Consider the following 461,373-nt stretch of genomic DNA (forward strand, 5'->3'; position numbering starts at 1 on the left):
GTGGCACGGCTCAGGCGATCGAGCCACAGATAAATAACCGGTGTGGTAAACAGCGTCAGCAGTTGGCTCAGCGCTAACCCCCCGGCGATGGCAATACCGAGCGGGCTGCGTAAGTCGGCATCACCGCCGCTGCCCAACGCAAGCGGCAGCGCCCCGAAGAACGCGGCCAGCGTGGTCATCATAATGGGGCGAAAACGCATCAGGCAGGCCTGGGTAATCGCCTGCTGCGGTGACAGGCCAAGCCGCCGCTCGGCATCAATGGCAAAGTCGATCATCATAATCGCGTTCTTTTTTACGATACCGATCAACAGGATAATGCCGATCAGCGCGATCACCGTGAGCTGCGTATTAGTCAGTAACAGCAGCAGCAGCGCGCCCACGCCCGCCGAGGGCAATGTCGACAGAATCGTCAGCGGATGAATATAGCTCTCATACAGCACGCCAAGAACGATATAGACCGCCACCAGCGCCGCCACAATCAGCCACGGCATCGTGGCGGTCAGTTGATTAAATTCGGCCGCTGTGCCGGCATAGCCCGCCTGAATGGTTGAGGGCAAGCCAATCTGGGCCATCGCCTGTTTGATCAGCGCCTCCGCCTGCTCCAGCGAGACGCCGTCATTCAGGTTAAAGGCCACGGTGCTGGTAGCTGACTGCCCCTGATGCGTCACCGTCAGCGGGGCATTGCCGCCCGTGAAGCTGACAAAGGCCGACAGCGGAATGCGGTCGCCGCTGTCGTTAATGACGTACAGCTGCTGCAATATCGCCGGATCGCGGGTATCGCTGTCCTGCAGCGACATCACCACGTGATACTGATTGAGCGTATGGTACAGCGTGGCAATCTGGCGCTGGCTGAACGCGTTATTCAGCATAGTGTCCAGCATCTTCACATTCACCCCCAGCCGGGTGGCCTGGTCGCGGTCGATCGTCAGCATCACTTCCTGACCGCCGGTTTGCGCATCGGAATCAACGCTGTTGAGCTGCGGAATCGCCGCCAGTGCCGCCTGGACTTTAGGCGTCCACTCGCGCAGCAGGGCCAGATCGTCCGCCTGCAGGCTGTACTGATAGGTGGCATTGGCACTGCGCCCGCCGATGTGCAGATCCTGCGCCGCCATCAGAAACAGCTGCGCGCCGGGGATCTTACTGGTTTTCTGGCTTAAGCGGTTAGCCACCTGGCTAGCCGTGGCATCACGCTTGTCAAAAGCTTTAAGCCGGACAAAAAAGTCGGCGTTATTGCGCGAGCCAAACATCCCGCTGCCCATGGATGACATCACGCTTTCAACGGCAGGATCGGACCGAATGATGTTGGTGAACTGCAGCATCTTCGGCTTCATCGCCTGAAACGAAATATTCTGATCCGCCCGTAAGGCCCCCATCAGCAGGCCCGTATCCTGTTCGGGGAAAAAGCCTTTCTGCACCACCGTATAGAGAAACAGGTTAAGCAGCACGGTGAGCAGCAGGCTGAACAGGGTCAGTTTCTGATGGCGCATGACCCAGTTGAGACCGCGCGAGTAGGCCGCAAGCGCGTGGTTTAACTGATTTTCAATCCACTGATAGAGCGGATGCGGGCGCTTGCTCACGTTGGGTTTCGGTTTCAGCAGCCGCGCGCAGAGCATCGGCGTCAGGCTCAGCGAGACAAACATCGAAATCACCAGGGAAACGGTTAGCGTGATCGCAAACTCGCGAAACAGTCGCCCCAACAGGCTGCCCATCAGCAGGATGGGAATAAACACGGCAATCAGCGAGATCGTCATCGACAGCACGGTAAAGCTGACTTCACGCGCACCGCGGATGGCCGCACGCAGTGGGCGCTGGCCGGCTTCAATATGGCGGGTGATATTTTCCAGCACCACGATGGCGTCATCGACCACGAATCCCGTGGCGATGATCAGCGCCATCAGCGACAGGTTATCCAGGCTGTAACCCAGCAGGTACATCACCGCACAGGTTCCGATCAGCGAGACCGGTAGCGCCAGGGCCGGAATGATCACCGCCTGCAGGTTGCGTAAAAAGACAAACACCACCGCAATCACCAGCAGCACCGCAATCAGCAGCGTTTCTTCGGTATCGTATAGCGAGGCGCGCACGCCGGGCGAACGGTCCACCACCACCTTAAGCTGAGTATCGGCAGGCAGATCTTTTTCCAGGGCAGGCAGGCGGGCTTTGATGGCATCGATGGTGTCCAGCATGTTGGCGCCCGCCTGGCGCTTGATGCCCACCATGACCGCCGGTTGGGCATTGAGGAAGCCGGCCTGATAGCGGTCCTCTACCGAATCGTACACGCTGGCGACGTCGCCCAGCCGCACGACATTGCCCTCTTTGTTGCTGATAATCAGGTTGCGATAGCTGGCGGCTTTGTCCAGTTGGCCATTGCCGTCCACCATCCACGACTGGCTGCTGCCCTGCAGCGAGCCTTTAGGCAGCGTGGTGGTGCTGTTGGCCACCGCGCTGCGCACCGTATCCAGCGAAATACCCGCGTGGATGAGCTTAAGCGGCTGCAGATCGATGCGGACCGCAGGCAGCGCGCTTCCCATTAATGACACGTCGCCCACGCCCTTGATCTGCCCCATCGCCTGCTCGATTTTACTTTCGGCCAGATCGTAGAGTTCACCCGGCGAGCGGGTGGCGGAGGTCAGCGCCAGCATGACAATCGGCGCATCCGAGGGGTTGGCTTTGTGGTAGGTCGGCAGCGATGCCATCGCGCTTGGCAGCAGGCTGCGTGCCGCGTTGATCGCCGCCTGCACGTCGCGTGCCGCGCCGTTGATATCCCGGTTAAGTTCGAATTGTAAAATGATGGTGCTGGAGCCCTGCGAGCTGTTTGAGGTCATCTCGGTGATACCGGCAATCTGCCCCAGCGAGCGTTCCAGCGGCGTGGCAACCGTTGCCGCCATAGTTTCCGGGCTGGCACCGGCCAGGCTGGCGTTAACCATAATAGTCGGGAAATCCACCTGCGGCAGCGGGGCCACCGGCAACAGGCGGTAGCCCAGCACGCCAAGCAGCAGAATCGCCATCGTCAGCAGCAGCGTGGCGACCGGGCGGAAGATAAACAGCCGGGTCAGGTTCATTGCCCGCTCCGCGCCTGTTGCTGACGGCGTTTCACCCAGGCATTGCCGCGCTGGGCAATCCCATCAAACCACAGATAGATCACCGGCGTGGAGAACAGCGTCAGTACCTGGCTGACGATCAATCCGCCGACAATCACCAGCCCCAGCGGCTGCCGCAACTCGGCACCCGATCCGGACGCGAGCATCAGCGGCAGTGCGCCCAGCAGCGCCGCCATGGTGGTCATCAGTATCGGGCGGAAACGCAGCAGACAGGCCTGATGAATGGCTTCCCGGGGGGAGAGATGCTGCTTGTTTTCGGCCTCCAGCGCAAAATCGATCATCATGATGGCGTTCTTCTTCACGATGCCGATGAGCAGAATCACCCCGATCAGCGCAATCAGGCTGAACGCCGTATTCGCCAGCAACAGGGTTAACAGCGCCCCGACCGCCGCGGAGGGCAGCGTCGAGAGGATCGTCACCGGATGGATAAAGCTTTCATACAGAATGCCCAATACCACATACATCGTCAGCAGGGCCGCCAGTATCAGCCACAGCGTGTTACCTGTGGCGCTTTGAAACGCCGAGGTTTCTCCCTGATAGCGCAGCGTAATCGCCGAGGGCAGCTGCAGCTGTGCAGTCACTTTGGTAATGGCGTTCTGCGCATCTTCCAGCGAATAGCCGTCATTGAGATTGAAGGAGATCATCACCGCCGGAAACTGATTCAGCCGCATGTGCATCAGCGACCCGGTCCGTTGATGGATCGTGGCGATGGCGGTCAGCCTGACCATGCCGCTGCTGGTGGTTGTGGCCGTGCTGGTGGCGGTTGAGGCTGATGAGGTATCCGGGCTGCTGCTGGCAGACGTGCTGTCTGATACGGTGCTGGACGTGCTGGCAGAGGGTTTCAGATACACATCGTCGAAAGCGGCCGGGCTTTGCTGGTATTGCGGAGCGACTTCCAGCACCACGCGATACTGATTCGACTGGGTAAAGATCGTCGAGACCAGCCGCTGTCCAAACGCGCTGTAGAGCGCGGTATCAACGTCCGCTGCGGTCACGCCCAACCGCGCGGCTTTGTCCCGGTTCAGCTCGACATAAGCCACCTGGCCCTGATCCTGTAGGTTACTTACCACGCCGTTGAACTCTGGCCGTTTCTGCAAGGCCGCCACCAGTTTCGGCGACCAGGTCACCAGGTCTTCGCTGTTGGCATCGTCAAGCGTGAACTGATACTGGCTCGGCGTGACCTGATCGTTAACCGTCAGATCCTGTGCCGGTTGCAGATAGAGCTGAATGCCGACTACGCGCGTTGCCGCCTGCTGCAGCTGTTTGATGATTGCACCGGCTTTGTCGTCGCGTTGACCAAAGGGCTTCAGGTTGATCTGCAACCGACCGCTGTTCAGGCTGGTGTTGTTGCCGTCAATACCGATAGTCGAAGAGACGCTCTCAACCGCCGGATTCTGCATGATCACCGCAGACAGCGCCTGCTGGCGCTTCGCCATCTCGGTAAAAGAGACGTCCTGCGTGGCCACGGTCACGCCCTGAATCAACCCGGTATCCTGAGTTGGGAAGAAGCCTTTGGGGACAAGGATATACAGCAGCGCGGTGAGAGCAAAGGTCGCCAGCGCCGCCAGCAGCGTCAGTTTCTGATGATCCAGCACCCGGGTCAGCAGGCGGTCGTACCCGCGAATCAGCCAATCAAAAACCTCGCCGCCTTTGCGCGCGAAACGGGACTGCTGCTCGGGCGGAACAAAGTGCAGCAGGTAAGCACACAGCATCGGCGTTAAGGTCAGCGAGACCAGCATTGAAACCAGAATGGATACCGCCAGCGTGATGGCAAACTCGCGAAACAGGCGCCCCACCACATCGCCCATAAACAACAGCGGAATCAGCACCGCAATCAGGGAAAAGGTCAGAGAGATGATGGTAAAGCCAATCTGCTGCGATCCCTTTAACGCCGCCTCCAGCGGTGGCTCCCCTGCTTCCAGCCGCCGGGAAATATTCTCGACCACCACGATCGCGTCGTCGATCACAAAACCGGTGGCAATCGTCAGCGCCATCAGCGACAGGTTATTGAGGCTGAAGCCGGCGAGATACATCACGCCAAAGGTTCCCACCAGCGAAAGCGGTACCGCCACGCTGGGGATCAGCGTGGCCGCCACGTTACGCAGGAACAGAAAGGTCACCATCACCACCAGCGCAATGGAAAGCATCAGCTCAAACTGGACATCGCGGATGGAGGCGCGAATGGTTTGGGTACGATCGGACAGGATGGTCATTTTCACGCCGTCGGGCAGCGCGGCCTGCAGCGTGGTCAACTGCGCCTTGATGCTGTCCACCACCTGGATGACATTCGCCCCCGGCTGGCGCTGCACGCCGATCACGATGGCCGGGTGGTTGTTGGCCCAGGCAGACTGAAAGCTGTTTTCCGGTCCCTGCTCAATATGGGCGATGTCCTTCAGCCTCAGGGCGGCGCCGTTCTGGTAGGTCAGAATCAGGTTGCCGTATTCGGCGGCGGTGCGCAGCTGATCGTTGGCGTCGATGGTGACGGAGTGATAGCGGCCGTCAAATCCGCCCTTGGAGCCTTTGACGTTGCTGTTGCCGATAAGCGTATTCACGTCTTCCAGCGTCAGGCCATGGGCCGCCAGCGCCTGAGGGTTCATCTGCACGCGAATTGCCGGTTGGTGACCGCCCGCGAGCGTTACCATGCCCACGCCGGAAATTTGCGAGAGCTTGAGCGCAACGCGGGTATTCACCAGGTCCTGAACCTGCGTCAGCGGCAGAGTATCCGAGCTGGCAGCTAAGGTGATGACCGCACTGTCGGCCGGATTGACCTTTTTATAGGTGGGCGGCGTGGGCAGATCGGTCGGCAGCAAATTATTGGCGGCGTTGATGGCGGCCTGCACCTCCTGCTCGGCCACATCCAGCGACAGATCCAGGCTGAACGTCAGGGTGATGATCGACGATCCGCCTGAGCTGGTCGAGCTCATCTGGCTCAGGCCTGACATCTGTCCCAGCTGGCGCTCCAGCGGTGAAGTGATCGTCGATGCCATTACGTCCGGGCTGGCACCGGGATAGAGCGTTGTCACCTGAATGGTTGGGTAATCGACCTGCGGCAGCGCCGACGTTGAGAGAAACCGGTAAGCAAACAGGCCAGCGATCAGCACGCCCGCCATCAGCAGGATGGTGGCGACCGGACGCAGAATAAAGAGGCGTGACGGGTTCATTGTGCCTCAGCCGGTGGAGTCGGTTGGGTGCTGTCCGCGACCGAAACTTTACTGCCGTTGGTCAGGCGATCGATCCCTTCCGTGACCAGACGGTCGCCAGGCTTCACGCCCTGCAGAATAGCCTGCCACGTCTCACCGTAAGCCGGACCTGCCGTAACCGGCTGGCGCGTCACGGTGTTGTCTTTATTGATGATAAAAACAAAGCTGCCGTCGCTGCTCAACTGTAACGCCTGCGCCGGAATAATGGTGGCGCCTTTCAGCACGCTGGTTTGCAGGCGTAGGTTCACAAACTGGTTGGCGTACAGCGCCTCGTCGTCGTTAGCGAACATGGCTTTCAGCGTAATGGTGCCGGTCGCCGTGTCGATCTCGTTGCTGATAAATTTCACCTGCCCCTGACTCAGGGCATGCTGGTTATCCTGATCGAAGGCGGTGGCGGGCAATGTCCGATCGTGATGAAGGGCTTTTACCAGCGTCGGGATATGACTTTGGGGCACGCTAAAGGTAACGGCGGCAGGCTGCATCTGGGTAATGGTCACCAGCCCGGTCGTGGAGGCACTCTGAATCATATTGCCCGGATCGACCTGACGCAGCCCTACCCGACCACTGACGGGTGCGGTGATGCGCGCATAGCCAATATTCAGCCTGGCGCTGGCAATCTGGGCCTGATCGGCAGCCACTGCGCCGCGATACTGTCCCACGGTCGCGATTTGCGTATCTAAATCCTGGCGGGACAGCGAGTCCTGGGCCGCCAGTTTACGGTAGCGTGCCAGCGTCAGTTCGGCACTTTTAAGCAACGCCATATTTTCGCTGAGCTCCCCCTGATACTGATTCAGCGTGGCCTCGTAGCTGCGGGGATCGATCTGCGCCAGCAGCTGGCCCGCTTCAACCTTCTGCCCTTCGGTGAAGTAGACCTTCTCCAGTTGACCGTCTACCCGGCTGGTGACCGTTACGCTGGCATTGGGGATCACCGTACCCAGCGCGTAGAGATAGACCGGCACATCGGCGGTGCTGGCGGTGCCGCTGTGAACCAGCGTCGTGCCGCCTTTCAGCATACCAGGGCCGCCATGGCGTCCGGCATGACCGCGCGCGGGCAGGGTGCCACCTGCGCCTTTATGGCCCATCAGTCGCCATGCCACGGCGGCAACGATTAACAGCGCAATGAGCAGAAGCAGCCATTTCAGCCAGCGGGAACCACGGGTACGGGGAGCGTGAGTAGTCATCGAACTCTTCAGGTAAACAGGGATAAAAGAAATCCTCCGGATAGGAGGCATCGTCGAAACGGCATCTGCAAAGATTATCGGCTACTTGTGTTACGACTTTCCATCGCCAAACCGTAAGGGTTGCGTTAAGAAACCTTACCAGTCCCCTGCCCACGGGGTGGACCCGCACGAATAACAGGGGCTGGCGGCCGGAATAGTGGGCAAAAAAAACCCACGCATCTGCGTGGGTTGGTGTAATAACGATTGGCCTTGCCGGAGCAGTGCCCGTTTTCACACCCATCAATACCTCTGGGATGTCCATACTCTCACCCTGCAGGAGTCAGTGACAGGTGAAAAAGGAAAATGAATTCGGCGAAATGAAACGAGGTGTAAAAACATCCACACCTCACTTACAGTTTGATTTGGTTAGGATTTATCTGAACCGCTATCCACAGGCTTGCTGTAGATGGCATCCGGGGCAATATTCATGTGCTTGAGCACCGGCCCCATGATGTTACCGAACACCGGCGCGGCTACGGAACCACCGAAGTGATCGCCCGCGGTAGGATGGTTAATCATTACCACCAGCGCCACCTCAGGATGGCTGGCCGGGGCAATACCTGCGGTGTAGTTCACATAACCGCCGTCATACTTCCCGCTGCTGCCCATCTTTTCAGCCGTACCGGTTTTGGTGGCCAGTCGATAGCCCGGTACCGCCGCTTTCAGTCCGGTACCGCCCGGCAGGACGTCACTTTCCAGCATGTGCACCACTTCCTTGACCGTTTCCGGATTAGCGACCTGCTTGCCCAGCACCGGCGGCGTCACTTTGGTGATCGACAGCGGACGATAAACGCCATAGGAACCCAGCGTGGCGTATTCACGGGCAATTTGCAGCGGTGTGACGCGCAAACCGTAGCCGAAGGAGAAGGTCGCGCGTTCGATATCGGCCCAGCGCGTGCGGTGCAGCGGGAAATACCCCACGCTTTCGCCGGTCAGCCCCAGCCCGGTGGGTTTACCCAGGCCAAATGCGTAGTAGGTGTTCACCAGGGCTTCCGCCGGCATCGCCAGGGCGATATGAGAAACGCCGATGTCGCTCGATTTTTGCAAAATGCCGGTCATGGTCAGGCGCGGCCAGTGACCGACGTCGCGGATCAGGTGGCCGTTAACCCGGTAAGGCGTGGTATCCAGCACGGAATCCGGCCGGACGAGGTGACGTTCCAGCCCTTCCATCACCACAAGGGGTTTTACCGTTGAACCCGGCTCGTAGCTGTCATTAATGGCGGTATTGCGCATCTGCGCTGGGGTTGCCCCCTGATAGTTGTTGGGGTTGAACGAGGGATAAGAGGCCATCGCCAGAATCTCGCCCGTATCAATTTTAACCAGCACCGCCGCGCCCGAATCCGCCTTGTTTAGCAGCACGCCATCGCGCAGCTTACTGTAGAGCGTGTACTGGCTGAATTTATCAATGCTGAGCTGCACCGTCGGCGGCTGAGTGGGCGGCTGGTAGCTAATCATCGCGATAATATTCCCCGCCGCATCCTGCCGGTAGACTTCTTTGCCCGGCTGGCCCTGCAGGACTTTATCAAAGCCCTTTTCCAGTCCGTTGAGGCCGGTGTTATCGGCCCCCACAATACCAATCAGCGGCGCGGAGGCTTCGCTCATCGGATAAAAGCGACTGTCGTCGTAGACTTCACTGATGCCTTTAAGCTTCAGATCTTTAATATCTTTGGCGATCCCCAGTTCGACTTTGCGCCCGAGATAGAGAAAACGACGTTTGGGGTTAGCGGTGATCTGCGCCGCGACCTCTTCTGGTCGCATACTTAATGCCGCCGCCAGATAGGCCCACTTGGCGCTGGTAAAATCAGGGTTGCTCTCCAGCACGCGCTGCGGATCGGCGATGACATCCCGCGACGGTACGCTGAGCGCCAGCGCTTCGCCGTTGCGATCCAGTAAGGTGCCACGGCTGGTCGGAAGCGTAACGGTACGCAGCGAGCGCTGATCGGCCTCGTGTTCCAGCATGGGCTGATTAAGAAACTGCAAATCGGCGACGCGCACCAGCAGAACAGCCATGCAGGTAAATACGCCCAGGCAGATCAGGCGAAAACGGAAAGGGTTAAACGGGGCTTTTATCTGGTCTTTACCCAGTAATTTTTTAATCCGGGGCATGGCAATCCGCTGCGCTTAAAAAAAAGAGGTCAATCCCGCAGTTATAATCAAAGCACGGGTAAAAACACAGGAAAACTGTGTATCAGTTCGTTATCGTTCAGTTTATTTCGGGCAAAAAAAACCTGCGTATCTACGCAGGTCGGTGTAATCAAGAAAAAATCAGTTGATGTTCACCCATCAATACCTCTGGGATCCTGAATGTAGCAAGCGAAACGGCTTTTTCGCCACGACTGAAACGCAACAGATGCCTGCAAAATGTAACCAGCCGTGTGAACCTTAGGCTTTTGTGCAAACGACATGTTTTTTAATGTCAACCAGGCAACTCATGGCGTTGGGTCCCTGCGTCAGGGATGACGTGCCGATATCCAGGGTTAACACATTGGGGTTGCCCGCCCGGTCAAACGGCTGCCACGCTTTGCCAAAACCGGGATCAAACCAGGCGCCGGTGGAAATGATCACCACGCCCTGCTTCAGCCCCTCAGTCAGACGCACGCCGGCCAGTATTCTGCCGCGCGCATTGCTGACCTCTATTTCGTCACCGTCTCCGATATCCCGCACCGCCGCATCCTGCGGATGCATATACAGGGTTTCATGCCCGGCGGTTTTGTTACCCTGAACGGTAGCCGTCGCATCTAACTGGCTGTGTAACCGGTCCGATGGCTGAATGGAGATCATGTGTAGCGGATAATCACGGCTGGCTGCCGCGCCCAGCCATTCCTGAGGCTCACGCCATTCCGGATGCCCGGCCATATCCTCCAGGTGGTAGTCGGCGATGGTCTGGCAGAACAGCTCAATCTTACCGCTGGCAGTCTGTATCGGGTTGGCCTCGGGATCGGCGCGGAAGTCTTCCATAAAGATATAAGGCTTACCGCCTTCGGGGATCTCCACAAAGCCACGCTGCCAGAACTCACCGAACTCAGGGAAAGGAATGCCACGACGGCCGTGCGCCACCGCACATTGCTGGTAGAGATGTTCTATCCACTGCATCTCGTTGCGCCCTTCGGTGAAGGTATCGCGATAGCCTAAGCGCTCGGCGAGATCGGCAAAAATATCAAAGTCGTTCCGTGCCTGATGTTGCGGCTTAATCGCCTGGTGCATTGCCAGTACAAAACGGTCACGTGATGAACCGCCGATGTCATTACGCTCCAGCGTGGTGGTGGCGGGCAGCACGATATCGGCCATCTGCGCCGCAGGTGTCCAGACGATATCCTGGACCACCACGGTATCCGGCTTCTGCCAGCCTTCCACCAGCCGGTTAAGCTGCTGGTGATGGTGAAACGGATTGCCGCCCGCCCAGTGCACCATATGAATGTCCGGATAGTGCAGAGTTTCGCCCTGGAAACCATAAGGCTGGCCGGGATTGAGCAGCATGTCACTGATGCGGGCAACCGGAATGGACAGGCCCGAAGGGTTCGGTCCGGTGCTCATCATCGGCGCGGGGCCTTCCTGACGCGGATTGCCCACGCTGTTCATCGAGCCGTGTCCAAACGAGAAGCCCGCACCCGGCAAGCCCGGCTGCCCGAGCATGGAAGAGAGCGCGATCATCATCCAGTAAGGCTGTTCGCCACGGTGGGCGCGCTGAACCGAATAGGAGCAGGTGATAAAACTGCGTTTGCCGATCAGCTGTCGGGCCAGATGTACAATGCGATCCGCCGGGATATCGGTGATCTTGCTGGCCCAGCCGGGCGTTTTGGCGATGCCGTCGCTTTCACCCAGCAGATAGGCACGTAGCTGTGGCCAACCGGTGCAGTGACGGGCCAGAAACGCCTCGTCTGTCGCGCCACGCTGACAAATTTCGTAACCGAGTGCCAGCATCAGCGCCACGTCGGTATTCGGCCGGATCGGGATCCACTCCGCGTTAACAAACTCTGGGCAGTCATCGCGCATCGGGCTGATGTTAATCACCGGCGTGCCTTTTGCCGCCAGCTGCTCCAGCGCCGGTTTCAGGCTGTGCTGGCCTGCGCCGCCGGATGCCACCTGAGCATTTTTTAACGCCAGCCCACCGAAGGCGACAAACACCTCCGCATGTTCCACCACCTGCGGCCAGTCGGTGACGCGCCCGGTCAGCGGCATGTAGGTGCCCATCACGTAAGGCAGGAAAAACTGCGCGGCGCCCCAGCTGTAGTTGCCTTGCTGATCGACGCCACCGCCACCCTGGAAATAGAAGCGGCGCACTAGCGTACGCGCATGGTTGACGCGCCCTGCCGATGACCAGCCGTAAGAGCCATTAAAAATGCCGGATGCACCGTAGCGTTCGCGAATACGGCGATTTTCCTCTGCCACCAGATCCAGCGCCGTCTCCCAGTCAACGGCAACAAAATCTTCGCGTCCGCGCAGCGTGCGGTCACTGTTTTCGCGCGATTTCAGCCATGAGCGGCGCACCATGGGCTGGCGAATACGTTTGTCTGAGTAAACCAGTTCCGGGATGGTGTTGAGCATCGGCGAGGGATCGGCGTCGGCAAAAAAAGGTTCGCAGCCGATAAGACGATCGTTTTCGCTTACCGCGGTAAAGGCGCCCCAGTGCGCCAGATGTGGCACTTTAATTTTCATGGTCATCGCTATGGCAGGTGTTGGGATCAGCAGCATAGCATGGGCCGCAACCTGAACAGAAGGCATCACCAACCGTCTGATTTTACCCTGTTTGCGACAGCGCTGGCATTCTGTTGTCTTGATGTGCGCCCGCTTTTCCGTAACACTGGTGCGATGTGTAAACGTTTCCCCAAAATCAGGTAATCGCATGGCCACCATTAAGGATGTTGCCCGGTTGGCGGGAGTTTCCGTCGCCACGGTTTCCCGCGTCATCAACAATTCGCCTAAAGCCAGTGACAGTTCACGCCAGGCGGTCAGCCAGGCGATGGAGTCGCTGCAGTATCATCCAAACGCCAATGCACGGGCGCTGGCGCAGCAGTCCACTGAAACGCTGGGGCTGGTGGTCGGGGATGTTTCCGACCCGTTTTTTGGCGCGATGGTGAAAGCCGTTGATGAGGTGGCGGGCCAGACAGGCAACTTTCTGCTGATTGGTAACGGTTACCATAATGAGCAAAAAGAGCGGCAGGCTATTGAGCAGCTGATGCGCCATCGCTGCGCGGCACTGGTGGTGCACGCCAAGAAAATCCCCGACAGCGAGCTGGAAGTGTTGATGAAGCAGATGCCGGGCATGGTCTTACTGAACCGTCTGCTGAAGGGCTTTGAAAAGCGCTGCATCGCGCTGGACGACCGCTACGGCGCCTGGCTGGCGACGCGCCATCTGATTCAACTGGGCCATCAGAATATTGCGTTTATCTGCTCCACTCACACGATTTCCGATGCGGAGGATCGCCTGCAGGGTTATTACGACGCGCTGCAGGAGCACGGCCTGCCCTGCAACGATCGGCTGGTCGCCTGGGGCGAGCCGGACGAAGTCGGCGGCGAGCAGGCGATGACGGAGTTGCTGGGACGCGGTAAAAACTTCAGCGCCGTGGCCTGCTACAACGACTCCATGGCCGCCGGTGCCCTGGCGGTGCTGAGCGACAACGGCGTGCAGGTACCGGAAGAGATGTCACTCATCGGCTTCGATGACGTGCTGGTTTCCCGCTACGTTCGCCCTCGCTTAACCACGGTGCGTTACCCGATTGTCACCATGGCGCAGCAGGCCGCTGAACTGGCTCTGGCGCTGGCACATCAACAGCCGCTGCCGGAAGTGACCAATATGTTCAGTCCCACGCTGGTCCGCCGTCATTCAGTCGGCGGACCGGCGACCTCATCCTGAGTTCATCTTTACCTTGCCGCGACGCTCAGCGCGGCATAACCGCCCCCTGGAAACCCATCCGCCAAATCATCCCCAAGCCATTGTTCCGTATGTCTTTTCCATCACTCATCTTCTGCGGAATAAGCCTGTGGCATTCGTGTTGCAGGAAGGCGGCAAGGTGAGTCATCCCCGGGAGCTTACTGCAGTAAGTGACCAATATGTTCAGTCCCACGCTGGTCCGCCGTCATTCAGTCGGCGGTTCGGCGATCTCATCCTGAGTTCATCCTTGCCTTGCCGCGACGCTCAGCGCGGCATAACCTCATCCTGGAAACCCATCCGCCAAATCATCCCCAAACCATTGTTCAAAATGTCTTTTCCATTCCTAACCTTCAAGGGAATAAGCCGGTGGCATTCGTGTTGCGGGAAGGCGGCAAGGTGAGTCATCCCCGGGAGCTTACTGCAGTAAGTGACCAATATGTTCAGTCCCACGCTGGTCCGCCGTCATTCAGTCGGCGGACCAGCGACCTCATCCTGAGTTCATCTTTACCTTGCCGCGACGCTCAGCGCGGCATAACCGCCCCCTGGAAACCCATCCGCCAAATCATCCCCAAGCCATTGTTCCGTATGTCTTTTCCATCACTCATCTTCTGCGGAATAAGCCTGTGGCATTCGTGTTGCAGGAAGGCGGCAAGGTGAGTCATCCCCGGGAGCTTACTGCAGTAAGTGACCGGGGTGATGAGCCGCGGCCAACGCACCTGCGGCGCGAAGGACGCCAGCTTATTGGCTGGGGTGATGAGCAGCGGCAAAGGTCACCTGCGGCGCGAAGGACGCCAGCTTATTGGCTGGGGTGATGAGCCGCGGCCAAGGACACCTGCGGCGCGAAGGACACCCGCTTATTCATTTGAAGGCGCGGAGGAGGGCCTCAAGAGGCCTGACAAGGGCGATGACGGTTTCGTCCTGCACCTGCGCCGCCGCATCCAGCTTCGCATGCATTTGCGCCATTTCGCTGGCCCCAAACGCCTGGTTACGGACATAGGCATTCACCATGTTGATGCCCATGACGCTCAGCTCATCCACCTGTTTCGCGCTGCTTTCCAGCGCCTTAAGTGGCGCGCTGCCGTTGAGTAATGGCGCAACCTGAGCAGCGTTATCGTGCCAGCGTTGGAGTTGAGAGCGAATAGCTGCGGCAGCCGCCACGTTGCTTCTGTCTTCAACCAGCGCGACCACCTGCTTATCCAGTGTTCTGACGGCGTCGCTTTCTGCCGGTAAAACATCGGCCAGCCGGTTCAGCGGCTCAAAGTAGTTGTAATGCCCGGCCTGAAACTTGAGATGCTGTCGAGTGTAATACTGGGCCGGTTCCAGCGCCTGAGCCAGCACGCGCAGCGGCTGAATATCCGTGCTGTTTGCAAGCCGCGTCATCTGTCGGTCTGCCTGATAATGCTGCTGCAGCCCCACCGATACGGTCGTCCAGCGGTCCATTGCCGCCAGCCGCTGGTACATGCTGTCGGGATCGGTGACATCCTGGGCTGACCATAACCGCTCCGCCACCACAAACGCACGCGGCCAGAGTTTGGTATCAATAATCGCGCTGTTGACGTTTTCGGCCCACAGCGCGGCCTCACCGCCCAGCAGGTTTTGCTGCATCTGGCGCGCATCCGGCAGCACAGGCTGAATCCCCCTGGGCACCGCGTCGAGCCGCTGCCCTTCGGCCGCGTAACGGACGTTACCCACCAGCATGTATCCGCTCAGTTGATTGTTCGCCAGGGTGACGACCGGTTTGAACGGTCCCATCCAGGTATCCACCGTGAACGTCAGCCGGTTCGCCGAAAGCCAGTCGATGGCGTTCACCAGACGACGCGATTTTCCGGCAAAGTCGATAAAACCGCGCCAGCCGTCGCGGCCTTTAATCAGGGTGAAACTCCCCGTTACCGGGCTGCCTTTTAACCGTGGCATGGTAAAGGACCAGCTCTGAGCCTGTTCGCCCGACTGCACCACATCCTGGCCGTTAAGGCCCTGAGGATAGATTTCGTTGCGATAGTGATAGCTGGCCGGCTGAGGCTGATCGAGATAAAAACCCGTGGACAGAATGCCGCGATAGCCGTTTTTCGCTACCGTGCCCAGTGCATCCTGTCCCTGCCAGGACTGAATCAGAATGCTGTGCGGCAGATCGGGATGGGCAATTTCATCCCAGCCCACCATGCGCCGCTGGTGTTTTTCGAGGATTTTCTCAACGCGCTGATTGAACCAGGCCTGCAGCGCATGGGGATCGGCTAATCCACGATCGCGCATAAACTGCTGAACAGCGGCGGATGCCTGCCACTGGCTGGGATCCACCTCATCGCCACCGATATGCAGGTAGGGATCGGGGAAGATCGCTGCCATCTCCCCCACCAGCGCGTCAATAACCTGATAAACCTGTTCGTTGCTGGGATCCAGCAAGGGTTTGAAAACGCCCCACCCGCGCTCCATCTGATACGGCCCCGGCGCGCTGATCAGTTCCGGCATCGCCACCGCCAGCGCGGAGGCATGGCCGGGTATATCCAGCTCCGGCACCACGCGCACGCCACGCTCAGCCGCATACTGCACCACCTCACGCATCTCCGCCTGAGTATAGAAAAGCCCGTCGCTGGCTTTCTGCTGCAGTTGCGGATAGCGGAGGGAGGCAAAGCGCCAGCCCTGATCGTCGGTGAGATGCCAGTGCAGCACGTTCATTCGCGCCGCCGCGATCCCATCGATCTGGCGTTTCAGCGTTCTGACCGGCATAAAGTGGCGGGCGCTGTCGATAAGGATGCCGCGCCAGGCAAAGCGCGGTTTATCGTGAATCGTTATCCAGGGAATGCGGGTGCCTTCGGCACTGTTTTCTATCAGTTGCAGTAACGTTTCCATGCCGCGCATCGCGCCAAAGCGGCTGTTGGCTTTCAGCAGCACGCCGTCGCGGTTGACGTCCAGTTGGTAACTTTCATCGCTGTCAGGCTGAGGGACAGGGTTGACCGCCTGCGCGATAGCAATACGAATTGTGGGATGCTCAACCGGCTGATCGGCGGGTAACAGCGGCCAGCCGGTTTGGCGAGCGATGCGCGACAGCCAGCGTGTTTCGGCGCCGGGCAGCGTGTCCCCGACTATCTGTAGCGTCAGCTGTGGGGTGAGCGTCAGCCAGCCTGCGCGGGCAGGTTGCTCAACCTGCTGTGGCCACGGCATGAGCGGCAGCGTATCGGCGGCGGCGGAAAAGGTCAGCGCACAACAACAGATCAGCACATTTCGACGTAACGGCATTGGCACGGCTCCCTGCGGGTCAATGGCTAAAAAGAACGATAAACAGAGTTAAGTCATTTTGCTCCGCTAAGCAAATTCGCCCGCCGGAAAAGGCGATCTCGGGTCTGTTTTTTTTCAGTGTCGATTTTATCTTCTTGTTCAAGGCTTCTTTGCTTCAGGTCAAAAACAAGCCGATTAATTCGCTGCAATTACTACATGTTGAGTCTAAAATCCAAAAACACACCCATATGTAGTTAACGGAGAAAAAATGGCAACGGTGGTGGTGAAGCGCGACGGATGCCGCGTAGGCTTTGATTCACAGCGTATCGCCGCAGCAGTGAAGGCTGCGGCACGGGCGGCAAACGTGGAAGATGCACGGTGGTGCGACACGGTGGCCGATCGGGTCAGCACTCAACTGGCCCATCGTCAGGAAGTGGATATCGGTGACATCCAGTATGCGGTGGAAGAAACGCTCATGGCCGGGCCTTACCCGCAGCTGGCACGCACCTATATTGAGTATCGTCACGATCGCGACGTGGAGCGCGAGCGCCGCAGCCATCTGCATCACGCCATTCGTGGTCTGGTGGATCAGACCAACGCCGCCCTGCTGCATGAAAATGCCAATAAAGACAGCAAAGTGATCCCCACCCAGCGCGATCTGCTGGCCGGGATCGTCGCGAAGCACTATGCGCAGCAGCAGATCCTCCCCCGGGACGTCGTTCAGGCGCATGAACGCGGCGAGATCCACTATCACGATCTCGATTATTCCCCCTTCTTCCCCATGTTCAACTGCATGCTGATCGACCTGAAAGGGATGCTGACCAACGGCTTCAAGATGGGTAATGCCGAGATCGAGCCGCCAAAATCCATCGCCACCGCAACGGCCGTCACGGCGCAGATCATTGCGCAGGTCGCCAGCCATATTTACGGTGGAACCACGCTGAACCGCATTGATGAAGTGCTGGCACCCTATGTGGAAAAGAGCTTCGCAAAACACCTTGCCGTGGCGCAGGACTGGCACATTCCTCAGGCGGACGCCTATGCTCGCGAACGTACCGAAAAAGAGTGCTATGACGCCTTCCAGTCGCTGGAATACGAGGTAAATACGTTACACACGGCAAACGGGCAAACCCCGTTCGTGACCTTTGGTTTTGGCCTGGGCACGAGTTGGGCGGCACGGCTGGTTCAGACCTCCATTTTGCGTAACCGCCTGGCGGGGCTGGGTAAAAATCACAAAACCGCCGTGTTCCCAAAGCTGGTCTTTACGATTCGGGAAGGCGTGAACCGCCGTGCGGGAGAGGTTAACTACGACATTAAGCAACTGGCGCTGACCTGTGCCAGTAAGCGGATGTATCCCGACATTCTGAATTATGATCAGGTGGTCCAGGTCACTGGCTCCTTTAAAACTCCCATGGGCTGCCGCAGTTTTCTGGGCGTTTACGAGGAAAACGGTGAGCAGATTCATGAAGGCCGGAATAATATCGGCGTCATCAGCCTTAATTTACCGCGCATTGCGCTGGAAGCAGACGGAGACGAAACCCGTTTCTGGACCTTGCTGGATGCGCGGCTGGCGCTGGCGAAGCGGGCACTCATGACGCGCGTTGCCCGACTCGAAAAAACCAAAGCCCGCGTTGCGCCTATCCTGTACATGGAAGGCGCCTGCGGCGTGCGGCTTAATGCCGATGATGAGATTGGCCCCATTTTCCGCAATGGCCGCGCCTCGCTGTCACTGGGCTATATCGGTCTGCATGAAACCCTGAATGCCCTGAGTGGCGCGCAACACCATCCTTTCGATGATGCGGCGCTGCGCGCTAAAGGCGTTGCCATCGTGGCCCATATGCGTGCGGCTACCGATGCCTGGAAAGACGAAACCGGCTACGGCTTTAGTCTCTACAGCACGCCCAGTGAGAACCTGTGCGACCGCTTCTGTCGTCTGGATGCCGCGCAGTTTGGCGTGGTAAAGGGGGTAACCGATAAAGGCTACTACACCAACAGCTTCCATCTGGACGTTGAGAAGAAGGTGAATCCCTACGATAAGATCGATTTTGAAGCGCCCTATCCGTCGTTGGCTAACGGCGGGTTTATCTGTTACGGCGAATATCCCAACGTGCAGCACAACCTCAAGGCGCTGGAAGACGTGTGGGATTACAGCTATGACCGCGTGCCCTACTACGGCACCAACACGCCGATTGACGAGTGCTACGAATGCGGGTTCAACGGGGAATTCACCTGCACCAGTCGCGGCTTTACCTGCCCCAACTGCGGCAATCACGATCCTGCCCGGGTTTCGGTTACGCGCCGCGTATGTGGCTATCTCGGCAGCCCGGATGCGCGTCCGTTTAACGCCGGTAAACAGCAGGAAGTGCAGCGTCGGGTGAAGCACCTGGATAGCGGACAGCTGGGATGATGCGCATCCATCGTTACTACGATGTGGATATCGTGAACGGGCCCGGCACGCGCTGTACGCTGTTTGTCTCAGGCTGCGAGCACCAGTGTCGCGGCTGTTACAACCAGAGCACCTGGCGGCTGGATTCCGGCGTGCCGTTTACGCTGGAAATGGAGGAGCAGCTGTTAGCGGATTTACAGGATACGCGTATCCCGCGTCAGGGTTTATCGCTGAGCGGCGGCGATCCGCTGCATCCTCATAACGTGCCGCATGTTCGTCGGTTAGTGAAACGGGTAAAACAGACGTGCGCAGGCAAAGATATCTGGTTGTGGACCGGCTATGACATGCAGGCACTCAGCCCGGCACAGCGCGCGATCCTGCCCTGGATAGACGTGGTGATTGACGGGCGGTTTGAAGAGGCAGAACGCGATGCCACGCTCCTGTGGCGCGGCAGCCGAAATCAGAAAATCTGGTATCTACGCTGAAACACGGGGGATCGCGCCGGACTCGATCAGCGTGAACCCCGTATTTTCTTCGGCAAACGCCTGGTGATGCAGGCAGCGAGCCACGTCCTGAGCCGACACGGCACGCCAGTTGCCTGGCAACCAGGCGAACAGCGGAGCCATCAGGCTTTCTCCCCGACGTTTATCTTTTCGTTCACCCAGCAACAGCGAAGGCCGGACCACCGTCAGGCTCGGCCACGCCTGATGGCGCAGCGCATTTTCCATCTCACCTTTCACGCGATTGTATAAAAAGGGGGAGTGACGGTTAGCACCGTGCGCACTGACCACCAGCATCTTTCTGGCCCCCAGACGTAACGCGTTCAGGGCGGTGTCCACCACCAGCGTGTAATCCACGTGAATAAAGGCCGCTTTACTGCCCGCCTGCTTACGCGTGGTGCCAAGACAGCAAAATACCGTCGTCAGCGGTGCCTCCAGCGGGCGCAGGACATCCGTGAGATCGGCTTCAACAGGGTTGACGACCTTGTTCATTGCGGGAAGCGCACGACGGCTGGGCGCAATAATTTCATCCACGCGCGGATCGTCGATCAGTAAACGCAGCAGACAGGATCCCACTAAGCCGGTTGCGCCCGTCAGTAATACACGATTCATCTCAGAATATTCCCTGTTTCGCTGCCAGACGTGCAAAATCTGGCCAATGTGAGCCGCCTGGCTTGCGTTCTCAGAATCGACAACCAGGCTTAACAGGTCATCAGGATAGCGCAGTATGCGCCTGACATGCCTAAAGGAGAGTATAGATGAGCACCAGAATTGCGGTTCTGATCACCGATGAATTTGAAGACTCTGAGTTTACCTCGCCAGCCGAAGTCTACAAACGTGCGGGCTATGAGGTGGTTACCATTGAGGAGCAGGCAGGTAAAACCGTGAAGGGCAAACAGGGCGATGCTGAAGTCACCATCGATCGCAGCATCGACGACGTTAGCCCGGCGGAATTTGACGCACTGCTGCTACCGGGTGGACACTCGCCGGATGCGCTGCGCGGTGACGACCGCTTTGTTGCCTTTACCAAAGACTTTGTGGCCAGCGGCAAACCCATCTTTGCTATCTGCCACGGTCCACAACTGCTGATCAGCGCCAACGGCGTTCGCGGTCGTAAAATGACCAGCGTGAAGGCCATTGCGATCGACCTGATCAATGCGGGTGCCGACTTCCGTGATGAGGAAGTGGTGGTTGACGGTGACAAGCTGGTCACCAGCCGTACGCCGGCGGATCTGCCTGCCTTTAACCGTGAGTCCCTGCGTATTCTGCAGGCACTGTAACGGCCCACGCCCTTTTCCGCCAGGAAGGGGGCGCTTTATTTACGCCTCGCGTTGCCAGACAATTTTTTTGCCGAAACCCAGCGCATTGTCGGTCATTTTCAGCTCATCAAGCGTAATTTCCCACAGGGGCGCAGAAACCTTGCGCGAAACCGGGAAGCGACGTTGGTATGCGGTGCGCGCCTCAGACGCGTCTTCTTCGCTGAGCGGCCGGATATGACCCCGATACTGCACGCCTTTTATCAGCAGTACCGTCTTCGGCTGTCCATTGATTGTCCCCGCCACGCGGTTATTTTTCATTGCTAACAGGCCATGGCGCGTATCCGACTCCGTCATGAGCCAGAAAGCCATGCGTAATTCATCAAACACGTAGTAGCAGTTTGCACACCACAGATCATCGTCAGCACAGCAGCACAGGGACAGCACATGCTGCTTTTTCAGGTAGCGAACAAGATGGGCAAGGTCAGACACAATCAACTCCGGGTAAGGGCGACGGATAGCACGGCGCAAAGAAGCGCGCTACACTGCCGGGCGGGCATTTCTGGAACACATTATGAGTCAGCACTGGCAACTTTACCTGATACAAACGGCCGCAGGCATGCTGTATACCGGCATCACAACCGACGTTGCGCGCCGCCTTGGACAACATGCCTGTGGGCGCGGGGCCCGTGCCCTGCGCGGTAAGGGCCCGTTGGCGCTGGTCTATACCTGCGCGGCGGGCGACCGGTCGCAGGCTTCCGCGCTGGAGTACCAGGTTAAGCAACTGACCCGTCAACGAAAACTACAGTTGGTTGCCGAGCAACCCGTAAGCCTTGCCGCCTGGCTCACGGCAGTGGATTAAAAGGCGCGGAATACTCAATGCGCCCTTCGGCCCCGTCAAACGCGTTGTCTGCCAGAGGGTACACCAGGAAAGAGGCTTCGCTATCCGGCCAGCGGCAGTGCAATCCATGCCGTGCTGCGGGCTCGAAACCCAGGTGGCTATACAATGCGGGATCGCCCCTTACCACAACGGCGCTGTAGCCAAACTCATTCAGCGTATCCAGACCTTCGTAGACCAACTGTTTCGCCATGCCCTGACCACGCAGGCTTTCATCCACGGCCAGCGGAGCCAGTCCGACCCAGTTGCGATCTTCCCCCTGCAGGGTAACCGGGCTGAAGGCGGCATAGCCCAGCACCTGCCCTTCATCGTCTGTGGCGACGACGCCCAGCGTTAGCAGCCCGTCTTCACGCAGGGCCTGAGTCAGCTCGGCTTCGGCTGAGGTGGGAAAACAGCGTCGCAGTAATGCATCGATACCGGCGGCATCCACGCCAATTTCTGTGCGTATTAACATGAGACACCCGCGCGTGCCTGTGCGGCTTTCGCGTCCTGTTGCATTGTTGTCTCCACGATTGCGGCCATCTGTTCAATGGCGGTACGTAACCCCTTGGGCATGGTGTTGAGTTCAATTGCATCCATTACGTTCTTAACCTCCAGTCCCAGTTCCGTATCCCCTTCGATCAGCAGTCGGCGCTGAAAGAAAAGCATATCAGGATCCGCTTTGCGTGCTGCTATCAGCAACAAATCATTGGCGTTGCCCCGGAACCAGACATCTGCTTCGGCATGCTGCAACACCCTCAGTTGGCCGCCTTCCAGCGTGGTGATCCACGTGAGATTAATATCGCTAATCTCAATCCCCAAAAAGCGTCCCTGAAGAAAGTCTAACTCACCTTCGGCTAAAACATGACGAAATTGCCAGTTTAAGAGTTGTTGCAAGAGCTGCTTCTTCAATATGAAGGGAGCAAGTGTTGCAGGTAAGCTAAGGATTTTAGGGCCGTTTTTGACTAAACTGGCAGATAACCGCTGGAACACGTTTTGCACTCCTGTCACAAAAATTTTAGCTATATTGCCATAGAGTGCCATTCCCGCCTCCTTTGAGATCAATAAAACCTATCGTAAGCGGGTTAAAAAAAAGCCAGGCTATCTCATCAATGACCGTTTCACTGCCCTAAATCAACATTTACCCAAAGCGCCATGACTAGACTCGTGCTCCATCTGCATCACGAGAGGATTGAGTATGGAGCTGCTGTGTCCGGCCGGAAACCTGCCTGCGATACGAAGTGCGGTCGAAAATGGCGCCGATGCGGTTTATGTCGGACTGAAAGATGACACCAACGCGCGTCACTTTGCAGGATTGAATTTTACAGATAAGAAACTGCACGAAGCGGCGTACTACCTTCATCAGCATCGCCGTAAACTGCACGTGGCGATCAATACCTTTGCACATCCTGACGGCATGCAGCGCTGGCAGCGGGCTATCGATGTGGCGGCAGACAGCGGTGCTGATGCGCTGATCCTGGCGGATATTGCAACGCTGGAATATGCCACCGCGCGCTATCCTCACATCGAACGTCATCTGTCAGTGCAGGCTTCCGCCACCAACCTTGAGGCCATTCGTTTTTATCATCGCCATTTCAATTTGCACCGAGTGGTACTGCCGCGCGTACTGTCGATTCATCAGGTAAAACAGCTGGCACGCAGTACACCTGTTCCGCTGGAGGTCTTTGCCTTTGGCAGCCTGTGCATCATGGCCGAGGGCCGCTGCTACCTCTCTTCCTGGCTAACCGGTGAATCGCCAAACAGTAAAGGCGCCTGCTCCCCCGCGAAGTTTGTTCGCTGGCAACAAACACCGGCCGGCATGGAGGTGCGCCTTAATGACGTGCTGATCGATCGCTATCGCGCAGAGGAAAGCGCCGGCTATCCCACGCTGTGCAAAGGCCGTTATCAGGTTGACGACCAGCGCTATCACGTGCTGGAAGAGCCCACCAGCCTGAATACGCTTGAACTGTTGCCAGAGCTGATGCGGGCAGGCATTGCCTCCGTAAAAATCGAAGGCCGTCAGCGCAGCCCTGCCTACGTATCCGATGTCGCCCGCGTCTGGCGTCAGGCTATCGATCGCTGTCAAGCTCAGCCGGATAACTTTGAAGTGGCACAACAGTGGACGAAAACGCTGGGGGCCCTGTCAGAAGGCACGCAGACCACCTTAGGCGCCTATCATCGTGACTGGCAGTGAGGAAAAACCATGAAATACTCTCTCGGCCCCGTGCTCTGGTATTGGCCCACCGCCACGCTGGAACATTTTTATCACCTCACTGCTGAAAGCAGCGCTGACATTGTTTGTCTTGGGGAAGCCGTCTGCAGCAAGCGACGCGCCACGCCTTTTGCCGCCTGGATGGATTTAGCACGAATGCTGTCAGCCCGTGGGAAGCAGGTGGTCATTAGCACGCTGGCTTTGCTGCAATCCCCTTCTGAGCTCAAAGAGCTACAGCGCTATGTAGAGAACGGCGAGTTTATTATTGAAGCCAACGACCTGGGCACCGTGAATATGGCGGCAGAGCGCAAGCTGCCCTTCGTTGCGGGGCCCACGCTCAATGTTTATAACGCCGATACGCTGCAGCTTTTAGTCAAAGAGGGCATGACGCGCTGGTGCTTGCCCGTTGAAATGCCGCGCGACTGGCTAGTGGAGCTGCTCCAGCAGTGTGAGACAAGGGGCATCCGCCAGCAGTTCGAGGTGGAGGTGCTGGGTTATGGTCATTTGCCGCTGGCCCTGTCAGCCCGCTGCTTTACAGCACGTTCGGAGAATCGCGCCAAAGATGCCTGCGAAACCTGCTGTATTCATTATCCTCATGGACGCCGGGTCCTCTCACAGGAATCGCAACAGGTTTTCGTCCTGAACGGTATCCAGACCCTGAGCGGTTACTGCTATAACCTGGGGAACGATCTGGTTGGTATGCACAACTATGTAGATATCGTGCGGTTGTCACCTCAGGATGAGGAAACCTTAAGCCTTATTGACCGTTTCCGCGCAAATGAAGAGGGGCAGGCGCCCCTGGATCTGGCGAAAAATCGGGACTGTAATGGCTACTGGCGCAAGCTGCCGGGCATGGTTTTGCATGCTGGAGACTGAAAGGCACATACAGGCAACATACGGCGAGTGTAAAAAGTTTTAATATGGCGGATGTTACGCAATACTTGATGGCGCAGGGTATGACACCTGCGCTATACACTCTGGAGTACTCATGTCTGAGAAAAAAAGCGTTCGCCTCTCCGTACTCGATCTTGCCCCTGTTCCTCAGGGTGCCACGCCTCGTGATGCGTTTCACCATTCACTCGCGCTGGCGCGTCAGGCTGAAGCCCTGGGATTCGAACGTTACTGGCTGGCTGAACACCATAATATGACCGGCATTGCCAGTGCCGCCACGTCTGTGCTGATTGGCTATCTGGCCGCGAACACCACAACGCTGCGTCTGGGTTCGGGCGGCATTATGTTGCCGAATCACGCGCCGCTGGTGATTGCAGAACAGTTCGGCACCCTCGCCTCGCTTTATCCCGACCGTATCGATCTGGGATTAGGCCGCGCCCCCGGCTCGGATCAGCGCACCATGCTGGCCCTGCGCCGCAACCTGTCGGGCATTCAGGCCGATACCTTCCCGGACGATGTCGCTGAGTTGATCGACTGGTTTGATGCGGAAGCCGGCGCGCAGCCACCTGTTCAGCCGGTGCCCGGCTTAGGCCTGAAAATTCCGGTGTGGCTGCTGGGTTCCAGCCTTTACAGCGCACAGCTGTCGGCCAAAATGGGACTGCCGTTTGCCTTTGCCTCGCACTTTGCACCGGACCAGCTTTTCCAGGCTCTGCATGTCTATCGCGAGAACTTTACGCCTTCAGCCCGTCTTGCCGAGCCGTACGCTACGGTGTGCATTAACGTGGTTGCCGCTGACAGCGAAAGCGACGCGCGTTTCCTGTTCACTTCAATGCAGCAGCAGTTTATTAATCTGCGCCGTGGCAAGCCGGGCCCGCTGCCTGCCCCGGTCGAGAACATGGACAGCCTGTGGTCGCCGTCAGAACAGTATGGCGTTCAGCAGGCGCTGAGCATGTCGCTGGTAGGGGATGTCGAGAAAGTGCGTCACGGACTGGCTTCACTGCTGCGTGAAACCCAGGCGGATGAGATTATGGTTAACGGTCAGATTTACGATACGCAAGCCCGTCTGCACTCGTTTAAGCTGGCGATGGACGCTGCACGCAGCCTGTAAAGCAGCAGCCGCCCTTCTGGGATAAGCCAGAAGCAGGACAAAAAAAGGGAAGCCCGCAGGCTTCCCTTTTTATTACGACGACTTAGCTCGCTTACGCGTCACGACGACGTGGTGCAGCCGCACCGTCTTCACGACGTGGACCACGACCGCCTTCGCGGTTGAAGCTGCGTCCGCCTTCACGACCACCTTCACGGCGCTCAGAAGAGAAACGACGCGGGCCCTGACCTTCAGGACGTGCACCGCCGCCACGACGTTCGCCAGCACCAGCGCCAGGACGACGCTCGCCACGGCCACCTTCGTGCGGCTGAGCATCACCCAGCAGCTGCATATTCATTGGCTTGTTCAGAATACGCGTACGGGTAAAGTGCTGCAGCACATCACCTGGCATGCCTTTCGGCAGCTCGATGGTGGAGTGCGTACCAAACAGTTTGATGTTACCGATGTAACGGCTGCTGATATCGCCTTCGTTGGCAATTGCGCCCACGATGTGACGCACTTCAACACCGTCGTCACGGCCCACTTCAATGCGGTACAGTTGCATATCGCCAACGTCACGACGTTCGCGACGTGGGCGGTCGCCATCACGGCTTTCGCGTGGACCACGTGCATCACGGCTCTCACGACGATCGTCACGCTCACGGAATTCACGACGCGCTGGACGTGGTGCATCAGCAGGAACGATCAGCGGACGCTCACCCTGTGCCATTTTCAGCAGCGCAGCAGCCAGCGTTTCGATATCCAGCTCTTCTTCAGGCTGCATCTTCGCCAGCAGCGCACGGTACTGTTCCAGATCGCTGCTTTCCAGCTGCTGCTGAACTTTTGCCGCGAACTTAGCCAGACGACGCTGACCCAGCAGTTCTGCATTTGGCAGCTCAACTTCTGGAATGGTCAGCTTCATGGTGCGTTCGATGTTACGCAGCAGACGACGTTCGCGGTTCTCTACGAACAGCAGTGCGCGACCTGCACGACCAGCACGACCGGTACGGCCGATACGGTGAACGTAAGATTCTGCGTCCATCGGAATATCGTAGTTAACAACCAGGCTGATACGCTCAACGTCCAGGCCACGGGCCGCAACGTCGGTAGCAATCAGGATATCCAGACGACCATCTTTCAGGCGCTCCAGCGTCTGCTCACGCAGTGCCTGGTTCATATCGCCGTTCAGTGCCGCACTGTTGTAACCGCTGCGCTCCAGCGCTTCAGCCACTTCCAGCGTTGCGTTTTTAGTGCGCACGAAAATGATCGCAGCATCGAAGTCTTCTGCTTCAAGGAAGCGAACCAGCGCGTCAGTTTTACGGCCGTAAGCCGTCCAGTAGCTCTGGCTGATGTCTGGGCGCGTAGTCATGCTTGACTGAATGCGCACTTCCTGCGGATCTTTCATGAAACGCTTGGTAATACGACGAATCGCTTCTGGCATGGTGGCAGAGAACAGTGCGGTCTGATGACCTTCTGGGATCTGCGCCATGATGGTTTCAACGTCTTCGATGAAGCCCATGCGTAACATTTCATCGGCTTCGTCCAGCACCAGACCACGCAGGTTAGACAGATCTAACGTGCCACGTTTCAGGTGATCCAGCAGACGGCCTGGAGTACCTACGACAACCTGTGGTCCCTGGCGCAGGGCGCGCAGCTGCACGTCATAACGCTGGCCGCCGTAAAGGGCAACCACGTTCAGACCGCGCATATGTTTAGAGAATTCGGTAACAGCTTCAGCTACCTGCACCGCCAGTTCGCGGGTCGGTGCCAGCACCAAAATTTGCGGTGCTTTAACAGTTGGATCGATGTTGTGTAACAGCGGCAGCGAGAACGCTGCAGTTTTACCACTCCCGGTCTGCGCCATACCTAATACGTCACGGCCCGCCAGCAGGTGAGGAATACACTCAGCCTGGATTGGGGATGGCTTGACATAGCCCATGCCGTTCAGTGATTCAAGGAGTTCGGCGTTCAGGCCAAGTTCTGCAAAAGTGGTTTGAATATCAGTCATGTAGTACACGTGCCTCGTTGATTGCGGCGGCCAGTCTACATAACTCGTCGTGAAAACTTTCAGTCATTTTCATCAAAAAGTGTGAACCGGCTCAAATTAGAAGTTTTGACGAACAGAAAAGCCCTCATCCCTGAAGATGATGACTTGACAGGTTTTACAGGCAAAAAAGTTCGTCAGCTATTGCTGGTCAGATTCTGATAAATCGTCTTGTGCCTGGCCGAGTTGCGCCAGTTCCAACAATGCGTATCGGTGTTCAACAAAGTTATTCACGTTGTTGGCAACCGCCAGTTTGAACAACGCTTCTGCGTTGTCCTTCTCCCCCAGACTTAGGTAATACTTACCTAAATAGAAGTTGGTTTCACTGAGATGTTCAGCGAGCGAGGTGTTATCCGTTGCGTCCGCCTTGAGACGTTCCATCAGTGTTGCTTCGCTGATGTCGCCCAGGTAGAACTCGACAATATTCCATCCCCATTGGTCCTTGACCGCTTTGTCGTAACGCTGCTTAAGCGCCACTTTTGCTTTGTCGGCATCCATCCTGCTTTCAACCAGGTAGAGCCACAAGCTGCGGAAAGGATCGTTAGGATCGTCTTGATAAAACGCCAGCAGATCATCTTGCGCTAACTTGTATCGACCGCCGTAATAGAGGGCGATACCACGATTTAAATGCGCATAGTTGTAAGTTGGATCAAGCTCAAGTACAGAATCAAACGCTTCATAGGCGGCATCAAAGTTGCCCGCCTGCGTTAAGTATATACCAAGATAGTTAAACACTTCTGGCATATCTGGTCTTATAGACAGCGCTTGCGAAAAATCGTTCCGCGCTAATGCCCTCAGACCCAAACTATCATACAACACTCCGCGCTCATATAACAGCTGTGCGCGTTCATCATCGGTAAGGGCTCGACTGGCAAGAATTTGTTCCATGCGAGCCAGAATCACTTCCTGTTGCAGTGTGGGCTGTAAAGGTACTGCAAGAACTTCGTTCTTACGCCAATTGGAGTTGCTGCATCCTGCCAGCGTCAAAGCTGTCGCAACAAAACACCAGCGCAAAAAAGGCTTCATTTCCCACTCCCGAATACAAACATTGGGACAACCATCCTGTTATCCGCCTGCTGTGCACAAGGATTCCCGCCCTCGCGATGACACAAAAGCCTCTCCCTGCCAGGCAAGGAGAGGCAAATCAGGAAAGACTTATTCAGCGTCAGGTGCGCTCTCAGCTGCAACAGCTTCAGGCTTGGTTTCTGTCGCTTCTTTGATGCTCAGACGTACGCGGCCCTGGCGATCGACTTCCATCACCTTCACCGGGACTTCCTGACCCATCTGCAGATAGTCAGTCACTTTCTCAACGCGCTTATCGGCGATTTGAGAAATATGCACCAGACCTTCTTTACCACCGCCGATAGCGACGAAGGCACCAAAGTCTACGATACGTGTGACTTTACCGCTGTAGATACGGCCCACTTCGATTTCTGCGGTGATCTCTTCGATACGACGAATCGCTTCTTTCGCTTTCAGACCATCGGTTGCTGCGATTTTCACGGTACCGTCATCTTCGATTTCGATGGTTGTACCGGTTTCTTCGGTCAGCGCACGGATCACAGAACCGCCTTTACCAATCACATCTTTGATCTTGTCTGAATTGATCTTGATGGTGTAAATGCGCGGTGCGAACTCAGAGATTTCCTGACGCGGCGTGCTGATAGCCTGTTCCATTACGCCCAGAATGTGCAGACGCGCACCTTTGGCCTGGTTCAGCGCAACCTGCATGATCTCGCGGGTGATGCCTTCGATTTTAATGTCCATCTGCAGCGCAGTGATACCTTCACGGCTACCGGCGACTTTAAAGTCCATATCGCCCAGATGATCTTCATCACCCAGGATGTCGGACAGGACAACAAACTTGTCGTCTTCTTTCACCAGGCCCATTGCGATACCCGCAACAGAGGCCTTGATTGGCACACCGGCATCCATCAGTGCCAGAGAGGCACCACAGACCGAGGCCATAGAAGAGGAACCGTTAGATTCGGTGATTTCAGAAACCACACGCACGGTATACGGGAAATCTTCAGCTTTAGGCATCACGGCCAGCACGCCGCGCTTCGCCAGACGACCGTGACCGATTTCACGACGCTTAGGCGAGCCCACCATACCGGTCTCACCAACGGAGTACGGAGGGAAGTTATAGTGGAACAGGAAGCTGTCAGTGCGTTCGCCCATCAGTTCATCCAGGTTCTGCGCATCGCGGGTGGTGCCCAGCGTCGCGGTCACCAGCGCCTGTGTTTCACCACGGGTGAACAGTGCGGAACCGTGTGTACGTGGCAGAACGCCCGTGCGCACGTCCAGACCACGGATCATGTCTTTTTCACGGCCATCAATACGTGGCTCGCCGTTCAGGATGCGGGTACGAACCACATTCTTTTCCAGGCTGTGAACGATATCGCCGATTTCGGCCGCATCGAGTGATTCATCTTCTGCCAGTAGCGCAGCAATGGTTTCGTCTTTAATGACGCCAACCTGGGTGTAACGCTCTTGCTTATCGGTAATGCGGTATGCATCGCTGATACGGGTTTCGGCCAGCGCCGCAACGCGTGAAATCAGTGCAGTATTTGCCTGCTCTGGCTGCCAGTCCCAACGCGGTTTGCCCGCTTCGGCAACCAGTGAGTTGATGTTTTCAATCACGATCTGCTGCTGATCGTGGCCAAACACCACCGCACCCAGCATCTGCTCTTCAGACAGGATTTCCGCTTCAGATTCCACCATCAGAACGGCGTTCTGTGTACCGGCAACCACCAGGTCCAGACGGGATGTTTTCAGCTCATCAGCCGTTGGGTTCAGTACGTACTGGTCATTGATATAACCTACGCGTGCCGCACCGATAGGGCCGTTGAAAGGCAGACCTGACAGCGCCAGGGCTGCAGAAGCACCGATCATGGCAACGATGTCCGGGTGAACCTGTGGGTTAACTGAAACAACGGTCGCAATAACCTGCACTTCGTTGACGAAACCTTCCGGGAACAGCGGACGCACCGGACGGTCAATCAGACGTGAAATCAGGGTTTCGCCTTCGCTTGGGCGACCTTCACGACGGAAGAAGCTACCTGGGATACGACCAGCAGCGTAAGTACGCTCCTGATAGTTAACGGTCAGTGGGAAAAAGTCCTGACCTGGCTTGGTTTTTTTCTGACCAACAACGGTGACAAATACTGCGGTATCGTCCATGCTCACCATCACGGCGGCGGTCGCCTGGCGAGCCATCATGCCGGTTTCCAGCGTGACGGTATGTTGACCATATTGGAATTTGCGTACGATCGGATTAAGCAAAATCAAAGTCCTTAACATCGGGGCAGTGCTATATTGAGCCTGCCATTGATTACCGATCCTCGTTGCATCCTCGCGACTAATGACAACCCTTAACCGCCCCTGCGGTAAAAGCCTCTCATTAGCCGCGCGAACCTCTGCAAACAAAGATCACACCCAACAACAATACATGAGTTTGCTCAGGATTGCTGCGCATTGCTCGAAAAAAGGGGCCATAAAGGCCCCCTTTTCATGAAACTCGCACAAATCAGATCGCCAGTCGGGTTTTAGCGCACTTAAGTGGCATCCCTGACGACCCGATTTTAAGACTTAGCGACGCAGACCGAGACTTTCGATCAGGCTGCTGTAGCGTGCAACGTCTTTACGCTTCAGGTAGTCCAGCAGCTTACGACGCTGAGATACCATGCGCAGCAGACCGCGGCGGCTGTGGTGGTCTTTCTTGTGCTCAGAGAAGTGGCCCTGCAGATGGCTGATCTGCGCGGTCAACAGTGCAACCTGAACTTCGGTTGAACCGCTGTCGTTAGCACCACGACCATATTTAGCAACGATCTCTGCTTTAGCTTCTACGCTTAGAGACATAATAAACTCCAGTTAAATGAATGTATGGGCGCCGATCTCTAATTCAGCATCCCGCTTTAAAGCCGCGCCATTCTACTCTTCGCCAGAGGGCAACGCAAATGCCCAACGCGGAAAGCGCACAACTTAATTCTGATACTCCACCACTAAACGGCGGGGAGCAATTCGGCCATCCTCGGCAATTTCAGCCATGCCGATAAATTTGCCCTCTTCACCTTCGGTGACGCGGACTAAGCCCTGGGCTGGCGCCTGACTGGCGTGAACCGGCTGACCCTGCTTAAAGTACGCGGCGACATCGGATGAGACGTTAACCGCCGGATAATCGGACGCCGGGCTGTCCATTGGCAGAAGCAGCGGATCAAGGTGCTGCGCCAGATCTTCACCTGCCTCACTGGCGCGATGCTGCAGTGCCTGGAGCTGCTCCAGTGTGACCATCTTCTCAAACGGATAACGGGCAACCTGTACCCGGCGCAGCATGATGACGTGCGCACCGCAGCCAAGCTTCTCGCCCAGATCGTCAATAATGGTGCGAATGTAGGTGCCTTTGGAACAGTGGACGTCCAGCTCCAGCTCATTGCCCTGCCAGCGAATAAACTGCAGCGCATAAACGGTAATCGGGCGGGGTTCACGTTCGATGGTGATGCCTTCACGTGCGTACTCATACAGTTTTCTGCCCTGATGTTTCAGTGCAGAAAACATGGAAGGCACCTGCATGATATCGCCACGAAAACTGTCCAGCGCCGTGTCGAGTTCTGACTGAGTGAAGGTCACAGGACGAGTCTGCACCAGATTGCCGTCCGCATCGGATGTATCGGTGCGTTCACCCAGGCGGGCAATCACACGATAGCGCTTATCGGAGTCCAGCAGATACTGAGAAAACTTGGTGGCTTCACCCAGGCAAATCGGCAACATGCCGGTGGCCAGAGGATCGAGCGCGCCGGTATGTCCTGCACGGTTAGCGTTGAAAATACGCTTGACCTTTTGCAGGACATCGTTGGATGACATCCCTTGTGGTTTATCCAGCAATAAGACGCCATGGACGTCGCGACCGCGACGACGAGGACGGCTCATTACGCCTCCTCGTCATCGTCCGTGGCCTCAGGACCACGACGCTCAACGTCTTTTTTCACCACGTTGGTGACGAGGTTAGACATGCGCATCCCTTCGATCAACGAGTTGTCGTAGAAGAAGGTCAGTTCCGGCACGATACGCAGGCGCATGGCTTTACCCAGCAGCGTGCGGATATAACCCGAGGCTTCTTTTAACGCTTTCAGGCCATTTTGTACGGCTTCTTCATCTTTATCATTGAGGAAGGTAACAAACACTTTGGCGTAAGCGAGGTCACGGGATACCTCAACGCCAGAAACGGTCACCATCATGCCCAGGCGCGGATCTTTAATTTCACGCTGCAGGATCATGGCTATCTCTTTTTGCAGCTCCTGCGAAACACGCTGCGGACGGCCAAATTCTTTCGCCATTTTTATTTCTCCCAAATAATTCGGGAGGCCAGCGGCCTCCCAAATTGCATCATTAACGCTAAGACTTAAGCGATAGTGCGTTTAACTTCAATCACTTCGAAGACTTCGATCATATCGCCGACACGAACGTCATTATAGTTCTTCACGCCGATACCGCACTCCATGCCGTTACGCACTTCGTTCACGTCATCTTTAAAGCGACGCAGTGATTCCAGTTCGCCTTCGTAGATCACCACGTTATCGCGCAGTACGCGGATTGGGTTGTGACGTTTGATATTGCCTTCCGTCACCATACAACCTGCCACTGCACCAAATTTCGGTGATTTGAACACGTCACGCACTTCAGCCAGACCGATAATCTGCTGTTTGTACTCTGGAGCCAGCATACCGCTCATCGCGGCTTTCACTTCGTCAATCAGGTTATAGATGACGGAGTAGTAACGCAGATCCAGGCTTTCAGCATCGATCACGCGGCGCGCGGACGCGTCAGCACGAACGTTGAAGCCCAGCAGGATAGCGTTGGATGCCGCTGCCAGCGTGGCGTCGGTTTCGGTGATCCCACCTACGCCTGAACCGACAATCTTCACCTTCACTTCGTCGGTGGAGAGTTTCAGCAAGGAGTCGGAGATCGCTTCCACAGAACCCTGTACGTCGGCTTTGAGCACGATGTTCAGTTCGGACACTTCGCCTTCGGTCATGTTCGCAAACATGTTTTCCAGCTTAGATTTCTGCTGACGCGCCAGTTTCACTTCGCGGAATTTGCCCTGACGATACAGTGCCACTTCACGCGCTTTCTTCTCGTCACGTACCACGGTCGCTTCATCACCCGCTGCCGGTACACCGGACAGGCCGAGGATCTCAACCGGGATTGAAGGACCCGCTTCCATCACTTCGCGGCCCAGTTCGTCACGCATCGCACGGACACGGCCGTATTCGAAGCCGCACAGAACGATGTCGCCCTTGTTCAGCGTACCTTCGCGTACCAGCACGGTGGCAACCGGACCACGACCTTTGTCGAGGAACGATTCAATCACCACGCCGCTCGCCATACCTTCACGGATAGCGGTCAGCTCAAGGACTTCAGCCTGCAGCAGGATAGCATTTAACAGGTCATCGATACCGGTACCCGCTTTCGCAGAGACGTTAACGAACATGTTTTCGCCGCCCCACTCTTCGGGGATGATCCCGTACTGCGTCAGCTCGTTTTTAACACGATCCGGATCGGCTTCTGGCTTATCGCACTTGTTCACCGCAACCACTACCGGCACTTTCGCCGCTTTGGCGTGCTGGATAGCTTCAACGGTCTGTGGCATCACGCCATCATCCGCCGCGACGACCAGGATAACGATATCCGTTGCCTGCGCACCACGTGCACGCATCGCGGTAAACGCGGCGTGGCCCGGGGTATCCAGGAAGGTTACCATGCCGTTTTCAGTTTCGACGTGATACGCACCGATGTGCTGCGTAATACCGCCCGCTTCGCCAGAGGCGATTTTGGTCGAGCGGATATAGTCCAGCAGGGAGGTTTTACCGTGGTCAACGTGGCCCATGATGGTCACGACCGGCGCACGGGATTCCTGTGCGGCATCGGTATCACGATCGTCCATTACCGCTTCTTCCAGCTCGTTCTCACGACGAAGGGTCACTTTGTGGCCCATTTCTTCGGCAACCAGCTGTGCGGTTTCCTGGTCGATGACCTGATTGATGGTCGCCATGGCGCCCATTTTCATCATCGCTTTAATGACCAGTGAACCTTTGACGGCCATTTTGTTAGCCAGTTCGGCAACGGTAATGGTTTCGCCAATGATGACATCACGGTTAACCGCCTGCGCTGGCTTGTTGAAGCCCTGCTGCAGTGCGCTTGGTTTGCGATGCTTACCGCCTTTACCGCCACGAACCTGCGCACGCGCTTCTTCGCGGTCAGTTTTGGCTTCTGAATGCTTGTTGCCTTTTTTCACCGGACGGGCAGCTTTCGCACTGCGGGTACGGGCACGGCCTGCTTCAACCTGACGATCGTTCTCGTCTTCGGCCTGGCGGGCATGCGTAGAGGTGGTGACGTGATAGTCGCCCTTATCCTCTTCTTCAGGCTTTTCCCATTCAGCCGCTTTTTCTACGGCTAAACGGCGGGCTTCTTCCGCAGCGAGGCGGGCAGCCTCTTCCAGCTTACGGCGCGCTTCTTCTTCCGCTTTACGCTTCAGTTCGGCGGCTTCCGCTTCACGACGTGCTTTATCGGACTGCGCGGCCTTGGTCACTTCGTCGGTAGGTTGATTAGTCACTTTCTCATTTTCCGCTGCTGCACGCTTGGCCTTTTCAGCGGCTTCGCGCCTGGCTTTCTCTTCGGCTTCACGTTGCGCTTTCTGTTCCGCTTCACGACGCGCTTGTTCAGCGGCCTCGCGTTGCGCCTGCTCTTCCGCTTCACGCTGTGCCTCAGCTTCCGCTTCTGCCTGAGCTTGCTCAGACTCTGCATCACCTTTCACGTACGTACGCTTTTTGCGGACTTCGATTTGCACCGACTTACTTTTACCCCCGGTGCCAGGAATATTCAAGGTGCTACGCGTTTTGCGCTGCAATGTCAGTTTGCCTGAACCGGCCTGACCATGCTTCAGGTGAGACAGTAAGGTTTCTTTCTCGTGCTGGGTCACCGCATCATTTTCAGACTTTGGGATCCCCGCATCAGCAAACTGCTGTACCAGGCGATCGACCGAAGTCTGAATTTCTGCTGCCAGCGATTTTACGGTTACATCTGTCATGCTGTTCCTTCCTGTTATTACGCGTCATCGCCGAACCAGCAGATATTGCGTGCGGCCATAATTAGCGCGCCAGCTTGCTCATCAGTCAGCCCTTCAATATCCGTCAGGTCGTCAACACCTTGCTCGGCGAGATCTTCCAGCGTGCAAACGCCTTTCGATGCCAGACGGAAAGCCAGTGCACGATCCAGACCTTCGAGATTCAGGAGGTCTTCTGCAGGTTCCTGATTACCCAGGCTCTCTTCTTTTGCCAGTGCCAGGGTGGTTAACGCATTTTTTGCTCGTTCACGCAGGGCTTCAATGGTCTCTTCGTCGAGGCCGTCAATTTCCAACAGCTCGTTGATTGGCACATAGGCCATTTCTTCCAACGTTGAGAAGCCCTCTTCCACCAGAATGGTGGCGAACTCTTCGTCGATGTCGAGATGTTTAGTGAACATATCGATCGCCGCATGTGCTTCAGCCTGATGCTTGGCCTGCAGATCATCGACGGTCATCACGTTCAGCTCCCAGCCACTCAGCTGTGAAGCCAGACGCACGTTTTGGCCATTACGGCCGATCGCCTGGGCCAGATTGCCAGCCTCAACAGCGATATCCATCGTGTGGTTATCTTCATCAACCACGATTGACGCCACATCGGCCGGAGCCATGGCGTTAATCACAAACTGTGCCGGGTTGTCGTCCCACAGCACGATATCGATTCGCTCGCCGCCCAGCTCACTAGACACTGCCTGAACACGCGCACCGCGCATACCCACACAGGCACCAACGGGATCGATACGTTTGTCATTGGTTTTTACTGCAATTTTGGCACGCGAACCCGGATCGCGGGCAGCGGCTTTAATTTCAAGGACTTCTTCGCCAATTTCTGGCACCTCAATGCGGAACAGTTCGATCAGCATTTCAGGTTTAGAACGCGTCACAAACAGCTGCGCGCCGCGTGCTTCAGGACGCACGGCATACAAAACGCCGCGGATACGGTCGCCCGGACGGAAGTTTTCACGTGGCAGCATGTCTTCACGCAGGATCACGGCTTCAGCATTGTTGCCCAGGTCCAGCGAGATGTTGTCGCGGTTAACTTTTTTCACCACACCGGTGATGATTTCGCCTTCCTGCTCGCGGAACTGATCCACCACCATCGCACGTTCGGCTTCGCGCACTTTTTGTACGATAACCTGTTTCGCCGTCTGCGTCGTGATACGGTCAAACGTAACAGATTCAATCTGGTCTTCTACGTATTCGCCCAGATTGAGAGACTCGTCTTCGTAGCGCGCCGCATCCAGCGTAATTTCGCGCGTGGGCTGCGTAACCTGCTCTACGATTTCCCAACGACGGAACGTGTCGAAATCGCCGCTCTTACGGTCGATGCTGACGCGTACGTCAATTTCCTGCTCGTACTTTTTCTTGGTCGCAGTCGCCAGCGCGCTCTCCAGCGCTTCGAAGATTTTCTCACGCGGCAGGGCTTTTTCGTTAGAAACGGCTTCTACAACAGCTAAGATCTCTTTGTTCATCCTGGTTAGCCTCAATCCGGACTTTTAAAAGTGGGGGACCAGGTTCGCTTTCTGAATATTACTCAGCGCGAACACCTCGTCGTTACCCTCAACGTTTACCGTTATCATCTCGCCCTCAACAGACTTGATGATTCCCTGCCATTTACGGCGGTTTTGAACGGCCATACGCAGCACCAGGCTCACCTCATCGCCGGTAAAGCGTGCATAATGTTCTGCAGTGAACAGAGGACGATCGAGCCCCGGTGAGGACACTTCAAGGTGGTAAGGCACCGTGATGGGATCTTCCACATCCATCACCGCACTCACCTGGTGGCTGACGTCCGCGCAATCGTCAACATTGATGCCATCTTCACTATCAATATAGATGCGCAGGGTTGATGTGCGACCACGAACGAATTCAATTCCGACCAGTTCGTAGCCGAGCGCTTCTACCGGAGCAGATACCAACTCTGTCAATTTTTGCTCTAATGTGGACAAGCCCACCCCCAAGACATAAAAAAAGGGCCTATAGCCCAGTATTACGATTCGCTAATAACAAAAAACCCCGAATATTCGGGGCTTTTTATCACTGGACCCTGTATGCCGCACTGCGGCCCGGACGCCCATCCAAAAGAATTTTTTTCAAAATTCGCTGCTTATGCGCCCGTCGATGCACACAGTATATTTGAAAAAGAACTCTAAGGGAAAGTGGTTGCGGGGGCCGGATTTGAACCGACGACCTTCGGGTTATGAGCCCGACGAGCTACCAGGCTGCTCCACCCCGCGTCCGAAAACGTGGCGAATATTACGCCGAACATGCATAAAATGCAAGTAATACTAAGATTTGGTACCGAGGACGGGACTTGAACCCGTAAGCCCTTTCGAGCACTACCACCTCAAGGTAGCGTGTCTACCAATTTCACCACCTCGGTACTGCACTGACTGCGACGCTGTTCTGCCGCTTTTTCCTGACGCTATATTGCTGCTATTAGTGCGGGATATCATTGCCCGGCGTAGCCGGTTTAGCTGGCTGAGTCTGCTGTTGAGACTGAGCTGGCGCAGTGAGGTTTTCCCACTCGCTTCCTTTGGACGTCTTGTTACTGTTCAGGTTACCCAGAATCAGGCTGATCACGAAAAACAGCGTAGCCAACACTGCGGTCATGCGAGTCATAAAGTTACCCGACCCGTTAGAACCAAACAGCGTGCCAGACGCGCCTGCACCAAATGATGCTCCCATATCAGCGCCTTTGCCTTGCTGCAGCATAATAAGACCCACAAGGCCAATCGCTACAATAAGGAAAACAACTAACAGAGCTTCGTACATAATCAACCTGTTTCCTTGCGCGTAATCCGCACAGTTAAAGCTTCAACCAATATGACGGGGAGTATGTTCATCACCCATCAGAAGCGGGTGTGAATACTAACCAATGGAGCATACCTCTGCAAGTGCAATTTAGCTGTGGCAGGCTGATTGCAGAAAAAAGCGCCAGTGCGATGATTTTACAGGCAGGAACAGCACGCTGTCCCGGCCTGTCACCTGCGTCAGACCGCTTTCACCGCATCCGCAATCTGGTTAGCTAGCGCAGTGACCTGGGCTGCATCCTCGCCTTCTACCATCACGCGGATTAACGGCTCCGTACCGGATTTACGCAGCAGCACGCGCCCACGGCCGGCCAGGGTTTTCTCCACGTCCTGCGCCACGGTTTTCACCGTTTCGCTTTCCAGAGGATCGTGTTCACCCGTAAAGCGCACGTTGACCAGCACCTGAGGCAGCATCTTCATCCCAGTGCACAGGTCATGCAGGCTCATGTGATTGCGCACCATCGCAGTAAGCACTTGCAAACTTGCTACGATCCCATCACCGGTAGCGATTTTATCCAGCAGAATCACGTGGCCTGAGTTTTCAGCGCCGAGCCGCCAGCCTTTTTCCTGTAATTTTTCGAGCACATAGCGGTCACCTACTTTGGCCCGCACAAAAGGAATGCCTAACTGCTTCAGCGCCAGCTCCAGCCCCATATTACTCATCAGCGTGCCGACAACGCCGCCGCGCAGTTGCCCCTGACGCAGGCCTTCACGGGCGATGATATACAGAATCTGATCGCCATCGACCTTCTCGCCCAAGTGGTCCACCATCATGATGCGATCGCCATCGCCATCATAGGCCAGGCCGATGTCCGCTTTCTCGGCCAGAACGCGCTGCTGCAGCATTTTCAGATCGGTCGCACCGCACTCTTTGTTGATGTTCATGCCATCAGGCTGTACACCAACGGCAATCACCGTTGCGCCCAGCTCACGCAGGACATTCGGCGCGATGTGGTAGGTGGCACCGTTAGCACAGTCCACCACAATTTTCAGGCCACTCAGGCTCAGCTCACTGGGGAAGGTGCCCTTACAGAACTCAATGTAACGTCCGGCGGCATCCACAATTCGGCTGGCGCGACCCAACAGGGATGATTCCACACAGGTCAGCGGCTTTTCCATTTCCAGTTCAATCGCTTCTTCTACATCATCAGGTAGCTTGGTGCCTTCGGCTGAGAAGAACTTAATGCCGTTGTCGTCAAAAGGGTTATGGGAGGCGGAGATAACAATACCGGCCTCAGCGCGAAACGTGCGGGTCAGATAGGCAATGGCAGGCGTCGGCATTGGGCCGGTAAACGCCGCTGACAGCCCTGCGGCGGCCAGTCCTGCCTCCAGTGCAGATTCCAGCATATAGCCCGAAATGCGAGTATCTTTGCCGATAATGATTTTTTTTGAACCGTGGCGCGCCAGCACTTTGCCCGCAGCCCAGCCGAGTTTTAAAACAAAATCCGGGGTAATCGGAGACTCTCCCACTTTGCCGCGAATACCATCTGTACCAAAATATTTACGATTACTCATGCTCTATCATCCTTTAGCTCTTTGTGTCGCCTCGACCACCCGCATCGCCTCGACCGTTTCTTTTACATCATGAACGCGAATAATGTGTGCTCCCTGCATGGCGGCGATCACCGCGCAGGCCAGGCTGCCGGTCAGACGCTGGCCAGGCCCGACATTCAGCAACTGACCAATCATTGATTTTCGTGACATGCCAACCAGCAGGGGCAGACCAAAATGGTGAAATTCGCTGAGTCGAGCCAACAGTTCATAATTGTGGCTGAGATTCTTACCGAAACCGAAGCCCGGGTCGAGCAGCAGATTCTCTTTTTTTATTCCGGCCGCCTCGCAGCGGGCCAGTTGCTCAACGAAGTAAGCATCCACTTCGCTGACGATATCTTGATAGGCCGGTGCCTGCTGCATGGTGCGTGGATCGCCCTTCATATGCATCAGGCATACCGGCAAGCCAGTCGCGGCGGCGGCGGCCAGCGCTCCTGGTTCAGACAGAGAGCGCACGTCATTGATGATGTGTGCCCCCACGCTCGCCGCTTCCCTGATGACCTCAGCCTTAGAGGTATCCACGGAGATCCAGACTTCAAAGCGCTGAGCGATTGCTGCCACCACGGGGATGACCCGCTCAAGTTCTTGCTCAACGCTGACCTCATCCGCGCCGGGACGCGTAGACTCGCCGCCCACGTCGATAATGGTTGCGCCGGCATTCACCATTTCATTGGTATGCGTGAGTGCATCCACCAACGCATTGTGTTTACCACCATCCGAAAAAGAGTCCGGCGTGACGTTAAGAATGCCCATCACATGTGGAAACGACAAATCAAGATGGGAATCACGGGCGAACAATTTCATGGTGATGTACTCCTTGTAGCGCAATCTATAGATGTAAAAAACCCCGGACCAGCCGGGGTTTTATTAAAAGACGTGAAGTCTTATTTGTCGAACTGTTCTGACATGGTGTTGCCTGGATTTGGCGTACGCGGCTCATCGACCGGACGCGGTGCCTTTGGCGTACCATTGTTATCAGAATTGCTGCTGGTGCCGGGATCTTCCCAGCCCGCAGGCGGACGCACTTCACGGCGAGCCATCAGGTCGTCAATCTGCGGTGCATCAATGGTTTCATACTTCATCAGCGCATCTTTCATGGCATGAAGGATGTCCATGTTTTCACCCAGAATCTGACGCGCACGCTGGTAGTTCGTATCAATCAGGTGTTTAACTTCCTGATCGATAATACGCGCGGTTTCATCTGACATATGCTTGGCTTTCGCCACAGAACGGCCGAGGAACACTTCACCGTCTTCTTCTGCATACAGTAACGGACCGAGTTTTTCAGAGAAGCCCCACTGGGTCACCATGTTACGTGCCAGGTTGGTCGCCACTTTGATGTCGTTTGATGCGCCGGTTGAGACATGCTCAACACCGTAGATGATTTCTTCTGCCAGACGACCACCGTACAGGGTCGAAATCTGGCTTTCCAGTTTCTGACGGCTGGCGCTAATCGCATCGCCTTCAGGCAGGAAGAAGGTCACACCTAATGCACGACCACGCGGGATAATGGTGACTTTATGCACCGGATCGTGTTCCGGCACCAGGCGACCAATAATGGCGTGACCGGCTTCGTGATAAGCGGTGGACTCTTTCTGCGCTTCCGTCATCACCATGGAGCGGCGCTCTGCACCCATCATGATCTTGTCTTTGGCTTTTTCGAATTCCACCATCGATACAACGCGCTTGTTGCTGCGGGCAGCAAACAGCGCGGCTTCGTTTACCAGGTTAGCCAGATCGGCACCTGAGAAGCCCGGCGTACCGCGCGCGATGATCGCCGCGTCGATATCCGTCGCTAATGGCACGCGGCGCATGTGCACTTTCAGGATCTGCTCACGGCCACGCACGTCTGGCAAGCCAACAACAACCTGACGGTCAAAGCGGCCCGGACGCAGCAACGCGGGGTCAAGCACGTCTGGACGGTTGGTTGCGGCAATCACGATGATGCCTTCGTTGCCTTCAAAACCGTCCATCTCAACCAGCATCTGGTTCAGGGTTTGTTCACGTTCATCGTGACCGCCACCTAAACCGGCACCACGCTGACGACCGACCGCATCGATTTCATCGATAAAGATAATGCACGGTGCCGCCTTCTTGGCCTGTTCAAACATATCGCGCACACGAGATGCACCGACACCGACGAACATTTCAACAAAGTCAGAGCCCGAAATGGTAAAGAAAGGCACTTTCGCTTCGCCGGCAATCGCTTTTGCCAGCAAGGTTTTACCGGTACCCGGCGGGCCAACCATCAGCACGCCTTTCGGAATTTTACCCCCGAGCTTCTGGAAGCGGCTCGGCTCACGCAGGTATTCAACCAGCTCACCGACTTCCTCTTTCGCTTCGTCGCAGCCTGCAACGTCAGCAAAAGTGGTTTTAATCTGATCTTCCGTCAACATACGGGCTTTGCTTTTACCAAAGGACATCGCGCCTTTGCCACCGCCGCCCTGCATTTGACGCATGAAGAAAATCCACACACCAATCAGCAGTAACATTGGGAACCATGAAATGAAGATAGATGCCAGCAGGCTCGGCTCTTCAGGTGGTTCACCAACCACTTTGACGTTCTTGGTCAACAGGTTATCGAGTAACTTGGGGTCATTGACAGGAATGTAAGTGGTGTATTTATTGCTGTCTTTTTTGATAACGTTAATTTCACGCCCGTTAATACGTGCCTCGCGGACCTGATCCTGGTTCACTTCCGACAGGAAGGTTGAATAATCAACCCTACGGCCATTCGACTCGCTGGGCCCAAAGCTCTGGAAGACCGACATCAGCACGACCGCGATGACTAGCCAGAGAATCAGGTTTTTCGCCATGTCACTCAAGGGATTAACCTCATATTACAACGGTGTTAACAGATAGCGTAGGGTACTATAGATCCTTCGTACATGGAATCGCAGCAGGAATGCCGGGTTATCCATCACGTCGGTTACAGTTTGCGCCCAGTCGCCACAATATAAACTTCACGTGAACGTGAACGTGAAGCGTCAGGCTTACGTATTTTCACTTTCGTAAACAGGGAGCGAATTTCCCGCAGGTATTCATCAAAGCCATCTCCCTGGAACACTTTCACAACAAAACTGCCGCCTGGAGCCAAAATATCACGGCACATATCCAACGCCAGCTCAACCAAATACATCGACCGGGGAATATCTACGGCAGGTGTACCACTCATATTCGGTGCCATATCCGACATGACGACCTGGACCTTCTGCTCGCCCACACGTTCAAGTAATGCTTTGATCACCGATTCTTCACGAAAATCACCTTGAAGGAAATCGACACCAACAATAGGATCCATCGGCAGAATATCACAAGCGATAACGCGACCTTTGGACCCAATTTGCTGTACCACATATTGCGACCAGCCGCCGGGTGCAGCACCCAGATCTACCACGGTCATCCCGGGTTTGAAAAGCTTGTCACCCTGTTGGATTTCATCAAGTTTAAACCAGGCGCGCGAACGCAACCCTTTTTTCTGTGCCTGGAGCACGTATTTATCGCTAAAGTGTTCCTGTAGCCAGCGGCTGGAGCTGGCTGAACGCTTTTTACCGGTCATAAAATTTCCAACTAAATCGTCATCGTAGCGATAAATCTGCACGCGATAGGCTGCGTCGATTTGGCGATATACCCGAGATGGCGGTAGAATGAACCGTTTTCAATCCCCGAGTAAGTAAATAATACGATGAATCTAAGTACCAAACAAAAACAGCACCTCAAAGGCCTCGCCCATCCGCTCAAGCCAGTCGTCATGCTCGGAGGCAATGGCCTGACCGAAGGTGTACTGGCTGAGATTGAACACGCGCTGGAACATCACGAATTGATCAAGGTGAAAATTGCCTCTGAAGAACGTGAAACCAGGCAGCTGATCGTTGAAGCTATCGTACGTGAAACCCGTGCCAGCAACGTTCAGGTCATTGGCAAAACGCTGGTGCTGTATCGCCCCGCTAAAGAGAGCAAAATTTCTCTGCCACGCTAGGTGGGCAAAGAAAGTGCCATGCTCTTACATGGGATAAAAGGCCGCAGCGCGGCCTTTTTCCTTTCTTTACACTGTACGGCAATGCTTTTCAGACAATTGCACCCTGTCAGATGTACTCCACCTTCAGGATTTCGTACTCGACATCGCCGCCTGGCGTTTTGATAATCGCCACGTCATCGGCTTCTTTCCCTACCAGGCCACGGGCCATCGGCGAGTTAACAGAAATCAAATTCTGCTTAAAGTCTGCCTCATCATCACCCACGATGCGATAGGTAAACTCTTCATCCGTGTCCACGTTCAACACGGTTACCGTTGCGCCAAAAATCACGCGGCCGGTTTTCGGCATCTGTGTGACGTCAATGACCTGCGCATTAGAGAGTTTGGCTTCAATCTCCTGAATGCGTCCCTCACAGAACCCCTGTTCTTCACGCGCGGCGTGATATTCGGCGTTCTCTTTCAAATCGCCGTGCTCGCGGGCCTCCGCGATGGAGGCAATAATGCGCGGGCGCTTCACCGTTTTCAGCTCATGCAGCTCTTCGCGCAGCCTTTCAGCGCCTCTTAACGTCATCGGAATCTGGTTCATTTTAGCTCCTCGTCATCATTCCTGTTTCACGGTGCATCCTGACCGGTGACTGCAGAAAAAAGCGTTCTGCGGCGCAAGACCTCGTTTTGCAAATAAAAGAAGACTGACCCGGAAAGTGTTCCAGGCCAGAAAAGGTTTTGCAATTTGATACGTATTTTAACCCAGAGTTCCCTGCGGGTCATCGTTTACTTTCCACCGTCCAGGGACGTAGTATTGTCGCCTTCACCTGTCAGTTGCCGCGAGATTATGCGATTTTCACGACTTGTTACCGGATTAACCTGTGCTTTTATGCTGCAGGCACAAGCAGCGCCAGTTGATGAATACATGCAATATCTGCCAGATGGTGCCAATCTGGCTTTGCTGGTGCAAAAAGTGGGCGCATCCACGCCAATTATCGATTACCACGGGAAACAGATGGCACTTCCCGCCAGTACCATGAAAGTGATCACCGCCTTGGCGGCATTGCTGGAACTGGGCGGTGATTACCGTTTTCAAACCACCTTTGAAACCAAAGGCGCGCTGGTCGATGGCACGCTTAATGGTGATTTAGTAGCCCGGTTTGCTGGCGATCCTACCTTGGGTCGTCAGGATCTGCGGAATATGGTCGCGGCGTTAAAAAAACAAGGCATCACACACATCAAAGGTAATCTGGTCATCGATACCTCGGTGTTTGCCAGCCATGATGCGGCGCCTGGCTGGCCGTGGAATGACATGACCCAGTGCTTTAGCGCACCGCCGGCGGCGGCTATTGTGGATAAAAACTGCTTCTCGGTTTCACTCTACAGTGCCGACAAACCGGGCGAAAATGCCTTTATCCGCATTGCGTCCTACTACCCGGCTCACATGTTAAGCCAGGTGCGGACGATTGGGCGCAACAGCGGTGACGGACAATACTGCGAGCTGGACGTGGTGCCAGGCGAGCTGAACCGCTACACCTTAACCGGCTGTATGCGTCAGCGTAGCGATCCGCTTCCTTTAGCCTTTGCGGTTCAGGATGGCGCGGCCTGGGCAGGCGAAATCCTGAAAGCAGAACTGCGTTCCGCCGGTATTGATTACAGCGGCCATCTGCTACGTCAGACGCAGGTGACCGAGCCGGGCACCGTGCTGGCATCAACGCAGTCAGCTCCGCTGCATACGCTGCTGCATATGATGCTGAAGAAGTCCGACAATATGATTGCCGACACGGTGTTCCGCACCATTGGCCATCATTACTTCAACGTACCGGGTACCTTCCGCGCAGGATCAGATGCGGTTCGTCGCATCCTGCGTGAAAAAGCCAATATTGATTTGGGTAACAGCATCCAGGTGGATGGTTCGGGCCTGTCACGTCACGATCTGATCTCGCCCGCCACCATGATGCAGGTGCTGCAATATATTGCGCAGAACGACAGCAAACTGGATTATATTTCGATGCTACCGCTGGCCGGACACGATGGCACGCTGCAGTACCGTGGCGGACTGCACGAAGCCGGTCTGGATGGCAAGGTCTCGGCTAAAACCGGCTCACTGCAGGGCGTATATAACCTTGCAGGCTTTATCACCACCTCTAGCGGGGCACGCGTGGCGTTTGTGCAGTTCCTTTCTGGCTATGCGGTTCCGCCGCAGGATCAGCGCACACGCCGTATTCCGCTGGTGCGCTTTGAAAGCCGGCTCTATCGCGATATCAATAAGAATTACTGATTTATGTTAGGAAACGCAGCGGGCGACCACCTGCTGCGTTTTTTTTATCATCGCCAAAAAGTCAGGGATAACGCCTCGGCTTCAGGCGCGCAACAACCTGTTCAGGATACCTTCGCCTGCGCGCCAGGCCGCATCACTCCCAGCCGCATGGCTTTTCTTATGCCCGGGTCTTACAGAATCGGTACCTGTTTAGCGGGTTATCTGCGCCCCGCCTCACGCTGGCACCCTGGGTAATCGCATAAATTTTCTTAACCGAATCCACCCGGGTTCAGGGACGATAACGGGGATCGCAGGCAGAGGCTGCAACGCCCTGTCGCCCGGCCCAGTAAACGCCCTTCTGTTACCCTTGAGATGCAATGCTGATGTAAAACTGGACAGCCGCAGGCGGTTATCACTACGCTAATTCTTTCGCCTCTGCGTCACGTCACGTGACATCGCAGCGGAAGACGATGGCGCAACCCTGGGAGCCTGACAATGGCAACGATCTGGAAACGCGTAGTTTGTCTGGATGCGCTCAATGCGCAGAGCACTCATACGCTGGTGGCGCATGTGGGCATCCTTTTCACCGCAGTGGGTGATGACTATCTTGAAGCCACCATGCCAGTAGACAGCCGCACGCAGCAGCCCTTTGGCCTGCTGCACGGCGGCGCCTCAGTGGTGTTAGCCGAAACGCTGGGTTCTGTGGCGGGTTATCTGGCATCAGAGGATGGCAGCCGCGTGGTGGGCATCGAAGTGAATGCCAGCCATCATCGGGCCGTTTCAGGTGGTCTGGTGCGCGGTATCTGTCGTCCGCTGCATGTGGGGAAGCGGAATCAGACGTGGCAGATTGAGATTCGTCACGAGCAGGATAAATTATGCTGTAGCGCACGGCTTACCGTTGCGGTGCTGGCGCAGCCCTGAAAGAAATCTGCCCCCGTTCCGGTGGAAAGGGGGCAGTCGTAAGCGGTCTAGCGCTGGTAGATGATTTCGACGCCTTCGTCGTCATCCTCATCCCAGTCGTCATCCCACTCTTCATCTTCTTCAACCGCCGCGGTTTCAATGGCTTCTTTGTGGTAATCGTCCCACATGAACTCCACTTTCTCCGGCTGTTTTTCTTCAACGTCAGCTTCTTTCGGATTGGCGTTGATAAAGCTCATGACGTCCCAGCACAGGTCCGTAACGCCCTGACGGCTGGCGGCAGAGATAAGATAGTATTTATCTTCCCAACCCAGCGCCTCGGCAATGGCTTTTGCACGCGCCTGAGCTTCTTCTTCATCAATCAGATCGACTTTGTTGAATACCAGCCAGCGCGGCTTGTTAAACAGCTTATCGCTGTATTTCTCCAGCTCGCCCAAAATAATACGGGCGTTCTCAACCGGATCGCTCTCGTCAATGGGCGCAATGTCGATCAGGTGCAGCAGCACGCGGCAGCGTTCCAGGTGCTTCAGGAAGCGAATACCTAAACCTGCGCCCTCGGCTGCGCCTTCAATCAGGCCGGGGATATCGGCCACCACAAAGCTCTGCTCGCTATCCATACGCACCACGCCCAGGCTTGGCACCAGCGTAGTAAAGGGATAGTCCGCCACTTTTGGTTTAGCAGCAGAAACCGCACGGATAAAGGTCGATTTCCCGGCGTTAGGTAAACCCAACATGCCTACGTCAGCCAACAGCATCAGCTCCAGCTGCAGGTCGCGTTTCTCACCGGGCGTACCCATGGTTTTTTGACGCGGACTGCGGTTTACCGATGATTTAAAGCGGGTATTTCCCAGACCGTGCCAGCCGCCTTTTGCCACCATCAGGGTCTGCTGGTGACGCGTCATATCGCCCAGCGTTTCGCCCGTTCCCTGGTCGATAACACGGGTTCCTACCGGCACTTTAACGGTGATATCTTTACCACGCTTACCGGTACAGTCGCGACTCTGACCATTCTGTCCCCGCTCGGCGCGGAACGACTTTTCGAAACGATAATCAATCAGGGTGTTAAGGTTTTCGTCAGCCACTAAGAATACGTCGCCGCCGTCACCGCCATCACCGCCGTCCGGGCCGCCTTTCGGGATATATTTTTCACGGCGGAAACTGACACAACCATTACCGCCATCACCTGCGACGACCAAAATTGTCGCTTCATCTACAAACTTCATTTTCTTTCTCCGTCACACAATCGTCTGCAATACGCTGCAGACGGGTCCGCCAGGGTCTTCTGCGCGACCAGCGGCGGATAAATCAAAACTGGCTGACGCCAGCGTGTACATAAAGTGTACAGCAAACATTCAGGCGATGTCGCCTGTCGGGCAAGGGGTCGCAGAATGTAAAAAGCCCCGCAACAGTTGCGGGGCCTTCAATTCGTGCGTTCAGACGTTAACCGTCTGCGTCACGACAACCTTACTCAGCAACGATGCTGATGTATTTACGGTTGTTCGGACCTTTAACTTCGAATTTTACTTTGCCGTCTGCAGTAGCAAACAGGGTGTGGTCACGACCACAACCAACGTTGCTACCTGCGTGGAATTTGGTGCCACGCTGACGAACGATGATGCTACCTGCCAGAACAGATTCGCCACCGAAACGTTTTACGCCCAGACGTTTTGCATTGGAGTCACGACCATTTCGAGTCGAACCACCAGCCTTTTTATGTGCCATTTGTCAGATCTCCTCTTACGCCGTGATACCAGTAATTTTCACATCAGTGAACCACTGGCGATGGCCAGCTTGCTTACGGTAGTGCTTACGACGACGAAACTTAACGATCTTAATTTTCTCGCCACGACCATGAGCAACAACTTCTGCCTTGATCACACCGCCTGAAACCAGTGGCGCGCCGATTTTCACGTCTTCGCCATTTGCAATCATCAGAACCTGGTCAAACTCAATGGTTTCACCGGTTGCGATGTCCAGCTTTTCCAGGCGAACGGTCTGACCTTCGCTTACTCGGTGTTGTTTACCACCACTTTGGAAAACCGCGTACATATAAAACTCCGCTTCTGCGCTTGCCTTTCAGTTCATCAGGCGGCGCGCTAAATATTCACAATAGGGCGCGAATTCTACGCAAAACTCAAACAGAAGACAAGAGCACTTTGCACACTCTTGCAGAAAAAAAACACAGGCTCAATGCAAACGTTTCTCAACCTGAAAATTCAAGTACAATCAGTAACAGATTACTGAACGCTGGCTGGGTAAAACCGCTTACCATGGCAAAGAAACGAGTCATAGCTGAAAAGACGAATGAACTTAGAACAGATTAACGAATTAACCGCACAGGACATGGCTGCCGTTAACCAGACCATACTCGACCAGCTGAATTCAGATGTCTCGCTCATCAACCAGCTGGGTTATTACATCATCAGTGGCGGCGGTAAACGCATTCGCCCCATGATTGCCGTGCTGTCGGCGCGCGCCATGGGTTATCAGGGCGATCTCCACGTCACCAACGCGGCGCTGATCGAATTTATCCACACCGCCACGCTATTGCATGACGATGTCGTGGATGAATCCGATATGCGCCGTGGCAAGGCCACCGCGAACGCTGCATTTGGTAATGCAGCCAGCGTGCTGGTCGGTGATTTTATTTATACTCGCGCCTTCCAGATGATGACCAGCATGGGATCGCTACGTATCCTGGCGCTGATGTCAGAAGCGGTGAACGTTATCGCGGAAGGGGAAGTGCTTCAGCTGATGAACGTCAACGATCCTGACATCACAGAAGAGAGCTATATGCGGGTGATCTACAGCAAAACAGCTCGCTTATTCGAAGCCGCCTCTCAGGCCTCGGCGATTTTAGCGGAGGCAACGCCAACGCAGGAAAAAGCCCTACAGGATTATGGGCGCTATCTGGGAACCGCTTTCCAGTTAATTGACGATTTACTTGACTACAGTGCCGATGGGGAAACCCTGGGTAAAAACACCGGTGACGACCTCAGCGAAGGTAAACCCACCCTGCCACTGCTTCACGCCATGAACCATGGTTCGCCTGAGCAGGCGAAGATGATCCGCGATGCCATCGAACAGGGCAACGGTCGCCATTTACTGGCGCCCGTTCTGGAAGCGATGAACCAGTGTGGCTCACTGGAATGGACGCGTCAGCGTGCGGAGCAAGAGGCCGATAAAGCCATTGCAGCCTTGCAGATTCTGCCAGAAACCCCGTGGCGCTCAGCCCTGGAAGCGCTGGCGCATATGTCAGTCCAACGCGATTTCTGATTTCTGTTCCTGACGGAGCCACCACGGCTCCGTGACCTTCTCCCACTCCCCTTCTTCTTTCACGCGTTACACTCCTTTTGCGTCAGGCCGCTCAGTTCTGTCTGCTTGCCTAAATATTACTGGAATCTTATGGAAATTTTCTGATATAAAATTCGACAACTTTCCAGATAGGATGTAGACAAGTCAGCATCACTCGCGCGTTACGCACTGACAAGGACAAGGAGAAAAGGTTATGCAGAGCAGGACAGAGGACTGGCATCCCGCCGATATCATTGCCGCACTACGTAAACGTGGCACCACGCTGGCGGCGCTTTCACGTCAGTCGGGATTAAGTTCATCAACCCTGGCCAACGCGCTCTCGCGCCCCTGGCCCAAAGGCGAATGGCTGATTGCCGATGCGATCAATGTTCATCCGTCAGAGATATGGCCAAGTCGTTATTACGATCCCGAAACCCATTGTCTCCTGGATCGCAAAAAGCGTGTGCGACCGACTCACAACGAGACCAAAAGCTAGCGTAACGCGATCGGTAGCCGAAAAAAAAACCAGCCTTGTGATAAGGCTGGTTTCATTAGCATGACGCCGCGAGATTATTCGCCGCTGATGCGCTCAATATTCGCCCCCATCGCTTTGAGCTTATCTTCGATATGCTCGTAGCCACGGTCAATATGGTAAATACGATCGACCAGCGTTGTTCCTTCCGCAATACAGCCTGCCAAGACCAGACTGGCCGAGGCACGAAGATCCGTTGCCATCACCTGCGCACCTGACAAGGTTTCTACACCGTGACAGATTGCAGTATTGCTCTCAATTTCTGCATGCGCGCCCATACGAATCAGCTCAGGGATATGCATAAAGCGGTTTTCGAAGATGGTTTCGGTAATCAAACCCGTTCCTTCTGCCACCAGATTCAGCAAGGTAAACTGTGCCTGCATATCGGTCGGGAATCCCGGATGCGGAGCCGTACGCACGTTAACCGCTTTAGGTCGCTTGCCGTGCATATCCAGGCTGATCCAGTCTTCACCGGTTTCGATGTCTGCCCCTGCATCGCGCAGCTTCGCCAGCACCGCATCCAGCGTATCGGGCTGTGCATTGCGGCAGATGACTTTACCGCCGGAGATGGCTGCCGCAACCAGGAAGGTGCCGGTTTCAATGCGATCGGGCAGTACACGGTAAACGCCGCCGCCCAGACGCTCGACGCCTTCGATAGTAATTTTATCGGTACCGGCACCGCTGATTTTGGCGCCCAGCGTGTTCAGGAAGTTGGCGGTATCAACGATTTCAGGTTCACGCGCCGCATTCTCAATCACGGTAGTGCCGGTTGCCAGCGTCGCTGCGCTCATGATGGTGACGGTCGCGCCCACGCTGACTTTGTCCATCACGATCAGCGCGCCCTTCAGGCGTCCGTTAACGGATGCTTTGACATAACCTTCTTCCAGCTTGATCTCTGCACCTAACTGCTCAAGGCCCGTAATATGCAGGTCAACCGGGCGCGCACCGATGGCGCAGCCGCCCGGCAGTGACACTTCGCCCTGGCCAAAACGCGCCACCAGCGGACCCAGCGCCCAAATTGAGGCACGCATGGTTTTCACCAGTTCGTAAGGCGCACAAAAAACGTCTACACCGCTGGCATCAACGTGTACAGAACCGTTGCGCTCAACCTTTGCACCCAGTTGCGTCAACAGCTTCATGGTGGTGTCGATGTCACGCAGCTTTGGCACATTCGTGATCTCTACCGGCTCTTCAGCCAGCAAAGCAGCAAACAGAATGGGTAGCGCGGCGTTTTTCGCGCCGGAAATGGTGACTTCACCACTTAAGCGGGTGGGGCCTTGCACACGAAATTTATCCATTAACACGGTTCTCAATTAACTGGCTATAAAACGGTCACGCTCAGGCGAGCAGCCCCGGAGGGAATCAAAAACCGTTGAGTTTACGGTCACGCGCCCACTCTGCAGGCGTGTAAGTTTTGATGGAGACGGCATGAATACGGTTGTCCGCAATAAATTCCATCAGCGGCGCATAGACAGCCTGCTGCTTCTTCACGCGGCTTAACTCACCAAACAGCTCACCCACGGCGATAACCTGGAAATGGCTGCCATCATTGCTCATGACATGAACTTCATCTAAGGGCAGCGCTGCCATCAGCACGGCCTGAATCTCACTGTTTTCCATTGCTCTTAACTTCACTTAATAATAATAAGGCTGACATAGTAGAGGAAAGTGCCTGATTCTTAAATACGCAAAAGCCCCTGTACGGGACCGGGGCTTTGACGAGAAAGGCCAGTTCAGGCGCTTTAATCCGCAGAAACAATAATTTGTTGCAGGTTGTAAAGGGTGATCAACGACTGCAATTTGTCGCCGATTCCCACAAAGCGCAGCGAGCCTCCCTGCTGCGAGGTAATCTCCCGCAGGTGAACCAGCAGCGCAAGTCCCGATGAATCCACCCTTTGCAGGGCGGAAACATCGATCAGTTCGACCGCGTTAACCAGCGCTTCACGCTGCTCCCACAGACTCAGCAGCGTGTCACGATCCAGCTCGCCTTCCAGCCGCAGCGTGTTTGCCTCGCGTGACCAGTGCAGTGATGCCTGCATTATTTGTTTTGATCCAGGGTGATAGGCTGTTTCGCTGAGGCTTCCAGCTGAGCGGTCAGCGCATCGATCCCCTTGGTACGCAGCAGATCGCCCCACTCATTCTGTTTGGTGGTGATCATGCTCACGCCTTCCGCGATCATATCGAAAGCCTGCCAGTTGCCGGTCTGGCTGTTCTTACGCCACTGGAAGTCGAGGCGTACAGGCGGACGGCCCTGAGGATCGATAATGGTCACGCGGATAGCCACAATATTGGTGTTGCCAATCGGCTTCTCAGGTTCAATCTGATAGGTCTGACCGTGATACAGGGCCAGTGCCTGGCCATAAGCCTGAGCCAGATAGTCGCCAAAGGCTTTGAAGTAAGCTTCACGCTGTGCTGGTGTGGCATCGCGGTAGAAACGGCCCAGCACTAATGCACCGGCATATTTGATTTGCACGTAAGGCAGGAGCTCCTGACGAACGATCTCACGCAGATAGTTTGGATCCTGCTTAATTTTCGGCTGTTCGTTCTTGAGACGGGTGAACGTTTTGTTAGCCGCTTCGTTCATCAGTTTATAAGGATTGCTTTGATCGGCCGCGGTGGCTGCCAGTGGCGTGACCACCAGCATGGCGATCATCAGAAAACGTTTAAACATCATGTTATCCCTCTATTTAAGGTTGAGCCGCTGCTGCCGGTGCGGCCATCTCGCCGCCCTGCGCGTCCTTACTGTCACTGGTTTGCTTGTTGCCTTTATTGTCGCCGCTTTTATACAGGAACTGGCCAATCAAATCTTCCAGCACCATCGCCGACTTGGTATCGCGAATCGTCCCGCCGTCATTCAGCATTGACGATCCTAGCTCAGGATCGTCAAAGCCGATATTTAACGACAGAAACTGCTCGCCCAGTAACCCCTGAGTGCGGATCGCCAGCGAACTGGTATCCGGAATCTGGTTGGCATATTTATCACTGATATCCATTGTAACGCGCGGCAGTAACGTTTTAGGTTCAAGAGAAATGTCCGTTACGCGACCAATCACCACGCCGCCAATTTTCACTGGCGAACTGGCTTTCAGGCCGCCGATGTTATCGAAGGTGGCATACAGTTTCCAGGTGGGCTCCGTACCTAAAGATTTGAGATCTGCCACGCGCAGGCAGAGAAACAACACGGCAATCATTGCCATGATCATAAACACGCCAACCCAAATTTCGCTTTTTTTGCTTTGCATCGCATCAATTCCCAAACATCAGTGCTGTCAGCACAAAATCTAAACCGAGCACCGCCAGTGATGCATGCACCACGGTGCGCGTCGTGGCGCGGCTAATCCCTTCAGAGGTCGGGATGGCATCGTAACCGTTGAACAATGCAATCCAGGTGACAGTGACGGCAAACACAGCGCTTTTAATAATGCAGTTGACCACATCGCTACGAAAATCGACGGCGTTTTGCATCGCCGACCAGAAGAAGCCAGGGTCAATCCCTTTCCAGCTCACGCCTACCAGCGCTCCGCCCGTAATCCCTACAGCAGTAAAGATTAACGCCAGCAGCGGCATGCTGATAAAACCCGCCCAAAAGCGCGGCGAAACGACACGGCGCAGGGGATCGACCGCCATCATCTCCATACTGGAGAGTTGCTCCGTGGCTTTCATCAGCCCGATCTCTGCCGTTAAGGCCGATCCTGCGCGCCCTGCAAACAGCAGCGCCGTCACAACCGGACCCAGTTCACGCAGCAGCGACAGCGCCACCAACATGCCCAGACTGGTTTCAGCGCCATAGGTGGTTAACACCAGATAGCCCTGGAGGCCCAGCACCATGCCAATAAACAGACCGGAGACGACAATGATGACCAGAGACAGTACGCCGATGCTGTAAAGCTGTTTGATCAGCAGCGGAAAGTGTTTACGGAACGCGGGCTTACCGACCAGCGCATGAAAAAGCATTAAACCGGCACGCCCAAAGCTGGCGCAGGTTCCTATTCCCCGGCGTCCTAACGACGCCAGTGCTTTCAACAACATCAGCTTAGATTCTCCCTGAGCCGGTTAAGTCGGCCAAATAGTCGCCCGCCGGAAAACGAAACGGCACTGGCCCATCCGCAATGCCGTCAATAAACTGGCGCACACGGGGATCGTTGTTAGCACGCAGGTCTGGCGTCGTGCCGTGCGCAATAATTTTTTGTCCTGCCACAATGTAGGCGTAATCAGCAATACTCAACACTTCGGGCACGTCGTGGGAAACCACGATGCAGGTCAGGCCCAGCGCATGATTCAGTTCATCAATAAGCTTAACCAGCACGCCCATGGTAATGGGATCCTGCCCTACAAAGGGTTCATCGAACATAATGAGTTCAGGCTCAAGCGCAATTGCGCGCGCCAGCGCAACCCTGCGGGCCATCCCGCCTGACAGCTCCGCAGGCTTCAGCTGCGCAGCACCGCGTAGACCCACGGCTTCCAGCTTCATCAGTACGGTACTGTGTAAAATCGGCGCGGGCAGCCGGGTATGTTCACGCAGCGGCCAGGCCACATTTTCGTATACCGTTAAGTCGGTAAACAGCGCGCCTGACTGAAACAACATGCTCATCTTTTTACGCGCTTCATACAACTTTGTGCGCGACAATGTCGGAATGTTCTCATCCCGAAACCAGATCTCACCGCTATCAGGTTGCAGTTGCCCGCCGATTAAGCGTAGCAGCGTTGTTTTCCCGATCCCCGACGGCCCCATAATCGCCGTCACTTTACCTTTTGGCACCGTCAGCGAAATATCGTCGAAAATTTTGCGATCGCCACGTGAAAAACTCACGCCACGAACCTCAACCAGGTTCGTTTTTTGTTGGATCATTATCACCTCTATTACGGATCGGGCGTCAACATAGGGTACGATGGTAGCCTGTTAAGGCTAAACGCACGATAGCTTTACAGAAACTTAATACAAAGATTTGGCGAAAACGGTCATAAAATTTACTTTTGCCGCTCAGAAGGTCAAAATCAGCGCCTGTTTTGTCACAAAGAACCTGAAGGCGAGCCGACAGGGGTTTTAAGCAAGGATTTTTCATGTTCGTCGCTACCGCACTGCTGATTATCGGACTGCTTTTACTGGCTTATGGTGCCGATCGTCTGGTGTTTAGTGCTGCAATACTTTGTCGATCCTTTGGCATCCCGCCCTTGATCATCGGCATGACCGTCGTCAGTATCGGCACCTCGCTCCCGGAGATCATTCTCTCTTTCTCGGCAGCGCAGTACGGACAGATGGATCTGGCGGTGGGCACCGCGCTTGGCTCAAACATCACCAACATTCTTTTGATTCTCGGTGGCGCGGCCTTGCTGCATCCCCTGAGCATCCATTCCAATTTAATACGCCGTGAACTGCCGCTGATGGTGCTGGTCTCACTTCTTAGCGGCATCATGTTATTTGATAACTATCTTAGTCGCCTGGATGGCCTTGCACTGATTGCTATCGCCGCGATTTATCTGATAGTGACCATCCGCATCGCGCGCAAAGCAGAGAAGGACAATAACGATACGTTAACGCGCGAACAATTAGCCGAACTGCCGCGTGAAGAGAGCGGAAATACCGTCGCCTTTCTCTGGCTGGCCGTCGCACTGATTATCCTGCCCATGTCGACGCACATGGTGATCGATAACGCGACCGTATTTGCGGATTACTTTGGCGTCAGCGAGTTGGTCATGGGGCTGACGCTCATCGCGGTCGGCACCAGTCTGCCAGAGCTGGCAACGGTCATCGCGGGCGCGCTGAAAGGTGAAGATGATATCGCTATCGGCAATCTGATTGGTGCCAATATTTATAATCTGGCTATCGTTCTGGGTCTGCCGGCCCTGATTCATCCCGGCAGCGTAGACTATCACGCATTTGCGCGCGATTACTGGATAATGCTGGGTGTCAGCGTGCTGTTCGCCATGCTTTGTCTGCTGCGTCGCCGCCGGGTTGGCCGTACGGCGGGCTCGCTTTTACTCTGTGGTTTCTTCGTCTGGGTAACGCTGCTGTGGCTACAGCCGGCGTTTATGGACGGCTAACAAGGACAGATTCGCCATGTCATATCAGCAACCAACGGTAAATTTTGATTTTCAGAAAGCCGGTAAAACGGTATTACGCATCGAGCGCGAAGGCCTGGAGCAGCTTGATCAATATATTAATGAGGCTTTCGCCGACGCCTGCGCACTGATTTATGCCTGTCAGGGAAAAGTGGTGGTCATGGGAATGGGCAAGTCGGGCCATATCGGGAAAAAAATGGCGGCCACCTTTGCCAGCACCGGCACGCCGGCGTTCTTTGTGCATCCCGCTGAAGCCAGCCATGGCGATCTTGGCATGGTAGGTAAAGACGATGTCGTCATCGCGATATCTAACAGTGGCGAATCCAGTGAGATTTTGGCGCTGATACCGGTAATGAAACGCCAAAAGATTCCGTTGATCTGTATGACAAGCCGTCCTGAAAGCGCCATGGCCCGCGCCGCAGATATCCACCTGTGCGTGAAAGTCCCACAGGAGGCCTGTCCGCTCGGCCTGGCCCCCACCACCAGCACAACCGCAACGCTGGTCATGGGCGATGCGCTGGCCGTTTCCCTGCTGGAAGCCCGCGGCTTTACGCCAGAAGACTTTGCCTTGTCCCATCCGGGCGGTGCGCTGGGCCGGAAGCTGCTGCTACACGTCAGCGACATTATGCACAGCGGGGATGAACTCCCGCACGTCACTCGCGATGCTTCCCTGCGTGATGCCCTGCTGGAAATTACCCGTAAAAATCTCGGCCTGACGGTTATCGTGGACGATCTGATGAAGATCGAGGGCATCTTTACCGATGGTGACCTGCGCCGCATCTTTGATATGGGCATTGATTTTCAACACGCCACTATCGCTGAAGTCATGACCCGGGGTGGCATTCGCGTGCGGCCTAACGTGCTGGCGGTGGATGCGCTGAATTTGATGCAAACCAAAAACATTACTTCCCTGCTGGTGGCCGATGACGACCGTCTGTTGGGTGTGGTACATATGCATGACATGCTGCGCGCTGGCGTAGTGTAAACAGGAAGACATAATGCAGTCGGAAAATGCCACTTTAGAAACGTGCTACGGCCCGGTCAGTTCAGATGTCATGACGCGCGCCAGTAAAATTCGCCTGCTGATCTGCGACGTTGACGGTGTGATGTCGGATGGCCTGATTTATATGGGGAACAGCGGCGAAGAGCTGAAAACCTTTAACGTGCGCGATGGCTATGGCGTTCGCTGCCTGCTGACCTCTGACGTCGAAGTAGCTATTATTACCGGCCGCACGGCCAAATTACTGGAAGACCGCTGTAAAACGCTCGGGATTCGCCACCTTTATCAGGGGCAATCAGATAAGCTTTTGGCCTATGGTGAACTTCTGGATACACTGTCGCTCTCTGACGATCAGGTCGCCTATATTGGCGACGATCTGATTGACTGGCCAGTGATGGCGAAAGTCGGGCTAAGCGTGGCTGTCGCCGATGCCCATCCATTGCTATTGACGCGCGCGAACTACGTTACCCGTATTGCCGGTGGGCGCGGCGCGGTGCGGGAGCTGTGCGATCTCATCTTAATGGCGCAAAATAAATTCGAGGATGCCAAAGGGCAATCAGTATGAGTAAAAGCAGGCGTTGGATAACGTTGGGTCTGGCCTTGATTGCGCTGGTGCTTATTGGCTGGAATTTCACTAACCGGGATGGCGACAACAGCGCGCCGGTAGCGAATAATGATCAAACGCCAACCTACACTAGTGCCAATTCGCATACCGTAGTCTACAACCCGCAAGGCGGGCTGGCTTATAAGCTGATATCGGACAAAGTCACCTATTACGAAGACAGCGGAATAAGCTGGTTTGATAATCCGGTGATGACTACCTATGACGAAAATAAAATGCCGACCTGGACGGTACGTTCAGATAAAGCAAAGCTTACCAAAGATCGTATGCTGTATCTGTACGGCCATGTTGAGCTGAATGCTCTGGCTCCAGATTCTGAGCTTGAGAGAATTAAAACGGATAACGCTCAGGTCAATCTTGTCACGCAGGACGTCGCCTCTGACGACCAGGTGACGTTATATGGCCGCAGTTTTAACTCTACCGGTATGAAAATGCGCGGTAATTTACGGACAAAGAACGCCGAGTTAATCGAAAAGGTCAAAACTTCTTATGAAATTCAAAATGAACAAAAACCGCATTAAGTTTTTACTGGCCAGTATGCTGCTTGCAACCAGCCTGCCTGCTCTGGCGCTGACCGGTGACTCGGACAAACCCGTCAATATCGACTCTGAGAATCAGTCTCTGGATCTGCAAGGCAATGTCGCGACCTTCACCGGTAATGTTATTGTCACCCAGGGATCGATCAAAATTACTGCGGATAAAGTGGTGGTCACGCGTCCGGGCGGTGACAGTAAAAAAACCATCGTTGATGCTTACGGTAACCCTGCCACCTTTTACCAGATGCAGGACAACGGCAAACCGGTTCAGGGTCATGCGTCCAAACTGCATTATGAGCTTGCCAATGACTTTGTTGAGCTGACCGGCAACGCCTACATTGAGCAACTGGACAGCAACATCAAAGGCGACCGCATCACCTATCTGGTAAAAGAGCAAAAAATGCAGGCTTACAGCCAGGGCCAGAGCAAGCGCGTAACGACCGTGCTGGTGCCGTCGCAGTTGCAGGATAAGCCCGCGTCAACCAACAGCGAAAAAAAGAGTAACTGATCACTATGGCCACATTAATCGCAGAAAACCTGGCAAAGGCTTATAAAGGCCGCCGCGTGGTTGAAGACGTCAGCCTGCAGGTAAAGTCCGGTGAAATCGTCGGGCTGTTGGGTCCAAACGGTGCGGGTAAAACGACCACCTTTTACATGGTGGTGGGCATTGTTCCGCGCGATGCGGGACGCATCATTATTGATGACGAAGATATCAGCATCCTGCCGCTTCATGCGCGTGCGCGCCGCGGCATTGGCTATCTGCCGCAGGAAGCCTCAATCTTTCGTCGCCTGAGCGTTTACGACAACCTGATGGCGGTCCTGCAAATTCGTGATGACTTAACCGAAGAGCAGCGACAGGATCGGGCTAACGAGCTAATGGAAGAGTTTCACATTGCTCATCTGCGCGACAATATGGGGCAATCGCTGTCGGGTGGTGAGCGCCGTCGCGTAGAAATTGCGCGTGCGCTGGCAGCGAATCCGAAATTTATCCTGCTGGATGAACCCTTTGCCGGGGTCGACCCGATTTCCGTTATCGACATCAAAAAAATCATTGAACACCTGCGTGACAGTGGCCTTGGTGTTCTCATCACCGACCACAACGTGCGTGAAACGCTGGCGGTCTGTGAACGCGCCTATATCGTCAGTCAGGGAAACCTGATTGCGCACGGTACGCCGAATGAAGTCCTTGCAGATGAGCAAGTTAAACGGGTTTATTTGGGTGAAGAGTTCAGACTCTGATAAGGTGTCGTTAATACTGATGTTTACCCGGGAATATCCATCCTGTCTATGAAGCAAGGTTTGCAACTCAGGCTCAGCCAACAACTGGCGATGACCCCACAACTGCAGCAGGCGATACGTCTGCTGCAGCTCTCTACGCTCGAACTCCAGCAAGAGTTACAGCTGGCGCTGGAAAGCAATCCCCTGCTTGAGCAAACCGATCTGCACGATGAAATAGACGCGAAAGAGTATCAGGAAGGCGAAGCGGGACTGGATACCCGAGAAGCGCTGGAACAAAAGGATATGCCTGAAGAGCTGCCGCTTGACGCCACGTGGGACGAGATTTACACCGCAGGCACGCCTTCAGGAACCGGTACCGATTATCAGGATGACGAGCTGCCGATTTATCAGGGCGAAACCACACAGTCACTGCAGGACTATCTTATGTGGCAGGTCGAGTTAACGCCCTTCAGCGATAACGACCGTGCCATTGCGACCTCTATCGTCGATGCCATTGATGACACCGGTTATCTTACCGTTTCACTTGAAGAGATTCTCGACAGTATCGGTAACGACGAGCTGGAAATCGACGAAGTCGAAGCCGTGTTAAAGCGCGTTCAGCGTTTCGATCCTGTCGGCGTCGGCGCGCGTGATTTGCGCGACTGCCTGCTGGTGCAGCTGTCGCAGTATGCGCCTGAAACGCCGATGCTGGCGGAAGCAAAATTGATCGTCAGCAGCCATCTCGATTTGCTGGCGAACCACGATTTCCGCAGCCTGATGCGCGTAACGCGTCTGAAAGAAGACGTACTGAAAGAGGCGATGCTGCTGATTCAGTCGCTCGATCCGCGCCCGGGTCAGTCGATTAACACCGGTGAACCCGAATACGTGATTCCCGATGTGCTGGTACGTAAAGTGACGACGCGCTGGACGGTCGAACTGAATACCGACAGCCTGCCCAGGTTGAAGATAAACCAGCAATATGCCGCCATGGGCGGAGCCGGACGCAACGACAGCGACAGTCAGTTTATCCGCAGTAATTTGCAGGAAGCCCGCTGGCTGATTAAAAGCCTTGAAAGCCGTAACGAGACATTGTTAAAAGTCTCCCGCTGTATTGTGGAACAGCAGCAGGCCTTTTTTGACCAGGGTGAAGAGTTTATGCGTCCTATGGTGCTGGCCGATATTGCCCAGGCGGTGGACATGCATGAATCGACGATTTCCCGCGTGACTACGCAAAAATACCTTCACAGCCCACGAGGCATTTTTGAACTGAAGTATTTTTTCTCCAGTCATGTTAATACTGAAGGTGGCGGAGAAGCGTCATCTACCGCTATTCGTGCGCTGGTGAAAAAATTAATCTCGGCGGAAAACCCCGCCAAGCCCTTGAGTGACAGTAAACTGACCTCCATGTTATCTGATCAAGGGATAATAGTGGCACGTCGAACCGTCGCTAAGTACCGCGAGTCTTTGTCCATACCGCCTTCAAATCAGCGTAAACAGCTGGTTTGACAGAAATGAGAAGGAAGACCTATGCAGCTGAACCTTACCGGGCAAAATGTTGAAATCACCGAACCCCTGCGTGAGTTCGTGACAACGAAATTTGCCAAACTGGAACATTACTTTGATCATATCAATCAGGTGTATGTTGTCCTGAAAGTTGAGAAGGTGACGCAGATTGCTGATGCAACCCTGCACGTCAACGGTGGCGAGCTGCACGCCACATCTGAAGCGGAAGATATGTATGCGGCAATTGACGGATTGATTGACAAGTTGACCCGTCAACTGACCAAATATAAAGACAAGCTAAAAAAACACTAACCTTCACGCTGGCAGGCGCGCCCGGCGCGCAAAGCTGAAAGGATGGGGCGGATTAACCGCCCCGTTTTGTCATCTGTGCCAGCGCCATTATTCCGCGACGTGATTTTTACGTACCGGGTTGATGGCTATGTGAACTCGCAAGTGAAACGACAATGAACAATGATTTAACACTGGAACTGAGCACGGTGCTTTCGCCAGACTGCACCCGCAGTAGCGTACACTGCCAAAGCAAAAAACGGGCGCTGGAGATTATCAGCGAACTGGCCGCTAAGCAGCTCAACCTGCCGCATCAAACGCTGTTTGAGGCGATCCTAACCCGTGAGCGCATGGGGAGCACCGGTATCGGTAACGGTATCGCGATCCCTCACGGCAAGCTGGAGGAAGATACTTTACGGGCCGTGGGCGTCTTTATCAGCCTGGAGCAACCCATCGCTTTTGATGCCGTGGATAACCAGCCTGTCGATCTGCTTTTTGCGCTACTGGTGCCGGCTGACCAGTGTAAAACCCATTTACATACGCTGTCGTTAGTGGCAAAACGACTGGCGGATAAAACGGTTTGCCGCCGCCTGCGTGCCGCGCAGAGCGATGAAGAACTGTATGCGATTATTACCGAAGCACAAACAGAGCAATAAAGCGCGTGATTTACCGGCGTAAGCCGGCTTTAAAACGGGAGAGAAGGTCATGGTGCTGATGATCGTCAGCGGTCGGTCAGGCTCGGGAAAGTCAGTGGCGCTTCGCGCGCTGGAAGACATGGGTTTTTACTGCGTTGATAACCTGCCAGTGGTGCTGTTGCCTCAACTGGCTGAATCACTGGTCGAGCGCAATATCTCTGCGGCCGTGAGTATTGACGTACGCAATATGCCCGAATCTCCTGAGATTTTTGAGACGGCGCTCAGCAGCTTGCCTTCAGCATTCTCACCGCAGTTGCTGTTTCTTGATGCCGATCGCAACACGTTGATCCGCCGTTACAGTGATACGCGCCGTCTGCATCCGTTATCCAGCAAGAATCTGTCGCTGGAAAGCGCGATTGACGAAGAGAGCGACCTGCTTGAGCCGCTGCGTTCCCGTGCCGATCTGATTATTGATACTTCAGAGATGTCGGTACACGAACTGGCGGAGATGCTGCGTACCCGCTTGCTGGGTAAACGTGAGCGTGAGCTGACAATGGTGTTCGAATCGTTTGGCTTCAAGCACGGCATTCCCATTGATGCAGATTACGTTTTCGATGTGCGCTTTTTGCCTAACCCGCACTGGGATCCTAAATTACGTCCCATGACCGGTCTGGACAGGCCCGTGGCCGCGTTCCTCGATCGTCATACTGAAGTCCATAACTTCATATATCAGACGCGTAGCTATCTGGAACTCTGGTTGCCGATGCTGGAAACCAACAACCGTAGCTATCTTACCGTGGCAATTGGCTGTACTGGCGGCAAACATCGCTCCGTGTATATTGCCGAACAGCTGGCTGACTATTTCCGCTCCCGGGGTAAAAATGTACAGTCTCGTCATCGCACGCTGGAAAAACGTAAATCATGACCGTTAAGCAAACCGTGGAAATCAGAAATAAGCTCGGCATGCATGCACGTCCTGCTATGAAGCTGTTTGAACTGGTGCAGAGTTTCGATGCCGAAGTGCTGTTGCGTAACGAGAGCGGAACAGAGGCCGAAGCCAGCAGCGTTATAGCGTTGCTGATGCTGGATTCGGCCAAAGGCGGTCATATTGAGATCGAAGCCAGCGGTCCACAGGAAACGGAAGCCCTGGCCGCCGTCATTGAACTGTTTGAAGCCGGATTCGACGAAGACTAACGTCAGTTCAGGTGATTGCGCTGCAGGAAGCCTTCGCCACCCAGCTGACGCATCTGGCGCAGGATCCACTGCTGGCGTTGACGGACATAGCCTGAAGGTGCGTCTGCGCGGAAGCGCAGCGGATTAGGCAAGACAGCAGCCAGCAGCGCCGCTTCGGACAGGGTTAATCGGCTGGCAGGTTTATGAAAGAAGCGGCGTGAAGCCGCCTCTACCCCGAACGTGCCTTTGCCAAACTCCGCGATATTCAGATAAACCGTCAGGATCCTCCGTTTGGTCCATACGGTTTCCAGCCCGACGGTTAATCCCGCCTCCAGTCCTTTACGCACCCAACTCCGGCCATCCCACAAAAACAGATTTTTTGCCGTTTGCTGTGACAGCGTGGATGCTCCACGCATCCGGCTGTCACTGTCGTCCAGTACGGACCGGATTGCCGCTACGTCAAACCCCCAATGGTCGGGGAAGTGTTGATCTTCAGAAGCGATGACGGCCAGTTTCATCCAGGGTGAAATTTCATCTGCTCCTACCCAGTCCGAATGAGAGACGTAGCCAAAATCGCCCCTGAACCAGGCACCTACCTGACGTTCTGCCATCACGGCTGAAAAGGGGACAGGAATGAACGAAAAGAGCAGAATGCCCGCCAGCCACAGCCCCAGCCAAATAAACACAATGCGCATCACTACAGGCTTCACGCGCCGCCACAGGTTCCCTTTATGCTTACTCATGCGCTCGTCTCAAGATTTTTATGCGTTAATTAATTTCAGGCGTGACCACTGCCCGGCGTACACTTTTTTACTGACAAATGCGCTGCTACATTGTGCAACGTTTATAACAAAACAATGAAAATGCATTCTGAATGCAACAATAGTTTGAATGAGTTCAATTACTTCCACGCGTAAGGAATCGGTTCCATCTTTTTTGTAATGCGCCCACCTTTCTAAAAAGATGATACCATTTTGTGACAATCCCATACCTCAATGTTTCACAAAACTTATATATAATTCTGCGGACTGTAAAAAGCCCTCACGGCACCTGCTGATAAAATGTTCACTCAGTGACCTTGCTAAGGGATTTATTTGTCACACAGCGTTATTTTAACTCTATGTTTTTGCCGAATTATAAAAGACTTTCTATCGGCAAAACCTTTTGATGATGAGATAAGATCCGGTGACCCGAAACGTTTTGGGTCCGATCGACCTGTTTTCTTCATTATTCTTTATTATCATAAGTTTATATCTATTTTACTCGCAAGCTACGGCAAAAAATTTTGGTTACCGCGCGCAACACAGGTTTTGTTAACAAATTTGGCTTAAGCCCGTACAAAAAACAGTAGGTTTGATTAAAAAACAACCAATACGACGGTAAAATTGATTCATTGCTTGACTATGTTGTCGAATTAATGTTTCCTGTATTTAAACGCGGTTCAACATCACAAATTTTAATGAATCTTGTCACAAAGTAATTTGAATTTGCTAAGGTGTTGCAAGTGTTAACCAATACCCCGCTGTTGCATGAATAACATTAAGCATAGCAGCAGCGTCTTTTTCCCTGGTGTTGGCGCAGTATTAGCGCACCCCGGCTTCGGCTGGGGTCATTTTTTTGTATCAACGCTGTTTTTCAGCAACCCACTCGCGCAGTACCTGCACATCGTGTTGCCATTCACGCTTCAGTTCTTCGACCCATTCGCCCACGTTGTCCCACCATGCCGGTAGTTCAGGGCTTTGAATCTGCTTTGCCACCTGCTGAAGATGCTGTAACCCAACCGAGCCTGCTGCACCCTTGATTTTATGTCCTTCCTCCGCAATGCCTTTTTGGTCACGCGCCATCATGTTGGAATCCAGCACCTCAAGATAACCCGGCATCATCTGTTCAAACATAGTCAGGCTTTGCGTAATCAGCTTCGGCCCCACCAGATCCAGATATTGTTCGAGCATAGGAACATCCAGTATTGCATCGGTTTTACTGTTATTCACGAACCTGGCCGGCTGCGCATCGCTCTCAGACTGATAGTCCCAAAACTTTTTAATGATGGCCGTTAACGCGGGCACGGCAAGGGGCTTACTAAGCACGTCGTCCATGCCAGCGTCGAAGTACTCTTTTTTGTCTTTCAGCACGTTGGCCGTTAACGCAACCAACGGCGGCAGGTTTGCGTCTGGATGTTGCTGACGGATGGCGCGTGACACATCCATCCCGGTCATGTCCGGCAGTTGGATATCTAACAGCACCAGATCAAACTCAAGCGGATCGAACATCTCCAGTGCCGCCTTGCCGGTCATCGCCACTTCTACGCTGCATCCGAGTTTTTCCAGTACCGAGCGTGCAACAACGACATTCAGCTCGATATCTTCCACCAGCAGGACGTGCAAAGCCGGGAGCGGAAGCGGGTCGTCCACGCCTTCATCTTCCACTTCTTCTGCAATGCGTGGCGCTTTTATCACAACGGTAAAGCAGGAGCCCTGCCCCGGTGCGCTGTTTACGCTGATATCCCCGCCCATGGCCTGTGCCAGGCGGCGTGACACTGCCAGACCAATACCGGTTCCGGTCGCCGGCTTCCCGCCGTGTTGATCGGTAACCTGATAATACATCGCAAAAATTTTATCCTGCTCTTCCTGCCGAATCCCCTGCCCTGAGTCCTGAACCTCAAAGCGCAGCGTTTCATCCTGCTCGTACGCGACGCGTACGACGATCTCTCCCTGCTGGGTGAATTTCACCGCGTTACCAATCAGATTCCACAGAATCTGCCGCAGGCGCGTGCCATCAGTTGAGATCTTATGCGGCAGTGGGAGTTGTGGCGCCATGACAAACTTCAACCCTTTAGGCTGTGCCAGCAGGCCTGAGAGGTTTTCCAGATCGGCCAGGAAACTGGTGAAGTCGACCGGCTGGTTATCCAGCTGAACCTTGCGGCGTTCGATCTTATCGACTTCAATGACGTCATTGAAAATGTTGCCCAACGTAATCGCGGAAACGTGGATCGTTTTCAGGTACTTAAGCTGCTCCTGGTTCAGATCGGTATCTAGCAAGATGCGACTGAGCCCGACAATGCCGTTAAGCGGCGTACGAAGCTCGTGGCTGATCGTTGAGATAAAGGTGGTCTTCTCGCGGCTGGCACTCTCCAGCGCGTCCTGATAGCGTTTACGCTCGGTAATATCGCGTCCGAAGCCCATCAGCCCACTGCGCTTACCCACGCGGTCATAATAGGGCACTTTGCGGATCTCAAAACAGGCTTTACGGCCATCGGGATACTGCAGCCACTGCTCATAGGTCAGCGAGACGTTATGCCGGAAGACTTTTTCGTCTGTCTCCAGCACCTTGGTGGCCGTATCGTTGTCATAGATGTCGCGAGGCGTCAGACCAATAAGCTGTTTTTCGCTTTTGCCGGTTAACAGCTCCATGGCCCGGTTACAGCCCGAAAACTGTTTATCGATATTGCGGTAAAAGACCAGATCCGGTGAGGCATCCAGGAACGAACGCAGAAAGGAAGACTGTTGCTCCAGCTCAATTTGCGCCTGCTCGCGGCGCGCCACCTCTTCACGCAGCTTCGCCATCACCTGCTCACGTGCTTCCTCAGCTTTTTTACGATCGGCGATTTCATTATTAAGCTGTGAGATGGTCTCTTTCATCTGTTGATTTAGTTCGAGATCGCGCGTGCGCATCTCTTCCAGCTTATCCACCAGCCTTGCCAGACGCTGACGAGACTCTTCCAGCTGGTCAACCACCACAGAAAGGAAGTAGACCGCCCAGGGCGTGATTAAGAGGCCAAAAAAGACCGAACGCACCATATCGATACTTTCGACGTGGCCACGCAGTACCATGGTGACCGCCATCTGCACAATCATCGCCAGCACGACCAGCGCGGAGGCCAGCAGCAGCGAGAAACGTACCAGGCCAAGCTTGACCATTAAATCAACATAATATTGCGCCAGCAGGCGAATCTGTTTCATAAACACTCCCTGGATGAGAACAGCCACATGATAGCGTATTTATTTCGCTGTCGTCGCAGTGCATAAGGTAAGATCGCCGCGCGGATGCACTTATATGGTGCAAAACACGGTCTCTTCTCCGACGTTCAGCTCCTTAATGCTAAAACCCTTGACTAATTGTGCTAACTCAATGAATCTGTAAGGCCGCCTTTTTGCAAGGCGGGCTATTCCTGCCTCTGCTTTTTCGCCAAATAACCTCCTGTTATCGCGACGCCATGCTTTTCATGCATACTCATTCATATAAATTGCAGTTTTAAGCAACCTGACGTGATTAATTTTGCTAATCATGATGCCCTTATTCATTCAAATTTGGTGCTATAAGAAAAACAGATACATCCTGTGCTTACACTGCCTGCAGCAGCATTTGATGCTGTTTAGTCCCTTATCGCCAGCATACTTCAGTGATTTCACGCCTTCTGCACAGTGATACAGTTCACATTTCATACCCTATACCTGAATGGCAAACTGACACATTTTAGACATGAAAAAATAATAAATTCATTCAGTTAAGGATACAAAGACGGGATTAAACTGTGTCAGTATCACTATTTGACCTCGATTCGCTTTCCCGATAAGTTGGAATTCCGCTGAAAGCTTTCATGATGGATACGTGTCACGGCATATCTATGCAACATGACGCCCACATGGTTTGAGTCATCTCCTTTCGAGAACGGAAAAATCAAGCGCAACGCCTCAAGGGACCTTTCTCCTGGCGATGAAAAGTGCGTAAAACCCAATCGCGCAGGCTGTCAGGCGCGGAAATGAAAGAATTTGCGCTGGGAAGTGTGCAGTTGAACTCAGTGCCTGAAACAATGCAGGTAATGTCTAAAGCAGTTTTAAGGAGACCCTCAATGTCCAGTAAAAAACCTGATTCCTATGGCTTATATGACCCAGCAGCAGGAAGTGACAGCTGTGGTGTAGGTTTCATTACCCGTAAGGACGGCGAGCAGACTCATGAAATTCTGCGCATGGCGCACAGCGCACTCTGTACGGTTCCGCACCGTGGCGGTATGTCCGCCGAAGGCGTGGGCGATGGCGCCGGGGTTAACGTCGATCTTTCCCTGCATTTTTTCCGTAAAATTACCGGTCAGGCGCTTGAGGCCGGACGCTTTGGTGTAGGTAACTTCTTCGTGCCGAAAGACACGGAACTGCGCGCCAATGCCGAACGTTTAGTCGAAGAGACGCTAAATCGCTTTAATCTGCCGGTTATCCTGAAGCGTGAAATGCCGCTGGATAACAGCGTCACGCGCCCGGCTGCCATGCAGTTTCAGCTTCCCATTGTGCAGTGGATTTTTGCCGCACCTCAGGACATCAGCAATCAGATCGATTTCGAAAAACTGATTTATCGCGCCCTGCTGACGATCGAGGCACAAGCCTTTACCCAAACCGAATTTGGCGGGTTATATCCACTGTCATTGTCGTCGCGCACCCAGGTCTTTAAAGCGCGCCTGAATTCGAATGAAGTGATCCCTTACTTCAAAGATCTGACCGATCCCGATCATCACGTACGCGGACTGTTTTTCCATACTCGCTTCTCAACGAATACCGATCCGCACACCACCATGGCACAGCCTTTCCGGTTGATGGCCCACAACGGTGAGCTGAATACCGATCGTAAAAACCGCATCGCCGAATCTGCGTTGGCTTCCGCCCGTGGCAAAACTATTGTGCGTCCGAAAGGCCAGTCAGACAGTTCGCGACTGGATCAGAGCATTCACAGCCGCCTGATGGAAGACGATCTGGACCTGATCACCGCGGTGGTGTCGATGATGCCGCCTGCCTGGGAAAACGATACCGCGCTCTCCCCTGCCGTGCGTGACATGCTGGAATACTTTTCGCTTTATGAAGAGAAAAACGATGGCCCGGCCGCCTTAATTTTTGGTAACGGCGAGGTAATCGGTGCTCGTCTTGATCGCCTGGGGCTGCGCCCGCTGCGTTCAATCGAAACGGCGGAATACATCGGTGCCATGTCTGAAGCGGGACAAATTGCCTTTCCCCCTGAAAGCGTGCTGCGCCGTGGCCGTATTGAAGCCGGCGGCATGCTGTATTTTGACCATCGCGAAAAGCGCAGTTACACCACGCACCAGGCGCTGGAGAAGCTGGCTGCTGAAAAAGACTATGCGGCATTGCTCGGCAAGTCGCGTGTCGATTTACGAGAGCTGCCGGTTATTCCTGCTGAACAACAGGGTTCTCCCCTGCGCTATCGCGGCGATCTGAAAACCTATCAGCGCTTCGTGGCGTACTACTACAACCAGGAAAGCTTTAAGTTCATGATGGATCCGATGCTGAACACCGGCGCCGAGAAAATCTCTGCGATGGGTTACGGCAATGCGATTAACGGCCTCTCCGATCATGAAGGCGGCATGGCGCACTACTTCTCGCAGCGCTTTGCCCAGGTGACCAATCCACCACTGGACTCCATTCGCGAAGCGGATGGCATGACGCTGCGCGTGGCGCTGGGCGCTAAACCGCATCTGGGCCGCAGTAAAGGTCGGCAGATCATTGTGCCAACCCCGATTCTGACCCATCTGGACATGCTGCAGCTGCGCGAGCAGAACGTGGCCCCTTACGCTCGCTTCGAAATGCTTTACGAGCCGGTCACCGGCAAAGATCTGCTGAGCCGCACAGCGAACGCCAGCGCGCTGGAAAAAGCGATTGACGATCTGGCACAGCAGGTGGTGGATTTTGCCCGCTCAGAGGGCGGCATTGCCGTACTGACCGATCGCCATATCTCTTCTACCCAGGCCGCATTGCCCATGCTGCTGGTCATTTCTGCCGTTAACCAGCGTCTGGTACAGGAAGGTTTACGCCTGGATGTGTCGCTGGTGGTGGAGAGCGGACAGATCATCTCTTCTCACCATATTGCGGCTACGCTGGGCTTTGGCGCGTCAGCCGTTTATCCGCTCGGCGTGCAAATGCGTGCTGAGGAAAAATTTGGTGAAGGCGAAGAAGGCAACAAAGCCTTTAAACGCTACGCTAAAGCGGCCGAAAAAGCCCTGATGAAAACCATGGGTAAAGTGGGGCTGTGTACCGTTGAGAGCTACAGTAGCGGAGAGTTCTTCGAGCCTAACTTCCTGAATACCGATGACCCGGTACTGAGAAAGTATTTTCCAAACATCAAAACGCCTGTGGGCGGCGCGGGCTTCGCAACCATCGCTCAGATGGCGGTGGACTGGCATCAGAGCGCACTGAAAATTCAGGGCGAGTCCGAAGTGCCGCTGTTAGGCCTGTTTAAAGAACGTGCAGAGGGCGCAGGCCACTCTTACGGCACCATTGCCGTACGCACCTTTATTGATATGACGGAAGAGCCGATTCGCTTCGCGGACAAAGCGCGTGAAGAGGATAACTTTATTCGTCTGATGACGCTGGCCCGTCTGGACAATGCCTTTGGCATCAAGCCGGAGACGTTTAAAGACAGCAGCTTTGAGCGCATCCCGGATGAGGTGATGAATGATTTTGCCATTACGGCCGATTATCGTCAGTTCTCCAGCCTGATGTACGAAGAGCGCAAACGCCGCCCAGCCGCGCTGCGCGATATTCTGGCCTTCCCGGCAGATCTTACCCACATCGACAGTGAGGCCGAATTCCGGCGTAAGCTGGGTCGCTACTCGCTGACTAACAATGGTTTTGCCACCCGCGGCCTGGTCTGTGACGCCATTGAGGGCAGCCAGAATGCCTTTATGCTGCGTCTGACCGATGCCATTGCCGGACTGAAACCAGAAAGTGAACGCCTGCTCAACCTGTCACGTGCGCTGAAAGCCCGTTTTAACGACGAGATTGAAACCGCAGAAGTGGTTGCTGGCGGCCTGAAAGTCACCGCCAGCGGCAAAGCAGCGGACTACCTGTCACGTATTTTCACGGCGCTGCCGTCGCTGCCGTTGAGCGATATTCAGCCCGCGAGCGAAATTACCCGCACTTTCGCGTCTGGCGCGATGAGTCACGGTGCGCTGGTCGCACCGGCGCATGAAGCCGTTGCGCATGGCACCAACATGGTCGGGGGCATGAGTAACTGTGGAGAAGGCGGTGAGCACTACTCCCGTCACGGCACCATTCGCGCTTCACGTATCAAACAGCTGGCGTCAGGCCGCTTTGGCGTCTGGGCGGCCTACCTGGCCGATCCGATGCTGGAAGAGCTTGAGATCAAAATCGGCCAGGGCGCCAAGCCCGGAGAAGGCGGTCAGCTTCCGGCGGCAAAAGTTACCGTAGAGATCGCCGCCGCGCGCGGCGGCACGCCAGGCGTTGAGCTGGTTTCCCCGCCGCCGCACCACGATACCTACTCTATCGAAGATCTGGCGCAGCTGATTCACGACTGTAAAGCGGCCCGCGTGCGCGTCATTGTGAAGCTGGTGTCATCTGAAGGTATTGGCACCATCGCCGTGGGCGTGGCGAAAGCCGGTGCTGACGTGATTAACGTTGCCGGTAACACGGGTGGTACAGGCGCCGCCTCGGTGACCAGCCTGAAATATACCGGTCGCGTTGCCGAAATCGGTATCGCCGAAGTTCACCAGGCCCTGTGTGCAAACGGCCTGCGCGACAAAGTTCTGCTGCGTTGCTCAGGCGCACAGCAAACCGGCAGCGACGTGGTGAAATCCGCACTGCTGGGCGGCGACAGCTTTGAGTTTGGTACCACCGCGCTGATGATGCTGAAGTGCGTGATGGCGAAGAACTGTAACGTTAAATGCCCGGCGGGATTAACCACTAACGCCGAAGCCTTTGATGGCGATCCGCGCCAGCTGGCACAGTACTTCCTGAACGTGGCGCATGAAGTGCGTGAGATTCTGGCGCGTATGGGCCTGCGTTCCCTGCGTGAAGCCCGTGGCCGCGCCGATCTGCTTCATCTGATGGATCACCCGTTGGAAGTCGGTAAGCTGGACCTGCGTGCCATGCTGACCGTGGTGCCCGAGCTGAAGATTGCTAAGCCAGTTTATCTGGAGAAAGATTTTGAACTGGATGACCGCTGGGTTGAAGAACTGAGCCAGCAACTGGTCGATCAGGGTAAAACCTCTCTGCAACTGGGTAAGGATGTTGTACTCAACAACCGCAATAAAAGCGTGGGCGGCCAGTTAGCTATCGATATTGAGCGCATGCTGAATCACACCCTGACGGCTGCACAGATTCAGGCAATGCCGGCCGTGCTACGTGACGATCGCGGTCGTCGCTATCTGGCACCTGCCAGCGTAGAAATCACCACGACCGGCTCTGCCGGTCAGTCCTTCGGGGCCTTCTGCAATGACGGCATGCTGATGAAACATCGTGGAACCTGTAACGATGGCGTCGGCAAAGGTCAGTGCGGCGGCGAACTGGTCGTGCTCTCACCGGGCGGCGGCGCGCAGGACAGCGATGGCAACGTTCTGATCGGTAACTTCGCTCTGTTTGGCGCCACCGGCGGCCGTCTGTTCGTTCAGGGCCAGGCCGGCGATCGCTTCGCGGTGCGTAACTCCGGTGCCACTGCGGTGGTGGAAGGCGTCGGTGACTTTTGCTGCGAATACATGACCAACGGCGCAGTGTTAAACCTGGGCACCTTTGGTAAAGGCTTCGGTAACGGCATGAGCGGCGGCTTTGCTTATCAGTACGATCCCTATGGTTCACTGGCGAGCCATGCGGCGGGCGACTCCGTTCTGTTTGGCTCAATCGCTGACCCGGATGAGCTGGCACAGATTCATAAGCAGGCGGTTCTCACCATGCTGAACTGGCACCTGGAGGCCACGCAGTCTCCGCGTGCCGCCTGGCTGCTGGAGCACTGGGAAACCGAATGTCAGCACTTTGTCTACGTTATGCCGCGTTCCCTGCTGCTTTACCAGGATGGCGGTGAAATTCTGAAGGCCAAGTCCCGCAAGGATCTGCTGGAAGAGCTGTCAACGGCGCTGGCAGGCCATCAGGTTGCCAAGTTTAAAGCCGCCTGGCGCGAAGGCAAGACCATTGCCGACGGCGCGGTTCCGGCTTATGGCGCGACAGATACGCAGGAAATGTTTGTTTTACTGAATAACTACACCGTACTGAGCTTTGCCCAGCAGTTGGCACTCAGCAAGCTGCCGAAAGGCACGCCGGTTGAAGACGCCGCCGTGGAAAAAGCCGTGCGGAATCTGCTGATGACCGAAGACTTTTCACTGGTGAGTAAGCTGCAACGCCATGCGCGAGCAGCGATTGAAAGCTATAGCGACAGCGAGTTGGCCAGCCTGATCGGTTCAAAACGCATGTCCGATTACAAAGCGGCACTGACGCAACGTAATATCCGCTCAATGGACAGCCTGGCCACTTACGGCTGGATCATGTATCAGGATGCCTGCAACCGTGACATTCTCGGTCGCCTGCCTGATTTTGAAGAGTTGTTTGCGCGTGCGGCGTTACCTGAAATTGCAGCGGCCGTGGGTAAACTGGCCTGACAGCAGGCTCAGTGAACAGAACTGTGTTTAATGATGATGACCCTGATTTGTTCGACGTGCCGGGCGCAGCGGCATCCTTATCCTCTCAGCAGCAGGCCGTTGCTGAGAGCACAGGAACCGCCCGCCATCGGCACAGCGAAGCATGACGGTTAAGAGCGGGATTGAGTAAAGGTATCCATGAAAATTCCATATATTCCTGAAGATGCACCTTTCAATGGTGATCAGAAATACTGGCTGGCGGGCTTCCTGGCTGGCCTGCACTCCCGTTTGTTGGTGCTGGAAGACAAACAGCAGCCGGCGGCGGGCAGCAGCGCTGCCGCGACCACCCAACTGCACATCCTTTATGGTTCTCAGACCGGTAATGCTGAGGCGCTGGCCCAGTCAGCGGCGAAGTCAGCCCGTGCCAAAGGTCTGGTGCCGGTCGTTCAGGCATTAGGCGATGTGGATCTCGACGTGTTCGCCACCATGCGACACGTGCTGATTGTCACTTCGACCTATGGTGAAGGTGAAATGCCCGACAACGCCCAGCTGTTTTGGGACGCTATTTCCGCCAGCACCGCGCCACGCCTGGAGCAGATGCACTTCGCCGTGCTGGCCATTGGCGATACCGGCTATGACGGATTCTGTCAGGCAGGTAAGTTCCTGGATATGCGCCTGGAACAGCTTGGGGCAAAGCGCGTTGTTGACCGCATTGACTGCGATATTGATTACGAAGAGCCGTCAAATGAGTGGATTAACAGCACGATGCCCCAGTTTGCCAGCAGCGCAGGCAGCAGCGGCACGGTGCTGGAGAGCGCCCCGGAAGCGCCGGTTATTCCTGGCAGCAACAAATCGAATCCGTATGCGGCAGCCCTGATCACCAATAAACGCCTGTCGAGTGAGCAATCGGCAAAAGATATTCGCCACGTCGAGTTTGATCTCACCGACAGCGGCCTGAAGTATGAAGCCGGTGACGCACTTGGCGTGATTCCGGTCAACGAGCCGTCGCTGGTCAGCCTGCTGCTTACCCAGTTGAACGCCGATTACCAGACGCCGGTGCCGGGATTCGACAGGAGCCTGGGCGACCTGCTGACCTACCAGTTTGAAATTTCAGAGCCTTCACGCAAGCTGATCGAGTGGGTGGGCCAAAACACCACCAACCAGGAGCTGCGTCACGTGCTTCAGCACGACGACAAAGATGCGCTCGGTGTCTGGCTATGGGGCAAAGATACGCTGGATCTGCTCCAGCTCGAACTGACGCGTAGCCTGAGCGTACCCGAGTTCGTCGCCCTGCTGCGCCCGCTGCAGCATCGCGCCTACTCCATCTCGTCCAGCTCAAAAGCGCATCCGAATCAGGTTCACCTGACCATCGCCTCAGTGCGCTATCACAGCGGTGGCCGCAACCGCAGCGGCGTGTGCTCTACCTATCTGGCTGAGCGTGTACGCCGTGGTGAAAAGCCCGCGATCTTCATCTCACCCAACAAAGCCTTTCGCGTTCCGGCTAACGGCAACGCCCCGCTGATTATGGTCGGCCCCGGCACCGGTATCGCCCCGTTCCGCGCCTTTTTGCAGGAGCGTCAGGTAACAGGCGCTCAGGGTAAAAACTGGTTGTTCTTTGGCGATCAGCATCAGGAACACGACTTCATTTATCGCGAAGAACTGACGGCCTGGCAGGAAAGCGGGCTGCTCACGCGTCTCGATCTGGCGTTCTCACGCGATCAGGACAAGAAAATCTACGTGCAAAACCGGATGCTGGAACAGGGTGCAGAGCTCTATGCCTGGCTGCAGGAAGGCGGTCACTTTTACGTGTGTGGCGATGCATCACGCATGGCGAAAGACGTGGATAGCGCGCTGTATGAAATCGTACGTCAGTTTGGCGGGCTCTCCAGTGAACGGGCCGCTGACTACATCGATCAGTTGAAGAAAGAGAAACGCTACCTGCGCGACGTTTACTGATCGCTGCGGCAGAAAGTAAAAATCCGGGCAACCTGTGTTCCCGGATTTTTTTATGCCTGTTACCGGCTGGCAGACAGGCAAAAAAATACCCGTCAGGTGACGGGTATTCTGTGTTATTTCACCACGCGCAGTGCGGGACGGCCACCACGTGGCGGGGGATCGTCATCCGGTGAATTATCGTCATCGCTGGCATCATCAGGGCGGTCGCCGTCAATCACTGACATGACCGTCTCTTCCTGATTCTCAGCAAATTCCTGTGTGCCGCCTTCATAGGCCGGTTCAGGTTCAAACATCGTGCCTGCGCCGTTTTCACGCGCATAGATGGCGAGTATGGCCGCCATTGGGACATTCACCTGACGTGGAACGCCACCAAAACGTGCGTTAAACGAGACTTCGTCATTGCCCAGATCAAGGTTACCCACGGCACGCGGCGCAATGTTCAGTACGATCTGACCATCGCGGGCATATTCGAGTGGAACCTGAACGCCAGGCAGGTTGATGTCGACGACCAGATGCGGTGTGAGCTGGTTATCCAGTAACCAGTCATAAAAAGCACGCAGCAAATAAGGTCGGCGGGCTGTGAGTTGTGACATTTCCATACGTTAGCCCCGGGCTTGCAGGCGCATTTCACGTTCAGCTTCAGTCAGTGAAGCAAGGAAGGAGTCACGCTCAAATACGCGGTTCATGTAGCCTTTCAGCTCTTTAGAGCCCGACCCGAGCAGATCGATACCCATTGACGGTAAACGCCACAACAGCGGAGCCAGATAGCAGTCTACCAGGCTGAACTCGTCGCTCATAAAGAATGGCGTACGCCCAAACAGAGGAGCAATAGCCAGCAGCTCTTCACGCAGCTGCTTACGCGCCGCTTCAGCTTCCTGACCGCTACTGTTCTCAACCTTTCTCATCAGGCTGTACCAGTCTTGCTCAATACGGTGCATCATTAAACGGCTTTCGCCACGTGCAACCGGATAGACAGGCATCAATGGTGGGTGGGGAAAACGCTCATCCAGATATTCCATGATGATGCGTGATTCGTACAGCGTCAGTTCGCGATCTACCAGCGTCGGCACAGTGCGGTACGGATTGAGGTCAATCAGATCCTGCGGCAGGTTATCCATTTCGACCTGCTCGATCTCTACGCTGACACCTTTCTCGGCAAGCACGATACGTACCTGATGGCTAAAAATGTCAGTAGGACCAGAAAACAGCGTCATTACCGAACGTTTGTTGGCAGCGACAGCCATGAAAACCTCCCAGTTTGTTCACAAAAAGTTACTGCGAATGGCCAACCACACGGCGACTCACCTGCTCATAGAACTCGCTCGCAATCCGCGCTAACCACCCCCGACTAATGCGAGGCGCATAACGCGCCAGCTTGCGGGCGCAAAGTGACACAGAGTTTACCAGATTTTAGGCAGCTTGTGGGTGGGGGAATGCATTTTTGCGGGTAAAATGCGAACAGTATTGTGGTTTTATACGACAGGATGACCTGAGAATAAAAATAAAAAACCCGCCGGAGCGGGTTTTTTGTGCCAACTGTGTCTGCCGAAGCAGCAACAATTAACGCTTGGAGAACTGAGGACGACGACGTGCTTTACGCAGGCCGACTTTCTTACGTTCAACCTGACGAGCATCACGGGTAACGAAGCCTGCTTTACGCAGTTCGCCACGCAGTGACTCATCATACTCCATCAGAGCGCGGGTGATACCATGACGGATCGCTCCTGCCTGACCAGAGATACCACCACCTTTAACGGTGATGTACAGGTCCAGTTTACCAACCATATCAACCAGTTCCAGAGGCTGACGCACGACCATGCGTGCAGTCTCGCGACCGAAATACTGCTCCAGAGAGCGTTGGTTGATTACGATGTTACCGCTACCCGGCTTGATGAAGACGCGTGCGGATGAGCTTTTGCGGCGACCAGTGCCGTAGTTTTGAGTTTCAGCCATTGCCTTTAATCCCGATTAAATGTCAAGAACTTGCGGTTGCTGTGCCGCATGGTTGTGCTCGTTACCTGCGTAAACTTTCAGTTTACGGTACATAGCACGACCCAGCGGGCCCTTCGGCAGCATGCCTTTAACCGCGATCTCAATCACGCGCTCAGGACGGCGAGCAATCATCTCTTCAAAGGTCGCCTGTTTGATACCACCGATGTGACCAGTGTGGTGATAGTAAATCTTGTCAGAACGCTTGTTGCCGGTTACAGCAACTTTCTCAGCGTTCAGAACGATGATGTAATCACCAGTATCAACGTGCGGAGTGTATTCCGCTTTATGCTTACCACGCAGACGGCGCGCCAGTTCAGTCGCTAGGCGACCCAAGGTTTTGCCAGTTGCGTCAACAACATACCAGTCACGTTGGACGGTTTCTGGTTTAGCTGTAAAAGTTTTCATCGAAAAGCTTACCCAAATTAAGTTACACGTTGGTGAAATCCCAAACGCTTAAGTAAACGAATGAGGCTCACACGACCATTTTGACCAGCAAGCCACCCCTTCGGATAGCGTTACCGGAACGCAGAGGATTTGGGAAAAAAATCCTGTGCTGTAACGTGGGGTCGCAAGATTATAGAGAAGTCGATTACAAAAATCGAACCCTATTTTCATTTATTACCTGGAATCTCAGGGTAAATGCGCCAGCCGCAGGTACTCTTCGCTCTGCATTTCCTGCAAACGGGACAGACAGCGCTGATATTCAAATTTCAGGCGCGTGCCCTGATAAATTTCGAACAAGGAGGTTTCTGCAGCGACAACCAGTTTGACATGGCGCTCGTAAAACTCATCCACCAACGCCAGAAAACGCCGCGCCTGATCTTCCGTCTTGTAGATCATGACCGGTACATCAAACAGCAGGACGCTGTGAAAGCGGCGTGACAGCTCAATATAATCATGCTGGCTGCGCCCTTCTCCACACAGGGTTTTAAAATCAATCGCAATCACCCCTTCTGCCACGCCCAGGGTCGGCATTTTACGGTGATTGATCTCCAGCACCGGTGCGCTGTCGCGTTTTTCGCCTGACAATGCCTGGAACATGCGGTCCATCTCGGCGTAGGTTTCCGGCCCCAGAGGAAACGTCCACAAATGCGCGGACGTCAGCGTACGCAGACGGTAATCAATGCCCGCATCGACATTCATTACCTCACAATGCTGCTTAATCTGCTCGATGGCGGGCAGAAAACGGGCACGCTGCAGGCCGTTTTTGTACAGGTTATCAGGCGGAATATTCGAGGTCGCAACCAGGCTGATGCCGCGCGCAAACAGGGCTTCCATCAGCGTTCCCAGCAGCATGGCATCCGTGATGTCAGACACAAAAAACTCATCAAAACAGAGAATATCGGTTTCTGCTTTAAAGCGGTCGGCGATGATCAGTAACGGATCGCTGTGCCCCTGCAGTTCGGTCAGCTCTTCATGCACGCGCAGCATGAAACGGTGAAAGTGTAAGCGCAGTTTGCGGTCGCCAGGAATAGACTGAAAAAACAGATCCATTACCCAGGTTTTCCCCCGGCCAACACCGCCCCACATATACAAGCCACGGACGGGCGCTTTGGGCTGCGACTTTTCTTTTCCCATCAGCTTCGACAGACGACCTAACAGCCCCTGCGAGGGAAGTTCGGTGGTGTGCTGACGCGCGATCAGCCCTTGCTGGATAGCATCTAAGCGGGTAATCGCTTCACGCTGTACGTCGTCGGGCTTGAAATCGCCCTGTGATAGCGCCTGCTCATAGCGGGCAAGCGGAGATGAGGTTTGCATGGTTCGCTCAGTGTCCCTGAATTTTGTCTTATTCAAACGTCGTTTGTCGAAAAAAAGGCCGCTCTACACTAAGGCATGGCGCTCCAGAGTTCCACATCCATAAGATTAACGGGTATAGTGACTATTATTAAGTGGTGCAACGCCCTACGGAACAACGGAAATAACACGGGAGTCATTATGACCTGGGAATACGGGCTAATTGGTTTAGTGGTAGGTATTATTGTCGGCGCAGTCGCAATGCGTTTTGGCAACCGGAAGCTGCGTGAGCAGCGCAGCATGCAGTACGAACTGGATAAGACGAAAGCCGAGCTGGCAGATTATCGCGAAGAGCTGACCAACCACTTTGCGCAGAGCGCAGAGCTGCTGGATAACATGGCGCGTGATTACCGTCAGCTCTATCAGCACATGGCGAAAGGGTCCAACGACCTGCTGCCGAACATGCCCGGGGACAAAAACCCCTTTGCATGGCAACTGACCGAAGCCGAAGCGGATAACGATCAGGCACCGGTGCAAATGCCGCGTGACTACTCTGAAGGCGCCTCTGGCTTACTGCGTGGTGAACGCGCCGTCCGCGACTAAGCATGATCGGGCACAGTGACGCTGTGCCCGCTGTTTTTGCGAACCCCGGCCGCAAACGGCTGTCTCATTGATTTACTCCCCCCATTTTTGCAGCGAGAGCGTTGTAGCAATGAAAAAACAAGCACGACTGTTAAGCGCATTAGCCTTGAGTATTGGAATGAGTCTTGCCGCTGCGCCCGGCGCGATGGCGACGCTGCCTGCACAGATTCAGAGCCAGCCGCTTCCCAGCCTGGCACCGATGCTGGAAAAAGTATTACCTGCTGTGGTCAGCGTGCACGTTGAAGGCACCCAGTCTGATGCCCAGGCCCAGACACAGGATATTCCCGAGCCGCTTAAGCGTTTCTTTGGCCAGTTGCCCGGTGGCGCCCCAAGCCAGCCTCAACCCTTTGAGGGGCTGGGGTCCGGTGTCATCATTGATGCCGCCAAAGGCTATGTTCTGACTAATAACCACGTGGTCAACGGCGCGGATAAGATCAACGTCCAGCTCGGCGATGGCAGCGAATATGATGCCAAACTGATTGGTCACGATGAGCAGACCGACATCGCCCTTATCCAGATTCAGGGCGCGAAAAACCTGACGCAGATAAAAGTCGCCGATTCGGATCAGCTGAAAGTCGGTGATTTTGCCGTGGCCATCGGCAATCCTTTTGGCCTTGGTCAGACAGCGACCTCCGGAATTATTTCGGCACTGGGCCGCAGCGGCCTGAATCTCGAAGGGCTGGAAAACTTTATCCAGACCGATGCCGCCATTAACCGCGGTAACTCGGGCGGCGCGCTGGTTAATCTGAACGGCGAGCTGATCGGCATTAATACCGCCATTCTGGCCTCCAGTGGCGGCAATATCGGCATTGGCTTTGCGATTCCGAGCGATATGGCCATGAACCTGGCCGAGCAGTTAATTAAGTACGGCGAAGTCAAACGGGGTCAGTTGGGTATCAAAGGTACCGAGATGACCGCGGACATCGCAAAAGCGTTTAACGTTGACGCACAGCGCGGCGCGTTCGTTTCTGAAGTGCTGCCCCAGTCTGCGGCGCAAAAAGCCGGTATCAAGTCAGGCGATATCATTGTTTCGGTCAACGATAAACCGATTACCAGCTTCGCAGAACTGCGGGTGAAGATCGGCACGACGGCGCCGGGTGAGAAAGTGAAGCTTGGCCTGCTACGTGAAGGTAAACCGGTGAGTGTTGATGTCACCCTTGAGCAAAGCGCCCAGACGACGGCAAGCGCACAGCTGCTTTCTCCAGCCCTGCAGGGCGCGACTCTGAGCGATGGTCAGACCAAAACCGGTGATAAAGGCGTGAAGATTGATGCCATCGAAAAAGGCACTCCGGCTGAACAGGTCGGCCTGCAAAAAGATGACGTGATCATTGGCGTCAACCGCACGCGAATTCAGAATATTGCCGAAATGCGCAAGGTGCTGGAAGCCAAACCGCCGGTGATGGCGCTGAATGTGGTTCGTGGTGAGGAAAGTATCTATCTGTTATTGAGATAAACCCCGCACGATGGCGGACACAAGCACGTGTGTGTCCGCCGCTCTCATGTTATTCTCCCCAACGTTCTCCCCTGACGTGATTTAACACCATGTTTCTTAAACTCTTGCGTTCAGTGGTGTTGGGACTGATTGTTGCGGGCATCTTGCTCGCAGCGCTGCCCGCACTGCGTTTGGGCGGTGCTGCCCTGTATAGTCAAAATGACAGTAACGATGAAACGCCCTTTGGCTTTAATCAAGGGGTGAGGCGTGCCGTGCCTGCCGTTGTGAATGTTTACAACCGCAGCGCGCATGGGAACAACAACCGCGGTATTACCACGCTGGGCTCTGGCGTGATTATGAATAACCGGGGTTATATCCTGACCAACAAGCACGTTATCAATAATGCCGATCAGATCATCGTCGCTCTACAGGATGGCCGTTTTTTTGAAGCCACGCTGGTGGGTTCAGATGCCATGACCGATTTGGCCGTGCTAAAAATTACCGCGTCAAACCTGCCGGTTATCCCGATTAATCCCAAACGCGTCGCACACATTGGCGATGTGGTGATGGCCATCGGCAACCCCTATAACCTGGGACAAACGGTCACACAGGGCATTATCAGCGCCACGGGCCGCGTCGGACTCAGCTCGTCAGGCCGCCAGAACTTCCTGCAAACGGATGCATCAATCAATCAGGGGAACTCCGGTGGCGCACTGATTAACTCGCTGGGCGAACTCATGGGCATCAATACCCTGACGTTCGATAAGAGCAGCGATGGCGAAACGCCCGAAGGCATTGGTTTTGCTATCCCCACCGCGCTGGCAACCAAAATAATGGATAAGCTCATCCGTGATGGTCGGGTCATTCGCGGCTATATCGGCATTACCGCCCGCGAAGTGCCGCCGCTTCACGGCCAGGGCAACAGTCTCGATCGGGTTCAGGGCATTATCGTCAGCGTGGTGACGCCGGGCGGCCCGGCTGAGAAAGCCGGTATCCAGGCCAATGATGTGCTGCTGAGCGTAGACGGTAAACCGGCGCTCTCCGCACAGGAAACCATGGACCAGGTTGCGGAAATTCGGCCCGGCTCGGTGGTGAATGTGCAGGTGCTGCGTAATGACAAGAAGCTGACCTTCCCGGTGACGATTCAGGAGTTTCCGGACAGCAGTCAGTAGCGGTGAACGCAAACAAGGCCCACTTGAGGCCTTGTTTATCCGCTTAAACGGCGCTGCGCCATTCTGTCAGCACGGCGTTAAGCGTCAGCAGCGGTCTACCGGAAACGCAATCACCTCCGACAGCGACTCTGCCTTCAGCGCCAGCATAATCAACCTGTCCACGCCCAGTGCAACGCCCGAACAGGCCGGCATGCCGTGCTCCAGCGCGGCCAGCAGGTAGTGATCAATCGGATGTTGCGGCAACCCTCGCGCCGCACGCCGACGATTATCCTGCTCAAAGCGTTGGCGCTGTTCACGGCTGTCGGTGAGTTCGCGGAAGCCATTCGCCAGCTCAATGCCCTTGTAATACACCTCAAACCGCTCTGCCACCCGATGATCTTCCGTACTGATCTCCGCTAATGCCGCCTGGCTGGCCGGAAAGTGGTAGATAAAACACGGCTTGTCCTGACCAATCTTCGGTTCCACGCCCAGCATAAACAGCAGCATCAGCAAGGTATCGCGGTCCTCTTCCCGACTGGCCAGCTCGCCCTCACCCAGCTTTTCCGCCGCCTCACGCAGCTGCGCTTTGTCGGCAGAAAGCGGGTCCAGCTCAAGATGACGAATAAAGGCCTGCTGATAAGAGAGCGACTCCGCGCTGTCGCACTCCAGCACCTGCTGCAGCAGATCGTCGACCTCATTCATCAGGCGGTACATATCGTAATGGGGGCGATACCACTCCAGCATGGTGAATTCAGGGTTGTGGTAGCGCCCGGCCTCTTCGTTGCGAAAGCTGCGGCCCATTTGATAGATAGGGCCACTTCCGGCCGCCAGCAGGCGTTTCATGTGGTATTCCGGGCTGGTCATCAGCCAGAGATCGCGGCCTTCAGACAGGCCAGGGCCGACAAAGCGCGTCTGGAATGGCACCAGATGAATGTCGGTAATCGTGGCCTGACTCATCGCGGGCGTGTCGACTTCCAGTACGCCACGATCGGCAAAGAAACGACGCACTTCAGCAATAATGGCTGCGCGTTTAATTAAACTGGCAATCGAAGCGCCAGGTTGCCAGCTTGTCGTTTCACTCATGGTGACGGCTCCTGATACAAATAAGGGAGGGAAGTCTACTCGTAATGTCAGTGGCAAACAATCGTGGCGCAAGCCTGTCCAATAAACTGACCGGCTTCTATAATTAACAGGTTAAATAACAAAGGAATCTTTTTATGTCTCCATGGAAAACATTGGTCGCCAGCCTGAGTGCCTTCCTGTCCGTCGCCTGCACGACCACACCGCCAAAAAACGTTACCGTCGTTGAAAACTTCGACAGTCAGCGTTACCTCGGTCAGTGGTACGAGATAGCCCGGCTGGATCATGGCTTTGAACGCGGCCTCGAACAGGTTACGGCAAATTACAGCCCACGTGAGGATGGCGGCCTGAAAGTCGTTAATCGCGGCTATAACGTTAAAAAGCAGCGCTGGCAGGAGAGCGTGGGTAAAGCCTACTTCACCGGCGATAAACAGCGTGCGGCACTCAAGGTCTCGTTCTTTGGGCCCTTCTATGGTGGCTATAACGTGATAGCGCTGGATCCTGACTACCGTTACGCACTGGTATGCGGGCCTAACCGCCACTATCTGTGGATACTGTCACGGACGCCGCAGTTGGATGAAGGTGTGAAACACAAGCTGGTGCAGCAGGCACGCCAGGCCGGTTTCCCGGTAGATGAGCTGATTTGGGTGAAACAGGGCTAGAGAAAGGCCGGTACGAAAAACGTTCGTACCGGTTTTACCGTTACTGCGCGCTACGCTGGATTGCATGGCCGCCCGCTTCAACGTCTTCGCCGACGCCGCGCGTGGTGTTGCAGCCAGAAAGCAGTGCAGAGAACATCATCACAGAGAAAATCGCAACAATACTTTTCTTCAACATATCCATATCCTTTTTGGTTGCATTATAGGTACAGCTTTTAAAGCATAGACTGATTATGCAACGTCGCGAGCCTGAGCCGCCGAAAAAAGGAAGGCAGGAATAACTTATTTAGCCGCGCGCGAGATTGCGCCGCCCAGGTGAGATACGTCTTCGCCAAAACCGTGGAAGGTGTTACAGCCGCTTAGTCCAGAAGCCACCAGCAACGCCAAGGCGATAAGTTTTGCTCGTTTTTTCATGGTGAACTCACTCAAAAAAAGGCGCATCACAGGATGCGCCTTTCAGGGTTATTTTACGCGTGACACGTATTCGCCAGAGCGGGTATCAACCTTCACCACCTCGCCAATCTGCACGAACAATGGCACTTTAATGACTGCCCCCGTAGACAGCGTTGCTGGCTTACCGCCCGTACCGGCAGTATCACCTTTCAGGCCTGGGTCAGTTTCAATGACTTCCGCTTCAACAAAGTTTGGTGGCTGAACCGCAATCGGTTTATCGTTCCACAAGGTTACGATACACTCCGCGTTGTCCTGCAACCACTTCTGCACTTCATCCAGCACTTTTGCTTCAACCTGGTACTGCTCAAAAGATTCCGGGTGCATGAAGTAGTAGAAATCGCCGTCGTTGTAAGAGTACTGCAGCGTCATATCCTTCACGTCTGCGCCTTCGGCAGAATCCGTTGATTTGAAGGTTTTCTCAACGCGTGAACCGGTCAGCAGACGACGCATTTTTACACGTGCAAACGCCTGACCTTTACCCGGCTTAACGAACTCGCTTGATTCGATGGCATAAGGTTCGCCTTCGAACATGATTTTAAGACCGGGACGGAAATCGTTGCTAAGATAAGTCGCCATAAAGGCCCTCTGTAGATATTAACTGGTAATAGCCAAAAAAATGGCACACATTGTAACCCTAAATTCCCCTTCCAGAGAAGATTGGTTGCAGCAACTTGCTGATGTTGTCACTGATCCTCATGAATTACTGCAACTTTTAGCGCTCGACCATCATCCGGATCTGGCTGCTGGCGGCGACGCACGCCGACTTTTTGCCCTGCGCGTGCCGCGCGCCTTTATCCGGCGAATGAAAAAAGGCGATGCGCAGGATCCCCTTCTACTCCAGGTCCTGACCAGCCGTCAGGAGTTTGTCGACGCGCCCGGTTATAGCACCGATCCGCTGGACGAACAAAATAGCGTCGTGCCGGGATTACTGCATAAATATAAAAACCGTGCATTGCTGCTGGTCAAAGGCGGCTGCGCGGTGAACTGCCGCTACTGCTTCCGCCGTCATTTTCCCTATCAGGATAATCAGGGCAACAAGCGTAACTGGCAGGCCGCGCTGGATTATATTGCAGCCCATCCTGAACTGGATGAGATCATCTTTTCGGGTGGCGATCCGTTAATGGCAAAAGATCATGAACTGGCCTGGCTCATTGACGCGCTGGGCGCTATCCCGCATCTGAAACGGCTACGTATCCACAGTCGACTGCCGGTCGTGATTCCGGATCGCATTACCGAGGCGCTGTGTCAGACGCTGGCGGAAACGCGGCTTCAGGTCTTGATGGTCACCCACATCAACCACGCCCGTGAGATTGATGAGGCGCTCTGCGATGCCATGCTGCGCCTGAAACGTGCTGACGTGACGCTGCTTAATCAGAGCGTACTGCTGCGCGGCGTGAATGATGATGCACAAACCCTGGCGGCGCTGAGCAATGCGCTGTTTGATGCCGGCATTCTGCCCTACTACCTGCATGTGCTGGACAAAGTGCAGGGCGCAGCGCATTTCTTCGTTTCTGATGAAGAAGCCCGGGCGTTGATGCGTAGCCTGCTGCCGCGGGTGTCCGGTTATCTGGTGCCGAAGCTGGCACGTGAGATCGGCGGGGAACCCAGTAAAACCCCGCTGGATCTGCAACTTCGGCAGGAATAAATCACGGGCGGCACACAGCCCGGTAGCCGCAAGCCTCATTTCCGCCGAGCAGCGGGCTGCCAACCCGTTGCACTGGCGGCTAAAAGCCATTGATAAACGCTAAAAAAACGACCGGCACATTGGCCGGTCGTCTCAAAAAATGTTGCCTGTTCAGCGCAGGCTCAGTTAGGGCATTTATAGACCTGGCCGGTCATCTTGCTGTCGAGTGGTGCAAAGGCTGAAAGCAGGTTTTGTGTAGGACTGGTTGCGCCATAAATGACGTTTCCGCCCATTTCGGCAGCACGGTTCCGCAGGTCGTTAGCCGCACCGCGCAGCGCGCTGGTTTCGCCACCGGCTCCGCTTAACCAGTTACTTTGCGAGCCGGTCAGGCTGCCCAGAAGCTGACATTGTTTGCCAGGCTGCTGATCGGTAAAGGTGACGCGCTGTCCAGCAGAAGTCAGGTCGGTTGAGCTGCTGCAGCCTGCAAGCAATAACGCACCAGCCGTAAGACCGAGCAAGAGGTTAATACGCATTATAATCCCCATTTATTATCATCAGTGTCGGATGGCAGCGTAGCAGAAAAACACGCATTTTTTCTGAACATTCATTGCCCTAATCCGTGCCAACGTAACCGTTGCGCCCCTACTTATACCCTTTCCTCTGCAAAAGAAAAACCCCCGACCGTTTCCGATCGGGGGTTCTTATGACGCAAGCGTCAGGGGCGATTACATCATGCCGCCCATACCGCCCATGCCACCCATACCGCCAGCGCCTGCACCTAAGTCTGGCGCATCGCCTTTCGGCAGGTCAGTGACCATACATTCGGTGGTGATCATCAGGCCAGCAACCGATGCCGCGTACTGCAGAGCAGAACGGGTCACTTTGGTTGGGTCCAGAATACCGAAGTCGATCATGTTGCCGTATTCTTCAGTCTGCGCGTTGTAACCGTAGTTACCGTCGCCTGCTTTCACGTTGTTCGCCACAACAGAAGGCTCTTCGCCGGCGTTAGAAACGATCTGACGCAGTGGAGATTCCATTGCGCGCAGCGCAACTTTGATACCCACGTTCTGGTCTTCGTTCTGACCACGCAGTTCGGTCAGCTGTGCTGCAACGCGAACCAGCGCCACACCACCACCTGCAACCACGCCTTCTTCAACCGCAGCACGGGTTGCGTGCAGGGCATCTTCAACGCGTGCTTTTTTCTCTTTCATTTCAACTTCAGTTGCTGCGCCCACTTTCAGAACGGCAACGCCGCCTGCCAGTTTCGCTACGCGCTCCTGCAGTTTTTCTTTGTCGTAGTCAGAGGTGGCTTCTTCAATCTGCTGACGAATCTGAGTGACACGACCCTGAATAGTGGTTTCTTCACCCACGCCATCGATGATGGTGGTGGTGTCTTTGTTGATCACGACACGCTTCGCCTGGCCCAGATCTTCCAGTGCTGCTTTTTCCAGCTCCATACCGATCTCTTCAGAGATCACGGTACCGCCGGTCAGGATAGCGATATCCTGCAGCATGGCTTTACGGCGGTCGCCGAAGCCCGGTGCTTTAACCGCAGCCACTTTCACGATGCCGCGCATGGTGTTCACCACCAGCGTTGCCAGCGCTTCGCCTTCTACGTCTTCCGCGATGATCAGCAGTGGTTTGCCTGCTTTCGCAACGGCTTCCAGCACTGGCAGCATTTCACGGATGTTAGAAATCTTCTTGTCAGCCAGCAGGATGAACGGGGTTTCCAGCTCAACGGCACCTGTTTCTGGCTTGTTGATGAAGTACGGAGACAGGTAGCCACGGTCGAACTGCATACCTTCAACCACGTCCAGCTCGTCCTGCAGGCCGGTGCCTTCTTCAACGGTGATGACGCCTTCTTTGCCCACTTTTTCCATCGCCTGAGCGATCAGGGTACCGACGGTTTCATCAGAGTTAGCAGAGATAGTCCCTACCTGAGCGATAGCTTTGGAGTCTGAGCAAGGAACAGACAGTTTTTTCAGTTCTTCAACCGCAGCGATGACCGCCTGGTCGATACCGCGCTTCAGATCCATCGGGTTCATGCCCGCTGCAACGGCTTTCAGGCCTTCGGTGATGATGGACTGCGCCAGCACGGTTGCCGTGGTGGTACCGTCGCCTGCTGCGTCGTTCGCTTTAGAGGCAACTTCTTTCACCATCTGTGCGCCCATGTTTTCGAACTTGTCTTCCAGCTCGATTTCACGCGCAACAGAAACACCATCTTTAGTGATGGTCGGTGCACCAAAAGATTTATCCAGAACCACGTTACGGCCTTTCGGGCCCAGGGTAACTTTTACTGCATCTGCCAGTACGTTCACGCCACGCAACATTTTTACGCGTGCGTCATTACCGAATTTTACGTCTTTAGCTGCCATTTCAAATTTCCCTTAAATTCGTTTCGTTCAGTGAATTACGCGTAAAACTTACGCTTCAACAATCGCCAGAATGTCGCTTTCAGAGATGATCAGGACTTCTTCGTTGTCGATTTTTTCAGTTTTGGCACCGTAGCCTTCGCTGAAGATCACGACGTCACCAACTTGTACGTCCAGCGGCTTCACTTCGCCACTCTCAAGGATACGGCCTTTGCCCACAGCCAGGACTTCACCACGCGTGGATTTGCCTGCTGCAGAACCGGTCAGCACAATGCCACCCGCTGACTTAGCTTCAACTTCTTTACGCTTCACGATGACACGATCGTGTAATGGACGAATTTTCATTTGATAGCTCTCCTTTGAGAAGTCCAATCATTCATTTTTGGGTTGAATACCGGGCTGTGTGGCTTCCGGCCTCGTGACCAGAGAGATAGGGCCGCGACCTGACACTTTCAAGGGGGCAACCCACAAATTTTTTTAGTCTGATGATGCAACTGATGACTTTTTAGACAAACCGCGCGGACGGGTCAGAAGACAAACAAAAAGCGCGACCTGATGTCGCGCTAAGAGGATGAGATTAACGATCTTTTGGATCGTCATGATGTTCAAGGCGATCGCTGTCTTTGCGTTCGAACTCGCCATCCATTGTATAACCGCTGTCCGGGCCTGCACCCGGCCCCCGCCAGACGCGCAGATGCGGCATCAGTTTTAAGGTCAGGTGTTTTTGCACTGGTGGCAGTAAGAGCAGCAGGCCCAGCATGTCGGTAAAGAAACCCGGCAGCAGCAGCAGGAAACCGGCAATGATCAGCGAAACGCTTTTCACCATTTCCTGCGCCGGACTTTCGTTACGAGCCAGCTTCTCCTGCATCAGCATAAAGTTTTTCATGCCCTGATTTTTAACCAAAGACACGCCGATGCAGGAGGTGAAAACCACCAGCAGCATGGTGAGCAGCACGCCAAGGACGTGTGCAACCTGAATGAAAAGCGAGATCTCAATCCAGGCCAGTACGAAAAAGATCACTAACGGTAACCAGCGCACCGGATTCTCCTGTGAGTCAGGCTGCCCGGCTGATGACCCGGCAGCGTAAAAATGATGATAACAAGATACAGAGATGGTCATTCAGGCCGCCCATTTCAACCGTGCCAGGCAAATTTTTGCTGCAGGGTTAAATTTGTGAGCAATTTCACATATTGTTAACGTCATAAGGCCAGTAAGGTGATCTCTGTTCGCGCTTTAGGGCTGGGTCAGAATAGGATCGTGCTCACCCGCCTGAATACGGATAAAATAGCGGTTCTGGCGCTTCCCCACAAAACAAACACATCATCTGCGATGGTTAGCAGTGACAACAAGAAGGTTATCATGGCGAACAACATTCGTATCGAAGAAGACCTGTTAGGCATGCGCGAAGTTCCGGCGGATGCTTATTATGGCGTTCATACTTTGCGTGCGATTGAAAACTTTTACATCAGCAACAGCAAAATCAGTGATATTCCTGAGTTTGTGCGCGGCATGGTGATGGTAAAAAAAGCGGCGGCGATGGCCAATAAAGAGCTGCAAACGTTGCCGCGTGACATCGCCAATACCATTATTCAGGCCTGCGATGAAGTGCTGAACAAAGGTCGCTGCATGGATCAGTTCCCGGTCGATGTGTATCAAGGCGGCGCGGGCACCTCGGTCAACATGAATACCAATGAGGTGCTGGCCAATATTGGTCTGGAGCTGATGGGGCATCAGAAAGGCGAATACCAGTATCTGAATCCCAACGACCACGTGAATAAATGCCAGTCCACCAACGATGCTTACCCGACCGGCTTTCGCATCGCCGTTTACAGCTCGCTGTTGAAACTGCTCGACGGCATCAGCCAGTTAGCCGAAGGTTTCCAGCGTAAAGCTGACGAATTCCAGACGATTTTAAAAATGGGCCGTACTCAGCTACAGGATGCGGTGCCGATGACGCTGGGTCAGGAATTCCATGCGTTTAGCGTGCTGCTCAATGAAGAGACGAAAAGCATTTTGCGCACCGGCGAACTGCTGCTGGAGGTTAACCTGGGCGCGACCGCTATTGGTACTCGCCTGAATACGCCGGATGGCTACCAACACTTAGCCGTTCAGAAACTGGCAGAAGTCAGTAACCTGGCGGTGGTGCCAGCCGAAGATCTGATCGAGGCCACCTCCGACTGCGGCGCCTACGTTATGGTGCACTCTTCGCTGAAGCGTCTGGCCGTGAAGCTTTCTAAAATTTGTAACGACCTTCGCCTGCTCTCGTCGGGTCCGCGTGCCGGCCTGAACGAAATTAACCTGCCAGAATTGCAGGCCGGCTCCTCAATCATGCCTGCCAAAGTGAATCCGGTAGTGCCTGAGGTGGTAAACCAGGTGTGCTTCAAAGTGATTGGCAACGATACCACGGTCACCATGGCGTCCGAGGCCGGGCAGCTGCAGCTTAACGTTATGGAACCGGTGATTGGCCAGGCGCTGTTTGAGTCGGTCAGCATCCTGACTAACGCTTGCTACAACCTGCTGGAAAAATGCGTTAACGGCATCACAGCCAACAAAGCGGTCTGTGAAGCTTATGTGTTTAACTCCATTGGCATCGTCACTTACCTGAACCCCTACATTGGGCACCATAATGGCGATATCGTCGGTAAAATTTGTGCCGAAACAGGTAAAAGCGTTCGCGAAGTGGTGCTTGAGCGCGGCCTGCTCACCGAAAGCGAGCTGGACGATATTTTCTCTGTGCAAAATCTGATGTATCCGGTTTATAAAGCCAAACGTTACACCGACGAAAACGAACAGTAAGGCTTAATTGTACTTACTGATGTAAAAGGCACATCGTAATCAAAACGATGTGCCTTTTTGTTTGTTAAAAGGATGAGTTTGCTTACCGGCTAATCCTGTTTGAGGAAGTGACAGATGTTCCTGATTGAGCTGTTTATCGTGTTGATGGCGATCTGGCTGGGCGCACGCCTGGGCGGCATCGGCATAGGTTTCGCAGGCGGCACAGGCGTCCTGATCCTGACGCTGGGCTTTGGCATGAAGCCCGGTGCGATCCCTTTTGATGTGATCGAAATCATCATGGCCGTGATCGCCGCGATTGCCGCCATGCAGGTGGCGGGCGGCATGGATTATCTGGTCAGCCTTGCCGAACGTTTGCTGCGTCGTCATCCACGTTATGTCACTTTCCTTGCGCCGCTGGTGACCTACATGATGACCCTGCTGGCGGGTACCGGCCACACCGCCTTCTCCACCTTGCCGGTCATTGCTGAAGTGGCGAAAGAGCAAGGCGTCCGGCCTTCCCGCCCGTTATCGATTGCGGTTGTCGCCTCTCAGGTCGCCATTACCGCCTCTCCCATTTCGGCAGCGGTGGTGTTCTTTGCCACGCTGCTGGAACCGCGCGGGGTGAGCTATATCATGCTGCTGGCGATTGCCATTCCGGCCACCATGGTGGGGCTGTTTCTTGCCGCCCTGGTGACCAATTTTCTGGGTAAAGAGCTAAAAGATGATGAGGTTTACCAGGCAAGGCTGGCGAAAGGTGAAGTGACGCTACGCGGCGAGACGGTTTATCAGACTCAACCCGGCGCTAAAAAATCGGTACTGCTGTTCCTGGCCGGTATTGCCGCCGTGGTGATTTACGCTACCGTCACCAGCGAAAGCGTCAACCTGATCGCTAACCCACCGCTGCCGCGCAATGAGGCGATCGTCGTGTTTATGCTCACTATTGCCACGCTGATCAGTCTGACCTGCAAAATTGATACCGGTGCTATCCTCAGCGCCAGCACATTCAAGTCTGGCATGAGCGCCTGCATCTGTGTGATGGGCGTGGCCTGGCTGGGCGACACCTTTGTAAAAGCCCATCTGGCTGATATCCAGATGCTGGCGGGCGATACCTTAAAAACCTATCCGTGGATGCTGGCGCTGGTGCTGTTCTTCTCTTCCATGCTGCTTTATTCCCAGGCCGCCACCGCCAAAGCCCTGCTGCCTGCCGCGTTAGCGCTTGGCGTAACGCCACTGACAGCCATCGCTTCATTTGCCGCCGTGTCTGCGCTGTTTGTGTTACCGACCTATCCCACCCTGTTAGCCGCCGTGGAGATGGACGATACGGGTTCGACCCGAATCGGTAAGTTTGTCTTCAACCATGCCTTTATTATTCCTGGCGTCCTTGCTATCACCTTGTCTGTCATGTTCGGCTTTATTTTTGGTGGGCTGTTACTGTAACTCCAGCCGGGCAGGGAACGTGCTACTATCGGCGTTATTTTCAACAGGATCGTTACGATGAACGCCGTTATCATCCTCTGTACTGCGCCAGACCAGGCCTGTGCGCAACAGCTTGCCACACAGGCGCTGCAGGCCAGGCTGGCCGCCTGTGTCACCCTCTTGCCGGGTGCAACGTCATATTATGTCTGGCAGGGCCAACTGGCGCAGTCCAGCGAAGTTCAGATGTTACTCAAATGCGACACAGCCCATCAGCAGGCCTTGATCGAACTGCTTAAGCTCGCGCATCCTTACGATGTACCAGAACTGCTGGTACTTCCGGTTCAACATGGAGACAGTGAATACTTGTCATGGCTGCACGCATCTCTCGCTTAATCACACTGGTACTGGCGCTGTTTATCTGCCTGCAGGCGCAGGCTGCCTTATTTTCCCCCAAAACCACCAGCCGCTTTTTGCCCGTTGATCAGGCTTTTGCCTTTGATTTCGATCAGCAAGGCTCGCAGCTTAACCTGCACTGGAAAGTCAAAGAGGGCTATTACCTTTACCGCCAACAGATTAAGGTCGTGCCCCATGATGCACGTATTGCGCCGTTAGCCCTGCCTGCGGGCCAGCCGCATGAAGATGAATTTTTTGGTAAAAGCGAGATTTACCCGCAGGATCTCAACGTGCCCATCATGCTGCAGCAGGCCGCGAAAGGAGCGACCCTTAGCGTAAGTTATCAAGGCTGTGCCGCCGCCGGCTTCTGTTATCCACCGGAAACCCGCAGCATCCCCCTTTCCCCGGTAGCCGCCACAATGTCCCCGCCAGCCGTTGCGCCTGCCAGCGCCAACCCTCTGCCCTTTTCGCCGTTGTGGGCGCTGCTGATTGGCATCGGCGTGGCCTTCACGCCATGTGTATTGCCGATGTATCCGCTGATCTCTGGCATTATCCTTGGCGGTAAGCGTAACTATTCACTGGGCAGGCTGTTTGCGCTGGCCATGGTCTATGTGCAGGGAATGGCGCTCACTTATACCTTACTGGGCGTGATTGTGGCGGCGGCGGGCCTGCGCTTTCAGGCGGCGTTGCAGCATCCTTATGTACTTATTGGCTTATCGGCGCTGTTTATCCTGTTAGCCCTGTCGATGTTTGGCCTGTTTTCGCTACAGCTTCCCGCCAGCGTGCAAACGCGTCTGGCACTGTGGAGCAATCGTCAGCAAGGCGGCTCACTGCCGGGCGTTTTCCTGATGGGCGCGCTGGCAGGCCTAATCTGCTCGCCCTGCACCACTGCGCCACTCAGCGCGATTCTGCTTTATATCGCGCAGAGCGGAAACCTGCTGGCCGGTGCCGGTACGCTGTGGCTCTATGCCGTCGGGATGGGATTGCCGCTGATTGCCGTTACCCTGTTTGGCAACCGCTTTCTCCCTAAAAGCGGCCCCTGGATGCAGACCGTCAAAGAAGGGTTTGGTTTTGTTATTCTCGCGCTGCCGGTCTTCCTGCTGGAGCGGATACTGGGCGATCTGTGGGGCATGCGTTTGTGGAGCCTTTTGGCCGTGGCATTCTTTGCCTGGGCATTCAGCGCGAGCTTACGCGCCAGCGGCGGCAAATGGCGCGTGATGCAAATTATGATGCTGGTCGCCGCCCTGATCAGCGCCCGCCCGTTGCAGGACTGGGCCTTTGGCAGCGGCGCGCCGCAGCAAAACATCGCGCACCTTCCCTTTCAGCCTGTTCAAACCCTTGAACAGGTAGACCAGGCCCTGCAGCAGGCTCAGGGCCGTATCACCATGGTGGATCTCTATGCGGACTGGTGCGTGGCCTGTAAAGAGTTTGAAAAATATACTTTTAGCGACAGCGCGGTACGTGACAGCCTGAACAATGTGCAGCTGTTGCAGGCTAACGTCACGGCGAACACCGCCACCGATAATGCGCTGTTGCAGCATTTGCACGTGCTCGGGTTACCCACGATTTTGTTCTTTGATGCGACAGGAAAAGAGATCCCGGAATCGCGTATTACCGGCTTCCTGAAGGCGAATGATTTTCGCGCGCATTTGCAGAAATTGCATGAGTAAACAACACTGGAACCAGGACACAGTCTGCTGAACAAAACAGGCTTGCACACCAGAGGAGAACGATTTGCAACGTGAACAGATACTTGACCATGCGTTAAACGTACTGGAACAAAACGGTCTGGCGGCGACCTCATCGCTGGCAATCCTGGCCGATGATATGCAGCTCAGCCTGACACAGCTTGAACAGTTTTGGCCCGATCGTGACGCGCTGCTCTACGATGCACTGCAGTTTCACGCCCAGCAGATTGAACAGTGGCGCCATGACATTCTGCAGAACGACGCTCTGCGTCCTGATCAGAAGCTGATGGCACGCTATGAAGGATTAAACGAGCAGGTCAACAAGGGCCGCTTTCCCGGTTGCCTGTTTATCGCCGCCTGCAGTTTTTATCCCCAGCCCGATCAGCCCATCCATCAGTTGGCAGAAAAGCAGAAGCGCGCCTCATGGCAATTTACGCATACCATCTTAACCTCGCTTGGTCTGGATAATCCCAGTATGGTTGCCGATCAAATGGAACTGATACTGGAAGGCTGCCTGAGCAAACTGCTGGTTAAACGCAACGTGCAGGACGTTGATGTGGCGAAACGCCTGGCGGAAGACGTATTGAGTATCGCCCTCTGCCGTAAAAACGGCGCACTGGCCTGAGTTTCATCGTCTTTGACTGAAATTCAGGCAATCAGTCACGTTTTGCGTGGTTTTTTTATCAAAGCCGTTGACGGCCTGCGGCCTTTACGGTTTAATGCGCCCCGTTGCCCGAATAGCTCAGTCGGTAGAGCAGGGGATTGAAAATCCCCGTGTCCCTGGTTCGATTCCGGGTTCGGGCACCACTCTTCAGAGCCTGTTCGTTAAGAGATGAGATCCTTAACGGGCAAGACAGAGATCCCTTTTCGTCATCGTGCAGGATGAGTCACATTCGTTCTACACTTGAAGATTATGGGATTAAGAATCCGGATGATGTTGACGCATCATCCGGATTTCTCACATCCCGAGTATTTCAATTACAGGTTTTTACCTTTTCACAAGGTTTGTGTCAACGATCTGTAAATGAAACCGCGCTAATTTTTCCTCCACTGATATCAATCCGTTAGAAATTTGACTTAGGAATAGTCCTAGAGCATAAATACGCTTTCCAGATTTCTTCGAAGATGATCCATATTCGCTTCAACATATTCCAGAGTGACCGCAACACTTGAATGCCCCAGCAACATTTTCACGTCATTCAGGCTTCGTTCCGGTGTTTTCATCAGATCTGTAGCGATGGTATGCCTGAAACGGTGCGGGCTGACATCACACTGACACTCACGTGAAAGCCGCCTGAAAAACGCCCGCATTGGGGGGTGATCCATGTTACCGCCCATGACGTTTTTCTTTTTTAAGCGACTGAAACGGTTGATATTAAACAGTTGATCCTTCGGCCTTGCGCCCATTTGTTTAGCCTGACGGTACAGATCTTCAAGGCGAGGCCTCAGCTTGTCAGTGACAGGCACCCGGTGTTCACGATGATTTTTTGAGCCTTCAGGTCTCAGCTCAATAACACCCTGTTTAAGATCAACATCGCACAGCCTTATATGCAGCAGCTGGTTCTGACGCATGCCCGTAAACTTTAGCGTTTCAATCACTGTCATCCAGAACCATGCGGGTTCTAGCGCGTTCGGCCGGGGATCATGAATACCGATCTGCTCCTGTTCAATTTTTCGATGCATTACGAGATCAATTTTCTTCATTTGTTCCCGGGTAAGCGTTTTCTTTCGTTTACGGTCTGGCTTAACGACCACGCCATTGAACGGATTGTCCCGGGCAGTAATGAGAGAGTGCGTTATAGCGTGGTTAAACAGCGCTCTCATATGTGCAACTTTATTATTCCATGTCCGTTTACTGCAGTTTTGTTCGTTCAAAACGTGACGTCGCCATTTAAGAACATCAAGGCGACATATACTTTCAGGCAATATTTTACCTTCACTGAATTCTGTGAAAGTTTTTACAACCTTTCTGTAGCTCCATTCACTGGCTGGACGGAGAACCTTACTGAAAAAATAGTCGTTCAGAATGTCATCGAAGGTCGTTTTTTCAGACATGGTAACCTCGTATTTTATTAACCCTGTAATTACTCTTTTTTGGGAAAGAGCCATTTGCTGTCTGAAAGACAGCTTCCATTCTTTAAAATAATGTCAGACTTAATCATGTAGCCCGACAGTTTGGTGAACTGACCGCGTTTATCCGGCGAGTCATATTTATGGTAAGAGTAAAGACCCTTACCATTTCGTGAGTGATGAAGGCCCAGTGATTCAAAGTTTTTCTGCAGCTTGTTTTTTTCGTATTTATTATCTGGCTGCGAGGAAATAAACCGGAAAAACACATCGGGCGATATCATAAAAATAAAGCCGGACAGCACATGCAAAAGACTGTCAGACTCATTAATGGTAATTTTACCGGCCTCCACGTTCTCCCGCAGCCAGTCCAGAAAAACGTTGCCCCCACAGAGTTCACTGTCGACCGCCGGCTTCCAGTCTTCCGTTTGCTCCTGCTTCATTACCACAGCAGCTTGCTCGGCTGATAAAACGGGTGCTTCCCCTTTAGCCATCAGGTCCAGTACCGAAAGTAAATCCACTCCCTGTTTAATTTCTAAATCTTCCTTTTCATTTTCACTGTCTGAACCATACTCAGTCGCTTCGTTCCCGCCGAGTGCTGACTGCAGTGCGGAGCTCAGTAACGGTAACTCTGGTATTTCTGTTCCCGGAGCCGTCTCCTCTCCGGCTGCCTGAGGGGGAGTATAAGTCGCCTCATTACTTTCAATTGGCTCTGAAACATTTGCTGAAATGATGTTACTGGACAAAAGGACAGGTGCGTTATGTGCTAAATTTGGGTGATTATCAACATGTTGCATTTCCGGCGCCGGGTTTACAGAAGAAGCTCCAGTAGTATCTGAAAGACCATCTATAGCAACACCCGCCCCCTCCCGTGCCTGCATGATGATGCTGTAAAGCACACCAGCCCCGGCGCGTTCACCCGACAGGAACTGGAGAAGGCAGCGCGATGCTTCCGGCCACTGGTGAAGCCACAGCATACCCGTTTCTGGCAGTAATCTTGCTGCCATGTACTGACCTGTCAGGGCCGGAGCCCGGGCACTCTTTGCGGGCCGGACCCGCCACGGGCCGTCAGGCTTGTGCAGCCCCGGATACCAGATTTTTCCGGACTGCGTCGCGCCTTCCACCTGCGTCAGCCAGGGCAGATGATGGAACAGGCCTGCCCAGAATACCGCACAGACCCAGCCCGGAGCCTGTGACGACTGCTCTTCAGGTGTGGCGCCTGGCGGCAGCATCATTCCCCTGACGAGCCTGACCGCCCGCACTGCCACGCCGAGGCTAAGGTCACCAAATCCCCCCGGTGACGAATAGGCACCGTTCCATGCGGCCGGGCAGTCCTGCACACGCTCAAGCATCGTCTGCGCAGGTCCCAGCCACCATGCCCCGGTGACAGACTGCGAAAGAGGACTGTTATCTGCCAGCATTCTGACAAACCTGCGTCGCTCCTCCGTCTGCAAAAGCGTACTACCCTCCAGAACCGGACGAAACGCCACTTCTCTGACGACCGTATCCGCCGGCTGCCCTGTATGCCTGTTGTTTCCCCGCCCCGTCAGCCACTTCATCACCCGTTCCATCGACACCCGCTCTTTATCTGAAATGACGTAACGCTAAGATACGGGGCGACATTTGCAACGTTAATCCTGGATTTAGTGCAGAGAGATATTCTGCTTGCGTTAATTTTCAGGAACGGATTCAGGATTAACGGCGGACGGCTTTAACGTCCCGTGCTTTTCTTGCGCAACCTTCCTTTAATTAAACTGAACACACTCATGCAGCAACGTCTGGTAGCGCTGTACCTTCTGCTGTGGCTGACGCTGTCCGGCAGCATCAGCCTTTTTATTTCATCCGGCTGTGACGCATTCTTTTTTATGTGGCTGCTTACGGCACTCTCTCCGTTTCTGCTCAGCCCCCTCGACTGGCTGACCCGTCAGCTGCTCAGGAAGCCCTGCATGCTTAGCCGCAGAAAACGCATCACCGTTCATCTGTCACCCTGTCAGCCAACCGTCGGACTCACGCCTGAGCGCGTGAGCTGGTTCTGGTCGGGGGTGTTTGAGTCAACGGAAGCCGCCTTAGCCGGGGGAAAAACCGTTGTTGTTGCTTCGCACCTTCTGACGCCTGCCCGTGCGGCCAGGCTCAGGACATACCTGAAGGTGCGGGGCTGGTCTTACCGCAGCAGGCTTACCAGCGTCCCTTTCCGGGATTCAGCCCGCGCGCTGATGCAGCTGGAAATCCTTTTCCGGCAGTGGCACTGGCGCTGTCCGTCCAGGACCCGGTGGCCGGTGATGCTGCTGAAAAAAACTTCTGAACCGGAAAAATAATTTCGGGTGTTAAGTCACGATGGCAATGTTCACACTGATTACATACATGTATTCGATCTGAACGATCGAAATATCGCGTTATACAAGGCACGGTTTTGCCAGGTACTGTATTCACACCGAATACAGAAATGATTAACAAAATATTTTCTCATTCAGCCAACACCAGGGCCTTTATGAAACGAATGAACCTGACAGAAATTCTGTCCCGCGTCGCCTTAGAGCAGACCGATGAGCAGAGGCAGCTGCTTGAGCAGTTTGCGGAAGGGAAGAAAACCGTAAGTCCGCCAGTGACCATTCGTTTCCGGCCGGCATCAAGAGAATTTTTGAATCAGGTATCACACAAGCTCGGCATCTCCGTTTCGGAGCTGGTTAATGTGATTGTTGAGGGCGTCATGACAGAAACCACAGCACCCCGAAAAGCCTCGGTAAACCGCGTTTATGAGCGCTTCTGGCACCTGATGGACCGCCACAGCCTTGATGTGGCTCAGGTGGCCACACTGCTCTCTGACCTGAACATCGGCATGAGTGTGCTTGAGAACCGGGAGCGCACGCTTGATCACCTTACCCTGCCTGTGCTGGAGCAGCTTGCGTCATGGTTCGGCGTTCAGTCCGGCTGGCTCGCCGGAAAAGACATCCTTCCGGTTCCGTCCGTGGTACTGCGTGACTTCTGGCAGGCAGCTGAATGCCTTCTGCCGCATAAAGGTACAGTGATTAACTCCTTACATTTTTACAGACGTCAGCATAATGAAGGTGATCCAGCGCTAAATTTCAGCCACGAGATGGTAATCACAGCGACCCGGGATAAATATATCAATGGCGTGTCCTTTGAAAGTAATTATTTAACCGGTGTGGTCCCTCTTAATGTCAACAATGAATCAGAAACAAACGCTTTTCTTTCTTTCTGTGAATTACTGCGGTTAAAAGGAAGGGTTGCTCAAATTTCTTTTCGCAAATTACCGGACAGGTTATTTGACAGTCTGAGAGAGGGCTCTGAGTTGCCGTTTTCGGTCTCATCCGTCACTGATGAAAGAATTATAGGTAAGCTCAGCCCAGGACATAATTTCATGTGGAGCGAGGAGGAACGGATACCTTTCCTAAATCCGGCATTTCATATTACGCCTGAATGGGAAGACTATCTGAAAGAAGTCATAAGTTTCGGTTAACCGTATTTAAATAACAAAAAACCGGGCTGTTTATTTTATTGGTGCGTCAGCACCAGGGAAACCCCTTTGTCAAAAACAAGAAAAGGAAATAAATGATGAAAGCAAAACTGTTAACCCGCAGCATCACTCTGGCATTACTGGCTTCAGCCGTGCCGTCAGTGAATGCTGCAACAACCTGGACCGAAGCGCGTAACGACGCCATGGGGGGAACCGGCGTGGCCTCTTCCGGTTATCTTGCCTCAGCGCTGGCCAACCCCGCGCTGATGACCCGCCACGATGCCGGTGACGACGTCGGGCTCATCCTGCCGGGCGTGGGGGCACAAATCAGCGATCCGGATAACCTGCGTGACGGACTGGACAGGGTAAAAAGCACCTTTGACGACTTCCGCGAATCAGCGGGCACCGGCAACAGCTCACGACAGGCGGCCGCGCTGAAACTGGCCCTGCAGGACGTCGACGGCGACAGCGGGCATGCCAGTGCCGGGCTTTCTGCGGTGATTGCCATTCCCAATGACACCCTCCCTTTCGCCTTTGTGGCCAGAGGCTGGGGACAGGCGAAGGTCCGCACTGAAATCACACAGCGTGACCTGGCGTATCTCGATGCGGCACAGAGCGGCATTTTCTCACCGACTCAGACGGATATTGACCAGATGACCTCCCGGGCGCAGGGCGTTGCCGCACTGGTCACGGAGTACGGTATCGCCGCAGCGCATCAGTTTACCCTGGCTGACACGCCGGTTTCTGTCGGTATCACGCCAAAGGTCCAGCGCGTGGATACCTGGAACTACAACGTTTCCGTCGGTAACTACAGCGCGTCAGATTTTCGCAGCGTCGACTGGAAGCATTCCGAAAGCGGCGCAAACGTCGACGTCGGCTTTGCGGCTCAGCTGACGCCAGAGTGGACAGTCGGACTGACCGGACAGAACCTTGTGGCGCGTAACATCAGTACGCGTGAAATCAACGGCATCACGGACACGTTCCAGATCCGCCCGCAGGCGACTGCCGGCACGGCGTGGAGCAATGGTTTTGTCACTCTGGCCACAGACGTTGACCTGACACCGGCCAGCGGTTTTGCCTCGGATGAAAAAGTGCAGTATGCCGGCGTGGGTGCTGAGCTGAATGCATGGAACTGGGCGCAGCTGCGTGCCGGTTACCGCGCAGACATGCACAACAGCGATCGCAGCATGTTTACCGCCGGTTTGGGGATTTCACCCTTCAACGTCGTGCATCTCGACCTGACCGGCATGGCCGGCACTGACCGCAGCTATGGCGCTGCCGCGCAGCTTTCTTTCACTTTCTGATGATGAACAACGCGGGTTGCCGGGTGCAGCCTGCCTGTTAACCGGAGAATAGCATGTCAAAAAAAGCCTTAAATCTGTCTGCCATTTTGCTGGCGACCACACTTACAGGCTGCAGCAGCTTCATGAGCGGTATCGGCCAGTTTGGTTCGCTGAATGACGGCCATCCAGTGCCTTCAGACGTAAAAGACCAGACAACAGCGGAACAACGCAATCAGGTCAGTGATGCCTACGGCCCTATTGCCATACCGGCCGATACGGTGGCCATGCGCCTGAAAGAAAAGTTTGGCTTCCTTTCTGACGGGGATGTTGCTGCCGCGCGTAACAGCGGCCAGGGGAATGCGGGCTGGTCAGCCTCGGCCATTTCAGAAGGCACCAGCTGGTCAGCAGAGCCAGGCAACTATTACCGCATGTCCAGAAACTGGGCGGAAAATGACAGGCTGACGATTGAGGTTCGCCGTACATTCAAAGGCACGGGTGCCACCGGCAACAGAGCGGGGAGCTTTGTTGTATCAACGTATATCTCATCCGCTCCAAAGCACGTCACTGATGCATGGACGAAGCGACTTTTCAGTCAGATTCATGCGGGAGCACGCGGTGAAGCGGAGTAAGGCTGTCAGCTGGCACCGGACTATCCGGTGCCTAAGAACCATGAAAGAGCATGCTGTCTATGAGGTGTTTTGCACGGATGAGGCTCATATTCATACGGTGATCCGTTTATCAAACGCGACGTTATTTACTAATGGCTCAGGGGAGCATCGGGAGGGGTTAGCCCTGTAATGGCGTTTAAGAAATCTGCCGTGCAGCCGCAGCCGGCTGTCTTCTCAGGCACCAATCGTCTCCCCTGCCCATTGCGGCGGATTTGCATCTAGTCTGGCCAGAAACTCGCTCATGGCTTAGCCTCTCTGCTTATCTAGTAAATCGCAACCGCGACCAGACCACACGACATCGTAAATTCCCGGCTTAAGACATGCCGGCCCGGGCGCTCAGCAGATGATCTGCCTCCCGCATATGTGTACATGTCGATGCTGTCACTGTCTGCTTATGGCACAAAGTGGATCTTGAACGCCAATCGTCCGCTTTGAGCGAGGAGCGGACATCAAATGGTAGTCACAGGGAAGCTCTGGCACATTAAACATAACAACCCTGTTGTGCATCACAGCTAGGAGCTGATTTTACCTAGCGAAGATACCATTTAGGCTAGGCGCTTGAGCATGTGGATAGCCACTCCGCCGTTTCGTTCCTCACTGTATTCAAATTCATAGCCTAATGATGCGTATAGGCGAAGGTTTACTTCAAATAGCGAGTTCGTATAGAGCCGGACGACATTTAAACCCGCTTGAACTGCCAATTGCTCTGCATGAGCCACCATTTTTCTTCCATAACCGCGCTTCTGAAAACGTGGATCAACAGCAACGTTTTCAATGAGGATATCTTCCTTGCGCTGAATTGTTTCAACGAGCGCGGCCAGTTCTGAATCACAGAACAAAAGGTCAACTCTGTGATCTTTGATGAACGCAGCATGATCTGCCTTCATTGGAAGAGGTTCTCGACCAATCACAGGCACCCACTTGGCGTAGGCCATTCTTGTTAGTGTCGTAACGGCCTCTGCATCGTTAATCGCTGCTATTCGCATTATCTCAGTCATAGTTTTATTTATCTCTTTATGACGTGGGGAGAAACCCAGATTTAACATAAGACTACCTGGCCGCACCATCTGAAAAGCTCTCAGCGCGTTTCCGCCGCGTCCGGGCTGTTTCCGGCACCTTTCCCCTGCTTCAAAACCTGAAAAACGCGCCTGATGATTTCTGCGCGCCTGCATGATTATGTAGTAAAAGCTATTCTCCACAAATTAGTGCGTGCAGATGCTGAAAACGTCCGCTTCTGGCACAAAGCGGACTTGCTGACTGAACTGAAGGTCCGCTATGAGCGAAAAGCGGACCAAGCGAGTTTCGCTCATGAGTTGAATAACAGCGTTAGAGAAATTAAAAGTATGTACTTCATATAAAAGCCTTTAACTCCTCAGCCTTTATGTTCGCCAGCATTGATGCTTTCAAATGTGGGGATGAAGCGAGATACCTTGATATCAGATTGAACCCTGCGGTATAACCCAGCCACCTTGGTAAATCTCCTGTTCCGAAAAACCAGGTATTATGGTCGTAATCAGTGTGATTCCAGATTTCAAACATGAGTGGATAGTAGGGCTTAACAATATCGGACTTGAGGCTTTCCCAGGGCTCAGCTTCACCACCCAAAAGCTCAAGAGAAAAATGGCCGGCAAGTCCTTCAGAGACCAGTGCTTCTCCCAGCGTTGAGCCGTATCCCGGTCCTGCCCACCTTGCCGCATGGTGAAGTTCATGAGCGAACATACGTTCAATAGAATGCGCAACGTTTTTGCAAAATGCAGGATTTTCAGGATCGACGGTTATATAGATAACACCAGATTCAGGACAAAAACCGGCATGCCCTTTTTCAGGGATAACAGACTTCCCAGCCTTAACTATGACATCAACTGAAGGGGTCGCCATCAGCCTTGTGACTTTTACATAGGTATCGGTCAGGGTAGTTCGCAGCCATTCACAGTGAACAGTGAGTTTTTCCTGAGCATTCAGAATATGGATGGTTATTTGAGGCATGTCAGTCTTACCCAGAATCATTAGTAATGTGCGTATATTAACAGACATACAGGGCATGTAATGTTGCTGCTCAGCAGTGGCCGACCAATGATCACTAATGTCAGCATCTGGCACTAAGCGGACGTTCCGTAGACCCGCTAAAAATTACATTTATGGTTTAATTAATTATTAGCGTACAAGCATGCGTACTTGCTTACCGCGATAGGTAACATAATCTTGAAACTGGAAACCAAAGCGCTCAGCCAGATGATTTGAACGTTTATTTTCTTCGTCAATAATGCAGCACAATGGGGAGGATAATGTCTGATCGGCCCATAGTAAAACTGCGGCCAGTGCTTCAGACGCATAACCTTTGCCTTGAACTTCAGGAATTAATGTCCATCCAGCTTCAGGGTATTTTAACTGAGGTGTGATATCACGATGAACATCCTGGAAACCAAACGAACCAGCATAACGGCCTGTAGTTTTCTCAAACACCGCCCAGTAGCCATACCCTAACGCTTGCCAGTGTCCGATATAACGTAATAAGCGGCTCCAAACACTTTCTGTCGTTGGTTTCTCACCGCCATTAATTTTAATCATTTCAGGCGTGCTCCAGCACGCCATAAGCGCTGGAAAATCGTCGAGCGTAAATTGCTTTAAAATTAGTCGTTCTGTCTCAAGTCGAGGCGCATCCTGAAATGTCATCACTTCTCCTGGTGTTAGCATATTTAAAGCGACTGCTTTACCAAAATGCACAATTCTTCTTTCAGGGACAATAAAATTTTGCCAATGCCCGCTTCTGGCACAAACCGGACAAGGTAACTAAGTTGAAGGTCCGCTATGAGAAAGCAGACATTAAGCGTTAAGCATGTCCTCAAAAGCGAGGCTCCACGATAAAACCTCAACCGATGCTCGTAAACCATGGATCCAAAAAGGGTCATCGGAAAATATGGATAAGGCTTCTTCTTCATGCTCAGCCTTAACTACCCATAGAGCTCCGACAGGTTGATCGTTATTTTTTTCACGTAATGAACCAGCAGCAAGAACCACACCTCGTTTTTGCTTTAACCAGTCCAAATGAGGATTAAGATATTGTTTTCTGACATTGTATTCACCTGGGTGATCCGTAAACCTTATTGCGAAAAGCATTCCTTCTCCCATTTTGCAGCATTTTGGATGCCGATTCCTGAATGTTAATAAGCACTAAAGATGACTTTTTATCAAGCGTTGACGTCCGTTTTTGGCACCAAGCGGACATTAAAGAATACCTGAGTCCGTTATGTGCGACACCGGTCAAAGTCGGGTCAGAAGTTAAAACGAACCCTACTGACATGCATACTTGAGGTCTGTGGTGCTCAATAGTTTTAAAAGCTATGGGCTGACACATCTGGCCTGTGCGCATTTCATATATGCATGTAGATATAGCTCACTGAGGGGTTATGAAAAGCGTTGATGGAACCAGTCATAAAGTTCAGGACGCGCTGCTACCACCGAACCTTCACGGGCTTCTTCGCCAGAAAATTGCCTGACCTGAATGCCGTTCTCCTGGGCAATCAATTTTCCTGCGGCGATATCGTAATAACTCAACCCGTCCTCAAAAAACGCGTCCAGTCTGCCTGACGCGACATAGGCAAGATCGAGCGCCGCCGAACCCAGTCGCCGGACGCCTGCGCTTTCAGCCATAAGCCGCGCCAGGCCGTTAAACAGCACCGCCCGGTCAATCACCTTTAACTGGCCTGGAACGGGCAGCGAGACTGAGCACAGTGCTTCAGCCGGTGTTTTCGCCGTCAAATCCGGAAGCGGCATACCATCCAGGCGGGCACCGTGACCTCTGATGGCGGTAAAGCACTCTTCCCGAAGCGGATCGTATACAACGCCCAGTATTTCCCCCTCGTCATCGCAGAGCGCAATGCTGACCGCAAAGTAAGGGATACCCCAGATAAAATTGCTGGTGCCATCCAGCGGGTCGACGACCCAGTATTGCGAATGGTGGCCGCGGGTAAACCCCGTTTCTTCTCCCAGGAAACCAAAACCCGGCGCGTCTTCGTTAAGACGCGAAAAGATGATGCTTTCTGCAGCCAGATCGGCGGCAGAAGCATAATCTGCGGTGCCTTTCTTACTGATGTCGGTGTCTTCCAGACTGCCAAAGCGCTTAACCAGCTCAGCACCGCCTGCCCGGGCTGCGCGTTTCGCCGCCAGCAGAAGGCGAGGTCTGTCGAGGTCATTTTTTGTCATGCCTCCTCCTTCATAAAACGTGGGTTGCCAAACGTAATGCCAACTCGCTTGCCGCGCGGCAGAGGTGCGCTGGCTTCAGCTGAGAGGCTGTGCAGGGGGCTGAATGACAAGGTGTGAACCCATGCGCGGCCAATATAACGTACATCCGTGACGGTGACGTCGCAGGCGCCAGTGCCCGGCTCACAAAAGTGAACGCTTTCGGGACGCACGAAAAAGGTTGCTCGTCCTCTGCGTGACGGATCGATGATGTTTAAAAAAGGACCGTCATCCGGTCTGAAGCCCTGGTCTTCCAGTACGCCGTCGATAAAGTTGGCCTGACCGACAAAGTCTGCCACAAAGCGCGTTTCGGGACGGGAATAGACCGCTTCCGGGCAGGCGAGCTGATCGACTTTTCCTCCCTTCATCACGGCAATGCGGTCAGACAGCGCCAACGCCTCTTCCTGATCGTGTGTGACATAAATAGCGGTCACACCGATGCGCTGCTGTAATTCACGCAGTTCCTGCCTTAACGAGACGCGGAGTTTTGCGTCAAGGTTGGACATCGGCTCATCCAGTAACAACAGTGGCGGATCGATAACAAGTGCGCGGGCCATTGCGATGCGCTGCTGCATGCCGCCGCTCATTTCAGCCGGATAGCGGTCTTCCACATGGCGAAGCTGCACCTGAGCCAGTGCAAGGCGAACCCGTTTTTGAATGTCTTCTCTACTTATTTTCCGTAACTTAAGTCCGTAAGCCACGTTATCGAAGATGGTTTTATTGGGCCACAGCGCGTAGTTCTGGAAGACAAAACCGATATTTCTGTCCCAGGGGGCGCGTGTTGACACGTCGACGCCGTCAAATAAGATGTGGCCGCTGTTAATCGCGTGAAAGCCAGCCACTGAACGAAGTAAGGTCGTTTTACCGCAGCCTGACGGGCCCAGCAACGTAAAAAACTCACCCGGTCGGATCGTCATTGAGACATCATCCAGAACAAGATGCGTGCTATAGCGTTTTGACACAGACTGAATAGTCACCTCACAGCCTCGCCGCGATGCTGCGTCGTGATGAATGTCAGACATAATTGTTCCTCTCCGACTGCCCGTAGCGGACAACGGCATAAAGTGGCACATAGATAATCAGCATCAGAAAAATCGTCTGGGCTGCAGAAATGCCAAAATCGGCATCGACCAGCGTGTTTTCAAATATTACGGCCGTCATGGGCTTCCAGGGCGGACGATAGAGGACGATTGTCGAAGACAGTTCAGTGACGATATGTAAAAACGTCAGCGTCGCACCGGTGAGTGCCCCGGCCAGCATTAGCGGGGCCGTGATGGTCAGAAAAACGCGAGCGGGTCTGGCACCTAAACTGATTGCGGCTTCGTCGAGAGCAGGATGAACCTGGCGGAGTGCGGCTTCAGACGCTTTAACTGTAAAGGGCAGGTTTCGGACGACATAAGCCAGTGCCAGAATAAACCACGTCCCGGTGAGCTGCAGAGGTGCCTGATTGAAAATCAGGATCATCCCGATGCCCAGCACGGTTCCGGGAATAACATAAGGCAACATGACAAGACCGCTAAGCGAAGGCGCAAGGAATGTGTAGCGTTTACGCACCAGAACGTAAGCCACGCCCAGTCCCCCGGAAAAGGCAACCAGCGTGCCCGAAAGACCCAGTGACAGCGTGACCCATGCGGGCATCAACCCGTTTTGCCACATGGTTACATAGTTAGCCAGCGTGGGCGTCAGCGTTGGCAGGCCCACACGCCATTTAACAAAGCTTGTAACCAGCACAGTGATGTGCGGGACAAAGGCCAGCAGCAGAACACAGCCGCTCAGAAAAAGGGTCAGGCAGTGACCTGCACGGGAGAGTTCGCGTTGTTCGGGACGCCGTGATGAAACGGCAGCATAGCCACGACGTGAAAGATAGAGCTGCTGCATCATGAGAAAAAGGCTGGAAATCGCGACCAGAACCACTGAACCCGTGGCCGCCAGTGCAGGGTTTCTTCCCGCTTCACTCAGAAACGCGTTATAGATCAGTACAGGTAAGACATTCAAATCAAGACCAATGATGCGCGGTGTGCCGAAGTCTGACAGGGCCGCCATCATCGCCAGATAGAGCCCTGTCACGATTCCCGGCATGGCTAACGGAATCTCCACTGTCAGACGGGCACGTAAGGGGGATGCGCCCAGGGACTCAGCTGCCTCAATATGGGACGCATCCAGTTGCCGAAAGGCGCTGTAACTGAGCAGAAATATAACCGGAAAAACCAGCCAGGTGATGACCCAAATGACCCCATAAATGCCCACAATTGACGTCTGCAGGTCCAGCAACGTCGTCACAATCCCGTTGCGTCCCAGCAGAAGCCGCCAGGCATAGGCACCAAGGAAAGGGGGAGAAACCGATGCCATTGTCACCATGAAAACAAGCGCGTTGGCGCCTGCAATTCTGAAGCGCGCGATCATATAGGCCAGCGAAACGCCAATTAACGCGGCGAGCGTCGTGGCAAAAAAGGAAATCATCAGGCTGTTCAGGGTAGCGTGCAGCGTTTCACTGGTGGCAAAAAAGGCAAAATAATGGCTGAGCGTATAGGTCAGCGTCGGATTTTCTGCTGTGATAAACGCATTCGTCGCGTGCCCGAGAATGACTGTTCCGTCTGGCTGCAAGGTAGCCGTCAGCGATTTTGCCGCTGTTCGACTGAAAAGGCTTCGCGGCGCTTGCTGAGTCAGGAGTAAAGTGTCGCTGCCCACGCCTAAATGCATTTCTCCGCGGCTTGCAGAGGTAACGCTGAGCGGCGATGTACTGTGAATCACTATTTTATTTGTGCCCGAGGCGACAAAACGCAGTGGTTCATCGCCACGTTTTGTCACCGTTACGCCATCCTTATCCGTGTTCAGCGTATAGTCGCGTGTCATTTCCGGAACGGCGTCAAGCCCTCCAGCCCGACTCACAAGGGTAAATTTGCCACTGTCGCTCAGCAATGATGCGCTGAGCAGGCGAGCCTGAGGCCAGAGGATGGTTATTCCACAGAACAGCAGCATAAGGACGGTGAACCAGCGCCATGAATCACGAAGCCCTTTCATTTTGGTAACGCCGCCTGAAAACGTGCGACGACAACCTGTTTAGGATCCTGTGGCGAGATAATGTTGAGCGTGCTCAGATCGGGAAGCGCTGCGGGAGGCGCGACATCTGAGCGGGCTGAACGACGTATCGTGAGATCCCTGACTTTTTCATGGGTGTCTTTCTGTCCGAGAAAGTCGATAAACAGTTTGGCCTGGTCGGGATGAGGAGCGCCCTGAACGACAGCCTGTGCATCAATCTGACCGGTCACCGCATCAGTGGGATAAACAATGCTGACCGGCAGTCCGTTGGCTTTCCATTTAGCGCCCAAATCTTCGTTTATCCAGCCTGCAGCGGCTTCGCCATCACGGACGGCGTTGAAGGCATCATCGGAGCCTGCTGCGATCCGTGCACCTTTGACCAGATTGCTGATAAACGGCCAACCAAACTGTCCGGCAAGCGCCGATATCAGGGTATAACCGGTTCCCGAACGGGCCGGATCGGGGATGATCAATGTCCCCTGTTTTCGCCATTTTCCTGTCACCATATCGGCCTGCGAGGACGGCATTTCCGTTGAAGGGACACGTTTCGTACTCACGATGATGGGTTGCAGAAGAAGGGTAAAAGGATGCCAGATATGACGTGGATCTGCGGTGACCATTGCACTGTCTGTTTTGCTCTCATAAGGCTGGAACAGAGCCGCATTTTCATCGTAAATCTGTGTGGGTCCGCCCCACAGGAGATCGGCTGAAGGGTTGCCGGCTTCGGCGCGCAGCCTTTCGACCACTTCGCCAGTACCGCCTCTGACCAGTGTGACGTTAATTTCCGGATGCACTTTTTTAAACATCTCAAGGACAGGTGATGTCGTCGTTTCACCGTGAGCCGTGTAAATCACCAACTCAGAAGAACTGGCGGTGCCCGTCATTAATAACGCGCTGACGGTCAACGCAACCAGGGAATAAAACACCTTACTCATTGTCGGCACACTCCTGCATTTAAATCCAGTTAATGGTTTAATTAAATTGTGATTGTGGGCAATTAAACGGGGCTTTTATGATTTTTTTATGACAAAAATCGATTTTTTTTAAAATTGAGCGCTGGACGTGATTAGGCTCTCCATCCTATTATCCATTTAATGGATTTAACAAAGGCGAGAGTATTGTGGCATACCCGGGTAATAACCATGCCTTTTCAGGCCGCTATAATCGCAGGCTGGTTTTTGATCTGATCCGTACTGCTGGTGTGCTGTCGCGATCGGACCTGGTCAACGCAACAGGACTCCAGCCTCAAACGATTACCAACATCACAAAGGATTTGCTTGAGCGTGGGCTGGTCAGTGAGGAAGGGCGCCTGCAACACCGACGCGGTGCCCCGCAAAAGTTGTTGCGGCTTAACCATCGGGCAGGTTGTGCTTTAGGAATACATCTTGATCGGAAGGGGATTACTGCTGTCGCCTGTGACCTTGCCGCAAATGCGTTAGCCAGCCTGCACGCGCCAATGGAGTGGAATAATCCTGAAGCGAGCCTTGACACCATCGCCCACGTCATTGCCGATCTGACGCTGAAGTGTGAGGGGATACCTGTGTGGGGAACCGGCATCGCGATGCCGACCCTGCAGGAGGCCGGATACGAGGAGTACGTTGGTGCACCGGGTTGGCAGTCGTGGAGCCAGATTCCCGTCGCCGACAGGCTTGAAGCGCGCTGTGGGATACCGGTTATTGTTGAGAATGATGCGACTGCCGCTGCGATAGCAGAACGCCATGCGGGGGCAGCCAGTGGACTGACGCATTACGTCTATATCTTCGTCGGTCACGGACTGGGTGCCGGAATCATTATCGACGGTCTGCCGTTTCAGGGGGCGTTTAACAATGCGGGTGAGATTGGGATGATCTGCTGGCCACCTGAGTTAACGAAGTGCCCCCGCGATATTCCCCCTTTCTCATTAGAGGAACTGGCAACCACGTTGAACGTTGACCTGAATGCGGTAGAAAAGCCCGGCTATCTTGAAAAATTGTACGTTCAACGAGACAGTCATCTGATGTCATGGCTGGAATGCAACAGTAAGCGGTTACGTATCCTTATTTCAGTCATTGAAAACATGTTCGATCCGCAGAAAATTTTGATTGGGGGCTATCTTCCTTCAGCACTGTTTTCCTCGCTGGTTGATCGCACCTATCCGTTACTTCCTTCTGTCTCTGCCCGAAAAACAAGAGACACGTCGCGGTTAGAAAGTGCGCGCCTTGGGGCTATGGCCCCTGCAACTGGCGCTGCACTTTTGCCTGTTATTGCGCATGGCAGCCCGCACTTCAGACAACTTTCGCTGATGCGCACCAGAACTAAAACTATAGATCCTGAGGTCTTATTTGATCGGATTGCTGGTAAGGTTAATTAAATTCGTTGTCAGTCGGATACCATGAAAACATCCCTAACCGTGCTTTCATTTTTTAATTTTAATCTCCCTCAAATGAGGTCTGCTTTTGGCACGCAGCAGTTTAGGAAAGCTCAAGGACTGCAATGAGCGAGAAGCGGACATTGCTAATAGCGTTATGAGTGAATCAACGGGGAGCAGGTCACTCGCAGCGATCAAAGCGCCTGCCAGGTCAGATAGTTTTGCTTCACCTTACACCCCCGAGACAACGTCCTTCGGCGACATATTAATAATACATGTGCGCGAACCGCATTTAGTTCAGCCGACTCATTCAAATCTCAGTAAAAATTCTCAGATGAAAATCCAGCAATGGCTAATGCCGCTGCGAACAGAACTTCATCCCGAGAAAAAATGATTATTTAGCTTAAGTGCTTTATTTAACGTTACTAAAAGTTTATTCCGTAAAGCAGTAAATCAACAATGCGGTATAAAGTTAATGAAGGAATAACCGATAAAAAGGTTAAGGTGCTTTGCAAATGTATCTTTTGCAATTGTCACTATAACGAACTAATTCACCAGGAATTATAAATGAATAAGATTCTAAACAATATAAGTCTTACCGCCAAATTTGCCATTCTGGGCCTGTTTTCCCTTGTTCTGTTCTCAGTTCCTACCATGCTTTTTGTGTCCGAAGGTAATAAATACATTCAGGATAAGCAACGAGAGGTAACAGGTGTACCCGTAGAAAATAAGATTTTAGCCCTGCTCAATTTGATACAGCGCCATCGTGCAGAAACCGCCCTTGCCATTGCAACCAAAAATCCAGCAACACCGTCCCGCGTTCAGGTCAGAGATGAAATTGAAAACATCACTGATGTTATTACCAAAGATATGGCCAAGACAGAAGGCAGCGCTGCCATAATCAGCAAAATCAATGATGTGCGCACACAGTGGAGCCAGCTACAGCAGAGAATCGATTCTTCACAACTGACTCTGACAGCCAGCCTTGATGCGCATGCCCTCCTCATCCGCAACCTTTTGAACGCGAACCGTGATGTGCTGGATTTTTACGGCCTTTCACTTGATTCAGATATCAACACGTACCGTTTAATTACGAGTAATTTTTCATCATTGCCTGAGCTAACCGAAAGCCTTGGGAAAATACGTGCATTCGGCACGTCACTTCTTGCCCGAAATGAAACCATAAGTGAAGCAGACTCTGTCCGTATGGAGTCTTTAATCAGTAATGGTTCGTATAACCTGAATTTATTTGCTCAGGATTCTGAAAAACTATTTTTATCTGATAACACACTTAAGCAAAAATTTAGCGCAAATGCAGATGCAGCCGTTGAGGAGGCAAAAAGTGCTCTCAAAACCGCTGAAGCGATTTTCATTAACCGGAGCATGACGAATCAGAACCCGAAGGACTATGCAGCGCTCTTTACGCACGCTATTAACAAATTCAGCGACTACGCCATTGCCGGAGGTAATGAACTGAATGAAATGCTGAATGGGCAGATTAAGGAACACCGGTATGCACAATATGCACTACTGACCGTTCTTGTTTTTATCGTCCTGTTGGCAGTAATTTTCGCTCTGGTTATCATTCGCTCCGTTACCAGACCTGTCAATGTAGCATCAAAGCTGGCGCTTGAAGTCGCAGGTGGTGACCTTACGTCAACATTTACGGTGACAGGACGTAATGAAACTGCCGGGCTGCTCAAGGCATTACTGCAAATGAGTCAAAGACTTACACTTACGGTTGAAAACATCAAAAGCAACGCTGCCACTATCGCTACCTCATCTGAAGAAATTGCTCGCGGAAATGGTGATCTTTCTGCGCGAACTGAACAACAGGCAGCCTCTCTGGCTGAGACTGCGGCCAGTATGGAGCAGTTATCGTCAATTATCGGCAATAATGCAGATAACACGCGCCATGCTGCTGAAATGGCCAACTCCGCTACCAGTGCGGCCTTAAGAGGCGGTGAGGCGATGGAGTCAGTACTGGATTCAATGGAAAAAATAAGCAACAGTGCGGGGCAGATTAAAGAAATCATCTCCGTTATTGACGGGATAGCGTTTCAGACGAATATTCTTGCTTTAAATGCAGCCGTTGAAGCTGCCCGGGCAGGTGAGCACGGCAAGGGCTTTGCTGTTGTTGCATCTGAAGTCAGGGCACTGGCACAGCGATCGGCTGGAGCGGCGAAGGAGATCAAAGGACTGATTGAGCAGTCAGTTGAGCATGCCGAACAGGGAATTTCGATGGCCCGGGATGCCGGTGAAAAAGTTAAGCAAAGCGTGGAAGCTATTGAGCAAACATCTCAATTAGTCAGAGAGATTGCATCTTCTTCTGAAGAACAAAGTGCGGGCATATCTCAGATAAATATTGCGGTGACACAGATGGATCAGGTTACGCAGCAGAATGCCGTACTGGTTGAAGAGTCTGCATCATCTGCTGATGAACTTGCAAGCCGGGCCGCAAGCCTGAGGGATGCTGTCAGCGTATTCCGCACAAACGCTGTATAATTGGTTCAAATACTTTGGTTGTGTGCCATTTAATGCGGCAACATTTTTACAAAACTGCGTCTGTATTTGCATTTGATAAGCCATCTTCAGGGATGGCTTATCTCATTTAAAACCATGATAAAGCTATACTTTTGCACTTAAAGGCCCGGTGGACTAATTAAACGCCTGTTGAAATATTTGGCATTACCCCCCAATTGCCCATATGAGCTACGCTCATAACATCCGTTATGCAACCTGCAACGCGTTCATCTTTAAAGTTGTTTCTATTGCAGATGGCCTTCATAATTCCTCTCGTGCCGGACGGCGCGTTACACCTTCCCCCTGGGGCGCTGTTCTGCACCCGCGCCATCCGGCCATTCAGTCAAATCTCTTACTACGCAGTTTCATAAATCAGACTTCAAATTTGAAAATGGCGATATGCAGAAAATCATTAGATGCGGGGTTAGCTGCATAGAGGCGCTGACCTGCTCCCGGTAAACTAACATTTCATGATGCAAGCAACGTCCGCTTTTGGCACAAAGCAGACGTTTGGCCTGAATTTTCATCAGGCCTCAATACTGACCATGAAAGTTGGAGCCGGCATTTTAACTGCTGGCTTCCTTTTTAAACCCAGTGAGCGGGCTTCACGGTGCCTGCGAAGTGAAGGGCGTGATTTTCGGGGCCTTGGCGTCGGCAGCTTGCTGCTGACGCTTAGGGGGGTCCATAAACGCTTTCAGCGATGGATGCGGAACTTAACACAGTAGCTGATATACTTCTGCCAGGGAGGGCTTCATATGTCACACAACATAGCAGCAAAAAGCAAAGAAGAGCGGGATAAGGTCAACGTGGATCTGGCCGCATCAGGGGTAGCTTATAAAGAGCGTATGAATCTGCCGGTGATTCCTTCGGAAGTCGAGAGACAACAATCGGAAGAGCTTCAGGAATACTTCAGACAAAGACTGCAGCACTACAGAAATGAAGCCTTGAAGTTTCCGCGTGGCACTGACCCTGTTTACCAGAAAGAGGATGGAAAATAGTGTATAAGCCAAAAACATGTCCCTTTTGAAATTTCTATGGCATCAGGAAAAATCCAAACGAAAAATGGTCCTGCGATAAATGCGGACTCGAATGGGCACCCGAACAGGACAAACGCGAAACCCCGTAGATACGGGGTTTTTATTTTTTGCCAGTTGCTAAATTAATCTCGTAAAAATTCACCTTCATGATAGTCAATGTTAACTACTATCGTAGAAATGACAGGGCCGGACCAAAAAGGTACGTTATTCCTAATGCAATAATCCATTCGTCTCATGTGGAAATAATATTGACGTTCAATCCACTCAAGAGTTTCAAAGTCTTTATTTGTAACCAAGCATTCGAATTCAAGTTGGTCCAAATACGTAAGCCATTGCTGATGATTTATCATCAAGCCGAGGCTGTTGATGTAGTCAGGTGCATGTCCGGATGATGTATACACCCTTTTTTGATTCTCGTAGCCTTTCATTGTTACTCCATCGTAACTTGTCAGCAAATCATCAATCATCCTTGACCATGCGCAGCTCCTGTCTATGGCACCATTTCGAATTTGAACATCCCTTCCCATCGTCCCATGTTTGAGCATTTCTTTGATGATTGCCTCTAGGTAATTTGTTGTTGTACCGAGACTTTTATTTGATGAGTTTACTGGCCAACCTATTACGTACGGATCAACATAGTTAGGCGTGTTATAGCTCCACGTTTCATATTTCGGCATCATTAGGTACTTAGCGCAATCAGCCAGTCCTGGCGCATTGCCCCCCAACGTGTAAGACCCTATATCCTTACCAGACGCTTTTGTACCAGGATATAATGTCAGTTTTTCATTCCGGTTAACTGATTCAAGTAGCTTCCTTTCTTTCTCTGTTGAAGGCCCATTGGGTAACAAATTATCTTTATCTGAGCACTTACCCTGTAACAAAACGGCGCGTACTCTTTTAGAACTATTTTGGCTATTGAATTCATTGAAAATAAACAAAAGGTCTGCCAGTTCACAATTCAGGACTTCATTCTTGTAAAATTTAAAGTTTGGCTGTGTAGCATTGCCGCTGATTGAGGATGAATTGTTATACACACGCTTGTAATGGCTAACTGTAAATTCTGCCTGAGGTGTCCCATCAATCCAAACTGAGTTTGCGCTGACTTTGACATGAGGGTTGTTATTTAAGTATGTCTTTTTAACTTCAGATACAATGTGATCAAGATTTTCCACAGAATGAAGATTTCGTAGCCCCCACCGTTCAAGTGAGGCCCTTTTATTTTTTTTCTTGTTTAAATAAACCTTGCTCCAGTTCTCCCAGCTTAAAGGATTTGTCATCATATTCATTCCATAGAAATTTTCGAATAATCATCATATACGGATTGTCTAAATCCTGGCGACAGGAATATCACTCCAGCGTGTAGTATAGGCTGGTGAAAGCATCTCTCGCTTCATCTGCCAGGCCGGCGCTATTCCTCGGCCGGCAAACCAGATATTCCCCATCCCGGTCTGATTAATATGATCTATCACCTGCATCAGAGGCTTACTGTTAGCTCTGGGTTGAACTTCGTCAAAAAGGTTGAGCTGGGCTACACCTGAGGGGGTGAAGTCGTTCAGCATAACGCCTGCTTTCGCGTAGCGATGGCCACTTATCCACACCCGATCTAGTGCTCTCATCGCAGCTTCAATAATGTCTCTGGAATCCTGACTGGGCGACATCAGTGTCTCTGAAGCCACGTTACCGTAGTAGGTCTCCCCGGGCGAAAAAGGAGAGGTTTTTATGAATGCACAAACCTGTCTGCAGTATTGCTTTTCCCCTCTCAATTTAACGGCCGCACGTTCGGCATGCTGACAGATTGCCTGCCTCATGTGTTCATATTCGGTGACCCTTTCGCCAAACGAACGGGAGCAGACGATCTGCTGCTTCGCCGGCTGTGCCTCTTCCAGACTGATACAGCTCTCGCCGTTCAGCTCGCGCACCGTTCGCTCCAGTACCACGCTGAAGTGTTTACGGATCATTGCAGGATTGGCGCGGGAGAGCTCCAGTGCGGTTGTAATTCCCATAGTGTTCAGTTTTTTGGCAATGCGTCTGCCGACTCCCCAGACCTCCTCAACGGGCTGGCGGGCCAGCATCTTCTCAGCCCGGACGTGCGATGTGACGGCCAGCACGCCGCCAAACTGGGGCCATTCCTTGCTGCTCCACTGGGCTGATTTTGCAAGCGTTTTGGTTTTACCTATACCGACCCCGACCGTAAGGCCGGTATGTTCACGCACACTGCGCCGGACTTCGCGGCCAAACGTCTCGAAATCCGTGCAAAAATCGATTCCGCGTACGTCCAGAAACATCTCATCAATCGAATACTGTTCCACGCGAGGTGACAGAGCCTCTAAAACGCTCATTACCCTGTTCGACATCGAGGCGTTTATGTGGAATGCAATTTAAACAAAAAAAATCAGTTACCATTCCTCTGAAGTTTATTTTCTGAACAGGAATTATTCAGCCTTGAACTACCTCAGTATGCTTACTGACAGGGGGGAAGGTTGAGGGTGGTAAGACATAGTCGGAAAATCGATTTCCCCGCCAGGATTTAATCTGCCACGCTTACTCTGAAGCCCTCAATCGGGCAATGAGTCTTATCCCTTACCCACCCCAATGCAGGAAAAATGATGATAAAAAAATACAGGATCCCGGGACTGACCGCGGTGGCGTTTCTTCTTATCAGCACCCTCGCCGGTGCCGCAGAGGAACGCTGGACGTTTGACGGCGATATCCACAACAATTCCCTTGCTGTCAGTCCCGATGAGAAAACGGCGGTGGCGTCCTACAGTGAGCGCTCTGAGGTGGTGGTCTACGACCTGGCTGCCGGGAAAGTCAGAAAGGTGCTTAAGGGATACGTCACGCCCCGCAATGCGCTTTTCTCCCCCGACGGGAAGGCCGTATATCTTTCAGACAGCAGCCTCGGCGTGGTCAGAAAAATCAGCACCGGGACGCTTGACGTGGAGACCTCGCTGCCGCTGGGGCCCGGGGCATTCGGCACAGCTATCAGCCGTGACGGTCAGCGCCTGTATGTGAATAACGAGGCCGCCAGCACGCTCTCGGTGTATGACCTGACGCACAACCGGCCCGTTGCGGTCGTGACGGGTTTTGCCCAGCCCCGTCAGGGCATAAAAATCAGCCCGGACGGCAAAACCGTCTACGTCACTAACTTTAAGGGCGATAAAATTACCCTGGTTGACGCCGTAACGGGCGAGATTCGCGGCGAGATAACAGGCTTCAGCAAGCTGCGCGCCATTTCAGTCAGCGCCGACGGCCGCACACTGTACGCGGCTAACAGCGGCAGCAACACCATCGCCGTGGTTGACACGCAGAAGCTCGCCATTACGGCAACCATTCCCGTGGGGCAGGATCCTTACGGTGCCGCCCTGACGCCGGATAACCGCTATGTTTACAGCGGCAACCTGGGCGACAACAGCCTCTCCGTTATTGATACCGCCGCCGGTAAGGTGGTCTCCACCGTTACCGGACTGGATGCGCCCCGTCAGGCCATCGTTTTCAGCAAAGACGGTGCCCGCGCGTGGGTGCTGAATAAAGACCTCAGCATTGCGGTCGTTGACCTGAAACAGAACCGCGTCACGGCCACGATTAAAAGCCCGCCGCAGGCCTGATTCAGTCCTTCCCTCACTCCGGCGGTGTGACGGTCCTTCCCGGAGTGGGAGAGTCTAACCACTTTTACTGGTTTATTTTAACTGAATAACCTGTTTTAAAGATTTAACCCGACGTGCCTATACTCTTTCTGTCTACTCAGGAGATTACGGCATGAACGATAAAATATTTACCCTGCATAACGGAGCGCGCCCGCTGAGCGCGCTGAGCAGCCCGAAAGAGGCTATACGTCAGTTCACGCCTAACTGGTTCGCCGCGACCATGGGGACCGGTATCCTGTCTCTGTCTCTGGCGCAGTTCCCCTGGCCGGTTCCGGGATTACGCCTCGTCGCCGAGGGACTCTGGATGTTTAACATCTTCCTGTTCAGCGTCTTTGCCGTGATGTATCTGGCCCGCTGGGTGATGTACTTCGGTGAGGCAAAGCGCATCTTTGGCCATTCAACGGTGTCCATGTTCTTCGGCACCATCCCGATGGGCATGGCCACCATCATCAACGGGCTGCTGGCGTTTGGCCTCCCCCGGTGGGGGGCTGACGTCATTCCCGTAGCGCACGCCCTGTGGTGGCTGGACGTGGCGATGTCGCTGCTGTGTGGCGTGTGTATTCCCTACATGATGTTTACCCGGCAGCAGCACAGCATTGACCAGATGACCGCCGTCTGGTTACTGCCGGTCGTGGCCGCCGAGGTTGCGGCAGTCAGTGGCGGCCTGCTGGCACCGCACATTGCCGACCCCCACGCGCAGCTCGGCATCATTATTACCAGCTACGTGCTGTGGGCGTACTCGGTGCCGGTGGCGCTGAGCATCCTCGCCATCCTGCTGCTGCGTATGGCGCTGCACAAGCTACCACACGAAAGCATGGCGGCCTCAAGCTGGCTGGCACTGGGGCCGATTGGTACCGGCTCGCTGGGGATGCTGGTCATCGGCGGAGATGCGCCCGGGGTGTTTGCCGCGGCGGGCATGCCGGAAATCGGTCATATCGCGCAAGGCGTGGGGTTCGTTGCCGGCATTCTCTTCTGGGGCTGCGGCCTGTGGTGGATGCTGCTGGCCACGCTGATAACCGTGCGATACTTCCGTGAAGGCATTCCGTTCAATCTGGGATGGTGGGGCTTTACCTTCCCGCTGGGCGTGTACACGGTCGCCACGCTGAAGCTGTCCACCCTCGTTGACCTGGCGTTCTTTAAAGGCTTCGGTGCGCTTCTTGTCGTCATGCTGGCCGCCATGTGGCTGCTGGTCGCGGTGAAGACGGTGCGCGGGGCATGGAGCGGGAAACTGTTTGTTTCCCCCTGTCTGGCAGGCCTGGACCGGAAGCCGTGAGTGAAACCTGCACGTCGCTGCTGGACCCGTTTTTACGCGAGGAACGCCTCGCGGCAGTCACCGCGCCGCACGTGGCCGCGCTGAATCGCTGGGTCAGCGGGCTGCGTCAGCACGGCGTGGAGCTGCCGTGGTTTGATCCGGCCGACGGCGGGACCGGGGCCGGACTGCTCGTCCTGCTGCAGTCGCCGGCGCGCAGCAGCCCGTCACCCCGGTTTGTGTCGCGGGATAACCCGGGGCCGGCCCAGCAGAACCTGGGGCGGTTTCTGGCGGAAGCCGGTATTGCGCGCCGGGACAGCGTGCTGTGGAATACGGTGCCCTGGGTCAGCGACGGGCCGCAGAAACGGCCCTCAGCGGCGGACATCCGCAGCGGCTGCGCCTGGCTTGAGGACGTGCTGGCGTATCTGCCCGCGCTGCGCGTGGTGGTGCTGGCCGGTGCCGTAGCGGCTCAGGCCCGCGGGACGGTCAGTCATCAGTGCCCCGGCGTCACGGTGCTGAAGATGCCTCACCCCAGTCCGCTTTCACTTTGCACAAGCCCGGCGGTGCCGGAAAACATCCGCCGGGTGCTCCGCGAGGCACGCGCTGCGCTGGCGGGCTGAGGGTGCCAGCAGAATAATACTGACAGGCTTTCCGTCTGGCTCTATACTCAGAGTACAGGGTGATGGCGTTCCACCTTTCCCAACCGCTCCGTTCCGGAGCTGATGACGCCTGATGTGACTCTTGATTTTCAGGAGGTACGTCAGGCCGTCCTTACTTTCCTCCCGGCCTGCGTACTTCCCTTTACGGGGAGAGACCCTTGATACACGTTTTTGGCCACATCAATCCTGACAGCGACGCCATCTGCACGGCGGTCGTCACCGCTCACTGGCTGACCGGGCGCGGCATGGACGCCCGCGCATGGCGTCTCGGCGAGGCTAACCGGGAAACCCGCTTTATCTTTGACACCGCCGGTCTTACGCTGCCGCCGCTGCTCGCTATTCCGCTGCAGGATGAACGGGTGTGGCTGGTCGATTTCACCGAGCCGGCGCAGGGGCCTGACGACCTGCTCCGGAGCAACGTCGTGGGCATCACTGACCACCACCGGCTGGGCGGGCTGATAACGCAACTGCCGCCGGAGGTGCATATCCGCCCGGTTGGCAGCAGCGCCACGCTGCTCTGGCTGCTGATGGACGCTGAAGCGCGCCGCACGCTGCCCCCGACGCTCGCCGTGCTTCTGCTGGGCGCACTCCTGAGTGACACCGTGAATCTTCGCTCGCCGACCACCACCGAAGACGATATCCGTTCGGCGACCGAACTGGGCGTGCTGTCCGGCGTAAACCGCAGAGCCTTCGCCCGTGACCTCCTCACCGCCAAAACGGACGTCAGCGGCCTCAGCGCCCAGCAGCTGCTGGGCAGGGATCTCAAGGCCTTCGTCATTGCCGGCACCGACGTGCGCATTGCCCAGATTGAGGTCAGCTCACCGACACAGGTTGCCCCCGTGATGGACGACCTGCTCGCTGCCCTGGCGTATCTGGCGGACCAGTCGGGTGCCGGGCTGACGGTGCTGATGTTGACCGACATTCGCGCCGGGTTTTCAACGCTTTACTTCGCCGGGCGGGAGAGCGTTAACGCGGCCTCCTGCTCCGTACCGGGCATGCTCAGCCGCAAAAAACAGCTTCTGCCGTGGCTTGAGTCCCGCCTTAACCAGAACGGGAGTTCATTATGACCTGCTACACCCACGCACTGATACTTGTGAACGACAAAGACGACGGCACCCTCCTGCTGAAACGGGCGGTCGCGCTGGCGCAGCCGCTCGGCATGAAAATCACCCTGGCCCACATCAGCGACGACTACCGGGAAATGAACTACGTGTCCGACAGCCTGATGGACGACGTCGTGTCGGAAGAGGTCCTGAAAGCCAAAGCGTTTATGAGCGAGCTGGCGGCCTCCGTGCCTGAGGCGGTAGACACTCGGGAGCTGGTGACCATGCGCCGCTTTGAGGACGTGGAGAAGTGCATCAATGAGCTGGGCGTGGACCTCGTGCTTGCCGGGCACCGCAACCGCTTTATGGGAATGCTGACGTCCCGCTCGGCGGAATACATCAACCACCTCACGGTGGATGTGCTTATTACTCACCTGAATGACTAAACCGGGAGAAACGCTATGCATTTTACACTGGATAACGTGACCGCCCGGGAAATTCTTGACTCTCGCGGCAACCCCACCGTTGAAGTTGAGGCCCGGACCCCGGACGGGATGATGGCACGCGCCTCGGTGCCTTCCGGGGCCAGCACCGGGTCGCGCGAGGCCGCAGAGCGCCGCGACGGTGACGCACAACGTTTTGGCGGCAAAGGCGTGCTGGATGCCGTCAGGGCGGTTAATACGGAAATCTGCGAAGCCGTGCGCGGCCTGGACGTGCGCGAGCAGCGGCAGCTGGACAACATCATGCTGATGCTGGACGGCACGGAGAACAAGAGTCGCCTGGGTGCCAATGCCATTCTGGGCGTATCGCTGGCGGTGGCCCGGCTGGCGGCACAGGCCTCGCACGAGCCGCTGTGGCGCTACCTGGGGGGCCTGCAGGCGAATCTGCTGCCCGTGCCGTGCATGAACATCATCAACGGCGGCGTGCACGCCCGCGGTCAGGGCGCGGACTTCCAGGAGTTCATGATAGCGCCACACGGGGCACCCACGCTGCGCGAGGCCGTGCGTCAGGGCAGCGAGGTCTACCAGGCGCTGCGCCAGATCCTGCTGGACAAAAAACTCTCAGCGGCAGTGGGCGACGAAGGCGGTTTTGCGCCCGCCGTGTCGTCGAACCGTGACCCGCTGGCGTTTATCGTACAGGCGATTGAGAAGGCGGGATACAGGCCCGGAGAGGACATCAGCATCTGCATGGACCCTGCCTCAAGTGAGTTTTTCGCTGACGGTCAGTATCATCTGCGCACCGAGGGCAGCGCGCTGAGCGCGGCGGAAATGACGGCATACTACGGCGAGCTGATGGACCAGTTTCCGGTCATCCTGCTGGAAGACGGCCTGGCCGAGGACGACTGGGCGGGCTGGAAGCATCTGCACCAGCAGCTTGCGGGCAGGGCCGAGCTGGTTGGTGACGACCTGTTTGTAACCAACGTGAAGTACATCCAGCGCGGCATTGACGAAAACCTCGCCAGCGCCGCGCTGATCAAGCTCAATCAGATAGGCTCGCTCAGCGAAACGCTGGACGCCGTGGCTCTCTGCCAGCGGCACGGCTGGGGTGCGTTCATGTCTCACCGCAGCGGGGAAACCACGGACACGTTCCTTGCCGATCTGACGGTGGCCCTGCGCGCGGGACACCTGAAAACCGGCGCGCCGTGCCGCGGCGAACGCGTGGAAAAGTACAACCAGCTGATGCGCATTGAGCAGGCGCTGGGTGAGGACGCGCACTACGCGGGGCTTCATGCGTTTGTGCGCCGCACGTAACACATCCGCCGGACGGTCCCCGTCCGGCAAAGAAGGAATGCCTGTGGCCCCTGCAACGCTGATCCTCCTGCGGCACGGCGAAAGCCAGTGGAACCGGGAAAACCGTTTTACCGGCTGGACGGACGTGCCGCTGACGGTCAGGGGGCGGCAGGAGGCCGACCGAGCCGGTGACGCGCTGCGGGCAGTGGGCCTTATGCCCGACCGTGTCTTCACCTCGGTGATGACACGCTGCGTTCACACGGTCTGGCGGGTGCTGGACCGTCTTGACCGAAGCTGGACGCCCGTGGAAAAGAGCTGGCGACTGAACGAGCGCCACTACGGTGCGCTGCAGGGGCTGAACAAGGACGACGCTGCCCGGATGATGGGGGAAGAGACCGTCCGGCTATGGCGCAAAAGCTTCAGCGGCATTCCGCCCGCAGACGCGGAGGCTCCGGCGCAGCTGCGTCGGGATCTGCGCTATCGCCGCGTTGCGCTGGCCGACCTGCCTGCAACGGAAAGCCTGGAAATGACCCTGCGTCGCGTCATGCCATACTGGCACCACGTTGTGGTGCCACAGCTGCGCTGCGGAAGTACCGTTCTGATTGTGGCGCACGGCAACATGCTGCGCGCCCTGACCGCCTTTCTGAACGGCATGCCCCACGACAGCGTGGCACAGCTGCACATCCCGACCGGCGTGCCGGTTGTATATGAAATGGATACGGCCGCACAGGTCGTGTGCCGTTATGTTCTGAATATTAAAAAAAAGGAATGAACGTGAATCAGCTTTTTGCCGTCATCACCGGCGGTGCTTTAGGGTGTGTTATCCGCTGGCAACTGGGCGCACGCCTGAACGCGCTTTTTCCGGACCTGCCGCCGGGGACGCTGCTGGTCAACCTGCTGGGTGGATTTATCATCGGGGCGGCGCTGGCGTATTTTCTGCGCCATCCCGGCCTCGATCCGGCCTGGCGGCTGCTCATTACCACCGGGCTGTGTGGCGGAATGACGACCTTCTCCACATTCTCAACTGAGGTTTTTGCCCTGCTGCAGTCAGGCAGCTATGCCTGGGCAGCCGCCTCGGTGCTGATACACGTGCTGGGTTCGCTGGCCATGACGGCGGCCGGATTTTATATCATGACGCTGTGTGGTTAACCCGGACCGTACGGCCTCTATCCAGGGGAGACCTCAGTGCAGCGACCGCTGCACTGAGGTCAGACAGTTCAGTATATTGTTCAGAAGCGCTCTCTGCGGGCCTGATCCGACAGGGTTTACGCCTGTAAGGCTTCCCCTAAATCCGGGACACTGTCGTGACAGAGTTTCAGGTCTGCCTGTTCTGGTAAAGGTCCCAGCGATTGCCATAGATGTCCTCAAACACGACAACCATTCCGTATTCTTCCTCGCGCGGCTCCTGACAGAAGTGGACGCCTTTTGCCTTCATAGCATTGTAGTCGCGCCAGAAGTCGTCGGTCTGCAGGAACAGAAAAACCCGTCCGCCGCACTGGTTGCCGATAAAGCCTTCCTGCCGGTCGTTCGACGCGCGGGCAAGAAGAATAGCACAGTCGCTGTCAGGGTCCGGCGTCACCACGACCCAGCGCTTACCCGGCTGCGGCGTGTCCTCAATCAGGGTAAAGCCCAGCTTATCGGTGTAATACTCAATTGCACGATCGTAGTCATCGACCACGACAGCCACATACCCCATACATCGCTTCTGTTTTCTCATCTGCTGTTCCATCAGTTACGTCATAACGCCCGCTATAATCAGATTCATATCAAATACGACGTTCGGTCGTCTGTACTGACTCTGAACTGACACCCTCAGACCGGACATTGAAAGCATTTGAGCACTCAGGATTTTGGGCCCAATTTTGTAAGAGCCTGCTCAACCTTTTCAGCATCCTGCTCCAGTACGGCTTTCTCATCGGGAGTGAGCGGGACCTCTTCGAGATAACGCCGGATGGATGCTTTACTCTCCAGAATAAGCCCGCGCGCGCTGTCCTTCAGCAGGTTAAAATCGCAGCCGATGCAGGCCATCCGGTGCGGGCAGCTGCTCCAGAACGGATTTGTGCAGTATGAATCACCTAAATCATAATACGTTGCAGGTCCGGTCAGGCTGGCGGCGTCAGGGTCGCGATCAATCAGTACGCTGATCATGTGCGCGACTCTGTCTGCTTTTACAAACGAGGCGGCCAGCTGTGTCGGGCGGATACGGAGATAATGCATGGTGGACTGGGGCGTTGAGTGACCAGCCCACTGCATCAGTTCATACAGTGACATGCCCTGCGGTACGCTGGCCAGTGCGGTCACGGCTGAGGCGCGTCCCCGATGGCTGGTTATCACTCCGCCGCTGTCTTCAGAAGGAACGCCCGCTCTTGCGCAGAGCATCGGTATCACCGTGCGGTTGAGGATAGCGCTGCCGGCAGGCTTCCCCCGGTACTGAAACAGCAGCCGGACCTTCTCACCGGTCCGCTCATCAGCCAGCATGGCCTGTTCTGCCGGGCGTTCGGCCAGCCAGATGTCGACATATTTTTTTACCACTGTCGCCACGGGTTTAACAAAGGCTTTTGATGTTTTTCCGGCGGGGACATGCAGGTAACAAAGGGTTCCGGCCGGGATGACGCTGCCGTCATCTTTCGTTATTTCATCTGCCTGCGGCGCGATGCAACCGGTAGTCAGGCGGAGCAGCTCATTTTTCCTCAGCCCCGCATGGGTCCAGATGACGGCCATCGCCTGCAGCATGGCCAGCGGATAATGTATTTCAGTAAGCAGGTCTTCCTGACGCAGATTGAGGCTGGCCCAGATGAGCTTGAGCCAGACCGGATCGTCGATAACACGGGGATTGACGTCGCGCCGAAACAGGGTGGTATCCGGTGTGGAAAGATGACGGGCAGGGCTGAAGCGCAGGCGACCCCAGCCCCAGTTTTCGTAGTCGACCATAAAACGGCGCAGTGAGTAGATAAAATGCGCCCTTGAATGCGGCATCATAGGCTCACCGGATCGCACCGATTTTCGGGTGCCCCTTTCCGTGCCCAACTGTAGCTCATCCACGTTCATCCGGCCGACCGCAGCGATAAAGCTGGCGCAGATTTCCATGCTCCAGTCTGACGGTTCACGCACCTCCGGATGCGCCTTTGCCAGCCAGAGGCCGCAGCGCAGTATAAAACTGTACTGGCCTTCACGGGTGCGAGGCCTCAGCACAGACGTTTCCCGCCAGCGCCGGCACCACCTGACCCAGGCCGGATCGATCCCGTCTACGGGTTTTTCATACCATCGGGTATAATTACGCATCCTCATCGGGGCGCTGAAGATGCCCAGCGCAGCAAGGCCGTGTGAAATCCGGCCAATGTACCGGGATGTCCCGCTATCTGTGTTGTTCTGGGCTTCCCACAGCAGTTCAGGCGTAAAGGTTTCAAGACGGGGATCTCTGTTCATGACCATCAGCGTGGCCAGTATGCCCGACAGATGCGTGACCTGACTACCCGCAGCATAGCCCAGCGATTTCAGGGTTTCAGTCAGGCGGTGAAGCTCCCGGAAGTAAATAGCCTGACCAAAAATGGCACAGGTATACAGGGCAGGTTTTCTGATGTCTGGCAGGCTGAGGGGATCATACCGTCCGGCGAAATGCCATGCAAAGGCGGCCATCAGCGGCCGTCCTTTTCCGTCCGTCCGGCTGAATGTCTGCCAGCGTTCCTGCGGCCATCGCCAGTACGGTATACCCGAAAGGTGCATCTCACGCAGGAGGTCCAGTATTATCAGGTCAGCAACCTCGCGGCTGCATCCGCTTTCTGCTGCGATGTCTTTCAGCGGCCTGATAAACTCAGGAGCAGGTTTCATCCGCAGCAGCCTGCCCCGGCTGTGAGAGGTGGCCAGTGCGGCCTTTTCAGGCTCAGTCAGTAAAGCATCAAGCCTGTAAGCGGAGAGGTCGAAGGGAAGCCACACATTCTCAGGCTGTTCAGACGCTGCCATATTATTCCTCCGTGCCGAAAATGAGGTTCGCCATCCTGATATCTGCCGTTTCAATTGCTCCTGCCATCCGGGCGGCAAGATCCCTGCCGGAAAGGTGAATATAAATCTGAGTGGTGCGCGGATCACGGTGACCTGCGTAGGTGGCAAGTTCGTGCAGTTTCCAGCCCGCACGGGCCAGATGCGTCAACCGCAGGTGGCGGAAAGTATGGGTTGAAATGTCGGGCAGCCCTGACTCAAGCGCCCATTTCCGTACCGTTTTGCTCCAGCTCCAGTAAGAGAGCGGTGCCCCCTGATTACGATCGGACTCAGAGCGGAACAGGGCTCCTTTTACCATCCCCGACAGCTTCATCTGTAAAAGATGAGCCGCCAGCACCGGCGTCAGGGCGGGACTGTAACAGACGATCCGTTCATGACGGTTCTTGGTGGTTTCAGCCCGGACGCGGATGAGGCGGTGGGCAAAGTCAAGGTCATCAGTACTCAGCGCGGTGACTTCCGATCGTCGCAGCGCACCGCAGTAGGTTAACGCCAGCATCAGCCGGTCACGAAGCGGAGAATCCGCGGCATGAGCCTGAAAAAGCTGCCACTGTGCATCGTCAGGAATACGCGGCAGCTTTACGATACGGGGAACCAGCCCCCGTGCGGAACACAGCATGCCCGGCGTGCCGGAACGGGGCAGCGGATTTACCTTACACAGGTCAAGATACATCAGGAAGTCGTACCAGAGACGGACAGCCGACAGGCGCAGCTGGAGCGTGGCGCTTGCGGCCGGGAAAGGCATACCGGGTAACTGAGGACGGATGTAGGCAGCCATGTCATCAAACCTGACCTTTTCAGGTTCAATCCTGTTCCGGCTGCAGAACGCAAAATAATGACAGAGGGCTGCGCGGTAGGCGGTCAGGGTGGCGGGTGCCCGCCCCAGGTCGGACAGCAGCTTCAGCCAGCGTTCCGCCAGTAAAATGGCACTGTTGTTTAGTGGAGTCGTCATTGCGTTTACCTCTGAGGTCAGCGTTGCTGTTCAAAGTCTATACGATCAATGTTGCATTCCACTTAACTTACTATAACGCATAGTTAGAGCTAAATGCATGAATTTTAACAGGGAAGTTCTCGTTTTTAATCTTAAACCAAGGTTCGCCCATTCGTACATATTTTTTACTTTCAGCACTACGGGCGATGACGCAACCATCGTTGTTACTCAGGACGACGACAGCCTGGTTACGCAAATCAGGTCTGAAGACTTTTTCACAGCTCGCATAAAAGCTGTTTACGTCCACAATGGCGAACATCACTCACCCCGGGTCTTATGAATAAACGAGGTAACCACCCCGAAAATCTGGAGCGTTTCCGGATCGGGATATATGGGAGGGAAGGAAGGATTCATAGGCTGAAGCGTCAGCCTGGGGCGGAGCAGCAGGCGTTTAACGGTAAACTCGCCCTCTATCTCAGCAATGACTATGTCGCCATGCCGGGGAGATTCGGCCTTATCGACCACCATTAAATCACCGCTGTTGAGACCAATGTCTGTCATGGACTGCCCGGAGGCGCGGACAAAAAACGTGGCTGCAGGACGCATTACACAATATTCGTTGAGGTCTAACTCGCGCTCAACGTAATCCTGAGCAGGGCTGGGAAAACCTGCCTGACAGGTTTCGAGGAAAAGTGGTGCAGCTATCGAGATTGGGGATAGCGGGTATTTGTATAAAGTGAACATGTCATGGCACCTCCTGATGCACTGTTTATATATACAGTATTGTCGAGTAGCAAGCCGACAGTCAACGAAGCTCAGGTAGGTTTTTTGTATGCTCCTGATATACGGAAAAAAATATCGAGACGGTGACAAAAGAGACAGAACGACTTTTAAACACCATAGAAATCGGCAGTCGATCATAAAGCGCAATTTTTTAAGCAAGGTTGACAAGCCTTGCAGCCTTGCAAGGCTAAGGCCCAAGAAAAACCGCAGAAAATACCCCCCCACAGACATCATTTTTACCTCTTGTTAACCGCCAGTAACTACCTAAGACACTACTATATGAATCGCCATGGGTTTAACAGACACCTCAGCGTCATTTATGAATTGGCTATAGCAAGACAAAAGTTATGCCGGCACTTTCTGCCAACAGGACAACCGCGACCTGACGGAAAGAAACTGATCAACCGGGGATAATTTTGGCGGACGAAAAAATCCGGGTTCCGGCGCAGAACTCCTTCATGTTTGTAAGTAAAAATTTCTTAAGTTTATCACTCACGAGTGTTGGGGAGCTTGCGCTTCATGACATAGTTCTTTAGCTAAGACCATTGTCATCTTATTTAAATTAAATATTTTTAAAACCGTCATAAATAAGACACACAAAAGAATAACATTAACTCCCTTTATAAATAAAAGGATTGAAAAGTGAGTGATAATTTTCGTTTTATTCAGTCGTCATCACCAGTAAAAGACAATACCGTCAAGTCGAACAATGCCACAAAGCTCAGAGAGCTAATTTTCAGTGCTGAGATCTCATTCATTATGGAGGCCCACAATGGCCTTTCTGCGAAAATTGTGGAGGAAGAGGGTTTTAAAGCTGTCTGGGCTTCTGGCTTATCTATTTCAACGTCACTAGGTCTTAGAGATCGTAATGAGGTTTCTTGGACGCAGGTTATCGATGTGCTGGAGTATATGGCAGACAGTATAAACATACCGATTCTGGTCGATGGTGATACCGGCCATGGTGATTTTAATAATGTCCGCCGCTTTGTGAAGAAACTCGGACAGAGAAGCATCGGGGGAGTTTGCTTTGAAGACAAGCAGTTCCCTAAGACGAATTCTTTTCTAGGTGAGAATCAGGAACTGGCTTCAATTCCGGAGTTTACTGGGAAGATAAAAGCAGCCATTGATACGCGAGAACATGACGATTTTTGTATTATTGCCAGAACTGAGGCGCTTATCTCTGGATTGGGGATGTCAGAGGCACTTAAACGCGCAGAGGCCTACCATGCTGCAGGTGCCGATGCCATTCTGGTTCATTCCAAGAAAAGCACAGCAGATGAAATTTCTGGTTTCATGCGCGAGTGGGATAATCGTTGCCCTATTGTCATCGTGCCAACAAAATATTTCGACACTCCCGTCAGCCTGTTCGAAGATATCGGCATTTCAACGGTTATATGGGCCAATCACAACCTCCGTTCTGCCATAACTTCAATGCGTGAAACAACCCGTCAAATTTACCGGGACAAATCAATCAAAGCCGCTGAGGGCAATATAGCCAGCCTTGCTGAGGTTTTTTCACTTGTAAATATGGATGAAATCGACGCTGCCGAGAAAAAGTATTCGGCTTAATCAGGATGATTGAGAAAATGAAAATAAAAGGAACCGCATTATTTCAGTCTCTCTCTCAGGCTGGCTGCAAGTTTTATACAGGTGTCCCTGACAGCGTTCTCGCCAGCTTTATTGATGCTATTGAGCAGGCCCACTGCAACGATGAGGTAAAACATATCATTGCGGCGAACGAAGGCAATGCCATTGCCATTGCAGCAGGAAAGTGGCTAGCAACTGGTGAGGTCCCCGTTGTGTACATGCAAAACTCCGGGATCGGTAACGCCATCAATCCTCTCATGTCTTTAACCCATGAGTGTGTGTACCGCATCCCGATGTTACTGATAATCGGATGGCGGGGACATGACGACAGGGATGAACCTCAGCATCTGCCGCAGGGCAGCATAACGCCAAGTTTACTTAATAGCATGGGCATTCAGACGGAGACTCTTGCGGCAGAGCACCATGCAGAGGAAGTCCTTGCTGATGCTCTGGAACGATGTCGCAGGCTGCAGTCCGTGATTGCTATTTTGGTACCTCGCGATGCGCTTGAGCCACTTCCGGCTTCTGAGATCATCGTTTCGGGTACAGAACTGTACCGGGGGGAGGTTCTTGGGATGCTACTTAAGCGTATCCCTCAAAACGACATCATTGTCAGCTCTACCGGATTTATCTCACGTGACTTGCTCCATCAGTGTCGTAAAGAAAACAGAAGTTCGGATGGACTCTTCATGAATGTAGGCGCGATGGGGCATACCTCCCAGATTGCATTGGGCATCGCGCTTAGTCTGCCTGACAGAACCGTGTGGTGTATTGAAGGTGATGGAAGTTTTCTTATGCATCTTGGCGCGGCGGCTACAACAGCCAATCTGGCTCCCCCGAATCTGAAACATGTCGTCCTGGATAACGGTGTCCATGCATCCGTGGGGGGAATGAGACACGCGGCATCAGGTCTATCATTGTCCCAGGTGGCGTCGGGCTTAGGGTTCCGACAGCAGACTGAAGTCAGCGAAATGGCGAATCTTGAGGTGCTTCTTGGCCTGGAAATTCATCAGATACCGGCACTTTTAATTATCAGGATATCTGAAAAGCCGGAAACGCTGATGCGTCCTGACAGAACGCTTATCGAACTCAGGGACCGCTTTATAAATACGCTACGACATTCATCTGGTGAGAAAAATGCATAACATGCTTTCGTATGAACAGCCTCTGCCACGCAAACTGGTACACAAATGGTCACCGGAACAGATTTTACTGACTGACTGTATTCAGACCGCAGAAGATGAGTTTTATCTTGGAGCAATCCTGCCCCGGACACACGTCCTGTACTGCGAAAATTATCTGCACGGCTACGAAGCAGATATTCAGTGTCTGGTCGAAATATGTCGACAGGCCTGCTTTGTCACTGCACACCATTACTATGATGTGCCTGTCAGTGAACCTTCATTCCAGTTCTTATTCCAGAGGCTGAACGCACGCATCCACAGTTTTTTACCGAAGTCCTGTACGCCAGAATCACCGGTTACAAACCCAGTTGAGCTCGTAGTCAAATGTTGCGTAGTAAATAAGCGAAAACGCGGTAGCAATTATTCCGGGTTGAATTGGACTTTTAGTGTTTTTGATGCTGCTGGCGGTGAGGTAATGGCCACTATAGAAATCGGTCAGACTTGGGTTGAGAAAGGCCTCTGGCTGAATTACCGGGACATTATGCGAAGAGACAGAGAACTACCCCAGAAGAATTTATTGCCCACCCCGGCGGCCAGTGAGGTATCACCTTTACGAGTAAACAGGAAGGACATACGCAACATTCTTATACATCGAGCTCGCAGAGAGGCCGGTGTTTTTGTGGCGGATCTGCAGGCGGATGCTCGGCACCCCGGTTTCTTCGATCACGCGATCGACCACATTTACGCTATGGTCCAGTTAGAAGCGAGCCGGCAGTTTGCTTTTTTCATGCTCACTGATGACCCATCCTATGCGGCTGACGATTATGTCATAACGGGGTGTATCTCTGAATATCTGTCAGTCGCTGAATTTGACGTGCCGGTTACGCTGACAGGTCGTAGAACTGGACATTCAGAGCACATTGAATTTTCGGTCAGCATGACTCAGCAAAACAGAAAAGTATCTGAATTTACCCTCATCATGATTGAAAAAAGGATCTCTTATGAAAACTCCCGAGCTAGCTGACATTATTGCGCTTCTTGCAGAAACGGGCGACCAGGACGACAGCTTACAGGCTGAGTTGACTGTCGAGGATGCAGATAAGAGCCTGGAAGAGCTTGGCTTTGATTCTCTCGCACTCTTTAACTTCGCGATTATGGTTGAAAAAGAGTACGGCGTTCATCTGTCATTTGATGATCTGATGAACTATCGCACGATCTCGAGCCTTTCCGACGCGATTCAACATCTCTTTATCAATCGATCTGAGGGGTAGACCATGTGCGGAATTGCCGGCTGGTCAGCATTCGACAATGACTTACGAGCGCAGAGCGCCATTATTGACGCAATGGCAGATTCCTTGTCATCGCGTGGTCCGGATGAGCGAGGAATATGGCTTGATAAACATATTGCGCTTGGCCATCGGCGGCTGTCGATCCTCGACCTGGCACATGGCCAGCAGCCCATGTTTTTTTATGAAGCAGGCAAGCCTGTTCTTGCAATGGTATTCTGCGGCGAAATCTATAATTTTCAGTCGTTACGCGGCATGCTGGAAAAAGAGAGTTACTCATTCCGCACCCGCTCGGACAGTGAGGTACTACTTTCTCTCTATCACCGTTATCGGGATGAGATGTTTCCCTTATTGCAAGGCATGTTTGCAGTAGCAATCTGGGACATCCCCCAGAATGAACTGACGTTAGGGCGGGACCGTCTTGGCATCAAACCCCTCAACTATGTTCTCAAAGATCAGCAAATCATCTTTGGTTCTGAACCGAAAGCTCTGCTCTGTAACCCTCATTGCGAGCGGATGACGGGTCCCGATGAGTTGTGTGAAATTCTGGATATGGTAAAAACGCCCGGGAAAACACCCTACAAGGATATGAAGGAACTACGTCCCGGTGAAATACTTAAATTCAGTAGGCACGGTGCCCGCAGCAGTCAGTACTGGAACCTTTGCACTGCTCCTCATACGGATAATCAGAAACTCACGTGTGACAAGGTTACAGCACTGCTTGAGGAGTCTATTCGATCTCACTTAGTTTCAGATGTACCTATCAGCTCGCTGCTGTCAGGTGGACTCGACTCATCGATAATTGCGGTACAAGGAAGCCGGCATCTGCCCGGACAGCTGCTTACTTTCTCAATGGACTTCACTCGCAACCTGTCTGCGTTCAGAGCGGATGCTGTCCGTTCATCGCCTGATGAATTGTATGCGCGAGAGCTTGCCGCGTTCGCGGGTACGGCACATGAATCCGTACTGCTTAATACAGAAGAAATAGCGGCCGCCTCTGTTCGTGATCGGGTGCTGGAGGCCGTCGACTCACCGCCAGCTTACTGGGGTGATATGTGGCCATCAATGTATCTGCTCTTTCGTCGCATTAAAGAGAAATCCAGCGTGGCATTATCCGGGGAGGGGGCAGATGAGCTCTTTGGAGGATACCGCTGGTTTCATAACCCAGCCGCCATTGCCTCAGAGACCTTCCCATGGCTCACGCCTGGCTCGTCACGATACTTTGGTGGCTCGGGATTGTTTAACGAGGAGTTTCTAAATAGCCTCCGGATGGAGGAGTATCGTAGAGCCCGCTATGAAGAAGCTGTGAGAGAAGTAACCTATTTGCCTGGTGAATCTGATGACGAAAAAGCAATGCGCCGAATCAATTATCTCAATATCACCCGCTTTCTTCAGACGCTGCTTGATCGCAATGACCGTATGAGTATGGCCGCCGGTGTGGAAGTTAGAGTTCCATTCTGTGACCACCGCTTGGTGGAGTATGTTTACAATATTCCCTGGAGTATGAAGAACACGCGCACACAGGAAAAAGGGTTGCTGAGAGATGCCACCCGGCAGTGGCTGCCCGCGGATATCAATGAACGGGTTAAAACGCCTTATCCTTCCACTCAGGACGGCGCTTACGAAGTTCTGCTGAGAAATGAATTAAGGCGGATAATCGAGGATCGCAACAGTCCCATTCATCCTTATTTAAATACTGAGCGAGTGATAAAAAACAGCCAACGTAAGGCATCAGAACTGAGCCTCCCTTACAACAGAGGAAGCATGGAAATGGTGATTTCGATGAATAACTGGCTCAGGCGTTACAGAGTAAGTATTGCAATATAAACAAGGGGGGTAGTCCCCTTGTTTATTTTCAACCTTGATGAGTTGACGATTTTATAAGCGTCAGTCCAACGGTTGCCAGCATAAGAAAGAGTGCAGAAAAATAAAGCAGTGTTGACTGAGCAACGTGCTGGGATGAAATTCCGGCAATAATCGGGCCAAGCCCTGCTCCTATATCCCGCCAGATCGCATTGTTTGCAAGTTCCGTAATACGATGCTCATCAGAGGTACCATCTGCAACAACAACCGGGACAAGCGGCAGCTGTATCGCCCGGAGGATAAGAATGGCAACCGGTGCTATGTGTATCCATTCATAACCGTAGAGGAGCAGAAAAAGACAAGTCACCCCGGAGAACCCCGTAAGCATTCTCTTTGCGCCGAACCGGAGTGCAAGATGCCCTCCCAAAGGACTGAAGAACACTTCAAAGGCATAGCGTGAGGCCATGATTAAACATGCGCTGATAACAGCATGCGTATTGTCCGTATAGCGGAAGACGGCGGCAAGACTGAATATAAAAAGACCGTCTATAACTACTCCCTCTGCAAAGGACCAGACTGAAATAGTTGAAGGAAGCGACACGTTTTTTTTCTTTGCAAAACCCTGATACTGCGTGGGTTTAACAAAAAATGATAGGCTAAAGGCTATCAGTGAGATAAGGGCGAGCAAAAGATAGGCCTGAACAATCCCGTATGACCAAACGATGATGGAGCAGACAGGAAGCAGTAGCATCTGGCCAGACGAAATCAGCGATCTGGAAGAACCTGCGACTTTGCTCCGTGCATGTCTGTCAGATGTTGCTGTAGCCTGCGTTGACAAATTCATTCCCGCAAAAGACAACCCCCACATAATCCGGATGACAAGCAGCAGAGCAAAACCTTTTAACCATACATACCCAAGACAGCACATTAAGGTGCCAATTGAAGAGAGCTGACAAACTAACCGGTCACCCCAACGGTTGTAAAGCCGGACAACATAACTGTATCCGAATATTCTTATAATTCGGTTCGCAGCAAGTAATATTCCAGCTTCCGCCAGTGACACGCTGAAGAAATCATGAAACATGGGCAATAATATATAAAGTAACGTATCCCCCGGTCCGCAACAGGCTAAAATGATGGCGGTTTTTTTGTAATCGGGTAAGTTCTGCATCCAGCGAAACATCTGTTATTCCCACATTTTAAGATAAACACAGTGTATTGATTTGTTTTTAAAAAGTCCCTCAGGTGGCACTGCTTTCATAAAAGTTTCACATAATGCAGATAAGTGTAATGTTCTCTCCATTTTCTCAGATAAATATATGCAACAACTCTTCGAAGCTTTAAAAAATCGTGCTGAAGCACTTAAACCCGTGGGCGTTCTGCTTGCAGGGGCTGGACAGATGGGTACTGATCTTATTGTGCAGCTACGACAGATGAAGGGCATGTCTCTGGTTGCAGTTACTGTACGCTCAGATTTTGAAAAATGTTTTGAAGCGCTCCGGGTTGCCGGGTACGCTGAAGAGCACTGGCGTGTGGTCAGCACCCCCGCGCACTATGCCGACGCACGCCGGCAAAATAAAATTGCGGTTAGTGATGATATCAATCTTCTGCTTACGGATGACGGCGTTGAAGTAGTAATCGATGCAACGGGGCACCCGGAATCAGGAGCAGTGATTGCGACAAAGTCAATTTCCGCTCGTAAGCATATCGTGATGCTGAACGTTGAAACAGACGTGACTGTAGGACGCTATCTGCAAAATCTTGCGCGACAAAATGGTGTGGTATACACAGGGGCGGCGGGGGATGAACCGGCGGCGGCGGCGGAGCTTGTTTTTTTTGCTCGCACGCTGGGCCTGGAGGTGGTGGCGGCAGGAAAAGGAAAAAATAATGCGTTTGATGTGACCGCCACGCCAACCCAATTGGAAAAAGCCGCGACTGATCGCAACATGAACCCGAGGGTACTCACAGAGTTCGTGGATGGCACTAAAACCATGGTGGAAATGGTGGCACTTGCGAACGCGACGGGTCTGCGCATTGATATTGCCGGCATGCATGGCCCCAATGCAGAGCTCGAGGCCCTTTCTGATATTTTTCGGTTACGGACTGACGGGGGCGTCTTGCATCGAGAAGGCGTTGCGGATTTTACTGTAGGAAAAGGCGTGGCGCCTGGTGTTTTTTGTGTGGTGAAGACTCCTCATTCAAGGATTTCAGAGCGCTTATCAGACCTGCATATTGGCAAGGGTCCCCTGTATACACTTCACCGCCCGTATCATCTGACCAGTATCGAAACGCCTCTTTCTGCGGCCAGAGCTGTGTTGTGTGGGCAGTCGGATATTGTGCCACTACATACCCCGGTTGCGGAGGTGGGGGCGGTGGCTAAGCGGGACCTTGAGCCGGGTGAGAGACTGGGTCGGATTGGAGAATGCGACTACAGGGGATGGGCCATGGACTGGTCAGAAGCACGCAAGCATGCTGCGCTGCCGCTGGGTCTAGCTGAAAGGGCTGTGATAGCACAACCTGTCAGGAAAGGAGAGATCCTCACTACTGCAAACTGTATTCCCGACGAAAAGCTCATGATTGTTCAGCTCAGACGTAAGCAGGACGAACTGTTGGAGTAGTGCATGGGTGAGCGCTGAATAGCATGGCTAACTGAGCATTGTGAACACTGCAACATCATGTTCCTGCCACCTTAGCAGAGGAAGATTCTTCCCTAAACAGTTGCCCCTTAAACCCTTGCGATGAGAAAAACGGCGGCCGAATATTACGCTGGGTTAGGGAACTTTGCATTGATTCACTAAGGTGGCGAGCATGCTGTGTTGGCGACGTTGAAATCATTGGCACTTTGCCCGTGATAAAATGTCACAATACCCGCAAAAAAATAAAAAAGGCCGGTTGCCCGGCCTTTAACTTTGCGCAATAAATCACGCCTTCTTTCAAGTTATCCTGAAAGGAATTAGGTCACTTTATGCTGCGGTGTCAGTCCTGATGTCATTATGTGCACGTAGACGCGCTGACCATCTCTCCCAGTAATGTACCGGCGTAAGCAGAACACGTCGCCGTTGGTCACATAATGCGTTCCCTATAACAACCTCGCCGGGTATACCGCAAAGCGACAGCTGGATATAGGCCATGCCCGCCGCCAGCGGGTCGATGTCAGTTACCGACACCCACAGATACCGGTGAGGCGAGTAACCTGCCTGCTTCAGCATGCTGGCAAACGCCAGCGTCATGGCACCGGCACCGCAGGCCGGTTCAGCAAACGTGATAAACGGCTTGTCTCTAAACACCTCTTCAGGCTTGCTGAGTTGTGCGCCGAACTGCAGCTGCGCCATCATCAGCGCCACGCTCCATGGAGTAAAATACTGCTCTTTGTCTTTGTCACCGAGCTCCAGCAGCATGTAAATGCGCCCGAGAAAGTCACAAATCTTTTCTTCCAGGCCGTTCACCACACAGGCCAGCAGTCTGGCCATCGATAAAACGTCCTTTTTTTTGTATCTGGCCACGATGGCCATGTATTTCTTTTCACGTTTATCACAGAACTGCACACCATTCTGAATCGCAATAACACTGCAGCTGATGAAATCAGTAAACACCTGAAGACGTCGGGTGCCACTGGCGATGGAGTTAAACAGGGAGATGAACTCTTTCTCATTGTCGATGCGGACACTCATGCGTGTTTCCTCAGTAAAAAAGGGGGAACACGCCCCGTAAGGGAAACGAGGTTCCCCCTTCGGGTGAAAAAGCGGCCACAGCAGATGCTGTGGCCATTGTCTGACAGACCTGAGATGCCGGTCTGTCGGTTGGTAACGTCATGCGCGAACGCCAGCGTAGTGTGCAACGGCCGGAGTGGCTGGTGCGCCTGCTTCACTGAACTGATACAGACGCGCTCCTTCACTCACCGGATACTGCACTTCATCTTCCGGATAAGGGCCGCTGTCGACGTGGTCACCGCTGTCAAAACAGTGGTAACCCGACGTGCCGGCATCCGGAGACAGCCAGTAATGACGGATTTCACAGTCAAACTTCTGCGACATCTGCCCCATGACTTCCGCCGACGGCGGATACCAGGGAGAAGAGAACGTCAGCTTTATTGACCCGACATCGTCACGACTCCACTCCATCCGGTGCCCCGCCGGAAACTCCGTCCCGTAAAGCTGGGTATAGAGTTCTGACGTAGTGCTGAGGCCACTGAACAGACCGCTGTCCCCGTTGAGCTCGGTGGCCAGACGTGACGGCATCACCATCAGCATGTCGCAAGGACAGGTTGTGTCCGGTTTTATACTGAGCCACTCCCAGCGCTCCTGCGGATCAAACTGACCGCCCGCAGAGGCGACGCCGAACCAGTCGGCGTAATGAACGGCCATAAGCCGGGTGATGGTCTGGCGGGCAGCATAGGGAATACTTTCCCATTTGATGTCACCGATGCCGGACTGAACCCAGATTTTGTCCATTCGCGAGAGCGTTGTGCCGTCAAGCCAGGCATCCTTCTCAAGCAGCTCCAGAAAATGCTGAAACGCCTGGTTCGGTGATGTGCTGACGCCGGTGCCTGATGAAACCAGCTCCGGATAAACACGGTATTCCGTTGACTTAACGGGTTTGAGCATACCGGCACAGCCGGCGAGAAACAGCTTTATGGCCTGCCGTATGGCGTGGCGGTAAAGCGGCGCTTCTGTTCCGGTAATCCACGACTGCATGACATCGATGCAGACAGACTTACCGGTGATTTCCAGACGGTTTTTGCACCATGAAAACATCGTTGTACTCCTCTTTTACGTTTAAAAAAGAGGGCATCTCCCTGAGGAGAGTGCCCTCAGGGGGATGATGGCGACTGACGTCGCCGGGGTTAATTACGCTGCTTCACTCCGGGTTTCACACAGCGGCTTCAGCAGATATTCCGATGCTTCCCGGGCAAACCGGCAGGCACGGAAAAACGCCTTCTTGTCATTACGTAAAACGCTTAGCCAGCCGCTCAGGTAGCTCTCGTGCTGTACCTCACCAAAAATGCCGAGATGCGCACAGAGAAACGCACTGCCGGTTTCCGCTATCAGCTCCTCAAAAGCGTAAACGGGGTCACCGAACTCTCTTGATGAGGAGGTAATCCCCTCACGATCGAGGCGGCTGCGGTGGCCGGTCGCGTGCACCAGTTCGTGCAGCAGCGTGGACCAGTAGTCTTCAGGTGAACGAAACTGTGAAGTTGTAGGCAACACAATCCGATCTGCCCCCGGGCTGTAATACGCCCGGTTCTGCCGGTGAGAAGAGCACTTCACGCCGGTTGCGTTGAGTATCTCCAGAACCTGTTGCTGCTGTCCGGTTGAGAACCCCTCAGGGGGAGTCTCCGGTTGCATCATCGTGGGTGCATACACCTTATCGGGTAGCCCTTCACACTGCGCAACGTTGAACAGCTGCAGGGGTTTCATCATGGCCAGCTTTTCCATCACCGGCACGCCGTCTCTGAACACCGGACTGTCATTGCCGTCGCGGAGCTGCTTTTCAAACGGTTTAAAGATGATGGCCATTGAGCTGCGTTCGCCTTTTCTGACCTGTCCGCCGGCAGCCTTTGCCTGCTGAAACGTGAGCCAGCGATCGGCGCCGTAACCCGCCTCCTCTGCAGCCATCCACAGCAGCGGCACGTTGACGCCGCTGTAGTGCCTGCCCGTGACGGCGTTGACCGGCAATCCGCTGCCGTAGACCTTCTGCGCGGAGCGCCATGGCCGGCGCCAGGGGGGCACGCCGTTTTCCAGTGCGATGATGATTTTGTCGGTGACCTGCTGGTAAAAGTCAGTCTGTTGTTCCGTTGTGGCCTTGCGGCCGGAAGTTTTTTTCTTCATGGGATGCGCCTCTAAAAAAAACGGCGCATCTGTCCCGGTGGCGGACAATGCGCCACCGGTGAGTGGGAAAAATGTTATGAGTAAAAACGTAACGAACCGTCTGATGAAATCTGGCTGATACGCTTGCGAACATCCTGCACAGCGCTGGCCAGCATCTGAAGGTCAGAGGGTTTAGCCCGCCTTGAATCGAGCCGGATAACCCTGTCGAGCACGTTCAGCGCCTGTGAACGCCAGCTGAGGCGTTCCGCATTACCGACGCAGGAATGGAAGTGGCGTAAGGACTGGTCGTAAAGCCATGAGATCCTTTCACGGTAAATACCGACAGGAAGATAAATCTTCTCAGGCTCACCTGTTTCGGCAAAAACCCTGACGGCACCCGGAGTCTGGCAAATGAAGGAGATAACCAGGTCCTGATGCTCATTCAAAACTGCGTCACAGGCGTTCTGGCTCAGGTCAAACTGATGAGAAAAGGTTTCATCGGCTATCAGGCTGTCGGAAAGCTTACGCCATCCGTCATCTGACAAGGGATTACATCCTTCAGCCCAGGCCAGCGGGATGGTTACAAGCCTTCTGAAGTCAGGGCGGTGGAGACAGATACCGTTGTTTTTTTCGAGTATCACCGGGCCTCTGAAGCCCCGGTTAAGAGACAGAACCGGACGAAGCTGAGTGGAAGTGAAACGTATCATAGTGGCTCCTTAAAAAGGAGGCGACCTCCCCGGGAGGGAAGGTCCCTCCGGGAAGTGTCATTCAGTTAACATCAGTCAAAGCGGTAGCGAAGTTCCGCCATCTGCTGCGCCATCAGCCGACCGGCCCTGAGGGCCTTACGGGCTGTTGCGTACGTACCGGCACAGGGTAACTGTTCTGTACGCCAGTCACGCTGGGTGAAGCCGGTGCGACGGGAGATGACGGGCGTAAACCCGTTCTCTGTCGGCACGACGTCTGCCTTAAAACTGCAGCGGCCGCTGCGGTTTGTAAACCACTCTGCCTGCTGTTGCTGCAGGTTGCCGGCAAGCCGGTTGAGTGCGCCTGAAAGGCGGGTGATAAGTGAAAGCATTATACTACTCATGGTTTTCTCCTGATTAAGCGCGGAGAAAACCACCGCCGCTGTTGCGGGGAGGTTGTCCCCGCGCGGGTTAAAGCCTTTGTCAGAAACTGACGCAGGCCGGTGGTTCATCACTAACCAAAATCGTGGTAGTAAGCGTTACCCGAATCCTGCGGGGTAAAGCGCTGGCTGGCAGAAATGTTAACACTCACATTCCCTGCCACAGGGTGACAGCGGTGTCTGAAGTGATGGAAATAACATCTTTCAGTTCCGCCGGACGGTGATGCCAGTGTTTCAACGTACTCCCAGTCTTCGCCGCCGTGGTAAGTCTGCCCGGGGGCGGCGAGAGAACGGTTAAAGGGGTGCTCCGCAAGCCTGTTCCACATACGGTGCCACTCTTCGCTGTTGTGCTTAACCAGCAGTGATATTTCAGAAGCCTGAATGTTCATCGACAAATCCTCTTAAGAAGAAAGGAGGATTTATCTCCACAGGGAGAAAATCCCCGCAAGGGAAAAACCGATATCAGTCTGTTCAGCATTCGCCATAACGCAGATATTCGCGTTCTTCGTACATCAGCCCCTCTTCGTCCTTAACGGCACTGCCGAAAAAAAACGTCCAGGCGGCTTCATCAATGTTTCTGGCCATGTGGCAGAGGCTTTCAAAAAAAGACTGCCATGATGCCGGCACGAGTTTGCGTACAGACAGCTCGGCCAGGTCCCGGGCAACGTCAGCCATTTCCCAGACATAGTATGGAAAACCGTCTTCATCACTATCGGTGTTAAGACCAAGGCGACGATGCGCTGCAATAATCAGCAGGTCACCTTCTGCTTTGGCCAGTGCAACTTTGTAAGCGTTACGTTCGCTGGTACTGATTTGAAAATCTTCGGTAAGCGTTAATGCGTTCATAAAGGATTCCTTAAAGAATTGAGGAACCCTGCCCCTGACGGGGACAGAAGTCCCGTTAGGGTGAGAAGCTATTAGGTGAATAAAGCGGTCAGACGATGTCAGAAGCATCAGCGATCTGATAAAACATTGCTCGCAATTGCTCCGTAGCGTTGTCCAGCGCTTTATCCTCGCGAGACCGGGTAGCGCCCTCATGAAAAGCCGCATTCCAGTGAAGACTGTTAACACTTGTCCCCAGGAGAGTAAGTTCGGCCACTGCCTCTTTGGTAAAGGCATCTCTGATATAGCCGTGCTCAGTTGCAAAACCAACTGCGCGCGCGACATATCTCAGAAAAGTCAGGTAGTCCGGAAGGCCGTCTGCAGGAGCCTGTGGATCTGCATCGACCATGAGTCTGTAATCCAGACGAACGTTAAGCTGAGTTTTTACGTAATCCACCATGATTTTTGCTGAAGCTGGCGAGTCACAATTCAGCAACGTAAGAGGGTTGAACATTCTGGTGTAATGCATGGGTACGATTCCTTAATAAAAAAGGGAACCGTCCCGGAGGGAAAGTATCCCTCAGGAGTGAAAATCAGGCACAGAATGCCAGATGAGTAAAACAGGTGTATGGGGGGTGATGCGAAGTAGAAAAGGACCTTAACCGCAGGGGTCTCTGTTTTCAAAGGTTAAACAGATTTATTACCGCCCGAAAGCGTCATCTCTCAGGTAATGATGACATTGGCATGTGATTACCCGAAGGCGTTCCTCTCAAATCACCGGAACATTGGCAGTTGTCGAGATGACAACGGTTAGCATGGAAAATGTACTCCAGCGCACTGTCCAAATCAATAACGCCGGAGTGAATTTTATGAAGTTAACCAGGACGCTTTCACCGTCTCGCACCGATCCCCAAACCAGGCGTCTGCCATAATGGCATCGGGATCACACTGCTGCAGGTAGGTTCCGTTTTTAAGCAACGTGGCTAAAACCGCTGAAAGAGGAATGGTAAACTCACCCGCCGCAATGTTTTCAATGCTGTCGCGGCTACACATCTTTAATGAACCCGTAAATACATAGCCTGTTTCTGAAATGGCAGTCGCGCAACTGAAGTCGATACCGTCATCATAATAACGGTTAACTGTCGAAAACGTATCCGTTTCATTAACCGGTGAAAGACAACTAAACGTAATCCTGATTTCTGAGGGTGGTATTTCAGATAAGCTGATTTCGTGAATATATTCAACAGATAAGATGCTGAAAGTTATAACGGGTAAATTATTCACAGTACACCTCATGATTAATCATCAGTCCATCAGGGACTGGCAGTAAACATTTCTGATATAGGTTCCTCGTCCGTCACCATGTCCGAGGTCCATCGAGGTCAGTGCAAGTGATTCGTCTTTCGAAAAGCCTCTGGCAAGGTGATATCTGAAAGCATCTTCCGCGTAACTGTAACGTAAGCTGTGTGGTGTCTCATGCCCCCCGGTCATTTCGGTCCGGAGCGTATTTCTGTAATAGTCCATCGCGGATTTTAAATCGGGCTTATCAATAATCTTACCGTTATTGTTTTCTGCGTGTTTAATAGCACGGTTAACGGCATCCAGAACTTTATCCCTGTCGACGATTGTGGTCAGCCTTGCACGTCCCCCTTTCGTTCCGAAAATAACCTTCAGGGTTTTATCGCCCCGCTGTAATGCCTTCTGCCAGGTATTTAACGATTTTGCTGACTGAATAGCTTCTTCATTTCTCAGTCCGATATAACGTGACAGACATACCGCCACGGCAACGCCTTCATTTTTTTTCTCAATGTTCTGAAGAATCTCGATGTAGCGCTCCTCAGAAACAGATTTTTTTGTGCCCATGCGACTCGTGTCTGAAATACCCAGACTTTTATTATTCAGTCGTTCATGTGAAGGGGCAGCCAGTTTGTGTTTACCGGCATTACGGAGCATTACCCGTATTGCCGACATTTCATTCTGACGGGTTCGCCGGGAAACATCATCAGATGCCCGGCTGTTCATATACAACTCAATGTGCCGGACTTTGAGTTGTGATACCGAGTTTATCTGAATATTGAGCGCGGCGAGACGCTCAGCAAACCGGTGCATAATTCTGGAATAGTCATCCTGCTTTTTAAAGCTCCCCCCGCTTTTACGGATTTCAGCGACAAGTTCCTGCTTTAACAGTTTTTCACGTCTAGACATCTGTATCTCCTTAACAGTTTTGCCACGTAAAACAGCATTACAGGCAGATGTCGTTTTCTGCCGTTCCGTGAAAACGGCAGAAAACGACACCCGCATTACCCTGGCGACACGGTTTGAGTTCGCGCATCCTGCGTCGTAATGAGTACCTGAGCACCAGGGAAGTGCAGAGTGTTGAGGTTTTGAGAGGTGTCAAATCAGTGTTCTACACTGACCGCAGCTTTCGCTGTACCTGTTTCCAGGTCGCCCCCGACATCATCCTCCGATGATGCCGCCGATTCGGTATCTCATTACATAACTATTCCCTAATTAACAATGTGATAAAACGGTTTCTTTTTACGTTTTTCACTAGGTTGATAAAATTGTGTTCGTCTTCTCACTTCGTTTCACGTTGTAGTGAAAGGAGAAAAGACACGGAAAATGCGCGTTCAGGACGTGTTTTCGCGCGCGTCACTTGGTACTCGTTTCACTCGTACACAAGTGACGCCGCGCTCCTCTGCTTTCAATGCAAACGTGGAAGATGCCCAAATGTTCCAAATGGTCATACCCGCGTTGCAAAGTTCGCAGCAGCTCTTCAGCGTCAGTGTGTAAAGAAAAGTGAAAGCGATACGGCCGAAACCGTTATCAGAAAATGCCAGAATTGGCTTTGTTATCGAAAGGACCTTTATCGCATCGCGATCTTCGTTCTCAAAGGTTAAACGAAGTTACCGCCCGAAGGCTCCGTCTCTCAGGTCATGACGGTTTTGGCAGTGCAATCACCCGAAGGCGTCCCTCTCAGATTGCCGGGACATTGGCGTGTTGCTAAAGCAACAGTACAACAACAGGAATGTTAGATCGTTATGCGATCCATTTTCAAGTTTTATCAGTGGTCATAATTCATGTGCTACCAAAAGGTATTGATAATCCATCCTACAAAGCATTTTCTAATGCCAGATCGAAGCAATAAAATCTGGCATTATTTTTTAGATTGATTTATTTGCCTGGCAGATCATCATAACTGGTTATTACTTTATTAACTATTCCATAGTCGAGGGCTTCATTTGGTGACATCCAGTAATTACGGTCCGTATCTTTTTTTACTTTATCAAGTGGCTGGCCAGTAGCCTCTGAGATAAGTTTATTTATGCGATCATGCATTCTGATAATCTCTTTAGCTTCAATTTCGATATCAGAAGCAGGGCCTCTTACTCCACCCATTGGCTGATGGATCATAAAGCGTGTGTTTGGCAATGAATAACGATGTTCTTTTTTAGCAGCTAAGAAAATTGTGATTCCAGCGCTTGCCACCCACCCTGTACCGATTATATGCACATCAGGCTTTATAAATTTTATGAAGTCATGAATAGTATCACCCGATTCGACATGACCACCCTGACTATTAATATACAGTCGGATAGGGTCATGACTGATGCTTTGCAAAAGTACTAGTTGAGTGACAACTTTTTCAGCCAGAGTTTGGTTAACTTCCCCTGAGATAATTATTGAGCGCGATGAGAGAAGCTTGTTTTGCAAAAATGCCGAGCCTTGTGATTCTGTTGCTTCATTATCCTTATCAACTTCTTTATCACTCATAAGCATTTTGATTCCTCCGGTTTACCGTATTGATGTTCTAGATCTGTATGACGAACAAAAGCCTTGTACTTATATCATAGGGTTACCCCTGCCATGACAATAAGAAAAATGTATTTCTTTTACTGAGTCCTATTTCTCTTGATAGCGTTCCGTGAGCTTGTTTTCACAGGCTCAGCCCTGAAAACCAGAGCGCTGCGAGTTGTACAAAAACTTGCCAATCCAGCTGTATTTAAAGTAATCTTGAAGCAGGGCATTTCCCATAGTATCGGAGGCAGACTTCATGGCCAGCGACTGGAAAGATGAGCTTGATAAGTACGAAAATGGCCGTAGCTTTGGTGAGGATTTGAGAGACTCGGTCAGAAGTGTTTTTTCAGCGGCATCATTGATTGCATCAAAGTTACCAGATTCTGAGAATACGGCGTCTGTGAGCGATAAAGAATTCAGAAAAAATAGACCATGGCTTTGGTATAGTTGGGAAAGGAAAGAAGATTTCGATTAAACGGTGACAAATGTCACCGTTTCCAACTGGCTATTTTAATCCCCCTTTGACACCTGCTTTAACCATACCTTGAGCCTCTCTTCCTGCTTCGGCACCTGCTTGCATTGGCATTTTTGCTCCGTCAGCTAAATTGCTTGCCATCGACCCAATTTTTGCTCCTGCCCATCCAAGCATCCCTACCCAGAACGCCGGAAACACCACATACATCATCCCCAGAACCAGGTTCATGATCCATCCGTCACGTGGTGAGCTGAGGAAGTCCGCAATAGGCTGTCCCGAAGCCAGTCCCCCTTCAGCCAGGTTTGAGTAGAGAATGGTGATAAGTCTGTCATCCAGCCAGCCCGCCAGTGCCCACCAGAACGTGATGAACTGCAGCGCAAACAGCGCAAACGAAATCGTTACTACTGTCTTTGGCTCATAAGCACTGAACATCATCAGCACGGGGATGACAATGATGATCATCATCTGAAGCAGCGCCTGTATCATAGGCAGTGCCTGCTTGAGCGCATCAAAGCCCGGCAACGCCTCAACCTGCTTCATGCCCAGCCCGACCGTGGACGTAAACCGTGACAGGCTCCCTCCTATACCACTCGTTGTGTCCGCACTGCCGGACATGTAGGTGACGCCGCTCCCTGAAATTTCTGCGTTGCTGGGGCTGACCAGCCAGCGCAGCGCCGGCTCTTCCCACTGTGTGCCCGGGAACTGGCGCTGAAGCTCTTTTCGGGTAGAGTCGCTGAAGCTGGCCAGTACACGCTTGCGCAGTCCGTTGCTCCCGTCTGACCACCAGGTTTTGCACGTCGGATACCCTCCCTGGCCCGTATCCGGATAGCCGCTGTCACGACTGCTGCTGTAAGGCCACTGGCTCCGTGGTGTCATGGCCGTGTAATAGTCGTAATAGCCCGAGGTATTGAGAAAATAGTCGCTGCCAATCCAGCCGACTGAGTTGATGGTGGCGTCGCTCAGCTGGCTGTTGCTGTTTTTCAGCTTGAAATAGGCCCGGGAGTAGCATTGGTTTGCGAAGTCCTGAACCTCCTGCAGCACTACCGGGTCGCGCAGTTTAGTGTTCTGAACGTCAAAGCGCAGTTGTCGCAGCTGCGTGCCGCAGGGAATGGACGCTATCATTGCCTGCGTGGTGCCTTTCGACATCATATGCAGCAGATACCACCACACCGGCACTTCAGCCGTGCGGCCGTCGAAGTCATTTACCAGCCCTTTATAGCCGGAGTTCTGCGGCGTCGGTACGCTGAAGCCACACTGTTTTGCCCGCGCGTCGTCAAACTTTATCGTGCTGATATCCACCGGCAGCAGCGGAATGCAGCAGACCAGCATGACCAGAAATGAGACATAGATGGCGTGCTCGATGCGCGGCAGTGCGAGTACACCTTTGTTTCCCTCATCGGCCCCTTCCTCCCGCACCTTCAGCCACACGCCGAGAACCTTAAAAACCAGCGGCAGCGCGAACAGACCGGTGCTGCTGAGGATGCCCCACATCGAGTTATTGAGGACCCAGCCAAACAGGATGAGAAAGTATTCCAGGTAACTGTTCGCCGTCATCTCAGCCTCCCTGAACCGCATTTGACCAGGCCACGTACTCCGTGGCCAGAAGATAAACGATGGCAAGGCGCTCTAAGCGCGGCAGGCCGCCGGCAGCGTCCGGCCAGTGCTTCAGCAGGCGCGGCCGCAGCTTCATAATCCAGATGCACCCGATGAATACGTACATGCACAGTCGCCAGGCAAACATGGCCCACCGGCTGTCGTAGAGCCACGTCTGAAGAAGGTGCCCATCGGGGTCATACGCCATGAACACTGATGCCAGTCCCAAAATCGCGCCCACTGCCAGGAACGTGTAGAGGAATATCAGTAGAATGCGGCCGGTGTAGCTAATCAGGAATCTTAGCTTCATTTCAGTTGCCTCCCGGCTGAGGCTGGCTCATCTGGCTGAAACCCTGGTCCTGATTGCCGGTTTTCTGCTGCAGCTGGTTGTCCTGATTGCGTTCGCCCTGGCGCTCAAGCGTGGTGAGCAGGCTGTTGCTGCTGATGGACTTGCGCAGCTCCATCTCGTTACGCAGCGCGTTCAGTTCGCGGTCGAGCGCATCCACGCGGCGGTCACCTTCGGCGATGGCCTCAGGCTGTTCGGCCGCGTTCGGTTCAGACTCACCGGTCGTCAGCATGCGGCGCATGGTGAGTGCCGCCTCAACCGTGTCAGACATGGCCAGTTCACCCGCCAGTCGCTGCACCAGTGCGGCCCGGTCCGGATCATCGCGCAGCGCCTGAATCACGCCGCGCGTGACAACTAGGCTGCCGGTTTTGAGCGCGGCCAGATTATCGGCCGTGGGCTGCAGCTGACCGTTAACCAGTTTGCTGAGCTGCTCCAGGTTGGTTTTGGTGGCGTCTTCCAGTACTGGCGAAAAGCCGGTGCCGGCAACGGTGCTGCCCGGCTGGTTATCCGCGCCGCCGCTGGTGCATTCGCTGGTTTCACGGCAGGTGCGGATAGAGCGATCGCCGAGGACCTTAACAACGGCCGCAGCGGCTTCATCGGAGGATTTGTAGCGCTGGCAGACCGTACCGTTACAGCTGGCCGAGCCGACGCTGCTGTTGCTGTTTACCGGCAGGCTGTTCATCATGTTGTAGCCGGCTTTTGCCAGGTCGCGCGTGGGCTGAATCGCCGGCTGTCCCTTGCCGCCGCGTTTCTGGCCACCGACCCAGGTCACACCTTCTTCACCCGTGGCCTTCTGCAGCTTCTGGTCGCTCGATACCGCATCACCGCCGCTCGATGCCACGATGTCTTTATACTCTTCTGACACGGCCGCCTGCTGCCACTTGCTGCCCAGCGTGTAGTCGGCCAGCTTTTTCGACATGTTCTGGCAGTTGAGCTGGGCCTTGTCGAAGTTCAGGCCCGCCTGCAGCACGCCGTTGGTCAGCATTTCATACAGACCCGGATTGGCACGCTGAATGGCCATTGCCGGCATACTCATCACCGCGCCAGTCGCGCCCTGAATGACGTTACCCATCAGGTCCTTGAATCCGCTGGTGATGCCGTTGAGCTGGTTACCGACGGTGGTTTTCAGGTCGAAGTTGCCGCACATCAAATCACTGCTCCAGCCGCCGTCCAGGCCGAGCCGTGACATGTTGCTGCGCGTTGAGGGCGGCGAAATGACCGAGCCGCCGCCGATGGAATAGAAAAGCCCGTCGTTGATGGCGCCGCTGACGCCGGCCCCCTGTGAGGAAAGCGTGGTATCGATGGCCAGTGCCGGCATCGCCGAGGCAAGCAAAAGCGCGCCCGTGGCCACGCGCAGTTTTTTAACGCTGAAATTCTTCATGCTGTGTGTCCTTATGAAAAGTCGGTGCTGTACAGAAAGGTCTGGCCACGTCGCTTACAGCAGCTGTAGGGCTGCCAGAGTGCCCAGGCGTAATCGCCTCTTTCCGCCGTCTGGCCACCCGTATCCGGAAAGACTGCGCAGCTCTGCGACAGCTGAGGCGAAAGCCGTTGCCACTTGTGATTTTTTGTGCCGGTGTTTTCGGTAACGGGGTCAGGTGGCCAGTAACCCGGAGACCGATGGCCAACCAGCGGGTTGTAGACGTGCAGCTGTCCCTCGCGGGTGATGATGTCGGCCACGCGCTGGACCACAACGGCCGCCGATTTGTAGCTGTCGGTCTGCGTCACGAAGCCGCTGCGGGGATAAACGTTGCCCCACATCTCGCCGGCAAACGTGTTTCCGATTTCACGTTTTCCGGGGATGAGCGCTTCCGGATAGAGCGACTCCGGAATGCCCGTTCGCCACGCGAGGGAGTCCATGGCGCTGACGAAATACGGCACGAACGGCGCGGCGGCTGAGCGGCAGGAGTAGCCCGGCACCATCCCGCCGATGAGCGACGTCGCCGGGTGGCCATACGCATCGCCGTAGTAGAAATGCAGGTTCTGTTTGCGCATGCCCGGGGCCTTCATCTCCTGACGGCCACCACCTGCAGGCACGCCGGCAAGAGCGTCGGATATCAGGCTTTCAGCGCCGCCCACCGTGGCGCTCACGGCGGACATTTCGGTCCAGGGGTTGTCGCCCGGGTTAAGGTAGGCAGAGACCACGGCTTCCGGAATGTAGTGGGTGACTTTGACCGAGGTTTTGACCGTGCAGCCAAAGGGGGTGCAGAGCAGCCAGTAGCAGATGCCGCTGATGCGCCAGCTGATACAGTCCGGGCTCATGGCGCCGGAGACCAGGCTCGCGGTGTTCACACTGGCAAGCGTGCCGGTACAGGTAAACAGCGTGGCCAGCATCAGCCGGCGCGGACGGGACAGGCGCATGTTCACGGCTGTTTCTCCCGCCAGGCATCCAGTTTCGCCCGGGCTGCGGCGACGTCGGTTGTGCCGTACACCACCCATTTATCGTCGAATACCACTGCTGGGTACTTTTCCAGCCCCAGCGACCAGGCATGTGCGACACCGGCATAGCTCGCCGCTAAGGCCTGCTGATTCTGGCGGAACGCCGGTGAGGCGATGACAGCCCGGGCCTGCTGCCCGGCCTGCGCCGGGTTAGCGGAGAGCGGTCCAAAGAGTTCAGCCTGGAGGCGATCGGGCGCGTCCAGCTCGGTCACGGTGACGTCGGGACTCAGTTCGCCGCTAACGGGGTGCGCATGGTCGGTGTAAATCACGGTGCCGGCGTGGGCACCTGCGCTAAGGAACAGGACGGCAAGACTGCAGAGGGGGATTTTCATGAATAACACTCCCTGAGTGGACAGTGCAGTCAGGGTGCGTTTTTAGTGTGGCAGGGTCAGCCGTTAACTCTTATCTCAGAAATGATAATTTCAGGGGGAGTCTGCAGTGCGGCATGCTGATTCATAAAAGGTTCACAATCCGAACCTCAAGAATTGAAAAAAACGGCCGATAGAAATTAAGCGACCCGGTACTGAGCTTTCTCCGGACTTCGTCACAGGTGAGCATGTCATATGAATAATTGTGATCATTAGCTGATTCAGCGCGGGGCCTTGCGGGCCCCTTTTTTTTCTGAACCGACCTGAGAGTCATCTCAAAGCCTTTGCTGCTTACGCAGAAAAAAAACGCTCAAAAGAGTGCTAAAGGTCAGACGGATGCTGTCGATAACTTAAGCGTACACCCCTGAATCTCATAATAAAAAAGTCATTAGCAAATTCAAACTCTCGGGGCCCTCCAGGCCCCTTTTTTTTATCTGTCACTCCTGAATATCTGTCTCATTTGAATGCCGCCATTCAAGATAATCAAGCTCCCAGTAAAAACCTGCAGCGGCCGCATTGCGCTCAATCGTTTCGCGTGTCTCACCCTCATTAACGTACGGCAGCCATGATTCCGGGAGGCTGTCTTTTGGTCGGGCCTCAGACTTTTCAACAGCTGAGGCGTTGTCGTCTGCTGCGGGCAGAGGTCGGTATCCGCCGGGCTGTTCCCATGTTTTTCGCTGCCAGGCATCCAGTTCCTCTTCATCTGTATCTGTGATGTAGACAAGATATTCTAAAATTTCCTGCGTGAGGTTTTCAGGGGTTGCGCCGGGAAGAGACTCAAGTAAACGAAGACGGCTGGACGCCATGAACTCTCGCTCTTCCTGCTCAGAGGCACCAAAATACTCGGTCTGGTCTTTTATAAGCTGCAGGTATTCGGGCGATGCTTTGTAAGCTTCCAACTCCTCCTCGTGAATTCTTCTCTCCTCAGCCCTGCGTTCGCGGGCGACGCCGGCCTCCTCGATCCCCGCAGCCACAACGTCAGCCCAGTCGCCGGATTCAGGTGACTGCGTACCCGCTACTCCGAGCTGCTGATTAAGGAAGGTCAGAAGGTTACCGTCCTCCGGTTCGACAGCAGCCCCGACGTCATCAGCCAGGCTGTCAGCACTGATAATCCCGGGCAGGCCGTTCCTTTCACGACCGGTGCTGGCGCGTTCAGTCAGGTAACGCTCACTCCACGCCTGGCCTTTCGCGCGTTTACCGGCACCTTCAAGGCTAGTCGTGTATTTCATCAGCCAGACGTGCATAAAATGCTGACGATCAGTTGCACACGCTGTGCTGATATCGTGAAACCGCTGATAAAATCCCTCATCGTGGCCGCAGTCCATGCTGTCACCTTCATGTGCCACCTCGTGCTCCGTCAGGCTGAAGAGGCGACTGGCCGTTCTGAGCGCGTCGGTTTTAAGCTGACGCACGATATCAGTGTTATACGCGATGTACGTCTCACCGTCCGTCCAGGCGTCGGCCGACGTCGACTCGCCCAGCAGAATCTGGAACCGCACGCCGCCGTAAGCCCGGGAGGTGCTCCCGCGCTCGCCGCCCGAACACACCCGGGCATACTGGGCCAGGCAGTAGCGCAGCGCCGTCCAGGCCCTGCGGGTTTCCTTATCCAGCGTCGTTTCACTCACCATCTGCGTGCGGTCAACAAAATTCGCGCTGAGCGTGTCAAAATCAATAAGCTGCAGCTCTGAGCTGAACGGCATTCCCCAGCGGCCGGAAGACGGCAGCTGTGCGCGGTACGCGATGAGGTTGTCGCGCACGCGACGCATGCAGTCCATAAAATCGTCCGTGCCGTCGCAGTTAAAGCGCGTCAGCGTCACCGGGTGAATTACCGGCGCGATGCCGGCACGCGCAATAAGCTCCCCGCGCGGGACGTCCCGTGCATACTCAGCCACAGTAAAACAGTTTTTATCGACGGCAGAGGGATAGTAGCGGCATTTGCGCAGGAAGTGCTCCAAGGTAACGTGCTGTTTGCCCGGGAGCAGTGTAATCACCTCTTCGCCGTTAACCAGCGTCTGCAGGTCTCCCTCACCGGCAAGCAGCGCCCGGGCGGTTTTCTCGCGTCGGGCCTCGGTTTTGCGGTGGCTGCCGGTGTTGTCAGAAAAGGCCTGAGCCAGCTCGCTGAATTTTGCTGCTATCTTCTTCCAGACCGTGCAGCTCTTGCGTAGAATCTCCGTTCGCGAAACGTTGAGCGCAATGCCTTGTTTACTCACGATAAGGCCGCCCACACCCCAGCTGTGGCCCGGGTCGTGCCTGACAAGTACGCCCTGGTTATAAATGGATACGGCGCCGTCTTCCCGCAGCCGATACCAGGCTGCGTCATCCTCAGCATCCCATTTTTCCAGCTCCGGTTTGCGCGTAATCACGTTGCCGTTGAGGCTGACCGAGACGGGCGTGTAACGCACCAGATCACGAATTTCCTGCATGCATGACATACGCTCCTGAGTCGACATGGGCTCATACCAGTCACCACTGATGGCACACCCCTCCTGAATCTCTCCGGACTCCGTCAGTTCATATTCATAACCCATTACACGGGTGTCGACGTCCATCTGCCAGCGCTGCGAGCGCCAGACGGTCCGGGCATGCGCCATAATCTGGCCACGGCCGAGGCGAAAACGACCATAAGTGGCATCGCCTTCACGGTGTGGCGTACCGAACCGGCCAAAATAGCGTTTCACATCGTCATATGACGCAAAACCGCGACCGTCGTCACGGCAGGTGAAGCCCTCCGGGGTAATCTCCAGAATGACCGCACCCGCGCCGGCATCGACGCTGTTCATGATGAGCTCGATGAGGGCTTTGGCCACGGAGCCGGCCTGGCTGTAGATGATGTGGTGAATAATTTCGGGGTCGAGTTCGAAGGGATGTCGCATCAGAATGCTCCTGTTATGGATTCAGGGCCATTTTCCTTACACCGACTCAGGTTCAAATAAGGAAGTCATAATGCGGGTCTGAAAGAATATCCGTTAAGATCAATGCGGATAGGAAGAACGGAAAGGCACAATAAAACTGGAAGACAGCACTGCGAAACACTTGAGCAGGCAAGGGCTGCTGTGAGCGAAAAGCGGACGATTTAGATTTTATGATACTGCCAACTTTTGTTGATTAAATATTGCCCGCCTCAATTGACTAATGCATTATCAGATAATTCTAAATGCTACTTAAACGTGGCACCAATGTGCAGGGAGGCGCATTTAGTTTCGCTTCCTTTATCATAATGAATTGAGGGGCAGTACTAATGGACGTTAAGGCCGATATAATCGCTTGGCTGTTAAGGCAGCAGGACTGGTTTCAGGATCTCGCGGAAAGACTCATTCAACAGGATGGCCTGACAGATGAAGATCTTCAGCAGGTTGTTGACTTACTCAAGACTCCCCAAGGACAGATAAAAACGACACACCGTACTTTTCCTGGTCTGGCATCTGCAGAGCAGGGAGCTGGAATCCTCAGGTTAAGCCGGATCGAAGCTGTAAAGGGTATAGAGAACCTCGCTCCTCGTTTACCGCTCGACTTCGGTTCAGGTAATCTGACAGTTATTTACGGCCATAATGGGTCAGGTAAATCCAGCTATACGCGTGTGCTCAAACGCATATCCGGTAAGCCCAGAGCTGCTCAGCTTAAATCTAATGTATTCAATCCTTTGCCACCTGAGCGAAGTTGCTATATTAAGTGGGAGGCGAATGGAAGTGCTGCTGAAGCGGACTGGTCCCCTGACAGCCCTTCGATTGATGCTCTCAAGGGCATTGATATCTTCGATACGGATGAAGCCCTGCATTACCTCACCCAAGAGAGTGCCGCAACCTATATACCGGGAGTGGTGGGGTTATTTGAAAAACTGGCTCAGTACCTAAAACTGGTACGCGATAAGCTAGGTGATGAGCAGTCTCGGCTTGTCAGCACACTTCCCACACTTCCCGCTGTGTATCAGCGTTGTCGTATTGCCACCACTTATGGTGCATTAAGTACAGCAACTACTGAAAATATAGCGGTGATGACGAACTGGTCTGAGGAGGATGAACGGGCGCTGAGTGCCTTGAATGAACGTCTGAGCGTTCAAGATCCTGCTGAAAGTGCCCGCAACAGGCTTGCGGTTCAAACATCTGTTAATCAGATCATCTCTAAACTTGAGCAGACGGCACAGGCTTTTAGCCAGGCAAATATCGACGCTCTCCGAGCGTTACGTGCTGATGCAACCATCAAGCGCAGAGTTGCGCTTGACAGTGAACGGGTAAAAGATGGCTTGCTGGAGGGCGTAGGCTTGCCTGTATGGCGTGCCATGTGGGAAGCTGCTCGCGAATATTCTAGACAGCCCTATCCGGACAAGGCTTTTCCGGTAACAGATGAAGCTCGCTGTGTTTTATGCCATCAGGATCTATCAGCAGAGGCTCAGCAGCGTCTGAACAATCTTGAGACTTTCGTGCAATCACGTCTCGAGATCGATGCTGCCACAGCTGAGTGTCTGTATGCTCAGGCAATCGGTGCCATCACAACTCCCCCCTCTATGGCTGAAATTACTACCCTTTGCGCAGGCGCTGCGCTTCAGGAAGAATGGAATGAATACCTGGCGGAGATCTGGAATGCCGCCTCTCTAAGCCGCCTAGCGCTCACCGAGCATGAAGCCAGCCAGACTGCAGTTCCTCTGGCTGATTCGACCGAAGCCATCATGAACTTATTGATTTACCGCGACCGGCTTCAGGGAGAGGCGGAGCAGTTTCAGAGGGATGCAGCGGGATTTGACAGAGCCAAAGCCTTGCAGGATAAAAACGAAGCCGAAGCACGACGCTGGCTTTCTGGTCAGGCCGAGGCTATTAAGGTCGAAGTTGAGCGCTTGAAAAAAATAAGTGAATTTGATGCATGGATATCACTTGCTGCTTCCCGCGCATTATCAACTAAATCCGCAGAAATTACTCAAAAAGTCGTCACTGAAGCCTATGCCGCCAGATTCAATCACGAGCTAAATGTTCTTGGTGCCCCAAGCTTGCAGGTCGAGCTGGTTAAAATAAGGACAGAAAACGCGAAAGTTTTGCATCAGCTCCAACTTAAAGGGGCACAGCGGGATAAGTTGCATAATGTTCTGAGTGAAGGGGAACGAAGGATTATCTCACTGGCTGCATTTTTAGCCGATGTCAGTGACCGGCCTGGGTCTACTCCCTTCATTTTTGATGACCCTATTTCATCGCTGGACCACGAATTTGAGTGGCATGTTGCTAAGCGCCTCGTTGAACTCGCTAAATCACGTCAGGTAATTATTTTAACACACAGACTTTCTCTTTACGGGGTAATTGAAGATTTAGCAAAAAAAGAGGGAGACCCGTGGAAAAGACAGCACCATAAATCTATATGCATTGAATCATTTGATGGCGCGGCCGGTCATCCTGCCGATCAGGAGGTCTGGAATGCGAACACAAAAACAGCTAATAATATTCTCCTTACCAGATTGGACTCGGCCTACAAAGCTGGACAAGAACATGGCGCAATGACTTACCGTGGGTTGGCTCAGGGAGTTTGCAGCGATTTTCGTAAACTCATTGAACGTTCTGTCGAGGAGGACTTGCTTAATGGTGTCGTTATACGTCACAGAAGAGGCATCCAGACTGACGGAAGGCTTCCGTATGTTCAGGATATAACGGCAGAGGACTGTAAATTTGTTGAAGGTCTCATGACAAAATACAGCTGTTATGAGCATAGTCAGTCTACTGAAATGCCTGCCTTTATACCAGAGTATAAGGAGTTGCAGGCAGATATAAGCACGTTGAAAGAGTGGCGTGAGCAGATCAAATCAAGACGTACAACTCTGAAATAGCTTCGAACTGAACCCAGTATCTTTATTTTCTTTGCAAAAAGATTCTGGGTTCGGTAGAAAGTCTCATTCCTGTGTGGGTTGTGAATTTCATCGGTAAATCCGGATAGTATGTTTGGTGGGGCCCTTCTTGATCCTTTAATTACTGGACCTGCCAAACCGGCCAACTGAACCAGAATCGCTGGAATGCAACGTCCGTTGCCAGCACAGTTCTAATGCGAACTGCGGCGCTGAAATTCTGTTATGAGCGAGAAGCGGAGGTTAACATTTTTAACCTCCCCCAAACTGAATATAGAAGAAATGGCTATTCAGTTCTCAACGAATTGTCTTGGAAACGACTCTGTTTTTCAATTCAATTTCCAATTTAGATAACTGGTCACTCAACCTCTTAGAAAGAATCTTATAGTCTTCAGTAACCTGCTCCTGACTCTTATTTGCAAGGAAAAATAAGTTGCCTGACATCTCTTTCAACAAGAGAATCGCGCCATCAGCATTACTGAGATTATTGTTATTAGACCATCGTTCTATAGCTTTCTCTGTCAGACTTAACAATGGTTCACGGAATAGCCCTGAACCATTGACTACTTTCAATGCTTCCCTTTGAGCTTTAATTCTATTACTAAACTCGCTCATATTTGCCACCAGTTAATTTTATTTTTTCTCGCATCCATGACTCAATTAAACCCAATTGAGACTTGACTTTCTTAATGTCATCAGCATTCAGGATTTCACCAGTACCTCTCGTACATAGCACTCTGGACCTTTCTAATAATTGATAGGTCAAATCACAAATTGGTATGCTATGAATGCCCAAATTACGTGCAGAATTTCGCGAAAAGTCGGGTCTTACATCGCAATCTAAAGAAAAGCATGTCGCAAAATTTCGTATCGATAAAAACACTGAAGAAAGATCAAAGATCTCTGTAAGATCAGATGTTTCAATAGAACGTCTAGCGCTAATAAATATCTCTAGAAAGTTTTCACAATCAACTAAGCCTGAATTATAGTTACTCGGTTTACCTAAGCCCCGCAAATAATCAATGTTATCGGGTGAATAAATAATTTTGGATTCCAAAAAAAGATGCCACGCAAATGGATTACCTTCTTTCCAGAGTTCATTTATTCGTTCATACGAATAAATCGAGTAATCTCTCGGGTTAAACCTTTCATCCCGACCACTGACAATAGCTAACATGTCAATGTCTGAAAATGAATCAACCTCTCCGCGACATATCGAACCAAAAGCATAGATATGCATAATTATCGCCTATTGAACCTTTTAATTATTATGGACATAAAGAAACCAAACATAATTAGCCTTACTAGAACGACTATTGTCAAAAAGTATGCTGAATACTGAGGAAGTTGTAATGTACCCAAAAATATCTGTGGGGACATTGCTAACGCGTCAAAATATGAACTAAGTAGTTTGGGATCACCATAGTTAAGCACGTGATGCAAAGCTATGATGCACAGAATAACAATAACAGCTCTGCATAATTTAAAAGCTGACTCTCCGTTTCCCCAGATAAGATCTAATGCCTTAAACTCAACCCATTCGCCAAACATTTTAAAGCGGTAAAATCCTTTATATTTCTTTCGGTAATAAGATTCCTTTGATTTCCATGCTTTATGAAGGTGCTCTCCTGTAGCCTGTAATTCGATTGCTATGGCTTTATTTGCTGATTTTGAATCACCTATTTGCTGGTAATTCAAACGTAAAGAACGTGCAAACTTGAGCCTAAGGTTGTCCGGTCCAGGACACCCACTTTCGAGAATGTCATTATCAATGTAAGTCTTATCAAAAGTGGCATAGTCAAATTTGCAACCACTAAAGCTTGACCCAATTAAGTTGCAATTTAAAAATCTGCAACCAGTAAAGTCACAATCCTGAAAACTACATTTTCTGATGTACGCAGCATCGAAAATACAGTAGCTAAAGTTAACATTCTTAAATTCAATATTTAATGCAACTAATCTTTCAAATAATATATTAACAAACTTGTCCCCAACTACTTCAGAGTCAAATTTTTTGTCTGACAGCTTTTCTCTTCCGCTATCTTTTATCATTTTTTTCTCTATAAGCTAATAGACTAAATTTTATAAATCATAATGCTCTTTTGGGCTGATTTGAAGCCATCCTGACCTACTATAGTAACGTTCGCTCCTGGCACAAAACAGACATGCCAGTAGTTGTTGGAATCGTAGTATTCGCGGGCTCTATGCCGCCCGCACCCGCAGCCTCCGTTCCCGCCCGACACCACACACCGGTGCCGGGCAATAACGGAGGGCCGGTTTAATGGCACATCTCAGCTTCTGTCGCCCGGTCAATCTCCTTCAACACCCACAGCATATCCGTCGCATCTGGCACGCAAATGTTCCAGCGAATGCCGGTCCTGTAATCCCCCTCGGTTGGCCATAACGTATTACCCGTGACGGTGATGAGAATGTCCAGAGCCTTGTTATTGGCACCGGAGAGATGCACGGCCGTGCAGCTGCGGCGCCCGACGCGATGCGGATAAACCGATACCAGCAAGGGATGCTCAAGGCGCTGACCTATCTCCTCCCGGAGCTGCACGATGGCACGGTTATCCGTCTCACCGACCGATGCCTGCCCCTGCGGCGGGACGGTAAAAATGACAGTGGCGATTAAAGCCTTGTCCTGGACAACCTGTGGCGGCGCCATGGTCAGTTTTTTCATAAAATCCCCTGTCAGTGAATAAGACCACGGCTCTCGTCAAGGCGACGTGCAACATGGTAAACGGCCTCAAGTTCCGTACACTTAAATTCATTCATGATGTCCCGGCGTTCTGCTTTCTCTTCCTTTTCCGTCATGCCCAGCGCCAGGTAGAGGCTCGGCGGTACGGCCCGAAACAAGGCCTGCGTGTTAACGGAAAGAATGACGCCCTCGGTATACTTCTGGGGAAGTTTTTTGGCCGAAAGCAGCATGGACTTTTGCTCATCTTTAAGCGTCTTGAAGCGGGCAATCTGCTCAACCTCTGCTGGGGGCATGACCAGACAAATCCACCACTCTGCCATGTTGAGCATTTTTTTGGCCGTGTCCGGAAAGTCCTCAAGGTTCTGGGTAAAAATCCACAACCAGGCACCTAACTTACGCCACATTTTGGCGATTTTCGTGGCATAGGGTCCGAGCAGTGGGTTGGTAGTGACGATGTGCCCCTCATCAATGGCCACGATAATCTGCCTTTCCAGATACTGATCGCGCTCGGCGATGTTATTAATGGTGTTCAGCAGGGAAATCACCGCTACGGCTCGCTGGGCCTCATAGCCCTCCCGCGCAAGCGTGGCAAGGTCAACGATGGTGACATCGGCCTCAGGCCAGGGTGTGCCTGGCTTGTTGAACAGGTCACCCTCAAAGCCTTCCGTGAACATACGCAGCGCCTCTGACATCTCCTCGGCGCGTGCGCGTCGGGCCGGCGTGCGTTTCTCCCGGCCGTCAGCGCCCTGGCTGACATCATGAGCGATGTCCTGCAGCGCAAACATCAGGTCCTCGGGCAGCATCTGACGGGACTCAGCATAAGCCTTACGGGCGGCATTCATGATAGCTTCGCGGATCATCCCCCGGTCGGCACGCGACAGTCTGGATTCTTCTGCGGCTTCTCCACCGGTAATCATCAGGCGGGCGGCAATTTCCATTTCTCCCAGAACATCACGTTTACCGTCTTCATCATCCTCATCCACAACGTCAGCGTCTATTTCCGGTAAATCCTCCTCGTGGATGAGCAGCTTTTCGGGCTCCACTTCCAGCAACAGGTGTGAGTCAGCAAAGGGTGCCAGCGATACGGCTTTACCGGGCTTAATGCTGACACGGTGAACGCTGAGGCCCAGCGACGCACAGTAGTCACCGAAAAGGCCGAAACTGTTGCCTGCTTCGACCAGGACAATACGAGGCCGGTAGATGGCCGCCATTTGCGTCATCTTGTCCACCACAGTGGCAGACTTGCCGGCACCGGTCGGACCAAACAATATAAGATGCGCGTTCTGGGTGCGGTCCGCTTTATTGAGCGGATCAACAGACAGAGGACCGCCGCCCCGGTTAAAAAAGGACAGGCCGTGATGGCCTGTGCCGGTATCGCGCCCGTAAACCGGCACCATACAGGCGAAGTGCTGGACAAACATCAGGCGCGTGTACCAGTTCTGGCGGTCGTGCTGCGGGTTAAAGCACATCGGCAGCGCCCGCATGTAGGTACTGAGGGGACTGATATCGTGCTCCGGATTGACCGGCTCCAGTCCGCAGTTCAGCAGCTCACTGCTGAGGTCACGGTAGCGTTCGCTGAGGGCGTCCTCGTCCTGACCTTTTATGAGCAGGGTAATGGCCGCCCGGTACATCTTGTGTTTGTTACCCAGATACGTGCGGGCCGTGGCGGCATCCTCGCGGGCCCGCATGGAATCGACGTTTTCTCCCATTGAGCTCTTACTGAGACGGGAAAAATCCTTCTCAAGCCTGTCCTGGGGTTGTACGACGAGCGTCATGGCCAGCACGGTGCCTTCCGGCAGCAGGTCCATAATGGCGTTAATCTTTTCGCCGCGTTTAACTTCACCCGTGAGGTGTCCGGTCTGAGGACTTTTACGGAGCCGGGCTACCGGCACCGCTTTGTGAGCGACGTTATCAAACCACCAGATGCCCTTGTCCGCATCGCTGCGGGGGCGGGTAAACCACAGGCTTTCACTGAAGTCATTGAGCAGCGGCAGGTCACCGGGCGCATCATCGCGGTAGCGGGCGCAGCGGTAAAGCGTGGCTTTGTCCGTCCACTGCGGGGCCGGGTTGAACCAGCGCAGCAGCCAGCTGTGTATCTGCTCGCCGTTCTGACGCACGGAAAGGATGCCGGCACCTTTTAATGCAGAGGTCAGACGGTCACAGACCTGATTCAGTAGAACCTCCGGCGCCATGGGGTCGCGGTAAGGCTTTTCCACCCAGCGGTATACCACCATGCGCGTACGGCGTATCTGTCCGCGCCAGGGCGCACCGGTCACGGTTTCATCAACGAAGAGACCTTTTTCAGTGGCCACGTTTTTGAGATGCCTCTCCTGCTCGTTCAGCCAGGCCTCGGTAAACGCCGTCCCCTGTGCGCGGGGTCTGACGTAGCCCCGGATGGAATCCATGTAAGCCGACAGATCGGTGTCGTCCTGACAGAAGCACTGCACCACCCACTGGTGTGAGTCCAGCTCGGGAATACTGTCCTGCAGGGCGTTTTCAACCACGTTGCGGATTTCCTCCAGACGCCATTCGGGACGGCCTTCGGTGCCGACCGGATTGATCTCATAGACGGCACCCACAGAAACGCCGTCGTCGAGAAGGATGCACTGGTGTTCCGGCAGGTATTCTCCCCAGGGAACGTGGTCAATAATGGAGGGACCAGTGGCATAAAGACCCGATTCATCGGCATGCGTCAGGCGGCCGTCGCGGGTAATAGGCTCATGGCCCTCAATGGAAAACGGCCCGTTACCGTACTGATGTTCAGTCTGCGCTTCACGCCTGCGGCGAAAAAGACTAAAGGCCATTTACAGCGCCTCCGTGCGTTCGCCGGGCAGCGCATACTGCACCTGGCTGTAAAACGGGAACACGGTACTGTAGCCCGGCACCGGCGTATTGCCGTCGGCCAGATGCGGAAACACATACATCACCATGTCCGGATTGGGCAGGCGCGGAAACGTCTGCTGAATTTCATTTTCCTGGGTGCGGCTGTAGCTGTCCCGGGTCTGTTGTCCGATCGTGCGTTCGCTGTCGGAGACCGGCCGGCGCAGCGTGGTGCGGCTTTCAGCGGTGGCGTGCGTGGTGGATGCGCCGTTGTTCCAGAGCTCCAGCATGGTGCTGTCACCGGGGGGCAGCATTTCATCTTTGGAGGTGCTGCAGCCACTGAGCATCAGCGCGGTCAAACCAGCCAGTGCCAGCGCCGCCAGAGGTTTACACTGATGCATCAAGCACCTCCGGGGCTGGGTGTTCATTATAAAGGGAGGCGAGACGCCGGAATTTACCGTCTGCAGTTCGCACGACTGTTTCACACTCAAGCCCCATCAGCCTTTGCATCACCGCCGCCGGATTGCCCGCGGGACCAGCACTTTCAGCCAGATGCCCGGCCTCACAGGCCCGCACATAATCATTTAAATTACTGGTTGTTAGTTCATTTTTCATCAGTCCATCCCCGTGCCTGAGCCTGCAAGGCTGAAGTCATACTTCACCCTGCGGCCTTTTTCTTCATAGTCGATCGCCAGCTGGCGGGTAATGTGCAGCGCCACGGTCTGACCCGGCGGCACGTATATCGCGTCAAACGTCTGGCCATAACGCTGTTTTACCCAGTCCACCGTTTCTTTCATGCTCCCGGACAGCGATTTACCCAGCACGGCCTGTCCCGCATCACCGGTCAGGGTCTGCGTCACGCCGCCCATGGCGTTGGTCTGGCCCGTCATCTGGTTCTGTGAAAGGGCATCGCCGGCAGCGGCAGCGCCGGCCAGCAGGCTGATAGTCGGCAGATAGGTAGAGGCGTTGCTTTTACGGGTGCCGGAGATGCAGGGAATGCCGTTGTCATCTGAAATCCAGCCAATGCTGCTGTTGCCGTTTCCGCTGCTGTTTTGTGAATTCTGGTTATTACTGCTGGCGTTCTGACTGTCCGGCGACGGTAGCGTGCGCACCGTGCCGTCCGCGAACACAAACGTGATGCTGGTAATGGACCCGCGCACGCAGGACAGCGTCCAGTCACCGGTCGCCGTACCGGACACGATGGCACCCTGAACGTCCGGCAGCTCGATGCCGTTGGCCGTCAGGTTGTCTTTGCCTAACATAACTTTGAACGGGTACGGATCGGTGACTTTGCCGTCAATGGGAACGCGGCCAAGCAGTGCCGTCATGGCGCGACTGCCGACCAGCGTGGAGTTCTCCGGCAGCGTAAACACCGGATCGACGGGTTTCACCGCATCCGGCACAGCCTGGCTGACGGCTGTGGACACCGCTGTGCCGGCCTGCTTACCGGCGTCACCCGCTTCACCGAATGACGAGGCAAACGAGAAGCCGGTCGCGCTGTTTTTATTGCTGTCATTCACGGGTTTGCCGCTGGCATCCACCGGGATACCGTCTTTAGGTTCGACCCACTGCAGACCGTCTGAGGCAGGGGATGACATCGCGACGCTGCCACTGGTGCCGTTGTCATAGCCCAGACCAATCGGGATGTCGCTGCCCGGTGAAGTGGGTTTAGCCGGCGAGCCCGAATTTCCGTTTTTAAGCTGCTCAAGCATCTGACCGACCTGCGAACTGAGGTCGGAAACCTGTGCGCTGAGTCTGGCCCGCTTCTCAGCCTCTTCAGCCCGGGCGTTGGCCACGGCCTCGTTGATTTGAGCATCCACGTTGCCGTTGGTCTTTTTCAGCTCCTTGTTTTCTTCGTTCAGCTTTTTGTTGTCACTGGCAAGCGTATCGAGGCGGTCCTGAACGCGGCGAAAGTTGCCCACTATCGTGCGCAGGGTATCCTGAGGCGTGTCACCTTCAACGCCCAGTGCCTTGAGCTCATCAGGCGTCAGGTCTTTCAGCGCTGCATTGGTGGTTTTTTGCGTCGACGTCGTTTTGTCCTTTGAATCCGAGCAGGATTTGACGCCCACGACGATGGCGACGGTCAGCACCACCGGCACCGCAATTTTCACTATCAGGTTTGTGCCGGGCTGGCTCATTTCTTCGCCCTCCGCGCCGTTTTGGGCATAACCGTGACGGGTTCAGCGATAAACGCGCCTTCAGGGCGTCCCTGTATCACCAGGTACACGACCGTTGTGTCTTCCGGCGTGCCGGCACGCCCCAGCCAGCGGTGCTGAAAGGTCGCCGTCTCGAACCGGCCCTGCAGCTCACGCGGATCGAGGACGACTTTATCGGCCGAGCGGTTACGCACCTGCAGCGCCACCACACTGTCGCCCAGCAGGCTCCAGGCCGCCATCGGCGTGACTGACACGGGCTCGCCGGGCATCAGCGTCGTAATGGACGATGGCAGCTTCAGCGACACGGGGCTGATGCCCGGCACCGGCTCCACGGTGCGGACCGGCCCGTACAGGCTCTGTGCGGCATAGCGGGTCAGTACCACCGGCAGCGGAGCACTGAGTTTTGGCGGCTTGCGTGCCGGCGCTGATTCAGCCTGGGCATCAGGAGCTGTGCTCTTACTGCCGCTGTCGGCATCGCCGCTCACCGACTGTCTGTCACTGGCCGTTGCAGTGGCCACTTCACCGTCATACACCAGTTTTACCGGTTCGCGGGTCACCTTGCCCGGCACGGCGCTGACATCGAGGAGGATGATTTCGCCGTTTTCCTTGTTCTGCAGCTCAATGCGCGTCACCGGAAAGGCCTCTCTGGCATCGAAGTACACCGCGCCGCCGGTGCTCTGAATGCGCACTTTGCCGTTGAGGGACGGCGGGAAGCCCACTCGCACGTTTTTATTCACGAACACGATGCGCTCCTGGCCGACGGTGAGCGGTATCTGCAGCGGAATACGCTCCCACTTCATGAGCTCAACCGCCTGCGTCAGGCCAGAGACCAGCAGCAGGCACAGCAGTAGCAGAGGACGTTTCATCACTGGAACACTCCTGATTTTTTCTCTGGCTCCACCTGAGGCATGGCTTCGAGCTGCTGCGGCGTGGAGGCATAGCAGTCAAGCGCCATGCCAAACGGGTTGCGCGCCGGATCACCTTCCCAGCGCACGACTTTGAGGGGATAGCGCACAAGAGCGCGCTTGACCTTCTCGGCGTGGTAATACTCGTCAGCTATCAGGTCGAGCCGGACCACCCAGCGATCGTCACTCAGGATGTCGACGCTGCTGTCGCTGTAGCCGCGACGGGGAATTTCATACACAACACGCACGCGGTCCTTGAGCTCGCCGCTGTTTTTACGAAACTCATAGTCCCTGTTCAGAAAATCCTGGCAGGACGGTGTCAGGTAAGGGCTGAGCTGGGCAATCTTCGCCGAATAGTCCACCTCACCGTTGGTCGGCCAGGCGTTGAGCTGCTGGAAGATGTAGAACGCAAAGGCGTACACTGTGTAGGGCGGAATAACCCACCATTTCTGCGTGCTGCCCGAGCGCAGGTCGGGCGGGATATGGATAGTCATATCCGAGGGCGCACGCATCCAGCCGACTGAGGTGACCAGCATGCCGGCGAAAAAGAGCACGCAGAAAATCCGCAGGGAAAAGATGTGGTTATCACGCGCCGTGATACCGTTACGAAACCGGCTCATGTGGACCTCCTCATAGCGCGTGCGGACGTGCGCTGCAGCTCCCAGGCGCGGCTGGCCAGAATCATCGAGCGCGACAGGCCCAACTGGCAGCGTATTTGCTCCAGCCGCTGCCAGATATAGTTCTCAGGTTTGCCGCGCTTGTAGGCAGCAATCCAGCTTCCGCCGAAAAAAACAGTCAGAATCGGCATCAGCAGCATGCAGGTCGGAAATGCCAGCCAGCCGACGTGCGGCACCAGGCAGAGCGGCACGGCAAGCGGAATACCCACGATACTGCCCGTGCCTGCCGCCAGCAGAAACTCGCCGGCGGTAAATCCCCGGTACACCACGGGCGGGTAATTGAGCCGGTCGGGGAGAAAGTCGATAACGGCCATCACTGCTCCTCAGAGAATGTCTGCTGCCTGGGTTGCGAGATAAATCACCACGAGGATGAGGATGATGCCCACGACGCAGTAAAGAACAAATTCGGTCCAGGTGCCTTTGCCTTTACGGACATCGTGAAACGAAGTAATGACGGCGTGCGCAACGGCCAGGAATGCTGCGACAGTGACAAGAAGACCAAGACCCAGTGCGCCCATTTTTAAGTAGGCCATCCAGGTGTTCCAGGCTCCTCCACCTCCGCCACCGGGGGGCGGCTGTACGGGCGGAAGGCCTGCCCGGGCCTGACCGGCAGCCAGTGTCAGTGGCAGAATCAGCAGCGTGGCGCGAAGTCGTGCGGCACGGCAGAGCCTGATAAAACGAAATTTCATGGTGGTGTCCTTTCAGTTAAAGAAGAAAAACAGGGTCAGCAGCCACAGAAGCGCCAGACGGATAAACGTCTCGGTAAACTGCCGAAACGTCACCGTTTTAGACGCGAGGCCCCGGTACGCCTGGACCAGCGCCCAGGCAGAGAACAGCAGGATGACGATGGCGAGCGCGCTCAGGATGAGAATGTTCAACTGGGAGGGCGTGAGGCTGCCGCCGGTGCCCGCCGCCCAGCCGGAGGTCTGAGCGCCGTTCATCGCCACGCCGGCTCCTGTGCCCGGTACTGTCCGGTCACCGACGCTGAGCCGGTGTTAGTCTGCGCGCGTGACGGCTCCAGATAGGTGGAAATGCCCCGTTTCATGGTGGCGATGTCGCGGGTGGCCTGCTGATAGTCGAAGTAAAAGCGGGCATCCTGATTCTGGTTCGCCACCACGCGGGCGCGGTCAAGGCCCGCCTGGACCTGATCCAGCTGGCGCATCACCAGCGCGAGCTCGTCCTTTTCGGAGGCATGACACGCCACGGCCGGCATGACGCAGACGAGGAGTGCAATGAAAGGGGGTAAACGGCGCATGTACGGCTCTCCCGGGTAACAGATGAGAGTGAGAGTGACGCAACCGCGCCCGCCGGGCAGCAGTAAAATCTTTATGGATTTCTGAAAATAAAAGCAGATTGTTTCTGGCGAAAACCGCACCGGCTGGGCGATGATTAATTAAACAATGCATTCATATCCGGAGCTGAAGGCACATGGACACGACCGAAGAGCTTAATGGCACGTATTTCTATGGCGGATACAGCAACATTACCCACGTCCAGTTGTTCTGGCTTGTAGGGGTACAGGTGGTGAGTGAGCACCTCGGTCTGGCGGCGACAGACGCGGCACTGGTTCTGGCAGGACAACCTCTTATTCCCACCCGCGCAAAACCCGGTAGCGCAACCAAAGGCACGTCGGTCGCCTCTCTGGCTTCCCGATATCTGCTGAATTACCGTTTTCCAAAAGGCATGTTACTGCCGACACTCAACGGCAAAACCATCAGTCAACTGCACGTGAGCTGGACCAACCATCTGGGGGCGTTCGTTGGCCGGAATGTCCCGTGGCTGGGCTGGATAATGACGTTTACCACGGTCTACAACATCTTTAACGATATCCGTAGCACCTACAACCGGGTTGCGCGGCCGGAACACCGTATTCAATGGACCTATTTTTAATGGACAGCCTGAGCGAAGAAATCATTACCTTTGTGAGAGATAACTATGCCCGCCGTCGCTTTATCTTCTGGGGCGAACGTCTGCCTGTTACGGCAGAAACCAGCCTCCGGGACGACCTGAAGCTGACTATAGAGACGGCAGGCGCATTGATGCATGAGTATTTTGAGCGCTGGAACGTCGAAAGTCTGGGTTTTGATATCAGAAATTACGTCCATCCGGAACTGCCAGGAACAGAGGATATTCCGGACCCTCATAAGCCGCTTACGGTCAGCATGCTCATTGACTCGGCCCGGGCTGGCCACTGGCTTTACACATAATGATGACGAACGCTGGCGTGTTACGGAACTCCATCAAAATCCTTACTACCACAATACATGTGAATCGATCTTCAGGAACCCGTTCTTCTTATCGTAGAAATTCACATTCAGTCGGCTGAAGACGGGCGCTGAAGTTTCAGTAGAGAATTAATGTCTTTTCTATTAAGGCAATCCATTGCAATTTTAGGCAAAAGTAACTTACGGTAGTTTGCCAATGACCTCTTTATCACAATGGAACCATCCTTTTGGAGATGTCCAAATAATTGGGTCGGGATTGTTGCCGTTTACAATGTTCAGGTCTCTTCTTCCATGCCACACAACCCTGACTTTTAATTTTCTGTTAGCTTTGGCTTCAACGTAACCGCCAAAGTAAACAGGCCCCTGATAGTACTCATTTTGATGATCTAAATCTTCAGTACAGATAAAATCACCTACCGAAGCATTAACAGATTCATTCATTCTCATTTTTTTCTGCAACTCCAGTGCCACCTGTTTTACATGCTTACGTGAGACTTCATTTTCAACTTGAGATTCATATTCTTTCTTAGTCATGAAGCCCAACTCTGAACGTGCCAAACTATCCCACTGATTGTCAGTAAGAACATCGGATTTTTCTTTAACACCATATTTATAAGAATAAAATAATGGTCTGTTATTTTTTACACACCAGTCCCCACGAGAATCATCTGTTTCAAACTCACCACCATGAAACTGACAAAATCTTTCCAATTCTTTTTTAAAGCTGCCTAAACTACATCTGGATACATCGGTAAAATAATGACTAACCGAAAATTCTTTAACTCCATGGGGACTGACCGTAATACGTCCAGGGCTGTAAGCGTAATTACCTACCCCCATGCAGCCGCTACCACCCAAGACAGCATCTGCAAAATCACTTGCATCTCGATATTTGGTAGGCGTGGGGTGATTAAATGAAGCCGAGCAGCCGCTCAAAAATAAAACAACTGATGTTATTAATAGTTTATTCATTCTTCATCTCTTCGTATTCACATTCAAAATTTAATAATTAGCAAATTATCCCAGAGTCTGGGAGCTTTACTGTCATAGAACTTTGGAAAGCCTTGAATAAGTTTTATCACCCACCATCTTCTCCTGAAATCACCTTTTGTTCTGGGACAGAACATTATCTTCACTCACTGCCTTTACAATAAATTTACAATAATTACTAACTTCAGAAAAGGTAAAGTTGACGTCTGCTACACTTGACGCTCATATATTTCATCGTGTTAGAGAAAAATTTTTTATAATCAACTTCCAATAACAAAAACCACTTCTTAAGTTAAATTAAAAGCAAGATTATCTATTGGATGTAATTTTCTTCATTTCTTATTGTAGCTAACAGCATCATCTGACTAAAAAAAAGCCTGCAGCAGCGCAGGCCCCCGGGCATGTTCCCGCAACCACACACATCACAAATACTTTTTAAACGAGGCAGTGACTACTGTAAGAACCGCACCAACCAGCAGCGCAGAAGGCAGCAAAAAAAGATTCGGCCAGACAGCTGTCGGCCAGGCCAGATACAGCATGCAGGGGCCGTACAGCGCCGGCTTAACGAAGCGTTTGGCATGGTGATAGACAAAGCTCGATTCGTAGCCCGCCCCGTAGCGACGCAGGTCGCGCCTGACCAGCCCCTCAACGATGCCGGTGATGATGACCAGCCCGAACAGCGGGATGCTGAGAAACAGGATCATTACGCGGATAAAGAAAATCAGCGTCACCCAGAGCGTTGCCTGCAGGTACTCTCCCAGCCAGCTGATGAGGGATGCGCCGAAGCCGTTCAGGGACGGAATGAGGCCGCTCCCTTTCCGGCTTGTTTCCCTGAAAGAGGCCAGCCAGTGACTGAATCCACTGTCCACAAACAGCCAGTGCCAGGCGGCCTGAACCCAGCGGGTGATGGTTTCCACCGGCGTGGCCATCAGCAGGCTTCGGGTATACCCCGAAGACAGCCAGTGGCTTTCGGCCAGCATCACCTGATAGCTGTGCGCCGCGCCCTCGTCCGGCCAGAGGAACGTCATGCATGCATATTCAGCACCCAGGCTGACGAACAGCGAACCTATCAGGATGCCGATGATGCTCAGCGGCATGTCCCACAGCAGCAGCGTAAAAGGGCCCGGTTGTCTGTGTTTCGCGGGAGCGCTCTGCCGGGTATTTCCGCCGTCATTCTGGGACATGAAGGCCTCCCGGAATGCCAGCGTCACCACCCGTCCACCAGGATTCACCGCTGTGGTAGTTTTTCTCCATCGCGTCAGCCAGCTGTTTCAGGCTCGCCGGCATAAAGCGGTCACTCTCATCGCTGACCGGCAGCGGCATACGGATTTTCCACAGCCGTCCGCCTTCCAGCAGGGCAAAGGCCTGGCCTTTCGGCAGGTTGATGATGTCAGAGGGGCTTATCATCGGCACCTTAACCAGCGTCACCTGATCGCTGACGTTGCTGTTGAAGTCCGTACCTTCGCCCGGGCGGGAGACGTCGGTTACGCCTGACGTCAGGGTTTTCTGATACACCCCCACCTCAGGCAACTGATCGGTCAGCAGCATGGCCGTGTTTTTCTCTTTCACTCGGAGCATCACCAGGGAGTTGAAGTTACCGATGACCTGGCTGGCTTTGGCCGCATTCCCGATCCGGGCCTCAATGTCGGAAAGCGTCTGCGTGTAGGCAGTAACCTGAAAGCCGGCACCGCCGCCCTTGTTGATAAGCGGAATAAACTCGTCCCCCATCAGCTCGTTAAATTCGTCGCAGTGCAGGTTGATGACGGCCTTACCGGCTTTTTCGTCACCCTCATCGCCCAGACCAAACTTATAGATGTGCCCCCCTTCAGAAACCAGGTCGGCAAACATGCTGTTCCCCACGGCGGCGGCCACTACCGGGTCAGACAGTGCATCGAGGCCGACATAAACCACGCCGCGTGACTTGATGATGTTGTGCCAGTCGAGTATCGGACGTGGGTCGCTGAGGTCGGTGTAATCAGGTGCCAGCAGCGCGGCCGTCTTGCCGGTTGTGAGCTTTTCCAAAAGCGGCAGCAGCGACGCCACGATTTTATCGAAATACGTCCGGTCATACTGCACCGCACTGCGCAGGCCATCGAGGACCGGGTCCCAGAGCTTTTTACCCTCAGGACTGCCGAGCACCTGCTCAGACGCCCAGATTTTCTTGCCGTTCTCCCGCCCCTGGAGGTGTCGTGGCAGATCTCTGTCTGCTAACGGGAGCGCCATCTTAGCCTGCATCGAAGCGACCAGCTCTGGAGCCTTTTCGCTCAGCAGATTATCGACATAGGTCTCATACAACTCGCCGATGTTGGTGACGTAACGCAGGATCAGGCTGTAATCCGGTCGCTGGCCAAGGGCAACCAGCGCACGGGTGATAATGTTTACGAACCGCCAGGCAAACTCGCGGAAGGCGGCAGCATTACCTTCATTTGAGAGCTGACCCGCGACGCGTGACGCCACCTCCGAGATACGACTGAAACGGCCCACTGCGTTATAGCGGGCGCTGATGTCGGGCCAGCCCAGGTGGAACACCCAGAAGTTATCCTGCCGCCCGGCGCGGTGCGATTCGGCATACATACGCCGGAGCAGGTCTGCATCACCTTTGGGATCAAAGACGATAACCACCTCAAATTCGCCGGAGGCGTTACGACGTCGGATATCCTGGGTAATCATCAGCTCCGCCAGACGGGTTTTACCGACGCGGGTGGTGCCCATGACCAGCATATGACCCACGCGCTCGCCCAGGTCAGACATGACGTTAACCTCGTCAGGCTCAACCCCGTGATAAACGGAACTGCCGCCGACCGGCGGCAGCGGCCGGAACGGATTTATGGCGGAGTCGGCCGACGTCAGCCGGCACAGCCACGGCAGGCTGTACTCCATCTTTTTTTCCAGCTCCCGGGCCATGCGGTAAATGACGGAGGGCTGGACGTAGATTTCGCATTCAGGACGGCGGGCCTCCATCAGCCGCTGCGAGTGCCGGGGCGACCACTGAAAACCCTTGCCGAGGAACAGATGCCGGCGGCTCACCGGTACCTGGTCACTGGTCAGCGCATAGCGGGGAAGGCGACGTATATTGCGGCGGTAGCGCAGTATTTTTAATCCCTGAGAAGTGCGCTTCAGCGCCAGCACGCCAAAGCCCGCAGCAGTCACCCAGCTTACCGAGGGCGCCAGCGCAACAGACCAGGGCGCCGTCAGGCAGATAAACGTGGCGCTGCCGGCAACGGTTGCTGAATACATCTCGACTGCAGGACGGAGCAGCGACTCCATGACGTAACGATCGCTCATGCATCTTTCCTGCCAGACAGCCAGCTGAAAACACCCTTACGCTCAGCCATGCGTCGTTCACGCCAGAGCCTGAGCGCAACCAGCAGCGCAATGCCCTCAGCAGGAGCAGTAATTTCACGGGCTTCGCTGACAGCTCTGACAGCCGGATTTTGCTCATAACGCCGGCTCCACGAGCCGGTGCTGAAATAAAGGGATGTGGCGTAAATGTCGGTTTTCCAGCCAGGATTACTCTCTCTGCCGCGGTGAACGCGATTCACGCTCAGGTCCATGAAAAAACCCTCCGCCGTGTGCAGATTCAGCTCTTCCCTGAGGGCGAGAAAGACATTCAGAAGCGGTTCATTGAATTCATAATGATTCAGTTGCACACCGTGCAGATAAGACTTTCCCAGGTAGTCAAACAGAAATCGTGCCAGGGCGGCACGGTGATTGCCGTCTGCGCCAACATACCAGTCTATGCCGTTGTAGCTGTTAAAACACATAGCGGGCTGTTTGGCTGCTATCTCACAATAGTAAGACGTGTAGCACTCATAGTAAGCCTGATTGCTCTCAATGAGGGCAAGGTTACTTGCCATATGTTTGCCCTGGTGCAGAAACTCAGACCAGCTGAGGCCCTGATAATCCGGATGCGATGTGCCTTTGATGCAGAAGACGTTGATCGTGCCGGATTCCGTCCAGTGATGCCGTGTGAGAAAACCAGCGTACTGATAAAGCAGTGTGTCATCCCAGGCGTCGATAATCTCGCCGGCCCAGTGTGGCGGATTTGCGTCAATTTTCGACAGGAATTCGCTCATGGCTCGTCTCTTTGCTTATGTGTTAAATCACCACCGCAACCCGACCCGGCATGAACGATTTCCCGTCCATATATACGATCGCGCATTCTCGTAAATTCGCGGTTATATTCGCGACGCAAAAAAAGCAGCATGTCGGCCTGGAGACTCAGCAGGATTAACACCGGCCACATCTCAGGAAACTGATGGATTACCTTTAACAGCCCGCTGCAGGCGCTACTCAGTGTAAAAACCGGACTGGCAAACAAAAGAACAGGAACCACCATCATGAGGAGGGTCAGGACTGCGGACAGGAACATCAATGGCCAGAGGAACACGGGCTTCAGCAGGTACATAAACAGCAGTAACATATAATTCAGCAGGCTGAGCAAAAGGAGGAACAGGGATTTACATGCACGGCCTGCGTTCAGTGACTGCAGCAGGTTAATGGCAGCGACCGGCACGGTTCTGAAGAAAATACGCATAACAGATGACCTCAGTGGCGGGATGAAGGGGCGCTGAAACCGGACTGCAGCTCCAGGTGATGAACGTTGTCATGAAAATCCAGCCAGCGCCGGTCGCCGGCAAGCAGCTGAAGCAGGCGCTGGCCACTGATGAGAATAACTAACGGGCAGCGCCTGAAAGCATCATGGCTGCTCAGGCCGGTGCGACCGGTATGAATAAACAGTCCCCGGGACTGTTCCTGAACGGCCAGCAGACCGAAGGCGGCAACGTGCTGTGCATTGATGGTGGCGCCGTAGCGCTTCGCCTGAATCAGCCAGCGCTGGCCGGCTATCCAGACCTGGCCGTCCAGGCCGCCGTCGCCGCTGTAGCGGGCATTGCGTTTGATACGAAACCCCTGGCGGGACAGCGCCGTCAGCAGCATCTCCTCGAACACGTACGGATTCACTTTGCGCAGCCAGACCATACGGGCAGCGTCGTCACGCAGCTCCGTCAGGCGGACGAGTGCTGATGCTGCGCGTTTCTGATAACGGCGGTGTCGACGATCGCTGGCGCTCCTGAGATAGAAAGGCGAAAGCAGGCACACCAGAACGAGGGCCAGCGCCACAACTAACGCCACCTGGACAGGATTCGCCTTTATCAGCTCTGCAATGACATATACCGGCATCACTGAGACAGCCCCTTATCAGTGATTAATACGGGGTAATGGGCCAGATGCAGGCGGCGGGCAAGGTCACCGCCGCTGACCGGCACCATCTCAGTGGACGGCGCCAGCGCACGAAGCGCGCTCAGAGCAGCCGCGTCTTTCACGCTCACCACCATGCCCGTGGCATGCATCTGACTGAGCGCTGCCGCATGCTGTGAAAGCCACTGTCTGGACAGGCTGTCGTCGCCCACAACAAACACCGGCGGCATGCCTGAAAGCTCAAGCGGCTGAGGCGACACCGGGCCCGGGCTCATCTCCGGCGTGCTGACGGGCAGCATGTCGGAAATGGACAACGATTCAGGTGGCGCAGCCGGTACGGCGGGGGCATCGGTAACGGCATCTTTATCGGCGTTGATGGCATCAAAGTAAGGCGCAGTGGACTCACCACCCAGGTCACCAACCACAACCAGCGCCGCGCTGGCCCCCGTGACGACGGAGAGCAGGCACGCGCTGAACAGAGCATTCCGGATAAAGCAGTTTCGTTTCATCATTTCGGTTCGATCCAGGTAAGGGTGTTACTGGCGAGCTCGACCGGCGTGACAGACGGTGCACCGGACGTATCCTGGGCAATCTGGCCAAGCTTTCGGCGGACGATGGCGATGTAGGTCTGCGCCGCTTTACCGCCGGCCGGATGGTGATAACAGCCCGCCGCGCTTAACCAACTGCCGGGACGCGCGTCATAGCAGGCCCGGAGTATGCGGGCGGCCGCGCGGAGGTTGAGATACGGGTCAAAGGCGTCGCGGTAAGTCGGAAAAAAATGCCCGTTCCAGCCCAGGTTGACCTGCGCCACGCCGACATCGATGTTCTTCAGCGGCCAGCGCTGCATGAACCCCAGCAGCGCGGTGAAAGCCGCTTCACGCGTCTCATAGTGATAACCCCGCCCGGCGACGTTGATGGTCCACGGCCAGGGTTTGGCACCCCAGGCGGTTTTGCGGGTGCTCTCTGCCATAGCCAGTGAATACAGCGACTCCGCCGGCACGCGTTCTGCTGCCGCTATCTGCCGGTATGCATCCGGAATGACCTGGCGGCTGTCAGCCGCACTGCAGGCGCAGCTGACAAGACAGAGCACGAGGGCCGCCTTTTTCAGTACGCCGCGACCTGCCATCCGGTCTCCCCCTGCTGCAGAATGACCGGCATCTGCCCCATGCCGTACCTGAACCACAGGCCATTGTCGTGATTAAGCGTTATCTGACGACTGCGGACTTTTTCTACCGGAATGTTGTGCTTAACGGCCCAGGCACGCAGGCCGTCATCGCTGTCGATGCCGACCAGATACAGGTCGACGGGGCGGTTATCAGCCAGAACGGCGGCAAGGCGCGCATCACAGCGTGAGCAGTTCTCCTTCAGGAATAGCGCCAGGCGACCCTGCGTGTCGTGCGCAATGCCGGCCGCGTTGGCGCCCATGTTCACCGCCAGCGTTTCCGGATAGAGGCGAAGCCAGGCCGCGTTAAGGTCACGCTGAAAAGCGAGTTCCTTCTCGGTTCGCTGATATTCGTGTTTCACCCACAACTCAGCCAGACGCCGGCGTTCCGCGCTGTTATCGGTTTCCACGCCAAGCGCTGTGAGCGGGTCCAGACCCGGTGACATGATCCCGCGCTCGCCCTTCATCAGCGTCTGATATCGGCTCCAGTCGCTGTCAGATAACCCCCACTGCTGGGCCTGCTGCTGAGTGCTCAGACTGGAAGATGTGTTTTCCTGAAGCTGTGCCACACGGCTGTTAACTGCCGGCGTCTGCGCTGTGGATGCCAGCGCCCAGAGCGGCAGTAATATGAGAAATGCGGTCAGTGTTTTTTTCATGAGTTGTCCTTTTACTGAAGCTGAAGACGAACGGCACTGCCGTTAACGCTGAACAGCGCGGCGTTGCCCTCAAGCGCACGCAGGGTCCAGCCCATAAAGCCGTCCCCCGGTGAGAGCAGGCGCATTGAGGAAATCACGGTGACGCCACGGGGAATGACGACGGCGAAGGTCTGGCCTCCGCGACGTTCGATGCCGGTCAGCTCAAACGGTGCAGCCGGCATCACCGCGTGCCGGACTGACCGTTTAGCCTTTTTTGGCGAGGAAACCGCCTTCTGAGACGGCTGCGGCTTAGCCTTTTCCGGCTCAGTGGCTTTGGGCGTGGTCACGGCCTGCTGTTTCAGCGCCTCAATGACCGAAGCCGACGTCTGAACCGTCTGGCTGAGCTGACCCAACTGCTGCTGCAACTGCTGTACAGACTGCTGATCGCTGAGGCCGGCATCGCTGAGCTGACTCACGCGGGTGCTGAGTTTCAGCTGTTCAGTCGACAGCGAGGTGATTCTGTCCTGCACCGGCGCAAGCGCTGACACCTGTTTTTCCAGCGTTTTCAGCTTTTCCTGCATGATGGTGACGTTTGAAGACAGCTGGCCAATCTCGCCGCTGCGGAAAGCGGCATCCAGGGTGTTAACCCGGATAGTCAGGTTCGACACGCGTACAAGCAGTACCGCTGATGCCGTCAGGGTGCCGAGGAGAGCGATAACCACAATGGCAGCACAACCCTGACGCAACCGTCGCCGTATGTCGGGCGGCCGTTTTTCAGATGCTGGCGAAGAAACAACGGACTCATCTGTTGTGACCCTGGCCCCCGATACGGGCGCAACCAGTTCATCAGGTGAGGCATGGGAAAGTGACATCGGTGAATTCCTTATGGCTGCACAGCAGAACGGCCATAAGGTGCAAAATTAACGCAGCACTGGCGATGATTAACTCATCAGCCGCTTTCAAAGATTTATGAATCCGTTACAGGCTACTCAGGAGATTTAAATCGGACTGACGCAGCTTAAAGGAATTTTTTGCAGGATAGCTCCGGTTGTTCAACAGCGAGGAGGAAGACACATGAAAGCGGGATTCCGTTTTGCAGCTCTGTGTATGTTCGTCACCTTTACCGCAATGGCCAGAGACATTCCGCATGTAAAGCCGCTGCCCTGGCACCGCAGCGGCTATACCGGCCATTCAGGTATAGCCGACACGGCAGAAACACCTGACGAACACATCAGAGAAGAGCAACCCCGGGTGTCCCGGTCAGCAGTATGAAACTCAGACCGCCAGAGGGCGGTCTTTTAGTGCTCGCCCGTTCTGTATAGAGACATCACTGATAAATGAAGCCGCTGAAGGCGCCCGGTGAACATCCGTATTCAGGTAAGGGGTTGGAAACGATACTGAAGCTGGTATTAGCCGGCACCTCAAAACTGATAAACCCCATTTTTGCCCAGCCCGGATTATTATCGTGCGCCTGTGCAACATACTTACCTCCGGAGTAGCCAGTAAGATCGTAAGTGTTAGTGCAGTCACCACCATCCCCCACTTCTCTGTGGACAGTCGGGGAGCCGCCTGTAGCATAAACGGTAATGGTATAAGGCTGGCCGTTATAGCCATTATACTGCCCCGTGATATAACCCAGGTCAGCGTACTGGCCGGTTGATTTCATACCCACCCATTTACCATCTTTGCAGGAGAGTATGCCGCCACTCCAGTCGCGGCTGACCAGACCGTTTGGCCCGCATCCCGCACCGGGACTGTTTACCCCGTCAAGCTGAAGGACATCCCCCGTGGAGAGCCGGCCGTTTGACCTGACCGTTCCGCCCTGTAGCTGGCCGCCGGTGTAAATGCTCTTATCGTTAACGGCGCGAACCCAGTCGTTATCCGACATGTAAAAACCGCCACCGTGCGCTTCATCCAGCCAGCCTTTACCGTCGCGGGTGATGAGCCAGCCACTGTTACTGCGAATATCGCCGTTCGCCGTGATGTTGCTGCCGGCAGACATGTTGCCGCGTGCGTTAACGTCCTGACCCGTTACGGTGCCGTTCGCCGTGACGTTGCTGCTAAAATTGCCATTTGCCGCGTTCACATTGCCCGTATTGTTCAGGTCATTTCCGCCCATATCGATGCTGGTATGCATGGTGTTGAGGTCAGGTTTGCCGTTCACCGCAAACCGGTATAACCGGTCACTCTCTGCCCGTGAGGCGCCAAGGTCATCCGTGGTCAGAAGTGCCGCGATATGGCCGGGCGAGGTGTTTGCGTTAAAGGTCTGGAGGGAGGCCGACCATCCTCCCCGGGCACCGGTGACGGTGCCGGCTGTATTGATGTAGCCGCCCATTCCTGAGTTGATGCTGACAGCGATCTGATCCATGGCCATAAAAGGCAGTGGATTCCCGTTCTGCGTGTAAACCAGCGCCTGCAGCTGATTATTCTGGGACGGATTTCGCACTACATTGGCCAGATACTGCTGCCCATAATCGTTATTTTCATTGAATCCCTGCTCCAGAAATCCCGTGTTTTTCAACATGGACGGCGTCACGGTGACTGGCGCGGTCGACAGCAGGGTATCGTAATAGCGGCCCGTATAGCTTTTGACCGCCTGGGTAAAACGCGAGGCCTGCGTGGCGCTCCTGAGCCAGTTCTGTCTTGCGTTCCAGTCCTGAATCAGTGAACTCCCCCAGGTTGTAATATAAACCAGAACGATAAGCGCAGCGCCCACACTGAGTAGTGCCCAGCCCTGATCGTGACATTTTTGTGTTGGCATGATGTTCACCAGGTAATAAGGGGCTGATAGAGCTGAAAGAGCGTTACCATTACAGCGCCGGCTGCCAGCCAGGGGCCTAATGGTCCGCCCTCAGAAGCGCGGCGAGACTGTAACTGCCACATCGCAAAAAGCATGACACCAATGCCGACGGCATGAAAACCGCTGAACCCCAGCCAGGCGCAGACGGCACCACTCATCCACACATCACCCATTGCCGGATTTTCTCTCCCTCCCTTGAGCAGACTGACGTAGCGCAGACCGCCGGTAATGACCAGCATGGTGGTCGCCGCCACAATATGTGAAAGCAGAGATGACAGAGCGGATACGGAGGCATCTGTCAGCGGCTGCCAGAGCGAAGCCATCAGACCAGCCATCAGGCACTTGACCGTCACGGAACGTGGCAGCAGTCCGGTGAGTGCATCGGTCAGGGTCAGCCTGAACAGGAACAGGATAAAAAAGAACCATGGCAGACGAGCGGAAAGTGGAGACAGCACAGTTAGGGTCGCGGCCGTTGCAAACAACCAGCACACAGCCGATTCGGTGACATCCTGATCAACAGTGACTGAAGGGTACAAAGACAATTTCAGGTCTGCGCGAACGCGGGCGGCCATCAGACACAGCAAAAAAAGAAACAATGGAAAAAGGCCCGCAGCGAACTGCCAGGGCATACTCAGGGTCAGCAGTATCACAGTTTTATTCCCCGCTCTTTTAACAGCAGTTTTTTATAAATGGCATACACGCGGTTGGCGTAGGACTCGCGGGTTTCGTGCCGGTCTTTTCGAAATCCTGCGTTGTACGAACCCAGGCAGTTCCAGCTGATGCCACAGACCTGAAAATGGGTGGCCAGAATCCAGGTGCCTATCTGCACGTTGAGGCAGGGTTTTGTCAGCAGATCCTGCGGGCTGCTGATAAAGCCCTTTGCGATAAGCGACGGAATATGGGTTGAGTTCACCTGCATCAGTCCGTAATCCGTGCTGAGTGCCCGCCCGGTGCGCGCATCACGATTAATGTGTGTAATACCCGCGTGCAGGCTGCTCTCACCGGTTGCTATCGCCTGAATCAGAAGCGGGTCGATGTGGTATTTTGCGCCCGCTGCGTCAAAACAAAACGCGTGCGCGCGGGCGCAGAACAGAACCATTAGCATCAACACGATCAACACAGTACGAGGCATGACATCAGCCGTTGTGCGTGAATACCAGTGTGTTATTGCCGGTCCGGCCGCTGTCTGCGGTACAGGCCTGACCGATCGCCTCAGAGCTCACCTGACCGCTGCTGAAATCGGTACTGTTGATGGCCAGTGAGCTGGAGGAGCCTGCAGAAGCCATGCGGGTGGCAATGTCAATGCAGCCGGCCTGCGTCACGCTCTGGGTCGTCACTGAGAATCCATTGTTATAACCATTGCTGTTTGCCACCGGCGCCATGACCACCTGTCCACCATAGCTGTTGGTGAGCGTCGCGGTGCCGGATGAGGCTGTGCCGTGCACGGTAAAGCCGGACGGTGCGCCGCCTTTCTGGATCAGGAAGCCGGTCATAGAGGCGCCGCTGCTGAAGTCATAGCCGTTAGGTCCTTTCAGTGCCGTCCCGTTGCTCATCATAGTCTGCAGGCTGGACACCTCCGTTGTGGAGTCTTTGGCACTGAACAGCTTCCAGACGCCCCCCAAAACCACTGTGATGACAATGGCATAAAGGAGGCCGATGGCACCCTGTTCCATAAATCCCCAGCCCCTATCAGGGTGCTTTCCTGCAGTAGTGTTTAAAAAAGACATGGTGCGTCCTCAGTGAAGGTTAAGTGAGCCGGAGTCCTGGATCTGCATGACCATCATGATGATCAGCGCGAAGAACCCCATAATCAGAAGCATGGATAAAAGACGGGTTACATTAGCCCTGCGGGCCACCCGCCTGAGGGTCTGTGTCAGCCAGCGGTCGGCATAGTTGCTGATAAGCTCAGCGGCGCCGTCTCCGTCGTCAAGCAGTGACAGGTAGTTCACGGCCTCGCGACTAGGGAAGTCGTAACCACTTTTGCGCAGCGCCATACCGAGTGAATTGCCTTCACTCATCTCGTCCATCGCCGCATCAAGGCGCTCCTGCAGCCAGGGCGGCGCGAAGCTGTGCAGCAGTTGCATGGCTTCAAGCTCATGCACGCCGGCCCCAAGAAGGGCACCGGTGTTCATCAGAAAGACCGCACCCTGCAAATCTTTATAGAGAGACCAGGGCATAATGCTGTCAGCAAGACGACGAATTCTGCCGCGCCACCGGGGAAGGGACCACAGGCTGGCCACAACCAGAGCAGCACCGGAGAATGCCGCGGCAGGTCCCCACTGTTCTGTCCAGTCAGAAAGCCCCTTCATGAACCCGAGTGCCCCGCTCCAGCTGGCCGGATCAGACATTCTGCTCAGCATCGGGACGAGGGACTGGTTATTGACCCCGAGCAGACCGCCGCCCAGCACGAGCAGAACCAGCGGGTAAACCGATGCAAACACGACCTGACCGAAGATCTGCTCACGGGCATTGATGAGTTTGTCTGCCTGCATCAGGGCAACGGGAATATTGCCCGTCTTCATCCCGGCACTGATCAGCGCGGCCTCTTCGTAGGGCACCCATACCGCCAGCACATCCGCCAGAGTCCGGCCTGGCGAGTTATCCCGGAGCCCCTCAAGGCAGTCTTCGGTGAGTTCAAGGAAGGGATGCCATTTCTCACCGAAACTGGTGTGCACCTCGCCAATCATTTTCAGCGAGGTCTCAAGATGCTTTCTGTTTTCCAGTAGAAAACGCATGTTTTCATAGAAGACCTGCCGGTGTGACCCGGTGAAGGTCAGCCTGACGGCGTGATAGCGGCATTTTTCAAAAAGGGACAAGTCCCGCTCAGTGCGAAAGCGCAGATTACGCGACATGGGGAACCTCGCAGCGCATCAGCTCGTCTTCGTCCAGTGGGCAGACCAGGTCACCTTCAAGCGGGTCAACGCGCCCCTCAGCAAGGTAGCGCAGAAGGTGCATCACGCGGGTGATGCCGCCTTTGTTCACCCAGTACTGACGGGCCACGGCCGCTCCCTGATTGAGCCACAACTGCATCATCATCGCGTCAGTGCGGACGACTTCCACCACGGCAGTTCGGCCAGTGATGCCTTTGCTGACCACGCGCTTCGTGACCGGGATGACTTTGCGGCAGCGGTCGCAGCCTTCCGGATTGCGGAAAAAAAGCTGCTCAGGACGACAGCCCCCCTTCACTGTGCAGTATTTTTCCAGACGCTCGCGGGTATCGCTGTCCAGCTCAGGCAATTTGTCTGCCCAGGAGATTTTGCAGTTGTCACACAGCAGCGGCACCAGACGCTGACCAATCAGCCCGGTGATAAGGGACGCATCGGCCAGCAGCTGTCGCTTGATACCAAAATGCTCCATGCGACTCAGGGCGCCGATAGCGCTGAGCGTGTGCTGGGTAGACATGAAAATATGCCCCGTTTCGGTGCCGTAAATGCCCGCCATAATGGAATAGAAGTCCCGCATTTCACCGTTCAGGATGGCGTCGGGATCGAGTCGCAGCGCCGAGGCGTTGGCGTTATTCCAGGCCCGGCTGATGGCTTCCGGCGTGTTGTCATCGGGCATAACCGGCGTCTGGATTGCGCCGGGGATGAGGCCTTCCGGCGGGTTTTCCAGTGTCAGCAGGCGCTTTTTACCGCCGGTGAGGGTCAGCCAGATATCGCTTAACACGCGAAGGGTGGCGCTTTTTCCTGCCCCGGTCGGCCCGGTCACCAGCACCATGCCAGACGGCAGGCGAAGGATCTGCGTGATGATTTTGATCTGCTCAGCCAGAAAACCCAGCTGCGGCAGTGTGGGAATGTTTTTGCTGTCATCGGGGATCATGCGCATGACCAGGTAGAGGCCGTCAGGCGTGGGGCGGTGTTCGTAACGCGCCCCGAAAAGGCCGGCCTGACGCGCAAATTTCGAACTGACGCGCCCCGACTGCTCGCGCCCCGCGACAAATGACTGTTCGCGCACGTCGCACATGGAAATATACACGGTGGATGCCAGCGTCGTGCCTTCCTCGTCGGTCAGCTCGTCAATCACCTCAAGCTCGCCGTGGATGCGCAGCTGAATGACGGTAAGCTTGCGGTCGGCGCTGATTTCCAGATGAATATCTGACGCATTCAGTTCATTCGCCAGGCGGAAATAGCTCAGCACTTTATCCTGTGAACGGCTGACGTCCTTTGTGCTCAGGTCATCCTCCGTCACGCCCGGGCCTAGTGCGGCGGCACTTTCACGACGCTGGTTCAGCTCACTGAGCGAAACAAATTCGGTTCTGGCGCCCGGATACTGTTTCGCCGAGTCCATCGCCCAGCGCTGAATGGCCGGGTCCTGGCGGCGGTTTTTATCGATAAGCAGCGTCACGCCCTGAACAGGGTGGTGCTCGGCGAACACAAAGTCTGCGATTTCCTTAGCCGGTATCATCTTTACCTCAGAATGAAAGTTCGGTGTCGTCACTGAGACGCACCACGGTTTCGGTTACGGCCGTCACGCGCTTAGACGTACCGGGGACGGGGTCGCCTTTGACCACTTCAGCGATACCACCGCTCGGTAACAGCAGGCGGGCACGGAGCTGGCCGGGCTTACCGTAAATCTCGACCAGCCGGATGCCGGCAGACTTAGGAGCTGCTGATCTGCTCTCTTTTACCTGTGAGGATAATGACGGCATCTGCCCCGCCTGCGAATAAGAGGAGAGCGGCGGAACGACGGCTGACAGCGCTGGCGCAGAGGTGACAGGCGCCAGGCTCTCACGCAGCTGCTGCTGCAGTCGCGCCGTCTGTACCCTCTGCTCAAGCAGCAGGTTTTGTGCCTGAGCGGATTCCAGCTCGCCCAGGGTGACGTTGGGCGGAAGAGAGCCGCTGTCTGCTGCCTGAGCGTGATGCATCAGCGTCCATGACAGCAGCAGACAGATAACTGCAGGGCTATTTCTGCGCATAAACGCTCCCCTTAATGGTGTAATTGAACTTCGCCTGCTCGTTCATAGAGATGGCCACGCTCGTCAGACGAATCCCCGTCGCATCCAGCCCCTGAAACAGCAGCTCGGGTTGCAGGCGGGAGTTGATGATGAAGGTGAATTCCCGCCAGTCCTGCGGAGCTGTTTTCATTTCCTGCCCGGGAGCGAGAACAGGCGGCTTAACTTCATCAAACTTCACATCAATGTTTCGCCGCTGCAGGTGAGAGATGAAGCGCATCAGAAGCGCCTCAGCACCAGGCAGCTTTTCGTCTTCAAACAGCTCAGGGGTAACCCTGGCAGGGATAAATACATCTCCGTTTTTGCCGCCTTCCTGAAGGTTGAAGACCGCATCAAGACCAAACAACTCCTTGACGCGTCTGGCAAAATCGCTCACCGTGGCACCCGGCGTAGCGGTGTAGCGCAGGCGGATGCCCTTTGGAATACATTCCGCATCTGAAACGCGCCAGCCGGCAACAGAGGCGTACAGCGGTTCACGCGTCAGCCAGCAGAAGCTGAGCATCACAGGCACTGGCAGCTGATGCGCCCAGGGATGCGGCGCAGTTGCTGGCGCGGCCGGTTTTGCTGGCGTCATGGCAAGCCTTGCACGGAATGCGGCTTCATCGGCGGCCTGTCTCGCCCGTTCGCTGAGGGTGTCGCGGGCATACCAGCCGGCGCCCAGCAGTGTAATGAGCAGCAAAGAAGGAAGCGCGAGCGCGACCGGGGCCACGCGGCGGTGTAAGCGGCAGCGTCTGAGCTGCGTTCTGGTCAGGCGCGACGTGAAGGAAAGCGCATCGGTGCCGTCTTCAGCCCTGGCGGCGCAGCGGAGTTCACCTGAATCATTGAAAAGCAGAAAGTTTTCAGCCGCTGCCTCCACGTCAGCCCGGGTGCCGGTCACGTCGCCCATAACGGACAGGTGACCGTTGCTGACCGCAAAAAACACCCAGCATTCCTGCTCACGGCTCAGCCGGTATATACCCCAGGCATTGCCGCCCTCGCAGAGCTGAAACGCCACGGCCAGTGAATACACGCCACTGCGGGTCCGGCCCGGCGAAACGTTACCCACCATGGTAAGCGGGCGACTCCCCTGAATCCGGTAATGCGTATCCGCAGCCCTGACGCCGTGGCGGAGCCACTGAATGCCTGAAGAAGCCTTTTCCCATTCCATACCGGCAACCCATTCCCGGCGGTTTTTTCTGTCCCTGACAGTTACGCCGTTGTTGAGATGAAGTGATGCTTTCTTTTTGATTTTCATCGTTATTGCCCCAGTAAAACCGGCGTAATCATAATGATGAGCGTGGAACGACTCTTCGCGCCGCTCTGACCTCCACCCAAAAGATAATTTTCAGGCGAAAAGGTGCCCTGCTTATCTGAGGATGCGTTTTGTTGATCTGAGCCGGTAAGAACCAGCGTCTGACCCGCGCGAAGGTTGACCTTGCGCGCAAGGCCTTCGGTTGCGGTATTAGCGACGTCGTTACGGGTATTGCCGTCCCTGCTGATAAAACTCTTGATATCGGGCGGTGTGGTGTAGCTGTAGGCAAACTGCAGCTGGATATCGCCATTTGCCTGCACAAAAGGCAGCATGGTAATGAAGAGGCCGGTAGTAATACTGGATACGCTCTGACTGGAAGTGACCCCTACGTTTGCCACTGCCGTGGAGCTGGAGCTGTTGAGCATCCCCGTATTGTTGGATAACTGGTAAGCCACCGGTGTCAGGTTAGCCGTCGGGTCGGTCTGGTTCAGGGCCATCGTGACCGTACCCTGCTGCTCAAGCGCTCTGATCATGAGCTGCGATCCGGAAAATCTCTCAGCCCCTCCAGTCGCGCTGTTCAGGATGGACAGACCAAAACTGCCCGCATTGGCCGGGGCACCGGTAAAGGTACTGCCAATACTCGCGCCCAGGCCGGAAACCGTTTTGGCAACCAGACCCCAGTCCAGACCCCGATCGACGTTTTTGGTCTGGGTGAAACGGACTATCTGCAGTGTCAGCTGTACCTGACGGTGCAGGACCTGATTCTGGTAATCAATGTAACGGCCGACCCTGTCCAGTACATCAGGCGTGTCCGTCACGCTGAGCGTGCCGGTGGCGTCAGACAGCCAGTAGCGGCCGCTTTTTGGCGTGAGTATCTGCTCTACTGTTTTGCGGATATCGTTATAGAGGTCGCTGTTCATGCCGTAGTTGGTTTTCTGATTCGAACTGACGTCGCCTTTGGTGCCGCCATTTCCGCTCTGGTTGCCCAACTGAGCACCCGCACCGGAGTTAATAGACGCGGAGCTGTCGACTTTGGTATTGAGGATGGCGAGCTGAAAGGTGCGCGTGTCCTGAATAAAGAAATCCACACGCCCCATTGTTCGGCGAACGGAGAGGCCCAGCGTACTGGCGGCAATGTTCAGGGCTTCCTGCGCATCGCCCTGAAACCGCGTTCCCTGGAACAGGACAGGTTCAGACGTCGACATGACAGCGGGCTGCGCCGGCATACCCATCTGTGCCAGAGGCACCCGACCGTTGTCGTCCGGTGCTGGGAGACGGCCGCTCATCTGTGACGTGACGACGCTGCCACCTGCGGACTGCAGCAGCGCAGCAGATACCTCCGGCGAGATGTAAACCCGAAAGCCACAGATTGCATTAATGCGGCTGGCGATCTGCGGCAGTGTCAGCCCTTCGGGGCTGTTAAAAAATACCTGGCAAGGTGGCATTTTGACGTCGTCCGGCGCCGTAATAGCCGACTGAATGGGTTTCAGGTTTACCCAGGGCTTGTCCGCCCACACCACAGCCGGCTGCGTCATATCCAGGCGGCTTTGCAGTATCCGCTGCGCTGTGTCGCCCTGCGTATTGTTGTCTTTTTCAATGGTGGCCACGTCTCTGACCGAGCACGCAGAGAGCAGCACGGCAATGGCCAGCAGCGTCAGTTTTAATGGGGTGCGCGACATCCGCTGCTCCTCAGTTAAGGTAAACAATGCTCCCCTCCGTCACGCCGGACGGAAGGGAAAGATTCATATCAGTGCCGTCATACATGCGCAGCCGCCCCCCCGAAACGGTCAAAGCCAGCGCCGATGTTGTCGACTGATTACGGAGCGCGGCATAAACGCCCGGCGTATCAGCGACCCACACCCACAGCCTGCCGTTCTGGATGACACTCTGAACCCGTGAATCAGGGGGCGGCATCATGCCGGTCGCTGCCGGCGAAACCGGTCCGTCACCCACTGAGCGGCCATGCCGCCAGTCGTTCACCGCATCAGCCGTTCGCAGCATGTCGGTGGCAAGCCGCGAGGGCGCGGCCACGGTCACTGACTGCGTGACAATGTCAGAATTACGGCGCTGGGCGTCACTGGCCATCAGCCCGAAGAACATGGCCAGCGCGATTATCGGCAGGGCAAAACCCATTTCATCGCCCTCCGGGCGTGGGGGTGTCGCTGACGGACACCAGGCACTGAATGCGGTTGGCTTCGGCAAACAGCGGCTTTTCAGCGTGGCGGTACAGGTCAAATACCTGCACCAGAACCGACTCGAAATTGCCATGAAACACCAAGGGGGCATCGATGCGGTAATCCAGCGCAACGGGCCAGATGAGGACCCAGTTGCCGCCATTGGCGCAGGGCGCTTTTGCCGTCCAGGCGGTGAGCGCTTCTTTAAGCGTGGTGCCCGGCTCAGCCCGCCAGGTCTGCCCCGTGACAGGCGGCGTTACCGGCGTGCCCGTCGAATATGTGGGTACGATGCGGCTGTCCGCAGCGGGTGCCGGTGTGACAGCCGAGGACGGCTGCTGATGCACGACTGAAGACGCTTTTGGCGTGGCATTCACTGTAGTCAGGGGGGGAGTCTGGGTTTTGACGGCTGCCGGCGTAATGACGCCGTGATTCTGCTGAGCCAGGGTATGCGCAGTAGCTGCGGTTCCCCCTGAAGTTAAAGAGGCCGGCTTCTGTGAAGATGACTGTAAATTGCCTGAGGTTACTGACGACTGACTCTGCTGCAGTACCGGCGAGGGAACGCTGAGGCTCTGCGGTTTAAGCCCTGATGGTGTGACCACATCGCCGGTGAAAGGGTTTCTGGCAAGCCCGGATGCAGGTGTCTGAACTGATACGGCTTTAGCCTGCACAACCGGAGCTACGTATGGCCTGGTTACCGGAGCGCTGACCGCAGGGCGAATGGCCGGAAGGCTGGCAGCCGGTGCTGAAAAGCTGCGGTACTGGTCGCGGAGCTCAAAGCAGACTTCGCGGTTTACTTCGTCCACCTTCAGACGCCAGGCGGGACCCGCGACAACCTGAAGCGCTTCACTGAGCTTCAGCGGGCCGATGGTGCGCTGAACGGCGGGCAGCGGGCGGCTCAGGAGTTCGGAAAACGCAGCGCTGGTTGCTGAACACAGTGAATAACCTGACTCCAGCAGCAGATACCTGAATCCCTCGCCGACCGTGCTGACCAGCTGCGCCGGCATAGTGATATCGACAACCTGATTCAGCGGGTCCAGCTGCGCATCGGCAGGGCGGGTGCTGACAAGGGTATAGCGATCGTAGCGCACCACCTCAGGCGAGCGGTTGCGGTAGATATCATCAAACCGGGCCGGCGTGCGGCTGCGGGAATACACCGACGCGGTGTCTGTCGAGGCTGTATTCACACAGCCTGCCAGCATCACAGTACAGGCAATGATGCCGGCACGTTTAGCGGCCTGTCCGGAAGGTACTGCCATCAGGTTCCACCCCAGGAATAGTCTTAATCAGGACTGCTATTCTCGCTGTGGTGTAAAACCGGACAATTCAAAACTCTGACTGGGAGCTGAACAAAAAAAGTTGAGGGGGTTCAGGAAGGCGTGCAGGGAATTTACCGCTTACGCTTGCATACCGTGGCAAAGGTGGCCAGGTTGAAAATGTTCTCCGCAAAGAACACACCTGGCAGGGTGCCGGGTGATTAAGCCGCCTGCGGGCGGTTTTTTTGTCTGCTCAGTCTGAAGCTTATATATGCCATACCCCTGCGGGGGAACCCCGTCAGGCCACAAAAGCGAGTTTTATGGCCTGACGGCGTTGACTCTCAGGAGCGGTAGCGGGCCAGACTACTGAGTGTGAACGGGCCTTCGACAGCATCCCGGTATAAAAAAGCCAGCGTAAGCTGGCTGGGTTAATCAGTAACGGTCAGGGTCAGTCCTGTTCTGGATAGAATTCCAGGGAGAGGATTTGCCCCATGTCCCAGATACAGTCTTCAGGAAATACATCGAGCTGTGTTTCCTGCGCGGCAGAAGAAACTGCATCGGCCCACACCGTCGCAATCCAGTCTGGATCGGCCAGGGCCACTTTCAGACTCGGCGTACCTTTTATATGCAACGCCAGAGCTTTACGCTGCTCTTTAATGGTACGTTGCCAGCTTGATCCACGGCGTCCAGGCTGAAACTTCCATTTGAGAAGATGTGCAAGCAGAACCGCCATACGACTGGCTAACTCACGCTTTTCGCTTTTGCCCACGTCTTCGATCTCCTCGGCGATATTAGCAATATCAATCTCAGAGAAACGACCCGCACGCAGTAAAGCCGCCTGCTCCTGTGCCCAGGCAACAACATCGGCTTCATATCGTGTATTCATGGTTGATCTCCAGTGACATTCCTGATTAATGAATATCATTATAGAATAAAAAAGCGCCAGAAAAAACTGGCGCCGCGAGGGTATAACTTAATGAATCCTTTACGAAATTGCGTAAATGGTCTTACGACAGACGCCATACCCGTGTCCGAGGAACGGTATGTCATCGTCAAAGTCCATTGGCGGCTCGTTCGCCGGATTACTCGGAGCCGACTGTTGTGCCTGAGAAGGCTGAGGCTGTTGTGGCTTACCCCATCCATCTTGCTGGCCTGACGGCTTATTGTTTCCACTGGTGTTGGTGCTGCTTTTAGCCCCGCCCAGCATCTGCATCGTTCCGTTTATGCCCACAATTACTTCGGTCGTATAACGCGTAATGCCTGCGTTATCTTCCCATTTGCGGGTTTTCAACTGACCTTCAATGTAAACCTGTGAACCCTTACGCAGGTATTCACCGGCTACTTCAGCCAGCTTTCCAAACAGCACGACGCGATGCCATTCGGTTATTTCCCGGTTTTCACCGGTCTGTTTGTCACGCCAGGTTTCGGAAGTGGCCAGCGAAAGGCCGGTCACTGCTTTACCGCCAGGCATATAACGAACTTCGGGGTCCTGACCGAGATTGCCGACCAGGATAACTTTGTTGACGCCGCGTGCGGACATAATGAATTCCTCTTAGAAATGGGGTTGAGAGGAACACACCCGCCGGGATGTGTTCCGGCGGTGTGTCCGTGACGCTTAGAAAGATTCCGGATCGTAAGCCTTTTGAGCGGCCGGACCGGTTTCTGGCGTCTGGGAAGCGTTAGGAGCCTTGTAAACAACGTCCTGTCCCTTTTTGATGAACTCAACCTTTATCAGGCGGGCCTTCAGTGAGGGGCGGGATTCACCGGCATGCTCACCGCTTTGCAGGGTAAACACGTCGGCTTTAAGGCCACTGAGTACAAATCCAATCAAAACTTTTTCCTCTTCATCAACGGCTTTCTGACAGCGGTTGATGAGGGAGGTCTGCTCTTTACCTGCAACGGTAATGTCGAAGCGGGTATAGGAAGCATTATCAGTCGGACCGGTCAGGGCATTGATTACGGCACAGGTAAACTCACCATTTGAGCCCTGCAGTCGACGAATCGAACTGAGGTAGCCGATACCACTGACGTTCAGGTTGAAATACTCTTTCTGGTTGTTGCCGGTAGTGGCAGAGCCAGCAGAAGCAGTGTTGTTTGAAGCAGGGGTGTTTGCAGTTGCAGTCATGATGTTATCTCCGGAGTAAAACGAAACAGGGTGCGGAGAAACATCAGTCCCGTGCGGGAGAGAGTTTCCCGCACGGGGTCAGCAGTGAATGCCGACAGGCTGTATTGGTGAAGTGGACCTTAACCCGGATTACAGGTCCCTGTTTGCAAAGGTTAAACAGGTTTGAACCGCCCGAAAGCGCCATCTCTCAGGTTATGATGGCATTGGCATGTGATTACCCGAAGGCGTTCCTCTCAAATCACCGGAACATTGGCAGTTGTCGGAAGGACAACGTTTAGCCTCTTTATCTTTCCCTTACACGCGGCGCTTGTCAATCTGGCCACGTATAAAAATTCATCAGTGCGCGGATAATAAAAAGCGGCACCTCTCGGCACCGCCATCGGGGTCTGCACCATCGACCTTTTGTTAACCTGCCTGAGGCAGTTGCTCCGCTGGCGTGTTCAGCGCCCGGCACGGGTTTCACGGAGTTTTCGTACCTTACCGTCTCAAGCTCAGGTGTGGGCATGGGCGGTCAGACTGTACTCCGGCAACACATGCATTAGATGCTGAAGGAGCCCGCAGTCACGGGGTGCGGCTTCAGAGCCGGCGTCACAATAACAAAGGCGCTACCCGCCCGCAATCGGATAAGACGGGTTAATTCTTTTTTGTTTTTGGCGACTTAGCGCGGGCGGGGCTTTTACGCCTGCCTGAATCCAGACTGATGATGCCTTTGCATTCCGGGTAGCGCGTACAGCTGCGGAATTCTCCTTTAGGGCTCCTGCGCAGGGCGGTTTTGCTGCCGCAGAGCGGGCACGGAGGCGAAGGCGGCACCCGGATGCTGATGCGCTGCTGCATTCCCTGGCTGACCAGCGTCGAGGTCCAGGCGGTCTGACGCTGCAGAAAGTCGTTGAGGTTCATACGACCGGCAGCCACTTCGTCAAGCGCCTGCTCCCAGAGCGCAGTCATACCCGGGTCGGTCAGCTGCGGCGGCAGGGCATCAATGACGTCCGCTCCCAGGTCTGTTGCCAGCAGTTTACTGCCTTTGAGCGTGATGAAACGGCGGCTCAGCAGCTGCTCGATGATGCCGGCCCGCGTTGCTTCAGTGCCGAGCCCGGCGTTTTCTTTGAGGATTTTACGCAGCTGAAGGTCGGTAACGTACGCAGCGGCGTTCATCATGGCACCAATCAGCGTGTCAAAGGTGTAGTGTGCAGGCGGCTGGGTCATCAGTTGCTTAACCTCTGCGTCAGTAACGCCGCACTGTGCCCCTTTGCTGAGCGGTGGCAGGGAACCTGCGATGTCTTCCTCAGCAGTGTCCTTATCTTCTTCGTCCTTCGTAAACAGCACTTTCCAGCCCTTTAAGACTTCAGTTCGGCCAGTCGTGCGGAACAACTGGCCACCAATATCAAAGGAAATGCGCGTCGCATCTGACTCGCAGAGCGGCAGGAACTGGGCCAGGTAGTTACGACGGATAAGCAGGTAGACCTGGCGCTCTGTCTCAGTCAGGCTGGACAGCTGAACGGCGTTGCGCGTGGGGATAATGCCGTGATGCGCCGTGATTTTTTTATCGTTCCAGATGCGGGAAGCAAACCCTCTGTCCAGCTGTGAAAGCAGAGATGCGAACTCAGGTGAGGGGTCAGTACGCGCCATGGCATCAAACACAGCCGGGATTTCTTCCCGCATTGACTTCGGCAGCCAGCCGCAGTCTGTGCGGGGATAGGTCGTGGCCTTGTGCGTTTCATACAGGCTCTGAGCAGTGTCCAGCACCTTCTGTGGCGACATATTCCACATCTTGCCACAGGCGCGCTGCAGCGTTCCCAGTGAAAAGGCCAGCGGGGCGGCTTCTTTCTCCCGTTTTGTTTCGTACTCCGTTACGGTTGAAACACCCGCCTGACGGCAGAGCTGCGCCACCTGCTGAGCAATATTCTGGTGAATACAGCGCTTTTCCTCATCAGCATAGACGGCGGCAGGCACCCACGATGCCTGAAAACTGACACCTGAGGCGCTGAGCGTTGCCTTAACCTGCCAGTAGGGCTTCGGCACGAATGCGGCAATCTCGCGGTCGCGACGAGCAACCAGTGCAAGCGTGGGCGTCTGTACCCGCCCGACTGAGACCACGCCCTCAAAACCTGCTTCGGCCGCCCTGAGGGTATACAGTCGGGACAGGTTCATGCCGATCAGCCAGTCCGCGCGTGAACGCCCCAGCCCGGCATGGTACATCCCGACCGAAGCCTGTCCTGGACGCAGGTCGCTCAGAGCAGCCCGGACGCTGAGCTCGTCCAAAGCCGAAAACCAAAGGCGCAGAATCCGCCCATCCCAGCCGCAGTAGTCCAGCAGTTCGCGGGCGATGACTTCACCTTCACGATCGGCGTCGGTGGCGATGACCACCTCATCAGCCTGTCTGAGCAGTTTCTCAATGACCTTAAACTGATCCTGCGTGTCCTTTTTAACGACAACCTGCCACCTTGAAGGGAGAATTGGCAGTGCAGACAGAGACCAGGGCTTGCCGTACTGCTGGCCGTAGACCTCTGGCGGAGCGGTCTCCAGCAGATGGCCTACCGCCCAGGTGACCGTCACGCCGTTTCCCGTCATAAAACCTTCACCGCGCCGGCTAGCCCCCAGCACAGCGGCGAGGTCACGGCCCTGAGAAGGCTTTTCGCACAAAAATAACCGCATCTCCGGCCCCGCTATTGACCGGCTTTATAACGCAGGCGCAAAAGGCTTACGCTCGCTTCATTAACCGGCGGAGAAAACGCCGAGCGCTTTTCGCCGAGCAGAACGGCGCGGTCGGGTTCGCCGGCCGCTTCGCACGCTTTTCGCCAGGTTTCATTATCTTCAGCGGCGTCGATACGAGTGGCGTCAACATGACGGTATGAAAGTACCGTACCGTAAATCTGTCGTAAAAGCCGGCCACCTTCGCTCAGATACTGGTCTCTTTTAGAACGTGTTATCAGACCATAATGTGATGCCTGCAAAACCTTTTTGGCAAACTGATCGAATCCCATGAGCAGGAATACACAGCGATAACCCAAAGGGGTTCGGGTAAAGACATTAATGTCGAGTGGCTCAGCTGATTCAACGTCGCTGACCGACACACCTTTAGGCAGCATGCTCATGTCTTTATCAATCTGTTCCAGCAGAGAAGTCATGGCTTCAGAAGCAGACCTTATTTTTTCTTCAAGCTGGTACATCGCCTGATCTGCCCAAGGGTTATTCCTGAGCGAATCCTGATTTATCTGGCCTGCTCTCTGGAAGAACTGAGGCATACCGATGATCCCGTGTCGCCCTGGCTTATCAGACTCATTCTTTTCAGGTTTGCGTCCCTGCCAGAGCCCAATTGCATAATTAGTATGAAGCGCTATCGTCATTTCGGACTGCAATGCGCCCGTCCGTTTGTCCGTTTTATCAGCCATTGTTGTCACCTGCCGTCAGTTAAGATGAGGCGACATGGTCCTGAATTATCTGGTTTTACAACAGCCTGAAACTCATAATTCCAATCCGCTAATTATTCTATTTAAATGTTGAGACCTTTTAGCACCAGTTGCGCTGCTTGAATTTGACCACTGCTGCGCCCCGAGGTGCTGGTTATTATTTGACCGCTGTTGCGCCCCGCAACACCGACTATTATTTGACCACTGTTGCGCCCCGCAACACTGGTTGTAATTTAACCGCTGTTGCGCCCCGCAACACTGGCTATTATTTGACCGATGCTGCGCCTAATGACACTGACTTTTTTAAATCGCAGAATAATTGGCCAGCATAGATAATCCCGTTAACTGAACTGTCGCCTGATAGCGGCGATAGCAGCGCCGACCTGCTCAGCAGATGCCCGTTTCTCAGGCAGAACGGGAGCAGTGAATTTTGACTCAGAACGCAGCCCAGAACTGACTACGGCACTCCTGACGGTTTTTGAAGTTCGCTGCGCAGAAGGCGTCGCAGGGTATTCAGACGGCCGGAATTCACCCTGTCTGGCGCGTTTCAGCATGGCAAACATCCAGCCCGCCGGGTTTGCCAGGCGGCCACTGCGCAGCTGCTCCTGCAGCAGTCCACTCAGCCCGGTTGCCACCGCCACCGGCAGGGCACCGAACTGCTCGCTGAGCATCTGACGGTCTTCACCGCTCAGCATCGCCATAAAGCCCTCTGGCAAAACCGGCTGGTCAGCAACGTACGTTTCTTTAATCACACTCTGTGTGAAAGAACGTACGTTACGGTTCGAATTTCGAACTCTGTTATAAGTGCCTGATTTAAAACTGAGTTCGGATTCCGTACCCAGTGATTTTAGACCCTGCGCATGACTGAGTTCGGATTCCGAACTCAGTGTTTCAAGGGATTTTTCAACAGCTTTTTGACTGAGTTCGTTTTTCGAACCCGGTCGTGCCGCACCGCTTTTCCGCACCATGGCGCCCGGCGTTGACGGAGCATTCAGGCGGCTTTCAATCAGCGCAAGACGGCTGTGGCGGTGGCGCATACCGCTGTCCTGGAGTATGTCGTTAACAACGGCCAGCGCCGTCATGCGCACGGACTTGTTCTTACTCTTGCAGCTCTGCTCAACCAGCGTCAGCCAGCCCGGGTCGAAGGTCTCTGCATCACGGTAGCCCAGCGGCTCATCGTGCTGGGCATAGATGTTGCCACGTACCCGGCCGCACTCATCGCGCACCTTTTTGCACAAGCTTATCCAACCTGTGAGCCGCAGCATCAGCAGCGTGCGGCTCACGGTTTCACGCGAAGCTTTGTCCGAATGTGCCGAGGCCAGCTGTTCCTGCAGTTCGTCATAGGTAGGAAACACTGCTCCCTCATTCTGCTGGGCATAAAGGCGTATCATCACCCAGGCAGTTTTATCGAGCGGTGACAGGCGCGTGTCGAGAAATAAACGGCGGGGAAACGCGTCGTGGACGTTGCCCATAAACAGCAGGCCACTCCGTTCCTGGCCGGCGTCGCCGCTCACTGCCCTGCGCTCAAGGCTTTTTTCCATACGTGACAGCGTGCGCGCCACGATGCAGTCGGCGGGTATGTTCATTTTTTGTTCCCCTTTTTTACCTGAGACAGCACAGTGCCGGGATAAACCCGGCACTGTCTGGTCATCGCTGGTCGTCCGTTACCGGCGTATTTCACGGTTATATGTCTCATGGTCCATCAGCCACCACTGCCGGCCTCCGTCCTTGCTGAGCATTCGCCAGTAGGGGCCGACATCAATTTTGAGGTAGCCGTTTAGGGCGAGCCGCCGGAACACCTTTTTACCGCTGCAGAACGCAAGGAACAGCTGCTGAGCCCGGCGGCGCACTGCCGGCGAAACCTGCTGGCGCCGGGTGAAATCACTTAAACGCATCAGGCCTCCTTACGCAGCGCTTGTACTGGGGAAACCCGTTTTGATGCCTCCCGGCACCACTGGCAGACCTTCGTCCATACGGCGGTCAGCGACAGGCTGTGAAGCTCAGCCGCCAGCATCATCGCCTCAAGCGCCTTGTGTGATTCCGGCGACTCAAGACCGGTGTTTTTCCACTCGTTCCAGAGAAGCGCATCCTGCTCCTCGGTCAGAGACTGCGTCCGGCCCTGGCGGCTCTCAATGCCCATCAGACGGCGACGGCTGCTCACGTCAGAAGGTGACATGCCAAAGTATTTGTCCATCAGCTCCATAGAGCCGCCCAGCTCAAGGGCGCGGTCGATCATCAGCATACGGGCCTGCTCGTTGCGGGCCTGGTTGAGTATCAGCCAGAAGTTCTCGTGGTTTAATTTGACGTCCAGGACGGACACCTTCGACTGACCTATATAGTGCAGTTCGTCGAGGCTGAGGCCGCTGAGCACGCGAATTTCCTCAACTGACAGGCCCAGCGATTCGCAGCGACGTATGTTGCCGCTTTTGATGTCCATCAGCAGCGAGTTCAGAATGCTGGTTGTCGCGCCGGAAAGGGTGTTTTGGTTCACAGATCACCTCCCGGGCAGACCTGGATGGTTAACTGTATTGCATCAAAAAGCCAGCCCGACAGGCAGGCGCCAAATAAGAGTGTGTTAATCATTGCGTGTGTCTCCCGCCGTAAGCTGCTTATTAGCCTGCGCCCCTGCCAGGCCGTGACTGAGTTCGGCCTGACGGCCTGCGAACCATCCGGCGTTCCTTGCCAGTAAATCACCGCGACAGCTTTTCGCCTGGCGCGTTACAACATCGGATAACGTCTGCCCCGAATGCCGCTGCGCAAGCCAGCGCTGTAGCACCTGATTCTCACCGTCAGGCGTACTGAAAGACTGCAGAACCTGCCAGACGCCGGAGACCCAGCCTTCACGGAACTGGTCGGCGCGGCCGCGAAGCGTACTCTTCTTAATACGCTGCCTGCGGTAAGTCGACATGTGCGCATCTGTTGCCGCCCGCACTTTGCGCTGTAGCACGGTATAGATATATAGGGCCAGCTCGGGACGTTCCCCGAAGCCGTAGAAGTGGAGTGAGCGACGGACCAGGCGCAACCCGCCCGTGCTCACGTAACCGTACCAGCCGAACCAGCACCGGCAGCCTGTAGCCATGCAGACCACTGTGGCCAGCGAGTGCATCCAGGCGGGGACTTTCTCAGCGTTACTGGTCAGCTGTTCGCAGACCGATTCACCTATCTCACTAAGCGTAATCTGATCGTCAGTCAGGCCGTGACGGCGCATGAGCCGCTGGGCCAGCGCAACCGCCCGTGCGGCTTCATGATCGTTGCTGTTTTGCGTCCCCAGCGTCATAAGGCGACGGATGCGCCGTGTGAGTTTTGACTTATCTGCCATGACGGCCCCCCCAGTTACCGCCCGCCATGTGGCGGTTCTTTTTCTCTTCGAGATACTGGCAGTCGGCGCAGAGTTCCGCACCCGGCACAGCACGCTGACGGGCAAGAGGAATGTCAGCACCGCAGCACTCACAGAACTCGTTTGACGGCCTGTCAGAGCGGAGCTGCGAGCGGACGGCATCAATACCGCGCTGAATGAATAAAGCCGTACTGGCTTGTGCCATTTCGTCATTCAGGTCATCAGACATTTTCTCCCCCTTTTGCGGCAAGGCGCTGCAGCTCTCGCAGGCGGCGAATGATGCGGATAAGGCGCATCATTTTGACCACCATGACGTCGTCAAATACCGGCGTGTCAGCCGGTTTCTGTGAACCAAAAAAATTGAGACAGAACATGAACATGTTGCACTGCTGATTGGGCAGGCAGCCGGACAGGCCTGAAAGGAACAGGCTGAATTCTCTGCTGCCGCCGGATACGGAAAAACCGGCAGACTCAGGGCTTTTGTCCTCACTGATGTCGCTTACACAGCCCATCCCCTCGGCAATTTCGTAGACCAGCCGATAGGCCATGTCCTGGAGATGCTCAACATCATCCTGCATAGCCGGGATCAGCCATATGTCGCTGACGGGTTCAAGGCCGGTTTCGGCAAAGCTCACTGACCCGGTGGATACCGGTGCCGAGTCGTCATGCTCGCTGAACGCAGAAACAAGGGAATGGCTGCCTGAAGAAACCAGATCGGCGCCATGCTCACTGCTTGTGCTGACGCCATCACCGGTAATAACGGAACGGCCACCAAACAGGTCATTCTGGATTTCACTTCTGGGCAGGCTACCGGCGCTGATGCCAGTGCTGTCAGGCAGCACTGTAAGGCCAGCTGGCTCAGGAGCCGGTTCGGGGCGGGTTGAACCCGTGAGGGTGCCTGAGCGCAGGCCGGTGACGGGCGTGACGGCGGTCGGGTCATCCGGCAAAACGGTGACAGGCGGAGCCTTCCCGCCGGAACCTTCTGACAGGCGAGTAAGCGTCAGCGGCGGCATGGCCGGTGGCTCGCCAAACTGCTCGCGGCGCTTCTGCTCCTTAGGGTCGAGCTCAATCAGCCAGCGGTCATAGTTCAGGCTGGGGTGTGGCAGAGCCTTTATAAGATGACCAATAAATTCGTCACGAAAATGCTCAAGGGTATAACTGTCAGGGTCGTTGAACAGACTGCAAGTCTGAGAAAACACTGACTGAAAATTATCAACCGTGTCCTCAGCCAATTGAAATTTAAGCCACACTTTCTCGGCGAGGGAGCGAAGATTGAGTAACGGAATAACCTGAGTACGACTCAGCCCGCTTTCAAGTAACTCAGGCATAGAGGGATAAAGATATTTTAACGTATCCTCCATTCTGCTGATGCTGGAAGCATGAATCGGATAACCTTCTAAATTCAAAAGGTCTGAAAGTTCACGAAGCGAAACAGAATGCCCAAGTAACTCCTCCTGAATAGTTCTCGCATTGTGTACGCCAAGTGCTTTATCCAGATATGTAAGATCCCCCCTGACCTCATTCTCAGCAAGATGGCCCACTAGACATTTAAGACGCCCAGGCCAGGGCTTGAAAATTGTATGGAGGCGATAGAAACGCTCTTCGCCTGTTTCCTGCCACAGCTCACATAAGATCTGATAGCGGGTATTCCCGCCATCACTGAAAATATAAACATCGTCACCCTCTGGGTCACGGGTAACTTTGGGTATAGAATCCAGGCCTCTCGCCCGAATTGAGGCTTTAATCTCGTCAAAACGGGGGTTTCTGCTTTTGCGCGGATTGTCGGGATTCGGACGAAGTTGATCCAACGTCAACACCATGGCCATCTCGCTGACTGGCAAGGGGGCCTCTGAGACATTATTCCCCTGCTGCGCCGGTGATTTTCCCCGGAGCAGCATCGCTGACCCCAGGTTCAGGTTGCGAACGTTACTCATGCATACCTCCCGACATCGCTCTGAAGATTTTCAAATCGGGTATAGCGGCCTTCAAAACGCAGCCGCAGGGTGCCGGTTGGTCCCTGACGTTGTTTGCCGATAATGAGCTCAGCCAGGCCTTTGTCAGGGGAGTTTTCTTTGTAAACCTCGTCACGGTAAACAAAAATGATGACGTCAGCATCCTGCTCAAGCGCACCTGAGTCACGCAGGTCGCCATTGTTGGGCCTTTTATCGGCCCGGCTTTCCAGTGCACGATTGAGCTGTGATAGTGCCACCACAGGACAGCCCATCTCTTTGGCCAGCGCCTTCAGCGAACGAGATATCTCTGCGATTTCCTGGGTGCGGTTTTCCTGATCCGGACAGCGCATGAGCTGAAGGTAGTCGAGACCAATGATGTCAGGTTTACCGTAGCGGCGGGCATTACGTCGCGCACGAACGCGAAGCATGGCTGGCGTCAGATCACTGGTGTCATCAATGAGCAGACGCTCTTTAATATCCTCTGTGAGTAACTTAAAAACATTCGATACGCGGGCCCAGTCCTCTTCGTCCATCATTCCGCTTTTCATACGGGTCAGGTCAACATTGCCAAGCGACGAAACCACGCGCATCAGAATTTGCTCTTCAGGCTGCTCCAGGCTGTAAAACTGGCTGTTTGAGGCCACGTTTTTCATCAGAGAATTCATGATGATATTAATTAGGAGTGCAGTTTTTCCCATGGAGGGGCGTGCCGCGACGAGAACAAGGTCACCCGGCTGAAGTCCGCTTGTGAAAGCATCCAGGTCGTCAAACCCTGTTGGTGTGCCCGTGATGCCGTCAGGAGTCTGACAGCGTCGTTCAAGTTCGGCCGCCAGCTTTTCCAGTCCGTCAACTATGGTCACGCCCTGCTGTGGTTCGGCCCGCTCTGCAAGCTGCGTGATTTTCCGCTCGGCCGTTTCCATCGCGGCCGCGATGTCAGCGCCCGGCGCGGTGGCTGACGCATGTATCTCACTACCGATGGCTGCCAGCTGGCGCCCGCGACTGTAGCGGGCCACGATGTCGCAGTAGTGCGTGATGTTAGCCACGCTGGGGGTGTTTTTGGCGAGCTCAGCCAGATAGGCAAAACCGCCAAGTTGCTCAAGCAGGTTCTTGCCCCGGCTTTCAATGCTCTCGGTAAGCGTTAGCAGGTCAATCGGCCTGCCTGCCGCCACAAGATGCGACATGGCATTGAATATTTCCCGGTGAGCCTTATGAAAGAAATCATCAGGCCCAAGACGCATGACAACCTCATCCCAGCAGTCATTGTCCAGCATCAGGCCGCCAATGACGCTCTGTTCCGCGTCCAGTGCATAGAGGCCCGGAATATTTCGGCGGTTATCAGACATGACACCCTCCGCTGACAGCAAAGGAGTCAAAACGCTCTTTGAACTCGGGGAACAGTTCACTCGCAAGCTTGTGCATAGAGTCAAATGCTGAATCGCTGACGCGGGACGTTTTGCTCTCAAGCCGGTGAACAGGGAGTCCGCTGGCATGGCCCTGCTCATAGACGGTGAGATCGTAAATACGCGTCTGCAGCATGGATATAGCTATTTCATCAGCATGAGCGCTGTACTCTCTGCTGTTAATGATGGCTTCGGCCTGCTCAAAGGTTGTTTTTGCAAGAGCTGTATATTTCATGCAGTTAACTAGCATGCGCACAGCCGGCAGTCTGATCCCGAATGCAGAGTAGGAACGCAGGTCCTCCATCAGCGCGACCGTTCCGCGTAAAAACTCCCTAACATCTGGCAGCACAGGCTTGACCATGCCAATCATTTCACCCGTCGAAGCCAGTATAATCAGCTCCAGCATTACGGATTTGGCACCCTGTGAATCAATCAGGATCACGTCATAGCTTTTAAACAAAGGAGCTGAGAGCGCATTGCGCAGACGTACACGACCATCGGGCACATTAAGCATGTGGGTCGGGAGAAGATTACGGGGATCGTTCGATGCAATGAGATGAAGGTTATCGATGGAGGTGCGGGAGATGATGTTATCAGCCACTGACAGGTCTGCATTCTGCATAAGCAGTTCATACAATCCGCAGGGGGCTTCATAAGTCAGAGGAAATATACTGCTGGCCGTTGGCTGGGCGTGATCGCCATCAATGATGAGAACCTTCAGGCCGGCATCAGCCAGAAATCCACCAAGATTAGCGGTTTGAGTTGATTTACCCTCTCCACCTTTGGTAGAAACAACGGGTATGACTTTAGTTTTTGAATGCATTTAATCACCTGATAACTATGCGTTATTCAAGTGCAAGCAAATGCGTACTTCACTGCGTTTCAGAAACACGGGGATTGAAAATCCCCGTGTCCCTGGTTCGATTCCGGGTTCGGGCACCATATTATTGTCTTGGGATAGCTTAGTCAGTCCGGAGACATAAAAAATCAGTACGTTAAATAAACCCGATGATATCACTGAATATCAACGGGTTTTTTTAAATCTGGATTTTAGGGTATAACTGCAAGCTCGTGGGTTCGATAAACGCTGGAACCCCCATCAATACGCCATCCGCACTGCCACGCTGCACAATGAACCTGACAAGCTGCAGCAACATCATTCAACGAACAGCGCTATGCTCTGGCAACCCATGCAAGCACGACACGCGTCGCCAGTAGGGTTATATTTCGGCGTGACAATCCCGGCAGCTGATTTTGCAGATGTGGGGGCAAAATGGCGATCGGTAAAGGCCCGCAAACAGTTTTATGCGGTTTAGCGAGGCGCGACGCTGATATCGGATCCGCCCTGCAAAACCCTATTAGGGAATAATGTGATCGCGGCCTGTCCGTTGATTAGCAGACAGGAATCCCTCACGGCGTGCAGCGAGTCGCTGATTTCAGGCTCTGATTTTTTCTGGTGGAAAAGGGAATTCATCGCTGTTTAGATAAATTTGTGCACAACCGACACGTCTTAAAGCGTAGTGTCAATCACCTGAGAACAGAGCCTGACATTTCTTTCAATGTGTGCCCGACGCATTACTGAAGATGGATGGGCGTACAGGGTATTTAATTCCCTGCCGGATACATTTAATTCAGCCAGACCGAAACTGGCTAGCCCTGATTATAACTGGATTAAACTCGGGGTCAGGATTAGACGTTAGGATATAATGATAAGGTTAAATCTGATTGAGGCGGCGCGGTGCCAGAGCGCTAACGACGAAATCCGTTCTACATCAATTATTCATAAAAAACGAAAGTCAGTCGTAAAGCATTGGCAATAAAAATTTAAAAAAGAGGGTGACATATAATCTCACCCTCTTTAACTTCCAGTTTTACATATACCAATTACTTACAACGTTGTTTTTATCAAACCAAACGGATAAATAATCACTATGTTGCTCAGTATTGCCAGTCAGTTTGCCGGATGCTTTTGTCATTGACTCAGAGGCACCTTGCGCACTCGAAGCCATGCCAACGGCGCTTGAGAGGGCACTCACGCCCGGAATATATCCTAAGACGCTTGACGCAGTACTTAAGTTTCCACCCTTTCTATAACGCCAGTTGACCGAACCATCTGAGGATGAACTTTGATCGTCAGGTACGCCATAAAGCGCCTTGACTTCAGCCTGTGTGGTTTTGTTGGCTATGATATGGGATGAAACATAAGTGCGGCTAAATTTATCCTCCCCACCCGATGTGCTACATCCTGTTAATACGAACATTATTGTGAAAAGAACCATGATGCTTTTCATTTTTTTCTCCATGAGTTGTGAACGACTGACCGCTTTATGGAATCGATAAAAAAGGTGAGTTAGCTTTTATTAATATTGAATGTCTTGAGTTTGAATAAACACCCGATTGCCCCTTTTAAAGGCTTCGCGTCAACAGGTATAGACGTGAGAAAATCACCGGCAGTACTTACAGAACATCCCGCGGTATCCATTGCTGAATCATCAAAACCCCATTTTAATCCACCTGACCACATACAGACCTCTTGTTTACCATTACTCCAGGCAGTACAGGGAATACCTTTATATTGCTTTTCTCCCGTTATTTTCCAACCGACAGACTGGGCATTCTGATGATTTTGAATGCGACTGTCGCTGTCGATAGCCTGATACATTCCTTCCTCTGCAGCATCTTTAACTTCGTTTTGGTCTGTGTGTTCTTCGAGTTTAATCATACAGGCATGTTGAGCATCCTCACCCTCAGCGCCCATCGTCCAGCTGACTTCCTTAGCAACCTGATGATGTCCATCAATAGATATCTCTACCTCTCCCTTACCCAGCCTGGCCTCATCTTGTGCTGAAAGCGCTTTGAAAGGCATACCGGAACCCTTGCAGGCATCAAGTTTCACTTGATAATTCTTGCGCGCAAGGTTTTCACCATTTGGCAACCACTCCCATTCAAGTACCACATACATTGTCGGGAGCGCCAGGGCACTACCCTCTGAATGAGAGGCTTTGTCACTGTTTTCTTTATAGTCGTCTTGATTATCTGTGGCAGATAATATTCCAGCAGACTGGGCATAAGCACCACCGCCAGAAAAAAAACAAAAAATAAAAGCGATAAGCGCTGAAAAGAGCGCCGCTATGCTTCTGTTAAAAACAGCGTTGCGTGTCTTTTTTACGAAGCATAATGGAATGTTTTTTTTGTTTTTTTTCATTTTTACCTTCAAGTAATTTTTACTATAAAGCTTCAATGAAAGTTAATATCAAATAAATCTGGCATGACAGATTTATTTGATATCAATATTATGACCAGCTAGCTTTAAAGCGTTGATTTTGATACCGGTGTGTTGGGAATCAACTTCGCACCTTCAGGTCTTTTCGGACAAACGCCAGAAGAATAACCTCTGGTTATTAGGCCATTTTCAACACGAAAACGCTGAAAGCAGGTGGCATATTGAGGAATAGAATGCCATATGGTTGAGTCGCTGCCATTTATTTGCCACCTGTACTGGTAAGCCAGTATGCTGCAACCCTTACTCAGGGTTCCGCTTTTTTTTGGTGGCCTCCATGACATAACAAGGTCATCTGCCGATTCCCCAACCTGTGATGCAGCGATATTCGAACTTGTCTGGTATCGTTGATTCATCATTAAATTACTCAGGGGCAATCCTGCACATCTATTTAGAGATTTTAGGGTTAACAACGCAGAAAGTCTTTTCATTTCCCTCTCCAGACAGAAGTGAAAGCTGTCAGGTGTGTCAGTGTAAAACTTTATTAAATGTTGCTAAATTGTAACCTTTCTATGCTTTTTTTACGGTTAATGCAAGCGCAAAACTTACAAAAAATTACATAGGCTGCTATTAATTCAAATTGGAATGATTGCCGATATCGTTACCCATTGTTTTTTTGATATTTTTTATTTAATAATATTTTAATGAATCGTTTGATACTTTTGCATCTCTTTCCAATTCGGCAAAACTCGTTTCATGCATTCGATTCAGAATTATTGATTTATATTCTGACTGTTCATTATTACAGAAAGAATCCGGACCTGACGTCTTTATCCCTGCGTGAAGCGGTGGGTGGGGATATCGAGGCGTAGTGCGAGACTGGAAACAGAATGGCCGCGATCAACGACCTGTTTCACTGCTTCGATTTTAAACGCTTCGGGATAACGCTTACCGCTCATGGACACCTCTCATTAAGTCATTTCAACTGACGCTGAGAGGGCGGTTAAACCCGTGGCGATTGACTGAAAATGGTTATCGATCCTTTAAAAGACATCAGGCCACACACTATCGCGGCTATTTTGGAATTCGTCTACAGTTCAGCTTACGACATCTGGAAAGAACGCGAGTCTGAAGCCACTTATTATGATGTTCTTGATGACGTTTTTTCTCTTATTGAAGAGGGGATAAATCACTCTTGTGTATCATAATCCATCAATCTCATGGGGTCGTTGCCCGATGCTGGCATTGATCAAAGCGATAAAACCCACCCAGCGTGCTCTTATTCCGCGTTTCAACTGGACGTGACGACCTGCCAGACGGGTTGTTATATCGCTCAAGGACACTGACTGAATTTGGGAAAATCACAGAGCGTTGGCTGACGGCATTCAACAGCCCGCGCTCTTATGCATGCCTTAACAAACTGACGCTGGAAAAACAGCGCCTGATGCTGACGATCCGGAAATCGCAAAACCAGGTAAAGTTAAAACAACAACATGCCCCGCCCTGCACCAGAAGGCTGGTAGTGAATAATGAAAACAGGCGACAGTTTGAATCTTAAAAAAAACGCAATCTGTAGAGCATATACAGCACCAGATAGGCCGCTCTGGCATTGACGTTCATGACATGATACTTCACTTTCTCGCTTCTGTTTAACAGCCCCAGGACATTCTCAGGATAACGCTTCTCTTTAATACGCTTGATGCTGTTACGCACCTCATTAATATTCAGCGTGGTGTAGTACATCGCGGTCACGATCTGCATATCCAGCGTCAGCTTACGTTTGGTTATTCCAGTAGAAAAGCGAGCCATATCGCCGTTTTTATACTTAACCAGCAGCCTTTGATATAAGTCGTTGAGGTAATGTTTACGATCCAGCAGCTCTTCATACAGTACGCGTTTCTTTGAAAGCGAGTTCTCTACATCATCATAGTGATAGGAGGCACTGTCGAAAACAAACAGGTTATCGATGTAGTAGAAATAGTTAAGATTAAACAGGAGATCTTCACTCATCGAAATGCCTTTAGTGAAGCGAATACTAAAATCATCGATAATTTTTTTTCTGTAACACTTGTTATGAAGATAACCAATATTATCGCTGAGCTCTATCTCGCCCAGGACGGCCGGAATCTCGGGTTGGGTAAAATAACCGTAAGTAGAAAGGTCGCCCACGCGATCGCACTTGAGGTTCCCTACCATCAGATCAACAGGTTGTGGAATGCCTGAGTAAAGGTGCTGACGAAATACAGCAAGGAAATCACTGTCAACCCAGTCGTCGGAATCGATAAAGATAACATAGTCACCCGATGCCGCTTCCAGTCCAGTATTGCGGGCGACGCTAACCCCGGCATTATCCTGAGTAATGACTTTAAAATTATTGTACTGTTTGAACTCCTCAAGGATCGCAGCGCAGTTATCTTTACTGCCATCATTGACCAGAATGATTTCATAATTTTTAAATGTCTGGAGAAGAAGGCTTTGCAGCGTACGCATCACCGTTTTCTCGGCATTATAAACCGGTATTATTATACTGAATAAATATTTATCATTCATTTTAAAACCTCGTAACCAGCATACGTCATGGCACTATCGGACAGAGGAAAACTGGCGCTGTTTAGTCGCCTTCATTCCTTATCTCCCTGGAGAAAATGAGCTTTTTAATTATTTATAAATCCACGATCACAGTATAAAAGCGCTAAATTAAACTGACTATAAACAGGTATAATTCCGGCAACGAAGATCAGTAATTAACCTTAATCAAATACTGTAGATAAAATAATGAATAAAATAATAAAGGCATACGTACGCCTCCCGCAGGTTTGCAGGATTATAAAAATAATATTTATCTGAAGCCTACAGATAATCGACGAGGAAATTAAATCTCAATGAATGTATTTCAATATGATGAAAGGTATTATTTCTCAAAAATAATAATACCTTTCATAAAAGCTTAACTTAACGGCCAGAAAACAGGGTACGGTTAATCAGGAACCATAATTTACCCGGCTGGATGAATATTTTATGAATATTCATCATCGGCTGACCACGGAAAAAATAATTAAGAACGGTGAAAGCCATAAACTCGGTAATGACAACGCTTATCGCCGCTCCGGTGATGCCAAACAGCGGCACCAACGTTACCGTCGTTGCCAGACACACGGCCAACACACAAAACGTTTTTTTGATCAGATAACGATAACCGTTGTACTTGATGATGAATCTGTCCATTACGCTGCTCAGCACACCGAACATGGCACCAACGCTTAGCAGCACCATGGGCGCAATTGCTTCGGTGTAGGCCGCCCCATAGAAATGCGCAATAAACCACGGGCCGACAAGGATGATGCCAAGGATCACACCAAGTGAGACGGCAATGACCAGCAACTGCAGTTTTTGGGCCCGCACCACGGCCACGTCAGGATCGCGTTCGGCAAACAGAGCCGGATAGAAAGAAGCCAGCAGCGCATTAGGCAAAAACACCCACGCCACTGACAACGTCATCGCGACCGAAAAAATACCCGCCTCTTTCAGGCCTAAAAACCATGAGACGCTGAGCTGATTCAGTCGGGTGTAAATGGTAATCGCGATAACCGACATCACCAGCGAACGCCCGGCCTGAAGGATATAGCGGCTGTAACGGCGAATATGGCTCAGCCTGGGAAGCGGCGGTCGTACCTGAGAATGCCTGTGATACCAGCCAAACACGCAAATTTTAATGACGAAAGGAATAAAAGTCGCCAGTACAATCGGAATCGCCAGCAACTCAGGTTCGAGCTGGTAGTACGAAATTCCATAGCGAATGCCCAGACTGATGAGCAGACCGGTCAGATTCGCCATGACATTCAGCCTGGCATTCAACACCGCTTCGTTATAGATGTTAATCAGGTCGATAGCAGAAAACAGGCAGGCCAGCGCGGCGGCGCAGATAAAGACAAAAGCCTGAGCACTCATCTCCTCACGCATCACGATGATGCCAATCACAGACAACACGCAGTAGATGGCAAAGACCAGCATGACGGCGGGCACCATAAGCCGGATGCCAGAGCGGTGGTTCTGCGCAATGCGTTTGAGCAGAATGACGTCGCAGCCCATCATGGCAACCGACTGGATAAACTGGAATATCAGCATCGAAATCGCGATGACGCCGAACGTCACAGGCCCCACGTATTTCGCCACAAAAGAGGTGACGAACATCAGCCCAAAGACGGCAACCAGCTTCTCAATAATCATCCACAGGGAGTTTTGTAGCTTCTGTTTCACGACCGTGCCCTCAGCACATTCTGTGCGAAGTGACGCAGCCCCGATACCAGCCGCGGAGACAGAAAGAAAAAGGTGAAGTACAGGCTCCATGCATCCGGAATGACACCGGCGGCGCAATAAGCACGGTAATTTTTACGGTAGAGATCGATATATTGCTTAACAAACGCAGCGTTGAACTCCCTACTGTGCAGTGCTTTGTAAATGTGCGAAGCGGTCACCTTCAGGAACAAAAAGTAGTAAAAGCGTTCATGGGGGCGCAGCAGCAGCATTTTAATTCCGGCAAACGCCCTGACATAGGTGAAGTGTTTTTCTTTAAGATCCGAACGCGTGGCAGAGTTTCTTGATTCGACATAGTGATAAACCACACGACGGCTAAACACGACCTGCCCGTGGCGCGCAGCAGACAAATAACTGATGACAAACAACAGATCTTCAAAGTTAAAGATATCTTCACGGAAGCGCAACTGCTGCTGCTGCACGATGTCTCGGCGAAAAAACTTGTCGCAAAGACCGTGCCTGGGCGTGTGATACAGCAGTTCACTTATCGCCTTATCCGCACTCATACAGCGCTGTGTGTCGTTTTCTGTTACCTCTGACAGAGGTTCCCCATCATGAGAAAACGTACGCGATTCGCCTACGGCCAAAATTGCATCGTCCTTCATGAGCATCAGCCAGGTATCAAGTACACGTGGGGGCAGGAAATCGTCAACATCAACGAAAGAAATAAAGGTACCCTTTGCGGCGTCCAGCCCACAGTTACGCGCTGAAGAAACCCCGCCATTAGGCTTATCGATGATCAACACACCAGGATAATTCTGGTATTCATTCAACAGTTCAAGTGAATTATCGCTGGATCCATCATTCACCAGAATCAGTTCACAGCGCTCAGCCTGTGGCTGCTTAAGAATACTCTTAACGCAGCGCGCAATAAATTCGGCGCCATTGTAAACGGGCACAATAAATGACACTAAAGGGCCCTGCTGATTATTAATCATATAACCTCTGGTGTGACAAATTTATTAAAATGAAATGCAGAGAGATGGCCAGTTAGTCCCAACTATATTTTATTTGAACAATTTTTGGCTACTCTAAATCAGTCGTATGTAGGCACATCGTCAATTTTTGTATCAAAATGTTTTAAAGAACTCCAGTGATAAAAAAAACCCAAAAAAACAAAACAATAACAGATAAATTAGGAGTATTCTGTAATTTATAAAGGACCTGGAATACCGTCTGAAATGCACAAAGAATGGTATATTCCACTTTACATAAATGCGGATCGTTTTCGCAATAAGCCGGCTCTACAAACCGCCCCACAATGCGAAATCAGGACTCTCTTAATCGTAGTCTTACTGGGAGGAAGTGGGGATTCTGTCTCAGGAATAAGAATATCCTTATAATAGCCATCAAAATGCTAAAGGCGGCATAACTAAAAAACCAGCAAAGTCCACAACTAAATAAATATATAAAGCAGAAGACGCCATCGTGTTTAATTAACGTTTAACTTCATGCATCGATGTATTGAAGATATATCGCCACGCTAAATATTCACGTGGCTGATATATCGAATACTCTTTTTTGCTTAAACAACCTGTTTTTTTAAACATCACATTTTGGCCGGTAGCCGTCATGCTCACACGGGCCTATGAGCACGCACTATGTATTGTACCTAAATCGAAACAGGCTGAGGGCCAATCAACTGCCGCGTGATTAAGGCTGTTGTCAGCGGGCACAGTGGTTTTCAGGATCGGGGCAACTGACAACGCCCTGGCGTCGGACCATCAGTACCATTGCGCCCATCACGCCAACAGCAACAGAGGCGAGTTCCGGGCGCTGATTCGTCGCACGGCAAACGCCCTAACCTGTATGCTGATGTTTGGCGCATCCCTGGCAGCCCCCACAACCCACTGAGGTTGCCGCGCTGGAAAAAGGCGTCACCTTCACGCGCGTGCTGAATCGCCGCAGCAGAACAAACACCACAGCGTTGACCATTACGACACCGATCAGGCAAAGCGCACTCACGCCAGGGTGGCTGCGGAAGCTGACGCTCTGATAAAACAGCGTGGCGACGGAATAGGCGACGTTTAAACCCCAAAAGAATGAAAACAGCATCCAGTTTCTTCCAGCCTCGCGGGCAATCGCCCCCATAACCGAGACGCAGGGCACGTAAAGCAGCACAAAAATTAAGTAGCTGTAAGCGGCAAAGCCGTTGCCAAACTTCGCACTCATCACGCCCATCTGCCTGGCATTTATTTCACTGTCTCCTTTGCTGGCCTCGATAGGATTTGCCAGCGCGCTCAGGCGAAACGCCGCTTGCAGACTGTTGCCGGTTTCTGTGAGTGCGTCGCCCAGCTCACCTAACAGATCAAAGTGCTGCGGATCAAAGGCACCGCTTTGCACATCTTCTCCGACATAGAGGCTGTTCAGCGTTCCAACCACCACTTCCTTTGCCATAATGCCGGTGACCAGGCCCACAGTGGCCTGCCAGTTATCCGGAGTGATCCCGATTGGCCGCAGTGCCGGCGTGACGACTTTGCTGGCTGAGGCCAGGGCGGACTGGTTGATATTGTCCACCGTCGATCCGTTAAACGAAAAGCTGCTGAGCAGACCGATAACCATGCTCACTAAAATGATGACCCGTCCGGCACGGATGATAAACATTTTCAGGCGCTGCCAGGTCTGGATCAGCAGGCTCTTGAGATGGGGACGGTGATAGACGGGCAGCTCCATCACAAACGGAGACGCTTCTCCACGCAGCAGCGTATGTTTCAGGATCAACCCGGTGATAATCGCCACAGCAATGCCCAGCACGTAAAGGGAAAAGACCAGGCTGGCGCTGTAAGCCCCAAAAAACGTGGCGGCAAATACAGCAAAAATGGCCAGACGAGCGCCGCAGGACATGAAGGGCGCAATCAGCACCGTAAGTAAGCGCTCACGGGGTGTGTCGAGCGTGCGGGCGCCCATAACGGATGGCACATTGCAGCCAAAGCCGACGATTAAGGGAACAAAGGATTTACCGGGCAGGCCCAGCGACTGCATCAGGCGATCGATAACAAATGCCGCACGCGCCATGTAACCGGAATCTTCCAGAAAAGAGAGAAACAGATACATTAGGCCAATCTGCGGCAGAATCGGTAGCACGGTATTGATTCCGGCACCGATTCCCTGTGCCAGAAACACCGTCACCCAGTCGGGAAAGTGAAAGTGAAAACCCAGCCATTGCGTGCCATGAATAAACAGCGCCACCGAACCGCTATCGAATAGTGGCTGGAGGGCGGCACCAATATTGATCGACAGAACAAACATCAGGTACATCACACCCAGAAAAACTGGAATACCTGCCCACCGGTTGAGCACGATGCTGTCCAGTCCTTCAGTCAGCGTGCCCGGCGCCGACTGCTGAATATTACTGACGGCGGCACAGAGCGTCGCAATGGCCTGATAACGGCTGTCGGCGATCACCATCGCCGGATCGCCGCCAGCCGCCTCAACAATCTCGGGCAAATGCGCTACGGCCGCAGGACAAACCTCACGACTGTGAACATCGCCTTCCAGTAGCTGTAACGCCAGCCAGCGCTGTTTTTGCGCGCTGATATCGCCGGGCATCATAGCGCGGAGCCGGGAAATCGCTGCTTCGATCCCGGACGGGTACACCACCGGCGGCGGCGCGATCTCTTTTTGCCAGCTATCAATGGCGTCTTTCAGCTTAGCGATGCCGTCAGCACGGGTAGAAGTCAGGGTGACAACCGGACAGCCCAGACGGGCTGAGAGTGCAGCGATATCAATGCGAATGTTATGGCTGGCCGCAATGTCCTGCATAGTCAGCGCCACAATGCAGGGAACCCCCAGTTCCAGTAACTGAAACGTCAGGAAAAGATGGCTCTCCAGGTTTGAACTGTCGATCACGTTCACAATCAGGTCGGCGTGATCGTCAAACAGGTATCGGCAGGCGATGCTTTCATCAACAGAGCCGTCCGCCGAACAGGTGGTGAGCGAGCGGGTGCCTGGCAAATCCACCAGTCGCACATCCGTTGTGGCGGTAAAAAACTGCCCTTCTTTACGTTCGACAGTGACGCCAGCCCAGTTGCCTACGCGCTGACGTGCGCCAGTAAGCTGGTTAAACAGCGTGGTTTTGCCGGTATTTGGGTTGCCAATCAGGCCTAGAGTCAATGTTTTCATCAGCGTATTTCTTCCAGCATGACGGACGCCAGGTCCTGCTGCCTGACCGCAAGGCTCACGCGACGCGTGCGGACCTGCACGGGATCGCCCAGCGGTGCGATCCGAACGACCTCAATCAGCGTGCCGGGTAACATGCCCATAGTTAATAATTTTTGCCGCCAGGCGGGATGAATAGAATGTTGGTATCCCCTGATGCGATAGGTTGTACCTGGTGTAATTTGCATGGCCTTATCCGTTCCGGTAACAGCAGAAAGGGATTATACAAATGATAACTATTCTTGTTTATTGATCTGGATGGGCAGAACCCCAGGAAAGCAGAAATGAATGTGGTGGAGGCGATCGGGATAAGCGGGCCTGTTCAACAACGGGCCGTGGCGAGCGCAAGGCCGTGCGCTGGCCGGGTTTGTTACATGGCCGCCTGCCTGTCTGACTTAAATAAAATTAAACCTTGCTTAATACGTTCAACCTCTATAGTGTAGCGACATCGGTTTGGAACACAGACCTTATGAAAGCAGTTTTAGTAAAGCAGTCCTCAGTTCAAGCGTCATTCCCAGATGCCCTTCTTCATGAGCCTCCTCCTAAGTGCCCAATAAGTAAAATCTGCAAAACAGGCCATCTTCGTCACCTTGCGTGGCTCAAAATGAAAAGGACACATCTATGTCAACTAAAATGACTGGTTTAGTAAAATGGTTTAACGCTGATAAAGGCTTCGGCTTTATTTCTCCTCAGGACGGCAGCAAAGATGTATTCGTACATTTCTCTGCTATTCAGAGCAGCGATTTCAAAACATTAGATGAAGGCCAGAAAGTGGAGTTCTCAATCGAGAACGGCCCTAAAGGTCCTTCAGCTGGCAATGTTGTTGCTCTGTAACAGCTGATGCCCTCACGACCGCTTACGATAGCGATGATGGCAACAGCCTGAGCAGTTAAGTCGTTGTGAAAAGAACCCGCCTTGTGCGGGTTTTTTTATGCCTGTCATAAACTGCATTCGCCCTTGCTGCAGCCTTCCAGAATATTGTTCGCCCTCCATTGCGCCAGCACGCCTGACATCCGCTAACCTCTGCATCGCTTGCACGAATAACGCCAGTGGGAGAAAAGCGCCGGGCATCAGGTTTTCATTATTATTTCAAAGCGTTATTATATTCACGTGAAAATACAGGCATCGGGTGTGCAAAATAACGACGCATGGGCGCAAACCGTGGACCTTTTTATTATTGTCAGATCACAATAATGTATCTGATGGTACATTTTAGCCGCGCTGCCTTTTATCATTGAGACGATGTTCCCCAAGGGCTCGCTAACATTTTCTCTCTTCAGAAAAGCCGCTTTTATTTCTTAGTTATTGTCATAGATCACATTATTTAGCGCGTCACTATTAAGCTAATCATTTTAATACCGATAAACCTGTATCACCTTTTATCGGGATTACTGCAATGCTTAAAAACCTTAAAATCACGACGGGTATTGTTGCCGTGTTATTTCTGTTTAGTGCGCTATTGACCATTACGGGCTTTCTTTTTTATTCCTCTGTCAGTCAGGCCGGGCGAAATTTCTCTCATACTGAACAACTTACGCTACAGCAACAGCAGTTGAGCGACAGTGTACAAACGCTGATTAAAACCCGCGTGACGATCAGCCGCGTGGCGATTCGCTTCCTTAAAAACCAGAAAGATCCGGCGTCACTGGCGTCTATTGCCAAACTGCTGGAGGTGGCAAAACAATCCGCCGATAAAGCTGATGAGTATTTCCAGGCTTATAAGACCGCACCCGCATTACCGGGTCAGCATGCTGAGGTGACAAAAAATGTCGAGGCGGCTTACAACAAGATGCACGAAACAATGCTCGCCTCAGTAGACTTCCTGAAAAATAATAACTATCAGGGTTACGGGAATCTTGATGCGCAGGAAGCTCAGGATAATCTGGATAAGGCTTATCAGACATGGCGCAGTACGAACTACCAGTTAATGAAGCAGATCGCCGCTGAAAACGATAGCAACTACAGCAATATGCTGTGGACGTTGCTGATTATCGCGATCATTGCCCTTGTCACCGTTGCCACTGTTTGGGCCGGTCTGAGAACCCTGCTGCTGAAACCGCTGAGCATGGCGACGGATTACATGCGTGCTATCTCTGCCGGTGATCTGACTCAGGAGATCGCCAGTGAGAGTCAAAATGAAACCGGCAGACTGCTTCGCCAACTCGAAGAGATGCGCAGTGCGCTGGTTGTCACCATCCGCTCTGTGGATGATGCCACGCAGTCAATTTTTACCGGCGCGGCAGAAGTTTCTGCCGGCAGTACCGATCTCTCCTCGCGCACCGAACAACAGGCCGCAGCCCTTGAGGAAACCGCAGCCAGCATGGAGCAGCTCACCTCAACGGTAAAACTGAACGCGGAAAATGCTCAGCAGGCAACCACCATGGCGAAAGATGCCTCCGTGATGGCCTCGCAGGGTGGGCAAATCGTCGCGAAGGTGATCGCCAACATTGAACAGATAAGTGAAAGCTCAAAACAGATCGCCAGCATTATTGGCATTATTGACAGCATCGCCTTCCAGACCAATATCCTGGCGCTTAACGCCGCAGTGGAAGCCGCGCGTGCGGGCGAGCAGGGACGTGGTTTTGCTGTGGTGGCCGGTGAAGTGCGGTCTCTGGCCGGTCGCAGCGCCAGCGCGGCCCAGGAAATCCGCACGTTGATTGACCAGTCCACCCAACGCGTAAACAGTGGTTCGACGCACGCCTCAGAAGCAGGCGATGTGATGGGCAGCATTGTGAATTCCGTTAACAGCGTGACGCAGTTGATGGCAGAGATTGCCTCCGCCTCGGCCGAGCAGACGCGCGGCATTGAGCAGGTGAGTAAAGCGGTATCTGAAATGGATGGCGTCACGCAGCAAAACGCCGCGCTGGTTGAAGAGTCGGCCAGTGCCGCTGCATCGCTGGAGGATCAGGCAACGCAGTTACGCCAGTCGGTAGCGGTGTTTAACACAGGCAGAACCCCGGCCGCAGGTCAGAATGTGCTGCGTAAACCATCGCTGAAGAAGCCATTAGCGGAGAGCACTAGCGCTGGCCTGTCAGCGGAAAACTGGCAGTCCTTCTGATCGCTTAACCGCAGAGCAAGGTTCCGCTCTGCGGTTAAGCCTCTCATCAGATGATGGAGATGACGCCGCTGCGTTATCGCCAGTGGATAGCCGCACGCGCGTCATCTGAGATCCGGTGATGAGCGGAGCGCGTGCAGCGCCGCCCAACTGGCCTCTTTAATGCTGCCGTCTTTACCAAACAGCAGCGGCCCGGTCGCCAGCGCGTCCCCCGCCTTCGGTGTCGCAGCCGTGCGGTGCGGCGTATCCCAAACGCCCCACGTTAAAATGGCGGCAACGCCCGCCTCCAGAACCAGTGAAAGATAGCGTTTATACAGCGCGGCAACCGCCATCGGCCGGCTCTCCATCGGCACGCTGCTGTCATCCACGTCCAGTTCGGTGATGTACACCTTCAGGCCAAGCGATTTCACGTCGCGAATAAATGCCGCCAGCCCCGGCCCAAAGGCGGGATGAGGCCCGGCTTTGAGATGAGACTGGATGCCGAGCGCGCCAATCGGAATATGTCTGGACTGCAAGTCGCGCAGCATCGCCAGTACCGCCGCCCGTTTCCTTTGCCCACTCACATCGTCACTTTCCAGCCCGTAATCGTTGTAACAGATGACCGCATGGGGATCGGCCTGGTGCAGCGCCTCGCAGGCAATATCCATATAACGCGTACCAAGCCGCTGATACCAGAAACTGTTGCGCCATCCACCAGGTTGTCCGTCGGCGAGATTGATGATTTCGTTTGCCACGTCCCAACTGTGAATCTGCCCGCGGTAGCGGCCCGCAACGGTCGCTATATGCTGCCTCAAAACTTTCTCCAGCTCAGCCTTATCAGCAATAGCCTGTACCCAGTCCGGCAGGGCGCGGTGCCAGCAAAACGTATGCCCGCGAAGCCTTATCCCCTGCTCGCGGGCAAAGGCGGCGATCGCATCGGGCCCGGCGAAATCGTAGCGATCGCGCGCGGGATGGACGGCCATCCATTTCAGCGCATTTTCCGGCACGATAATGCTCGCCTGACTCGCCACAAACTGCCGATAGTGCGCATCGGATTGCAGACTGTCGGGCCCGACGGCAAAGCCAAACAGCCGATGACTTTGCGCCGCAACGGTTTTAAGGGCGGGAAAAGGTGGGATGGATGCCAGAACCGGCAACGGCAGCGCGCCCGCCAGCATCAGCGCCGCGCTGCTTTTCAGAAACCGGCGTCGGCATGGCGAGGTTGAGGTTGAGGTTGAGGTTGAGGTTGAGCTAAAGACGGTATCGGTAAGACGTAGCGCCACGATGCCTCCGGATTCCAGTGGGCAATATTCCGGCCACGTTGGCCCGGCCCCTGCTTTTTTATAGCGCCAAACGACCTCGCCGTCTGCCGCGATTCTTTGCATTCTGGTTAAGATGGGTTTCAGACTGTAAAAAATGCAAGGTCAGGTTCCGTGCCGGGAAAAGATGGCCTTATCAGCTGGCATCGCCGGCGCCTGATGGCGGGCAAAACAGATGAAAATACGTTCCCTTTCATCTGCCCTATACGGGCTAAATTCATCTCACCCTTCTCATCCGTCTCGGCACATTGCATTCGCCTGGCGCACGGGTTGATAAGCCGAATTAAATAACGAGGATTTTCCTTTGCTAAGCTGAAAGATATACCTTATTCGTTTAACCAAGGAGAATGCTATGACGCAGCTTAAAACCCGCCAGCTCGGCAACAGTGGTATCAACGTGCCGCTTCTGACTTTTGGCGGCAATGTGTTTGGCTGGACGGTAGACGAGAAAACCTCGTTTTCCCTACTTGATGCGCTGGTTGAAAAAGGTCTGTTCTTTATTGATACCGCAGACGTCTATTCCCGCTGGGCACCAGGCAATCAGGGTGGCGAGTCAGAAACCATCATCGGCAAATGGCTGAAGAAAAGCGGCAAACGCGACAAGATCGTGCTGGCGACAAAAGTCGGTATAGAGATGTCGCCAGAGAAAAAAGGGCTGAAACCCGCCTATATTCGCCAGGCCGTGGAGGATTCCCTGCGCCGCCTGCAAACGGATGTTATCGACCTCTATCAGGCACATCGTGACGACGAATCCACGCCGCTGGCCGATACGCTGGGCACTTTCGACGCACTGGTGAAAGAAGGAAAAGTGCGGGCGCTGGGTGCATCCAATTACAGCGCGCAGCGGTTGCAGGCGGCGCTGGATATCAGCAAGCAGCAGGGGCTGGCGCGCTATGAAACCCTGCAGCCGGAATACAACCTTTACGACCGTGAAGGTTATGAAAGTGAACTGGAGCAGGTCGCACGCGACAACCACCTTGGCGTGATCAATTACTATGCGCTGGCCAGCGGCTTTCTGAGCGGTAAATACAAGAAACCTCAGGATGCCGCGAAAAGTCAGCGCGGCCAGGGCATTGTGGATAAATACCTGAACGAACGCGGCTTGCGGATTGTTGAGGCGCTCGAAGATGTCGCCGCCTCGCATGATGCTTCGGCTACTCAGGTTGCACTGGCCTGGCTGATTGCCCGTCCGGGTATTACGGCACCGATCGTCAGCGCCACCTCCCTGCAACAGCTTGATGAACTGGTAAAGGCAACGGAACTGGCCTTAAGTAAGCAGGAGATTGAAGAACTCTCCCGCGCCAGCAAAGCCTGAGGCGAAAGGGATGCTCCGGCATCCCTTTTTTTACGCTGCCTCGCAATAAATGCCTTTTCTGTTAAAAACATATTCGTTCAGAGAGAGCTGTCACACTTGCGTTAATTACTTATTATCTTGACGTTATATACGCACGGATTTGCAAAAATTGACATTTAGTCAGCATTATTCTCTGCCCTGTCAATTACTGTCATTCACACAAGAATAATGATTATGAATATGCAAAAAGCAGTGCAGTTTATGCCTCGCCTGGCCGCGGGCACCCTGATGTTTACGATGCTAAGCGCCTCCGCGCTGGCCGCCGATGCCTTCAGCTACGATTCACCTTATCTGTTTGGTGACTGGAACGGTTCGCGAACACAGCTGGAACAAGACGGCATTAAATTAGACGTTAATTACACCATGGAAAGCGCCGCTAATCTGGGCGGCGGCGCCGATACCCATACCTCAATGCGTTACAGCGATCAGTGGGCTTTCGGGGCCAATTTTGACCTGCAAAAACTCCTCGACTGGCAGGATACTCAGTTCCAGGTGACCATCACCGATCGTAATGGTCGCAACATCTCCGATCAGGTTGCCGACCGTCGCACCGGGATGCTCTCTTCGACACAGGAAGTCTACGGCCGCGGCCAGACCTGGCGACTGACGCAGTTCTGGTTAAGCAAAGGCCTTTTCGATAACACAGTGAATGTTAAAGCCGGCCGCGTTACCGTCGGAGAAGACTTCGATAATTTCGACAGCAAGTTTCAGAACCTGGCATTCGGCAGCGGTCAGGCCGGTAACTGGCGCGGCGATCGCTGGTTTAACTGGCCGGTATCCCAGTGGGGCGGACGGGTGAAGGTTAACTTTACCCCTGAGGTCTTTTTCCAGGTTGGTTTCTATAATCAGAACCGCGCGAACTACGACCGGGGCGACGGCTTCCGTCTTGATACCAGCAATTCTGAAGGCAATCTGGTGCCGGTCGAACTGGGCTGGAAACCGACTTTCGGACCGGAGAAGCTGCCGGGTAATTATCGCATCGGCTACTACTACTCGTCGGCAAATGGCGATAACTACGGCAGCTGGCGTGATGGCGCCTATCAGAGCAAAGACCATGCCTACGGCGGCTATGTGCTGTTACAGCAGCAGCTTACGGCACAAGGCGGTGATGCCAGCCGTGGCCTGGGCGTCAGCCTTCAGGCGGTCATGAACGATCATAAAACCTCTAAAACAGATAACTACCAGTCCATCAGCTTCACCTGGAAAGGGCCGTTTGATGCCCGTCCGCAGGATGAGATTGGTGTGGGGGCCGCGCGTATTCACGTTAACAGCGCCTATACCCGCTCGCTGCGTGAGCAGAACGATGCCAGCGGCCAGACTGACTTTACGAGTCCAACCTACCTGCCCATCCAGGAGGGGTCGGAATACAATTATGAGATTTACTACAACGCCCAGTTGACCAGGTGGCTGCAGTTGCGTCCTAACCTGCAATACGTTGTTGCGCCGGGCGCCGTCAGTGAGGTGAAAGATGCCTTTGTGGGTGGAATCAGCGCTAACGTGAACTTCTGATTCCGCCTTCATGCCAGCCGGGCAGGTGACCGCATCCGGCTGGCTGGTTTTATCGTGCACGTGGCAGCGCCCCGGCGTGCCGCGCTGGCTCACCTGGCCCCGTGCGAGTGACCTCCCCTTCCTCTGCCAGCAATATGCGCAATATTTTGCAAATCATGCCTCATGTGATGCGATATAACCGTATCACACGCGTTCAGACTGTCAGGAAAAAAATGAAAACCTACGTCAGCAAAGCTTTCTCAGCCGAAAAGGCCTGGGGCGCCCTCGACATTGCTAATTTTGAAGGCACAACCGTGCGCCTTCACTGGACAGACAGGCCTTACAAATGGCATATCAATGATGGCCAGGAAGTGTTTGCCGTTATGGATGGTTGCGTTGACATGCATTACAAGGAAGCGGGAGAAACGAAGACAATTCGTCTCGAAACGGGCGATATTTTCTATGCCAGTATCGGTACCGAGCATGTCGCCCATCCCCAGGGTGAAGCGCGAGTGCTGGTGATCGAAAAAGAAGGTTCAGTCTAATTCTGCTGGATTGCCCTTCTGCCCTTCTGCCCGTCGGGCTGAGGGCAATCCACCACACCGTCTACAGGACCGTCGCCATGAATGCGTTAATCAGTCTTGAGGATCTGGGGCCACGCATCTGCATTATGGGGCCGTCTAACAGCGGAAAATCAACGCTTGCGACCGCGATCTCACATCACACCGCCCTGCCTGCCATTCATCTTGACCAACTTTATCACCTGCCCAATACCCACTGGCAGCCAAGAGAGAAGGCTGAGTTTTTGCATTTACATCATCAGGCTATTCACCGGGATTGTTGGGTAATGGACGGCAACTACACAGCCTGTCTTAACGAACGACTGGCGCGAGCAACCGGCTATATTCTGCTTGATGTCCCAATGCCCGCCAGCTTGCTGCGTTACGTCAGACGTTGTTACGCCAGTGCCAACCGGCCGGGCGCACTTGAGGGCAGTGTGGATAAGGTGAACTGGGCGATGATAAAGCACATCGCGTTGACAACGCCGGGAAACCGCAGGCGCTATAAAACGCGCTACCCGCACATCGATCTGCCCAAATGCTTTTTGCAGGGCACAAAGGCGATTGATGAGGCTTACAGGCGCTGGAATTTGGCTGTGTAATCCGCGTATTCTTGTCCAGGATCGGTCGTGTCTGGCCCGGTTGTATGGTGGGAGGCGTTGCGCCTTACCGCGTCTGGTGCAGCCAACCTGGCCTCTGCCGGTGAAGCGCGATGTCCGGTCGTTTTTATTCTGATGACAATCCCCTTTCGCGACGCTAACAGGCAGGGAGACAGTGAAATGGAAATAATACTGGCAGAAGACAGCCACGTTCCGGCAATACAACAGATTTACGCCCATCACGTATTACAGGGCACGGGCAGTTTTGAAATCGTCCCGCCCGACGAGGCAGAGATAGCCAGCCGGCTGGAAAAACTTCGCGCCGCCGGGCTGCCCTGGTTCGTCGCCCTCAGTGAAGGACAGGTTTGTGGCTACTGTTATCTGGGCTTTTACCGGCCCCGTTATGCCTATCGTTTCACCCTGGAGGATTCCCTGTATATTGCGCCCGCGTTCCAGGGAAAAGGCATTGGCAAACGCCTGCTGGCCCATGCTATTCACTGGGCTGAGTCCCGCGGCTTTCGCCAGATGGTGGGAAACGTAGGTGACAGTGCCAATGTGGCCTCTATCGCCCTGCACCGTGCCGCCGGTTTTACCGTGACCGGCACATTAACGTCGGTGGGGTTCAAGCATGGCCGCTGGCTGGATACGGTGCTGATGCAGCGCACGCTCGGTGAGGGAGACAGCACGCTCCCTGAAAACTAAGACTGGCTCGGCAGGCCTGCTGTACCGAAAAGGGCGTTTTCAGGCGGTGAAGCCCAGCTCTTCTGAAATGGCCTGCGCCGTGGCAACCACCTTCGCCATCAGATGCTTCGCGCCAATCTGCTGCAGCTTGGCCGTCGGCAGGGATACCGAAACCGCATAAGGGACACGCTGCTGAATATCGAACACCGGTGCCGCAATGCAGGTGACGCCCAGTTCATTTTCTTCGCGATCCATCGCGGTGCGCTGCTGAAGAATATCGTTGAGTTCCTGCTGCATCTCGGGCAGCGTGGTAATGGTATTTTTCGTCAGTTGCTCAATGCTGTCCTGATGGTTTTGCCAGTATTGCAGCAGGTACTCTTCGCTGCCCCAGGCCAGAAAAATTTTGCCCATGGCTGAACAGTAGAGCGGCATATGCTGACCGATGTAGGCGCGGGTGCGCATCATGCCCGTAGTCGGTTCTAACTTGTTGATCAAGACAACGTGATCGTCTTCGCGGCTGGAGAAGTTCACGGTTTCACCCACGTCCAGGTTGAGTTTTTCCAGATGTGGCCCTGCAACGTGAATAATATTGAGCGACGACAGCGCCTTCTGACCGACTGAAATAAACTTGGTGGTTAAGCGGTAACTCCCGGGCGAAGGTGCCTGGGTCACGTAACCGCTGCTGTGCAGCCCCTGCAACAGGCGATGTACGGTGCTTTTGTTCATTCCAGACAGTTCAGCAAGATGGGCTAGCGGGCAACCGTTAGGATAATTACTTAACAATTCTATTAACTGCAGGCCACGAAACAGGCTTTGTGTCCCTAAGGGTTTATCGCTCTTCGTTTCCTTTGCTTTATCCACTTTCACCGCCATCCACCGACCCTCTCCATTTCTCACTTCCTGAACGCGCTAACGCATGATGTTAACTCAAGGCTTACCGACAGGGAATCTTTAGCTTTTTAGTGTGGTCGGGCGCACGCTTCTCGTCGTGACAGAAGTGCGCTGTTCATCACAAATTCAAAACAATATTTTAACTTACTGTTTCTTATAGATAAATATCCGCCCTCCTTCTTTGCTTTTCCCCGGCGTCAGGAATACTATTTTTTGGAATAGTATTTCACATATTGAAATTAGCAACGAGCGGTCGCCGCTCTTGCTGCCGATACTCACCAGGCGTCACGGGAGGCAGAAATGCAACCTCATCCGGATAAACCGGTTCTTACACTCAGCCATATCACCAAACGCTTTGGCGGCAACCCCGCGGTTAATGATGTGAGTCTGGACGTCTTCCCCGGCGAGGTGGTGGCGCTGCTGGGGGAAAACGGCGCAGGTAAATCCACCCTGATCAAAGTGCTGGCTGGCGTGTATACCAGCGATGAGGGGCAGATTACCTTTCAGGGAAACGTCACGGCATCCGCCGCCGCGTTGAAAACGGCAACCAGCCAGCCCATCGCGTTTATTCACCAGGACCTGGGGCTGATTGAGTGGATGACCGTGGCGGAAAATATGGCACTGGTGATGGGATTCAACCGCCGCTTTGGCCTGGTCAACTGGCGGGCGGTGCGTGAGCGGGCGCGTTCGGCGCTGGAGGAAGTCGGTATTCAGCTGGACCCCGATGCCCGCGTGTTTGAACTGTCGCGGACAGAGAAATCGCTGCTGGCCATCGCCCGTGCCGTCGCGGTCAACGCCGAAGTGCTGGTGCTGGATGAGCCCACCGCCTCGCTGCCCGCCAACGACGTGCGCCACCTGTTTGGCGTGATTGAACGCCTGAAAAGCCGCAACGTCGGCATGATTTACGTGACACATCGCCTGGATGAGGTGATCGAAATTGCCGACCGTATTTGCGTGATGCGAGACGGTAAACGCGTTGCGGAAGGCGTCACGGCAGATTACAAGCTTCACGATCTGGTGGAAATGATTGTGGGCGAGGCGCTGGAGAGTAACCAGCGCCTTGCGCTGCCCGAGGCGCGGCCGCCGGTGCTGTCGCTGAACCAGCTGTGCATTGACGAAGTCGGGCCGGTTTCTTTTAGCCTGCAGCCAGGCGAGATGCTGGCGCTGGCAGGACTGCGCGGAGCCGGTCAGGAAGAGATAGGCCGAATGCTGTTTGGCCTGAAGCAGGCCACCAGCGGACAGGTTATTTTTCGCGACAACCCCTGCCACCCACGCTCTCCCCGTGAGGCGATGGCAGCGGGCATCTCACTGGTGGCAGGCGACCGCACGGGCGAAAGTCTGGTGATGTCGATGAGCGTGCGTGAAAACCTGTTTATTAACCCCTGCGCCAGCGGTCATCGGCTGATATCGCATTATGGTCGCCGCGCCGAGGTAGGCGCCAGCTGGTGGAAAGTCCAGCTGTTCGACGTGCGTCCCAAAGACGTCAACCTGGATATCAGCGCCCTGTCCGGCGGCAACCAGCAGAAAGTGGTCATGGCCCGCTGGATGCACCTCAACGCACCGCTACTGATTCTTGAAGATCCTACCGCTGGCGTGGATGTCGGCGCACGCGAAGAGATTTATCACCTGCTCAATAAAGCCCTCGCCGAAGGCGTGGCGGTGCTGGTGATTTCCAATGACCTTGAAGAAATTGCTCATATCTGCAACCGCGCGCTGGTGTTTAACCGGGGCCAGGTGGTGGGTGAGCTGAGAAATGAACAGGTTACGTTTGCAGGTTTACTGGAGCTGGCCTCGGCCAGTTCTGCTGCTCCATTAGCTACCGTCTGAACAGGCAGTCAGGAGAAACGAAATGTCTAAAACCTCGGTGAAGTCCACCGCGCTCGAACAACGGGTCAGCCTTGCTCAGCATGGCTTTGCGCCGTGGTCGATGCAGATCCTCACCCGCTACGGGCTACTGCTGTTATGCGTGCTGTTAGCGTTACTGTTTTCAGTTCTGTCCCCCACCTTCGCTTCGATGTTGACCGTACAGGCGATTCTGTCCAGTAAGGCAAAAATTGCGCTGCTGGCGCTGGCGGCCACCTTGCCAATGATCGTTGGCAAAATCGACCTCAACGTCGGTTTTGGCATCGTGCTGTGGCACATCCTGGCCATTACGCTGCAGGTGGAATATGGCTTTTCCTGGCAGATGGCGGTGCTGACGGTGCTGGTGTTGTCGGCCCTGTATGGCCTGCTTAACGGCATCCTGGTCGCGCTGGCAGACATTGACAGCTTCGTCGCCACGCTGGGCTCCGGGACGGTGCTGTATGCGATTGCGCTGTGGCACTCCGGCGGCCGACAAATTGTGGGCGATTTACCGGATGCGTTCAGCGCGCTGCACAGCACGGAAATCCTTGGCATTCCGATTGGCGCATTCTATGTGCTGGGCCTGGCGCTGGCGTTATGGCTGGTCACCGAGCATACGCCGCTGGGAAGATGCATGTATGCCGTGGGCGGTAATCCCGTCGCGGCACGCCTCAACGGCATCGCCGTTAATAAGTACGTCATTGGATCCTTTATCGCCTCCAGCGTCATTACCGGCTTCAGCGGCGTGCTGATTGCCGCAGAACAGGGCGTCGGCCAGGCCAGCGTCGGGATGGATTACCTGCTGCCTGCCTTAGTGGGCGCCTTTCTGGGCAGCACCACCATTCGTCCGGGACGGGTTAACGTTTGGGGCACCGTAGTGGGCATCGCCATTCTGGCTATTGGTATCGCCGGTATTCAGCAGTTTGGCGGCGCCTTCTGGGTTGAACCCTTATTTAACGGTGCCACGCTGTTGCTGTCGATTACGCTTGCCGGCTACGCCCAGCGTCGCCGTATGTTGAACCAAAAAGCTGTCGTGCGCAGTCAGAGCACGCCAGCAACAACACCTGACCCACAGCAAAAAACCATCACACCAGGGAACTCATTATGAAAAATCCGGTATTTGGTCTTTCTCTCGTTGCCATGCTGGTCGCCTCTCTGCCCGCTCATGCAGACAGCTACCTGGAACAGGCCACCGCGGCCGTCGCCAAAGCCACGTCCAGCGCCACCACCTGGGATGGCCCTACCACGGGGCCGAAACTGCAGGCGAACAAGAAACTGATTTTTATCGCCTCAGATATGAAAAATGGCGGCGTACAGGGGGTTCAGCAGGGGCTGAGCGAGGCGGCGAAAGTGGCGGGCTGGAAGCTGGATACGCTGGACGGTGCGGGGTCGGTGAAAGATCAGCTTGCCGCGCTGAATCAGGCTATTGCCCAGCGCCCTGACGGCATCATTATTGGCGGCTGGAACCCCAACGTCGCCAAAATGCCGCTCAAAAAAGCGGTCCAGCAAAAGATAGTGCTGATGGCCTGGCATGCGGAGCCACAGCCAGGCCCGATTAAGCAGTACGGCATTACGGATAACATTACTTCTGACTCAAATGAGGTTGCCCGCCTGGCGGCACAGTACGCGGTGGTGAAATCAGGCGGTAAAGCTCAGGTCATCATCTTTACCGACTCGCTGTACAAAATCGCGCTGGATAAAGCCAATGCGATGAAACAGGAAATTGAAAAATGCAGCGAGTGTAAGGTCATCGACTTTATTGATACGCCACTGGCCGATACCTCTAACCGTATGCCGTCACTCACCTTCAGCTTGTTACAGAAGTACGGCGACCGCTGGCAGTACTCGCTGGCGATTAACGATCTCTATTTTGACTTCATGGCACCGGCGCTGAAAACCGCAGGCAAGGGGGGCAAAAACGCGCCATACAATATCTCTGCGGGCGACGGGTCTGTCTCGGCCTTCCAGCGTATTCGCAATGGCGAAAGCCAGTCGGCAACCGTGGCGGAACCGTTAAAACTCCACGGCTGGCAGTTGCTGGATGAGTTCAACCGCGCCTTCGCTGGCCAGCCGCCTTCCGGCTATGTCACGCCTGCGCACTTAATTACTCAGGAAAATATTAGCCGGGATGGCGGACCGCAAAATAACTATGACCCCGAAAACGGTTATCAGCAGCACTATAAAACCATTTGGGGCGTGAAGTAACGGAGGCCAGCAGCATGCAGGTAGAAAAACTGTGTTCCCCTGCCATCTGGGCCGAAGGCCCGGTATGGCTGCCGCAGCACGATGCGGTGGTATTCAGCGATGTCAAAGGCAACCGCATGTACTGCTGGCAGCGCAACGGTGAGCTCAGCATCTGGCGTCATCACGCTAACTATGCCAACGGTAATGCCCGGGATGGGCAGGGACGCGTAGTTAGCTGCGAACACGGCCGCCGGGCTATCAGCCGGACCGAACTGGATGGCACGGTCAACGTGTTGATCGACAAAGTAGAGGGCAAGCGCTTTAACTCGCCCAACGATCTGGCGATCCGCGCCGATGGCACCATCTGGTTTACCGATCCGCCTTACGGGATCGTTAACGATCACGAAGGCTATCTGGCCCCGAGTCAGGTGATTGGCTGCTATCTCTACTGCTTCGATCCCGCCTCCGGGCAGCTCAGTATTGCGGCCAGCGATCTGCAACGGCCTAACGGGCTGGCGTTTTCGCCCGACGAGAGCCTGCTGTATGTTGCCGATATGTCGGTGGTGGACTTTCCAACCCTGGGGCGCCACCAGCTCCGGGTCTATCAGGTTAAAGGACGCGAGCTGTCGCCCGGCCAGTTTTTTGCCGATGTCACGCCGGGCTTCCCGGACGGATTCTGTGTCGATTCTCACGGCGACATTTACTGTAGCTGCGCAGACGGCGTGATTATTTTTAACCCCGACGGAGAGCGCAAAGGCAAAATTCCGATCCCTGAAACGGTATCCAACTGCACATTGGGTGGGCCGGATAATAATGAACTCTATATCACCGCAAACACGTCGCTCTACCGGGTAAGGCTGCCCTAAGCCGTCTGCTCAGTCAGGGATGCCGCACGCGTCAATCAGGTCAGCCTCTCTTGGGCTGACCGGCCCGTCTGTGGGCAAAATCTGGCGAATAAGCCAGAGATCACAAAAGCCGAAAATAAATATAAGATGCTGATTTTTATTGATTAATTTTTCGGTCATTTCTTTGACTGGCCCGGCTTTTCCCCATAGCATTTAGTTGAAATGACATTCCACATTATGAAATAAAGCGGTGACGCTGGGAGTATCAGTCGTATGAGAATCAGCTATCAGCAGTTGTATGAGGAGTTTCTCCGCGTACTTACAGGTCGTAACGTGCCTCAGGATAAAGCCGAAGCCTGCGCGCGCATGTTTACCGAAACCAGTCTCAACGGCGTGTATTCCCACGGCGTAAACCGCTTCCCGCGGTTTATTCAGCAGCTGGATGCTGGCCATATCGTGCCCGAGGCGGAGCCACAAAAAGTCCTGTCGCTGGGCGCGATCGAGCAGTGGGATGCGCAGCGCGCCATCGGCAACATCACCGCGCACGGGATGATGGATCGTGCTATGGCCCTGGCATCGGATCACGGTATTGGGCTGGTAGCACTGCGTAATGCCAATCACTGGATGCGCGGCGGCAGTTATGGCTGGCAGGCAGCCGAAAAGGGCTTTGTGGGCATTTGCTGGACGAACTCCATTGCCGTGATGCCGCCCTGGGGCGCGAAAAGCGGCGCTATCGGCACCAACCCGCTGATCATCGCCGTGCCAGGCGAGCCAATCACCATGGTGGATATGTCGATGTCGATGTTCTCCTACGGCATGCTGGAAGTGAACCGTCTGGCCGGTAAGAGCCTGCCGGTCGATGGCGGATTTGATGATGAAGGCAATTACACGCGCGATCCGGCCACTCTTGAGCAGAACCGTCGCATCTTACCCATGGGTTACTGGAAAGGCTCCGCGCTGTCGGTGGTGCTGGACATGCTGGCCACCCTGCTCTCCAACGGTGCCTCCGTCACCGAAGTGACACACGACAACGGCGATGAATTCGGCATCTCGCAGGTCTTTATCGCGATTGATGTTGACCGCCTTATCGACGGTGAAACCCGCCAGCACAAGCTCGACCGCATCCGGGCATCGATTATCAACGCTGAACGGGCCGACAGCGCGCAGGCCATTCGCCTGCCCGGCGATAAGTTTCCGCCGCTGCGGGCTGAAAATCAGCGACTTGGCATTCCGGTAGATGAGCGCGTCTGGGCGCGTATCCAGGCGCTGTAAGGAGGGAATCATGATTACCGGACACATCGCGAATACCGACCCGCGTCACTATCCTCCGGCGATCGCCAAAGCGATCGCCTGCCTGACCCGCTACGACCTGCTCACCCTGGCGGCGGGACGTTATCAGGACAGTGAAACCGGCTGGATTATGCAGGTACTGGATCTGCACACCGTTCCGGCCGAGGAGAACTACCCGGAAGCACACCGCCTGCACATTGATGTGCAGTACCTGGTTACGGGCGAAGAAGTCATCGGCGTCGCAACGCAGCCTGTGGATTTCGCGGTGCATCAGCCTTACGACCCGGAGCGCGACATTATTTTTTACCAGCACGTGCCGCATGAGACCCAGGTGCGCATGCTGCCGGGCACCTTTGCCGTGTTTTTTCCGCAGGATATCCACCGGCCTAATTGCGCGGTGAGCACGCCAGGACCGATTCGCAAAGTGGTGGTCAAGATCCCCACCTGCGATCTGGCGTAAGCAAGGAGAAAGGCCATGAGTCTGACATCAACTGCCGTTAACCGTGAAAAGATCCCTGCCCTGCGCTGGTTACGGATCATTCCGCCTGTCCTGATCACCTGCATCATTTCCTATATGGATCGGGTTAATATTGCCTTTGCCATGCCGGGCGGAATGGACGCCGAACTGGGCATCAGCGCCTCAATGGCCGGTCTGGCGGGCGGTATTTTCTTCATTGGTTACCTGTTTTTGCAGGTGCCAGGCGGCAAGCTGGCCGTCTACGGTAACGGCAAACGCTTTATTGGCTGGTCGCTGCTGGCCTGGGCAGTCATTTCGATACTGACCGGCATGGCAACCAGTCAGTACCAGCTGCTGGTACTGCGCTTTGCGTTAGGGATCGCCGAAGGCGGCATGCTGCCGGTGGTGCTGACGATGATCGGCAACTGGTTCCCGGATGCCGAGCGCGGCCGCGCCAATGCGATTGTGATCATGTTTGTCCCGATCGCCGGGATCATTACCGCGCCGCTCTCCGGCTGGATCATTACCGGCTGGGACTGGCGCATGCTGTTTTACGTGGAAGGTGCGTTATCGCTGGTCGTCATGGCCCTGTGGCATTTCACCATCAGCAACCGGCCGCAGGAGGCGAAGTGGATTTCTCCGGCTGAAAAGCAGTATCTGATTACGACCCTGCACAACGAGCAACTGATAATCAAAGGGCAGAACGTGCGGAACGCTTCTCTGCTTAAGGTCATGCACGAGCCCGTGATGTGGCGGCTGATTCTGGTCAATTTCTTTTATCAGACCGGCATTTACGGCTACACCCTGTGGTTGCCCACCATTCTGAAAGAACTGACCCACGGCAATGTCGAGCAGGTTGGTATGCTGGCCATACTGCCCTACGTCGGGGCGATCTTCGGCATGTTTCTGTTTTCTGTTCTTTCGGATGCAACCGGGCGGCGCAAGCTGTTTGTGGCGCTGCCACTGGCAGGTTTTGCGCTATGCATGGCGCTGTCGGTGTTGCTAAAAGCGCATATCTGGTGGTCCTACGCGGCGCTGGTGGGCTGTGGCGTGTTTATTCAGTCTGCAGCGGGCGTGTTCTGGAGTATTCCGCCGCGCCTGTTCAATGCCGAGGTCGCGGGCGGGGCACGCGGCCTGATCAACGCACTGGGCAACCTTGGCGGCTTCTGTGGGCCTTACATGGTCGGCGTGCTGATGGCGTTCTACAGCAAAGATGCCGGGGTTTACAGCCTTGCCATTTCGCTGGCGCTGGCTGCGCTGCTGGCAATGACCCTGCCTGCCCGCTGTGATTCTGCGAAACGGGAGGCGTTATGAAACGCTGGCTGGGACTGGACTGCGGCGGCACCTTTATTAAAGCCGGACTCTACGACAGGCAGGGCCGCGAGCTGGCCGTTGCGCGGCAAAACCTGCCGGTACAGGTACCAGAGCCGGGTTATGCCGAACGCGATATGACGCTGCTCTGGCAGCAGGCAGCAGCGGTCATTCGCGAAGTACTGACCCGCAGCGGTCAGGATGCCGCCGACGTCGCTGGATTAGGCATCTCTGCTCAGGGTAAAGGGCTGTTTCTGCTGGATAAAGATCGCAATCCGCTGGGAAATGGCATCTTATCCTCCGATCGTCGCGCCCTGAGCCTGGTGCAACAGTGGCAGCGGGAAGGCATGCCGCAAAAACTCTATCCTCTCACCCGGCAGACGCTCTGGACCGGCCATCCGGTGTCGCTCCTGCGCTGGCTAAAGCAGCATCAGCCGCAGCGCTACGCCGCAATCGGCAGCGTACTGATGGCCCACGACTACCTGCGTTTCTGTCTGACCGGCGAGCTGGCCTGTGAAGAAACTAACATCTCTGAATCCAATCTGTACGACATGCAGGCGGCAGACTGGTCGCCCGCGCTGGCTGAGATGCTGGATATCAGCGAGATCGTGCCGGCGTTGCCCCCGATTGTGGCATCAACGCAGATTGCCGGCTATGTAACCGCGCAGGCTGCCGCCGCATGCGGTTTGCTGCCCGGCACGCCTGTGGTCGGGGGCCTGTTTGACGTGATGTCCACCGCGCTGTGTGCGGGACTGAATGACGCAACGCGCCTGAACGCGGTGATGGGCACCTGGTCGGTGACCAGCGGCATTACCGACTGCATTAGCGATGAAGCAGACTATCCCTACGTTTACGGTCGCTATGCCATTGAAGGCCAGTATCTTATCCACGAAGCCAGCCCGACATCGGCGGCAAACCTGGAGTGGTTCTGCGAGCAGTGGGGCATCCGCGACTACCAACAATTAAATCAGTGGGTCGAGGAGCTGGAACCTGCCAGCAGCGCGCTGCTGTTTCTGCCTTTTCTGTACGGCACCAACGCCGGGGCCGACCTGCACGGCAGTTTCTTTGGTCTGCAGGCGGGCCACACGCGTGCCCACCTGGTGCAGGCCATCTACGAAGGCGTGGTGTTCTCCCACCTGACGCATCTCAACCGCATTCTGCAACGCTTTCCTCAGGTCACTGCCCTGCGTCTGAGCGGCGGCCCTACGCGCTCCGCGCCCTGGATGCAGATGTTTGCCGATGCCAGCGGCCTGCGCGTTGAAGTGCCGCAGATCAGCGAAAGCGGCTGTCTGGGCGCGGCGCTGGTGGCGTTGACCGGCACCGGTGCTTACACCTCGCTGCAGCAGGCCCAGCAGGCCCTGGCGCCGGATATCGTCACCTGGCTACCGGACAGCACACGGCATGCCCGTTATCAGCAAAAGTATCAGCGTTATCAGCATCTGATCCGCGTCCTGAGTGACGCACAAGGAGCCCTCTTATGAGCCTGCCTTTACTCCAGCTGGCGCTGGATCATACCGCGCTGGATGCGGCGCTGGAGACCGCACAGCAGCTGCATCAGCATGTCGATATCATCGAAGCCGGTACGTTGCTGTGCCTGAGCTGCGGAGTCGAAGCCGTGCGCCGTCTGCGCCAGCAGCATCCGCAAAAGACCCTGGTGGCCGACTATAAAGTGGCAGATGCCGGCGGCACGCTGGCAGACATGGCCTTCACGACGGGCGCAAGCTGGATGACGGTCATCTGTGCCGCACCGTTGGCGACGTTTGCCAGCGCGCTGGACGTGGCGCAGCAGCACCAGGGCGATATTCAAATCGAACTGTTTGGTCACTGGACGCTGGACGATGCCCGCCGCTGGCGGCAACTGGGGCTGAAACAGGCCATTTACCATCGGGGGCGGGATGCCCAGGCCAGCGGGCAGCAATGGAATCAGCATGACCTGGATACCATGAAAGCCCTGTCGGATTTGGGTTTTGCGCTCTCCATCACGGGCGGCATTACGCCTCAGGATCTTGCGCAATTTAAAGACGTTGACGTGAAAGCGTTTATCGCCGGGCGCGCCCTCAGCGATCCCGCCAGCGGCATTCAACGCGCAGCGGAATTCCATCAGGCCATTGCCAGCATTTGGGGAACAGTATGAAACGCCAGCATCCGTTAGGTATTTACGAGAAAGCCCTGCCCGCTAACCTCACCTGGCCTGAACGACTGGCGCTGGCAAAAGCCTGTGGCTTTGATTTTGTGGAAATGTCGGTAGACGAAACCGACGTGCGGCTGGAGCGCCTGACCTGGAGCAAAGAGCAGCGCCTGTCGCTGGTCAACGCCATGATTGAAACCGGCGTGACCATTCCCTCCATGTGCCTGTCGGCGCATCGCCGCTTTCCGTTTGGCAGTCACGATCCGGCGATCCGCCAGCGGGCAGACGATCTGATCGATCGCGCCATCCAACTGGCAAAGGACGTGGGGATCCGCACGATTCAGCTTGCCGGTTACGACGTCTATTACGAACCTCACGATGATGGCACCGTAGCGCGCTTTGCCGAAGGCTTGTCACGTGCGGTGCAACGCGCCGCCGCGGCGCAGGTGATGCTGGCGGTTGAGATCATGGATACCGAGTTTATGAACGCTATCAGCAAGTGGAAAGTCTGGGAGCAGCAGCAGGCTTCTCCATGGTTTTCCGTTTATCCGGACGTGGGCAATCTCAGCGCCTGGGGCAATGATGTCACCGCCGAACTGACCCTGGGTATTGATCGCATCGCCGCGATTCATTTAAAGGATACCCAACCCGTGACCGCAAGCTCGCCGGGCCAGTTTCGGGACGTCCCCTTTGGTCAGGGCTGCGTGGACTTTGTCGGCGTATTCCGCACGCTTAAGGCGCTGAACTATCGCGGATCGTTCCTGATTGAAATGTGGACGGAAAAAGCCGAGGAGCCGGTTGCCGAGATCGTGCAGGCCCGGCGCTGGATTGAACAGAAAATGCAGGAAGGAGGTTTAGTATGAGCATAGCCGCCATGAAAGAGCAGGTGCTGGCCGCCAACCTGGCGCTGCCGCGCCATCAGCTGGTGACCTTTACCTGGGGCAACGTCAGCGCTGTCGATCGCGCGCAGGGGCTGATGGCCATCAAACCCTCCGGCGTGGCGTACGACGGCATGACGGTGGACGACATCGTGGTCGTGGAACTGGAAAGCGGACGGGTGGTGGAAGGCAGTAAAAAACCCTCGTCGGATACCGCGACGCACCTGGCGCTCTACCGCGCCTTTACGGATATTGGCGGCATTGTGCATACCCATTCGCGCCACGCCACCATCTGGGCGCAGGCCGGTCAGGATCTGCCCGCCTGGGGCACAACCCATGCCGACTACTTTTACGGGGCCATACCCTGCACCCGGCTGATGACGGAGGCCGAAATAGCCCACGACTATGAACACAATACCGGCGAAGTGATTATTGAAACCTTTCGCACGCGCGGCATCAGCCCGACCGCTATTCCTGCCGTGCTGGTTAACGCGCACGGGCCCTTTGCCTGGGGAAAAGACGCCGATAACGCGGTCCACAATGCGGTGGTGCTGGAAGAGATCGCCTATATGGGCATTTTCTCCCGCCAGCTGACGCCCGGTATTACCCACATGCAACAGCCCTTACTGGACAAGCACTTTCTCAGAAAGCATGGAGCAAATGCCTATTACGGGCAGTAATCCACGGTGGTTATCTTACTCAGCAGGAGCGGTTAACTATGAACAGGTCGTTTCGTCTGACGTCCCCTGCCGACCGGCATTATGGTCCGGCGCTTTGGGCAGGGTTTTGGGGCGGCAACGTTGCCAGCTTCGTAAAATGGGGAACGGAGAATCCGTTTCCGCCCAGAACGCCTGACAGGGCGATTCCCCCTGCGGAGATGCTGCAGGATATGGGGATCAACGTCAGCAACCTGGTCTATCATTATTCCGGTCACGTGGTGAACTGGGGCATTGCCGGGGTTCACCACCTGTTCTCAATCGTCTTCGCCCTGCTCTACTGCGCCATGGCCGAGATCCTCCCGGTCGTTACGCTGGGCCAGGGCGTAGCGTTTGCCCTGCTCATTACCCTGGGCTTTCACGGCGTGATCTTGCCGATGAACGGCTGGGCACCGCCCTTGTGGCACCTGCCGTTAGCGGAAATCGCCTCGGAGACGTTGGGGCATATTCTGTGGATGTGGACGATTGAGATCTTCCGGCGCGCCATGGGCGGGAGCGTCTTTCCGCGCGCGTCCGCGTAGTGCCTGTATCCCCTCAAGTCATCATATTTGTTTAAGAACCCTCTGAAATCCCAACGGCGCACTTCTGATCCTGTGCGCCTAACTCCGTCGATCGTCGCCATTTTTCGGCAAAATTAGGCTATCAGGCAAAACCCTTTTTTTCTGGCTGCTAAATGGCGGTTGATAATCGTTAAGGCATTTTTACAATACGGCCTACGCTTAACCCTAACCGGTTCGTTCAGGCGAACGCCGTGATTGAGTAAACTGACAGGCCTGTAACGCTCATGAAAATCGTCTCAATCCAGTATCTGCGCGGCCTGGCTGCGCTACTTGTGGTGCTGGCGCACAACTCATCGCTGTTAGAAAGTCACTGGACCCGGCACATCCCCGGCGCGCTGGGCGTGGACGTATTCTTTATTATCAGCGGCTTCATCATGACTTTTATTACGCATCAGTTTAACGAAGCGCCGACGTCGTTCATGGTGAAACGCTTTTTCCGCATCTGGCCGGTCTTCTTTGTGGTTTGGCTGCTCTCGTTCGTGGTGGTTTATCACGACCGTTCGCTTCAGGATATGTCCTGTGCGCTCTACTTCTGCCTGCAGGATTACAGCAGCCCCGGGCCGACCTTTGGATTCAGCGCATTAGGTCCGCCGTGGACGCTTTCCTATGAGATCCTGTTCTACGCCGTGTTCACCGTGGCGATGTGCATAAACTATCGCTACCGTAGCTTCCTGTGTGCACTGATTTTCCTCGCCTCCAGCGTGGGCTTTCAGCTGTATTACAACGGCAGTTTTACCTTTTCCTCTCAGGTTTCGCCTGATATGGCGGTGACGCACTGGTGGCAGGCGTGGATCAAACTTATCAGCAATACCATCTGCATGGAGTTTATCTTAGGGATGATGCTGGCTGAATTAATCGTCAGACAAAAGCTCCCTGAGCTGAATCCTCAGATGCGCAGAATACTGCAGGTGGGGCTGGTACTGGCGTTTGCGACAGCGCTGATGATTGGGCCGCAGCCGTTTGGCCTGCATGGCGGTTTCTGGCTGGCGGCGGCCATTATGAGCATCACGGTGATGCTGGGTTACCGCACGGAAAGTGGTCATAACCGCACGCTGATCTTCTTTGGCGATATCTCGTATTCGCTCTATCTCATCCACTATCCGATGATGATATTGCTGATGAACAGCCTGGCGGATAAAGCCTGGACGGACAATCTGATGATTTTCATCCTCTCCATTAGCATCAGTGTGGCGCTGGCCTCCGTGATGTTTTTCTGGATTGAAAAACCCGCCATTAAGGCAGGCAAACGCGTTGCCCGCTGGTTATCAACGCCGTTGACGCTGCACAGAAGTTCGTAACCCTTTAAAAGCAGCGGCCGCCCGGGCCACTGCTTCGCCACGATCAGAAACTCTGCCAGTTATCTTCCTGCGCACCTGCACCTGCCGCCGCAAGCTGTGGACGCTTCAGCACGGGCGCGGCCGTCACGGCGGCTAAAGGCGGCTTAGCGGCGACAACCTGAGCTGAACGGATGGTAAAGGCGGCCACCAGCTGTTGCAGCGTGGTGGACTGCTCCGTTAACGAACGCGCAGCGGCAGAAGCCTGCTCCACCAGTGCGGCGTTTTGTTGGGTTACGCTGTCCATCTGATTAACCGCTTCATGTACCTGACCAATGCCCTGCGACTGTTCGCTTGCCGCCACCGCAATCTCATCGACCAGATCGTTTACCTGACGCACGGCATCGTTCATCCGGCCCATATTTTGTCCGACTTCTTCAGCCTGAGCGGCACCGGTTTCAACGTAGCGCATGGAGGACTCGATCAGTGCTTTGATCTCACGGGCAGAAGAAGAAGAGCGCTGTGCCAGATTACGCACCTCTCCGGCGACCACGGCAAAACCGCGTCCCTGCTCACCGGCACGGGCGGCTTCAACGGCCGCATTCAGCGCCAGGATGTTGGTCTGGAAGGCAACGCCTTCAATCAATGCAATAATGTCGTTGATTTTCGCTGAACTGCTTTTGATATCGGACATGGTGCTCAGCATGGTTTTGACTTTGCCCGAGCTGTCTTCCGAGATTTCACGCGCATTTTTGGACAGCTGGCTGGCGAGGCGGGTATTTTCAGCCGTCTGACGCACGGTTTCGCTCAGTTCAGACATACTGGCCGCCGTTTCCTCCAGCGACGCTGCCTGCTCTTCGGTACGCGCCGAGAGATCGTCGTTGCCGGCTGAAATCTCGGATGAGGCAGAGCCGACAGAGTGGGATGCCTGTTCAACGGACGACAACGACTGCGCCACATTGCTGACCAGATGATTATAAGCGCTGGCCGTTAAGCCAATTTCGTCGCGACGCGACTCATCTGCGCGCAGCGTCAGATCGAGGCGTTCGCTGGCGCTTTCCATGGTGGCACGAATCGCGTTGAGCTGACGACGGATGCTGAAGATGGTTTTCACCGAAAACGCGCCTAGCAGCAGGATAATCAGCAGCGAACCGCCGGACATGCCCCACAAGGTTTGTTGATAAACCTGATTGTTTTGCTGGCTGTAGGTTTTGCCAATGTCCACATTCAGCTGCAGCTGTCGCTTTAACCCCGCTATCAGATCGCGAACAGACTGGCCCACACCACTGTCTCCCTGGATCGCGCCCAACGCGATGGCATCATTTTGTGCCCGTGACCCGGCAAAAAAGGTCGGCAGCCTGGCTTCCGCTTCTTTTATCTCCGCAAAGGCTTTTTCGCTCAGGGCCTTGTCTTCAGCACTGGAAAGGTCGTGATCAAAGTAATACTGGTTTTGCTTTTTCAGATCCGCAATCACGCCAGCGATATCTTTCTCAAACTGGGCCTGCTTGCGTTGATCGGTCGCACTTTGATGGCGATAAAGCAGCAGTGTCAGGGCATTGCTGCTATCGACAAGCTTATTAAGATCGGTAATAGAAGGAATTGTATTTCTCTGCACGTAATCGAAGCGTGATTGAAATCCTGTTACCACCGTGATCGCCACCATAGCCAGAACAGCCAGTGAGGCGGCAAGGAGGGAGAAGGTCAGGAAAAGTCGCTGTGTAATGGTCATTTTTTGTTCCGCCTGGTCGTTAAAACGAAAATGCTTTGTGCATTAAATGTACGCACATAAAGACTATCGGCATGTACCTGACAAAACTGAGCGTATTCGTTTAGGTATTGTTTACATTATGTAACGGCACAGCGTGTTTAGCGGCGACAGGAGGAAAAAGTGAGATTGAGTGAGGCTTGCCCGGCGTCACACCGGGCAAGAATGAAGACTTAAAACAGTACCGAATAGTTCAGCCCAAAGGTGCGACCCCGGCCTTTGTACTGATACAGCGACGGCGAGCCATAGGTCGGGCTGTAGAACAGCGGCGCACGCTGTCCCCACACCGTGGTGTAGTCGCGATCCAGCAGGTTCTCGACGCTAAAGCTCAGCTTGCCCACCGGCAACTGGTAGCTGCCGATAAAATCAACGGTGGTATAACCGTCAATTTTATTGCCGCCGTTATCGGTTAGGTCAAACGACTGCGTGCTTTGCAGGCGCAGGCTCCAGGGATCCGGCGACCAGCCAACATAGGCGGTGGCTTTCGATGGACTGGCATAAATGACATCCCACTTTTTCCAGCCGCCATCTTTTTTGGTTTCAGACTTGACCAGGTTGAAGTTGACGCCGGTGCTCCAGTTGGTATCGGGGATAAAGTAATCCACCGCACCTTCCACGCCATAAATACGGCGCTTGTCATCGTCCACGTTAATGGTCATATCGCTGCGGTTGACCGAAATCGATTTGTCTGACAGCGAATAGTAGGCGGCTAACTGCGTGCGCAGGTCATTACCGGTGTAACGCCAGCCCAGCTCGTAAGAATCGACTTTGATGCCCTGAAGCTTCGACTGATCGACATTAACGCTGTTCAACAACTGGTAGTTGCCGTTTTGCAGACGATAGGTGCCGTTGCCGTAATACTTGCCCGGATCCGGCAGTTCAACGCCTTGCGAGAAGTTGAACCATGCCTGCTGCCGCTCGGTGATATGCATCAGGATACCGGCGTTGTACAGGACGTTGTCGTAATCCGTTGAGCCGCCTGGAATCGCATCGGCCGAACGCGCCGTGCCATTAGCAATCGCCTGCTGCTGGGCATAGCCGACAAAGTCGTCCACCTTGTTTTCGGTGTACTGATAACGTACGCCGCCACTCAAGGTGAAGGTATCGTTGATGTCGTAGCTGGACTGCAGGAAAGCCGCCAGGTTAGTAATGTCATAACCCGGATAGCGTCCGGTGGTGTAAATGCTCTGGTTGTTCAGGCCACCCGAGGCGGCCGACTGTGCCAGATCAAAGAACATCTGATTGGAACTAAAACGTTCATGATCGGCATCAACACCGTAGGTCAGCTGCAGGTTGTCGAGCGGTTTACTGGTGATTGCCAGCTTGCCGCCGTACTGGTCAGTATCCTGTTTAGAGGAAGAGAGGCTTGTCACCCGCCCGCCGGACACCGTTGGGAAGGGATAAAACGCCAGAGATTCATCACGATAGTAGACCTGACCCACCAGCTCCTGACCCAGGAAATCGGTATTAGAGTACTGCAGACTGACCAGGTGGCGCTCGGTGCCGGGAATACGGTCTGAGTTCAGTCCTTTACTGGTGTAGGCGTTACCGTTACCGGTTACCGCCGAAAAGTTTCGGCCAAGATAGAGGCCATAATCGTCATCGCCCTGGCTCTTGTAGTATTGCGTCACCAGCTGCAACTGCTGGTGATCGTCAATCTCAAGCGTGCCGGTGCCCATCACATCCAGACGATCGGAGTATTGCAGGCCCGTCTGGGTGTTATCGAGCAGAACAGAATCGCCGTTGCCGTCATACCAGCCGCCAAACTTCTGGTAGGCCACCGACAACCGTCCGGACGCGCGATCGTTCCCCCCAGAAATCGCGCCCGCCACGCGCTCATCGTGATCTTTACTGTTGTTAAACCCGGTTTTGGTGCCGGTTTCAAACTCAAACTGGGTGCCCGGCTGGCCTTTTTTGGTGACGATATTGATCAGGCCACCGGTGCTGCCCCCGCCGTACAGCGAGGTTGAACCGGAGATCACCTCGATGTGATCGATGTTAAAGGGATCGATCGAATCCAGCTGGCGGCTGTCTGTGCGCGAAGAATTCAGGCGAACGCCGTCCACCAGCACCACAATCGCGCGGCCGCGCATGTTCATGCCGTAGTTGGTTCGGCCCTGGCTACTGACGTCGAGGCCCGGCACCAGCTGCGCCAGCGCATCTTTAAACTCTTTGCCGCCCTGGACTTGTTGCTCCAGTTCGGCCCCCTCAATCACCCAAGTGGTTTGAGCCATTTCTGCCACCGTACGGTGCGTACGGCTGGCCGAAACCACCATGTCATTTTCACTGGTTTGCTGTGCGACCGCGGGCGCCATCATGGCTAACAGCAGCGGATTAAGCAGCCAGATATTCTTGTTTTTAGTCTTCATTATCGTTCCTGCGTGCGAGGTTAAGGCTTACCCCAAGGACTCGGTATAGTTTTTAGTGGACGCAGCGCCATGCTGCGGTTTTTCCCGGCTGACGCTGCGCCACTGGATCAGGGCGGGCGGCGTGCTGAGATCGAACAAATCGCGCCCCAGTGCGCGATTCAGAATACGGGCGGATCGCCATGCCATCAGGCTGAGCTGAGGCTCCGCGATACCGTGGGTTTGCATACTGGCGTTCACCGCAAAGATGTTATTTTCTTTTGGCCCGTTCCACTCAAGCGTGAAGTCCTCACGCACGCTGAACGTGCACTCATCTTTCATAGTCAGGCGGCTCATCAGGGGGGAGAGCAGTTCTGGCAGCGCAGGCCGGTAGCCGGTGGCGAAAATCACCACATCGCATTCGATAAGGTCGTAGCCCTGGTCAAGCTGATGCTGCAACTGAAGCTGCCAGCCCTGGTGATGACTGTTGAGTTCAATGACCGAGCGGCTCGGCAGCAGGTGCGCATTGCGCGGCTGACGCTGCACTTCAAAGCGATGATACAGCTCGCGATAAATCGTCAGCAGGGAATCTGCCGTGATGCCGTCCGAGGTCATCTTCTGTTCAGCCAGCATTTTCTGTCGGGCAGCCTCGTTCAGACCGACAAAGCTGGAAACGTATTCTGGCGTGAAGTACTCGTTGGCAAAAGCGGCCTCATCCAGGGCGTTAAAATTGTTGCGGCGTGATATCCAACTGACCTCAGCCGGTTCGCCCCATTCACCCCGGAAGGCGTTGAGGAACAGATCGGCACCACTCTGACCGCCGCCAATCACCGCCACACGCTTGCCGCGCAGGTCGGGTTTACGCAGGCTCATTTCGCTGGCATGGAAACAGGTGGCGCTGATGCGGTTTACGCAGGGCGGCAGGTAGGGCTGCTTGCCAATGCCCAGACAGATGTTGCGGGCATAGCTTTCCCCGCCGTTACTGCGAATCACAAAGCGTTTATTGGCCTCATCAAAATCGATGCGTTCCACCGTGTGATTAAAGCGCAGGTTGTTCATGCCCTCGGCAGCCCAGCGCAGATAGTCGGAAAACTCATCGCGCGAGACGGTACGTAACTCGGTAGTCATAAAGCGGTAAAACTTTTTACGCTTCACCAGATAGTTCACAAAGCTGAACGGGCTGGTGGGCGCGACCGCGGAGACCAGATCTTTTAAAAACGAGGTCTGCATATGGCAGTCAGGCACCAGCATACCGGGATGCCAGGCAAAATCTGGGCGGCTGTCTAAAAACTGGCTGGTAAAGCCTTCAGCTTCGTGTGCCAGCGCCGCGATACTCAGGTTAAACGGGCCAATGCCAACGCCAATAAAATCAACAGTGTTTGTCATGATTCAGTCCTTGGTAACCAGCCACAGCGGGTTTTGCAGATTTTCCAGGTAATTGGGCAACATACGGCTTCCGCCGTCCTGATCGGGCCAGGTGAGTTTTACCGGGTTCAGCACGACACGAATGATTTGTGGCTTGAAGAGTGAGAAAAGCGCAAAACGCGCCGACAGTTGCGGATGGTCCTGCATATAGTCGCTCAACACTGCGGCAAGCAGTTGGTAAAAACGTCGTTCCGGAACGCCAAGGCGCGCCATTAACGGCGAAATAAAACGCAGGACCGTGACAAAATGGCCAGTCTGCAAATCATGAATCAAATAGTCAGCACTCAGGCGTGCCGTCACATCGCGGACGTCCTGAGGCAGAGAGTCCATCTCCGGAAAATCGTCCTTTACCAGACGCATATCGCCCTGAAAATCTTTCAGCAATACGCGCTGGGGTACGCCGTCTTTCATCGCCAGCGTAATATTTTGCCCGTGTGCGATCAGCGCCACGCCATAACGGCACAGCAGGTGATACAGCGGCACCACGGCCACGCGGAACATCTGACTTAACCAGGCCTCGGCGCTCAGGCCCGAGCGGGCAATGTAGGCGCCGATAAGCGGCTGGTTGTTTTCATCGCACTCCATCAGCGTGGCCATCAGAATTGGCGTTTCGTCCGCGTGCAGCCAGCGCGACGGATTTTCACGCCAGATCACGCCCAGCATTTCCTGGTAGCGATAGGGGGCTTCGGGCAACGCGCCGTAGCCGCGATGGGAAACATAACCGGCGGCCGGCTCGCCCAGGATCACCGCCCCGCTCTGCTGCAGCGTCGTGTCGGTGGCAAAGACGTTTTGTAGCCAGCGGGAGGCCAGCGGGCCCGCCGCGATATATTTGCCCGGAATACCGCGATAGCAGGAGGTGTTGTAAATGGTAAGCGGCAGTTTGATATCCAGCCCGCCCTGACGGCTGGCGTTGGTCAAGGTGCGCAGTGACTGTTGCGCCAGCCAGCGATCGCCAAATTCACCCAGCGACAGCATATTGCCCGTGGCCAGATCCGCGACAAAATCGAGCGCGATTTTTTGCTGCCACTGCCAGGGATGCACCGGCAAAGGCAGCCAGCTGTCGTCCAGCCCCTGCGCCTGCCAGGCCTCGGTGAAACGCGTATATTCGGCGCTGTCCATCGCGGCCTGCAACAACTGCTGGATGTCCAGCTCGCTGTCGCAGCGCCAGACCATATGCTCACGCTTTACCGCCAGCCAGTGCAGGCGGAAGGTATTCATATATTCGGGTGCGTAGCGCGCCAGCGCCTCTTGTCCCCATCCGCGACGGCCTTTATTAAAGGCAAACTTGGGATGGCCGCTGAGCAGGCACTGCAGGCGGTCGGCATCCATATCAATCAGCGCATCGGCACTCATGCCCTGACGTGCCTGCATAAGCTGAAGATCGCCGCGCAGCGTGGCATAGAGATCCTGCATATGTTCCGCCACCGTGGCATCGCTCATCGACAGCACCGGCTGTAGCTGGCACAGCAGCGTCTGGGCCAGTACCGGCTCATCCGCACAGCGCAGGCTTTGTGCATCAATCCATAACCAGCCCCAGATGCCCCGCTCGGCGGTGAACTGCCATTCGGCACCCGGCAGACTGATGCAGTAACGGTTGTCGCCCTGCGGCTGAGCCTGAAAGACCTGCTCGTACTCCAGCTCGGCCAGCATTTTTGCCACCAGCTGACGGTTAACGGTTTCCCATGCGTGCGAATTCATCACAGGCCCACCTCGCTGAAGAAACGGGCGCGCTGGGTCATCACCAGGCGAGAGCGCTTGTGCGGAAAGTCGAACTCTTTCACGGTGGTATAGCCCGCGGGTTCAAGGTGACGAAACAGGCGCTGATTATCCGCCCGCGGTTCCAGCACCAGGCGCTGGGTTTGCGGATTATCCAGCAGCAGATAGTGGCTGATGCCGCGCAGCCAGCTCTGCACAAAGTGCGGCCCGCGCCACTGCGGCTCACCCACCAGCAGATGCAAACCGCGATCGTACGGCTGCCAGCTGTAGTGCCGCCCGATACGATCTTCCGCCGCCCAGTAAATTTCAAAGTAGCTGAAGGGCTCGTCATCAAAACAGCCAATCAGCGGAAAGGCATAGCTGCTGCCGAGCTGGCGTTCAAGATAGGCGGTCTGAGTGGCCAGCGATCCGCTCTGCTCCCAGAAGTAATCCACGCGCGGATCGTTCATCCAGCGGGTAAACGCTTCGGCATCCCGGGCAGGATCGGCCACGCGGAAGCTCAGCGTTCGCCGTACGCGCGGATCGTAACGGCGATACACTTCGCCATCAGGTCGCGCTGGGCGCTGGGGAAAATAGATCTCACGTTCGGCATCAAATACCATCTCGCCGGAGGCCTGCTGACGAGGCGCAGACAACCACAGCGGCAGTTGCCAGAACGTCTCGCGGTGGACGATATCGCTTTTCAGGGCCGCAAACAGCGCCAGCGCCTGAGGCTCTTCACGCCACTCTGCGAAGGGCAGCACCACGGCAGAAAGCTGCGGGGCAGCGATAAACATCTGATCCAGCGCGTCACGCAGCCAGCCTTCGGGCAGTGGACCGGCAAAATGCAGCACCGCACTGTTGTCCTGTCCCCAACCCAGATTCAGGGTTTTTCCTGACTTTTCGCAACGCAGGCCGTGGCCGCTGTGAACAATCGTTGCCTGAGACATTTAGCGCTCCTGAGACAGCAGTGGGTTGATGAAGTCGAAGTAGATCACCGACGGATCGACGATGGTGTTTTCATTGTGATCGTGCAGGTAACAGAAGAAGTTGCCCTTGACGTTCCAGTGCGGGCTTTCCAGCACGTAATCCAGGCAGCCCTTGTGCGTGACCTCGTTACGTAGCGCACTTAACGCATCGCGTACCCGCGCCATCAAATGGGTTTCACTGTCCATGCCCGCCGCGCCCAGTGCCGCCGTGACGGCAAAGGTAGAATTCACTAACAGGTAATAGGGGAAGTAGCGCAGCAGCTGCTCGCGACTAAAGACGTTTTCCGCCTGCGCTTCGCCAATCATGTCCAGCCAGCCTGCGGCGTGAGGCATAAAGGCGCTGCCCTGGCAGTCGCGATAAATCAGGCCAACCGGCAGGTCCTGCTCCATTTCCACCAGGATATTTTGCTGATGGGCTAACAGCACCAGGCCGTAATCGGCTTCGGCGGTAAACAGGGGCTTCAGCACCTGCTGACAGTAGGCGTCGACCCAGGCATGCGCAGCCTGTTTTTCGCTGATGTGCAGGCGCTGGCTCAGGCGCTTTACTGCGGCAGACAGCAGTGAGTCGCCGCCGTCCGGCGCGGACTGCGTCAGGGAAACCAGCACGTTGGTCTGGCTCTGCGGCCTGTCGACAATCAGGTTTTCACGCAGTGCGAACAGGCTCTCTTCCATAATCGTGCCCTGCGCATCGCGCAGTCCGGCCCAGCCATCTTCCTGCATCACGCGAAACGCCGGGAAGCGTGCCTGCATGTCCTGCCAGCGGTCGGTCTGCGCCAGACGCGCCAACCGCATGCCGCGTTTGACCTCTTTGACCGACAGGGTGCGGACGGAGTTTGTCAGCCGCACGCTCAGGGAAAACTTGATCATGTCGCGGCTGGTCGCGCAGTACAGCGAACGCGATGAGGTGGTGGGCAGCCAGGGCGCACCGGCTTCACCCAGGTCAGTAACCAGGCCTTTTTCCACCAGTTGCTGACACCAGGTCTGCTGGAGCAGATAGTCCGCCTGCCAGGGATGGAGCGGGAACAGCCACTGCCGATCGGTTAGCGCATGCAGTAACTGCGGCGCGTTTTCTGCCGCAAAGCGCGTCAGGCGCTGCTGCAACGTCAGCTGCAGGCTGTCACCCGCCAACTGGTCTTTATCCACCGCAAACCAGCGTAACGGAAAATGTGGCGCAAAATCAGGCAGGTAACGTTCGGCCTGCTGCTGCGTAAAAGGTTCATGTGATTTGGGTGCCGGATGGAAGGCGTGCCCGACCAGCAGGGCCTGCTCTGCTTCGGCAAAGTTCAGGGCTTTCTCACGCAGGCCTCGCCAGTCGTGGCGGGCAGCCGTTGCCTCAGCGGTATGCACATGGCTTTCCATCACGCGCTGGTAAAACGCCTCACAGCCGGGAGCGGGCAGCTGTTGCTGATGTTGCAGTTTATCGACAATCAGTCTGGCAACGGTGGCGAACGTCACCGTCTCGCTGCCACGGTGAGTGACCAGCCGGGCCGGGAAGGCAAAACGGTGATGCTGGGTAGGAGAAAAGTAAGCCACCTTAAAGTGTAGGGCCTTTTCTTCCGCCAACGGAATCACTAACTCGGCGGGTTCACCCTGGCTGAGTCGCCAGTCCTTGGTTTCACGGATCAGGGAATTCAGGAAGCACTGTGCGGCCACATCCCAGGATCCATTGTGCGTCGATTGAATCATTATCAAACAATTTCCAGGCGTTATGATAATGCGAATTCTGCCGATAACAGTTCTCATTATCAACGACAATTGTTAGAATTGGCGGAATAAATTTTACAAATACATACAACAAAGATACGGGTTAGCAACATTGTGACATCTCTTGAACTGACCGCTACGCCACAAAAAGCCTTACCTAACTGGCCTTTAGCATTAAGCGCCGGACTGCTGGGCGTCGGACAGAATGGTTTGCTGGTGGCTATCCCGATGCTGGTTGCGCAGACCAGTTTAAGTCTTTCGGTCTGGGCGGGATTGTTAACGCTCGGCTCTATGCTGTTTTTGCCCTCATCGCCGTGGTGGGGAAAACAGATTGCGCGTCTCGGCAGCAAACCGGTCGTGCTTTGGTCACTGGCCGGTTATGGCGCAAGTTTTTTGCTACTCGCTATGGGCTGCGCACTTCTTTCCACGCGGGCGGTCAGTGCTCCGATTGGATTAGGTATATTAATTATTGCCCGGGTGATTTATGGCCTGATGGTATCGGCGATGGTTCCGGCGTGCCAGGTCTGGGCGCTAAACCGTGCCGGTGAAGGCAAGCGCATGACGGCGCTGGCGACCATCAGCTCCGGTCTGAGCTGCGGCAGGCTGTTTGGCCCGCTGTGCGCTGCCGGAATGTTAGTTATTCATCCGATGGCACCGCTGGTGTTACTGGTCGTTGCGCCGTTGCTGGCGCTGGCTATGTTGTTGCCGTTGCGCGGTACCGAGCCACAGCCTGCGGTGGCGCGCAGGAATGCCCACCTGCGCATTGATTGTCTGCCCTATCTGCTGTGCGCTCTGCTGCTGGCGGCCACGGTGAGCCTGATGCAGTTGGGCTTATCCCCGGCACTGGCCAGACAGTTTACCGGTGATACCGCCGCAATCAGCCATCAGGTTGCCTGGCTGCTGAGCGTGGCGGCCATCGCCTCACTGGGCGCCCAGTTTATGGTACTGCGACCCCAGTTACTGACGCCGCTTGCGCTGTTGCTGAGCGCAGGGCTGTTGATGTCTCTGGGTCTGGCGATGATGCTGAGCACACCGCTCTGGCTGTTTTACACCGGCTGTGCCCTGCTTTCGTTTGGTGCTGCACTGGGTACGCCGGCTTATCAGCTGCTGCTAAATGACAGGCTGGCAGACGGTGCCGGTGCCGGCTGGATAGCCACCAGCCATACCTTAGGCTACGGATTGTGCGCGCTGCTGGTTCCCCTGGTGTCGCAGTCACAGGGCGCAACGGCGCTGATCGCTGCCGCATTCAGCGCTGCCCTGCTGTTCGTGGCGATGTCAGGTGTGATCTGGCGTGCACGTCGCCGCTCAACCTTATCGGCTCATTAACCAAAAGGAACGACGATGGCTGAAGCCCATAGCTACCGCCTGTTTGACGTAAAACTGGCACGCAAGCGTCATCTTTCTCCCTCAATGCTGAGCCTGGTGTTCAACGGGCCTGACGTGGCGCAGATGAAGTCTGACGCGCCCGATCAGCGGATCAAAATTTTGCTGCCGGCGGAAGATGGCAGCATGCCTGCGCTTCCCAATGATGGCGAGTGGTACCAGACCATTCTGTCGCTGCCAAAAGAGAAGCGTCCGCTGTTGCGCACCTATACGCTGCGTCATCTCGATCCTGAGCGCCAGGAGCTGACGATTGAGTTTGTCAGCCACGGTACGGAAGGCCCGGCATCGGCCTGGGCAATCAATGCTGAACCGGGTGACAGCCTGGTGATCGTTGCGCCCAATGCGGCCTGTGAATCTGACAGCGGCGGATATGAATGGACGCCGCCGGATGCGCTGCGTAATGCGTTACTGATTGCCGATGAAACCGCATTACCCGCGGCGAAAGGCATTCTGGAAAGACTGTCCCGACAGGAAAACCCGCCTCGGGTTCAGGCCTTTTTTGAAGTCCCGGATGCGGAAGATTGCGTCGATCTGCACGCCTATACCTTTGCCGACATCGTCTGGTTGCCGCGAAAACCTGCATTTGCTTCACACGGGGAATGCCTGGTTGAGGCAATAAAATCCCGGGTTAACGTTCCCGATGGCGGCCACCAGCAGGACGTGCAGGAAGAGGCAGAAGGCGAATTGCTGTGGGACCGTGCTCAGGGCCGCAACACGGAATTTTACGGTTGGGTAGCGGCCGAATCGACCGTGGTGAAGCTATTACGCCGCCACCTGATAGGGGAGCGCGGCGTCGATCGCGACGCGATTAACTTTATGGCTTACTGGGCCAAAAAGCGGGCACACTAAACACCGCCTTAGGGTTGGCGCATTCAGGGAAAAAAGGATGATTTCTGGACGTTGTTTATGCGGAACGGTCGTTTTTAAGCTGGCTCAACAACCCAGCCATTTTTACCGCTGTCACTGTTCGCTGTGCCGCCGTCAGACCGGTACCGGCCATAACCTGGCCACGCTGGTGCATGCCGATCAGTTTAGCTGGCTGGCCGGTGAAGCCGATATTAGCAGTTGGCGTCGCCCGCAGGGATACCGTAATGACTTCTGCAGGCACTGTGGCTCGACGGTGCCGAACCTGTTGCGCGGCCGCCCCCTGATCTGGCTACCGATTGGGCTGTTAGATGAAGACCTCGCGTTGCAGTGCGCAGGCGATTTCTGCCTTGAGGATGCAATGTCCTGGGACGTTCACGAGGTAAAAAACGGATATCCGCACGCGCCAGATTCGCTGGATGCCCTGCTCCTTGCGTTGAACGGTGACAAATAGCCCCTGAAGACGCGTTCCTCATCGCGATCCCTCTGTCACGAACGGGTGGCGTTTTTCAGCAGATCGAGCAGGGTAACAATTTGTGGATCCAGCGTCAGGATGTCTTTCTTAATCAGTAAGTGCAGCGGGGTGGCACGACGAACGCCGTGCTGTAAGGGCAATATTTTTAGTGTTCCCTGCGCCAGTTCATGTTCGATGCGCTCGAAGGGGATCCAGCCATAACCCACCTGGTGCACCACCGCCTCTACCGCTGCCTCAATAGTCGAAAACGACCAGTAATCGCCATTGCTGCTCTCATCCTGCACGGTGAAATGTTCCCGGTCGGCAATGCGAATCAGCGGATACTGTGCCAACCGTTCTTCATCCAGGATGCCGCCATGCTGATGCAAGGGATGGTCGCAGTGCGCCACGGCGACGAAATCCACATTCATCAACCACTCTCCCCGCCCGGCCATATCCTGGCGCTGGGTCACCACCATCACGTCGGCCTCGGCGTAATCGGTGTTGGTTTCCAGCACCTCGGTCAGGTTGATCTGAGTATGAGGATGGCATTGCTGAAAAGCCTTAAGGACGGAAAACAGTTGTCGACGCGGAAAGATGCTGTCAACCACCAGATCCAGCTTTGTTCTGACGCCGCTGCGTATTGATCCCGCAAACGCCTCCAGTGAATGAAAAGCTTTCAGTAGCGGGCGCACCTGCGCCAGCAGCAACTCGCCTGCGGGCGTCAGCACCGCCTTGCGCCCCTCTGCATGTAACAGCGTAATCCCTATGCGCTGCTGCAACATAGCAAGGTTATAGCTGACGGATGACTGACTGCGGTTGGTCAGACTCGCCGCTCTGGCAAAACTGCCCTCTCGCACCACCTTGTCCAACAGGCTCCACTGCTCCAGTGTGGTTTTATGCATAACCCATCCAATTTTTGAATCAATTTCATCATAAATTAGCGTTTTTAATTCACAAAGTGAATGGGTAAGCTGGTTTCAACCACAGAGGAGAACAAATAATGAGCAAATTCAACAAACACAATCTTGACGGTTTCATCGGTAAACATCTGGTTTATACCTATGACAATGGCTGGAATTACGAGCTGTATATTAAAAACGAAGACACCGTCGATTACCGTATTCATAGCGGCATGGTGGGCAACCGCTGGGTGAAAGACCAGCATGTCTATATTGTCTGCGTCGGTGAAGACATCTATAAAGTGTCCTGGACTGAACCGACCGGCACCAGTGTCAGCCTGATTGCCAACCTGGGCGACAAGCTGTTTCATGGCACCATCTTCTTCCCGCGCTGGGTCATGAATAATCCTGAACGCACCGTCTGCTTCCAGAACGATCATCTGGACGAAATGGCGCAGTACCGCGATGCCGGCCCGACTTATCCAATAGAAGTCATTGATGAGTTCGCGACTATCACCTTTGTCCACGATGCGGGAAAAAATAACGATGACGTGATAGCCTGCGCGGCGAGTGAATTACCTGCCAATTTCCCTGAAAATCTGAAAAAATAATTAGCTATTAAAGGGGTAACTCCCCTTTTTTTAAAAAAAAGACGCACACAGCAATTTCGAATTTATCAGAGCCGCTATTTTTCTTTTTTTAGAAATCATCGTCGACGACATATTTTCTTTCACTCATCACATTTATCCGATCCTCACGCTGTTTTATTCTGAGCCATTCGTTTTTCGCCCGTCGCGATAACAACCTGAGGCCCAGAATGAAAATCATTTTGCATGTACCTGATAAAAATCGCATTGCTCACGCCCTGGCTAATGCTGGCAATCTGCTTAAAGAAGAGGATTTTGACGGGGATATCGCCATCGTTTTTAATGGCGACGCGGCAGGTGATGTGACTGGCAGGACGATTTCAGATGCCCTTAAGAAAGCGCCGAGCGTGACGCTGTTACTCTGCAATAACGCCCTCCGGGCACAAAATATTGACGTCAGCATGCTGCCATCCCACTTTCGCGTCGTGCCCGCCGCCATAACCTACATTATTGAACAGCAGTCGCGGGGCGCTTTATACGTTCGCCCCTGAACGGCCTTCACTACAGGGGTTTACTTTTGGCCAACCACTCAATACCGCGCAGCATACCAGCCCAATAAAAGCGCGGTAAAAACCAGGCCTTTAGCCACCATGCTGCGCGGCTGGGACGGGCTGAATGGAGCGGAAAGGTCGGCAGCAGGCGGTTGCCATAACCAAACTCAGCCAGCACGACTTTGCCTTTCTCCACGGTGAGCGGACACGAACCGTAGCCATCGTAACGCGTTTGCGGGATCGCCCCGTTAACGACCTGCCTCAGGTTTTCGGCCACGACCACGATCTGTTTACGCGCCGCTGCGGCCGTCTTGGCGTTCGGCGTTGAGCAGCAATCGCCCAAAGCAAAAATATCGGGCCAGCGGCTGTGCTGCAGTGTTTCTTTATCGACATCACACCAGCCAGCAGCATCCGCCAGACCGCTTTCGGCAATAAAGTCTGGCGCAGCCTGAGGCGGGACAACATGGAGCATATCGAACGGCAGGGTGACGTCACGCGTGCTGCCGTCGGGATCGGTGAGAGTAAACGTCGCCTGCTTATTGATTCCATCAACGGCGGTAAGCGTATGTCCAAAATTGACCTGCGCCTGGTATTTCTCCAGATAGGCCTCCAGCGGCGGAACAAATTCGGGCACGCCAAAAACGACCTGACCTGCCAGGCAGAACTGAATGTTGATCTGTGCCAGACGGTCCCGTCGCAGCCAGTAATCGGCGGAGAGATAGAGCGCCTTCTGCGGCGCACCCGCGCACTTTATCGGCATCCCAGGCTGGGTAAAAATGGCTTTTCCCTGCTTCAGGTTTTGCACCAGTTCCCATGTATAGCGCGCCAAATCGTATCGGTAGTTTGACGTTACGCCGTTGCGGCCCAGGGTTTCACTCAGGCCCCTGATTTTATCCCAACGCAGCATCAGACCGCTGGCGATAATAAGATAGTCGTAACCTATTTTTTGGGCTGTCGCTGTTTCAATATATTTCAGATCAGGTGAAACATGCGTCACGGCATCGTGAATCCAGTTCACGCCCGACGGAATAACGTCACTCATGCGTTTTCGGGTTTTTTCAGCGGAAAATAATCCGGCACCCACCAGTGTCCAGGCAGGTTGATAATCATGTTCTTCCTTTGGCTCAATTAGCGTTATTTTGATGTTTTTAATGCGTTTCTTAATACTTGCGATGACGCCAATTCCAGCTGAGCCACCACCAATAACAACAAGATGCGGGTGATGGGGATTATTTTTATCATTCATGCAGGCCTCCCTTTTATTTAACCGTAGTGGATAGCAGCACAAATATAAAGCAAATCAATAGACTTTAAAGTTATAAAAAAAAACCCTTATAATATTTAGCTATATGATATAGCAAAAAGAAATAATGAGTTGACAGTCATTTTTACGACCTCTTTAATAGCGTAAAAATAACGCCAGGAATGAAAATGATCATTCAGGAATTCACCCATTTTTCAGCCCTCACGGTATGCCTGTTAGTTGTAACAGGCATCGCCGTAGGCTTTTTTCTGGCGCTGACCGGCGGCGGCGGATCGGTCATGTGCGTGCCGCTGCTGCTGTATCTGGTGAAGGTGCCCGACACGCATCGGGTCATCGGCACCAGCGCCATTGCGGTGGCGGTCAGCGCCCTGATCAATCTGTTTGCCCATAGTCGTAAAGGCAATGTCAGATGGGCAACGGGTGCGAGAATTTCAATTGTTGCGGTCTGCGGCGCACTGCTCGGAGCCGAACTGGGAAAAATCGTCAGTGGACAATACCTGCTACTGCCGTTTTCCCTTTTGATGTTCACCGTGGCGCTGATGATGCTGAGAAAACAGTCTCCTTTGCCCGGTGCCTCCGCGCCAGACAGGCACTTTGCCCCCACTATCGTCTGGGGAAGCGTACTGCTGCTGGGCATACTGGCCGGATTTATGGGCATCGGAGGAGGATTTTTAGTGGTGCCCGCGCTTGTCTGGTTGTTCCGCTTTCCCATGGTGGAGGCGATAGCAACCTCGCTGATGGTGGTGTTCGCCATGGGGATCTCGACCAGCGCAAGCTATGCCCTGGCGGGCAAAGTCTCTGTGGTGATGACAATCTACCTCATTGCTGGCGGCCTGCTGGGCGGCTTAGTCGGTGTCGCGGTGGCCAGCCGGCTGAAACACAATGCGCGCGCGATCAATGCCGTCTTTTCAGCCATGTTGATCGTGATGGCCTGCTACATGTTGCTTAAAAATCTCTGAATAAACGGGAACAGGTTATGAATATCCGCCATTTTAATGCGCAAATCGCGTTTTCCGATGCACCACTTGCAGAGGATTTCAGCCAGTTGCACCAGTTGGGCTTTGAGGTTGTGGTTAATAATCGGCCTGATGAGGAAGAAGGCCCCTTTCTGCCTCATCAGCAGGAAAAGGCGCTGGCTGAGCAACTGGGCATGGACTACGTCTATATGCCCTTCACCTTTGACACACTGAGCTGGGAAGACGTTGAGGCTTTTCATCGTCGGGTTAAACGCGGTGCAAAAATCTTTGCACACTGTCGGAGTGGTGCGCGATCGCTTAGCCTGTTTTTACTGCATGAGTTACGCGAAGGCCGGATAGATGAGGCCGAATTTCGGGCTACCTGCCAACAGTTTGGTGCCGATGCCGATAAGCCCCTGGCCTGGTATGCAAACAGGCTGCGCCATCCGCCTCATGCAGAGGTGTACCATTTCTATGAACCCGAGAGCGGAAGCCTGCAATATGTGATTGCTGACGGACAAACCCGGCGCTGCGCCATCATCGATCCGGTGCTGGACTTTGATCGCCGCTCGGGAGCGGTATCCTGTCAGCAGGCCCAACGCATACTGGATTTTATTCAGCAAAAAAACTGGCAGGTTGCGTGGGTTCTGGATACCCATCCTCATGCCGACCACTTCTCTGCCGCCGCCTGGCTGGCCGGGAAAACCGGTGCGCCTACCGGCATCGGTGAAAAGGTCACTGAGGTACAAAGGCTGTGGCAAACTCTCTATAACCTGCCCGGCCTGACGCCAGCTGAGAAAATCTGGGACACCTTATTCAGGGACGGCGAGGTGTTTTACATCGGCAATCTGCGGGGTGAAGTCATTTTATCTCCCGGCCACACGCTGGCGTCGGTGACCTATCACATCGCCGACTGTGCTTTTATCCACGACACGTTTTTTATGCCCGACAGCGGCACAGCGCGGGCTGATTTCCCCGGCGGCAGCGCTGCCGTATTATGGGACAGCCTGCAACGCATTCTGCAGTTACCTGACGACACACGTTTATTTACCGGTCATGATTATCGCCCTGACGGGCGCGACGTGCAGTTTGAAAGCACGGTACGTGAGCAGCGGGAAAACAACCCGTGGGTGGTTGATCAACATCAACAGGATTTTATTGCCCGGCGGCAGCAGCGTGATGCCACGCTCCCGCTGCCAGAACTCATGCTAATGGCCCTGCAGGTGAATATTCACGGCGGGCGATTACCTGAACCCGAGAGCGACGGCGAGCGCTATCTGAAAATCCCGCTAAACCGCTTTTAACGCATGACGTAAGCACTGCACTGGGAAGGGTGGATAATGCATATTGACCTGATTCATTTTACTCCGTGGCAAAGCCTGGTGGGTGGGCTGCTGATTGGCGCGGCGGCGGGCATGCTGGTGCTGTTTTGTGGCCGCATAGCCGGTATCAGCGGCATTCTGGGCGGTCTGCTTAATCGCCGCTCATCAGACAAGCCCTGGCGGCTGGCCTTTATTGCGGGTCTGGTCCTGTCGCCGCTGGTGTTCCAGCTGTTCAGCGCCCTGCCCACCATTGAAACTGAAGCGTCATGGGGACGTCTGGTATTCGCCGGCGTGCTGGTGGGATTGGGTGTTCGCCTGGGCTCGGGCTGCACCAGCGGTCACGGCGTATGTGGATTATCGCGGCTGTCACTGCGCTCACTGGTGGCGACGCTGGTCTTTATGTTAACCGCCATGCTGACCGTTGGCGTGATGGGCCACGGGTGAATATCAGGAGGAACAATGGCCGTTTTATTTTCTCTGCTTAGTGGGCTGTTATTTGGCACGGGCTTAATCGTCAGCGGCATGGCGAACCCGGCCAAGGTTCTGGGTTTTCTGAACATTACCCGCGCCTGGGATCCCTCTTTGGCGCTGGTGATGGGCGGCGCGATTACCGTCGGGCTGGTGGCCTTCTGGCTGGCCTCCCGACGTGAGCGTCCGGTCTTTGGCGAAACCTTTCATCTGCCCGGCCAGCGTGCGCTGGATAAAAAACTGATCGCAGGGGCTATGCTGTTCGGGATTGGCTGGGGGCTGGCTGGCATCTGCCCCGGTCCGGCGCTGGTGCTGCTCGGCGGCGGAGTGCTTAAGGGCGCAGTGTTCCTGATCGCCATGCTGGCAGGCATGCTGCTCTTTGAGTGGCTCGACAGCCGCACCGCCTCACTTTCATCACGACGTTAAGAGACAGGGATTAATGAAAACGTTCAGGATACTGCTTTCCGCACTGCTGTTGAGCAGCACGACCCAGGCGGCTACGCTGCCCGCCCCCGTCCAGCAAATTGAAAGGCAGGGCGTGGAAATCATCAAACCCTTTAAGGCACCCGGCGGGGTTCAGGGCTGGCTGGGTCAATATCAGGGAACCGGCGTCACCATTTACCTGACGCCAGATGGTCAGCATGCGATTTCGGGCTATATGTATGACGCGCAGGGCAATAACCTCAGCGAAAAAATCATCAATGATGAAATTTATTTGCCCGCCGGACGTGCCATGTGGAAGCAACTGCAGGCCATGCCGGGCATCAAGGAGGGAAGCGCTGAAGCCCGCTGTCAGGTCGTGGTCTTTGCCGATCCGTTCTGCCCCTACTGCCGGACCTTCTGGCAGCAGGTGCAGCCGCTGGTACAAAATAACTCGCTCAGCATCAAAACCCAGCTTGTCGGCATTCTCAAGCCCGAGAGCGGACGCTACGCGTCTGCCATTCTCGCGGCGGCCGATCCTGCTAAAGCCTGGCAGGATTTCGAACGCTCGCAGGGTAAAAATAAGCCGGCCTTCCCGGACAGCACGCCGCGCGCGCTGTTTGATCAGATTCAGCATAACCAGGCGCAGATGCAGGCGTTAGGGGCCAACGGCACGCCCGCTATCTACTACCTGAATCATGAACAAAAGCTGCAACAGATTGTTGGCCTGCCTGATAAACAGCAGATGGCCGATCTGGCCGCCTGTAGGTAAGCGGCGTTAACGCGCCAGAGATGAACGGTAGCGCAGCCTGGCGGGCAAGATAATCTGTTTGTCCGCAGGTTCCTGCCCCTGGATCATTTGGCTAATCACGGAAAAGCACTCCTGCGCCAGGCGCGGTACGTTCTGTTCTACGGTATCGATATGCAGTGACAGCGAATCATACAGGTAGTGATCGTCGAAACTGGCTATGTGAATATCACTCTCCAGCAGATGGTGCTGGCTCATATAGCGCAGCACCCCTTCCAGCAAACCGCAGGCGGCGGTAAACAGCGCCTTAGGTGGCCTGCCAAGACGGGCACACAGGGCCGCAAACATTTCATAGCCGCTGCTGGGATGGTAGTTGCCCTGAATAATCCATTCCGGCCGGGGACTTACTCCCGCCCGCTCCAGCCCCTGCATAAAGCCGGCCAGACGATCTTTGGTCGGCGACAGTCGTGGCTGCCCGCCCAGGAAATAAACCTCATCGGGATGAGCACGCGCCAGGCGCTCTACCAGCTCGGCGGTCGGCGTAATCGAATCGGTGATCACCAGCGGCAAACTGCTGTTATTCACGTGGCGGTCAAACAGCACGACCGGCAGCTGTTCACTCAGCTTCAGATAGTCGCTGTCGCTCTGCTGACTTGAGGCGACGATCAGGCCATCAACCTGACGCGAGACCAGGTTGTTAACCACCAGCGTTTCCTGGCTGGCATTTTCATCGGTACAGGAGATCAGCAGCTGTAGCCCGGCTTCACGGCAAAGGTTCTCTAGCGCGTGAGAGAAAACGGCGAAACCGTAGTTGGTGATCTCCGGCACCACCAGCCCTAACGTATGGCTGCGGTTTTCGCGCAGCAGACGGGCATGGATACTGGGCAGATAGTGGTGCTGTTGCGCAAGAGACATCACGCGTTCGCGCGTCTCTTCTGCCACGCGCAGCTCTTTACCGCGCCCGTTGAGCACCAGGCTGGCCGTGGCTTTTGACACCCCGGCCAGCGCAGCGATATCACTGATGGTCACGCGCTTTGTTTTTTTCACGTCGGTGCTTCGTTTAAGGAAACAAGGGCTTATTCTACCATGCAGGATCGTAACGACCAGTAGCAGGCAGTGACTTCTGCGCTGCCGCTCAGGCGTAAACGGGCAGGATGCTGCGGGAAGTAGCGACTACTCATCACGCCTTCGCCGTCATTGATAAAAATCTCGACGCTGGAGTGATCGCACAGAATATGCAGTTTGCGCGCGCTGCCGCACCAGTGACGATAAAGCCATTCGCCGTTTTCCAGACTGCGGCGTGCCAGACAAAGCGTCTCCTGATGCCAGCTCAGCCGGAGCGTATCGGCAAAGTCCAGCGTGATATCGCCGCCGGACGTCAGCACCAGCTCAAGACGTCGGGCCGCCATCTCCGGTGCGCCATCCGCAGGCCCGCGATAGCGTTGCTCGTCCAGCCGCAGCGCCTGCAGCTCGGCCACCGGCTGCTGATAAAGCCGCCCGTCCCGCTCGGTCAGCTCACGTATACAGGTCATCTGATGAATCCAGCCAAACGCCACGGTGGGCTGGCGCATTTCTTCGCCGTCCGGCACGCCCATCCAGCCCACCAGCAGCCTGCGCCCGTCCTGGGTTAACGTGGTTTGCGGGGCATAAAACTCAAAGCCGGCATCCAGTTCATTAAAGGCACCGTGCGAGTAATGCGCGTTCTCATAGTCGAGCGTACCGCTGAGCCATGCGCAGGGATGGGTATTCAGATAGCGCTTATCTTCCCGGGGAATGCCCTGCGGGCAGCAGATCAGAAACGTCGAGGCTCCTAGGGTGAACATGTCAGGGCATTCCCACATATAGCCCGCCGCGCCTAATCCGCCCAGGCCACTTCCCGCTATTTCGCCCAGGTTCTCCCAGTGGCGCAGATCGCTGGCGCGCAGTAACAGGACTTTGCCCTGTAACTGCGCGTCCTGCGCGCCCAGCACCATGTACCAGTACCCGCCATGCCGCCAGACTTTGGGGTCACGGACATGACCGGTGTAGCCTTCAGGCAGCGGGATAACCGGCCCCAGCTTGTCGAATCCGCCCTCACCGTTCTGCACGGCCAGGCACTGCCAGGCGGTACGTGAGCCGTCCTCAAATTTAACATTCCCCGTGTAACACAGGGTTAGCTCGCCATTGTTGTCCACCGCACTGCCGGAATAGCATCCGCTGCGGTCATACTCTTCATCGGGCAACAGCGCGACCGGCTCGTGTTCCCAGTGCAGTAAATCCGCTGAACGCCAGTGGCCCCAGCATTTGTGCTTGTGCTCGCAGGCCAGGGCATTCCACTGATAGAACAGATGGTACTGTCCGTTGAAGTGGATAAAGCCATTGGGATCGTTAAGCAGCCCGGTAACTGGCGCCAGGTGCCAGCCCGGATAGTGGCTGTCCTCCCGCGCCCTGGGCTGGCCTTTCATTACCGCCTTAAGCATGGCGGGGAGCAGGTTTTTCAGGGCCATTATTCAGAATCCGTTTTGTACTTGAGCAGGAAAGCGATGACAAAGGCGACACTAAAGGCGATCACCATACCAATAATATAATTCAGCAGCGAACTGGCCTGAACAATGGCCATGCCGGGTAAGCCAGTCAGCCCCACTGCGGTCATATAGACCTTAACGGAAACCACCCAGGCACCGCCGATGGCACCACCGATCAGTCCGGCAATAAACGGCTTCATAAAGCGCAGGTTGATACCAAAGATGGCGGCTTCGGTAATGCCCAGCAGGGCCGAAAAGGCTGAAGGCAAGGTAATGGCTTTGATTTTAGGATCCTTGGTTTTAAACCACACCGCCAGACAGGCACCGCCCTGCGCCACGTTGGCCATCGCCCAAATCGGCAACAGGAAATTGACGCAGATTGAAGGATTACCCAGCAAGCCCGCTTCAATGGCGTGGAAACTGTGATGCACGCCAGTAATCACGATAACGGAGTACAACCCGCCAAACAGTAATCCGGCCAGCCAGCCAGCATGAGCAATCAACGTGCTGAGCACGAAGGAGATGCCGTCACCCAAGGCACGCCCCGCCGGACCAATAATCAGCAGCGCCACAAAGCCAGAAATAATTACGGTCAGGAACGGCGTCAGAATCAGGTCGAGCGCGTCAGGGATGATGCGCCGTAACTGTTTTTCCAGCAGGCTCATAAACCACACGGCCAGCAACACCGGAAACACCGTGCCCTGGTAGCCGATCATCGCGACTTCAATCCCAAAGAAGTTCATGGTGTGGAACCCGGACGCCACGCCCCAGGCATTGGTCAGCGCCGGATGGGTCAGGATGCCGCCCAGCGTAGCCCCCAAAAACGGGTTACCGCCAAACTCACGTGCTGCCGTAAAGCCGATCAGGATCGGCAGAATAATAAACGCCGCCGAACTGCACATATCCAGCATGATATACAGGGCATTTTCCGGGTTCACCCAGCCATAAGTTTTGACCATGCCCAGCAGGCCCATGAGCAGGCCGGACGCGACAATGGCCGGAATAATTGGCACGAAAATATTCGAGAGCAAACGGGCGATGCGCTGGAAAGGATTGAGCTTGCGGGCCGCGATATCGGCGGCTTCAGATTTACTCGATTCACTGATCCCGGCTTCGGCGACAAAGGCGGCGTAGACTTTGTTGACCACCCCGGTGCCAAAAATCACCTGCAGCTGTCCGGCATTACGGAAACAGCCTTTTACCCCGTCGATTTTTCCGATCGCGCTGGTATCCGCTTTGGCGTCATCGACCAGCACCAGCCTGAGCCGGGTCGCGCAGTGCGCCGCGCTGGCAATATTCTCTTTGCCCCCCAGCAACGGCAGTAATGCACGGGAGATTTGTACGAAATCCATAAAAAACCTCTGTTTTATCGTGTGATAGTGTCGGCCCGGCTGAAACAGCCCCGCAGGGCCGACTGATCAGAACCAGGTTTCCATTTGTACGCCGAAGTTCCACTCACCGCCCGCTTCAAAGCCGCTGCTGCCAAAGGCATCGCCGCGCGCGTAGTTATCCAGTCGGTGGTCCCAGTCCATCCAGGTGGCAAAAAGGCGAATTTCCGGACGTTTGAGGAATTCACCCACGTTGCTGGCCTTCAGCGTAGGCGCAACGGTCAGTTTGTAGAAATTACCGTTGACCGCACTGCGCTGATTAAAGCCCTCTGGTCGCAGATCCATATACTGATAGGTAGCTTCGTACTGCATTTCAAAGTTCTCGGTCAGCCCCTGAATCAGGCGCATGTTGGCGGTGGCCCACTGATAGCTGTCGCCCTTGACGTAACGATCCTTACTGCTTTGCGCCAGCACCGCCGGGGCGATATGCCAGCCGCCGCCCAGCGGGGTAATCCCGTAGCTGGCCAGCCGCCAGGTATCGGCATCCGGTAACAGTGCCCCGTCTGAACCGATAGCTTTTACCTCTGCACCTAAGCCGTGACCGTACAGCACGGCCGTTTTCGCTGAACCCTCGCGCAGGCCATAGAAGCTGTCGTTATGCAGCCCCACCAGCGCATGTAACCCGGTGTTCGCGGCATCGCCCTTCACCTTCAGGCCGTTCACATCCAGCCGGTCGTCGTTATCTTTCGCCCGCATGCCGCTCAGCATCAGCTGGAATGGGCCGTAGAAGTTGTTAGCCGTCAGAATATAGTTCTGTGCGGTGTTGTCGTTGTTCTCGATATCGCCAAAGGTTCGTCCGTAAAGCGACAGATTGCTGTGAGCCTGATCGCTCCACTTCATGTCGTAAATACCTGCTCCGGTACCGGCGAGAAACACCACATCGGAGTCGATCCAGTGGATATCGAAATTATCCCGGTCAAAGCGTTTACCCGCCCAGACGGTCGTGTCTTTGAACGCGCCGGTAAAGGTCGGGAGCTGGCCCAGCTCGACAAAAGCCTGACGCAGATTGAGGTCGCTGCTGGATGCCGTCCAGTCGTTATAGGTGCGCTGGCCGTCGGCCAGCATCGCCTTGAAGCGGGTCGTTGCGCCGTTTTCCAGCGTTTGTTTATGTTCCAGATTCAGCTCTACGTAGGTATCAGGTTCGTTACCTAAGCGGCCGACGTGCCCGCCGGTTTCCCCGGCAGGCGTCACGGTCGGGCCGCCCTGAGTTTTGGTCGCCGAGCTGTTCATCAGTAGCCCGGAACGGGCATAGCCGTGAAATTCGAAGCCGTCTTCACTGCTCGCTTTCTGCTCCAGCTTCGCCGTGCGCTGTTCAACCTGCGTCGCGGTGGCCTGGCTTTTCTGCTGTGCGCGGGCAAGCTGCTGCGCCTGTTTTTCTGCGGCTTCTGCGCGATTCTCTGCCGCATTCGCCCGCTGCTCTGCGGCCTGTAACCGCTGCTCCAGTGCCGCCAGCCGTGCTTCAATACTGCTCATGCTTGGTTCTGCTGCCAGAACCGGCCCCGCGCTCAGTAGCAGCCCAACGGTTACGGCAAGTGCCTTTTTATTCATCGTTTTACATCCCAGAAAAGGTAAGGGTAGTGATGCTGTCTTTTGCTAAACCGTTTTAGTTTTCGGATGATATTCATCGATGTATTTTCAGGCAAAGTAATTTGCTAAACCGATTTTATGAATGTGAGACAGTTCGCAAAACGAAGCGGCGACGAGGCGAAAAGGGGGAATGACGTGATGAAAAAAACGCGGTCGGCAAGCAGACAACCGGATGCGTCATGACGCCTGTCCGGTTGTCTTGAGGAAGGGATCAGGCAGCCTGACGACGTAACAGCGTCAGCGGTCCCGGCCCGCTCAGAGTGAAAACGGAGATCAACGTAAAGGCCATCGCAATAGAGCCTAGCACCAGATAGGCGCCATGGAAGCCAATACTTTCATACATGTTACCCGCCAGAACCGACATGAATATCATCGCTAACTGTTTGAAGAAGCAGAAGCACACCAGATAAATGGTGGCGGAGAAGCGCACTTCAAACTGGCTGGTGATGTATTTAAAGCAGCCGACAATCAGGAAAGGGATTTCAAACATGTGCAGCGTTTTAAGAATCACCACTTCCACTGCCGTGGTGGCAAAGGAGGAACCGATAATACGCACGGACATGATCATGCCTGCCAGCAGCAGGGCGTTCTTGCCGCCAATGCGGTTAACGATCAGCGGAGCAAAAAACATGATGGACGCGTTCAGTAATTCACCCAGGGTGGTCACATAGCCAAATACCCGCGTACCCTGTTCGCCTGTGGCAAAGAATGAGGTAAAGAAGTTAGCAAACTGCTGGTCGAACACGTCATAGGTACAGGACACGCCGACGACATACAGGGATAAAAACCACAGTTTTGGCTGCCTGAACAACTCCAGCGCCAGCTTCAGGCTGAACGCCGAGTGATTCGCTCCCACCGCCTGCGCAACCGTCGCGGATGACGATGTGCTGGTACGGGAGAAGAACAGCAGCAGCGCCAGAATCACGGCACAGCCCGACCCCAGCCAGAACACAAACTGGTTATTGATGGTGAACATGATCCCGACGATGGAGGCGCACAAGGCCCATCCTACACAGCCAAACATGCGCGCCCGGCCAAATTCAAAATTGCTGCGGCGGCTGACTTTCTCAATGTACGCTTCAATCGCGGGTGCCCCGGCGTTGTAGATAAAACCCAGGTAAATACCGCCAACAATCGAGCCCGCCAGAATATTCACCTGTAATAGCGGCCCAAAAACGTAAATAAAGAAAGGTGCGAACATCACCAGCATACCGGTGATAACCCACAGCAGGTGTTTGCGCAGGCCGAGCTTATCGGACAACAGGCCAAACAGCGGCTGAAACAGCAGAGAAAACAACGAAATACTGGCAAAAATAATGCCGGTATCCCCTTTGCTGATATGGTTAATATCATGCAACCAGATGGGGAAGAACGGGAAATAGGCACCCATGATGAAAAAGTAAAAGAAGAAGAAAAAACCAAACAGCCAAAAATTCGTGTTTTTTAAATAGTACATATTGGACGTCCTTACGCGAGAGTCAGGCAGGCGCAAGCCTGCCCGCTCATTATTTTTGTTGCCCCCAGATAAACTGGTAGCTGTAACGTCCTGCACTGAGCAGGAATTCCGGTGATACCGACGGGCTCCAGGAATCGTCACCGCCGACGCCCATGTGGAAGCCATCAATATTGAGCCACGTGCCCGCCTCAGGCCGTAACAGGTGGCGATGGCAGGTTTCCATCAGCTGTGTCTGGCTGTAGCGACTGATGTTGAACTGGAAATCGCCACGCCACTGGTGCACACCATAGTTGAGTTCACGCGTGCCGCAGCGCAGGCCGTTTTCAGTGGGGAAAACATACGGGGTGTACATTTCACTCAGCGGTAAATCCCAGCGGTCGAAGCAGGCAGAGGTCAGGCGATCCGGGTAATTTTCATGCGGCCCCAGGCCTAACCAGTTCACTCGCTCGACGATCTGGGTGAGCTGACAGCTCATACCAATGCGTGCCGGATAAGGCGTGCCGCTCGCGATCTCCACGTTGACCGTCACCGCCATCTCGCCAAATCCATCAATACGGTACGCTTTACGGCTGATAAACAGCGTTTTGCCCTGGAACTGCCAGGCATGGACGGTGTTGATCACGACGGCGTCGGAGAGCGCTTCGGCGGTGCACTGCAGGGTGGTGACCTCAGACTGATAGTGCCCCGCCGCTTTCCAGCGCTCGACCCAGGCATTAGGGTCGATGCGCGTGACTTCGCTGACGCCGATATCGTTATCCAGCGGCGCACGGGTAAACTGATCGCGCAGCGGCGACAGGAGCTGCGGCTGATCGTCGATCCAGTACTGCGTGAGCACGCCCTGCTGACGGCTGAATGCCCAGCGTTGGTTGTTCACCGCCACGCTGAAGGTGTCTTCGCCGCGGCTGAGCTGTGGCGCACTCGCCGCCTGAGGCGGCAGGGCCACATTCAGGATCGCCTCCAGTGGCCACTGCTGCCAGGCGCTGATATGACCGGCTTCTGACCAGGCCGTCGGCTGAGGCTGTTCCACCCGCACCGTCAGCCAGAGCTGGCCTGCAGATTGAGGCAGCGGCACCTCCGGGAGTGCGATCTGCTGGCGGCCCTGTGGCGCGATATCCAGCGTGACTTCACCGGCGGCCAGCAGGTTGCCATCCTGAGCCACCGACCAGTGCAGGATTTCATTATCACTGTGGCGGAACAGGTATTCGCTGGTCACTTCCAGCGTGCGCTCGCTGCCCGGTAGCAGCCTGAACTGGAAGAACTGCTGCGCATGGCGGGCTTCGTAGAGCGAGGGATGGGGCGTCCGGTCGGCAAAGACCAGCCCGTTCATGCAGAACTGGCGATCATTAGGCGTATCACCAAAGTCGCCACCGTAGGCAGCCCAGGGTTCGCCGTTATCGTCATATTTTATGAGCGACTGATCGACCCAGTCCCAGACAAAACCGCCCTGCAGGCGAGGATACTGACGAAATGCCTGCCAGTATTTTGCGTAGCCACCAAGGCTGTTTCCCATGGCATGAGCATATTCACAGAGAATAAGCGGACGCTGCTCGCCTGGCATAGACAGCCATTTTTTAATGGACCATTTCGGCACGGCCGGGAAAGGTTGATCCTCATCGACCCGCGCATACATCGGACAGATAATATCGGTCGCTGCGGTATTGGCCCCGCCACCTTCGTACTGGACCGGGCGGGAAGGATCTTCACTTTTCAGCCAGCGGTAGAGCGCATCATGGTTAGCACCGTGGCCCGATTCGTTACCCAGTGACCAGATAATAATGCAGGGGTGATTACGATCGCGCTGCACCATGCGCGTGACGCGCTGGCTCATGGCGGGAAGCCAGACGGGATCGTCGCTCAGGCGATTCATCGGCACCATGCCATGCGTTTCGATGTTGGCTTCATCGACGACGTACAAGCCGTAGTGGTCACACAGGCTATACCACAGGGGATCGTTAGGGTAATGGGAGCAGCGCACCGCGTTGAAGTTATTCTGCTTCATCAGCAAAATATCCTGCACCATAGTGTCACGATCCATCACCTGACCGCGTTCAGGATGATGCTCGTGGCGGTTGGTGCCGCGGATTAGCAGTGGCTGACCGTTGAGCAGCAGCAGGCCATTTTCGATGCTGACGTGACGGAATCCCACGTCGCAGGCCTCCGCCTCAATCAGCGTACCGTCCGTCCGGTGTAACTGCACAACCGCCCGGTAGAGATGCGGCGTTTCCGCACTCCACAGCGCAGGGTTAGCAACGTTGATGCACAGCGTTGTCCGATCGCTCCACGCGCCGCGCTCGTCAATAATCGCGCTGCCCAAGGGCGACGTCGCTTCTCCGGTTAGCGTGTCACCCGCGAAGAGCTGCACGCTGACCCGTAAATCTTCATCCAGTGCTCCGGCAACCCGCACCTCAGCTTCCAGCCGCGCACGACTGAAATCGTCATTGAAATGCGTACGAATGCGCAGATCGCGAAGATGGCTGGCAGGCTTATGCAGCAGGGAAACATCGCGGAAAATACCACTCATGCGCCACATATCCTGATCTTCCAGATAGCTGCCATCGCTCCAGCGCAACACCATCACCGCCAGGCGATTTTCACCTTCGCGCAGAAATTCGCTCAGATCAAATTCAGACGGCAAGCGGCTGTCCTGCCCATAGCCCACCCAGCGTCCGTTGCACCAGAGATAGAAGGCCGAATTCACGCCGTCAAAAATAATTCGGGTTTGTCCATGTTGCAGCCAGTCTGCATCCACATTAAATGTGAGCGAATAACATCCCGTAGGGTTTTCAGCCGGAACGCGCGGGGGATCAACCGGAATGGGATAGGTAACATTGGTGTAAATCGGAACATCATAGCCCTGCATTTGCCAGACTGACGGCACGGTAATCGTCGCTGCCGCCTGCAAATCCTGGGTGCGCCAGCTATCCGGCACCGCCTCGGGCGCAGGGAAAAAGGCAAACGTCCATTCGCCGCTCAGGCTTTTTCGCTGCGCCGATGGCGCGTTGTTATGGGCCGCCTCAGCGCTGCGCCAGCTGTAAAACGGCGGATGGGCTTCCAGCCGGTTATGTTCGCTGACGCCGGGGTTTTCCCAGTCGCGCCGGGCGAGTACGGCCGCTAATGAATCTCTGTCCAGGGTCATGGCAGTCTCCTGCGTAAAATTGTTATCCGCTCACATTAAGATGACATTACGAGGCCGGAATGGGGATGTAAAGCAACGAAGGGCGAATGAGTGAACTGCCTCACAGCAAAGCGGGATCGGCAGTGAGATTTATGAGCGGGGTCGCTGTCTTGCCGGCCCCGGTCAGGATGCGCGAACGGGGAGCGCTGACAACGGGCAGATGGCCGCGGGAACAGATCAATGCGCGAAAAGGCTCGGCATGATGGGGCAACAGTAAAGCTTGCGTTGCGGTGACAGACAAAGCCCGACCACGCTTTATGCCGGCAGGCGGTTCATCCTGAGCGGCCGGGTCATCAGCGTGGACAGGGGCTGATCGCTCTGCCCGATCTGAGGTAACGGGCGCTGTCCCCTTTAGTGATGACAGGCCCGCTGGATGAGCGGCCGACCCCGTTCGGCGCTGCACCCGCTGACTGACCGGACACAGGCGAGGGTTGCCGGTCAGTGCGTCGTGGCGTTATCGGGATATTATCCTTCAATTTGGTGACGATAAGGCAACGCGGTCATCGCCCCTTTTGCCGTCGTCGCCAGCGCCCCACACTGCTGTGCGCTGCTGAGTCGTGCCGCCAGCTCGGCCTCATTAGCGGGCATCCCCTTTTCCGCCAGCCCCCATAGCAGCCCGGCGACAAACGCATCCCCTGCGCCGGTGGTGTCCACGCTCACCACAGGCAGCGTGGGATAGTGATAATGTTTACCCTGATGCCAGACTTTCACTCCGGCCTTGCCCTGGGTGACCATCAGCAGGCTAATCGCAAAGCGTTCCGCCAGCGCCTGCATGCTGTCAGCGTGTTGCGCCCCCGGAGTCAGAAAAGCCAGCTCTTCCTCAGACAGCTTGACCACATCGGCCAGCTGTAACGCCCGGTTCACACAGTCCCGCAGTTGGGCATCGTCGTGCCACAGATCGTGACGAATATTGGGATCAAAGCTCACAAAGCCACCGGCATCGCTGATCTGCTGCATGGCAGAAAAGGTGGTGGAGCGCGAAGGTTCTGCCGCCAGGGCAATTGAGCAGCAGTGAAGCCATTCACCTTGCTCAAACCTGGGGAGATCGCCTTGTTCCAGAAACAGATCTGCACTGGGGCGCACCATAAAGGTAAAAGTCCGCTCACCTTCCTGATCCAGCGCCACCACCACCGTTGAGGTGCGCTGGGCGCTGTCCAGCGTCATATAGCGGGTATCAACCTGTTCAGTCGCCAGCGTGTGCTGCATAAAGTGACCAAAAGGATCGTCCCCAACCCGGCCAATAAACCCGCTGCGGCCCTGTAAGCGGGCAATGCCCACCGCCACATTGGCGGGCGCCCCGCCTGCACACTGTATTAAATGCCCCGGCCCGTCCGGAAGCAGGTCCACCACGGCATCACCCAGACACCAGACTCGTGCTGACATACCTCTCTCCTACGCAGATAAAGCTAAATTTTACTAAACCGTTTTAGCTTAGCATTGCTCAGGCGTCATAAATGTGATTTGTGTGGGGAAAATCTCTTCGCACTGGCGGTAAAGCTGTCTTGAGCGCTGTAGTAAAGCGATACAAAGTCACCGCCACCAGGGTTAAACCAGCGCGCTGGCAACTGCTACACTCGTGAAAACTCCAAACACAAAAAGGCGAACCTCATCATGTCTGAACAACACTATCAGCCCGCTAAAGTCTGGAAGTGGGACCCGGAAGCGAAAGGTAATGGTGCCAAAACTAACCGCCCTACCGCTGGCCCAACCCATGAAAAAGCCCTGCCGGTTGGTAAGCATCCGCTGCAGCTTTACTCTCTGGGCACGCCTAACGGCCAGAAAGTCACTATTCTGCTGGAAGAGTTGCTGGCGCTGAACGTGAACGATGCAGAGTACGATGCCTGGTTAATCAATATTGGTGAAGGCGATCAGTTCAGCAGCGGTTTTGTTGAGATCAACCCCAACTCCAAAATCCCGGCACTGTGCGATCATTCAGCCACACCACCGATTCGCGTATTTGAATCCGGTAACATCCTGCTCTATCTGGCGGAAAAATACGGTTATTTCCTGCCGAAAGATCCGGCCAAACGCACCGAAACGCTGAACTGGCTGTTCTGGCTGCAAGGCTCTGCCCCTTACCTTGGCGGCGGCTTTGGTCACTTCTATCATTACGCGCCAGAAAAGATTGAATACGCCATCAACCGCTTCTCACTGGAAGCCAAACGTCAGTTTGACGTGCTGGACCGTCAGCTTGCCGACAACCGTTATCTGGCGGGTGACGATTACACCATCGCCGATATCGCCACCTGGCCGTGGTACGGCAGCATGGTGCTGTATAACCAGTACAATGCGGCAGAATTCCTCGATCTTCAGTCCTACAAAAATGTGGTGCGCTGGGCCGAAGAGATCGCCCTGCGTCCGGCCGTTATGCGCGGCCGCAAGGTGAACCGTGTGATGGGCGAACCCGCCGATCAGCTGCGCGAGCGCCATGACGCATCGGACTTTGATACGCAAACCCAAGACAAGCAAGCCTGAGGAGAAAAACGTTGAGCGCTTACGTCGTATTTATTCGTGACAACACCCTGGATCAGGATGAAATGGTGACTTACGCCGATAAAGCCGGCAAAGCCCATGGCAACCATCCCATCAAGCCTTTAGCCTTTTACGGCGATCTGGAAACCCTGGAAGGCCCCGAGGCGGAAGGTGTGGTGATTATTGAATTTCCGAGCACCGACGCCGCCCATGCCTGGTATGACAGCCCGGAATATCAGGAGGCGAAACAGCACCGCCTGAAGGGCGCGACTTATCGCGTACTGTTGGTAAAAGGCGTCGATTAATCGCTTTGCGGGCATTCCCGCCATTGCCCCGCAGTCCATCTGGCCTGCGGGGCACTCGCGCCCATCGACGCGGCTGATACGGCATGCTCGCGACCCGGGCAATAACGCCCGTGTTTTCTCCGCCAGAACCGCCTCATAACGGATTCTGCCTGCTTCGCCTAGTTAAAACGAAACAGTGAGATGGCCTGTTGTAACGTGCTGGCCTGCTGACGCTGGTGCTGCGCCACCTGTAGCGTTTCGGTCACGTGTTTGACGTTATGATTCACGCTGTCATCAATACTGTTAATGCTGTGCTGAATCTGTTCGATGCTCTGATTTTGCTGCACGCTCATCTCCGACAGCTCGTTCACCAGCTGTGACAGGCTGTCGATACTGACGTGAATCGCCTGCATGGTCTGGGCGGCCTGATCAACCTGCGCGGTGCCCTGCTCGGCGCTGGAACTAGACACATCCATGAGCTGGCGAATCTCACGGGCGGCATTTTCACACCGCAATGCCAGGCTGCGCACTTCGTTGGCCACCACGGCAAAACCCCGGCCTTCCTGACCCGCGCGGGCGGCTTCTACTGAGGCATTCAGGGACAAAATCGTCGTCTGGAACGCAATGCCGTCAATCAATTCAAGAATGGTTTTAACCCGGCCAGACTCCACGTTAATCTGCGCCATGGAGGCCATCGCCCGCTGAATATTCTGTTGACCTTTATTCGCTACCTGGCGGGTTTCATGAGCCAGATCGCAGGCCGTTTGCGCCTTATCCTTCGCCTGACTGGCGGCAACGCTGATTTGTGACATCGCGGTGGTCGCCACCTCCAGCGCCTGAGCCTGTTCATCGGTGCGCTGCGACAGGGCGGCGTTACGCGACAGCATGCTGTCGGCCTCCTGCAGCAGTTCAGCGACGCCGTGGCTGACCTGATTCAACGTACCGCGCATCGTGCTCAGCGTCTGGCTAAAGGTTTTGGCGAATGGCGTTTCACTCTGTTGATTTTCCACCGACAGCGTCAGGCAACCTGGTTCACGGTTGATGCGGGCAGCCAGTTGCGCGACCTCACTTGAAGCGCGGAGATCGGCGGCCATCTGCCGGGCGATAAGCACCAGCATCGCGGTCTGTACCACCACAAACAGCGCGTGGAAAAGCACCATATCCAGACCGGGATGGTGAAAGACCACGATGCCAAACAGATCGTGTTCCTGCAGATAGTTAAACAGGAGATGATGAACGGCGCCTGTCGCGGCGGCCACCAGCAAGGGTCGGCTGTCGCGGTAGACCAGCAATACCGACAGCAAGACAAACACCGAAAAGTGGAACTCGGTCTCGCCCTGGCCCAGTTGAATCAGCAAACCCGCAAAGCCGATGAGCGTGAAGGCCAGCCATAAGCGCGAAAATAGCGTGCCGTTTGCCAGCCATCCCACCAGCGTGGCGACCAGTGCCAGCCCGGTGCCGACCGTTATCGCTAGCCAGGTTGACTGGTACAGGCTTCCGACGATGGCTGAAATCACCACCATGATCCAACACAGCATGACAATCAGCCTGTCTGCCTGTTTTGCAATACGTTGAGGGGAAACGCCATCCCCGGAGCGGGTTAAATCTGTATTCATCGCCAGGCATCCACCAGAGGTTAAACCGCGCCTCAGACCAGAGGCGTGCTCACAGTCGATCTACGCAACGGGCGCAGACACATGAGATCGGTATCGACGCTGCCGGAAAATACTTTAATAGTGATAATGATTTACAGAAAAGTTGCGTGGGACATCACAGATGAGTTAGCGCGCTATCGCTTTGAAGCCTTTCCTGTAGAAAGGTCACAAACGCCATGAGGCGCGAGGGCTGCTGTCGCTGCGCCTGCCAGACTGCGAAGATATCGCCGTCCGGTGACCGCCATTCGGGCAACACATGCCGCAGCTCCCCGGCTGCAATGCTGTGTTTTGCATCCCACCAGGAGCGCAGCAGGATGCCATGACCATCCAGCGCCATGCGCATCGCCACCTCGCCATCGTTCGTGACCAGGTTCCCGCGGACTTTCTGACTCAGGCTCTCCGCATCGCCGACAAAACGCCACAGGGCGAAATCGCTGTCATGCTGCCTCAGTAAAATGCAGTTATGCTGCGCCAGCGCCCGGATGCTGTCCGGCAACCCGTGTTTGGCGGCGTAGGCAGGCGAGCAGCAAAGTACACGCGGGTTGTGCACCAGTTTCCGGGCGACCAGCCGTGAGTCTGGCGGTTCGCCGACGCGAATGTCGATGTCCACATGGGCATCAAGAAAATTCAGCGGCTGACTGCTGAGCTGCAGGGAAAGCGCCAGATGAGGATGCAGGGCAGCAAAGGCAGACACGCAGGGCGCGATATGGCGGCGGCCAAAACCAAACGAGGCATTAATATTCAGCGTGCCGCGCAGCTCGGCCGTTTCCCCGCTCACCGCGTCTTCCAGCGCCACCAACTGCTCCAGCAACGGACGAGCCCCTTCCAGATATCGACGGCCTTCGGGCGTCAGTTCCAGCTTGCGCGTGGTGCGGCGCAGTAACTGAACCCCCAGCCGCTGCTCCAGCAGGCTCAGGCGTTTACTGACGGCCGCCAGAGAAAGCCCCAGCGCCCGCGCGGCCGCCGTCAGGCTGCCCAATGACGCCACGCGCAGGAAAAACGCCAGATCGTCACTTGACGTCCGAGATTCTCTACTTTGATTTAACATGGGATTAACTTTAAGGCCAATTGTTTACCTCAGGTGGAGAGTTATACTGCGCTAACGCCCGGTGATAAATCAAGCTGCATCAAGACAGCATACGGAAACCTGACCGACTCACCCTACCAACCTCAGAGGTGCCCAGTGACAGAGAAGATCCATCGTATTGCCGTGATTCCCGGCGACGGCATTGGCAAAGAAGTGATGCCAGAAGGCGTGCGCGTGATGAACGTGGCGGCAGAGAAGTTCAACATTCCACTGCGCTGGGAGTGGTTCGATTATGCCAGCGCAGAATACTGGCAACAGCATGGCAAAATGCTGCCGGACGACTGGTTTGCTGAGCTGAAAACGTTCGATGCGATTTATTTTGGCGCGGTTGGCTGGCCTGATGTGGTGCCGGATCATGTTTCGCTTTGGGGATCGCTGTTGCAGTTTCGCCGTGAGTTTGATCAGTACGTGAACCTGCGTCCGGTACGCCTGATGCCCGGCGTGAAAGCACCGTTAGCCAACCGTAAGCCGGGCGATATCGATTTCTACGTGGTGCGGGAAAACACCGAAGGCGAGTATTCCAGCGTGGGCGGCACCATGTTCCCCGGCACCGAGCGGGAAGTGGTCATTCAGGAAACGGTCATGACCCGCGTGGGCGTCGATCGCATTCTGAAGTTTGCCTTCGAACTGGCCCAGCGTCGGCCCAAAAAACACCTGACCTCTGCCACTAAATCGAACGGTATCGCGATTACCATGCCCTACTGGGATAACCGCGTTCAGGCGATGGGTGAGCACTATCCCGAGATCAAGGTGGATAAATATCATATTGATATTCTTACCGCCAATTTTGTGTTGCATCCCGACTGGTTTGATGTGGTGGTTGCCAGCAATTTGTTTGGCGATATCCTGTCGGATCTCGGCCCTGCCTGCACCGGCACCATTGGCATCGCGCCGTCTGCCAATATCAATCCGGAAGGCAAATTCCCCAGCTTGTTTGAACCGGTGCACGGCTCGGCGCCCGATATCGCCGGTAAAAATATCGCCAACCCGATCGGCCAGATTTGGTGTGGTGCCATGATGCTGGAGCATCTCGGCTACAAGGAAGCCGGTGATGCCGTGCTGAACGCCATTGAGCGTACCCTGGCCGCCGGTGAACATTTAACCCGCGACCTGGGCGGCAGCGCGGATACGCAGCAGTTGGGTGCCGCTATCGCGGCGGCGCTGTAACTTAGTCTGCCAGCAGTACAACGCTGTCCGGATGCCAGCCTGACGGCAGCGGCTCAGGCCGCTGAATCGTCAGGTTGTTCAATTGCAGGTTCTCAACGCCGCGCGCAAACAGTCCCGGCAGCCCACCGGGATAGCGCTCAACGCCGTAAGCCTCGCCAGTGGTTTTATCCAGCCGGTAAGCATTATCCAGCCCCATCCCGGTGGGGGAATCGGGATTACAGGGCGGCCGCACATCGTACTGTCCCTGCACGCCCTGCGCGACAGTTTGCCGCAAATGGAGTTGATTGAGTGAAATATCACGGATCCAGCCTGGCTGGGCAGCATGCAGGTTGATCGCGCCCTCTGCCACACCGCTGAGCTGACTGAACTGGACTTGCTCAACGATCCCCGGCAGCACCGCCGGATCACGGGTCCGTACGGAGATAAAAATGGGATCGGCTTTGCCCCAGTGGCAGGCGGCAACATGATGGCAGCTAAAGGCGATCGTGCTGAAGAGGACGCGCCGTATCGCCCCACCATCCCGTGACACAATGCCGATGCCGCGGTTGGAATCAAACAGGGTGCAGCCTGAAACGGTAATGTCTTCAATATCGTCCCAGGTTTCAGTGCCGATCTTCAAGGCGCAGCTGTCGCTGCGCAGCAGGCAGTTGCTCACCGCGATTCGTCGCGCCGGACGACGCAGGCCAGCGGGCTTGAAGGTGGTTTTGATGCAAATCGCATCATCTGCCGCGCTGAAATAGCTGTTGCTGATAAAAACCGCCTCGCAGCTGTCAATGTCCAGTGCGTCGGTGTTGGGCAGCGTCATGGCGTTATCAATGGTCAGACGTTCGATATGCACATGGCGGCAGCTGACAAGGTGCACCGTCCACATCGGTGCGCGGATCAGGCTGATGTCCTGCAACCTGACCTGCTCGCAATCCTCAAACACGATCATGCGTGGCCTGTCTGCTTTTGGGACCCGGTAGCCCTGTTCGTCAGGCTCCGCCGCAAACCACGCTTCGGCGTCTCCCTCAATATGGCCCTGACCAGTAATTGTCAGGTTACGCTGCCCCAGCGCATACAGCAGGACGTTATGCGATTTCTCGGCACAGCTCAGGGCTTTCCACTGTTGGTAGTCCGCCAGATGTCGGCTGGCAACCAGCACTGCGCCGGCTTCAAGGTGCAGCTCAAAATCGGAAGGAAGGTTCAGGCAGCCGCTGCGATAACGCCCCGGCGGCAGCGTAAGTCGCCCACCGCCCGCCGCCGCAATCTGGTCAATCGCCTGTTGCAGGATGCGTGTATCAGGGGTTTCGCCGTCTGCGACGGGATGAAAATCGCCAAGGGAAAGATGCATCGTCCGGCCTTAGTGAATGAGAGATGAACCGGTGCGCTTACTTCACCGCACCTTCCGTTACGCCGCTGATAAACTTGCGCTGGAAAAACAGGAAAACCACGATAAGCGGCATGATAACGATCATCGCGCCAGCCATCAGCACCGGGATATCAATGGTGTTCTTATTCTGGAAAAACATCATGCCAATGGGCAAGGTTCGCAGCTCATCTTTGTTAACCAAAATCAACGGAATAAGGAATTCGTTCCACGTCCAGATAAACAACAGCAGGGCCAGCGTGGAGATCGTGGGCCAGATGGCCGGAACTAAAATCCCCCACAGGATTTTAATGCGAGGCGCGCCATCCATCACCGCCGCCTCGACTAACTCTTTAGGCACCTGCTGGAAAGCGCTGGCAATCATCAGGGTAGTAAACGGCAGCGACAGCGCAACCTGCGGCAGAATCAGGGCCAGATAGGTGTTGGTCAGCCCCATCCAGTGCAGTTCATGATAGAGCGGAATAATAAAGGCTTCACTCGGCAGCACCATGCCCAGCGCCAGCATGGCCGCCACCACTTTCTTGCCCGGAATTTTCAGTAAGGCAAAGCCAAATCCGGCCAGAATACCCAGTAAAATACTGCTCAGCACCACCGGAAACACCACCAGCACCGAGTTCATAAAGTAAACGTTAAAGTGTCCCTGCTGCCAGGCGGTGATGTAGTTTTTGACATTCAGTGAGGCGGGTAAATGAAACACGCCCTGAAACAGCTCCATCTGCGTTTTAAACGAGGTCATCAACGCCATTAAAAACGGCATGATGGTCATCAGCGCCACAATCCAGATCAGCGCACGAGAAATGATCGGTGTGCTTTTCATCAGTAACGTTCCTTCAATGCCAGATGGATCAGATAGTTAAGTCCTAACACAATGACCATACTGAATACGGCAACCGATGAGGCATAGCCGAAGTAATGCAGATCAAAGCCCTGCTTGTACATAAAGATATTGGTCACCATGGTGGAGGTGCCAGGGCCGCCCTGCGTCATTACGTACACCAGATCGAACGCCTTCAGACTGGCGATGACCGTCAGCAACAGCGCGATGCGCAGCTCCGGACGCAGTCCCGGCAGCGTAATGCGCATAAACTTCTGGCGGCGCGAGGAGCCATCCAGGTCCGCCGCTTCAAGCAGGGACGGATCCATTCTCTGCAGTCCCGCCATAAACAGCACCAGACAGAAACCAAAAAAGTACCAGGTGGCGACCATGCCGACGGCCGGCAGTGCCCAGGTAAAATCCCCGAGCCAGGACATCGCCAACTGCGGCAATCCGATGGCGCGCAGGACCTGATCGATGGGGCCAAAGGCCGGGTTGTACAGCCAGCGCCAGACTACGCCAAGAACCGCCATCGGCATGATATAAGGCAGAAAGAACAGGATGCGCAGTACACTGCGCTCGGTATTGTTTCGGGTTTCATACAGAAAGCTGCACAGCAGCAGCCCCACGCCAATCGGCAGGAGAGTATAAAACAGCATCAGAATGGCGTTATTGCCAAGGGCAATCCAGAAGACCGGATCGCTGAACATACGCAGGTAGTTACTGATGCCCGCGAAAACTGGCCGCGAGGTGCCATCCCACTCGGTAAAGCTGATTCCCAACGACGCGAGCAGCGGTAACATCAGAAACAGGCCATAAACCAGGACTGCGGGAAGAAGATAGAGAAAATTACGCCAACTGCTTTGATTCAACATAACCGTACTCGTCGTAGTCAGAGCGACATTCAGGCCCGGCAGGTTCGCTGCCGGGCAACCGGCTTAGTGTTTCAGGGTTTTCATGTAACGCTGATAGTTGTTATCGAAGTTAATCACCATCTGCTCAGCCGTCTGTCGGCCCGCCAGCAGCAGCTGAACGTTTTGATTCAGTTCGGCGTTCATGGTCGGGGTTGCCCAGTCGACATAATGGCCCAGACCGTCGTAGGCATTCAGGTTCAGCCACACCTGCCAGGCTTCGCCTAACAGCGGATTATCCGCCGGGATTTTTGCGTCTTTATTGGTACTGGCCGGCAGGAAGCCAACGTTCAGCCAGCGGTTTGCCATGCTGTCCGACACCATATAGTTAATAAATTTGGCGGCGGCATCCTGCTGGGCTTTGGTTTTCGCCATGCTGGTCATCGAGAAGGCCAGATCGGTTCCGCCGACCATCAACGGCTGCTTAACGCCGTCACCGGCTGGCATCCCGGTGAAGTGAATATCTTTGTTGTCTTTAAACTGGCCCAGATACCAGGTTCCGCTCACCAGGAACGCAGACTGACCGTTCTGGAATAACGTGGCGGCATCATCATGACCAATGCCCTGATAGCCCGGGAACAGATAACCTTTGTCCGCCCAGCCTTTCATCATGGTGGCCGCTTTTTTCAGCTTGTCATCTTTGAACGTGCCGCCCACGTCGTAAATCAAATCATCCAGTTTTTTGCGGTCGCTGCTTTCAATTTGCGCTTCCCACAGCGTACTGAGTAACTGCTGCCCCATGTTGCCGTCTAATAAACCCAGCATCATTGGCGGCGTGCCCTGCTGCTTGAGTTTTGCCATTGCGGCGTCAAGCTCGCTCAGGGTTTTCGGTACCGCAATACCGGCCTTATCCAGCAGCGCCTTGTTGTAATAGAGGCCAACCATTTCACCGAGGCTGGCCACGCCGTACAGCTTGCCGCTGCCAAACTGGCCGCTGTCAGACCAGCGGTTACGCTTGAGAATGGAGTCCGGGAATTTTTGGGTCCAGCCGTATTCGGCCGCATAGCTATCCAGCGGCAGCAGCAGTTTGTCTTTGACCAGCGATCCCATATCGCCGCCGCCCTGATTCACCTGGGCAATCTGCGGACCTTCACCTGCGGTCAGGGCCAACTTAAGAGGAATGCGCGTGTCTTCAAAGGAGTGCACGGACCGGTTGATAACGATACCGGGGTTTTGCTGGGAAAAGTCTTTAATACCTTCATCGACGGCCGCCGTTTGCTGAGGATAACTGTAGATATCCCATTCATTCAGGGTAACGGTGCTGTCGGCATGCGCAACGCTGCCCATCAGCAAGCCCGCCGCCAACAGGCTACGAACCGAAGTGCGAAAACGGAACGAACGAACTGAGGAATCAGACATCATGCTCACTTTCTCCAATACAGGATGGGCATCCTTTCTTCACAGGGTCTGCAATCCCGCAGACTGTCGCCGCATAAATCACCTTCTCACTCATAGTTACTTTAATAAAAAAATAAAGTCAAACATCCCACCTTGGGAATTGCCAGGTTGTGAGCCTGCGCAAAAAAACACGCTGACAGGGCAACGCTCAGCATAAGCGGAGAGAAATCCGCACAAATCTGGCGCGTTATCGGTGTCCGTTCGCCGCGGGCCAGCACGATAAACCAGCCTCAAAATGGCGTAATAACTTGCTGATAAAAAATATGAAAATCATATGACGCTCACATTTTTAACTTTTTATTTCCTCTGACGATTGCCGCCAGCCGGTTCACCGCCTGCGACAGAAGCCCACAGGGACTGGCCTGGTCAGCTAATAAGATCCGAGCGGAGGCGACTTCAGGATAGCGGGGCAATTATTCCATCTTGAAAACTAAGTCAGCTTTCATTACCGTGAGGTTGTTCAACTACTGACCTGTGAGAGATGACGATGGCGAATCAAGGTGTCATTCGTCCGGCCATCGAGTCGGACTATTCAGCGCTTTACCGCATCTGTCTGGAAACCGCCAATGCCGGTAAGGATGCCCGTAACCACTATTCCGATCCCGAGTATCCTGGACAGCGCTTTGCGGTGCCCTACGCCCGCTTTGCACCGGATTTTGCCTTTGTGCTGGACGTGGAAGGCGAAGTGATGGGCTATGTTGTCGCTACGCCCGATACCCGCGCCTTTGAAGCGCAGCTTGAGCAGCACTGGTGGCCTCAGCTTCAGGAAAAATACCGTGACCGCACGCCCAGCGCCCCCTATGACAGCAAAATTCTCGACAGCATCCGTCAGCCTGAACGTGCCGATGCGCAGCTGGTGACACAGTGGCCCGCGCATTTACATATCAATCTGCTGCCGCCGGTGCAGCAAGGCGGCTGGGGCCGCAGGATGATTGCACAGGAACTGGCTGCGCTACGCCAGGCCGGCGTGAAAGGCGTTCACCTTGGCGTCAGCCTGCAAAATGAACAGGTGTGCGCGTTCTATCAACGCATGGGATTCAGCCACATCCTGCGCAGCAACGCCATATATATGGGCCAGTTACTTTAAGTGAGAGAGTTTATGACCAGCCTGCGCTTACAGAACGTTAAGAAGTCCTATGACCATATCGATGTGATTCACGGCGTCGATCTCAGGGTAAACAGCGGCGAATTTGTGGTGTTCGTTGGGCCATCCGGCTGCGGTAAATCTACCCTGCTACGGATGATCGCCGGGCTGGAAGAAATTACTGACGGCACATTGCTGATTGACGATAAAGACATGACCCGTCAGCCCGCAACCGAACGCGGCATCGCCATGGTGTTTCAGTCTTATGCGCTTTATCCCAACATGACGGTGCGCGGTAATCTGGCCTATCCGCTTGAGGTGATGAAAAAGCCGAAAGCCGAGATAGCCCAGGCAATTGAACAAACCGCCGCGCGCTTGCACCTGACCGAACTGCTGGATCGCCTGCCACGGGCGCTTTCCGGGGGCCAGCGTCAGCGCGTGGCCATTGGCCGCGCCATTATTCGCCATCCGCGCATCTTCCTGTTTGATGAGCCGCTCTCCAACCTGGATGCCGAGCTGCGTCTGCAAATGCGCATCGAGATTGCCCGCCTGCACGCCTCGCTGGGCAACACCATGATTTATGTGACCCACGATCAGTCGGAGGCGATGACGCTTGCCGATCGTATCGTGGTGCTGCGCAAAGGACGGATTGAACAGGTTGGCGCGCCGTTAGCGTTATACAGCGACCCAGACAACCTGTTTGTGGCCGGTTTTATCGGCTCGCCGAAGATGAATTTCCTCCAAGCCGAAGTCACCGCCACGGGTCAGGGTGAAGTGCAGTTACGCGTGCCGGATTTGAAGATAACGCAGCTGGTGCTAAAGATTGCGGCGCCCTGCCGCGAGGGCCAGCGCGTCACCCTGGGCATTCGTCCCGAGCACATGCAGCCCGCCGCGGAAACGCCAGCCGAACGTCAGTTCAGCGGCACGCTCTCCTTTGCCGAAATGCTCGGCCACACCAATTATCTTTACCTTGATTTAGGCATTGAACAGATGCTGGTTGTTGAGGCGCGCGAGGCGCAACGGCGTGATTTAGGCGTGGAGGTCAGGCTGGGTTTATCGGCAGACCACTGCCTGCTGTTTGATGAGCAGGGGCAGCGTCTGCGTTAAACAGGATGGCGCTGCGGCGCCGTCAGGTCACGGGTTCTTCATCCGCCTGGGCAGCCAGCAGATCGAGCAGCATATTCACGGCAAAGCCTGCCGCGCCCAGCGCCCACATGCGGTTTGATTCTGTCAGAAACTGCAGCGGTGTCATCTGTGGCGTCAGCTTCAGACGATAGGCCTGAAAACTCTGGGTAATGTGGTCCAGCAGAATACGTGAAGCCATGTGCGGTTCCATCGCCAGGAACACGACGTCAGGATCGTACGCCACCGACAGATTGGCCAGGGAAATCCCCAGTTCACGTCCCGCCTCTTCCAGTGCGCTCAGCACCTCGGCCGTGGGCCGCTGATCGAGCGCCTGCAACGTTAGCGGACCGCCCGCTTCATCCTGCTGGACACGTTGCAGGATTGCCCGGGACGAGGCCACATCCTCAAGCAGACGCAGCGAGCCATCGCCGACCAGGCCGTTACCGATCTCGCCCGCTTTGCCATGTTGCCCGCGATACAGCCGGCGGTTAAGAATAATGCCTGCGCCAATGCCTTTACCGTAAGTCGCAATAACCGCTGACTGCGCGTTGCCCAGTTGGCCAAACACCAGGGTGGCCATCGCCATCGCATTGGCATCGTTTTCGATAAATACCGGCAGGGAAAAGCGTGTTTCCAGCATCTGCGCGATAGGGACATTCTCCCAGTCGAGCACTTTCGAACGAATACAGTAGCCGTTTTCGGCATCGACTAAACCGGATAAGGCCAGGCCAATCGCGCCAACCTGTTTTTCTTCCACGCCGCGTAGAAATTTAGCCAGCGCATCGCCTAGCTGTCGTGGCGTGATGGCGCCGGAAGGCATCTGCTGTTCCCCCAGCAGATTGCCGCTGAGGTCGGTCATTACGATCAGGTTACGTTCGGCGTTAAGCTGAATGCCAATGACGCTGGCGCGATCGGGATTCAGCCCCAGCAAGGTTTTAGGCCGCCCCATTGATACGCGGCGCAGCCCCAGTTCCTGCACGATGCCCTGCGCCAGCAGTCGGTTGGTCGCCTGGGAGACGGTAGACATGCTGAGTCCGCTTCGGACCTTGAGGTCAGACTGGCTGACAGGCGCATGTTCCACGATCAGTCTCAGAATGCGCGCGGTAACGTTTGGAGCAATCATAGCGTCCTCAGATTTGCCCGGGCCATCATTAATGCCCCGTCCAGAGCATCGTGTTGCGCAGCGACCAGCCGGGCCTGACTCTCCGCGCTCAGCCAGGGCTGAATCGGTGTGGCCAGCCCGCCCATGAGGGCGACGCATCCCTGACTGATGGTAGAGAGACGGCTGACCATTAAGCCAATATCGCTTGCAGTCTGCTGCAGGAGATCCACGGCATGACGATCGTCCGCGTGCGCGGCGGCGAATACATCAGGCACCACGCGCGCCCAGTCGGCGGGCATCGCTTCTCGCGTCCACATCAACATGGTTTCCGGGCTGTGGTTAAACTGTGCCATCAGGCCGTGGGTAAAGTCTGTGCTGTCAACGATGGCTTCATGGGCCAGTAATGCCAGCCGCAGCGCGCGTCGCCCCAGCTCAGCGCCGGAGCCGTGATCGGACAGCGCGAATCCCCAGCCGCCCAGCAGCGTAAACCGCTCGCCATCCCAGGCTGCGCCCTGGCTACCGGTGCCAATAATAAAAACCGCACCGGGTGCCGCCGCATGGGCGCCGGCGCAGGCGATCTCAACATCGCTGACCACCTGCACGCTCGCGCAGGCAGGCTGCCATTGCGTCAGGCGCGCCTTAACCGAGGCCACATTCGCACCGGCTAATCCTGCCACCAGCGAGGTCTGCGCCAGCGCCTGTGGCGTCAGCCCTGCCTGAGACAGCACGGCTGCCATGAGCTGCTCAACGCAGTTCAGAGCCGCATCAAACTGTGACCAGACGTTGGCAGGGCCGCCCACCGCCTGAGCCAGCACGTTGCCATTCGCGTCGGTCAACCGCGCGCGACACTGCGTACCGCCGCCATCAATACCAAGGAGATAGTGTGATTGCACGCGCTTCCTCCCGCCGTAAACGCATCTCGATTCTGTAATCTGCGAACGATAGGTGAAAAAAACTTAAATCGCAATAACAAATAAATATAGGCAAAAAACAATAACTATTTATTATTTAAAATCAATTAAATATCCAAAAATACGTATGCAAATCACACAACGCGTTATTGACATTAGTTTTTCTGTCGTAATAAGTTGGTAGCCAGTCTTTCCATCATTGCGTCCCGTCAGCGGCGTACTCACCGTTGTCAGAATTCAGGATCAGGGGTTTACCATGAAAGTAGGCATTATTGGTCTCGGCTTTCGTCTTTCTCATGTCGTTAAAGAGTTTCACAAGGCTGATACCGAATTTTCGCTGGTAGGTTATTACGATCCAGCACCGGCCGGTTTGCCGAATCTGCACAGTTTCGGCATCGATCCCGGCAAGGCGTTCGATTCCGTTGAGGCGCTGCTGCAACAGGGTGGTTTTGATTTGTTGCTGGTGGGCTCGCCTAACTTTATGCATCTTGAGCATGTCACACAGGCGCTGGCAGCAGGCTATACTGTGTTTACTGAAAAGCCTGTCGTGATTAACGAAGAACAAACAATGGCGATGGCAAAACTGGTTCAGCAGTATGGCGAAGACCGTATTCTGGTAGGGCTGGTGCTGCGTTACTCGCCGCTCTATCACGATCTGCTGGCAGCACGTGACGATCGTCGCCTGGGTGAAATCACCTCTATTGAAGCGACAGAACATATCAAGCCTTATCATGGCGCGTTCTTCCAGCGCGACTGGCGCAGGCTCGAAAAGTATGCCGGTCCTTATATTCTGGAAAAATGCTGTCACGACATCGATCTCTACCAGGGATTAATGCAGGAGCGCCCCCTTCGGGTAGCCAGCTTTGGCGGACGCAAGTCGTTCACGCCTCAGCATGCACCACAAGGTGCGATCACCGAGCAGTCTGAGATTTATCACACTAAGCCCAGCGGCTGGTCGAGTACCGACGCGGTGTTTAGCAGCGATGCCGATATTGTCGATTACCAGACCGCCCTGATTGAGTACGCCAGCGGCGCAACGCTGTCTTTTCACGCTAACCTCAACGTCCCGGACGAATTCCGCCGGTTCTGCGTGATAGGCACTGACGGCATGGCTGAAGGCGATTTTGTCCGTAACTATTTTCGCGTGCACAACGCACGCACCGGCGAAAAAGAAGTGGAAACCGCCTACAGCGGCAACGCCTATGACGGTCATTACGGTGCCGATGCCTTAATGGCGGAAGAGATCGTTAAGCACGTCAAGCAGGGAACGCCGCTAAAAGTTTCTGTTGTTGACGCACTGGAAGCCGGCCTGACGGCCATTAAGATTGATGAAGCGCGCAAAACCCGCAGCGTCATCGATCTGACCGAAAGCTGGACACGTTTTGACGCCAACCTGGGAAAAACGGGAACGCACTAGTTCCCTCCTGATAGCTCACTCCCCCGAGCCCATCAGGTTAAACATAGCTCGACGACTGGTACCCTACTTAAACCGGCCTCAGGCCGGTTTTTTTATTCCTCCACACCTGTACTTCTCCTGCCCTGCGGGCAAGCGTCGCGCGGCATCAGGCGTTTCCGCCTGCGTTTTCCATGAGGATTGACCTGTGCGGATGATTATTAAAAAAAACCGCCTGCTCTGCTGATAACTTAACTCAGGATAAGATAAAGCAGTAAACGAAGCGGCCGTTGTGACATCAGAACGACACTTTCTGCTGATAATCAGATGACGTTTATTACGCGTTTTACAAAACAACGTGCAGGGTGAATTAACGCTTTCGACGAGTAGTCACGCCAGAAAAGACCATTTAACGTTATCATTAGAGTGCATATAAATTTAAATAACGGATAACAAAAAAGTGCTGATTAATATATAAAAAACGTGTGTTGCCAGGAGAATCGCGTATATTAATCGCCGTACTTCCCTCTCGTTATGCAAAAAATAAAATTCACAGCAAACGTTAAATAGTTTCGATGAGATAATGAAAAATAGCGGATATAACCCTTATATTACTGAGCCTATTCATCACGTCACGAGTCAGGTGGCCGGTATTTGTTACCACCTCCCGAATTCGGACTGCACACAACCGACGAAAAGGATACTTAACGATGACAACATTATTTCATTGCACAACCATCTTGCAACTGAAGAAGCATTAATCATTATCCCCCTGTGTGATGCACAGTTAAAAGAATGGATTCAGCATCCCGAACGTTATTTACACCTACAGGATGCGCGGGTGCGTATTGGTATTAATTATCGCAACCTCAGGGCCCATCAGGAAAAATTACTGGAATTAATTAACGCTTATCGTTTCTGGCTTTTTGATTTTGCACCGCCTGGCGCAGACTGGCATTTAGTCGAATCCTTTCCTTTTTCCGCCATTGTCTTAAGTTATTCATTCTTTAATGACAACTATCGGAAATTTACATTTCCTTTTTTTCTTGAGTCATTAAAAGGGAAAGGCGCCGAGATTATCGTGCGCGGTTACGAACCGACGTTATCAGTAGAACAACTCGCGGCACTTAACATTAGCGGCTGGCAATTACAACGCGCGTCTGGCGATCTCATTCCCTTTACGCTTTAACCTTTCTTATCTCCTGGCACTATTGAATCATATCGGCAAGCCCCATTAACACCGTCTAAAGTATTGCCTTAGATGCGTTGTTAAGAGCTTTAAGCCAAAAAAATCAAAACTCATACCAATTTTGCTATAACATTTAACAGATATGGATCATCACGCTTCAGGGAAGAGCGAAATAAGAATGCCTTTCATCTTTTGTACTTTATGACTGACAACAATCTATCTGATTGTTTTCCTGAGTTTTCTGGCAACGAAATGAGGTCAACATTATGGGGAAAAACTCCTCATCCTTTAGCGTGGTCCGTTTTTTAACGGTGCTGTTCGCCGTGCTAACGGGTGCGTTCATGTTAATTGGTGGTATCTGGCTGGCCACGATCGGTGGTTCCTGGTACTACATCATCGGCGGTGCAGCCATGCTGCTTACCGCTTTCCTGCTGTGGCGACGTAACAGCGCTGCCCTGGTTGTCTATGCGCTCTTACTGCTGGCTACGCTGGCCTGGGGCGTTTGGGAAGTCGGCACCGACTTCTGGGCACTGGCACCGCGTACCGACGTACTGGTGATCTTTGGCGTCTGGCTGGTGTTGCCCTTTGTCTATCGCGGCTTATACCAGCCGGGTAAAGGCGCACTGGGTGCCATGGGCGTAGCGCTGGTTGCCAGTGCAGCGGTGTTAACCTATTCCGTCTTTAATGATCCGCAAGTGGTTAACGGTGCATTACCGGCAACAGCGGATAATGCGCCTCAGGCACAGCCGTTGAGCAATATTGCTGATGGTGACTGGCCGGCCTATGCGCGCGATCAGCAAGGGACGCGCTTCTCGCCGCTCAAGCAGATCAACCACGACAATGTGAAAGAACTGCAGGTTGCCTGGCAATTCCAGACCGGTGATATGAAACGCCCAAGCGATCCGGGCGAAATTACCGATGAAGTGACGCCAATCAAGATTCGCGACACGCTGTATCTTTGCACGCCACATCAGATTTTATTTGCTCTGGATGCGGCCACCGGCAAGCAAAAGTGGAAGTTTGATCCCGGCCTGAAAACCAACCCAACCTTCCAGCACGTTACCTGTCGTGGTGTGTCATACCACGAATTCCCTGCAGCGAAGGATGCGTCCAATACCCAGCCTGCGCTGTGCTCGCGTCGTATTTACCTGCCAGTCAATGACGGGCGTTTGTTCGCGCTGGATGCGGAAACCGGTGAACGCTGCCCGGCCTTTGGTAACAACGGTGAGCTGGATCTGCAGCACAAGCAGCCGGTCACAACGCCAGGCATGTATGAGCCAACCTCGCCACCGGTGATTACTGACACCACCATTGTGATGGCTGGCGCGGTAACCGATAACTTTTCAACCCGTGAACCTTCAGGCGCCATCCGTGGCTTTGATGTGAACACCGGTAAGCTGTTGTGGGTGTTCGATCCGGGCGCGAAAGATCCTAACGCAATTCCGGCGGATGAACACACGTTCACCATGAACTCCCCTAACTCGTGGGCACCTGCGGTTTACGATCCGAAGCTGGATATCGTTTACCTGCCAATGGGGGTGACCACGCCGGATATCTGGGGCGGCAACCGCACACCTGAGCAGGAACGTTATGCCAGCAGCGTGCTGGCGCTGAACGCGACGACCGGTAAGCTGGTGTGGTCATATCAGACTGTGCATCACGATCTGTGGGATATGGACCTGCCTTCGCAGCCGACGCTGGCGGATATTACCGATAAAGACGGTAATACCGTGCCGGTTATCTATGCCCCTGCCAAAACCGGGAACATCTTTGTTCTGGATCGCCGCACAGGTAAAACTGTGGTTCCGGCCCCGGAAACCCCTGTTCCGCAGGGCGCAGCTAAGGGCGACCATGTCTCAGCTACACAGCCTTACTCTGAACTGACCTTCCGTCCGAAACAGAACCTGACGGATAAGGACATGTGGGGCGCGACGATGTATGACCAACTGGTGTGCCGCGTGATTTTCAAACGTCTGCGCTACGAAGGTCCGTTCACGCCACCTTCTGAGCAGGGCACCCTGGTCTTCCCGGGCAACCTGGGCATGTTTGAATGGGGCGGCATTTCCGTTGATCCGCATCGTCAGATTGCGATTGCTAACCCAATGGCGCTGCCGTTCGTGTCTAAGCTGATCCCACGCGGTCCGGGTAATCCGGAAGAGCCACCAAAAGGCGCAACGGGCGGTTCAGGTACTGAAACCGGTATTCAGCCGCAGTACGGCGTGCCGTATGGCGTTGAACTGAATCCGTTCCTGTCACCTTTTGGTCTGCCGTGTAAACAACCTGCATGGGGTTATGTTTCTGCTGTTGACCTGAAAACCAACGAAGTGGTGTGGAAACAACGTATTGGTACCGTTCGTGACAGCTCACCTGTACCGCTGCCCTTTAAAATGGGTATGCCAATGCTGGGCGGACCGGTTGCCACCGCAGGCAAAGTGTTCTTTATTGGCGCAACGGCTGATAACTACCTGCGCGCTTACAGCACCGACACCGGTGAACTCTTGTGGCAGGCGCGCCTGCCAGCCGGTGGTCAGGCAACGCCAATGACTTATGAAGTTAACGGCAAGCAATACGTTGTGATTGCTGCCGGTGGCCATGGTTCATTCGGCACCAAGCTGGGCGATTACGTGATTGCCTATGCGCTGCCCGACCAGAAGTAATTAACACCTGAACAGAGGCGGACTCCGGTCCGCCTTTTTTTATGCCTGCTATCTGCCCTGCGCTTTTGTGCGTGGGGAGCGCCAGCTTAACCAGGCGCACAGCCCCATGACCATGCAGGTGGCCAGAAATACTGGCCGCATTCCCCACGCGCCACCAATCACCCCACCAAAAAGGGGACCACTGACCTGGCCGATATACTGCGCCGACGTCGAATAGCCGAGCATGCGCCCCACCTGCACGGCGGGAACGTGGTGACGGATAATGGCGGTAATGCAGGGCATCAGACCGCCCAGCGACATGCCCATCAGGAAACGTAACGGCAGCAGCTGCCAGGCATCGGTAATAAAAGCCTGAGGGATCAGTAACAGCGCGCAGCCAAACAGGCCAGCGCTCAGGACCCGCCAGTGCCCCACGCGGTCGGCCAGCTTGCCGACAAAGGGTGCTGAAAGAATACTGCCCAGCGCGGCTGCGGCCATCACCAGGCCGGACATCAGGGTGATGGCATGCTCCTGATGTAAAAACTGGCCGATATACAGCGTGATGACAGGCTCTATCGACATATTGGCAAACACCAGCAGCATGGCCGTTAACCACATCAGCCTGACTATCGCCCGGTCAAAGGGAGCAGCAGCCTCGCCCGGCTGAGGACAAACGCTCTGCACCTTCTTACGCGCCACGGCTGGCTCCTTCAGCAAAAAGGTGGTCGCCAGGAATGCCACAAAAATGACCGCCCCCGTCAGCCAGAACGTAGCCCGAATGCCGATCAGCGGCGGGAGTACACCGCCCAGTATGGGGCCTATAACATTACCGGCCATCATGCCGGATGCCAGCACGCCTAACGCCCATCCGGTATGCGCTTTAGGGGTTTGCGCAGCAATCAGAATGGTGGAGCCGGAAGAATAGCCCCCGAGTAATCCCGCCAGTAAACGCAGCGCCACCAGTTGCCACACAGCGGTTGCCATGCCGATCAGTGCCATGGCAAGGGCCATTCCCAGGCTCGCCCGGATCAGCATCAGCTTACGGCCGTAGCGATCGCCCAGCCTGCCCCACAGCGGCGCGGTTAACGCGGCGCTGAGAAAGGTTGCGCCATAGGCCACGCCGGACCAGCGCGCAATGGCCGCCGGGTGCTGTACGCCCAGCTGTTGAACATACAAGGGTAAAAAAGGCAGCAGCAAGGTCATGGCGACCAGGGTCGTAAACGAGCCAAAGACGCAAACCCATAAGTTACGTTTCCAGTGGTGGAATACAGGTGCCTCAGACGTGATTTCCATGCGATATCCCCATCGTGTTTAGGGACTCAGGCTAACAATGGTGACGAGACAACAACAGTCGGCGCGCGATATTTGCTGACTGGCCTGTTTTGTTGCTGTACTGCAACAATCAGCGCGCGCCCAGTTGGTCGATCAGCGTATCGCACAGCAGGTTGATGGGAGAGGCCGATGCGATGTCCTGATGCCTCAGCAGGTAACTCTGTGAGCGATCCATCTGCCACTCCGGCAGCACCTGGACAATTTGCCCCTGCGTCAGCGCCTCCTGCACCATATAGGAAGGCAGATAGGCGATGCCGTTGCCCGCCAGTGCAGCGTTCAGCAGCGCCATACTGTTATTGGCCCGAAAGCGGCTACGCACGTCTACCGCCAGACGCAGCTTATCGCGACGAAAAGGCAGTGCCGCCGTGTGCGCCGGACCGTGAAACATCAAGAGATCATGGCGGGGTAACAGGCGCGGATGCGAAATGGCAGGATGCTGCGCCAGGTAGTCAGGCGCGGCGTACAGGCCCCAGTGGATGTCGCTCAAAACACGAAAGTTGCCCTGGCGGGGCGCATGAGCACGGATAACTATCGCGATGTCTACCCCGTCGCCAAGGGTCTCATCGTTGTTATCCGTAAGGCTGAGATCGACATTGATGTGCAGATGACCGCGCAGAAACCGATTCAGCAGCGGCACGATGCACTGGCAGCCATAGGTGACGGGCGCCTGTAAGCGGACATTACCGGCAGGATTTTGGTGAGCCTGCTGCACAAAATCTTCGGCCCGGTGCATTTCGTCCAGCATACGCACGCAAAAGGGATAGTAAGCCTGGCCGAGTTCCGTCAGCGTCATCCGGCGAGTCGTACGCTGGAGCAGCCGAATGCCCAGCCGCTGTTCCAGCCCGGCAATTTCCCGGCTGATGTGGGACTTTGACACGCCGAGTACGCGTGCGGCTTCCGTAAAGCTTTTGAGTTCCACCACGCGCGCAAACAACATCATGGCGATCAGATTATCGCTGTTAGTCATCGGGTTCCTGGGACAAATCGGCCTGCTGAAGGTTATTGCACAGCCACGACGCCGTGCCTCAGGCAGTCAGAATAAAGCAACGGAAGGAAAGCGGACAGCGTGGGAGCAGGAAAAAGGACGCGAGGCAGCCCTGGCGATGCATGGACATTCCCACAAGTTCGCGGATGGGAATGTCCATACAGAGACTAACTTGCCATGGCATAAGGGAATAATAAACGATCTGGCTCTACCCGGCGCTGACGGCGAAGTTGACCCGGCGTGACCATAAAATAGTTTTTAAACGTTCGTGTGTAGGCCTGTTGGGTATCAAACCCATAGCTCATCGCCACCTGTAAAATGGCTTCGTTGCTGTTAAGCAGCGTCAGGGCCGACTCGGTCAGACGGCGCTGACGGATATACTCGGCCAGTGAGAAGCCGGTATGCTGGCGAAATAACCGTTGCAGGTGCCAACGGGAATAGCCCGCGCGGCGAGCAACTTCGTCCAGATGCAGATCGTGTCCTAAATTGCTTTCTATCCATTCCAGCAAACTACGAATAAACTCGCGCTGATTCATGGTGTTCTCCTGGTTAAAGCAGATGTGCAGGGAACACACTGTAGCGCGTTAAATTTATCCCTTAATTAGCGAAAAATTAGCGCAGAATTAGCAAAGCGGTAAAATCGCCTCTTTAGGTACAGGCATCCGGCGCGCCCCGGCCTTTTAGCAGGCTGAGCGCCCCAATAATTCTGCGCTAATAATCCAGCGCTACACTGTTGCCATTTTTCGGGAGGGCATCATCCATGCGCGTTTTGTTGGTCGAAGATGATGAAATGATCGGCGCGAATTTGCAGCAGGCGCTGGAAGCGGCAGGCTGGTCAGTTGACTGGGTACGCGATGGCGTGTATGCGCAAAACGCCTGGAGCGAAGGCGGCTACAGCTGCGTCCTGCTTGATCTTGGCTTACCCCGGGACGACGGATTGCAGGTGCTGAGACGGGCACGCGGGCGCGGGGATGCCACACCGGTCTTGATCCTTACCGCCCGCGATACGGTCGCTCAGCGCGTACAGGGCCTGGATTATGGTGCGGATGACTACCTGCTCAAGCCTTTTGATCTTCAGGAGGTCATGGCCCGCATGCGTGCGATTACCCGGCGCCATCACGGTTCCGCCGATTCGGTGCTGGGCAGCGGGGATGTTCAACTGGATATGCTGACGCGCGAAGTCCTGTACAAAGGGCAACGTGAGCAGTTAACCGCCCGGGAATATGCCCTGCTCTATGCGCTGCTGGAGCGGCCCGGTGCCATCCTGTCACGCGAGCAGTTAGAGAACCGCATCTATGGCTGGGGCGAAGAAGTCAGCAGCAATGCGGTAGACGTATTAATCCACGGCATGCGGCGCAAGCTGGATAATGATGTGATCCGCAACGTGCGCGGACTGGGTTGGCGAGTACCGGCAATATGAAAATCTTTATGCGATCGTTACGGAATAAATTACTCAGTACGTTACTGGTCATTCATTTGCTGATGATTGGCGGCGTGGCCTGGTATTTCTTTAACTGCTACGGTGAAATGGTGGGCGTCATCAAGGATGAGCAGCTCGCCAAGCTGGCCGATGCCTGGTCAGTGAATCGCGAAATCCCTCCGCTGATGCCGCTGATTGCGCCAGCGCACAAGATCAAAAGCGCCTTCGTCATTCAGCTATGGGATGCCAAAGGTCAGCTACGCTCCAGCTCCTGGCCTGAGTTGCACGCGCCGTTACAGGCCGAAAACGGCTACAAAGATGTGCAGATCGGCGGCTGCCACGACTGCGAATGGCGAATTTATACCCGCTCCGGCCAGCCCGGCAGCGAGATAAAGACCATTCAGGTGATGCTCAATCTCAGCTACATGAAAGAAATGATGGTGAGGCGGGCGCTGTCGGCGATTATTCCGCTGATTTTGATGATGCCGCTGTCATTACTGGTTATCTGGCTGGTCGTGCGCAAAATCACCCGGGATTTGCGCGTTGCCTCCCGGGAGATTGCCGCGCAGGATGCCCATCACCCACACAGCGTTTCACCGGGAAGCCTGCCTGATGAAATTCAGCCGCTGGTCGCCGCCTATAATTCGCTGCTGGATAAACTTCGTGCGGCCTGGTCTTCACAGCGCCAGTTTATGGAAGATGCCGCGCACGAATTGCGGACGCCGGTCACGGCGGTTACGTTGCAGTTGGAGAACCTGCGGCAGCATATTCAGCCTGGCGAGGCCAGTCGTCAGTTTGCACAACTGGAATCGGGCGTGACCCGCACCCGCCATCTGGTGACCCAATTGCTGAATATGTCACGCTGGGAAGATCAGTCGGTTGTCGCAAGCCTCGAAACTATCGCGCTGGAAGATGTGCTGAAAGAGAGCATTGAGCAGCTCATGGTGGTGGCAGATAAACGCGGTATCGACATTGGCTTTAGCGGCACCACGCACTACCAGTTGCAGGCCGGACGATCGGAGCTGCGAAGCCTGTTTGATAACCTGATTGGCAATGCCATGCTTCATACGCCTGAAGGCAGCCTGGTGGATGTCCTGCTGCACCGTGTTGACGGGCAAACCGTGGTAGATATCGTCGATAACGGCCCGGGCATGCCGGAGTCGTTTATTGAACGCGCGTTTGATCGCTTTGCCCGCGCCCCGGATGTTAAAGCCCAGGGGAGCGGGTTAGGCTTGTCTATTGTACGAAGCGTGGCGCACAAACATCATATCCGCGTTGCCCTGTCCAATTGCCTGAATCCGCACGGTGTACGTTGCGGTTTTCAGGTCCGCGTCACTTTTCCCTGATCCTCGCTGTTTGATTCGGAACCGGACAACGTAAACGGTTGCCTGGTTCCGTTCGCCGGAGACAATATTGTGACAAGCATCACAATATTGATGAATTGTTATGCAACACATTTTGACAAATGTGACCAAAAGCTATTTTCTATCTCTCTGTTACAGGCACGCTACGCTAACTAAAACAGGCGGCCTGAGTACATTACTGCCCAACCTTTGGGATTGATTTCCAAACAGCGCGCAAACGATTGTCTTGCGCATAAAAACCAGTGGTCAAAATATAATGAAATTTAAAACGTTAATGGCAGGCGCCCTGCTGGCAGGTTCCTTAAACGGTGCAGTGCAGGCTGCTGACAATGCTCCCCAGTACGTTTCCGACTGGTGGCATCAGAGCGTAAACGTGGTGGGCAGTTACCACACTCGCTTCGGACCGCAGTTCAATAATGACGTCTATCTGGAATATGAAGCGTTTGCGAAAAAAGACTGGTTTGATTTTTACGGCTACGTTGATCTGCCGAACTTCTTTGGCGTGGGCAACAGCAATGCTAACGGCATTTTCGACCACGGTTCGCCGCTGTTCATGGAAATTGAGCCGCGTTTCTCCATTGATAAACTGACCGGCACCAGCCTGGCCTTTGGTCCGTTTAAAGAGTGGTACTTCGCGAACAACTATATCTACGATATGGGCCGCAACAGCGCCAACCGTCAGAATACCTGGTATATGGGCCTGGGCACCGACATCGATACGCACAGCGATATCGGTCTGTCGCTTAACGTCTATGCCAAATACCAGTGGGAAAACTACGGTGCAGCGAATGAAAACAGCTGGGATGGCTATCGCTTCAAAGTGAAATATTTTGTGCCGATCACCACCCTGTGGGGCGGTAACCTTGGCTATGTAGGCTTTACCAACTTCGACTGGGGTTCAGACTTACGCGAAAAGAGTGGCCCGATTCGCACCAGCAATTCAATCGCCTCCAGCCATATCCTGTCGCTGGGTTACGATCACTGGCACTTCTCGGCCGTCGCCCGTTATTTTCATAACGGCGGTCAGTGGGGAGCGGGTCAGGAGTTAGGATTTGGTGAAAGCGCGTCTGAAATCAAGTCCACAGGCTGGGGTTACTACCTGGTCGCTGGCTATAACTTCTGATTGCTGTCGCACCGCGAAAAGAGGTGGCGGCAAACGTTGAGGCCTTCCCATAGGGAAGGCCTCGCGTCTTTACAAACTGCAGCGTATTACGCGTCGGGTTTTACCACGTTGATGCGCCATGGAATATTGAATTTATCGATAATCATGGCGAAGCCGTTAGACCAGAACGTCTCCTGCCATGGCGTAGTGACTTTCCCGCCTGCAGACAGCTTTTCAAACCATGCCTTACCCTGCTCTGCATCATTGGTTGCCAGACTCACGGCATAGCCCGCGTGTTCTGAGGCCGGAGGCTGATGGGGATTGCCATCACTCATCATCAGCTCACCCTGACCAATGCGGAGGTGCGCATGCATAATTTTCTCAGGGGGCAACGGCGGAGCGGACCGATCGCCCACCTGTTCACCCTGCTCCGGCATATCGCCAAACGTCATTTTTTGCAGCAGTTTTCCACCCGTTGCCTGCAAATAGAATTCTATCGCTTCTTCACAGCGACCATAGAGAAACAAATAGGGACATACTTGCATTATTACCTCGATACCGGTGAGTAGAGACTTCCTTATAACGATGTAATAAGTGTAGACGACAGGTCAGGGTTGACGACGATAACCGGATAAAGATTCATCATTCGGATTATTTACCTGACGTAGGTCAGCCTTTTCTCTGTTGATTTTACAAATAAAACAGGACCAGACCTGACAACAATAAAAGCGTGATTTCCTGTCATATATTATTGTCATGGCAATAATAACAAAGCATGACCGTTGAATGATGAAATAAAAGGCCAGTTTATAACGCGTTACGATACATCACCTCTTGCGCCGTGCTGTTTATCGCCAGCAGTCATCCTGTGCACGCGCCGATCTTTCAGGCTTTGTTAAATCTGTCTGGCCCTAAAACTCAGGTTATCTAACGTAAAGGGCGAAATAACCGAACCGGCAGAAAAGATCATCAGATAATAATATTGAATCATCTGGTTCATTATTTCGCTCATCTTTTACCCACCTTATTGTTTATTAATTTCAGCACGTTCCCACTAAATATTTACCCTCCTGATGCCGATATATCAGTCCATAATCCCCTATTCAGGACTGCGTAATGTCGTTAAAAAAATCTTCACTACTGGTTTTGTCGTTCCTGTTAATTCTTTTTCTTATCAGCATATCGGTCAGCATCTGGTTACTGGCCCGGAGCAACGCGTCGTTAAATGCGGTTAATAAAGAAATCCGCGTAGTGTTATCAGTTATCGATCCTATCAACCACAGCCGAACGTTACGCGTCCGGCTGATGGAATACATGAAAGAAATTGAGAACGACGGCACGCAGGGCGGCTATTCTCTGGACAGCGTAAAAAGCGTCGCGGCTAAAGCCGATGCTGCCTTTCAGGCTTATCTGAGTGCGCCACGCATTCCGGGTGAAGAGGCCGATGCAGACCGCTATCGTCAGGCCTATCTGGCTTATCGCGATCGGGGAATTCAACCCTTGATTGAAGCGGCCGAAGCCCGCGATCAGCAGCGCTTTAAAAATCAAATTGCCAACGTAGTCCGCCTCGACCGGCAGTATGAAATCGTCCTGGATCAGGTGCTGGCACAACACGAGGCTTATGCGAAGAAACTGAATACTGACGCCCAGGGCAACTTTTCATCCGGGATCACCCTGCTCATCGTGTTTGGCTTGTTATTCCTGGCCATCATCATTGCGATACTGATCTTTGTCAGACGCTATATCTTATCGCCGCTCAATAACGCAAAAGCGCACTGCAGCGAGATTGCGGCAGGCGTGCTCGATCACCCGGTGCCGGTCAAAATCGGCTCGAAGAGCGAAATTCAGCAACTGATGAGCTCGATGGAGCAAATGCGGACGTCTCTGACGGACATTATTATCCGGGTGCGCCACTCAACCCACGCGGTGTCCTGTGCTTCACAGGAAATTGCCAGCGGTAATATCGATCTGGCGTCCCGTACCGAGCAGCAAGCTGCGGCGCTAACGGAAACGGCGGCCAGCATGGAGCAGTTAGGGGCAACCGTTAAACAGAACACGGACAACGTGTTTGAAGCCTGCCGTCTGGCTAACGAAGCGGTACAGAACGCAGAAACCGGCGAGAAGGTTTCTCAGCAGGTTATCGTTTCAATGGCCAAAATTAATGAAAGTTCGAAGAAGATCGAGGATATTACCAGCGTTATTAACAGCATTGCTTTTCAAACCAATATTCTGGCGCTGAACGCCGCCGTCGAAGCGGCGCGCGCCGGTGAGCAAGGCCGGGGTTTTGCCGTTGTCGCCGGTGAAGTGCGTAATCTCGCGCAACGCAGCGCCGTGGCGGCGAAAGAAATTGAAGGGCTGATTGCCGAATCGGTCGCGACGATTCGCGTGGGTTCTGATCAGGTCAGCCGCACGGGCGAGGCGATGAATGCGATTATTTCCTCGGTGAGCCGGGTGAACGAGCTGATGGACCACATTTCAACCGCGTCCGATGAGCAGCATCACGGTATCAGCCAGATTGAAAAGGCGGTCACTGAGATGGATGGTGTGACGCAGCAAAACGCCGCGCTGGTCCAGGAGTCGGCCGCCGCGGCTGCTTCGCTGGAAGAGCAGGCTCAGCACCTGACCCACTCCGTTTCTGCTTTCCGCCTGTCTGGCGTCTAAAACGGATTCCCGCTCGGGTGATCAGGCCTGAGCGGGAAACAGACTCTGTGCGGCGCGGCGTCAGCCTGTGAGTGCCTGGCCTTTACCGGCCCGCCAATCGTGGTGACGGCTGACCGCGCCTTTGTGCCCTGACCGGCTCTTGTGCCTTTACCTCGGCCGCCTGACGTTCTGCCCTAAAAACCGTCCCAGTCAATACTGCAATATGCGTTGCTAAAAATTCATCACTATTCCTGTCGGCAAGAATCAGGTAATTGATTATTCTGCTGCTTCACGGCTCGCGAATGGGCAACGCTTTCAAAACACATCACGGCCTGTAGCGGGAATGGCAATCATCCTGACATGAGGTTCACCTTACATGACACCAGCCTTCATCACAGGGATAGCACCGACGGCGGCATCGTCGGCCAACACCAGCTTAGCTGAGCGCATTGATGCGCTACCTTCTTCTGTCGGTTTATGGCGCTTTATCTCGCTGCTGGCGCTGGGCGGGTTCTTTGAGCTTTACGATCTGTTTGAAACCGGGTATATCAGCACTGGCTTGCTGGCGGCCGGTATCTTCCACACGGGCAGTGCCGGGATACTGGGCATTACCGATCAGGCTGCGTTTGCTTCCGCTACCTTTCTGGGGCTGTTTGTTGGCGCCAGCCTGCTCACGCCCCTTGCCGACCGCTTTGGTCGTCGACTGACCTTTATCTGTGCCCTGGCCTGGTACGGCGTATTTTCACTGCTCATGGCTTTTCAGCACAGCGCGGAGATGGTGATCCTGTGCCGCTTTCTGGTGGGGATTGGGCTGGGCGTAGAATTGGTCACCATTGATACTTATTTGAGTGAATGGGTGCCCACTCACCTGCGTAACCGGGCTTTTGCCTTTTCGTTTTTTATCCAGTTCCTGTCGGTGCCTGCCGTTGCGCTCATGTCGTGGTGGCTGATGCCGCAAAATATCCTTGGGCTGGAAGGCTGGCGCTGGGTGGTGATTGCCGGTGCGGTCTGTTCACTGGTGATCTGGTTTGTGCGCAAAAACCTGCCAGAGTCCGCGCGCTGGCTGGTGCAGCAGGGGCGCGTCGATGAGGCCCATCAGGTGATGGCGAAAATGGAAAAACGGTGCGGCATCGCCCCGGGCCTGCCGTTGACGAAGCCGTCCGTCTCAGACAAGAAACCGGAGAAGAGCCGCTTTCGGGAGATCTGGTCAGCCCGCTATCGCAAGCGCACGCTTATGTTGGTGGTCATGAACTTCTTTCAGGCGATTGGTTTTTATGGTTTTGGTAACTGGCTGCCGGCATTGCTGTCCGGTCAGGGAACGTCGATCACCCACAGCCTGCTGTATGCGTTTTTTATCACGCTTGCCTACCCGATTGGATCGCTGATTTGTGGCAGTTTTACCAGCCAGCTCGAAAACAAATGGCAAATCGTTCTCTCTTCGCTCATGACGGTGGTATTCGGTACGCTGTTTGCCCTGCAAACCAACCCGGTACTGCTGATTATTTGCGGTTTCCTGATCACCTTCTCGAATGCCTGGCTGACCTGCAGCTATCATGCCTATCAGACCGAGATTTTCCCCACGCACATCCGCGCACGGGCAGTGGGTTTCTGCTACTCGTTCAGCCGGTTATCAACCGCATTCAGCAGTCTTTTGATCGGTGTGATTTTGCAGTACGCCGGCACGCATGGCGTTATCGCGTTTATCGTGCTAAGTATGCTGATGGTGATGCTGTCGGTGGGCGTTTTCGGGCCTAAGACGCGCGGTATCAGGCTGGAACATATCTGAACATTCAGCCTTCCCCCTGCGGGGAAGGCTGAAACACTGAGGTCTACTTCCCTTCTAACACCTTGATATCTGCATTGCCCTGACGATCTTTGACCTCTTCACGCAGGGCAGCCACCTGCTTCGCCGTCACGTTATCCGCCGCATTGTTGCCCCAGCTGCGACGAATAAAGTTCACCACGTCTGCGACCTGCTGATCGTTCAGACGCCAGCCAAATGCCGGCATAGTGATGGTTGAAGGCGCGCCTTTTACTCCACGCAGTTCGCCACCAACCAGCACGATGTGAATCAGCGAGGTCGGATCGTCTGCCATCACCACAGGATTGCCCCGCAGCGCAGGATAGAAGCGTTTATAGCCGCTGCCATCGGTTTTATGGCAGGCTGCGCAGCTGTCCACATAGGTCGCGGCGCCCGTCTGACTGTCGTCGCCCTTCCATAAGGCTTTGGCCGTCGCGTCATCCACGCTAAACGCCACCTGATGCGGATCTTTGGCACCCAGCGACTTCAGATAGCGGGCGATGGCCGTGATGTCTTCATCCGTCAGGTGCTGCAGGCTGTGGTCGACAACGTCCACCATGCCGCCAAAAGCCGCCGTGTGGTCGTTACGCCCATAGCGCAGGAACTGGCGCAGGTCATCTTCACTCCAGCGGCCCAGGCCATCGCGGTTATCTCCGCGCAGATTGCTTGCGGTCCAGCCGTCAACCGGCGCACTGCTGCCCGCCAGATAATCCGTTCCCCCGGCATTGGTTAACGCCTTTTCCTGCAGGGTAAAACTACGCGGCGTATGGCAGGCACCGCAGTGGCCCAGACCTTCTACCAGGTAACGGCCGCGCGCCAACGTCGCATCCTCCTGCGCGGCAGGCTGGAACGCCTTTACATCCGGTGCAAACAGATTGCGCCAGATCGCCAGCGGCCAGCGCATTGACAGGGGCCAGGGAATATCACTCTCTTTGTTGGCCTGACTGACCGGGGCAACTCCGTGCATGAAGTAGGCATACAGCGCCTGCATGTCTTCATCGCTGACCACGGCATAAGACGGATAAGGCATAGCGGGATAGAGCGTATCGCCGTTTTTCGCGATACCGTGCCGCACGGCTTTCTGAAAGTCGTCGTAGCTGTAGTCACCAATACCGGTCGATTTATCCGGCGTGATATTGGTGGAGTAGATCGTGCCAATCGGCGTGGCCATCGGCAATCCCCCTGCAAAGGGCTTGCCGCCTTCACTGCTGTGGCAGGCTACACAGTCGCCCGCGCGCGCCAGATATTCACCGCGTTTGACCCGATCCGCCGTGCTGTCATCCGCCAGGGCGGCGAAGGCGAGGCTGCCCAACACCAGGGCTAAAATACCGTTTTTCATCACCATCTTCCTTATGCCTGCACCAGGGGACCCGGATTCTTCAGGTACTGTTCCCGAATCGCTTTCGCCGACCAGTAGGTCAGTGCGGCGACCATGCCGGTGGGGTTATATCCCAGCCCCTGCGGAAACGCTGAAGCGCCGGGAACGAACACATTCGGCACATCCCAGCTTTGCAGATAACGGTTCACCGCACTGGTATTGGGATCTTCACCCATAATCGCGCCGCCGCTGATGTGGGTCGTCTGATACACGGTCGTGTCAAAATGCGTACCAGGCTTCTTCGCCCCGCCAATGATCATTTTAGGATTCATGGCTTCGGCGATTTTATGCATTTTCCCCACCATGAACTGCGCCATCTTGATGTCGTTGTCCTGCCAGTCGAACGTCATGCGCAGCAACGGCTGGCCGTAGGCATCTTTGTAGTTCGGGTCCAGGTCCAGATAGTTAGCGCGGTAAGACTGGTGCGCACCGTGAGCATCCATGGAAAGGTGGTGCGTGTAGGTGTCCGCCACGGCGGCTTTCCACTGACTGCCCCAGTTTGGCGTGCCGGTCGGCGTGGGGAGCCCCGAGATCGGTTTGGTGCCCGCCTGGTTCACCCAGAACGGCGACCCGCCAACAAAGCCGTGCGGACCATGATCGAAATTGTCGGCATTGAAATCATCCACGGCGACGCCTGCACCGCCTGCACCGATGAAGGGATTGGTGGTGGTGTTTTTATCGAACAGCGCTTTCAACGTCGACAGGTTTTGATAGGCGAAGTTGCGCCCTACCGTACCTTCGTTGGTGATCGGGTTGTAAGGTTTACCGATGCCGGACAACAGCATCAAATGGACGTTATGGAACTGAAAGGCAGACAGAATGACCAGATCCGCCGGTTGCACCTGCTCACGGCCCTGCGCATCGACATAGGTGACACCGGTCGCACGCTGCTTATCACCCGTGAGGTTGACGCGCAGCACGTAAGAATTGTTACGCAGCTCAAACTTTGGCTCCTGACGCAGCGCAGGCAAAATATTCACATTCGGCGATGCCTTGGAATACATATAACAGGCGTAGCCGCTGCAGTAGCCGCAGAAGTTGCACGGCCCCATCTGGGCGCCGTAAGTATTGGTATAGGGACCAGAGGTGTTCGCCGACGGCAGATCGTAAGGGTGATAACCTACGGACTCGGCGGCCTGGGCGAACAGCTGAGCCGACCAGGTCCGCTTTTGCGCGGGCAGTGGAAAGTTGTCAGAGCGATCGGGCGCAAAGGGGTTACCGCCTTTGTCTTTGCCGACGACCTTGCCCTGAATACTCCAGGCACTACCGGAGGTGCCAAACACCTTTTCAGCTTTATCAAAAAACGGCTCCAGCTCCTGGTAGTCCACGCCAAAGTCCTGAATGGTCATGCCTTCAGGAATAAAGTTTTTACCGTAGCGCGCCTCATAGTGGCTACGCAGCTTCAGCTCTACGGGATCAACCCGAAAATGGACACCCGACCAGTGCAGCCCGGCGCCGCCGGTACCGGTACCGGGCAGGAAGGCCGCCAGTTGGCGGTAAGGCACGGCCGTTTGTGAGGCGTCGTGCCGAATGGTGACGGTGCTCTTAGACAGGTCCTGAAACAGCTTTTTGCGAACGTTGTAGGTCAGCTCATCAATCGACTGCGGGTAAGAACCATCCGGATAGGTATCACGATGTGGACCGCGCTCCAGCGCCAGCACGTTCAGACCTGCTTCGGTCAGCTCTTTGGCCATAATGGCGCCCGCCCAGCCAAAGCCGACAATCACGGCATCCACTTTCTTTAATTCATTTGCCATGCTCAGCTTCTCTCTCCACGAATCGACACTGACGGGAACGGATAGCGTTCACCGCGCTCTACCCAGTCCATAAAGTCGGCGCGTGCGCCAGGGAAGTTGATGAGCTTCCAGCCCACCATGCCCTGATTGCCGCCGTGGATGGGATCGCTAAAGAAGCCTTCGCGGGTGTTCTGCAATAAGTATGAGAAAAACACGTTGGCGGGCAGCTGACGGAAACCGGCTTTGCCGCTCTCCATGGCCTGTAATAATGCGTCCTGCTGCCCGGCGTCGAGTTGGGCAAACACCTTACCGTGCTGCTGCTGACTGTAATGATCGGCATCAGCCAGACCGAGACGGTAGATCTGTTGCGGCACCAGCGGCAGCTGATAGCCCATTTCTTTAGGGACGTCGGGATTGAAAGGCCCCTGCATATACCAGTTTGCTCCGGTGGCGTAAGGCGTATTCATCTGACGATCGATAAACTCAGGCACGCCTGCTTCCAGCGCGCCGGGGCCGCGTTCATCAGCAGGAATCAGGCGCGCAACGGCCGCCTTGATAAAGGCAAATTCCTCGGCGGTAAACCAAGTGGGCTGATAATCTCGGGCGGGCTGGGGTGCGGCGGGCGCTGCCGCCTGAGCGGGCGCAGAAAATGCACCAAGTGCGCTACTGCCTACCGCCACTGCGGGCGCCAGGGTGATGGTCTTCAGCAAAAAATCCCTGCGTGAATGACCCTTTTTCTGGTCTGACATGACATTGCCTCATCACCGCATCAACTGCGGTACGAAAAAGAGAAGTGAGTACGTTGTAGTGGTTTTTATCTGCGGATTTCGGGTACAACGAACTGTTACCGGTAACAATGAATATAAGTGTAACACCATTGCCAATAAACATTTAGTTTAAGGAAACAAAAAAGCACAATTTCATTAACATATATTTTGTCGATGTCATGTTCAGAAACAACAGGCTACAGACAGATAGCCGTTTAAACGTTATAAAAGCGATTACACAACAGCGGAGTACCTATGTTTAAGTCTTTCTTCCCGCGACCGGGACTGTTTTTCAGCTCGGCCGCCCTTTGGAGTTTACTGGCGATTTTTGGCTGGTTTGGCTTTGCCAGCGATTTACCGGCCCATTTTTGGCCTGCTTTTCAGGCCGCCATCAAGCAGCCCTTGCCCACGACGGTAATGCGGTTTATTGCGCCGGGTGAGTTGTGGTTTTATGCCTATTACTGGCTGATGGTGGCAATTTTCGCGATAGCCTGGCGACTAACTGACAACCATCCGTGGCAACGCTGGTCGGTATGGGGTTCGGCACTGATTATTTTTGTCACCTGGTTTGGTGTGCAGGTTGGCGTTGCCGTAAACGCCTGGTATGGCCCTTTTTATGATTTGATCCAAAAAGCGCTGACGAAAGCCGGCTCGGTTCAAATCAACGAATTTTATGCTCAGGTGATGGCCTTTTTGGGCATTGCCTTAATTGCGGTCGTTATTGGCGTGATGAATGCTTTTTTCATCAGCCATTGGGTATTCCGCTGGCGTACCGCAATGAACAATTATTATATGCACCACTGGCAGCGCTTACGCCACGTTGAAGGCGCGGCTCAGCGTGTGCAGGAAGATACCATGCGTTTTGCCACAACGCTGGAAAGCTGGGGCGTGAACTTTATCCAGGCCATTATGACCCTGGTGGCGTTTCTGCCGGTGTTGATCGCCCTGTCACATCATGTCGAAAACATTCCGATTCTGGGGAATCTCCCTTACGCGCTGGTGATTGCTGCGGTTCTCTGGTCGCTGTTCGGTACCGGTCTGCTGGCGCTGGTCGGGATTAAGCTCCCCGGTCTCGAATTTCGTAATCAACGGGTTGAAGCTGCTTATCGTAAAGAGCTGGTTTACGGCGAAGACAACGCCGACCGTGCCACACCACCCACGGTAAAAGTGCTGTTCAACAACGTGCGGGTTAACTATTTCCGTCTGTATTTTCACTATCTCTACTTCAACATCAGCCGCATTCTTTATCTTCAGGTCGATAACGTCTTTGGACTGTTTCTGTTGTTCCCGTCCATTGTAGCCGGAACGATAACGCTGGGTTTGCTTAACCAGATAACCAACGTTTTCGATCAGGTCCGCAGCTCGTTCCAGTACCTGATCACCTCGTGGTCGACGCTGGTTGAGCTGATGTCTATCTATAAACGTCTGCGTAGCTTTGAGCAGATTCTGGATGACGTGCCGCACGGTGAGATGATGCGTGACGCCTCTGAAGACGTGTCATAACCAGGCTCTTCGCCTGCGGCAGCCTCATGCCGCAGGCAAATTATCGCGAATCCAGAGTCATGAGTCGGTGCCTGCCAGGATTGTTGGCCGCGCTTCACGCAATCCAGACTGACAAGCAGAACCTGGCGACTTGCAGAGCGCAGCAGACCGGTAAACCGGTTACTGATGCGGTTTACGTCTTCCCCTTCTGCCCAGGCTCTGCTTCCCTTAGCCCGTGATGGACTTTGCCATCGGCTGTCGTCCGACCAGGCTTACGTGGTCTTACCGTCTTGCTACATCAGGGATCGTCCGAGGCCAGCCAGTCTTGCACCTGGCTATTAATGGCAGTAAATCGTCTCTCGCGTGAAATCGCGGCCGCAGCGGAGAAGCCTGCACGTTATCGCGCCCAAAAATCAGGCAAGCGTCTGCACAGCTGACAGGCTTAGTGGCGAATAACAAAGGAGTCTGATGGGGAACCTGGAAGGGAAAAGATGAAACGGCGGGCATCCACAAACGCCGCCAGGACGCCCATAGGCGTCCTGTCAGCACACAACTTCAAGCATTATTTCAGCAGTTCAGCGGTCATGTGCACGCCGTTATTGGTGTTAGCTTCGGTGATTTTATAGGAAGCACCAGCTTCTTGCGCCTGCGCAGCAATTTTCGCTTCGGTGCTGTCCAGAGTAGAACCGGTCGCTGTCACAGTTTGCGCGAAGCCTGCAACAGGAAGAACGGCAAGGGCGATAACAGCAGCAAAAGTTTTGATAGTTTTCATGATAAATTCCTCGGTCATTTTCAGTTTATTTAAGGCGTTTTGCCTTGTGTGAAAACATAATAGGCCGAATATTGATCAGAAAAAAGCAGAGGGTTTTGCTTAAGTTGTTCAATAAAACTGAAATTGAAAAGCACGTTTAGCCCTGTTAAAACACAAAAGGTTAAAAAACCAGACTGCAATAAAAAGGCAGCATATATCGCTGCCATGAGTCACATTAACCGTGATGCCTGACGCGGGAAAAGATCGTTACTGCCGCCACCAGCATCAGCGCGCTACTGGCAAGGAAAACGCCGCCTGCGCCGCGTAAGTCAAACATCCAGCCTCCCGCCGCCGCGCCCACCGTAATCGCTAACTGAATGGTTGCCACCAGTAACCCACCGCCCGATTCAGCATCGTCTGGCACCGCACGAGAAATCCACGTGGACCAGCCCGTCGGCATCGAACCAAACGCCAGGCCCCAGATCGCGACACCGCCTGCAACCAGCCAGCCAGTATGGCCAAAACTCACCAGCATCAGGGCCGTCGCGCCCATCAGCAGGGCCATTCCGCTCAGCGTCAGTGATACGCTACGTGTCACCAGATAACCGGCCAGATACGTACCCACAAAGTTAGCGATGCCAAATGCGAGCAGCACCAGAGACAGCTGGCTGAGGTCAAGCCGCGCCACGCTTTCCAGAAATGGTCGCAGATAGGTGAAAAAAGCAAAGTGGGCAGTAAACATCATGATCACCGCCAGCATTCCCCAGCGCATGACATTTATCCGTAACAACGCCAGCACACCGCCGCTGCGCGCGTTGCCTTCGGCAGGCATGGCGGGAAGGGTGAAAAACTGCCAGAGCAGGGAAGTCGCGCCCAGGCCCGCCGTAAACAGGAAGATCGCTCGCCAGCCTACCAGCCCGCCCAGATAACTACCCAGCGGGGTCGCAATAATGGTCGCCAGTGAGATACCACTAAACACGATGGAGAGTGCGCGAGGAACCTGATCGGCGGGCACCAGCCGCATGGTAATGGCGGTAGACAACGTCCAGAAGCCACCAATGGCCACTCCCAGCAGGACGCGCGCCAGCAAAATGACGGTCAGATTGGCGGCCAGTGCCACCATCAATGCGGAAACGATGAGCAGTAATGAGAAGGCCAGCATCACCACCCGGCGATCGATGCGTCGGACCAGGCTGCCTACCGTCAGACTGGTGAGAAGCGCAATCAGGGCCGTGACGGTCACTGTCTGTCCCGCCAGACCTTCCGAAACGTTCAGGCTGCGCGCTATCGGCGTCAGCAAACTAATAGGTAAAAACTCGGCGGTAATCAGGCTAAATACGCCAAACGACATCGCAAAGACGGCGCCCCACGCTGGATGAGTGGGTATGGAAACCTCATCAGCCACTTCAGTGTTGAGACTCATGTTGCTTCTCCGGAAAAAAAAGTAGTGCTGAGCATAGAGGGGATGAGCAAGACGATCTATGATGGTTACACCGTCATTTTTGATAATTCGTCTGGATTTCTGTGATGAGCCGTTACGATGAGTTGACCAGTGAGTTGCTAATGGGCATGCGCCTGTATGGCGTTAACTACCAGCGCATTGCCGTCAGCGCCCCTTTTGGCCTGCGCTTTAATGATTCTCCGGGACGGGCCCAGTTTCATTTTGTCGGGCGCGGTACGCTGCTGGTGCGTGGCGCATCCGGCGCGCTTTTCACGCTGAACAGTGGCGATGCCCTGCTGATCCCTCACGGTAAGCCGCACAGCCTGCTCTCCAGTGAGGATGCCGACTGTCAGTGCATTGACGCGATGGCGAGCAAACCGATCTGTGACAGTATCTGTGCCATTACGGCACCGGCAGATGCCTGTGAAGATGACCACAGCGTCCTGTTATTCAGCGCCAGCATGGCATTTGAACTGGGCGGCATGCAGCCGCTGATCAACACGATGCCGGACGTCATGCTGGTCAGTACGCTGCTGTCACACTATCCGGAGATTCGCCCAATGCTGGAGGCGATGGAGCGTGAATCACGAACCCGACACGCGGGTCACGCCGGGATTCTTTCGCGTCTGGCGGATGTGGTTGCGGCCCTGGTGGTGCGTGGCTGGGTAGAAAATGGCTGTGGGCAAAGTAGCGGGCTGGTGCAGGCGATGCGCGATCCGCGCCTGAGTGAGGCCATTGCCGCCATGCACCGTTCTCCGGGCGAGAACTGGACGGTAGAACGTTTAGCGCGCGAAGCCGGTAGCTCACGCTCGGTATTTGCCGAACGCTTTCTTCATGCCACCGGTATGACGCCGCTGCGCTACCTGACCGAATTGCGCATGCGACTGGCGGTTAAACGCATCGCCGACCATGGTGAGGCGCTGGAAACGGTCGCTTTCGATTTGGGCTATGGTTCACTGGCCGCTTTTAGCCGGGCCTTTAAACGAATAATCGGCCAGTCACCCGGTGCGCTGCGTGCCGGCTATGCGGGCACGCAGGCGGTCGCGTCTTAGCGAAACACGCTGATCGCTTCAACCAGCCGGTTAGCCTGATGCGTCATGCGCCCTGAGGCTTCTGCGCTTTCCTGAACGCGGGCGGCGTTTTGATGGGTAATATCGTCCAGATCTTCCACCGCCGTGCTCACTTCACTCAACGCGGTGGACTGTTCTGCTGTCGCGGCGCTGATTTGGCCGATCAGTGACGTCACGTTCTGGACCTGCTGCACAATGTCCTGCATGGTATGGCCTGCGGCACCCGCATGCTCGTTACCCGAATTGACCCGGCTGGCGCTGGTTTCAACCAGCGCTTTAATCTCGCTGGCGGCTTTTGCGCTGCGCTGTGCCAGGCTCCGCACCTCACCGGCCACCACGGCGAACCCTTTCCCCTGTTCACCCGCTCTGGCCGCCTCTACCGCCGCGTTCAGCGCCAGGATGTTGGTCTGGAAAGCAATGCTGTCGATAACGCTGGTGATACTGGCAATGCGCTGTGAGCTGTCAGCGATTTCTGCCATCATTCCCATCATCTCCTTCATGACCTCGCCGCCCTTGCTTGCCGCTTCACTGGTGTTAACAGAGAGCGAACTCACTTCCTGTGCGGTCTGCGTATTACTTTTTACCGTTGCGGTCATTTCGTTCATGGTCGCGGCCGTTTGCTGTACGTTGGCCGCCGCCTGCTCGGTGCGACGACTCAGTTCATTATTGCTACGGGCAATCGCATCACTGGCACTCAGCACATTAATGGCCTGGCCACTGACATCATCGACTAACCAGCGGAACATCAGCCCCAGCTGTCCAATGGCGCGTAGCGTCAGTCCTACCTCGTCAATGCGATCCATCTGCTCAACCTGATGGCTGGCACCGGTTGCCACACGCAGCGCCTGCCTGCACATGCGCTCGATGGGACGCGAGATCTGCTGTTCGAGCCACAGGCTGGCCAGCAACAGCAGGCAGGCCATACCGGCCGTAAAGCCCGCCAGCGCCAGTGGCGCAACGCCCAATGCCCAGACGCCCGCAACCGACAGCGGCAAGACAGCCAGTAACGCAGTGCGAATGCGCCAGCGGAGCGGCAACGTTTTTAATATCGATCCAAGACGACGCCAGCCGCTGCGTATAATCAGCCCTTTGTGAAACTGGCGGCCCCTTGCGCGTCCTTCGCGGAAATCGCGATACAGCGCTTCACACTGTTTAACCTCCTGCGCTGAGGGCTTAGTGCGTACGGACATATAGCCCTGGACCTTGCCGTCACGCACCACCGGAATGGCATTCGCCCGCACCCAGTAATGGTCTCCGTTTTTACGCCGGTTTTTAACCAGCGCGGTCCAGGGTTCACCCTGTTTTAAGGTGGCCCACATATCTGCAAAGGCTTCTGGTGGCATATCCGGATGGCGCACCATATTGTGCGGCTGCCCTTTTACCTCATCAGAGGTAAAACCACTGGCCTCAATAAAGGCGTCGTTGGCATAGGTGATATAGCTATTCAGGTCGGTCGTTGACATCAGTGTGGCATGATCGTCATAGACATATTCACGCTGGGAAACAGGTTGGTTATTGCGCATAGGAGTCCTTGCTCGTACCAGTCAGACTTACACCAGAAGTGTTAATGAGTGAGTGTTAAAAGGTAAAGATTACCTTTTTTTATGTTTTCGGCACTTGCGTAATGACTCTTTAGTGCTACGCGCAAATTTGTTGCATTTAAAAAGCCGCTTTAGGGCGGCTTTTGGTATTTATACCGCGATCATTCATTGCGAACGTAGCGGGTTGAGTACGCAGACTGGTAAGCCCGAGACAGTGTTAGGGACGTTTTGATGCAACAGATTCCCCATCCTTATTTTTTTACAGACCTGCCTAACAGGCTTTCTTCGTGTTTTATTTATCAATTCAGCGCAGGTCGACATTGCGGGTGCCGAACCACCACGTCAGTAAAAAGCCGCTAACCCAGGCGACAATCAATCCCCCCAGATAGACAGCCATGCCGGCAAAAATCCCCTGATGCGACGTCATCAGCGGCAGCGTGACCAGCCCAGACGGGCCAAATACGGTATTCATGCCCACCGGCAGCCCCAGCCATGCCACTAAGCCAATAAAGAATCCGCCGACCGCACCGCCACAGCAGGCGGTAATAAAAGGTTTGAGGCGCGGCAGCGTTACTCCGTAGATAAGCGGTTCCCCCACGCCCAGTAAGCCTGGCACGATAGCGCCTTTTATCTGGGCACGCAGCAGCGCGCCCTTTTCCGCTTTGCACCAGAGCGCCAGCGAGGCACCGACCTGACCGGCACCCGCCATGGCGAGAATCGGAAACAGTGAGTTAAATCCCTGGGTTTCCATCAGGGCAAAATAGACCGTGATAAATCCCTGATGAATGCCAAACATGACGGCGATCAGGAACAGTCCGGCCAGTAGCGCACAGCCAAACGGGTTGTTATTGAGGTGGATAAAGAGCCATGACATGCCCTTAAACAGCTCGCCGCCGACCGGCATAATCAGCAGGTATGTCAGCGCGCCCGTGATCAATAAGGTCAGCAGCGAGGTGAGAATCATATCCAGATTGTCTGGAATGATCGTGCGCAGCCGCCTTTCCAGCCAGCCACCAAACATGGCCGCCAGCAGCACCCCGATGATATTACCGCGCGGATCGATAGCCAGACCAAAAAAGCTGTCCATACCGCTGTAATAGCCGACTTTGGCATCCGGCACGTAGCCCAGAATAAACAGCGAGGCGATGATGGCCCCGTTTACGCCCGTGCCGCCGAAGGCTTTTTGCGCGTTGTAGCCAATCAGAATGCTGAGGAAGGTAAACAGCCCTTTGCCGAACACTTTCATATAGGCCACGCCCTGAATCAGCCAGCCAGGATGATCGCCAGGCGTGCTCAGGTGCAGGCTTTGCTCAATCAGGGTGGCAAACCCCAGCAGTAAACCTGCGGCAATAAAACCCGGAATGAGCGGCGTAAAAATGGTGGCGAAGCGTGCCAGGAACTGCTGCAGCGCGCCGGTCTGCCTGGCTTTTATCTGCTGTTTCTGTTCTGCCGCTACCTGGTGCAATACCGCGGCATCGCCCTGCGCCTGCGCCAGGATGGCCTGCATCCGTTCTGCCGCCGTCTGTGCCTTACCAGGACCGAGCACTATCTGCAACTGATCATCGCTGTCGATGACGCCCAGCACGCCGGGCAGGCGTTTCAGCCGGGCAATATCGGCCTGATTGTGTCTCAGCGTCAGTCGTAAACGCGTCATACAGTTGCCGCATACGACGATGTTCGCCGCGCCGCCCACTGCCTGCACGATATCGTGCAGAAGTGCATCGGTCATTTTTGCCATTAGCGCGCTCCCGAATCCTGTAATGCTTTGCGGATAAAGCCCTGGTGCTTAGCGAGCAGCGCGATCGCCTCATCGGCATTTAATCCTGCCAACACCATGAGGATGGCGGTTTTACAGTGTCCGCCACAGGCCGACAGCGCCGAGCGGGCGCTGGCTTCATCACAGTCAGTGGCCTGCATAACAATGTTAACCTGCCGCTGCACCAGCTTTTGGTTAGTGGCTTCAACATCCACCATCAGGTTGCCGTAAACCTTACCGCTACGAATCATCGCCCCGGTGGTGAGCATATTCAGCACCAGCTTCTGTGCGGTTCCGGCTTTCATGCGTGATGATCCCGTCACCACTTCAGGCCCCACTACTGGCGTCAGGGCGATATCGGCGACCTGAGCCATTTTGCTGTGTGGATTACAGGTCAGCGCTATCGTGGAGGCACCGCACTGCCGGGCATAATCCAGCGCGCCCAATACATAGGGCGTCCGTCCACTGGCAGCGATGCCGACCAGCACGTCGTAGCGGCTAAAGTGAATAACATTCAGATCCTGAGCGCCCTGTTCCACATTGTCTTCTGCGTTCTCTACCGCCTGCAAGATGGCCTGATGGCCCCCGGCAATCAGGCCAATAACCTGGTCGCGTGGCGTTCCGAAAGTTGGTGGGCATTCACTTGCATCAAGAATACCTAAACGGCCGGATGTCCCGGCACCGCAGTAAACCAGACGTCCCCCTGCGCTGAACGCCGCGCAGATTGCCTCCACCGCGCGCGCAATCTCCGGCACGATCGCCTCCACGGCCAGAGCGACTTTTTTGTCTTCCTCGTTGATGACCCGCAGCATCGCCTCTGTGCTCATTTCATCAATATGCTGGCTGGCCGGATTGCGCCCTTCCGTGATCATCTGACTGAGATCGATTTTCACACTCGTCCTCCACAGGAATAATTTATTCTGAATATTTTTAACACAACGAATGAATAATTCATCCTCTGCCCACGTTTTTTTCTGCGGTGATAAAAACGGGGTAAAAAAAAGGCCCAACCACCGTTGAGCCTTTGTCTTGCTAACCCGCTGTTAACTGGCGGTTTGCGTCCGTAACTGTAATTCGTACGCTTTAGCCTGTTCTGTATCGAACTGGTTTTCCCAGCGCGCAATGACCAGCACTGCCAGAGCATTACCCACCACGTTGAGCGCGGTGCGGGCCATATCCATAATGCGGTCCACGCCCGCAATAAACGCCAGCCCTTCCAGCGGAATACCCACGCTGCCGAGCGTTGCCAACAGCACAACAAAGGATACGCCGGGCACGCCCGCAATGCCTTTGGAGGTGACCATCAGCGTCAGCACCAGAATAATTTCGTCCGTCAGCGACAGATCAATGCCATACAGCTGAGCAATAAAGATGGCGGCGATGCTCTGATACAGCGTTGATCCATCCAGGTTAAACGAATAGCCGGTCGGAACGACAAAGCTGGTAATCGCTTTGGGCGCGCCATAGGCTTCCATTTTCTCCATGATGCGCGGCAGCACGGTTTCTGAACTGGACGTTGAGTAAGACAGGATCAGCTCATCTTTTAAAATGCGCATCAGCGTCGTAATGCGTAGCTTGCAGAAACGCGCGACCGCCCCCAGCACCACAAAGGCAAAGAAGAGGATCGCCACATATACCAGCAGCACTAACTTCGCGAGCGGCCACAGCGACGCGAAGCCAAAGTTAGCAATCGTCACGGCGATCAACGCAAACACGCCCACGGGCGCGTAACGCATGATCATATGCGTCACTTTAAACATGGTTTCTGATACACCACGGAACAGATTGACCAGCGGATCGCGCTGTTCTGACGGCAGAGCGGACAGTCCCAGCCCAAAGAGTACCGAGAAAAAGATAATCGGCAGCATTTCGCCCTTTGCCATGGAGGCAAAGATGTTCTGCGGGATCAGCGACAGGATGGTCGCCACCAGACTGTGGGTGCCTTCCTGCACCTGAGCGGTTGTGGCTTCATATTTAGAGATGTCCACCGTTGCCAGCGTAGACATATCAATGCCGGTGCCGGGCTTAAACACGTTGGCCAGGGTAATACCAACAACAATGGCAACGGTGGTAATCACTTCAAAGTACAAAATGGTTTTGAGACCAATGCGTCCCAGCTTTTTCGCATCCCCGACACCCGCAATGCCGACAATCAAGGATGAAATCACGATGGGCACGACAATCATCTTAATCAGATGAATAAAGATATCGCCCGCCGGGCTGAGAATATTATTGACTAACCATTCACGATCTTCTGGCTGATTATGCAACACGGCACCCACGATGATGCCAAGCACAAGTGCGATCAGAATCTGCCAGGCAAGGCTGATTTTAAAACCTTTCATAACGCGTAATTTCCTCAGTCAAAACCCGTTTCTCTCTACTGCGAAGGTGCAGAAGACAATACACACAGGGAAGTGAGCAAAAAGCCCGGTAAATTAGAGGGTGTTTATAGACGGCGTCCCGCATTGAAATGCGATGATTTCCATACCCATTTTCAGACGCGGTCTGAGTTGATACCTGATGATCAGGGGCGAGATAAGTACCATTTTCACTGTGGTAAATGCAACCCTTGGAGGCTTCGATTAAAACTTCACCATCTCTTAAGCATAAAATGCTGGCACAGGCGCAAATCCCTAACCTGCTGTTATGAAAAGTAAACCTTCGATAAGTTTTCGCATAGCTATTCAGGCAATGCTCAATGTCTGCGCGGTTCGTTCGCTGCTTTTTTAACCAGAGCCCTTCACAAAATGTTGCAACTTAAATCCCCATTTTTTGCAGGGAGTTAGGGTGATTTTATCCAATTCACGACGTTTTTATGTCAGCAAGGTTAACGCGTGATCTATGGCGCAAAAAAGAAACAAAACCGGTTGTCGGGCTTCACTTAACCATTGATTGACATATGATTAACATCTTCAAGGAGATTCGCCATGAGCCAACATCATATCTATCCTGTTCCAGAAAATATTGCAGCAAACGCGCTGATTACTGCCGAACAGTATCAGGCGATGTACCAGCAATCGGTTACCGATCCAGAAACATTCTGGGGGGAGCAAGGTAAAATCCTTGACTGGATAAAGCCTTACAGCAAAGTTAAAAACACGTCTTTTGCGCCTGGCAATATTTCCATTCGTTGGTATGAGGACGGCACGCTCAATCTGGCGGCGAACTGCCTGGATCGTCACCTGGCAACCCGGGGCGATCATCCTGCCATCATCTGGGAAGGTGATGATGCCAACGAAAGCAAAACAATAACCTTTCGTCAGCTTCACGCCGATGTCTGTCGCTTTGCCAACGTGCTGGAGCTGCTCGGGGTTAAAAAAGGCGATGTCGTCGCGATTTATATGCCAATGGTGCCGGAAGCCGCGGTCGCCATGCTGGCCTGCGCGCGCATTGGCGCCGTGCATTCGGTTATTTTTGGCGGCTTTTCACCGGAAGCGGTGGCAGGTCGCGTGATCGACTCCAGTGCAGCCTTAATTGTGACAGCCGATGAAGGCGTGCGCGCGGGGCGTACGATCCCACTGAAAAAAAATGTGGATGATGCGTTAAAAAATCCCAACGTAAACAGCGTGAAAAACGTCGTGGTCTTTCAACGTACTGGCAAAGACGTCGGTTGGGTTGAAGGACGTGACAGGCACTGGCACGAGCTGATGCAGAACGCCAGTACCAACCACTCTGCGGCAGAAATGCAGGCAGAAGATCCGCTGTTTATCCTGTATACCTCAGGTTCAACCGGCAAGCCGAAAGGCGTGCTGCATACGACCGGCGGCTATCTGGTTTACGCTGCGACCACCTTTAAGTTTGTTTTTGACTACCATCAGGACGATATCTACTGGTGTACGGCTGACGTAGGCTGGGTTACCGGCCACAGCTATCTGCTGTATGGCCCGCTGGCCTGCGGTGCCACGACGCTGATGTTTGAAGGCGTGCCCAACTGGCCGACGTCCGCCCGCATGGCGCAGGTGGTGGATAAGCATAAAGTCACCCTGCTCTATACCGCGCCCACGGCTATCCGCGCGCTGATGGCCGAAGGGGACAAGGCGATTGAAGGCACCGACCGTAGCAGTCTGCGTATTATGGGTTCGGTCGGTGAGCCGATTAATCCGGAAGCCTGGGAGTGGTATCACAAAAAAATCGGCAACAGCCAGTGTCCAATAGTGGATACCTGGTGGCAGACCGAAACCGGGGGGTTTATGATCACCCCGCTACCCGGCGCAACGCGGCTTAAGGCCGGTTCTGCGACCACGCCTTTCTTTGGCGTACAGCCCGCGCTGGTCGATAATGAGGGGCATCCTCAGGAAGGAGCCTGCGAAGGTAACCTGGTTATCACTGATTCCTGGCCAGGCCAGGCCCGAACGCTGTTCGGCGATCACGACCGTTTCGAACAAACCTATTTCTCTACCTTCAAAAATGCCTACTTTAGCGGTGACGGCGCGCGACGGGATGAGGACGGTTATTACTGGATCACCGGCCGCGTGGATGATGTGCTGAATGTGTCAGGGCATCGTCTGGGCACGGCAGAAATCGAATCGGCCCTGGTTTCCCACCCTAAAATTGCCGAAGCCGCTGTGGTGGGGATCCCGCACAGCATTAAGGGCCAGGCGATTTACGCCTATATCACCCTGAATCACGGCGAGGAGCCCTCACCAGAGCTTTACACCGAAGTGCGTAACTGGGTACGCAAAGAAATTGGCCCGATCGCCACGCCCGATGTGCTGCACTGGACCGACTCTCTGCCCAAAACCCGCTCCGGTAAAATCATGCGCCGTATCCTGCGGAAAATCGCCGCGGGTGATACCAGTAATTTAGGCGATACGTCAACGCTGGCCGATCCTGGCGTCGTTGAGAAACTGCTTGAAGAGAAACAGTCCATCACCATGCCGTAACAACCCGGCGGAAAGCATCAGGCTTTCCGCCACCACTTCCCTACGTAGTGTGTTTCTGTAGTCACAAAAATATAACTCATTCACGCTTTTGCGTGAGGTCCACGCCTGCATGCTTCTGGAGATAATGTGATGAATGATGCCCTGCCCGAACAGGAAAGGATCTACCAACAAATTGAACGTAATCCTCGCTTTCAGGAATTGGTACACAAGCGCCAGTCCTTTGCCCTGCTGCTGTCGTTAATTATGCTGGTGCTGTATGTCGGCTTTATTCTGCTTATTGCTTTTGCCCCTGGCTGGCTGGGCACACCTCTTCATGCCGGCACCAATGTGACACGCGGCATTCCGCTCGGCGTAGGGCTGATCGTCATCTCCTTTGTCCTGACCGGCGTGTACGTCTGGCGCGCAAACGGCGAGTTTGATCGTCTGACGAAGGCTATCCTCAGCGAGGTAAAACCATGATCCGTCTTATGCTGTGGATGCTGGCAGCGCTGCTGCCGTTTTCTGCTCTGGCCGCCGATGCCATTACGGGCGCGGTACAGAAACAGGCTGTTAACTATCAGGCGATCGTCATGTTTGTGATTTTCGTCGGCGCCACGTTGAGTATCACTTACTGGGCGTCGAAGCGAACGCGTTCGCGTAGCGATTACTACACCGCAGGCGGAAATATCACCGGCTTTCAGAATGGGCTGGCCATGGCAGGCGACTTTATGTCCGCCGCCTCTTTTCTGGGTATTTCGGCGCTGGTGTATACCTCGGGCTATGACGGCTTAATCTATTCGCTGGGCTTTCTGGTCGGCTGGCCGATGATTCTGTTTCTGATTGCAGAACGGCTGCGTAATCTGGGGCGCTATACCTTTGCCGATGTTGCCTCGTATCGCCTGAAGCAAAAACCCATACGCACCCTGTCAGCCTGCGGTTCACTGGTGGTAGTTGCTCTCTATCTGATTGCTCAGATGGTTGGGGCAGGTAAACTGATCCAGCTTCTGTTCGGCCTCAATTATCATATCGCCGTCATCCTGGTGGGGATCCTGATGGTGATGTACGTGCTGTTCGGCGGCATGCTGGCGACGACCTGGGTTCAGATCATTAAAGCCGTTCTGTTGCTGTTTGGTGCCTCGTTCATGGCCATTATGGTAATGAAAAGTACCGGTTTTAGCTTTAATACGCTGTTCACCGAAGCGATGGCTGTCCACCCGAAAGGCGCGGCCATTATGCAGCCCGGCGGGCTGGTTAAAGATCCTATTTCTGCCCTGTCGCTGGGGCTGGGGCTGATGTTTGGTACGGCGGGATTGCCGCATATTCTGATGCGCTTCTTTACCGTTGCCGACGCCAAAGAGGCACGTAAAAGCGTATTTTGGGCCACCGGTTTTATGGGGTACTTCTACTTTCTGACCTTTATTATCGGCTTCGGCGCCATACTGCTGGTCGGTGCCAACCCGGCCTTTAAAGATGCCTCCGGCGCGTTAATCGGCGGCACCAATATGGCGGCGGTACACCTGGCGAATGCGGTTGGCGGCAGCACCTTCCTGGGCTTTATTTCAGCCGTGGCATTCGCCACGATTCTGGCCGTGGTGGCTGGCTTGACGCTGGCGGGCGCTTCGGCGGTCTCTCACGATTTGTACGCCAGCGTTTACCGTAAGGGCCAGGCCAGCGAGCGCGACGAGCTGCGGGTATCGAAAATTACGGTGCTGGTGCTCGGTGTTGTGGCGATCGCCCTGGGTATTCTGTTTGAAAAACAGAACATCGCGTTTATGGTCGGCCTGGCGTTCTCGATTGCGGCCAGCTGTAACTTTCCGATTATCCTGCTTTCCATGTACTGGTCTAAACTCACCACCCGCGGCGCGATGGTCGGCGGCTGGTTAGGGCTGATCACCGCCGTGGTGCTGATGATTCTTGGCCCTACCGTCTGGGTTCAGGTGTTGGGCCATGCTTCGCCAATCTATCCGTATGAATATCCGGCCCTGTTCTCTATTACTATCGCCTTTGTGGGCACCTGGCTGTTTTCGGTTACCGATCATTCGCAACAGGGCGCAGAAGAGCGTTCACGCTTCCGGGCGCAGTTTATTCGCTCCCAGACCGGTGCCGGTATTGAGCAAGGCAAAGCGCACTAATCCCTTCTCCCGGGCATAAAAAAAGGGCAGGGTCCGCGAGGTCCCTGCCCTTTTTCTCAGGCCACTATCAGAAGCGCAGTGATGCACCCACGTATGGACCATCGACCAGGACGTTGTCTTTACGACCGCCTTTATTATTCAGCTCGATATATTGATAACCCACGCGCAGGTTAAGCAGAGAGACCGGCGTAAAGCTCACACCACCACTCGCTTCCTGGTAGCTGTCAAGATGATCGGTAAGGCCTTCCGGCGCATAATAATACTGGCCGTACAGGCCCCACATGCTGTTGAAGTTGTACTGCGCGCTGCCGCCCAGCGCCACCGCAAATCCGTCTTTCCCGTCTTCAGGATGGGTAAAAATCGCCTTTGCGGTTGGCGCCAGTCGTAGATCGCCGAAATCGACGTTGTAGCCCAGGCCAGCGCCGTAAGTGCTGCCGTCATGATCGCTACGCAACCAGTTGCCGTTCAGGAACAGGCCTGGTGAGGTCGTGCCCAAACCGACATTCAGGTTGGTGCTGTGCTCGCCAACATCGACGCTGCCCTCGATGGCCTGCGCGGCGCCGCTCAGCATAATGAAGCTCAGAGCGCTTCCGGTAACAAGTTGCTTAAACATGATTCTCTCCATGATGGGTCAAATAATTCCGCATCAAGGGTAGCAGTCTGAAACGAGGTGACAACTAAATTTGGAAAGCTTTACGTAAAAAGAGATGTCATTTTGTGCCAAAACGGACAACGCGCTGTAAGTTAAGCGGAAAAGAGCGGATGACAGGCGCATTCAGGCCTGTCATCACCGGGCTCAGTGTGCCCACATCAGGTGCCCGATGAACGGCGCCAGTATGACGGTTACTACACCAGACAGCATCATCACCAGGCTTGATACCACGCCTTCCTGCTGCCCCAGTTGATAAGCGCGTGCCGTACCGGCACCGTGCGAAGCGGCACCGAATCCGGCCCCTTTCGCCACGCCCTGTTTGATGGCGATGCGCAGGAACAGCACATCCCCTACCGCCATGCCAAATACGCCTGTCACAACCACAAACAACGCCACCAGATCGGGCTGCGCACCCATGGGTTTGGCCGCCGCCAGCGCAAAGGGCGTAGTAATGGAGCGCACGGCCAGACTTCGCTGAATAGTTTCCGGTAAATTCAGTAAGCGCGCCAGCCAGACGGAACTGCATACCGAGACTGTTGTGGCGGTTAACACACCGGCACTCAGCGATAACCAGTGGCGTTTAATCACCGCCAGATTTTCATAGACCGGCACCGCAAAGGCCAGCGTCGCGGGGCCCAACAGCCACAGTAGCCAGTGGCTTTCCGCAATATAGTTTTGCCAGCTGATATGGGTCAGCAGCAGCAGCGCCACCAGAATGAGCGGGGTCATGATCAGCGGCATCAGTAACAGTGTTGGCCAGCGGCGATACAGCCGTTTATTCAGGTAATAAATCAATAGCGTGACGGCCGCACACAGCAGGCTGATAAACAGATTACGCATCGCCGCCGCCCTGCTTACGCGCGGCCCGCGCGACCTCGAAGCGGTACAGGCGATCCACCACCAGGGCGGTCGTTGCCAGCACCAGTAGCGTACTGACCGCAATCACCACAAAAATCCGCCAGCCATCAATCTGCAACAGATCAGCGTAATTCACCACCGCCACCACCGCCGGGATAAAAAACAGCAGCATCTCTGCCAGCAGCCAGCTGGCACCGACTTTCACCCAGCGCAGCGGTAAAACGCGTAGCGCAATCAGCATTAACATCAGCAGCATGCCTACAATGTTGGCCGGCAGCGGCAGATGCAGCCAGTTCACCAGCTGCTCGCTGGCGACGAATACCGAGATAAACAGCGCCAGCTGTAGCGGTAAGCTGAGCCGTTGCAGCCTGTCGAGGTTAAGGCGCGGCAATGCCAGGGCCATCATTTTTCTCCCATATCGTTAATGCGCTCAGTATAGAATCACGAGGTACTGTGAAAAAAATGAATTAAAATTATTAAAATCATGCCAGAAAGGAATAGTTATGGACGTTCGTGCGTTGCGTTACTTTACCGAAGTGGTACGTCAGCAGAGTTTTACCCGGGCCGCGCAAAAGCTGTTTGTGACGCAGCCGACGATCAGCAAAATGGTGCGTCAGCTGGAAGAGGAGCTGGACTGCGCGCTACTGCTTCGCGATGGACGTCGCCTGCATCTCACGGACAGCGGACAAGCCGTTTATCAACGCGGACTGGCTATTTTACAGGAGTTCCATCAGCTTGAGGCAGAGATAGGCGATATCAATCAGTTGAAAACCGGCAAGCTGCGGCTCGGTATTCCCCCAATGGTCGGCATGCAGATCGCTGGTTCGGTTTCGGCGTTTCGTCGCCGGTATCCGGGCGTGGAACTCAGCATTGCTGAGTTTGGCGGCTTAACGGTTCAGGAGGCGGTGCTGGCAGGCACGCTGGATATTGCCCTGACGGCGCTCCCGGTCGATGCCGAATTACCCCTCGAAACCTTATCGCTGATGCAGCATCCGTTATGTGTCTTACTGCCCCGTCAGGAACCCTGGCTGCAACGCACCCAGCTCAGCCTGCGCGATTTGGCTCCGCATCCTTTGCTGATCTTTAATGAAGAGTTTTCGCTGAACCGCCAGTTAATGAAAGCTTTTCAGCGTCAGGAGATAACCCCTACCATTGCCGTGCGTAGCGGGCAGTGGGATTTTCTGGCCGCCATGGTGCAGGCCGGGATGGGGCTGGCAATTTTGCCGGAGCCGATATGCCAGCGGTTAGATAAACAGTCGTTACTGTGGCTGCCGCTGGAATCCGAGCTTCAGTGGCATCTGGGGCTGATCTGGCGGGAAGGCAGCTATCTGTCACGCAGCGCGCAGGCGTGGATTGCGTGTTGCCGCGAACACTGGCCCGATCAGGCACCGCGCCTCTCCGTCTAGTGCGGCAGCCCGCCCGGCCGTCGCAGAACGCAGGTGACCGGGCGGGCGCGGCGCAACAGGGAGTTTACTCTTCTTTCTCGATCAGAAGCGCTTCCAGCAGGTCCAGATCGTGCAACAATTTTTGCATCGTTTCGTTGGATATCTGCTGGGTGGCACGCAGGTGATACACTTCGGCACGTTCGGCACGCAGTGCGTTCAAACGGAAGCGACGTTCCAGGTTCTCGGCAAACAGCGCGTGCTCGAGGTCGTTTTTCCCCTCCGCACGGCGACGCAGGTTGCCGATGACACGCAGGCTGACCTCTTTCAGCAGCTCAGGATCGATATTTTCGTCGGTTTCCTTTTCGAGCCGTGCCTCCATCTTTTGCAGACTCTCGATAGCCACACCGGCCATCACCGCTCTTGCATGCTGAAGTTCGTGCCGATGGGCACTCTTATCCATCGTCTCGACGCCGCGCAGCAGCACCGGCAGAACAATGACGCCAACCAGTAACGAGAACAGAATCACGCCGGTTGCGATAAACACCAGCTCATAGCGCGCCGGGAAAGGATTGCCGTTGCTCAGGAACAGGGGAATCGACAGGACACCCGCCAGGGTGATGGCCCCGCGCACGCCCGCAAAAGAGGCAATCAGCAGTTCGCGCAAAGAGTAGCTAGAGAAAACTAACGGCTTGTTTTTTAACAGGCGCTTGCTGAAACGCTGCATGATCCACAGCCAGCCGAAACGCACCACCATTAACGCCGCATAGACCAATGCGATATCTGCAAAGATCATCCAGATATCCACGTTGGGATCCGCGTTCGCCTGTTGAATGGAATTTTCCAGGATAGAGGGCAATTGCAGGCCCAGCATCAGGAACACCATGCCGTTAAACACAAACTCCAGCATGTGCCAGACGCTATTGGCGCGCAGTCGCATGGTCAGCGGGGCCTGACGGATAATACCGGAGCGCGTGATGGTCATCCCGGCCGCGACGGCGGCTAAAATGCCGGAAACGCCCAGGTGTTCTGCAATCAGATAAGAGGCAAACGGCAGCAGCAGCAGCAGGACGATCTGTGTGGCGGCATCGTCCCCACCGCTCCAGCGGTTCAGGACACGCAGTGACTTACCGTAGAGCCAGCAGACCGCAACACCGGCAATTAAGCCGCCGACCGCCACTTTCAGGAATTCGACGCTGGCACCGCCCCAACTAAACACCATGGTGCCCATCGCCACCGCGACGGCAAATTTCAGTGAAACCAGGCCAGAGGCATCGTTCATCAAGGCTTCGCCCTGAAGTATTCCCATAATTTTCTTAGGAATGCGGCCTTCGCCGACAATGCCTGAAAGCGCCACGGCATCGGTAGGTGATAACACTGCCGCCAGGGCGAAAGCAGGGATAAGAGGAATACCGGGAACCGTCCAGTAAATCAGATAGCCAATTCCGACGACGGTAATCAGCACCAGCACCAGGGCCAGGCCAAGAATTTCCCGCCCGTAATGCAGAAACTCGCTAACCGGCGTTTTCCAGCCGTCAGCAAATAACAGCGGCGGAATAAATAAGACGAGGAACAGTTCCGGATCAAAATCCACATGCAGGCCGAAGTTAGGCCAGGCCAGTAGAGCACCGACGGCGATCTGCACCAGCGGTAGCGGGATTTGAAAAGGCAAGATACGTGCGGCGACCCCGGAGAGCGACACCACCAGTGTCATAATTAAAATAGTAAAAAAGATTTCCATGCTTTCCTTAGGCGGTTGTTATCTTCGAATCAACTATAAGTTAAAAGTGTAAAACAAACTGGCCAGGGCAGGAAAAGCAAGCCGTGCTTAAAAGACCAAAAAGCGGATAATTCCGGACGCTCCGCTGAACGTCCGGTTTGACAGTCAGATCGCCCAGCCTCCGGCATAAAAGGCGACTAACGCGGCGGCAATCACGACAGTGCCCACGTTGAGCTTACGCCACTCGCCCGCAAACAGACGGCCAACCACCAGAGTGGCGAACCCCATCATAATGCCGGTAACGATGTTACAGGTCAGAACGATAATCACCGCCGTGAGCAGGCCGGACATGGCATCAACGAAGTCACCGAAATCGATCTTGGCCACGTTGCTCAGCATCAACAGGCCGACATACATCAACGCTGGCGCGGTGGCGTAAGCCGGCACCAGGTATGCGATCGGCGACATGAACAGAATGACCAGGAACAGGAGACCCACCACGATCGCCGTCAGGCCGGTTTTACCGCCCGCCGCCGTACCGGCGGCAGACTCAATGTAGACTGCCGCTGGCGAAGCACCGACAAGGCCAGCAAACAGGCTACTGACGGAATCCGTGGTCAGCGCCCGACCACCGTTGATGATCTGCCCGTCTTTATCCAGCAGATTGGCCTGGCCCGCAACCGCGCGGATCGTGCCGGTGGCATCAAAGACCGCCGTCATCACTAGCGCCAGCACGCTGGGCAGCACCGCAGGCTGCAAGGCGCCCATGATGTCCAGGCTAAAGAGCTGTGACTCACCCTGCGCATCACGCAGGCTGGGCAGGGCAAACAGTCCCTGCCAGCGCACGGCCGGGTCGAACACCAGCCCCAGAGCAGAAATCGCGATAACGGTCAGTAAAATACCGCCAGGCACGCGGCGTTTTTCCAGGCCAAAAATGGCGGCCAGCCCCAGCAATGACATCATGACGGGGAACGACGTAAACTGGCCCAAGGCAACGGGTAACCCTGAGGCCGGATTTCTGACGACCAGCCCCACGTTGTCTGCCGCAATCAGCAGCAAAAACAGACCAATGCCGACGCCCGTTCCGTGCGCAACCCCCATTGGCAGATTGCGTAAGATCCAGGCGCGAATCCCGGTGGTGGAAATCAGGGTAAAGAGCAGGCCCATCAGGAACACGGCACCCAGCGCCACGGGTACGCTAATGTGCTGACCCAGCACAAGGCTGAAAGCGGTAAACGCCGTCAGTGAGATAGCACAGCCAATTGCCATGGGTAAATTCGCCCACAGCCCCATGATGATCGATCCCACGCTCGCCACCAGACAGGTCGCAACGAACACCGCCGTGGGTGAAAATCCCGCCTTACTGAGCATGCCGGGCACCACGATCACTGAATAAACCATGGCGAGGAACGTAGTCAGCCCGGCGACAATTTCCTGTCGCACGCTGCTGCCACGGGCCGAGATGGCGAACCAGGCATCCAGCTTTCCACCGGACGGGCGTGATTCAATTGACATAGTTGAGCCTCAAAAATTGTTGTAGTGGGATCGTGCGGTAACGGCCCTGACGTCCCTGGAAACCTGTCATCGCCAGCGGGCAGCCGGCAAAAGGCAAACGTTTACTTCGCCGCACAGAACGGGACGTCACGCTGCCCCGTTTAAAGGGGGCAGATTATCCGGCGTTTAACCGCCGTTTTTCAACCGCTGAGTGAGGATTGGTGACTATAAAGATCAGGTTGATAACATCAGGAATGCTCTTGATACCATCATTTAACATTCTGTCCGTCAGGATAAGGCGTCAATCACGAGAAGGCAGGCAAGAATGACGCCGGGCGGCGTCATCGGGCAACGTGCATCAGCCAGAAAGGTTAATCTCACCGCCTTGTTGAATAGCGCGCTGCCAGGCCGCACGCTGTTGCACGGTCGTTAACCATTTTTGCGTAGCGGGGGCATCTTTCAGTCCGGCGCGCTGGCTCAGCGCCAGAATAGGGAAACTCATCTGCACATCCGCAATGCTGAAGCGCTGACCCGCGAACCACGGCTGTGTTGAAAGGTGAGCTTCAATGACCTGCTTGTGCAATTTGAGTTGTTTATCCAGCCAGGCTTTCTGAACGCCTTTACCCAGCGCCGCGCCCACGGGGCGAAGCAACCAGGGCACCGGCGCGCTGCCAAGGCGGCCAAAAACCAGCTTCATCACCAGCAGCGGCATCAGTGAACCTTCCGCATAGTGCAGCCAGTAACGCGCCTGTAGCTGCGCCTCTTCATCAGTGAGCTGCAGCCGTTTTTCGCTGTCGTATCTTTCTTCCAGATACTCAAGGATGGCACCGGACTCGGCCACCACGCGATTGCCATCGGTGATCACGGGCGACTTCCCTAACGGATGCACTTTTTTTAAAGCGTCCGGCGCCAGCATCGTGGGTTCGCGCTGGTAGCGCTTGACCTGGTAAGGCACTTCCAGCTCTTCCAGCATCCACAGCACCCGGTGAGAGCGCGATTGTTCAAGATGGTGAACGGTGATCATCATGGTTCCCTGTGAGTGAATATGCTGCAAGTATAGACGTCACCTTGTCTTATGCAGGGAACCATCCTGCTCAGGATCGAGCAGTACCGCGCCAGAGCCCTGCTGGCCCAGCAGGTCGCCAGGGTTGCGCAGCGGGCAGTCACGCATTGATAAACACCCACAGCCAATGCAGCCATCCAGATCGTTACGCAGGCGCGTCAGCGTTTCGATGCGCTTATCCAGTTCGTCGCGCCAGTGCTGCGTCAGATTGCCCCATTCCTGAGCAGACATCCGCTTATCTGCCGGCATGTTCTCAAGGCTGTCACTGACGCTGGCGAGCGGAATACCAATGCGCTGTGCAATTTTAATAATGGCCACCCGTCGCAGCACATCACGGCTGTAACGCCGCTGGTTTCCGCTATTACGGGTGCTGAAAATCAGCCCTTTGCTTTCATAAAAGTGCAGTGCAGAAACGGCGACGCCGCTTCGGCGCGCCACTTCGCCCGGTGTCAGCACGGGTTTTGGGTAATTGCGATCTTTTTTCATTTGGCACTTTACCTCAAGTTAACTTGAGGAATTATACTCTTTTCCCATCAGAACGACACCTTCCCTTATGATGTCATGCGCCAGCGAGCGGACCCGGTTTTATCGCCGAAAGCCTGTCAATTCCGCATGAACGCTAAGGGGAAATTCACCAGAAGGATGAGGCCATGATACAAGAAGAGATCATTCATTCACTGACGCACTGGATTGACCAAAACCTGGATAAGAGCCTGTCAATTGACGAAGTCGCCGCCAAATCAGGCTATTCGAAATGGCATCTGCAACGTATGTTCCGTAGCGTGACGAAACAGACGTTGGGTGGCTATATTCGCGAACGCCGCCTGACGCTGGCCGCTGAAGCGCTGCGACAAACGCAGCGGCCAGTGTTTGATATTGCGATGCAATATGGCTATGACTCGCAACAGACATTCTCACGCGTTTTTCGTCGCCAGTTTTCACAAACGCCCACGGCTTATCGCCACGCGATGCGCCGCCAGGCCATCCAGCGTCCGCGTTTGATGCGCTTTGACTGCAGCGACACGATGACCAGCTTTACCCAGCGGACAACGGGAGAATGCTGTCCGGTTAGCTGACGCGCTCCGTGCGCCTGCCCAGGCGCACGCCGCATTTAGTGCCCCAACCTTGTCGTAAGCGCCCTCTTTTTCTGCTGCCAGATCAGACAAATTTTGTACAAAAATCAGAAATCGGATGATATAGTGTGACCCACATCACATTATGACACTTGTTGCCGACGAAAGAGCCCGACCTGACAGACTTTTCCGCCGACGTGATGTTCGCAGACAGTCAGGCGTAATCTCCGATTTTGAGGTCAAAATTGATGGCGACTTTAACCACCAGTTTTCTTGTTATGCGCTGGGAATTGCTTAGCGCGATAATGATGTTCTTTGCCAGCACGCTAAAAACCCGTCTCCGCCAGGACAGTCATCACGTCATGGCGTTTCTCTGTGGCAGCGTAGGCGTTGGGATGTCGTGCTGGTTCGTGACCGGCTTGATGGGCATCACGTTGAGTATGGAAAACGTGCACCATTTCTTTAGCGTCTCTAAAGATGTCTTTATCGACGTGATGAGTCGAGCGCCCGCTAACTGGCAAATGCCCTGATAAACTCATAAAAAACCCCGCAAAGCGGGGTTTTTTATATTGCTGTGTAGCGTCAAATTTTCTTCAACATAACAGGAATGGCAACGTCCTGTATTTCTACGTCCGGCCTCTGCGTTCCGCGACGATCCTGAATCCACATTTCACCCATCATCTTATCCAGCCCGCGATCCAGACCCGTCACCATGCCTGCGCCTGGCGTGAACGTCAGCTCGCCAAAATAAATTTGTTCATCATGGATATACCAGTCAACACGGACATAGTCGAAGTCGCTGGCCAGCGTTTTGCTTAACGCCAGGGCCTGTTGTAACGATGGCATCACCGTCGAAACGTCCAGCCCGGTATCGCGAATTTTATGGAACGCCTCACTCAGGTTGTTCACATAAAAATTCATTGAGAGCTGAGGCTGACAGCGGTTGTAAATGACCTGAAGCACATACTCAAAGTTGCCATCGCGCTTATTAAACATGTGGAACTTGTAGTCAACCGGGGCACTTTTGCCATCACCGATGTATTGCTCAACCAGAATACGTGGCTTGATATAGCGATAGTGAATCTCACGCGCTTCGTTGGCGAAGTCAGTCTTTAACCACGTGTAGCAGTTATGAATGATTTGCTGCTTCCGGAGTGCATTAGGTTCCTCCAGCACGATCTCGACCATGTTTGACGCATGATTCGGTTTGATCACCGTTCCCTTCCAACGCGTCAGATTGTTCAACGTGGTGGGATCGGTCGTGTCATGAAGCAGCGGTATCAGATATTCATTGCCGATCTTCTCAGCAATAAACTCACGCACCGAAAACTTGTCAGAGAGGCGGGCATAGAGCTGATAGTCACCATGAATGAACTTGCGATACAGCACTTTTTCATTGAACACCTTGGGCTCACGCAGGTTGGGTAGCCTTCTGAACTTACGGAAATAATAAATCCGGTCCTGATAAGTCCAGGGCATCTTCTTGATGAAGTATTGCAAACTTCTTCTGAGCTCGTGTTTTAACTTGAGCATATTTGACCTCATTTGTAGGTTTTGTAGTTGAGTGAGGAAACCTGGATTTTTTGAATCACGCCGTGTTTAAAGAAATAATTCATGACGGTCAGGGACAGGAGCTCTGATAGAAAAACGCTCCATGCGGCTCCTGTAATGCCATAGCCCTGAATCAGCCACCAGGAAAGCGGCATACTGATGATCACCAGACAAATGATTTTCTTCAGTAAATAATCAAAGCCCCCTTCCTTTACCATGTAGCGATACGCGACGGTGCCCAGCGCCGAAAAGCTGGTCGCTATCGACAGCAGGGTGATGAGATTGCCTGACTGGGTAAACGCTGGGCCATACAGCGCGATGATTATCTGTTCACCGAACAGTGCGACGATCAGCAACATCAGCAAAGACACGGCCATCACGTAGCCATTGAGCCGCGCCGTCAGCCTGATCGCTTCCTCACCGCGCGCGCGAAAAATTTCGCTAAAGCACGAGGTGATGAGTGCGACGGGAATAAAAATCCACGAGGCGGCGATGGTATTGGCTGCGGCAAACAAGCCAAGCTCCTGGGCCGATGCGATGCCAGCCAAAAACATCTGCGCGGCTTTTACCTGGACAGAGATAAAAATGCTGGAAATCGCCAGAGGCAATCCGGCATACATCAGGTAACGCAAATACAGCGTTCGCGTCTCGCGCGGCGGAAGCTGGTCCTGATGTGCCTGATAAAAGGTGTAACGTTTGATGGCGTAAGGCACCAGCGTGACCGTGATAACCGAAAGCGTTAGCCACAATGGATTGAGACGCAGCCAGGCAATGATAAAGCTCAGGGCAAAACTCATCAGCATGCCAATCGCATTCGCCACGGTATTCAGCTTTGAAGCCAATCGTGCATTGTTGTAAACGCTAAAGGTGTCCTGTGTGACAAAAACAGACGCAACAAAAGAGGCCAGTGCAAATGCCAGGAAGTTCTCCTGCATGTTGTACCAAACCCAAATTAATACTGGCCCTGAGGTGAGAAGTAATAAACCCATGCGCAACGTGCGTGCGATGCGCATTAAACGTAAACCTTTGGCCGCATTTTTGCTGACACGTTTAAACAAAATTGTTTCAGTGCCAAAGAGGGCTATGGTTTGCACCATAGCAAATAATGACGTTGAAAATGCCATCTGACCAAATAGGGTCGGACCGAAGGATTTTGCCACATATGACGTCACGAAAATGACGCCAAAGACGGAGATAATCTTTTCAGACATCATCCAGGCGGCATTAGACATTACGCTCAATTTCATCGACTGTTCCTTAGTATTACTCTACATCTACCACTTCGGTGCCCATCCCTGGGACGAATTAATAAGCGCTTAAATTTCATAGCGAAATTATAAACATCGCGCCAGTCCGGCGCAAAAATGAGAATCCAGTCTTATTTTATCGGGAGAATTCAGGAGAATTCTGATTATATCTGGACCGAATACCCTCTACTGGAAACGATTTCAAATTGAAACCAATAATGTTTCCAAAAACCATCCTCCCTGAATAAAACAGGTCAGGCGGCTTTGAATATCAAATTTACAGTCATTTTTATCTTTGGGATGCGATGAATTTATATCAAAAACCCCATACCAGGAAGGCGCGACATCCCGATAAGAATAAAATAAGATTTATCCCATGATGATATTTATTCTAAATATCTTAATTTAACCCTCGCAATTTAACGTCCGTATTTAAATACGGCACTCAATGAAATCATACAGTACCAAAGGTTAATAAAGTAATTCTCATCCATTAATTGATAAGAAAGGTAAGAGCATTTATGAGAAAGTCACGATATAGCGAAGATCAAATCACAAATGCCATTAAAGCTTCTGAATCGGGCGTTAAGGTTAAAGAGATTTGTGAAGAGCTGGGCATCTCTGAGGCAACCTTCTACAGCTGGAAGAAGAAGTTCTCTGGGCTATCCTCGGAAGAAGGCAGAAAAATCAAAGAACTGGAAGAAAAAGTACAGTTTCTGACACGCGAACTGCAAGCGCTGAACGCGGATAAGGAAATGCTACAGAGCGTATTGAAGAATTTCTTCACCACCAACGAAAAACGTCAGGCGGTCAACTTCTTACAGAGCACTTTTGATGTAGGAACCCGGCGCAGCTGCCGTTTACTGGATATTAGCCGTAGCGTTTATCATTACCCTGCCGGTTCAGATAACCGCTAATAGTGAGACAACGGCTTTATAATGGCGACATCGCTGAGATTTGTTCTTACCAGAAGAGATGAAGAGCATTTAACAGGACATTTATGGTGGTGCGCTTCGCCCAGTCCGTAATTAATGAATGGATTTGCGGTTACGCTTCCTTTTTTGCGGTAAAATTGATTCACAACAGCAAAAGTCTCTCTATCTACGCCACTTTTATACGCCAAATCTCATTTCGGTGAGATTGGCGCCCCTCTTTTTTTCATTAGCCTCCCTAAAAGAATCGAATATCCACTGGCCTCTTTGTTCAGCAAGGGTAATGTTAAGTCGGTTTATAAAGTGCTTTTTTTAGCCACCTCTGGCCCTGGGGATTTTTTCCAATCTCGCCGCGATCGTTGTCAGCATAAAAAGATAAAAACAGGCCAGAATAATCTCAGATAAACAGTTTATTGATACTTATCACTTTCAGCAGCCAATAGCACATATCCTGTACTATTGATGCCCATCGTTAAACATTAAATAAAAGCGAAGCGGGATGAACGAGCGATTTAATTAGACACTGCTGAAGTAAAGGGTGGTTTTTTATAGGGATTTATCTTAACCAAACGGCAACGCTGCGTGCTGGTTACACATAAAATTTGGCGGCCAGCCTAAACATCAGGCTCACATTCTCCTCTTTTTAGGGCGAATGACGGTCGAGCCCCGGACAAAACTGTCTGTTTTTTGTTCAAAATGCACCCTGCAGCACGTGGTAACGCCCTACAGGGATCACATTTTTTTGCAGAGCGCGCGGCGCATATAACAGATAAAGGCCAGTTACAGGGTGAGAAAAGCGCGATTACCGCGTTATTTTGCCGTGCCTGAGTCAGGCATAATCCGAAAAAGCGTGAATATCACACCGGGTAATTATCAATTATCAGGGGTAAGGCTTATCGAATGTTGATGGCAGTACCGCGTGGCTGAGGTTTAAATCGCATCGTCCAGAACAGGCCAGAAGACAGGCAAAAAAACAGCGACAAATGTGAATACAGGTTGCCCGTATTGAGTCCAGACCAATGTCCACAACGGCCCGGCGAGGATGGCAAAAACGGAGGGAGGCCTCATCAACAACAGCGATAAGCGCTGGCTGTGTTCCCTCACAGGAAAGGCGGCCTGATTTACATTTGCGGAGCGAAATGAGGCCCCAGTAGCAGTCCAGCTGGACACTGTTCAGCGCACACAAATCAGCGCCAGCAGTCGCCTCATAAACGCCTGAGTAGTTTTGGGTTTATCTGTTTTTGATAGCGGCCCGACGTGATGCCATAACGACGGGCCATTGCCAGGCCAGCTGACCACTGTTCAGCGCACACGAATCAGCGCCAGCAGTCGCCTCATAAACGCCTGAGTAGTTTTGGGTTTATCTGTTTTTGATAGCGGCCCGGCGTGATGCCATAACGACGGGCAAACGCGCGCGTCAGATGAGCCTGATCCGTTAAGCCCACGGCGGCAGCCACGCTGGCAATTGCCTCACCCTGAGCCAGCTTCTGTTTGGCCTCATACAGTCGATAAGCCATTAACATTTGCTGAGGCGTAACGTGAAAACGATCGCGGAAGGCCCGTAAAAAGTGCCAGGGCGACAACGAGGCTAACGCGGCCAGCGTCTCCAGTCTGAGCGGTTCAGCCAGATTGGCGCGCAGGTAGTCGCGCACGTCATCGAAACGGTGTCGGGCTTCAGCTTTACGCGGTGAGGACATTCGCGCCAGCGGGCGCATATACAGCAGCAGTTCAGATAATAAACTGTCGCGTGCCAGTGCCGTATCGGCCTGCCACAGCGCCGAGAGGAGTTGCGATAAAGGTTGTGCCAGACGCACATCCGTTCTGAGCGCCTCATCAAACCACCAGCCGCGATCGCCACTGAGTTCGTCCATCAACTGCGGCTGAATATAAATCATCTGATAGCGCCAGCCGTCTTCGCAGGCCGATTCACCGGTATGCAGCTCATCGGGATTCATCATCACCAGCGAATGCGCGGGCGCGATGTACTGCGTACCGCGATAGCGAAAACGTTGTGCTCCCGCCTCAATGGTGCCTATACCAAACGCTTCGTGCGTATGCGGCTCAAAGGCGTAATGAGAGATGTGCGCCTGATAAAGCTCCACACCTGGCAGGTCTGGCGATTGCTTAAACTGCGCGCGATCTTTTTCACCGGGAAATACGGCTGGAATGCCCTCCACCTCACCTCTCCTTATTCCTGCAACAAGGTCTTCTGCACCGCACCCAAACTGCAGATTGTTATCCTCTGTCGATTAGGTAACACTGCTTCACAGGCACACTCACCGGGAGCAATTATGCAGCGCGTAGTCATGGTCGTTGATATGCAAAATGGCGTGTTTGAATCGCCGCGTTTCGATCGCGCCGGGCGAGTGGCGCAGATCAACCGACTGATCAGACAGGCTGACATTACACTGTTTATTCAGCATCGCGAAGGGAACATGATTGAGGGCAGCCATGCTTTTGCGCTGCTACCCGAAATTGAACAGCCCCAGAATGCGTATTACGTTACCAAAACCGCCTGCGACAGTTTCTGGCAGACAACCCTGGCTTCGCTGCTGGCCACCTTAGCTATCACTGACTTCGTGATTTGTGGCTGTGCCACCGACTACTGTGTTGATACCACGCTCAAAGTCGGAGCAGGCTTAGGGTATCGCATCACCGTGGCCGCCGACGCGCACACCACTGCCGACAGGACCTATGCCAACGCTGAGCAGTTAATTGGTCAGCATAATGAAGTCTGGGCAGCCCTTAGCATGCCCGGTAACGTGCCGCGCGTTGTCGATACCGCCACCCTGCTGGCCGAATGGCGCTGAGGCCTGTCCGCTCAACGTCGTTTGATCGGCACACGTCTTCTTAGCCGACTATCCTCAACGCTAAGGCTGTGATTAATGGTTTATTCTGGAGGCGCCGTGCTCGACTCTTTTTCCTGGATCAATGAACCCGCAAGGTGGCAGCATCAGAACGGTATCCTGCACGTGGTTACCGACGAAAAAACGGATTTCTGGCACCAAACCTGGTATGGATTTGAACGCTTTTCCGGGCATATCTTCGCCAGGGCGGTGCAGGAGGATTTTACTTTCCAGGTCAAGATTCGTGCCGACTTTACGACGCTGTACGATCAGGCCGGACTGATGCTGATGCGCGATGCGCAGCACTGGTTGAAAGCGGGCATTGAATATAATGATGGTGCGCCCGCTATCGGCAGCGTCCTGACGCTTGGTCAGTCTGACTGGGCCACGGGCATCTTTCCCGGCGATGCGCGCGCATTCTGGTTGAGGCTGACGCGCAAAGGCGACAGCCTGAGACTGCAGTATTCAACCGACGGGCAATGCTGGCCGCTGCTGCGTTTGTGCCCCTTCCCGCCGGGCCGCGTTAACGTTGGCGTCATGTGCTGCACGCCAGAACGCGCTGGCCTGGCCGTTGCGTTTGAGGACATCTCACTGAGCCCGCCGCTGGATAAGGCACTGCACGACCTGAGCTAAAAGCCAGGCTGTCACCGCGGCAAAATCAAGGCAGAAAAACAAAAAGCCCCGGTAAGGGGCTTTTATATAGTAGAGAAGCGACGCAACGTTGCAATCAGAACGGAATGTCGTCGTCGAAATCCATCGGTGGTTCATTGTTGTTGCTGGCAGGTGCGCTTGGCTGCTGCTGCGGGCGAGACTGCGCGCCACCGCTAAACTGGTTGTTGTTCGCCTGCTGCGGTTGCTGAGGCTGGCCCCAACCGTTGTTGTTGCCCTGGCCGCCGCCTGCTGCTGGCGCGTTACCGCCCTGCTGACGTCCACCCAGCATTTGCATGGTGCCGCCGACGTTAACCACGACTTCGGTGGTGTAACGTTCCTGGCCGCCCTGATCCTGCCATTTACGGGTACGCAGCTGGCCTTCAATATAGACCTGAGAGCCTTTACGCAGGTATTCACCCGCCACTTCCGCCAGCTTGCCAAACAGCACAACACGGTGCCATTCGGTGATTTCTTTGTTTTCACCGGTCTGCTTATCGCGCCAGCTTTCCGAGGTAGCCAGCGTAATGTTGGCGACAGCGCCACCATTTGGCATGTAACGTACTTCCGGATCCTGACCCAGATTCCCGACAAGAATCACTTTGTTAACGCCACGACTGGCCATGTTGCTGTCTCCCGATGAATTTTTACGTAAGTCTAAGCGATCAATTCTAACACGTCCCGCGCCTAGTTTCCCACTTTAGAGCGGTGTTCCATTTTTATCATCCGTCTTAAAAAGGCAAAAAACTACTGGATATTTGTTCAGTCTATTTTTTGTGCCATAATGATGCGTTTCTTCTGGCCGTGTCGTAGGGCGCGGTGAGTGCTGCTAATCCGGGAAAGGTGAATGGATAAGATCGAAGTTCGTGGTGCCCGCACCCATAATTTGAAAAACATCAACCTGACGATTCCTCGCGACAAACTCATTGTGGTGACGGGCCTGTCAGGTTCCGGTAAGTCCTCTCTGGCGTTTGATACGCTGTATGCGGAAGGTCAGCGCCGCTATGTGGAGTCGCTCTCTGCCTATGCGCGCCAGTTTCTTTCTTTAATGGAGAAACCGGACGTCGATCATATCGAGGGGCTGTCACCGGCGATCTCCATTGAGCAAAAGTCCACCTCGCACAACCCGCGATCCACGGTGGGGACGATCACGGAGATTCACGACTATTTGCGTCTGCTGTTTGCCCGCGTGGGTGAACCGCGCTGTCCGGATCACGACGTGCCGCTGGCGGCACAGACGGTCAGCCAGATGGTCGATCAGGTGCTCGAGCAGCCTGAGGGCCGCCGCCTGATGCTGCTGGCGCCGGTCGTGAAAGATCGTAAAGGCGAACACACCAAAACGCTGGAGAATCTGGCGACGCAGGGCTATATCCGCGCCAGGATTGACGGCGAGGTGTGCGATCTTTCCGATCCGCCCAAGCTGGAACTGCAGAAAAAACACACCATTGAAGTCGTTATCGATCGCTTCAAAGTGCGTGAAGATCTGGCGACGCGCCTTGCCGAGTCGTTTGAAACCGCGCTTGAACTGTCTGGCGGTACGGCAATTGTTGCTGATATGGACGATGCTGATGCGGAAGAACTGCTGTTTTCGGCTAACTTTGCCTGTCCGATTTGTGGATACAGCATGAGTGAGCTGGAACCGCGCCTGTTCTCGTTCAACAACCCCGCCGGGGCCTGCCCAACCTGTGACGGTCTGGGCGTGCAGCAATATTTCGATCCCGATCGCGTGGTGCAAAATGCTGAGCTGTCGCTGGCCGGTGGCGCTATTCGCGGCTGGGATCGTCGTAATTTTTACTATTTCCAGATGCTGCGCTCACTGTCTGAACACCTTAAGTTTGATATTGAAGCGCCATTCAGCAGCCTGCCAGATAACGTTCGCAACGTAATCCTGTATGGATCCGGCAAAGAGAACATTGAGTTTAAATATATTAACGATCGGGGTGATACCTCGATTCGCCGCCATCCGTTCGAAGGCGTGCTGAACAATATGGAGCGCCGTTATAAAGAGACGGAATCCTCCGCAGTACGCGAAGAACTGGCGAAGTTTATTAGCAACCGGGCCTGCGCCAGCTGCGAAGGCACACGTCTGCGCCGCGAAGCGCGCCACGTGTATGTTGAAAACACGACGTTGCCCACTATTTCAGAGATGAGTATTGGGCACGCCATGTCATTTTTTGAAAACCTGAAACTGAGTGGCCAGCGGGCTAAAATCGCCGAGAAAGTGCTGAAAGAGATTGGCGATCGCCTGAGTTTTCTGGTCAACGTCGGCCTGAATTATCTGTCGATGTCGCGCTCCGCTGAAACGCTCTCCGGCGGTGAAGCTCAGCGTATTCGCCTGGCCAGTCAGATCGGTGCCGGCCTGGTCGGCGTTATGTACGTGCTGGATGAACCCTCCATTGGTCTGCATCAGCGTGATAACGAGCGCCTGCTTGGTACGCTGATTCACCTGCGCGATTTGGGTAACACCGTCATTGTGGTCGAGCATGACGAGGATGCGATTCGTGCCGCCGACCACGTTATTGATATCGGCCCTGGCGCTGGAGTGCACGGTGGTACGATTGTCGCGGAAGGAACCGTCGATCAGATTATGGCTGAAGAGGCCTCCCTGACCGGTCAGTTCCTCAGTGGGAAACGCGAAATCGCCGTGCCCGCTGAGCGGGTGAAAGGCGATCCGTCTAAGGTGTTGAAAATTACCGGCGCGCGGGGTAATAACCTTAAGGATGTCACCTTAACCCTGCCTGTCGGCCTGTTTACCTGTATTACCGGCGTATCCGGTTCAGGTAAATCGACGCTCATCAATGATACGCTGTTCCCAATTGCGCAGCGCGCCCTAAACGGCGCAACGATTGCCGAACCGGCACCGTACCGCGACGTAGCTGGACTGGAGCACTTCGATAAAGTTATCGATATCGACCAAAGCCCTATCGGCCGTACGCCGCGCTCCAACCCGGCCACTTATACCGGTATTTTCACGCCGGTACGTGAGCTGTTTGCCGGTGTCCCTGAGTCCCGCTCTCGCGGTTACAATCCCGGCCGCTTCAGCTTTAACGTCCGTGGCGGACGCTGTGAAGCCTGCCAGGGTGACGGCGTCATTAAAGTTGAGATGCACTTTCTGCCGGATATCTATGTGCCGTGCGATCAGTGCAAAGGCAAACGCTATAACCGTGAAACGCTGGAGATTAAATACAAAGGCAAAAGCATTCACGAAGTGCTGGAAATGACCATTGAAGAAGCCCGCGAGTTCTTTGATGCCGTTCCGGCGCTGGCGCGTAAGCTGCAAACGCTGATGGACGTAGGTTTATCCTATATCCGTCTGGGCCAGTCGGCGACGACACTCTCCGGTGGTGAAGCCCAGCGTGTGAAGCTGGCGCGTGAATTGTCGAAACGCGGTACCGGCCAGACGCTGTATATCCTGGATGAACCGACCACCGGGTTACACTTTGCCGATATTCAGCAGTTGCTGGAAGTTCTGCACCAGCTGCGCGATCAGGGCAACACGATTGTGGTGATTGAACACAATCTTGACGTGATTAAAACGGCGGACTGGATTGTCGATCTGGGCCCAGAGGGCGGCAGCGGCGGCGGCGAAATTCTGGTATCAGGTACGCCAGAAACCGTGGCGAACTGCGAGAAATCGCATACCGCGCGCTTCCTGAAGCCCTTGCTGGAAAAATAACAGAACGCCGCAACGGATAACGTTGCGGCGTTCTTTAAATGCACTCATACCTTCATTACGTCAGGCAAGCAAAGCGCGTTGGCGGGCGTTTCTGCCAGGCTCTGGCAAGCACATCAGGCAAAGCGTAAGAAGCAGCCCCCATCTGGCGAGCCCTGACACAAGACGAGACGCTGTATGACCATGCCCCTGATATCACAGGGATATGACAGTGGCTTTTAATTGCTAAAACGGCCTGGCCTCTTCATCCAGCGTTTCGAGCAAAAATGTCACCGGCCGGTACCCATCATTGCAACACACCACCGCTTTGCCCTGTCTGGACCAGTCATTCCAAAATAATGGCTCGCTGGTATGAGCCAGAGTAAACACGAACTTTTCCATACAACCCCAGGCGTCTTCACAGAGGGCATTGGGTTTGCGAAAGTCAGTAATAAATGTCTCGTCCTCTTGATGCTTAGGACATTTCTCCATTTTCGGATAGCCATACTGCTCAATTAGCGTTGGCTTCAACTCTACCGATAAAACCGTTATTTTTACTTTATGCATGCCCGCACCATTAGCTCGTTCAGGTTCTCTGACGCGCCGGAAATCGCGACTGATTCCGCTGACTATCTACATGTCTGTCCGGCGCCACCATAAAACCATACTTTACGTAATGTTTTTTGACGCGATTTGACCTGCCGGCTCTTCTTCAATCGCCTGTCCGACAACATTCCAGCTTACGGCAACAGAACCTTTCCGGGGATGATAAGCAGCCTTAGTCGTCCAGATGAACGAACGCAATAACAGACACCAGTGAAACTATCCTGCTCGTGTGCCTGGCCGTTGAGAACGCCAGGGATGGCCAGGGATGACCTCATCCTCTGTTTCCGACACGACCTTACTGAACGCCCCGGCAGCGACGTTCACATCGTTGGCCATTTTTCACGGACTGATGTTGTGATCTTCCGGCCAGGCAGGCGTAAACCAGGAGAAGGCCAATGGCGCATCGCCATCGGCGGTAGCGCTGAGTAATGGTACAGCCGTTTTTCAGGCCACCTTTGAGCGGAGGCGTGACTGACAAGCAGCACGGCTCTGGCAGGCTTTTTTTGATCGCTGTTCTGTTTACCCTGAGAAATGCAGGATCAGGCAAGATTCAGACACGTATAGGCATATACGCTTTTCAATCCCCTGACTATCCTTAATCCGTTCCTCTTTGGTACGCCCCTGGCGTCACCTTCTTGCTGCGCGCTTTACGCTGCGGCGTTGATCAAAAAATCACGACACACCTTAACTGGAGACACCATGAACATTACCCATGCGTATGCTGCTCAGGATGCAAAATCCAAACTGGCACCGTTTGATTTCAAACCGCGTGAGCTTCGTGCTCATGACGTACAGCTTGAAGTGCTGTTCTGTGGCGTTTGTCACTCTGACTTGCATCAGGCACGCAATGAGTGGAAAAACACAATTTTCCCAGTGGTACCGGGACACGAGATTGTCGGTCGCGTTACCGCTGTTGGCCCTGAGACCCAAAAATACAAAGTGGGCGATTTGGTCGGCGTCGGCTGTCTGGTGGATTCCTGCCGTAGCTGTCCGAGCTGTCAGGAAGGGCTGGAGCAGTATTGTGAAAATGGCTTTGTCGGCACCTACAACGGTGAAGATCGCTTAACAGGGGCCATTACCTATGGCGGCTACTCCACCTCAATGGTGGTGGATGAAGACTTTGTACTGCGTATTCCTGCAAATCTTGAACTGGCAGGCGTGGCACCGCTGCTGTGTGCCGGCATTACGACGTATTCGCCGCTGCGCCACTGGAACGTAGGCCCCGGTAAAAAAGTTGGCATCGTCGGTCTGGGCGGCCTGGGTCATATGGGCGTGAAAATTGCGCATGCTATGGGCGCGCATGTTGTGCTGTTCACCACCTCTCCGTCTAAAATCGAAGACGGTAAACGCCTGGGCGCGGACGAAGTGGTGATCTCAAAAGATGCCGACCAGATGGCTCAGCATGCTAACAGCTTTGATTTTATCCTGAATACCGTCGCCGCCCAGCACGACCTCAACCCGTTTATCACCCTGCTGAAGCGCGACGGGAATATGACCCTGGTTGGCGCACCTGAGCACGACCACCCGGCACCACAGGTTTTCAATCTGATCTTTAAACGCCGCAGTATTGCCGGTTCACTGATTGGCGGCATTGCAGAAACCCAGGAAATGCTGGATTTCTGTGGCGAGCATGGCATTACCTCAGATATCGAGCTGATTGCGATGAATCAGATTAACGACGCCTACGAACGTATGCTGAAAAGCGACGTAAAATACCGCTTTGTTATTGATATCAATACGCTGCGTGATGAATCAGCGGCATAACCCTGCCGTTTGCCCTTTCCCACCTCGGGAAAGGGCAGTTATCGTCCGGCATCAGCCTGCTGAAAAGAGGCGTCCACCAGATAATAGATTTGCGAATCTTTTAACGTGCCGTCCAGAAACAGCGTATTCCAGTGGGATTTATTCAGGTGTTCACTGGGGAACACATCGCTGTGCTCTTCCCGCATCAGCTCGGCCAGCGCAGGCGTCGACTTTAACGATACCGCTGGACGCCCTTTTACCTCGTGAACCATGGCAAACAGTACGCCGTTGCTTTTGATCTGCGTGGCCTTCCAGTCGCTGTGTACGCTCTGTTCGGCGCCAGGTTTGTTCATGCAATAGGTCAGTAACTCCGAATTATTCATTATCATTCCCCTTGTAAGGTGGCAACGATACGCCGGGCACCGCCGTGAATGCGATGCTCACCCAACCAAATCCCCTGCCAGGTGCCTAATACCAGCTGACCGCGCTGCACGGGCAATGTCAGCGATACGCCGAGACTGGACGATTTAATGTGCGCGGGCATATCGTCACGACCTTCATAGTCATGCTGATAAGGTGCGTCTTCCGGGACGTGGCGCATGAAATGCTGCTCCATATCACGTCGAACCGTAGGATCGCAGTTTTCATTCAACGTCAGTGAGGCTGAAGTATGTTGCAACAGCAAATGCACCAGTCCCGTTCTGATATCACGTAATCCCGTCAACTGCTGCACGATTTCGTCCGTGATCAGATGAAAACCACGAGATTTCGCGCTTAAGACCAACGTTTGTTGATGCCACATAATTTTTTCCCTGAATCTGTCAGACCATTTAAGTGTGCAGAATGTGGCGCAAAGGTAAACCCGAAGCCTGAAAATAAAAAAGCCGCCAGACAATGCTGGCGGCCAGAACCTGTGACGGCCGTAAATTACATGACCGCGGCGAACGCTTCTGCAACCTGGTGAACGTTTTTACTGTTGAGGCCAGCCACGCACATACGACCGCTGCCGACCAGATACACACCAAACTCTTCGCGCAGACGATCCACCTGCTGCGCGCTCAGGCCGGTGTAGCTGAACATGCCGCGTTGCTTTAACAGGTAGTCGAAGTGCTTGCCCGGTAATGCCGTGCTCAGCACCTGTACCAGCGCCTGACGCATATCGATAATACGCAGACGCATCGCTTCCACTTCTGCCAGCCAGTTTGCCTTTAAAGCCGCGTCGTTCAAGACACGTGCCACAACCTGCGCACCAAAATTCGGCGGGCTGGAGTAGTTGCGACGCACGGTCGCTTTTAACTGACCCAGAACTCGGCTGGACTCTTCAGCGCTGTCGCACACGATGGACAACCCACCGACGCGTTCGCCGTAGAGCGAGAAAATTTTCGAGAAGGAGTTGCTGACCAGCGCAGGCAGGCCCGCGGCAGCAACCGCACGCATCGCGTAAGCATCCTCTTCCATTCCGGCACCGAAGCCCTGATAGGCGATATCGAGAAACGGGATCAGTTCCTGCGCTTTCAACACCGCGACGGTTTCGTCCCACTGAGCATTGGTCAGGTCGGCGCCGGTTGGGTTGTGGCAGCACGGATGCAACAGCACGATGCTCTGCTTTGGTAAGGTTTTCAGCGTGTTGAGGAAGGCATCGAAACGGACACCGTTAGTTTCAGGATCGTACCAGGGATAGGTCTTCACCTCAAAACCGGCACCGCTAAAAATGGCAACATGGTTCTCCCAGGTCGGATCGCTAACCCAGACGTTTGACTGCGGAAAATAGCGCTTGAGGAAATCCGCGCCCACTTTCAGCGCGCCCGAACCGCCTAATGTCTGGATGGATGCCACATGGCCCGCTTTTAGCACCGGATGATCGGCACCAAATAACAACGGGGCAATCGCGTTGCGGTAGGTACTCAATCCTTCCATTGGCAGATAAAGCGACGCCTGCTGCGGCTCGGCACGCAACTGTTCCTCAGCATCGGCCACGGCCTGTAGCTGAGGAATGATGCCTTGCTCGTTGTAATAAAGCCCAATACTCAGGTTCACTTTATGCTCGCGCGGGTCCTGTTTAAAGGCTTCCATCAGCGACAAAATAGGGTCGCCAGCATAGGCATCAACGTTTTGGAACACGGTGCAGATCTCCATGGTTGGTCTAGAAATAAAAGGGGCCACTAAACCCTGTACCGCCCGGGGCGATGGTTCATTGCGATAATCACATTAAGCACCACCGCGCCTGCCACAGACGCGAGCAACATTGGCAGGCTGACGACAAAAAGTGACGCCAGCACGACGCAGGTATCTACCGCCATTTGCAGTTTACCGGCGCGGATATCGAAACGATCCTGTAACCACAGCGCCAGAATATTGATTCCACCCAGGCTGGCTTTGTGACGAAACAACACTATAAACCCAATCCCCATGATGACGTTACCGAACAATGCCGCATAAAAAGGATTCAGCGCGGAAAAATGCATAAACAACGGGTGCAGGTGGGTAAAAAGTGATACCAGCCCGACGGCGCTGAAGGTTTTCAGGGTAAATTCCCAGCCCATCCGTTTTACGGCCAGCCAGTAAAACGGGATGTTAATGAGAAAAAAGGCGCTGCCAAAAGACATGGGCGACAGGTAGCTGATTAAAAACGCGAGGCCTGCCGTGCTGCCGGTCAGCGCGCCCGCCTGCTTCAGCATAATCACGCCGAACGACACCATTAACGTGCCGAGCAGAATTGCAAGCGCATCTTCAAGACGAGAGTGGGGAATATGAGCGGGTTGTACAATGTTATCCATGATGCTGTCTCAGTACGGGTAATGACGCACTGATGCAATAACTGCGCCAGCCGGGCTGCGCTGGCAACAGGTTGACAGAAGATCACCGTTTTCGCCCGTCCGGGCGGGTGCTTTCGTGCAATACCGACTTATTTTATGCACAGATAGCGCAAAATCAGGCAGTTTATCGCGTTTAATCTGCACCAAAATGGCACATCATGCGCTTTTTTGGCGCGCAGCCGGTTCCGCACTCATCATCAGGCCATTCTCTTTCAGTCTGCCTAGCACGACCGACGTTTTGACATGGGAAACGCTCTGGTGCCCGGCTAAAAGCTGACTGATTAAGGCACTGAGCGAGGCTAAGTCAGCTACCGCGACTTTAAGCAGATAGTCGGCATCGCCGGTGGTTTTATAAGCATCAACAATGGCCTCTTCCCGTTCCACCATTTGATGAAAGCTCTCAACATAGTCTGCAGTATGGTTGATCAGGCGCACTTCGATTAGCCCAACCATGCCAAGACCCACGGCGTCGGGCGACAAACGCGCATGATAGCCAAGAATAAGGTTTGCCTGTTCAAGATTGATACGGCGGCGTGAGCATTGCGATGCAGAAAGACCCACTAAATCACTGAGTTCCTGATTAGTAAGGCGGCCATTGGATTGTAACAGAGTGAGGATTTTCAGATCGTAATCGTCTACATGAGTCATGCTGTTTCCATCGCGTAAAGTGTTGCTTTACTACAGATAACCCGATTATCTGCAGGCTTGTCCAACACTATTTCGCACGGCGGGGGCCGACATGCACAGATCGTGCATGTCCGCACACAGCAGCATTACTCGTCGTCGTATTGCGGCCCAGCGTAGTTATCGAAACGCGACCACTGACCGTTAAAAGTGAGGCGAACGGTACCGATGGGGCCGTTACGCTGCTTACCCAGGATGATCTCGGCAATCCCTTTAAGATCGCTGTTTTCGTGGTAGACCTCATCGCGATAGATAAACATGATCAAGTCGGCATCCTGCTCGATCGATCCGGATTCACGCAGATCGGAGTTCACCGGGCGTTTATCTGCGCGCTGCTCCAGAGAGCGGTTTAACTGGGATAAGGCCACCACCGGCACATTCAGCTCTTTTGCCAGCGCTTTGAGTGAACGCGAAATCTCCGCGATTTCCAGCGTACGGTTATCTGACAGTGCCGGGACGCGCATCAGCTGCAGGTAGTCGATCATAATCAGGCTCAGTCCACCGTTCTCACGGTAGATACGACGCGCGCGCGAACGCACTTCGGTTGGCGTCAGGCCAGAAGAATCATCGATATACATATTCTTCTTTTCCAGCAGGATGCCCATGGTGCCTGAAATCCGCGCCCAGTCTTCATCGTCGAGCTGGCCGGTACGGATACGCGTTTGATCCACGCGCGACAAGGAAGCCAGCATACGCATCATGATCTGCTCGCTGGGCATTTCCAGACTGAAGATCAGAACCGGCTTGTCCTGCAACATCGCGGCATTTTCGCACAGGTTCATGGCAAAGGTGGTTTTCCCCATAGACGGACGGGCAGCCACAATAATCAGGTCTGACCGTTGAAGCCCGGCGGTTTTCTTATTCAGGTCCTGGTAGCCGGTATCCACTCCGGTGACACCATCATGCGGCGTCTGATACAGCGACTCAATGCGAGAAACGGTCGCTTCAAGAATCTGCTCGATGTTCTTTGGGCCGTCATCTTTATTGGCCCGCGCCTCTGCAATCTTAAATACGTTCGACTCAGCAAAATCCAGCAGATCTTCACTGCTGCGCCCTTGTGGATCGTAACCGGCATCGGCGATCTGGTTTGCCACGGCGATCATTTCGCGCACCACGGCGCGTTCGCGCACGATATCGGCATAAGCGCCGATGTTCGCAGCACTGGGCGTATTTTTGGCCAGCTCAGCCAGATAGGCGAAACCGCCTGCCATTTCCAGTTCGCCCCGCGTTTCGAGCGATTCTGACAGGGTGATCAGATCGATTGGCTTACTGTTTTCCAGCAGGCGCTGCATCTCGGAAAAAATCAGACGGTGCGAGCGATTAAAGAAATCATTAGCCACGACGCGTTCGGACACATTGTCCCAGCGCTCGTTATCCAGCATTAACCCACCCAGCACCGACTGTTCCGCTTCCAGCGAATGCGGGGGCATTTTCACGCCTTCCAACTGGCGATCCTGCGTTTCGTTCGATTTGTTGGTGGGTTTATTTCCTGCCATAGTGAATGCATTACCGATCTTCTGTGGGGACGCGCAAGTATACCTCAGTTAAGGGGCGCGCCTCACCCTCATGATGAAACAATCACAGGAGTAAGAATGGCAAAGCGTATTCAGTTCAACGCACACGGCGGTCCCGAGGTCTTAAACTGGGTCGATTTTGAGCTTGCCGATCCCACCGAGCATGAAATCCAGGTAGAGAATCGCGCGATTGGCATTAACTATATTGATACCTACGTGCGCAGCGGTCTGTATCCAACGGGCCATTTTCCCTCGGGGCTGGGCACCGAGGCGGCCGGTGTCGTCACCCGCGTCGGTTCGGCCGTTACGCGCTTTACGCCCGGCGATCGCGTCGTATATTGCCAGGCGGCGCTGGGCGCTTACAGTGAACGCCACAATGTAGCTGAAGAGCGTCTGATGCTGTTACCAGACGCAATTAGCTTTGAGCAGGCAGCCGCCAGTTTCCTCAAAGGCCTGACCACACAGTATCTGCTTCGTCAGACCTACAAGGTAAAACCGGATGAAACGTTCCTGTTTCATGCGGCGGCCGGTGGGGTTGGGCTGATTGCCTGCCAATGGGCGAAAGCGCTTGGCGCACACCTGATTGGCACCGTCGGCTCTCCAGAAAAAGCGGCGCGGGCAAAAAATGCTGGCGCCTGGGCCACCATTAACTACCAGCAAGAAGATATTGCCCAGCGCGTCATGGAACTGACCGCAGGCGAAAAGGTTGGCGTGGTATATGACTCCGTGGGTAAAGCGACCTGGGAGGCCTCGCTAGACTGTCTACGCCGTCAGGGGCTGATGGTGAGCTTTGGTAATGCTTCGGGTCCGGTGACCAATATCGATCTCAGTATCCTGAACAAAAAGGGATCGTTGTTCGTTACCCGGCCCTCCCTGTTTGGTTACATCACCAATCGCCAGGAACTGGAGACAGCCAGCGCTGAGCTGTTTTCTTTGCTGGCCAGCGGTGCGATTAAGGTCGATGTGCCAGAACAGCAACAATTTGCCCTTAAAGACGCCAGTAAGGCACATCAGGTGCTGGAAAGCCGGGCCACGCACGGATCGAGCCTGTTAATTCCGTGAAATAAAAAGGGCTTCCCGCAGGAAGCCCTTCTTTTATTTTTCATTCGCACTGATGTAGGGGCAGAAGCGATGAACAGATTATGAAATCACGCGAGCCATCCTGACAGAAAATATAAGTAAAAAGTATGGTCCGCAGCCATTATCTTACCGGCAATCTCTTAACCTGTGATCTCGCCCACATTTAGTACCGGCCATCTCTTTCCAGTCGGCTGAAGCGGCGTTTGAGCCTGTTGCGTCGACGTGTGTCTTCATCAGTAAAAAAGCGGCGATAAAGCCACACCGCTGCCACCGCCAGTATGAGCCAGGGCAGAACGTGTACGATAAGCGCAAACACGCCACCGATAAACATCACCACCGTCGCGACGATCAGGGCAGCAATGACGCCTAACAGGGACACGCCGGTGAATAACAGCATCAGGAAAAAACCCAATACAAAAAGTATGTCCATTTTGGTGCTCCTCGTTATCAATAGATTATTTATTACAAGAAACGTGCCAAAGGTTAACTTTTTGATTTTAAATAAGATAACAGAATAGCCCCAGCCCAAAGATGATGAAACTCACCAAATTATGGTGTTAAAAAAACCAGCCTGATGGCTGGTTTGGCAGAACTAGGCTTCCTGAGGAATTTTGTCGGCGACCAACGCCAGCGCCGCCTCCAGCACGCGGACGTCAGCGCCAGGTTTGTGCGCATTTTCACTAAGATGACGACGCCACTGACGTGCACCAGGAATGCCCTGGAACAGGCCCAACATATGGCGCGTGACATGGCCGAGATAGGTGCCTTTCGACAGTTCTGCCTCGATATAAGGATACATCGCGCGCACCACCGCAACCGGATCGACAGCAGGACGGTCGCGGCCAAATAATTCACGATCCACCTGTGCGAGGATACCGGGGTTTTGATAGGCTTCGCGGCCCATCATGACGCCATCCAGATGCTGAAGATGCGTTTTCGCTTCTTCAAGCGTTTTAACGCCGCCGTTAATCGCAATCGTTAACTGAGGGAAATCGCGTTTTAACTGGTAAACACGTGGATAATCCAGCGGTGGGATCTCACGGTTCTCTTTCGGGCTGAGTCCGGAAAGCCAGGCTTTGCGGGCATGGATAATAAAGGTGTCACAACCACCGCGTTCGGCAACCGTGCCGATAAAGTCGGTAAGGAAAGCATAGCTGTCCTGATCGTCAATGCCGATGCGCGTTTTAACCGTTACCGGGATATCCACCACATCGCGCATCGCTTTGATGCCGTCAGCCACTAAGCCAGCTTCCGCCATCAGGCAGGCGCCAAAACGACCATTCTGTACCCGATCTGACGGGCAACCGACATTAAGGTTCACCTCATCGTAACCGCGCTGCTCTGCCAGCGCCGCACACTGCGCCAGGGCTGCGGGATCGCTGCCGCCCAACTGCAACGCGACCGGGTGCTCCTGTTCGCTGTATGCCAGATAATCGCCTTTGCCGTGAATAATCGCGCCCGTCGTGACCATCTCGGTATACAGCAGCGTGTCAGCCGTAAGCTGGCGATGGAAATAGCGACAGTGACGGTCAGTCCAGTCGAGCATGGGGGCAATGGAGAAGCGTTGGGATGAAAAAGTATCGGTCATGAAGCGCAGTCGGTCCGGTGGTTAACAGTGATGATATTCTGCGCAAGGATAGCATAAGGGCGGGCGACAAGGTATCGCCCGCCCTTAAATGGCGGAGATTAGAAATTAAATCCGAGCTGAGCCATCGCGCCCCAGGTATTGTTTTGGCCTACCGAACCCGCCAGATCCAGGTGCACAGAATTATTGAATGGTGACAGGCCGAAACCGGCTGTGGCTACGTTTTCATCAGTCGAACGCATGTCCGCGCGGTAACCAGCACGTAACTGCAGCCAGTCCAGTACACGGTATTCCGCACCGACGCCAGCGTACTGGCTGTTTTCCTGCGATTTAAAGCGATGGGTTTCAGTGAGGTCAACATCACCTGTCAGGGTAACGGGACCTTTATCCCAGGCTAAACCCGCGGTCACTAATGGGCGGATTTCGTAAGTATCGCGGTAGCCGTTGACTTCTTTCGTTTCCAGATCGCGGGAAACCAGGTTTTGTCCGGTCACGCCCAGCGTCCAGTTTTCAGCAAACACTGTCGCCATGCCGGCATCAATGTTGAAGCCACTTTCCGTGCTGCGGTAGCGGCCATCGCGTAAATCGTTTTTGTCGTAGTTATAGACGCTGGCGGAATAGTTATACAGCCAGGTTTTTTGCAGCTTGGGTGTAATGCCAATTGAAACCGGCTGACCGGCGATGGTGAATTCATGCGCAACGGCAATACCATAATCCGTATTCAGTGCAGCCAGCCCATTGGCACTGGAACCCAGCAAGTTTTGGATATTAGCCAGCCCAAAGGGACCACCAGGAATACCTGCAAAGGAGCCATCAGCAACGCCCTGCAGTATGACAATGTCACCCTCTTTCACGTTTGCGCGTACATGTGCTGTACCGTAAGCCTTAGTCACAAAAGCAAAAGGCAGGGTTTCGTTAGGGATGGTTACGGCGATCGCCACGCCCGCTGTGGCATTGGCTTTGTTACCGCGTAAGTCCCGGAGCGTATTCGCTAAGTCGCCTGACGCGGCCTGTATCTCAGGAATACGACGCAACAGCTCAAACCCCGATGCATTTTCGAACAGATCCTGATAGCGATTCACTGTGTCAGTGATGTTATCGATCTTATCGACCATCTTGTCTTTGTCGGTGATTTGCGCACCGGCACTGGGAATAATGATGCTGACATCGTCATCAGGTTTCGCTTTGGTCATCAAGGCCGGGTTGGCCAGAACGGCTGATCCGTAGGTCGACGACGCCACGCCTGTTCCACCCATGGCATCGTTACGGGCATCATACCAGGTTCCTGCGGCCAGCGCGGAAGATGAGAAAACCAGGGCATTGAACACTGCAGGAAAAACCAGAACGGAACGTGGTACGGTTAATTTTGCCATTTGCTTATCATCACCTGAAATATTGCCGTCAAAACATTAACGACTGAATAGTTTGTTAGCTCCATTGTGGAGGATTGCTAACGCTTTATTGCTGTGAATTCAGAGTAAATAGTGGCGCAATTCCGTGGATTGATTATTTTTCGATCCGATATGTGCAGTTACCGCCAGAAAAGCTTCAGGCAAATCCGGTCTGAGCCAGCACTTTATTAAGAACATTTAAACATTAGTGCTTAACTCAGTGAGATGTAAAGTAAAAGTAAAAAATATCTATAAACATTCTGAAATACACTGGTCTCAGGCGGGTTGTTGCCGGGTGATAACAGGGGTAAAAGTGGTCAAAAAGGCAGGCTCAGGGACTCCTGGCGAGGTTCAGCGTCAACATAATTATTGTGATAAGATAACATCACCTGTCCAGCGGAGAACTTTCATGTCAACCATGACGCCAGAGCAAATTATGACCCAGGCTGAGAAGCTGTGTTTACAGCGCGGTGTTCGCCTGACAACACAGCGAGCAGAAGTGCTGAGGTTGATGGCCGGACAGCCTGGCTCAATCAGTGCCTATGATCTGCTGGATCAGCTGCGAGTTAGCGAGCCACAGGCAAAACCGCCCACCGTTTATCGCGCGCTGGATTTCCTGCTGGAGCAGGGATTTATTCATCGGGTGGAATCAAATAACAGCTACGTAATGTGCCATCACTTCGAAGCGCCTGCACACACGTCGGTTATGCTGGTGTGCGATCGCTGTGCTGGCGTGACCGAAAAGCAGGCTCAGGGCGCGGAGCAGATCATCGCCTCTTTGGCTGAGGAAGCCCATTTTGTCCTCAGAAATAGCGTGATCGAAGCGCATGGCTTATGTGAGAACTGTGCTGAAGTTGAGGCGTGTGAACAGCATGAACATTGTGATCACGATCATCATACTGAAGGGAAAAAGCGCGGTAAGCGGAGCTAGTTTGCACATCCTTGTGCGGTGGCCGGCATGAGCGTACCGACCCGGGTAGGAGCGTCCCTGAAAAGCGTGATTACCAGCGGTAATCTTTGTTAGAACCTTCCCAGGCCGTTACTTCCTTCTCCGCTTCTTCTTTTGCGTAGCCGTAACGTTCCTGGATTTTACCGACCAGCTGATCGCGTTTACCTTCAATGACTTGCATGTCATCATCGGTCAGCTTGCCCCATTTCTCTTTCATTTTTCCTTTGAACTGTTTCCAGTTACCACTCGCTTCGTCTTTATTCATTGCAGACCTCCACGTTATCCTTCGGTTTCGCATTATCTTGCAGTTAAGCAAAATCACGATATAAAGCGCTGGTCATAAGCGCCATTCAAAGTTAATTGTAGTAGGTAATCTCAGGATTGCCGGAAAAAATGAAAATATTATGTATCCTGCGTCATAATTCCGCCTGAGCGTTCAGGCATTGAACCAGGTGCCATTACGCCAGTGCTTCCGCCAGACCAGCCACAAGGATAAGCCACGCAGGGCCAGGAAAACGGCGATAGCCAGCCACAAACCATGGTTGCCCAGCCAAGGCAGTGTCGTGAGCGTCAGGAAGTAACCCAGCGCAGCCACTGCCATGCTGTTACGCATTTCTCTGCCCCGCGTTGCGCCAATAAACATGCCATCCAGTAGATAGCACCAGACGCCGATCAGCGGTAACACCATCTGCCAAATCAGAAAACTATCGGCCGCCTCTTGCAGTGCACGAATAGAAGTCAGCAAAGTCACGATCTGATAGCCAAAAAAAGCATAGGCCAGCGAGAAAAACAGCGCCACTAACAGGGCCTGGCGACAGGCAGACAACCATACCTGCTGCAGTCGGCTACCGTCTTTTGCCCCGTGTGCTTCGCCAGCAAAGGCCTCGACGGCATAGGCAAAGCCGTCCAGGGCATAAGCGGTAAAAGTAATAAACATCAGAAGGATAGCATTTACCGCTACCACATCCGGGCCAATACGGGCACCCAGTACGGTCAGCGAGGCAAAGCAGAGCTGCAAGAGCAATGAGCGCAGTAAGATATCGCGGTTAAGGCGAAGAAGGCGGTGAATATCGCCACGCCAGCTGCGGGTGAGCATATCAAACCTGATACCACGGAGCTTTAATACGCGCCACACCATCGCCATACCGACCAGCAACGTCGCGTATTCTGCCAGCGCGGTGGCGGTGGCGGCACCGGCCACGCCCCAGTGCAGGCCCAGAACCAACCAAAGATCTAACAGGATATTGATGACATTCCCCACCACCAGCAGGATGACGGGTGCCCGGGCATACTGAACGCCCAGCAGCCAGCCCAGGATTACCAGGTTAGCCAGCGTTGCGGGCGCGCTGAGCCAGCGAATATGAATAAACAGGGCAGCCTGTTCCAGCACCGACGGATCCCCACCGACAAAGCGGGTCGCCAATGCGGTGACGGGATAGCGGAGGAAGATAAACAGGATGCCGACCACCAGGGCGATGATCAGTGGCTGTGTCAGCGCACGCGCCAGCGCGGTCTTATCGCCCGCACCGAATGCCTGTGCCGTTAAGCCCGTAGTGCTCATGCGTAGAAAAAGCAGCAACATGAAGACAAAGCTGGTGACGGTCGTGCCGACGGCGACGCCGCCCAGATAGATCGGACTGTCGAGATGACCAATAACGGCCGTATCGACCAGGCCGAGCAAAGGAACCGTAATATTTGACAGGATCATGGGCAGCGCTAACCGCCACAGTTTTTTATCGGTAGCCGTCAGAAAGCGCATTCGTAAATCCGTGCGATGAACCGCCGGGGTTTCAGGTCAACCCACAGCGGAAAAGTAAGGACAAGCAGGGGAATAGTAAGATTGACGAAAGCCGACAATCTTAACCGGTTTTACAGCCACTCACCGTTACGCACAATGCCCACGGCCAGACCTTCAACGGTCAGTGACTGGGCACGGGTGTCAACAACGATAGGCTCGAAATCATTGTTTTCAGGTAAGAGATGCACCACAGAACCCTGCTTTTTCCAGCGTTTTACCGTGACTTCGTCATCGATGCGCGCCACCACAACCTGACCATTGCGCACGTCCTGCGTTTTGTGTACGGCCAGCAGATCGCCATCCATGATGCCGATGTCTTTCATTGACATACCGCTTACGCGCAGCAGGAAATCGGCTGAAGGCTTGAACATGTCGGGATCCACTTTGTAATGTGTTTCAATGTGTTCCTGAGCCAGTAATGGCTCACCGGCGGCAACACGACCGATCAGCGGCAGGCCGTCTGATGGCTCTTCTTCCATTAACAAACGGATACCGCGGGACGCACCAGAGACAATTTCAATCACGCCTTTACGCGCCAGTGCTTTCAGGTGTTCTTCGGCCGCATTGGGCGAACGAAAACCGAGTTGTGCAGCAATTTCTGCACGCGTTGGCGGCATGCCTGTTTGATTAATGTGGTCGCGAATCAAGTCGTAGACCTGTTGCTGCCTGCTGGTTAATGCTTTCATCCCGCCCCCTGGTTGTTTATACAGTCGCTGTGAGTATATACAGGTATTGGTGAAATGGAAACCAAAACTCAGGTCAAAATCAGTTATTTGAGCCGAGATGGAACGCTTATCGCAAATGCGACCAAAGCAGCGTTCCCCAGACAAAAAGGGCCAGTAATATTGCGATAAAAACGGCAGCGGATCCCATGTCTTTTGCCCGCCCGGCAAGCGGATGACGCTCCTGGCCTGTGCGGTCTACCACGGCTTCTATCGCGCTGTTCAGGACTTCGACAATAATCACCAGCACGACAGAACCAATCATCAGGATGCGCGAAACAGTATCGACATCCAGCCAGCAGGCCAGGATAATCGCCACCACTGCGGCAACCGCTTCCTGACGAAAAGCGGCTTCGTGCTGCCAGGCAGCACGCAGACCTTGCCATGAATAGCCGGCCGCTTTCACAATACGGTTAAGGCCGGTGGCATTATTTGTCATAATAAAGGAACTCTTTTCAAAGGATTGACGTCAATATTGGGCAGCGCACAATTGTCGCTGTCACAGATTTTTGCTGCGCTTTCTGATAAGCTTGCGCCGCTTTGCTAACAAGAGGCTTCATATTGTCTATGTCAGGTTGGCGTATACTTTTTTATAAATTACTGAATTTACCCCTTTCGTTTCTGGTAAAGAGTAAGGCCATTCCGGCCGATCCCGTATCCGAACATGGGCTGGATCCTACCCGGCCTATTATGTATGTCCTGCCTTATGATTCAAAGGCCGATCTCCTCACTTTGCGTGCGCAGTGCATCCGGCACGATCTGCCCGATCCGCTCTCACCACTGGAGATTGACGGGGCCCTGTTGCCGCGCCATGTCTTTATTCACGACGGTCCGCGCGTGTTCCCCTATTTCGTGCCCAGCGTCGAGTCGGTAAAAATCTTCCACGAATATCTTGATCTGCACCGCAGTAATCCTGAGCTTGATATTCAGATGTTACCGGTTTCAGTTATGTTTGGTCGTGCACCTGGCCGGGAAGTGCAGGGTGAAGACAATCCACCGCATTTGCGCTTGCTTAACGGCGTACAAAAATTCTTTGCCGTGCTCTGGCATGGACGTGACAGTTTTGTGCGCTTCTCACCGACCGTCTCTCTGCGTCGTATGGCGACTGAGCACGGCACGGATAAATCCATCGCCCAGAAACTGGCCCGGGTTGCCCGTATCCACTTTGCCCGTCAGCGTCTGGCGGCTGTTGGCCCGCGCCTTCCCGCGCGCCAGGATTTGTTCAACCGCCTGCTGCAATCGAAGGCGATTGAAAAAGCGGTAGAAGACGAAGCCCGCAGTAAAAAGATTTCCCATGAGAAGGCGCAGCAGAACGCCATCGAGATGATGGAAGAGATTGCCGCCAACTTCTCCTATGAAGCCATTCGCGTGACGGACCGGGTAATGGGCTGGCTCTGGAGCCGCCTCTATCAGGGTATCAATGTGAACGGCGGTGAGCGCGTGCGTCAGTTGGCGCAGGACGGACACGAGATCGTTTATGTGCCCTGCCACCGCAGCCACATGGATTACCTGCTGCTGTCTTACGTGCTGTATCACCAGGGGCTGGTACCGCCGCACATCGCCGCCGGTATTAACCTGAATTTCTGGCCTGCCGGGCCGATTTTCCGCCGTCTGGGTGCCTTCTTTATTCGCCGTACCTTTAAGGGCAACAAGCTCTACTCCACCGTTTTCCGCGAATATCTGGGCGAGCTTTTTACCCGCGGCTATTCCGTCGAGTACTTCGTTGAAGGCGGCCGTTCACGTACTGGCCGACTGCTGGATCCTAAAACCGGGACGTTATCCATGACGCTGCAGGCCATGCTGCGCGGCGGTACGCGCCCTATCACGTTAGTGCCTATTTACATCGGCTATGAACACGTCATGGAAGTGGGAACCTACGCGAAAGAACTGCGCGGTGCCGTTAAAGAGAAAGAAGGCTTTATGCAGATGGTGCGCGGCTTGCGCAAGCTGCGTAACCTCGGCCAGGGATACGTGAATTTTGGTGAGCCGCTGCCGCTGATAAATTATCTGAACAAGCGCGTTCCTGAATGGCGGGATTCTATCGATCCCATTGAAGCCCAGCGCCCGGGTTGGTTAACCCCAACGGCGAATGATATCGCGGCCACCATCATGGTGCGAATCAATGAAGCCGGCGCGGCGAATGCCATGAACCTGTGCGTGACCGCCCTGCTTGCTTCACGTCAGCGCTCACTAACTCGCGAGCAGCTGATTGAGCAACTGGAGTGCTACACCCAGTTGCTGCGCAATGTGCCCTACTCACCGGATGCAACATTGCCAGACATGTCCGCCGAAGCCTTGCTGGACCATGCCCTTAGCATGAACAAGTTCGAGAGTGAGAAAGACAGTATTGGTGACATCATTATTCTGCCGCGCGAGCAGGCCGTGCTGATGACCTACTACCGTAATAACATTCATCATATGCTGGTGATGCCAGCGCTGATTGCGGCGATTGTGCAGCAGCACCGTAATCTGAGCGAAGCCGAACTGCTGCGTCAGGTCAGTCTGATTTACCCCATGCTGAAGAGCGAACTGTTCCTGCGCTGGAGCAATGACCAACTGCCGCAGTTGCTCACTGATTTGTGCCAGGAACTGACGCGTCAGGGGCTGATTACCATTGAAGCGGGCCTGCTGTCGTTCAATACCGCGCGTTACCGTACGCTTCAGCTGCTGGCCGCAGGTGTACGTGAGACGCTGCAGCGCTACGCCATTACTTTCTCCATCCTGAGTGCCAAGCCCACCATCAACCGTGGCACGCTGGAAAAAGAGAGCCGTACCCTGGCGCAGCGTCTGAGCGTGTTGCACGGCATTAACGCGCCGGAGTTCTTTGATAAAGCGGTGTTTTCCTCACTGGTGCTTACACTGCGTGATGAAGGCTATATCAGCGACAGTGGCGATGCAGACGTGGCGCAGACACTGGCGACCTGGCATATCCTGGCTGAGCTGGTTACCAGCGATGTACGCATGACCATTGAGAGCGCTGTCGCGCACGATTAACGAGTCAGCGACAACGAAAAAGGCGACCATTGAGGTCGCCTTTTTTATCCGCGTGCTGGCATGGCGCAACTACCCGCTTTGACCCACTTTCCAATCCACAAGCTGGCTGTGATGTCCTGTCAATGGCGTTTAAAGAAGCTGTGAAAACGGCGGCGTATTCATCAGCACGCCCAGAAACAGAACCAGTCCTACGTAGTTGTTGTTCAGAAAAGCGCGGAAACAGGCCTGGCGATCGCGCTCTGCGATCAGCTTTTGCTGATAAACAAACAGCCCGCCAGCCAGCAATAGTGTCCAGTAAAACGCCCCGTTCAGATCCAGAATCATCCCTACCCACGCCATGAGTACCAGCGTCGCCAACTGCAGCAAACCAATAATGAATTTGTCGTAGCGGCCAAACAGTATCGCCGTTGATTTAACGCCAATCTTCAAGTCATCATCGCGATCGACCATGGCATATTGCGTGTCATAGGCCACCGTCCAGCAAATGTTAGCCAGAAATACCAGCCAGCAGACAAGAGGTAAGGACTCACTAACTGCTGACCATGCCATGGGAATCGCCCAGCCAAATGCCGCGCCCAGCACCACCTGCGGCAAATGCGTATAGCGCTTCATAAACGGATAGACCCAGGCCAGTGCCAGGCCCACGATCGAGAGCATGATAGTCATCAGGTTCATGCTCAGCACCAGGGCAAAGGCAATCAGTCCTAACACCACAAATAAGTATTTGGCCTCTTTCGCGGTGACGGCACCGCTTGCCAGCGGCCGGTGCTTCGTGCGCTCGACATGACCATCGACCTTGCGATCGGCATAATCATTGATGACACAGCCTGCGGCGCGCATAACAAATACCCCGGCGACAAACACCGCCAGTATGTGTAGGGGCGGAACAGCCATCTTTGCCAACCACAGCGCCCACAATGTTGGCCACAGCAGCAGCAGAGCGCCAATCGGCTTATCAATGCGCATCAGGCGGCTGTAAGCCTGCCATTTCGTCATGTTTTGTGTGTTCTGCACAGGTCAAACCCTTAACCTTGATCACGATAGAGCGGCGAAGCCGGTAAAAACAGTTCCGTTAACAGCAGCGGTTTCCCTGACAGTCGCAGGCGCGAGCGGCGTCCCCAGAGCGCATCAACGCGGCCAGGTTCAATGAAATCGCGGGTCAGCGTTGAAGACGAGAACAGGTAACGCCCCAGCGGGCGCGTACCGAGTTGCTGTAACATCGCTTCCGGGCCGTTGAGGGTACTTTCTGGCACCAGCGTGCGCCCTGCCAGCCAAGGTTCCTCATCCCCGTAGAGAATGACTTCTCGCAGCCAGAAACGCTGATCGGCAGGGAGTAATGCCCCTTCATCGCCGAGTTCATCGGCGGAGATAAAGCCCTCACGTACAGGTTCCACCCTGACCTTCTGGCAATGCTGTTCAAAACGTCGCGTCATGGAATCCTCTTCCATTAGCCAGTCACGAAGCGGTTGCGTCAATGCGGCATCGTCCAGCGCCAGCCAGTTAAGTGAACGTAACGAACGGAGCGGGTCTTGCGTCATGGCACTTTCCCCTAAAAATTTTCAGAGAGGTAGTTTAGCGCAGAGCGATACGAGGAACACCCGTCCTGAATGCTGAGAACGTGATTACTCGCGTTTAAGCCGGTTACTGTTTGCCAGCCACAGCGTGATCACCAGCAGCAGGATGGCCGCAGAGTAGCACAGCGTATCAAAGGGATTTTTATGGTCGACGATGATCAGCCTGATGATGGCCGTAATCCCGATATAGACAAAATAGCGCAAGGGAAAATGGTAGCCCGACTGAAAGTACTTCACGATGAGTGCAATGAACTCAAAGTAGAGAAAATAAATCACAATGCCCTCAATTAGCAGGTAGGAGGACGCCTGCTCACCGGTGCTAAACAGCACATTGGCCAGATGTACCGTCTCCTTGCCCAAAAATACCATCAAAATGAAGGCCAGGATCAACAGCCCCGCGTTCAGCACCCACTGCATCAGGCGCGCAATCTTCTGTGCTGCAGGATTTTTATCACTCATGTCACGCCTCGAGAATCGAATGGAGTTCGGTTAGCGTTATCATGCTTTAGTGTGACCTAAATCACAATATAGCCGTCAGGCTTACCGCATCCGCTGCCCTCTCCGACACAACGTTGAGACGTGCCGTGTTCCCTGTCAGGCAGGGTGAATTCCGTCTCCCTAAGGCGGAATGACACAGCTGTACAGGCCGGTTTTTTGTTGCTGTGTTACTGCGGCTCACATCGGCCCGTTACGGCGGCTGATTTTCGCCGTGCCGCGGGTTGTTAAGCCTGTCATCCATTTTTCATATCCGCAGACTACATTGGCTCGGCTTTTGCGAACGACGGCGTCAGACAATGCTTTCACCGGCGTCTCTGGATAAAGGCGTTTACTGCCCTGAGCTGGCGCGTGGCTTCTGTCCTCTGGCAGTGAGCAGAGTCAGGTGGCCGCAAAAAACGCGATGCAGTACGCGAGACGTCACCAGAAAGCAGACGGCTCGCAATAAGTTAGTGTGCGCACACTATCAAAATAGATCCTGCGCAGGCGGTAATGAGACGTGAAATCAAAGCCTGTCACCGCGTCAGAAAACCTCACAGTGATCCCTGAGGGCTCAGACGCGCAAATTCAGCGGCGCAGCAAGGAGAAAACATGAAAACGATTTTGGTGATTTTGGACGGCCTGAGTCACTACGTTGCTCAACATGCTATGGGTTACCTGCATGCGGAATGCGCCCAGGACAGAGGGCATTATTACAGCCTGACCTGCGAGCTACCCTCGCTGTCACGTCCGCTGTATGAATGTATTCTGACCGGCGTTGCGCCGGTGCAGAGTGGCATCATTCATAACGACGTTAACCGTATGAGCCGCGAACGCAGTGTGTTTCACTATGCGCGCGATGCCGGACTGACCACCGCCGCCGCCGCTTACCACTGGATAAGCGAGCTGTATAACCGCACCCCTTTCGTCCCGGCACGCGATCGCCACACTGAGGCCCCGACCCTGCCTGTTCAGTTTGGTCATTTTTACGTCGATGACAGCTATCCAGACTCGCACCTGTTTGAAGATGCCGAGAGTCTTCGGTTACGTTACAACCCGGATTTCCTGCTGATTCATCCGATGAATATCGATCATGCCGGACATCAGCATGGCCTGTCTTCTGCGCAGTACCGTAACCGCGCGCGCATGGCGGATGGCTATCTGTCGCAGTGGATGCCCGGCTGGCTGGCAGAAGGCTATCAGGTCGTCGTCACGGCCGACCACGGGATGAACGACGACCGGTCGCACGGTGGCATGCTGCCAGAAGAAACGACCGTTCCGCTGTTTGTGTTTGGCGAGGGATTCTCGCTAAGGCCCGGCCTGGCGCCTCAACAAACCGAGCTTTGTGGCACCCTGTGTTCACTGCTTGATGTGCTCCATGATAAGCCAGTCCATCATGCCCTGCTGGCGGGCTCAGCATACTGAAGCTGGCGCCCTTCCCCGTGCGGCGGAAGGGTTAAGAACATGAACGTCTTAAACCCGCTCCTGTGCTGACCTGCCAGGGTCAGCAACCGGGTATCACCCGCAGCCCTCTCCGGCCAGCCCCGCGCCCACTGAACGTTTCTGCCGGTGCGATGCGCTACCGCTGACCGTTCAATCGGCCTGAAAAGGCTCGCCCGGTAAACGAAGCGGTGCGCGCAGGCCGGATTTGTCCATGCAGATCGCCAGAGTAGTCTACATTTAGAGATGTCGACGTTGCGCAGGTTGTTTAAAACACTGAAAAAAATTGCACAGCGTCCGGCAATCACGTGATCAGATTGCGTTCTCCATCAGGCTGGCAATCTGAACCGCCTGAAGCCTGATGGTTAAGGAGCCACTATACGTGTTAACCCTGCTTAACTTACTCTCTGCCGTTGCGCTTCTGGTATGGGGCACGCACATTACCCGCTCCGGAATTATGCGCGTATACGGTGCCGATTTGCGCCGGGTGCTCAGCCGCAGTGTAGAAAAGAAACCCATGGCGTTCCTGGCCGGCATTGGCGTGACCATGCTGGTACAAAGCAGCAATGCCACCACGCTGCTGGTGACCTCATTTGTGGCCCAAAACCTGGTGAGCCTGACACCGGCATTGGTGGTGATATTGGGTGCTGACGTGGGGACAGCCATTATGGCGCGCGTCCTGACGTTTGATCTCTCCTGGCTTTCACCACTGTTTATCTTTTTTGGCGTAGTGTTTTTCATCAGCCGCAAACAAACCCGCGCAGGACAGCTTGGACGTACCAGCATTGGTCTGGGGCTTATCCTGCTGGCGCTGCAGTTGATTGTCGAAGCCGCCAGGCCAATCACCCAGGCCTCGGGCGTACAGGTGCTGTTTTCCAGCTTAACGGGTGATGTGATGCTGGATGCCTTGATCGGCGCGGTCTTTGCGATTATCAGCTACTCAAGCCTGGCAGCGGTGCTGATTACGGCCACCCTGACGGCAACGGGCGTGATCGCCTTTAAGGTGGCGTTGTGCCTGGTGATTGGCGCTAACCTCGGCAGTGGTTTACTGGCCGTCATCAACGGCAGTGGCTCCAACGCGGCGGGTAAACGCGTGGCGATGGGCAGCCTGCTGTTTAAGCTGATTGGCTGCGTATTGATTCTGCCCTTTGTCGATCCGGTTGCGGTATGGCTGGACAAGCTGCCGGTGAACGACGAAGAGCTGGTGATCTTCTTTCACGTTTTCTACAACCTGATTCGCTGCGTGGTGATGGTGCCGTTCGCCGATGCCATGGCGCGTCTGTGTTGCCGACTGATTGCTGACGATGCCGAAAGCGATACCACGCTGAAACCCAGGCACCTTGACAGCAGCGCGCTGGATACACCGGCACTGGCGTTGGTTAACGCGGCGCGCGAAGCGTTGCGCATGGGCGACGTGCTGGAGCAGATGCTGGACACGTTTCTGCAAGTGGTTCGTGGAGAAGCACGCGCGGAACGTCGCGTGCGGCGGCTGGATGATGACGTCGATGTGCTCTACACCGCCATCAAACTCTATCTGGCGCGCATGCCCAAAGAGGATTTATCAGAGCAGGATTCTCGCCGTTGGGGAGAAGTGATTGAAATGTCGCTAAATCTGGAAATGGCAGGCGATATCATTGAACGCATGAGCGGCGATGTCGCCGATAAGTCTCTTGCCGCGCGGCGGACCTTTTCGCCAGAAGGCATGAAAGAGCTTGAGTCACTCTACGAACAGCTGGTTGAAAACCTGCGGCTGAGCCTGTCGGTTTTCCTCTCGCACGACGTCACCAGCGCGAAGCGGTTGCGCCGAGCCAAACACCGTTTCCGCCTGAAAATACGCCGTTATTCCCATTCACACGTCAATCGCCTGCACCAGCAGAATGTGCAGAGCATTGAAACCAGCTCACTCCATCTGGGCCTGCTGGGTGATATGAAGCGGCTAAACTCCCTGTTCTGCGCAGTGGCCTACACGGTGCTGGAACAGCCGGATGACGAAAGGGACGGGGATTAATCTACAGGGGCCATCCGGCCCCGTGATGTCGGTTGTACAGGCAAAAAACTACTTCTTTTTCTCAACAGGTTTACCCGACCAGTAACCCGCCAGCAGTGAACCGGACAGGTTATGCCAGACAGAGAACAGGGCGCCCGGCAGCGCTGCCAGAGGAGAAAAGTAAAGTTTGCCCAGCGTTGCGGCCAGTCCTGAGTTTTGCATACCGACCTCAAGCGCCAGCGTGCGGCAGGTGGACTCATCAAAGCCAAACAGTTTACCGCCCCAGTAGCCTCCCAGCAGACCAATGGCATTGTGCAGGATGACCGCTGCAATCACCATGACACCGACTGAGGCAATAAAGCCCTGGCTACCTGCCACTACGGCGCTGATGATCAGCAGAATACAGAGCATGGAAAAGGCTGGTAGATAGGGCTCGATCCGGCGCACCACGCTGTTCATGGTGTGATGGATGATCAGGCCTAACCCGATAGGGATCACGACGATCTTCACGATGCTCAGTAGCATCCCAGCGACATCAACCTGAATGTGCGTATCCACGTAAAAGCGCGTCAGCAGCGGCGTGGCAAACACGCCCACCAATGCTGACACCGACGAGATCGTCACCGACAGGGCCACATCGCCTTTAGCCAGATAGATCATGACGTTAGAAGCGGTCCCACTGGCAACGCTGCCCACCAGAATCATCCCCGCAGCGAGATCCGGCGGCATATGAAACAGCTTAGCCAGCGCCCAGGCGGCCAGCGGCATGACCAGATAGTGTAAGAAGGTGCCGGCAATAACCGGCGCCGGGCGCGTCAGCACGCGTTTAAAATCATCAATGTTCAGCGTTACGCCCATGCCAAACATAATCAGCATCAGCAGATAAGCGACCCATGGACCGATGCCAAGAAAGGTTGTGGGTGAATAGTAGGCAGCGACAGACAACAGAATTGCCCACAAAGGAAACAGACGAGTTAAGGTGGCAAGCATAAACAGATATCCTTATGAGCGAGTGAGGGACTACTGTGAAAGCACGCTGTGCCGCCTGGCGGCCTGTCGTGAAAAAGCCGGACAGAGCCCGGCTTTAACCCAGTGGCGGCTGAGCGCTTATTCAAACAAATTGTGATGCAGTGTACGCACTACGCTTTCAGCATCATTGCCCGGCACAAGGAAACAGAGATTGTAGCTGCTGGCACCGTAGCAGATCATCCGCAGGTTAAAAGGTTCGAGCACGCCGAAGACCTCTTTCCCTACGCCGCAAGCTTTCGACAATTCGTTGCCGATAATGGCCACCAGCGCCAGGTTTTCTTCCACTTCCACCCGACAGAGTGACGACAGCTCCGTCAGCAGCGCCTGGCTCAGCAGATTGTCGCCCGTTGAGGTTGATCCCGTGGTATCCAGCGTTAACGCCACGCTGACTTCCGACGTGGTGATCAGATCCACTGACACGTTGTGACGCACCAGAATATTGAACACTTCAGACAGGAAGCCCGGCGTGTGTAGCATATTCAGGCTGTGCAGCGTGACCAGGGTTTGCTTGCGGCGCAGCGCCAGCGCACGGAACAGCGGTGGATTCGCCGTCTCATTGCACACGCGCGTACCGCCCGCGGCAGGATCTTTACTGGAACCAACAAACACCGGAATGTCGCTACGCACCGCAGGCAGCAGCGTCGCAGGGTGCAGCACTTTGGCCCCAAAGGTGGCCATTTCAGCCGCTTCTTCAAAGGTGATCTCATCAATACGTTTTGCCGCAGGCACCACGCGCGGATCGGTGGTGTAGATCCCCGGCACGTCCGTCCAGATATCCACGCGCGAGGCTTTTAACGCTTCACCCAGCAAGGCAGCCGTGTAGTCACTGCCGCCGCGACCTAACGTGGTCGTGCGCCCTTTTTCTTCGCTGCCGATAAAGCCCTGGGTCACCACCAGTGACGCCGCAATACGCGGTTGCAGCTGCGCGCTAACCTGTTCAGCCAGTACGGCCACATCGGGCTCAGCACGGCCAAAACGGTCATTGGTGCGCATGACTTTGCGTACATCGAACCATTCCGCATTAACCTTGCGTTCACGCAGGATCTCAACGAACAGCAAGGTCGACATCAGTTCGCCGTGGCTGACCAGTTCGTCGGTTAAGGCGTTAGACGTGGCCAGCGCGGCCGCATCGGACAGCATGCCGATGTTATCAATGATGCGGTCGATTTCGTCGCGAATGACGTCCGGATTTTGCAGACGATCGATGATGGCGTATTGAATGCGGCGGATGTCATCGAGTTGCGCTGCACGCTGCGATGTCTCCTGGCCTTCGGCAAGAGAGACCAGCAGGTTTGTGATGCCTGCAGAGGCAGAGAGCACCACCAGCCGGGTATTGCTGTCCTGCAATACCACATCGGCGCTACGGTTCATGGCATCGAAATCGGCAACGCTGGTACCGCCAAATTTCGCTACATTCAGATTCAGAGACATTGTATGACCTCGTGTCAGGGTACGTTGCCCTCATCCGTTAACGGGTGAGAAACAGTAATTCAGCCTAAGCACAAGGAAAGAGCAGAAACGGGTAAGATCGAATAGACGAGTCACCCAGAAGCGCTCCACCTTGCAAAACGTCCGACTGTGGACGTTTCTGGTGACAACCCAGAGGATTCAGCCCCTGTAGCCGACAGTCAACACACCGTGTGTTTACCACCTCGGCGTCGCTCCCCCTGATGTGTTATCGCCGGATACGGTTCCTCCAACACACTGCCTGGGCGACGCGCCTCTTCTGGCTTGCGCACGGGTGCGCAAGTAGCGCGCATAGATTTATCGATTTCTGGCCCTGCTGTCAATGACCGCTGTGGGACAATTTTTCATGCAGAGCGCACCGGATAACAAATTTTGCCCTAATGCAGCGACTACAGTGCTTAATGGCTTCAGCAACGCCACCACTTTCTGATGTGGCACAAGGTATGCGGTCTGCTAACAGGCCATACTTTTCAGCCTTTCCCCCATGGAATCAGGCTGAAATCTTGCCGCATTATTGACCGTAAAACAGCGTGTTTTCATCATGGTGCCTTTATGGCGCAGACAAAATTTTCCTTTCAGTTGCAACTGTGGTCATACTGAAATGCTAACCGGGTACGATGCGACCCCGATGGAATGACGGTTCTTAATATCAACAAGAGTGTTGCCATGAAAAATATCAATCCGACCCAAACCGCAGCCTGGAAAGCGCTGCAAGAGCACTATGAACAGATGAAAACGGCGAAAATTGCCGACCTGTTTGCCCAGGATGCCGATCGTTTTGCTAAATTCTCAGCCACCTTTGACGACCAGATGCTGGTGGATTTTTCGAAAAACCGCATTACTCAGGAAACCCTCGATAAGCTTCAGGCACTGGCAAAAGAGACCGATTTAAGCGGTGCGATTAAGTCTATGTTCTCGGGTGAGAAGATTAACCGCACTGAAGATCGCGCCGTGCTGCACGTCGCGCTGCGTAACCGCAGTAATACGCCGATTATCGTTGATGGCAAAGATGTCATGCCTGAAGTCAACGCCGTGCTGGAAAAAATGAAAGGCTTTTCCGAACGCATTATCGGCGGTGACTGGAAAGGCTATACCGGAAAACCCATTACGGACGTTGTTAACATCGGTATCGGTGGCTCTGACCTCGGTCCCTTCATGGTGACGGAAGCGCTGCGCCCGTATAAAAATCACCTGAACATGCATTTCGTGTCTAACGTCGATGGCACCCACATTGCCGAAACGCTAAAAGATCTGAGTCCTGAAACCACGCTGTTCCTGGTCGCCTCTAAAACCTTCACCACCCAGGAAACCATGACCAACGCCCACAGTGCGCGTGACTGGTTCCTGAAAACGGCCGGCGATCAACAGCACGTTGCGAAGCACTTTGCTGCGCTCTCCACCAATGCCAAAGCGGTAGGCGAATTTGGTATTGATACGGACAACATGTTCGAATTCTGGGACTGGGTAGGCGGTCGCTATTCACTCTGGTCAGCAATTGGTCTGTCAATTATCCTTTCTATTGGCTTCGATAATTTTGAGCAGCTGCTGAGCGGCGCGCACGCCATGGATAAGCACTTCTCAACCACCCCAGCGGAGCAGAATCTTCCGGTGCTGCTGGCGCTGATCGGGATCTGGTACAACAACTTCTTCGGTGCCGAAACAGAAGCCATCCTGCCGTACGACCAATATATGCATCGCTTCGCGGCCTATTTCCAACAGGGAAATATGGAATCGAACGGTAAATACGTTGACCGTGCAGGCCAGCCTGTTACCTATCAGACAGGCCCGATTATCTGGGGCGAACCGGGTACTAACGGCCAGCACGCGTTCTACCAGCTGATTCATCAGGGCACCAAACTGGTCCCGTGCGACTTTATCGCCCCTGCTGTGAGCCACAATGCGCTTGCCGATCACCATCCTAAACTGCTGTCTAACTTCTTTGCCCAGACCGAGGCCCTGGCCTTTGGGAAATCGCGTGATGTGGTTCAGAAAGAGTTCACCGACGCCGGAAAGTCTGCCGAGTCGGTCGCGCATATTGTGCCGTTTAAAGTGTTTGAAGGTAACCGGCCTACTAACTCTATTTTGTTACGCGAAATCACGCCGTTTAGCCTGGGTGCCCTGATTGCCCTGTATGAACATAAAATCTTCACCCAGGGTGCCATTCTGAACATCTTTACCTTCGATCAGTGGGGCGTTGAGCTGGGCAAACAACTGGCAAACCGTATTCTGCCAGAGCTCGAAAATGACAGTGATATTACCAGTCATGACAGCTCCACTAATGCCTTAATTAATCGCTACAAGCGTTGGCGTTAAATTTCCACAGGCACAAAAAGGCGGCTATTTAGTCGCCTTTTTTATTCTATGATGGAGAGTGCAACCCGCTTTTTATCTGAAAAGTCGATATACGGATTGGATAATTCTTAAAATAGGCTGAGGCAAATCCGAAGTTAGCCGGGGTTAAATCATGACAATCTTATTAAAAATGGCCCTAAAACGGCACGCAACTCATTCTTACCTGTTGTTTTATAATGTTATTTAATTTAACCACACTTAAGGAAATTCCGATAATTCTTATTCCGTACCAAAGAATACTAAATAAGTAGAAACCGCTTTGCTTTCTCCGTCTTTGCAGACAAATATCCGGCCTTTCAGCATAAACCCATGCCTTTAAAATAAGTTAACGCTGAATTTACTTAATTTAGCCCGTTTACGCCCTCACAGACTGACAGGTTTTTACATTACTGAACTCTGGTATTTTGTTGCCCTATACTGGACGCGCCCGTAATGGGTCTGTCCTTCGGCTTTGCGTCAACGGTTTATGCTGTTGTGCAAAAATGTCGGATAGCAATCCTTCATTCACTCAATGTAGGTGTTGTTATGAAAAAACGCATGATTGCCGGTCTGGCATTACTTTACGTAGCCGTCTCTTCCAGTGCGTTTGCCGCGCCGGAAGAAGCTGGTGCTGCAGCGGGCGCACAGGCGGGCACCATGTCCGCAGGTACGACGACCGCTGTAGGTATCGGCGTGCTCGGCGCGTTAGTAGGACTCGGTGTTGCCGCTTCTGGCGGTGGTGACGGGGCAAATACTGGTACAACAACCACAACCACAACGGGCACCACGCGTTGATGGGTACCCTGCTCATTCGGGCTGTAGCAAGGCTGCGAACGCGCATATCACGATTCGTTTGCGCAGGTAAATGAGTCGCTATCAGGATGCCACAGCGTCGGCGGCCTGAACGAGTAAGGGTATGGGAGCTTTAAACATAACCACACTTTCGTGTGGTTATTTTTACTTTGGCATCATTTATCAGGGACACATTGTGCGCCAACTTCCGCTGCTGCTCGTTTGCCTGCTGCTGCAGGCCTGTACACAAACGCAAAAAGGACTCGAACAGACCGTGATGATGGCCATTGAAGGGCCAGAAGATGTCACCGTCACGCCTCAGCAGATTGATAATCTGCCCTATGCCAGCCTGTATGCCCGAATCAATGATGGCCAGCGCATTTTTGTCGTGCTGGGTTATAACGAAAATGGCCAGCAAAAGTGGGTCACTCGCGATCAATCGATGCTGGTCACCGCACATGGCAGGCTGATCAAAACGCTCGGCCTGCCTGACAATCTGACAGACGTCAGCAATTTACAGCAGGATCCGCTGGCTAAAGGCCTGCACCTCAGCAACGGAGACAGCTGGACGCGAATTGTTCAGTGGACCGTTCAGGGCAACGTCCATAGCGGAACCCTGAGCTCAACCTTCACGCGGGGCGATGACGAGGTGCTGGATATTGCGGGGAACCGCATTGCCTGCCGCGTCTGGCATGAGCAGCTTTATATCGACAGCCTGGATCGCGAGTGGCAAAACACGTTCTGGATCGACAACAGTAGTGGTCAGGTCGTGCAGTCCCGACAAATGCTGGCTGCCGATGCATTCCCTGTTGATATCACCATTCTGAAGCCGGCAAAATCATGAAAAACATAACACGCTTGTTGGCAGGAATGAGCCTGCTCACCACCCTGGCCACTCAGGCCGCAGGTCAGGTTACCGTGCATGCCCCCCACGATACCCAGAGCGTACAGGTTAACCAGGTGGAAAACCTGGCACAGCTGGTGACTCAGCCCGCGCTGATGGCAAAGACTGACTGGCGACGCGCCGTTATTGCCGAGCGCGGGGCAACGGCAGTCGCGCAGCAGCAGTATCAGCAAACGCTGGCGCAGTTGCGCGCCTGGCGTGCCGACAGTAGCGGAGAGCAGGCTGCGGCCATTGATGCCGTTATTCGTCAGTTAAGCGGTATCCGGGTGACCGGGCGGCAGTTCACCTCCCTGGATCCCGACTGGATCCGTCTGCATACGATGGATAACCGCCGCCTGGAAGGCAGCTACGATCTCTACCTTACCCAGCCCAGCACCAGCGTCCTGTTGTTTGGCCCCATCGCGGGTGCCGGTGCCGTGAACTGGCAGCCAGGGAAATCCGTACGGGATTACCTGAGCGAGCACCCCCGCCTGGCTGGAGCAGAACGTAATATCGCGATTGTGATTGCGCCGGACGGCACGACGCGGGAAGCGCCTGTGGCCTACTGGAATCACCGCCACGTTGAACCCGAACCCGGCAGCATCATTATGACGGGCTTCTCGTCGTGGAGCCTGCCAGGCGCGTTTAAAGACCTGAATGATCGCCTTGTTTCTGTTCTGACTCACCGGATACCAGACTGATGAAAAAACGTTATCTTCTCAGCCTGTTGGCTGTTTCTGTGGCAAGCGCCTGTCAGGCCCATGCGGAAATGTATGCCGCGCCGGTAACGCCTTCGCAGTCTGATTTTGGCGGCGTGGGCCTGATGCAGGTGCCCACCGCGCGTATGGCGAAAGAGGGCGAATTTAGCCTGAACTTCCGCGATAATGATCAGTATCGCTACTATTCTGCTTCACTGCAGCTTTTTCCCTGGCTGGAAACAACCGTACGTTATACCGATGTGCGCACCCGGCGTTACAGCGCGGTGGAAAGTTTCAGCGGCAACCAAAGCTATAAAGATAAAGCTTTCGACCTGAAGCTGCGCCTGTGGCAGGAAGGTTACTGGCTGCCGGAGGTCTCGTTTGGTACCCGCGATCTGGGCGGCACCGGCCTGTTCGACAGCGAGTACCTGGTCGCCACCAAAGCCTGGGGGCCGTTCGACTTTACGTTGGGTATGGGCTGGGGCTATCTGGGCAACAGCGGAACCGTGAAAAACCCCTTCTGTTCTTACAGCGACAGCTACTGTCAGCGCCCCGGCGTCGGTCAGGCGGGATCGATCAATGGCTCGCAGATGTTCCACGGCCCTTCGGCGGTATTTGGCGGGATAGAATACCAGACGCCCTGGCAGCCGCTGCGCCTGAAGGTGGAATACGAAGGTAACGATTACAAGGATGATTTCGCCGGACGCCTGCCGCAGCGCAGCAAGGTCAACGTCGGTGCAATCTACCGCGTCACTGACTGGGCCGATATCAATGCCAGCTATGAGCGCGGCAATACTTTTATGTTCGGCTTCACCATTCGCACCAACTTCAACGATATGCATCAGGATCATATCGACAGTCCGAAACCTGCGTACAACCCGAACCCGCAACCTAAGCTGCTGGAAACCACGGTGACAGGTAATCAGCTGTCTGAACTGAAGTACAACGCAGGCCTGGCTGGTCCAAAAATCCAGACCAAAGGCAGCACGCTGTACGTATCAGGCGAGCAAACCAAATACCGTGACACGCGTGAAGGTGTGGATCGCGCGAACCGCATCATCATGAATCATCTCCCAGACGGTATTGAGACCATAAACGTGACGGAGTCGCGTTACAACATGCCTCAGGTCACGACAGAAACCTCCGTTGCCAGCCTGCGCAACGAGCTGGGGGGTTATCCATTAGGGCATGAAAAGCCGTTACAACAGGTCCGCACAGATCCGGTTGATCCGGAGCCTACCGAGCAGGGCATGTTTATTCGCAAAGAGCGCCTGAGTTACAGCCTGTCGCCAGTACTTAACCAGTCTGTGGGCGGCCCGGAAAGTTTCTATCTGTACCAGGTTGGCGTGATGGGCAACGTCGATTACTGGCTCACCGATCACTTGCTGGTAGGCGGTAGCCTGTTTGCTAACGTTGCGAACAATTACGACAAATTTAACTACAACGGCGCACCTGCGGATTCCACGCTGCCACGCGTGCGTACGCACATTCGCGACTACGTTGAGAACAACGTTTACGTTAACGATCTGCAAGCCAACTACATGGATTATCTGGGTAACGGATTCTATGGCCAGGTCTACGGCGGCTATCTGGAAACCATGTATGGCGGCGTAGGCGGCGAAGTCCTCTATCGTCCGGTAGACAGCAACTGGGCCGTTGGCGTGGATGCTAACTATGTGCGCCAGCGTGACTGGGATGACATGATGAGATTCACCCGTTACGAAGCGCCTACCGGCAATCTTACCGGCTACTGGCGCCCCTGGTTTATGGAGAACGTCTTAGTGAAAGCCAGCGTCGGGCAGTATCTGGCGAAGGATAAAGGCGTCACGATTGATCTCTCTAAGCGCTTCGACAGTGGCGTGATGGTGGGCGTTTATGCGACAAAAACCAACGTATCATCGCAACAGTATGGCGAAGGTGACTTTACTAAAGGCTTCTACATCTCCATCCCCATGGATCTGTTTACCGTTACGCCAACCCGTGGCCGTGCGCAGATTAACTGGGTACCGCTCACCCGTGATGGTGGCCAGATGCTGGGAAGGAAGTACCAGCTGTATGACATGACCTCGGACCGTGACGCCCGGTTTAACTAAAAAAGAGGCAGCCATCAGGCTGCCTTGTTTTTTTAGTCGGCGTCGTAACCCAGATTGGGGGCCAGCCAGCGCTCCACTTCGCTTACCGACATGCGCTTACGCGCCGCATAGTCCTCAACCTGATCGCGCTGAATCTGCGCCACGGCGAAGTAGCGGCTGTCAGGGTGGCTGAAGTACCAGCCTGATACCGAGGCGCCCGGCCACATGGCAAAAGACTCCGTGAGTTTCATACCCACGTGCGTTTCCACATCCAGCAGCGCCCAGATAGTGGCTTTCTCGGTGTGTTCCGGACAGGCCGGATAGCCCGGCGCCGGGCGAATGCCCTGATAATTTTCGCGGATGAGCGCCTCATTACTGAGGTGCTCATCGGGAGCAAAACCCCAAATCGTTTTGCGTACCTGTTCGTGCAGATATTCGGCGAAGGCTTCAGCTAAGCGGTCCGCAATAGCTTTGACCATAATCTTGTTGTAGTCGTCCTGCTGCTTATCGTAAGCCTCGGCCAGCGCATCTTCTTCCAGCCCGCCCGTAACGGCAAAAGCCCCGATATAATCAGCTTTACCGCTGCTTTTCGGCGCCACAAAATCGGCCAGACAGTAGTTGGCAAAGTCAGTTTTTTCCGTTTGCTGCCGCAGATGATGGCTGATGTTCAGCAGCGTATCGCGCTGCTCATCCGCAAAGATATGAATATCGTCGCCCACGCGATTAGCCGGGAACAGGCCGACCACGCCGCGTGGCGTCAGCGCTTTTTCGTCACTCAGCTTATCCAGCATCGCGTTAGCATCGGCAAACAGTCGTTTCGCTTCATCGCCCACGACCTCATCCTCCAGGATGCGCGGGTATTTGCCAGCCAGCGACCAGGTCATAAAAAAGGGCGTCCAGTCGATGTAATTGCGCAGCACGTCAATGCCCGCGTCAACGCGCCTGACACCGACGTGCTTCGCTACGGGCGGTGTATAGCTGTCCCAGTCAATCTTCGTCGCGTTGTCGCGCGCAGCGCTGAGTGACACCGGCGGCGTGCGCGGTTTTTTACGCGCATGCTGAATACGCACGGTTTCATATTCTTTGCGGATGCGCGCAACGAAGTCATCCCTGAGCGTATCCGATAGCAGGGATGACACGACACCCACCGTGCGCGAGGCGTTTTGCACATAAACGGTGGGCCCGCTGTAGTGCTGTTCGATTTTCACAGCGGTATGGGCTTTAGACGTGGTGGCGCCGCCAATCAACAGCGGCAGCGTAAATCCCTGACGCTCCATCTCTTTCGCCATGTTGACCATTTCATCCAGCGACGGCGTGATGAGCCCAGAAAGACCAATGATGTCAGCCTTCACTTCGCGCGCGGTCTTGAGGATTTTCTCGCCCGGCACCATCACGCCGAGGTCGATAATCTCATAGTTATTGCACTGCAGGACCACGCCAACAATGTTTTTGCCAATGTCGTGGACGTCGCCTTTGACCGTTGCCAGCACCACCTTACCGTTACTGCGTCCGGCTTCTTTACTGGCCTGAATGTAGGGTTCAAGCCAGGCGACGGCCTGTTTCATCACGCGGGCCGATTTCACGACCTGCGGCAGGAACATTTTGCCTTCACCAAACAGATCCCCCACCACATTCATGCCGGACATCAGCGGCCCTTCAATCACGTCTATCGGGCGCGCGGCCTGCTGACGGGCTTCTTCCGTGTCCTGTTCAATAAACTCGGTGATGCCTTTTACCAGTGAGTATTCCAGCCGTTTCACCACGTCCCAGCCGCGCCATTCAGCCTGCTGCTTTTCATCCGCACTGTCGCTTTTATTGCGGCGGTATTTTTCCGCCAGCGCCAGTAATCGCTCAGTGCCGTCGGCGCGCCGGTTAAGGATCACGTCCTCAACGGACTCACGCAGTTCGTCAGACAGGTCGTCATAAATGGCCAACTGCCCGGCGTTCACGATTCCCATGTCCATACCGTTACGGATGGCGTAATAGAGAAACACCGCGTGAATCGCCTCACGAACCGGATCGTTGCCCCGGAACGAGAACGAGACGTTAGATACGCCACCCGAGATCATCGCATGGGGCAGTTCACGTTTAATGTCTTCGCAGGCCCCAATAAAATCCATCGCGTAGTTGTTGTGTTCGTCGATACCGGTCGCAACGGCAAAAATATTGGGATCGAAAATGATGTCCTCAGGCGGAAAACCCACCTGTTGCGTCAGGATCTGGTAGGCGCGGCGACAGATCTCAATCTTCCGCTCACGCGTATCGGCCTGCCCCACCTCATCAAAGGCCATCACCACCATGGCTGCCCCGTAGCGGCGGACAAGGCGGGCATGGTGGATAAATACGGCCTCACCTTCTTTCATTGAGACGGAGTTGACGATGCCTTTTCCCTGAATACACTGCAGCCCTTTCTCAATAACCTCCCATTTCGAGGAGTCGATCATAATGGGCACGCGGGCAATATCGGGCTCACCCGCAATCAGGTTGAGGAAACGCACCATCGCGGCTTCCGCGTCCAGCATTCCCTCATCCATATTGATATCAATAATCTGGGCACCGCTCTCAACCTGTTGTAACGCGACTTCCAGCGCCTCATGATATTTATCTTCTTTAATCAGGCGCTTAAATTTAGCAGAGCCGGTAATGTTGGTGCGTTCTCCCACGTTCACAAATAACGATTCTGCACTGATATTCAGCGGTTCAAGACCCGAAAGACGGCAGGCAACGGGCAGTTTGGGGCGCTGACGTGGCGCAACGCCTTCCACGGCCGCCGCCATGGCAGCGATGTGCTGTGGCGTGGTGCCGCAGCAACCGCCAACAATGTTCAGAAAGCCGGCGTTGGCCCATTCCCCAATCTGCTGCGCCATCACCTCTGCATCGAGATCGTATTCGCCGAAGGCGTTGGGCAAACCGGCATTGGGATGGGCAGTGACATAGCCTTCGGCGATGCGTGACAGTTCAGCGACATACTGACGTAGTTCATCCGGCCCCAGTGCGCAGTTCAGACCAAAGGATAAGGGTTCTGCATGGCGCAACGAATTATAAAAGGCTTCGGTAGTTTGTCCGGAAAGCGTGCGGCCTGAAGCATCGGTGATGGTGCCGGAGATCATCAACGGCAGCGCCACGCCAAGGGCTTCCATCTCTGCTTTCACCGCAAAGACAGCCGCTTTGGCGTTGAGCGTATCGAATACCGTTTCAATCATGATGATGTGGCAACCGCCTTCCACCAGCGCCCGGGTGGACTCACGATAGGCGTCCACCAACTGATTGAAGGTGATATTACGGAACGCCGGATCGTTAACATCGGGTGAGATCGAGCAGGTGCGGTTGGTGGGGCCCAGTACGCCCGCGACATAGCGCGGTTTATCTGGCGTTTTTGCCGTCCACGCATCTGCGCAGGTACGCGCCAGCTTCGCGGCCGCGAAGTTAATCTCTGCCGACAGGGCTTCCATCTGGTAATCCGCCATCGCAATGGAGGTGGCATTAAAGGTATTGGTTTCGAGAATATCCGCACCGGCGGCCAGATACGCATCATGGATCTCGCGGATCACCTCTGGTTTGCTTAGCACCAGCAGATCGTTATTGCCTTTGAGATCGCAGGGCCAGTCAGCAAAACGGCTGCCACGAAAATCGTGTTCGTCCAGTTTATAGCTCTGGATCATGGTGCCCATTCCACCATCTAATACCATAATGCGGTGGGCAAGTTGCTGATGCAGCGCGTCGGTTAGATTGCTCACGGTTATCTCATCCACGTCAATGCGCTGGTGAAATACCAGCCAGTCATTCTTGCATAAGGTCATGATGCCTCAAAGTAACCTTAGCGGAGATTTTCAGGGAAGTGATTATCAGGTCTGACCAGCACGTCAGCGTTTGCATTCAGGCAGATTAAAACGAAAATGGTTTCCACTATGTGAAAAGGAGAAACAGAATGGCAACGCCCGTCGCCGCGAAACGCGGAAAAAAACCCCGTGGCACCCCTGCCCCCTCAGCGCCCGCAGGCGGTCAGGTTCAGTCACTGACCCGTGGGTTAACGCTGCTGGAGTTGATCGCTAATTCACATGGCAGCGTCGCGCTTACCGAACTCGCGCAGCAGGCCGGGTTGCCTAACTCCACAACACATCGCTTGCTGACCACTATGCAGCAGCAGGGGTTTGTGCGCCAGGAAGGCGATTTAGGCTACTGGACCATGGGGGCACATGCGTTTGTGGTTGGCAGCAGTTTTTTACAGAGCCGGAACCTGCTGGCGCTGGTCCACCCGGTGCTACGTACGCTGATGGAAAACTCGGGTGAAACGGTCAATCTGGCGGTGCTGGACCTCAGCGATTTTCAGGCGGTGATTATCGATCAGGTACAGTGTACGCAACTGATGCGCATGTCTGCACCGATCGGCGGCAAACTGCCAATGCATGCATCGGGCGCAGGTAAAGCTTTTCTGGCGCATCTCAGCGACGAGCAGGTCACCGCTCTGCTGCATCAGAAAGGCCTGCATTACTACACGCCCAATACGCTGATGTCACCTCAGAGTCTGAAAACCAATCTGGCACAGATCCGGACTCGGGGATTTTCTTTCGATGACGAAGAACATGCGCTCGGTTTGCGTTGTGTGGCGGCCCCCATTTACGATGAGCACGGCGAGCCATTTGCGGCGCTTTCCATCTCTGGGCCTATTGCCCGCATGACGGACGACCGCATCACCGAACTGGGCGCGCTGGTCATCCGCGAAGCCCGTCAGGTCACCCTGGCGTACAGTGGCCGTTAAAGAAATGCCGCCCGCCTCACCCGATAACGCCAGCGCGCCCTTCATGCTTTCTCAACCGCAGCCTTTATAAGAAACAGCCTGTGGACTGGCCAGCGCCGCCCTAAAAGGGGGCGCCCGCCGTCAGTCCAACAATCCATTACGCAAGACCGCTATATACGGCATCGCGCAACATCACGGGGAACTGACCGTTTACCCCTTCCGGCGTCGTGTTTGTCATGGCTAGTACACAGAGTTCTTTTTGGCGATCAACAAACCAGGTATGGCCGTAAGCGCCGCTCCACGACAGCGTGCCCGCTGACTGAGGCGACCCGGCCGCATCGGGATCGGCAAGCAGTGCCCAGCCCACACCAAATCCCCATCCCGGTCCCTGCGTGGCATATTTCGCGGCAACGTGTTCCTGCGTCATATAGTCAAAGCTGTCGCGCGTAATCAGCGGCGCGCCCTGCCGGCGGATCGTTTCCAGCAATTGCATGAAATCGGGGGCCGTCCCTGCCATTCCCCCGCCGGCGCACGGCCAGGCATCGGGTTTGAGAATACGGTCAGGACAGAAAATGGCTGCGCCCTCACCAAAAGGTATTCGTTGATTCTCGCCTATCGCCGTGGGCACCGGGCTGTCATCGGTGTACACCGTGGTTAAACGCGCCTCATCCCTGACGGTAAACAGCGTATCTTTCATCCCGAGCGGTTCCGTGACCGCATGACTTACCAGATCCGGCAGACGCTTACCGGTTGCCCGCACCATGATTTCGCCCAAAACATCAATGCCCAGGGAATAACGCCAGCCGCTTCCCGGTTCAAACTGCAGCGGAGTGCCTGCCAGGCGTTGTAGATTCTCTTCGATGGATAATCCCGGTTGATAGTCGATCCCATCAGACACGTTCAGGGTGTGATAAAGGGAATCAGCCGGCGCGGAATAACGGTAACGTAAACCTGACATGTGACTCAGGAGATGTCGTACCAGGATGGTTGCAGGTTTCCCCTCTTCCAGGCAGGGACGGAAATCGGGAAGCCAGCGCGTAATGTCGTCATCCAGCGTCATGTACCCTTGTTCGATCAGGCGCATTGCCGTCAGGCTCACGATGGGTTTGGTCAGCGAGGCAAGGCGGAAAATCGCATCCAGCGCCATGCCTTTCTTCTGCTCTCTGTCAGCCAGACCCGCCGCTCGCTGATACATTAATTCGCCGGCTTGGGCTACCATCACCGTACAACCGACAATGCGCTGTGCATCAATCGCCTGATCGATAACCGCATCCATAGCGGCTTCAAGTTTTGCAGAGGATGGAACACGTCCTGATGTAAAATAAATCATTATCGATTCCTTGAATAATTTCAAAAAAAATAAAAAGCGTTATTTTCATTACTTTTATACATTACAAGAAGAATATATTTTATATATTACCCACCACCTTATTTAACAAAAACCCCAAACAAGACCCACATCAAATAACATCCTTCTCACATAATAAAACATCCCATTCATTTAACTGGTCAACCAAAAGTTGACTTTGAGTCTAACTTATGGACATCCAGGGGATTTGTGATCGACCTCTTTTTTTTAAAAGAGCAGACTGATTACCATGCATTCGCACTACAAGCAAAAAATACACTGACAGATAATCAACATAGCCTTCACTGTGTTGACTTAACCACCGTCAACACTGGTTAACCAAAATAAAGTTCATTTGACATTAAACATCAGAACGGGAATCAACCCACTTATTTTAAACATTAAAACCAACCAACAATAAAAAACAAAAGGAGGAACATTATTTAAACAAAGCGTCGATTCAATTTAACCGTTTTCTCCTATTACAAATTAACTAAAAAAAAATTCTCTTCATCTTCACGATCGCATAACAACCTGAAGATGTTTTCTGACCGTTACGCTGAATTAATCAAGGGAACATTATGATGACAACAACAATACCGCCACGCAGGAAGGTGGGCACGGGCACCGCAATAGGCTATGGCATTACCGATATTTTTGGCGGTGGCTCCATGGCGCTAATTGGGACTTGGTTGCTTTTTTTCTATACGACATTTTGTGGTCTTTCGATGCTCGAGGCGAGCTCCATTTTTGCTATCGCCCGCATCATTGACGCTATTCTCAGCCCGATAATGGGCTATATCACCGATAAGTTTGGCAGCACCCGCCTCGGTAAACGTTTTGGCCGACGCCGCTTCTTTCTGCTCATCAGCGCCCCGCTGATGTTTATCTATGCGCTGGTCTGGGTCAGCGACATGAGCTACTGGTACTATCTTGGAACCTATCTCGCGGTAGAGTTACTGGTGGCGATGGTGTTAGTGCCCTGGGAAACCCTGGCGGCAGAGATGACCAACGATTTTGGCGAGAGAACCCGTATGGCGGCAATCCGCCTGACGTTTTCTCAGGTGGGCACCTTCCTCACCGCCTCAGTACCGGGCGTTATGATCCAGTATTTTGGTCAGGACTCTGCCCTGACATTCACCTACACCGGTATCCTGTTTTCATGCCTGTTTTTTATTGTGGTGCTGATTACCTGGTCCTGTACCTGGGAATCGAAAGACATGAATCCCGAAGAGTTTGAGCGACTTAACGCCGGGCCAAGTATTGGACTGATATCCCACCTGAAAAATATGTTTATCGAACTGGCCACCACCTTCAAAATCAAAATATTCAGACAGCACTTGATTATCTATATTTCATCATTTACGGCGCTGGATATTTTCATAGCGGTGTTTGTTTATTTCGTCGTATATGGCCTGAGCCTGGATGCGGCAAACGCATCAGCCTATCTTTCGATTGCCACCTCCGTATCCATTCCCGCGACGCTGCTTTTCATGTTTATGCTGGACAAGCTGAATATCAGGCCCGCCCTGGCCATGCGTATTTCTTATCTGTGTATTTTTGCTGTACTCGGTTATCTCATTTTGATGTATATCGGCCATAGCGCTGTGTCTTCCTGGTGGCTCACCACGCTGGTATTTGTTCTGTTAGGTTTTGGCCGCGCAGGGCTTTATTTTATTCCCTGGAATATTTACAGCTTTATTCCTGATGTGGATGAAATGGTCACACGTCAACGGCGTGAAGGCGTCTTTGCTGGCGTGATGACGCTGATGCGCAAAAGTACCGTGGCCGTCGCAATTATGATAGTCGGTGCCGTACTGGAGCACAGTCATTTCGTCAAAGGGCAGTTAATTCAGCCAGAAAGTGCGCTGAATGCAATTACTGGTCTGCTGGTCTTTGGCTCCGGTGGTTTATTACTCATCAGCTTATATATGACCTTCAAATTTAAACTGACCCGTGAAACGCATCGGGTTCTGGTGAAAGAAATTGATCGTCTTAAGGCCGGCGGGAATAAAGCCGACTGTACACCCGAAACCAAAGTCGTGGTGAAGGCCCTGACCGGCTACGACTATGAACAGGTGTGGCAGCAGGATAATAACGCACGCCCTTAATTCAACCAGGCCAGTTCTTGAGTGGGTTGCACGTTACGCATGGCTGATCCCATCGGATAGCAGCCCGTTCTGCCTGCGCCTGAACGTAATGAAAATACTTAATACGCCAGGGATTCCTTTATGAACACACGTTTTTTTCGCTGCATGGCCATCGCTTTGCTGCTGTGTCCCTCGCTGCTGTACGCCGCAGCCATTAATGATAATGAAGACAGTTTAAGAATTCGTTTAAAGAATGATTTTCGACGAGCAGACAAGCCGAGTGCAGGTACCGGGCGTGATATCTACGCCTGGGTACAAGGCGGGCTCATTGATGTGAACACCCGCTACTATTCTGACTTTATTGGTATCAGCGCGGGTGCCTATTACGTATACAAACTGGGGGCGAAAGACGGCTGGAGCACCCGCTACTATCTGGATGGGCACGATAGCTTTGGCGTGGCAGTCGGCGCGGTCAAGCTTAAACCCACCGATAATCTCTACTTAACCATTGGGCGGTTTGGTACCGACTATGGTTACGGCAGTCTCCCCTACCGCATTCCACTGATCGCCGATAATTCGTCCCGCACGATACAGACGATTTCTGAAGGCGTCCTGGCCCGTTTTGAGGCAACAGAAAACCTGGAATTCTGGTCAATGTGGCGTAAACGCGCCTTCTACTATGTCGATTCGGCAACCGGCGTGCGTGATGAAGGGGTGATTGACAGCGCAACAGGTAAGTACCATCCCCGCCGGGGACGCGGCTATTTGGTGGGATCATGGCACGATGCGTCGTCACGCTATTCGTTGGGGGCGTCTTATCAGCAAGATGTCTCAACCCAGGTGCAGAGCATTTTTGAAAAAACGCATACCTTTTCCAACGACCATACACTGAAGTGGGAGCTTATGGGATTTTATGGTCAGGTAGAAGGGATGAGTAAGCCTCTTAGTTACCATCACGAGACCGCCTTAATTTCCGGACGCTTAACTTACTCTTTTGATAAGGCAAGATTGTTTGGCGCCGTGGGCAAACTGACCCATGATATCGATGGGCGCATTGTCTACACCGATATTGGCTATCCCGACTCCCTGAGCATCGACCGCAACAAGGAAAACATGTTATCCGCGCAGTTTGGCGGGCAGTATTTCTTTAATCAAAACGTCGGTGTCATGCTGGGGCCAGTTATCACCAGAGGTTACGAAGACAAGCAGCGTAATACTAAAATTAACGGGCTCGGACTCATGGGAGCGGTGATGTATAACGTTACCGATGGGCCATTCAAAGGACTGAATATGTACGTGGCTGCTGACCGTGCCAGAGAGAAACGGCCCGGCAGCGCGCTGGGCGATAAACTTTATTACTGGGATGTGAAAACCGGCGTGCAATACGATTTTATGTTGAAGTAACGACGCATCCATTACGTCGCACAGGTGTTTCAAAAGTGGCATCGTATGATGTCACTTTTAATAAAAACCGCAATTAATTGTTAAATAAGGGATAAATCCCCTTTTCATCTGGTCAACCAGTTTATCTTAACGTGCGCAAAACCCTGTTACCTTACCCGTTGGGTGATATAGTTTTCGCCGGAACGGTATCTGACGGGAGCATAATTATGAGGTCTGTCTCTCAGCAGCGGCCCTATCAGCAAGTGGGTATAAAAATCCGGCAACTGATTCTGGAGACGCCTTACCGCTCGGGTCAGCGTTTGCCGCCAGAACGTGAAATTGCTGACATGCTCGACGTCAGCCGCACCGTGGTTCGCGAGGCGTTGATTATGCTGGAAATTGAAGGGCTAATCGAAGTCAGACGCGGTGCTGGTATTTATGTGGTGGAGCACAAAAATCCATTACGTATTGAAGAAGTGAACACGCATTTTTGCAACGATGCCGGCCCGTTTGAACAGCTTCAGGCACGACAGCTACTGGAAAGTAATATCGCCGAATTCGCCGCGCTTCAGGCCACGCGAGAAGATATCGTCAAAATGCGTCAGGCCCTGCTGTTAGAAGAGCGCGAACTGGCAAGCTGCTCGCTGGAAAACTCAGAGAGCGGTGACATGCATTTTCATCTTGCCATTGCCGAAGCAACGCACAACAGCATGCTGGTCGAACTGTTTCGCCAGTCATGGCAATGGCGTGAAAATAACCCTATGTGGATTCAGTTGCACAGTCACCTGGGCGATACGCTTTATCGTAAAGCATGGTTGATCGATCACCGACAGATTCTTGCTGCACTCATCAAGAAGGACGCACGCGCTGCAAAGCTGGCGATGTGGCAACATCTTGAAAACGTGAAACAGCGCCTGCTGGAGTTTTCCAATGTTGATGACCTTGATTTCGATGGTTATCTGTTTGATTCATGGCCGCTGGCAAAAACGGACGGCTGAATGCCTGCAGTAGCAGGCACACGTGACGACGTCGTCAACGTGCTGCCGTAACGGATGCAGAAACGCTGGGCATGCTGCCAGGCGATCACGTCCTCAATATGCCCCTGAGCGATGCGCTGCTGTTGTGCACGCCACCAGCTAGCCTCAAAAATTTCCGGATGCCGCTGTTGCAGTAGCGCGCCTGTGGCAGGCTCGCTGCATAATGCATAGCGGAAGGTTTCAGGAAATACGTCATCCGGCCCCACGCTGTACCAGGGCTCCGCACTGAGCTCATCTTCTTCATATCGCGCCTGAGGAACCTCACGAAAATTGAGTTCCTGCATAGGGCGGATTTCATCGTAATCATAAAACACGACGCGCCCGTGTCGGGTGATGCCAAAGTTTTTAAACAGCATGTCGCCGGGAAAGATGTTGGCGGCAGCCAACTGTTTGATCGCATTGCCATACTCTTCAATGGCGTGCTGGCGCTGGTTTTCACTGGCCTGCGCCAGGTAAAGATTCAGGGGCTGCATCCGACGTTCCAGCCAGAGGTGGCTGATGATAAGGCGATCGCCCTCAATACGTATCTTTCCGGCAATCGTGTGTTGAAATTCCTCCAGTAGCGCGGGAGCGATACGCGCGAGCGGCAACGCAAACTGTTCAAAAGCCTGTGTATCGGCCATGCGCCCCACACGGTCGTGCTCTTTGACCTGCTGATAACAGGCCCTGACCTGCATTTCGGTGACCTCTTTTTGCGGTGCAAACCGATCTTTGATGACTTTAAATACCCGATCAAAGCCCGGTAATGTGAACACCAGCATCACCATGCCACGAATACCCGGTGCAATCTCAAACGCGGCGTCGGTTTGCGCCAGCGCCTGGAGATATTCCCGATAGCTTTCCGTTTTGCCATGTTTTTGACAGCCGATAGCCATATAGCGCTCTGCCAGGGTTTTACCCGGCAATACAGGCTTGAGCCAGGCCACCAGCGCCGCCGGCAGCGGCGCATAGACCATGAAATAAGCGCGGGCAAAGCCAAACACGATGCTCGCGTCATTGACGTCCGTGAGGCAGGTATCAATCCACAGTTCGCCCTTATCGCTGCGCTGAATCGGCAACAGACAGGGAAATATGCCGTCGGGCAGGTGCAGCCGGGCAACAATCCAGGCGGTTTTGTTGCGAAAAAACAGCTCACTGCACACGTCCAGCCAGCCCTGCTCCAACTGGGCGGCGGAAAACTGCTCGCGCAAATGGCGGTGAATCCACGCTTCATCGCGCGCCCGATCCTGCCATGGCAGCGTTAAAGGCAGGTCGCGCAGTACCTGATGGAACAGCGCTTGCCAGCCCTGATGTGGTAGATAGGTCCGCGCCAGAGGGCGCGCAGGGGAAGTTTGCGTTGAGGCTGGCTGAGAGCTGAAAATAAACAGGCGTTTCGGCTGCAGTGCATTATGGCCATGCAACCGGCAGTACACCGAATTAAAGAAGCTCTCGGCAATTTCGTAGCGCGGATAGCCGGGCAACAGGGTTTCGTAATGGCTTTTAATCGTCAGCCAAAAGTCATCGTCCCAGTGTGCCGCCCCGTTCAGCACGCGCAGTTGATCGGCGACTAATGCCACGTGATGATCGTAAAGATGAATACGCGCCTTCATCGCCTGCTGTACCGCCTGCCATTCGGCCTGTTCAAAACGCTGTTGTGCGCCTGCGGTAATGTCGAGAAAACGACCATACTGCGCGTCAAAACCCTGCAGAATGGTGTGAGCAATCAGTGATTCGCGTGGCGGCATGATTCACTCCTGAAAAAGCCCGCCCGCAGATGCCGGGCGGGAAAGACACAGACTCAACTCAAAACTGATGCTCCTCGGTGGACCCTGTCAGGGCCGTCACCGATGACTTGCCGCCCTGAATCGTGTTGGTCACCTGATCGAAATAGCCTGTTCCGACCTCCTGCTGATGCGATGAAAAGCTGTAACCCCGTTCGCGCGCAGCAAACTCCGGCTGCTGAACTTTTTCCACATAGTGGCGCATACCTTCGCCCTGAGCGTAAGCGTGCGCAAGATCGAACATGTTGAACCACATGCTGTGGATGCCCGCCAGCGTAATGAACTGAAAGCGATAGCCCATGTCACTGAGCGCCTGCTGGAAGGCCGCAATGGTTTTGTCATCCAGATTCTTTTTCCAGTTAAACGAAGGCGAACAGTTGTAAGCCAGCAGCTTGCCTGGATAGCGGGCGTGAATCGCATCGGCAAAACGCTGGGCCATGGCCAAATCCGGGGTGGAGGTTTCACACCAAAGGACATCGGCGTAAGGGGCGTAAGCCAGTCCACGGCTGATTGCCTGCTCAATGCCGGCGTTGGTGCGGAAAAAACCTTCCGCCGTGCGTTCGCCGCGTATAAATGGGCGGTCGTATTCGTCACAGTCAGACGTGATCAGGTCTGCAGCATCCGCATCGGTCCGCGCCAGCAGGATCGTGGGTACGCCCATGACATCGGCAGCCAGACGCGCCGCCACCAGCTTCTGTATCGCCTCCTGGGTTGGCACCAGCACCTTACCGCCCATATGACCGCATTTCTTCACCGCCGCCAGTTGATCTTCAAAGTGCACGGCCGCCGCGCCTGCGCTGATCAATGACTTCATCAGTTCAAACGCATTCAGCACGCCACCAAAGCCCGCTTCTGCATCGGCAACAATGGGCAGAAAATAGTCGATATAGCGGCTGTCTCCCGGTTCTGTGCCGTTAGCCCACTGAATCTGATCGGCGCGCTGGAATGTCTGATTAATACGGGTGACCACCTCAGGCACGGAGTTGACCGGATAAAGCGACTGATCCGGATACATTTGCCCTGCTACGTTGGCATCAGCAGCGACCTGCCAGCCAGACAGGTAGATCGCTTCTATACCGGCCTTTGCCTGTTGCAGAGCCTGACCGCCCGTTAATGCTCCCAGACTGTTGATATAGCCTTTTTTGGCGTCGCCATTGAGCAGCGACCAGAGCTTCACCGCCCCCCGCTCTGCCAGAGTACAGGCCGGCACAACAGAGCCCCGCAGGTTAATCACTTCCTCTGCGCTGTACGGGCGGGTAATGCCCTGCCAGCGCGCGTCCTGCCACTGTTTTTCGAGTTGCTGAATATGTTGAGTACGTGTCATGGCAACGGCTCCTTAAGTCAGGGAAGCAGGCGGTAGCCTGGCAGAGTCAGAAAGGAAACCAGTTCGTCCTGAGTTGTGATCTGCGCCATCAGGCGCGCCGCTTCCTCATAACGACCTGAACTGAATGTCTTATCGCCCAGATGCATCTGTAGCGTTTGCAGCTCATCGTTCAGCAGCTGCTGGAAGAGCGCGGCCGTGACCGGCTGTCCATCGAGCAGAGATTTCTGATGGCGGATCCATTGCCAGATTGAAGTCCGGGCAATTTCTGCAGTTGCGGCATCTTCCATCAGGCCATCGATGGGGACACAGCCATTGCCGCTAATCCAGGCTTCCAGATACTGCAACGCCACCCGAATATTGGCGCGCATGCCCGCTTCCGTTCGATCGCCTTCGCAGGGTGCCAGAAGCTGCTCTGCCGTTATAGGGCTGTCATCCTGCCGCAGAATGTTGAGCTGATTGGGGCGTTCACCCAGTACCTGGTTGAAGACTGACATCGCAGTGTCTGCCAGGCCGGGATGCGCTATCCAGGTACCGTCATGTCCGTTGTTGGCTTCACGCTGTTTATCTTCAGTGACGCGCTGCAGCACCCATTCATTGCGCGCGCTGTCCTTGCTGGGTATCAGTGCTGACATCCCGCCCATGGCAAAAGCACCGCGGCGATGGCAGGTTTGGATCAGCAGTCGTGAGTAAGCATCCAGAAAGGGCTGAGCCATGGTTACAGACTGCCGGTCGGGCAGAATCCGATCGGCATGTTCGCGCAGCGTTTTGATATAGCTGAAAATATAATCCCAGCGGCCGCAGTTCAGCCCCACGATATGATCCCGCAGATTCCACAGGATCTCGTTCATCTGGAATACCGCCGGTAGCGTTTCGATCAATACGGTGGCTTTTATGGTGCCGCGAGCCAGATCAAAACGATCCTCGGCAAAGCTAAAGATATCCCGCCACCACGCAACTTCCTGCCAGCTCTCAGTTTTAGGCAGATAAAAATAGGGGCCACTGCCTTTTGCCAGTAAGGCTTCCGCGTTATGAAAAAAGTAGAGAGCAAAATCAAACAGACCACCGGGAATCGCATTGCCCTGCCAGCTAACATGTTTTTCAGACAGATGCAGTCCACGTACCCGGCACATCAATACCGCAGGATCGGCCCGTAGCTGATAGATTTTTCCGTTCTCGCTGGTATAGCGCAGCGTTCCCGCCACGGCTTCCCGTAAGGTTTGCTGTCCGTCAATGAGTTTTTCCCAGCAAGGTGCCAGCGAGTCCTCAAAGTCGGCCATAAACACCTTTACGTTAGCATTCAAGGCGTTAATCACCATTTTGCGATCGGGCGGACCGGTGATCTCAACGCGACGATCCTGTAAATCGGCCGGAATACCACGGATCGTCCACGCTCGCTCTCTTATGGAAACCGTTTCCATATCAAAGTCAGGTAACCCGCCGGAATCGTACTCTTTTTGCCGGACCTGACGTGCGGCTAACAATCTCTCACGCTGGGGTGCAAAACGCGTCACCAGTTCCTGCAGAAAAGCGATGGCGTCGGGAGTAAGCAACTGCTTTTCCGCATCGCTAAAGGGTTTACTGAAAAGTAATTCACTGTTGATAACCGAGTCTGTCATGTCTGCTCTCTCCTGTTTACAGGCGGATCAACATGGATGATCCACAGATAGGGTAATTATTGAGCTACAGGATCAGAGCATATTCATTTTAATTTTAAAATCAAAAACTATTTCCATTTTCAATAAAAAAACAACTTATCATCATGATTAATAAATGATTTATTTTATTGTTTAACAGGTAATACTTTTCACTCACGTTTTACAGACGAAAAAAAACCGTGCTGCCAGCGGCTAACACGGTTCAGTTGTCGCTAAAAAAGGATTATTCCAGCGTGGGATTCATATGGCGCAGATCAAACGGCGTAATCTGGTAGACGTAATAATTCAGCCAGTTTGAAAACAGCAGGTTTCCATGGCTACGCCAGGTGGCGCGCGGTGTAAGCTGCGGATTATCCTGTGGGAAATAGTTATAGGGTACTTCAGGATTCAGCCCGGCTTCATAGTCGCGTTGAAACTCTCCCGCCAGCGTCAGTGCATCGTACTCCGGATGCCCGGTCACAAACGCCAGCCTTTTGTCTTTGCTCGCCATCAGATACGCGCCGGTTTGTTCCGATTCAGCAAATAATTCCAGATCGGTATAATCCGTGATGAGCTGCGTCGGGAAATCAGCGTAACGTGAATGGGGAGCGAGGAAATTATCGTCGAATCCCCGCGTCAGTAAGGAATGGGGATGCAGTATCTGATGCTCAAAGACGCCCGCCAGTTTAGTCTGCCGGGTCTGTTTAGGAATGCCATATAAAATGTTTAATGCCGCCTGGACGGCCCAACAGACAAACAGCGTTGAGGTAACATGATCTTTCGCCCACTCCAGCACCTGTTTTATCTGCGGCCAGTAAGCCACATCGTTAAATTCAACCAGGCCCAGCGGCGCACCTGTCACGATTAAGCCATCGTAGTTATCGTGCTGAATATCGTTAAAATTGCAGTAGAAGTTGTTGAGATGATCGCTGGGTGTATTCCGCGACTCCCGGCTGTCGATGCGCAGTAGCTGGATATCGATCTGCAGCGGTGAGTTGGAGAGTAAGCGCAGAAACTGGTTTTCCGTCTCAATCTTCTTGGGCATGAGATTAAGAACCAGCACTTTAAGCGGACGGATCTCCTGAACACTGGCACGTGACGACGTCATCACAAAGACGTTTTCGTTACGTAAAAAATTCACTGCCGGTAATTCGTCGGGGACCCTGATTGGCATAGCTTAATCACCTCTAGTAACCATATATACGTTTAGACATCCAGACAGCCAAAGATAACCAGTTAAAGGCTAAATGTCGAGTCTGCATATCAACAGGTGAAAAAGTTTCAAGGCGCGGGGCAGAGATGTGACATCTCGCTAAGCGCGCCCCTGCGGAAAAGAAATTGAAAGCCTGTTCTGTCACTGGCTGAGGGACAGAAAACCGTACTGGCGTAAAATTTGTTGCGCGGTATCGGAACTCAGGAATGCCGCGAGCGGCCTGGCAGCGGCGGACAGCGTGGCCCAGCCGTATCGAGCCTGGACATTGTAAGTGGAAGGAATGTTAAAAACCCGAAGCTGGGAAAAACGAGCCAGGCGAGGCGCATAGCTGGCGTAGCCGATAAACAGCTCAGCATGGCCTGCATTGATAATCCACTGCGCCGCCAGGTCACCCGCAGGCACAGGCAAGCTGTCTGGTCCGCCAACCATCGCGATCGCTCTTTGCCTGAGTGCATCGCCACAACCGGGATGGCGCTGTTCGATATGGTCAAACAACTGCAGGGTGTAATCACCTGAGGGATCGCAAAGCGGCGTTGAGGTTCCCAGCCGCAAATCCTCACGGAGTAATAGCGACAGCCAGTCATCCTGTTCAATGACGCAATCACGTTTAGCCGTCAGGCAAAGCCTGTTATTTGTAAAATGGCCGGTATGATCTGCCAGGCCTTGTTGGCGCAGCTTTTCTGGATGCTGTAGGTTAGCCGACACAAACAGGTCGCATATTTCACCCTGTTCAATGCGCTGACGCAGCAGGCCGGCCGGCCCATACTGAGTATTTGCTGTTAAGCCGGATTCGGCATGGAAGGCGGTCATGAGCATCTTCCACACGTCACGCAGGCTACCTGCTGCCAGAATCTGTAGATTTCTCATGGTATGACGTCCGGTAGAACCGTTGATACCAGCGATTAGCCTGCTGCTGCATATCGATGTCGCGGAATTTATCTGGGTAGAGTTTTTTCGCCATCCACAGTTCGCCTAACCCTATGGCCTCCGGCATGGGATAGCCCCATGCCTTGGCATACTCAGGCATCAGCCATACCCGGTGATGTTTCACTGCATCAATGGTTCGCCAAAGGGGATTCTGTTGAATCTCCTTTACCACCTGTGGATAGCGGTCCTGAACGAAGATGACCTGTGGGTTCCATACGACAACCTGCTCCATGCTGACCTGCCTGAATCCCTGAATCGACGAGGCCGCCACGTTAAGGGCACCGGCATGCGCCATCATCAGGCCGGTATATTTACCCGCTCCGTAGGTGGTCAGATCGGGATTAGCCATATAGGCGCGAACACGCTGCTGCTCGGGGATATTTTTGAGACGGTCGGTGACGATCTGACGACCGGCGAATGCCGCTGAGATTAACGCTTTGGCCTGTTGCTGCCTGTTGACGACTTCCCCAATCAGCGTAATCCCCTCTTTTATACCCAGGTCGTACGCCTGATCTTCGTTTTGCATATTGGGGTTGATCTCACCCTGCTGTCCGGCGTCGTCATGGCGCAATGAAATTGCCAGGACCGGAATACCCAATGCAGAGATTTGGTCAATCATCTCTTTTGGCGCATAGTTAGTGACAAATACCACCTGTGGATGCAGCGCAACCAGCTTTTCCAAATCCACGTGGGTCAAATCACCCAGCAGCGCTTTATGCGTCAGTTCAGGTACCAGCGTCGCGTAATTGTCCCCTAGCTGCTGCTTCCAGTTAGCGAGAATCCCTACGATTTTATCTGTCGCGTTTAACTGCACCAGGAGATTCAGCGTTTGATGCTGAAGCACGACCACACGATCAACCCGATCTGGAATCGTAACGGTGCGGCCAATTTGATCGGTCACAACACGGCTGGCGTAACTGTTTAAGGCGGTAAGCGTCACTATGCCTGCAAGCATCAGGCGCTTTAATGTTGTATTCAATAAGGTTTCCCCGAAGCGTAATGCAAGAGATTATATAGCGCTTATCTGTCGCAAGGTAGCCTCTTGATGCGCATACCTGACCGCTGCTGTGCTCCTTTATCCTGTTTCCGAATCGGCGTCACCGAAACACCAGAAAGGTAAAAAGAGAACGGATGCGCTAAAACCATCAAGGCTGCGGAACTGGCCTTTAACGGAATCATGTTGACAGCTGACAGCGGGATACAGCTTCGCCCAGGTGGACAGGGCTTTGTGAACGTGTTCAGGCTGTACAGGCGAAGGTCAGATAAATCACTGTGCGGACGACTTGACGGTTTTTTAGATTACGACCTGGTCAGCGGGCATAACTGGAAAGTGCATCTCACTATGCGCTGTAAACAATCAGGCTGAAAGATATTCCAGTGTATAGTTATATTATTCCAGTATTAAATCCCTACAGATTTAACCTGCTGATATTCTCTTTTACATACTGAAAATAATGCTAGCAGGTTGATATTAATTAGAGCACAGGGCGTTAATTTTAAACTGCACATACTCTGCTAGTTTAATTTTAACGGAGCCAGACAGACTCCTTCATCAACTGAAATAAAGGGGTAATATTATGAAAATCAATAAAGTAACGTCAGCTGCTGCTGCCGTGGCATTTTCATTGATGTCTTTCGGTTGTTTTGCACAAACCGTCTCTGCCACCTCATTAACACTGGATGGCGCGGTCTCTAAAATTGCCAGACAGGCGAAACAACAAGGCGATCATTTTAGAGTTATCAGTGCAGACACCAATAATTATGCCCACGTAACCGCTGAATTATATAAATAATATCGGCGCTAAAAAAGCACGTGACCGGCTGTTTTTAAACGCATTCCGCGTTTTTAAAATAGCTGGTCTTTTTTTGTCTTTAATTAATGCTGCCCATCTTATCCAACTCAACCAGGCGATCTTCAACGATTTTAAGGCGTTTTCAAAGATGCCTACTGATAACAGCCTGTCTGCCGTGTACAAGATGACGTGCCTGTGTTTTACGTCGCTCCGCCACTGCACCAGTGCCTTGCTGCTGGTTCACCGTTGCCCGCTAAACGCCGGTAAAGGGATGCGTCCGGTCCGGAACGGCGCAGAGATGAGGGGTTATCTGCCAGATCGCAGACGTAAAAAAGCCCTGAACGTCAGTTCAGGGCTTCTTCACTTGTTTGATGCCTGGCAGTTCCCTACTCTCGCATGGGGAGACCCCACACTACCATCGGCGCTACGGCGTTTCACTTCTGAGTTCGGCATGGGGTCAGGTGGGACCACCGCGCTACAGCCGCCAGGCAAATTCTTTGTGCCGAAACGAATCTTTTACATCGTGACCGCGTTGCCATCGCTCAGCCACACCGGTCACATACTTCAGTATGCTCCCGCTGATGTCTTCGCGCTGCGCCCTGTCACGCCGCAAAATCTTTCGTTTCCGCAGATTCTTTATCCGGTAAACAATGCTGAAAATTTAAATCGTCTCTCAACCAAAACGCCTCTGGCGTTGTAAGGTTAAGCCTCACGGGTCATTAGTACCGGTAAGCTCAACGCATCGCTGCGCTTACACACCCGGCCTATCAACGTCGTCGTCTTCAACGTCCCTTCAGGAGCCTTAAAGGCTCAGGGAGAACTCATCTCGGGGCAAGTTTCGTGCTTAGATGCTTTCAGCACTTATCTTTTCCGCACTTAGCTACCGGGCAGTGCCACTGGCGTGACAACCCGGACACCAGCGGTGCGTTCACTCCGGTCCTCTCGTACTAGGAGCAACCCCCCTCAATTCTCCAGCGCCCACGGCAGATAGGGACCGAACTGTCTCACGACGTTCTAAACCCAGCTCGCGTACCACTTTAAACGGCGAACAGCCGTACCCTTGGGACCTACTTCAGCCCCAGGATGTGATGAGCCGACATCGAGGTGCCAAACACCGCCGTCGATATGAACTCTTGGGCGGTATCAGCCTGTTATCCCCGGAGTACCTTTTATCCGTTGAGCGATGGCCCTTCCATTCAGAACCACCGGATCACTATGACCTGCTTTCGCACCTGCTCGAGCCGTCACTCTCGCAGTCAAGCTGGCTTATGCCATTGCACTAACCTCCTGATGTCCGACCAGGATTAGCCAACCTTCGTGCTCCTCCGTTACGCTTTGGGAGGAGACCGCCCCAGTCAAACTACCCACCAGACACTGTCCGCAGCCCGGATTACGGGCCTACGTTAGAACACCAAACATTAAAGGGTGGTATTTCAAGGCCGGCTCCACGCAGACTGGCGTCCACGCTTCAAAGCCTCCCACCTATCCTACACATCAAGGCTCAGTGTTCAGTGTCAAGCTGTAGTAAAGGTTCACGGGGTCTTTCCGTCTTGCCGCGGGTACACTGCATCTTCACAGCGATTTCAATTTCACTGAGTCTCGGGTGGAGACAGCCTGGCCATCATTACGCCATTCGTGCAGGTCGGAACTTACCCGACAAGGAATTTCGCTACCTTAGGACCGTTATAGTTACGGCCGCCGTTTACCGGGGCTTCGATCAAGAGCTTCTCCTTGCGGATAACCCCATCAATTAACCTTCCGGCACCGGGCAGGCGTCACACCGTATACGTCCACTTTCGTGTTTGCACAGTGCTGTGTTTTTAATAAACAGTTGCAGCCAGCTGGTATCTTCGACTGGCTTCAGCTCCGGGAGCAAGTCCCTTCACCTACGCGCCAGCGTGCCTTCTCCCGAAGTTACAGCACCATTTTGCCTAGTTCCTTCACCCGAGTTCTCTCAAGCGCCTTGGTATTCTCTACCTGACCACCTGTGTCGGTTTGGGGTACGATTTTGTGTTACCTGATGCTTAGAGGCTTTTCCTGGAAGCAGGGCATTTATCACTTCAGCACCGTAGTGCCTCGTCGTCACGCCTCAGTGTAAAGTGAACCGGATTTGCCTGGAACACACACCTACACGCTTAAACCGGGACAACCGTCGCCCGGCTGATATAGCCTTCTCCGTCCCCCCTTCGCAGTAACACCAAGTACAGGAATATTAACCTGTTTCCCATCGACTACGCCTTTCGGCCTCGCCTTAGGGGTCGACTCACCCTGCTCCGATTAACGTTGAACAGGAACCCTTGGTCTTCCGGCGACAAGGTTTTTCACCTTGTTTATCGTTACTTATGTCAGCATTCGCACTTCTGATACCTCCAGCATGCCTCACAGCACACCTTCGACGGCTTACAGAACGCTCCCCTACCCAACAACACATAGTGTCGCTGCCGCAGCTTCGGTGCATGGTTTAGCCCCGTTACATCTTCCGCGCAGGCCGACTCGACCAGTGAGCTATTACGCTTTCTTTAAATGATGGCTGCTTCTAAGCCAACATCCTGGCTGTCTGGGCCTTCCCACATCGTTTCCCACTTAACCATGACTTTGGGACCTTAGCTGGCGGTCTGGGTTGTTTCCCTCTTCACGACGGACGTTAGCACCCGCCGTGTGTCTCCCGTGATAACATTCTCCGGTATTCGCAGTTTGCATCGGGTTGGTAAGCCGGGATGGCCCCCTAGCCGAAACAGTGCTCTACCCCCGGAGATGAGTTCACGAGGCGCTACCTAAATAGCTTTCGGGGAGAACCAGCTATCTCCCGGTTTGATTGGCCTTTCACCCCCAGCCACAGGTCATCCGCTAATTTTTCAACATTAGTCGGTTCGGTCCTCCAGTTAGTGTTACCCAACCTTCAACCTGCCCATGGCTAGATCACCGGGTTTCGGGTCTATACCCTGCAACTTAACGCCCAGTTAAGACTCGGTTTCCCTGCGGCTCCCCTATACGGTTAACCTTGCTACAGAATATAAGTCGCTGACCCATTATACAAAAGGTACGCAGTCACCCCCATAAAGAAGGCTCCCACTGCTTGTACGTACACGGTTTCAGGTTCTGTTTCACTCCCCTCGCCGGGGTTCTTTTCGCCTTTCCCTCACGGTACTGGTTCACTATCGGTCAGTCAGGAGTATTTAGCCTTGGAGGATGGTCCCCCCATATTCAGACAGGATACCACGTGTCCCGCCTTACTCATCGAACTCACAGCCTGTGCACCTTTGTGTACGGGAGTATCACCCTGTACCCTGCGACTTTCCAGACGCTTCCACTGATGCACAAGCTGGTGATGGTTCTGGGCTCCTCCCCGTTCGCTCGCCGCTACTGGGGGAATCTCGGTTGATTTCTTTTCCTCGGGGTACTTAGATGTTTCAGTTCCCCCGGTTCGCCTCATACAGCTATGTATTCACTGCATGATAGTGTGTCGGAACACACTGGGTTTCCCCATTCGGGTATCGCCGGTTGTAGCGGTTCATATCACCTTACCGGCGCTTATCGCAGATTAGCACGCCCTTCATCGCCTCTGACTGCCAGGGCATCCACCGTGTACGCTTAGTCGCTTAACCTCACAACCCACAGGCGTTTATCTGTTTTACCGTAACGGCTTCACAGTTAGCTTGTAAGCTGTAAGCTTTTGAGAGACTCGAACGCGTTGTACTGTGTTCCTTATTACGGAGGAACACGACAATGCGTCGTTTCAAATTTTCAGCTTGTTCCGGATTGTTAAAGAGCAGAATACTTCGCAGCACACCGTTGCCGGTACGCTCTGAAGTATTTTCAGAAAAAATACAGTAGTGAGTATGGTGGAGCTAAGCGGGATCGAACCGCTGACCTCCTGCGTGCAAGGCAGGCGCTCTCCCAGCTGAGCTATAGCCCCATACAGTTACTGCAGAGACCACTACTACCACTCAACCGAGTAAACATCCTTCATCAAGAAGGATGCCATTTCGTCTCAGGCAAGGCATGCGGAAGGGACGTTTACGTCTGTAAACGACCGCGCGCATAACGCAGCATAAGAAGAAATTTGGTAGGCCTGAGTGGACTTGAACCACCGACCTCACCCTTATCAGGGGTGCGCTCTAACCACCTGAGCTACAAGCCTGTAGAGGTTTTTTCTGCTCGTGACTTTCTATCAGACAATCTGTGTGAGCACTTCGCGGGAAAGTATCTTCAGGTAAGGAGGTGATCCAACCGCAGGTTCCCCTACGGTTACCTTGTTACGACTTCACCCCAGTCATGAATCACAAAGTGGTAAGCGCCCTCCCGAAGGTTAAGCTACCTACTTCTTTTGCAACCCACTCCCATGGTGTGACGGGCGGTGTGTACAAGGCCCGGGAACGTATTCACCGTGGCATTCTGATCCACGATTACTAGCGATTCCGACTTCACGGAGTCGAGTTGCAGACTCCGATCCGGACTACGACGCACTTTATGAGGTCCGCTTGCTCTCGCGAGGTCGCTTCTCTTTGTATGCGCCATTGTAGCACGTGTGTAGCCCTACTCGTAAGGGCCATGATGACTTGACGTCATCCCCACCTTCCTCCGGTTTATCACCGGCAGTCTCCTTTGAGTTCCCGACCGAATCGCTGGCAACAAAGGATAAGGGTTGCGCTCGTTGCGGGACTTAACCCAACATTTCACAACACGAGCTGACGACAGCCATGCAGCACCTGTCTCACGGTTCCCGAAGGCACTAAGGCATCTCTGCCAAATTCCGTGGATGTCAAGAGTAGGTAAGGTTCTTCGCGTTGCATCGAATTAAACCACATGCTCCACCGCTTGTGCGGGCCCCCGTCAATTCATTTGAGTTTTAACCTTGCGGCCGTACTCCCCAGGCGGTCGACTTAACGCGTTAGCTCCGGAAGCCACTCCTCAAGGGAACAACCTCCAAGTCGACATCGTTTACGGCGTGGACTACCAGGGTATCTAATCCTGTTTGCTCCCCACGCTTTCGCACCTGAGCGTCAGTCTTCGTCCAGGGGGCCGCCTTCGCCACCGGTATTCCTCCAGATCTCTACGCATTTCACCGCTACACCTGGAATTCTACCCCCCTCTACGAGACTCAAGCCTGCCAGTTTCAAATGCAGTTCCCAGGTTAAGCCCGGGGATTTCACATCTGACTTAACAGACCGCCTGCGTGCGCTTTACGCCCAGTAATTCCGATTAACGCTTGCACCCTCCGTATTACCGCGGCTGCTGGCACGGAGTTAGCCGGTGCTTCTTCTGCGGGTAACGTCAATCGACGCGGTTATTAACCACATCGCCTTCCTCCCCGCTGAAAGTACTTTACAACCCGAAGGCCTTCTTCATACACGCGGCATGGCTGCATCAGGCTTGCGCCCATTGTGCAATATTCCCCACTGCTGCCTCCCGTAGGAGTCTGGACCGTGTCTCAGTTCCAGTGTGGCTGGTCATCCTCTCAGACCAGCTAGGGATCGTCGCCTAGGTGGGCCGTTACCCCGCCTACTAGCTAATCCCATCTGGGTTCATCCGATAGTGAGAGGCCCGAAGGTCCCCCTCTTTGGTCTTGCGACGTTATGCGGTATTAGCCACCGTTTCCAGTGGTTATCCCCCTCTATCGGGCAGATCCCCAGACATTACTCACCCGTCCGCCACTCGTCACCCGAGAGCAAGCTCTCTGTGCTACCGTCCGACTTGCATGTGTTAGGCCTGCCGCCAGCGTTCAATCTGAGCCATGATCAAACTCTTCAATTTAAAGTTTGATTTGCTGAAACAAGTCCAGCGGTGCTCATCTGTAAAACGTCATAATGAATTTCATTATGTGTTCACTCGTGAGGCTTTGATATTTTTTACGTCCGGAGACGCTGATATCAATCCTGCGAGTGCCCACACAGATTGTCTGATAAATTGTTAAAGAGCAGTGCGAACAGCGGGTTAACCGTCTGTCGCGAGGTGGCGTATATTACGCTTTCCTCCTTCAGAGTCAACCTCTTTTTCAGAAGTTTTTCTCCGGCGGTTCAGTTGCCTGACCCTCTCAACACCGCATTCCGTAAGCCGTTGTGCCGTGTCGATGGAGGCGCATTATAGGGAGTTCTCTCTGGCTGACAAGGGCTAAATTCAATAAAAATGACTGTTCGCTGCATTCCACAGCAAAACCCCGCCTTATACGCAGTTACACACAAAGTTATCCACATTCCTGGCCGCATCAAATTTAGACGAGCATCACGCAAACGTTTTCGCTACAATGCCCCGCAACGCAATGGATGCCCCTTTTCGGGGCGTTACCTGAAGTTTTTACGCTTTTGCTGCTCTATATAGAGAAAAGTAAGCACGCAAGCTTGATGTAACGCTCTTATTTACGCGAATCAAAGCCAAGGGATAAAACCACCATGCAACAACCTCGTCCTTTACGCCGCGCCCTGCTCAGTGTTTCTGATAAAGCCGGCATCCTCGAATTTGCTCAGGCACTCTCTCAGCGCGGTGTTGAGCTGCTCTCCACAGGTGGTACCGCTCGCCTGCTCGCAGAGGCGGGACTTCCCGTCACAGAAGTGTCTGACTACACCGGCTTCCCGGAAATGATGGATGGACGCGTTAAAACACTGCACCCGAAAGTCCATGGCGGCATTTTAGGACGTCGTGGACAAGATGATGCGGTGATGGCGCAGCATGCTATCAGCCCGATTGATATGGTGGTCGTCAATCTTTATCCCTTTGCCCAAACCGTCGCAAAACCAGATTGCTCACTGGAAGACGCCGTTGAGAACATTGATATTGGCGGCCCGACAATGGTGCGCTCGGCGGCCAAGAATCACAAAGACGTGGCGATTGTCGTTAAGAGCAGCGATTATCCGGCCATTATCGCTGAGCTGGACGCCAATCAGAACTCACTGACGCTCGAAACCCGCTTCAACCTGGCAATCAAAGCGTTTGAACATACCGCCGCGTACGACAGCATGATCGCTAACTACTTCGGTACTCTGGTTCCTGCCTATCATGGTGAAACCAGCCAACCAGCCGGCCGCTTCCCGCGCACCCTCAATCTCAACTTCATTAAGAAGCAGGATATGCGCTATGGCGAGAACAGCCATCAGGACGCCGCCTTCTATATAGAAGAGAATGTGCAGGAAGCCTCGGTCGCTACCGCCAGCCAGGTGCAGGGCAAGGCACTCTCTTATAACAACATTGCGGATACCGATGCCGCGCTTGAGTGCGTGAAAGAGTTTATTGAGCCCGCCTGCGTCATTGTCAAACACGCCAATCCTTGCGGTGTTGCGGTGGGTGAGTCAATTCTGGCAGCTTATGAGCGTGCCTATCAGACTGACCCGACATCTGCCTTCGGCGGCATCATTGCCTTTAACCGCGAGCTGGATGAGGCGACAGCCCAGGCCATCATCAGCCGACAGTTTGTTGAAGTCATCATCGCTCCTGCTGCAACGGAAGCTGCGCTGAAAGTGACCGCGGCAAAACAAAACGTCCGCGTGCTGGTATGCGGTGACTGGCAGGGTCGCGTGGCTGCCCTTGATTTCAAACGGGTGAATGGCGGTCTGCTGGTTCAGGATCGCGACCTCGGTATGGTCGATGCCAGCCAGTTGCGCGTCGTCAGCAAGCGCCAACCTTCTGAGCAGGAACTGCGTGATGCCCTGTTCTGCTGGAAAGTGGCGAAATTCGTTAAGTCCAACGCCATTGTCTATGCGCGCGACAATATGACCATCGGCATAGGTGCTGGCCAGATGAGCCGCGTCTACTCTGCCAAAATTGCAGGAATTAAAGCGGGTGATGAAGGCCTGGAAGTAAAAGGGTCCGCGATGGCTTCCGATGCGTTCTTCCCGTTCCGGGATGGCATTGATGCCGCTGCTGCCGTGGGCGTAAGCTGTGTGATTCAGCCTGGCGGTTCTATCCGCGACGATGAAGTGATTGCGGCAGCGGATGAGCATGGTATTGCCATGATCTTTACCGACATGCGTCACTTCCGCCATTAATTCTGTGGAGCCTTTTATGAAAATTTTAATCATCGGTAACGGCGGACGTGAACACGCACTGGCCTGGAAAGCGGCGCAGTCGCCGCTGGCAGAAACCATTTTTGTCGCACCCGGTAATGCGGGCACCGCGCTGGAACCCGCGTTGCAGAACGTCGATATTGCCCCCACCGATATTCCCGCTTTGCTGGCCTTCGCTCAACGTGAACAGATTGATCTCACCATTGTCGGCCCTGAAGCGCCGTTAGTGGCAGGCGTGGTTGATGCGTTCCGCGAGGCCGGATTGAAAATCTTTGGTCCAACTCAGGCCGCCGCGCAATTGGAAGGGTCTAAAGCATTCACCAAGGACTTTCTTGCACGTCACAACATCCCCAGCGCCGAGTACCAAAACTTCACCGACGTCGCCCCTGCGCTGGCTTACCTGCGTGAAAAAGGTGCGCCGATTGTCATCAAAGCTGACGGGCTGGCTGCCGGTAAAGGCGTGATTGTGGCCATGACGCTGCAGGAAGCGGAAGATGCCGTGCAGGATATGCTGGCGGGTAATGCGTTTGGTGATGCCGGTCACCGTATCGTGATTGAAGAGTTTCTGGACGGCGAAGAAGCCAGCTTTATCGTGATGGTTGATGGCGAGAATGTGTTGCCAATGGCCACCAGCCAGGACCATAAACGGGTGGGCGACGGCGATACCGGGCCGAACACGGGAGGAATGGGTGCTTATTCCCCTGCCCCGGTGGTGACCGATGAAATCCACCAGCGCGTTATGGATCAGGTTATCTGGCCAACCGTACGTGGCATGGCCGCCGAAGGCAATGTCTATACGGGCTTCTTATATGCCGGGCTGATGATCGATCAGACTGGTCAGCCTAAAGTGATCGAATTCAACTGTCGCTTCGGCGATCCCGAAACACAACCCATTATGCTGCGCCTGCAGTCGGATCTGGTGGATCTGTGTCTGGCCGCCTGTGAAGGCAAGCTTGATCAAAAAGACTCACAATGGGATCCCCGCCCTTCACTGGGCGTGGTGCTGGCAGCCGGGGGCTATCCCGGCTCTTACAATAACGGCGATCAGATTCACGGTCTGCCGCTGGAAGAGGTTGCCGACGGCAAAGTTTTCCACGCCGGGACGCGCCTTGAAGAGGATCGGGTTTTGACGAACGGTGGGCGGGTTCTTTGCGTCACCGCGCTAGGCGATGATGTTGCTGCCGCACAGAAACGGGCTTACGAACTGGCTAAGCCGATTTCCTGGCAAGGCAGTTTCTGCCGACGCGACATCGGCTATCGTGCCATTAACCGTAAATAATGATCAAAGGGGCACCCAGTGCCCCTTTTTATTGCCTCAGAAATTCGCCTCATCCGGCGCATCCGCGCATTCATCTTTTTGAGTCACACGCAGCAACTGCACGCCTTCAGGCGCTTCCAGCCATGAAATCATCAAGGGTTCCGCCTTATCACGGCGGTAGTGCGTAAGCGTCTGCAGTGCATAACTGTCGAAAGCCGGCGTCACCTGCTGGCCCTCACAGGTTGTCACAACGCTTCCACCTGACCAGTGTCCTTGTTTCAGAAACACCCGCCCACTTAACAGCGCATCGCTGACTTCACGCATACGTTGTGCATCAAACTTGTAAAGCTCAACCGCATCCGGACTGACTGCCTCACGGCGCGTCGCGAGCTGGCGCTGCATAAAATTGAGATTGCCGCCTTGATCAAAGCGTAGCGTAACGTCGTCTGGCTTTTCGCCTTTCACCTGGCGTTCCACGCTGATCAGATCATCGCCGAGCCAGCGATAGTCCGTAATTTCACTTTTTTCGCTGTTGAACGGATTATAGAGCGTACGAATATGTACCGAGTGATGATCGGTATTCTTGCGCCAGATACGAACACTGCCGCGATCGGCGAGATAACCGCTGGCCGAGAAAGCCGGAATGTCGGGCGTTGAACTACACCCAATGAGAAAAGAGGAGAGAAGCAGGGCTGATAATCGCTGAAACAGCGTAGTCATGGTGGCTGGCCCCTAAACAAAAGGGGCGAAATCGCCCCTGTTTTAAAACGTTACCGCAGTGCGACGTCTTACTTAACGGCGTCTTTCAGAGCTTTACCAGACACGAATGCAGGTACGTTTGCCGCAGCGATTTTGATTTCTTTGCCAGTCTGTGGGTTACGACCGGTACGCTCAGCGCGGTGGTTCACTTTAAAAGTACCAAAACCAACCAGTTGTACAGCATCACCCTCTTTCAGAGACTCAGTGATTGCAGCCAGAGTAGATTCCAGCGCTGCCTTGGCCTGGGTTTTAGACAGGTCAGCTTTTTCTGCGATCACATCAATCAGTTGAGTCTTGTTCATAAGTTATCCTTAAAGTGTATTTATCGCTTGCTAAGCAACGAGTGCGAGGGAAAAGCCAGCTTCGGGCACTCTTCAGCCTGCACGCACCGATAGCCACAATTTTCAGCCCCCCAAATGTAGACCAGACTGGGGGCTGATGTGAAGCCTCCAGGCGCGCTAATTAAGGCCTGAAGTCACGTTTTCTCGCCTTATTGCTGAATTTTTATACCGATGTTACTAATTCCCGCCTCACGCAGGTCAGATCGCAGACCTTTTATCAATTCGAGGTCTCGCTCTTCACAATCCGCGAGCAGGCGAAAAATCTCCCATTGCAGGTCCCATTCATCGATGACAGCCTGATTTTCTCGTAGCTCTTCATCGGTCATTTCGCGACCTTCGTGAGTCATTTCCAGGATGGCAACGGTGGTGATCGAGGTCTTGCTGACTTCAATCGCATGTTCAAGCGTTTCACCGCTTAACTGCGAATGCAGCACTTCACTCAATGCCACGCAGGCATCAATGGCCGGATAGACACCGTAAACCTCAAACGCATCGCCATCGGGAATCGCCGCTTCAAGCTTTTCCAGCTGGCTGTCAAAATTGATCTTCGCATCTTTAACCGTCAGCGTTTCCCAAATCAGATCCAGAATACGGCGGTAAAGTGCAGGATCGGCAAACTCGGTTTGCTGGCAAAAAGCCACGTAGTTGGGATACATGCGCTCGCACAGGCAAGCCATAAACGTCAGGTGTTGCCAGCTTTCCAGCTTTGCCAGACGCAGATGTACAGGGTTTTGTAACATACACAGAGCTCTTATTCGTTTCGCTGGCGGCAGTGTAACCCAAAAGCGCCATACAAACAGTGTTAAAGCGCGCTTTGCCAGCGCAGAAATGCGGGTCGGCGAGATGCCACAGCATCCGCCCAGCGCGTGGGCTCCGGTAAACGGTAGCCCTGTGTGCACTTTTCTACCCATTCCAGAGCGCTGTCCAGACTGACGCGGTGTCCGGTGGCAACAAACAGCGGGTTACAGCGTGCCTTGCTGCGCCATACCCAGCCAATTTGTTCTCCTTTATCCATCAACGGCTGCCGACTGCCGGGCGTTTCATCCAGCGCCTCAACGTGCCCGCACAGACGCTTTTTCGCAACACCGATAGTGGGAACATCCACCATCAACCCAAAATGCGACGCGACACCAAGCCGGCGCGGATGTGAGATACCATGACCATCGACAAATAGCAGATCGGGCTTCTGCTCCAGCATGTCCCAGGCCGCCAGCAGGGCCGGATACTCACGGAAAGAGAGAAAGCCCGGAATGTAAGGCATGGTGGTATCAATGCGCGCGATGCGATATTCCACCAGCTTCATGGACGGATATTCAAGAATAACCAGTGCCGCACGCGTCACTGCGCCTTCCTGCTCAAAACCGACGTCTGCGCCACCAATAAAGCGTGGCGGCAGCACGTCAAAATCATCCTGCCGTACGACTTCTGCGGCCCGTTGGCGTTGCTCCGCGCGAAGAGCGGCGATATCCATTATGACGCCGAATGATACTGGCGTGACAGACGGTGCACCGCCTCAACAAATACGCCGGCATGCTCGGGTGGAACATCCTGATGGATGCCGTGTCCCAGATTGAAAACGTGGCCTTCACCCTGGCCGAATCCTTCCAGAATCGTTGCCACTTCCTGCTCAATTCGCGCCGGGGGTGCATAGAGCATGGAAGGATCCATATTGCCCTGCAAAGCAACTTTGTGGCCGACACGGCGGCGGGCTTCACTGATATCGATAGTCCAGTCCAGACCTAGTGCATCACAGCCCGTTTCAGCAATGGCTTCCAGCCACTGGCCACCATTCTTGGTAAACAAGGTGATGGGCACACGACGTCCTTCGTTCTCATGAAGCACGCTGTCGACAATTTTATGCATGTAGTAAAGCGAGAACTCACGATAGTCGTTCCCGGTTAACACGCCGCCCCAGGTGTCAAAGACCATCACCGACTGCGCACCGGCGCGGATCTGGGCATTAAGATAGAGGATGACACTGTCGGCCAGCTTATCCAGCATGGCGTGCAGCGTGGCAGGCTCGGCATACATCATTTTTTTGATCTTGGTGAAGGCTTTGCTGCTTCCCCCTTCAACCATATAGGTCGCCAGCGTCCAGGGGCTGCCTGAGAAGCCTATCAATGGTACTTCGCCGTTGAGGTTTTTACGGATGGTGCGTACCGCATTCATCACGTAACCCAGCTCCTGTTCAGGATCGGGCACCGGCAGGCGATCGACATCAGCACGGCAGGTAATCGGGTTGGAGAAGCACGGGCCTTCGCCTGTTTCGAAGTATAAACCCAGCCCCATTGCATCAGGGATGGTGAGAATATCACTGAAGAGGATCGCCGCATCCAGCTTAAAGCGACGCAGGGGTTGCAGGGTGACTTCGCAGGCCAGTTCGGCATTTTTGCACAGCGACATAAAATCGCCTGCCTGGGCGCGCGTTGCCTTATATTCCGGCAAATAACGCCCGGCTTGCCGCATCATCCATACGGGGGTGACATCTACAGGCTGGCGTAACAGGGCGCGCAAATAACGGTCGTTCTTCAGTTCACTCATCTCAGGACTCTCTCGGTATCAAGCGAGTAGTGTAGCACTCTCACGCCTCAGCGCGGCAGAGGGCCACCGTATCTTCAATTAATCGACGGGCGACGGTACCGGGCGGCGGCAGTAAAGGCAGCGCATCAAAGCGGAACCATCCGGCGTCCAGCAGCTCTTTGCCGTCATGTTGTAACTCGCCGCCATCATATTCCGCCATAAACGCCATCATCAGAGACTGCGGGAAAGGCCAGGGCTGCGAGGTGACATAGCGGACATTCCTGACACGCACGTTGCTCTCTTCCATTACCTCGCGCGCGACGGCCTGTTCAATGGTTTCGCCTACTTCGACGAAACCGGCCAGCACAGTGTAAATGTTATTACGCTGGCGCGCATGGTTAGCCAGCAGGATCTCGTCCCCCCGGCGAATGGCGACGATAATGCAGGGCGCAATCTGTGGATAGTAGCGTTCACGGCAGTGGCTGCACAGGCAGGCAAATTCACGCTTGCTGGCGTGCATCTCATGGCCGCAGTAGCCACACCAGCGGTGAGAGCGATAAAATTCGGCCAGCTGTACACCGCGCCCTGCCAACTGAAACAGTCCCGGATCTTCGTTAAGTAACTGCCGCAAAGACAGCATATCCTCCGAACGTGTTTCGCAAATCAGCCAGACATTCTCCCCCTGCCATTCGCCAATTACGCGCCCCTGATGACCCGTCAGGCCAAAATGCTGCGCATTACCGTGAGGCAGGTCTCCTTGCGGTAACCAAATTTTTTGTTCACTGCTGACAATCCACCATCCAGCGTCTACGCTTGAAATTTCGCATTGCATTTATTTCGTCATCCTTAGCGTCAACCCGCACGCTGAAGTCCCGATGTTAAGTGTGTAGATGAACAACTATACCCAAATAATTCTGGTTGCAAGACGACAACACGCTTATTTCTCCCCGGCAGGCTCGTGGAAAACAAGCGCACTTGACGCATCGCTAATCTGAAATATGAAGGTGCATAACTCATACGGAGTTAACTATGCTCAACCAGTTAGACGTTCTGACCAAACGCGTAGGTGGCAGTAATGAACTGGTCGATTCATGGCTGGCCGCTCGCCGCCAGTTACTGGTTTCTTATTACCATTTGGTCGGTATCAAGCCAAAGAAAGAGGCACTGACGCGTCTGGATGAACAGGCACTTGATAACTTTTGCCATAATCTGGTCGATTATCTTTCATCCGGCCACTTCAGCCTCTATCAACGCCTGATCGGAGAAATGGACGGTACCAGTCCGCTGTTGGCAGCAACGCAGATTTATCCCTCGCTGGAAGCCAACACCGAACAACTGATGAAGCTGTATGACGGACACCTGCAGCAGGCGATCGATGACGATAACTACGTCACCTTTCAGAATGCGCTATCGGAGGTCGGAGAAGCCTTGGAAGGACGCTTTACGCTTGAGGACAAACTCATCCAGATGGCATGGGATAATCACCTGACCCCGCCCGTGGCTAACGACAGCGAAATTGCCCGCCCCGCCTAAAACCTAATCGATTGTAAAAGACTTGTGATTAGCCAAAAGCCCCCTTATGCTGAGTGGGCTTTACGTTTAACGCCGAACGTAGTCGGTGTTTACGGTTGATACGTCATCTACGGGCGCTGTTCATGCTATCCCTTTTTCCCGGGTGAAGCCGAGCGGGCGCCGTAGCGAAATCGTTGAAACCTCATCTTGTCGGAGTGCCTAAGGGCTGAGACCGTTAATTCGGGATCCGCGGAACCTGATCAGGTTAGAACCTGCGAAGGGAACAAGAGTAAATTTATACGGTACGCCACCGAATGGTGTCAGCAGTGCCGTTACTCCTTCCGAACTCCGGACAAGCAACCTTCCCTCTTACTGGAATATTGCTATGTCTACTGCTAAAACGACCCGTCGCGAACAACGTGCTCAGGCACAGGAATTCATTGACTCTCTTCAGGGCGGCAGCGCCTTCCCTAATTCAAAACGTATCTGGCTTACCGGCAGCCGCGATGATATCCGTGTCCCAATGCGGGAAATTCAACTCAGCCCTACCCTGACCAGCGGCAGTAAAGAAGCGCCGGTTTATGAGGAGAATGAGCCCGTTCCGGTTTACGATACGGCCGGTGCCTATGGCGATCCCGCCGCACAAATCGACGTGCATCGGGGGTTGGATAAACTGCGGGCGCGCTGGATTGAAGAGCGGAATGACAGCGAAAATCTGGTGCAAATCAGCTCTGCCTACACGCAACAGCGGCTGGCCGATGACGGCCTGGATCACTTGCGTTTTGAACACCTGCCCACACCACGCCGTGCGAAGGCAGGCCACTGCGTTACCCAGCTCCATTATGCTCGTCGGGGCATAATTACGCCGGAGATGGAGTTTATCGCGCTGCGGGAAAATATGGGCCGGGAACGCATCCGCGGCGAGGTGCTGCTGCAGCAGCATCCGGGGCACAGCTTTGGCGCCCATCTGCCAGAAAATATTACCCCTGAGTTTGTGCGTCAGGAAGTGGCTGCCGGGCGCGCTATTATTCCGGCAAATATTAACCATCCCGAATCCGAACCCATGATCATCGGGCGTAACTTTCTGGTGAAAGTGAATGCCAATATCGGCAACTCAGCCGTGACCTCCTCGATTGAAGAAGAGGTTGAAAAGCTGGTGTGGTCAACGCGTTGGGGCGCCGATACCGTCATGGATCTTTCCACCGGCCGCTATATCCACGAAACCCGTGAATGGATTTTGCGTAACAGCCCGGTGCCTATCGGTACGGTACCGATCTATCAGGCGCTTGAGAAAGTTAACGGTGTGGCAGAAGATCTGAACTGGGAAATTTTCCGCGACACATTGCTGGAACAGGCCGAGCAGGGTGTGGATTATTTTACGATTCATGCAGGCGTGCTGCTGCGCTATGTGCCCATGACCGCGAAACGCCTGACTGGGATTGTCTCGCGTGGTGGTTCCATTATGGCGAAGTGGTGCCTGTCGCATCACAGAGAGAGCTTCCTGTATGAGCACTTCCGCGACATCTGTGAAATTTGTGCGGCCTACGACATCTCATTATCACTGGGTGACGGCCTGCGTCCGGGATCGATTCAGGATGCCAATGACGAAGCGCAGTTTGCGGAACTGCACACCTTAGGTGAGCTGACGAAAGTTGCCTGGGAATACGACGTGCAGGTGATGATTGAGGGCCCCGGCCATATTCCCATGCAAATGATCCGTCGCAACATGACCGAACAACTGGAACATTGCCATGAAGCGCCGTTTTACACTCTGGGCCCCCTCACCACTGATATTGCTCCGGGTTACGATCACTTTACCTCCGGCATTGGTGCCGCGATGATTGGCTGGTTCGGCTGCGCCATGCTGTGCTACGTCACGCCCAAAGAGCATTTAGGTCTGCCAAACAAGGAAGATGTTAAACAGGGCTTAATCACGTACAAGATCGCCGCGCACGCAGCCGATCTGGCCAAGGGTCATCCGGGCGCGCAAATCCGCGACAATGCGATGTCCAAAGCACGTTTTGAGTTTCGCTGGGAAGACCAGTTTAATCTTGCACTGGATCCGCATACGGCCCGGGCTTACCACGATGAAACCCTGCCGCAGGAGTCCGGTAAGGTGGCCCACTTCTGCTCTATGTGCGGCCCCAAATTTTGCTCAATGAAAATTACCCAGGAAGTGCGTGACTACGCCGCAAGGCAGGAAGCCGAAGCCCAGGCGATTGAGGTGGGGATGGCGAAAATGTCTGATCATTTTCGTGAGCGCGGCGGTGAGCTGTATCACCCTGCGACCGCAATAAAGGAGGAATAAATGGACGCCTTTCCCGCAACCGCATCACGTCTGGGGCTCTATCCGGTCGTTGACAGCGTGGAATGGATAGAGCGCCTGCTGGAAGCCGGTGTGCGAACCCTTCAGCTTCGGATCAAGGATCAGCCGGACGAGGTGGTTGAACCCATGATTATTCGGGCTATCGCCGCAGGTAAGCGCTATCAGGCACGTCTGTTTATCAATGATTACTGGCAACTGGCGATTAAACATCAGGCCTATGGCGTCCATCTGGGTCAGGAAGATTTAGAGGTCGCTAACCTGCAGCAGATCCTGCACGCAGGCTTGCGGCTGGGACTTTCAACTCATGATGATGCAGAGCTGGATCGGGCGCTGGCACTGCGCCCTTCCTATGTGGCGCTGGGGCACATCTTCCCCACCCAGACGAAGGCCATGCCCTCTTCCCCTCAGGGCGTAGCTGAACTTAAGCGCCATTTGGCCCGGCTGCACGGCATCTCAACAGTCGCGATCGGAGGCATCAGTATTGATCGTGCGCCAGAGGTCCTGGCCACCGGGGTGGGCAGTATTGCGGTGGTGAGCGCGATTACTCAGGCAGAAGACTGGCAGGAGGCCACGCGTGTTCTGCTGCGGCTTGCCGAACCCGAAACGGCGTACTAACGCGCGTCAGCGCCCAGAAATACCTGCAGCCTGTGCAAAAGGCTGTTAAAGAGTGGAAAGCCGCGCACGGCAATGAGTATTACGGCTGGCGCGGTTTTTTTATGCTCAGTAAAGTCACAGGTGTCCGGCCGGAATGGCCGGACCAGGGCCAGTTCCCTCCTCTTTCTGGCCCTGCTCCTCAACCACAGGTAAAGAGGTATGTGCCCTTGGCCGATCGTGGACACATGCCGCTATCGCCTGCTCAACGGCGCTGCCCGTTATCGCCAGTGCCCGTTCAACTTTATCGCTGGCAGGCAAGGCATAGTTCAGGCGCAGGCAGTTGCGATATTTGCCCGAGGCGGAAAACAGCGAACCCACAGCAATCTGTATCCCGGACTCCCGCAGCGTATTGTTAAGTTGCACGGCGTCAAAGGCTTCTGGCAGTTCAATCCACATCAGAAATCCCCCCTGAGGCCGCGTGACGCAGATTCCACAGGGGAAATAGTGCCGAACCCAGCAAATAAAGGTTTCGTAGTTGTGTTGGTAAACCTGACGCATCCGCCGCAGATGGGTCTGGTAATGCCCCTGATGAATAAACTCTGCAACTGCGTGCTGAGGCTGAGTCGCAGTAGACCCGGTTCCGATGTATTTCATATGCAGAACCCGATCGCGGTAGCGCCCCGGCGCCACCCAGCCTACGCGCAGACCCGGCGCCAGCGTTTTTGAAAATGAACTGCATAACAATACGCGCCCGTCTTCATCCATCGATTTAATGGATGAAGGCCGTGGATACTCCCAGGCCAACTCGCCATAGACATCGTCTTCAATAATCGCGGCGTCAAAACGTTGCGCCAAGGCCAGCAGGGCGCGCTTGCGCTTCTCTGGCATGATGAAACCAAGTGGGTTATTACAGTTGGGCACCACAACGACGGCCTTAATCGGCCACTGATCAAAGGCCAGCTCCAGCGCCTCAAGACTGATGCCCGTTACCGCATCGGTGGGGATCTCAATGGCGCGAATGCCAAAACCGCGCAGCGTTTGCATGATGCCGTGAAACGATGGTGATTCCACGGCGATGATATCGCCTGGCTGGCAGACAGCGCGAACGGAAACAGACAGGGCTTCATGGCAACCCGTCGTAATGACAATATCTTCATGGCTGAGCTGACAGCCACTGTCAATCATCAGCCGGGCGATCTGCTCTCGCAGGCAGGTCACCCCATACAGATTATCGTAATTCAGCAGAGTGCTTTCCTGCTTCTGTGCCTGCCGACTAAACGCTTTCCAGAGCGGCTTCAGGGTAGACTGTGTGAGATCCGGCATGCCGCTGCCCAACTGCAATATGTCATCTTCCAGCCGGCTGTTAAGCAGATCAAAGACCGCATCCCACTGCGTGATTTCCACCGGGCGCTGTACCGGTCGGGTCAGTGCCGGAATGGGCGGCATCGCTTTATGCGGCGCGACATAATAGCCCGAACGGGACTGCGGGATGATCAACTGTTTCTGCTCCAGCAAATAATAGGCCTGTTGCACGGTGCTAATACTGACACCGTGTTCAGCACTCAGGCTGCGCACCGAGGGCAACCGTTCGCCGTTCCGATACAGCCCCTGCGCAATGCGCTTTTCCAGCAGCATGGCTAAATGTTGATAACGCGTCATTGTATGCCTTATGAAGTTTGATTGCCCCGCAAAGCGGTACAGATTAACGCTATTTCTACCATTCAGATGCGTCAACGCGCAATCTGTATGTTAAATATTTGTTCCTGGTGAGTCTGTATCGAACAGACGGTCTACGTGAAAATGTTTCTCAGATAAACAACGAGGGGCAGGATCATGGGATATGAAGAAAACCGCGCGGCTAAGCCATTTGTCATAAGACCGTTTCGGTTCTTGCGCATTGTCTGGGGGAGCATCCGACGCTGGCAATGCCAGCGGGAAACCCGCGCTATTTTGTCCAGGCTTAGCGATAGTCAGTTAAAAGACATTGGGTTAAATCGACGCGATATTCACTGATGGCTTAAAGATAAAAAAAAACCCTGCCAGAGCAGGGTTTTTTATCAGGCGTTTGACGATTACTCGTCGTTGTTACCGCCCAGACCAGCGTTCAGCAATTCAGCCAGGCTTGCAGAGGCTTCATCCGCAGTTACCTGCGGTGCAACCGGCACTTCGCCTGCCGCTTTGCGGCGCATACGATCCTGATGGTATGCATAACCGGTACCGGCAGGGATCAGACGTCCCACGATAACGTTCTCTTTCAGACCGCGCAGTTCGTCGCGCTTGCCTGCAACTGCCGCTTCGGTCAGGACACGCGTGGTTTCCTGGAACGATGCAGCAGAGATGAACGATTCGGTTGCCAGTGACGCTTTGGTAATACCCAGCAGGTCACGCATGAAGGTAGCGCCCACTTTTCCGTTCGCTTCAAGTTCACGGTTAGAGATCTTGATGCGAGAGAATTCAGCCTGCTCACCTTCCAGGAACTCGGTGCTTCCCGCGCTCATGATGGTTGCTTTACGCAGCATCTGACGAACGATGACTTCGATGTGCTTATCGTTAATCTTAACGCCTTGCAGACGGTAAACTTCCTGCACTTCGTTAGTGATGTAACGGGTAACCGCATGCACGCCACGCAAGCGCAGGATGTCATGTGGTGACTCTGGGCCATCGGAAACCACGTCACCGCGCTCAACACGTTCACCTTCGAACACGTTCAGCTGACGCCATTTCGGAATCATCTCTTCATACGGATCGCTACCATCCAGCGGAGTAATAACCAGACGACGTTTACCTTTGGTCTCTTTACCGAAGGAGATGATGCCGCTGATCTCCGCCAGGATTGCTGGCTCTTTCGGACGACGTGCTTCGAACAGGTCAGCAACGCGTGGCAGACCACCGGTAATATCCTTGGTACCGCCCGATTCCTGCGGAACACGCGCCAGGGTATCACCCGAGCTGATCTTCACGCCATCTTCAAGCTGTACAATCGCTTTACCTGGCAGGAAGTACTGAGCTGGCATATCGGTACCAGGGATCAGGACATCATTGCCGCTAGCATCAACGATTTTCAGGGCTGGACGCAGGTCTTTACCACCCGCAGTACGCTCAGCAGAATCCAGGACCACCAGCGATGACAGACCGGTCAGGTCGTCAGTCTGACGAGTAATGGTCTGACCATCGATCATATCCGTGAAGCGAATGAAACCGCCCACTTCAGTGATAACCGGCATGGTATGCGGATCCCAGTTTGCAACGGTTTCGCCCGCAGCAACCTGCTCACCATCACCTTTCGCCATGGTCGCACCGTAAGGAACTTTATAGCTCTCTTTAGTACGGCCAAATTCGTCGATCATTTTCAGTTCAACGTTACGCGAGGTGATCACCAGCTTGCCTGCCGAGTTAGTTACCGACTTGGCATTGGTCAGCTTGATGGTACCTTTGTTCTTCACCTGAATGCTGGATTCAGCAGCCGCACGTGATGCCGCACCACCGATGTGGAACGTACGCATCGTCAGCTGTGTACCCGGCTCACCGATGGACTGTGCCGCGATAACACCGATCGCTTCACCTTTGTTGATGATGTGACCACGTGCCAGGTCGCGACCATAGCAATGCGCACACACACCAAAGTCGGTTTCACAACCAACAACAGAACGCACTTTCACGCTGTCTACTGAGTTCAGTTCCAGCACGTCACACCAGTGCTCATCGAGCAGAGTGTTACGTGGAACCAGAATGTCAGCCGTACCAGGCTTCAGCACGTCTTCCGCAGTCACACGACCCAGAACACGCTCACGCAGCGGTTCTTTCACGTCGCCACCTTCGATGACCGGCGTCATCATGATGCCTTCGTGCGTGCCGCAGTCGTCTTCAGTCACAACCAGATCCTGTGCAACGTCAACCAGACGACGCGTCAGATAACCGGAGTTTGCTGTTTTCAGTGCGGTATCCGCCAGACCTTTACGTGCACCGTGCGTCGAGATGAAGTACTGGAGTACGTTCAGACCTTCACGGAAGTTTGCCGTAATCGGCGTCTCAATGATTGAGCCATCTGGCTTAGCCATCAGACCACGCATACCGGCCAGCTGACGAATCTGTGCAGCAGAACCACGCGCACCGGAGTCGGCCATCATAAAGATGCTGTTGAAGGAAACCTGGCGCTCTTCTTCACCATCGCGGTTAATCACGACTTCAGTAGAGAGGTTTTCCATCATCGCTTTAGCAACGCGTTCGTTGGCCGCAGCCCAGATATCGATCACTTTGTTATAGCGTTCGCCTGCCGTCACCAGACCAGACTGGAACTGCTCCTGGATTTCAGCCACTTCCGCTTCCGCTTCGGTGATGATTTCCACTTTCTTCTCTGGGATAACCATGTCGTCGATACCAACAGACGCACCTGAACGTGCCGCATAGGCGAAGCCGGTGTACATGGTCTGGTCAGCAAAGATAACCGTTGGTTTCAGGCCCAGGATGCGGTAACAGGTGTTCAGCATCTTGGAGATCGCTTTCTTGCCCAGCGCCTGGTTGACGATGGAGAAAGGCAGACCTTTAGGCACGATCATCCACAGGATGGCGCGACCAATCGTCGTGTCGATGATGCTGGTTTTAGAAACCCACTCATCCTGCTCGTTTTTCTCGTGCTCAGTGATACGCACTTTAACGCGAGCGTGCAGCGAAGCGAGGCCGGCGCGGTAAACGCGTTCAGCTTCTTTCGGACCGGTCAGTACCATGCCTTCGCCTTTGGCGTTAACACAGTCGCGGGTCATGTAATACAGGCCCAGTACAACGTCCTGTGAAGGAACGATGATTGGCTCGCCGTTCGCAGGTGACAGGATGTTGTTGGTAGACATCATCAGCGCACGCGCTTCCAGCTGGGCTTCCAGCGTCAGCGGTACGTGAACAGCCATCTGGTCACCATCGAAGTCGGCGTTATAAGCCGCACAAACCAGCGGGTGCAGCTGGATAGCTTTACCTTCGATCAGGACGGGCTCAAATGCCTGGATACCCAAACGGTGCAGAGTTGGTGCACGGTTCAGCAGTACCGGGTGTTCGCGGATCACTTCGTCCAGGATATCCCACACGACAGCTTCTTCACGCTCAACCATTTTCTTAGCGGCTTTGATGGTGGTGGCCAGGCCACGCAGTTCCAGCTTGCCGTAGATGAACGGTTTGAACAGCTCCAGTGCCATTTTCTTCGGCAGACCGCACTGATGCAGACGCAGGTATGGACCTACGGTGATAACAGAACGACCAGAGTAGTCAACACGCTTACCGAGCAGGTTCTGACGGAAACGACCCTGCTTACCTTTGATCATATCGGCCAAAGATTTCAGAGGACGCTTGTTAGAACCGGTGATCGCACGACCGCGACGACCGTTATCCAGCAGGGCATCAACCGCTTCCTGCAGCATACGTTTTTCGTTACGCACGATGATATCTGGCGCAGCCAGATCCAGCAGGCGTTTCAGACGGTTGTTACGGTTGATCACGCGGCGGTACAGATCGTTCAGATCCGACGTAGCGAAACGACCACCATCCAGCGGTACCAGCGGACGCAGATCTGGCGGCAGAACCGGCAGAACGGTCAGGATCATCCACTCTGGCTTGTTACCAGACTGAACGAACGCTTCCAGCAGCTTAATACGCTTGGTCAGCTTTTTACGTTTGGTCTCGGAGTTAGTTTCGTTCAGCTCTTCACGCAGCTGTTCGCACTCTTGCTCCAGATCCATGTTTTTCAGCAGTGCCTGAATCGCTTCTGCACCCATTTTCGCGTCGAATTCGTCACCGAATTCTTCCAGCGCGTCCAGGTACTGCTCTTCAGTCAGAATCTGACGTTTCTCGAGGTTGGTCATGCCACCTTCGATAACGACATAAGATTCAAAATACAGCACGCGTTCGATGTCACGCAGCGGCATATCCAGCAGCAGGCCGATACGCGAAGGCAGTGACTTCAGGAACCAGATGTGTGCGGTTGGCGAAGCCAGCTCGATGTGGCCCATGCGCTCACGACGCACTTTAGTCTGGGTCACTTCAACGCCGCACTTCTCGCAGATCACACCACGGTGTTTCAGACGCTTGTACTTACCACACAGGCATTCGTAATCTTTTACCGGCCCAAAAATACGGGCACAGAACAGACCATCGCGCTCTGGCTTGAAGGTACGATAGTTAATGGTTTCCGGCTTTTTCACTTCACCGAAAGACCAGGAACGGATCATGTCTGGCGACGCCAGCGCAATTTTGATCGCATCAAACTCTTCGGTTTTAGTTTGCGCTTTCAGAAACTTAAGTAAGTCTTTCACGGATTTGCTCCCGTCGGAGTGAGACTCAGGGGCGTCCAACCGAAATTGAACGCCCCATAACCAGTACAAATGCGAGCGCGTTAACCCTGCGCTTCCAGGCCAGGCCTGTTACTGAGGGTTACTCGTCTTCCAGCTCGATGTTGATACCCAGCGAGCGAATCTCTTTCAACAGTACGTTGAACGATTCTGGCATGCCAGGTTCCATCTGATGGTTGCCATCCACGATGTTCTTATACATCTTGGTACGGCCGTTGACGTCATCAGACTTAACGGTAAGCATTTCCTGAAGGGTATACGCAGCACCGTAAGCTTCCAGCGCCCATACTTCCATCTCACCGAAGCGCTGACCACCGAACTGTGCCTTACCACCCAGCGGCTGCTGAGTAACGAGGCTATAGGAACCGGTAGAACGTGCGTGCATCTTGTCATCAACCAGGTGGTTGAGTTTCAGCATGTACATATAGCCTACGGTTACCTGACGTTCGAACTGCTCACCAGTACGGCCATCAAACAGGGTAATCTGACCGGAAGAAGGCAGACCGCCGAGCTCTAACAGCTCTTTGATTTCGCTCTCTTTCGCACCATCAAACACCGGCGTGGCAATTGGCATACCTTTTTTCAGGTTCTCAGCCAGGCGCAGAACTTCGTCATCAGTAAAGGTGTTCAGGTCAACTTTCTGACGCACATCGGTGCCCAGATCGTAAGCACGCTGGATGAATTCGCGCAGCTTGGCGACTTCTTCCTGCTTTTTCAGCATCGCGTTGATCTTCTCGCCGATACCTTTCGCTGCCATCCCCAGGTGAGTCTCAAGGATCTGACCGATGTTCATACGCGAAGGTACGCCCAGCGGGTTCAGTACGATATCGACCGGCGTACCGTTCTCATCGTAAGGCATGTCTTCGATTGGGTTGATCTTAGAGATAACACCTTTGTTACCGTGACGACCTGCCATTTTATCACCAGGCTGAATCTGACGTTTAACAGCCAGATAAACCTTAACGATTTTCAGCACGCCAGGTGCCAGATCATCGCCTTGGGTGATTTTACGACGCTTACCTTCGAGTTTTTTCTCAAACTCGTGCTTCAGTTCGTCGTACTGCTCTGCCAGCTGCTCCAGCTGGTTTTGCTTGGCTTCGTCAGTCAGACCCAGCTCCAGCCAACGCTCACGCGGCAGCTTGTCCAGTTTGTCTGCTTCAACGCCACCGGAAATCAGGACAGACTGGATACGGCTAAACAGGCCCGCTTCCAGGATCTGCAGCTCTTCAGACAGGTCTTTCTTGGCCTGCTTCAGCTGCATTTCTTCGATTTCCAGCGCACGCTTGTCTTTTTCCACGCCATCGCGGGTGAAGACCTGAACGTCGATAACGGTACCGGAAACACCGTTCGGTACACGCAGAGAAGAGTCTTTAACGTCAGACGCTTTCTCACCGAAGATCGCACGCAGCAGCTTCTCTTCTGGCGTCAGCTGGGTTTCGCCTTTTGGCGTCACCTTACCAACCAGAATGTCACCGCCGGTCACTTCAGCACCGATATAAACGATACCGGACTCATCCAGTTTAGAGAGTGCAGCTTCGCCCACGTTCGGGATGTCAGCCGTGATCTCTTCTGGCCCCAGCTTGGTGTCACGAGACACACAGGCCAGTTCCTGAATGTGGATGGTGGTGAAGCGATCTTCCTGCACTACGCGCTCGGAGACTAAAATGGAGTCTTCGAAGTTGTAACCGTTCCACGGCATGAACGCGACGCGCATGTTCTGACCCAGCGCCAGCTCACCGAGATCGGTAGACGGGCCGTCAGCCAGCACATCACCACGTTCAACGGGCTCACCCAGAGAGACACACGGCATCTGATTGATACAGGTGTTCTGGTTAGAACGGGTGTATTTGGTCAGGTTGTAGATGTCGATACCCGCTTCGCCCGGGTACATCTCGTCTTCGTTAACTTTAATAACGATACGTGATGCATCAACGTACTGAACGGTACCACCACGTTTCGCAACAGCGGTAACACCGGAGTCAACGGCTACAGCGCGCTCCATACCGGTACCTACCAGCGGCTTATCAGCACGCAGAGTAGGAACGGCCTGACGTTGCATGTTCGCACCCATCAGGGCGCGGTTAGCATCATCGTGTTCCAGGAACGGAATCAGTGACGCACCGACAGAAACCACCTGCTGGGTGGAAACGTCCATGTAGTCAACCTGATCGCGGCTGAACAGACTTGATTCGCCTTTGCTACGGCAGGTGACCAGGTCATCAACGAACGCACCTTCTTCTGACAGATTGGTGTTCGCCTGCGCGATAACGTAGTTACCTTCTTCGATTGCAGAAAGGTAATGAATTTCATCGGAAACCACACCGTCAATAACGCGACGATAAGGGGTTTCCAGGAAACCGTACTCGTTCGTCTGCGCGTACACAGACAAGGAGTTGATCAGACCGATGTTCGGACCTTCAGGGGTTTCGATTGGGCAGACACGACCGTAGTGCGTTGGGTGTACGTCACGCACTTCGAAGCCGGCACGCTCACGGGTTAAACCGCCCGGGCCGAGAGCAGAGATACGACGCTTGTGCGTAATCTCTGACAAGGGGTTGTTCTGATCCATAAACTGAGACAGCTGGCTGGAACCAAAGAACTCTTTCACCGCCGCCGAAATTGGCTTGGCGTTGATCATGTCCTGTGGCATCAGCGTATCGAGGTCGCCCAGAGAAAGACGCTCTTTCACTGCACGCTCAACACGGACCAGACCGACGCGGAACTGGTTTTCAGCCATTTCACCGACTGAACGAATACGACGGTTACCGAGGTGGTCGATATCGTCCACTTCGCCTTTACCGTTACGGATGTCGATCAGTTTTTTCATCACTTCGATGATGTCTTCTTTGCTCAGGATACCTGAACCTTCGATCTCATCACGCAGCAATGAACGGTTGAACTTCATGCGGCCGACTGCAGAAAGATCGTAACGATCTTCAGAGAAGAACAGGTTCTCAAACAGGTTCTCTGCAGCTTCACGCGTTGGCGGCTCACCAGGACGCATCATGCGGTAGATCTCAACCAGCGCGCTCAGGCGATCGTTGGTTGGGTCAACGCGCAGCGTCTCGGAGATGTATGGGCCGTGATCCAAATCGTTGGTGAACAGCGTTTCAATGCGCTTGTGACCCGACTGGCTCAGCTTCGCCAGCAGATCCAGCGACAGTTCCATGTTGGCCGCAACGATCAGCTCACCGGTATTCTCATCGATGTAGTCTTTAGAGACCACTTTGCCCGCGATGTATTCCACAGGGACTTCGATGTGTTGGATACCGTCTTTTTCCAGCTGACGAATATGACGCGCAGTGATGCGACGCCCTTTCTCAACGTAGACCGTGCCATTCGATTCGATATCGAAGGTCGCGGTTTCACCGCGCAGGCGCTCTGGCACCAGTTCCATCTGCAGCTTGTTGTCACGAATTTCGTACACCACTTTCTCGAAGAACACGTCGAGAATTTGAGCAGTGGTGTAATGCAGTGCGCGCAGAATGATACTGGCCGGCAGCTTACGACGACGGTCAATACGGACGAAAAGGTTGTCTTTCGGGTCAAACTCGAAGTCGAGCCATGAACCACGGTAAGGGATGATACGTGCGTTATACAGCACTTTACCCGAGGAGTGGGTTTTACCCTTATCGCTGTCAAAGAACACGCCAGGACTACGATGCAGCTGAGAAACGATAACACGTTCAGTACCGTTGATAACAAAGGTACCGTTGTCAGTCATGAGTGGAATTTCACCCATGTAGACTTCTTGTTCTTTAATGTCTTTTACTGTGCCTTCTGGCGCTTCGCGCTCATAGATCACCAGACGCAGTTTCACGCGCAGCGGTGCCGAGTAGGTCACGCCACGGATCTGACACTCTTTCACGTCAAAGACAGGTTCACCTAAGCGATAGCTGACATACTGCAACTCAGAGTTGCCGCTGTAGCTCGCAATAGGGAATACAGAGCGGAATGCAGCTTCCAGTCCGTACTGACCTTCTGGATCTTGCTCGATAAACTTCTGAAACGAATCAAGCTGGATGGAAAGGAGATAAGGTATGTCCAAAACTTGCGGACGTTTACCAAAATCCTTACGAATACGTTTTTTCTCGGTATAGGAGTAAACCATAGGGTTCCTCAGCTAGCTGACAAGTCGACCCACGCTGTCCGTCCTGACAGGACAGTTCATGCAACACGATTTTGTTTGATTCACCTACTGCTCTGCAGTACGTGCAATACCTCTTTCTATCACGCTTAAATCATTTCATTGCTTCAGCGTGGGCAGGGAACCCGCACGGGAAAGCAGTATATTAAGTCGTCGATAGAGAAAGATATTGATGAGCAACAATGGACAAACAGTGCGAAACCCCATTGAGGCCCTGGAGCGCAAAAAGGCTGGTGACCAAAAAGTCACCAGCCATCAGTCTGAAACTACTCAGACTGCAACCCGAGGGTTGTCTTACTTAACTTCAACTTCAGCGCCAGCTTCTTTCAGAGCAGCTTCAAGTGCAGCTGCGTCATCTTTGCTGATGCCTTCTTTGATAACGCCAGTTGCTTCAACCAGATCTTTGGCTTCTTTCAGGCCCAGACCAGTTGCGGTACGTACGGCTTTGATTACTGCAACTTTGTTCGCGCCAACAGCTTTCAGAACGACGTCGAATTCAGTTTTCTCTTCAACAGCTTCAGCTGGGCCAGCAGCAACAGCTACAGCAGCAGCAGCAGAAACGCCGAATTTTTCTTCCATAGCAGAAACCAGCTCAACTACTTCCATTACGGACATAGCGGCAACGGCTTCCAGAATTTGGTCTTTAGTAATAGACATAACAATTGTTCCTAAGAATCAGAAAAAGTTTATACGTTAGCAAGTGCGAAGAAAAGAGAGGCCTTAAGCCGCTTCTTTTGCATCGCGAACAGCAGCCAGAGTGCGAACCAGTTTGCCGGCAGCGGCTTCTTTCATGGTCGACATCAGACGTGCCAGTGCTTCTTCGTAGGTCGGCAGAGTTGCCAGACGGTCAATATTGGCCGCCGTGATCAGCTCACCTTCAAAGGCTGCAGCTTTGACCTCGAATTTTGCATTCGCTTTCGCGAAATCTTTGAACAGACGAGCAGCAGCGCCCGGGTGTTCCATAGAATATGCAATCAGGGTCGGACCAACAAACGTGTCTTTCAGGCACTCGAACTGAGTACCTTCAACGACGCGGCGCAGCAGGGTGTTACGAACAACACGCATGTAAACGCCAGCTTCACGACCTGCTTTACGCAGTTCGGTCATTTTATCAACGGTAACGCCACGAGAATCCGCAACAACCGCTGAAAGCGCACCTTTGGCTACTTCGCTGACTTCAGCAACAATCGCTTGTTTGTCTTGAAGATTTAATGCCATTAGCTTTAGCTCCTGGATTTGACCGGGGAAGGATTTCCCCGGAACTCACTTCACTTACTCACCCGAAGGGAAATAAGCGCTAATACACGGTGAGCAGAATCCAGATAAGAAAAAATCTTTTGGTTCTGTCACCGTCTACGCAGGGGATTAAGCATTACATCCGAGGATGTTCCGCTCCTGCGGTCTTGGACGGAGGCCAGGATAAGGCCTGGCTCCAACCTAAAATTTGGGTCGTGTGTTGTCACTCAAACCGCATTGCGCTGGCTGTCTTTGCCCTCACCCGCCGCACAGTTCACTGTGCTTCAGGTCGCTGACTCGGCCACCGTCTTACCACGTTCTGAATAACCCACATCGACGTCTGCATTAATGCAGAACAACGGGCGTAAGATTCTAGGTGAATTTTTCGCCCGTTTCAAGTAGCAATTAGTTTGCTACGGCAGTCAGACCCGCCTGGTCAACGGCAACGCCGGCGCCCATGGTGGTAGAGATGCTAACTTTCTTGATGTACACGCCTTTCGCCTGTGCAGGTTTTGCTTTTTTCAGCGCAACCAGCAGAGATTCCAGGTTTTCTTTCAGTTTGTCAGCATCGAAGTCCACTTTACCGATGGTAGTGTGGATGATGCCGTTTTTGTCGTTACGATAACGAACCTGACCTGCTTTAGCGTTCTTAACCGCTTCAGCAACGTTAGGCGTTACAGTACCGACTTTCGGGTTTGGCATCAGGCCACGTGGACCCAGAACCTGGCCTAACTGGCCAACAACGCGCATTGCATCCGGAGAAGCAATAACAACGTCAAAGTTCATTTCGCCTTTCTTGATCTGATCGGCCAGGTCTTCCATACCTACCAGCTCAGCGCCAGCTGCTTTAGCAGCTTCAGCGTTTGCGCCCTGGGTGAAGACAGCTACACGTACTGAACGACCAGTACCGTGTGGCAGAACGGTCGCGCCGCGGACGTTCTGATCAGATTTACGTGCATCAATGCCGAGGTTAACAGCAACGTCAACGCTTTCGACGAACTTGGCAGTAGCCAGTTCTTTCAGTAAAGCGATTGCTTCAGCAATATCGTACTGCTTGGTCGCGTCAACTTTGTCGCGAATTACGCTCATGCGCTTGGTCAGCTTAGCCATTTCTTAGTCCTCTACAACCAGGCCCATGGAACGAGCAGTACCTTCGATTGAGCGAGTCATCGCTTCAACGTCAGAACCAGTCATGTCCGCAGCTTTAGTTTCTGCGATTTCACGTACCTGAGCACGAGTCACTTTACCGACTTTATCTTTGTTCGGCTTACCAGAACCAGACTTGATGCCTGCTGCTTTTTTCAGCAGAACGGCAGCCGGAGGCGTTTTGGTAATAAAGGTAAAAGAACGGTCGCTGTATACGGTGATAACAACTGGAGTCGGCAGACCTTTTTCCAGTGATTCTGTTTTGGCGTTAAACGCTTTACAGAATTCCATGATGTTAACACCCTGCTGACCCAGAGCTGGACCAACCGGTGGACTTGGGTTCGCCATACCAGCTGCAACCTGCAGCTTGACGTAGGCTTGTACTTTCTTAGCCATGATAATTCCTCAATTGGGTTATAGCGCCTGTAAAAGGCTCCCCGTGGTAACGATTTACACGCTGTTGCCAGCGCATAAAAACAAAAGGCGCGAAATTATAGTTAAATTTCGCGCCTGCTGCAACAGCCAAATTGTATGTCGGAAAAGGTTAGCCCTTCTCAACCTGACCGAAGTCGAGTTCTACTGGCGTTGCGCGTCCAAAGATGGAAACAGAAACCGTCAGGCGGCTCTTTTCGTAGTCCACATCTTCAACCACACCGTTAAAGTCGGCAAATGGACCATCGTTGACACGTACCATTTCGCCCGGTTCGAACAGCGTTTTCGGACGCGGCTTGTCGCCCACCTGCTGCAGGCGATTCATAATCGCATCGACTTCTTTGTCGCTAATCGGCGCAGGACGGTCAGAGGTACCGCCAATGAAGCCCATAACGCGCGGAACGCTGCGCACCAGGTGCCAGCTGGCGTCATTCATTACCATCTGTACCAGAACGTAGCCGGGGAAGAATTTGCGCTCGCTCTTGCGGCGTTGACCACCACGGATCTCAACAACTTCTTCTGTAGGAACCATGACGTCGCCAAACAGCTCTTCCATGTTGTGCAGTTTGATGTGCTCACGCAGCGACTGTGCTACGCGGCCTTCAAAACCGGAAAACGCCTGCACGACGTACCAGCGTTTCTTTGGAGCTTCAGACATCTCAGAACCTCAGGCCAGTGATAAACGATACCAGACGGACCAGAATACCATCCAGCCCCCACAAAATCAGTGACATCACGGCAGTAACCGCGGCAACGATTAACGTGGTATGCAGTGTTTCCTGGCGGGTTGGCCAGATAACTTTACGCATTTCGGTTCTTGCTTCACGTGCAAAGGCCACGGTTGCTTTGCCTTTTGTCGTCAAAAGCGCAATGCCGCCTGCTGCCGCAATCAGTACAACCACAGCTAACGCGCGCAAAGGCAGCGTCACATCGCGATAGAGGTAGTTACCTACGATCGCCGCAAGCAGTAATAAGACTACCACTACCCACTTCAGCGCTTCGAGGCCGCGCCCGCTCCCTTGAGCTTCGGTATTCGCACTCATAAACCAACCTGCCACAATAATTCAGAAACTATTCTGCCCCGCATTGCGAGGCATCCAAACCGAATGAGCTTTTGGGGCGTAACTCGGTATCCAGCGCCGCATAACAGAGCCTGTCTCAACAATGATTATGGTTCAAAATCACTGATGAGTCAGGTTCTATGAAACAGCGTACAAAAAGGGCATCAAATGATGCCCTTTCCACGTGCATTGCGTCAAATATTATCGGTAATTAAGCGATAACTTTGGCAACAACACCTGCGCCAACGGTACGGCCACCTTCGCGGATTGCGAAGCGCAGACCTTCGTCCATTGCGATTGGGTGAATCAGGGTAACAACCATTTTGATGTTGTCGCCTGGCATAACCATTTCAACGCCTTCTGGCAGCTCTACTGAACCGGTCACGTCTGTGGTACGGAAGTAGAACTGTGGACGGTAGCCCTTGAAGAACGGAGTATGGCGGCCACCTTCGTCTTTAGACAGAACGTAAACTTCTGACTCGAACTTGGTGTGTGGCTTGATTGAGCCTGGCTTCGCCAGAACCTGACCACGCTGGATGTCTTCACGCTTGATACCGCGCAGCAGAACACCACAGTTTTCGCCTGCCTGACCCTGGTCCAGCAGTTTGCGGAACATTTCAACACCGGTACAGGTTGATTTCGCGGTATCTTTGATACCAACGATTTCAACTTCGTCGCCGACTTTAACGATACCGCGCTCTACACGACCGGTTACAACAGTACCACGGCCAGAGATTGAGAATACGTCTTCGATTGGCAGCAGGAATGGCATATCGATTGCACGTACTGGATCCGGGATGTAGTTATCCAGGTGACCAGCCAGCTCAACGATCTTCTCTTCCCACTCTGGGTTGCCTTCCAGCGCTTTCAGGGCTGAACCGCGAACGATTGGTGTATCGTCGCCCGGGAAGTCGTACTGTGACAGCAGGTCACGAACTTCCATCTCAACCAGTTCCAGCAGCTCTTCGTCATCAACCATGTCACACTTGTTCAGGAACACGATGATGTAAGGAACGCCTACCTGACGACCCAGCAGGATGTGCTCACGGGTCTGCGGCATTGGGCCGTCAGTCGCAGCAACAACCAGGATCGCGCCGTCCATCTGCGCAGCACCGGTGATCATGTTTTTCACATAGTCGGCGTGGCCTGGGCAGTCAACGTGCGCATAGTGGCGAGACGGGGTTTCATACTCAACGTGTGCCGTGTTGATGGTGATACCACGTGCTTTTTCTTCCGGGGTGCTGTCGATCTGATCGAACGCACGTGCCTGGCCGCCGTTGGTTTTAGCCAGAACGGTGGTGATCGCTGCAGTCAGGGTGGTTTTACCGTGGTCAACGTGACCGATGGTGCCCACGTTTACGTGCAGTTTGTTACGTTGAAATTGCTCTTTAGCCATCGCTTGTCCCTCTAAGACACGGATATATCAAAGATATCGTCACATTAACCAGGCATTGCCTGACTGCAAGGAGTTACAGAGAAAAATCAGGAGGGAGATAAAGGAAGTGGTGCTGATACCCAGAGTCGAACTGGGGACCTCACCCTTACCAAGGGTGCGCTCTACCAACTGAGCCATATCAGCACATCTGGAGCGGGCAGCGGGAATCGAACCCGCATCATCAGCTTGGAAGGCTGAGGTAATAGCCATTATACGATGCCCGCATCCTGGAACTCGGCTACCTGTTCTTTCTGTAGCTTGTGAATAACAGAAGATGTCCTCTGTTATCCTTCGCCCGTCAGCGAAGCTGACTGACTTTGACTGAGCTTACACCCAATCTGAATTCAGGGTGAGAAGAAGCGACTCACCTGCCAGATAAACAGGTTGTTTATCTGTTTCTCAACCCGGGGGTTGAAATGGTGGTGGGAGAAGGATTCGAACCTTCGAAGTCTGTGACGGCAGATTTACAGTCTGCTCCCTTTGGCCGCTCGGGAATCCCACCTACTTGATGGTGCCGGCTACCGGAATCGAACTGGTGACCTACTGATTACAAGTCAGTTGCTCTACCAACTGAGCTAAGCCGGCATCAAGTGACGCGCATTCTAGGAAGGTCGGCAGAAGGATGCAACAAAAAAATCACTGTTTTTGTTCTATCGCTTACTATTTGTGCAAAGCATCGCAATTTACCCCTGATATGCAGAAATAACATCCAATTATTGGTTAAAATTTCTCTTCGCTCTCTTTCCGATAATGTTGCTCCCTCCCCCTGTCTCGCCCGCTTTGTTGTCTTCATCCCTCACCTTTTCTTAGGCCTCTGCCTGAAAAATGCATTAACTGCTCAGTTTTCAATCACCTCATGCGTACTTTTATCGCGACAGGACCCTACCTAAGGCCGCAGCCTTGGGTGTTATCCCCTAAAAGTTTTCAGGCGACACTGCCCGGCCTGAAGATAAGTATCAGTATCAGGCGAAAGGCAGATAAAAACGTCACGGCTGACAGACCACTTGCGGGGCGGTACGGTGCCTGAGGAGAATAAGGGCTGATAATCTGCATAAGCGTTCGTAGAGCGGCTGTGTGACTCACAGACAGCCTGTCACGCTGTCCACCGCATAGCAGGACGGGTAAGCATGAAACTCAAATGCGATAAAGAACGTCGCTGACAGCCTCTATAAGCATGGCTGACGCACTAGCGTCGCTGACAGATAAGCTATGGCTGTCCTTAATACAGCAGCACGAGACCGAAAACGCCAGGGCAGACAGTGTTCACGCAATGAAGAGCAAGCGCTGACAATCTGCATGCGCCTGTACGACACAGCGCGGCTGTCTTTCGAACAGCAGGCACGGACGTCGTGCTATAGCGCCAGCTGTGCAGCATCAAAAGGGTATATCCGGGCATATCTGATGCCATGCACCCGGCCTGAACCATGCGTCACGATGACAGCGGTGCGAAAGCCATAAAGGCCTTTGCACAAAATTGCCTGATGTCTGAAGGGCAATAAAAAGCATAACGATTAAAGATTTCAAGTCTCTGTACCGACGATTTATCAAATCTGCGGAGAGGCTTGCGAAAGCATACCGCCGTTTATTTTTTACTTCTTTTAAAAGCTATACTGGTGATACCCTCCAGCCCATTGTTCTCGTTAATAGCCCTGTGACCGGCAATTCATTTCTCTACACGGCCCGACTCGTCATCGGCGAAAATGTACAGATCGGTTTGAATCTGCAGTCAAATGTATACTTATGGATAAAACGACATCACTTACGACGCCTTATTTACAGTTCACTCGTGAACAGTGGGCGGCATTACGCGACTCGGTTCCAATGACGCTGTCAGAGGATGAGATCGCGCAATTGAAAGGGATCAATGAAGATCTTTCAATTGAGGAAGTGGCAGAAATCTACCTGCCTCTCTCACGTCTGCTTAATTTCTATATAAGTTCGAATGTTCGCCGTCAGGCCGTGCTGGAGCAATTTCTGGGAACGAACGGGCAAAAAATTCCTTATATCATCAGCATTGCGGGCAGCGTTGCGGTGGGCAAAAGCACCACTGCTCGTGTTTTGCAGGCGCTTCTGAGCCGCTGGCCCGGACACCGTAAGGTTGAGTTAATTACGACAGATGGTTTTCTTCATCCCAACGCCGTGCTGAAAGAGCGCGGCTTAATGAAGAAAAAAGGCTTTCCTCAGTCCTATGATATGCATCGGCTGGTGAAATTTGTTTCCGACCTTAAGTCGGGTGCCAGCCAGGTTACCGCTCCCGTCTACTCCCATTTAATTTATGATGTTATTCCGGATGGCGATAAGGTTGTCCAGCAACCTGATATTCTGATTCTGGAAGGCTTAAATGTGCTGCAGAGCGGCATGGATTATCCTCACGATCCACACCATGTTTTTGTTTCCGACTTTGTGGATTTTTCAATCTATGTGGATGCTGAAGAAGATCTTTTGCAGCGCTGGTATGTGAATCGTTTCCTTAAATTTCGCCAGGGCGCTTTTACCGATCCCAACTCTTATTTTCATCACTATGCTCAGCTACCTGAAGACGAAGCCGTTAATATTGCTGGCTCGTTGTGGCGGGAGATTAACTGGTTGAATCTGAAAGAAAATATTCTTCCTACACGTGAAAGAGCCAGCTTAATTATGACGAAAAGCGGTAACCACGCGGTGGAAAAACTGCGTCTCAGAAAATAACAGGTGGCGATAAAGCCTGCCAAAAAGCAGGCTTTATTTTATTTTTCAAACCGGTCGAAGAGATATTTCTCCCCCTACCCACGATTGAATTTTTCCGTCTTGTTCCAGCTGCAAACCACCCTGATTATCAATGCCACGAGCAATACCGTGCACTTCACGTTCACCAATCAGTAATTTAACCGGGCGATTGATGAAGTTGTCCAGTTCGGCCCAGCGCGTCACAAAGGGCGTTAATCCCTCCTGCTCAAATACGGGTAGTGCTTCACGCAGGCGATTAATCAGTGTTGCTGCCAGTTCATTGCGATTAATCGTCACGCCGGCTTCCTGTAAGTTAATCCAGCCCTGATTAATCTGCGCCGCTTCGGCAGTTCTCATCGCCAGATTAATTCCGGCGCCTATCACGATTTGTGCTGCATCGCCGGTTTTACCGGTTAATTCAACCAGGATCCCCGCTAACTTCCGGTCATGAAGATAAATGTCGTTAGGCCATTTTACCCGTACGTCCTGCGCACCTAACGACCTCAGCGTTTCCGCCATAATGATACCAATCACCAGGCTCAGCCCCATTGCCGCTGCCGGGCCCTGTTCCAGGCGCCAGTACATAGACATATAGAGGTTGGCACCAAAGGGTGAAAACCAGTGACGTCCGCGTCGGCCACGTCCTGCCTGCTGATATTCAGCGAGGCAGACGGATCCTGAAGGCAGAGAATGCATACGTTCGAGTAAATACTGATTAGTTGAATCAATAACCGGTATTACGGCTATATCAGCCTGAGACAGTTGCCCCAAAATCTTTTGTTCATTCAGTAACTGAAGTGGGGCTGGAAAACTGTAGCCCTTACCTGTGACGGTATATACCTCAAGGCCCCAGCTTTTTAGCGTTTGAATATGTTTATTAATCGCCGCACGGCTCATACCAAACGTTTCACCGAGTTGCTCACCCGAGTGAAACTCACCATCGGCCAGGATATCAATTAATTTAAGCGGTACGCTATGATCCTTCATGAGATGACCTCTACAGCGTTACATTCACCCTGAGCCTGAATGAAACGAACTTCTGGCTCCAGCCAGACATTAAATTTTTCACCTACCCGGGAACGTACCTTTTTTGCCAGCGCGACAATGTCGTCAGGTGTGGCATTTTCAGCATTGATTAACACTAATGCCTGCTGCTGATGCACTGCCGCACCGCCAATTCGGCTGCCTTTAAGCTGGCATTGATCGATGAGCCAGCCTGCAGCCAGTTTAATTTCACCTGTAGGCTGAGGATAATGTGGCATCGCTGGGTACTCACTCAACAGCACAGCCGCCTGCTGGCCAGTTATCACGGGATTTTTAAAAAAACTGCCCACGTTACCGGTTATTTTCGGATCCGGTAATTTACTCTGTCGCATATGACAGACCGCATGAAAAACATCCCAGGCATTTGCCGTGGCAGGGTTTAGCGTTTTTAAATCACCGTAGGTCAGGACGGGCTGCCAGTGTTTTTTCAACGAAAATCCGACAGCGATAATCGTGTAGCCTGACTGGTACTGATGTTTGAAAATACTGTCGCGATAACCAAACTGGCAATCGTCACGGCTCAAACGCTGTGTGAGACCGGTATGCAGATTTAGTACATCGACGTATTCACATACATCTTTTAACTCAACGCCATAGGCACCGATATTCTGTATCGGTGCTGATCCTACCATTCCAGGAATGAGTGCCAGATTTTCCAGACCCGAAATCCCTTTTTCCAGGGTAGTTTTTACCAGTTGGTGCCAGTTCTCGCCCGCGCCAACGTGCAGTTTCCAGCGCTCAGTCTCATCAAGGATTTCAACCCCTGCAATGCGGTTGATCACCACCACGCCTGCAAAGTCCTCAAGGAAGAGCACGTTGCTGCCCTCCCCAAGGATCAGAAAAGGTTGCTGGCTACGCTGGCTCATTTGCCAGGCTGAAAGTATGGCTTCCGGCGATTCGGTGACAATACGTGTTTTTGCGCTGACATCAAGCCCCAGCGTGTTGTCGGCTTTTAATGAGATGTACGAACTGGACATGATACGGCCTTAACGGGTTAATCTGCCGGTAGTTTACCGCATCACAACGGTAATGCGGGGGAATTTGCATGCGATGAAAGGCTTTCAACGATTTTGCGGCTCCTGAAAATCCTGATAGCGACAGAAATAAAGTGGTTGGGTGCATACCGGAAGGCTGGCAGGTAACGATTTTCACAGTTTTGTTTGAGATGATGCACAGAATGACGCAGTGCGGGAGAGGATTAAAGCAGCAAGAGCGGCGTTGCAGACCCGCGGTTGTATCGGGGTCATGATGAGACGGAATATGATGGGGGCTATCTGGCAGATCGCAGACGTAAAAAAGCCCTGAACGTCAGTTCAGGGCTTTTTCACTTGTTTGATGCCTGGCAGTTCCCTACTCTCGCATGGGGAGACCCCACACTACCATCGGCGCTACGGCGTTTCACTTCTGAGTTCGGCATGGGGTCAGGTGGGACCACCGCGCTACAGCCGCCAGGCAAATTCTTTGTGCCGAAACGAATCTTTTACATCGTGACCGCGTTGCCATCGCTCAGCCACACCGGTCACATACTTCAGTATGCTCCCGCTGATGTCTTCGCGCTGCGCCCTGTCACGCCGCAAAATCTTTCGTTTCCGCAGATTCTTTATCCGGTAAACAATGCTGAAAATTTAAATCGTCTCTCAACCAAAACGCCTCTGGCGTTGTAAGGTTAAGCCTCACGGGTCATTAGTACCGGTAAGCTCAACGCATCGCTGCGCTTACACACCCGGCCTATCAACGTCGTCGTCTTCAACGTCCCTTCAGGAGCCTTAAAGGCTCAGGGAGAACTCATCTCGGGGCAAGTTTCGTGCTTAGATGCTTTCAGCACTTATCTTTTCCGCACTTAGCTACCGGGCAGTGCCACTGGCGTGACAACCCGGACACCAGCGGTGCGTTCACTCCGGTCCTCTCGTACTAGGAGCAACCCCCCTCAATTCTCCAGCGCCCACGGCAGATAGGGACCGAACTGTCTCACGACGTTCTAAACCCAGCTCGCGTACCACTTTAAACGGCGAACAGCCGTACCCTTGGGACCTACTTCAGCCCCAGGATGTGATGAGCCGACATCGAGGTGCCAAACACCGCCGTCGATATGAACTCTTGGGCGGTATCAGCCTGTTATCCCCGGAGTACCTTTTATCCGTTGAGCGATGGCCCTTCCATTCAGAACCACCGGATCACTATGACCTGCTTTCGCACCTGCTCGAGCCGTCACTCTCGCAGTCAAGCTGGCTTATGCCATTGCACTAACCTCCTGATGTCCGACCAGGATTAGCCAACCTTCGTGCTCCTCCGTTACGCTTTGGGAGGAGACCGCCCCAGTCAAACTACCCACCAGACACTGTCCGCAGCCCGGATTACGGGCCTACGTTAGAACACCAAACATTAAAGGGTGGTATTTCAAGGCCGGCTCCACGCAGACTGGCGTCCACGCTTCAAAGCCTCCCACCTATCCTACACATCAAGGCTCAGTGTTCAGTGTCAAGCTGTAGTAAAGGTTCACGGGGTCTTTCCGTCTTGCCGCGGGTACACTGCATCTTCACAGCGATTTCAATTTCACTGAGTCTCGGGTGGAGACAGCCTGGCCATCATTACGCCATTCGTGCAGGTCGGAACTTACCCGACAAGGAATTTCGCTACCTTAGGACCGTTATAGTTACGGCCGCCGTTTACCGGGGCTTCGATCAAGAGCTTCTCCTTGCGGATAACCCCATCAATTAACCTTCCGGCACCGGGCAGGCGTCACACCGTATACGTCCACTTTCGTGTTTGCACAGTGCTGTGTTTTTAATAAACAGTTGCAGCCAGCTGGTATCTTCGACTGGCTTCAGCTCCGGGAGCAAGTCCCTTCACCTACGCGCCAGCGTGCCTTCTCCCGAAGTTACAGCACCATTTTGCCTAGTTCCTTCACCCGAGTTCTCTCAAGCGCCTTGGTATTCTCTACCTGACCACCTGTGTCGGTTTGGGGTACGATTTTGTGTTACCTGATGCTTAGAGGCTTTTCCTGGAAGCAGGGCATTTATCACTTCAGCACCGTAGTGCCTCGTCGTCACGCCTCAGTGTAAAGTGAACCGGATTTGCCTGGAACACACACCTACACGCTTAAACCGGGACAACCGTCGCCCGGCTGATATAGCCTTCTCCGTCCCCCCTTCGCAGTAACACCAAGTACAGGAATATTAACCTGTTTCCCATCGACTACGCCTTTCGGCCTCGCCTTAGGGGTCGACTCACCCTGCTCCGATTAACGTTGAACAGGAACCCTTGGTCTTCCGGCGACAAGGTTTTTCACCTTGTTTATCGTTACTTATGTCAGCATTCGCACTTCTGATACCTCCAGCATGCCTCACAGCACACCTTCGACGGCTTACAGAACGCTCCCCTACCCAACAACACATAGTGTCGCTGCCGCAGCTTCGGTGCATGGTTTAGCCCCGTTACATCTTCCGCGCAGGCCGACTCGACCAGTGAGCTATTACGCTTTCTTTAAATGATGGCTGCTTCTAAGCCAACATCCTGGCTGTCTGGGCCTTCCCACATCGTTTCCCACTTAACCATGACTTTGGGACCTTAGCTGGCGGTCTGGGTTGTTTCCCTCTTCACGACGGACGTTAGCACCCGCCGTGTGTCTCCCGTGATAACATTCTCCGGTATTCGCAGTTTGCATCGGGTTGGTAAGCCGGGATGGCCCCCTAGCCGAAACAGTGCTCTACCCCCGGAGATGAGTTCACGAGGCGCTACCTAAATAGCTTTCGGGGAGAACCAGCTATCTCCCGGTTTGATTGGCCTTTCACCCCCAGCCACAGGTCATCCGCTAATTTTTCAACATTAGTCGGTTCGGTCCTCCAGTTAGTGTTACCCAACCTTCAACCTGCCCATGGCTAGATCACCGGGTTTCGGGTCTATACCCTGCAACTTAACGCCCAGTTAAGACTCGGTTTCCCTGCGGCTCCCCTATACGGTTAACCTTGCTACAGAATATAAGTCGCTGACCCATTATACAAAAGGTACGCAGTCACCCCCATAAAGAAGGCTCCCACTGCTTGTACGTACACGGTTTCAGGTTCTGTTTCACTCCCCTCGCCGGGGTTCTTTTCGCCTTTCCCTCACGGTACTGGTTCACTATCGGTCAGTCAGGAGTATTTAGCCTTGGAGGATGGTCCCCCCATATTCAGACAGGATACCACGTGTCCCGCCTTACTCATCGAACTCACAGCCTGTGCACCTTTGTGTACGGGAGTATCACCCTGTACCCTGCGACTTTCCAGACGCTTCCACTGATGCACAAGCTGGTGATGGTTCTGGGCTCCTCCCCGTTCGCTCGCCGCTACTGGGGGAATCTCGGTTGATTTCTTTTCCTCGGGGTACTTAGATGTTTCAGTTCCCCCGGTTCGCCTCATACAGCTATGTATTCACTGCATGATAGTGTGTCGGAACACACTGGGTTTCCCCATTCGGGTATCGCCGGTTGTAGCGGTTCATATCACCTTACCGGCGCTTATCGCAGATTAGCACGCCCTTCATCGCCTCTGACTGCCAGGGCATCCACCGTGTACGCTTAGTCGCTTAACCTCACAACCCACAGGCGTTTATCTGTTTTACCGTAACGGCTTCACAGTTAGCTTGTAAGCTGTAAGCTTTTGAGAGACTCGAACGCGTTGTACTGTGTTCCTTATTACGGAGGAACACGACAATGCGTCGTTTCAAATTTTCAGCTTGTTCCGGATTGTTAAAGAGCAGAATACTTCGCAGCACACCGTTGCCGGTACGCTCTGAAGTATTTTCAGAAAAAATACAGTAGTGAGTATGGTGGAGCTAAGCGGGATCGAACCGCTGACCTCCTGCGTGCAAGGCAGGCGCTCTCCCAGCTGAGCTATAGCCCCATACAGTTACTGCAGAGACCACTACTACCACTCAACCGAGTAAACATCCTTCATCAAGAAGGATGCCATTTCGTCTCAGGCAAGGCATGCGGAAGGGACGTTTACGTCTGTAAACGACCGCGCGCATAACGCAGCATAAGAAGAAATTTGGTAGGCCTGAGTGGACTTGAACCACCGACCTCACCCTTATCAGGGGTGCGCTCTAACCACCTGAGCTACAAGCCTGTAGAGGTTTTTTCTGCTCGTGACTTTCTATCAGACAATCTGTGTGAGCACTTCGCGGGAAAGTATCTTCAGGTAAGGAGGTGATCCAACCGCAGGTTCCCCTACGGTTACCTTGTTACGACTTCACCCCAGTCATGAATCACAAAGTGGTAAGCGCCCTCCCGAAGGTTAAGCTACCTACTTCTTTTGCAACCCACTCCCATGGTGTGACGGGCGGTGTGTACAAGGCCCGGGAACGTATTCACCGTGGCATTCTGATCCACGATTACTAGCGATTCCGACTTCACGGAGTCGAGTTGCAGACTCCGATCCGGACTACGACGCACTTTATGAGGTCCGCTTGCTCTCGCGAGGTCGCTTCTCTTTGTATGCGCCATTGTAGCACGTGTGTAGCCCTACTCGTAAGGGCCATGATGACTTGACGTCATCCCCACCTTCCTCCGGTTTATCACCGGCAGTCTCCTTTGAGTTCCCGACCGAATCGCTGGCAACAAAGGATAAGGGTTGCGCTCGTTGCGGGACTTAACCCAACATTTCACAACACGAGCTGACGACAGCCATGCAGCACCTGTCTCACGGTTCCCGAAGGCACTAAGGCATCTCTGCCAAATTCCGTGGATGTCAAGAGTAGGTAAGGTTCTTCGCGTTGCATCGAATTAAACCACATGCTCCACCGCTTGTGCGGGCCCCCGTCAATTCATTTGAGTTTTAACCTTGCGGCCGTACTCCCCAGGCGGTCGACTTAACGCGTTAGCTCCGGAAGCCACTCCTCAAGGGAACAACCTCCAAGTCGACATCGTTTACGGCGTGGACTACCAGGGTATCTAATCCTGTTTGCTCCCCACGCTTTCGCACCTGAGCGTCAGTCTTCGTCCAGGGGGCCGCCTTCGCCACCGGTATTCCTCCAGATCTCTACGCATTTCACCGCTACACCTGGAATTCTACCCCCCTCTACGAGACTCAAGCCTGCCAGTTTCAAATGCAGTTCCCAGGTTAAGCCCGGGGATTTCACATCTGACTTAACAGACCGCCTGCGTGCGCTTTACGCCCAGTAATTCCGATTAACGCTTGCACCCTCCGTATTACCGCGGCTGCTGGCACGGAGTTAGCCGGTGCTTCTTCTGCGGGTAACGTCAATCGACGCGGTTATTAACCACATCGCCTTCCTCCCCGCTGAAAGTACTTTACAACCCGAAGGCCTTCTTCATACACGCGGCATGGCTGCATCAGGCTTGCGCCCATTGTGCAATATTCCCCACTGCTGCCTCCCGTAGGAGTCTGGACCGTGTCTCAGTTCCAGTGTGGCTGGTCATCCTCTCAGACCAGCTAGGGATCGTCGCCTAGGTGGGCCGTTACCCCGCCTACTAGCTAATCCCATCTGGGTTCATCCGATAGTGAGAGGCCCGAAGGTCCCCCTCTTTGGTCTTGCGACGTTATGCGGTATTAGCCACCGTTTCCAGTGGTTATCCCCCTCTATCGGGCAGATCCCCAGACATTACTCACCCGTCCGCCACTCGTCACCCGAGAGCAAGCTCTCTGTGCTACCGTCCGACTTGCATGTGTTAGGCCTGCCGCCAGCGTTCAATCTGAGCCATGATCAAACTCTTCAATTTAAGTTTGATTTGCTGAAACAAGTTCAGCGGTGCTCATCTGTAAAACGTCATAATGAATTTCATTATGTGTTCACTCGTGAGGCTTTGATATTTTTTACGTCCGGAGACGCTGATATCAATCCTGCGAGTGCCCACACAGATTGTCTGATAAATTGTTAAAGAGCAGTGCGAACAGCGGGTTAACCGTCTGTCGCGAGGTGGCGTATATTACGCTTTCCTCCTTCAGAGTCAACCTCTTTTTCAGAAGTTTTTCTCCGGCGGTTCAGTTGCCTGACCCTCTCAACACCGCATTCCGTAAGCCGTTGTGCCGTGTCGATGGAGGCGCATTATAGGGAGTTCGCGCGGCCTGACAAGGGTTAATTGCAAAAAGATTACTGTTCGTCTCAAATTTCGCCAAATCGCGTTATTTCAGTACGATTTGCCTGGTAACTGTGCAAAATCCCTGGCAAAACGCTGCACCTGTTGCCAGTCCGTGTATTCCACTTCTTTAGATGCATCCGTTTCACCGCCAGTCATCCGCATAATGAATTGAATCATGACCCGGTCAAACCAACGATAGCGCGGATAATAGAGTGCGCCAGCAAAGACGGCGCAGCAATCAGGCTGCCAGGGCGACTGTGCTAAAAACTTGACGGTATAAGCATTCGTTTCCGGCGAGCGCTTCTCAGGCTTGCGCGCCGTCAGGTTAACGGAGAAAAAGCCGCTTACGCGCTGCTGCAGTGCAAGCAGGTTGTGCTTAACAAATTCGTTTACGACAGGCTGGAAATGACCATAGCGGATTGAAGCACCAATCAACACCCGATCGTACTGCTGCCAGTCGAGTGTCTTTGCATCCTGGATATTGATGACATCGCAAGATTGCTGGCCCTTAATCTCATCAGCAATAGCCGAGGCTATTTTTTGCGTCTGACCATCGCGGGTGGAAAAGAGAATTAACGCTTTCATTATGTTCATCCTTATTCGTTATTCCCGCCAGAAGGTCGGCGTGAACAACACCAGCAACGTGAAAACCTCAAGGCGACCAAACAGCATAGTAGAAATCAAAATCCACTTAGCTACATCGTTCATTGAGGTGAAGTTATCGGCAACTACGCCCAGGCCCGGGCCAAGATTGTTTAACGTTGCCGCAACCGCAGCAAACGCTGAGAAATCATCAACGCCGGTGGCAATAATGGCCAGCATGCTGATCAGGAACACCAACGCGTATGCCGAAAAGAATCCCCATACGGCTTCGAGGATACGTTCCGGCAGCGCACGATTGCCCAGTTTGATGGTGTAAACCGCATTGGGATGGACAAGCCGCTTAAGCTCACGGTTACCCTGTTTGCACAGCAGCAGAATACGAATCACTTTTAAACCGCCGCCGGTAGAACCCGCACAGCCGCCAATAAATGCAGAACACAACAGCAACACCGGTAGAAACAGCGGCCAGCGCGCAATACTGTCCGTGGTGAATCCCGCAGTGGTTGCCATGGATACGACCTGGAAAAAGGCCTGGTTCAGCGTTTGCCAGCCACTGTCATACACATTGTGGAGCCACAGGACGATGGTGCAAATCAGCACCAGCGTCAGCTGCACCCCGATAAACATCCGGAACTCGGGATCGCGCCAGTAGGCTCGCAGATTGCGGTTACTCAGTAATGAGAAGTGTAGGCCGTAGTTACAACCGGAGATCAGCAGGAACACCGCCACGATGGTGTTGATCGTTCCACTCTGGAAATAGCCGATACTGGCATCATGCGTTGAAAAACCGCCAATGGCGATAGTGGAAAAACTGTGGCCGATTGCATCAAAGGCAGGCATCCCGGCAAACCACAGGGCCAGCGCGCAGGCAATCGTCAGCAACACATAGATGAGCCAGAGCGTCTTGGCCGTTTCCGCAATGCGCGGGCGCATTTTGTTGTCTTTCAATGGGCCAGGCATTTCAGCACGATACAACTGCATGCCACCGACGCCCAGAATCGGCAGGATAGCCACGGCCAGCACAATGATCCCCATGCCGCCAAGCCACTGCAGCATCTGGCGATAGAACAAAATGGCTTTAGGCAAGGAGTCCAACCCCACCAGCGTGGTCGCGCCCGTGGTAGTTAGTCCGGAAAAGGATTCAAAAAAAGCATCCGTAACGGACAGGTGCGGCTGTTCAGCAAAGATAAAGGGCATGGCACCGACGCTGCCCAGCACGGTCCAGAACAATACGACTATCAGAAACCCTTCGCGCGGCTTGAGTTCCGTTTTCTTCTTGCGATTCGGCCACCACAGTAACGAACCGATCACCAGGGCCATCATAAACGTCTGGCTGAAGGCGCGGCCCGCACCATCCCGATAAATCAGCGCAACGAGGCCGGGTAAAATCATCGTTACCGAGAAGAGGATCACCAGCAGACCGACAATGCGGGTAATGGCGCGAAAGTGCATTAAGCCGTTCCTTTAATCAAAGAGAAGAACATCGTGGTGTAAGCGGAAGAAGCGTTAACGCACCCCGGCTGAAGTCTGACAGGTTTTGCTTAAATCCATCAATATGTCCATAAGGCAAAGCCAGCGTCATAGTGATACGGTCAAGATACTGACTTTCAGAAATGCTCCCTTCAAAGCGCTGCACCAGGCGCTCAATATCGCTCAACTGGGCGTAATCGCACTGTAACGTGAACAGTTTTACCGGAACTTTTCGCTGGCGCTCAAGCTGTTTCAACCCTTGTTGGACACCGCCGCCATAAGCCTTAACCAGGCCCCCCGTCCCCAACATAATGCCGCCGTAGTAGCGCACGACCACTGCCGTAATTTCTCCGATATCGGCACCCATTAACTGCGCGAGCATGGGTTTACCTGCCGTCCCGGAAGGCTCACCATCATCGGAAAAGCCCAACTGCTGTGAGTCGTTGGGCGCACCCGCTACCCAGGCCCAGCAATGGTGCCGGGCCGTCGGGTGATCCTGCTTGACCTGCTGGACAAAAGCCCGCGCCGCGTCCACGCCACAGGTGTGAGCCAGCAGCGTAATAAACCGGCTTTTTTTGATCGTCTCCTCGCTGACGCTGAGCGCCTGCGCAGGAATATCAAACGCCTCCATCAGGCAAGATGCAGGTCGCGCGTCATGTTTTCGACGCGGTTCGCATGGATAATCACGTTGTCCTCAATGCGGATACCGCCATAAGGCTTAAGCGCATCCAGTGCCTGCCAGTTAAAATGCGCGCTGAATTTGCCTTCTCGCAGCGGGGCCAGCAGTGAATCAATAATATAGAAGCCTGGCTCAATGGTTAACACCATCCCAGGCTGGATAACCCGGGTGCAGCGCAGATAAGGATATTGCTCTGGCGCGGCCAGGTGCGTACCGGTTTCATCCTGCATAAAGCCCGCGACATCGTGGACCTGCAAGCCCAGCGGGTGGCCTAAACCGTGTGGCATAAAGGGGCCGGTCAAATCCTCGGCTACCAGCGCCTCTTCGCTTATCCCGTGGACCAAATCAAACTTCGTCAGCAATTTCGCAATACGTTGATGCATTTGCAGATGATAATCGGTGTAGCGCACGCCCGCTTTCAGCGTAGCAATCAACGCCAGCTCTTCCGTATTCATCGCCTCAACCATTTTGGCATACAGCGTGCCGCTTTGTGCGGCATAACTTCGCGTCAGATCGGCGGCATAGCCTTGATATTCCGCTCCGGCATCAATCAAAAAACTGTAACGCTTAGCCGGTGGCTGATGGTCCAGTTTGGTGTAGTGCAACACGGCGGCATGCTCATTCAGGGCGATAATATTGCCATAGGGCACATCGGTATCGCGATGTCCGGTTGCCGTCAGGTAAGCCTGATTGATATCAAATTCACTCAGGCCGGCAGAAAAGGCCTCTTTCGCCGCACGATGCCCGGCCACGGCAATTTTTTGCGCCTGACGCATACAGCTGAGCTCGTAATCGGTTTTTATGCTGCGATGGTAATGCAGGAAATCGATCACGCCTTTTGGATTAATATTTCCCGCCTTAATCCCTAATTGCGCCGCACGTTCGATCACCGGGCCAATGTAGGCGACGTTTTCACGTTGGGCTGGCAGAAGATCGCCGATGGCATTCGCGTTTGCCAGGCCGATAATCTCAACGTCATCGGTCCAGAAACTGTGCGGAAGTGGTTCAACGTTATGCCAGTAATCCACCGGAGAGTAAAACCACAACTTCGGTTTGTTCACACCGTCAATCCACAACCAACAGTTTGGCACCTGGGTTACGGGCACCCATGCCTTAAATTGCGGGTTAACCTTAAACGGATAAGTATGATCGTCCAGAAACACGGTGAGCAACTCGCCGGAATGGATCAGCATGGCATCCAGTTTATGACGTGCCAATACCTGCTGAGCACGTTGTTGCAAGGTCGTAATATGCGCGTGATACAAGCTTTTTAATGAATCCATTGCCGCCTCTCCAGTGTCCGGAAAAGCCGCAGTTTATCACAGCCGAAATACGGATGCCGGGTTCAGGGCGGCTGTGATCTTGTTAGCAAATAAACAAAGAGCTGTTTGCAAAAAATTAACATCGCTCCCAAACTCACGATCATCTGGTATGACCAGATCACCTTTCGCGGTTTCAGGAGACGTACATGCTCTACCAAGGCGCTAACCTCACTCTTAATCAGTTGGACGACGGCATTGTCGAGCTGGTGTTTGATGCCCCCGGCTCCGTTAATAAGCTGGATACACAAACCGTTGCCAGCCTCGGCGAAGCGATTGCTGTGCTGGAGCAACACGCCGATCTGCGCGGCGTGCTTCTGAGCTCAGCTAAACCCGCCTTTATCGTTGGGGCTGACATCACCGAATTCCTTGCGCTTTTTGACGCGCCAACGGAAAAGCTGAGCCAGTGGCTGACGTTCGCAAACAGCATTTTTAATCGTCTGGAAGATTTACCCGTTCCCACCATCGCCGCGATCGATGGCTACGCGCTGGGCGGTGGCTGTGAATGTGTTCTGGCGACGGACTTACGGGTTGCCACGCCAACCGCCCGCCTGGGCTTACCTGAAACCAAGCTGGGCATCATGCCGGGTTTTGGCGGCAGCGTTCGGCTGCCTCGCCTGTTGGGTGCTGACAGCGCGCTGGAAATCATTGCGGCAGGTAAAGATATTGATGGTATGGCTGCGCTCAGGCTGGGTCTGGTCGATGCAGTTGTCAGCCCTGATAAACTGCGCGATGCAGCGCTGACAATGCTTAAAGCGGCAGCCAGTGATGGCAGTTGGCGGGCACGTCGCGCCCCTAAATTAGCGCCGTTAAAACTCAGCCCTGTCGAGGCCGCAATGAGTTTTACGATCGCTAAAGGCATGGTCATGCAAACGGCAGGGAAACATTATCCTGCGCCGCTCACCGCCGTGAAGACGATCGAGGCCGCAGCCGCATTAGGACGTGACGATGCGTTAAAACTGGAAACGGCGGCGTTTGTTCCGTTGGCGCAATCGGATGTGGCTCGCGCGCTCGTCGGAATTTTCCTCAACGATCAGTACATTAAAGGGCTGGCAAAAAAACGCAGCAGCGAAAATGGTGCGCCGAAGCAGGCTGCCGTGCTGGGCGCCGGGATTATGGGTGGCGGCATCAGCTATCAGTCGGCGTGGAAAGGTGTGCCGGTCAAGATGAAGGATATTCATCCGCAGGCGCTGACCCTGGGCATGAACGAAGCCAGTAAGCTTCTGAACAAGCAGCTGGAGCGAGGTAAGATAGACGGGAATAAGCTGGCTGCCGTCATTGCCACCATTCAACCTACGCTGGATTATGCCGGATTTGATCAGGCCGATGTCGTGGTCGAAGCCGTGGTCGAAAATCCACAGATCAAAGCCAGTGTGCTGGCTGAAACAGAAAAGCATATGCGCAGTGATGCCATCCTGGCCTCGAATACCTCTACGATCCCCATCAGCCAGCTGGCGCAGGCACTGCAGCGTCCCGAAAACTTTTGCGGTATGCACTTCTTTAATCCGGTTCCCCGTATGCCGCTGGTAGAAGTGGTTCGCGGAGAGAAAACCAGTGAAGCGACGTTGGGTAAAGTCGTGGCATGGGCCAGCAAGATGGGCAAAACCCCTGTCGTGGTGAATGACTGTCCTGGCTTCTTCGTAAACCGTGTTCTGTTCCCTTACTTTGCCGCGTTCGGCATGTTGTTGCGTGATGGTGCGGATTTCCGCCAAATCGATAAAGTGATGGAAAAACAGTTTGGCTGGCCGATGGGCCCTTCCTGGCTGCTGGATGTCGTGGGGATTGATACCGCACATCATGCGCAAAGCGTGATGGCGGATGGTTTCCCACAGCGTATGAAAAAAGACTATCGCGATGCTATCGATATTCTGTTTGAAGCAAAACGCTTTGGTCAGAAAAACGGTAAAGGCTTCTGGCGTTGGGAAGAAGACAAAAAAGGGAAACCTAAAAAAGTCTCTGATCCCGAGGTCGATGCGCTGCTTGAACCTGCCTGCCAGCCTAAGCGGATCTTCAGTGATGAAGAAATCCTGAACCGCATGATGTTGCCAATGCTGAATGAAGTTGTCCGCTGTCTGGAAGAGAAGATTATTGCTTCACCTGCCGAGGCAGACATGGCGCTGGTGTACGGCCTGGGATTCCCGCCATTCCGTGGCGGGGCTTTCCGTTATCTCGACACGCTGGGGAACAGTAATGTCGTGGATCAGGCGAAACGCTATACGGCACTGGGCGGCCTGTATGAGCTGCCTGCCCTGCTGTCAGAAAAAGCGCGCCAACATGAAAGCTGGTACCCCGCCGTCAAACCGATTGATGAAGCCGCGTTCAGAAGCGCCTGAGGTGATAAAAAATGGAAAATGTAGTCATTATTGACGCAGTGCGCACGCCAATGGGCCGCTCGAAAGGCGGTGCCTTTCGTCACGTTCGTGCTGAAGACCTGTCAGCGCACCTTATGCGTGAACTGTTAAGTCGGCATCCGGCAGTCAATGCTGCCACCCTGGATGACATCGTCTGGGGCTGCGTACAGCAAACGCTGGAGCAAGGCTTTAATATTGCCCGCAACGCCGCGCTGCTGGCCGAAATCCCGCATGTCGTACCCGCCACAACGGTCAACCGTCTGTGTGGATCCTCAATGCAGGCCCTACACGATGCCGCACGCGCCATTATGGTGGGAGATGCACATGCCTGTTTGATCGGTGGTGTGGAGCACATGGGACATGTCCCCATGAACCATGGCGTTGATTTTCATCCCGGCTTAGGGCGTACCGTTGCGAAAGCGGCAGGAATGATGGGATTAACCGCAGAGATGCTGGCGCGCATGCACCACATTAGCCGCGAGCAGCAGGATGCATTCGCTTTGCGCTCCCATCAACGTGCCTGGCAGGCGACACAGCGCGGCGATTTCGCAAATGAAATTGTTGCGATACACGGCCACGACGCCGACGGCGTGCTGAAACGCTATGACTTTGATGAAGTGATCCGTGAAGATACCAGCCTGGAAGGCCTTGCGGCACTGCGACCTGCATTTGATCCCGTGACCGGGACGGTGACCGCAGGCACATCCTCAGCCCTGTCAGATGGGGCAGCCGCCATGCTGATTATGAGTGAAAGCCGCGCACGGGAGCTGGGGCTAAAACCACGCGCCCGTATTAAAAGTATGGCGGTGGTGGGCTGCGATCCCTCAATCATGGGCTACGGTCCGGTGCCCGCCAGCAAGCTGGCGCTGAAGCGCGCTGGGCTGCGCGTTGACGACATTGACATCTTCGAGCTTAACGAAGCCTTTGCAGCGCAGGTTCTGCCCTGCATTAAGGATTTGGGCCTGTCAGACAAACTGGATGAGAAGGTGAACTTAAATGGCGGCGCCATCGCATTGGGTCATCCACTGGGATGTTCAGGCGCACGCATCAGTACGACGTTGCTGAATATTATGGAACGCCGCGATGCGCACTTTGGTCTGGCGTCAATGTGTATTGGCCTGGGTCAGGGCATCGCCACCGTTATCGAACGCGTTTGATACGTTGGGACGTTATTGTGGGATTTACCCGCCTGTCAGGGGCGGGTTTTTTCTTGCTAAATGAAATCAGATAAAGGCAAAGGCATCGCCATACATCTGTGATTCCACTGCGCCACGCTCAGAACAGAAGCGATCGCGCGCAATTTTTGCCATTTCAAAGCGCCCGGCGATATAAATCTCATGCTCACTCAGCGTAGTAAAGTCCTGCATGACGGCCGTTAATACGGTGCCAGAACGACCCTGCCAGCCTGCTTCAGGCTGTTCTACTACCGGAATCACTTTGAGATTAGGATGCTTAATGGCCAGCGCGTCCAGTTCATCCATATCGTACAGGTGTTTCAGCTCACGGCCGCCCCAGTAAATCGCAATGTCGCGATCAGGCTGTTGGGCAAGCGCCGTCAGTAAGATGGAGCGCGCATAGGAAAAGCCCGTGCCGCCCGCAATCAGGATTAACGGTTTATCACTCTCTTCGCGCAACCATGCGTCGCCGTGGGGAATATCAACAACGATTTGCCCGTCTTGCTGGATGCGATCCATCACGGCCATCGCATACAGGTTAAGCTCCGACGCGCCGATATGCAGCTCAATGATTTCGGTTTCCATTGGCGTAGAGGCTACAGAAAACGGACGCTTATCGCGCTCATCCATCACTACCATAAGATACTGTCCTGCACGAAAGCTAAATTCCGCTTCCGGAATCAGGCGAACGCGATACACCGTGTCGGTAATCGCTTCAACTGAAGTTACTTTACAGCTTAACGTTGTCATGCGTTCCCTCTGTCGGGTCGTCTTTATGGTTATTGCGCGCCATCAACGCTGTGATGGCTGTTTAAAAATACCGAGGTCATCCCAGATAGCGTCGATACGCGCAGTGACTGCCGGATCTTTAACAATCGGCGTGCCCCACTCTCGTTGTGTCTCGCCCGGCCATTTATTCGTCGCATCCAGGCCCATTTTAGAACCCAGTCCTGACACCGGTGACGCAAAATCAAGATAATCGATTGGCGTGTTTTCTACCAATACGGTATCGCGCGCCGGGTCCATACGCGTAGTAATTGCCCAGATGACGTCGTTCCAGTCACGGGCATTAACATCGTCGTCACACACAATAACAAATTTGGTGTACATGAACTGTCTAAGAAACGACCAAACGCCAAACATTACGCGCTTGGCATGACCGGCATACTGTTTTTTAATCGTGACGACCGCCAGCCGGTAGGAGCATCCTTCGGGTGGTAAATAAAAGTCGACGATTTCCGGGAACTGCTTAATCAGAATCGGCACCAGCACTTCATTTAACGCCACGCCAAGGACAGCTGGCTCATCTGGCGGACGTCCGGTGTAGGTCGAGTGATAAATAGGCTGATGCCGCTGAGTAATATGCGTTACGGTAAAAACCGGGAAGCTATCGACTTCATTATAGTAGCCCGTATGGTCGCCATAGGGGCCTTCCGGGGCCATATCGCCGGGTTCAATGTAGCCTTCCAGCACGATTTCCGCGCTGGCAGGCACTTCCAGATCGTTGGAAATACATTTGACCACTTCGGTTTTATTCCCCCGCAGCAGGCCCGCAAAGGCATATTCTGACAGCGTGTCCGGTACCGGGGTCACCGCGCCAAGAATTGTCGCCGGATCGGCACCCAGCGCAACAGATACCGGGAAACGCTCGCCAGGATGGGCTTTCGTCCACTCCAGATAATCAAGTGCCCCGCCGCGATGAGAAAGCCAGCGCATGATAAGACGGTTTTTACCAATCACCTGCTGGCGATAAATGCCCAGGTTTTGTCGCTCTTTATGCGGACCGCGGGTTACCGTGAGCCCCCAGGTAATTAAGGGTGCTGCATCGCCTGGCCAGCATTTCATGACCGGAATCCGCGTTAGATCGACCTCGTCGCCGCTGAAGACCTCTTCCTGACAGGGTGCATTGCGCAACCTTTTGGTGGGCATATTCAGCACCTGCTTAAACTGCGGCATTTTGCTGAACAGGTCACGGAAGCCTTTTGGCGGCTCGGGTTCTTTGAGAAAGGCCAGCAGTTCGCCCACTTCTCGCAGTGCGCTGACCTCTTCCTGCCCCATACCCATCGCCACGCGCTTTGGCGTGCCAAACAGGTTGCACAGAACGGGCATGTCGTAACCCTTAGGGTTCTCAAACAATAATGCCGGGCCGCCTGCACGTAAGGTGCGGTCAGCAATTTCCGTCATTTCCAGTTCGGGGTCGATCTCGTGCGATATACGCTTAAGTTCACCACGCTGTTCAAGCAGCGCAATAAAGTCTCTTAAATCCTGATATTTCATGCGGCTTCAACTTTCCGGCCAGGGTGAATGGGCCATTATAGGGCTGATTGTGGGGATGTGTTGAGCTTTATGCGCCCCATCTTTTACCTGGCCTGTAACTTACAACGGTCAGGCTGGGTACGGCGATCGTTATTGCCCCGTGGGTTGCGAATGACTCACGTTTACTCACTTTATGCGGTGGCACTGATCATTCAGAACAATCTTAGTTTATTTTCCAGGCAACGCCGCGTTACAGGCCCCAATGCGCTATAACTCTGGCTGGAGGTTTGCTATTCTTAGCGTCCATTCATTGGGAGCAGTTATGGAATCCTGGTATTTACTCTATTGCAAACGTGGGCAGCTATTGCGTGCGAAAGAGCATCTTGAGCGGCAAGAGGTAAAATGCCTGAGTCCAATGATCGCGATGGAGAAGATCGTGCGCGGTAAGCGGACGACCGTGAGTGAGCCGCTGTTTCCAAACTATCTATTTATCGAATTTGATCCGGAAGCCATTCATACCACGACCATAAGCAGTACGCGTGGCGTCAGCCATTTTGTGCGCTTTGGTACAACACCGGCAACCGTGCCCGCCCTGGTGATTGATGCCTTGCAAACCGACGTCCCCCAGACGTTGCTCGATCCCGAAACGCCGCAAAACGGTGATGAAGTGATCATCACCGAAGGCACGTTCGAGGGCTTGCGTGCGATATTCTCTGAACCGGATGGCGAAGCACGCTCAATTCTGTTGCTGAATCTGCTCAACAAGCAGGTCGTACGCAGCGTGGATAACCGGCAGTTCCGTAAAGCCTAAATCAGCCCGAACAGCTTACGCGCATTGTGATCCACCTGACGTGTTAGCATCTCGACATTCTCCCCGCGCCAGTTTGCGACCTGCTGCAGGATATGCGGCAAGAAGCAGGGTTCATTTCGTCTCGACGTGGGACGGGGACGCATATCACGCGGCAGAAGGTAAGGTGCATCCGTTTCCAGTAATAACCGCTCTGCCGGAATCAGTGGCAGCATCTCACGCAACGCGATACCTCGACGCTCATCGCATACCCAGCCCGTAATCCCTACCGACAGCCCCATGTCCAGGCAAGCGGTCAGCTCCTCGCGCGTGCCGGTAAAGCAGTGAATCACTGCAGCAGGCAATTTGGGCAGCCAGGGTTCAAGAACTGCCGCAAAGCGCTCGTGGGCTTCCCGGCAGTGAAGAAACACCGGCATATTAAGCTCTGCCGCCAGTGCCAACTGAGCGTCAAACGCATACTCCTGCTGCTGGTGAGCGGACAGGTTACGATTAAAATCCAGACCGCATTCACCTATTGCCACTACGTCTTTTTTCTCTGCCAGGCGGCGCAGCGTGTTAGCAACGTCCGCTGACCATTCGCTGGCATGATGGGGATGCACGCCAGCGGTTGACCAACAATAATCCTGATGGGCCTCAGCCAGTTTCTGCGCCTGCTGACTTTCAAGTGCGTTGGTGCCGGTAATCAACATGCCGGTGACGCCCGCTTCGCGCGCGCGTGAGATCACCTTTTCCCGATCGGAGGCGAACTGCGTGCTGGTCAGGTTTACACCGATATCAAACATATTTTTTCCACTCTTTATCAATAACACCCTAAACAAAAACCGCCTGGCGGCGGTTTTTGACTTTCCTCTCCCGCCTTGCGGGTTGTGCCCAATCAGACATCAGGAATCGGCGTTATGTTCCTCATCCTCTGCCTGGCGGCCTTTTCCCACATAGTAACGTGAGAAGAATACGCCGACTTCAAACAGGCAGTACATCGGAATAGCGAGCAAAGTTTGGGAAAAAACGTCTGGTGGTGTGAGCAGCATCCCAACAACGAACGCGCCAACCAGAATATAGGGGCGTTTCTTTTTCAAATCATCGGGGTTGGTAATGCCCGTCCAGCAGAGCAGCACAATCGCGACCGGCACTTCAAATGCCACGCCAAAGGCCATGAACAGCGTCATCACGAAATCAAGATAGTTGGTAATGTCCGTTGCAATAGTGACGCCCTGGGGCGCGGTTTTGGCGAAAAAACCAAAGGCCAGCGGAAAGACGATGAAGTAAGCAAAAGCGACGCCCACGTAAAACAGCAACGTACTGGAGAACAGCAACGGCATGACCAACTTGCGTTCGTGGCGATAGAGGGCTGGCGCGACAAAGGCCCAGACCTGGTAGAGGATAACCGGAACGGCAAGGAATACCGATACGATCATGGTCAGCTTGATCGGGGTAAAAAACGGTGACGCGACATCCGTGGCGATCATGCTGGCGCCCGCGGGCATCTGATTAATGAGCGGCGACGCCACCGCATGATAGATATCATTAGCAAAGTAAATCAGCGCCAGAAAGATGACTAACACGGCAACAATACAGTTCAGCAGACGCTTACGCAGCTCAATCAAATGGCTGATCAGGGGTTGGGTATCTTCAACGGCCATTATCGCTCATCACTTGCAGAAGGAGTAGAAACTGAACCTGCCGACGGCACAGCGCTAACGGGCTTAGCCGCGGCTTGCGCATCGGCATGAGCGGGCGACTGTGCCGGTGCACTGGCATGCCCTGAGGCAGGTCGCGGCTGAACCGGGGAGGGCTCAACGCGGCTGTCGGCCGGTTGATAAGCCGCAGGTTCAGACGTCGCCAGCGGAGCCTGCACAGGTGCCTGCGCCTTATGTTCGCTGGCGGCAGGGGTAACGGGGTGCAGTGTTTCGGTGGTCGATGCAGGATGAGGAGAATGGATGGTATTGGCTTCGTCTTCGTCTCTTTCAATATCAATGCTCTGCTTGACCGAGCGTTTCATTGAATCAGCCGTTTTCCGCAGCTCTTCCATGGATTCCTTAAGCTCGGGGGACAGCGTGCCCCGGCCGGCTTCTTCCACCTTTTTCAGGCTGTCTTGCAGCTCCTGAAGCTTGAGTTCTTGCGCCAGCTCACTCTGGACATTGGCGGCCAGCGAGCGGATCGCTCTGATCCAGCCCATGACCGTTTTTACCGCAAGGGGCAGACGTTGCGGGCCAAGAACGATCAGCCCGATCACGAACACCAATACCAATTCACCAAAACCAATATCGAACACGGCTTACACCTGCTTGTCGTTCTTGACGTCATCTTTCTGAGCCGACGTTGGCTGTTTATCCGCCAGCGTTTTGGCATGGAAATCAGCATCCTGCTCTTTCGGTTGATCCTTTTTATCGTCTTCGTCGCTCATGGCTTTCTTAAACCCACGGATAGAAGAACCCAAATCCGAACCCAGATTACGTAATTTGTTGGTACCGAACAGAAGAACCACAATCACGGCAATAATTAACAACTGCCAAATACTAATACCGCCCATGAGATAGCCTCGATTTTATTGTTAAAAACTGCGGGGTCATGCACCACGAAACCCGTGTTTATTCGGGTCCGAATCAGCGACATTACCGCGTTTCTGGCGCAGGTGACAATCAGTTTGTCTTACGCCAGCCGATTAACCAACTGACAAAGCCCGCCGCCATTAATGCCGCTGGAAACAGGTCCCACTCAGGCCTGCTGAGGAGCACCGCCGTTCCGCTAATCAACAGCGTCGCGCCTACGCCAAACAGGTAACGCGCCTGCTGCTGACGTGAACGTTGGACACTTAAATCGTTCGCGAGTTTATCCACGCTGAGGCGTAATTGCTTATGCTGCCGCATACTGTCGTAAAACAATTCTGGCAGTTCTGGCAGTTTTTCTGCCCAGTAAGGGGCTTTTTCCTTTACCGCACGGATAATCGCCGGAATCCCAATTTGATCCTTAATCCAGTCCTCAAGGAAGGGTTTTGCCGTTTTCCAAAGGTCCAGTTGTGGATAGAGCTGGCGACCGATGCCTTCAACGTAAAGCAAGGTTTTTTGCAACAGCACCAGCTGCGGCTGGACTTCCATATTGAAGCGACGCGCCGTGTTAAACAGGTTCAGCAGCACATGCCCAAACGAAATTTCTGCCAGCGGTTTCTCAAAAATGGGCTCGCATACGGTACGGATAGCGAACTCAAAGTCTTCAACGTTGGTATCGGCAGGCACCCAGCCCGAATCGACATGCAGTTCCGCCACTTTGCGGTAATCGCGATTGAAGAAGGCAATAAAGTTCTCGGCCAGATAGCGCTTATCTTCTTTATTCAGCGAACCGACGATACCGCAGTCAATGCCGATATACTGAGGATCTTCAGGATGATCGTAACTGACAAAGATATTGCCCGGATGCATGTCGGCATGAAAGAAGCTGTCGCGGAAAACCTGGGTAAAGAATACCTGCACACCGCGTTCTGCTAACAGCTTCATGTTGACGCCGTGCTGCTCCAGCGTCGCCACATCAGAAATGGGAATGCCGTAAATGCGCTCCATTACCATCATGGATTCACTGCAATAGTCCGAATAGACCTCTGGCACATACAGCATGCGGCTGTTTTCAAAGTTGCGGCGAAGCTGAATGGCATTGGCGGCTTCACGCAACAGGTTTAATTCATCAAGCAGGGTCTTCTCATAATCCCGTACCACTTCAACCGGGCGCAGACGGCGGCCATCCGGCAGCAATCGTGGCACCCAGCGGGCAATGCGGTAGATGAGTTTCATGTCCGCTTTGATGACCGGCAGGATATCCGGGCGGATTACCTTGATAACGACGTTCTTGCCATTGGATTTCAGGGTTGCGGTATGTACCTGAGCGATAGAGGCTGAGGCCAGTGGAATGATATTGAAGTCATCAAACCAGGATTCAATCGGTGCGCCCATTGAGGCTTCGATCTGCGCTTTCGCTTTAACGCCATCGAAGGGGGCAACGCGGTCCTGCAGGACAGCCAGCTCATCGGCAATCACCGGGGGAAACAGGTCACGGCGCGTCGACAGCATCTGACCAAACTTGATCCAGACCGGGCCCAACTGCTCCATCGCCATACGCAAACGCACGCCAAGGAGTTCTTGCTTGTGCTGGTTGGGGATCCAGAAAATGCAGCGCCGCCATAGCCTGAGCGGAAGAGTCAGGCGCATCTGCGGAATCAGTTCATCAAGGCCGTAAGTCAAAAACACCTTAATAATAAAATATAACCGGCGGATCTCTCCAAAACTCATTTCGCCTCCAGCTGTGCCAGACGCGCATCAAGCGCCTCAAGCGAACGTTCCATCGCGCTAACCTCCTCAGAGAACCAGGCAAATTCCAGGGCGCCCGGCGCAACCCGCCACTCTTCGGTTAATGCCTGACCAAGATAGTCCTGACGCCGTTGCGTTTCTGCTTTGAAAAAACGCCATGCACGCTGCGCGCCCTGGCTCATCCCCTGAGCGGCGATATCACCGATCCAGGGAGCAAGGTATTCAGCGGGATCCAGCTCGGCCAAATCCATCAGCGCAGAAAACTGCTGAACCACCTGCAAGTCACCTTCAACCTGCAGCTCACCGCTACGAATCAAGGTCGTCAGCTGCTGGCGATCGCGTAACTTTGGCAGGGACTTAAGCTGGGTAATGACCGTGCAGTCACTGCTGTCCTGCCAGTCACTGAGCACGTCAAGCTGCTGCTCACTGAACACCAGCACCAGCGGCCAGGATAGCTCACTTAAACGCAGCATCAGTACCTTGCCGACCAGGCGCTGACGTGCGCTTTTCAGGCTACGATCGCGATACAGTATGCGGTTTAACGCCGTTTCAATACCGGCGGTCATTACAGGTGTTAAGGTCATCGCCATAATGGTTAAAATTTAAACCCACGATGCAGCGCCACAATCCCACCCGTCATGTTGGAATAGGTCGTGTTTTCGAATCCCACGTCATTCATCATCGCTTTCAGGGTTTCCTGATCGGGATGCATGCGAATTGACTCAGCAAGGTAGCGATAGCTTTCTGCGTCCTGGGCGACCAGTTGCCCAATACGGGGCAAAATATGGAACGAGTAAGCATCGTAAGCTTTGCTAAGGGGTTCGATAACAGGTTTAGAGAACTCCAGCACCAGTAAACGTCCACCTGGCTTCAGCACGCGGAACATCGAGGCCAGTGCCTTCTCTTTTTCAGTCACGTTACGCAGACCGAACGAAATAGTGATGCAGTCAAAATAGTTATCAGGAAACGGCAATGCTTCGGCGTTGGCCTGCACATAGCTGACGTTGCCTACCACGCCCAGATTACGCAGTTTTTCCCGGCCCATTTTCAGCATTGAGCTGTTAATGTCAGCCAGCACAACCTGACCGGTTTCACCCACCAGGCGCGAAAATTTCGCGGTCAGATCGCCGGTTCCACCCGCCAGATCCAGCACGCGCTGACCACGGCGCACGCCGCTGCTGTCAATGGTAAAACGCTTCCAGACTCGATGGACGCCAAACGACATTAAATCGTTCATCAGGTCATATTTTGCCGCTACGGAGTGAAACACGTCCGCGACTTTATCGGCTTTCTCGCTTTTGGCGACCGTCTGAAAGCCAAAATGGGTAGTTTCCTGCTGTGATTCATCTGCCATCGGTTTTACCTGCTCCACAAACAATACTCACTGAAGTGTATCAGAGTCATAGAGGTCAGGCACGCTGGTGACCTGCTTATTCGCGGAGGTGCCGAACCCGCTCATGACTTTCGTCTGCGTTGTCCTTGTCATTTTGCTCACTGTCGTGCTCATTCTCAGGCATGGCTTGTTCAACCAGGTGCGGGTTAATGGCGCGTTTGACTTCTACACCCAGATCGCGAAAACCTTCAGCCTGGGCGATAAGGTTGCCGCGCCCCTCTGCCAGTTTCTTCATCGCCTCGCGATAGCTGTTCTGCGCCTTATCAAGGCTGTGACCAATCCCGCTCATATCGTCTACAAACAGCCGCATTTTGTCATATAGTCTGGAGGCCCGCTCTGCAATGCGCTGTGCATTACGACTCTGGTGCTCATAGCGCCAGAGATTATTAATCGTCCGCAGCGCCACCAGCAGCGTAGTTGGGCTGACCAGCATGATGTTCTGCTGCAGGGCTTCACTGATGAGTTCGGGCTGACGATCGATAGCCAACAGGAAGGCCGGCTCAACAGGAATAAACATCAACACATAATCCAGCGAGCGTAAACCGGGCAATTGTTGATAATCTTTGCGGCCCAGCAGGCGAATGTGCCCGCGCATGGCGCTGACATGTTCCTGAATAGCCTGCTCGCGTTCCACATCGTCATCGGCATTAAAATAACGCTCGTAGGCCACCAGCGTCATTTTAGCGTCGATAACCACATCTTTTCCCTGTGGCAGGCGAACAATCACATCCGGCTGCATCCGGCTTTGCTGTTCATTCTGCATGCTGACCTGAATGTCGTACTCATAGCCCTCACGCAGCCCAGAAGCTTCCAGCACCCGGCTCAGTACCACTTCGCCCCAGTTGCCCTGAATTTTATTGTCGCCTTTGAGCGCCTTCGTGAGATTAAGCGCCTCCTGAGCCATCTGGGCATTCAACTGCTGCAACTGACGAATCTCGTGAGTGAGCGTGTGGCGCTCACGGGCTTCGGCACCGAAGCTTTCATTCACCTGGCGGCGAAACCCGTCAAGCTGCTCCCGGAGCGGCCCTATCAGGCTGTTAAGACTTTGACGATTCTGCTCATCAACCCGACGTCCACTGTTTTCAAAAATACGGTTGGCCAGATTTTCAAACTGCGCGCTGAGTCGCTGCTCGCTGTTTGTCAGCAGTCGCTGTTTTTCTTCTGCTGCAAAGCGGGTTTCTTCCAGACGAATCGTGACCTCGCGCAGCTCTGCTTCCTGCGCGCTGTTCACTTCGAGCTGATTACGAAGTTCACGGGTGAGTTGTTCGCTCTCGTTGCGCCAGTAGTCGAGCTGTTGCAGGCGCTCATTGGCCCCGCTTAACGCGCCATGAAGCTGTATCAGCTCCTGTTCACGCTGCTGCACCTGTTGCTGGAGCTGGTCGATATGCAGCTGCTGACGCTGTTGCCCCTCGTTTAGCAGGCGACGTTCTGTAGAAAAGCTGGCCAGTTGATGGCCGACCCGCATTTGCGCCAGTATCCAGCCCACACCAAGGCCAGCAAGCGCCAGGCAGATGTAGATAATGATGTGCTGATCCATATTTTCCCCGCTGGTCAGGCTAATGAAGGAAAAGGTAAATTCGCACTGTATGAATGTCCAGATATATTTGCTGGCGTTGGAAGAGGCCACGCAAAGGCTTGTGAGTGGCAGGACAGACAGGCCCGATCACGGGCCTGTCTGTTGAAACAGGGGAATTACAGTAAACGGCGCGCGGCTTCCACCACGATTTTCACCGCGTCGCTTTCCGTCTGCTTCATCGTGACGGCATCCGGAATCTCTTTTTGAGTGCGGTTGACGATCACGCCCGCTACCATCCCGGCTCTCAGCCCCTGGCTGGCACACATGGTTAACAGGGTCGCCGACTCCATCTCGTAGTTCAACACGCCCATCTGCTGCCACTCCTGCATAGAGCCCTGGAAGCTTTTTACGACACGGCCTGAAAAGGTATCGTATCGTTCCTGACCCGGGTAAAAGGTGTCAGAAGAGGCCGTAATACCGATATGGGTTTTAGCGCCACAGGCTTCCGCCGCTGCGACTAATGCCGTCGTACAAGTAAAGTCTGCTACTGCCGGAAACGCCATGGGGGCAAAATGCAGGCTGGCACCGTCCAGGCGCACTGATGCTGTGGTGACCAAAACATCGCCGACGTTGATATGGGGCTGAATCGCCCCAGTGGTTCCCACGCGCAGGAACGTACGCACGCCAAGCTGTGCCAGTTCCTCAACGGCAATCGATGTAGAAGGTCCGCCAATACCTGTCGAACACACAACAACCGGTTTGCCATCCAGCTTCGCCAGCCAGGTGGTGAACTCGCGATGGGAAGCAAGATGCTGTGCATCTTCCATCAGTCCGGCAATCTTTTTCACGCGCTCTGGATCGCCAGGAACAATGGCCAGCGTTGCCCCCTGCAGGTCAGCTTTAGTCAGGCCAAGATGGAATACGTCAGACTGTGTCATATCAGACTCCGGGTTAAGGAAAATTTTTACGCCACTTTACGTCACCGGGCGAGGTAAATATGTGACTAAATTCACTTAAGAAAATGAAAGTTACATTCCCAAAGAAAAATAAGGTGATTTAGATCACACATCCATCTCTCGCCTTGCGTATTGCTACATATGGTGATGTGGAAGCTATCGCGGGAATGTTAAAGAGAAGTGTAATTTTATTGGTTAACAGCTCTGTTACTCAATGCCCGGTGCCTGTCATGGGTGGCCAGGCTATAGTTACGTGATTGCGCCTATGCTTGCACGGAGAGAACGATGAAAACCGAAGATAATATGACACAAAAATCAGCTGCAGGCGCGTTTGCTCCGGCAGTTCAGCCCACAGCAGCGACCACCATTATTACCGACAGCGCTAACATCCATGCGGGGGAAACCTCCATTCCGAGCCAGGGTGAAAACCTGCCGGCTTTTTATGCGAAGCCGCAGTCAGCAGAAGGTCCGTTGCCGGTCGTGCTGGTGGTACAGGAAATTTTTGGCGTTCACGAACATATTCGCGACATTTGCCGTCGGCTGGCGCTGGAGGGCTATCTGGCCGTCGCGCCAGAACTGTACTTCCGTGAAGGCGATCCCAACGATTACAACGACATCCCTACCCTGTTCAAAGAGCTGGTCAGTAAAGTGCCCGACAGCCAGGTGCTGGCAGATCTCGATCACGCGGCGAACTGGGCTGCCCGTAACGGGGGAGATATTCGCCGCATGGGGATTACCGGTTTCTGCTGGGGCGGACGCATCAGCTGGCTTTATGCCGCGCACAACCCGCAACTGCGCGCCGCCGTAGCCTGGTATGGTCGCCTGGTGGGTGAAAAAACCATGAAGCAGCAAAAACATCCTATCGATATCGCCGTTGATCTAAACGCGCCCGTGCTGGGGTTGTATGGAGGTCAGGATGACGGCATTCCGCTGGAGAGCGTCGAGCAGATGCGCCAGGCACTGCACGCGGCCAATGCCAAAGCTGAGATCATTGTTTATCCCGAGGCCGGACATGCTTTTAACGCCGACTATCGTCCAAGCTATCACGCCGAATCGGCCACCGATGGCTGGGCGCGCATGTTAGCCTGGTTTGCGCAATACGGCGTTGCCCCCGCGAAGTGACTGAAAAAAGGGGCGCTCAGGCGCCCCAACATACTGACAACGTATTGACACAACACCAGGAAATCAGGCGGTTTCGCCCCGCAGGTTTCTTGCCGCTTTGACCATGTTAGCCAGCGCCTGTCGGGTTTCGCGCCAGCCGCGGGTTTTCAGGCCGCAGTCCGGATTCACCCACAGACGTTCCTCAGGGATACGCTGTGCGGCCTTGCGTAACAGATTTTCTATCCACTCGACGTCGGGTACATTGGGGGAGTGAATATCGTACACGCCGGGCCCGATTTCATTCGGATACTCAAATGCGTTGAATGCATCCAGCAAATCCATATCGGAACGTGAGGTTTCGATGGTAATCACATCCGCATCCAGTGCCGCAATGGATGCCATAATGTCGTTAAACTCGCAGTAACACATATGCGTGTGAATTTGCGTCTCGTCTTTCGCGACAGCGGCGGTTAACCGAAACGCCTCCACGGCCCAGCGCAGATAATCTGCCCAGTCGGACTGATGCAGCGGCAATCCTTCACGCAGTGCGGGCTCATCAATCTGAATAATGCCAATGCCGGCGTGTTCCAGATCCGCAACTTCATCCCGCAACGCCAGTGCAATCTGTTTGGCGATCGTTTCACGTGATACATCCTCCCGCGGGAATGACCAACAGAGAATGGTGACCGGGCCGGTCAACATACCTTTTACCGGCTTGTCAGTCAGGGACTGCGCATAGGTTGCCCACGCCACGGTAATGGCTTCAGGACGGCTGACATCACCAATAATGACCGGCGGTTTAACACAACGTGAACCGTAGCTTTGTACCCAACCATTTTGTGTGAAGACGAAGCCGTCCAGGTTCTCGCCAAAGTATTCCACCATATCGTTGCGTTCCGCCTCGCCGTGAACCAGCACGTCCAGCCCCAAACGCTCCTGCTCAGCTATCGCCTGCTTAATGTGTTCCGCGATACCGGTACGGTAATGCGCGCGATCAATCGCGCCTTTTTTGAAGTCGAGTCGTAATCCACGAATTTCAGTGGTCTGCGGGAAGGAACCGATGGTGGTGGTTGGCCAGGCGGGCAGGTTGAAACGCTGACGTTGTGTGCTGGCACGCCCGGCATAAGGGCTGGCACGTTCAGTGTCTTTGGCCTGAACATTTGTCAGACGCAGTGCGACAGCCGCGTTGTGAACGCGGCGGGAGTGCGCACGTGCCTGAACCGGTGCGCTCCATTCCTCCAGCGATGCGGGATCGTTGCGGCGAAGCGCCGTACTCAGTAGCGACAGCTCATCACATTTTTGCAAGGCAAAGGCAAACCAGCTTTTCACCTCCTCGTCCAGACGGGTCTCCACACTCAGATCAATGGGGCTGTGCAGCAACGAGCATGACGTGCCAATCCACAGGTGTTCACGTGAGGCGATCAGCGGCTGCAGGCGCTCAAACCAACGGCTGAGATCGGCACGCCAGACGTTGCGGCCATTGATCACGCCGACAGATAACACCCAGTCTGCGGGCAGTTGTTGGTTCACCTGCCGGATATCATCTTGCCCCTGCACCAGATCCACATGCAGGCCCTGCACTGGCAACGTGCGGATAATATCCAGATTCTGGCCGATACTGTCGAAGTAGGTGGTCAGCAGCAGGTTGACCTGCCCGTTTAACGCAGCGTAAGCCGCTTTGAAGGCCTCGCGCCATTCCTGTGGCAGTTCCAGCGCCAGGACGGGTTCATCAATCTGTACCCACTCAACGCCGCGCGCGTTCAGTTCGGTCAGGACCCGCTGGTAAACGGGCAGAATATCGTTCAGTAGTGACAGACGATTAAAGGGTTCTCCTTTTACCTTACCCAGCCAGAGGTAGGTTAACGGTCCTGACAACACAGGCTTAACGTTATGACCCAGCGCCAGCGCCTCGTCCACTTCATCCAGCAGTTGGGTCCAGGTTAAAGAAAACGACTGGCCTTGCGTGAATTCTGGCACGATGTAGTGATAGTTCGTGTTGAACCATTTTGTCATTTCTGCCGCCGCGGCCGGCTCACCCGTCGGTGCACGCCCCCGGCCCAGGCGGAACAGCGTATCCAGATCAATCGATCCGTCCTGATTTCGATGGCGAGCAGGCACGTTGCCCAGCATCAGGCTGGTCGTCAGAATATGATCGTACCAGGCAAAATCGCCCACCGGCACTTTATCGACGCCGGCCGCTTTTTGTTGTTGCCAGTGGCGCGCACGCAGTTCGCGACCCACCGCCTGTAATTCTTCCTGCGTGCTGTTGCCAGCCCAGTAGCTTTCAAGTGCTTTTTTCAGCTCGCGACGCAGACCAATACGTGGAAAACCGAGAGTATGATTTAAGATAGTCATTCACTATTCTCCAGAAAGTCTTCGGCTTTGGCGGGTCGCCAATGATGTTTAGCCGTCCAGATGTTTACACCGCTATATTCTGCGGGTACTGTATGTCGCTCAAGCGCAAATTATTCAGCTTCGATGTGAAGGACTCTCATGATCGAATTCAAACACCTCCGGACGCTTCAGGCTCTGCAGAATACGGGCTCGCTGGCTGCTGCTGCGGCTCAGCTTCATCAGACACAGTCGGCGTTATCACATCAGTTCAGCGATCTGGAACAGCGGCTGGGATTTCGTTTGTTTGTTCGTAAAAGTCAGCCACTGCGTTTTACCCCGCAGGGCGAAATTTTATTGCAGCTGGCAGAGCAGATACTGCCGCAAATTCAGCAGGCGCTTCAGGCCTGCCACGAACCGCATCAGACCACGCTGCGCGTCGCGATCGAATGCCACAGTTGCATTCAGTGGCTGACACCGGCTTTAGATAAGTTTCGTCAGAGCTGGCCCCAGGTGATGATGGATTTTAAATCGGGCGTAACCTTTGATCCGCAGCCCGCGCTGCAGCAGGGCGAACTGGATATTGTATTGACGTCGGATATCCTGCCGCGCTCAGGCTTGTTCTATTCACCCATGTTTGATTTCGAAGTCCGCCTGGTGCTGGCGCCAGATCACCCTCTGGCGCAGGTTGAACACATTTCACCTGAAGACCTGGCGGATGAAGTGCTAATGATTTATCCGGTACAGCGCCAGCGCCTGGATATCTGGCGCCACTTTCTGCAACCTGCGGGGATCAGTCCGGCGCTCAAGAATGTCGATAACACGCTGCTGATGATTCAAATGGTCTCGGCGCGCATGGGGATTGCTGCGCTGCCGCACTGGGTCGTCGAAAGTTTTGAAAAACAGGGCCTGGTGATCACCAAAACGCTGGGCGAAGGGTTATGGAGTCGTCTTTACGCCGCTGTGCGCGACGGCGAACAGCGCCAGCCGGTACTGGAAGCATTTATGCGGTTTGCCCGTCAGCATGCCTGCGAGCATCTGCCCTTTGTCAGGGACGCCGCGCATCCTGCGAAGGTTTTATTGCGTGAGTGACAAAGCTGCGCGATAGCAGGCAAAATCCCCTATAATGCGCAGCCTGTCGATTTACCATGAGAAGATCTCACCATGACTAACAACGATATTCTGCGCAGCGTGCGCTATATGCTCGATCTGAACGATGCCAAAATGGTGGCGATTTTTGCGCTGGCTGAATGTGAAGTGGCTCAGGCGGACATCACCAGTTGGCTGAAGAAAGATGAGGATGCGGCGTTTCGCCCCTGCCCCGATGTGGTGATGGGATATTTTCTTAACGGTTTAATTTTTCATCGCCGCGGAAAAAGTGAAGACGCGCCTGCGCCCTCCATCGAGCGCAAGATGAACAACAATATCTTTATGAAAAAGCTGCGCATCGCGTTTGATTTAAAAACTACCGACATTCCTGACGTGCTGAAAAAAGCCAACTTTACGGTCTCTCAGGCTGAGATTGGCGCGATCTTCCGCAAACCGGACCATAAAAACTACCGCGAGTGCGGTGACCAGATCCTGCGTAATTTTCTTAAAGGGCTGACGATGATTCATCGGCCCGCCACAGGTAAACCCGCTTAATCAGAAACGCTCTGACCGGAAGCAGCCCGCCTGTCATGCGGTCTGCTTCCGGTCAGGCTCAGGGGCGTTCACAGCCTGTTTCCAGCCCAGATGCCCTGCATTCCTCTCCCGCAACGGTTTACTCGCTGGCAAGGCCCGCCCCGGACTATCTTGCGCTGTTGCCTACCACCCAGCGCTTATGGACCCACAGCGACGCCATAATCACGATGGCTCCTGCGATAAAGCTTGGCCAGTGCGGTTTTTGCTGCCATATCGCCAGGTTCACCAATAAGCCGGCCGGAACGTGCATGTTATTCATAATGCCCAACGTGCCGGCATCGACCTGCGTCGCGCCGTAGTTCCACATAAAGTAGCCCAGCCCCGAAGCCGCGACGCCCAGCCAGACCAGAATGCCCCATTGCAGCGTCGTGGTAGGCAATTTATGGGGATTGCCCCAGGCTGCCCAGGCAACGATCGCAATCAGAACCGCGCCCAGATAAAACCATGAAAACGCCGTATGTTGCGGCATTGGACGGGTTTCCTGCAAACGTTTGTAGCCCACCATCCCCGCCGCGAAGCAGATATTCGCCAACTGAACCAGCAGCAGACCAAACCAGAAGTTATCGCTGACTTTGTCATAACGAATGATTGCCGCGCCAGCAACGGCCAGCAGCGCACTGAAAATGTAGCCCACGCGCAGGGGCCTTCGGCTTATCAGGTCGTAGATTAAGGTGACATACAGCGGCGTCATTACGGTGAACAGCAGGAATTCTGACACGCTCAGATACAGATAGGCTTCAAAACTCAGCAAATACATAATGCCCAGCTGCAACATCCCTACCAGCATATAGAGCAAGAGCGTCGAAGGCCGATAGCCGCGCCAGCGCAGGAACGGCAGAAACACAATGGCGGCCAGCGCCAGGCGCATCAGCACTGAAAACCAGCTGTCCACTTGCCCGGCAAGGTATTCACCGATCAGGCTAAAGGAGAATGCCCACAGAATGGTAGTAACAATCAATAAAAGCACGGTAACAACCCCGAAATAAACAGAGCGTCAGTGTAAACAATGTCCTGAATCAGAGCTGCATTATCTGGTTGACATCTGGTTATTTACCAGGCGATCAGGCAACGATCCCTCAGCCCGACTTTTATCCGCTCAGGAGAGCATGCCTGAGGTTAAAAATGGGCGAAAAAGCGCATCTGCCTGGCATTTTCGCGCCTTACTGTAATAAAACTGTAACAAATTTGTCATTCATCACAGTAACCCAGTCCGCCTCTGTCTATTCTCTGCGCGAAATGGTGCATTGCGAGCACCCTTTTTTCTTTCGACCCAACCTGCTGGGGAATCAAAACCATAATGCGCCCGGAGGGCCACCCTAATGTTAAGTATTTTTAAACCTGCACCACACCAGCCTCAGGTGGCAGAGGATCGTATCGATCCACTCTACCGCCGCCTGCGCTGGCAAATCTTTATCGGTATTTTCTTTGGCTATGCGGCTTACTACCTCGTCAGAAAGAATTTTGCCCTGGCCATGCCTTATCTGGTTGAACAGGGTTTCTCACGAGGCGATCTGGGGTTTGCGCTTTCCGGTATCTCCATCGCTTACGGCTTTTCCAAGTTTATTATGGGCTCGGTGTCCGACCGCTCTAACCCACGGGTCTTTTTACCCGCAGGATTGATCCTGGCCGCTTTCGTGATGCTGTTCATGGGGTTTGTTCCCTGGGCGACCTCCAGCATCATGGTGATGTTTGTGCTGTTGTTTATTTGTGGCTGGTTTCAGGGAATGGGCTGGCCACCCTGCGGACGCACTATGGTGCACTGGTGGTCGCAAAAGGAACGCGGCGGCATTGTCTCGGTGTGGAACTGTGCCCATAACGTCGGCGGCGGCATTCCTCCCCTGCTGTTTCTGCTGGGAATGGCCTGGTTTAACGACTGGAAGGCGGCCCTTTATATGCCGGCCTTTGGCGCCATTGTCATTGCCATCCTGGCCTTTGCCCTGATGCGGGATACGCCGCAGTCCTGCGGTCTGCCGCCCATCGAGGCCTACAAAAACGATTATCCGGCTGACTACAACGAAAGCCATGAAGAAGAGTTCACGGCGAAACAAATCTTCATGAAGTATGTTCTGCCGAATAAATTACTTTGGTATATCGCCCTGGCAAACGTGTTTGTTTATCTGCTGCGTTACGGCATTCTGGACTGGTCACCGACTTACCTCAAAGAGGTGAAACACTTCACGCTGGATAAGTCGTCCTGGGCTTACTTCTTCTATGAGTATGCGGGGATCCCTGGCACGCTACTGTGCGGCTGGATGTCCGATAAGGTGTTTCGCGGAAACCGTGGCGCGACGGGCGTGTTCTTTATGACGCTGGTGACCATCGCAACGGTGGTTTACTGGTTAAATCCACCGGGTCATCCCGGTGTGGACATGGCCTGTATGATTATTATTGGCTTCCTGATCTACGGACCGGTGATGCTGATAGGACTCCACGCGCTGGAGCTGGCGCCGAAAAAAGCCGCCGGGACGGCCGCGGGCTTTACCGGGCTGTTCGGTTATCTGGGAGGATCGGTTGCAGCCAGCGCCATTGTGGGTTACACGGTGGACTATTTTGGCTGGGATGGCGGATTTTTAGTCATGATTGTGGGCTGTGTGCTGGCAGTGATTTTGTTGCTGCTCACTATGGTCAGCGAGCATAAACACAAGCAAAAACTGGCCTAGCCGTCAGAAGGCCGGTTAACCGGCCTTCTGCTCCGGCGCACTACGATAAATACAACTTTCTGAGCGTCGCCGGCACGGCATCCTCAACATTGCTGCCAATCACTTCCAGCTCTGGCAAGGTATCTTTCAGACGCTGATGCGCATTAGCCATAATGCAGCCCTTGCCCGCCATACTCAGCATTTCGACGTCGTTCATACCATCACCAAAGGCAATACAGTCTTTCAGCGTAAAGCCTAACTGTTTTGCCACAGATTCGAGCGCGTGGCCTTTTGAGACGCCGCCCGCCATCACTTCCAGACAGGTGGGCAGTGAAAAACTGACGTTGACCCTGTCTCCCCAACGCGCTTCAATCGCCAGCTCCATTGGAATAAGGTGTTCAGGCTCTTCGCAGGTGAAAAAGACTTTGCTGATGCCGTCAGTGGGCAATATGCCCGGTTCATAAACCTGATAATGAAAATCAGATTCGCGAAAGTAATCTTTCTCTGCCGGACTGCAACGGCTGACAAACCACTCATCGTCACGATAAACATGGGTCAGCACTTCCGGATGATGGTACTGCAGGCCGAACAGGTCCTGGGCGATATCCCAATCCAGGTTATGGCTAAAAATCAGTTCGCCGGCTGGATTATGCACACGGGCACCGTTTGACGTAATCATATACGCCGGAATCCCCAGCTTGTCGCGCATTTGTCCAACATCAATGTGATGGCGGCCCGTGGCGAAAATAAAGTGAATGCCTTTTGCCACCAGCTGCTGCAACGTTTCTCGGGCATCAGGCGTGAGGCGGTGTTCGGGTGAGAGCAGTGTGCCGTCCAGGTCGGACACAACAATGTGGTACATGAAAACCTCGGGTATCTGTGTCGGTTGGCCGTAGCCGGTAATGTAAACGGATAACTAGTGATGCGATAAAAAGAAATCGACGATCCCATTCAATGCTTCGGCGCGCATGCTGTCTTTTTCAAACAGAATCTCGTGGCGTGCACCTTTAATAACCTGGGGCTTATCGCCCTCACAGGGATGACCGGCTGCCGCCATGGCGGCGCAAAACAGATCTTGTGAGCGGTTATCCACCACGCTGTCTTCGCTTGCCTGAAGTAGCAGTAGCGGCGTCGTTATCTTATCAACCTGACTGAATATGTTGCGTCCGGCATGAATGCCTTCCCGTACCCAGTGATAGGTGGGACCGCCAACACGAATCGCCGGGTCGTCCGCATAAAAACGCAGGCTGCGACGATAACGTTCATGACTGTGCGTCAGACGGTTAATGCCAAAGGGATGAGCCCGCCAGCGCCCCGTGCCTAATGCATAGCCATCGCGAACGGCAGGTCGTTTCTCTGCCCAGTCGAGGATCTTATGCGCCAGAAAAGAGGGTAACGGCAG

Annotated in this window: 398 protein-coding genes, 11 tRNA genes, 6 rRNA genes, 4 pseudogenes and 3 riboswitches (2 of these 422 cut by a window edge); of the genes and pseudogenes, 148 read left to right on the top strand and 271 right to left on the bottom strand. The window is 54.2% G+C overall.

What is annotated here, in order from left to right; translation table 11 throughout:
* From PAGR_RS18960 to PAGR_RS18980, 5 genes are all read right to left on the bottom strand, one after another.
* Positions 1-3,062, bottom strand: partial view of an efflux RND transporter permease subunit gene (locus PAGR_RS18960; RefSeq protein ID WP_014606733.1) — the 5' portion only. It extends 40 nt beyond the left edge of the window; the window shows 3,062 of its 3,102 coding nt (coding positions 1-3,062); it begins with the start codon at positions 3,060-3,062; the stop codon falls past the left edge of the window.
* On the bottom strand, positions 3,059-6,262 hold the full coding sequence (locus PAGR_RS18965) for an efflux RND transporter permease subunit (RefSeq protein WP_014606734.1): 3,204 nt from the start codon (positions 6,260-6,262) through the stop codon (positions 3,059-3,061). Before PAGR_RS18965 ends, PAGR_RS18960 begins: the two co-directional genes overlap by 4 nt.
* Positions 6,259-7,482 (bottom strand): MdtA/MuxA family multidrug efflux RND transporter periplasmic adaptor subunit, encoded by a 1,224-nt coding sequence (locus tag PAGR_RS18970; protein WP_014606735.1) that lies wholly within the window; start codon positions 7,480-7,482, stop codon positions 6,259-6,261. Before PAGR_RS18970 ends, PAGR_RS18965 begins: the two co-directional genes overlap by 4 nt.
* 405 nt (positions 7,483-7,887) lie before the next feature.
* Positions 7,888-9,627 carry a penicillin-binding transpeptidase domain-containing protein gene (locus tag PAGR_RS18975; RefSeq protein ID WP_014595174.1) on the bottom strand — a complete coding sequence of 580 codons (1,740 nt, stop codon included), beginning with the start codon at positions 9,625-9,627 and terminating at the stop codon, positions 7,888-7,890.
* 276 nt (positions 9,628-9,903) lie between these two features.
* Positions 9,904-12,177, bottom strand: coding sequence for a molybdopterin guanine dinucleotide-containing S/N-oxide reductase (locus PAGR_RS18980; protein WP_029570917.1), 2,274 nt, complete (start codon positions 12,175-12,177; stop codon positions 9,904-9,906).
* 187 nt (positions 12,178-12,364) lie between these two features.
* On the opposite strand from PAGR_RS18980, the gene galR reads away from it, so the two are divergent.
* Positions 12,365-13,375, top strand: coding sequence for an HTH-type transcriptional regulator GalR (gene galR / locus PAGR_RS18985; RefSeq protein WP_013024371.1), 1,011 nt, complete (start codon positions 12,365-12,367; stop codon positions 13,373-13,375).
* Positions 13,376-14,251: 876 nt separating this feature from the next.
* On the opposite strand, the gene PAGR_RS19000 is transcribed toward galR, so the two are convergent.
* Positions 14,252-16,627, bottom strand: coding sequence for a beta-N-acetylhexosaminidase (locus PAGR_RS19000; RefSeq protein WP_014606737.1), 2,376 nt, complete (start codon positions 16,625-16,627; stop codon positions 14,252-14,254).
* A gap of 247 nt (positions 16,628-16,874) precedes the next feature.
* Between PAGR_RS19000 and nrdD the strand changes: the two genes are divergently transcribed.
* Both nrdD and nrdG read left to right on the top strand, forming a co-directional pair.
* On the top strand, positions 16,875-19,013 hold the full coding sequence (gene nrdD, locus PAGR_RS19005; protein ID WP_014606738.1) for an anaerobic ribonucleoside-triphosphate reductase: 2,139 nt from the start codon (positions 16,875-16,877) through the stop codon (positions 19,011-19,013).
* On the top strand, positions 19,010-19,477 hold the full coding sequence (gene nrdG / locus PAGR_RS19010) for an anaerobic ribonucleoside-triphosphate reductase-activating protein (protein ID WP_014606739.1): 468 nt from the start codon (positions 19,010-19,012) through the stop codon (positions 19,475-19,477). Before nrdD ends, nrdG begins: the two co-directional genes overlap by 4 nt.
* On the opposite strand, the gene PAGR_RS19015 is transcribed toward nrdG, so the two are convergent.
* Positions 19,469-20,104, bottom strand: coding sequence for an NAD(P)H-binding protein (locus PAGR_RS19015; protein ID WP_014606740.1), 636 nt, complete (start codon positions 20,102-20,104; stop codon positions 19,469-19,471). The two genes, nrdG and PAGR_RS19015, sit on opposite strands and share 9 nt — an antisense overlap.
* A 146-nt stretch (positions 20,105-20,250) precedes the next feature.
* Between PAGR_RS19015 and PAGR_RS19020 the strand changes: the two genes are divergently transcribed.
* Positions 20,251-20,772, top strand: coding sequence for a type 1 glutamine amidotransferase domain-containing protein (locus PAGR_RS19020; RefSeq protein ID WP_013024366.1), 522 nt, complete (start codon positions 20,251-20,253; stop codon positions 20,770-20,772).
* Positions 20,773-20,811: 39 nt separating this feature from the next.
* Here the strand turns inward: PAGR_RS19020 and PAGR_RS19025 are convergent, their stop codons facing one another.
* Positions 20,812-21,240, bottom strand: coding sequence for a YhbP family protein (locus PAGR_RS19025; protein WP_014606741.1), 429 nt, complete (start codon positions 21,238-21,240; stop codon positions 20,812-20,814).
* Between the two features lie 82 nt (positions 21,241-21,322).
* Here PAGR_RS19025 and PAGR_RS19030 point away from each other — a divergent pair, with 82 nt between their 5' ends.
* Positions 21,323-21,610, top strand: coding sequence for a GIY-YIG nuclease family protein (locus tag PAGR_RS19030; protein WP_014606742.1), 288 nt, complete (start codon positions 21,323-21,325; stop codon positions 21,608-21,610).
* On the opposite strand, the gene PAGR_RS19035 is transcribed toward PAGR_RS19030, so the two are convergent.
* Entirely contained in the window at positions 21,594-22,100 is a 507-nt protein-coding gene (locus tag PAGR_RS19035; protein ID WP_014606743.1) for a GNAT family N-acetyltransferase, read from the bottom strand. The genes PAGR_RS19030 and PAGR_RS19035 overlap by 17 nt on opposite strands.
* The gene (gene ubiT, locus PAGR_RS19040) at positions 22,094-22,618 is read right to left on the bottom strand and encodes a ubiquinone anaerobic biosynthesis accessory factor UbiT (RefSeq protein ID WP_044042582.1); all 525 of its coding nucleotides are present in this window, start codon (positions 22,616-22,618) and stop codon (positions 22,094-22,096) included. The genes PAGR_RS19035 and ubiT overlap by 7 nt, the downstream gene beginning before the upstream one ends.
* 205 nt (positions 22,619-22,823) lie before the next feature.
* Here ubiT and ubiU point away from each other — a divergent pair, with 205 nt between their 5' ends.
* The 3 genes from ubiU (at position 22,824) to PAGR_RS19055 (ending at position 25,836) form a co-directional block, all read left to right on the top strand.
* Positions 22,824-23,819 carry a ubiquinone anaerobic biosynthesis protein UbiU gene (gene ubiU, locus PAGR_RS19045; protein WP_014595166.1) on the top strand — a complete coding sequence of 332 codons (996 nt, stop codon included), beginning with the start codon at positions 22,824-22,826 and terminating at the stop codon, positions 23,817-23,819.
* 9 nt (positions 23,820-23,828) lie between these two features.
* Entirely contained in the window at positions 23,829-24,713 is an 885-nt protein-coding gene (locus PAGR_RS19050) for a U32 family peptidase (protein ID WP_014606745.1), read from the top strand.
* 112 nt (positions 24,714-24,825) lie between these two features.
* Positions 24,826-25,836, top strand: coding sequence for a luciferase-like monooxygenase (locus PAGR_RS19055; RefSeq protein ID WP_014606746.1), 1,011 nt, complete (start codon positions 24,826-24,828; stop codon positions 25,834-25,836).
* 91 nt (positions 25,837-25,927) lie between these two features.
* Here PAGR_RS19055 and PAGR_RS19060 read toward each other — a convergent pair whose 3' ends face one another.
* The 17 genes from PAGR_RS19060 to rlmE form a co-directional block, all read right to left on the bottom strand.
* The gene (locus PAGR_RS19060; RefSeq protein WP_014595165.1) at positions 25,928-27,820 is read right to left on the bottom strand and encodes a DEAD/DEAH family ATP-dependent RNA helicase; all 1,893 of its coding nucleotides are present in this window, start codon (positions 27,818-27,820) and stop codon (positions 25,928-25,930) included.
* Positions 27,813-27,893: a protein YrbN gene (gene yrbN, locus PAGR_RS24400; RefSeq protein WP_100208641.1), complete on the bottom strand. Its 81-nt coding sequence runs from the start codon at positions 27,891-27,893 to the stop codon at positions 27,813-27,815. Before yrbN ends, PAGR_RS19060 begins: the two co-directional genes overlap by 8 nt.
* 104 nt (positions 27,894-27,997) lie before the next feature.
* On the bottom strand, positions 27,998-28,882 hold the full coding sequence (nlpI, locus tag PAGR_RS19065; protein ID WP_013024357.1) for a lipoprotein NlpI: 885 nt from the start codon (positions 28,880-28,882) through the stop codon (positions 27,998-28,000).
* 129 nt (positions 28,883-29,011) lie between these two features.
* Positions 29,012-31,141, bottom strand: a complete 2,130-nt coding sequence (pnp, locus tag PAGR_RS19070) for a polyribonucleotide nucleotidyltransferase (protein ID WP_014606747.1) — start codon at positions 31,139-31,141, stop codon at positions 29,012-29,014.
* 306 nt (positions 31,142-31,447) lie between these two features.
* The gene (gene rpsO / locus PAGR_RS19075) at positions 31,448-31,717 is read right to left on the bottom strand and encodes a 30S ribosomal protein S15 (RefSeq protein WP_006121766.1); all 270 of its coding nucleotides are present in this window, start codon (positions 31,715-31,717) and stop codon (positions 31,448-31,450) included.
* A 123-nt stretch (positions 31,718-31,840) separates the two neighbouring features.
* The gene (truB, locus tag PAGR_RS19080; RefSeq protein WP_013024355.1) at positions 31,841-32,785 is read right to left on the bottom strand and encodes a tRNA pseudouridine(55) synthase TruB; all 945 of its coding nucleotides are present in this window, start codon (positions 32,783-32,785) and stop codon (positions 31,841-31,843) included.
* On the bottom strand, positions 32,785-33,192 hold the full coding sequence (gene rbfA / locus PAGR_RS19085; protein ID WP_014606748.1) for a 30S ribosome-binding factor RbfA: 408 nt from the start codon (positions 33,190-33,192) through the stop codon (positions 32,785-32,787). The genes truB and rbfA overlap by 1 nt, the downstream gene beginning before the upstream one ends.
* A gap of 65 nt (positions 33,193-33,257) precedes the next feature.
* Positions 33,258-35,942 (bottom strand): translation initiation factor IF-2, encoded by a 2,685-nt coding sequence (infB, locus tag PAGR_RS19090; protein ID WP_013024353.1) that lies wholly within the window; start codon positions 35,940-35,942, stop codon positions 33,258-33,260.
* Positions 35,943-35,959: 17 nt separating this feature from the next.
* Positions 35,960-37,447, bottom strand: coding sequence for a transcription termination factor NusA (gene nusA / locus PAGR_RS19095; RefSeq protein WP_014595162.1), 1,488 nt, complete (start codon positions 37,445-37,447; stop codon positions 35,960-35,962).
* Positions 37,448-37,471: 24 nt separating this feature from the next.
* Positions 37,472-37,924, bottom strand: a complete 453-nt coding sequence (rimP, locus tag PAGR_RS19100) for a ribosome maturation factor RimP (RefSeq protein WP_006121761.1) — start codon at positions 37,922-37,924, stop codon at positions 37,472-37,474.
* Between the two features lie 211 nt (positions 37,925-38,135).
* Positions 38,136-38,212: transfer RNA gene (locus PAGR_RS19105), tRNA-Met, on the bottom strand.
* Between the two features lie 59 nt (positions 38,213-38,271).
* Positions 38,272-38,358: transfer RNA gene (locus tag PAGR_RS19110), tRNA-Leu, on the bottom strand.
* Between the two features lie 56 nt (positions 38,359-38,414).
* Complete coding sequence (secG, locus tag PAGR_RS19115; RefSeq protein ID WP_014606749.1) at positions 38,415-38,750, bottom strand: preprotein translocase subunit SecG; 336 nt, start codon at positions 38,748-38,750, stop codon at positions 38,415-38,417.
* Between the two features lie 218 nt (positions 38,751-38,968).
* Positions 38,969-40,303: a phosphoglucosamine mutase gene (gene glmM, locus PAGR_RS19120; RefSeq protein ID WP_014606750.1), complete on the bottom strand. Its 1,335-nt coding sequence runs from the start codon at positions 40,301-40,303 to the stop codon at positions 38,969-38,971.
* Positions 40,304-40,309: 6 nt separating this feature from the next.
* On the bottom strand, positions 40,310-41,143 hold the full coding sequence (gene folP / locus PAGR_RS19125) for a dihydropteroate synthase (RefSeq protein WP_014606751.1): 834 nt from the start codon (positions 41,141-41,143) through the stop codon (positions 40,310-40,312).
* 80 nt (positions 41,144-41,223) lie between these two features.
* Positions 41,224-43,155, bottom strand: coding sequence for an ATP-dependent zinc metalloprotease FtsH (gene ftsH / locus PAGR_RS19130; protein ID WP_015701098.1), 1,932 nt, complete (start codon positions 43,153-43,155; stop codon positions 41,224-41,226).
* Positions 43,156-43,268: 113 nt separating this feature from the next.
* Positions 43,269-43,898 carry a 23S rRNA (uridine(2552)-2'-O)-methyltransferase RlmE gene (gene rlmE, locus PAGR_RS19135; protein ID WP_014595159.1) on the bottom strand — a complete coding sequence of 210 codons (630 nt, stop codon included), beginning with the start codon at positions 43,896-43,898 and terminating at the stop codon, positions 43,269-43,271.
* 126 nt (positions 43,899-44,024) lie between these two features.
* Here rlmE and yhbY point away from each other — a divergent pair, with 126 nt between their 5' ends.
* Positions 44,025-44,318: a ribosome assembly RNA-binding protein YhbY gene (gene yhbY, locus PAGR_RS19140; protein ID WP_013024345.1), complete on the top strand. Its 294-nt coding sequence runs from the start codon at positions 44,025-44,027 to the stop codon at positions 44,316-44,318.
* Positions 44,319-44,424: 106 nt separating this feature from the next.
* Here yhbY and greA read toward each other — a convergent pair whose 3' ends face one another.
* Positions 44,425-44,901 (bottom strand): transcription elongation factor GreA, encoded by a 477-nt coding sequence (gene greA / locus PAGR_RS19145; protein ID WP_006121754.1) that lies wholly within the window; start codon positions 44,899-44,901, stop codon positions 44,425-44,427.
* A gap of 246 nt (positions 44,902-45,147) precedes the next feature.
* Between greA and dacB the strand changes: the two genes are divergently transcribed.
* Together dacB and PAGR_RS19160 are read left to right on the top strand one after the other, a co-directional pair.
* Positions 45,148-46,581, top strand: a complete 1,434-nt coding sequence (dacB, locus tag PAGR_RS19150; protein ID WP_014595158.1) for a serine-type D-Ala-D-Ala carboxypeptidase — start codon at positions 45,148-45,150, stop codon at positions 46,579-46,581.
* Positions 46,582-47,055: 474 nt separating this feature from the next.
* Complete coding sequence (locus tag PAGR_RS19160; RefSeq protein ID WP_014606753.1) at positions 47,056-47,481, top strand: hotdog fold thioesterase; 426 nt, start codon at positions 47,056-47,058, stop codon at positions 47,479-47,481.
* Between the two features lie 47 nt (positions 47,482-47,528).
* Here the strand turns inward: PAGR_RS19160 and cgtA are convergent, their stop codons facing one another.
* From cgtA to rplU, 3 genes are all read right to left on the bottom strand, one after another.
* A complete protein-coding gene (gene cgtA / locus PAGR_RS19165) occupies positions 47,529-48,701 on the bottom strand; it encodes an Obg family GTPase CgtA (protein ID WP_013024341.1) in 1,173 nt (390 codons plus the stop codon).
* Between the two features lie 241 nt (positions 48,702-48,942).
* Positions 48,943-49,200, bottom strand: coding sequence for a 50S ribosomal protein L27 (rpmA, locus tag PAGR_RS19170; RefSeq protein WP_009092448.1), 258 nt, complete (start codon positions 49,198-49,200; stop codon positions 48,943-48,945).
* A gap of 15 nt (positions 49,201-49,215) precedes the next feature.
* Complete coding sequence (gene rplU / locus PAGR_RS19175) at positions 49,216-49,527, bottom strand: 50S ribosomal protein L21 (protein WP_013024339.1); 312 nt, start codon at positions 49,525-49,527, stop codon at positions 49,216-49,218.
* Between the two features lie 255 nt (positions 49,528-49,782).
* On the opposite strand from rplU, the gene ispB reads away from it, so the two are divergent.
* Together ispB and PAGR_RS19185 are read left to right on the top strand one after the other, a co-directional pair.
* A complete protein-coding gene (gene ispB / locus PAGR_RS19180; protein WP_014606754.1) occupies positions 49,783-50,754 on the top strand; it encodes an octaprenyl diphosphate synthase in 972 nt (323 codons plus the stop codon).
* Positions 50,755-50,986: 232 nt separating this feature from the next.
* A complete protein-coding gene (locus tag PAGR_RS19185; protein ID WP_013024337.1) occupies positions 50,987-51,268 on the top strand; it encodes a helix-turn-helix domain-containing protein in 282 nt (93 codons plus the stop codon).
* Between the two features lie 74 nt (positions 51,269-51,342).
* Here PAGR_RS19185 and murA read toward each other — a convergent pair whose 3' ends face one another.
* The 7 genes from murA to mlaF all read right to left on the bottom strand — a co-directional run bounded on the left by murA (position 51,343) and on the right by mlaF (position 56,153).
* On the bottom strand, positions 51,343-52,602 hold the full coding sequence (gene murA, locus PAGR_RS19190) for a UDP-N-acetylglucosamine 1-carboxyvinyltransferase (RefSeq protein ID WP_014595155.1): 1,260 nt from the start codon (positions 52,600-52,602) through the stop codon (positions 51,343-51,345).
* Positions 52,603-52,666: 64 nt separating this feature from the next.
* The gene (gene ibaG, locus PAGR_RS19195) at positions 52,667-52,924 is read right to left on the bottom strand and encodes a BolA family iron metabolism protein IbaG (RefSeq protein WP_010251880.1); all 258 of its coding nucleotides are present in this window, start codon (positions 52,922-52,924) and stop codon (positions 52,667-52,669) included.
* A gap of 122 nt (positions 52,925-53,046) precedes the next feature.
* Positions 53,047-53,343: a lipid asymmetry maintenance protein MlaB gene (mlaB, locus tag PAGR_RS19200; protein ID WP_013024334.1), complete on the bottom strand. Its 297-nt coding sequence runs from the start codon at positions 53,341-53,343 to the stop codon at positions 53,047-53,049.
* A complete protein-coding gene (gene mlaC, locus PAGR_RS19205) occupies positions 53,343-53,975 on the bottom strand; it encodes a phospholipid-binding protein MlaC (protein WP_024472197.1) in 633 nt (210 codons plus the stop codon). The genes mlaB and mlaC overlap by 1 nt, the downstream gene beginning before the upstream one ends.
* Before the next feature lie 16 nt (positions 53,976-53,991).
* Positions 53,992-54,546 carry an outer membrane lipid asymmetry maintenance protein MlaD gene (gene mlaD, locus PAGR_RS19210; RefSeq protein ID WP_014595154.1) on the bottom strand — a complete coding sequence of 185 codons (555 nt, stop codon included), beginning with the start codon at positions 54,544-54,546 and terminating at the stop codon, positions 53,992-53,994.
* Positions 54,547-54,550: 4 nt separating this feature from the next.
* Positions 54,551-55,333: a lipid asymmetry maintenance ABC transporter permease subunit MlaE gene (gene mlaE, locus PAGR_RS19215; RefSeq protein ID WP_013024331.1), complete on the bottom strand. Its 783-nt coding sequence runs from the start codon at positions 55,331-55,333 to the stop codon at positions 54,551-54,553.
* A 4-nt stretch (positions 55,334-55,337) separates the two neighbouring features.
* On the bottom strand, positions 55,338-56,153 hold the full coding sequence (gene mlaF, locus PAGR_RS19220) for a phospholipid ABC transporter ATP-binding protein MlaF (protein ID WP_014595153.1): 816 nt from the start codon (positions 56,151-56,153) through the stop codon (positions 55,338-55,340).
* Positions 56,154-56,365: 212 nt separating this feature from the next.
* Between mlaF and PAGR_RS19225 the strand changes: the two genes are divergently transcribed.
* The 11 genes from PAGR_RS19225 to npr all read left to right on the top strand — a co-directional run bounded on the left by PAGR_RS19225 (position 56,366) and on the right by npr (position 64,360).
* Positions 56,366-57,346: a calcium/sodium antiporter gene (locus tag PAGR_RS19225; protein WP_013024329.1), complete on the top strand. Its 981-nt coding sequence runs from the start codon at positions 56,366-56,368 to the stop codon at positions 57,344-57,346.
* 16 nt (positions 57,347-57,362) lie between these two features.
* Positions 57,363-58,349 carry an arabinose-5-phosphate isomerase KdsD gene (gene kdsD / locus PAGR_RS19230; RefSeq protein ID WP_013024328.1) on the top strand — a complete coding sequence of 329 codons (987 nt, stop codon included), beginning with the start codon at positions 57,363-57,365 and terminating at the stop codon, positions 58,347-58,349.
* Positions 58,350-58,362: 13 nt separating this feature from the next.
* A complete protein-coding gene (kdsC, locus tag PAGR_RS19235; RefSeq protein WP_013024327.1) occupies positions 58,363-58,929 on the top strand; it encodes a 3-deoxy-manno-octulosonate-8-phosphatase KdsC in 567 nt (188 codons plus the stop codon).
* Positions 58,926-59,507, top strand: a complete 582-nt coding sequence (gene lptC, locus PAGR_RS19240) for an LPS export ABC transporter periplasmic protein LptC (RefSeq protein ID WP_014606755.1) — start codon at positions 58,926-58,928, stop codon at positions 59,505-59,507. Before kdsC ends, lptC begins: the two co-directional genes overlap by 4 nt.
* On the top strand, positions 59,476-60,030 hold the full coding sequence (gene lptA / locus PAGR_RS19245) for a lipopolysaccharide ABC transporter substrate-binding protein LptA (protein WP_014606756.1): 555 nt from the start codon (positions 59,476-59,478) through the stop codon (positions 60,028-60,030). Before lptC ends, lptA begins: the two co-directional genes overlap by 32 nt.
* Before the next feature lie 5 nt (positions 60,031-60,035).
* Positions 60,036-60,761, top strand: a complete 726-nt coding sequence (gene lptB / locus PAGR_RS19250) for an LPS export ABC transporter ATP-binding protein (protein WP_013024324.1) — start codon at positions 60,036-60,038, stop codon at positions 60,759-60,761.
* Positions 60,762-60,809: 48 nt separating this feature from the next.
* Positions 60,810-62,246: an RNA polymerase factor sigma-54 gene (rpoN, locus tag PAGR_RS19255; RefSeq protein WP_013024323.1), complete on the top strand. Its 1,437-nt coding sequence runs from the start codon at positions 60,810-60,812 to the stop codon at positions 62,244-62,246.
* Positions 62,247-62,267: 21 nt separating this feature from the next.
* Positions 62,268-62,555 (top strand): ribosome hibernation promoting factor, encoded by a 288-nt coding sequence (hpf, locus tag PAGR_RS19260; protein ID WP_013024322.1) that lies wholly within the window; start codon positions 62,268-62,270, stop codon positions 62,553-62,555.
* A gap of 152 nt (positions 62,556-62,707) precedes the next feature.
* Positions 62,708-63,187, top strand: coding sequence for a PTS IIA-like nitrogen regulatory protein PtsN (ptsN, locus tag PAGR_RS19265; RefSeq protein ID WP_013024321.1), 480 nt, complete (start codon positions 62,708-62,710; stop codon positions 63,185-63,187).
* A 49-nt stretch (positions 63,188-63,236) separates the two neighbouring features.
* Positions 63,237-64,091: an RNase adapter RapZ gene (rapZ, locus tag PAGR_RS19270; protein ID WP_013024320.1), complete on the top strand. Its 855-nt coding sequence runs from the start codon at positions 63,237-63,239 to the stop codon at positions 64,089-64,091.
* A complete protein-coding gene (gene npr / locus PAGR_RS19275) occupies positions 64,088-64,360 on the top strand; it encodes a PTS phosphocarrier protein NPr (RefSeq protein ID WP_013024319.1) in 273 nt (90 codons plus the stop codon). Before rapZ ends, npr begins: the two co-directional genes overlap by 4 nt.
* Positions 64,361-64,362: 2 nt before the next feature.
* Here npr and mtgA read toward each other — a convergent pair whose 3' ends face one another.
* Both mtgA and arcB read right to left on the bottom strand, forming a co-directional pair.
* Complete coding sequence (gene mtgA, locus PAGR_RS19280; RefSeq protein WP_013024318.1) at positions 64,363-65,082, bottom strand: monofunctional biosynthetic peptidoglycan transglycosylase; 720 nt, start codon at positions 65,080-65,082, stop codon at positions 64,363-64,365.
* 796 nt (positions 65,083-65,878) lie between these two features.
* Positions 65,879-68,298 (bottom strand): annotated as a pseudogene (gene arcB / locus PAGR_RS19290) (aerobic respiration two-component sensor histidine kinase ArcB).
* 890 nt (positions 68,299-69,188) lie between these two features.
* On the opposite strand from arcB, the gene PAGR_RS19295 reads away from it, so the two are divergent.
* The gene (locus PAGR_RS19295; protein ID WP_014606757.1) at positions 69,189-74,720 is read left to right on the top strand and encodes a glutamate synthase-related protein; all 5,532 of its coding nucleotides are present in this window, start codon (positions 69,189-69,191) and stop codon (positions 74,718-74,720) included.
* Between the two features lie 177 nt (positions 74,721-74,897).
* A complete protein-coding gene (locus PAGR_RS19300) occupies positions 74,898-76,655 on the top strand; it encodes a sulfite reductase subunit alpha (protein ID WP_013024315.1) in 1,758 nt (585 codons plus the stop codon).
* Positions 76,656-76,768: 113 nt separating this feature from the next.
* On the opposite strand, the gene sspB is transcribed toward PAGR_RS19300, so the two are convergent.
* From sspB to zapE, 5 genes are all read right to left on the bottom strand, one after another.
* Complete coding sequence (sspB, locus tag PAGR_RS19305; protein ID WP_013024314.1) at positions 76,769-77,254, bottom strand: ClpXP protease specificity-enhancing factor; 486 nt, start codon at positions 77,252-77,254, stop codon at positions 76,769-76,771.
* A 3-nt stretch (positions 77,255-77,257) separates the two neighbouring features.
* Entirely contained in the window at positions 77,258-77,899 is a 642-nt protein-coding gene (sspA, locus tag PAGR_RS19310; protein ID WP_013024313.1) for a stringent starvation protein SspA, read from the bottom strand.
* 316 nt (positions 77,900-78,215) lie between these two features.
* The gene (rpsI, locus tag PAGR_RS19315) at positions 78,216-78,608 is read right to left on the bottom strand and encodes a 30S ribosomal protein S9 (RefSeq protein ID WP_006121723.1); all 393 of its coding nucleotides are present in this window, start codon (positions 78,606-78,608) and stop codon (positions 78,216-78,218) included.
* 15 nt (positions 78,609-78,623) lie between these two features.
* The gene (rplM, locus tag PAGR_RS19320; RefSeq protein WP_006121722.1) at positions 78,624-79,052 is read right to left on the bottom strand and encodes a 50S ribosomal protein L13; all 429 of its coding nucleotides are present in this window, start codon (positions 79,050-79,052) and stop codon (positions 78,624-78,626) included.
* A 225-nt stretch (positions 79,053-79,277) separates the two neighbouring features.
* Positions 79,278-80,405, bottom strand: coding sequence for a cell division protein ZapE (gene zapE, locus PAGR_RS19325; protein ID WP_014595150.1), 1,128 nt, complete (start codon positions 80,403-80,405; stop codon positions 79,278-79,280).
* A 177-nt stretch (positions 80,406-80,582) separates the two neighbouring features.
* Here zapE and zapG point away from each other — a divergent pair, with 177 nt between their 5' ends.
* The 3 genes from zapG (at position 80,583) to degS (ending at position 83,627) form a co-directional block, all read left to right on the top strand.
* Positions 80,583-80,984: a Z-ring associated protein ZapG gene (gene zapG / locus PAGR_RS19330; RefSeq protein WP_006121720.1), complete on the top strand. Its 402-nt coding sequence runs from the start codon at positions 80,583-80,585 to the stop codon at positions 80,982-80,984.
* Between the two features lie 109 nt (positions 80,985-81,093).
* Positions 81,094-82,476, top strand: coding sequence for a serine endoprotease DegQ (gene degQ / locus PAGR_RS19335; RefSeq protein ID WP_014595149.1), 1,383 nt, complete (start codon positions 81,094-81,096; stop codon positions 82,474-82,476).
* An 89-nt stretch (positions 82,477-82,565) separates the two neighbouring features.
* On the top strand, positions 82,566-83,627 hold the full coding sequence (gene degS, locus PAGR_RS19340) for an outer membrane-stress sensor serine endopeptidase DegS (protein ID WP_013024309.1): 1,062 nt from the start codon (positions 82,566-82,568) through the stop codon (positions 83,625-83,627).
* Between the two features lie 84 nt (positions 83,628-83,711).
* On the opposite strand, the gene epmA is transcribed toward degS, so the two are convergent.
* Positions 83,712-84,689, bottom strand: coding sequence for an elongation factor P--(R)-beta-lysine ligase (epmA, locus tag PAGR_RS19345; protein WP_014595148.1), 978 nt, complete (start codon positions 84,687-84,689; stop codon positions 83,712-83,714).
* A gap of 134 nt (positions 84,690-84,823) precedes the next feature.
* On the opposite strand from epmA, the gene PAGR_RS19350 reads away from it, so the two are divergent.
* Positions 84,824-85,348, top strand: a complete 525-nt coding sequence (locus PAGR_RS19350) for a lipocalin family protein (protein ID WP_013024307.1) — start codon at positions 84,824-84,826, stop codon at positions 85,346-85,348.
* A gap of 40 nt (positions 85,349-85,388) precedes the next feature.
* Here the strand turns inward: PAGR_RS19350 and PAGR_RS19355 are convergent, their stop codons facing one another.
* The 3 genes from PAGR_RS19355 to efp all read right to left on the bottom strand — a co-directional run bounded on the left by PAGR_RS19355 (position 85,389) and on the right by efp (position 86,374).
* On the bottom strand, positions 85,389-85,523 hold the full coding sequence (locus PAGR_RS19355) for an entericidin A/B family lipoprotein (protein ID WP_014606758.1): 135 nt from the start codon (positions 85,521-85,523) through the stop codon (positions 85,389-85,391).
* Between the two features lie 104 nt (positions 85,524-85,627).
* Positions 85,628-85,759, bottom strand: coding sequence for an entericidin A/B family lipoprotein (locus PAGR_RS19360; RefSeq protein WP_024472200.1), 132 nt, complete (start codon positions 85,757-85,759; stop codon positions 85,628-85,630).
* 48 nt (positions 85,760-85,807) lie between these two features.
* The gene (efp, locus tag PAGR_RS19365) at positions 85,808-86,374 is read right to left on the bottom strand and encodes an elongation factor P (RefSeq protein WP_013024304.1); all 567 of its coding nucleotides are present in this window, start codon (positions 86,372-86,374) and stop codon (positions 85,808-85,810) included.
* Positions 86,375-86,414: 40 nt separating this feature from the next.
* Between efp and epmB the strand changes: the two genes are divergently transcribed.
* The gene (gene epmB, locus PAGR_RS19370; RefSeq protein WP_014595146.1) at positions 86,415-87,443 is read left to right on the top strand and encodes an EF-P beta-lysylation protein EpmB; all 1,029 of its coding nucleotides are present in this window, start codon (positions 86,415-86,417) and stop codon (positions 87,441-87,443) included.
* Positions 87,444-87,604: 161 nt separating this feature from the next.
* Here the strand turns inward: epmB and PAGR_RS19375 are convergent, their stop codons facing one another.
* The 4 genes from PAGR_RS19375 to PAGR_RS19390 form a co-directional block, all read right to left on the bottom strand.
* Entirely contained in the window at positions 87,605-87,955 is a 351-nt protein-coding gene (locus PAGR_RS19375; RefSeq protein WP_014606760.1) for a DUF4156 domain-containing protein, read from the bottom strand.
* A 192-nt stretch (positions 87,956-88,147) separates the two neighbouring features.
* The gene (gene groL / locus PAGR_RS19380) at positions 88,148-89,797 is read right to left on the bottom strand and encodes a chaperonin GroEL (RefSeq protein WP_013024301.1); all 1,650 of its coding nucleotides are present in this window, start codon (positions 89,795-89,797) and stop codon (positions 88,148-88,150) included.
* A 48-nt stretch (positions 89,798-89,845) separates the two neighbouring features.
* A complete protein-coding gene (locus PAGR_RS19385; RefSeq protein ID WP_014606761.1) occupies positions 89,846-90,139 on the bottom strand; it encodes a co-chaperone GroES in 294 nt (97 codons plus the stop codon).
* Positions 90,140-90,371: 232 nt separating this feature from the next.
* The gene (locus tag PAGR_RS19390) at positions 90,372-90,833 is read right to left on the bottom strand and encodes an FxsA family protein (RefSeq protein ID WP_014606762.1); all 462 of its coding nucleotides are present in this window, start codon (positions 90,831-90,833) and stop codon (positions 90,372-90,374) included.
* Positions 90,834-91,154: 321 nt separating this feature from the next.
* Between PAGR_RS19390 and aspA the strand changes: the two genes are divergently transcribed.
* The 6 genes from aspA (at position 91,155) to PAGR_RS19420 (ending at position 96,874) form a co-directional block, all read left to right on the top strand.
* Positions 91,155-92,591 carry an aspartate ammonia-lyase gene (gene aspA, locus PAGR_RS19395; protein WP_015701111.1) on the top strand — a complete coding sequence of 479 codons (1,437 nt, stop codon included), beginning with the start codon at positions 91,155-91,157 and terminating at the stop codon, positions 92,589-92,591.
* 114 nt (positions 92,592-92,705) lie between these two features.
* Positions 92,706-94,007, top strand: a complete 1,302-nt coding sequence (locus tag PAGR_RS19400) for an anaerobic C4-dicarboxylate transporter (protein WP_014606763.1) — start codon at positions 92,706-92,708, stop codon at positions 94,005-94,007.
* Positions 94,008-94,055: 48 nt separating this feature from the next.
* Positions 94,056-94,379: a divalent cation tolerance protein CutA gene (gene cutA, locus PAGR_RS19405; protein WP_024472201.1), complete on the top strand. Its 324-nt coding sequence runs from the start codon at positions 94,056-94,058 to the stop codon at positions 94,377-94,379.
* Positions 94,355-96,049, top strand: a complete 1,695-nt coding sequence (locus PAGR_RS19410) for a protein-disulfide reductase DsbD (protein ID WP_014606764.1) — start codon at positions 94,355-94,357, stop codon at positions 96,047-96,049. The genes cutA and PAGR_RS19410 overlap by 25 nt, the downstream gene beginning before the upstream one ends.
* Before the next feature lie 64 nt (positions 96,050-96,113).
* Complete coding sequence (gene dicD / locus PAGR_RS19415) at positions 96,114-96,692, top strand: division control transcriptional repressor DicD (RefSeq protein ID WP_014606765.1); 579 nt, start codon at positions 96,114-96,116, stop codon at positions 96,690-96,692.
* A 106-nt stretch (positions 96,693-96,798) separates the two neighbouring features.
* Positions 96,799-96,874 (top strand) — tRNA-Phe (locus tag PAGR_RS19420).
* 282 nt (positions 96,875-97,156) lie between these two features.
* On the opposite strand, the gene PAGR_RS19425 is transcribed toward PAGR_RS19420, so the two are convergent.
* Positions 97,157-98,122 carry a tyrosine-type recombinase/integrase gene (locus PAGR_RS19425; RefSeq protein ID WP_014606766.1) on the bottom strand — a complete coding sequence of 322 codons (966 nt, stop codon included), beginning with the start codon at positions 98,120-98,122 and terminating at the stop codon, positions 97,157-97,159.
* A 29-nt stretch (positions 98,123-98,151) separates the two neighbouring features.
* Positions 98,152-99,705 carry a conjugal transfer nickase/helicase domain-containing protein gene (locus PAGR_RS19430; RefSeq protein WP_014606767.1) on the bottom strand — a complete coding sequence of 518 codons (1,554 nt, stop codon included), beginning with the start codon at positions 99,703-99,705 and terminating at the stop codon, positions 98,152-98,154.
* Positions 99,706-99,900: 195 nt separating this feature from the next.
* Here PAGR_RS19430 and PAGR_RS19435 point away from each other — a divergent pair, with 195 nt between their 5' ends.
* The 4 genes from PAGR_RS19435 to PAGR_RS19450 all read left to right on the top strand — a co-directional run bounded on the left by PAGR_RS19435 (position 99,901) and on the right by PAGR_RS19450 (position 103,521).
* Positions 99,901-100,449: a hypothetical protein gene (locus PAGR_RS19435; protein WP_014606768.1), complete on the top strand. Its 549-nt coding sequence runs from the start codon at positions 99,901-99,903 to the stop codon at positions 100,447-100,449.
* Positions 100,450-100,622: 173 nt separating this feature from the next.
* Positions 100,623-101,612, top strand: a complete 990-nt coding sequence (locus PAGR_RS19440) for a hypothetical protein (protein WP_015701117.1) — start codon at positions 100,623-100,625, stop codon at positions 101,610-101,612.
* A gap of 95 nt (positions 101,613-101,707) precedes the next feature.
* Positions 101,708-102,913, top strand: coding sequence for a conjugal transfer protein TraF (locus tag PAGR_RS19445; RefSeq protein ID WP_044042479.1), 1,206 nt, complete (start codon positions 101,708-101,710; stop codon positions 102,911-102,913).
* Between the two features lie 53 nt (positions 102,914-102,966).
* Positions 102,967-103,521, top strand: a complete 555-nt coding sequence (locus PAGR_RS19450; protein WP_014606771.1) for a hypothetical protein — start codon at positions 102,967-102,969, stop codon at positions 103,519-103,521.
* A gap of 584 nt (positions 103,522-104,105) precedes the next feature.
* Here PAGR_RS19450 and PAGR_RS19455 read toward each other — a convergent pair.
* The 8 genes from PAGR_RS19455 to PAGR_RS19495 form a co-directional block, all read right to left on the bottom strand.
* Positions 104,106-104,606, bottom strand: coding sequence for a GNAT family N-acetyltransferase (locus PAGR_RS19455; RefSeq protein WP_014606772.1), 501 nt, complete (start codon positions 104,604-104,606; stop codon positions 104,106-104,108).
* 304 nt (positions 104,607-104,910) lie between these two features.
* Positions 104,911-105,660 (bottom strand): DUF2268 domain-containing putative Zn-dependent protease, encoded by a 750-nt coding sequence (locus PAGR_RS19465; RefSeq protein WP_237711071.1) that lies wholly within the window; start codon positions 105,658-105,660, stop codon positions 104,911-104,913.
* A gap of 54 nt (positions 105,661-105,714) precedes the next feature.
* Positions 105,715-106,233: a GNAT family N-acetyltransferase gene (locus tag PAGR_RS19470; protein WP_014606774.1), complete on the bottom strand. Its 519-nt coding sequence runs from the start codon at positions 106,231-106,233 to the stop codon at positions 105,715-105,717.
* 150 nt (positions 106,234-106,383) lie between these two features.
* Positions 106,384-106,689, bottom strand: a complete 306-nt coding sequence (locus tag PAGR_RS19475; protein ID WP_019105808.1) for a YciI family protein — start codon at positions 106,687-106,689, stop codon at positions 106,384-106,386.
* A 276-nt stretch (positions 106,690-106,965) separates the two neighbouring features.
* Entirely contained in the window at positions 106,966-107,763 is a 798-nt protein-coding gene (locus tag PAGR_RS19480) for an inositol monophosphatase family protein (protein WP_014606776.1), read from the bottom strand.
* On the bottom strand, positions 107,760-108,821 hold the full coding sequence (locus PAGR_RS19485; RefSeq protein ID WP_014606777.1) for an ABC transporter ATP-binding protein: 1,062 nt from the start codon (positions 108,819-108,821) through the stop codon (positions 107,760-107,762). Before PAGR_RS19485 ends, PAGR_RS19480 begins: the two co-directional genes overlap by 4 nt.
* Positions 108,814-110,820: an ABC transporter permease gene (locus PAGR_RS19490; protein ID WP_014606778.1), complete on the bottom strand. Its 2,007-nt coding sequence runs from the start codon at positions 110,818-110,820 to the stop codon at positions 108,814-108,816. The genes PAGR_RS19485 and PAGR_RS19490 overlap by 8 nt, the downstream gene beginning before the upstream one ends.
* Complete coding sequence (locus PAGR_RS19495; protein ID WP_014606779.1) at positions 110,817-111,773, bottom strand: extracellular solute-binding protein; 957 nt, start codon at positions 111,771-111,773, stop codon at positions 110,817-110,819. The genes PAGR_RS19490 and PAGR_RS19495 overlap by 4 nt, the downstream gene beginning before the upstream one ends.
* Positions 111,774-111,958: 185 nt before the next feature.
* On the opposite strand from PAGR_RS19495, the gene PAGR_RS19500 reads away from it, so the two are divergent.
* The 3 genes from PAGR_RS19500 to PAGR_RS19515 all read left to right on the top strand — a co-directional run bounded on the left by PAGR_RS19500 (position 111,959) and on the right by PAGR_RS19515 (position 116,706).
* Positions 111,959-113,188 (top strand): ROK family transcriptional regulator, encoded by a 1,230-nt coding sequence (locus PAGR_RS19500; protein ID WP_014606780.1) that lies wholly within the window; start codon positions 111,959-111,961, stop codon positions 113,186-113,188.
* 564 nt (positions 113,189-113,752) lie between these two features.
* Positions 113,753-115,690: a methyl-accepting chemotaxis protein gene (locus tag PAGR_RS19505; RefSeq protein ID WP_014606782.1), complete on the top strand. Its 1,938-nt coding sequence runs from the start codon at positions 113,753-113,755 to the stop codon at positions 115,688-115,690.
* A 773-nt stretch (positions 115,691-116,463) separates the two neighbouring features.
* On the top strand, positions 116,464-116,706 hold the full coding sequence (locus PAGR_RS19515) for a DNA polymerase III subunit theta (protein WP_014606784.1): 243 nt from the start codon (positions 116,464-116,466) through the stop codon (positions 116,704-116,706).
* A gap of 161 nt (positions 116,707-116,867) precedes the next feature.
* Here the strand turns inward: PAGR_RS19515 and PAGR_RS19520 are convergent, their stop codons facing one another.
* Together PAGR_RS19520 and umuC are read right to left on the bottom strand one after the other, a co-directional pair.
* On the bottom strand, positions 116,868-118,025 hold the full coding sequence (locus PAGR_RS19520) for a hypothetical protein (RefSeq protein ID WP_014606785.1): 1,158 nt from the start codon (positions 118,023-118,025) through the stop codon (positions 116,868-116,870).
* Positions 118,026-118,070: 45 nt separating this feature from the next.
* Positions 118,071-119,123 (bottom strand): annotated as a pseudogene (gene umuC / locus PAGR_RS19525) (translesion error-prone DNA polymerase V subunit UmuC); the annotation flags it as partial.
* A gap of 228 nt (positions 119,124-119,351) precedes the next feature.
* On the opposite strand from umuC, the gene PAGR_RS19530 reads away from it, so the two are divergent.
* From PAGR_RS19530 to crcB, 8 genes are all read left to right on the top strand, one after another.
* A complete protein-coding gene (locus PAGR_RS19530; protein WP_014606787.1) occupies positions 119,352-120,350 on the top strand; it encodes a YncE family protein in 999 nt (332 codons plus the stop codon).
* Between the two features lie 151 nt (positions 120,351-120,501).
* Positions 120,502-121,662, top strand: coding sequence for a TDT family transporter (locus tag PAGR_RS19535; protein ID WP_014606788.1), 1,161 nt, complete (start codon positions 120,502-120,504; stop codon positions 121,660-121,662).
* Complete coding sequence (locus tag PAGR_RS19540; protein ID WP_014606789.1) at positions 121,659-122,258, top strand: uracil-DNA glycosylase family protein; 600 nt, start codon at positions 121,659-121,661, stop codon at positions 122,256-122,258. The genes PAGR_RS19535 and PAGR_RS19540 overlap by 4 nt, the downstream gene beginning before the upstream one ends.
* Before the next feature lie 49 nt (positions 122,259-122,307).
* A riboswitch (Fluoride riboswitch) is annotated at positions 122,308-122,377 on the top strand.
* Positions 122,378-122,455: 78 nt separating this feature from the next.
* Positions 122,456-123,364: a DHHA2 domain-containing protein gene (locus PAGR_RS19545; protein WP_014606790.1), complete on the top strand. Its 909-nt coding sequence runs from the start codon at positions 122,456-122,458 to the stop codon at positions 123,362-123,364.
* The gene (locus tag PAGR_RS19550) at positions 123,361-123,786 is read left to right on the top strand and encodes a universal stress protein (protein WP_014606791.1); all 426 of its coding nucleotides are present in this window, start codon (positions 123,361-123,363) and stop codon (positions 123,784-123,786) included. The genes PAGR_RS19545 and PAGR_RS19550 overlap by 4 nt, the downstream gene beginning before the upstream one ends.
* 15 nt (positions 123,787-123,801) lie before the next feature.
* Positions 123,802-125,091, top strand: a complete 1,290-nt coding sequence (eno, locus tag PAGR_RS19555; RefSeq protein WP_014606792.1) for a phosphopyruvate hydratase — start codon at positions 123,802-123,804, stop codon at positions 125,089-125,091.
* A gap of 43 nt (positions 125,092-125,134) precedes the next feature.
* A complete protein-coding gene (locus tag PAGR_RS19560) occupies positions 125,135-125,842 on the top strand; it encodes a 2,3-bisphosphoglycerate-dependent phosphoglycerate mutase (protein ID WP_014606793.1) in 708 nt (235 codons plus the stop codon).
* Entirely contained in the window at positions 125,839-126,219 is a 381-nt protein-coding gene (gene crcB / locus PAGR_RS19565) for a fluoride efflux transporter CrcB (protein WP_014606794.1), read from the top strand. The genes PAGR_RS19560 and crcB overlap by 4 nt, the downstream gene beginning before the upstream one ends.
* A 166-nt stretch (positions 126,220-126,385) precedes the next feature.
* On the opposite strand, the gene PAGR_RS19570 is transcribed toward crcB, so the two are convergent.
* From PAGR_RS19570 to umuD, 5 genes and pseudogenes are all read right to left on the bottom strand, one after another.
* Complete coding sequence (locus PAGR_RS19570; protein ID WP_014606795.1) at positions 126,386-126,787, bottom strand: VOC family protein; 402 nt, start codon at positions 126,785-126,787, stop codon at positions 126,386-126,388.
* A 125-nt stretch (positions 126,788-126,912) separates the two neighbouring features.
* The gene (locus PAGR_RS19575) at positions 126,913-129,030 is read right to left on the bottom strand and encodes a site-specific integrase (protein ID WP_014606796.1); all 2,118 of its coding nucleotides are present in this window, start codon (positions 129,028-129,030) and stop codon (positions 126,913-126,915) included.
* Position 129,031: 1 nt separating this feature from the next.
* The gene (locus PAGR_RS19580; RefSeq protein ID WP_014594566.1) at positions 129,032-130,015 is read right to left on the bottom strand and encodes a tyrosine-type recombinase/integrase; all 984 of its coding nucleotides are present in this window, start codon (positions 130,013-130,015) and stop codon (positions 129,032-129,034) included.
* Between the two features lie 73 nt (positions 130,016-130,088).
* Positions 130,089-130,313 (bottom strand): annotated as a pseudogene (locus tag PAGR_RS19585) (Y-family DNA polymerase); the annotation flags it as partial.
* A complete protein-coding gene (umuD, locus tag PAGR_RS19590; RefSeq protein ID WP_014606797.1) occupies positions 130,313-130,738 on the bottom strand; it encodes a translesion error-prone DNA polymerase V autoproteolytic subunit in 426 nt (141 codons plus the stop codon). The gene umuD and the pseudogene PAGR_RS19585, both read right to left, overlap by 1 nt.
* Before the next feature lie 681 nt (positions 130,739-131,419).
* Between umuD and aepX the strand changes: the two genes are divergently transcribed.
* The 5 genes from aepX to asnB are packed head-to-tail and all read left to right on the top strand — an operon-like array spanning position 131,420 to position 136,601.
* A complete protein-coding gene (gene aepX, locus PAGR_RS19595; protein WP_014606798.1) occupies positions 131,420-132,346 on the top strand; it encodes a phosphoenolpyruvate mutase in 927 nt (308 codons plus the stop codon).
* 17 nt (positions 132,347-132,363) lie between these two features.
* Entirely contained in the window at positions 132,364-133,509 is a 1,146-nt protein-coding gene (aepY, locus tag PAGR_RS19600) for a phosphonopyruvate decarboxylase (RefSeq protein WP_014606799.1), read from the top strand.
* Positions 133,502-134,512, top strand: a complete 1,011-nt coding sequence (locus tag PAGR_RS19605) for an AfsA-related hotdog domain-containing protein (RefSeq protein WP_014606800.1) — start codon at positions 133,502-133,504, stop codon at positions 134,510-134,512. Before aepY ends, PAGR_RS19605 begins: the two co-directional genes overlap by 8 nt.
* Positions 134,490-134,759, top strand: coding sequence for an acyl carrier protein (locus PAGR_RS19610; protein WP_014606801.1), 270 nt, complete (start codon positions 134,490-134,492; stop codon positions 134,757-134,759). The genes PAGR_RS19605 and PAGR_RS19610 overlap by 23 nt, the downstream gene beginning before the upstream one ends.
* Positions 134,760-134,762: 3 nt before the next feature.
* A complete protein-coding gene (gene asnB / locus PAGR_RS19615) occupies positions 134,763-136,601 on the top strand; it encodes an asparagine synthase (glutamine-hydrolyzing) (protein WP_014606802.1) in 1,839 nt (612 codons plus the stop codon).
* A 28-nt stretch (positions 136,602-136,629) separates the two neighbouring features.
* Here asnB and PAGR_RS19620 read toward each other — a convergent pair whose 3' ends face one another.
* Complete coding sequence (locus tag PAGR_RS19620) at positions 136,630-137,760, bottom strand: MFS transporter (protein WP_014606803.1); 1,131 nt, start codon at positions 137,758-137,760, stop codon at positions 136,630-136,632.
* Between the two features lie 136 nt (positions 137,761-137,896).
* Here PAGR_RS19620 and PAGR_RS19625 point away from each other — a divergent pair, with 136 nt between their 5' ends.
* Positions 137,897-139,195 carry an NAD(P)H-dependent oxidoreductase gene (locus PAGR_RS19625; protein WP_014606804.1) on the top strand — a complete coding sequence of 433 codons (1,299 nt, stop codon included), beginning with the start codon at positions 137,897-137,899 and terminating at the stop codon, positions 139,193-139,195.
* 345 nt (positions 139,196-139,540) lie between these two features.
* On the opposite strand, the gene PAGR_RS19630 is transcribed toward PAGR_RS19625, so the two are convergent.
* The 11 genes from PAGR_RS19630 to PAGR_RS19680 all read right to left on the bottom strand — a co-directional run bounded on the left by PAGR_RS19630 (position 139,541) and on the right by PAGR_RS19680 (position 148,109).
* Positions 139,541-140,248 carry a DNA methyltransferase family protein gene (locus PAGR_RS19630; RefSeq protein WP_014606805.1) on the bottom strand — a complete coding sequence of 236 codons (708 nt, stop codon included), beginning with the start codon at positions 140,246-140,248 and terminating at the stop codon, positions 139,541-139,543.
* A 138-nt stretch (positions 140,249-140,386) separates the two neighbouring features.
* Positions 140,387-141,331, bottom strand: a complete 945-nt coding sequence (locus tag PAGR_RS19635) for a DUF1281 domain-containing protein (protein ID WP_014606806.1) — start codon at positions 141,329-141,331, stop codon at positions 140,387-140,389.
* 93 nt (positions 141,332-141,424) lie between these two features.
* On the bottom strand, positions 141,425-142,405 hold the full coding sequence (locus PAGR_RS19640; RefSeq protein WP_014606807.1) for an ArdC family protein: 981 nt from the start codon (positions 142,403-142,405) through the stop codon (positions 141,425-141,427).
* Positions 142,406-142,479: 74 nt separating this feature from the next.
* The gene (locus PAGR_RS19645; RefSeq protein ID WP_014606808.1) at positions 142,480-143,091 is read right to left on the bottom strand and encodes a hypothetical protein; all 612 of its coding nucleotides are present in this window, start codon (positions 143,089-143,091) and stop codon (positions 142,480-142,482) included.
* Positions 143,092-143,162: 71 nt separating this feature from the next.
* Positions 143,163-143,471, bottom strand: coding sequence for a hypothetical protein (locus PAGR_RS19650; protein WP_014606809.1), 309 nt, complete (start codon positions 143,469-143,471; stop codon positions 143,163-143,165).
* Positions 143,472-143,581: 110 nt separating this feature from the next.
* A complete protein-coding gene (locus PAGR_RS19655; protein WP_044042481.1) occupies positions 143,582-143,896 on the bottom strand; it encodes a hypothetical protein in 315 nt (104 codons plus the stop codon).
* 82 nt (positions 143,897-143,978) lie between these two features.
* A complete protein-coding gene (locus PAGR_RS19660) occupies positions 143,979-144,353 on the bottom strand; it encodes a hypothetical protein (protein ID WP_014606810.1) in 375 nt (124 codons plus the stop codon).
* A gap of 88 nt (positions 144,354-144,441) precedes the next feature.
* On the bottom strand, positions 144,442-144,858 hold the full coding sequence (locus PAGR_RS19665; RefSeq protein ID WP_014606811.1) for a hypothetical protein: 417 nt from the start codon (positions 144,856-144,858) through the stop codon (positions 144,442-144,444).
* A 338-nt stretch (positions 144,859-145,196) separates the two neighbouring features.
* Positions 145,197-145,613, bottom strand: a complete 417-nt coding sequence (locus PAGR_RS19670) for a hypothetical protein (protein WP_019105554.1) — start codon at positions 145,611-145,613, stop codon at positions 145,197-145,199.
* Between the two features lie 21 nt (positions 145,614-145,634).
* The gene (locus PAGR_RS19675; protein ID WP_014606812.1) at positions 145,635-146,534 is read right to left on the bottom strand and encodes an integrase domain-containing protein; all 900 of its coding nucleotides are present in this window, start codon (positions 146,532-146,534) and stop codon (positions 145,635-145,637) included.
* Positions 146,535-147,503: 969 nt separating this feature from the next.
* Entirely contained in the window at positions 147,504-148,109 is a 606-nt protein-coding gene (locus PAGR_RS19680) for an ATP-dependent Clp protease proteolytic subunit (protein ID WP_014606813.1), read from the bottom strand.
* A 274-nt stretch (positions 148,110-148,383) separates the two neighbouring features.
* On the opposite strand from PAGR_RS19680, the gene PAGR_RS19685 reads away from it, so the two are divergent.
* Positions 148,384-148,602 (top strand): hypothetical protein, encoded by a 219-nt coding sequence (locus tag PAGR_RS19685; RefSeq protein ID WP_044042482.1) that lies wholly within the window; start codon positions 148,384-148,386, stop codon positions 148,600-148,602.
* Between the two features lie 30 nt (positions 148,603-148,632).
* Here the strand turns inward: PAGR_RS19685 and PAGR_RS19690 are convergent, their stop codons facing one another.
* The 6 genes from PAGR_RS19690 to PAGR_RS19715 form a co-directional block, all read right to left on the bottom strand.
* Positions 148,633-150,156 carry a conjugal transfer protein TraG N-terminal domain-containing protein gene (locus PAGR_RS19690; protein WP_014606814.1) on the bottom strand — a complete coding sequence of 508 codons (1,524 nt, stop codon included), beginning with the start codon at positions 150,154-150,156 and terminating at the stop codon, positions 148,633-148,635.
* A gap of 1 nt (position 150,157) precedes the next feature.
* On the bottom strand, positions 150,158-150,505 hold the full coding sequence (locus PAGR_RS19695; protein WP_014606815.1) for a hypothetical protein: 348 nt from the start codon (positions 150,503-150,505) through the stop codon (positions 150,158-150,160).
* A gap of 1 nt (position 150,506) precedes the next feature.
* The gene (locus PAGR_RS19700) at positions 150,507-151,922 is read right to left on the bottom strand and encodes an integrating conjugative element protein (RefSeq protein ID WP_014606816.1); all 1,416 of its coding nucleotides are present in this window, start codon (positions 151,920-151,922) and stop codon (positions 150,507-150,509) included.
* Positions 151,923-151,933: 11 nt separating this feature from the next.
* Entirely contained in the window at positions 151,934-152,899 is a 966-nt protein-coding gene (locus PAGR_RS19705; protein WP_193372498.1) for a TIGR03756 family integrating conjugative element protein, read from the bottom strand.
* Between the two features lie 2 nt (positions 152,900-152,901).
* On the bottom strand, positions 152,902-153,309 hold the full coding sequence (locus tag PAGR_RS19710) for a TIGR03757 family integrating conjugative element protein (protein WP_014606818.1): 408 nt from the start codon (positions 153,307-153,309) through the stop codon (positions 152,902-152,904).
* Positions 153,310-153,782: 473 nt separating this feature from the next.
* Positions 153,783-156,218 carry an ATP-binding protein gene (locus PAGR_RS19715; protein ID WP_014606819.1) on the bottom strand — a complete coding sequence of 812 codons (2,436 nt, stop codon included), beginning with the start codon at positions 156,216-156,218 and terminating at the stop codon, positions 153,783-153,785.
* 365 nt (positions 156,219-156,583) lie between these two features.
* On the opposite strand from PAGR_RS19715, the gene PAGR_RS24205 reads away from it, so the two are divergent.
* Positions 156,584-159,148 (top strand): AAA family ATPase, encoded by a 2,565-nt coding sequence (locus tag PAGR_RS24205; protein ID WP_014606820.1) that lies wholly within the window; start codon positions 156,584-156,586, stop codon positions 159,146-159,148.
* A gap of 312 nt (positions 159,149-159,460) precedes the next feature.
* On the opposite strand, the gene PAGR_RS19725 is transcribed toward PAGR_RS24205, so the two are convergent.
* The 14 genes from PAGR_RS19725 to PAGR_RS19785 all read right to left on the bottom strand — a co-directional run bounded on the left by PAGR_RS19725 (position 159,461) and on the right by PAGR_RS19785 (position 169,677).
* Positions 159,461-159,778 carry a hypothetical protein gene (locus tag PAGR_RS19725; protein ID WP_014606821.1) on the bottom strand — a complete coding sequence of 106 codons (318 nt, stop codon included), beginning with the start codon at positions 159,776-159,778 and terminating at the stop codon, positions 159,461-159,463.
* Positions 159,765-160,403 (bottom strand): nucleotidyltransferase domain-containing protein, encoded by a 639-nt coding sequence (locus tag PAGR_RS23340; protein ID WP_014606822.1) that lies wholly within the window; start codon positions 160,401-160,403, stop codon positions 159,765-159,767. Before PAGR_RS23340 ends, PAGR_RS19725 begins: the two co-directional genes overlap by 14 nt.
* Before the next feature lie 2 nt (positions 160,404-160,405).
* Positions 160,406-161,215, bottom strand: coding sequence for a pentapeptide repeat-containing protein (locus PAGR_RS19730; protein ID WP_014606823.1), 810 nt, complete (start codon positions 161,213-161,215; stop codon positions 160,406-160,408).
* A 226-nt stretch (positions 161,216-161,441) separates the two neighbouring features.
* Positions 161,442-161,846, bottom strand: coding sequence for a hypothetical protein (locus tag PAGR_RS19735; protein WP_014606824.1), 405 nt, complete (start codon positions 161,844-161,846; stop codon positions 161,442-161,444).
* A gap of 11 nt (positions 161,847-161,857) precedes the next feature.
* Positions 161,858-164,668 carry a conjugative transfer ATPase gene (locus PAGR_RS19740; protein WP_014606825.1) on the bottom strand — a complete coding sequence of 937 codons (2,811 nt, stop codon included), beginning with the start codon at positions 164,666-164,668 and terminating at the stop codon, positions 161,858-161,860.
* Complete coding sequence (locus tag PAGR_RS19745; RefSeq protein WP_014606826.1) at positions 164,669-165,085, bottom strand: TIGR03751 family conjugal transfer lipoprotein; 417 nt, start codon at positions 165,083-165,085, stop codon at positions 164,669-164,671.
* A complete protein-coding gene (locus PAGR_RS19750; protein WP_044042483.1) occupies positions 165,072-165,299 on the bottom strand; it encodes a hypothetical protein in 228 nt (75 codons plus the stop codon). Before PAGR_RS19750 ends, PAGR_RS19745 begins: the two co-directional genes overlap by 14 nt.
* Positions 165,299-166,822, bottom strand: coding sequence for a TIGR03752 family integrating conjugative element protein (locus PAGR_RS19755; RefSeq protein WP_014606827.1), 1,524 nt, complete (start codon positions 166,820-166,822; stop codon positions 165,299-165,301). The genes PAGR_RS19750 and PAGR_RS19755 overlap by 1 nt, the downstream gene beginning before the upstream one ends.
* Positions 166,819-167,706 (bottom strand): TIGR03749 family integrating conjugative element protein, encoded by an 888-nt coding sequence (locus PAGR_RS19760; protein WP_014606828.1) that lies wholly within the window; start codon positions 167,704-167,706, stop codon positions 166,819-166,821. The genes PAGR_RS19755 and PAGR_RS19760 overlap by 4 nt, the downstream gene beginning before the upstream one ends.
* On the bottom strand, positions 167,706-168,365 hold the full coding sequence (locus PAGR_RS19765; protein WP_014606829.1) for a PFL_4703 family integrating conjugative element protein: 660 nt from the start codon (positions 168,363-168,365) through the stop codon (positions 167,706-167,708). The genes PAGR_RS19760 and PAGR_RS19765 overlap by 1 nt, the downstream gene beginning before the upstream one ends.
* Entirely contained in the window at positions 168,362-168,736 is a 375-nt protein-coding gene (locus PAGR_RS19770) for a TIGR03750 family conjugal transfer protein (RefSeq protein ID WP_014606830.1), read from the bottom strand. Before PAGR_RS19770 ends, PAGR_RS19765 begins: the two co-directional genes overlap by 4 nt.
* 9 nt (positions 168,737-168,745) lie before the next feature.
* Positions 168,746-169,111, bottom strand: a complete 366-nt coding sequence (locus PAGR_RS19775) for a TIGR03745 family integrating conjugative element membrane protein (RefSeq protein WP_014606831.1) — start codon at positions 169,109-169,111, stop codon at positions 168,746-168,748.
* Positions 169,112-169,123: 12 nt separating this feature from the next.
* Positions 169,124-169,363, bottom strand: coding sequence for a TIGR03758 family integrating conjugative element protein (locus tag PAGR_RS19780; protein WP_014606832.1), 240 nt, complete (start codon positions 169,361-169,363; stop codon positions 169,124-169,126).
* Positions 169,360-169,677 (bottom strand): integrative conjugative element protein, RAQPRD family, encoded by a 318-nt coding sequence (locus PAGR_RS19785; protein WP_014606833.1) that lies wholly within the window; start codon positions 169,675-169,677, stop codon positions 169,360-169,362. Before PAGR_RS19785 ends, PAGR_RS19780 begins: the two co-directional genes overlap by 4 nt.
* A gap of 173 nt (positions 169,678-169,850) precedes the next feature.
* On the opposite strand from PAGR_RS19785, the gene PAGR_RS19790 reads away from it, so the two are divergent.
* Positions 169,851-170,312, top strand: coding sequence for an STM2901 family protein (locus PAGR_RS19790; protein WP_014606834.1), 462 nt, complete (start codon positions 169,851-169,853; stop codon positions 170,310-170,312).
* A complete protein-coding gene (locus PAGR_RS19795) occupies positions 170,297-170,629 on the top strand; it encodes a DUF1493 family protein (RefSeq protein ID WP_237711072.1) in 333 nt (110 codons plus the stop codon). The genes PAGR_RS19790 and PAGR_RS19795 overlap by 16 nt, the downstream gene beginning before the upstream one ends.
* A gap of 198 nt (positions 170,630-170,827) precedes the next feature.
* Here the strand turns inward: PAGR_RS19795 and PAGR_RS19800 are convergent, their stop codons facing one another.
* From PAGR_RS19800 to PAGR_RS19845, 10 genes are all read right to left on the bottom strand, one after another.
* Complete coding sequence (locus tag PAGR_RS19800) at positions 170,828-171,619, bottom strand: hypothetical protein (protein ID WP_014606836.1); 792 nt, start codon at positions 171,617-171,619, stop codon at positions 170,828-170,830.
* Positions 171,620-172,059: 440 nt separating this feature from the next.
* Positions 172,060-172,821 (bottom strand): TIGR03747 family integrating conjugative element membrane protein, encoded by a 762-nt coding sequence (locus tag PAGR_RS19805; RefSeq protein ID WP_014606837.1) that lies wholly within the window; start codon positions 172,819-172,821, stop codon positions 172,060-172,062.
* The gene (gene traD / locus PAGR_RS19810) at positions 172,808-174,922 is read right to left on the bottom strand and encodes a type IV conjugative transfer system coupling protein TraD (RefSeq protein WP_014606838.1); all 2,115 of its coding nucleotides are present in this window, start codon (positions 174,920-174,922) and stop codon (positions 172,808-172,810) included. Before traD ends, PAGR_RS19805 begins: the two co-directional genes overlap by 14 nt.
* Complete coding sequence (locus PAGR_RS19815; protein WP_014606839.1) at positions 174,919-175,713, bottom strand: hypothetical protein; 795 nt, start codon at positions 175,711-175,713, stop codon at positions 174,919-174,921. The genes traD and PAGR_RS19815 overlap by 4 nt, the downstream gene beginning before the upstream one ends.
* Entirely contained in the window at positions 175,710-176,174 is a 465-nt protein-coding gene (locus PAGR_RS19820; RefSeq protein ID WP_044042486.1) for a hypothetical protein, read from the bottom strand. The genes PAGR_RS19815 and PAGR_RS19820 overlap by 4 nt, the downstream gene beginning before the upstream one ends.
* A gap of 11 nt (positions 176,175-176,185) precedes the next feature.
* The gene (locus PAGR_RS19825) at positions 176,186-176,818 is read right to left on the bottom strand and encodes a restriction endonuclease (RefSeq protein ID WP_014606840.1); all 633 of its coding nucleotides are present in this window, start codon (positions 176,816-176,818) and stop codon (positions 176,186-176,188) included.
* Positions 176,818-177,348, bottom strand: coding sequence for an integrating conjugative element protein (locus PAGR_RS19830; RefSeq protein ID WP_014606841.1), 531 nt, complete (start codon positions 177,346-177,348; stop codon positions 176,818-176,820). Before PAGR_RS19830 ends, PAGR_RS19825 begins: the two co-directional genes overlap by 1 nt.
* Positions 177,345-177,962, bottom strand: a complete 618-nt coding sequence (locus PAGR_RS19835; protein ID WP_014606842.1) for a lysozyme family protein — start codon at positions 177,960-177,962, stop codon at positions 177,345-177,347. Before PAGR_RS19835 ends, PAGR_RS19830 begins: the two co-directional genes overlap by 4 nt.
* A complete protein-coding gene (locus PAGR_RS19840) occupies positions 177,941-178,654 on the bottom strand; it encodes a TIGR03759 family integrating conjugative element protein (RefSeq protein ID WP_014606843.1) in 714 nt (237 codons plus the stop codon). Before PAGR_RS19840 ends, PAGR_RS19835 begins: the two co-directional genes overlap by 22 nt.
* A gap of 11 nt (positions 178,655-178,665) precedes the next feature.
* Positions 178,666-179,505 (bottom strand): hypothetical protein, encoded by an 840-nt coding sequence (locus tag PAGR_RS19845; protein WP_014606844.1) that lies wholly within the window; start codon positions 179,503-179,505, stop codon positions 178,666-178,668.
* A 202-nt stretch (positions 179,506-179,707) separates the two neighbouring features.
* On the opposite strand from PAGR_RS19845, the gene PAGR_RS19850 reads away from it, so the two are divergent.
* On the top strand, positions 179,708-179,905 hold the full coding sequence (locus PAGR_RS19850) for a hypothetical protein (protein WP_024472528.1): 198 nt from the start codon (positions 179,708-179,710) through the stop codon (positions 179,903-179,905).
* A gap of 55 nt (positions 179,906-179,960) precedes the next feature.
* Here PAGR_RS19850 and pilV read toward each other — a convergent pair whose 3' ends face one another.
* The 32 genes and pseudogenes from pilV to feoA form a co-directional block, all read right to left on the bottom strand.
* Positions 179,961-181,394 (bottom strand): shufflon system plasmid conjugative transfer pilus tip adhesin PilV, encoded by a 1,434-nt coding sequence (pilV, locus tag PAGR_RS19855; RefSeq protein ID WP_014606845.1) that lies wholly within the window; start codon positions 181,392-181,394, stop codon positions 179,961-179,963.
* Between the two features lie 5 nt (positions 181,395-181,399).
* The gene (locus PAGR_RS19860; RefSeq protein ID WP_014606846.1) at positions 181,400-182,083 is read right to left on the bottom strand and encodes an A24 family peptidase; all 684 of its coding nucleotides are present in this window, start codon (positions 182,081-182,083) and stop codon (positions 181,400-181,402) included.
* A complete protein-coding gene (locus tag PAGR_RS19865; protein ID WP_014606847.1) occupies positions 182,080-182,565 on the bottom strand; it encodes a lytic transglycosylase domain-containing protein in 486 nt (161 codons plus the stop codon). The genes PAGR_RS19860 and PAGR_RS19865 overlap by 4 nt, the downstream gene beginning before the upstream one ends.
* Before the next feature lie 4 nt (positions 182,566-182,569).
* Positions 182,570-183,160, bottom strand: a complete 591-nt coding sequence (locus PAGR_RS19870) for a type 4 pilus major pilin (RefSeq protein ID WP_014606848.1) — start codon at positions 183,158-183,160, stop codon at positions 182,570-182,572.
* Between the two features lie 9 nt (positions 183,161-183,169).
* Entirely contained in the window at positions 183,170-184,285 is a 1,116-nt protein-coding gene (locus PAGR_RS19875) for a type II secretion system F family protein (protein WP_014606849.1), read from the bottom strand.
* The gene (locus PAGR_RS19880) at positions 184,275-185,837 is read right to left on the bottom strand and encodes a GspE/PulE family protein (RefSeq protein WP_014606850.1); all 1,563 of its coding nucleotides are present in this window, start codon (positions 185,835-185,837) and stop codon (positions 184,275-184,277) included. Before PAGR_RS19880 ends, PAGR_RS19875 begins: the two co-directional genes overlap by 11 nt.
* A 7-nt stretch (positions 185,838-185,844) precedes the next feature.
* Complete coding sequence (gene pilP, locus PAGR_RS19885) at positions 185,845-186,348, bottom strand: type IV pilus biogenesis protein PilP (RefSeq protein ID WP_014606851.1); 504 nt, start codon at positions 186,346-186,348, stop codon at positions 185,845-185,847.
* Positions 186,335-187,618, bottom strand: coding sequence for a type 4b pilus protein PilO2 (pilO2, locus tag PAGR_RS19890; protein WP_014606852.1), 1,284 nt, complete (start codon positions 187,616-187,618; stop codon positions 186,335-186,337). Before pilO2 ends, pilP begins: the two co-directional genes overlap by 14 nt.
* 2 nt (positions 187,619-187,620) lie before the next feature.
* Positions 187,621-189,294: a PilN family type IVB pilus formation outer membrane protein gene (gene pilN, locus PAGR_RS19895; RefSeq protein WP_014606853.1), complete on the bottom strand. Its 1,674-nt coding sequence runs from the start codon at positions 189,292-189,294 to the stop codon at positions 187,621-187,623.
* 10 nt (positions 189,295-189,304) lie between these two features.
* On the bottom strand, positions 189,305-189,748 hold the full coding sequence (pilM, locus tag PAGR_RS19900) for a type IV pilus biogenesis protein PilM (RefSeq protein ID WP_014606854.1): 444 nt from the start codon (positions 189,746-189,748) through the stop codon (positions 189,305-189,307).
* A gap of 1 nt (position 189,749) precedes the next feature.
* A complete protein-coding gene (gene pilL2 / locus PAGR_RS19905) occupies positions 189,750-191,045 on the bottom strand; it encodes a PFGI-1 class ICE element type IV pilus protein PilL2 (protein ID WP_014606855.1) in 1,296 nt (431 codons plus the stop codon).
* Between the two features lie 445 nt (positions 191,046-191,490).
* On the bottom strand, positions 191,491-191,928 hold the full coding sequence (locus PAGR_RS19910; protein ID WP_014606856.1) for a DUF29 domain-containing protein: 438 nt from the start codon (positions 191,926-191,928) through the stop codon (positions 191,491-191,493).
* Between the two features lie 99 nt (positions 191,929-192,027).
* Positions 192,028-192,582 carry a single-stranded DNA-binding protein gene (locus PAGR_RS19915; protein WP_014606857.1) on the bottom strand — a complete coding sequence of 185 codons (555 nt, stop codon included), beginning with the start codon at positions 192,580-192,582 and terminating at the stop codon, positions 192,028-192,030.
* A 75-nt stretch (positions 192,583-192,657) separates the two neighbouring features.
* A complete protein-coding gene (locus PAGR_RS19920) occupies positions 192,658-193,167 on the bottom strand; it encodes an STY4534 family ICE replication protein (protein WP_014606858.1) in 510 nt (169 codons plus the stop codon).
* A 633-nt stretch (positions 193,168-193,800) separates the two neighbouring features.
* Positions 193,801-195,819 carry a DNA topoisomerase III gene (locus tag PAGR_RS19925; protein ID WP_014606859.1) on the bottom strand — a complete coding sequence of 673 codons (2,019 nt, stop codon included), beginning with the start codon at positions 195,817-195,819 and terminating at the stop codon, positions 193,801-193,803.
* An 11-nt stretch (positions 195,820-195,830) separates the two neighbouring features.
* Positions 195,831-196,556, bottom strand: a complete 726-nt coding sequence (locus tag PAGR_RS19930; protein WP_014606860.1) for a PFL_4669 family integrating conjugative element protein — start codon at positions 196,554-196,556, stop codon at positions 195,831-195,833.
* Positions 196,557-196,915: 359 nt separating this feature from the next.
* Positions 196,916-198,160: an STY4528 family pathogenicity island replication protein gene (locus PAGR_RS19935; RefSeq protein WP_014606861.1), complete on the bottom strand. Its 1,245-nt coding sequence runs from the start codon at positions 198,158-198,160 to the stop codon at positions 196,916-196,918.
* Positions 198,161-198,238: 78 nt separating this feature from the next.
* Positions 198,239-198,469, bottom strand: coding sequence for a ParE family toxin-like protein (locus tag PAGR_RS19940; RefSeq protein WP_014606862.1), 231 nt, complete (start codon positions 198,467-198,469; stop codon positions 198,239-198,241).
* Positions 198,469-199,065 (bottom strand): DUF2857 domain-containing protein, encoded by a 597-nt coding sequence (locus PAGR_RS19945; RefSeq protein ID WP_014606863.1) that lies wholly within the window; start codon positions 199,063-199,065, stop codon positions 198,469-198,471. Before PAGR_RS19945 ends, PAGR_RS19940 begins: the two co-directional genes overlap by 1 nt.
* 84 nt (positions 199,066-199,149) lie before the next feature.
* On the bottom strand, positions 199,150-199,893 hold the full coding sequence (locus PAGR_RS19950; RefSeq protein ID WP_014606864.1) for a DUF2786 domain-containing protein: 744 nt from the start codon (positions 199,891-199,893) through the stop codon (positions 199,150-199,152).
* A complete protein-coding gene (locus tag PAGR_RS19955; protein ID WP_014606865.1) occupies positions 199,883-200,140 on the bottom strand; it encodes a TraR/DksA C4-type zinc finger protein in 258 nt (85 codons plus the stop codon). The genes PAGR_RS19950 and PAGR_RS19955 overlap by 11 nt, the downstream gene beginning before the upstream one ends.
* Positions 200,133-201,845 (bottom strand): ParB family protein, encoded by a 1,713-nt coding sequence (locus PAGR_RS19960; RefSeq protein WP_014606866.1) that lies wholly within the window; start codon positions 201,843-201,845, stop codon positions 200,133-200,135. The genes PAGR_RS19955 and PAGR_RS19960 overlap by 8 nt, the downstream gene beginning before the upstream one ends.
* Complete coding sequence (gene dnaB-PI / locus PAGR_RS19965; protein ID WP_014606867.1) at positions 201,842-203,206, bottom strand: SPI-7-type island replicative DNA helicase; 1,365 nt, start codon at positions 203,204-203,206, stop codon at positions 201,842-201,844. The genes PAGR_RS19960 and dnaB-PI overlap by 4 nt, the downstream gene beginning before the upstream one ends.
* On the bottom strand, positions 203,199-204,086 hold the full coding sequence (locus PAGR_RS19970; RefSeq protein WP_014606868.1) for a ParA family protein: 888 nt from the start codon (positions 204,084-204,086) through the stop codon (positions 203,199-203,201). The genes dnaB-PI and PAGR_RS19970 overlap by 8 nt, the downstream gene beginning before the upstream one ends.
* A 1,048-nt stretch (positions 204,087-205,134) precedes the next feature.
* Positions 205,135-205,554, bottom strand: coding sequence for a hypothetical protein (locus PAGR_RS19975; protein ID WP_014606869.1), 420 nt, complete (start codon positions 205,552-205,554; stop codon positions 205,135-205,137).
* A 59-nt stretch (positions 205,555-205,613) separates the two neighbouring features.
* On the bottom strand, positions 205,614-206,468 hold the full coding sequence (locus PAGR_RS19980) for a hypothetical protein (protein ID WP_014595140.1): 855 nt from the start codon (positions 206,466-206,468) through the stop codon (positions 205,614-205,616).
* An 825-nt stretch (positions 206,469-207,293) separates the two neighbouring features.
* Positions 207,294-207,442 (bottom strand): annotated as a pseudogene (locus tag PAGR_RS24045) (transposase); the annotation flags it as partial.
* Positions 207,443-208,037: 595 nt separating this feature from the next.
* Positions 208,038-209,033, bottom strand: a complete 996-nt coding sequence (locus PAGR_RS19995) for a glycosyltransferase family 2 protein (protein WP_013024287.1) — start codon at positions 209,031-209,033, stop codon at positions 208,038-208,040.
* Positions 209,034-209,435: 402 nt separating this feature from the next.
* Positions 209,436-210,740 (bottom strand): oligosaccharide flippase family protein, encoded by a 1,305-nt coding sequence (locus tag PAGR_RS20000; RefSeq protein WP_014606871.1) that lies wholly within the window; start codon positions 210,738-210,740, stop codon positions 209,436-209,438.
* The gene (locus PAGR_RS20005; protein ID WP_013024285.1) at positions 210,737-211,735 is read right to left on the bottom strand and encodes a glycosyltransferase family 2 protein; all 999 of its coding nucleotides are present in this window, start codon (positions 211,733-211,735) and stop codon (positions 210,737-210,739) included. Before PAGR_RS20005 ends, PAGR_RS20000 begins: the two co-directional genes overlap by 4 nt.
* 862 nt (positions 211,736-212,597) lie before the next feature.
* Positions 212,598-214,919, bottom strand: a complete 2,322-nt coding sequence (gene feoB, locus PAGR_RS20010; protein WP_013024284.1) for a Fe(2+) transporter permease subunit FeoB — start codon at positions 214,917-214,919, stop codon at positions 212,598-212,600.
* Complete coding sequence (feoA, locus tag PAGR_RS20015; RefSeq protein ID WP_013024283.1) at positions 214,919-215,143, bottom strand: ferrous iron transporter A; 225 nt, start codon at positions 215,141-215,143, stop codon at positions 214,919-214,921. Before feoA ends, feoB begins: the two co-directional genes overlap by 1 nt.
* 433 nt (positions 215,144-215,576) lie before the next feature.
* Between feoA and cspE the strand changes: the two genes are divergently transcribed.
* Complete coding sequence (gene cspE, locus PAGR_RS20020; RefSeq protein WP_014606872.1) at positions 215,577-215,789, top strand: transcription antiterminator/RNA stability regulator CspE; 213 nt, start codon at positions 215,577-215,579, stop codon at positions 215,787-215,789.
* Positions 215,790-216,351: 562 nt separating this feature from the next.
* Positions 216,352-218,013, top strand: coding sequence for a methyl-accepting chemotaxis protein (locus PAGR_RS20025; protein ID WP_014606873.1), 1,662 nt, complete (start codon positions 216,352-216,354; stop codon positions 218,011-218,013).
* 101 nt (positions 218,014-218,114) lie between these two features.
* Here the strand turns inward: PAGR_RS20025 and PAGR_RS20030 are convergent, their stop codons facing one another.
* Positions 218,115-219,272 carry an endo-1,4-beta-xylanase gene (locus PAGR_RS20030; protein WP_237711073.1) on the bottom strand — a complete coding sequence of 386 codons (1,158 nt, stop codon included), beginning with the start codon at positions 219,270-219,272 and terminating at the stop codon, positions 218,115-218,117.
* 388 nt (positions 219,273-219,660) lie between these two features.
* Here PAGR_RS20030 and PAGR_RS20035 point away from each other — a divergent pair, with 388 nt between their 5' ends.
* From PAGR_RS20035 to PAGR_RS20055, 5 genes are all read left to right on the top strand, one after another.
* On the top strand, positions 219,661-220,623 hold the full coding sequence (locus PAGR_RS20035) for an aldo/keto reductase (RefSeq protein ID WP_013024275.1): 963 nt from the start codon (positions 219,661-219,663) through the stop codon (positions 220,621-220,623).
* A gap of 207 nt (positions 220,624-220,830) precedes the next feature.
* On the top strand, positions 220,831-222,171 hold the full coding sequence (locus PAGR_RS20040) for a carbohydrate porin (protein WP_014595132.1): 1,341 nt from the start codon (positions 220,831-220,833) through the stop codon (positions 222,169-222,171).
* Between the two features lie 212 nt (positions 222,172-222,383).
* A complete protein-coding gene (locus tag PAGR_RS20045; RefSeq protein WP_014606875.1) occupies positions 222,384-222,695 on the top strand; it encodes a cupin domain-containing protein in 312 nt (103 codons plus the stop codon).
* Positions 222,696-222,772: 77 nt separating this feature from the next.
* Positions 222,773-223,312, top strand: coding sequence for a P-loop NTPase family protein (locus PAGR_RS20050; RefSeq protein ID WP_014606876.1), 540 nt, complete (start codon positions 222,773-222,775; stop codon positions 223,310-223,312).
* A gap of 177 nt (positions 223,313-223,489) precedes the next feature.
* Positions 223,490-224,011: a GNAT family N-acetyltransferase gene (locus PAGR_RS20055; protein ID WP_044042585.1), complete on the top strand. Its 522-nt coding sequence runs from the start codon at positions 223,490-223,492 to the stop codon at positions 224,009-224,011.
* 39 nt (positions 224,012-224,050) lie between these two features.
* Here PAGR_RS20055 and PAGR_RS20060 read toward each other — a convergent pair whose 3' ends face one another.
* Positions 224,051-224,863 carry an IclR family transcriptional regulator gene (locus PAGR_RS20060; protein WP_014595130.1) on the bottom strand — a complete coding sequence of 271 codons (813 nt, stop codon included), beginning with the start codon at positions 224,861-224,863 and terminating at the stop codon, positions 224,051-224,053.
* 318 nt (positions 224,864-225,181) lie between these two features.
* On the opposite strand from PAGR_RS20060, the gene PAGR_RS20065 reads away from it, so the two are divergent.
* From PAGR_RS20065 to PAGR_RS20130, 13 genes are all read left to right on the top strand, one after another.
* Positions 225,182-226,708: a sugar ABC transporter ATP-binding protein gene (locus tag PAGR_RS20065; protein ID WP_013024269.1), complete on the top strand. Its 1,527-nt coding sequence runs from the start codon at positions 225,182-225,184 to the stop codon at positions 226,706-226,708.
* A gap of 22 nt (positions 226,709-226,730) precedes the next feature.
* Positions 226,731-227,831, top strand: a complete 1,101-nt coding sequence (locus PAGR_RS20070; RefSeq protein WP_013024268.1) for an ABC transporter permease — start codon at positions 226,731-226,733, stop codon at positions 227,829-227,831.
* Entirely contained in the window at positions 227,828-228,928 is a 1,101-nt protein-coding gene (locus tag PAGR_RS20075) for an ABC transporter substrate-binding protein (RefSeq protein ID WP_013024267.1), read from the top strand. Before PAGR_RS20070 ends, PAGR_RS20075 begins: the two co-directional genes overlap by 4 nt.
* A 14-nt stretch (positions 228,929-228,942) precedes the next feature.
* Positions 228,943-229,773, top strand: a complete 831-nt coding sequence (locus PAGR_RS20080; protein ID WP_014595129.1) for an SMP-30/gluconolactonase/LRE family protein — start codon at positions 228,943-228,945, stop codon at positions 229,771-229,773.
* Positions 229,774-230,025: 252 nt separating this feature from the next.
* Positions 230,026-231,024 (top strand): 3-dehydro-L-gulonate 2-dehydrogenase, encoded by a 999-nt coding sequence (yiaK, locus tag PAGR_RS20090; RefSeq protein WP_014595128.1) that lies wholly within the window; start codon positions 230,026-230,028, stop codon positions 231,022-231,024.
* A 10-nt stretch (positions 231,025-231,034) separates the two neighbouring features.
* Positions 231,035-231,502: a NanQ anomerase/TabA/YiaL family protein gene (locus PAGR_RS20095; protein ID WP_014606878.1), complete on the top strand. Its 468-nt coding sequence runs from the start codon at positions 231,035-231,037 to the stop codon at positions 231,500-231,502.
* Positions 231,503-231,517: 15 nt separating this feature from the next.
* Complete coding sequence (locus PAGR_RS20100) at positions 231,518-232,813, top strand: MFS transporter (RefSeq protein ID WP_014606879.1); 1,296 nt, start codon at positions 231,518-231,520, stop codon at positions 232,811-232,813.
* Complete coding sequence (locus tag PAGR_RS20105) at positions 232,810-234,291, top strand: FGGY-family carbohydrate kinase (RefSeq protein WP_014595125.1); 1,482 nt, start codon at positions 232,810-232,812, stop codon at positions 234,289-234,291. Before PAGR_RS20100 ends, PAGR_RS20105 begins: the two co-directional genes overlap by 4 nt.
* On the top strand, positions 234,288-234,944 hold the full coding sequence (gene ulaD / locus PAGR_RS20110; RefSeq protein WP_014606880.1) for a 3-keto-L-gulonate-6-phosphate decarboxylase UlaD: 657 nt from the start codon (positions 234,288-234,290) through the stop codon (positions 234,942-234,944). Before PAGR_RS20105 ends, ulaD begins: the two co-directional genes overlap by 4 nt.
* Positions 234,941-235,801, top strand: coding sequence for an L-ribulose-5-phosphate 3-epimerase (locus PAGR_RS20115; protein WP_014595123.1), 861 nt, complete (start codon positions 234,941-234,943; stop codon positions 235,799-235,801). Before ulaD ends, PAGR_RS20115 begins: the two co-directional genes overlap by 4 nt.
* Positions 235,798-236,496, top strand: a complete 699-nt coding sequence (gene araD / locus PAGR_RS20120) for an L-ribulose-5-phosphate 4-epimerase (protein WP_014606881.1) — start codon at positions 235,798-235,800, stop codon at positions 236,494-236,496. The genes PAGR_RS20115 and araD overlap by 4 nt, the downstream gene beginning before the upstream one ends.
* A 38-nt stretch (positions 236,497-236,534) precedes the next feature.
* The gene (locus PAGR_RS20125) at positions 236,535-237,053 is read left to right on the top strand and encodes a YagU family protein (RefSeq protein ID WP_013024257.1); all 519 of its coding nucleotides are present in this window, start codon (positions 236,535-236,537) and stop codon (positions 237,051-237,053) included.
* A 263-nt stretch (positions 237,054-237,316) separates the two neighbouring features.
* Complete coding sequence (locus tag PAGR_RS20130) at positions 237,317-238,390, top strand: acyltransferase family protein (RefSeq protein WP_014606882.1); 1,074 nt, start codon at positions 237,317-237,319, stop codon at positions 238,388-238,390.
* A gap of 43 nt (positions 238,391-238,433) precedes the next feature.
* Here PAGR_RS20130 and PAGR_RS20135 read toward each other — a convergent pair whose 3' ends face one another.
* The 6 genes from PAGR_RS20135 to iucA all read right to left on the bottom strand — a co-directional run bounded on the left by PAGR_RS20135 (position 238,434) and on the right by iucA (position 248,271).
* Positions 238,434-240,095 (bottom strand): methyl-accepting chemotaxis protein, encoded by a 1,662-nt coding sequence (locus PAGR_RS20135; RefSeq protein ID WP_014606883.1) that lies wholly within the window; start codon positions 240,093-240,095, stop codon positions 238,434-238,436.
* Positions 240,096-240,304: 209 nt separating this feature from the next.
* A complete protein-coding gene (locus PAGR_RS20140; RefSeq protein WP_014595119.1) occupies positions 240,305-242,500 on the bottom strand; it encodes a TonB-dependent siderophore receptor in 2,196 nt (731 codons plus the stop codon).
* Between the two features lie 27 nt (positions 242,501-242,527).
* Positions 242,528-243,862 (bottom strand): NADPH-dependent L-lysine N(6)-monooxygenase, encoded by a 1,335-nt coding sequence (gene iucD, locus PAGR_RS20145; protein WP_014606884.1) that lies wholly within the window; start codon positions 243,860-243,862, stop codon positions 242,528-242,530.
* Positions 243,863-243,865: 3 nt separating this feature from the next.
* Positions 243,866-245,599, bottom strand: coding sequence for an aerobactin synthase IucC (gene iucC, locus PAGR_RS20150; RefSeq protein WP_014606885.1), 1,734 nt, complete (start codon positions 245,597-245,599; stop codon positions 243,866-243,868).
* Positions 245,599-246,546, bottom strand: coding sequence for a GNAT family N-acetyltransferase (gene iucB / locus PAGR_RS20155; RefSeq protein ID WP_014606886.1), 948 nt, complete (start codon positions 246,544-246,546; stop codon positions 245,599-245,601). The genes iucC and iucB overlap by 1 nt, the downstream gene beginning before the upstream one ends.
* Complete coding sequence (iucA, locus tag PAGR_RS20160; RefSeq protein ID WP_014606887.1) at positions 246,547-248,271, bottom strand: aerobactin synthase IucA; 1,725 nt, start codon at positions 248,269-248,271, stop codon at positions 246,547-246,549.
* Positions 248,272-248,403: 132 nt separating this feature from the next.
* On the opposite strand from iucA, the gene PAGR_RS20165 reads away from it, so the two are divergent.
* From PAGR_RS20165 to PAGR_RS20175, 3 genes are read left to right on the top strand one after another with little or no spacing between them, the layout of a single operon-like run.
* Positions 248,404-249,615 carry an MFS transporter gene (locus PAGR_RS20165; protein WP_014606888.1) on the top strand — a complete coding sequence of 404 codons (1,212 nt, stop codon included), beginning with the start codon at positions 248,404-248,406 and terminating at the stop codon, positions 249,613-249,615.
* A gap of 15 nt (positions 249,616-249,630) precedes the next feature.
* Positions 249,631-250,521: a siderophore-interacting protein gene (locus PAGR_RS20170; RefSeq protein WP_014606889.1), complete on the top strand. Its 891-nt coding sequence runs from the start codon at positions 249,631-249,633 to the stop codon at positions 250,519-250,521.
* Positions 250,522-250,558: 37 nt separating this feature from the next.
* A complete protein-coding gene (locus PAGR_RS20175; RefSeq protein WP_014606890.1) occupies positions 250,559-250,990 on the top strand; it encodes a GFA family protein in 432 nt (143 codons plus the stop codon).
* Positions 250,991-251,025: 35 nt separating this feature from the next.
* Here the strand turns inward: PAGR_RS20175 and PAGR_RS20180 are convergent, their stop codons facing one another.
* Entirely contained in the window at positions 251,026-251,895 is an 870-nt protein-coding gene (locus tag PAGR_RS20180; protein WP_013024245.1) for a LysR family transcriptional regulator, read from the bottom strand.
* Positions 251,896-251,993: 98 nt separating this feature from the next.
* Here PAGR_RS20180 and PAGR_RS20185 point away from each other — a divergent pair, with 98 nt between their 5' ends.
* Positions 251,994-252,503, top strand: coding sequence for a phenolic acid decarboxylase (locus PAGR_RS20185; RefSeq protein ID WP_014606891.1), 510 nt, complete (start codon positions 251,994-251,996; stop codon positions 252,501-252,503).
* 206 nt (positions 252,504-252,709) lie between these two features.
* Entirely contained in the window at positions 252,710-253,030 is a 321-nt protein-coding gene (locus PAGR_RS20190) for a DsrE family protein (RefSeq protein ID WP_014606892.1), read from the top strand.
* A gap of 10 nt (positions 253,031-253,040) precedes the next feature.
* Here PAGR_RS20190 and PAGR_RS20195 read toward each other — a convergent pair whose 3' ends face one another.
* A complete protein-coding gene (locus tag PAGR_RS20195) occupies positions 253,041-254,276 on the bottom strand; it encodes an NAD(P)/FAD-dependent oxidoreductase (protein WP_014606893.1) in 1,236 nt (411 codons plus the stop codon).
* 185 nt (positions 254,277-254,461) lie between these two features.
* Between PAGR_RS20195 and PAGR_RS20200 the strand changes: the two genes are divergently transcribed.
* From PAGR_RS20200 to dsbG, 5 genes are read left to right on the top strand one after another with little or no spacing between them, the layout of a single operon-like run.
* Positions 254,462-255,253, top strand: a complete 792-nt coding sequence (locus tag PAGR_RS20200) for a sulfite exporter TauE/SafE family protein (protein ID WP_014606894.1) — start codon at positions 254,462-254,464, stop codon at positions 255,251-255,253.
* A 17-nt stretch (positions 255,254-255,270) separates the two neighbouring features.
* Positions 255,271-256,554 (top strand): bifunctional sulfur transferase/dioxygenase Blh, encoded by a 1,284-nt coding sequence (blh, locus tag PAGR_RS20205; RefSeq protein WP_014606895.1) that lies wholly within the window; start codon positions 255,271-255,273, stop codon positions 256,552-256,554.
* 36 nt (positions 256,555-256,590) lie between these two features.
* A complete protein-coding gene (locus PAGR_RS20210) occupies positions 256,591-257,016 on the top strand; it encodes a YeeE/YedE family protein (RefSeq protein ID WP_014606896.1) in 426 nt (141 codons plus the stop codon).
* Between the two features lie 15 nt (positions 257,017-257,031).
* Positions 257,032-257,466 carry a DUF6691 family protein gene (locus PAGR_RS20215; protein WP_013024238.1) on the top strand — a complete coding sequence of 145 codons (435 nt, stop codon included), beginning with the start codon at positions 257,032-257,034 and terminating at the stop codon, positions 257,464-257,466.
* A gap of 13 nt (positions 257,467-257,479) precedes the next feature.
* The gene (gene dsbG, locus PAGR_RS20220; protein ID WP_014606897.1) at positions 257,480-258,232 is read left to right on the top strand and encodes a thiol:disulfide interchange protein DsbG; all 753 of its coding nucleotides are present in this window, start codon (positions 257,480-257,482) and stop codon (positions 258,230-258,232) included.
* Positions 258,233-258,238: 6 nt separating this feature from the next.
* Here dsbG and PAGR_RS20225 read toward each other — a convergent pair whose 3' ends face one another.
* From PAGR_RS20225 to cscK, 7 genes are all read right to left on the bottom strand, one after another.
* Positions 258,239-259,255, bottom strand: coding sequence for a substrate-binding domain-containing protein (locus tag PAGR_RS20225; protein ID WP_014606898.1), 1,017 nt, complete (start codon positions 259,253-259,255; stop codon positions 258,239-258,241).
* Between the two features lie 29 nt (positions 259,256-259,284).
* Positions 259,285-260,694, bottom strand: coding sequence for a sucrose-6-phosphate hydrolase (locus PAGR_RS20230; RefSeq protein ID WP_014606899.1), 1,410 nt, complete (start codon positions 260,692-260,694; stop codon positions 259,285-259,287).
* Positions 260,694-262,064, bottom strand: coding sequence for a sucrose-specific PTS transporter subunit IIBC (locus tag PAGR_RS20235; protein ID WP_014606900.1), 1,371 nt, complete (start codon positions 262,062-262,064; stop codon positions 260,694-260,696). The genes PAGR_RS20230 and PAGR_RS20235 overlap by 1 nt, the downstream gene beginning before the upstream one ends.
* Before the next feature lie 66 nt (positions 262,065-262,130).
* Positions 262,131-263,648, bottom strand: a complete 1,518-nt coding sequence (locus PAGR_RS20240) for a carbohydrate porin (protein ID WP_014606901.1) — start codon at positions 263,646-263,648, stop codon at positions 262,131-262,133.
* Positions 263,649-263,898: 250 nt separating this feature from the next.
* Positions 263,899-265,143 (bottom strand): MFS transporter, encoded by a 1,245-nt coding sequence (locus PAGR_RS20245; protein ID WP_014606902.1) that lies wholly within the window; start codon positions 265,141-265,143, stop codon positions 263,899-263,901.
* A gap of 49 nt (positions 265,144-265,192) precedes the next feature.
* A complete protein-coding gene (locus PAGR_RS20250; RefSeq protein WP_014606903.1) occupies positions 265,193-268,279 on the bottom strand; it encodes a beta-galactosidase in 3,087 nt (1,028 codons plus the stop codon).
* 504 nt (positions 268,280-268,783) lie between these two features.
* Positions 268,784-269,701, bottom strand: a complete 918-nt coding sequence (gene cscK / locus PAGR_RS20255; RefSeq protein WP_013024230.1) for a fructokinase — start codon at positions 269,699-269,701, stop codon at positions 268,784-268,786.
* Between the two features lie 228 nt (positions 269,702-269,929).
* Between cscK and yghU the strand changes: the two genes are divergently transcribed.
* Both yghU and PAGR_RS20265 read left to right on the top strand, forming a co-directional pair.
* Positions 269,930-270,793, top strand: coding sequence for a glutathione-dependent disulfide-bond oxidoreductase (gene yghU, locus PAGR_RS20260; protein ID WP_013024229.1), 864 nt, complete (start codon positions 269,930-269,932; stop codon positions 270,791-270,793).
* An 11-nt stretch (positions 270,794-270,804) separates the two neighbouring features.
* Positions 270,805-271,095, top strand: coding sequence for a DUF1330 domain-containing protein (locus PAGR_RS20265; protein WP_013024228.1), 291 nt, complete (start codon positions 270,805-270,807; stop codon positions 271,093-271,095).
* 158 nt (positions 271,096-271,253) lie between these two features.
* Here PAGR_RS20265 and PAGR_RS20270 read toward each other — a convergent pair whose 3' ends face one another.
* Both PAGR_RS20270 and PAGR_RS20275 read right to left on the bottom strand, forming a co-directional pair.
* Positions 271,254-272,690 carry a methyl-accepting chemotaxis protein gene (locus PAGR_RS20270; protein WP_014606904.1) on the bottom strand — a complete coding sequence of 479 codons (1,437 nt, stop codon included), beginning with the start codon at positions 272,688-272,690 and terminating at the stop codon, positions 271,254-271,256.
* Between the two features lie 154 nt (positions 272,691-272,844).
* On the bottom strand, positions 272,845-273,777 hold the full coding sequence (locus tag PAGR_RS20275; protein ID WP_013024226.1) for a LysR family transcriptional regulator: 933 nt from the start codon (positions 273,775-273,777) through the stop codon (positions 272,845-272,847).
* 135 nt (positions 273,778-273,912) lie between these two features.
* Here PAGR_RS20275 and PAGR_RS20280 point away from each other — a divergent pair, with 135 nt between their 5' ends.
* Entirely contained in the window at positions 273,913-274,983 is a 1,071-nt protein-coding gene (locus tag PAGR_RS20280) for a tartrate dehydrogenase (protein ID WP_014606905.1), read from the top strand.
* A gap of 1 nt (position 274,984) precedes the next feature.
* Here the strand turns inward: PAGR_RS20280 and PAGR_RS20285 are convergent, their stop codons facing one another.
* From PAGR_RS20285 to PAGR_RS20300, 4 genes are all read right to left on the bottom strand, one after another.
* Positions 274,985-276,316: a glycoside hydrolase family 28 protein gene (locus PAGR_RS20285; protein ID WP_013024224.1), complete on the bottom strand. Its 1,332-nt coding sequence runs from the start codon at positions 276,314-276,316 to the stop codon at positions 274,985-274,987.
* Positions 276,317-276,353: 37 nt separating this feature from the next.
* Positions 276,354-277,169 carry a carbohydrate ABC transporter permease gene (locus PAGR_RS20290; protein WP_014595099.1) on the bottom strand — a complete coding sequence of 272 codons (816 nt, stop codon included), beginning with the start codon at positions 277,167-277,169 and terminating at the stop codon, positions 276,354-276,356.
* Positions 277,169-278,041, bottom strand: coding sequence for a carbohydrate ABC transporter permease (locus PAGR_RS20295; protein ID WP_014606906.1), 873 nt, complete (start codon positions 278,039-278,041; stop codon positions 277,169-277,171). Before PAGR_RS20295 ends, PAGR_RS20290 begins: the two co-directional genes overlap by 1 nt.
* A 63-nt stretch (positions 278,042-278,104) precedes the next feature.
* A complete protein-coding gene (locus PAGR_RS20300) occupies positions 278,105-279,436 on the bottom strand; it encodes an extracellular solute-binding protein (RefSeq protein ID WP_033770543.1) in 1,332 nt (443 codons plus the stop codon).
* 526 nt (positions 279,437-279,962) lie between these two features.
* Between PAGR_RS20300 and PAGR_RS20305 the strand changes: the two genes are divergently transcribed.
* Positions 279,963-280,562: a GNAT family N-acetyltransferase gene (locus tag PAGR_RS20305; RefSeq protein WP_014606907.1), complete on the top strand. Its 600-nt coding sequence runs from the start codon at positions 279,963-279,965 to the stop codon at positions 280,560-280,562.
* Positions 280,563-280,574: 12 nt separating this feature from the next.
* Positions 280,575-281,666, top strand: a complete 1,092-nt coding sequence (locus PAGR_RS20310) for an ABC transporter ATP-binding protein (protein ID WP_014606908.1) — start codon at positions 280,575-280,577, stop codon at positions 281,664-281,666.
* Positions 281,667-281,688: 22 nt separating this feature from the next.
* Here PAGR_RS20310 and PAGR_RS20315 read toward each other — a convergent pair whose 3' ends face one another.
* On the bottom strand, positions 281,689-282,807 hold the full coding sequence (locus PAGR_RS20315; protein WP_014606909.1) for an ROK family transcriptional regulator: 1,119 nt from the start codon (positions 282,805-282,807) through the stop codon (positions 281,689-281,691).
* The gene (locus PAGR_RS20320; protein WP_014606910.1) at positions 282,804-283,679 is read right to left on the bottom strand and encodes a glucosamine kinase nucleotide-binding domain-containing protein; all 876 of its coding nucleotides are present in this window, start codon (positions 283,677-283,679) and stop codon (positions 282,804-282,806) included. The genes PAGR_RS20315 and PAGR_RS20320 overlap by 4 nt, the downstream gene beginning before the upstream one ends.
* Before the next feature lie 274 nt (positions 283,680-283,953).
* On the opposite strand from PAGR_RS20320, the gene PAGR_RS20325 reads away from it, so the two are divergent.
* From PAGR_RS20325 to PAGR_RS20335, 3 genes are all read left to right on the top strand, one after another.
* A complete protein-coding gene (locus tag PAGR_RS20325) occupies positions 283,954-285,114 on the top strand; it encodes a Gfo/Idh/MocA family protein (RefSeq protein WP_014595093.1) in 1,161 nt (386 codons plus the stop codon).
* Between the two features lie 559 nt (positions 285,115-285,673).
* Positions 285,674-286,279 carry a hypothetical protein gene (locus tag PAGR_RS20330; protein ID WP_014606911.1) on the top strand — a complete coding sequence of 202 codons (606 nt, stop codon included), beginning with the start codon at positions 285,674-285,676 and terminating at the stop codon, positions 286,277-286,279.
* Positions 286,280-286,545: 266 nt separating this feature from the next.
* Positions 286,546-288,936, top strand: coding sequence for a glucose/quinate/shikimate family membrane-bound PQQ-dependent dehydrogenase (locus PAGR_RS20335; protein WP_014606912.1), 2,391 nt, complete (start codon positions 286,546-286,548; stop codon positions 288,934-288,936).
* Positions 288,937-288,984: 48 nt separating this feature from the next.
* Here PAGR_RS20335 and PAGR_RS20340 read toward each other — a convergent pair whose 3' ends face one another.
* The 3 genes from PAGR_RS20340 to PAGR_RS20350 all read right to left on the bottom strand — a co-directional run bounded on the left by PAGR_RS20340 (position 288,985) and on the right by PAGR_RS20350 (position 291,768).
* Complete coding sequence (locus tag PAGR_RS20340) at positions 288,985-290,208, bottom strand: MFS transporter (protein WP_014606913.1); 1,224 nt, start codon at positions 290,206-290,208, stop codon at positions 288,985-288,987.
* Positions 290,209-290,317: 109 nt separating this feature from the next.
* A complete protein-coding gene (locus PAGR_RS20345) occupies positions 290,318-291,214 on the bottom strand; it encodes a LysR family transcriptional regulator (RefSeq protein ID WP_014606914.1) in 897 nt (298 codons plus the stop codon).
* Positions 291,215-291,399: 185 nt separating this feature from the next.
* A complete protein-coding gene (locus PAGR_RS20350; RefSeq protein WP_014606915.1) occupies positions 291,400-291,768 on the bottom strand; it encodes a helix-turn-helix domain-containing protein in 369 nt (122 codons plus the stop codon).
* A 224-nt stretch (positions 291,769-291,992) separates the two neighbouring features.
* Here PAGR_RS20350 and PAGR_RS20355 point away from each other — a divergent pair, with 224 nt between their 5' ends.
* From PAGR_RS20355 to PAGR_RS20365, 3 genes are all read left to right on the top strand, one after another.
* A complete protein-coding gene (locus PAGR_RS20355) occupies positions 291,993-292,652 on the top strand; it encodes a response regulator (RefSeq protein ID WP_014595088.1) in 660 nt (219 codons plus the stop codon).
* Positions 292,649-293,998, top strand: coding sequence for a sensor histidine kinase (locus tag PAGR_RS20360; protein ID WP_044042492.1), 1,350 nt, complete (start codon positions 292,649-292,651; stop codon positions 293,996-293,998). Before PAGR_RS20355 ends, PAGR_RS20360 begins: the two co-directional genes overlap by 4 nt.
* A 274-nt stretch (positions 293,999-294,272) precedes the next feature.
* Positions 294,273-295,139 carry a nucleoside-specific channel-forming protein Tsx gene (locus PAGR_RS20365; protein ID WP_014595086.1) on the top strand — a complete coding sequence of 289 codons (867 nt, stop codon included), beginning with the start codon at positions 294,273-294,275 and terminating at the stop codon, positions 295,137-295,139.
* 86 nt (positions 295,140-295,225) lie between these two features.
* On the opposite strand, the gene yjdN is transcribed toward PAGR_RS20365, so the two are convergent.
* Positions 295,226-295,663, bottom strand: a complete 438-nt coding sequence (yjdN, locus tag PAGR_RS20370) for a VOC family metalloprotein YjdN (RefSeq protein ID WP_014606917.1) — start codon at positions 295,661-295,663, stop codon at positions 295,226-295,228.
* Between the two features lie 571 nt (positions 295,664-296,234).
* On the opposite strand from yjdN, the gene PAGR_RS20375 reads away from it, so the two are divergent.
* Positions 296,235-297,779, top strand: coding sequence for a methyl-accepting chemotaxis protein (locus PAGR_RS20375; protein WP_014606918.1), 1,545 nt, complete (start codon positions 296,235-296,237; stop codon positions 297,777-297,779).
* Between the two features lie 355 nt (positions 297,780-298,134).
* Positions 298,135-299,544 (top strand): MFS transporter, encoded by a 1,410-nt coding sequence (locus PAGR_RS20380; RefSeq protein ID WP_014606919.1) that lies wholly within the window; start codon positions 298,135-298,137, stop codon positions 299,542-299,544.
* 43 nt (positions 299,545-299,587) lie between these two features.
* Here the strand turns inward: PAGR_RS20380 and PAGR_RS20385 are convergent, their stop codons facing one another.
* Genes PAGR_RS20385 through PAGR_RS20395 form a run of 3 tightly spaced genes read right to left on the bottom strand, consistent with a single transcriptional unit; the run spans position 299,588 to position 303,422 of the window.
* Complete coding sequence (locus tag PAGR_RS20385; protein WP_014606920.1) at positions 299,588-300,898, bottom strand: c-type cytochrome; 1,311 nt, start codon at positions 300,896-300,898, stop codon at positions 299,588-299,590.
* Between the two features lie 11 nt (positions 300,899-300,909).
* Entirely contained in the window at positions 300,910-302,694 is a 1,785-nt protein-coding gene (locus PAGR_RS20390; RefSeq protein WP_013024201.1) for a GMC family oxidoreductase, read from the bottom strand.
* A 2-nt stretch (positions 302,695-302,696) separates the two neighbouring features.
* Complete coding sequence (locus PAGR_RS20395; RefSeq protein ID WP_014606921.1) at positions 302,697-303,422, bottom strand: gluconate 2-dehydrogenase subunit 3 family protein; 726 nt, start codon at positions 303,420-303,422, stop codon at positions 302,697-302,699.
* A gap of 273 nt (positions 303,423-303,695) precedes the next feature.
* Here PAGR_RS20395 and sbmA point away from each other — a divergent pair, with 273 nt between their 5' ends.
* Entirely contained in the window at positions 303,696-304,943 is a 1,248-nt protein-coding gene (gene sbmA / locus PAGR_RS20400) for a peptide antibiotic transporter SbmA (protein ID WP_014595081.1), read from the top strand.
* 541 nt (positions 304,944-305,484) lie between these two features.
* Here the strand turns inward: sbmA and PAGR_RS20405 are convergent.
* Together PAGR_RS20405 and PAGR_RS20410 are read right to left on the bottom strand one after the other, a co-directional pair.
* Positions 305,485-305,694: a YdgH/BhsA/McbA family protein gene (locus PAGR_RS20405; RefSeq protein ID WP_014606922.1), complete on the bottom strand. Its 210-nt coding sequence runs from the start codon at positions 305,692-305,694 to the stop codon at positions 305,485-305,487.
* 214 nt (positions 305,695-305,908) lie between these two features.
* Positions 305,909-307,096, bottom strand: coding sequence for an MFS transporter (locus PAGR_RS20410; protein WP_014606923.1), 1,188 nt, complete (start codon positions 307,094-307,096; stop codon positions 305,909-305,911).
* 104 nt (positions 307,097-307,200) lie between these two features.
* On the opposite strand from PAGR_RS20410, the gene PAGR_RS20415 reads away from it, so the two are divergent.
* Positions 307,201-308,166 (top strand): AraC family transcriptional regulator, encoded by a 966-nt coding sequence (locus PAGR_RS20415; RefSeq protein ID WP_014606924.1) that lies wholly within the window; start codon positions 307,201-307,203, stop codon positions 308,164-308,166.
* Here PAGR_RS20415 and PAGR_RS20420 read toward each other — a convergent pair.
* From PAGR_RS20420 to gltP, 4 genes are all read right to left on the bottom strand, one after another.
* Positions 308,163-309,707: a methyl-accepting chemotaxis protein gene (locus PAGR_RS20420; RefSeq protein ID WP_014595079.1), complete on the bottom strand. Its 1,545-nt coding sequence runs from the start codon at positions 309,705-309,707 to the stop codon at positions 308,163-308,165. The two genes, PAGR_RS20415 and PAGR_RS20420, sit on opposite strands and share 4 nt — an antisense overlap.
* Before the next feature lie 322 nt (positions 309,708-310,029).
* Positions 310,030-311,463: a PTS N-acetylmuramic acid transporter subunit IIBC gene (gene murP / locus PAGR_RS20425; protein WP_014606925.1), complete on the bottom strand. Its 1,434-nt coding sequence runs from the start codon at positions 311,461-311,463 to the stop codon at positions 310,030-310,032.
* Positions 311,463-312,374: an N-acetylmuramic acid 6-phosphate etherase gene (murQ, locus tag PAGR_RS20430; protein WP_044042587.1), complete on the bottom strand. Its 912-nt coding sequence runs from the start codon at positions 312,372-312,374 to the stop codon at positions 311,463-311,465. The genes murP and murQ overlap by 1 nt, the downstream gene beginning before the upstream one ends.
* Positions 312,375-312,524: 150 nt before the next feature.
* A complete protein-coding gene (gene gltP, locus PAGR_RS20435) occupies positions 312,525-313,826 on the bottom strand; it encodes a glutamate/aspartate:proton symporter GltP (protein ID WP_014595076.1) in 1,302 nt (433 codons plus the stop codon).
* A 585-nt stretch (positions 313,827-314,411) separates the two neighbouring features.
* On the opposite strand from gltP, the gene acs reads away from it, so the two are divergent.
* From acs to actP, 3 genes are all read left to right on the top strand, one after another.
* A complete protein-coding gene (acs, locus tag PAGR_RS20440) occupies positions 314,412-316,367 on the top strand; it encodes an acetate--CoA ligase (RefSeq protein WP_014606927.1) in 1,956 nt (651 codons plus the stop codon).
* Between the two features lie 129 nt (positions 316,368-316,496).
* Positions 316,497-316,826 carry a DUF485 domain-containing protein gene (locus tag PAGR_RS20445; RefSeq protein ID WP_014606928.1) on the top strand — a complete coding sequence of 110 codons (330 nt, stop codon included), beginning with the start codon at positions 316,497-316,499 and terminating at the stop codon, positions 316,824-316,826.
* Complete coding sequence (actP, locus tag PAGR_RS20450; RefSeq protein ID WP_013024190.1) at positions 316,823-318,478, top strand: cation/acetate symporter ActP; 1,656 nt, start codon at positions 316,823-316,825, stop codon at positions 318,476-318,478. Before PAGR_RS20445 ends, actP begins: the two co-directional genes overlap by 4 nt.
* A gap of 67 nt (positions 318,479-318,545) precedes the next feature.
* On the opposite strand, the gene PAGR_RS20455 is transcribed toward actP, so the two are convergent.
* The 3 genes from PAGR_RS20455 to PAGR_RS20465 all read right to left on the bottom strand — a co-directional run bounded on the left by PAGR_RS20455 (position 318,546) and on the right by PAGR_RS20465 (position 320,394).
* Positions 318,546-319,091, bottom strand: coding sequence for a YfaZ family outer membrane protein (locus PAGR_RS20455; protein ID WP_014606929.1), 546 nt, complete (start codon positions 319,089-319,091; stop codon positions 318,546-318,548).
* Positions 319,092-319,274: 183 nt separating this feature from the next.
* On the bottom strand, positions 319,275-319,970 hold the full coding sequence (locus PAGR_RS20460; protein ID WP_013024188.1) for an LrgB family protein: 696 nt from the start codon (positions 319,968-319,970) through the stop codon (positions 319,275-319,277).
* A complete protein-coding gene (locus tag PAGR_RS20465; RefSeq protein ID WP_013024187.1) occupies positions 319,963-320,394 on the bottom strand; it encodes a CidA/LrgA family protein in 432 nt (143 codons plus the stop codon). The genes PAGR_RS20460 and PAGR_RS20465 overlap by 8 nt, the downstream gene beginning before the upstream one ends.
* Before the next feature lie 97 nt (positions 320,395-320,491).
* On the opposite strand from PAGR_RS20465, the gene PAGR_RS20470 reads away from it, so the two are divergent.
* Positions 320,492-321,394: a LysR family transcriptional regulator gene (locus PAGR_RS20470; protein ID WP_013024186.1), complete on the top strand. Its 903-nt coding sequence runs from the start codon at positions 320,492-320,494 to the stop codon at positions 321,392-321,394.
* Positions 321,395-321,458: 64 nt separating this feature from the next.
* On the opposite strand, the gene PAGR_RS20475 is transcribed toward PAGR_RS20470, so the two are convergent.
* The 4 genes from PAGR_RS20475 to soxR form a co-directional block, all read right to left on the bottom strand.
* Positions 321,459-323,111, bottom strand: a complete 1,653-nt coding sequence (locus tag PAGR_RS20475; RefSeq protein WP_013024185.1) for a Na+/H+ antiporter — start codon at positions 323,109-323,111, stop codon at positions 321,459-321,461.
* A gap of 144 nt (positions 323,112-323,255) precedes the next feature.
* Positions 323,256-324,605: an NCS2 family permease gene (locus PAGR_RS20480; protein WP_013024184.1), complete on the bottom strand. Its 1,350-nt coding sequence runs from the start codon at positions 324,603-324,605 to the stop codon at positions 323,256-323,258.
* Positions 324,606-324,942: 337 nt separating this feature from the next.
* Positions 324,943-325,608 (bottom strand): glutathione S-transferase family protein, encoded by a 666-nt coding sequence (locus PAGR_RS20485; RefSeq protein WP_026020990.1) that lies wholly within the window; start codon positions 325,606-325,608, stop codon positions 324,943-324,945.
* Between the two features lie 39 nt (positions 325,609-325,647).
* Positions 325,648-326,133, bottom strand: a complete 486-nt coding sequence (gene soxR, locus PAGR_RS20490; RefSeq protein ID WP_013024182.1) for a redox-sensitive transcriptional activator SoxR — start codon at positions 326,131-326,133, stop codon at positions 325,648-325,650.
* Positions 326,134-326,297: 164 nt separating this feature from the next.
* On the opposite strand from soxR, the gene soxS reads away from it, so the two are divergent.
* Together soxS and PAGR_RS20500 are read left to right on the top strand one after the other, a co-directional pair.
* A complete protein-coding gene (gene soxS / locus PAGR_RS20495; RefSeq protein ID WP_013024181.1) occupies positions 326,298-326,723 on the top strand; it encodes a superoxide response transcriptional regulator SoxS in 426 nt (141 codons plus the stop codon).
* A 245-nt stretch (positions 326,724-326,968) separates the two neighbouring features.
* A complete protein-coding gene (locus tag PAGR_RS20500; RefSeq protein WP_014606931.1) occupies positions 326,969-327,250 on the top strand; it encodes a YjcB family protein in 282 nt (93 codons plus the stop codon).
* A 52-nt stretch (positions 327,251-327,302) separates the two neighbouring features.
* On the opposite strand, the gene PAGR_RS20505 is transcribed toward PAGR_RS20500, so the two are convergent.
* Both PAGR_RS20505 and PAGR_RS20510 read right to left on the bottom strand, forming a co-directional pair.
* On the bottom strand, positions 327,303-328,253 hold the full coding sequence (locus PAGR_RS20505) for an ATP-grasp fold amidoligase family protein (protein ID WP_014606932.1): 951 nt from the start codon (positions 328,251-328,253) through the stop codon (positions 327,303-327,305).
* 8 nt (positions 328,254-328,261) lie between these two features.
* Positions 328,262-329,518 (bottom strand): oligosaccharide flippase family protein, encoded by a 1,257-nt coding sequence (locus tag PAGR_RS20510; RefSeq protein ID WP_013024178.1) that lies wholly within the window; start codon positions 329,516-329,518, stop codon positions 328,262-328,264.
* 521 nt (positions 329,519-330,039) lie between these two features.
* Between PAGR_RS20510 and PAGR_RS20515 the strand changes: the two genes are divergently transcribed.
* Positions 330,040-330,435, top strand: a complete 396-nt coding sequence (locus tag PAGR_RS20515) for a transposase (protein ID WP_014606933.1) — start codon at positions 330,040-330,042, stop codon at positions 330,433-330,435.
* Positions 330,436-331,784: 1,349 nt separating this feature from the next.
* On the opposite strand, the gene PAGR_RS20520 is transcribed toward PAGR_RS20515, so the two are convergent.
* Positions 331,785-332,627, bottom strand: a complete 843-nt coding sequence (locus tag PAGR_RS20520; RefSeq protein ID WP_014606934.1) for an AraC family transcriptional regulator — start codon at positions 332,625-332,627, stop codon at positions 331,785-331,787.
* 114 nt (positions 332,628-332,741) lie between these two features.
* On the opposite strand from PAGR_RS20520, the gene PAGR_RS20525 reads away from it, so the two are divergent.
* Both PAGR_RS20525 and PAGR_RS20530 read left to right on the top strand, forming a co-directional pair.
* The gene (locus PAGR_RS20525) at positions 332,742-333,260 is read left to right on the top strand and encodes an isochorismatase family protein (protein WP_014606935.1); all 519 of its coding nucleotides are present in this window, start codon (positions 332,742-332,744) and stop codon (positions 333,258-333,260) included.
* A gap of 75 nt (positions 333,261-333,335) precedes the next feature.
* Entirely contained in the window at positions 333,336-333,929 is a 594-nt protein-coding gene (locus PAGR_RS20530; protein WP_014606936.1) for a DUF1349 domain-containing protein, read from the top strand.
* Positions 333,930-334,023: 94 nt separating this feature from the next.
* Here PAGR_RS20530 and ssb1 read toward each other — a convergent pair whose 3' ends face one another.
* A complete protein-coding gene (gene ssb1, locus PAGR_RS20535) occupies positions 334,024-334,569 on the bottom strand; it encodes a single-stranded DNA-binding protein SSB1 (protein WP_013024173.1) in 546 nt (181 codons plus the stop codon).
* A gap of 222 nt (positions 334,570-334,791) precedes the next feature.
* Here ssb1 and uvrA point away from each other — a divergent pair, with 222 nt between their 5' ends.
* The gene (uvrA, locus tag PAGR_RS20540) at positions 334,792-337,620 is read left to right on the top strand and encodes an excinuclease ABC subunit UvrA (protein WP_014595066.1); all 2,829 of its coding nucleotides are present in this window, start codon (positions 334,792-334,794) and stop codon (positions 337,618-337,620) included.
* 222 nt (positions 337,621-337,842) lie between these two features.
* Here uvrA and PAGR_RS20545 read toward each other — a convergent pair whose 3' ends face one another.
* Complete coding sequence (locus tag PAGR_RS20545) at positions 337,843-338,163, bottom strand: TIGR04076 family protein (protein WP_014606937.1); 321 nt, start codon at positions 338,161-338,163, stop codon at positions 337,843-337,845.
* Between the two features lie 738 nt (positions 338,164-338,901).
* Between PAGR_RS20545 and PAGR_RS20550 the strand changes: the two genes are divergently transcribed.
* Positions 338,902-339,966 carry an NAD(P)-dependent alcohol dehydrogenase gene (locus PAGR_RS20550; protein WP_014595065.1) on the top strand — a complete coding sequence of 355 codons (1,065 nt, stop codon included), beginning with the start codon at positions 338,902-338,904 and terminating at the stop codon, positions 339,964-339,966.
* 38 nt (positions 339,967-340,004) lie between these two features.
* Here the strand turns inward: PAGR_RS20550 and PAGR_RS20555 are convergent, their stop codons facing one another.
* The 6 genes from PAGR_RS20555 to dnaB form a co-directional block, all read right to left on the bottom strand.
* Positions 340,005-340,328 (bottom strand): MmcQ/YjbR family DNA-binding protein, encoded by a 324-nt coding sequence (locus PAGR_RS20555; protein WP_014606938.1) that lies wholly within the window; start codon positions 340,326-340,328, stop codon positions 340,005-340,007.
* 2 nt (positions 340,329-340,330) lie between these two features.
* On the bottom strand, positions 340,331-340,747 hold the full coding sequence (locus PAGR_RS20560) for a secondary thiamine-phosphate synthase enzyme YjbQ (RefSeq protein ID WP_014606939.1): 417 nt from the start codon (positions 340,745-340,747) through the stop codon (positions 340,331-340,333).
* 125 nt (positions 340,748-340,872) lie between these two features.
* Positions 340,873-342,066 (bottom strand): amino acid aminotransferase, encoded by a 1,194-nt coding sequence (locus PAGR_RS20565; protein ID WP_014606940.1) that lies wholly within the window; start codon positions 342,064-342,066, stop codon positions 340,873-340,875.
* A gap of 41 nt (positions 342,067-342,107) precedes the next feature.
* Positions 342,108-342,722, bottom strand: coding sequence for a YitT family protein (locus PAGR_RS20570; RefSeq protein WP_013024166.1), 615 nt, complete (start codon positions 342,720-342,722; stop codon positions 342,108-342,110).
* A 195-nt stretch (positions 342,723-342,917) separates the two neighbouring features.
* The gene (locus PAGR_RS20575; protein ID WP_013024165.1) at positions 342,918-343,409 is read right to left on the bottom strand and encodes an Lrp/AsnC family transcriptional regulator; all 492 of its coding nucleotides are present in this window, start codon (positions 343,407-343,409) and stop codon (positions 342,918-342,920) included.
* 125 nt (positions 343,410-343,534) lie between these two features.
* Complete coding sequence (dnaB, locus tag PAGR_RS20580) at positions 343,535-344,941, bottom strand: replicative DNA helicase (RefSeq protein WP_013024164.1); 1,407 nt, start codon at positions 344,939-344,941, stop codon at positions 343,535-343,537.
* 96 nt (positions 344,942-345,037) lie between these two features.
* Between dnaB and PAGR_RS20585 the strand changes: the two genes are divergently transcribed.
* A complete protein-coding gene (locus tag PAGR_RS20585) occupies positions 345,038-346,021 on the top strand; it encodes a quinone oxidoreductase (RefSeq protein WP_014606941.1) in 984 nt (327 codons plus the stop codon).
* A gap of 181 nt (positions 346,022-346,202) precedes the next feature.
* Here PAGR_RS20585 and pspG read toward each other — a convergent pair whose 3' ends face one another.
* The 3 genes from pspG to PAGR_RS20600 all read right to left on the bottom strand — a co-directional run bounded on the left by pspG (position 346,203) and on the right by PAGR_RS20600 (position 348,997).
* On the bottom strand, positions 346,203-346,469 hold the full coding sequence (gene pspG, locus PAGR_RS20590) for an envelope stress response protein PspG (protein ID WP_014606942.1): 267 nt from the start codon (positions 346,467-346,469) through the stop codon (positions 346,203-346,205).
* A gap of 162 nt (positions 346,470-346,631) precedes the next feature.
* Positions 346,632-347,627 (bottom strand): tRNA dihydrouridine(20/20a) synthase DusA, encoded by a 996-nt coding sequence (dusA, locus tag PAGR_RS20595; protein WP_013024161.1) that lies wholly within the window; start codon positions 347,625-347,627, stop codon positions 346,632-346,634.
* A gap of 98 nt (positions 347,628-347,725) precedes the next feature.
* Positions 347,726-348,997, bottom strand: a complete 1,272-nt coding sequence (locus PAGR_RS20600; protein WP_013024160.1) for a conjugal transfer protein TraF — start codon at positions 348,995-348,997, stop codon at positions 347,726-347,728.
* A gap of 427 nt (positions 348,998-349,424) precedes the next feature.
* On the opposite strand from PAGR_RS20600, the gene zur reads away from it, so the two are divergent.
* Entirely contained in the window at positions 349,425-349,946 is a 522-nt protein-coding gene (gene zur / locus PAGR_RS20605; protein ID WP_014606943.1) for a zinc uptake transcriptional repressor Zur, read from the top strand.
* 70 nt (positions 349,947-350,016) lie between these two features.
* On the opposite strand, the gene PAGR_RS20610 is transcribed toward zur, so the two are convergent.
* The 4 genes from PAGR_RS20610 to PAGR_RS20625 all read right to left on the bottom strand — a co-directional run bounded on the left by PAGR_RS20610 (position 350,017) and on the right by PAGR_RS20625 (position 352,923).
* Positions 350,017-350,229 carry a CsbD family protein gene (locus PAGR_RS20610; protein WP_014606944.1) on the bottom strand — a complete coding sequence of 71 codons (213 nt, stop codon included), beginning with the start codon at positions 350,227-350,229 and terminating at the stop codon, positions 350,017-350,019.
* 171 nt (positions 350,230-350,400) lie between these two features.
* Positions 350,401-351,723 carry an MATE family efflux transporter DinF gene (gene dinF, locus PAGR_RS20615; protein ID WP_014606945.1) on the bottom strand — a complete coding sequence of 441 codons (1,323 nt, stop codon included), beginning with the start codon at positions 351,721-351,723 and terminating at the stop codon, positions 350,401-350,403.
* A gap of 110 nt (positions 351,724-351,833) precedes the next feature.
* Positions 351,834-352,448, bottom strand: coding sequence for a transcriptional repressor LexA (lexA, locus tag PAGR_RS20620; RefSeq protein ID WP_014606946.1), 615 nt, complete (start codon positions 352,446-352,448; stop codon positions 351,834-351,836).
* Between the two features lie 106 nt (positions 352,449-352,554).
* Positions 352,555-352,923, bottom strand: a complete 369-nt coding sequence (locus PAGR_RS20625; protein WP_013024155.1) for a diacylglycerol kinase — start codon at positions 352,921-352,923, stop codon at positions 352,555-352,557.
* 128 nt (positions 352,924-353,051) lie between these two features.
* Here PAGR_RS20625 and plsB point away from each other — a divergent pair, with 128 nt between their 5' ends.
* Complete coding sequence (gene plsB / locus PAGR_RS20630; protein ID WP_014595060.1) at positions 353,052-355,478, top strand: glycerol-3-phosphate 1-O-acyltransferase PlsB; 2,427 nt, start codon at positions 353,052-353,054, stop codon at positions 355,476-355,478.
* Between the two features lie 129 nt (positions 355,479-355,607).
* Here plsB and ubiA read toward each other — a convergent pair whose 3' ends face one another.
* From ubiA to psiE, 3 genes are all read right to left on the bottom strand, one after another.
* Entirely contained in the window at positions 355,608-356,492 is an 885-nt protein-coding gene (gene ubiA, locus PAGR_RS20635; RefSeq protein ID WP_014606947.1) for a 4-hydroxybenzoate octaprenyltransferase, read from the bottom strand.
* A gap of 11 nt (positions 356,493-356,503) precedes the next feature.
* Positions 356,504-357,016: a chorismate lyase gene (gene ubiC / locus PAGR_RS20640; RefSeq protein WP_014606948.1), complete on the bottom strand. Its 513-nt coding sequence runs from the start codon at positions 357,014-357,016 to the stop codon at positions 356,504-356,506.
* Between the two features lie 84 nt (positions 357,017-357,100).
* The gene (gene psiE / locus PAGR_RS20645; RefSeq protein WP_013024151.1) at positions 357,101-357,511 is read right to left on the bottom strand and encodes a phosphate-starvation-inducible protein PsiE; all 411 of its coding nucleotides are present in this window, start codon (positions 357,509-357,511) and stop codon (positions 357,101-357,103) included.
* Positions 357,512-358,138: 627 nt separating this feature from the next.
* Here psiE and PAGR_RS20650 point away from each other — a divergent pair.
* Both PAGR_RS20650 and PAGR_RS20655 read left to right on the top strand, forming a co-directional pair.
* Positions 358,139-358,951 (top strand): alkaline phosphatase family protein, encoded by an 813-nt coding sequence (locus tag PAGR_RS20650; protein ID WP_014606949.1) that lies wholly within the window; start codon positions 358,139-358,141, stop codon positions 358,949-358,951.
* Positions 358,952-359,348: 397 nt separating this feature from the next.
* Positions 359,349-360,974, top strand: a complete 1,626-nt coding sequence (locus PAGR_RS20655; RefSeq protein WP_014606950.1) for a Na/Pi cotransporter family protein — start codon at positions 359,349-359,351, stop codon at positions 360,972-360,974.
* A gap of 48 nt (positions 360,975-361,022) precedes the next feature.
* Here the strand turns inward: PAGR_RS20655 and panS are convergent, their stop codons facing one another.
* Together panS and lysC are read right to left on the bottom strand one after the other, a co-directional pair.
* Positions 361,023-361,943: a ketopantoate/pantoate/pantothenate transporter PanS gene (gene panS, locus PAGR_RS20660; RefSeq protein WP_013024148.1), complete on the bottom strand. Its 921-nt coding sequence runs from the start codon at positions 361,941-361,943 to the stop codon at positions 361,023-361,025.
* Between the two features lie 117 nt (positions 361,944-362,060).
* Complete coding sequence (gene lysC, locus PAGR_RS20665; protein WP_014595054.1) at positions 362,061-363,413, bottom strand: lysine-sensitive aspartokinase 3; 1,353 nt, start codon at positions 363,411-363,413, stop codon at positions 362,061-362,063.
* A gap of 110 nt (positions 363,414-363,523) precedes the next feature.
* Positions 363,524-363,716: riboswitch (Lysine riboswitch) on the bottom strand.
* A gap of 399 nt (positions 363,717-364,115) precedes the next feature.
* On the opposite strand from lysC, the gene pgi reads away from it, so the two are divergent.
* From pgi to PAGR_RS20690, 5 genes are all read left to right on the top strand, one after another.
* Complete coding sequence (pgi, locus tag PAGR_RS20670; RefSeq protein ID WP_014606951.1) at positions 364,116-365,762, top strand: glucose-6-phosphate isomerase; 1,647 nt, start codon at positions 364,116-364,118, stop codon at positions 365,760-365,762.
* Positions 365,763-366,326: 564 nt separating this feature from the next.
* Positions 366,327-366,575, top strand: a complete 249-nt coding sequence (gene yjbE, locus PAGR_RS20675) for an exopolysaccharide production protein YjbE (protein ID WP_026020991.1) — start codon at positions 366,327-366,329, stop codon at positions 366,573-366,575.
* 193 nt (positions 366,576-366,768) lie between these two features.
* On the top strand, positions 366,769-367,416 hold the full coding sequence (locus tag PAGR_RS20680; RefSeq protein WP_044042590.1) for a YjbF family lipoprotein: 648 nt from the start codon (positions 366,769-366,771) through the stop codon (positions 367,414-367,416).
* The gene (locus tag PAGR_RS20685) at positions 367,413-368,156 is read left to right on the top strand and encodes a capsule biosynthesis GfcC family protein (protein ID WP_014606953.1); all 744 of its coding nucleotides are present in this window, start codon (positions 367,413-367,415) and stop codon (positions 368,154-368,156) included. The genes PAGR_RS20680 and PAGR_RS20685 overlap by 4 nt, the downstream gene beginning before the upstream one ends.
* Entirely contained in the window at positions 368,156-370,246 is a 2,091-nt protein-coding gene (locus tag PAGR_RS20690) for a YjbH domain-containing protein (RefSeq protein WP_013024142.1), read from the top strand. The genes PAGR_RS20685 and PAGR_RS20690 overlap by 1 nt, the downstream gene beginning before the upstream one ends.
* A 32-nt stretch (positions 370,247-370,278) precedes the next feature.
* On the opposite strand, the gene metH is transcribed toward PAGR_RS20690, so the two are convergent.
* Positions 370,279-373,962: a methionine synthase gene (gene metH / locus PAGR_RS20695; RefSeq protein WP_044042591.1), complete on the bottom strand. Its 3,684-nt coding sequence runs from the start codon at positions 373,960-373,962 to the stop codon at positions 370,279-370,281.
* A gap of 191 nt (positions 373,963-374,153) precedes the next feature.
* On the opposite strand from metH, the gene iclR reads away from it, so the two are divergent.
* On the top strand, positions 374,154-374,984 hold the full coding sequence (iclR, locus tag PAGR_RS20700; RefSeq protein ID WP_014595049.1) for a glyoxylate bypass operon transcriptional repressor IclR: 831 nt from the start codon (positions 374,154-374,156) through the stop codon (positions 374,982-374,984).
* Positions 374,985-375,120: 136 nt separating this feature from the next.
* Here iclR and PAGR_RS20705 read toward each other — a convergent pair whose 3' ends face one another.
* Complete coding sequence (locus PAGR_RS20705; protein ID WP_014606955.1) at positions 375,121-376,293, bottom strand: serine hydrolase domain-containing protein; 1,173 nt, start codon at positions 376,291-376,293, stop codon at positions 375,121-375,123.
* A gap of 599 nt (positions 376,294-376,892) precedes the next feature.
* Between PAGR_RS20705 and PAGR_RS20710 the strand changes: the two genes are divergently transcribed.
* From PAGR_RS20710 to uxuR, 3 genes are all read left to right on the top strand, one after another.
* Complete coding sequence (locus PAGR_RS20710; RefSeq protein WP_013024138.1) at positions 376,893-378,422, top strand: MFS transporter; 1,530 nt, start codon at positions 376,893-376,895, stop codon at positions 378,420-378,422.
* A gap of 120 nt (positions 378,423-378,542) precedes the next feature.
* On the top strand, positions 378,543-379,805 hold the full coding sequence (uidC, locus tag PAGR_RS20715) for a glucuronide uptake porin UidC (RefSeq protein ID WP_014606956.1): 1,263 nt from the start codon (positions 378,543-378,545) through the stop codon (positions 379,803-379,805).
* Positions 379,806-380,011: 206 nt separating this feature from the next.
* Positions 380,012-380,782 (top strand): Uxu operon transcriptional regulator, encoded by a 771-nt coding sequence (gene uxuR, locus PAGR_RS20720; protein WP_014595046.1) that lies wholly within the window; start codon positions 380,012-380,014, stop codon positions 380,780-380,782.
* Here the strand turns inward: uxuR and aceK are convergent.
* The 6 genes from aceK to PAGR_RS20750 form a co-directional block, all read right to left on the bottom strand.
* Positions 380,740-382,545: a bifunctional isocitrate dehydrogenase kinase/phosphatase gene (gene aceK / locus PAGR_RS20725; protein WP_014606957.1), complete on the bottom strand. Its 1,806-nt coding sequence runs from the start codon at positions 382,543-382,545 to the stop codon at positions 380,740-380,742. The two genes, uxuR and aceK, sit on opposite strands and share 43 nt — an antisense overlap.
* Positions 382,546-382,603: 58 nt before the next feature.
* Positions 382,604-383,905, bottom strand: a complete 1,302-nt coding sequence (gene aceA, locus PAGR_RS20730; RefSeq protein WP_014606958.1) for an isocitrate lyase — start codon at positions 383,903-383,905, stop codon at positions 382,604-382,606.
* 17 nt (positions 383,906-383,922) lie between these two features.
* Positions 383,923-385,521, bottom strand: coding sequence for a malate synthase A (gene aceB / locus PAGR_RS20735; protein ID WP_014595043.1), 1,599 nt, complete (start codon positions 385,519-385,521; stop codon positions 383,923-383,925).
* Positions 385,522-385,783: 262 nt separating this feature from the next.
* Positions 385,784-386,713 carry a homoserine O-acetyltransferase MetA gene (metA, locus tag PAGR_RS20740; RefSeq protein WP_013024132.1) on the bottom strand — a complete coding sequence of 310 codons (930 nt, stop codon included), beginning with the start codon at positions 386,711-386,713 and terminating at the stop codon, positions 385,784-385,786.
* Between the two features lie 180 nt (positions 386,714-386,893).
* On the bottom strand, positions 386,894-387,619 hold the full coding sequence (locus PAGR_RS20745; protein WP_014595042.1) for a substrate-binding domain-containing protein: 726 nt from the start codon (positions 387,617-387,619) through the stop codon (positions 386,894-386,896).
* Entirely contained in the window at positions 387,588-388,634 is a 1,047-nt protein-coding gene (locus PAGR_RS20750) for an ABC transporter substrate-binding protein (protein WP_014595041.1), read from the bottom strand. The genes PAGR_RS20745 and PAGR_RS20750 overlap by 32 nt, the downstream gene beginning before the upstream one ends.
* A gap of 622 nt (positions 388,635-389,256) precedes the next feature.
* Here PAGR_RS20750 and PAGR_RS20755 point away from each other — a divergent pair.
* Positions 389,257-389,472, top strand: coding sequence for a YdgH/BhsA/McbA family protein (locus PAGR_RS20755; RefSeq protein ID WP_014606960.1), 216 nt, complete (start codon positions 389,257-389,259; stop codon positions 389,470-389,472).
* 373 nt (positions 389,473-389,845) lie between these two features.
* Here PAGR_RS20755 and rrf (PAGR_RS20760) read toward each other — a convergent pair.
* The 5 genes from rrf (PAGR_RS20760) to PAGR_RS20780 all read right to left on the bottom strand — a co-directional run bounded on the left by rrf (PAGR_RS20760) (position 389,846) and on the right by PAGR_RS20780 (position 395,226).
* Positions 389,846-389,961: ribosomal RNA gene (gene rrf / locus PAGR_RS20760) — 5S ribosomal RNA — on the bottom strand.
* A gap of 209 nt (positions 389,962-390,170) precedes the next feature.
* Positions 390,171-393,077, bottom strand: a 23S ribosomal RNA gene (locus tag PAGR_RS20765).
* A gap of 235 nt (positions 393,078-393,312) precedes the next feature.
* A tRNA-Ala gene (locus tag PAGR_RS20770) sits at positions 393,313-393,388 on the bottom strand.
* A 148-nt stretch (positions 393,389-393,536) separates the two neighbouring features.
* Positions 393,537-393,613, bottom strand: a tRNA-Ile gene (locus tag PAGR_RS20775).
* Positions 393,614-393,686: 73 nt separating this feature from the next.
* Positions 393,687-395,226, bottom strand: a 16S ribosomal RNA gene (locus PAGR_RS20780).
* The 16S, 23S and 5S rRNA genes sit together here with 2 tRNA genes alongside, the layout of an rRNA operon.
* A gap of 635 nt (positions 395,227-395,861) precedes the next feature.
* On the opposite strand from PAGR_RS20780, the gene purH reads away from it, so the two are divergent.
* Together purH and purD are read left to right on the top strand one after the other, a co-directional pair.
* On the top strand, positions 395,862-397,451 hold the full coding sequence (gene purH, locus PAGR_RS20785) for a bifunctional phosphoribosylaminoimidazolecarboxamide formyltransferase/IMP cyclohydrolase (protein WP_013024128.1): 1,590 nt from the start codon (positions 395,862-395,864) through the stop codon (positions 397,449-397,451).
* A 16-nt stretch (positions 397,452-397,467) separates the two neighbouring features.
* Positions 397,468-398,748 carry a phosphoribosylamine--glycine ligase gene (gene purD / locus PAGR_RS20790; RefSeq protein ID WP_014606962.1) on the top strand — a complete coding sequence of 427 codons (1,281 nt, stop codon included), beginning with the start codon at positions 397,468-397,470 and terminating at the stop codon, positions 398,746-398,748.
* A gap of 36 nt (positions 398,749-398,784) precedes the next feature.
* On the opposite strand, the gene PAGR_RS20795 is transcribed toward purD, so the two are convergent.
* The 6 genes from PAGR_RS20795 to nudC all read right to left on the bottom strand — a co-directional run bounded on the left by PAGR_RS20795 (position 398,785) and on the right by nudC (position 403,179).
* Complete coding sequence (locus tag PAGR_RS20795; protein WP_014595039.1) at positions 398,785-399,447, bottom strand: DUF1481 domain-containing protein; 663 nt, start codon at positions 399,445-399,447, stop codon at positions 398,785-398,787.
* 68 nt (positions 399,448-399,515) lie between these two features.
* Entirely contained in the window at positions 399,516-399,788 is a 273-nt protein-coding gene (hupA, locus tag PAGR_RS20800; RefSeq protein ID WP_006121511.1) for a nucleoid-associated protein HU-alpha, read from the bottom strand.
* Between the two features lie 188 nt (positions 399,789-399,976).
* Positions 399,977-400,567: a YjaG family protein gene (locus PAGR_RS20805; RefSeq protein ID WP_013024125.1), complete on the bottom strand. Its 591-nt coding sequence runs from the start codon at positions 400,565-400,567 to the stop codon at positions 399,977-399,979.
* A gap of 62 nt (positions 400,568-400,629) precedes the next feature.
* Positions 400,630-401,298: a deoxyribonuclease V gene (gene nfi, locus PAGR_RS20810; protein WP_014595037.1), complete on the bottom strand. Its 669-nt coding sequence runs from the start codon at positions 401,296-401,298 to the stop codon at positions 400,630-400,632.
* The gene (gene hemE / locus PAGR_RS20815; protein WP_013024123.1) at positions 401,298-402,368 is read right to left on the bottom strand and encodes a uroporphyrinogen decarboxylase; all 1,071 of its coding nucleotides are present in this window, start codon (positions 402,366-402,368) and stop codon (positions 401,298-401,300) included. Before hemE ends, nfi begins: the two co-directional genes overlap by 1 nt.
* 40 nt (positions 402,369-402,408) lie before the next feature.
* Positions 402,409-403,179, bottom strand: coding sequence for an NAD(+) diphosphatase (gene nudC, locus PAGR_RS20820; RefSeq protein ID WP_014606963.1), 771 nt, complete (start codon positions 403,177-403,179; stop codon positions 402,409-402,411).
* Positions 403,180-403,376: 197 nt separating this feature from the next.
* Here nudC and PAGR_RS20825 point away from each other — a divergent pair, with 197 nt between their 5' ends.
* The 3 genes from PAGR_RS20825 (at position 403,377) to thiE (ending at position 406,800) form a co-directional block, all read left to right on the top strand.
* Positions 403,377-403,880 (top strand): Rsd/AlgQ family anti-sigma factor, encoded by a 504-nt coding sequence (locus PAGR_RS20825; protein ID WP_013024121.1) that lies wholly within the window; start codon positions 403,377-403,379, stop codon positions 403,878-403,880.
* A 180-nt stretch (positions 403,881-404,060) separates the two neighbouring features.
* Positions 404,061-404,159: riboswitch (TPP riboswitch) on the top strand.
* Positions 404,160-404,244: 85 nt separating this feature from the next.
* Positions 404,245-406,167, top strand: a complete 1,923-nt coding sequence (gene thiC / locus PAGR_RS20830; RefSeq protein WP_014606964.1) for a phosphomethylpyrimidine synthase ThiC — start codon at positions 404,245-404,247, stop codon at positions 406,165-406,167.
* Entirely contained in the window at positions 406,168-406,800 is a 633-nt protein-coding gene (thiE, locus tag PAGR_RS20835) for a thiamine phosphate synthase (protein ID WP_013024119.1), read from the top strand. It begins immediately after the preceding gene.
* Positions 406,801-406,914: 114 nt separating this feature from the next.
* Here the strand turns inward: thiE and PAGR_RS20840 are convergent, their stop codons facing one another.
* Positions 406,915-408,438: an aminotransferase-like domain-containing protein gene (locus PAGR_RS20840; RefSeq protein WP_014595034.1), complete on the bottom strand. Its 1,524-nt coding sequence runs from the start codon at positions 408,436-408,438 to the stop codon at positions 406,915-406,917.
* Positions 408,439-408,612: 174 nt separating this feature from the next.
* On the opposite strand from PAGR_RS20840, the gene PAGR_RS23360 reads away from it, so the two are divergent.
* On the top strand, positions 408,613-408,792 hold the full coding sequence (locus PAGR_RS23360) for a DUF1127 domain-containing protein (RefSeq protein WP_014606965.1): 180 nt from the start codon (positions 408,613-408,615) through the stop codon (positions 408,790-408,792).
* Between the two features lie 59 nt (positions 408,793-408,851).
* Here the strand turns inward: PAGR_RS23360 and rpoC are convergent, their stop codons facing one another.
* From rpoC to PAGR_RS20905, 13 genes are all read right to left on the bottom strand, one after another.
* On the bottom strand, positions 408,852-413,075 hold the full coding sequence (gene rpoC / locus PAGR_RS20845) for a DNA-directed RNA polymerase subunit beta' (protein ID WP_014606966.1): 4,224 nt from the start codon (positions 413,073-413,075) through the stop codon (positions 408,852-408,854).
* Between the two features lie 118 nt (positions 413,076-413,193).
* Entirely contained in the window at positions 413,194-417,222 is a 4,029-nt protein-coding gene (rpoB, locus tag PAGR_RS20850; RefSeq protein WP_013024116.1) for a DNA-directed RNA polymerase subunit beta, read from the bottom strand.
* A gap of 330 nt (positions 417,223-417,552) precedes the next feature.
* Complete coding sequence (rplL, locus tag PAGR_RS20855; protein WP_009092660.1) at positions 417,553-417,915, bottom strand: 50S ribosomal protein L7/L12; 363 nt, start codon at positions 417,913-417,915, stop codon at positions 417,553-417,555.
* Between the two features lie 63 nt (positions 417,916-417,978).
* The gene (gene rplJ, locus PAGR_RS20860; protein WP_003848098.1) at positions 417,979-418,476 is read right to left on the bottom strand and encodes a 50S ribosomal protein L10; all 498 of its coding nucleotides are present in this window, start codon (positions 418,474-418,476) and stop codon (positions 417,979-417,981) included.
* Positions 418,477-418,899: 423 nt separating this feature from the next.
* Entirely contained in the window at positions 418,900-419,604 is a 705-nt protein-coding gene (rplA, locus tag PAGR_RS20865) for a 50S ribosomal protein L1 (protein WP_013024115.1), read from the bottom strand.
* A 3-nt stretch (positions 419,605-419,607) separates the two neighbouring features.
* The gene (gene rplK, locus PAGR_RS20870) at positions 419,608-420,036 is read right to left on the bottom strand and encodes a 50S ribosomal protein L11 (RefSeq protein WP_006121495.1); all 429 of its coding nucleotides are present in this window, start codon (positions 420,034-420,036) and stop codon (positions 419,608-419,610) included.
* Positions 420,037-420,184: 148 nt separating this feature from the next.
* Positions 420,185-420,730 carry a transcription termination/antitermination protein NusG gene (nusG, locus tag PAGR_RS20875; protein WP_003848088.1) on the bottom strand — a complete coding sequence of 182 codons (546 nt, stop codon included), beginning with the start codon at positions 420,728-420,730 and terminating at the stop codon, positions 420,185-420,187.
* Position 420,731: 1 nt separating this feature from the next.
* Positions 420,732-421,115: a preprotein translocase subunit SecE gene (gene secE / locus PAGR_RS20880; protein ID WP_014606967.1), complete on the bottom strand. Its 384-nt coding sequence runs from the start codon at positions 421,113-421,115 to the stop codon at positions 420,732-420,734.
* Positions 421,116-421,344: 229 nt separating this feature from the next.
* Complete coding sequence (gene tuf, locus PAGR_RS20885; protein ID WP_013027471.1) at positions 421,345-422,529, bottom strand: elongation factor Tu; 1,185 nt, start codon at positions 422,527-422,529, stop codon at positions 421,345-421,347.
* 107 nt (positions 422,530-422,636) lie between these two features.
* A tRNA-Thr gene (locus PAGR_RS20890) sits at positions 422,637-422,712 on the bottom strand.
* A gap of 5 nt (positions 422,713-422,717) precedes the next feature.
* Positions 422,718-422,792, bottom strand: a tRNA-Gly gene (locus PAGR_RS20895).
* Positions 422,793-422,985: 193 nt separating this feature from the next.
* Positions 422,986-423,070 (bottom strand) — tRNA-Tyr (locus PAGR_RS20900).
* A 7-nt stretch (positions 423,071-423,077) separates the two neighbouring features.
* Positions 423,078-423,153, bottom strand: a tRNA-Thr gene (locus PAGR_RS20905).
* Positions 423,154-424,308: 1,155 nt separating this feature from the next.
* On the opposite strand from PAGR_RS20905, the gene coaA reads away from it, so the two are divergent.
* Complete coding sequence (gene coaA / locus PAGR_RS20910) at positions 424,309-425,256, top strand: type I pantothenate kinase (RefSeq protein ID WP_013024113.1); 948 nt, start codon at positions 424,309-424,311, stop codon at positions 425,254-425,256.
* Positions 425,257-425,301: 45 nt separating this feature from the next.
* Here the strand turns inward: coaA and birA are convergent, their stop codons facing one another.
* The 11 genes from birA to pepQ all read right to left on the bottom strand — a co-directional run bounded on the left by birA (position 425,302) and on the right by pepQ (position 437,431).
* On the bottom strand, positions 425,302-426,261 hold the full coding sequence (birA, locus tag PAGR_RS20915; RefSeq protein ID WP_014606968.1) for a bifunctional biotin--[acetyl-CoA-carboxylase] ligase/biotin operon repressor BirA: 960 nt from the start codon (positions 426,259-426,261) through the stop codon (positions 425,302-425,304).
* Positions 426,258-427,295 (bottom strand): UDP-N-acetylmuramate dehydrogenase, encoded by a 1,038-nt coding sequence (gene murB, locus PAGR_RS20920; protein WP_014606969.1) that lies wholly within the window; start codon positions 427,293-427,295, stop codon positions 426,258-426,260. The genes birA and murB overlap by 4 nt, the downstream gene beginning before the upstream one ends.
* Before the next feature lie 360 nt (positions 427,296-427,655).
* Positions 427,656-427,771, bottom strand: a 5S ribosomal RNA gene (gene rrf / locus PAGR_RS20925).
* A 209-nt stretch (positions 427,772-427,980) separates the two neighbouring features.
* Positions 427,981-430,887: ribosomal RNA gene (locus tag PAGR_RS20930) — 23S ribosomal RNA — on the bottom strand.
* Positions 430,888-431,122: 235 nt separating this feature from the next.
* Positions 431,123-431,198 (bottom strand) — tRNA-Ala (locus PAGR_RS20935).
* A 148-nt stretch (positions 431,199-431,346) separates the two neighbouring features.
* A tRNA-Ile gene (locus PAGR_RS20940) sits at positions 431,347-431,423 on the bottom strand.
* Positions 431,424-431,496: 73 nt separating this feature from the next.
* Positions 431,497-433,036 (bottom strand): 16S ribosomal RNA (locus PAGR_RS20945).
* A gap of 408 nt (positions 433,037-433,444) precedes the next feature.
* Positions 433,445-433,981: a menaquinone-dependent protoporphyrinogen IX dehydrogenase gene (gene hemG / locus PAGR_RS20950; protein ID WP_014606970.1), complete on the bottom strand. Its 537-nt coding sequence runs from the start codon at positions 433,979-433,981 to the stop codon at positions 433,445-433,447.
* An 18-nt stretch (positions 433,982-433,999) separates the two neighbouring features.
* The gene (gene trkH / locus PAGR_RS20955) at positions 434,000-435,451 is read right to left on the bottom strand and encodes a Trk system potassium transporter TrkH (protein ID WP_013024109.1); all 1,452 of its coding nucleotides are present in this window, start codon (positions 435,449-435,451) and stop codon (positions 434,000-434,002) included.
* 16 nt (positions 435,452-435,467) lie between these two features.
* Positions 435,468-436,100, bottom strand: coding sequence for an IMPACT family protein (locus tag PAGR_RS20960; RefSeq protein ID WP_014606971.1), 633 nt, complete (start codon positions 436,098-436,100; stop codon positions 435,468-435,470).
* Positions 436,100-437,431, bottom strand: coding sequence for a Xaa-Pro dipeptidase (gene pepQ, locus PAGR_RS20965; protein ID WP_013024107.1), 1,332 nt, complete (start codon positions 437,429-437,431; stop codon positions 436,100-436,102). The genes PAGR_RS20960 and pepQ overlap by 1 nt, the downstream gene beginning before the upstream one ends.
* A 185-nt stretch (positions 437,432-437,616) precedes the next feature.
* Here pepQ and fadB point away from each other — a divergent pair, with 185 nt between their 5' ends.
* On the top strand, positions 437,617-439,800 hold the full coding sequence (fadB, locus tag PAGR_RS20970; protein ID WP_014606972.1) for a fatty acid oxidation complex subunit alpha FadB: 2,184 nt from the start codon (positions 437,617-437,619) through the stop codon (positions 439,798-439,800).
* Between the two features lie 11 nt (positions 439,801-439,811).
* Complete coding sequence (gene fadA / locus PAGR_RS20975; protein ID WP_014606973.1) at positions 439,812-440,975, top strand: acetyl-CoA C-acyltransferase FadA; 1,164 nt, start codon at positions 439,812-439,814, stop codon at positions 440,973-440,975.
* A gap of 66 nt (positions 440,976-441,041) precedes the next feature.
* On the opposite strand, the gene fre is transcribed toward fadA, so the two are convergent.
* Together fre and ubiD are read right to left on the bottom strand one after the other, a co-directional pair.
* Positions 441,042-441,743, bottom strand: coding sequence for an NAD(P)H-flavin reductase (fre, locus tag PAGR_RS20980; RefSeq protein ID WP_014595029.1), 702 nt, complete (start codon positions 441,741-441,743; stop codon positions 441,042-441,044).
* Positions 441,744-441,785: 42 nt separating this feature from the next.
* Positions 441,786-443,270, bottom strand: coding sequence for a 4-hydroxy-3-polyprenylbenzoate decarboxylase (gene ubiD / locus PAGR_RS20985; protein ID WP_013024103.1), 1,485 nt, complete (start codon positions 443,268-443,270; stop codon positions 441,786-441,788).
* Between the two features lie 301 nt (positions 443,271-443,571).
* Between ubiD and rfaH the strand changes: the two genes are divergently transcribed.
* Positions 443,572-444,060 carry a transcription/translation regulatory transformer protein RfaH gene (gene rfaH, locus PAGR_RS20990; RefSeq protein WP_014606974.1) on the top strand — a complete coding sequence of 163 codons (489 nt, stop codon included), beginning with the start codon at positions 443,572-443,574 and terminating at the stop codon, positions 444,058-444,060.
* Here the strand turns inward: rfaH and tatD are convergent.
* From tatD to udp, 9 genes are all read right to left on the bottom strand, one after another.
* Positions 444,057-444,839: a 3'-5' ssDNA/RNA exonuclease TatD gene (tatD, locus tag PAGR_RS20995; RefSeq protein ID WP_014606975.1), complete on the bottom strand. Its 783-nt coding sequence runs from the start codon at positions 444,837-444,839 to the stop codon at positions 444,057-444,059. The two genes, rfaH and tatD, sit on opposite strands and share 4 nt — an antisense overlap.
* 99 nt (positions 444,840-444,938) lie before the next feature.
* Positions 444,939-445,697, bottom strand: coding sequence for a Sec-independent protein translocase subunit TatC (tatC, locus tag PAGR_RS21000; protein WP_013024100.1), 759 nt, complete (start codon positions 445,695-445,697; stop codon positions 444,939-444,941).
* A complete protein-coding gene (gene tatB / locus PAGR_RS21005) occupies positions 445,697-446,329 on the bottom strand; it encodes a Sec-independent protein translocase protein TatB (protein ID WP_014606976.1) in 633 nt (210 codons plus the stop codon). The genes tatC and tatB overlap by 1 nt, the downstream gene beginning before the upstream one ends.
* A 3-nt stretch (positions 446,330-446,332) precedes the next feature.
* Positions 446,333-446,587, bottom strand: coding sequence for a Sec-independent protein translocase subunit TatA (tatA, locus tag PAGR_RS21010; RefSeq protein WP_013024098.1), 255 nt, complete (start codon positions 446,585-446,587; stop codon positions 446,333-446,335).
* Positions 446,588-446,696: 109 nt separating this feature from the next.
* The gene (gene ubiB / locus PAGR_RS21015) at positions 446,697-448,334 is read right to left on the bottom strand and encodes a ubiquinone biosynthesis regulatory protein kinase UbiB (protein ID WP_014606977.1); all 1,638 of its coding nucleotides are present in this window, start codon (positions 448,332-448,334) and stop codon (positions 446,697-446,699) included.
* Entirely contained in the window at positions 448,331-448,936 is a 606-nt protein-coding gene (gene ubiJ / locus PAGR_RS21020; protein WP_026021046.1) for a ubiquinone biosynthesis protein UbiJ, read from the bottom strand. Before ubiJ ends, ubiB begins: the two co-directional genes overlap by 4 nt.
* A gap of 11 nt (positions 448,937-448,947) precedes the next feature.
* Positions 448,948-449,706, bottom strand: a complete 759-nt coding sequence (gene ubiE / locus PAGR_RS21025) for a bifunctional demethylmenaquinone methyltransferase/2-methoxy-6-polyprenyl-1,4-benzoquinol methylase UbiE (RefSeq protein ID WP_014595026.1) — start codon at positions 449,704-449,706, stop codon at positions 448,948-448,950.
* A gap of 76 nt (positions 449,707-449,782) precedes the next feature.
* The gene (gene rmuC, locus PAGR_RS21030) at positions 449,783-451,282 is read right to left on the bottom strand and encodes a DNA recombination protein RmuC (RefSeq protein ID WP_044042593.1); all 1,500 of its coding nucleotides are present in this window, start codon (positions 451,280-451,282) and stop codon (positions 449,783-449,785) included.
* A gap of 155 nt (positions 451,283-451,437) precedes the next feature.
* Positions 451,438-452,199, bottom strand: a complete 762-nt coding sequence (gene udp / locus PAGR_RS21035) for a uridine phosphorylase (protein ID WP_014606979.1) — start codon at positions 452,197-452,199, stop codon at positions 451,438-451,440.
* Positions 452,200-452,502: 303 nt separating this feature from the next.
* On the opposite strand from udp, the gene PAGR_RS21040 reads away from it, so the two are divergent.
* Complete coding sequence (locus tag PAGR_RS21040) at positions 452,503-453,339, top strand: dienelactone hydrolase family protein (protein WP_013024092.1); 837 nt, start codon at positions 452,503-452,505, stop codon at positions 453,337-453,339.
* A 63-nt stretch (positions 453,340-453,402) separates the two neighbouring features.
* Here PAGR_RS21040 and metE read toward each other — a convergent pair whose 3' ends face one another.
* The gene (gene metE, locus PAGR_RS21045) at positions 453,403-455,673 is read right to left on the bottom strand and encodes a 5-methyltetrahydropteroyltriglutamate--homocysteine S-methyltransferase (RefSeq protein WP_014606980.1); all 2,271 of its coding nucleotides are present in this window, start codon (positions 455,671-455,673) and stop codon (positions 453,403-453,405) included.
* A 138-nt stretch (positions 455,674-455,811) separates the two neighbouring features.
* On the opposite strand from metE, the gene metR reads away from it, so the two are divergent.
* Together metR and PAGR_RS21055 are read left to right on the top strand one after the other, a co-directional pair.
* The gene (metR, locus tag PAGR_RS21050; RefSeq protein WP_014595023.1) at positions 455,812-456,741 is read left to right on the top strand and encodes an HTH-type transcriptional regulator MetR; all 930 of its coding nucleotides are present in this window, start codon (positions 455,812-455,814) and stop codon (positions 456,739-456,741) included.
* Positions 456,742-456,813: 72 nt separating this feature from the next.
* A complete protein-coding gene (locus tag PAGR_RS21055) occupies positions 456,814-457,293 on the top strand; it encodes a YehS family protein (RefSeq protein WP_013024089.1) in 480 nt (159 codons plus the stop codon).
* Positions 457,294-457,438: 145 nt separating this feature from the next.
* Here the strand turns inward: PAGR_RS21055 and PAGR_RS21060 are convergent, their stop codons facing one another.
* The gene (locus tag PAGR_RS21060; protein WP_013024088.1) at positions 457,439-458,299 is read right to left on the bottom strand and encodes a carboxylate/amino acid/amine transporter; all 861 of its coding nucleotides are present in this window, start codon (positions 458,297-458,299) and stop codon (positions 457,439-457,441) included.
* A 352-nt stretch (positions 458,300-458,651) separates the two neighbouring features.
* On the opposite strand from PAGR_RS21060, the gene glpT reads away from it, so the two are divergent.
* Positions 458,652-459,992, top strand: coding sequence for a glycerol-3-phosphate transporter (gene glpT, locus PAGR_RS21070; RefSeq protein ID WP_013024087.1), 1,341 nt, complete (start codon positions 458,652-458,654; stop codon positions 459,990-459,992).
* 40 nt (positions 459,993-460,032) lie between these two features.
* Here glpT and yigL read toward each other — a convergent pair whose 3' ends face one another.
* Both yigL and pldB read right to left on the bottom strand, forming a co-directional pair.
* Positions 460,033-460,833: a sugar/pyridoxal phosphate phosphatase YigL gene (gene yigL / locus PAGR_RS21075; RefSeq protein WP_013024086.1), complete on the bottom strand. Its 801-nt coding sequence runs from the start codon at positions 460,831-460,833 to the stop codon at positions 460,033-460,035.
* Positions 460,834-460,887: 54 nt separating this feature from the next.
* Positions 460,888-461,373 carry the end of a lysophospholipase L2 gene (pldB, locus tag PAGR_RS21080; protein ID WP_014595021.1) on the bottom strand. Its footprint extends 507 nt past the window's final position, so the window shows 486 of its 993 coding nt (coding positions 508-993); its start codon lies off the right edge, out of view; it ends in the stop codon at positions 460,888-460,890.

Origin of the sequence: Pantoea ananatis PA13 (genome assembly GCF_000233595.1) — a bacterium.
Lineage (GTDB): Bacteria > Pseudomonadota > Gammaproteobacteria > Enterobacterales > Enterobacteriaceae > Pantoea > Pantoea ananatis.

What these genes read in the sequence shown, in the direction of transcription:
- PAGR_RS20170 (WP_014606889.1), top strand. Translation starts at nt 249,631, where the DNA reads ATGGCTGAAGCCCATAGCTACCGCCTGTTTGACGTAAAACTGGCACGC.
- PAGR_RS19830 (WP_014606841.1), bottom strand. Translation starts at nt 177,348, where the DNA reads ATGATGAAACGAAACTGCTTTATCCGGAATGCTCTGTTCAGCGCGTGC.
- PAGR_RS20805 (WP_013024125.1), bottom strand. Translation starts at nt 400,567, where the DNA reads ATGTTACAAAACCCTGTACATCTGCGTCTGGCAAAGCTGGAAAGCTGG.
- PAGR_RS19865 (WP_014606847.1), bottom strand. Translation starts at nt 182,565, where the DNA reads ATGCCTCGTACTGTGTTGATCGTGTTGATGCTAATGGTTCTGTTCTGC.
- crcB (WP_014606794.1), top strand. Translation starts at nt 125,839, where the DNA reads ATGAACGTGAATCAGCTTTTTGCCGTCATCACCGGCGGTGCTTTAGGG.
- ptsN (WP_013024321.1), top strand. Translation starts at nt 62,708, where the DNA reads ATGAACAATGATTTAACACTGGAACTGAGCACGGTGCTTTCGCCAGAC.
- mlaF (WP_014595153.1), bottom strand. Translation starts at nt 56,153, where the DNA reads ATGATCCAACAAAAAACGAACCTGGTTGAGGTTCGTGGCGTGAGTTTT.
- PAGR_RS19630 (WP_014606805.1), bottom strand. Translation starts at nt 140,248, where the DNA reads ATGAGTGTCCGCATCGACAATGAGAAAGAGTTCATCTCCCTGTTTAAC.
- metR (WP_014595023.1), top strand. Translation starts at nt 455,812, where the DNA reads ATGATCGAATTCAAACACCTCCGGACGCTTCAGGCTCTGCAGAATACG.
- ubiB (WP_014606977.1), bottom strand. Translation starts at nt 448,334, where the DNA reads ATGAGTTTTGGAGAGATCCGCCGGTTATATTTTATTATTAAGGTGTTT.
- PAGR_RS20515 (WP_014606933.1), top strand. Translation starts at nt 330,040, where the DNA reads ATGAGAAAGTCACGATATAGCGAAGATCAAATCACAAATGCCATTAAA.
- PAGR_RS20060 (WP_014595130.1), bottom strand. Translation starts at nt 224,863, where the DNA reads ATGGCGGTGAAAGTGGATAAAGCAAAGGAAACGAAGAGCGATAAACCC.
- PAGR_RS20080 (WP_014595129.1), top strand. Translation starts at nt 228,943, where the DNA reads ATGCAGGTAGAAAAACTGTGTTCCCCTGCCATCTGGGCCGAAGGCCCG.
- PAGR_RS19185 (WP_013024337.1), top strand. Translation starts at nt 50,987, where the DNA reads ATGCAGAGCAGGACAGAGGACTGGCATCCCGCCGATATCATTGCCGCA.
- PAGR_RS19430 (WP_014606767.1), bottom strand. Translation starts at nt 99,705, where the DNA reads ATGGAACGGGTGATGAAGTGGCTGACGGGGCGGGGAAACAACAGGCAT.
- PAGR_RS20100 (WP_014606879.1), top strand. Translation starts at nt 231,518, where the DNA reads ATGAGTCTGACATCAACTGCCGTTAACCGTGAAAAGATCCCTGCCCTG.
- yigL (WP_013024086.1), bottom strand. Translation starts at nt 460,833, where the DNA reads ATGTACCACATTGTTGTGTCCGACCTGGACGGCACACTGCTCTCACCC.
- PAGR_RS20005 (WP_013024285.1), bottom strand. Translation starts at nt 211,735, where the DNA reads ATGATTAATAATCAGCAGGGCCCTTTAGTGTCATTTATTGTGCCCGTT.
- PAGR_RS20290 (WP_014595099.1), bottom strand. Translation starts at nt 277,169, where the DNA reads ATGAAAAGCACACCGATCATTTCTCGTGCGCTGATCTGGATTGTGGCG.
- panS (WP_013024148.1), bottom strand. Translation starts at nt 361,943, where the DNA reads ATGCTTGCCACCTTAACTCGTCTGTTTCCTTTGTGGGCAATTCTGTTG.
- PAGR_RS19935 (WP_014606861.1), bottom strand. Translation starts at nt 198,160, where the DNA reads ATGAACATACCCGCCGACTGCATCGTGGCGCGCACGCTGTCACGTATG.
- PAGR_RS19765 (WP_014606829.1), bottom strand. Translation starts at nt 168,365, where the DNA reads ATGAGCCGGTTTCGTAACGGTATCACGGCGCGTGATAACCACATCTTT.
- PAGR_RS20050 (WP_014606876.1), top strand. Translation starts at nt 222,773, where the DNA reads ATGAATGCGTTAATCAGTCTTGAGGATCTGGGGCCACGCATCTGCATT.
- iclR (WP_014595049.1), top strand. Translation starts at nt 374,154, where the DNA reads ATGGCAACGCCCGTCGCCGCGAAACGCGGAAAAAAACCCCGTGGCACC.
- PAGR_RS19680 (WP_014606813.1), bottom strand. Translation starts at nt 148,109, where the DNA reads ATGCTTATGAGTGATAAAGAAGTTGATAAGGATAATGAAGCAACAGAA.
- PAGR_RS19610 (WP_014606801.1), top strand. Translation starts at nt 134,490, where the DNA reads ATGAAAACTCCCGAGCTAGCTGACATTATTGCGCTTCTTGCAGAAACG.
- PAGR_RS20575 (WP_013024165.1), bottom strand. Translation starts at nt 343,409, where the DNA reads ATGACTCATGTAGACGATTACGATCTGAAAATCCTCACTCTGTTACAA.
- PAGR_RS20750 (WP_014595041.1), bottom strand. Translation starts at nt 388,634, where the DNA reads ATGCTTGCAGGCATAGTGACGCTTACCGCCTTAAACAGTTACGCCAGC.
- efp (WP_013024304.1), bottom strand. Translation starts at nt 86,374, where the DNA reads ATGGCGACTTATCTTAGCAACGATTTCCGTCCCGGTCTTAAAATCATG.
- dnaB (WP_013024164.1), bottom strand. Translation starts at nt 344,941, where the DNA reads ATGGCAGGAAATAAACCCACCAACAAATCGAACGAAACGCAGGATCGC.
- feoA (WP_013024283.1), bottom strand. Translation starts at nt 215,143, where the DNA reads ATGCAAATTACACCAGGTACAACCTATCGCATCAGGGGATACCAACAT.
- PAGR_RS19800 (WP_014606836.1), bottom strand. Translation starts at nt 171,619, where the DNA reads ATGAATAAACTATTAATAACATCAGTTGTTTTATTTTTGAGCGGCTGC.
- PAGR_RS20135 (WP_014606883.1), bottom strand. Translation starts at nt 240,095, where the DNA reads ATGACCATTACACAGCGACTTTTCCTGACCTTCTCCCTCCTTGCCGCC.
- fre (WP_014595029.1), bottom strand. Translation starts at nt 441,743, where the DNA reads ATGACAACGTTAAGCTGTAAAGTAACTTCAGTTGAAGCGATTACCGAC.
- cgtA (WP_013024341.1), bottom strand. Translation starts at nt 48,701, where the DNA reads ATGAAGTTTGTAGATGAAGCGACAATTTTGGTCGTCGCAGGTGATGGC.
- PAGR_RS19910 (WP_014606856.1), bottom strand. Translation starts at nt 191,928, where the DNA reads ATGAATACACGATATGAAGCCGATGTTGTTGCCTGGGCACAGGAGCAG.
- PAGR_RS19950 (WP_014606864.1), bottom strand. Translation starts at nt 199,893, where the DNA reads ATGGCAGATAAGTCAAAACTCACACGGCGCATCCGTCGCCTTATGACG.
- nusG (WP_003848088.1), bottom strand. Translation starts at nt 420,730, where the DNA reads ATGTCTGAAGCTCCAAAGAAACGCTGGTACGTCGTGCAGGCGTTTTCC.
- PAGR_RS20070 (WP_013024268.1), top strand. Translation starts at nt 226,731, where the DNA reads ATGTCTAAAACCTCGGTGAAGTCCACCGCGCTCGAACAACGGGTCAGC.
- cspE (WP_014606872.1), top strand. Translation starts at nt 215,577, where the DNA reads ATGTCAACTAAAATGACTGGTTTAGTAAAATGGTTTAACGCTGATAAA.
- PAGR_RS19785 (WP_014606833.1), bottom strand. Translation starts at nt 169,677, where the DNA reads ATGCGCCGTTTACCCCCTTTCATTGCACTCCTCGTCTGCGTCATGCCG.
- PAGR_RS19960 (WP_014606866.1), bottom strand. Translation starts at nt 201,845, where the DNA reads ATGAGTAACGTTCGCAACCTGAACCTGGGGTCAGCGATGCTGCTCCGG.
- thiE (WP_013024119.1), top strand. Translation starts at nt 406,168, where the DNA reads ATGGACGCCTTTCCCGCAACCGCATCACGTCTGGGGCTCTATCCGGTC.
- ibaG (WP_010251880.1), bottom strand. Translation starts at nt 52,924, where the DNA reads ATGGAAAACAGTGAGATTCAGGCCGTGCTGATGGCAGCGCTGCCCTTA.
- PAGR_RS19640 (WP_014606807.1), bottom strand. Translation starts at nt 142,405, where the DNA reads ATGAAGAAAAAAACTTCCGGCCGCAAGGCCACAACGGAACAACAGACT.
- dsbG (WP_014606897.1), top strand. Translation starts at nt 257,480, where the DNA reads ATGAAAACGTTCAGGATACTGCTTTCCGCACTGCTGTTGAGCAGCACG.
- PAGR_RS20610 (WP_014606944.1), bottom strand. Translation starts at nt 350,229, where the DNA reads ATGAATAAAGACGAAGCGAGTGGTAACTGGAAACAGTTCAAAGGAAAA.
- PAGR_RS20455 (WP_014606929.1), bottom strand. Translation starts at nt 319,091, where the DNA reads ATGTTTAAGCAACTTGTTACCGGAAGCGCTCTGAGCTTCATTATGCTG.
- PAGR_RS19875 (WP_014606849.1), bottom strand. Translation starts at nt 184,285, where the DNA reads ATGTCGCGTAATCTGCGCTTTCGCACTGAGCGGGACTTGTCCCTTTTT.
- fadB (WP_014606972.1), top strand. Translation starts at nt 437,617, where the DNA reads ATGCTCTACCAAGGCGCTAACCTCACTCTTAATCAGTTGGACGACGGC.
- PAGR_RS19710 (WP_014606818.1), bottom strand. Translation starts at nt 153,309, where the DNA reads ATGAAAATCCCCCTCTGCAGTCTTGCCGTCCTGTTCCTTAGCGCAGGT.
- pepQ (WP_013024107.1), bottom strand. Translation starts at nt 437,431, where the DNA reads ATGGATTCATTAAAAAGCTTGTATCACGCGCATATTACGACCTTGCAA.
- fadA (WP_014606973.1), top strand. Translation starts at nt 439,812, where the DNA reads ATGGAAAATGTAGTCATTATTGACGCAGTGCGCACGCCAATGGGCCGC.
- yrbN (WP_100208641.1), bottom strand. Translation starts at nt 27,893, where the DNA reads ATGAAAATGACTGAAAGTTTTCACGACGAGTTATGTAGACTGGCCGCC.
- PAGR_RS20095 (WP_014606878.1), top strand. Translation starts at nt 231,035, where the DNA reads ATGATTACCGGACACATCGCGAATACCGACCCGCGTCACTATCCTCCG.
- rplA (WP_013024115.1), bottom strand. Translation starts at nt 419,604, where the DNA reads ATGGCTAAGCTGACCAAGCGCATGAGCGTAATTCGCGACAAAGTTGAC.
- PAGR_RS20350 (WP_014606915.1), bottom strand. Translation starts at nt 291,768, where the DNA reads ATGAATCAGCGCGAGTTTATTCGTAGTTTGCTGGAATGGATAGAAAGC.
- PAGR_RS20510 (WP_013024178.1), bottom strand. Translation starts at nt 329,518, where the DNA reads ATGAAATTGAGCGTAATGTCTAATGCCGCCTGGATGATGTCTGAAAAG.
- aepY (WP_014606799.1), top strand. Translation starts at nt 132,364, where the DNA reads ATGAAAATAAAAGGAACCGCATTATTTCAGTCTCTCTCTCAGGCTGGC.
- rbfA (WP_014606748.1), bottom strand. Translation starts at nt 33,192, where the DNA reads ATGGCGAAAGAATTTGGCCGTCCGCAGCGTGTTTCGCAGGAGCTGCAA.
- PAGR_RS20270 (WP_014606904.1), bottom strand. Translation starts at nt 272,690, where the DNA reads ATGAATACAGATTTAACCCGCTCCGGGGATGGCGTTTCCCCTCAACGT.
- sbmA (WP_014595081.1), top strand. Translation starts at nt 303,696, where the DNA reads ATGTTTAAGTCTTTCTTCCCGCGACCGGGACTGTTTTTCAGCTCGGCC.
- PAGR_RS20300 (WP_033770543.1), bottom strand. Translation starts at nt 279,436, where the DNA reads ATGTCTGATTCCTCAGTTCGTTCGTTCCGTTTTCGCACTTCGGTTCGT.
- PAGR_RS19400 (WP_014606763.1), top strand. Translation starts at nt 92,706, where the DNA reads ATGTTCCTGATTGAGCTGTTTATCGTGTTGATGGCGATCTGGCTGGGC.
- PAGR_RS20325 (WP_014595093.1), top strand. Translation starts at nt 283,954, where the DNA reads ATGAAAGTAGGCATTATTGGTCTCGGCTTTCGTCTTTCTCATGTCGTT.
- PAGR_RS19675 (WP_014606812.1), bottom strand. Translation starts at nt 146,534, where the DNA reads ATGTCTAGACGTGAAAAACTGTTAAAGCAGGAACTTGTCGCTGAAATC.
- PAGR_RS19920 (WP_014606858.1), bottom strand. Translation starts at nt 193,167, where the DNA reads ATGACTGCAACTGCAAACACCCCTGCTTCAAACAACACTGCTTCTGCT.
- PAGR_RS20415 (WP_014606924.1), top strand. Translation starts at nt 307,201, where the DNA reads ATGAGCCGTTACGATGAGTTGACCAGTGAGTTGCTAATGGGCATGCGC.
- asnB (WP_014606802.1), top strand. Translation starts at nt 134,763, where the DNA reads ATGTGCGGAATTGCCGGCTGGTCAGCATTCGACAATGACTTACGAGCG.
- PAGR_RS19840 (WP_014606843.1), bottom strand. Translation starts at nt 178,654, where the DNA reads ATGAAAAAAACACTGACCGCATTTCTCATATTACTGCCGCTCTGGGCG.
- PAGR_RS20330 (WP_014606911.1), top strand. Translation starts at nt 285,674, where the DNA reads ATGAAAAATAGCGGATATAACCCTTATATTACTGAGCCTATTCATCAC.
- PAGR_RS20385 (WP_014606920.1), bottom strand. Translation starts at nt 300,898, where the DNA reads ATGAAAAACGGTATTTTAGCCCTGGTGTTGGGCAGCCTCGCCTTCGCC.
- mlaD (WP_014595154.1), bottom strand. Translation starts at nt 54,546, where the DNA reads ATGCAAAGCAAAAAAAGCGAAATTTGGGTTGGCGTGTTTATGATCATG.
- PAGR_RS19735 (WP_014606824.1), bottom strand. Translation starts at nt 161,846, where the DNA reads ATGAAAAAACTGACCATGGCGCCGCCACAGGTTGTCCAGGACAAGGCT.
- pspG (WP_014606942.1), bottom strand. Translation starts at nt 346,469, where the DNA reads ATGGACATACTTTTTGTATTGGGTTTTTTCCTGATGCTGTTATTCACC.
- PAGR_RS21040 (WP_013024092.1), top strand. Translation starts at nt 452,503, where the DNA reads ATGAAAACCGAAGATAATATGACACAAAAATCAGCTGCAGGCGCGTTT.
- PAGR_RS19695 (WP_014606815.1), bottom strand. Translation starts at nt 150,505, where the DNA reads ATGAAGCTAAGATTCCTGATTAGCTACACCGGCCGCATTCTACTGATA.
- PAGR_RS19385 (WP_014606761.1), bottom strand. Translation starts at nt 90,139, where the DNA reads ATGAAAATTCGTCCATTACACGATCGTGTCATCGTGAAGCGTAAAGAA.
- PAGR_RS19645 (WP_014606808.1), bottom strand. Translation starts at nt 143,091, where the DNA reads ATGATACGTTTCACTTCCACTCAGCTTCGTCCGGTTCTGTCTCTTAAC.
- PAGR_RS19300 (WP_013024315.1), top strand. Translation starts at nt 74,898, where the DNA reads ATGAAAATTCCATATATTCCTGAAGATGCACCTTTCAATGGTGATCAG.
- rfaH (WP_014606974.1), top strand. Translation starts at nt 443,572, where the DNA reads ATGGAATCCTGGTATTTACTCTATTGCAAACGTGGGCAGCTATTGCGT.
- dnaB-PI (WP_014606867.1), bottom strand. Translation starts at nt 203,206, where the DNA reads ATGTCTGATAACCGCCGAAATATTCCGGGCCTCTATGCACTGGACGCG.
- kdsC (WP_013024327.1), top strand. Translation starts at nt 58,363, where the DNA reads ATGCAGTCGGAAAATGCCACTTTAGAAACGTGCTACGGCCCGGTCAGT.
- aspA (WP_015701111.1), top strand. Translation starts at nt 91,155, where the DNA reads ATGGCGAACAACATTCGTATCGAAGAAGACCTGTTAGGCATGCGCGAA.
- PAGR_RS20075 (WP_013024267.1), top strand. Translation starts at nt 227,828, where the DNA reads ATGAAAAATCCGGTATTTGGTCTTTCTCTCGTTGCCATGCTGGTCGCC.
- PAGR_RS20375 (WP_014606918.1), top strand. Translation starts at nt 296,235, where the DNA reads ATGTCGTTAAAAAAATCTTCACTACTGGTTTTGTCGTTCCTGTTAATT.
- PAGR_RS19760 (WP_014606828.1), bottom strand. Translation starts at nt 167,706, where the DNA reads ATGAAACGTCCTCTGCTACTGCTGTGCCTGCTGCTGGTCTCTGGCCTG.
- coaA (WP_013024113.1), top strand. Translation starts at nt 424,309, where the DNA reads ATGGATAAAACGACATCACTTACGACGCCTTATTTACAGTTCACTCGT.
- PAGR_RS20555 (WP_014606938.1), bottom strand. Translation starts at nt 340,328, where the DNA reads ATGAATAATTCGGAGTTACTGACCTATTGCATGAACAAACCTGGCGCC.
- rplU (WP_013024339.1), bottom strand. Translation starts at nt 49,527, where the DNA reads ATGTACGCGGTTTTCCAAAGTGGTGGTAAACAACACCGAGTAAGCGAA.
- PAGR_RS20545 (WP_014606937.1), bottom strand. Translation starts at nt 338,163, where the DNA reads ATGCATAAAGTAAAAATAACGGTTTTATCGGTAGAGTTGAAGCCAACG.
- PAGR_RS19835 (WP_014606842.1), bottom strand. Translation starts at nt 177,962, where the DNA reads ATGGCAGGTCGCGGCGTACTGAAAAAGGCGGCCCTCGTGCTCTGTCTT.
- hemE (WP_013024123.1), bottom strand. Translation starts at nt 402,368, where the DNA reads ATGAGTGAACTGAAGAACGACCGTTATTTGCGCGCCCTGTTACGCCAG.
- PAGR_RS18975 (WP_014595174.1), bottom strand. Translation starts at nt 9,627, where the DNA reads ATGCCCCGGATTAAAAAATTACTGGGTAAAGACCAGATAAAAGCCCCG.
- PAGR_RS20395 (WP_014606921.1), bottom strand. Translation starts at nt 303,422, where the DNA reads ATGTCAGACCAGAAAAAGGGTCATTCACGCAGGGATTTTTTGCTGAAG.
- trkH (WP_013024109.1), bottom strand. Translation starts at nt 435,451, where the DNA reads ATGCACTTTCGCGCCATTACCCGCATTGTCGGTCTGCTGGTGATCCTC.
- yjbE (WP_026020991.1), top strand. Translation starts at nt 366,327, where the DNA reads ATGAAAAAACGCATGATTGCCGGTCTGGCATTACTTTACGTAGCCGTC.
- rapZ (WP_013024320.1), top strand. Translation starts at nt 63,237, where the DNA reads ATGGTGCTGATGATCGTCAGCGGTCGGTCAGGCTCGGGAAAGTCAGTG.
- murB (WP_014606969.1), bottom strand. Translation starts at nt 427,295, where the DNA reads ATGTCCAGTTCGTACATCTCATTAAAAGCCGACAACACGCTGGGGCTT.
- PAGR_RS19450 (WP_014606771.1), top strand. Translation starts at nt 102,967, where the DNA reads ATGTCAAAAAAAGCCTTAAATCTGTCTGCCATTTTGCTGGCGACCACA.
- PAGR_RS19295 (WP_014606757.1), top strand. Translation starts at nt 69,189, where the DNA reads ATGTCCAGTAAAAAACCTGATTCCTATGGCTTATATGACCCAGCAGCA.
- PAGR_RS19625 (WP_014606804.1), top strand. Translation starts at nt 137,897, where the DNA reads ATGCAACAACTCTTCGAAGCTTTAAAAAATCGTGCTGAAGCACTTAAA.
- PAGR_RS20190 (WP_014606892.1), top strand. Translation starts at nt 252,710, where the DNA reads ATGAAAATCATTTTGCATGTACCTGATAAAAATCGCATTGCTCACGCC.
- PAGR_RS20345 (WP_014606914.1), bottom strand. Translation starts at nt 291,214, where the DNA reads ATGACTAACAGCGATAATCTGATCGCCATGATGTTGTTTGCGCGCGTG.
- PAGR_RS19520 (WP_014606785.1), bottom strand. Translation starts at nt 118,025, where the DNA reads ATGATGACAAATCCTTTAAGCTGGGAGAACTGGAGCAAGGTTTATTTA.
- araD (WP_014606881.1), top strand. Translation starts at nt 235,798, where the DNA reads ATGAGCATAGCCGCCATGAAAGAGCAGGTGCTGGCCGCCAACCTGGCG.
- tatA (WP_013024098.1), bottom strand. Translation starts at nt 446,587, where the DNA reads ATGGGCGGTATTAGTATTTGGCAGTTGTTAATTATTGCCGTGATTGTG.
- yhbY (WP_013024345.1), top strand. Translation starts at nt 44,025, where the DNA reads ATGAATCTAAGTACCAAACAAAAACAGCACCTCAAAGGCCTCGCCCAT.
- nusA (WP_014595162.1), bottom strand. Translation starts at nt 37,447, where the DNA reads ATGAACAAAGAGATCTTAGCTGTTGTAGAAGCCGTTTCTAACGAAAAA.
- PAGR_RS20240 (WP_014606901.1), bottom strand. Translation starts at nt 263,648, where the DNA reads ATGAATAAAAAGGCACTTGCCGTAACCGTTGGGCTGCTACTGAGCGCG.
- ispB (WP_014606754.1), top strand. Translation starts at nt 49,783, where the DNA reads ATGAACTTAGAACAGATTAACGAATTAACCGCACAGGACATGGCTGCC.
- folP (WP_014606751.1), bottom strand. Translation starts at nt 41,143, where the DNA reads ATGAAATTGTTCGCCCGTGATTCCCATCTTGATTTGTCGTTTCCACAT.
- pilN (WP_014606853.1), bottom strand. Translation starts at nt 189,294, where the DNA reads ATGTCGCGCACCCCATTAAAACTGACGCTGCTGGCCATTGCCGTGCTG.
- yghU (WP_013024229.1), top strand. Translation starts at nt 269,930, where the DNA reads ATGTCTGAACAACACTATCAGCCCGCTAAAGTCTGGAAGTGGGACCCG.
- plsB (WP_014595060.1), top strand. Translation starts at nt 353,052, where the DNA reads ATGTCAGGTTGGCGTATACTTTTTTATAAATTACTGAATTTACCCCTT.
- PAGR_RS24205 (WP_014606820.1), top strand. Translation starts at nt 156,584, where the DNA reads ATGGACGTTAAGGCCGATATAATCGCTTGGCTGTTAAGGCAGCAGGAC.
- murA (WP_014595155.1), bottom strand. Translation starts at nt 52,602, where the DNA reads ATGGATAAATTTCGTGTGCAAGGCCCCACCCGCTTAAGTGGTGAAGTC.
- yjdN (WP_014606917.1), bottom strand. Translation starts at nt 295,663, where the DNA reads ATGCAAGTATGTCCCTATTTGTTTCTCTATGGTCGCTGTGAAGAAGCG.
- PAGR_RS23360 (WP_014606965.1), top strand. Translation starts at nt 408,613, where the DNA reads ATGGGATATGAAGAAAACCGCGCGGCTAAGCCATTTGTCATAAGACCG.
- glmM (WP_014606750.1), bottom strand. Translation starts at nt 40,303, where the DNA reads ATGAGTAATCGTAAATATTTTGGTACAGATGGTATTCGCGGCAAAGTG.
- truB (WP_013024355.1), bottom strand. Translation starts at nt 32,785, where the DNA reads ATGAGCCGTCCTCGTCGTCGCGGTCGCGACGTCCATGGCGTCTTATTG.
- PAGR_RS19975 (WP_014606869.1), bottom strand. Translation starts at nt 205,554, where the DNA reads ATGAAAAGCATCATGGTTCTTTTCACAATAATGTTCGTATTAACAGGA.
- PAGR_RS20235 (WP_014606900.1), bottom strand. Translation starts at nt 262,064, where the DNA reads ATGGATTTCGTACAAATCTCCCGTGCATTACTGCCGTTGCTGGGGGGC.
- ulaD (WP_014606880.1), top strand. Translation starts at nt 234,288, where the DNA reads ATGAGCCTGCCTTTACTCCAGCTGGCGCTGGATCATACCGCGCTGGAT.
- PAGR_RS20390 (WP_013024201.1), bottom strand. Translation starts at nt 302,694, where the DNA reads ATGGCAAATGAATTAAAGAAAGTGGATGCCGTGATTGTCGGCTTTGGC.
- PAGR_RS19160 (WP_014606753.1), top strand. Translation starts at nt 47,056, where the DNA reads ATGGCAACGATCTGGAAACGCGTAGTTTGTCTGGATGCGCTCAATGCG.
- PAGR_RS19870 (WP_014606848.1), bottom strand. Translation starts at nt 183,160, where the DNA reads ATGTCTTTTTTAAACACTACTGCAGGAAAGCACCCTGATAGGGGCTGG.
- hpf (WP_013024322.1), top strand. Translation starts at nt 62,268, where the DNA reads ATGCAGCTGAACCTTACCGGGCAAAATGTTGAAATCACCGAACCCCTG.
- psiE (WP_013024151.1), bottom strand. Translation starts at nt 357,511, where the DNA reads ATGAGTGATAAAAATCCTGCAGCACAGAAGATTGCGCGCCTGATGCAG.
- PAGR_RS19685 (WP_044042482.1), top strand. Translation starts at nt 148,384, where the DNA reads ATGGCCAGCGACTGGAAAGATGAGCTTGATAAGTACGAAAATGGCCGT.
- nrdG (WP_014606739.1), top strand. Translation starts at nt 19,010, where the DNA reads ATGATGCGCATCCATCGTTACTACGATGTGGATATCGTGAACGGGCCC.
- mtgA (WP_013024318.1), bottom strand. Translation starts at nt 65,082, where the DNA reads ATGAGTAAGCATAAAGGGAACCTGTGGCGGCGCGTGAAGCCTGTAGTG.
- PAGR_RS19580 (WP_014594566.1), bottom strand. Translation starts at nt 130,015, where the DNA reads ATGACGACTCCACTAAACAACAGTGCCATTTTACTGGCGGAACGCTGG.
- epmA (WP_014595148.1), bottom strand. Translation starts at nt 84,689, where the DNA reads ATGAGTGAAACGACAAGCTGGCAACCTGGCGCTTCGATTGCCAGTTTA.
- PAGR_RS20285 (WP_013024224.1), bottom strand. Translation starts at nt 276,316, where the DNA reads ATGCATCTTTCCCTTGGCGATTTTCATCCCGTCGCAGACGGCGAAACC.
- zur (WP_014606943.1), top strand. Translation starts at nt 349,425, where the DNA reads ATGTCAACCATGACGCCAGAGCAAATTATGACCCAGGCTGAGAAGCTG.
- PAGR_RS20420 (WP_014595079.1), bottom strand. Translation starts at nt 309,707, where the DNA reads ATGCGCAATAACCAACCTGTTTCCCAGCGTGAATATGTCTATGACGAT.
- PAGR_RS20275 (WP_013024226.1), bottom strand. Translation starts at nt 273,777, where the DNA reads ATGTTAAATCAAAGTAGAGAATCTCGGACGTCAAGTGACGATCTGGCG.
- tatC (WP_013024100.1), bottom strand. Translation starts at nt 445,697, where the DNA reads ATGGCCGTTGAAGATACCCAACCCCTGATCAGCCATTTGATTGAGCTG.
- PAGR_RS19995 (WP_013024287.1), bottom strand. Translation starts at nt 209,033, where the DNA reads ATGAATGATAAATATTTATTCAGTATAATAATACCGGTTTATAATGCC.
- PAGR_RS20335 (WP_014606912.1), top strand. Translation starts at nt 286,546, where the DNA reads ATGGGGAAAAACTCCTCATCCTTTAGCGTGGTCCGTTTTTTAACGGTG.
- PAGR_RS19225 (WP_013024329.1), top strand. Translation starts at nt 56,366, where the DNA reads ATGTTCGTCGCTACCGCACTGCTGATTATCGGACTGCTTTTACTGGCT.
- PAGR_RS19550 (WP_014606791.1), top strand. Translation starts at nt 123,361, where the DNA reads ATGACCTGCTACACCCACGCACTGATACTTGTGAACGACAAAGACGAC.
- PAGR_RS19780 (WP_014606832.1), bottom strand. Translation starts at nt 169,363, where the DNA reads ATGAACGGCGCTCAGACCTCCGGCTGGGCGGCGGGCACCGGCGGCAGC.
- rplJ (WP_003848098.1), bottom strand. Translation starts at nt 418,476, where the DNA reads ATGGCATTAAATCTTCAAGACAAACAAGCGATTGTTGCTGAAGTCAGC.
- PAGR_RS20250 (WP_014606903.1), bottom strand. Translation starts at nt 268,279, where the DNA reads ATGACCCTGGACAGAGATTCATTAGCGGCCGTACTCGCCCGGCGCGAC.
- dacB (WP_014595158.1), top strand. Translation starts at nt 45,148, where the DNA reads ATGCGATTTTCACGACTTGTTACCGGATTAACCTGTGCTTTTATGCTG.
- PAGR_RS19530 (WP_014606787.1), top strand. Translation starts at nt 119,352, where the DNA reads ATGATAAAAAAATACAGGATCCCGGGACTGACCGCGGTGGCGTTTCTT.
- kdsD (WP_013024328.1), top strand. Translation starts at nt 57,363, where the DNA reads ATGTCATATCAGCAACCAACGGTAAATTTTGATTTTCAGAAAGCCGGT.
- PAGR_RS19655 (WP_044042481.1), bottom strand. Translation starts at nt 143,896, where the DNA reads ATGAACATTCAGGCTTCTGAAATATCACTGCTGGTTAAGCACAACAGC.
- PAGR_RS20405 (WP_014606922.1), bottom strand. Translation starts at nt 305,694, where the DNA reads ATGAAAACTATCAAAACTTTTGCTGCTGTTATCGCCCTTGCCGTTCTT.
- rpsI (WP_006121723.1), bottom strand. Translation starts at nt 78,608, where the DNA reads ATGGCTGAAACTCAAAACTACGGCACTGGTCGCCGCAAAAGCTCATCC.
- PAGR_RS18965 (WP_014606734.1), bottom strand. Translation starts at nt 6,262, where the DNA reads ATGAACCCGTCACGCCTCTTTATTCTGCGTCCGGTCGCCACCATCCTG.
- gltP (WP_014595076.1), bottom strand. Translation starts at nt 313,826, where the DNA reads ATGAAAGGTTTTAAAATCAGCCTTGCCTGGCAGATTCTGATCGCACTT.
- PAGR_RS20470 (WP_013024186.1), top strand. Translation starts at nt 320,492, where the DNA reads ATGGACGTTCGTGCGTTGCGTTACTTTACCGAAGTGGTACGTCAGCAG.
- sspB (WP_013024314.1), bottom strand. Translation starts at nt 77,254, where the DNA reads ATGGAAATGTCACAACTCACAGCCCGCCGACCTTATTTGCTGCGTGCT.
- PAGR_RS19440 (WP_015701117.1), top strand. Translation starts at nt 100,623, where the DNA reads ATGAAACGAATGAACCTGACAGAAATTCTGTCCCGCGTCGCCTTAGAG.
- actP (WP_013024190.1), top strand. Translation starts at nt 316,823, where the DNA reads ATGATCCGTCTTATGCTGTGGATGCTGGCAGCGCTGCTGCCGTTTTCT.
- acs (WP_014606927.1), top strand. Translation starts at nt 314,412, where the DNA reads ATGAGCCAACATCATATCTATCCTGTTCCAGAAAATATTGCAGCAAAC.
- PAGR_RS20825 (WP_013024121.1), top strand. Translation starts at nt 403,377, where the DNA reads ATGCTCAACCAGTTAGACGTTCTGACCAAACGCGTAGGTGGCAGTAAT.
- rplK (WP_006121495.1), bottom strand. Translation starts at nt 420,036, where the DNA reads ATGGCTAAGAAAGTACAAGCCTACGTCAAGCTGCAGGTTGCAGCTGGT.
- PAGR_RS19915 (WP_014606857.1), bottom strand. Translation starts at nt 192,582, where the DNA reads ATGTCCGCACGCGGCGTCAACAAAGTTATCCTGGTCGGCAATCTCGGT.
- PAGR_RS19495 (WP_014606779.1), bottom strand. Translation starts at nt 111,773, where the DNA reads ATGAGTAAGGTGTTTTATTCCCTGGTTGCGTTGACCGTCAGCGCGTTA.
- metA (WP_013024132.1), bottom strand. Translation starts at nt 386,713, where the DNA reads ATGCCAATCAGGGTCCCCGACGAATTACCGGCAGTGAATTTTTTACGT.
- lexA (WP_014606946.1), bottom strand. Translation starts at nt 352,448, where the DNA reads ATGAAAGCATTAACCAGCAGGCAGCAACAGGTCTACGACTTGATTCGC.
- PAGR_RS19725 (WP_014606821.1), bottom strand. Translation starts at nt 159,778, where the DNA reads ATGAGCGAGTTTAGTAATAGAATTAAAGCTCAAAGGGAAGCATTGAAA.
- pilL2 (WP_014606855.1), bottom strand. Translation starts at nt 191,045, where the DNA reads ATGGCAGTACCTTCCGGACAGGCCGCTAAACGTGCCGGCATCATTGCC.
- murP (WP_014606925.1), bottom strand. Translation starts at nt 311,463, where the DNA reads ATGGCAAAAATGACCGATGCACTTCTGCACGATATCGTGCAGGCAGTG.
- PAGR_RS19425 (WP_014606766.1), bottom strand. Translation starts at nt 98,122, where the DNA reads ATGTCTGAAAAAACGACCTTCGATGACATTCTGAACGACTATTTTTTC.
- ubiJ (WP_026021046.1), bottom strand. Translation starts at nt 448,936, where the DNA reads ATGACCTTAACACCTGTAATGACCGCCGGTATTGAAACGGCGTTAAAC.
- pilV (WP_014606845.1), bottom strand. Translation starts at nt 181,394, where the DNA reads ATGCCAACACAAAAATGTCACGATCAGGGCTGGGCACTACTCAGTGTG.
- PAGR_RS19940 (WP_014606862.1), bottom strand. Translation starts at nt 198,469, where the DNA reads ATGCGTTTAAGTGATTTCACCCGGCGCCAGCAGGTTTCGCCGGCAGTG.
- PAGR_RS20755 (WP_014606960.1), top strand. Translation starts at nt 389,257, where the DNA reads ATGAAAATCAATAAAGTAACGTCAGCTGCTGCTGCCGTGGCATTTTCA.
- purD (WP_014606962.1), top strand. Translation starts at nt 397,468, where the DNA reads ATGAAAATTTTAATCATCGGTAACGGCGGACGTGAACACGCACTGGCC.
- PAGR_RS19050 (WP_014606745.1), top strand. Translation starts at nt 23,829, where the DNA reads ATGAAATACTCTCTCGGCCCCGTGCTCTGGTATTGGCCCACCGCCACG.
- pilP (WP_014606851.1), bottom strand. Translation starts at nt 186,348, where the DNA reads ATGCGCAGAAATAGCCCTGCAGTTATCTGTCTGCTGCTGTCATGGACG.
- ubiD (WP_013024103.1), bottom strand. Translation starts at nt 443,270, where the DNA reads ATGAAATATCAGGATTTAAGAGACTTTATTGCGCTGCTTGAACAGCGT.
- PAGR_RS20130 (WP_014606882.1), top strand. Translation starts at nt 237,317, where the DNA reads ATGAAAATCGTCTCAATCCAGTATCTGCGCGGCCTGGCTGCGCTACTT.
- iucC (WP_014606885.1), bottom strand. Translation starts at nt 245,599, where the DNA reads ATGAATTCGCACGCATGGGAAACCGTTAACCGTCAGCTGGTGGCAAAA.
- PAGR_RS20210 (WP_014606896.1), top strand. Translation starts at nt 256,591, where the DNA reads ATGCATATTGACCTGATTCATTTTACTCCGTGGCAAAGCCTGGTGGGT.
- rpsO (WP_006121766.1), bottom strand. Translation starts at nt 31,717, where the DNA reads ATGTCTCTAAGCGTAGAAGCTAAAGCAGAGATCGTTGCTAAATATGGT.
- galR (WP_013024371.1), top strand. Translation starts at nt 12,365, where the DNA reads ATGGCCACCATTAAGGATGTTGCCCGGTTGGCGGGAGTTTCCGTCGCC.
- PAGR_RS20230 (WP_014606899.1), bottom strand. Translation starts at nt 260,694, where the DNA reads ATGGCCCTGAAAAACCTGCTCCCCGCCATGCTTAAGGCGGTAATGAAA.
- PAGR_RS20585 (WP_014606941.1), top strand. Translation starts at nt 345,038, where the DNA reads ATGGCAAAGCGTATTCAGTTCAACGCACACGGCGGTCCCGAGGTCTTA.
- sspA (WP_013024313.1), bottom strand. Translation starts at nt 77,899, where the DNA reads ATGGCTGTCGCTGCCAACAAACGTTCGGTAATGACGCTGTTTTCTGGT.
- secE (WP_014606967.1), bottom strand. Translation starts at nt 421,115, where the DNA reads ATGAGTGCGAATACCGAAGCTCAAGGGAGCGGGCGCGGCCTCGAAGCG.
- PAGR_RS19755 (WP_014606827.1), bottom strand. Translation starts at nt 166,822, where the DNA reads ATGAGCCAGCCCGGCACAAACCTGATAGTGAAAATTGCGGTGCCGGTG.
- PAGR_RS19970 (WP_014606868.1), bottom strand. Translation starts at nt 204,086, where the DNA reads ATGCATTCAAAAACTAAAGTCATACCCGTTGTTTCTACCAAAGGTGGA.
- PAGR_RS19035 (WP_014606743.1), bottom strand. Translation starts at nt 22,100, where the DNA reads ATGTTAATACGCACAGAAATTGGCGTGGATGCCGCCGGTATCGATGCA.
- PAGR_RS19775 (WP_014606831.1), bottom strand. Translation starts at nt 169,111, where the DNA reads ATGAAATTTCGTTTTATCAGGCTCTGCCGTGCCGCACGACTTCGCGCC.
- rplM (WP_006121722.1), bottom strand. Translation starts at nt 79,052, where the DNA reads ATGAAAACTTTTACAGCTAAACCAGAAACCGTCCAACGTGACTGGTAT.
- PAGR_RS20365 (WP_014595086.1), top strand. Translation starts at nt 294,273, where the DNA reads ATGAAATTTAAAACGTTAATGGCAGGCGCCCTGCTGGCAGGTTCCTTA.
- PAGR_RS19665 (WP_014606811.1), bottom strand. Translation starts at nt 144,858, where the DNA reads ATGCATTACACCAGAATGTTCAACCCTCTTACGTTGCTGAATTGTGAC.
- PAGR_RS19475 (WP_019105808.1), bottom strand. Translation starts at nt 106,689, where the DNA reads ATGGGAGAAGGAATGCTTTTCGCAATAAGGTTTACGGATCACCCAGGT.
- lptA (WP_014606756.1), top strand. Translation starts at nt 59,476, where the DNA reads ATGAAATTCAAAATGAACAAAAACCGCATTAAGTTTTTACTGGCCAGT.
- PAGR_RS19705 (WP_193372498.1), bottom strand. Translation starts at nt 152,899, where the DNA reads ATGCGCCTGTCCCGTCCGCGCCGGCTGATGCTGGCCACGCTGTTTACC.
- PAGR_RS19880 (WP_014606850.1), bottom strand. Translation starts at nt 185,837, where the DNA reads ATGATACCGGCTAAGGAAATCGCAGACTTTGTGTTCGCCGAGCACCAC.
- PAGR_RS19750 (WP_044042483.1), bottom strand. Translation starts at nt 165,299, where the DNA reads ATGAAAAATGAACTAACAACCAGTAATTTAAATGATTATGTGCGGGCC.
- PAGR_RS20295 (WP_014606906.1), bottom strand. Translation starts at nt 278,041, where the DNA reads ATGTTGAATCAAAGCAGTTGGCGTAATTTTCTCTATCTTCTTCCCGCA.
- PAGR_RS20180 (WP_013024245.1), bottom strand. Translation starts at nt 251,895, where the DNA reads ATGCATAAAACCACACTGGAGCAGTGGAGCCTGTTGGACAAGGTGGTG.
- PAGR_RS19660 (WP_014606810.1), bottom strand. Translation starts at nt 144,353, where the DNA reads ATGAACGCATTAACGCTTACCGAAGATTTTCAAATCAGTACCAGCGAA.
- PAGR_RS20960 (WP_014606971.1), bottom strand. Translation starts at nt 436,100, where the DNA reads ATGGAGGCGTTTGATATTCCTGCGCAGGCGCTCAGCGTCAGCGAGGAG.
- PAGR_RS20485 (WP_026020990.1), bottom strand. Translation starts at nt 325,608, where the DNA reads ATGATCACCGTTCACCATCTTGAACAATCGCGCTCTCACCGGGTGCTG.
- uvrA (WP_014595066.1), top strand. Translation starts at nt 334,792, where the DNA reads ATGGATAAGATCGAAGTTCGTGGTGCCCGCACCCATAATTTGAAAAAC.
- PAGR_RS19015 (WP_014606740.1), bottom strand. Translation starts at nt 20,104, where the DNA reads ATGAATCGTGTATTACTGACGGGCGCAACCGGCTTAGTGGGATCCTGT.
- pgi (WP_014606951.1), top strand. Translation starts at nt 364,116, where the DNA reads ATGAAAAATATCAATCCGACCCAAACCGCAGCCTGGAAAGCGCTGCAA.
- uxuR (WP_014595046.1), top strand. Translation starts at nt 380,012, where the DNA reads ATGAGGTCTGTCTCTCAGCAGCGGCCCTATCAGCAAGTGGGTATAAAA.
- PAGR_RS19350 (WP_013024307.1), top strand. Translation starts at nt 84,824, where the DNA reads ATGTCTCCATGGAAAACATTGGTCGCCAGCCTGAGTGCCTTCCTGTCC.
- PAGR_RS20410 (WP_014606923.1), bottom strand. Translation starts at nt 307,096, where the DNA reads ATGAGTCTCAACACTGAAGTGGCTGATGAGGTTTCCATACCCACTCAT.
- nfi (WP_014595037.1), bottom strand. Translation starts at nt 401,298, where the DNA reads ATGGATATCGCCGCTCTTCGCGCGGAGCAACGCCAACGGGCCGCAGAA.
- ftsH (WP_015701098.1), bottom strand. Translation starts at nt 43,155, where the DNA reads ATGGCGAAAAACCTGATTCTCTGGCTAGTCATCGCGGTCGTGCTGATG.
- zapG (WP_006121720.1), top strand. Translation starts at nt 80,583, where the DNA reads ATGACCTGGGAATACGGGCTAATTGGTTTAGTGGTAGGTATTATTGTC.
- PAGR_RS20315 (WP_014606909.1), bottom strand. Translation starts at nt 282,807, where the DNA reads ATGATTGCTCCAAACGTTACCGCGCGCATTCTGAGACTGATCGTGGAA.
- PAGR_RS19980 (WP_014595140.1), bottom strand. Translation starts at nt 206,468, where the DNA reads ATGAAAAAAAACAAAAAAAACATTCCATTATGCTTCGTAAAAAAGACA.
- PAGR_RS20705 (WP_014606955.1), bottom strand. Translation starts at nt 376,293, where the DNA reads ATGATTTATTTTACATCAGGACGTGTTCCATCCTCTGCAAAACTTGAA.
- PAGR_RS18970 (WP_014606735.1), bottom strand. Translation starts at nt 7,482, where the DNA reads ATGACTACTCACGCTCCCCGTACCCGTGGTTCCCGCTGGCTGAAATGG.
- ubiE (WP_014595026.1), bottom strand. Translation starts at nt 449,706, where the DNA reads ATGGCAGATGAATCACAGCAGGAAACTACCCATTTTGGCTTTCAGACG.
- nudC (WP_014606963.1), bottom strand. Translation starts at nt 403,179, where the DNA reads ATGCAATGCGAAATTTCAAGCGTAGACGCTGGATGGTGGATTGTCAGC.
- dinF (WP_014606945.1), bottom strand. Translation starts at nt 351,723, where the DNA reads ATGCGCTTTCTGACGGCTACCGATAAAAAACTGTGGCGGTTAGCGCTG.
- ssb1 (WP_013024173.1), bottom strand. Translation starts at nt 334,569, where the DNA reads ATGGCCAGTCGTGGCGTTAACAAAGTGATTCTTGTCGGGAATCTGGGT.
- PAGR_RS20185 (WP_014606891.1), top strand. Translation starts at nt 251,994, where the DNA reads ATGAGCAAATTCAACAAACACAATCTTGACGGTTTCATCGGTAAACAT.
- groL (WP_013024301.1), bottom strand. Translation starts at nt 89,797, where the DNA reads ATGGCAGCTAAAGACGTAAAATTCGGTAATGACGCACGCGTAAAAATG.
- PAGR_RS20480 (WP_013024184.1), bottom strand. Translation starts at nt 324,605, where the DNA reads ATGTCAATTGAATCACGCCCGTCCGGTGGAAAGCTGGATGCCTGGTTC.
- PAGR_RS19700 (WP_014606816.1), bottom strand. Translation starts at nt 151,922, where the DNA reads ATGAAGAATTTCAGCGTTAAAAAACTGCGCGTGGCCACGGGCGCGCTT.
- PAGR_RS20065 (WP_013024269.1), top strand. Translation starts at nt 225,182, where the DNA reads ATGCAACCTCATCCGGATAAACCGGTTCTTACACTCAGCCATATCACC.
- PAGR_RS20550 (WP_014595065.1), top strand. Translation starts at nt 338,902, where the DNA reads ATGAACATTACCCATGCGTATGCTGCTCAGGATGCAAAATCCAAACTG.
- PAGR_RS19445 (WP_044042479.1), top strand. Translation starts at nt 101,708, where the DNA reads ATGAAAGCAAAACTGTTAACCCGCAGCATCACTCTGGCATTACTGGCT.
- PAGR_RS19745 (WP_014606826.1), bottom strand. Translation starts at nt 165,085, where the DNA reads ATGCATCAGTGTAAACCTCTGGCGGCGCTGGCACTGGCTGGTTTGACC.
- PAGR_RS19575 (WP_014606796.1), bottom strand. Translation starts at nt 129,030, where the DNA reads ATGGCAGCGTCTGAACAGCCTGAGAATGTGTGGCTTCCCTTCGACCTC.
- aceB (WP_014595043.1), bottom strand. Translation starts at nt 385,521, where the DNA reads ATGACAGACTCGGTTATCAACAGTGAATTACTTTTCAGTAAACCCTTT.
- PAGR_RS20055 (WP_044042585.1), top strand. Translation starts at nt 223,490, where the DNA reads ATGGAAATAATACTGGCAGAAGACAGCCACGTTCCGGCAATACAACAG.
- PAGR_RS20690 (WP_013024142.1), top strand. Translation starts at nt 368,156, where the DNA reads ATGAAAAAACGTTATCTTCTCAGCCTGTTGGCTGTTTCTGTGGCAAGC.
- soxS (WP_013024181.1), top strand. Translation starts at nt 326,298, where the DNA reads ATGATACAAGAAGAGATCATTCATTCACTGACGCACTGGATTGACCAA.
- PAGR_RS19060 (WP_014595165.1), bottom strand. Translation starts at nt 27,820, where the DNA reads ATGACTGATATTCAAACCACTTTTGCAGAACTTGGCCTGAACGCCGAA.
- PAGR_RS19690 (WP_014606814.1), bottom strand. Translation starts at nt 150,156, where the DNA reads ATGACGGCGAACAGTTACCTGGAATACTTTCTCATCCTGTTTGGCTGG.
- umuD (WP_014606797.1), bottom strand. Translation starts at nt 130,738, where the DNA reads ATGTTCACTTTATACAAATACCCGCTATCCCCAATCTCGATAGCTGCA.
- iucB (WP_014606886.1), bottom strand. Translation starts at nt 246,546, where the DNA reads ATGTCTCAGGCAACGATTGTTCACAGCGGCCACGGCCTGCGTTGCGAA.
- traD (WP_014606838.1), bottom strand. Translation starts at nt 174,922, where the DNA reads ATGAGCGATCGTTACGTCATGGAGTCGCTGCTCCGTCCTGCAGTCGAG.
- PAGR_RS20215 (WP_013024238.1), top strand. Translation starts at nt 257,032, where the DNA reads ATGGCCGTTTTATTTTCTCTGCTTAGTGGGCTGTTATTTGGCACGGGC.
- PAGR_RS23340 (WP_014606822.1), bottom strand. Translation starts at nt 160,403, where the DNA reads ATGCATATCTATGCTTTTGGTTCGATATGTCGCGGAGAGGTTGATTCA.
- PAGR_RS19480 (WP_014606776.1), bottom strand. Translation starts at nt 107,763, where the DNA reads ATGACAAAAAATGACCTCGACAGACCTCGCCTTCTGCTGGCGGCGAAA.
- PAGR_RS20445 (WP_014606928.1), top strand. Translation starts at nt 316,497, where the DNA reads ATGAATGATGCCCTGCCCGAACAGGAAAGGATCTACCAACAAATTGAA.
- hupA (WP_006121511.1), bottom strand. Translation starts at nt 399,788, where the DNA reads ATGAACAAGACTCAACTGATTGATGTGATCGCAGAAAAAGCTGACCTG.
- PAGR_RS20045 (WP_014606875.1), top strand. Translation starts at nt 222,384, where the DNA reads ATGAAAACCTACGTCAGCAAAGCTTTCTCAGCCGAAAAGGCCTGGGGC.
- PAGR_RS19635 (WP_014606806.1), bottom strand. Translation starts at nt 141,331, where the DNA reads ATGTTTTCATGGTGCAAAAACCGTCTGGAAATCACCGGTAAGTCTGTC.
- PAGR_RS20140 (WP_014595119.1), bottom strand. Translation starts at nt 242,500, where the DNA reads ATGAAGACTAAAAACAAGAATATCTGGCTGCTTAATCCGCTGCTGTTA.
- PAGR_RS19490 (WP_014606778.1), bottom strand. Translation starts at nt 110,820, where the DNA reads ATGAAAGGGCTTCGTGATTCATGGCGCTGGTTCACCGTCCTTATGCTG.
- PAGR_RS19740 (WP_014606825.1), bottom strand. Translation starts at nt 164,668, where the DNA reads ATGGCCTTTAGTCTTTTTCGCCGCAGGCGTGAAGCGCAGACTGAACAT.
- lptB (WP_013024324.1), top strand. Translation starts at nt 60,036, where the DNA reads ATGGCCACATTAATCGCAGAAAACCTGGCAAAGGCTTATAAAGGCCGC.
- PAGR_RS19470 (WP_014606774.1), bottom strand. Translation starts at nt 106,233, where the DNA reads ATGACATTTCAGGATGCGCCTCGACTTGAGACAGAACGACTAATTTTA.
- PAGR_RS19650 (WP_014606809.1), bottom strand. Translation starts at nt 143,471, where the DNA reads ATGAGTAGTATAATGCTTTCACTTATCACCCGCCTTTCAGGCGCACTC.
- PAGR_RS19605 (WP_014606800.1), top strand. Translation starts at nt 133,502, where the DNA reads ATGCATAACATGCTTTCGTATGAACAGCCTCTGCCACGCAAACTGGTA.
- PAGR_RS20305 (WP_014606907.1), top strand. Translation starts at nt 279,963, where the DNA reads ATGGCGAATCAAGGTGTCATTCGTCCGGCCATCGAGTCGGACTATTCA.
- PAGR_RS19375 (WP_014606760.1), bottom strand. Translation starts at nt 87,955, where the DNA reads ATGCGTATTAACCTCTTGCTCGGTCTTACGGCTGGTGCGTTATTGCTT.
- secG (WP_014606749.1), bottom strand. Translation starts at nt 38,750, where the DNA reads ATGTACGAAGCTCTGTTAGTTGTTTTCCTTATTGTAGCGATTGGCCTT.
- PAGR_RS20710 (WP_013024138.1), top strand. Translation starts at nt 376,893, where the DNA reads ATGATGACAACAACAATACCGCCACGCAGGAAGGTGGGCACGGGCACC.
- thiC (WP_014606964.1), top strand. Translation starts at nt 404,245, where the DNA reads ATGTCTACTGCTAAAACGACCCGTCGCGAACAACGTGCTCAGGCACAG.
- nlpI (WP_013024357.1), bottom strand. Translation starts at nt 28,882, where the DNA reads ATGAAGCCTTTTTTGCGCTGGTGTTTTGTTGCGACAGCTTTGACGCTG.
- cscK (WP_013024230.1), bottom strand. Translation starts at nt 269,701, where the DNA reads ATGTCAGCACGAGTCTGGTGTCTGGGTGATGCCGTGGTGGACCTGCTT.
- PAGR_RS19925 (WP_014606859.1), bottom strand. Translation starts at nt 195,819, where the DNA reads ATGCGGTTATTTTTGTGCGAAAAGCCTTCTCAGGGCCGTGACCTCGCC.
- PAGR_RS19505 (WP_014606782.1), top strand. Translation starts at nt 113,753, where the DNA reads ATGAATAAGATTCTAAACAATATAAGTCTTACCGCCAAATTTGCCATT.
- PAGR_RS20465 (WP_013024187.1), bottom strand. Translation starts at nt 320,394, where the DNA reads ATGATGGCCCTGGCATTGCCGCGCCTTAACCTCGACAGGCTGCAACGG.
- ubiU (WP_014595166.1), top strand. Translation starts at nt 22,824, where the DNA reads ATGGAGCTGCTGTGTCCGGCCGGAAACCTGCCTGCGATACGAAGTGCG.
- PAGR_RS20560 (WP_014606939.1), bottom strand. Translation starts at nt 340,747, where the DNA reads ATGTGGCATCAACAAACGTTGGTCTTAAGCGCGAAATCTCGTGGTTTT.
- PAGR_RS19435 (WP_014606768.1), top strand. Translation starts at nt 99,901, where the DNA reads ATGCAGCAACGTCTGGTAGCGCTGTACCTTCTGCTGTGGCTGACGCTG.
- PAGR_RS20500 (WP_014606931.1), top strand. Translation starts at nt 326,969, where the DNA reads ATGGCGACTTTAACCACCAGTTTTCTTGTTATGCGCTGGGAATTGCTT.
- PAGR_RS20105 (WP_014595125.1), top strand. Translation starts at nt 232,810, where the DNA reads ATGAAACGCTGGCTGGGACTGGACTGCGGCGGCACCTTTATTAAAGCC.
- PAGR_RS19055 (WP_014606746.1), top strand. Translation starts at nt 24,826, where the DNA reads ATGTCTGAGAAAAAAAGCGTTCGCCTCTCCGTACTCGATCTTGCCCCT.
- PAGR_RS20600 (WP_013024160.1), bottom strand. Translation starts at nt 348,997, where the DNA reads ATGGCAAAATTAACCGTACCACGTTCCGTTCTGGTTTTTCCTGCAGTG.
- PAGR_RS19805 (WP_014606837.1), bottom strand. Translation starts at nt 172,821, where the DNA reads ATGTCCCAGAATGACGGCGGAAATACCCGGCAGAGCGCTCCCGCGAAA.
- rpoB (WP_013024116.1), bottom strand. Translation starts at nt 417,222, where the DNA reads ATGGTTTACTCCTATACCGAGAAAAAACGTATTCGTAAGGATTTTGGT.
- PAGR_RS19535 (WP_014606788.1), top strand. Translation starts at nt 120,502, where the DNA reads ATGAACGATAAAATATTTACCCTGCATAACGGAGCGCGCCCGCTGAGC.
- soxR (WP_013024182.1), bottom strand. Translation starts at nt 326,133, where the DNA reads ATGAAAAAAGATCGCAATTACCCAAAACCCGTGCTGACACCGGGCGAA.
- PAGR_RS19815 (WP_014606839.1), bottom strand. Translation starts at nt 175,713, where the DNA reads ATGAGCGAATTCCTGTCGAAAATTGACGCAAATCCGCCACACTGGGCC.
- degS (WP_013024309.1), top strand. Translation starts at nt 82,566, where the DNA reads ATGTTTCTTAAACTCTTGCGTTCAGTGGTGTTGGGACTGATTGTTGCG.
- PAGR_RS21055 (WP_013024089.1), top strand. Translation starts at nt 456,814, where the DNA reads ATGACTAACAACGATATTCTGCGCAGCGTGCGCTATATGCTCGATCTG.
- PAGR_RS19485 (WP_014606777.1), bottom strand. Translation starts at nt 108,821, where the DNA reads ATGTCTGACATTCATCACGACGCAGCATCGCGGCGAGGCTGTGAGGTG.
- PAGR_RS20475 (WP_013024185.1), bottom strand. Translation starts at nt 323,111, where the DNA reads ATGGAAATCTTTTTTACTATTTTAATTATGACACTGGTGGTGTCGCTC.
- mlaE (WP_013024331.1), bottom strand. Translation starts at nt 55,333, where the DNA reads ATGTTGTTGAAAGCACTGGCGTCGTTAGGACGCCGGGGAATAGGAACC.
- PAGR_RS19770 (WP_014606830.1), bottom strand. Translation starts at nt 168,736, where the DNA reads ATGGCCGTTATCGACTTTCTCCCCGACCGGCTCAATTACCCGCCCGTG.
- PAGR_RS20195 (WP_014606893.1), bottom strand. Translation starts at nt 254,276, where the DNA reads ATGAATGATAAAAATAATCCCCATCACCCGCATCTTGTTGTTATTGGT.
- tuf (WP_013027471.1), bottom strand. Translation starts at nt 422,529, where the DNA reads ATGGCTAAAGAGCAATTTCAACGTAACAAACTGCACGTAAACGTGGGC.
- npr (WP_013024319.1), top strand. Translation starts at nt 64,088, where the DNA reads ATGACCGTTAAGCAAACCGTGGAAATCAGAAATAAGCTCGGCATGCAT.
- PAGR_RS19955 (WP_014606865.1), bottom strand. Translation starts at nt 200,140, where the DNA reads ATGTCTGATGACCTGAATGACGAAATGGCACAAGCCAGTACGGCTTTA.
- lptC (WP_014606755.1), top strand. Translation starts at nt 58,926, where the DNA reads ATGAGTAAAAGCAGGCGTTGGATAACGTTGGGTCTGGCCTTGATTGCG.
- iucD (WP_014606884.1), bottom strand. Translation starts at nt 243,862, where the DNA reads ATGACAAACACTGTTGATTTTATTGGCGTTGGCATTGGCCCGTTTAAC.
- aceK (WP_014606957.1), bottom strand. Translation starts at nt 382,545, where the DNA reads ATGCCGCCACGCGAATCACTGATTGCTCACACCATTCTGCAGGGTTTT.
- rpmA (WP_009092448.1), bottom strand. Translation starts at nt 49,200, where the DNA reads ATGGCACATAAAAAGGCTGGTGGTTCGACTCGAAATGGTCGTGACTCC.
- PAGR_RS20025 (WP_014606873.1), top strand. Translation starts at nt 216,352, where the DNA reads ATGCTTAAAAACCTTAAAATCACGACGGGTATTGTTGCCGTGTTATTT.
- birA (WP_014606968.1), bottom strand. Translation starts at nt 426,261, where the DNA reads ATGAAGGATCATAGCGTACCGCTTAAATTAATTGATATCCTGGCCGAT.
- nrdD (WP_014606738.1), top strand. Translation starts at nt 16,875, where the DNA reads ATGGCAACGGTGGTGGTGAAGCGCGACGGATGCCGCGTAGGCTTTGAT.
- PAGR_RS20355 (WP_014595088.1), top strand. Translation starts at nt 291,993, where the DNA reads ATGCGCGTTTTGTTGGTCGAAGATGATGAAATGATCGGCGCGAATTTG.
- feoB (WP_013024284.1), bottom strand. Translation starts at nt 214,919, where the DNA reads ATGAAAACATTGACTCTAGGCCTGATTGGCAACCCAAATACCGGCAAA.
- glpT (WP_013024087.1), top strand. Translation starts at nt 458,652, where the DNA reads ATGTTAAGTATTTTTAAACCTGCACCACACCAGCCTCAGGTGGCAGAG.
- mlaB (WP_013024334.1), bottom strand. Translation starts at nt 53,343, where the DNA reads ATGCAGGCATCACTGCACTGGTCACGCGAGGCAAACACGCTGCGGCTG.
- yiaK (WP_014595128.1), top strand. Translation starts at nt 230,026, where the DNA reads ATGAGAATCAGCTATCAGCAGTTGTATGAGGAGTTTCTCCGCGTACTT.
- greA (WP_006121754.1), bottom strand. Translation starts at nt 44,901, where the DNA reads ATGAACCAGATTCCGATGACGTTAAGAGGCGCTGAAAGGCTGCGCGAA.
- rplL (WP_009092660.1), bottom strand. Translation starts at nt 417,915, where the DNA reads ATGTCTATTACTAAAGACCAAATTCTGGAAGCCGTTGCCGCTATGTCC.
- degQ (WP_014595149.1), top strand. Translation starts at nt 81,094, where the DNA reads ATGAAAAAACAAGCACGACTGTTAAGCGCATTAGCCTTGAGTATTGGA.
- uidC (WP_014606956.1), top strand. Translation starts at nt 378,543, where the DNA reads ATGAACACACGTTTTTTTCGCTGCATGGCCATCGCTTTGCTGCTGTGT.
- PAGR_RS19715 (WP_014606819.1), bottom strand. Translation starts at nt 156,218, where the DNA reads ATGCGACATCCCTTCGAACTCGACCCCGAAATTATTCACCACATCATC.
- PAGR_RS20035 (WP_013024275.1), top strand. Translation starts at nt 219,661, where the DNA reads ATGACGCAGCTTAAAACCCGCCAGCTCGGCAACAGTGGTATCAACGTG.
- rmuC (WP_044042593.1), bottom strand. Translation starts at nt 451,282, where the DNA reads ATGGATCAGCACATCATTATCTACATCTGCCTGGCGCTTGCTGGCCTT.
- infB (WP_013024353.1), bottom strand. Translation starts at nt 35,942, where the DNA reads ATGACAGATGTAACCGTAAAATCGCTGGCAGCAGAAATTCAGACTTCG.
- PAGR_RS18980 (WP_029570917.1), bottom strand. Translation starts at nt 12,177, where the DNA reads ATGAAAATTAAAGTGCCACATCTGGCGCACTGGGGCGCCTTTACCGCG.
- PAGR_RS19820 (WP_044042486.1), bottom strand. Translation starts at nt 176,174, where the DNA reads ATGCGTATTTTCTTCAGAACCGTGCCGGTCGCTGCCATTAACCTGCTG.
- tatD (WP_014606975.1), bottom strand. Translation starts at nt 444,839, where the DNA reads ATGTTTGATATCGGTGTAAACCTGACCAGCACGCAGTTCGCCTCCGAT.
- PAGR_RS19930 (WP_014606860.1), bottom strand. Translation starts at nt 196,556, where the DNA reads ATGGCTGATAAAACGGACAAACGGACGGGCGCATTGCAGTCCGAAATG.
- rlmE (WP_014595159.1), bottom strand. Translation starts at nt 43,898, where the DNA reads ATGACCGGTAAAAAGCGTTCAGCCAGCTCCAGCCGCTGGCTACAGGAA.
- PAGR_RS19790 (WP_014606834.1), top strand. Translation starts at nt 169,851, where the DNA reads ATGGACACGACCGAAGAGCTTAATGGCACGTATTTCTATGGCGGATAC.
- lysC (WP_014595054.1), bottom strand. Translation starts at nt 363,413, where the DNA reads ATGTCTCTGAATCTGAATGTAGCGAAATTTGGCGGTACCAGCGTTGCC.
- zapE (WP_014595150.1), bottom strand. Translation starts at nt 80,405, where the DNA reads ATGCAAACCTCATCTCCGCTTGCCCGCTATGAGCAGGCGCTATCACAG.
- PAGR_RS20570 (WP_013024166.1), bottom strand. Translation starts at nt 342,722, where the DNA reads ATGGATAACATTGTACAACCCGCTCATATTCCCCACTCTCGTCTTGAA.
- purH (WP_013024128.1), top strand. Translation starts at nt 395,862, where the DNA reads ATGCAACAACCTCGTCCTTTACGCCGCGCCCTGCTCAGTGTTTCTGAT.
- PAGR_RS19355 (WP_014606758.1), bottom strand. Translation starts at nt 85,523, where the DNA reads ATGTTGAAGAAAAGTATTGTTGCGATTTTCTCTGTGATGATGTTCTCT.
- PAGR_RS19455 (WP_014606772.1), bottom strand. Translation starts at nt 104,606, where the DNA reads ATGTTAAATCTGGGTTTCTCCCCACGTCATAAAGAGATAAATAAAACT.
- PAGR_RS19845 (WP_014606844.1), bottom strand. Translation starts at nt 179,505, where the DNA reads ATGTCACTTTCCCATGCCTCACCTGATGAACTGGTTGCGCCCGTATCG.
- PAGR_RS20115 (WP_014595123.1), top strand. Translation starts at nt 234,941, where the DNA reads ATGAAACGCCAGCATCCGTTAGGTATTTACGAGAAAGCCCTGCCCGCT.
- aceA (WP_014606958.1), bottom strand. Translation starts at nt 383,905, where the DNA reads ATGACACGTACTCAACATATTCAGCAACTCGAAAAACAGTGGCAGGAC.
- epmB (WP_014595146.1), top strand. Translation starts at nt 86,415, where the DNA reads ATGGCACACATTGTAACCCTAAATTCCCCTTCCAGAGAAGATTGGTTG.
- PAGR_RS20200 (WP_014606894.1), top strand. Translation starts at nt 254,462, where the DNA reads ATGATCATTCAGGAATTCACCCATTTTTCAGCCCTCACGGTATGCCTG.
- PAGR_RS20685 (WP_014606953.1), top strand. Translation starts at nt 367,413, where the DNA reads ATGAAAAACATAACACGCTTGTTGGCAGGAATGAGCCTGCTCACCACC.
- PAGR_RS20245 (WP_014606902.1), bottom strand. Translation starts at nt 265,143, where the DNA reads ATGTACTATTTAAAAAACACGAATTTTTGGCTGTTTGGTTTTTTCTTC.
- PAGR_RS19825 (WP_014606840.1), bottom strand. Translation starts at nt 176,818, where the DNA reads ATGCCGGTATATGTCATTGCAGAGCTGATAAAGGCGAATCCTGTCCAG.
- PAGR_RS19360 (WP_024472200.1), bottom strand. Translation starts at nt 85,759, where the DNA reads ATGAAAAAACGAGCAAAACTTATCGCCTTGGCGTTGCTGGTGGCTTCT.
- PAGR_RS20505 (WP_014606932.1), bottom strand. Translation starts at nt 328,253, where the DNA reads ATGCTCAAGTTAAAACACGAGCTCAGAAGAAGTTTGCAATACTTCATC.
- hemG (WP_014606970.1), bottom strand. Translation starts at nt 433,981, where the DNA reads ATGAAAGCGTTAATTCTCTTTTCCACCCGCGATGGTCAGACGCAAAAA.
- PAGR_RS19410 (WP_014606764.1), top strand. Translation starts at nt 94,355, where the DNA reads ATGGCTGCACGCATCTCTCGCTTAATCACACTGGTACTGGCGCTGTTT.
- PAGR_RS20650 (WP_014606949.1), top strand. Translation starts at nt 358,139, where the DNA reads ATGAAAACGATTTTGGTGATTTTGGACGGCCTGAGTCACTACGTTGCT.
- PAGR_RS20175 (WP_014606890.1), top strand. Translation starts at nt 250,559, where the DNA reads ATGATTTCTGGACGTTGTTTATGCGGAACGGTCGTTTTTAAGCTGGCT.
- PAGR_RS20360 (WP_044042492.1), top strand. Translation starts at nt 292,649, where the DNA reads ATGAAAATCTTTATGCGATCGTTACGGAATAAATTACTCAGTACGTTA.
- metE (WP_014606980.1), bottom strand. Translation starts at nt 455,673, where the DNA reads ATGACTATCTTAAATCATACTCTCGGTTTTCCACGTATTGGTCTGCGT.
- ubiC (WP_014606948.1), bottom strand. Translation starts at nt 357,016, where the DNA reads ATGACGCAAGACCCGCTCCGTTCGTTACGTTCACTTAACTGGCTGGCG.
- PAGR_RS19570 (WP_014606795.1), bottom strand. Translation starts at nt 126,787, where the DNA reads ATGAGAAAACAGAAGCGATGTATGGGGTATGTGGCTGTCGTGGTCGAT.
- PAGR_RS20625 (WP_013024155.1), bottom strand. Translation starts at nt 352,923, where the DNA reads ATGACAAATAATGCCACCGGCCTTAACCGTATTGTGAAAGCGGCCGGC.
- PAGR_RS19020 (WP_013024366.1), top strand. Translation starts at nt 20,251, where the DNA reads ATGAGCACCAGAATTGCGGTTCTGATCACCGATGAATTTGAAGACTCT.
- blh (WP_014606895.1), top strand. Translation starts at nt 255,271, where the DNA reads ATGAATATCCGCCATTTTAATGCGCAAATCGCGTTTTCCGATGCACCA.
- mlaC (WP_024472197.1), bottom strand. Translation starts at nt 53,975, where the DNA reads ATGTTTAAACGTTTTCTGATGATCGCCATGCTGGTGGTCACGCCACTG.
- PAGR_RS20125 (WP_013024257.1), top strand. Translation starts at nt 236,535, where the DNA reads ATGAACAGGTCGTTTCGTCTGACGTCCCCTGCCGACCGGCATTATGGT.
- rpoN (WP_013024323.1), top strand. Translation starts at nt 60,810, where the DNA reads ATGAAGCAAGGTTTGCAACTCAGGCTCAGCCAACAACTGGCGATGACC.
- eno (WP_014606792.1), top strand. Translation starts at nt 123,802, where the DNA reads ATGCATTTTACACTGGATAACGTGACCGCCCGGGAAATTCTTGACTCT.
- PAGR_RS20795 (WP_014595039.1), bottom strand. Translation starts at nt 399,447, where the DNA reads ATGACTACGCTGTTTCAGCGATTATCAGCCCTGCTTCTCTCCTCTTTT.
- pilO2 (WP_014606852.1), bottom strand. Translation starts at nt 187,618, where the DNA reads ATGAAAATCAAAAAGAAAGCATCACTTCATCTCAACAACGGCGTAACT.
- PAGR_RS19515 (WP_014606784.1), top strand. Translation starts at nt 116,464, where the DNA reads ATGTCACACAACATAGCAGCAAAAAGCAAAGAAGAGCGGGATAAGGTC.
- PAGR_RS20530 (WP_014606936.1), top strand. Translation starts at nt 333,336, where the DNA reads ATGGTTTATTCTGGAGGCGCCGTGCTCGACTCTTTTTCCTGGATCAAT.
- PAGR_RS20460 (WP_013024188.1), bottom strand. Translation starts at nt 319,970, where the DNA reads ATGCGTAATCTGTTTATCAGCCTGCTGTGTGCGGCCGTCACGCTATTG.
- PAGR_RS20840 (WP_014595034.1), bottom strand. Translation starts at nt 408,438, where the DNA reads ATGACGCGTTATCAACATTTAGCCATGCTGCTGGAAAAGCGCATTGCG.
- PAGR_RS20745 (WP_014595042.1), bottom strand. Translation starts at nt 387,619, where the DNA reads ATGAGAAATCTACAGATTCTGGCAGCAGGTAGCCTGCGTGACGTGTGG.
- iucA (WP_014606887.1), bottom strand. Translation starts at nt 248,271, where the DNA reads ATGATTCAATCGACGCACAATGGATCCTGGGATGTGGCCGCACAGTGC.
- PAGR_RS20040 (WP_014595132.1), top strand. Translation starts at nt 220,831, where the DNA reads ATGATTATGAATATGCAAAAAGCAGTGCAGTTTATGCCTCGCCTGGCC.
- udp (WP_014606979.1), bottom strand. Translation starts at nt 452,199, where the DNA reads ATGACACAGTCTGACGTATTCCATCTTGGCCTGACTAAAGCTGACCTG.
- PAGR_RS19850 (WP_024472528.1), top strand. Translation starts at nt 179,708, where the DNA reads ATGAAAGCGGGATTCCGTTTTGCAGCTCTGTGTATGTTCGTCACCTTT.
- PAGR_RS19030 (WP_014606742.1), top strand. Translation starts at nt 21,323, where the DNA reads ATGAGTCAGCACTGGCAACTTTACCTGATACAAACGGCCGCAGGCATG.
- dusA (WP_013024161.1), bottom strand. Translation starts at nt 347,627, where the DNA reads ATGACCGATACTTTTTCATCCCAACGCTTCTCCATTGCCCCCATGCTC.
- PAGR_RS20525 (WP_014606935.1), top strand. Translation starts at nt 332,742, where the DNA reads ATGCAGCGCGTAGTCATGGTCGTTGATATGCAAAATGGCGTGTTTGAA.
- PAGR_RS20380 (WP_014606919.1), top strand. Translation starts at nt 298,135, where the DNA reads ATGACACCAGCCTTCATCACAGGGATAGCACCGACGGCGGCATCGTCG.
- PAGR_RS19730 (WP_014606823.1), bottom strand. Translation starts at nt 161,215, where the DNA reads ATGATAAAAGATAGCGGAAGAGAAAAGCTGTCAGACAAAAAATTTGAC.
- PAGR_RS20310 (WP_014606908.1), top strand. Translation starts at nt 280,575, where the DNA reads ATGACCAGCCTGCGCTTACAGAACGTTAAGAAGTCCTATGACCATATC.
- PAGR_RS19795 (WP_237711072.1), top strand. Translation starts at nt 170,297, where the DNA reads ATGGACCTATTTTTAATGGACAGCCTGAGCGAAGAAATCATTACCTTT.
- PAGR_RS20340 (WP_014606913.1), bottom strand. Translation starts at nt 290,208, where the DNA reads ATGGAAATCACGTCTGAGGCACCTGTATTCCACCACTGGAAACGTAAC.
- pilM (WP_014606854.1), bottom strand. Translation starts at nt 189,748, where the DNA reads ATGGGTTTTGCCCTGCCGATAATCGCGCTGGCCATGTTCTTCGGGCTG.
- PAGR_RS19620 (WP_014606803.1), bottom strand. Translation starts at nt 137,760, where the DNA reads ATGTTTCGCTGGATGCAGAACTTACCCGATTACAAAAAAACCGCCATC.
- PAGR_RS19000 (WP_014606737.1), bottom strand. Translation starts at nt 16,627, where the DNA reads ATGCCGTTACGTCGAAATGTGCTGATCTGTTGTTGTGCGCTGACCTTT.